Raw genomic sequence first — 461,373 nt, 5'->3', positions numbered from 1 at the left:
GGCCATTCAGCAGAAGCTCGAAAACGCCCTTGCACAGCAGATCCTGTCCGGAGCCTTCGGGCCGGGCGATACCATCGCAGTGGAGGCCAGTGAAGGGGAGCTGGTCTTCACGCGTGAAGCAGGCGAGTAAGGCAGATTGGCTGGTTGAACCGCGGGTCCCGGCGGCATCGCTGACCGGGACCGTTTCAAGACGGCCCCACTTGCCAGATGTACCGGTGGCGGAGTGCTGGACCCTTTCCTGGAGTTAGGATGATTTCGGTTATCGTCCGGTCAATTCGTCCAGCAGGTGGCGGGCGATGGCATCGCATCCGTCGATCAGCGGATCGACGCAGGGCAGGCCGGTTTGCCGTGCAAGCTGCTTCAGGCAGGTGGCCCGATCTTCGGTCGACAGGCTGGAAGTGTTGACCGAGATGCCGACACACCGGATGCGGGCGTTGGTGCGTTGCCCCATGCGCACATGAGCGTCCATCACCTCCTCGAGCGACGGCAGGCCGAAATGCGGCCAGCCGGAGACGCTTTCACGCAGGGGATCGTGGCAGACGACAAAGCCGTCGGGCTGCGAACCATGGAGCAGGCCCAGGGCCACGCCGGAGTAGCCGGGATGAAAAATCGAGCCCTGGCCCTCGATGATGTCGAAGTGATCGGGTTGATTGTCCGGCGACAGCACCTCGGCGGCACCGGAGATGAAATCCGCAACCACGGAGTCGATGGGGATGCCTTCGCCGGCAATCATGATGCCGGTCTGCCCGGTTGCCCGGTAGGTGGCATCAGCCCCGGCCCGGGCGAGCGCGCGGTGGAGCGCCAGGGCCGTGTACTTCTTGCCGATGGCGCAATCGGCGCCGACGGTTAGTATGCGTCGACCCGAGCGCGGCTTGCCGCTGCCTACGGGGAGATCGGCGGGTGGTATACGAACGTCGATCAGACGGGCGTTGCCGGCCTTGGCGGCGGCGACCAGACCTGGATGATCGTCCAGGCGCAGATGCAGGCCGCTGACAACATCGATGCCGGCGCGAGCGGCCTGTTCCATCACGCTCCACCACGAGTCCGGCACCTTGCCGCCTACGGGTGCAACCCCCACGACCAGACTGCCGCAGTCGGACCGGGCCGCTTCGGTCACACTCACGTCGGGCACACCCAGATCCAGCTCGCAGCCTTCGAAGCGCAGCTGTCCGATCACCTTGTCCGGGCACCACTGCACCAGGCCCATGGCGGTCTTGGCAAAAGTGGGTCGGGATTCGGTGCCGATCAGCAACAGGTAGGGCGCATTGAGTCGGATTCGGGTCGTCTCGGACATCAGAACAGCATATCAGCCCCAAAGCGCTTTTTGCGGGGGTGAAACACGGCCCTTCTCGAACGACATGGCACATTCGCGGTCGCTTTCCAGCAACAGGGGGCCGTCCAGATCGGCGTATCGGCACAGCTGGGCAACGACATAGCCCGGCGCCATGGCCAGGGAGGTTCCCACCATGTTGCCGACCATCAGTTCCAGGCCGTGATCCCTGGCCAGTCGGGCCAGCGCCAGGGCCTCCGTCAGCCCGCCCGTCTTGTCGAGCTTGATGTTGATCATCTGGTATCGGCTGGCAGCTACCTCGAACTCTGAGCGATCCAGGCAGGACTCATCGGCGCACAAGGGCAATGGCGGCATATAGTCCTCCAGCACTTCATCGTCGCCGCGGGGCAGTGGCTGCTCGATCATGGCGATCCTCAGATCACGAAATGCCGGTGCCAGTGTCTGCAGTTGTTCAAAGGTCCAGCCCTGGTTCGCGTCGACGATGATCTCGGCCTGCTGACGGGCACGGCGTACCGCGGCAATTCGCTCCAGTGCCTGATCGCCGTCGAGTTTGACCTTGATCTTCTCTCCGGCAATTCGGCTGGCCGCGGCGGCCATGCGGTCAGGCGAGTCCAGACTGACGGTCTGGAATGTGGTGATAGCGCGAGGGCTGATCCCAGCCAGTTCCCACACGCGCTGGCCGCTACGGCGAGCCTCCAGATCCCACAGGGCGCAGTCGATCGCATTGCGCGCCCCGCCCGCCGGCAGAAGCGACAGCAGCACTTCCCGTCCGGCACCGCCCTCCAGGGCCGAGCGAACGCTTTCGGCCTGCTCGAGCATGCTCTGGGCGGTCTCGCCCAGGTAATAGACGCCGCTGGCCTCTCCCCGGCCCACATGCCTGTCATCGGCGATCTCCACATACAGGATCTCGGCTACGGTGAAGACATGGCCGGTAATGATGAATGGAGAATGGAGATTCCAGTTCTCGCAACGTAGAGTGACCTGGCGCATCCGTGGGCTTCCTCTGTTTTGGGCCTGCGCAATGGCCAGCGAGCCTTCAAGTCACGCGGCATGGGCGCAAGGTCCAGGCTGTCAGGCAGCGGCAGGCGGTGATGGGGTATGATCTTGAGCACCGGTTGCTACTGTATCAATACTATTAACCCGGCTGGAACGGCCGGGGCCGCGAAGCGAAGGCATTTTCGGACATGTGCCGCAAATGCCGCGCAACGAATACCGTAGGTATTTCGTTGCCGGTTTAATATTAGCTGACCATGCAAGTGCCGGACGGGATCTGAACATGAACTTCAAACTGATTATGGCCATGATCGATGACCAGAAGGTCGAGGCCGTCATGGAAGCAGCTCGTGCAGCGGGGGCATCCGGTGCCACGATCATTCCCCAGGCCCGTGGCCAGGGGCTGCACCGACACCTGACCTTCTTCGGCCTCGAGTACCTCGGGGCGCGCAATATCCTGCTGTATTTGGTCGAAGCCAGTCGATCCGCCGCGGTGATGGATGCAATCACCGAGGCCGGCGAGCTCGACGAGAGCAAGCACACCGGGGTGGCGTTGGAACTCGATGTCAGTCGCGCGACCGGTCTGGGCGATCACATCAAGGCGCTGCAGGAGCAGGGCTGATAGGCCGGTGACGACAACTGGTCATCGCGAACCCGAACCAGGCGGCGGCTCATCCGTACGTTTACCTGATTGCTCATATGATTCAGCCCTCTTCCAGGCGGATTCTTTGGAACCGCAGATGAACGCGGATTAACGCAGATTGTAGATCTTACAGATGGATCAAGAATGGGCAATGGGGGCAATGATTCTTGTTTTACCCGGGATCTCATGCCCCCACGAATTGCCCCTGTATGCCCGTGAATCTGCGTTTATCCGCGTTCATCTGCGGTTTCGAAAAACAAGCCAGGATATGCAATCAGGTGCGCTTGAGCACATCGGCCATCTGATCGCGAACGCCCAGCGCGTCTTCAACATCGAGCTTGAGGGCGATGCCGGTGCCCGGACGGTCGTCGAACTCTCCGACCTCGGCCAATCGCCTGAGCACCCGTTCGGCACGGGATTGGTCCACCAGCATCAAGAGCACATCGCGCTGGGCCGCGATTTCCAGGCCGAAGACTCCCTTGACCGTGTTCCTGCCCTCGCCTCGGGCATGGCTCATGACAGTCGCACCGCCGGCGCCGACCTTGCGCGCTTCGGCCAACAGCTCCTCGGTTCGATCCGGCTCCACGAAAGCAACGATCAGTTTGAGTCCCATGGCGTATCTCCTTGGTTGTGGCCGGTTCGTGCCGGCGGCGATTCCTGTCTTGCCCTGATTCGGCGCTGACGCCATTCGGCGATCTGGGCATAGGCCATCACCGTGATGATCGGGAACAGGCAGGCCAGGGCAATCATGCCGAAGCCATCCAGTATCGGGCTGCGGCCAGGTATGGCGCTGGCCAGGCTCAAACCCAGTGCGGCAATGATCGGCACGGTGATGGTCGAGGTGGTGACCCCGCCAGAATCGAAGGCCAGCGGGATGATGAATTTTGGTGAACGCAGGGTCTGGATGATGACCAGCGCGTAGGCGCCCATGACCATGTAATGCAGTGGCGTTCCGGTAATGATGCGCCAGCTGCCCAGAGTGATACCGAAGGCCATGCCGATAGCGACCGCAATGCGCAGCACGAACGGGTCGATGGTGCCGCCGGAGACCTTGCCGGCCTTGAGCGACACGGCAATCAGGGCTGGCTCGGCAATGGTGGTGCTGGCACCAATCGCGAAGGCGAACAGGTAGACCCAGTAATAGTGAGTCCAGTGACGCTCCATTCCTTCGGCCAGCGTGGGCAAAAACTCGGGGCTGGTGAGTTGTTCGGCCATGACGGCGCCCAGCGGGAACAGGGCGGTTTCCAGGCCGAACAGGAACAGCGCCAGGCCCAGGAACACCAGGAAAAGGCCAAGCAGTACACGCCTTAAATGGGGAGCCGGCTTGCGTATGACCAGGTACTGGAAGCCGAAGATCACCGCCAGGATCGGCATCAGGTCGAACAGCGTGGTGCGCAGGATGGTCAGGGCCTCGTTCATGCGCCACCCCCGAAACCGATCAGTCCAAACAAAAGCACGAAGATGATCGGCATGACCGAGGCAAACGCGATCAGGCCGAAGCCGTCGAGCATGGGGTTGCGTCCCCTGATGGCCGTGGCCAGACCCACGCCGAGAGCGGCGACCAGCGGCACGGTGATGGTAGAGGTCGTGACTCCGCCGGAATCGTAGGCAATGCCGACGATCTCTTCAGGCGCGAAGGCGGTCAGCACCAGCACCAGCGCGTAACCGGCAATGATCAGGTAGTGTAGCGTCCAGTCCTTGAGGATACGCAACACGCCCAGGACTACGGCGCTGCCCACCGACAGTGCGACAACGATGCGCAGGGTGATGGCAAACTGCCGCTGCGCTTCGTCATGGCCGGCAATTAACGCCGCATCGGACATGACCACCCCCGCTTTGGCCGCCACGGCGGTCAGCGCCGGTTCGGCAATGGTTGTTCCGAATCCCAGGAAGAAAGCAAACAGGATCAGCCAGAACACCGAGGCCTTGCGGGCAAAGGCATGGGCCAGGTTCTCGCCAACCGGAAACAGCCCGACCTCAAGTCCCTTGACGAACAGGGTCAGGCCGACCAGGACGCTGATGAGGCCAATGATCAACTCGGCCACGCCGATATGTGGCGGCAAGGGCTGGCGAATGACCAGCAACTGGAAAAGGCTGAAGACGATCACGACCGGTGCGAGGTCGCGCATCGAAGAGAGCATTTGCCTGAATAGACTGTGAAGCAGGCTCAATGGAGAAAACTCAGCGGCCGTCTGGTCCCCTGAGTCTAACCCGACAGAAAGGATGCCATCTGCAGGATGCTGTCAGAGATTCAGTCGACGTGCTCGCAGGTGACCCGCACGGCGGCTGAACGTAGCCCAAATACCTGCCGGGTCAATGGCTGTTCTCCTCGTCCTCGAAACGACTTCTGAAAATCGTGTGGGGCAGGACGCGGTAGTGAACTGCACCGGAGAAGGTGCGGGGGCTGAAAAGCCGGTCTTGAAATGGTTGGGTCGCAATGGTGCCCAGTTCGCTAAAGAGTTGGAGGTGGGCGTTCTCGTACTGGGTTGTCGGATGCTCGAAGACGGTGCCGGTGTATCGGATGCCTTCCTGTATGGAGGCTGAAACTGCCAGCAGATGAAAGGCCCTGGTGTCACGCGGGGGCATTCGCACCGGTTCGGGCAGCGAAACCGTCACCGGGGTGTGATCGCTGGCCACTTCAGTATCCATGATGCCCAGCAGCTCCCAGGAGTCGGCATTCAGCTCATGACCCTGGTAACTTCCGGAACGGGTGTAGACGTGTACAGGCAGTACGGTACCGGCGCTGGCTTCGAGATAGATATCGAATGAGCCAATTGCAATGTGATTGTCACGGCTGGTCAGTTCCAGATAGATGCCTCCAGATCCATTGTCCGGAGTTGTCGTTTCCAGGGAATAGGAGTCCTCGCCGGTCTGACTTGCCAGAGAGTGTATCGACAGGAGCAGACTGATCAGCATCAGCAAGACACGGCAACTGCGAATGCCGCCGGAGGTCAAAAACCACTGCATCGGAGCAAACCCTCGATTCAAAGTCGAGGGAGTCTACTCAGTCTTGCGGTCCAGCAGTAATACCCTTTTCTACTAATGGGTTAGTCAGAATCAAATGGAATAACACTTGTCATGACCGACCCAGCGCAAGCCGGCCAAGACACCGCAGTTGCGGACTGGTTTCGATATCCACCGGCATGACATTGGCAGGGTTGGGGTCGGAGATTGGATACGGGTTGAATCCCGGCGTTGATGTCATGCGTTGCTTTCGAAACGTCTGGTAGTGCTGGTCCAGTACGCTGGATGAGATCGAGGGCTGCGCCGGCGGTGCGGCCAGACTGACGGAATCTGCATTGCTGTGACGATCCTGCAGCCACTCCTCGATCAGTTTGGTCACATCGATGTCGGGAAAGGGCTGGTCCAGCTCGGCCGCCACGAGTATGGTGGGCGGTAGTTTCGCCTGCTGCATGGCGTAGTAGACCAGCTCGCTGCAGACCATGTGTCCGGGGTCGAATTTCAGTAGAAGATTGATCAGTTCATGCAGCAGCCAGCGCAGCTTGTCATCCATCGGAATCTTGTTTCTCAAGACCGCGAACACAGCCAGTTGCAGCAGATCGTTCAAGGGGTAGGGTACGTCCAGCTGTTGCATGACGCTGTCGGCCAAAGCCTGGCGCTGTGCGTTATTCAACGCCAGCCCCTGGCTATTCGTGGGGCGCCAGGCGTCGATGAAATCGTAGTACTCGGTCTGTTGCAGGCGGTCGGCCAGTGCAACCTCGCGCGAGGTCGGGTTGGCAGCTTCGACAAAATGTGTTGATGAACACATGATGGCGGCGTGGCTGTAGATCGAATCACCGAACCAGGCGATGAGATCCGAAACCTGGCCAATGCCTTTCATCAGCAGGACGTCTCCGGCTTTCAGCCCTTCGGCCGGAAAGTAGGGGGTCATGGCAATGCTCCTCTTGTCAGTCGGGGTTGATCGGCGATCACAACCCTGTTGCGACCTCCGCGCTTGGCCCGGTACAGTGCCTTGTCGGCACGTGCCATCAGTTTTTCCACCGACTCGCCTGGCCGATGCTCGGCAACGCCAATGGAAACTGTCATTCCGATCGCGGTGCCATCGACGACCTCGCCCTCCCCGGCCACGGCTTGTCGCAATTCCTCGGCGATTCGGCTAGCGGTGTCGCGGTCGGCCTCCAGCACCAGTACAAATTCTTCGCCGCCGTATCGTGCGACCAGATCGTTCATGCGCACATGTCTGAGCAGTATGCGGGCCAGGTGCTTCAGGCAGGCATCGCCCATGGCATGACCGTGTCGGTCGTTGATGGGCTTGAAATGATCAATGTCCAGGAACAGCAGGCTCAATGGCCGACCAATATGCTCGGTGCTTCTTACCAGGGCCTTCAGCGTGGAGTCCAGGGCAGCACGGTTGGGAAGTCCGGTCAGCGGGTCGGTTCGCGCGCGCGACTGGGCATCCCGCATCTCTCTTTCGGCATAGCGGGTCGCGCGAGCCGTGGCAAGCAGCAAGACCATCGCGCCACTGAGATGAGCGATGGGGTGCAGGTACTCCAGCCATACGGGGGTCCCCTGTATGGTCATGAAATACCAGGCTCGCGCCATGCCTGCGGCCGTTGGTGCGCCCCATCCGACAAGAAAGAACCAGGCCTGGCTGCCCGGCCGCATGGTCAGAAAGAGAGCGGCTGTCAGTGTTGTGCCGGCCAGCAGGAGCAACACGATATTGATGACCTGTGAGGCCAGCCAGGAGCCGCCGGCAACGATGTTGATGAGCACGGCAAACCCGGCCAGCAGTAGCAGGAGGCGGAAAACATGATTGAGGATCCGGAAATGCCGTCGGATCTCGAGAAAGCGGTACATCGCCATGTAACCGGCGACGATGCCGATGTTCATGATCACGCTGTTAAGGCGCATCAGGTCCTGGCCCGAGGTCGCCCAGGGCCACCAGCCAGTCACCTCTCCGGACATGACCTGGAAATAAAAGGCCCCGGACAGTACCCACACGGCCATGAGCAGGAATGCCCGGCGGCGCAGGGCCCATGCAAACAAGGCGCATGCAAGTGCCAGGGCCAGCGAGCCGGCGGCAATTGCCGAGGTATAGCGAACGCGCGTCATATCGTCCTGGCGCCAGCTGGCGCGCGGCTGGATATCGACTCCGATGGGCTGATTCCGCGCCGAGTCGACACGCACGAACACCGGCTGCTCCGCAGCCTGCTCCGGCAGGGCCAGGGTCATGCGGTGCAGGGAGCCGATCAGGGGCGGCTCCGTTCTGAATCCCCCCAGGATCTGGGGCTGATACTCAGGCGGCAGGAAAATCGTCAGCTGGCCATCGAAAGCCTCGCGCAGAACCAGGACATGAGGCTCGCCGGTGTCGGGCAGGTCGACCCGCAGTCGCCACCATCGGTGTCGGTTCGACAGCGCGCCCGGTGGCTCGGCCGCTTCCCAGTGGCCGTCTTGCGGGAGGATCTCGCCGGGATCGGTCTTGTCGTCGAGAAAATCGATCTCGATGCCCGGCTCGGCAGCAAACAGGCTGCCCGCAGACAGTATCCACAAGGCGATACAGGCAATCGAGACGCTGCGCACGGCTTCCCTTTCATTAACCCTCGGCACGAACGGGGACAACCTTAGCCTGAATCACCGCAATCTGCCAGCGCGGTGGACCCCGTGACTGCCGGGTTGGCCCAGGCTAGGTCGCAGAAATCGCGGCCGATCAGTATCATGTGGCGCTGATGAGCGCATCTCCACGCAATATTCCCTTAACTGCGCGGCTGGTCTTCAGTGCCTGGATGGTCTTCTGGGTCGCGGTGGTGATGACCCATCACGGGCCACAGAACTTTTTCTGGCTGTGCAACCTGGCACAGTTCATCATTCTGTATGCGATCTGGCGTGGCAACCGGCTACTGCTGTCCAGCCAGGCCGGACTGGTCTGCCTGGTGGGCCTGGTCTGGACGCTGGATCTTGTCGTGGCGCTGATCTTGGGCGGGCACAGTCTGACCGGCTTTACCGCCTACATGTATTCCGATGAGCTGCCCCTGATTGCCAGAGCCGTATCGCTTTATCACGTCTTTCTGCCGCCGTTCCTGCTGTGGCTGGTCTGGCGGCGCGGTTACGATGGGCGCGGTGTTTGGCTGCAATGCGTTATCGGGGCGGCTGGCGTCATCGGTGGCTGGCTATGGACCGAACCGTGGCGCAACGTCAACTGGGTCCATGAGTTCTTCGGCACGGAGCAGGTCTGGATGCCAGATCCACTTTGGGTCGCCTTGCTCGTGATTGCCTATCCCTTGCTGATCTTCCTGCCAGGGCACTTCCTGGTTCGATGGTGCCTGTCCAAAGCACCTTGAGTCATCATTCGCGGCGCGGAGTGGAGTGACACCTGCCATGGAAGTTCATGGCGGCTGTTGCGTACTGCTGGCGCATCGCAAGCTGGCCTGATGTACCCTCTGCACTTTTCTGATCGGAGAGTCCAGGTGTTCTGCCGAACCTTTTTATTCCCTGCCCGCCGCTTCGGCGGGGTTCCAGTCCGTCTGCCACCTGCCATGGCATTGGTCTTTCTTTTGGCCGCTGGGCCAGCCGTTTCCCAGAACATGCAGCCGCTCTGGAAGGAAGGTGCTTTTCAGATCACGCTGGATTCGATCGAGAAGCTTGATCCTCCTGAGCTGAGCGCCCAGGTCAAGGCGACCTGGCTGACCTACGTGGGCCGACAGGACCGTCTGGACCGGATGGAAAAGTCGCTGCCCGGCCCGGACCGGGAGTGCCTGGGGGAGCGTGACGAGGAGGCCGAGCAGTGGGTGGACGCTGATCAGTGGATTTCGCGGCGGCTATCGGACCATCGCGTCGTGATGTTCAACGAGAATCACTTCCGGGTTGAGGCCAGGGCGTTTGTGCTGGGCTTGTTGCCTCGACTGAAGGACGCCGGGTTCACCCACATAGGGTTCGAGGCATTTCAGATGCCGGATGTGATGGCTGAACATGCAGAACAGGCCGGTCTGGACCCGTGGCGTTACTCTCCTTCCGATGGTGGCTACACGCACGAGCCGCTGTTCGCGGCGCTCGTCCGACAGTCCGATGCAACGGGACTGGAGATTTTCGGCTACGAAATCAGTGAGTCGCCTCCCGACGATGCGGATATGGCCGAATCGATTGCGTTTCGGGAGCAGGGTCAGGCCGACAACCTGGCATCGCAGATTGATGCGGCGGGAGAGGATGCGCGAGTCGCCATCTTTGCCGGATGGTCGCATATCGCCAAGGAGCCGCTTCGCGGTGGCCAGCGCTGGATGGCAGCGCGCTTCCGGGAGCAGACGGGTATCGATCCGCTCAGTGTGGATCTGACCACCTGCATGTTGCCGGTAGAGACGGAACGTCCACCCGAGACCGGACGAATACCCCTGGACGCCGACGGCGCACCGATCGTGGTTGGGCAGTACCGGGGTGCGGTGGACGCTCAGGTGCATCTGCCTGCGCCAGCCGGAGGCGAGGTTATGCCCGGATTCCATCGACAGGCGCTGGGCGTGGCCACGGCCATTCCGGCCGAATTGCTGGATGAGGAAAACCCGGTTCTGGTTCGGGCGCTGCGGGAAGATCGCGCTTCCGACGCGGTGCCGGATGATCAGGTACTGGTCTATCCCGGTGAGTTACTTTCGCTTTATCTTCCGGCCGGGCACAGCTACCGGCTCGTCGCTCATCTTGGCGATGGCAGTGTAATCGCCCGCAAGACAATATCGGTGGAGTAACACTTGATCCACAGGGCCAGGCGGGAACAGGCCTGCCATCGAGGCGTAGACCGGGACGCGCGGCCGGCCGCTCCAAGCCGGCTTCTTCGCTTATTCGCCCGAAGTAATCTCCAGCAGCACCGCGTCGGCCTCCACCAGGTCGCCGGCTGCCACCGCGAGCTGGTCCACCTGTCCGTCGATGGGCGCCTTGATGGCCAGCTCCATTTTCATGGCTTCCATGATCAACAGGGTGTCGCCTTCGCTGACCTCTGCGCCGGCTTCGGTACGGATCTCGAGCACCTTGCCGGGCATGGGGGCGACCAGTCGGCCGTCGCCGCCGCCGGCATCGGTGATGGCTTCGAAGCGGGCATGGCGAGTCAGGCGCCAGCGATGGTTGTCCAGGCAGATTTCCAGCGCATGCTCGTCGGCCGAATGGATCTGCAGACGACGGGACTGACCGTTGGCGGTCAGTCGAAAGGTGTCCGTGTCGACTTCAGCGAGATCCACGGTCAGGTTGTCGCCGTCGAGCTGCAACTCGTAGCGGCCGCTCTCGCCCCTGGCCTCGATCAGGTGGCGGCCATTGCCATACTCCAGGTCCAGAGATCGGGTGGCCGGAGAGCCCAGACGCCAGCTGTCGCAGTGGTCCCAGGGGGTACGGCCGGACGAGGCGCTTTCCTGCTCAAGCAGCCAGCGGCCGGCGGCAGCCGCAATGACTTCGGCCGGTGGTTCGCGCTTCTCGAAAACGGCTGCGAGATCGCGGTCGAGCAGCCCGGTATCCAGCCTGGCTTCGGCAAACACATCCGATCCGGCCAGCGCCTGCAGAAAGCCCAGGTTGGTGGTCGGGCCGGACACGAAGCTTGCGGCCAGTGCCTGGTTGAGACGGGCCAGGCAGGCAGCGCGCGAATGGTCGTGAACGATGAGCTTGGCGATCATCGGGTCATAATGCATGCTGACTTCGTCGCCGGCCTCCACGCCGGAGTCGACGCGAACATGGTCGCCGGTCGGCAGATTGAGTTGACCGATGGTGCCGGTGGAGGGCACAAATCCCTGTTCGGCATCCTCGGCGTAGATACGCGCCTCCATGGCATGACCGTTGACCCGGATGTCGTTTTGGGCCAGCGGCAGCTTTTCTCCGGCGGCCACGCGCAGCTGCCACTCGACCAGGTCCAGGCCGGTGATGCATTCGGTGACCGGGTGTTCGACCTGCAGACGGGTATTCATCTCAAGAAAGAAGAATTCGCCACCGTCGACCATGAACTCCACGGTGCCGGCACCGACATAGTCCACCGCTTCGGCCGCACGGACAGCGGCGGCAAGCAGGTTCTGACGGATGGAGTCGTCCAGGTTGGCTGCCGGGGCTTCCTCGATGATCTTCTGATGCCGGCGCTGGCTGGAGCAGTCGCGTTCGAACAGGTGCACGGTATGGCCGTGGGTATCGGCAAAAACCTGTGCTTCGATATGGCGCGGACGCTCCAGGTAGCGTTCGAGAATCATGCGCTCGTCGCCGAAGGCGCCGGAGGCTTCGCGACGAGCGGCCTGGAGGGCCTCCGCAAAGTCGTTTCTGGATTTGACCACGCGCATGCCCTTGCCGCCACCGCCGGCGGCCGCCTTGAGCATCAGCGGAAAGCCGACCCGTTCGGCCTCGGCCATCAACTTGTCGTCGGATTGGTTATCGCCGTGGTAGCCGGGAATCAGCGGCACATCGGCGGTTTCCATTTTTGCCTTGGCGGCGGCCTTGGAACCCATCAGGTCCATGGTCTCGGGTGACGGGCCGATCAGTGTGATGCCGGCTTCGCGCACGGCGCGGGCAAAGTCGGCATTCTCGGCCAGAAAGCCGTATCCGGGATGGATAGCCTCTGCGCCGGTATCATTTGCCGCCTGTATGATTCTGTCGATGGAAAGATAGGAGTCGCGCGCCGGTGCCGGGCCGATATGAACGGCCCGATCGGCCAGACGCACGTGGCGGGCACGGGCATCGGCATCGGAATACACGGCCACGGTTTCCACGCCCAGACGGCGGCAGGTGGCGATGATGCGGCAAGCGATCTCGCCGCGGTTGGCTATAAGAATGCTACGGAACATGGGTGATCTCGTTCGTGTCTGTTTTGCCCGCTGGGGACAGCGGCTTCGATATTGACTGGGAAGGCATCAGCCCTCTTCCCTCTATCCTTCAGTCCATGACGGCTTTCGCTTCTCGAGGAAGGCATTCAGGCCTTCCTGGCCTTCGCTGGAAACCCGCAGTGAGGCGATCATCTGCGAGGTCTGGCGGTCCAGCTCGGCTGGGTCGCTGGCATGAGTCGCAATGGTGCGAATCAGTTCCTTGACGCGGCCCTGGGCTTTTGGTCCGCCGGCCAGCAGGAGGTCGATCAGGTCGTGGACATGCCCATCGAGATGGGCCGCGGGCACCGCGGCGGTCACCAGGCCGATGCGAATGGCGGTGTCGACGTCCATGCGTTCACCGGTAAGCATGAAACGTCGTGCATGCTTGACGCCGATCTTCGGCACCACGAAGGGCGCGATGGTAGCCGGCGCCAGCCCCAGCCGAACCTCGGTCAGCCCAAACCGGGCGGTCTCTATGGCCACGGCCATGTCGCAGCAGGCAATCAGCCCAACACCCCCGCCAAAGGCATGACCATTGACCCGGGCAATGGTCGGGCAGGGCAATTGATCGAGCTTGCGCAGCATGGCAGCGAGGTTCTCGGCATCCCTGCGGTTCTCGTCCTCCGTGGCTTCGGCCATGGCCCGCATCCAGTTGAGGTCTGCCCCGGCAGAAAACGAATGCCCCTTGCCCGTCAGAACAAGAACACGCGCCTGCTCGGCCACCTGATCGAACGTGTCACTCAACTGCACGATCAACTCGGCGTTGAAAGCGTTGTGCACTTCGGGTCGGTTGAGCGTCAGCGTCGCCACGCCACGGTCGTTGGTTGTCAGTGTCAGTAGTTCAGTCATGGTTCATTCTCTTTGCCTTCCAGATCGGAGCGGACGTGGAAAGTGGGGGTGTTTAAGTGGGAAGTGTTAAGTGTTAAGAACCGATGAGTTGGCTCCACACCTAACACCTAACACCTCCCTTCCCTGAAGCCTCGGCCCCGCAGCTTCGACCAGCTCAACCGCAAGCCCGCCCACTTCACACTTCACACTTCTTTCTTCCCTACATCCGAAACACACCAAACCGCTCGCGTTCGATCGGTGCATTGGCCGCAGCAGCCAGGGCCAGGCCGAGGGCGCGGCGGGTATCGACCGGGTCGATGATGCCGTCATCCCACAGGCGTGCGCTGGCGTAGTAGGGGTGGCCCTGGTGTTCGTACTGGTCGCGAATGGGTGCTTTGAACTGCTCTTCGTCCTCGGCCGGCCACTCTTCTCCGCGCGACTCCAGAGCGTCGCGTCGCACGGTGGAGAGCACACTGGCAGCCTGTTCGCCGCCCATCACCGAGATCCTGGCATTGGGCCACATCCACAGGAAGCGAGGCTGGTAGGCGCGACCGCACATGGCGTAATTGCCGGCACCGAACGAGCCACCAATGACAACGGTGAACTTCGGAACGTGCGAGCAGGCCACGGCCGTGACCATCTTGGCGCCGTCACGGGCAATGCCCGATTGTTCGTATTTCTTGCCGACCATGAAGCCGGTGATGTTCTGCAGGAATACCAGCGGGATATTGCGCTGGTTGCAAAGCTGAATGAAATGCGCGCCTTTCAGGGCCGATTCGGAAAAGAGGATGCCGTTGTTGGCCACAATGCCGACCTTGTAGCCATGGATGCGGGCAAAGCCGCATACCAGCGTCGTGCCATAGCGCGCCTTGAACTCCGAAAATTCGCTGCCGTCGACGATGCGGGCGATGATCTCGCGCACTTCAAACGGGTAGCGGGTGTCGTCGGGCAGAATGCCGTAAAGATCGTCGATCGGGTGTGCCGGCTCCACGGTCTCTGCTTCCGGCTGAACCGCCGGCTCAGATCGATTGAGATCGGCCACCAGGTCGCGCGCGATGGCCAGGGCGTGGGTATCGTTTTCGGCAAAGTGATCAGCCACGCCCGACAGCCGGGTATGTACGTCCGCACCGCCCAGTGTTTCGGCATCGACTTCCTCGCCGGTGGCGGCTTTCACCAGCGGCGGGCCACCGAGAAAAATCGTGCCCTGTTCCCTGACGATGACGGCTTCGTCGCACATGGCCGGCACATAGGCGCCGCCGGCTGTACACGAGCCCATCACCACGGCGATCTGCGGGATGTTCTTTGCCGACAATCTGGCCTGGTTGTAGAAAATGCGCCCGAAGTGGTCGCGATCGGGAAACACCTCGTCCTGCAACGGCAGGAAGGCGCCGCCGGAGTCGACCAGGTAGATGCACGGCAGATTGTTTTCCAGTGCAATCTCCTGGGCGCGCAGGTGCTTCTTGACCGTGATCGGATAGTAGGTGCCGCCTTTCACGGTGGCGTCATTGGCCACCACCATGCACTCGACACCGGCCACGCGGCCGATGCCGGCGATAACTCCGGCCCCCGGCGCGGCATCGTCATACATGCCGTCGGCCGCCAGCGGTGCGACCTCCAGAAAGGGACTGCCGGGATCAAGCAGCGTGCGCACACGCTCCCTGGGCAGCAGCTTGCCGCGGTCCAGATGCTTCTGACGCGAGCGCTCAGGCCCGCCCAGCGCAGTCTGCTCAAGCTTCTCGCGCAACTGCTCGGCGAGGCCGCGATGATGCTTGTCGCGAGCAACGAAATCCGGATCCTTGCGGTTGATCTGCGTATCCAGCCGCGGCATGAAAACTCCCTGTGGTGAGAACGCGGACATTGTATCCGACCGCGCGCAAGGGGGCACGGTGGTTGGAGGTGGGGTGATTTGGAGGTGGGAGCTTTTGGTGTGGCGGAGTGTTGGGTGTTATGTGTTAAGTGTTATGTGTTAAGAAACAGGGGGTTGGGGTCGACTTTGGCGCCTAACACCTAGCACCTAGCACCTAGCACCTAACACCACCTTCCCCCTCCGAAGCCCCGGAACCGCCGCCCCGACCAAACCAACCGCAAGCCCGCCCCTTCACACTTCCCCCGCCCAAGGGCCATTTTCGTCCCATCCCGATATTGCCACTGGCAGTGCAAACCGTTTACAATTGCGGGCTTGATGAAAAACCGGCGATCGGGGCTTTTGCACAAAGCCCGGCCTGGCGGGTTCCGCCAGTGGGTTTTCTGGAAAAGCCCGGTCGCCCCGACATTTGATTTTTTGGAGTATTTGCAACATGACTCTGACTGCAGAACAGAAGAGCGAAGTGGTCAAGGAATACCAGCTCTCTGAGGGTGATACGGGTTCTCCGGAAGTCCAGGTGGCGCTGCTGACCGCGCGCATCCAGGAACTGACCGGGCACTTCGACAAGCACAAGAAGGACCATCACTCCCGCAGAGGCCTGCTGAAGCTGGTCAACCAGCGTCGCTCGCTGCTCGATTACGTGAAGAAGAAAGACGTCAAGCGCTACCGTGAGTTGATCGAGCGGCTTGGCCTGCGTCGCTGATTGCGAGTTTTGACGGCGATTTGAAATGAACACCCCGGCGGCAGTCTGCACTGCGCCGGGGTGTTTTGTATTGCGAAAGTGCAAATTGGAGTGAAGAAGTGAAGAAGTTTACGAAGACATTCAAGTTCGGCGAGCAGGACGTCACGCTCGAAACCGGGCACGTGGCCCGTCAGGCCGATGGCGCCGTTCTGGTGACCATGAACGATACGGTCGTGCTGGTCACTGCCGTTGCCCGCAAGGAAGTCAAGCCGGGACAGGCGTTTTTCCCGCTGACGGTCAACTACCAGGAAAAGTTCTATTCCGCCGGCAAGATCCCCGGTGGTTTCTTCAAGCGCGAAGGGCGTCCGACCGAGAAGGAAACCCTGACATCGCGTCTGATTGACCGGCCCATCCGTCCGCTGTTCCCCAAGGGTTTCATGAACGAGACCCAGGTGATCGCGACCGTGATGTCGTCAAACCCGGATGTGGACGGTGACATTCCGGCGCTGATTGGCGCCTCCGCCGCCCTGATGCTGGCCGGTGTGCCGTTCCAGGGCCCGATTGGCGCTGCCCGCGTCGGCTTCATCGACGGCGATTACGTGCTCAACCCCAGCCAGACCCGACTCGAGGAATCGAAGCTCGACCTGGTGGTCGCCGGTACGTCCGATGCCGTGCTGATGGTTGAATCCGAAGCTGACCTGCTGACCGAAGAGCAGATGCTGGGTGCCGTGTCCTACGGTCACGAACAGATGCAGGTAGCGATCAAGGCCATCGAGGAACTGGCCGCCGAGGCCGGCAAGCCGAAGTGGGACTGGCAGGCACCGGAGAAACCGGCCGGCCTGGACCAGAAAGTGGCCGAGCTGGCCGCCGAGGGTCTGGCCGCCGCCTACCAGCACACCGACAAGACCACGCGTCGCGAGGCCATTTCCGAGTTGCGCAGCAAGGTCGTCGAGCAGCTTTGCCCGGAAGACGACGAGAACGCTCCGAGTGCCGAGGAAGTGTCTGAAGAATTCGCCGCGCTCGAGAAGAAGCATGTGCGCGATCAGATTCTCGACGGCAAGCCGCGTATCGACGGTCGTGACCTGACGACCGTGCGCCCGCTGGACATGCACACCAGTGCTTTCCCGCGCACCCACGGTTCGGCCATCTTCACCCGCGGCGAGACCCAGGCCATGTGCGTAGTCACGCTGGGTACCGGCCGCGACGCGCAGATCATCGACGCCATCGAGGGCGAGTACAAGGAGCAGTTCATGCTCCACTACAACTTCCCGCCGTTCTGTGTTGGCGAGACCAGTTTCATGCTCGGTCCCAAGCGTCGCGAAATCGGCCACGGCAAGCTGGCCAAGCGCGCGCTCAACGCGGTCATTCCGAAGGGCGAGGAGTTCCCCTACGTGCTGCGCATCGTCTCGGAGATCACCGAGTCCAATGGTTCCAGCTCCATGGCCACCGTCTGCGGCAGTTCGCTGGCGCTGATGGATGCCGGTGTGCCCGTGCGTGCGCCGGTGGCCGGTATAGCCATGGGTCTGATCAAGGATGGCGATCGTTTCGCCGTGCTGACCGATATCCTCGGTGACGAGGATCACCTCGGCGACATGGACTTCAAGGTGGCCGGTTCCGAAGACGGCGTCACCGCCTTGCAGATGGACATCAAGATCACCGGCATCACCGAGGAGATCATGAAGGTGGCGCTCAGCCAGGCCAGCGATGCTCGCAAGCACATCCTCGGCCAGATGAACGAGGTGATCTCCACGCCGCGCGACGAGATGAGCCAGTACGCACCGCGTCTGTTCACCATGAAGGTGCACCCGGACAAGATCCGTGACGTGATCGGCAAGGGTGGCGCCACCATCCGCCAGATCACCGAGGAGACCGGGACCACCATCGATATCCAGGATGACGGCACCGTGACCATCGCCTCGGTCAACCAGGCCGCGGCCGACGATGCCCGCAAGCGCATTGAGCAGATTACTGCCGACGTCGAAGTGGGTGCGGTCTACGAGGGCACGGTCACCAAGATCATGAACTTTGGTGCTTTCGTGACCATCCTGCCCGGCAAGGACGGCCTGGTGCATATCTCGCAGATCTCCAACGAGCGAGTCGAGAACGTGACCGACGAGTTGGCCGAGGGGGACAAGGTCAAGGTCAAGGTTCTCGAAGTGGACAAGCAGGGCCGGATTCGCCTGAGCATGAAGGCGCTCAAGGAAGGCGAATAGGCCGGTCCGTTCTGCCTGTAGACCGGTCCGGGACGCCCGGCCGGTCTCTGTCGGCCCGGTTCGCCTGGTGGCGACACCCGGGCCCGGCAGATATTTATCGTTTCAACGACATGATCATGGCTTTTGGGGTACTCGGAGGGCTGTTCCATGGAGCTGCTGGTGCCGGTTTCGCCCGGCGAACTGCTTGATAAACTCACCATTCTCGATATCAAGCTCAGGCACATCGACGATGCCGAAAAGCTGGCCAACGTGCGGCGGGAGCACGAATTGCTCGGTCGCGTCTGGCAGGAAGCGGGGCTGGAGGCGCCACGGCTGGGTTCGCTGAGAGCGGAATTGCTGAACGTCAATCAGCGGCTGTGGCAGATCGAGGACGATATTCGCGACTGTGAACGTGAAGGCCGGTTCGACGAAGCGTTCATCTCCCTGGCCCGGTCGGTCTACATCGAAAACGATCGCCGCGCGGCGCTGAAGCGGGAGATCAATCGGCTGCTGGGCTCGAAAATCGTGGAAGAGAAGTCCTACGCCCGATACCGCGGCTGAATTTCCCGGCCCGGGCGGGGGAGGGGTTCCCGGTCGCTGTCCCGATTATCATGTCAGTCATGGGATGTAAATCTCGTTTTTGCTACTATAATCCTCAATTAACCTGACAATAATCCGGGGCATCAAGGCATGATTCGCAAAACCTCTCTGGCAGTTTCGCTGGCACTCGCTGCCGTTGTGGCCGCCCAGGCACAAGTCGATGACAACGACGAGCCGGTCTCCGTGCAGCAGTCTCCAACGTTTCAGTTCATTGGCGATCGATACCGAGTCGGCGTCGGTGTGGATTCCGAGTTTGACTTTATCGGCGAGTTTCAGGCATCGCTGTCCGAAACCGACCGCAGCGCCTGGATCGGCGAGGGCTGGCTGGGTCGCGAGGGCGCCGGTGGCCTGAAGGTCAACTACCACTGGCTGTTCAACACCACGGCCGAGGAAGGCCCGGATGGCCCGGTCTATACCGATGGCCGGGTGGCCAAGCTGTTTCTGGCGGCTGATCAGAACCAGTACGACGACCGCAAGCTCACCTTCGGTGCCGGGTACGAGTACCGCGACTGGTTCTTCGCCGGCTACGGCATGACTTCGCTGACCGACGAGCGTCTGGTCAATCGGGTCATCGATTTCGACGAGCGGCTGCAGACCGGCACCATTGATGGTCGCGGCTTTACCCGTGTTGATACCATCGAGACGATCACCGACTTCTTCGAAGCTCCCTATGACTGGGGCGTTGGCCTGAGAGCCGGGCGCTATTTTGATGAGCAGCTGGTGCGCCTGCGCGGTGGCCTGGATTACGAGAGCGGTGATTTCGGCTCTTCGCAGCTGACCGGTTCGCTGTCGCTGGACAAGCATTTCGCCAACAGCCCGCACAGCCTTTCGCTGCGGACGAGCTACTACAGCAAAAGCGGTGATTTTGTCGATGACCGCAACGATCTGCGTGGCAGCCTGGTCTACAGCTACAGTTTCGGCGGTCACTCGCATCGCCCCGCCCGCCAGTATCGTGATGTGGAAGTCACGCGTGAACCCGAGCCCCGCTACGAGGAGCAGGTGGTTGCCACCGAGGTGACCTTGAGCGACGAGGCCACGTTCGATTTCGATAGTGCCGAACTCAGGCCAGGTGCCCGGGAAACCCTCAATGAGCTGGTGGAGGCCATCCGCGAAGGCGGCCTGGTCAGCACCATCCAGGTGGTGGGTCATACCTGTGATATCGGGCCCGAAGAGTACAACCAGGGGTTGAGCGAGCGACGTGCACAGTCGGTGGTCGAATACCTGGCCACGCGCGGCATCGAAACCGACGAAGTGGACTGGGAGGGCCGTGGCCTGCATGAGCCGCGCTACCCGAATGACTCCGAAGAGAACCGCAGCCGCAACCGGCGCGTGGAGATCAGCTTCGTGACCGAAGAGTCGCGCACCGAGCGCATTCAGGTTGGGCCGGACGAGCCGGTGACCGAGATCGAGCGGGTTGAAGTGCCGGTCGAGGCGCCGTGGATTCGCCGTGCGCTCCGCAATCCTGTTCGCCACAAGCGTATCGTCGATTTCTACCGCTACCAGGAAAGCACGACCAGCATCACCGAGGGTGATGTGGTATTCGACAATCAGCCGCCGGTGGCCAACGACAATCAGTTCTCGGTCGAGAAGGATTCGACCGACAATGCGCTTGACGTGCTGGCCAATGACAGTGATCCCGATGGGGATCCGCTCAGCATCATCGAGGTCACCCAGCCCTCGAATGGCCAGGCGGAGATTGGCAGCGATGTCATCCTGTATACGCCCAATAGCGGGTTTGTCGGGACCGACACGTTCAGCTACACCATCGACGATGGCTTCGGCGGTCAGGCAACGGCCAGCGTGACCGTCATGGTCGAGGCGCCGGGTGAGCCGCCGGTTGCCGACGACATCGAAGTTTCGACCGAGCGCACCCGCCCCGTGGACGTGGATGTGCTGGCCGCAGCGTCCCTGCCCGACGGCGGCAGCCTGGAGATCGCTTCTTTCAGTCAGCCGTCTGACGGCAGCGTGACCCAGGTCGGCAACCAGTTGCGCTATCAGCCCGATCAGCTGTTTTACGGTGAAGACAGCTTTACCTATACCGTTGTCGACGAACGCGGCCAGGAGGCCAGTGCCACCGTGTTCGTCGATGTGGCATTTGCCAATCAGGCGCCGGTTGCTCGGCCAGACGTCGCCTCAGCGCCTGCAGGGGTGCCGGTGACTGTTGATGTGTTGGCCAATGATTTTGATCCAGATGGTGATCCGCTGGAAGTGATCTCGGTACAGCAGATTTCGCTGGCGCCAGCTGAAGCGGTGATCAATGAAGACAACACAATTACCTTCACCATCAGCGATACGTGTCATGGCACCAATTTCTTCCGTTACACGATATCTGACCCATTCGGTGCGACTTCGACGGCTACAGTTAGAGTCGAGCGTGATGACAGTGGGACAGAAGGCTATGACCCATGTCAGGTCGAGGAGTAACCTAGAGTAGTTCTCTCAGTTTCTCGATGACATCCCCCGGCGTGATGAGCTCCATCACGCCGGGCCGTTCCAGGCGGTAGCCCCAGCGCACTTTCTCGGGGGGCTTGTCCAGGAAGTGACGGGTTGCCTCCGGGAAGCGATCAACGCAGTGTTCAAGGCTTCCCCAGGGGCCGGAGCGACGCGACCAGGTTGCAGCATACAGCCCGACAACCGGAGTGCCCATGGCCGCGGCCAGGTGGGCGGGGCCGGAGTCCGGGGTGACCAGGCAGGCGGCCCGGTCGTACATGGCCACGGCCTGTTCCAGGGTGTCTTTCCCAATCAGGTTGAGCGGGCGGTTGCGCATGGCCTGCTCAATGGCCAGGCCAAGTGAAATTTCCGACTTCCCCGGTCCTCCGACCAGGATGACCGGTCTGTCGGTCTGTTCGATCACCCAGTCTGCAATTTCGGCATAACCCGACGTTGTCCAGTTTCTTTGCGGGTGGCTGGAAGCCGGGCTGATCAGCACGGCATGTCCGACCCTGGGCTGGTGTCGCTGTGCAAATGCCCGCGCTTGGTCGGTTAGTGGCAGTCGCCGTTCGACGCCATGGGTGGGTAGTCCGAGGTGGCGCGCAAATTCCAGAAAGGCCTGGGCCTGATGCTGAAAGGGCCGCGCCGGTATGCGTTCGTTGATCACCAGGCCATGGCCTTCGCGAGAGCGGAATCGATCAAAACCGATGCGACGACGAGCCTTGACGCGCGCGGCCAGCAGATTGGAGCGCATGGAAACCTGGGCATGCAGGAGGATATCGAACTGGCGCTTGCCAAGACGGCGGCGCAGGTCCCGGATTGCGGCCCGACCCCGGCGCTTGTCGAATACAATGAACTCGACCGCGGGCAGATTGGCGACCAGTCGATGCTCGGTCTGTCCCACGATCCATGTCACAGCGGTGTCGGGCCAGGCGTTCTGCAAGACGCGCAGCAATGGAACCGTATTGCAAACGTCGCCCAGGGCCGAAAGTCTGAGCAGGCATATCGATCTGGGCGATGGTGGAATTATGCTCATCTAAAAAATCGGGAGTCCATGTTCATGTCCGGAACTGCGTTCTGCCATGTCTGAAGCGTTGTTCAGCGCACCGTCACTGCGCATTCTATACGACCCCGAACGGGTCACTGCGATTGCACCGGAATGGCTCGACCCGTCATTCTGGCGCTTGCGTCGCGACGTGGTCGACGAACTGGGCGGACGCGGACAGGCACTGCATCTGGCCACGCCAGCCGGTGCGGCCGTGCTCAGACGATATCTGCGCGGAGGGCAGGCAGCACGGCTGAGTCGTGACCGTTTCCTGTTTTCTGGTTACGAGCGGAGCCGCGCCCTGCGGGAGTGGCGGGTGCTGGCCCTTCTCAGGGCAAGAGGGTTGCCGGTTCCCGCTCCCCTGATGGCCAGTTGCGAACGGTCCGGCCCGACCTATCGTGCCGGCCTGCTGACCGAGCTATTGCCCGAGACTGTCTGTCTGGCTGATGTGGCTGGCCAACTGGCCAGCGATGACTGGCAGCGATTGAGCCGGGTCCTGCGGGAGTTTTTCGATGCCGGGCTGGTCCATGCCGACCTCAATGCCCGAAATATTCTGATCGATGCCGCCGGACGATGGTACCTGATCGATTTCGATCGGGCCCGCCTGCACGATCGCCCCGTACGCGGCGATCGAATGCTGGCCCGCTTGCATCGCTCACTGGTCAAGCTGGGGCTGGACGAACACCTTTCCGGTCAGCTTTGACTGGACTGCATGGCTTGGGCGCGCGCCCGTGCCAGCAAGCTGTCTTCCGTGAACTGGCCATCCTGCCAGGTGCCGGGATGCTGGCCGGTCAAGAGCTCCAGCGCCTGGGTCAGGGTATCCAGTCCGTAGAGACGGAAGGTGTTGCTGGTGCAGGCCTTGATGATCTCCTGGTCCGGAGCCAGGCGGTCAACGTTGCGCCGGGCCAGGGCCACTCCCTGCTTGCCGCTGAGGCTGTCGGCCAGGCAGGCCTGGTAAAAAGCCTCGACGCGTTCGGTGATGCGTCGAACGGGAGTGAGCTGACCGCGGAGGTCGACGGCCGCGCTGATCAGCAGCTCCTGTCGCACCGGTACCCCGGCCAGGGTTGCCAGCAGCGCGCAGGCCAGGGGTGCCATTGCAGCCTCGATGTCATCGGAGCCTGGTGGTGGTCCTCCGGACTGGGAAAGGCGAACCTCCGGCGCGTTGCCGTCAAGGTGCAGAAATCCGGCAATCGTTTCGGCCAGGGCCGGCACTGGTCGGCTGAACGGGTCTCCGTTCTGGTCGACTCCGGTCCAGTGGGCCTGCGGACTGGCACTGACGCTTCCAATGGCGATATCGATGCGCACCGGGAGGGCAAAGCGCTGGTCCAGCGTGGCCAGGGTGGTGGTGATGTTGATCTGTCCGACTCTGCGGCCGCGTGTTTCCAGGGCGCGGGTGCCGGATGACAGCAGTTCGAGCGCTTCGAACCAGGCAACAGATGCCCGTTCGCGCCGTGCCTCCAGGGCCTGTTCGATGTCAGTGTGGCCGACCTGGTCGCGACCAGCCTCGCCGGCAAGGAAAGTGGCTTCTCGAAGGAGAAAGGCCAGATCGCTTTCATCGGGCACCAGGCGGTCAGCGCGGCCACTGCGGCGAAGCACGTGATCGATCACGGCGTTGATCGCCGAGCGATCGAGCGGGAGCAGCGACTGCTCCTTGATGATGGTCGCGAGCAGCGCGGCAACCTGTTCGATGCCCTCCTCGTCGTTGGGAATCGACTCGCGCAGTCGCGCCATGACCCGAAACTGCTGGGCAAACTCCCGGTCGAGCGAGGCCAGCTTGCCATAGGCATCCGCGTCGCCGTAAAGAATCACGCCGCAATCAATGGGAATCGGATCGGGTTTGAGTGACTGTGCCGACTGGGACTGTTCGGGGACGGGAGCCAGAATCTCGGTCGCCTCCGAACGCAGTGAGCGCACCAGCCGGCGCAGCAGAACGGGCTGATCGATGAGGTCTTCGGCATCCAGGACGACAAATCCGCCATCGGCTTCGATCAGCGCGCCGGCGTGGATGCCATGGAACGAGGCAACCGCCCGCTCGCCGCTGCGCCAGACAGGATTGACGCCACCAAACAGACTGCCGGGCGAGATCAGTTCGGGTGCAATGAACGGAGCGGTTTTTTCCCCTGAATCGGTCTTGAGGATCTTGACGCCGTAAAGAACGGTCGGATCGGCCAGGTGGCCCGTGTCGTGACCGACACGTTTTTCCAGAATGTCGTCGATGACGTCGCGTAGAAACAGGTCGACGCCATCGGCTCGAAATTGCCGTGCGATCTCCGCGGTCATTTCCCCCAAAAGACGCGCGGTTTCCGAGGTCTTGATCTGGTCGATCTGGCGTTGCGCGTCGTGCCAGATTTCGCGGATCTGGCGGGCGATCCGGTGCATCTCGGGTTGGTGGTGCTCGATCTTTTCCTGGATGTCGCGCCGCTCTTCCTCCGTGACCTGTTTGCGGGCCACCAGGTCGCGGAATTCCTCGAAGCTGACCGGCTTGCCCAGCATGCGCACGCCAATCTCGATTCTCGCGTTGGCGCCGGATTGTGAGCGCAGGAGCCCCAGTCCGTCGGCCTTCAGCTGTTTTTCGACGGGGCGCAGCAGCTCACGCACATCGCGCTCGGCGGCCGACAGGCGCGACTCGCAGCGGCTGCGGATCGGGTCATTGCCCAGAATCTCGGGCAGACGTTCGCGCACGAACAGGCCAATGCGCATCATCTGTTGCTGAAAGGCTCTTCCCTGGCCGCTCTTGAGCCGGATGAGCCTGGGCCGGTCGGGGTTGGAGAAATTGTGGACATAGCAGAAGTCGCGCGATTGTCGCGGCTCCGGCTTCAGTTCACGCACGACGCTGTCGATCATCTGCCGGCGACGGCTTCCGGGGCGGCCACACACGTAGACGTGTTGTCCGTTCCCCGGAAACAGCAGACCAAAGCGCAAGGCGCGCCGTGCCGCATCCTGACCGATTGCCCCTGACAGCGGTGTCAGGTCACGGGTGGAATCGAAGTCGATCCGGTGGCTGATGGCGCGTTGCTTCAGCTGTTCCGGCGGAATCAAGAACCTGGACAATGTGCCTCCCTTCCCTGAGCTGTGCAGGAATTACCCCGTAATGCGTCAAATTTACTACAGACTGTGCCGACTTGCTTGCCGATGAGGCCTGAAGTTGCGCCAGGCCTCGCTACAGGGTCCCGGATGTTCCAGCATGGGCAGGTGGCCGCAGTTCTCCAGCAGCCGGCTTTCGCTTTCTGGCAGAAGGGCTGCCAGGCGTTCCAGGCCCGAGGGGTGCAGCACCCTGTCCAGAGCCCCCCACAGGATCAGGGCCGGAGTGGGCAGATCCCGGGCCAGCTCTTCCAGTGGAGGCGAGTCGAAACGCAATTGGTGAAAAATGGCTTCGGCACGATCCTGGCCGGCTGCCGCGCGCTCGGCCAGGTAATGCCTGACCGGGCGAGGCATCCATGGCCGTCTGACGAAACATAGATCGATAAGACGCTCGAAATCGCTACGATTGCGCACCACCAGCGGGTTGTGCAGCCCGGCAGCGACGGCCTCGAACACTTCTGCGAAGGGTGGCTCCTGCAGCCCGCCCGGTGCCAGCAGGAACAGGGATTCGATTCGTTCGGGAGCCATGCGGGCCAGGGCGACGGCCACGTATCCGCCCATGGAGCTGCCCCCGAGCTGGCATCGGTCGACACCCATCGCGTCCAGCCATTCCAGCAGGCGACGGGCCTGGGATTCAACGTCATATTCCAGGGGGGTCACGGTCTCCGTCAGACCGAAACCGGGCAGGTCGGGGGCCAGAACCCGGCAGCTTTGCCGTACTCTGCGGGTCAGTCGGGTGAAGTGATGGGCATCGGCGTTGAAGCCGTGAATCATTACTAGCGTCTGGCCACGACCGGCTTCCAGGTAATGCCAGCGGATGGGTCCGAGCGTGAGCCAGCGGCTTTTCATGCCGCAGTGCCAGCGCTCCAGCGCCAGCAGGGTTCGCGCGACCGGTATGGGCAGCAGCCACCAGGCCGCGGCGACAGTCAGTGCGGCAAGCAGTGCCGCGAACAGGGCCAGTGTCATGCCCGAGACGGTCTATTCCACGCCCATGTCGGCCAGGGCCTGACGGGCCCGGCGTCCGGCATCGCCGTCGGACTGAGCCGCGGTGCGATAGTGTTTCACGGCTTGCTGCCGGTTGCCGCTGGCACGCTCGACATTGCCCAGATGGTAATGACCTTCGGCCGTTTCCAGCCGATCAATGCTGGCGCGCAGGTCACTGCGCGCGCCCGACAGCTCACCCAGGCGTTCACGTACCATGCCGCGTCTCAGGTGTTGATAGAACCAGCTTTCATCGCGCGCCAGGGCCGAACTGTAGGCGGACTCGGCGTCGGCATAGCGACCCAGCGATGCCAGGGCATCGCCGCGCAGTGCATGGAAGGTGGGTTCGCCGTCTTCCAGGGCCAGTGCTTCTTCGGCCCTTGCAAGTGCCTTCTCGTGATCTCCCTGCTGCAGCGCCAACCGGCCCTTGTCGTGGGCTTCATAGGCCGGCTCCAGGGCCTTGATGCCGGCGATGGCCTGCTGGTACCGATCACGACCAACCTCGCCGCCGGCACCGAGATCGGCCAGGGTTCGGCGGTTGTTCTCGACGCGCTCGCGTGAGGGCGGATGGGAAGCGAACAGGCCGGCCATGAAGCCGGGGTCGCGGCCTTCGGAAAGACGCAGGAACGATTCCATGAGATCGACTGCGCCCTGCGGGTCGTAGCCGGCCCGGTGCATGTAGATCATGCCGTAATAGTCCGCTTCACGCTCGGCGTCGCGCGAATAGCGCTGAGTGATGAGTTGGGCACCGAGCATGCCGCCCAGCATGGCGACCGAGGCGTAGTCCTCGCGTTCGGTGGCCACTCCCACTGCAATGCCACCCAGAACGACCGCGCTCTGGGTCAGGACTGCTCGGGACTGGGCGCGTGCGCTGTGACGGGCGGCGGCGTGGACGACTTCGTGGCCGAGTACGGCGGCCAGTTCGGCTTCCGAGCCCATCTCGGTGAGAAGGCCCCGATTGATCGAGATCTTGCCGCCGGGCAGCGCCCAGGCATTGGGCACCGAACTGTTGATGATCTCGAACTCGTAGGGGAGGTCACGATCGGACTCGGCGGCCACGCGCTGGCCGACTTCCTTCACGTAGGCCACCAGTTCGGTCTTGAGCACGAAGTCGCCGCCCTGGGACTGGCGCAGGGGGGCGTAGTACTGTTCACCGGTCTGCAGCTCCCAGCGCTCATCGACCAGGCTGAGTTCACGTTCCCCGGTCACCGGATTGACCGCGCAGCCGACCAGGAAGAGCAGGGCGACAAAAACAGCGGGAAGTCTCATGGTCTCGACTCGGTGTTTGTCTGCGATGATTATAGGCCTGAATTGTGATCCGTGAATCGTGACGGGTGAGCCACGCGCTCCACCGTCAGCAACTGGTGTCGCCCAGCTCGATCGAGGTTTCGAGCAGGCGTACGTCCAGTTCGTCGCGGTCCTTTCGGGTCTGCAGGATGCGCAGTGGCATCCAGTGGAAGTTCTCGGAATGCCAGGACGTGTTGGTGCGCACCGAATCGGGGCGCTGGACCCGTTCAAGGAAAATGGCATCGAAGCAGCCGGCCGGGACTTCCAGGCGATCCTCGCCGCCGTAGGTGAAGCCCTCGTCGTCGAGTTCGTCCTCGTCGATCAGGCGAAACTGGTGATCGGCGCTGCGGCGCTCCGGGTCGTTCAGGTCCACAGCCAGCTGCAGCCTGAGGCTCAGGGGGTCGACCATCTCCGGCTCGATTTCGTGGGTGAACTCGCCCTCCGAGCTTTTCGTGTGGACGATCTTTTCGTCCCAGTCGAGGCGGTGCTGCCAGTACTCCGTTCCGCGCGGGGTGCGCAGTACCTGGTGGTAGGTCAGCATCAGGATGCGGTTGTCGCGCCACACGAAATGGGCCGATTCCTCGCCGGACAGTCGCAGCAGGCGCGCCAGGCGGTGGGTGGCTTCGGTCTCGGTGTTGTAGTACCAGATGCCGTCGTCACGCTGGCTAAGCGAGACATGGATCTCGCCAATCTTGGTCCCCCGCCTGAGCACCTCGTAGGTCGCGGTATGCGGCGGCAGTGGCGCGTCGCTGTTAGAGCCGGCTTCAGCGTTCACCGGGCCGGACCAGGCGACCGTCATCGTCCAGATCGCGGCCAAGCCGAAGGGGAGCAGCAATCGTTTGATCATCAATGCAAATATCCTCATCGCGCAATTCGACACGGTGATCGAGCAAAAGTGCCAGTGTCGCCGGATATAGGCGGTGCTCGAGCGGCAGCAGTCGATCCGCCAGTGTATCGGCTGTGTCGTCTTCTGCAACCCGCATCCGCACCTGGGCGATGACGGGTCCGGAGTCGAGTGCGGGAGTAACGAAGTGCACGCTTGCGCCATGATCGCTCTCGCCGGCCTCAAGCACCCGGCGGTGGGTGTTGAGGCCGCGGTGGCGCGGCAGCAGGGATGGATGGATATTGATCATCCGTCCCAGGTAGTGATGCACGAGATTGGCCCCCAGTACCCGCATGAATCCGGCCAGCACCACCCAGTGGGGGGCAAAGCCGTCGATGGCGGTCATCAGCGCCTTTTCGTAGTCGTCGCGCCCGGAAAAGTGGCGCGGTTCAATGCAGACCGTGTCGACGTCCTGATTGGCAGCCAGTTCCAGCGCACCGGCGCCGGCGCGGTCGCTGATCATGGCACCGAGGGTCGCTGCCAGTCGTTGCTGCTTGATGGCGTTGAGAATGGCCTGGAAGTTGCTGCCGCGACCCGAGGCGAGCACGACCAGGCGCGGTTGCTCAGACAAAGCGCACGCGCTCCCCGCTTTCGTGCCGGACGATGCGCCCGATCACCGGCGCCGGTTCGTCGAGGCGAGCGGCAATTGGTGCTGTCATCGATTCGGGCACGATCAAGACAAAACCGATGCCCATGTTGAATGTGCGTCGCATCTCAGCCGAGTCGATCTTGCCGACTTCGGACAGCCAATGGAACACGGCCGGTGGCGTCCAGGTCCGGCTGTCGATCTCCAGCCCCAGGTGCTCGGGGATCACACGCACGATGTTCTCGGTCAGTCCGCCACCGGTAATATGCGCCATGCCGCGAATGTCGAAACCCCCGATCAGGTCAAGTATTGCGGGGACGTAAATCCGGGTCGGGGCCAGCAATGCCTCGCCCAGCGGCTGACCATCGAGATCCTGACTCAGATTCGCTCCGCTGACTTCAATGACCTTGCGAATAAGGGAATAACCGTTGCTGTGCGGGCCCGACGAGGACAGACCGAGCACCACGCAGTCCTCGTCGATGCCCATGCCGTCGATCAGCGCGGAACGCTCGACGGCACCGACGGTGAACCCGGCCAGGTCGTATTCTCCCGGACCGTACATGCCAGGCATTTCGGCGGTCTCGCCACCAATCAGGGCGCAGTGAGCCTGGCGGCAGCCCTCGGCAATGCCGGCTACCACATCGGCGGCCGCATCCACTTCCAGCTTGCCGCAGGCGAAATAGTCGAGAAAGAACAGCGGCTCGGCACCACAGACCAGGATATCGTTGACACACATGGCCACCAGGTCGATGCCGATGGTGTCGTGCCTGTCCATCTGCCGTGCCAGCAGCAGCTTGGTGCCGACCCCGTCGGTGCCGGAAACCAGCACGGGATCGTTGAAGCGTTCGCCGAGGTGGAAGAGGCCACCGAATCCTCCCAGTCCACCAAGCACCTCGGGACGGGAAGCACGGGCCACCAGCGGCTTGATGCGGTCGACCAGTGCATTGCCGGCATCGATATCGACACCGGCATCGCGATAACTGAGGCCGGGGGACTTGTTTTCGGACATGGTTGGGGGTGTTGGGTGGTTTGAGGAGGATTTTACGGGATTGGGGGAGGTGGTGCTTGGGGGTGGGGCGGTGGGGTAAGTGTTAAGTGTTAAGTGTTAAGTGTTAAGTGTTAAGTGTTAAGTGGGGTGGGAGGCAGGGCTGCGGGGTTTGCCGCCCTTTGGGCGGCAAGAAGCGACCAACCAACGGTCTGCGAGCCGCAGGCGAGTAGACAATTGCTTGACGGGTTGGTTGGTTGCGGTTTGCCGCCCTTTGGGCGGCAAGAAGCGACCAACCAACGGTCTGCGAGCCGCAGGCGAGTAGACAATTGCTTGACGGGTTGGTTGGTTGCGGTTTGCCGCCCTTTGGGCGGCAAGAAGCGACCAACCAACTCCCCATATGGTATCTTTCCCCGACTTATGACCCGCATTTTCACACATCTGCCCGTGGTGTCGTTTTTGCTTGCGCTGGTGCTTCTGGCTCCGGTGGTGCTGGCTAGTGATCTATATACCGGCGAGGCGGTTTTGCCTGATGATGGCGGCATGGATGATCGGGCCGTTCGGCGGGCCCTGGACGAGGTGTTGCTGCGTTTGACTGGACAGGTCGAGCATTCGCCAGTCGAATCACTGGCGCTGGGGTCGGCCGAGATCAACAACCTGGTCCAGGCACGGCACACCGTGCGTCGGGATCGACTGCAAGAGTCCGGTGAAACGGTGACCGAGCTGCGGGCACGGGTCGAGTTCGATCAGCGAGCTGTCGATCGGCTGCTTCGGGAACATGGCATGCCGCGCTGGGGCCGGGAGCGGCCGGCCATTCTTCTGTGGATGGCTGTTGAGGATGAAGAGGGCGCGACATTTGCCGAAGATCCCTGGCTCGAGGCGGTGGTGGCCGAGCAGGCCCGACGTCTTGGGCTGGATATTGTCTGGCCGCTGGGCGATGCGCTGGACATGGCGGAAGTGGCGCTGGCCGATATTCGCGGCGGGTTTCTGGATTCCGCCATGCCGGCGGCCCGGCGGTACGGCAGCCAGGTGGTCGCGATGCTGGATCTGCGCAAGGAGCCGGCTCTCGATAGCCCAATCTGGTCGGCACGTTGGTACTGGCGAGTGGGCGGAGCCGATGCCGGCTTGCAGCATACCGGTCTGTACCGCGACATGCTGATCCAGCGTGGCATGGAGCGCCTGGCATCGGCCATGGCGAGCCGCTATGCAGTTCGGGAATCGGAGGGCGATAGCGGTGTGCGACGGATTCGTGTCGAGGGAATCGTCGACGATGTGCATTTCGCCGAAGTCCAGTCCTACCTGGCCGATCTGAGCGTTGTGGAAGATCTGCGCGTGGTCCGTGCCGGTGGGCGCAGTCTAGAGTTCGAGCTCGAACTCGGGGGCGAGGGTCTGGAGCAGTTTCTGGAGATGGGAGGTCTGGTGGATCGCGCCGGTCCGCCAGACGGGGATGTTTTGTTGTATCGGTTGCGCCGTTGAATCTGAGCTGGTTACCCAATCTGCTGACCATTGGCCGCATGATCGTGGTGCCACCGATCGTGTGGTTGCTGCTGATCGGGCACTACCAGTGGGCACTGGCCCTGGCCATCTTTGCCGGTCTGTCCGACCTGCTCGATGGCTGGCTGGCACGGCGATTCAGTTGGCAAAGTCGCTTCGGAAGCCTGGCCGATCCGCTGGCCGACAAGTTCCTGATGGTGGCTGGTTACCTGACGCTGGGCTGGCTGGGCGAGCTGCCCTGGTGGCTGATCGGGATGGTCATCTTCCGGGACCTGGTGATTGTCGGCGGCGGCATGATCTATCACCTGAGGTTCGAGCGCGTGGTGGCCGAACCCACCCAGCTGTCGCGATTCAATACCTTCTGCCAAGTGTTTTTGATGTGGTTCGTGCTGGTGCGGCTGGCCGGCGTGCCGTTTCCGCCTGAGGCGCAGATCGGGCTGGTGTGGCTGGTCGGTTTCATGACGCTGGTGACGCTGGTTCAGTATGTCTGGATCTGGACCCGGCGCGCTGTCGAGATCAGCCGACAGCGGGCTGGCGATGATTCCTCCTGACGGTTGTCTTGCTCATGACGCATGCCCAGCTGTCGCTTTCGCTCAAGCCGCCACGACGTCCGAGTTTTGACAACTTCGTTACCGGCGATAACGGTGCGCTCATTGGCACGCTGAAAAGCGGTCTCGAGCCGGGTCAGTGGTATTTTCTGGCGGGACCGTCGGGCAGCGGTCGCAGTCATTTGCTTTGGGCTGTACTGGACCAGTGTCTGCGGCAAGGTCGGCAGGCTCAGTACATCGGCTTGAGTCAGCCGGGGCAGTTGGCCTTGCTGGAGCAGACCAGTGCCGACTGGGTGCTGGTCGACGATGCCGACTCCGTAGCCGGCAGCGAGGACGGTGAAAGGGCCCTGTTCAACGCCCTCAATCGCTGGCGGCAGGAGCGTGCCGGCGTAATGCTCAGCGGTCGTGGACGGGACGCGGTGGTGCTCCCGGATCTCAAGTCACGGCTTGGTCAGGCCACTCGCCTGACGATTTCACCGCTGGAGGAGCGTGATCTGGCCGAGTTGGTCACACGGCTGGCCCGCGAGCACGAGGTGCCATTGGGTCGGGGCGTGACTGATTACCTGCTCAGCCGGGCGCCGCGAAATGCCGGTCATCTGGTCTGCCTGGTTGAGGCGCTGGCTGCCCGAGCCCTTTCAGAGCGACGAACACTCTCCATTCCCATGGTGCGTGAACGGCTTGCCGCAGGCCGGAGTCCTTATCAGTAACTGTCGGCATGAACTCCGCGAACAGCCCGCCCTGAAGGGTCGGCCATCTGGCTGAAGCCTTCATCCCAGGCCAGGGCTTCGGGTGTGGAGCAGGCCACCGAGGGACCGGACGGGACTGTGGCCGCTGCCGCCGGTGATGGAAAGTGCCGCTCAAAGATGCGGCGGTAGAGGTACTGTTCCTTTGTGGTCGGCGGGTTGAATGGGAAGCGCTGTTCGGCCTCAAGCAATTCCCGATCGCTGACCTCCTGGTCGGCATGGTCCTTGAGTGCGTCGATCCATCCATAGCCGACACCGTCGGAAAACTGTTCCTTCTGGCGCCACAGGATCTCGTCGGGCAGCAAGCCGGTGCCGGCCTCGCGCAGAATGGCTTTCTCGGGACGGTGCTCGCCGGCCATCTTGGCCTTGGGGTCAAAGCTCATCGCCGTGTCGAGGAACTCCAGGTCGAGAAACGGAACACGCGCCTCGACACCCCAGGCCGCCATGGATTTGTTTGCGCGCAGGCAGTCATACAGGTGGAGCTTGTCGAGCTTGCGCACTGTTTCCTCATGGAACGCGCGCGCGTCGGGGGCTTTGTGAAAATACAAATAGCCGCCGAAGATCTCGTCGGCGCCTTCGCCCGAGAGCACCATTTTGATGCCCATGGCCTTGATGCGGCGGGCCAGCAGAAACATCGGGGTCGAGGCCCGCACCGTGGTGACATCAAAGGTCTCGATGTGGGCGATGACATCATCAAGCGCATCCAGGCCTTCCTGGATACTGTAATGAAATTCGTGGTGCTGGGTGCCAATGGCCTCGGCGGCGACTCGGGCAGCGGCCAAGTCGGGTGAGCCTTCCAGGCCGATGGCGAAGGAGTGAAGACGGGGCCACCATGCCGCTTCGGTGTCGTCGCTTTCAACGCGTCGGTCGGCAAATCGCTGGGCCATGGCGGCAATCAGGGAGGAGTCCAGGCCGCCGGAGAGCAGGACGCCATACGGAACATCGCACATCATCTGACGATGGACGGCGGCCTCCAGCGCCAGGCGAAGCTGGCTCGAGTCGGCCGGTTCCTGTGCCTGCTCGAAATCCTGCCAGGCCGGTTCGTACCAGCGGCGGATCTGCCCTTCGGCCGAGTCGAGCACATGACCCGGAGGAAAGGTGCGAACCTGCGCACAACGCGGTTCAATGGCTTTCATTTCGGAGGCCACCCAGAGCATGCCTTGATCGTCACGTCCGTAATACAGCGGCATGACTCCGATGGGATCGCGGGCGACCAGGTAGCGACCGCTGCTTTCGTCAAACAGCACGAATGCATAGATGCCGTTGAGCCGGTTCAGAAAGTCACTGCCGTGACGATCGTACAGGGCAAGAATGACCTCGCAATCCGAGCCGGTCTGGAAGTCGTAGTCCGGGCATTCGGCACGCAGTTCGCGGTGATTGTAGATCTCGCCGTTGACGCCGAGCACCCGGTTGCGGTCGGGGCTGAACAGGGGCTGGGCACCGGAGTCGATGTCGACGATGGCCAGGCGCTCGTGAACAAGGATGGCGCGGTCATTGACATAAATGCCGCTCCAGTCGGGGCCACGATGACGCTGGCGGCGTGATGCCTCCAGTGCAATACCCCGCAGGCCACGCTGGCCTGCGGGGATGTCGAAGATTCCAAGTATGGAGCACATCTCTGTTCAGTCTCGCAGTTGAACCCGGCTCTTGATTTCCACGCCCGCGGTTGTCAGGTGCAGCGAAAAATCGGAATAACCGTAGATTTCGGCCAGCAATCTGAACATTTCTTCATCATCGCCTAGCTCGAGTTCGGTGTCGGCATCCTCAAGCTGGGTCTGGATCTCGGACATCATGTCCTCCATCAGGCGGCCGTAGGCGGCGAAGTCGATGCCGACATGGGCAATGGCGCTACCCGCCTCGCCGGGCTCAAGCAGGTGCATGAGCTGATCCTTCTGTTCTTCACCCAGGGCCACACCCAGAGCGTTGTCGCCCATGGCGATCCATGCACTGACACCCTGGGTGTCCGGCACGATACCCTCGGGAAGCCGCTGGGGTTCACCACCCGGCTCCAGGGAAACGGCCGCCAGTTCGGGGGAAAACATCTGCGCCATGCCGACGATCATCTGCGGGTTGCGCATGAACACGGCCAGTGAACCCGAGGCGTCCTCCACGCTCTTCATGTCTTGGCCGATGACGGCCCGATCCAGGCGCGCACGCACTCCCTGCAGGTTGGTGACCATGGGCGGGATGGGGCGATTGACGGCCAGTTGCCATTCAGACGCGTTGTCTCGAATACCTGCAAACAGCTCGCATTGTGGCGGATTGTCGACCCAGCCGGTGATCATGTCGCGGACAAAATCCCGGGCCGCAACGAGATTGAAGGCCAGGCCGAAACTGAACATGGCCTCGGCATCCCCTTCCAGGCTGACCGGGGCATCGGCGATTTTCGCCAGACGTTCTCCCAGCGCGGGGTCGGTCTCGAACTTCGTGCCGGAATAGAGCTCGCCATCCTCAAAACTGTAGTAACCGGTTGAAATACGCGGCATCTGGCTGACCAGGGTGCGCAGTTCGGCATCGCAGGCGGGATCGGCGAGCAGGCCCTGTACGCCGGCGGCCAGATGCACGGGACCGGCGAGTTCATCATCGTCGTCCAGCAGGCGCTCGAACAGTCGACCGAATTCGAGAAATCCGCTGGTCTGCGGCAAGAACCCGCGTTCTTCGTTGAACCGGGACAGGTCCGACGGGGTGTAGGCGGTGGTTGGGCGTTCCAGGTCGGCCACGCGACGCAGCAGACGGGAGTCGTCGGGTATCAGCGCGGCGGTCACAAAGTACTCGTCGTGACGCAGCGCCAGGCCAAAGTCGCCCATTTCGATCCAGAGCACTTCCGCATCATCGATCTCACGCCAAGGCAATGCAACGCCCGCGTTCTCGCCAATGCGTTCCAGCATGGCCGAAAAGGCCGCGGCGTCGGTCAATTGCCAGTGCAGCACCGGAAACAGAGAAAGGCTGTGTACGGCCCAGAGGCCGTTGCCGTGCAGGCCACGCGCCTCGAAGGCTTCGCGGCTGTCAAAGTTCACAAGCTCCTCGACCAGCGCTGCCAGCAGGGGATGATCGTAGGCTTCAGGCATGGCCTCATAGGCTTCGCGATTGCCTTCCGCCATTGGCCCGAACATGTCCCAAATACGTTCGCTGATGTCCTCAGGCAGCGGCTCGAGGTTGGCCATGAGGTAGGCGGCGTCGGCGTCGATGCGTTCGAAAAGCTCGGCCTTCAGGCCGGCATTCACCTCGGGTGCGGCGGGTTCGGGTCGGTCGTCATCACGGCTGCAGCCCACCATGATCAGGGCGGCGAGCAGGATTGCCAGGGTAGTCGGTTTCATAGGGCTGTCTCCGTTTGGTTCGCTCGTGGTGCTAGTGTTATACAACACCAACACACTTGTCAAGTATTTCCAAAGTGCAGGGCAGGGCGTCCCTCCTGCCTGAAGGTCGCCCTGACTGCAGTCGTTCTGGCTGTTCCCTTGCGCGGTCTAGCCCAGCGCCTTGACCCCCGAAATCAGCGCCTGCGCGACCTTTTGCGCGTCGCCGTAGAGCATACGCGTATTGTCCTCGAAAAACAGCAGGTTCTCGATGCCGGAAAACCCGGTGCCCTGGCCACGCTTGATGACGATGCAGTTCTTGGCTCGATCGACATCGAGAATGGGCATGCCGTAGATCGGGCTGGAGGTGTCCTTGCGAGCTGCCGGGTTGACCACGTCATTGGCGCCAATGACCAGCGCCACGTCGGTGGTCGGGAACTGGGCATTGATGTCTTCGAGGTCGAAGATCATGTCATAGGGTACGCCGGCCTCGGCCAGCAGCACGTTCATGTGTCCGGGCATGCGCCCGGCAACCGGGTGGATGGCAAAACTGACTTTCACGCCACGAGAGGTCAGCAGCTCGGTCAGCTCCCAGATCTTGTGTTGGGCCTGGGCGACGGCCATGCCATAGCCGGGCACGATGATGACCTTGTCCGCGTAGGCCATCTGAATGGCGGCGTCGGTGCCATCGATGGACTTCATTTCACCGGACGCGGCCACGCCGGCACCGTCTTCATCGGCTTTGCCGAAGCCGGAGAACAGCACGTTGGACAGCGGTCGGTTCATGGCCTTGGCCATAAGCTGGGTCAGCAGTGTGCCGGCCGCACCGACCACGATGCCGGCGATCATCAGTGCCGGAATTTCCAGCACATAGCCCTTGAAGCCGACGGCAATGCCGGTCAGGGCGTTGTAAAGGGAAATCACTACCGGCATGTCGGCACCGCCAATGGGTACGGTGATGAGGATGCCGGCGATCAGGGCGAGCAGGAAGAAGGCAAGCAACAGGGCAGGTGTTGGCCCGTCAATGAAAATCCAGGCACCAACTACCAGGGTGGCGGTGAACACGGCCAGGTTGAGCAGTTGCTGGCCCGGAAAGCGCCAGGTCTTGCGCATCCAACCCTGCAGCTTGGCAAAAGCCACCAGTGAGCCGGAAAACGCAATCGAGCCGATAATGGCACCAAACGCGGCGACCAGTAGGGTGGTCGGCACCATACTGACCTGCCCGGAGTGGAGCTTGAGCAACTCGACTGCGGCGATTGCGGCTGCCGAGCCACCGCCCATGCCGTTGTAAAGCGCGATCATCTGCGGCATGTCGGTCATGGCGACGATCCGCGCCCACCACCAGGCCAGCGCCGAGGCCGAAACCAGTGCGACAATCATCAGGCCGTAGTTGCCTTCGACCTTGGGGTGGACGAATGTCACCAGTACGGCCAGGGCCATGGCCACGCCGGCCCAGATCATGCCGGCCCGGGCGGTGACCGGAGAGCTCATGGCCTTGAGGCCGTAAATGAACAGGACCGCGGCAGTGAAATAAGCGGCAGGTACGATGAAGTCCAGTCCTGGCATCATGATTTATTCCTTCTTGTTCTTGTCGGAAGACTTGAACATCTCGAGCATGCGCTCGGTGACCACGTAGCCCCCGACTGCATTGCCGGCGCCAAGAAACACGGCGATGAAGCCAACGATGATCTCGGCGGTGGTGTCGGCCATGCCCAGCACGACCATGCCGCCGACCACCACGATGCCGTGGATGAAGTTCGATCCGGACATTAGCGGCGTGTGCAGAATGGCCGGTACCCGGCGGATGACCTCGATTCCGGCAAATGCCGCCAGCATGAAGATGTAAAGCGCAATCCAGCCTTCCATGGCTTACTCCTGAATGTTTGTGCTCACCAGGGAGGCACTGAGTTCACAGGGAAAAGTCAAAGAGCGTGATTCTTGAGTCCTCTGTGTCCTCTGTGTCTCTGAGGTGGGCTTACTTGAATTTCTCGTGGACGACCTGGCCGTCGTGGGCGAGCAGACAGCCGGCGATGACTTCGTCTTCGGTGTCGACCTTCAACTCGCCTTCCTCGTCGATGAGCAGGGCGAGCAGGTTGTGGATGTTCTTGGCATACATTTCCGAAGCGTGCAGCGGTGCACGCGAAGGCAGATTGGTCGGCCCGTTGATCAGAACGCCCTTGTGGTTGACCGTTTCGCCGGGGCGGGTCAGTTCACAGTTGCCGCCGGTCTCGGCGGCCAGATCCACGATCACGCTTCCCGGAGCCATGTCGTCGACCATGGCCGAGGTGATGATCTTCGGCGCCGACCGGCCGGGGATGGCCGCGGTGGAGACCACCACGTCGGCCTTCGCCAGGTGGCGTGCAAGTGCTTCGGCCTGCTGTTCCCGTTCCTCGTCGGTCAGCTCACGGGCGTAGCCGCCCTCGGTTTCGGCATCCACCCCGGTATCGATCATCTTTGCGCCCAGCGACTCTACCTGCTCGCGGGCCGCGGCTCGAATGTCGTAAGCCTCGACCTGGGCACCAAGCCGGCGTGCCGTGGCGATGGCCTGCAGGCCGGCGACCCCGGCGCCGATCACCACTGCCTTGGCCGGCCGCAGGGTGCCGGCGGCCGTGGTCAGCATGGGAAATAGCCTGGGTGCTATGTCGGCGGCGATGATCACCGCCTTGTATCCGGCAATGGTCGCCTGCGACGAGAGCACATCCATGGCCTGGGCCCGGGTAATGCGCGGCACCAGCTCCATGGCGATCAACGACAGGCCGTCATCGGCAGCCTGCCTGAGCGGATCGAAATCCTGGTAGGGCACGAGTTGTCCGATAACAACCGTGCCCGAGCCGGCCGCCTTGAGTATTTCCGGCTCCGGGCGGCGTACGCTCAACAGGACATCGGCACGGGAAGCCACATCGGTCGCGCCAGCCACGATCTCGCAATCTCCCCACGACTCGTCGGGATGACCTGACTCGCTGCCGGCACCGGATTCGACGAGGACCTGGTGCCCGGCCTGAGTCAGCTTGGCGGCGGTGGGAGGATCCAGCGCGACACGTCGTTCACCGCTGGCTGTTTCCTTAACGATTCCGATCTTGAGCGTCATGTTATTCCCTCTTCCATGGAACTAGAGTGTATCCGCAGGCCACCGGCAGGTTCAATCACCGACTGTGAGTCCCGTGAGGGCCGATCAGCATATTACATAGTACGTCGCAGCGACACGGTGCGTTAAATACGAGCCGGTTATGTGGGTATCCCGCGAAGTGTTCGATCTTGGTTCCATTATCGCGACGGGAGCATGAGGGTGCACCAAAGATGGCAAAGCCGGTGCGAAAGGTATTATGATCTGTATCGGGAATTAGAACCATAGCAACTGACGGGGACTGCGTTTGGTGCCGGAAATCGCTTTCGGGGAGCTGTTTGAGCCTGCATTTCAACCATTTGTCATCGCGGCGATCATCGTTGCGCTGATTGCGTTGCTTGAAATTGTGTCCGCCGTCTTCGGGCTGGCGATTTCCAGTGTGCTGGATGATTTTCTGCCCGGGCTGGACATCGATGGCGATGCGGATGCCGGCATGCTGTCGTGGCTGGGATTTGGTCACGCCCCGTTTCTGGTGGTGTTGATCGTCATCCTGTCGGTGTTCTCTGTTGCCGGCATTCTGATCCAGGCGCTTGCCCTGGGCTGGCTGGGCTGGGCGCTCTGGCCGGCACTGGCCGTTGTCATCGCGCTGGGCATCAGCCTGCCACTGGCCGGCTGGCTGTCACGACGGCTGGCCTGGTTGATTCCCAGTGTCGAAAGCTCGGGCATTCATCGTGACGAGCTGGTCGGCCGCAGTGGACGAATCACTCTGGGCACGGCAACCGGCGAGCGTACCGCGGAAGCCGAAGTGGTTGATCCCAATGGATTGCGTCACTGGATTCGGGTGCGTGCCGAGCGCGGCGAGACGATCGAGCCGGGCGCGGAAGTGCGCATCATTGAAAGGGAGAGCCGTTCGCTGTTTGTTGCCCGGCGGCAAGGTTGAAATCTTTGATCATTAGCTGACCACATTCGCTGAACAACTGGAGGGAGAATGAATACATCCGTTTTGATGACCATACCCGGCATCATTGTTTCCGCCCTGGTGGCCATCGGCCTGATCTATGCCGCCCTTTACAAGAAGGTGCCGCGCGGGATCGCCCTGGTGCGCACTGGCATGGGCGGCAGAAAAGTCATCATCGATGGGGGCTGCCTGCGCCTGCCGGTGTTCCACGAAGTCCGGGAGGTCAACCTGTCCACCGTGCAGTTGACCGTGCGCCGCAATGGCGAAGATGCGCTGATTACGCGCGACAGCCTGCGCGTGGATGCCACCGTGGACTTCTACGTCTCGGTCGAGGAGAGCGACGATGGCGTGGCTCAGGCCGCGCGCACCCTGGGTGACAGGACCTTTGACCCCGACAAGTTGCGCGAGCTCATCGAGGGCAAGCTGGTCGACGCGTTGCGTGCCGTTGCCGCCGAGCAGGACATGATGAACCTGCACGAGAACCGGCAGGACTTTGTCCAGCGCGTCCAGGAGATCGTCGCCACCGACCTGTCGAAGAACGGTCTGCAGCTCGAATCGGTCTCCCTGACCGGGCTCGATCAGACATCCACCGACAATCTCAATCCGAACAACATGTTCAACGCCACGGCGTTGAAGCTGACCGCCGAGCGCGTGGCCCGAGAAACCCAGGCACGGGCGGAAGCCGAGGCAAATGCCAGGATTGCCGATGCGCGCGAAGCAGCTCGTGCCGAGGAAGAAACGATCCGTGCGCGCGAGACAGTGGAGCGTTCGGAAATCGAGAAGGAACGGGGGGTGGCGATCTACCGTTCCGAAAGCCAGGCCGAGTCGAGAAAGGCCGAGATTGCCTCCAACCAGGCCGCCGAAAACGCCGAGCTGGAGAAGGATGAAGCGCTGCGTGCGCGGGCCATCGAGCGTGACCGCAAGCTCAAGATTTCCGAGCAGGAGCAGCGTATTGCCGTGGCCGAGAAGTCGGAAAGCGAATCGCAGGCCCAGGCCCGTGCCGAGCAGGCCCGGCAGGAACGCGTGGTGGCCGAGGAAGCGGTGCGAACCGCCCAGGAGCAGGCTGCCGCCGAACGTCAGAAGCAGGTCAGCGTGATCCGCGCCCAGGAGGAGGCGGAAGTCGATGCCACGCGGGTGCGGGTTTCGGCCGGTGCCAGCCGCGAGGCCGTGGAACTGGAAGCGCGCGGTCGCAGCGAGGCGGTGGAACTGGAAGCGCGGGGTCGTCGCCAGGCCGCCGAGCAGGACAAGGAAGCCGCGGAATTCCGCGCCCAGGCCTTGCGTGCCGAGAAGGAGGCCGAAGCCGAGGGGATTCAGGCCGTCAACGAGGCCAAGAACACCCTGTCGTCGCAACTTATCGCGCACGCCGAGCGCTTGCGCGAACTGGAAGTGGCACCCGAGGTGCTGCGCGAACTGGTCGCTCCCTTCGACGGGGTGGGAGAAAACATGCGCTCGGTGTTCATCCATGGCCTGGGCAATGCGAATGCCAATGGCAACGGTGCCGAGGGCGGTTCCGGCCAGGGCGGCCAGCCACGCTCGGTCATGGAGGACCTGTTCGGTCAGATCATGAACTATTCGACTGTCGGTCCGGCGCTCAAGGAGATCGGCGGGCAACTGGGCATCGACCTGGCCGAAACACTCAAGAATGGCTCGCTCAAGCGGGTTGATGGCGGTGCAGAGGCGGCCGCGAGTGATCGCAGCGCAGACGCCGGGGAAGCTCCGGCCGACGCCGGTGGTAGTGGCAGCGGCAGCCAGTCTCAAGCACAATCGGACAGGGACTGATCGCAATTCTGTCCGGGCAGCATGCGACGTAGTCTGCTTGACATGCAGGTGGCCGCCGGCGCGGTGGTGGTGTCAGTGGCCGGTTTTTCGCTGGGCGGTGTCTTTGCCTGGGGCGGGCTGGCCCTGGCAGCCGGCGGCGCGACGCTCTACGGCATGCGCTTTCGTCCCGCCCCCGGGCATGATGCCGACAACGGGCGATCCACCGCGAACGCCGGTGTAGCCGATGTGCTTTGGGCCGATGCCGAGCGGGCGTTGCGGATACTCGACCGGTATCCCGACGAGGGTGAGCTGGCCGAGCCGGTCATCCGACTGGCCCGCCTGGCGCGTCGGGCGGTGGAACGCGGCCGGCGCAGCCCGGCCGACCCGGCTGCGGCGCGCACCCGTCATGTGCTGTGCCTGGCTGCCGAAACCCTGGCTGCATTTGACGACAGCGAGCCCGGCCGGAGGCAAAGGCGTTTGCAGCGCATGCGCGAGGTCCTCGACGAAGCGGCTGAGACCCTGGCCCGGGACGCCGGGTTGGATGCCGAAGACCAGGCGCTGTGCGTGCGCCTGCGGGTGCTCGAACAGGAACTGAAGAACATGCCAATTGAAGGAGGCAGCGATGGAAATGACCACCACGATTGAGACCGAGCCGCGACAGGATGAAGCCGTACGCCGGGAGGTGGAGGTCTTTCTGGGCGATGCTTCCCGCGCTTTTGATCTTGAGGCCGCGCGTGCCGAGAAGCAGGCGCTGATCGAGCAGATCAAGGGAGATTTTTCCTGGGAGCAGCCCGAGCAGTTCGCCGCTGACCAGGCCACCGGGGTTTCACAGTTTGCCGATACCATCGTCGAGGGAGTGCGTTCGGCCAACCTGGGCAGCGTGCACGACCACCTGACCGAACTGCGCATGGTCAGCAAACGGCTCAGCGGACAACTGGAGCCTTCCGGTTTCCTGTCGCGTTTCTTTTTCAACGCTCGCAAGGCGCTGGAGCGTTTCGCCGCCGACTGGAGCACTGTTGACGGGCAGATCAACCAGGTCATTGCCACGCTGGAGCGTGACAAGCGCGGCAGTCTGATCACCATCGAGAATCTGCGCGAGATCGGCCAGGAAGCCATCGACAATTTCCGACACATGGCCGCCGCCATCGTGGCCGGGCAGGAGATCCTGGCAGAGGAGCGGGAACGGCTGGCTGGGCTCAAGAAGGAGGTTGATGCGGCCGACGACCCTGTTCAGGCCGCCGAGCTGCGTCAACTCGAGCAGCGAGCCGACGTGTTCGACCGCCGTCTGACCAATCTCGAAAAAAGCCGGGCCATTGCCGCCGGCATGATTCCCACCATCCAGCAGACCCTGCACAGCGAGATCATCGTCAGCGAGGAACTCGACATGGCACTCAGCCAGGCCATCCCGCTGATGAAGCAGCAACTGGCCGTGGTGGTCGAGCAGGTGCGCCAGCAGGAGCGGCTGGAATCACTGGCGGCGACGCGCAATGCCACCGAAGAGATGATGGAAGAGATTGCCGATCGGCTCGAGACCAACCAGGATATGGTCGACAAGCAGGTGCGCGAAGGCATCGCCTCGGCCGACAAGGTGGTGGAGTTTCTTCACCGGATTGGCGATACCATTGAGGAGATCGATCAGCGTCAGGCCGAGGCCCAGCGCGACCGTGCCGCAGCCCGCGATCAACTGCAGCAGGCGGTTTCAGATCTCCGGGATCGGCTGTCCTGACGGGCAGTGGCCGGGCCGGTGTCCGGGGCCGGTGAATTATGCGAGGCTGTTTCTGGCTGCTTCCAGCCGCCCGGCGGTTCCAGTGTCGAACCATTGCCCCTGAAATCGTTCGCCCTCGACCAGGCCGGCGGCAATGGCCTGTTCCAGCACGGGCCGTAACGGGCGCACGCCGGGTTCGAGGTCGGCGAACAGCCCGGGCCTGAACCAGGCAATACCGCTGAAAGTCAGTTTGATGTCCGAGTCAAGGACCATGCGCCCACTCTCGATGCCAAAGTCGCCATGTGGATGGTGCGGCGGGTTGTCGACCATGACGAGGTGGGCCAGGGCTTCTGATTCCAGTTGGCGCATACGTTTGAGTGGGTAATCGCACAGCACATCGGCGCTGATAGCCAGAAATGGCGCATCGCCAAGCAGTTCCAGAGCATGTACGATGCCGCCGGCCGTTTCCAGGGCGCCGGGCGGTTCGGGTGAATAGCGGATACGCAGCCCGAAGTTGCCACCGTCGCCCAGTTTGGCGGCGATTTGTTCGCCCAGCCAGCCCAGATTGATGACCACATCCTGGAATCCGGCGGCGGCAAGCCGGTCGAGATGATGCACGATCAGCGGTTTGCCGCCCACCTCGAGCAACGGCTTGGGCACGCTGTCGGTTAGCGGGCGCAAGCGTTCGCCGCGCCCGGCGGCAAGAATCATGGCTTTCATGGTTGGTCGTGGCATTGGTTCAATCAAGCTGACGCCGGTGCTGCCAGGCGGCAATCAGCCGTCCCAGTTCCAGGAGTTCGGGATTGCGCTCGATGGCCTGCTCCAGGTAGGCAAAGAAGCGGGGTGTGTCCTCCAGGTACCCGGATTTACCGTCGCGATAGTGGATGCGGGCGAAGATGCCAATGACTTTCAGGTGGCGTTGAACAGCCATGAAATCGCAGGTTCGTCGCCACAACCCGGCTGATTCGGGGACCGGCAGGCCGGCTGCCCGGGCACGCTGCCGATAGTTCTCCAGCCAGGTATCCACCTGTTCTTGGGGCCAGCTCAGAAAGGCATCGCGAAACAGGCAGACGGGGTCGTAACTGATGGGGCCGAGTACGGCGCCCTGAAAGTCGATGATGCCCGGGTTCGGGTCTGCCAGCATCAGATTTCTGGGCATGTAGTCTCGATGACAGAAAACCCGTGGCTGGTCCAGTGCCCACCGCACCAGCGTTGCGCAGATGCTGTCCCAGGCGTCGAGCTCTTCATCGGTGGGCTCGACCTGCCAGTGACGGTTCAAAAACCAGTCGGGGAACAGCGATACTTCGCGCAACAGCATGGCGGGATCGTATTCCGGCAGCCCACGTGGGTCGGCGTAGGTCTGCATGGTGATCAGTGCACCGAGGGCGTCGTCGAACAGTGTGGCGGCGGTGTCGGCATTCAGCACAAGGTGGTAGGGCCGTTGGCCCAGGTCTTCTAGCAACAGAAACCCCTGCTCGTGGTTCACGTGCAGTTGGTCGGGAACGTGCAGGCCCGCCCGTTCCAGACGCTGGCCGATGTCGATGAAGGCATCGAGCTTCTCGATCTCGGGAGGGGCATCCATGACCACCACCGTGCGCCCTTCGTGCGAGAGACGAAAATAGCGGCGGAAACTGGCGTCAGACCCGATCGCATCGCTGACGAAATCTTCGGGCCAGCCCAACTGATCCGCGCCCCATGATTCGGCCTGCTGGCGTCGTACGTCTTCCATTCCTTAATTTCCCAGGCCCATGCGTGCCGCCCATGATTGGCCGGCGGTCCAGCGCCATGCCTGACACCAGCTTTCCAGGCCGTCGGCATAGCGCCTGGCAAAGCCGGGGATGCTGGCGCAGAGCTGATCGATACGGTCGCGGTCTGCGGGGTGGTCGGCGGCATGGGCTTTGAGGGCGCGCTGATAGTCGGTGGCCAGCCAGGGGGGTGGGGACCACTCCGCCAGGCGGGCCCGAATTCGGTCAATGCTGTCGGCGCGCACACCGAGCAGGTCGCGCTGCAGTTGCCAGCGCAGGTCGTTGCTGCCGATCGCCGCCAGATGTCGCATCCAGCCGGCCAGCATCTCGATGCGGCTGTCGGTGTCGCCGTTGGGCAACTGATCGGCCAGTGTTTCGATCTGATCGGCCAGGAAGCGCCCCCGGTTGATCGAGCGTGGACGGTCAATGGCTTCCGGTGTCCACCTGCGAGGCTCCGGCCGTTCGTGCAGCAACATGAAGGGAAGGGCAGCGTGCAGGCTGCCCGGGTGAAGCCAGCGTGTCAGGGCACCGAATAACAGGTCCTCGTTGCCTCCTCGTGCCTGGGTGGGCAACAGCAGCTCACGATTGTCGATACCGGTCAGGGTTGTGGTCATCAGGCTGAAGTCTGTTGATGCCTGGATGGCGTCGGGCGCGCGAGCCACCCGCCGCTGGTCGACCAGTCGGCGATAGTCCTGCTCGTTTTGGCTCAGGGCTTTCAGGTGCTCGACCGGCTCGACGAACAGCCACTGCAGGCCGGAGGTGCCCGGGTCGCCCAGGGTGCCGTTGGTGCTGATGCGAATCCGGGTAGGGGTGTTCAGCTCGTGCAGGCACTGCGGGTCGAGACGTTCGAACAGATCCGGCGACTGCCCGGCATCGAGGCGGGCGAATCCTGCCGCGCTGCGGCCCAGGTAGCGGGCATGCTCGGCGAAGGGGTTGCCGGTGAATGCTTCGAATCCGGTTCCCAGCGGCTGATCGGGTTGTGGAAACTCCAGGGCGACGGTGGCGGAGGGTGAAAATCGATGCTGGTTGCAGTCTTGCCCGAGCCGGAATGCCGACAGACTGGCATCATCGTCCATCAGGGCGATGGCCTCGCCGGCGCCGAGCAACAGGGCCAGGTTGAGGCTGGCTCCGTAGCGCGGTTGCTGGTCATCGGGGCTGCCCTCGATAAACCAGTAGAGGTACTCGAACTCGACTTCGCTGTCTCGGGCCAGTTTTTTCAACAGCCTTGCGCGTTCATGCCGGTCGATGTGGTGCAGATCGATACCCAGTCGGGAGCGATAGCGCTCGACCAGGGCTGCCGCGGCGCTGATGCCCTGTTCGTCATCGCTGTCATCGAGGACGATGCAGCGGTCGAGTCCGCCGGCATCAGCGAGTGCGACCAGGCTGTCGAGCAGACGCTCCAGGGTGCCGGGCCGGTTGCAGGTGCGGATGAAAAGGCTGCTGATTCGTGCCGGATTGTCGTCCGGCTGGTTGATGGACTTCAGGTGTTGGAGCAGATCGTCCTCGCTGAGCAAAAGCCCCTGTTCGGCAAGCTGATCGAGGCGCCTGGCAAAATGGCTGGCTTGGGGCGGTGGCGCCTTGAGCTGGGCCACGGCCTGGCTGGCCTGTTCGTCGAGGCTGCGAAATCGATCGCAGGCACTCAGCAGCCGCGCATCCACGACCGACAGGTCCACCGGCTGGGCCTGGCGGCTGACCAGGAGGCGGGCCCTGGAATCCGATATCAGGCGGGCATCGAAAGGAGGCGCCATGTAGCGCGCACGATCGACCGGCGTGTCCCCATCGGCCGGGTTCGGGCTGATATCGAAACTGTAGGGATCTTGCGCCATGCTTGCCCCGGGCACTGAAAAACCGAAGTGGGAAAGTGTATCAGGGGCAGGTAGCGAAAAGCGTTCGACAATGCGGTAGGTCAGGAAAAGGTACCGTTCCGGTCTTGTTTTACCGACGCTTTGGCATCATAATATGGGACCGTATTGATCCGGTATTGACAAGATGCTGCGCATCAGCAAGTTGACTGATTACGCCACCGTGGTGCTGGCGGCACTGGCCCGGGATCCCGAGCAGCGGATCTCGGCCAGTCAGTTGGCCGATCAGGTTCGACTGGAAACTCCCACGGTGGCCAAGGTGCTCAAGACACTGGCCCGGGCCGGGCTGGTCAATTCAGTACGTGGCGTCAATGGCGGATATCAGTTGGCCCATTCGGCCGAAGATATCTCCGTGGCCGAGATTGTCTCGGCCATGGAAGGGCCCATCGCCCTGACAGAGTGCGGGCTGGAGCCGGGGCTGTGCTCGCATGAATCCGATTGCAGCCTGCGCGGCAACTGGCAGCGCATCGGTCAAGCCGTGGAAGGTGCACTGAGTGCCCTGAGCCTGGCCGACTTGGCTCGGCCGCAGCCACCCCGGATCGCCATTCGCGCCGAATCCACCGTTGAAACAACGCGGAAAATCTCATGAACCAGACTGTCGAACAAGTCGAACGCCACATTCAGCAGCGCTACAAGGCCGGTTTCTATACCGACATCGAGTCCGACCGTGTGCGCGCGGGGCTGGATGAGGAGATCATTGCCATGATCTCGGCCAAGAAGGAAGAGCCCGAATGGCTGCTGGAATGGCGCCTGAAGGCGTTTCATCAGTGGCAGAAGATGGTCGGTCCGGACTGGGCGCATCTGAATTTGCCGGCCATCGACTTTCAGAAGATCCACTACTACGCCGCGCCCAAGCAGAAGAACCGGCCCAAGAGCCTCGACGAGGTCGATCCCAAGCTGCTCGAGACCTTCGACAAGCTCGGAGTGCCCCTGCATGAACGCGCGCGCCTGGCCGGCGTGGCCGTCGATGCCGTGTTCGATTCGGTGTCGGTCGGCACCACGTTCCAGAAGGAACTCAAGGAAGCGGGCGTCATCTTCTGTTCGTTCTCCGAGGCGGTGCGCGACTATCCCGACCTGGTGCGCGAGTATCTGGGCTCCGTTGTGCCCTTCACCGACAATTACTTCGCCGCGCTCAACTCGGCGGTGTTTTCCGACGGCTCGTTCGTCTATATACCCAAAGACACACGTTGCCCGATGGAGCTGTCGACCTATTTCCGCATCAACGCGCGCGACACCGGTCAGTTCGAGCGCACGCTGATCGTTGCCGAGCCCGGCAGCCATGTCAGTTACCTGGAAGGCTGCACCGCGCCCATGCGCGACGAGAACCAGCTGCATGCCGCGGTCGTCGAGCTGGTTGCCAAGCAGAAGGCGCATATCAAGTACTCGACCGTGCAGAACTGGTATCCGGGTGACGAGAACGGCAAGGGTGGCATCTACAATTTTGTCACCAAGCGCGGCGACTGCCGCGAGGATGACTCGCGCATCACCTGGACGCAGGTCGAGACCGGATCGGCGATTACCTGGAAATATCCGTCGTGCGTTCTGCGCGGTGATCGTTCTTCCGGCGAGTTCTATTCGGTCGCACTGACCCATAATCATCAGCAGGCCGATACCGGCACCAAGATGATTCACCTGGGTCGTGACACCACCAGCAAGATCATCGCCAAGGGCATCTCGGCCGGCAAGAGCCAGAACAGTTATCGCGGCCTGGTGCGCATGGCCAAGCGGGCCAAGAACGCGCGCAACTACACCCAGTGCGATTCCTTGCTGATCGGCAAGCAGTGCGGTGCGCACACTTTCCCCTACATTGAATCGTTCAACCCGACGGCGAAAGTCGAGCACGAGGCGACGACCTCACAGATCGGCGAAGACCAGCTCTTCTACTGCCGCTCGCGCGGCCTGGACGAAGAAGAGTCCGTTGCCCTGATCGTCGACGGTTTCTGCAAGGAAGTGTTCAAGGAACTGCCGATGGAGTTCGCGGTGGAAGCCAAGGCCTTGCTAGAGATCTCGCTGGAAGGGGCGGTTGGCTGAGCCGTGAACGAAACCCGCGTAGGTCGGGGTTGCATCCCCGACGGACGAGATTTCCGGTTTCGACACGCCTAGCTATGCGCATACAGGATCACGACGTCGTCCGTCGGGGATGCAACCCCGACCTACGCCAGAGTTGGAACGAGAAAGTGCCCCACGGTGGGCCAACCATCAAGACGGATATAGAACGCAATGCTCAAGATCACCAATCTCCACGTCACTATCGACAATAAACCCATCCTCAAGGGCCTGAATCTCCAGATCGGCCCCGGTGAGCTGCACGCCATCATGGGCCCGAATGGTTCGGGCAAGTCCACGCTGGGTTATGCCCTGGCCGGTCGCGAGGGCTACCAAATCGCCGAGGGTTCGGTGGAGTTCGAGGGGCAGGACATCGCCGAGATGGAGCCCGAAGAGCGGGCCGCGGCCGGCTTGTTCCTGGCCTTCCAGTATCCGGTCGAGATTCCCGGCGTGAACAACGCTTATTTCCTGCGCGCCGCGCTCAATGCCCAGCGCAAGGCCCGCGGTGAGGAGGAGGTCGACTCGATGAGTTTTCTCAAGGAGGTGCGCGAGTCGCTGCGCAGCCTGAAGATGGATGAGTCGCTGCTCAAGCGCGCTGTCAACGAGGGCTTCTCCGGTGGTGAAAAGAAGCGCAACGAGATCGTGCAGATGGCCGTGCTGAATCCGATACTGGCTGTGCTGGACGAGACCGATTCGGGGCTGGATATCGATGCGCTCAAGCTGGTTGCCGAGGGCATCAATCGCCAGCGTGACGACAAGCGCTCGTTCCTGGTCATCACCCATTACCAGCGTTTGCTCGAGTATCTCGAACCGGACCACGTTCATGTACTCTCCGATGGCCGTATCGTCGAGTCCGGCGGCAAGGAGCTGGCCGAGCGGCTTGAGCGCGAAGGTTACGGTTTTCTGGAAGCGGCCGAGGCTTGAGCGATGAGTGCACTGCTTGACCGACTGGCCGGCGATCAGCACCTCCCTGGCGATGATTTCGGCGCTATCCGCCGTCGCGCGCAACAGGCGCTGATGCAGCATGGTTTTCCCGACCTCAAGACCGAGGACTGGAAGTACACGCCGCTGAAACTGCTGGAGAAGCGTGAATTCAATGCCGATACCACGGGTGGGGCGGCATTGCCCGGGTTGCCTTTCGAGGCGACCGTGTTGCACTTTGACAATGGATGCCTGGATCTGGAGGGGCTGAAACTTCCAGAAGGGTTGCGCATCGAGCCGATCGGTGCTGATTCATTGGAGCAGGTGGAATACGGTGATCGCGCCGATGCCTTCGCCTGGCTCAATCTGGCCCGTTTTCAGCAGGGACTGCGGCTGGTGATCGAATCCGACCAGGATCGTCCTGTGGTGCTGGCTACGACCACGAACGAAGGCTTTGCCGCCGCTGTTCATCCCCGGCTGGAAATTGAAGTGGCCGAAGGCGCATCGGCCACGCTGATTGATTATCAGCAAGATGCCGGCGCCGGCTTGATCAATCGCGTGGTTGATGTCGAATTGGCTAAAGGCGCGAAACTCAACCATGTCATCCGCCGTGGCGGCGGTGACAGTGCCTGGATCGAGCGCAGCGTTGTCAATGTCAGCGATGATGCTGACTACCGGGTTCACGTGCTTGATTGCGGTGGCCGACTGACCCGACAGGATCTGAGCGTACAGTTGATGGCCGAGGGCGCCAATGGCGAGATCGACGGCATCGGACTGGTCAATACCCGTCAGCATATCGATTACCACACCGCCATCGATCACACGGTGGGGCATACCAGTAGCCGCGAATCATTCCGGCTTCTGGGAGACGGCAGCGGAGTGGGTGTGTTCAACGGTCGCATCCATATTCACAAGGACGCAGACGACAGTCATTCCGACCTGGAAACCGCGAACCTGCTGCTGAGCGAGCATGCACGCATCAACACCAAGCCCGAACTGGAAATCTATGCCGAAGAGGTCACTGCCAGCCATGGTGCGACCATCGGCCAGCTTGATGACGATGCCATGTTTTACCTGCGCTCGCGTGGTATCCCGGCCGATGAGGCCGGTGCGCTGCTCAAGTACGGCTTTGCCGCTGCCCCCTTGGAAGGTCAGGCCACTGAGCCGGTGCGCGAATGGCTGCTGGGTCAGTTGCGCGAGGTACTTTGAATGCTGAACCCTGTATTCGCGAGTGATACCGATGGATATCGTTGAATCGAAAGTCAGAGACCAACTCGATGTGCATGCGCTGCGCGAGCAGTTTCCAGTGCTCGCACGTGAAGTGCATGGCAAGCCGCTGGTCTACCTGGACAATGCGGCCACCGCGCAACGACCGTTGAAAGTGATCGAGGCGATGGATGGCTTCTACCGTCGCTACAACGCCAATGTGCATCGCGGCGTGCATCAGCTTTCGGTCGAAGCATCGGAACAGTTCGAGCAGTCACGCGCGGCTGTTGCCCGCTTACTCAACGCTGGCAGCGATCGCGAGATCGTGTTCACGCGCGGCACGACCGAAGCCGTCAACCTGGTGGCCAACAGCTATGTGCGGCCTCGGCTCAAGCCCGGCGACGAAATCCTGATCACGCACATGGAGCACCACTCCAATATCGTGCCCTGGCAGATGCTGTGCGAGCAGACCGGGGCGGTGCTCAAGGTGGCGCCCATCAATGAGCGTGGCGAACTGCTAATCGATGAATTCGAGAGTCTGATCAGTGAACGCACCTGCATCATCGGTGTGGTGCATGTCTCCAACGCACTGGGTACGGTCAACCCCGTTGCCGAGATCTGCGCGATGGCAAAGAAGCATGGGGTCCCTGTGCTGGTCGATGGCGCCCAGGCCACGCCACATGAAAAGGTGGACGTGCAGACGCTGGGCTGTGATTTCTACTGCGTGTCTGCGCACAAGATGTATGGGCCGACCGGTATCGGTGCGCTGTGGGCGCGCGAGGATCTGCTCGAAGCCATGCCGCCCTGGCAGGGTGGCGGCGAGATGATTCAACGGGTCAGTTTCAATGGCACGACCTACAACGATATCCCGCACAAGTTCGAAGCCGGCACCCCCAATATTTCCGGCGCCATCGGTTTCGGTGCAGCCGTAGAGTTCATCGAGGAAATCGGCATCGAGCGCATTGCTGATCATGAAATGCGGCTGCTCGACCATGCCACGCAGGAAATGTCGAAGATCGAGGGTCTGACCATCATTGGTCAGGCCGAGTACAAGGGGCCGGTAGTGGCATTCACCGTCGACGGGGCGCATCCCAACGACATCGGAACCATCATCGACCATCATGGCGTGGCCATCCGCACGGGCCATCACTGTGCCATGCCGGTCATGGAATTCTTCGATGTGCCGGCCACGGCCCGGCTGTCATTCGCCGTTTACAATCTGCATTCGGAAATCGATGTGTTTCTCGAAGGCCTGGAACAAGCCCAGGCCATGCTGGCCTGATGGCTTCTGTCATTACTGACCCGGCGGGTGCCTGCTCGAGTTGGTTCGGTCGTTCCTCGGTCTGCGAGACTGGCCGGTCGACAATCTGGTTGTCGGTGTGGTCGTAGTGGAGGGCGGCGCGCGGGCTCTGGTCGCCTCATTGTAAGGGGCATGGGGTTGACCGAACCGTCGCAAGCTTCAATGCCATCAAGGAGCGAACATGCCGATTGAACAAGCTGACTACCCGGCCATGCTGGCTGACCTGCGCCACGGCTTTCAGCGTGGTCTGACTCGACCGCTGGCCTGGCGCAGGCAGCAGCTCTCGGCGATCGAAAGTTTGTTGACCGAAAACGAACCGCGCATTGCCGCAGCCCTGGCTGCCGACCTGGGCAAGCCCGAGCAGGAGGTCTACATGGGCGAGCTCTCGCTGGTGTTGAGTGAGGCCCGGCATGCACGCAAGCGCTTGCGACGCTGGTCTCGACCACGGCGCGTATCCACACCAATGGTCGGTCAGCCCGGTCGCAGCTGGGTGCAGCCCGAACCTTTGGGGGTGGTGTTGATCATGGGTGCCTGGAATTACCCCGTGCAGCTGGTGCTCGGGCCGCTGATTCCGGCACTGGCGGCCGGCAACTGTGCCGTGGTCAAGCCCTCCGAGATTGCTGCCGTCAGCTCGGCCTTGATGGCAGAACTGATTCCGCAGTATCTAGACAATGACGCCGTGCGGGTCGTCGAGGGTGCCGTAGAGGAGACTACGGAGCTGCTCAAACTGCGTTTTGATCATATTCTCTATACCGGTGGCGCCCATGTCGGGCGCATCGTCATGCGTGCAGCCGCCGAACACCTCACACCGGTGACCCTGGAGCTGGGTGGAAAGAGTCCGTGCGTGGTCGATGCCGGTGCCGACCTCAAGTCGGCGGCACGACGCCTGACCTGGGGCAAGTGCCTCAATGCCGGCCAGACCTGCATTGCACCGGATTACGTGCTGGTAACTCCCGAACAGCGCGAGCCACTGATCAGGGCCATCGAATCCGAACTCGAGGCCATGTATGGCAGCGATCGGCTGGGCAGTGCTGATTTCGCCCGGATCATCAATCGGCACCATTTCGACCGGCTGGCCGGCTATCTGGACAATGGACGGGTAGCGATCGGTGGCCAGGTTGACGAAGCCGGTTGCCGCATCGAGCCGACCGTACTGACCGATGTGGCCGCTGACAGCCCGGTCATGCGCGAAGAGATTTTCGGGCCCATCCTTCCGGTGATTGCAGTGGCCGATCTGGACGAGGCGATTGCCTACATCATCCGACGAGATAAGCCGCTCGCCGCTTACCTGTTTACCCGAAGTCGCGATAGTCAGAGACGTTTCGTTGAACAGGTCAGCACGGGCAACCTGTGTATCAACGACGTGCTGATGTTCATGTCGGTACACGAGCTGCCGTTTGGCGGGGTCGGAATGAGCGGCATGGGGCAATATCATGGCCGGGCCGGCTTTGACCGATTCTCGCACTTGAAAGCGGTGATGAAGCGTAGCCGGTTTCCGGAAGTGCCCCTCCGTTTCCCACCCTACACGGCGCTGAAACAGCGTCTGCTCAAGATGGTGGGTTAGGGAGCCTCTGAATAACTCTGCGCGGGCGCGACGGGCCTTTGCGGCAGAAACGCGCTCCGCGCAGAGCTGCTACTAATGCGGTCACTAATCAGCAGACACACAGAGCTTCGGAGCCGGTCACCGGCAAGGCGCGCGAGCGCAGGCATAGTGGACCTATGTCAAGCGAGCGGAACACGCGCAGCCGGCCCCGTGCCGAGTGCTTTTTGCCTTCGGCAAACCGCAATCGGCACGGGGCCTGCGCTGCGGGTGACCGGCTCCGAAGCTCTGTGTGTCTGCTGATTAGTGACCGCATTAGAGGCTCCTTAGCGTACTCGGTTTCCAGTGGTGGCCCAAGGTCCTGAGATAGCTGATGGCCTTGTCTACTTACCTGCCGGGTTAATGACCCGCCATGTACCCCATATCGGGTTGCCGCGGACTTCGATGCCCAGTTCGCGCAGCCAGTCGGCAACGACATGGTTGGAGTTGTAGAAGACCGTGTAGTCGACCGGGTCGTGGACGAACTCCAGATCGTAGTTCGGGTTGTAGTGCAGGGTGTCGATGTTGTCATTGAAACGCTGTTCCAGTTTCCGGTCTAGCGCGTCGATATGCTCGGATTCTGCGGCCAACTCGTGAATCTCCCGGATGACCACGGGCACCTGGCGTCGAATGGCGGCCTCGTCGGGTGGGCCGGCCAGTTCCTTGCGGCCCAGTGCTGCTTGGGTCGGGAAGAACAGGGTCGGCCAGACCCGAAAGAAGCCGGTCTCCTGTAGTGCATACCAGCGCCACTCGCCGTAGAGATAGCGGACCATGGAGTCGTCTTCCCGGGTCAGCACCAGGGTGGAATGACGCCCGTGGTCCAGCAGGTAGGCGGAGCGGGACTGATCGAAAGTGGTGGCATCCGGCTGCGTCACAGTGCCGACACAGCCGGCGAGCAGGATGCCTGAAACGATCAGCAACAGGCAGGTTCGTGCCGCAACAATCATGTGATCTACATACCTGCCGGGTTAATGGTGTCTGGGTTCGTCGATTATTGTCCGGTACGGCTCAGGGCATGTCCAGTCCGCTTCACGCTGGTAGAATTCGCGGGCTATGGTTCTCGACAAGCTCTACCAGCAACTGGTGCTCGACCATAATCGAGCACCCCGCAACTTCGGACCCCTGTCTGGCGCGACACACGCCGCGCGCGGACATGATGCCCTGTGCGGAGACGATATCCTGGTGGAGTTGGTTGTGGAAGAGGATCGCATTGCTCGGGCCGGGTTTTCCGGAGAAGCCTGCGCCATCACCAAGGCATCGGCCTCTATGCTGACCGAGTGGCTGGCTGGGCGTTCGAGGGCTGAGTTCGAGCAGGCCTTCGCGCGATTCGAGCAGATGCTGGCCAATCCTGACACCCCTCCATGTCCCGACCTCGGCGATATCAATGAGCTGCAAGCCGTCAGCGACTTCCCGGCCCGCGTGCGCAATGCGCTGTTGCCGTGGAAGACGGTGCTGCGGGCATTGGGGGGGGTGATGGGTGAGCCATGAGGCGCACCCACGTACCAACGGACCGTTAGTAACCAACGAAAACCCCGCCACCCGAAGGATGGCAGGGGCTCCGATTGACCTCAATCGGTAGTCAAGAGCTCAGGACTTGCCCGGCTCCGGGGCACCACCTTGTGGCGGTTCATCACTATCCGGCGTGGCCGTGCCCTTCTCTCGGTCCCAGTCCATGGCCTTGGTCTTGAACTCACCGAATTTCTTCGACACGCCATTGAGCTTGGCTTCCCACTCGGGGTTGGGTTCCTGTCCCTCGGTGACCTTGAAGAACACCTGCATCAGCGCGGTCATGCCGATGGGCTCGATCACCGACTGTTTCACGCCCCAGGCGAAGATCACCGCGGTAATCAGCGCCAGCGGGCCGGCCATGGCCGGAATGACGGCAACCAGGGCAATCATGGGGCCGAGAATCACCAGGAACACTAGAAAGGTCAGCGCCCAGATGATGAAGGCTAGCCAGAAAGCGTTCTTGAGAAAGGCCTTGTAGTTCTGCGCGTAGAGGATCAGCGCGGTCTGGCTCGAGCGCCAGGGGTTGTCGGACTTGGTGCGGATGTTGTGGGCCAGGATGACCTCATCGAGGTAAGTCAGCGACAGGTTGACCACAGTGTTGATGAACTTCACCACGCCCTGCAGTCCCGGAATGGGGATGAAGGAGGTAATGGTGAAGAATGCACGGTTGAAGGCCCTGAGCACCACCTTGATGAGCTGGTCGACGCCGAACAGTACCGAGGATTCGGCGAAGCGTTCGCGCACGACCTGCTGGGCATGATCAATCTGGCCGCGTCCGCCAGGCAGTTCCTTGCCTTCCATGAGCTCGACCAGCACGGCGATGTGCCCGGCCTTGACCATGTAGAGCAGGTACTCGCGTAGCAGGTAGGCGATGGCGGACATGATGCCAAAGCCCACCAGCCCGCCGAAGAAGCTGAATGCGCCCGGTTCGCCGCCAATCATGCCGATGCCGTAGCCGATGCCTGCGCCCACGCCGGTCAACAGAATGTAGGCCAGGGTAATGCCGAAGTAGATCAGAAACCGAAAAATCAGGAATGGAAGCGTTCGGGCCATCAGGCCCAGTACTTCCCCGATCTTGAAATCCATCATATCCAGACCCTCCGCAGAGTAGGTGATTTTGTACATTCCATCATACGGGATTCCGAACGCGGATCTGCCATTCAGTATTCAACCCCCAGCCGTCGTCCCAGGGTGCGGCTGATTTTGTCGGCCCGGAATTCGGTATGTGCCGAGGCGACGAAGATGAGCAGGTCGTTGCCCATGTGCCACGACATGTCGGCCGTGAAGCCGCCTTCCTTGCCGGTGTGGCCAATGACCGGCCCCCATCGCCCGTGCCGGAACTGAAGACCGTAGCCATATTGCAATCCATCCGGTTCGCGCACCTGGGGTTCCAGCCAGCAGCTCATCCAGGGTTCGGGCAGCCAGGTACCCCGGCGCACGGCGCGCCACCAGTCCAGAATGCCGGCCGGCCGGGCCAGCATGTCGCCGACCGCCCGCATGTTGTAGCCCATGCCGTCATCCAGGTGCGCATGCTCAAGCCAGTGGCCGAGATCCTCGTGCGGGGTACGGGCGCGCACCAGTTCGCCGGTTTGCCAGCCGGCCTTGTGCACACCGATCTCGGTGACACCGGCCGGGAGCAGGATCTGGTCGCGCAGGTAGTTTTCCCAGGGCTGGCCGGAGACTGATTCGATGATGGCGGCGATCAGTCCGTAATTGACGTTGCTGTAGCGAAACCGTCGCCCCGGGCGATCGGGCTCGGAGCGCTGGATACGGTCGATGAAGGCATCACGTTCGATGCGCTCGAAGCGATGTTTGATTGGGTCTCTGTGGCGCATGATCTCGGCCGGCAGGCCGGCTGTCTGCGTCAGCAAATGGGTCACCCGGATATCGGCCCAGGGGGAGCGCAGGGTGTCGAGATGAAGGCCGATGGGGTCGTCGAGGGACAGCTTGTCATCAGCGGCCAGTCGGAAGATCGCGCTGGCCGCCAGTGGCTTGGTGATCGAGGCCAGCGGCATGACTGCATCTTCGCCGATGGGGCGTGAGTCGTCGATGGCCATGGTGCCGTAGCCCGACAGCAGCAGCACCTCGTCGCCGCTGGCGATCAGGGCCTGTCCGGCGAAGCCGCGTCGCTCCAGGCGCTGAAGCTCCCGTTCGACCCGGTCGATCCGTTGCTGGAAGTCTTCGGGCGATGGAGCCGTGGCGCAGGCGGCCAGCAGGAGCGCAGTCAGGGCGCAGGCGATCAGGCGGCCAGCCAGTCGTCCCGGGGTCAGCCTCATGCCACCGATGCCTCGTTGCTTGACCTACATGTCGCGGATATCGACGAATGCTCCCGATTCGTAATCGTTCTTGAGCGTGTCGAGCAGATCGATGATGCCGTCGCCGGCAGCCCTCGGCCCCGGCATGTCATCGGTGCCGCGTGCGTCCCTGAGTTTCTGTACCGAGGGAAAGTCTTCGCTGTCAACCTCTTCGCACAGGTAGTCCTGCATGCCGGTATCGACCAGTCCGGGCGCCAGGGAGACCAGGTGGGTGTCGGGCATCTCTTGGGCGTAGAGCTGGATCAGGTTGTTCAGGGCGGCCTTGCTCAGCGAGTAGCCCCCCCAGCCATAGTTCATGTTGACCGCCGCGCCCGAAGAGATCGCCACCACCTGGTCAACCGGAAGCTGGCGTTCGATCAGCCAGTCCAGTATGACCTTGTTGGCCCAGACGTTGACCCGCATCATGTGTTCCAGGTCATGCACGTCGGTGTGCGATATCTCCTGAATACGACCGAGGATGCCGGCATTGAGAATGACGAGATCCAGTCGCAGGCAGTCCGACAACAGGCTATCGAGCCCTTCATCGATGCTGTTGAGACTGCCGAGATCCTGGATGCGGTCGCGCAGGACATCGTCGTACTTGGGCTTGAGTGCACAGCCGCTTCGGCTCATGCCCCAGACGATGGCGTCTCGCTCCAGCAGGGCTTCGGTCAGGCCAAACCCGAGTCCGGTGCTGTTGCCGGTGATGAAGACATTCATTGTGTCCCTCCGATGGTGCGTTCAAACAGATCGAGAATGCGCTGGTACTGATCGCGCCAGCTCTCCGGCCGGGTAAATGCGTGGCGTTCGAGCGGATAGGTGGCCAGCTCCCAGTTGTCCTTTTCCAGGTCGAGCAGGCGTTGAGCCAGCCGCACGACATCCTGGTAGAAGACGTTGTCGTCGAGTATGCCAGCGGTCATCAGCAGGTGGCCTTCCAGACCTTCGGCGAATTCGATCGGTGAACTGCGTTCGTAGGCTACCGGGTCCACCTCGGGCGTATTGAGAATGTTCGAGGTGTAGGAGTGGTTGTAGTGGGCCCAGTCCGATACCGGCCTGAGTGCGGCACCGGCAGCGAACCGTTCAGGGGCGTTGAACAGAGCCATGAAGGCCATGAAGCCGCCGTAGGATCCGCCGTAGATGCCGATGCGATCCGGATCGGCATCGTGGTTGTCGATCAGCCAGTCGGCACCGTCGATGTAGTCTTCCAGTTCCGGGGTGCCCATTTGGCGGTAGATGGCGGTGCGCCAGTCTCGTCCGTAGCCGGCGCTGGCGCGGAAGTCCATGTCGAGCACGTGATAACCGCGTTCGGTGAGCAGGTTGTGGAACATCTGTTCGCGGAAATACTGCGGGTAGCGGTAGTGCACGTTCTGCAGGTAGCCGGCGCCGTGCACGAACATCACCACCGGATGACGGTCGCCGCCATGCGGCGGTTCGGCGCGGGCCGGGTAGAAACGCGACCAGATCGCGCCGGCGCCGTGGCTGGATTCCACCGCGACGATTTCGGGCATCTGCCACTCGATGGCGCGGTATTCCTCGGTGCGGGTGTCGGTCAGTGCGGTCAATTCGCCACTGTTGGCATTCACCAGCCCGACTTGGGCCGGCAGGTAGGTTTCGGAGTAGCGGACCAGGATTTGGTCGTGGCCTGGCAGGACGGCAAAATCCTCGATGCCCCGGTGCTCGGTGATGCGCTCGAGGTTCCCGCCTGCGATGTCGAGCCGGTAGAGGTCGTACTTGCCCGGATGACTGCGGTTGGACAGTACGATGGCGTGATCACCTTCGGGTAGCATGACCGGGTTCATGACCTCGAAGTCGCCACGGGTGATCGCACGGGCCGAGCCACCGGACGCATCCACGGTGTAGAAGTGACTGTAGCCGGATTCCTCCGACAACAACCACAGGGTTTCCGAGTCGGGCAGCCAGCCGAAATCATTGAAAGCCCAGTTGATCCAGGCCTCGTCGGTGAGTCGGTGGCGGTTGTCCAATTCGGCTTCGCGCGGGTCGAGCACGGCCAGCCAACGGTCCTTGTTGTCGTTGGCGCGCACCTGCACGGCGGCCAGGTGGCCATCGGGGTGCCATTGCATGCCCATGAAGCTCACGGCGCGGTTTTCGCCTTCGGGCAGCGGGTCGATGTCCTGGGCCTTTTTCAGGTCGGCCAGGGGGTCGTCCTGTATGCCGGGCAGTTCATCGAGTGACAGTTCGTGCTTCTCGCGCTGTTCCAGGTCGAGCAACCAGAGCGACTGCGCGGCCGGCTCGTTGCGACCCACGCGCGTGCGTTTTTCTTCCTGCTCGATGTAGCCGTCGATAGTGACATAGTGAGGCAGCGAATCGGTTCGTCCGGGCTGGTGGGCAGCCGACTGCACCGCGACCAGCAGCCAGCGGCCATCGGGCGACAGGCTGGATTGGGTGGGTTGCATGCCTTCGCCCAGATACCAGGGGGCCGGCGAACGGGTGGGGTCCTCGTGCGCTGCGCGTTCGGCCTCCTGGCGCCGCTCGCGCTGATCATCCAGGTCTTCGCGCAGGCTGGAGAACAGGCGAAGTTGCATTTTGGCCAGGCTGTCATCGGGCTCGGCGTCGGGTTCGTCCTCGAATTTCAGATCGGCGACCGGCCAGGCCAGTTGCTTGACAAGGTCATGCATCCACCAGCTGTTGCCACGACGAAACAGGATGCGGTCCCCGTCGGGGCCGAATGTCGGCTGGCTGTCGGTGTCGGTGGTGCGTGTGAGCTGTTGCGGGCGGTCCTGGTCGGGCAGGCGCACGAACAGATTGCCGTCGCGCGTGAACGCGGCGCGGCCCGTGTCGCGGTGGAACACGGGGTTGGCAGCATCGATGCCGGCGTGATCGGCAAAGTCGAGGCGCTCGTCATCGCCGCTGGCCAGGTCTATGCGGTGAATGTCGCGAAGGGTCGATTCATCGCGCTTGATGCGATAGTAGACGGCGTCGCCGTCGAGGCTCCACCACGCTTGCTCGACCGGTGACCCCATCCATTCCGGGTCGGCCATGATCTGTCGCAGTTCGGGGGTCTGGGCCAGGGCGAACGGTGCCAGCAGCAACAGGGCTGCGGTGATCAGCTTGTTGTTCATTGAGCGCGCTTTTCCGTTTGATGGGTTCGATTTGATGGGTTCGATTCGGGCATTGATTCTAAGCCAATCCAGTCAGCATACCGCAACCGGTGGGCCGGGCGGGCTGATCGCCGGCCGGGGCAGCCGATGCCCGCGTGCACTCGATCATTTGCCTCGGCGAACCGGGCCCGCCGGTCATGTGCTGCGCGGTACCCTTCATCCGGCCGGCATGTCGGCGAATCAGAATTCTGCGTCCACCAGGCTCTGCCCACCCTGCCATTGATCGGTCCGGTTTTCCAGCCCGTGTACGACCGCCAGGTCCAGGGCCATCCAACTATCCAGACAGAACCATGGCCGAGAAACATGCGTAGGCAGATTGAAGTCTCCTGCCGATGAATCGTGTAGGCTCTGTGCAATCCGAGGTCTTGAATTCCGGTGGTCGGATCCGTGAGTGCCTACATCCTGATCAAGCTGGTTCACATCGCGGCCATCGCCGTGTGGAGTGCGGCGCTGCTTTACCTGCCCGGTCTGTTCGCCCGCCACCCCGGTGTGGCCGGGCGGCCCGAGGCGTTTCGTCGTCTGCGTTACCAGACGCGCCTGGTCTACGTTGGACTGATGTCGCCGGCGGCCGTGATTGCCGTGGTCAGCGGGACTGTGCTGGTGTTTCTTGCCGCGCAGCTGGGGGGATGGATCGTGCTGAAACTGTTTGCCGTGGCGGCCATGGTGCTGCTGCACGTGTATCTTGGCCGCCTGATGGGGAAACTCTACGAGACGCCGGAATGGCGGCGTCCGGCTGCCCACCTGGTGTTGCTGGTGCCGGGTGTGATGGTCATTGCCCTGGTGATTGTGCTGGTCAGCTGGAAGCCGATCTGATGCGCCGATTTGATCAGTCACCGTCGTCCTCGACGACCCCGATCTTGTGGTCGAAGACCAGGTTGGCGCCGAGCCAGCCCGATACACCGACCATCACGGCGCCGAGCAGGCTGAGCAGAAAGCCCCAGGGCAGGATCATCTCTACGGGTCCGGCCAGGCGCAGAAACCAGTTGGTAAAGGCAATGGAGATCAGTGTGACGGCAGCAATGAAATGGCTCCAGCTTACCCCGCGGCGCCGCACGCCGGGAATCAGCAGCAGCTCGACGGTGCCGGCCAGCCCTGCCGCCAGTCCGGTGCACGCGCCCGCGGCCACCAGCCATAGCGACACGCGGGCCCAGAAGTCGTCTTCCAGCAGTATCCAGGCCAGGTCGGTCGCGGCCACGCTCATCAGGAACGCAATCGGGAAGGTCACCATCATGGCGTGCAGCGGGTGGCCGGCAATGGCCACGCGGCTTTCACGATCGTCGTCCGGTAACGGTTCCCGGGGCATGGACAAGTTCGCGGATCAAGTGAAGCCACATCGTATCACCGCATCGGTCGTGTACATGTCTGTCCTGCTGGGGGGCTGTGGCGGACCGATGTCGGCCCTGGAGCCGGCCGGGCAGGGCGCGGCCGACATCGCCTGGATCACCTGGGCCATGCTGATCGGTACCGGGGTGTTCATGCTGTTGATGTCGGCGTTCTGGCTGCACGCGGTCTACCGTCGCGACAAGCGGCCGCTTGCCATCGGCACGCGGTTTCTGTTGCTGGGCGGTGGCGTGGTCCTGCCGCTGATCGTGATTACCCTGCTGTTGGTCTATGGTGTTCGCAGCGGTCATTCCATGCTGCCCATCGGTGAGGCTGATCTGACCGTGGAGGTGACCGCCTTCCAGTGGTACTGGGAGTTCGAATACCCCGAGGTCGATGGCGCGCAGGTGGTCACGACCGATGAATTGCATCTGCCGGTAGGCCAGCGTATCGATTTCAATATCTTGACGGCCGATGTCATCCACTCGTTCTGGGTGCCGGTACTCGGCGGCAAGGTGGATGCCATTCCGGGCCGCACGAATACGCTCCGCCTGGAACCGACGCACACCGGGCGTTTCCGTGGCCAGTGTGCCGAATTCTGTGGCGCGTTGCATGCGCACATGGCTTTTGATGTCGTTGTTCATGAAATCGAGGATTTCGAGGACTGGCTGCAAGAGCAGGCGGGAGCGCAACGATGAGTCTGACCACCGATCAGCTGGCCGAAGAAAGAGTGCGACTGGACCACCTGTTCTCCACGCCGCCCGGCTTCGGCCGCCTGGCGGCGGTCAACCACTCGGTGATCGGGCTGCGGTTCATTATCGTCAGCCTGGTGTTCTTCGTGGTTGGCGGGCTGCTGTCGATGCTGATTCGCGCCCAGCTCGCCATCCCGGGAAACGAGTTTCTCGACAACGCGGCCTACAACCAGATCTTCACCATGCATGGCACGGTGATGATGTTCCTGTTCGCCATTCCGCTGATCGAGGGCCTGGCGCTGTATTTCATCCCCAAGTTTCTGGGTGCGCGTGATCTCAGTTTCCCGCGGCTCAGTGCGTTTGGCTTCTGGTGCTTCGTGTTTGGCGGGTCGATCCTGCTGGTATCGATGTTTCTGGGCGTGGCGCCGGACAGTGGCTGGTTCATGTACACCCCGCTGTCATCCGGCGAGTTCACGCCGGGTATCAATGCGGATGTCTGGCTGATTGGCGTGACCTTCGTGGAAGTGTCGGCCATTGCCTTTGCCATCGAACTGGTCACAACGGTACTCAAGGTACGAAGTGGGGGCATGAGCCTGAGCCGGATGCCGCTGTGGGGCTGGTACATTCTGGTCACCGCACTGATGATGGTGGTGGGCTTCCCACCCCTGATTCTTGCCTCCATTCTGCTCGAGATCGAGCGCGCCTTCTCCTGGCCATTCTTCAATGCTGCCCTGGGGGGGGATCCGCTGCTCTGGCAGCATCTGTTCTGGCTGTTCGGCCATCCCGAGGTCTACATCATCTTCCTGCCGGCTGCCGCCGCGGTGTCGATGATGATCCCGACTTTTGCCCGTCGCGCCATTGTCGGCTACAACTGGGTGGTGGCCGCGGTTGTTGCCACCGGTTTCATCAGTTTCGGGTTGTGGGTGCACCACATGTTCACCGTCGGCATTCCGCACCTGGCGCTGGTTTTCTTCTCGGCGGCCAGCATGTTCGTCGCCATCCCCACGGCCATCCAGTTCTTTTCCTGGCTGGCCACGTTGTGGAAGGGGCGTCCGGTGGCTCGGCTGCCCATGCTCTACCTGTTCGGTTTCCTGTTCATTTTTGTTTGCGGGGGGCTGACCGGCGTGATGCTGGCACTGGTGCCCTTTAACTGGCAGGCACACGATACCCACTTTGTGGTCGCTCACCTGCATTACGTGCTGATCGGCGGGTTCGTCTTTCCGCTCCTGGCCGCAGCCTACTACTGGCTGCCGTTGATCAGCGGCAAGGCGCCCTCGGAGCGGCTGGGAAAGTGGGCTTTCTGGCTGATCTTCATCGGCTTCAACCTGACTTTCCTGCACATGCACTTTACCGGCCTGGTCGGCATGCCGCGGCGTGTCTACACCTACCCGGAGGGCCTGGGCTGGGAGTGGCTCAACCTGGTCAGCTCCATCGGCGGTTTCGTGCTGACCATCGGCTTTGCCGCCTTCTTTCTTGATTTGGTGGTCCGCCTTCGTGCCGGCCCACCGTCGCCGATCAACCCCTGGCAGGCCGGTTCCCTGGAGTGGAGCCTGGATCATCCGCCGGCTACCTACAACTTTGCCGCACTGCCGCATGTGACCTCGCGCGAACCCCTGCGCGATCAGGCGGATCTAGACCAACAGATTCGCGGCGGCGAGGGATATCTGCCGACGGCCCGCAATGGCTGGCAGGAAACCCTGGGCGTGCATCCGCTGACCGGGCGACCGGACCAGATCATCCTGTTGCCGGGGCCGAGCTATCTGCCGCTGATTACCGCCAGCCTGCTGGCCGTATTCTTTGTCGGTTTTCTGCTCGGCGCCTACTGGGTTTCCGCCCTGGGGGCCGCAGCCGCGCTGGTCGCGGGCTTCCGCTGGGCCTGGAGCACGGGACTGGACCGTGACTGGCACAAGCAGGATGCCGGTCGTGAGCTGGTGCTGCCGCTGCATGCGCAGGTCCATGACGCACCGGGCTGGTGGGGCATGCTGGTCGGGCTGCTGGTCAATGGCACGTTCTACATCACCTTGCTGTTCGGCTATCTCTACCTGTGGGCCGTGGCGCCGGAATGGCCGCCGGAGTCGTTCGTTCGGACCTCGCTGCCGGCCGTGGGCATAACACTGTTTGCCGTATTGGCGGCACTCTTCGGTTTTCATCGCGCGGTCAAGGTCAACGCCGGCAATGCCAGCCCGGTTTCCGCCCTGATCCTGGCACTGGCCGGTGGTTTGATTGCCACTGCCGGATTGACGATGCAGCTTGTGAATGACGTGGCCGAGCCAACCAGTCATGCCTACGCCGCCGTGACCTCGTTCCTGCTGGGGTATCTGACCTTGCACGCGTTCATTGCGGCCATGATGGGGATCTACGCACTGTTGCGCTGGCGGGCGGGCTTCATTTCTCCGCTTCGCAGCCTGGACTTGCGCGTCATCCGACTTTGGGCGCTCTACACCGCGCTGGTCACGCTGATCGGGGTGGCGCTGGTGCATGGTTTGCCGCCGCTGCTGGGGGAGTCGGCGTGACGGCCTGGCCTGGAATCGGCGCCTTGCTGCGCATGAGCGCGGGCCTGATCCTGTGGTTCAGTTGCTTTGTCATGCTCTATGCCGGCTACTCGCTGGGCTGCCAGCACTTCGAGGGCGCCGCATCGGACGGCCGGGTCAACCCGGTCACCCTGTCGTTGCTGATCGCCGGCTTCGGCCATGCGCTGGTGATTGCCCTGCTACTGGCGCGGCACCGGCTGCGGCCCGTGCGCGCCCAGTCAGATGAGGGCGAGCGCAGTCGGCAGTTTCGTCACCGGGTCGAGGGGCTGGTCTTGTGGGTGTCGCTGACCGGCGTGTTGTTCATCCTCTTCCCAGTGCTCATGGTGCCGCCGTGCGCTGGCTGATCGGGGCAGGGCTGCTGGTGCCGGTGGCGGCCTCGGCACACGGGCCGGGTGAGTTGTTCCTTGACTGGGTGGCCTGGGCGCTGCTGCTGGCACTGGTGGGCTACCTGGCCGGGTTGTTGCGCGCTGGTCGCAGGCCCGCGCTGTGGCGGGTTGCGCTTTATGTCACCGGGTGGTCGTTGCTGGCGATCTCGCTGGTCGGCCCGGTGGAGCATTGGGCGCATGCCAGTCTGGCCGGGCACATGGTGCAGCACATGATGCTGCTGGCCGCGGCCCCGCCGCTGATTCTGCTGGCTCGGCCCATGCCGCAATACATGATGGCGCTGCCGCCGGCTGCGCGGCGGCGAGCCGGGCCGATCCTGGGCGGCCTCTATGGCACCACGGCATCGGCGCCGGTGACGGCATTCATCGTGCACGGGCTGGTGATCTGGCTGTGGCATTTGCCGCTGCCCTACCAGCTGGCGCTGGAGCACCGCCTGATTCATGACCTTGAGCATCTGGCCTTTTTTGCAACCGGGATGTGGTTCTGGTGGACGCTGGTTGCCCCCGGGCGTCTGGGTACCGGTGGTTTCGGCCTGGCCGCGGTGCTGGCGGTGCTGACCATGATGCATACCGGCATGCTCGGCGCCCTGATGACTTTTGCGCCGCAACTGCTGTACCCGGACCATCCGGCCGGATTTGCTGGCCTGGACAAGCTCAGTGACCAGCAACTGGCCGGTCTCCTGATGTGGGTGCCCGGCGGACTGATCTACACCGTGGCAGCGTTGATACTGGCCGGATTCTGGCTGCAGCGCATATCCGCTGCAAATACCTGCGCGGATCGGATATAATTCGCTCCGCGTTGCCACTTGTGGGGCGCTGGCCGGACGAGACTTGAAAGCATTTTCGATCGGCCGTATACTAGAGAACTCGATTGCGGGGTGGAGCAGTCTGGCAGCTCGTCGGGCTCATAACCCGAAGGTCGCAGGTTCGAATCCTGCCCCCGCTACCAGGTTTTTGGAAGCGAAAAAAGCCCCTGGTCAAAGGGGCTTTTTTCGTTACAGGGAACCGGACCCTTGCCGGTGCCGACGCGACACGGAGACGAGCATGGCCGCGACGGACAAGCTGAAAGCGCTGCTGGCGCCGGTGATCGAGGATCTCGGCTACGAGTTCGTTGGCGTGGAGTATCACGCCAACCCCAAGAATCGACTGGTCCGTATCTACATCGACCAGGGCGACGAGGGTATCGGCGTCGAGGATTGCGAGCGGGTCAGCCGTGAAGTCTCGGCGCTGATGGATGTCGAGGAGCCCGTGCCGGGCCAGTACACGCTGGAGGTGTCCTCCCCGGGTGTCGAACGCCCCCTGTTCGAGGCTGAGCATTTTCAGCGCTTCGCAGGTGAAGTGGCGCGCGTGATGCTGCATGCGCCCCAGGATGGGCGACGCAAGTTCAAGGGCAGCATTGTGCGTGCCGACGAGAACAGCGTGGTTCTGCTGGTTGACGGAGTGGAGCATGAATTGCCGCTGGATGCCATCAGGCGGGCGGAACTGGCACCGGATCTTGATGCGTTGTTTGCCGGAGACGCCGGCTGAGTTTCTCAACTTTAGTGAATGAACAGATGAATCGGAAAGCTTGGTCATGAAGAAGGGCAAGGAAATCCTGCAGGTGGTGGAAGCCGTCTCCAATGAGAAGGGCTTGCCGCACGAAACGATCTTCGAGGCCATCGAGGCCGCGCTGGCTTCGGCTGCCCGTCGTCGTCATCCCGAAGATGTCGAGGTTCGCGTCGCGATCGATCGTGATACCGGCGAGTACGAGGCCTTCCGGCGCTGGGAAGTGATCTCCGACGACGAGGAAGAGGCCGAGCTGGAATCTTCAGACAGGCAGATTCGTCTGAGCGATGCCCGTGAACATGATGCCGACCTTGAGGTCGGCGACTTCATCGAGGAGCCGATGGAGCCGCCGGAGTTCGGGCGCATTGCCGCCCAGGCCGCCAAGCAGGTGATCGTGCAGCGCGTACGCCAGGCCGAGCGTGCACAGGTGGTCGAAGCCTATGAAAGCCGGGTCGGCGAGCTGGTCAGTGGTCAGATCAAGCGCATGGAGAAGGGCGGGGTGATGCTGGATCTGGGCGAGAACGCCGAGGCCTTTATCCCCTCCCGACATACCATCCCGGGCGAGACGGCGCGAATCAATGATCGCGTGCGTGGCTACCTCTACGAGGTGCGGCCCGAGCAGCGTGGTCCGCAACTGTTCATCAGCCGGACTTGCAAGGAATTTCTGATCGAGCTGTTCAAGCTGGAAGTGCCCGAGTTCGGCCAGGAGCTCATCGACATCAAGGGAGCGGCCAGAGACCCGGGGCGGCGCGCCAAGATCGCCGTACAGGCACTGGATGACCGCACTGATCCGATCGGTGCCTGTGTCGGCATGCGCGGTTCGCGCGTTCAGGCCGTATCCAATGAACTGGCTGGCGAGCGTATCGACATCATTCTGTGGGACGAGAACCCGGCCCAGTTCGTGATCAACGCCATGGCGCCGGCCGAAGTGCACTCCATTGTCGTTGACGAAGACTCGGGCAGCATGGACATCGCTGTCGAGGAAGAGAATCTGTCCCAGGCCATCGGGCGCGGCGGACAGAACGTCCGGCTGGCTTCGGAACTGACCGGCTGGAATCTCAACGTCATGACGGTTGAAGAGGCCGAACAGAAGAGTGAATCGGAATCGCGCACCATCCTGGAGATGTTCAAGGAAAAGCTGGATGTCGATGAAGAGATCGCCAACATTCTCGTCCAGGAAGGCTTTACCAACGTCGAGGAAGTAGCCTACGTGCCCGAATCGGAATTGCTGGGTATCGAGGAGTTCGACGAGGCGGTGGTTGGCGAGTTGCGCCAGCGTGCCAGGGATGCGCTGCTGACACAGATGATCGCTTCGGAAGAAGAGCTCGAAGAGCATCGCCCGGAGCAGGATCTGCTGGATCTGGAAGGCATGACCGATACTATTGCCTTCCGTCTGGCCGAGAAGGGCATCCGAACACGCGACGATCTGGCAGAATGCTCGGTCGACGAGCTTGAAGACGTCAAGGATCTGGAACCGGACACGGCCGCCGAGCTGATCATGAAGGCGCGTGCCCACTGGTTCGCGGAAGAGTAAACGAAAGAGATTGCAAGGAAAACTGCATGTCCCAGGTCACTGTTACACAACTGGCTGAGGTGTTGGGGATCGATGTCGATCGCCTGATCACTCAGCTCAATGAAGCCGGCATCAAGGTGGATGACCCGGCCGCTTCGGTGACCAATGAAGACAAGAAGAAGCTCCTGAGCTATCTCAGGTCTACCCACGGCAAGCAGGCTGTTGACGAAGCCAGCACGCCGCGCAAGGTCACCCTCAAGCGCAAGACGGTCAGCGAGCTCAAGGTGCCTTCGGGTGGCGCCGGTCGTACTCGTGGTCGTGGCGCGGCGCCATCGCGCACGGTAAACGTGGAAGTGCGCAAGCGGCGCACGTACGTCAAGCGGCGCGAGATTGCCGAGCAGGAGCAGTCCGATCCCGAGCGCGAAGCAGCGGCCCGGGCGCTGGAGGAAGCGCGCCGTGAGCGCGAGGAAGCCGAGCGTGCCGAGCGCGAGGAGGCCGAGCGTCGGCGTGCAGAGCAGGAAGAGCAGGAGCGCAAGGAGGCCGAGGAGCGCGAGAAGCGCGAGGCCGAAGAGGAAGAGCGCCGCAAGGAAGCCGAGCGGGCGCGTGCCGAGCTTGAGGCTCAGCGCCGGGTAGAAGAGAAAGTGGCGCGTGAGGCGGCCCGCAAGGAAGCCGAGCGCAAGGCCTCGAAAGGGCGTGAGGCCAAGGACAAGCCATCCAAGGATGCGGGGACGCGGTACGGACGCGAAGAATTGCATATCGGCCCCAAGAGCAAGCGCCGCAAGCCCAAGGGCAAGCAGCGTCGCGCCGGCAAGGTGGCGGGTGTGTCCACCGAGCACGGTTTCCAGAAGCCGACCGCCCCGGTCAAGCGGGTCGTCGAAGTGCCCGAAACCATTACCGTGGGCGATCTGGCCCGCGAGATGGCGGTCAAGGCCGGCGAGGTGATCAAGGCACTCATGAATATGGGCACCATGGTCACGATCAACCAGCCACTGGACCAGGAGACGGCCATACTGGTGGTCGAGGAAATGGGTCACGAGGCCAAGGTCGCCGAAGACAAGGACATCGAGCAGGAGCTGGTGGCCGAGGAAGAGGTGGCCGAAGGCGACGAAGTCACGCGTCCGCCGGTGGTTACGGTCATGGGCCATGTCGACCACGGCAAGACGTCGCTGCTGGACTACATCCGGCGCGCCAAGGTCGCTTCCGGTGAACAAGGCGGCATTACCCAGCATATCGGTGCCTACCACGTCGAGACCGATAACGGGGTCGTGACCTTTCTCGATACTCCGGGCCATGCCGCGTTTACCGCCATGCGTGCCCGGGGCGCCAAGGCTACCGACATCGTCATTCTCGTGGTGGCCGCCGACGACGGCGTCATGCCGCAGACCAAGGAAGCCATCCAGCACGCGCGGGCGGCCGATGTGCCCCTGATCGTGGCGGTCAACAAGATGGACAAGCCAGAGGCCGATCCGGATCGGGTCAAATCCGAACTGGCTGCCGAGGAAGTGGTGCCGGAAGACTGGGGTGGCGAGGAGATATTCGTGCCGGTATCAGCCATCAGCGGAGATGGCATCGACGATCTGCTTGAATCCATCCTGCTGCAGTCGGAAGTGCTCGAGCTCAAGGCCGTGCCTTCGCGTCGTTGCCGCGGTGTGGTGGTGGAGTCTTCGCTGGACAAGGGGCGTGGCCCGGTCGCCACTATCCTGGTTCAGGATGGCACTTTGCGCCAGGGCGACACCATTCTGGCCGGCGAGGAGTTCGGGCGCGTGCGAGCCATGTTCGACGAGGCCGGTCAGCCGATTACCGAAGCTGGTCCGTCCATCCCGGCCGAGGTGCTGGGTCTGTCGGGTGTGCCTAACGCCGGTGACGACGTGCTGGCGGTGGCCGACGAGCGCAAGGCGCGCGAGGCGGCAGACCAGCGCAAGCAGGCCGCCCGCGAGGGTCGCCTGGCCGAGAAGCAGGCGGCCAAGCTGCAAAGCCTGTTTGATCAGATGGGCGAGGGCGGCTCCTCCGAGGAGCAGCAGAACGTCAACCTGGTTATCAAGGCCGATGTTCAGGGTTCGGTCGAAGCACTCAAGGATGCGCTGACCCGCCTGTCCAATGATGAGATCAAGGTCAACGTGGTGGCATCCGGTGTCGGTGGTATTACCGAGTCCGATGCCAGCCTGGCGCAGGCCTCGGGCGCCATCATCATCGGCTTCAATGTCCGTGCTGATGCTGCCGCACGGAGAATCATCCAGGAAGCTGATCTCGACCTGAATTACTACAGCGTCATCTATGACGCCATTGACGACGTCAAGAAGGCCATCAGTGGTCTGCTGGGCACCGAGACCAAGGAACAGATCATCGGCCTGGCCGAGGTCAAGGATGTTTTCCGGTCTTCCAAGCTGGGTGCCGTGGCCGGGTGTCTTGTGGTCGAGGGCGTGGTCAAGCGTGCCAACCCGATTCGTGTGCTGCGTGACAATGTGGTCGTGTTCGAAGGTGAGCTTGAGTCACTGCGCCGTTTCAAGGACGACGTCAGCGAGGTTCAGGCCGGTACCGAGTGCGGCATTGGCGTGAAGCAGTACAACGACGTCAAGCCAAACGATCAGATCGAGTGTTTCGAGCGCGTTGAAGTGCAGCGCTCGCTCGACGACTGACGATGAGCACCCCGCGCTCAGAACGTGTATCCGGTCTGCTCCGGCGGGAACTTGCAGAGATCCTGCACGGGGAGTTTGAATATGAACTCCCCACGGGCCTGATTACGGTGACTGACGTCGAGGTCGCACGCGATCTGTCTCATGCCAAGGTCTACGTGGCGGTGCTGGAAATCGAGCAGGCACCGGATATCCTGAGCTTTCTCAACGAGCATGCCGGCCAGGTACGCCACGAACTCGGCAAGCGCGTGCGCCTGCGCCTGACCCCCAGCCTGAAGTTCATCCATGACACCTCCTCGGAGTCCGGCGAGCGCATCGAACAACTGCTGGCGGCCGCACGCAAGAGATCCTGAGCTCATTGGTAAGACTCAATGTCCTGATGCGAATGATGGCGATGCACCTGATTCGCCGTTGATTGCTGTTTTGCCGTAGTCGTCAACCTTTGCCGTAGTCGTCAACCTTTGCCGTAGTCGTCAACCATTGAATCTGTGTTCATCTGCGGATCAATTGATCGCGCTGAATGTCTGCTGATTAACGACCTCATTAGTAAACATGCTCCTGGAACAAAGCATTTGATCCCATGACTGCAAGCGGAATTCTTCTGCTCGACAAGCCGTCCGGCATCACTTCCAATGCCGCGCTGGGGCGGGCCAAGCGCATTCTGGGCATCAAGAAGGCCGGGCACACGGGCACGCTAGACCCCATGGCTTCCGGGCTGCTGGTGCTGTGTTTCGGCGAGGCCACCAAGGTTTCGGCCTTTCTGCTTGATGCCGACAAGGCCTACGAGGCCGAGCTTTGTCTCGGAGTCGAAACCGACAGCGAGGATGCCGAGGGCGAGGTGGTTGCCGAGCGCGAACTGCCGCCGCTGGACGAAGCGGCGATCGAGCGGGTGCTGGAAGGTTTTCGGGGCGACATAGAGCAGGTGCCGCCCATGCATTCGGCGCTCAAGCACAAGGGGCAGCGTCTCTACGAACTGGCACGCCGGGGAGAGACGGTCGAGCGGCCGCCCCGCGCGGTCACCATCCATGAGCTCCGGCTGCTGGATGTCGATCTGCCGAAAGTCCGGATTGGTGTCAGGTGTTCAAAGGGCACCTACATTCGTTCTCTTGCGCGCGACATCGGTCAGTTGCTGGGCTGCGGCGCCCACCTGAGCGGCTTGCGGCGTACGTTGAGTGCGCCGTTCAGCATCGATGCCGCCATTTCCCTGCAGGGCCTGGACGAACTCGAACGTGAGCCGGCCCGATCCCTGCTCCTGCCTCCCGATCGAGCCCTGGAGCATCTGCCCGAATTGCATCTGGACGGTGAGCAGACCCGGCGAGCGCGCCACGGTCAGACCATCGCCGGCTTGCCCGACTCGCATGAGGGGCTGGTGCGGATTTACGGTGAAGAAGCCTTTGTGGGCATTGGCGAAATGGACGGGCAGGGGCGATTGCGGCCGAAGCGCTTGCTGGCCGCGGGTTGATGCCCGCTCTGATCCCTTGCTTTGTGTAATTGTGGCTTGGGTGGCTTCGAGGCCGGTCTCAGGCGGGAGAATCCGCTTCAGTTCAACGCAGTGGCGAGGCCTTCAGCGGATCCTCCCGCCTGCGACCGCCGCGTTGTGTTGGTGGAGGGTGAAAAGGATCAGCGGCTTGCTCAGTCTCTTCTTGCCACCCGTGCATGCATGGCCTCGGTGACATGCGGATCGATGGCTGCGCGCATCGGAGTGATGAGCTTGTAGGGCGCGGCAATGATGTGACCGGAGTTCAGCCAGTTGTCGCCGCCGGCGATATCCATGACCACGCCGCCGGCCTCCTGGACCAGCAGCGCACCGGCGGCCGAGTCCCATGGCTGAAGCCCCAGTTCCCAGTAGCCATCGAGGCGGCCGCAGGCCACGTAGGCCAGGTCCAGCGAGGCCGTGCCGGCCCGGCGGATGTCCTCGATTTTCTCGAACAGTGAATCGAACATGCCCTGGTAACCTTCCATCAGGCGCCGCTTGCGGAACGGGAAAGCGGTGCCCAGCACGGCCCCCGAAAGCTCCTTGCGTCCGGACACGCGCATGCGCTGGCTATTGAGAAACGCGCCCTCGCCACGGCTGGCGGTGAACAGCTCCTCGCGCACCGGATCGTAGACCACGCCATGCTCGATGCGCCCGTGGGCCATAAACGCGATGGACACGGCAAAGTGCGGAATGCCACGCAGGTAGTTGCTGGTGCCGTCGATGGGATCGACCACCCAGACGAAGTCACTGTCGCCGCGATGACCATTTTCCTCGCCCAGGATGGCGTGATCGCGATGGTGCTTGAGGATATAGTCGGCGATGATCTGCTCACAGGCCCGGTCCACGTCACTGACATAGTCATGGCGTGCCTTGCGCTCCACCGGAATCCCTTCCAGCCGCGAGCGGTATTTCATCATCAGATCACCGGCCCGGTGGGCGGCTTCGGTCGCGAGGTTGATGTAGGGGTTGGTCATGGGAGGGGCAGGTTAAAGGTAAAAAGGTTAAAGGTAAAAGGGGCGCTGTCCTGGCACCAGGGGCATGATACACCTTGCACGATGGGTGGTCGGCAAGGAAAGCTGAATTCTTCCTCATGATGCTGCCAAAGCGCGGCGGTGTAGTGTCGGAACGTGCTGGGTCGCTCGGAACTTCCGGATCGCGCTGATCGTTCCCTGACCGAATGATCACAAAGACCTGACTGCGACATCTCGCCGCCTTGACACCCTGGGTTCACCAGGAGAGGAGAAGTCACTCATGCGATTCATTTCGGCAAGTCTGGCAGGATTCGGGGTGGCCATGTCGGCAATCGCCGCACAGCCGCAGTTGGTGGATTTCATCGACTACGCGGAGATTCGGTCGATCGACATGGCTCCCGACGGCGAACATGTGCTGGTCGAGACCCGCCACGCCGACCCGGAGGCCAACGACGTTGAGGATCGGTTCTGGCTGGTGCCGACGGACACGACCTCGTCAGTGCGGGAGCTGGCGGTGCCCGAGGGTGCAAGTCAGGTGCAATGGCATCCGGATGGCCAGCAGCTGGTGATGCTGGCAGCGCCCGAGGGCGGCGGCGGGCGACAGGTGTTGGCGGGTGCTCCGGAAGGTGATGGCTTCGAGGCGCTGACCGACGCGGCCAGAGGCGTGTCGGATTTTGCATTGGGGCCGGGCGGGCAGCTCCTGGTCTACACCACGCGAGAGCCGGTGGGGCGTCCGCGCGCCCTGACGGAGCGGGGTCGGCGCGGGATCTCCGTGGATCTTGAAAGCTTCTCGCAGACTCGCCTTCTGCAGGGCGTGCTACAGCACCCATACCAACCGGTGCCTCGTCGTGGACGCCTGTGGATACAGCAGGGTCCGTCTGAGTCGGCCGAAGTCCTGAGTGAAGATCGGTCGGTCCAGGACTTTTCATTGAGCCCCGATGGCGCCCAAGTGGCCTTGATCACCCTGAATTCACCACCGCCCGTGGGCCGCCGGCCCAGCGAAGGAGCGGACCTGCGCCTGCTGGACATTGCGAGCGGGGCGACGACCCTGCTGCAGGCGGGCCGGGATGGCATCGATGACAGCCCGTTCGAGGGCCGGGTGGCCCATTCAGCACCGAGCTGGTCGCCCGATGGCCAGCGGCTGGTGTTCTCGCGCACCGACTACTCCTATGGCATGGCCAGCGTTGCCGACCTGGGGGTACACGACCTCCACTCCTCCGAGACCTGGTTTCCGGTCAAAGCCGCCAGGCGTGAACTCAACGCCCGCGCGATCCACTGGCGTGATGATGAAACCCTGTTGGTCGAGCGTATCGCCGAGGCCCGTCACGGCCTCTACACGCTGGAGGTGGAATCAGGAAAGCTGCGTCCGTCTCGGGTCACGAACGACAGTCACCAGCGTTTCTCCTTTGCTGATGGCGTGGAGAAAGCCGCCTGGGTCGAGCAGAGCACGGCCCGACCACCAGAGGTTCATGTCGGCGATCCGCTGACCGAAGCCGCCTCCCAGGTCACGCACTTCAACGCGCGTCAGGCCAAGTTGAACCTTCCCGAGGCAAAAGCGGTTTCGTGGCGATCCTCCGACCGGACACAGGTGTCGGGCTGGTTGCTCACGCCGGAGGAAGCGTCGCCGGACCGGCCGGCTCCGTTGCTGGTCTTTCTGGCCGGCGGGCCAGCCTTTGTGGTCACCAATCAGTTCTCTCTCTATCCACGGATGACCTGGGCGTACCCGCTCACAAAGTTTGTTACGCGGGGATATGCCGTGCTCGTAGTCCACTATCGTGGCACGTCTTCCTTCGGTCGCGAGTTTCGTCAGTTCACCCTGGGCGAGGAATCGGTCGATGACGTGCAAACCGGCGTTGAGACTGTCAGCGAACGCGCCGATATCGACGGCCATCGGCTGGGCCTGATTGGCCACAGTCACGGTGCCGGATTGGGTCCACTGGTGGCCGGTGCCGGGCCAGGGTTCAAGGCGGCCTCGTTCTCCGAGGGCATGGGCAATGCCTTCAGTCTGTATCTGGCAATGGAAGGAAGACGCAATCGATTCATCCAGGAGCCCATGATCGGGGGAACACCGTGGGACACGCCGGAGCGATACCTGGCCGTATCCCCGGCGCTACAGAAGCGACTTGTCGAGAACACGGCCACGCTCATCGAGGCCGGAGAACGGTCTGCGGCGGTGGAGGCGTTGCAGCTCGGCAAGGGTTTCTGGCGGCACGGGACCCCGCACGATGTCGTTCTCTATCCGGACTCCGGCCACACCCTGCGAGAACCCGAGTTGATGCTGGAAAGCATGCAACGGAACCTGGAGTGGTTCAGGCTGCACATGAACAGGTAGTCGGCCGCTCCAGAGTTTGCTGATCGACGTCATGTCGGAAATAGTAAACTCTCCGCCATGACTCGAGTCTCTGACAGTATTCGCATCGTCCTGGTCGGTACCACCCATCCGGGCAATATCGGGGCGACGGCGCGGGCGATGAAAGTGATGGGGCTGGAGCGCCTGGTGCTGGTTTCTCCCGAGTGCTATCCCAGTGGCGAGGCCACGGCCATGGCTTCCAGCGCCGACGATGTGCTGGCCCGAGCGCTGGTCGTGGATGATTTCATGGACGCGATCGCCGGTTGCGGCCTGGTGCTGGGCACCACCGCCCGACTGCGTTCCTTGCCCCAGCCCCTGCTCGATCCACGTGCGGCGGCCGAGCGGGTAGTGGCCGAGGCCGGGTCGCACGAGGTGGCGCTGGTGTTCGGGCGCGAGAAAAGCGGGCTGAACAACGAAGAAGTTCGCCACTGCAACTGGCTGGTCAATATCCCGACCTCCGAGCAGTATTCCTCGCTCAATCTGGCCCAGGCGGTACAGATCCTGGCCTACGAGCTGCACCTGGCCGCCATTGGCGGTGGCCCCGGCGAGACCGTGCCGCCGGACTGGGAGCCGCAGCCGCCGGAGCGGCTGGAATTCTTTTTTGAACGCCTGGAGGTGGCACTGCGTGAGATCGATTTTCTCAATCCCGCCCAGCCCCGACGCCTGATGCAGCGCCTGCGCCGTCTCTACCTGCGTGCCCGCCCCGACGAAAACGAACTCAACATTCTCAATGGCATCGTTTCGGCGATGCTGGAGACAGCCCGTGAGCGATCCGAAGAAAAAGACTGAGCTCTCCGACGAGGATCGCTACCAGCGCATCTGGGAGGTTGTGGCCGGGATCCCGGAAGGCTGCGTGCTGAACTATGGCGAGGTCGCGCGACTGGCCCGCCTGCCCGGCAAGGCCCGCCTGGTCGGCCGTGCCCTGGGTCGCGCCCCGAAGCGCTTGGCACTGCCCTGGCACCGCGTGGTCAACGCCCAGGGCCAGATCAGCTTTCCCGAAGACAGCAGCAAGGGCGTGCGCCAGCGCGAACTCCTCGAAGCCGAAGGCGTGGAATTCGTCGACGACGCCATCGACCTGGAGCGCTTCAGCCCCGAGCGCGCCATCGACCGCATGCTTTGGGGCCCCGAAGGACCGGGACAATAACCGTGGTGGGTCGGGGTTGCATCCCCGACGGACGAGGTTGGATGTCCTGATCAAGCGTAGCTAACGCGTGTACTGATCCCAGACTTCCCTCTCCCTTCTATCCCTCTTCACCTCTCCCCATCGAAGGCCAATATAACGCTTCCAGCAGCCGATAGACCGCCGGCTCGTGCTGACGCAGCCACCCCGGCGCATCAAAGAAATACTCGCTGGTCACGGCGAAATACTCGGCCGGTGATTCGGCGGCATAGGGATCGATGGCCGGTTGAATGCCGGCGTCGAGCTGCTGTTCCAGGCGCTGGTAGGCGTCGGCGAAGGTGCTGGCCCACTCGCTGGCATCCATGTCCCGATGCAGCGGCGGAAAGCCGTCCATATCGCCGTTGATCTGATCGAGTTGATGGGCCAGCTCGTGCACCACCACGTTGTAGCCCTGACCCTGGCCGGAGGCCTCGATGTCCTCCAGCGACAACACCACCGGCCCGTGTGCCCAGGCTTCGCCGGCGCGCAGGTCACGGCCGCGATGCACCACCCCGACCTCGTCAGCCTCCTCGTAGTCGGCGAAGAAGCCGGACGGATAGACGATGAAGGTATGGAAATGCCGGTACCACTCCGACCCCAGAACGAGCACGGGCAACGCGGCCAGCACGGCCACCGCCAGGTGCTCTTCGGGAGCCAACTCGAGCCCTGCCGCACCATGAAACTCCTTGTCGGCCAGGATCTCCGTGGTGCGCCGGTACAGGTTCTCGCGTGTGGCGGCATCCATGTCGTCCAGCACCGGAAAGTAGTCAAGCACCCGCTGAAACAGCACCGGATCGGGCGCATGCCGGTCCAGCTTGCGTCGGCGAAGGTGGTGGCGGAGGGCGGACAGCACAAATGTCTCTGGGTCGCTTGGTCGTTTAGTGGGTTTGAATTATGGCTCGGACGGGGCGGGCATGCCACGAATCGCAACTCCCCGACGTGCCACGCTGGCCGCGACGGCGGCCGTGACCATGCGGTTCATGTCTCACCGTCGGGTACCGGGCAAGCCCTGATCGTGCCAATCTTCACCTCGTCCGGGGAGCTCGATTCCTTGCTGCAAGGTCTCGAATACACGCGAGTCAGGTGAGAATACCGTGGCCCTGAAGGTCAACTTCGTGTCGGAAGAGGGTGATGTCGAGTCGACCCTGAATGTCTACTTGCACGCATCTGCCAGTTGGGCATTGTCGTTGACAGGCGACGGTCACGGCGGAGCCATCGGGTCGATTGACAGCGGACGCACTCTGGCGGGCGATCTGTCTTGAGCTTGCCCATCGGCCTCAGGAATGGCGATCCGTCAGAGGTGCGAATTCTCGATCTGGCGCCCGGGATGGGCCAGTCGTGTGTTGTGCCCCGGCGACCGGAAATCAGGCGGCTTCGCGTGGTTTGATGTGCTCGAAATCGCCTTCCGCTCGTGTGCGGGACAGGTCATGCGCGGTTTGCAGATTGAGCCAGAACCGCGCTTCCATGCCGAAGTAGCGTTCCAGGCGCACGGCCGTATCGGCGGTCATGGAGCGGCGACCGGCCACCAGTTCGGAGATCCGGTTGTGGGGAACATCCAGCGCACGCGCCAGTGCCCGAGCCGACAGGCCCAGCGGCACCATGAACTCCTCAAGCAGCATTTCGCCGGGATGTGTGGTTACTCTGTTCATCTCGCACCTCAATGATAATCCACGATTTCTACGCCCTCGGGGCCGTTGTCGCTCCAGCGGAAGCAAACTCTCAACTGCTTGTTGATTCGGATGCTGAACTGTCCGATGCGATTGCCTTTGAGCGCCTCCAGACAGTTGCCTGGAGGAGTGGCCAAAGACCGCGGCTGGGTCACATTATCCAGTTGATCAAGCTTGCGCAAAGCCACTTTGGCGATAGACGAAAACCGGCGACTCTTGCCTGTTTCAAACAGTTTTCGAGTTTCGTCGCACGCAAAACTCCGAATCATGGCTGTATTGTGGTACGTTCCACCTACCGGCGTCAAGTCGGATCTGGGAATCTGGGGCGAACCTGCACAGATTGAAGAGACATTCTTGATCTCAGCTGGCTAACGGTTTCGGCTAAGCTGTCCCTATGAGTTCTTCCCCCGTATTCGAACTGGCCGTGGAGTTGATGCGGCGTGAATCCGTGACGCCGGCCGATGCCGGCTGCATGGAGTTGATTGGTGCCCGTCTGGAAACAGTCGGCATGGTCGTGGAGCGCATTGATGTGGGCGAGGTGTGCAACCTGTTTGCCCGGCATGGCAAAGGCGCGCCGCACCTGATGCTGCTGGGCCATACTGACGTGGTTCCGCCCGGGCCGCTGGAGCACTGGACTTCGCCGCCATTTTCCCCGGAGGTGCGTGAGGGCATGCTGTACGGGCGTGGCGCGGCCGACATGAAGTCTTCGGACGCGGCTTTCGTGGTGGCGCTGGAGCAGTTTCTGACCGAGCATCCGGATCATTCCGGCACGGTTTCGCTGTTACTGACCTCCGATGAGGAAGGGCCGGCGCGCGAAGGCGTGCGTGCGGTGGTGCCGCGGCTGGAAGAGCGCGGCTTGCTGCCCGATGCCTGCCTGGTGGGCGAGCCGTCCAGCCGTGAGCGGCTGGGCGATACCATTCGCATCGGCCGGCGCGGCAGCATCCAGGCGAAGCTGAAGGTGCGTGGCATCCAGGGGCATACGGCTTATGCCGATCCGGCCGACAACCCCGTGCATCGGGCCGGCCCCCTGGTGGCTGCGCTGGGCCAGATGGACTTCGACGATGGTGACGAGCATTTCCCGCCGACCCGACTGCAGATTTCCAATATCCGTGCCGGCACCGGCGCCGACAATGTCACGCCCGGTGAACTGGACATCTGGTTCAACCTGCGCAACAACCCCAACAGCCCCGCCGACCAGCTCGAAGCGCGCCTGCGCCAATTGATCGAGACACATGATCCGGGTGACTGGACACTGGACTGGCGGGTTTCGGGCGAACCTTTCGGCCCGGCCACCGGTCCCCTGCCGACAGTGGTTGACGCGGCCTGCCGCGAGCATCTGGGCATTGCTCCGACCGCCAATACCGGCGGTGGCACCTCCGACGGCCGTTTCCTGGGTCCGCGCGGCGTACCCGTGGTCGAGCTCGGGTCGGTCAATGCCAGCATTCACCAGGTCGATGAATGCATCCGCGTCGACGACCTGGATCGCCTGCCGGGCGTGTATCGCGCTATCATCGCCGGCATGCTACTTGCCGACTCCTGACGACGAAAAATGCGCATCATCCTGATCGTGCTGGCCATACTGCTGGTGCTGGTGCAAATCCGCTTCTGGCAGGAAGTGCGTGAAGTGCGCTCTCTGCGCGCCATGGTCGAGGAACAGTTCGAGGAGAACGAGCGCCTGGAGGCGCGCAACGAGGCGTTGGCGGCAGAGGTCGAGGACCTCAGGGCCGGCCTCGAAGCCATCGAGGAGCGCGCCAGGGCGGAACTGGGCCTGATTCGCAAAGGCGAGGAGTTTTTTCTGATCGTCGATCCGGAACATGCCGAACCGGACCCCTGAGCTCACGTGTTTGCCCAGGTGGGCACTATCGATTCAGGGAAATCTAAGCTCAATTTCAGGTATCCGGCATGGCCGCACACCGGACATTGGCCGACAATGCCAGGCAAGTTCCGTTTTGAACCTGTTTTGCGCGCAAGGCCATGAATACCCGTAGCCAGCCACACCACTTCAATGGTTGCCGCTTTGACCCGCGCGACGGCAGTCTGTCGACGGCCGACGGTGGCCGGGTGGTCACGCTGAGGCCACAGGCGGCACGTCTGCTGGATTATCTGCTGGACCAGCCCGGCGAAATCATCAGCCGGGACAGGCTGATTGCCGCCATCTGGGAAGACGGGCGGATTGTCGATTTCGAGGCGGGTCTGGCCGCCTTGCTGCGCGAAGTGCGCAGTGCGCTGGACGACGTCGGAGCGGGCAGCGATCTGGTCGAAACCATCCCCCGCCGAGGCTATCGATTCCGCGGGCAGATCGAAGAGGCTCAGCGGCGACAGGCACCCCGGGGAGAAAAGCGCGCGTGGCTGCTGGCCGGGCTGGCAGTCTTGGCCCTGATCGTGATTGTGCTGATCTGGTTGTTGCCTGCGCCTGCACCGGATGAACGGGTCAGGACCGGTACCCTGGCGATTATTCCCTTCGAGCTTTATGGCCGTCCTGCTGAAGACGATCGTCGAGTGGAACTGCTGCTGGCCGATACCCTGCTCGGGCAGCTCTGGCAGGCGGATCTGGATGCCATGGTATTGATCGGTCGCGCCACGCTCAGGCCTTACCAGGAGCGTGAGGATGTCGCCGCAGCCGTGGCCGAGGATCTCGGGGTGCAACTTCTGATCGAGGGCACGGTGGTGGCCGACGAGGTTGATCAATGGCAGGTGACTGCCCGCATGCTGGAAATGCCCGCCGGGCGGGTGTTGTGGTCATCCAGCCTGTCCTGGGAAGCCCAGCCCAAGCTGCCTGTGTCCGATACCGTCGACTATCTCATTGCCGATCTCGTCGCGCGCTGGCCCGAGATCCAGGCGGAGCTGGATTGAGCCGAACTCATGCAGTTCTGCAGCAATTTCAGGAAAATTTTCGGGTCTTTCCATGGATGGAGGTCCATGCGGGCGGCAGAATGCGCAGGTACTGAAAGCCAATTGTCTGATGTGATTGCAGGAGGCAGGTCATGAAATCGAGAGTTACGATGGTTCTCACCGGGGTCGCGCTGGTGCTGGCGACCGCCATTCCAGGTGCTGCCCTGGCCGAACGCCCATCCTTTGTCAGCCCCGGCGCGGATGCAGCCATGATTCATGGTGGATCGGGTGAAGCCCGGGACATTTACGCCATCGAGTTCATTGCCATTGACGGGCAGAGGATCGAGCCGCGTGACGCGCTGTGGCTGGAGCCGGGCGAGTACGAACTGGAGGTCCGTATCAGCGGCCGTCCGCTTCCGCGCACACTGACTCTGCGCAGCCGGGGCGAGGACGGGTTCAATCGGATCACTGTTGAACTCGAAGCGGGCAAGCGCTATGACATTCGCGCTCACCACGATCGCCACGACACGAGGCGGCCGTACACAGTGATATTGCATAACGTGACTGACCATGGATTTGCCCGCTGACTAGCGTTGGTAGATCGACCTCAAGCCGCGTCCGAATCACTGCGTTGCTCACCGCCCGGATCATTCCGGGCGGTGAGACCATTCGGCTTCTGCGATAATCCTCCCTTTCTCACCGACTGTTGCCTGTACATGAGTGAATTCGCCTGGGGTGGCCCACCGGTTCGTGGTTGTATTCGATCCACGGCGGAAGATTTCCATGTCGAGGAAATTCTGGGTCACGAACCGGACGGGAAAGGCGAACATTTGTGGTTGTGGGTCGAGAAGCGCGAGTGCAACACGGTGGAAGTGGCCGGACGGCTGGCCGATGCCGCCGGAGTGCACCCCCGTCAGGTCAGTTTTGCCGGTCTCAAGGATCGCAATGCCGTGACCCGGCAGTATTTCTCCATTCACCTGCCGGGACGAGACGACCCGGATACTGCCAACTGGGCGCTGGACGGCATCCGCATCCTGCAAGCCGTTCGATCCTCGCGCAAGATCAAGCGCGGGCGGCTGAAAGCCAATCGTTTCCGACTGCGGGTACGGGAACTGGAGGGCGACATGGATGCCCTGGAGGCGCGTCTGGCCACCGTGAGCCGGCAGGGTGTGCCCAACGGCTTTGGCGAGCAGCGCTTCGGCGGCAACAACATCGCCCGGGCCCATGCGCTGTTTCGCGGCGAGCTCAGGCGCAAGCCGTCCAAGTCCAAGCGCGGATTCTACCTGTCGGCTGCGCGCAGCCTGGTATTCAACAAGGTGCTGGCCGAGCGCCTGCGCCGCGGCGACTGGCACCAGTTGATCGACGGCGACCTCGCCGTGCTCGATGGCTCGCGCTCGTTCTTCGCCGCCGACGCCGCCGACCCCGAACAGATCCGCCGCTGCACCGAACTCGACATCCACCCATCCGGGCCCCTGCCCGGCCGCGGCGAATCACCGGCCGCCGGGGAGGCCGCCGCCATCGAACAGACGGTGTTCGCCGAACAATCCGAACTGGTCGAAGGCCTGGCCAAATTCGGCATGCAACAGGAACGAAGAGCCCTGCGCATGCGCGTCAAGGACCTGGAATGGTCCTACCCCGAGCCCCATACCCTGGAACTGACCTTCGAACTCAATACCGGCAGCTACGCAACATCGGTACTACGCGAGCTGGTGGATTACAAAGAAGGATGAAGCGTGGCACTGAAAATCCAAAACCCGTTATCATCAACACCCACCAAACACCTAACACCTAACACCCAACACTTAACACTTAACACTTAACACTTAACACTTAACACTTAACACTTAACACTTAACACTTAACACTTAACACTCCACCCCCATGACCTTCCGCCTAAAAGCCGCCTCCGGCCCCCACACCGGCCAGACCTTCGATCTGGACGAATCCGACACCGCCATCGGCAGTGCCGATGGTGCCAATATTGCCATCGACGGCCTGCTCGAACAGCATGCCCGCATCACCTTTGACGGCGAAGTGCTGATGCTGGAAGCCGATGATCAGGCCTGGGTCAACGGCGAACCGGTGTCGCGTCAGCCGTTGAAGTCGGGCGACGAGATCCGTCTGGGTGAGCATCGCTTCGTCTTGCAGGCCCCGGGTCTGAGGCCGCCGAGTGTGCTGCGCGAGGTCGAGCAGCGCCATACCATCAACCCCTGGACCTGGGTGGCTATCGGCGCAGTGGCTGCAGGCGGCATCATCGCCGTGGCCACGTTCATACTGACGCGCCTGTAAGGATTTACCACAGAAACACAGAGTTACAGTGGGAATACTTTCTCTGTGTGCTCCGTGTCTCTGTGGTGCATTCACCTCAGGTTATCAAACATGATCCAGGGCGGCTTCCAGGTCGGCGATGAGGTCGTCGACATCCTCGATGCCGACCGACAGGCGGATCAGGGTATCGGTGATGCCGAGCACTTCGCGCCGGTCTTTCGGCACCGAGCCATGGGTCATGATGGCCGGATGATTGACCAGGGATTCCACCCCGCCCAGTGATTCGGCCAGGGCGAACAGGCGGGTGTTCTCCAGAAAGCGGCGGGCGCGGTCGAGATCGCCGCCGATGTCGAAGCTGACCATGCCGCCGAAGCCGTCCATCTGCCGCTCGGCCAGGGCTTTCTGCGGGTAGCCGTCCAGGCCGGGATAGATCACTTTCTCTACCTTGGGGTGGCGGCTCAACCAGTCGGCGATGCGTCCGGCATTTTCGCAGTGGGCCTTCATTCTCAGGGCCAGGGTTTTGGCGCCGCGCATGACCAGGAAGGCATCAAACGGTCCCTGCACGCCGCCGGAAGAGTTCTGCAGGAAGCCGATGCGTTCGGCCAGTTTGTCGTCATTGACGACCACCGCACCACCGACCATGTCGGAGTGGCCGTTGAGATACTTGGTGACCGAGTGCACGACGATATCGGCACCCAGCTCCAGCGGACGTTGCAGCATGGGCGTGGCAAAGGTGTTGTCGACCACCAGCCAAGCACCGCACTCGCGCGCCAGTTTCGCCATGGCGGCAATGTCGACCAGCTGCAGCATGGGGTTGGTCGGTGTTTCCACCCAGATCATCTTTGTGCGATCGGTGATCGCGGCACGTGCCGCGTCCACGTCGGTCAGGTCGATGAAGCTGAACTCCAGCCCGGAGGCGGGCCGCCTGACCTTTTCGAACAGCCGCCAGGTGCCGCCGTAGAGATCGTGCATGGCCAGCACGTGATCGCCGGGTTCGAGCAGGTGCATCAGTGCATCAATCGCGGCCATGCCCGAGGCGTAGGCGAAGCCGTGCGAACCGCTTTCCAGGTCGGCGATGCAGGCTTCCCAAGCCTTGCGCGTGGGATTGTGCGTGCGCGAGTACTCGAAGCCGAGGTGGTCGCCGGGGCTGTTCTGCACGTAGGTCGAAGTGGTGTAGATCGGTGTCATGATCGCGCCGGTGGACGGGTCAGGCGACTGGCCGGCGTGGATGACGCGGGTGGAAAGCTTGTCGGACATGGTCATGGGTCACTTGGTCGTATTGTCGTGTGGTCTGCACGCGGGGCGCAGACTGCGAGGCGGTGAATTATCCCATATTGGACCGGGGTGTCCGGCGTGGTTTCGCGGAGCACAGGCGCATCAGACGCAGTCCCTAAAGTGCTCCGACCAAGTGCAGCACCAGTCCAACCAGCGCCATGCACAGGATGGTTCCCACCAGTCCCAGCCGGGTCAGGAATAGCAACACGGCGGCCAGCGCCGTCAGCACCAGCGCCCAGGGATCGATGCTGGTGGCGACGGGCAGATTGAAATCCAGGCCGTAGCGGTCGACGGGGCGGGACTCGGCGAACATGAGGTTGATGGCGAACCAGGCGGCGAGGTTGGCGATGACCCCGACCACGGCCGAGGTAATCCCCCTGAGTGCGGCGCTGATGCGGGCATTGCCGCGCAATTTCTCGACCTTGGGGGCGAACAGGAAGATCCACAGAAACGATGGGGCAAACACCATCCAGGTGGTCAGCAAGGCGCCCAGCGAGCCGGCCAGCAAGGGGTCGAGCAGGGTGGCCGGGTTACGCGAGGCGGCGAGGAAACCGATGAACTGGGTGACCAGAATCAGCGGCCCGGGCGTGGTTTCGGCCAGCCCCAGGCCGTCTAGCATTTCAGCTGCGGTCAGCCAGTCACGGGTTTCCGAGGCGAATTGCGCCACCCAGGCCAGCACGGCATAGGCTCCGCCGAAACTGAAGGTGGCCAGCAGGCTGAACAGGGTGGCCAGCTCGGTCCACACCGAGCCGGGGCCCAGTACCACCGCCAGCACGGCCAGCGGACCCAGCCAGGCCAGCAACGTCCACAGCCAGGTGTGCCGGCCCATCCGGGGCGATGTGTCCGACTCCACCTCGGGCGCGGCGCCAGGGCGGAACAACCACATTCCGATCACCCCGGCAGCCAGGATTACCAGCGGGAAGGGCAGGGAGAACAGGAACATGGCCGTAAAACTGGCCAGCGCCAGCAGCCCTGCCGCCAATCCCCGGACGACCTTGCCGCTCATGCGCACCAAGGCCTGGGCCACGATGGCGAGCACCGCGCACTTCAGGCCGAACAGCAGCCCCTCGACCACACCGACCTGGCCGACGGTCACGTAGAGCAGACTCAGGCCCAGCATGATCAGCGCACCGGGCAGGATGAAGATGATGCCGGCGGCCAGCGCGCCGCGTGTTCCATGCAGCAGCCAGCCGATGTAGGTAGCCAGCTGCTGCGCCTCGGGCCCGGGCAGCAACATGCAGAAGTTGAGCGCGTGATTGAACCGATCCTGCCCGATCCAGCCCTTCTCCTCCACGATCAACCGCTGCATCACCGCAATCTGCGCCGCCGGCCCCCCAAAACTCAGGAAAGCAACCTTCCACCAAACCCGCCAAACCTCACCCGACAACCCAAGCATCACCACCTCACCCAAGAACCCCTAACCCCAAACACCTAACACCTAACACCTAACACCTAACACCTAACACCTAACACCTAACCCTTCCCACTTCCCACTTCCCACTTCCCACTTCCCACTTCCCACTTCCCACTTCCCACTTCCCACTTCCCACTTCCCACTTCCCACTTCACACTTCCCACTTCCCACTTCACACTTCACACTTCACACTTCACACTTCACACTATCTTCCCCCTCACCGATCCGCCCGCCGCCGCAGGTAGTTCAACAGATCCACCCGGGTAATCAGCCCGAGAAAGCGCTCGCCTTCCATCACGATGGCGACATGATCGCGATTGAATATCGGCAGCAGATCGTCGATGGCGGCATCGACCTGGACTGACTCGAGTTCCGTGACCATGGCGCTGGACACAGGCTCCGAGAAACGCTCTTCGTGGTCGTAGACGGCCAGCAGGATGTCGGATTCGTCGATGATGCCGACGATGCAGTCGCCGTCGAGTACCGGCAGTTGCGAGACGTCGTAGAGTTTCATGCGCTTGTAGGCGTTCGACAGGGGCTCGTCCCTGCCCACGGTCACGGCATCGTGGGTGTCGACCGATCGGGCGATCAGGTCGCGCAGGTCGCCGTGTTTTTCGGTGTCGGAAAAGCCCTGCTCGCGCATCCAGTAGTCGTTGTAGACCTTGGACAGGTACTTGTTGCCGGTATCGCAGACCAGGCTGAGCACTTTCCTGGGCTCGGTCTGCTCGCGACAGTAGCGTAGCGCCGCCGCCACCAGCGTGCCGGTGGATGACCCGCCCAGCAGCCCTTCATGCTGCAAAAGTTCACGCGCGGTGAGAAAACTCTCGCGGTCGGGGATGGAGTAGGCCTTGCGCACGCGCGAGAAATCGCTGATTGACGGCAGGAAATCCTCGCCGATTCCCTCGACCAGCCATCCACCGGCATCATCGCGAACCTTTCCGGTGGCGATGTAATCGGCCAGTATGGACCCTTCCGGGTCGGCCAGCACCAGTTCGATCTCCGGTGCTTCCCGCGCAAAGCATCGTGACAGCCCGGTGACGGTGCCGCTGGAGCCCACGCCGACCACCACGGCATCGAGCTGATCTCCCATCTGACCGAGAATTTCCGGACCGGTCATGGTTTCGTGAGCCAGCGGGTTGTCGGGGTTGCCGAACTGGTTGATGAAGTAGGCGTTGTCGGTCTGTTCGGCGATGGACTGGGCCAGATCCTGGTAGTACTCGGGGTGCCCCTTGCCCACGTCGGAGCGGGTGATGATGACCTCTGCACCCATGGCCTTCAGGTTGGAGATCTTTTCCTGGCTCATCTTGTCGGGGATGACCAGCACCAGTCGATATCCCTTCTGGGCGGCGACCAGTGCCAGGCCGAGGCCGGTGTTGCCCGCCGTGCCCTCGACGATGGTGGCGCCGGGCCTGAGGTCGCCGCGGCGCTCGGCTTGCTCGATCATTTTCAGGGCAATACGATCCTTGATCGAACCGCCCGGGTTGTGGTTTTCAAGCTTGAGATAGAGTTCGCAGGGGCCGGTGTCGAGATGGTTGACTCGCACGATCGGGGTGTTGCCGATCAGTTCCAGCACGTTGTTGTGAAAGCTCATTGTCCGGTTTTCTTGGGCCTGGTGGATAGCCGCCCACCTTATCCGCTGGGCCGGGGCGCGGCAAGGCTGTTCAGATAGAAAGACGCCCGATGCCGGGACATCGGGCGTCTGGAGAAACGGGGTGAAAGTCGTAGGGTCGTCAGGCGGCCTGGGCCTGATCCATGATCCGGAAAAGCTGGTCCTTGGCCCTGAGTTTCTCGCGCTTGAGCTGGTTCAGGGCCAGGTCTTCCATGGGTGCGGTACCGGTTTCGGCGGCGAGGACACGTTTTTCGAGCTGCTGGTGACGGTTGTACAGGCGCCGGAATTCCTCGTTGTCCTTGAGGAGAATTTCCATCTGGTCCTTGCGGTTTTCGAACATGTGCAGACTCCTTTTGCTTGGTCCAGCGTGGTCGTCGCTGTCGGCTGTGCCGGCAACGACAGAAAAACGGGCCGCAAGACTGCGGCCCGGAAAAGCGGGAATGATGGGGCAGGACTTCGGCCGCGCCGGGAAGTGCTGGCAGTGGCCGCCGAAGCTGGCAGTAAAGGTGAGCGGGGCGCTCGAAAAATCCACCATGATGGTGTTAGTTATAGCGCCAATGAGCGGCCGGTTCAAGGGCACGCTGCCGACCCCGCCGTGACGGGGGCGGCGCCGCTCAGTCGTTGAGCAATATGACGTCGACGCGACGGTTGCGGCTGCGACCATCCGAGGACTCGTTGCTGGCGATCGGGAAGTCCTCGCCCATGCCGACGGCCTGAATCCGGTCGGCCTCGATGCCCATGGCCACGAGCTGGTCGCGCACCGCCTCGGCGCGTTGCTGAGAAATGCGCATGTTGACATTCGCCGGGCCGGTGGAGTCCGTGTGTCCTTCGATGCGAATGCGCTTGTCGGGTTCGGTTTGCAGTAGTTCGACCACATCCTCAATGTTCGACAGGGCGTCGGCCTGAAGTTCAGTTTCACCGGTGGCGAACAGCACATCGCCCAGGGTCACTACGACACCCCGGTCGGTTTCGCGTAACTCCAGGTACTCCAGGCGGCGGCGCATGGACTCGGCGGATTCAGTTGCCAACTGGGCTTCGCGACGCGCCAGTTCGATTTCGCTGGCCTGCGCTTCGGCCAGCCTGCGCGCCGCCTCGGCTTCCTCGCGCGCCTCCTGCTCACGGCGCGTTGCCTCTTCCCTGAGTTCCTCGGACGTCATGGCTTCGCGCCGGGTACGCTCGATTTCCTCCATCGTGGCCCGGCTCATGCGCAGGGCGTCCTCGGTCTCGCGACGGGCTTGCTCGACTTCCAGACGGCTGGCATGCAACAGCAGTTCGGTGCGGCGCTGGTCCACGGCTTCGACCTCGTTGCGCGCCCGGGCCCTGAATGCCTCGGAGCGGGCAATTTCCAGTCGCTTGTTGGCGACATGGATGCGATGCGCGCGTTCGTCGTCGGACAGGCGCTCCTCTCCGGCCTCGCGCACGGCCCGCTCGGCCATGGACAAGGCCAGCGGAACTTTTGATGAAAGCGTCTCATCGGCTTGGAATTCGGCGAGATCGGCTCGCAGGTTACGCAGCTCGGCATCATCGCGCGGCTGCTGTGTGGCACAGGCGCCAAGCACCAGCACTGCTGCCAGCAGCAGCGGGGTCATCACTCGGGTATGGCTGCTCATTGTTCAACCGCCTCCGCGCCGAAGACTTCGCGGATATCTGTTTCGATCTGTTCAAGCTCACGTTGCTTGCGCGCCAGCTCGGCCCGGGCCAGGGCGGCACGGGTGCGTGCCAGGGCGAGTTGTGCTTCAACCTCGGCCTGTTCGGCCATGCGACGCGCCATGGTGTCGTCGTCGTTGTCCACGAAGGTTTCAGCACGGGCCAGGCGTTCATGGGCAAACCGCAGTTCCAGCGGCGAGTATTCTCCGGCTCCGGCCTGTTCGGCCTGTTCAATGGCCACTCGGGCGTTGTCCAGCAAGCCCGGGTCGACCGGAGTCGTGGCGCAGGCGGCCATCAACAGCAGGGCCGGCAGGCCGATGGTGGTTGCAAGAAGTCTTTTCATTTCTGCTCACTCAAGCATGATTCGGTCCGACGCTCAGGCCGGATCGGCGTCGGGCTGGTTCTCGGGCGCGGCATCCTCGATGGCACCGATCTGCTGCAATACATCGCAGATGCTGACGATGCGGTTGCATCCGGTCAGGTCACAATTGAACCTGCGGGCATTATAGACCTGTGGCAACAGACAGCAATCGGCCAGTGTCGGTTCATCGCCATGACAGAAGCGCCCGGTGGCCGGGTCGTCGAGCAGCCGCTCGACCGCGACCAGGCCGGTCTCGGTCCAGTGCCGGTACCAGGCCAGCTTGCCTTCCTCGTTGAGTCCTGCCGGTCCGGTCAGGTACTTGAGCACCCGCAGGTTGTTGAGGGGATGTATTTCGCAGGCAATGGCCTGGGCCAGCGTGCGGACTCGCGCTCGAGCGCCAGCATCTTGCGGCAGCAGTGGTGTCTGCGCAAAGCATTCCTCGATGTATTCCAGAATGGCCAGCGACTGGGTCAGAACCCGGGAGCCGTGAACCAGCGCCGGCACCATCTGCTGGGGGTTGATGGCCGTGAACTCGGCGGAGAACTGCTGTCCCCCTTCACGCACCAGGTGAACCGGCCGCGATTCATATTCCAGTCCTTTCAGGTTGAGTGCCATGCGCACCCGGTAACTGGCCGACGAGCGCCAGTAGGTGTAGAGGGTAAGGTTTTGATCGGGCATGGTTGGGGGTTGGTTGGGTTTGGGTGTGGGTATTGTACGGAAATGGGTAGAGGGGTAGAGGGGAAGAGGGGGAGAGGGGGAGAGGAGTAGAGAGAGCCTGTCCCGTCTTCCGTCTCCCGTCTCCCGTCTCCCGTCTCCCGTCTCCCGTCTCCCGTCTCCCGTCTCCCGTCTCCCGTCTCCCGTCTCCCGTCTCCCGTCTCCCGTCTCCCGTCTCCCTTCTCCCTTCTCCCTTCTCCCTTCTCCCGTCACCCGTCACCCGTCACCCGTCACCCGTCACCCGTCCACCCCATCAGTTAAACTTCCCCCATGCCGATCCGCAAACTCCCCACCCATCTCGTCAACCAGATCGCTGCCGGCGAAGTCGTCGAGCGGCCGGCTTCCATCGTCAAGGAACTGGTCGAAAACAGTCTCGATGCCGGGTCGCGGCGGATTCGGGTGGAGGTCGAGAAGGGAGGCAGTCGGCGTATCCGGGTGTCGGATGATGGCGGCGGTATTGTCGCCGATGAGCTGGCGTTGGCGCTGCATTCTCACGCGACCAGCAAGATTGGTTCGCTGGAGGAGCTGGAGGGGGTGGCCACCATGGGGTTTCGGGGTGAAGCCCTGCCCTCGATTGCATCGGTCTCGCGCCTGCGTCTGGCTTCACGGCCGGCCGATGCCGATACCGGTTACGAAGTAGAGGCCGAGGGCGGTGAGTCCAGCGAACCCCGGCCGACGGGCATGCCGCATGGCACGGTGGTGGATGTGCGCGACCTGTTTTACAACACCCCGGCACGTCGCAAGTTCATGCGCACCGAACGCACGGAGTTCGGTCACATTGACGAAGTCGTGCGCCGCCTGGCACTGGCGCGCATGGATGTGGATTTCGAGCTGGCCCATGACGGGCGCAGCATCCGACGACTGCTGCCGGCCAGCGACGAGGCCGGTCGTGATCGGCGCGTGGCTTCGGTGTGCGGTGACGAGTTCCTGGCCCAGGCCATCAGCTTTGATACCGATCATGCCGGCATGCGCCTGGCCGGATGGATTGCGCGGCCCAGCTTCTCGCGCAGCCAGTCCGACCTGCAGTTCTTTTTCGTCAATGGCCGCCTGGTGCGCGATCGCCTGGTGGCGCACGCGGTTCGACAGGCCTATCGCGATGTGCTGTTCCATGGTCGCCACCCGGCATTCGTGTTGATGCTCGAGCTGGACCCGGCCCGGGTCGACGTCAACGTGCACCCGCAGAAGACCGAGGTGCGCTTCCGTGACGGCCGCCTGGTGCATGACTTTCTGTTTTCCACCATTCACTCAAGGCTTTCCGGTACCCGGCCGGGCAGCCGCGCGACGGCCCCGGCCTCGCTGCCGCACCGCGGCGACAATGTACATGAGCTGGCTGCCGGCCAGGGCCGCCACCAGGCGGGGCTGGGCCTGGGAGTCGCCGAATCGGTGGCCCGCTACGCCGAGCTGGCGCGCACGGCTTCCGCCGTGCCTTCGGCGCAGCAGGACAACGAGACCGACATGCCGCCGCTGGGTTTTGCCGTGGCCCAGATTCATGGCGTCTTTGTCCTGGCCGAGAATGCTCACGGCCTGGTGGTCGTCGACATGCATGCCGCGCATGAGCGCATCGTCTACGAGCGGCTCAAGCAGTCCTGGGGGGAAGACCGGGTCCGTTCGCAGCGCCTGCTGGTGCCGGAGAAGATCGCGGTGTCGCGACGCGAGGCGATGGCGCTGGAAAGCCATGTCGACGAAATGAGTCGACTCGGCTTCGAGGTTGATCTGGCCGGGCCCGAAGCGGTGCTGATCCGGGCCGTGCCCGGCATGCTGGCCCGCGCCGACAGCCAGAAGCTGGTGCGCGATGTGCTTGCCGACCTGGTCGAACTGGGCGACAGTCGCCGGGTGGAGACGGTGATCGACGAGATGCTCTCGACCATGGCCTGTCATGGTTCCGTGCGGGCCAACCGGCGCCTGAATATCGACGAGATGAACGCGCTGCTCAGGGACATGGAGCGCACCGAGCGCGCCGACCAGTGCAATCATGGCCGACCGACCTGGGTGCAGCTGGACATGAAGTCGCTCGACAAGCTGTTCCTGCGCGGACAATAGCGGTCATGGAAGAGGAGTCCCTGCCGCCGGCGCTGCTGCTGACCGGACCGACCGCAGCAGGCAAGACCGGTGTGGCGCTGGCCCTGGCGCGGCGCTTTCCCGTGGCCTTGATCAGTGTCGATTCAGCGCAGGTCTACCGCGGGCTCGACATCGGGTCGGCCAAGCCGGATGCCGCCACGCAGGCCCGGTTCCCGCATGCCCTGATCGATATCCGCGAACCCGAACAGACCTACTCGGCGGCTGATTTCGTGGCCGATGCGGCGGCGCAGATGCGCGCGGCGGCTGGGGCCGGACAACTGCCCGTGCTGGTGGGTGGCACCACCCTCTACCTGCGGGCACTGCTCTACGGGCTCGACCCGATGCCGGCGGCGAATTCGGGTTTGCGGCGTGATATTGCCGCCGAAGCGGACCGGCGCGGCTGGCAGGCGCTGTACGATGAACTGACCGTCGCCGATCCGCGGGCGGCGGAGCGAATTCGCCCCAATGACACCCAGCGTATCCAGCGCGGTATAGAAGTGCTGCGCCTGACGGGGCGGGGGCCGAGTGCGTTTCACCGGGAAAATCGCATTGCCCGCTTCGACAGCCTGCGCCTGGTGTTGACCGCCGGTAATCGCCGGGAGCTGCATGAGCGGATTGCCCGGCGATTCGACGCCATGCTTGCCGAGGGACTGGTCGAGGAAGTAGCCAACCTGCGGCGCCGCCCGGAACTGAGCGTGGACCACCCCGCCATGCGCAGCGTGGGCTATCGTCAGGTCTGGCAGCATCTTGATGGCCTGTTCAGCCTGGATCAGGCCCGGCAGCGGGCGCTGGCGGCCACGCGCCAACTGGCCAAGCGACAGCTGACCTCGCTCAGGCAGCTGGGCCGCGCCCTCTGGCATGATCCGCGCCAACAGCGTACAATTAACTTGATTTTCAGGCAGGTAGGTCAGTTTGAAAAGCGGGCGGCAAGGGCTGGATGAGTGCACGTCATCGTCGCTTTGGTTGGCCTGTTTGCTGAACATCGACCCAGAGCACACACCCCACAACTACAAAATCAAACAAAAGGAGAACGATGATGTCCAAGGGTCAGTCACTGCAGGATCCATTTCTGAACGCCTTGCGGCGCGAACGGGTGCCTGTCTCGATTTTCCTGGTCAACGGCATCAAGCTGCAGGGTCAGATCGAGTCTTTCGACAATTTCGTGGTCTTGCTGAAGAATTCAGTCAGCCAGATGATTTACAAGCACGCCATCTCCACCGTGGTGCCAGCGCGCAACGTGCGTTTCGGGGATGACGAGGAGGATCAGCAGCCCTGATCGAAGATTTCACTCCCGCCACTGGTGGTCAAGGCAGCCGGGTGCTGTTGCTGCACCCGGTGTTCGAACCGGTACACGATGAAGAGTCGCGCCTGGAATTTCGCCTGTTGGCGAAATCGGCCGGATTGGACACGGTGGCCGAACTAACCGCTCCGCGCAGTGCGCCCGACCCCAAGTACCTGGTCGGGTCGGGCAAGGTCGAGGAAGTGCGAAGCCAGGTTGTCGAGCATGAGGCCGACCTGGTACTGGTCAACGCTCGTCTTACCCCCGTGCAGGAACGTAACCTGGCGCGGGCGCTCAAGTGCAACGTGCTCGATCGCACCACGCTGATCCTCGATATCTTTGCCCAGCGTGCCCGGTCGCACGAAGGCAAGCTCCAGGTCGAGCTGGCCCAGTTGCGTCACCTTTCGACCCGCCTGGTGCGCGGCTGGACTCACCTGGAACGCCAGCGCGGCGGCATCGGCATGCGCGGTCCCGGCGAAACGCAGCTTGAAACCGATCGTCGTCTGCTGGGTAATCGCATCCGTCAGTTGACCGCCCGGCTGGAGAAGGTGCAGCAGCGACGTGACCAGGGCCGCCGCGCCCGTCAACGCGGCGATGTGCCGCTGGTGGCGCTGGTCGGGTATACCAATGCCGGCAAGTCGACCCTGTTCAACCGCCTGACCTCAGGCGAGGTGATGGCTCGCGACCAGCTCTTCGCCACGCTTGATCCGACTGTGCGTCGTATTGACTCGCTCAATGGCTCGACGGTGCTGATGTCCGACACGGTCGGATTCATTCGCGACCTGCCGCATGAACTGGTCGCGGCATTTCGCTCGACGCTGGAGGAAACACTGTCGGCCAGCCTGGTGGTACACGTCATTGATGCCGCCGATGGCGATCGTCTGCAGCAACAGGCCGTGGTCGAGGAAGTGCTCGATGACATCGGCGCCGGTGACCTGCCATCGCTGAAGGTGTTCAACAAGGTGGATCTGGCCGATCGTGACCCCGGCATGGAACGCGACGAGCAGGGCCGGCCCAGTGCGGTGTGGATCTCGGCGGTCAGCGGTGAAGGGCTGGATCTCCTGGCCGAGGCCTTCTCGGAGTTGCTGGCCGAAGGCCGTATTCGACGCTGGATTCATGTGCCCGTGCAGCGTCAACGGCTTCGGGCCCGTTTGTTCGAGCTGGGCGTGGTGCGCGAGGAAGAAGTCGAGGACGATGGATCCAGTCGCCTGGATGTCGATCTGGACCTGCGCGATGTGCGTCGACTGACGCGCCTTGACGGTGCAGACGGTAAACTCGCGGAGCAACTGCTGTTAAACTAGCAGGTTCGGTCGTACCCACCGCCGCCAGTGCTTCGGCGCCGGTGAAAGCTTCGATTCCGGCGTAGGCCGGCAATCGATCAGTGTTCCTGATATCTGTAGCGATGGAGTAATCAATCAATGCCCTGGAATGAACCCGGACGCGGTGGCGGCAACGGCGGCGGTCGCGATCCCTGGAAAGGGGGTGACGGTCAGCAGCCTCCCGATCTCGACGAGGTGTTTGCCAATGTGCAACGCCGTCTGAAAAAGATTATTGGCGGCGGCAGCGGCGGCGGCAGTGGCGGCAGCGGCTCGGGCAGCGGCGGCTCGATTGCCGGCATTGTCCTTCTGGTGGCTGTGCTGGCGCTGATCTGGGTTGTCTGGAACTCGGTTCATATCGTTGATGAATCCGAGCGCGGCGTGGTGCTGCGCTTCGGTGAGTACAACCGTACGCTCACACCCGGTTTCAATGTCACTTGGCCGAATCCGATCGAGCAGGTCGAAAAGGTCAACGTCAGCGAGGTCCGGTCCCTGGAAAACCGGGCGCGCATGCTGACCGGCGACGAGAACCTCATCGAGCTGTCTTTCGCGGTCCAGTACCGCGTGGTCGAGCCGGAGAAGTTCCTGTTCAACGTGCAGATGCCCGAGGGCTCGCTGGCGCATGCCGCCGACAGTTCCCTGCGCGAGATCATCGGCACCAACAATATGGACTTCATCCTCGAGATCGGCCGTGGCCAGATTGCGCTGGATGCCCAGGAGTTGCTGGTCGAGATCATTGAGCGCTACGATCCCGGCATCGAGATCACCTCGTTCAACCTGCAGGAAGTCCGTCCGCCCTCGCAGGTCCGGTCGGCCTTCGACGATGTCGTTCGTGCCCGTGAGGACCAGATTCGCTTCGCCAACGAGGCGCAGGCCTATGCCAACCAGGAAGTGCCCGAGGCGCGTGGTCGCGCGGCCCGCATTCTCGAGGAAGCGCAGGCCTATCGCGATGAACGCATCGCCCAGGCGACGGGTGAGTCCGATCGATTCATTGCCATCTACGAGGAGTATGCCCGTGCCCCGGAAGTGACGCGTCAGCGGCTCTACCTGGAAACACTCGAGGAAGTTTATGGCCGTTCGGCCAAGGTGCTGATGGATATTTCGGATTCCAACCAGATGATCTACCTGCCGCTGGACAAGATCCGCGACGGCTCACCCGCACTTCGGGCGCCGGCGCCGCTGATGAGTCCGCAAGAACAGCAGCGGGCTTCACAAACCGAACCACGGGCCGGTCGTGGCCGGGAGGGTCGATAACATGAGAGTTTTCATTCCCGTCATCGCCATCCTGGCCATTTTCGTTGGTCTCAACAGCCTGTTTGTGGTCAAGGAATTCGAGTACGCGATCAAGTTCCGCCTCGGTGAGGTGGTGCGGGCCGACTACGAGCCGGGCCTGCACCTGAAATTCCCGTTCATCAACAACGTGCGCAAGTTCGACAAGCGCTTGATCACGCTGGACATGCGCCCCGAGCAGATGAACACGGCCGAGCAGAAGTTCGTCGAGGTCGATTACTACGTCAAGTGGCGCATTGAAGACCCGCGCGAGTTCTACATCTCCACCCAGGGTGGCGACATGAACTTCACCCGCTCGCGTCTGGCCCAGCTGATTCGAAACGACCTGCGCGACGAGTTTGCCCAGCGCACCCTCAGCGAGGTGGTTTCCGAGCAGCGTCGCGAGATGATGGAGCAGCTCGTGGTTCGGGCCGATCGTCGTTTTCGCGACTTCGGCATTAACGTGATCGACGTGCGTATCAACAAGATCGAGCTGACCGACGAGGTCCTGACCTCGGTGTTCGAACGCATGGAGACACAGCGAACCGAGTTCGCCAACGAGTTGCGTTCATTGGGCCGGGAGCGGGCCGAGCGCATTCGCGCCGATGCCGATCGTCAGGTCCGCGTGCTGCTGGCCGATGCCGAGCGTGATGCCCAGCGACTGCGGGGTGAAGGTGACGCCCGTGCCACGGAGATCTATGCCGAGGCCTTCAATCGCGACACCGAGTTCTATAACTTCTGGCGCAGCCTCGAAGCCTACGACCGGAGCTTCGGAACCGACAACGACATCATGTTGATGGATACCAGTTCCGAGTTCTTCCGTTACTTCGATCGACTGCAGCCGCAGGACTGATCGCTCAAGGCCAAAGCTGTCACAGGGGACCTGGCGCATGGCGCAATCTGTAGTGATACTCGGCACCCAGTGGGGTGACGAGGGCAAGGGCAAGATCGTCGACCTGCTGGCGCACGAGGCGGATGCCGTCGTGCGCTTTCAGGGCGGACACAACGCCGGCCACACGCTGGTGGTGGGTGGCAGGAAGACGGTCCTGCATGTCATTCCCTCGGGCGTGCTCACCGATCGCGCCCGTTGCTTGATCGGCAATGGTGTGGTGGTGGCACCGCATGCCCTGATCGAGGAAATTCGCGGGCTCGAGGCCAATGGCATCGAAGTGCGCCCGCGCCTGGGCATTTCCCCGGCCTGTCCGGCGATTCTGGGCTGCCACGAGGCGCTGGATCGGGCCAAGGAAAGATCGCGCGGCAAGAAGGCCATCGGCACAACGGGTCGGGGCATCGGGCCGGCTTACGAAGACAAGGCTTCGCGCCTGGGGCTCAGGTTGGCCGATCTGGCCGATCCGGCGCGACTGGCCGACAAGCTCGACGCGGTGATTGATTACCACAACTTCCTCCTGACCCGTTACTACGATGCCGATCCGGTCGACGGACAGCAGATCGCCGACGATGCGGCCCGGCAGGGCGAGGAACTCAAGCCCATGTTCGCCGACGTGACCGGTGAGCTGCACGATCTCAGACGGGCCGGGCGTGCCATCCTGTTCGAGGGCGCCCAGGGCAGTCTGCTCGATATCGACCACGGCACCTATCCTTTCGTGACCTCGTCGAATACCACTGTGGGCGGCGTGATGACCGGTGCCGGCGTGGGCCCGGGCGATATCGACTATGTGCTGGGCATTACCAAGGCCTATGCCACGCGAGTGGGCAGTGGGCCGTTTCCCACCGAGCTTGATGATGCCGATGGCCGCATGATGGCCGAACGCGGTGTCGAGTTTGGTGCCACCACCGGCAGGCCGCGTCGTTGCGGCTGGCTGGATGCCGTGGCCCTGAAGCGCATGGTGCGCATCAATGGCATTACCGGGCTGTGTATTACCAAGCTTGATGTGCTCGATGCTTTTGATCGGGTTCGCATCTGCGTCGACTACGAAGGTGTGGACGGCTTCCCGGTGGGGGCCGAGGAGTGGAGTCGCGCCAGACCGGTCTACGAGGACATGCCCGGTTGGGACGGTGATACCCAGGGACTGACCGATGCCGATAAGCTGCCGGCCGCAGCCTGCGCCTATCTCGATCGCCTCGAAGAACTGATCGAGGCCCCGGTGCATATGCTCTCGACGGGGCCTGAGCGGGATGCCAATGTGATTTTGCGGCATCCGTTTGGGTGATTGGTTCGGGGTGTTAGGTGTGGAAGTGTGAAGGGGTGCTTCTTTTTTTTGCCAGTGACGTAGGGTAGTTGATGCTTGATCCTCAGCAGTTGCGGAATGATCTTGAACATGTTGCCGGGCGGCTGGCGACGCGTGGTTACCATCTGGATATCGAGAACTATGCTGCTCTCGAGGCGCGGCGCAAGGAGCTGCAGACGAAAACCGAGGAGCTGCAGGCCGAGCGCAATACGCGGTCGAAGTCCATTGGGCAGGCCAAGGCGCAAGGTGAGGATATCGAGCCTTTGCTGGCCGAAGTGGGACGTCTGGGTGACGATCTGAAGGCCGCCAAGGAAGAACTGGAGAAGGTGCGCGAGCATCTCGATCACCTCGCCCTGGATATGCCTAATCTGCCGGCGCCGGGTGTGCCGAAGGGTGATGACGAGGGCGACAATGAGGAAGTGCGGCGCTGGGGTGAGCCGACTGACCTGGCCTTTGAGCCGCGCGACCATGTCGAGCTCGGCGAGATGCTTGACGGGATTGATTTCGAAGTGGCGGCAAAGCTCTCCGGCAGTCGCTTTGCTGTCATGTCCGGCGATGTGGCGCGACTGCATCGGGCCCTGGCCCAGTTCATGCTTGACATGCATGTGGGCGAACATGGCTATCGCGAAACCTACGTACCCTACCTGGTGCTGGATACCGCCATGCAGGGCACCGGCCAGCTGCCCAAGTTCGCCGAGGATGCCTTTGCCACCTCGGATGACCCGACCCGCTATCTCATTCCCACCGCCGAGGTGCCGCTGACCAACCTTGTCGCCGACGAGATCGTCGAGGCCGGGCGTCTGCCGTTGAAGTTTGTCGCCCATACACCCTGCTTCCGACGCGAGGCCGGTGCCTACGGCAAGGACACCCGCGGCATGATCCGTCAGCACCAGTTCGACAAGGTCGAGCTGGTGCAGATTGCCACTGCCGACACGGCCGAGCAGTGCCACGAAGCATTGACCGGCCACGCCGAGGCCGTTCTGCAGGCCCTGGAGTTGCCCTACCGCGTCATGCTGCTATGCACCGGCGACATGGGTTTTTCGGCCCGAAAGACCTACGATCTTGAAGTCTGGCTGCCCGGCCAGCAGGCCTACCGTGAAATTTCGTCTTGCTCGAATTTCGGCGATTTCCAGGCCCGCCGAATGAAGGCGCGCTGGCGTAATCCCGACACCGGCAAGCCCGAACTGGTCCATACCATCAACGGCTCGGGTCTGGCCGTCGGTCGTGCCCTGATCGCGGTACTGGAAAACTACCAGCAGCGCGATGGATCGGTTGTCGTGCCGGACGTCTTGCGGCGATACATGGAGGGGCTGGAAGTGCTGGCGGCTCCGGCCTCATAGTGAGTACAGTTGTGAGTTGTTTGTTGTCAGTTGTAAGTCCACGCTTTGATCAGCGGCGCCACGTTCATCGGGCTGGACTTGCAACTGACAACTCACAACGCCCCGCCGCCTGGCGTGAACCTTCGATACGCTTCCAGGAGACTTCGGAACACGCGAATGCCACAGCCCATCCATAACTTCTCGGCGGGGCCGGCCATGCTGCCGGTCGAAGTCCGCGAGCGGCTGGCCGATGCGCTGACACCCGGTGCCGACGGTTCGCCGTCGATTGCCGAGGTATCGCATCGCGGGCCGCGTTTCATGGCGCTGGCCGAGGAGCTGTTTGCCCGTCTGCGCGACCTGATGGAGGTGGGCGAAAAGCACGAGGTGTTGCTGCTGCATGGCGGCGCCAACCTGCAGTTCGCCTGGCTGCCGATGAACCTGGCGCGCGACCGGACTGCCGCCTACCTGCTGACGGGGCACTGGGGCGAGAAGGCCATGGCCGAGGCCGCCCGGGTGAGTCGCACGACTGTCGTGGGCAGCAGTGCCGATATCGATTTCATCGATTTGCCGGAAATGGGGCACCTGCCGGCCGACTGCGCCTATCTTCACTACACCGGCAACGAAACCATCCATGGCCTGCAGTTTCCATCGCCGCCCCGGGTGGGTGTGCCGCTGGCTGCAGACCTGTCTTCGGAGTTCCTGTCGCGACCCTATCCGTATCGTGACCTGGCTTTCGCCTACGCCGGGGCCCAGAAGAATCTGGGTATTGCCGGCGTGACCGTGGTGCTGATTCGGCGTGACCTGCTGGAGCGCATTCCCGATGACCTGCCACGTTATCTGGACTACCGTGCCTGGGTGGAAAGTGGCTCCATGTTCAATACGCCGGTCACGCTGGCCTGGTTTGTTGCCCTGGAGATGCTGCGCTGGATCGAGGAGCAGGGTGGGCTGGAGGTCATGGCGGCCGCCAGCCAGGCGCGCTCGAAGAAGCTGTATTCGGTCATTGATGCCAGTGATTTCTACCGCAACGGGGTGGCAGACCATGCCCGTTCGACGATGAACGTGCCGTTTTTTCTGCCCGACGAGGCGTTGACGCCGCGTTTTGTATCGGCCGCTGAAGCGGCCGGGCTTTCCGGTCTCAAGGGTCATCGTGCTGTGGGCGGCCTGCGTGCCAGCCTGTACAATGCCCAGACCATGGAAGCGGTGGAGACCCTCGTTGACTTCATGCAAGAATTCGAAAAACGACACGGATGAGATCGATCTTGGCGATGTGCGCAAGCATATCGACCGGATCGACGAACAGATTCAGTCGCTGATTGCCGACCGGGCGCGTTTGGCCGAGCAGGTTCGCGCGGTCAAGGGCGAGCTGGCCACGCCGGCCGATTACTACAGGCCCGACCGCGAGGCACAAGTGCTGCGTCGGGTCATCGAGCGCAATGAAGGGCCGCTGAGCGACAGCGTGATGCTGCACGTGTTTCGCGAGATCATGTCGGCCTGTCTGGCCCGGCAGGAACCCTTGCGTGTGGCCTACCTGGGCCCGGAAGGCACGTTCACCCAGCAGGCGGTCTACCGGCAGTTTGGTCATTCGGTCAATGCCAGTGCGCAGCCGAGCATCGAGGAAGTGTTTCTGCAGGTACAGGGGGGTGAGGTTGACTTTGGCGTGGTGCCCATCGAGAACTCATCGCAGGGCATCGTCACTCACACGCTGGACATGTTTCTGCATGCCGAGGTTTGCATTGCCGCCGAAGTGGAAATGCGCATCCACCAGCACCTGCTGACCCGGGCCCGCGGTCTTGACGATATCGAACGGGTCTATGCCCACCAGCAGTCGCTTTCGCAGTGCAAGCACTGGATCGAGCGCCACCTGTTCCATGCCGAGCTGGTCCCGGTATCGAGCAACGCCGAAGCGGCTCGTCGTGTCCGTCACGCGCCGGATGCCGCCGCCATTGCCGGTCGTCATGCCGCCGAGGTCTACGGATTGCCGGTGCTTTTCGCCAATATCGAGGACCACGTCGACAACACCACTCGTTTCCTGGTGCTGGGTCGGGAGCTGCTGCCCCCGTCGGGTGACGACAAGACCTCGCTGATGATCGCCGGGCTGGACGGTGCCGGCGCCCTGTTCTCCCTGCTCGAGCCGCTGGCCCGCCATGGGGTGAACATGAGCCGCATCGAATCGCGACCCTCGCGCCGCGAACGCTGGCAGTACGTGTTTTTCATCGATGTGGACGGACACGTCAAGGACGCTGGGCTGAAGCAGGCACTTGCAGACCTGGAATCAGAGTCTGCCGAAGTACGGGTGCTGGGCTGCTATCCGCGCGCCGTCCTCGGCCGCCTGCCCGGCGAGCAGACGTAGCCTGGAGGAATCGAACCGCAGATAGACGGCCCTGCGTTCATCTGCGGTTTCCAACAATGACTGGAGAGACATGAAAAAACGCGATTACAACGATCTGGCCGTGCCGGGTGTGCGCGAGTTGACGCCTTATACCCCGGGTAAGCCCATCGATGAACTCGAGCGCGAGTACGGTGTGACCGACTCGATCAAGTTGGCATCCAACGAGAATCCGCTCGGTTCCAGCCCCAAGGCCATTGAGGCCGTCCGGGGCGAACTGGACGACCTGTGGCTGTATCCGGATGCCAACGGCTTTCATCTCAAGCAGGCGCTGTCAGCCCGGCACGGGGTGGATCCGGACTGCATCACGCTGGGAAACGGTTCAAACGATGTGCTGGTCTTTCTTGCCCAGGCGTTTCTGCAACCGGGTCTGGAGTCGGTGTTTTCGCAGTATGCTTTCGCCGTCTATCCCATTGCCACGCAGATGGTTGGCGCCAGGGCCAGCATTGCCCCGGCCCTGCCGGCCGATCATCCCATGCCGCTTGGTCACGATCTGCGTGCCCTGTTCGAGCGTGTGGGCAGCGATACCCGCCTGGTCTTCGTGGCCAATCCGAACAACCCCACCGGAACCTGGCTGGAAGCCCAGCGTCTGAAAGATTTCATCGGTTCACTGCCGCCACACGTGATCTGCGTGGTCGACGAGGCTTATACCGAGTACGCCGAATCGGACACCCTGGGCGATGCTTCGGCCTGGCTTGACGAGTTCCCCAACCTGGTGGTCACGCGCACCTTCTCCAAGGCCTATGGTCTGGCCGGATTGCGCGTCGGGTATGCCCTGAGCAATCCCGGTATCGCCGATCTGCTCAATCGCCTGCGCCCGCCGTTCAATGTCAACTCGCTGGCCTTGGCGGCGGCGCGCGCCGCGCTTGACGATCACGAATTTATCGAGCGCACCCGCAAGATCAACAGCGAGGGACTCGGGCAGTTGGGCGAGGGCCTGACCGGTCTGGGCGCGAAGGTGATTCCCTCGGCCGCCAATTTCGTGCTGACCGGATTCGACCGCCCCGGTGGCGAACTCAACGAGGCACTGCTACAGCGCGGCGTGATCGTGCGCCCCGTCGGCAATTACGGGCTGGACAACTACCTGCGCATCACCGTGGGTACGCCGGAGCAGAACGAGCGCGTTCTCGCCGCACTGGCCGACATTCTCTAGACTCATGCGACTCATTGTTCAACCCGCACAGCGGGCACTACAGGGCCGTTACCGAGCCCCTGGCGACAAGTCGGTGTCGCATCGGGCCGCCATACTGGGCGGCCTGGCCGAGGGTGAGACGCGCATCACGGGGTTTCTCGACAGTGCCGATACGCGCGCCACGCTGGGCGCCATGGCGGCTCTGGGCGCCTCGGTTTCCGAGGCTGATGGTGAGATCCGGATGCAGGGTGGCCGCCTTCGGGCCCCGACGACCGATCTGGATCTGGGCAACTCCGGCACGGGCATTCGCCTGCTGACCGGCGCCCTGGCTGGCCACCCGGACCTGCACGGGCAGCGCGTCCGCCTGGTCGGAGACGAATCGCTTTCAGTGCGACCGATGGGGCGCATCATCGAGCCGTTGCGGTCAATGGGGGCCGAGATCGACAGCGTGGACGGGCACGCACCGCTGACCTTGAGTCCGCGGCCTTTGCATGGGCTGCGCTACGAGCAGCCCATGGCCAGCGCCCAGGTCAAGTCGGCCCTGCTGCTGGCCGGGCTGAATGCCGAGGGCGCCACCGAGATCACCGAACCGGGCATCAGCCGCGATCATACCGAACGCATGCTGCCGGCCTTCGGTGTACGGCTGCAACGCAGCGAACGAGGATGTCGCCTGGATGGGCAGCAGAGACTGCAGGGTACATTCTGCCAGGTGCCTGGAGATCTCAGTTCGGCAGCCTTCATTATGGCTGCCGGCCTGCTGGTCGAAGGGTCCAGCATCGAGCTGGCCGCCGTCGGACTCAATCCGACCCGCGACGGCGTCCTGCGCGTACTGGAAGCCATGGGCGCATCAATTGCATGCGAGCCGACCACAGGTGCGGACGAGGAGCCGGCCGGTCATCTGCGGGTAAGCTCATGCCGTCTGGCCGGCCTGGATATCGCCCCCGAATGGGTGCCGCTGGCCATCGACGAGTTTCCCGTGATCATGGCGCTGGCCGCCCGCGCCGAGGGCACCACCCGCATCCGCGGCGCCGAGGAACTGCGCGTCAAGGAATCGGACCGGCTGGCGGTCATGTGCCAGGAACTGTCCAAGCTGGGCGTGTCGGTCAGCGAACATGCCGACGGCGCAGACATTGCCGGAGGTCGCGTGCAGGGCGGACAAGTCGATTCGCACGGCGACCACCGCATCGCCATGAGCCTGGCCGTACTGGCCTTGGCCGCCGACGGCCCGGTCGAGATCGAAAACGCAGAGTGGATCCGCACAAGCTATCCCGGTTTCGTCGACGACATGCGCAGACTCGGCGCGGACATGGAGTGGGGGGATTGAGTTTTGAGTTTGAAGTTTGAAGTGTGAAGTTTGAAGTGGGAAGTGGGAAGTGGGAAGTGGGAAGTGGGAAGTGGGAAGTGGGAAGTGGGAAGTGGGAAGTGGGAAGTGGGAAGTGGGAAGTGGGAAGTGGGAAGTGGGAAGTGGGAAGTGGGAAGTGGGAAGTGTTTAGTGTGAAGTGTTAGGTGTTAGGTGTTGGGTGTTGGGTGTTGTGTGTTGGGTGTTGGGGGGTGTGAAGTGTGAACGGGCGGGCGCTTGGTGGGGTGGGGGCTGGGTTGTGCTTGTGGCTTCGGCGGAGCTTTGGGTGGAAGGAAGCCTGGTGGTCGTTGGGGCAGCCTCGCAGCCTCTGAACCCGAGCCCCAACCTTCAGCCACAAACCGCCATATACAGGCACCAATCTCCCCCTCTAAAGTCACCACACCCACCAGCCACCCCAAGCCCCCATCGAAACCCGCCACTTAACACTTAACACTTCACACTTAATACTTAATACTTCCCACTTCCCCGTCACGCACAGGCCGATCATCCGACATGACCCAGATTTCCCACGACAATTCCTCTATCCCCGTGCTCACCATCGATGGTCCCTCCGGTGCCGGCAAGGGGGCGGTGTCGGCACGAGTGGCCGAGTCGCTGGGCTGGCATCTTCTTGATTCGGGTGCGATTTACCGGGCGGTTGCCCTGGCGGTGCTTGATGAAGGTATCGATGCCGGGGACGGGGCGGCCATCGTCGGTCTGTGCGCCGATCTGGATCTGGACTTTGCCGCCGGCGAGGATGGGATTTCCGTGTTGCTGGGCGGGCAGCCCGTTGATCGGCGCCTGCGGGCCGAGGATGTCAGTGCCATGGCCTCGCGCGTGGCGGCGCTGCCAGCCGTGCGGCAGGCGCTGCTGGACTTGCAGCGCCGGTTTCGCCGGGGTCCCGGACTGGTGGCCGATGGCCGCGACATGGGGACGGTGGTCTTTGCAGACGCGCCCTGCAAGGTCTTTTTGCAGGCCAGTGTCGAAGAACGGGCGAAACGCCGGTATAAACAGTTGAAACAGAAAGGAGAAAGTGTTAAATTTCTCCGTCTTTTTCGCGACCTTGAGGAACGTGACCGCCGCGACCGTGAGCGGGCCGTTTCGCCGACAGTCCCGGCCGACGATGCGGAGGTGATCGATTCGACTTCCCTCGGCCTGGACGAAGTGGTTGAGCGGGTGCTCGAGCATGTCCGGCAGCGACTCGGGCGCGAAAAGAGCTGACAATCCGTCAGAAACGAGCCCCGACAGGTTTTTGCCTGGCGGGAAAACCCACGAGCGCCTTGCACAGCGAGAGCGCGGAAATCGAGAAGTGACGGTGGTCGCCGGATCAGGGCGCTACCGGGATCTTGCAGGAAGATACAAACGTAATGACCGAATCATTTGCTGAATTATTTGAACAGAGCATCACCGAAAAGGACCTTCGCCCCGGGGCGATTGTCACCGGCAAGGTGGTGGAAATCCGTGACGATGTGGTGGTCGTCAACGCCGGGCTGAAGTCCGAGGGCATCGTGCCCATTCACCAGTTCCAGAAGCCCGATGGCGAGCTCGAGGTGGAGCTGGGTGATGAAGTCGAGGTCGCACTCGACACCGTCGAAGACGGCTTTGGCGAAACGCGCCTGTCGCGCGAGAAGGCCAAGCGTTCGCGGGTCTGGGGCAAGCTTGAGCAGACCCACGAAAACGAAGAGAACGTGATCGGTCAGATTTCCGGCAAGGTCAAGGGTGGTTTCACCGTCAACATCGATGGTATTCGGGCCTTTCTGCCCGGTTCGCTGGTCGATGTCCGCCCGGTTCGCGATCCGGCCTATCTCGAAGGCAAGGATCTCGAGTTCAAGATCATCAAGCTCGATCGTCGTCGCAACAACCTGGTGGTCAGCCGCCGCGCCGTTGTCGAGCACGAGTATGCCGCCGAGCGTGAAGACCTGATTGAGCGCCTGACCGAAGGCGAAGTGGTCAAGGGCGTGGTCAAGAACCTCACCGACTACGGTGCCTTCCTGGACCTGGGTGGCATCGATGGCCTGCTGCACATCACCGACATGGCCTGGAAGCGCGTTCGTCATCCCTCCGAAGTGGTCGAAGTCGGCGACGAGCTGGAAGTGCGCGTGCTGCGCTTCGATCGCGAGCGCATGCGTGTTTCGCTGGGCCTCAAGCAGCTCGGCGATGATCCGTGGGAAAACATCGACCGCCGCTACCCGCCCACCTCGCGTCTGTTCGGCAAGGTCACCAACATCACCGATTACGGCTGCTTTGTCGAAATCGAAGATGGCGTCGAGGGCTTGGTCCACGTCTCCGAGATGGACTGGACCAACAAGAACGTCAATCCGGCCAAGGTCGTGCATGTCGGCCAGGAAGTCGAAGTCATGGTGCTGGATGTCGACGAAGAGCGTCGCCGCATCTCGCTGGGCATGAAGCAGTGCACCCCGAATCCGTGGGAAGCCTTCGCGGCTACCCACAACAAGAACGACAAGGTTCGTGGCGCCATCAAGTCGATTACCGATTTCGGTATCTTCATTGGCCTGGAAGGCGGTATCGACGGTCTGGTCCACCTGTCCGACATCTCCTGGATGACGCCGGGTGAGGAAGCCATTCGCAATTTCCGCAAGGGCGAAGAAGTCGAGGCCGTCGTGCTGGCCGTCGACCCGGAACGCGAGCGGATTTCGCTGGGCATCAAGCAGCTCGAACAGGATCCGTTTGCCACCTACATGGCCGAGCATCCGCGCGGTTCCATCGTGAACGGCACGGTCAAGTCGGTTGATCCGCGAGGTGCGGTGATCGAACTGGCCGACGGAGTCGATGGCTACGTCAAGGCCTCCGATGTTGCCAAGGAGCGCGTCGAGGACGCCACCAAGGTGCTGTCGGAAGGTGACGAGGTCGAGGCCAAGTTTGTTGCCCTGGACCGCAAGACGCGCAATCTCACGCTGTCGATACGGGCCAAGGATGACGACGAGCTGGCCGAGGCCGTCGACCAGTACAAGCGCTCGGGCAGTGGTGGTGGCACCACGCTGGGCGATCTGCTCAAGGAGCAGCTTGAAAGCAAGGACTGACGTCAGGCAGTCGCAGTGGCCGGCGCTCGCTCATGGGGCGTCGGCCATACAACATCGGGGAGGACCCATGACAAAATCCGAACTGATCGAACGCATGGCCGCAGATCAGACCCATCTGAGTCAGTCGGATGTCGAACTGGCCGTGCGCTGCATTCTCGAACAACTCAGTGGCGCTCTGGCCGAAGGAGAGCGCATCGAGATCCGGGGGTTTGGAAGCTTTTCGCTGCACTATCGGCCTCCACGCATGGGACGTAACCCCAAGACCGGTGAGGCGGTGGCCCTGCCGGGCAAGTATGTACCGCACTTCAAGCCGGGCAAGGCCTTGCGTGAGCGGGTCAACGCCTCGGCATCCTCCTAGGTCCTCATGTATCGCTGGGTTCTGCTGATTCTTGTCCTGGCGGCGATCATCACCGGCCTGGTCGTCGGTGTGCTTAATGCGGACACGGTCCAGCTCGATTTGCTGGCATTCACGCTATCTCTTCCTCTCGGGGCCATGGTCCTGGCCTGTCTGGGGCTGGGCGTTCTGTTCGGTCTGTTAATGGCCGCCGTGATGTTTGTCCTGCCGGCTCGCCTGGCCCGTCAGGGCCGAGGCGATTCCCCAACCAGCCCGGACCGGTCCGACCCGTCGAATGCTTGATTACGGGCTGCTGTTCGTTCTGCTGGTACTGGCGGCAGCGAGCGGATGGCTGGTTGCCCGTCGCCGCGAAACCGCGCGTCGTCGCCGACGCACGGGTGCGCTGTCGACCAACTACTTCAAGGGTCTGAACTACCTGCTCAACGAGCAGCCGGACAAGGCCATCGAGGTGTTTCTCAAGCTCGCCGAGATCAATCGCGACACGGTCGAGACGCACCTGGCCCTGGGCAACCTGTTTCGCCGGCGTGGTGAAATGGACAAGGCGATACGATTTCACAAGCACATCATTACCCGTCCCGACCTGAGCGACGAACAGCGTTCCCGCGCCTTGCTGGAACTGGGCGAGGACTACATGCAGGCCGGTCTGCTGGACCGTGCCGAGCGTCTGTTCAGCGAGCTGCTCGAACATTCCATCGAGCATGACAGGCCGGCGCGTCAGCTGCTGGATATCTATCAGCAGGAAAAGGACTGGGAAAAGGCAATTGTTCAGGCCCGCCGGCTGCGGCGACATGATGGTGAAGGATTTGACCGCGTCATCGGTCATCTGTATTGCGAGATTGCCCGCGAGGCACTGGAGCGTGGCGACAGCGATGCAGTGGCGCCGGCCTTGCGCCAGGCCCGCCGGCATGATCCGCGCAGCGCCCGGGCCCGGCTGCTGCAGGCCGAGCTGTCGAGCCGGCGCGATGATTGGCACGGCGCGGCGGAATACTATCGCGAGGCTTGCGAGCTGGATCCGGACTGCCTGGTGTTCTCGCTGGATGTGCTGATGGAGGCTCACCGGCACAGCGATCAGTCCGAAGCCGTGGCCAACTGGCTGGCCGACATGGTCGAGAAGCGGCCAATGAGCACCGCGATTCTTGCCTTGGCCCGTATCAAGGCCGACAGCGATCCGCAGCAGGCAGTGGAGTTCCTGCTGCAGCACCAGTCGCAGCGTCCGACCGTCAAGGGGCTGGAATACCTGATCGAACTGGTCTATCGCCAGGGGGTCAGTCTGGACGAGCTCGGTCCGGACATGATGCGTGACCTGGTCCAGCGCCTGCTTGAAGATCAGCCCCTGTATCGCTGCCAGCACTGCGGATTCAGTGGCCGGACCTGGCACTGGCAGTGTCCGGGGTGTCGGCAGTGGGACAGCACCCGCGCCATCGCCGGAGTGCTTGGCGAGTGACAGAAGCGCTGTCCTGGCTCTGGCCTTCACTGCTGGCGCTGGTCACGACGGTGCTGCTGGTGTTGCCGCTGCGTGCCTGGCTGATCGGCCGGCGCCTGGTCGACCTGCCGGGAGAACGGCGCAGCCATGATCAGCCCACCCCGAGGGGCGGCGGTCTCGCGGTGGTGGTGGCCGTGGCGCTGGTGCTCGTCCTGATCAGCCCGCATACGTGGTGGCCTGGCCTGATCGTGATGCTGGTGTTGGCCGCGCTGGGCTGGTCGGATGATCGTAGCGAGCTGTCGGCCTCTTTGCGCCTGGCGGTGCAGTTCGTGGCCGCGGCACTGGGTCTGTGGCTGCTGGGCGGCATCGTCAATGTCGAATTGCTGGGCCGAGCCTTCCAGTGGCCCTGGTTGTGGACACCATTGGCGGCAATGGCGGTGGTCTGGCTGGTTAACCTCCATAACTTCATGGATGGATCCGATGGTCTGGCCGCAATGCAGGGGGTCTGGTCCTGCGCCGTGCTGGGCATGGCGCTGCTATGCGGCGGGCAGGTCGGGCCGGGTGGGTTCGGGCTGGTGCTGGCTGGCGGGTTTGCCGGGTTTCTGGTCTGGAACCGGCCGCCGGCCCGCATCTTCATGGGCGATGTCGGCTCACTGGCACTCGGGGGCGGCGTCGGCCTGCTGGCCCTGGCAGGAGCGGCCACCGGTGCGGTCAGCATCTGGTTCAGCCTGATCGTGACCGCAGTGTTTGTGGTCGATGCCACGGCGACGCTGGCCATGAGGGTCGTTCATGGAAAGCGATGGTATACTGCGCACCGGCAGCACGCCTATCAGCGTCTGATCGTGGCCGGATGGAGCCACGGCAGGGTTCTCGGCCTTTATGCCGCGACCAACCTGATAGTGGTGGCGCCGGCAGCATGGCTTGCAATCCGGTATCCGGTGGTGGATGTCGTGATTGCGCTGGGGGTGGTCATTCTGCTTGCCGGAGCATGGTGGGTCATTCAATCTGCCACGAGAACGGAGAAGCAAGGGCATGAATGATCAGCACGAACAGCGGATCCCGTTTCTGAACCTTCGCACCCTGGTTGTGGTGCACGACCTGGTGATGATTGCTCTGGCCTGGCTGGTGGCCCGAATCACGACGTTGTGGCTGCTGGGGGATTCGGGAATCGACTGGCGTCAACTGGCCATCGAGACCAACCTGATCCTCGTGATTCAGGGTTTTCTGCACTGGCGTACAGGGCTTTACCGGGGGGTCTGGCGTTTTGCAAGCCTGCCCGACCTGGGTAACCTGATTCGGGCAGCGCTGCTGGCGGCGGTGGCAAGCAGCGCCGTGCTGCTCATGCGCGAGGCGCCGCTGGAGCTGATGGTGCTGATGGTCTGGGCGTTTCCGTTTCTGCTGTTGCTGATGCTGGGCGTGCCGCGCCTGATCTACCGCATATTCAAGGACATGCGGCTTGAGGTTCACAGGCGCCGGCAGACGCGGCGCACCATCATTATTGGCGCCGGAAGCTCCGGCCGAATGCTGCTGCCGGAACTGCGACGCCGTGGAGGTTATGACATCGTCGGGTTTCTCGATGATGACAGTCGTTTGCGCAATGTCGAGATTCAGGGTGCACCCGTGCTGGGCGATGTCTCCAGCCTGCCGCGTATTGCCCGCGAGGCCGCCGTCGACATGGCGGCCATTGCCATTCCATCGGCCACCAACCAGCAGATGCAGCGGGTGGTGGAGTTCTGCGAGCAGGCCGATGTCGAGTTCAGGACGCTGCCCACGCTCAAGCAGATGGGGACCAGCATTACCCGTTTCGATGACCTCAAGCCAGTGGCAATCGATGACTTGCTCGGACGCGAACCGGTATCGCTGGACTGGGACTCGATTCGCTCGGGCCTGGCGGGCAAGCGCGTGCTGGTCACCGGCGGTGGCGGTTCCATCGGTGCAGAGCTGTGTTGTCAGATCGCCCGACTCGATCCCGCCGGGCTGGTGGTGCTCGACAATAGCGAGTTCAACCTGTATCGCATCGATCATCAGCTCAAGGCCGAGTTCAGCGACCTGATGGTCGAGTCGGTCCTGGGCGATGTCTGCGATTCGGCCACAGTGGAAACGGTCATGAAGCGCTCGCGACCGGAGGTTGTGTTTCACGCGGCGGCTTACAAGCACCTGCCCATGCTCCAGCACCAGGTGCGGGAAGCCTTTCGCAATAATGTCGTCGGCACACGCCGCGTGGCCGATGCCGCCGTGCGTTACAAGGCCAGTTCCTTTGTGCTGATTTCGACCGACAAGGCCGTCAACCCGTGCAACATCATGGGGGCGACCAAGCGGACCGCCGAGCTCTACTGCCAGTATCTCAACAGTCAGTCGGATACACGTTTCATCACGGTACGTTTCGGCAATGTCCTCAACTCCAACGGATCGGTTGTGCCGCTGTTCAACGAGCAGATTCGCCAGGGTGGTCCGGTCACCGTGACCCATCCCGAGATCACCCGCTACTTCATGACCATCGCCGAGGCCGGACAGTTGATCCTGCAGGCCGCGGTGCTGGGCAAGGGGGGCGAGGTGTTCGTGCTCGATATGGGTGAGCCGGTACGTATCAGTTTTCTGGCCGAGCAGCTCATCCGGCTGGCCGGCAAGGAGCCAGGGCGCGACATCGAAATCGTCTATACGGGGCTGCGCCCCGGCGAGAAGCTCTTCGAGGAATTGTTCCACGAGCATGAGCCCTACGCGACCACGGCGCACGAGAAGATTTTCCAGACCCGCAGCCCCGCACGCCAGTTGAAGGACATTGACGAGCGCCTTCGCCAGGGAGAGCAGGCGGTGCTGCAGTATGACAATGAGGCGCTGCGTCGCGTCCTGCTGGAGTTGGTGCCCGAGCTTGGTCGCGTGCCGCGCCGCGAACGCAAGGTCGTGCCGCTGGCCGGTTGAGCGGTGGCATGGTCTGATCGATCCGACTTCTCCGGAGTGAACGAATGAATGCTGAGGTCCGTCCGTTGCGCCCGGCGCCGGCCGATCCTGCCGGCAAGGTCGTGCAGTTTGTCCATGATTCCAGCCTGTTGGCGAACAACCCGTTGGGTGATCCGCCAAAGCGCCAGCATCCGGTTTACCTGCCCCCCGGATATGATGAACACAGCCAGCGTCGTTACTTGGTGCTGTGGTGCCTGGCCGCTTATACCAATGCCGGTCCCGGCCAGGTCAACTGGCGCAACCACGGCGAGGCCCTTCCACAACGGCTCGATCGGCTGATTGCAGAGCAGCGGATGCCGCCGGTCATCGTGGTGTTTCCCGACTGCTTTACCAGCCTGGGTGGCAACCAGTACGTCAACACCCCGGCCATGGGCCGCTACGCCGACTACCTGGTCGACGAACTGGTCCCGGCCATTGACCGCTCATTCCGGACATTGGCCAGCCCCGAAGCCAGGGGTGTTTTCGGCAAGTCGTCCGGTGGCTTCGGCGCCCTGCATCTGGCCATGGCGCGGCCCGGCACATTTGCCGGCGTAGCGTGCCATGCCGGTGATTGCGGTTTTGACCTGGTCTACCGGCGCGACTTTCCGACCTGCTGTGATGTGCTGGCCGCCCACGATCACGACCTGGAGGCTTTCGTCAGATCGTTCTGGCGCAAGAATCGTCCTTCCGGCCGGGATTTTCACACCCTGATGACTCTCTGCCTTGCCGCCAGCTACTCGCCCGAGCCGGGCGCACCGCTTGGGCTGAGGCTGCCGTTCGACCTGCACACCTGTGAGCTCGACGAGGCAGTGTGGCAGCGCTGGATGGCGTTCGATCCGGTGGCGGCGGCCAGGGATCACTCCGAAGCGTTGGGCGACCTTGCCGGTCTGTGGATCGATGCCGGTCGCCGAGACCAGTACTTCATTCACTATGGCACCCGTCAGCTTCACCGGGTCCTCGGGGACTTGGCAGTCGAGCATCACTTCGAGGAATTCGATGGCACCCACTCCGGGATCGACTGGCGCTACGATTACTCCCTGCCGTGGCTTTGTCGCCGCTTGAAAGATGGGCGCGGTGCCGGCACATCCTGATTAAGGCCTTATCAGGAATTCGATTCATGCTCACCGTCACCCCCGCTGCCAGAGATTATTTCGGCAAGCTGCTCGAGCAGCAGCCCGACGACACTCACCTGCGCCTGCGCGTGATCAACCCGGGAACACCCAGCGCCGATGTGGAGCTGACCTACTGTCCGGATGGCCAGCAGGATGTTGACGACCTGGCGATCGACTGCCAGTCCTTCGTGCTCTACGTTGAGCAGACCAGTGCCGCGACGCTGGATGGCGCCATGATCGATTTCGAGTCCAACAGCATGGGTGGCGAGCTCAACATCCGGGCGCCCGGGCTCAAGGGGCGGCAGCCGCCGGCCGATGCACCCATCGAAGAGCGGGTCAGCTGGGTGCTGGATGCGCGCGTCAACCCGATGGTCGCTTCACATGGCGGGCAGGTCGGCCTGGTCGAAGTGACCGCCGACAACGACGTGGTGCTGCGCTTTGGCGGTGGCTGCCAGGGTTGCGGGATGATCGATGTGACCCTGAAGCAGGGCATCGAGACCACGCTGCGGCAGGAAGTGCCCGAGGTTCGCGAGGTGATCGACGCCACCGATCATGCCAGTGGCGAGAATCCGTATTATTGAGTGGTAGAGGAATAGAGGGGGAGAAGGGGAGAGGGTGGTAGGGCAGATTGTCTTATCCCCCGCTACTCCTCTTTCCCTCTTTCCTTCTACCCAGCTTGCCTCACCTGATCCGCAAAATCTTCAGACCTTCCTGGCGCGAATACCAGGCGGCCAGGTCGCGGATGTCCTGATCGCTGAGATCGCCGGCGAACCCTTGCATGAGGGCGTTTTCGCGCTCACCCGAACGATAGGCCTTCAGCGCGTGGATCAGGTAATCCTCGTATTGCCCGGCAAGGCGGGGGGTCTGGTCATCCGGCACCAGGTTGCCGTCACGGCCGTGACAGGCCTGGCAATCTTGCGAGATTTCCAGGCCGCGGCTGGGGTTGCCTGCCTGGGCATTGTGGGCCAGCAGCATGAGCGCCGCTGCGGCTGCAATCAGAATGCTGCGTCTCATTCGTTGTCCTCCGCGGTCAGGCTGACGAAATAGGCCGCGACATCATGGATGTCCCGGTCCGACAGCGTGTTGGCCTGGGCTTCCATGGTGGCATGACGGCGTTCGCCTGAACGATAGGCCTTGAGCGAGTGGACGATGTAGCCATAGCTCTGCCCACCAAGCTTGGGCACCCGGTAGGTCGGGTACACGTTCACGTGATGCGGGATGCCGTGGCAGCCGGAGCAGGTGTAGGCGATTTCCGCCCCACGTTCCGGGTCTCCGCGCTCGGCCTGGGCCGGCAGGGCAAACAGAGCCACTGCCGCGACAACTAACATTCGCTTCAGCATGGACATTCTTCGAATTGGGTGATCAGGAATCCTATTATACCCGGCCCTTCAATTGCGAGGAACCTCTGTGACAGCTCATGGAATGCCGTGACGATCACGTACAATATCGGCCTTGACCCAATGATGAGATCCGACCCATGCCCCTGCGTCCCCTCGACCCGGCTGATCTGTTTGAAATCAATGACCTGCTGTCCGAAGAGGAGAAGATGATCCGCGACAGCGTGGCGCGATTCGTCGATGAACGCGCATTGCCGCTGATACCGAAGTGCTTCGATGAAGGCCGGTTTCCCGCCGAACTTATTCCGGAGATCGCCGAACTCGGCCTGCTGGGCTCCAGCCTGGAAGGCTACGGATGCGCCGGACTCAACGCGGTCAGCTACGGCCTGATCTGCCAGGAGCTGGAGCGCTGCGATTCCGGTCTGCGCAGTTTCGTATCGGTACAGTCGTCGCTTTGCATGTATCCGATTCATGCCTTTGGTTCCGAGGAGCAGAAGCAGCGCTGGTTGCCCGACATGGCGGCCGGCAAGGTGATTGGCTGTTTCGGGCTGACCGAGCCGCACGGGGGGTCGGACCCCTCGAACATGAAGACCCGCGCCCGTCGGGACGGGGATGACTGGGTGCTCAACGGCGCCAAGATGTGGATTACCAACGGCAGCATTGCCGATATCGCCATCGTCTGGGCGAGTACGGATGACGGGGTGCAGGGCTTTGTCGTCGAGAAGGGTTTTCAGGGTTATCAGGCCCGCGACATCAAGGCCAAGATGTCGTTGCGCGCCTCGGTGACTTCCGAGCTGTTCTTCGACAATGTCCGCGTGCCCGATGCCAACCGCTTGCCGGGCGTGAAGGGGCTCAAGGGGCCGCTGTCATGCCTCAGCCAGGCCCGATACGGCATTACCTGGGGTCCGATCGGCGCTGCCATTGCCTGCCTGAAAGAAACCCTGGACTACTGCCAGGAGCGGGAACTGTTCGGCCGTCCGGTCGCCGCCACGCAGAGTGCACAGGTCAAGCTGGCCGACATGGCACGCCGTATTACGGCCGCGCAGCTCATGTCCTGGCGTCTGGGCCGGCTCAAGGACGAGGACCGGGTCCATCCCACCCAGATTTCTCTGGCCAAGTGGAACAACGTGCGCATGGCCATGGATATCGCCCGGGAGTGTCGCGACCTGCTCGGCGGCGCCGGCATTACCCTGGAACACTCTCCGATTCGCCACATGCTGAACCTGGAATCGGTGATTACCTACGAGGGGACCGAGACCGTGCACCAGTTGGTCGTTGGTCGAGAGTTGACCGGGCTGAACGCCTTTTAAGTGGGTTGGACTTTGGAAGACGGAATGCGGGAGACGGAAGATGGGAGACGGGAGACGGGAGACGGGAGACGGCAGGGGATACATGATGCCGACGGCGACCTTTTCCCTCTTCCCCTCTTCCCGCATCTGAATCGCCCATTCCACATCACCCCCCACACACCCCTGAACCCCAGCAACTGAACCACCATGACCGCATCACCCAACGCCCGCAACATCAACCGCGCCGAGGTCATTGACCAGCAGTTTCTCGATCATCTGGCTGCCATCGAAGACGGTCGGGTGCCCGTGTCCGACTGTCCGGGCCTGCCCAATGCGGATTTGCTGGAGATGTTCGACAGCCAGCTCGTGTCGCGCCAGATCGATCTCATGGCTCGCATCAAGCGTGGCGAGAACAAGGTGTTTTACACCATCGGCTCGTCCGGGCATGAAGGCAATGCGATGCTTGGCCGACTGACCCGCCATACCGATCCGGCGTTTCTGCATTACCGCTCCGGTGCGTTCGTGGCCGAGCGCTATCGCAAGGTCGAGGACATGGACTTTGTCCGCGATACCTGCCTGTCCTTTGCCGCTGCCAAGGCCGATCCGGCCTCGGGCGGGCGTCACAAGGTCTGGGGTAGCCGACCGCTCTGGGTGCTGCCGCAGACATCAACCATTGCCAGTCACCTGCCCAAAGCGCTGGGCACGGCCCTGGCCATCGCGCGCGGCGGCCGCGGTCAGCACGAGTTGCCGGTGCCCGGTGACGCTATTGCGGTCTGCAGTTTTGGTGATGCCAGTCTCAACCATGCCACGGCTCAGTCGGCCATCAACAGTGCGGCCTGGAGTCGCCATCAGAACCTGCCGGTGCCGCTGCTGATGGTGTGCGAGGACAACGGTATCGGTATTTCCGTGCCCACCCCGGCGCGCTGGGTGGCCGAGAGCATGTCGAAGCGGCATGGCATCAGCTATCACTATGCCGATGGCCTGGATCTGGCCGCGGGCTGGCCGGTGGTCGAGCGGGCGGTCAGCGAGTGTCGCGAGCGGCGCAGGCCGGTGTTCCTGCACTTGAGAACCACCCGCTTGATGGGGCATGCCGGAACCGATTTCGAGATCGAGTACCGGCCGGCGGCCGAACTGGAGGCCGATGAGAAAGCCGACCCGTTGCTGCGTTCGGCCGAGCTGATCGTGGCGCGCGGACTGATGACGCCCGGGCAGATCAGAAGCCGATACCAGGCGCTGCATCAGCGCTGTCTGGATGAGGCGGATCAGGCCGACGGCGCGGGCCGACTGAATACGCTGGAAGAAGTTGTCGCACCGCTTGCGCCGCTGTCGCGCCGTGATGTCATCGAGGCCGCATCCAGGCAGGTGCCCGAAGCGGCGCGTATCGATATCTTCGGCAGCGAGGCGATGCTGCCGGAGCAGCGCCCCCCGCGTCACCTGGCCATACAGATCAACCAGGCGCTCACCGACCTGATGGTTCAGTACCCGGAGGCGCTGGTTTTCGGCGAGGATGTCGCGCGCAAGGGCGGGGTGTATACCGTCACCCGCGGATTGTCCAGTCGTTTCGGGGGGCACCGCGTGTTCAATACGCTGCTGGACGAGACCACGATTCTCGGTCTGGCCCAGGGGCTGGGGAGCATGGGTTACCTGCCGATTCCCGAGATCCAGTACCTGGCTTATTTCCACAATGCCTGTGACCAGATACGTGGCGAGGCCTGTTCGCTGCAGTACTTCTCCAATGGCCAGTTCCGCAACCCGATGGTGATGCGAATTGCCAGCCTGGGGTATCAGAAGGGCTTTGGCGGTCACTTCCACAATGACAATGGCATTGCCGCCCTGCGCGACATTCCCGGCCTGGTCATTGGCTGCCCCTCGCGCGGCGATGATGCGGCCATGATGCTCAGAACGATGACGGCCCTGGCTCATGTCGACGGACGAATATCGGCGTTTCTCGAGCCGATCGCGCTGTATATGACCAAGGACCTGCACGAGAAAGATGACGGCTTGTGGAACTTTCCCTATCCGCCGCCCGGCCAGTGCCTGACTCCCTGGCAGGCGCGCGTCTACAACGAGGAATCCGAGGACGTCCTGGTCATCACCTATGGCAACGGTGTACCCATGGCCTTGCGTTGCGCCCGCCAGATGGCACAGGAATACGAAGTCGGTGTGCGTGTGATGGATCTGCGCTGGCTCAAGCCCATGGATCGTCGTTCCATGGCCCGGCATGCGGCAGAATGCTCGGCGGTGGTCGTGTTCGACGAAGGACGGCCCGATGGTGGCATGGGCGAGGCCGTGGTCACCGCGCTGGTTGAGGCCGGTGTGGCCGACCGTCGCGTCGTACGCATCACGGGTGTCGATTGCTATGTGCCCCTGGGCGCAGCCGCCAATCTCGTCCTGGCCAGCGAAAACCAGTTGCTGGAGGCCTGCAGGCGAGTCATTACCTGAGTTCGCGACCGGCGCTGTTCATTCAGAAGGCCTGGCCCCGCGGGATACGGGTCGTTGCCACGGGTCGTCGGTATCGGATGGCTCTGGCCGTTCCCGGCCACATCGGCGGTGCATGGCCACGGCGGCCGACATCCAGGGATTGAAGAACTCCTGCATGGTCGGAGCGCGTATCGAAGTACAGATCACGCTTCCGTCGCCGAGCACGGTGCGGGCCTGGTAACTGCCGTCGGTAGATTGCCAGCGATCAACGCGCGACGATACGGTGCCCAATTGCTCGTTCAGCCGACCTGGAGCGCCAGGCAGCCGGGGCGTGCCATGAAAGCGGAGGTGACTGCCTTCTTCGGCGGTATCAGCCGGAACTTCCCGGGCCTGTTCCAGTGCCTGCCGATGCAGATCGGCCGCTCGGTGGGTGGTCGGTTGTTCCGGGCTGACATCTTTTGCGGCTTGTTCAGCCTCATCCGGTGGCGGCTGGGTGTCCGGTACAGGCTGGCTTTCGGTCCGGGTTTCAGGGCTGCGCGGTTCGACCGGGTGTTCAAGGGCCGGCTCGGGTGCCGCTGGTGCCGGCAACAGATGAATGGAGCGAGGTTCCGGGGTGTCGACCGCCCCCGGCCACTGGCGCTGCGGAAGCAGCAGAATCGCGGCATGTAACAGCAGCGAGCTGATGACAACAGGCAGCATGATCGAGCGGTGTCGGGTTTCCGCTGGCATCTTTCGGGCTCAGTTCGGACGGCGTACCGGGGCGCGGCAATGGTAGACTACGCCATTTCGCGTTAAGAGGATGAAAGATGGGATTTCAGCATGTGAAGCTGCCCGAAACGGGTGACAAGGTTCGCGTCGAAGATGGTCGGCTCGTTGTCAGCGACCAGCCCATTCTGGGTTATATCGAGGGCGACGGCATTGGTGCCGACATCACGCCGGCCTGCATGAAGGTCTGGGATGCCGCGGTCGAAAAGGCCTACGGTGGCAAGCGCAAGGTGCACTGGGCAGAGCTCTACCTGGGTGAGAAGGCCGCCGGCATTTATGACGGCGACTACTTTCCGCAGGAAACCCTGGACGCCATCAAGGAACTCAACGTTGCCATCAAGGGGCCGCTGACCACGCCGGTGGGCGAGGGCTTCCGTTCCCTCAACGTGTCTCTCCGGCAGTCGCTGGATCTCTATGCCTGCGTGCGTCCGGTCAAGTGGTATGAGGGTGTACCATCGCCGCTGAAGAAGCCGCACGAGGTCGATGCAGTCATCTTCCGTGAAAACACCGAAGACGTGTACTGCGGTCTGGAGTACGAGTCGGGGACGCCGGAAAACGAGAAGTTGGCGAAGTTCCTGCGCGAGGAAATGGGCGCCGACTTCTTCGAGGGCGCCGGCATTGGCATCAAGCCGATCTCGGCTTACGGCACCAAGCGCCTGGTCAGCAAGGCCATCCAGTACGCCATCGACAACAACCGCAAGTCGGTCACCCTGGTGCACAAGGGCAACATCATGAAGTTCACCGAAGGGGCCTTCCGCAAGTGGGGTTATGAAGTCGCCGCCGAAGAGTTCGGTGACGTCACCATCACCGAAGACGAGTTGTGGGACAAGTACGACGGCAAGCAGCCCGAAGGCAAGATCGTGATCAAGGATCGCATCGCCGACATCATGTTCCAGCTCATGTTGCTGCGCCCGGCCGAGTTCGATGTACTCGCCACCATGAACCTCAACGGTGACTATCTCTCTGATTCACTGGCCGCCGAAGTTGGTGGCATGGGCATTGCGCCGGGAGCCAATATGGCCGACCACGTGGCCGTGTTCGAGGCCACTCACGGTACGGCACCGAAGTATGCCGGTCAGGACAAGGTCAATCCTTCGTCGCTGATGTTCTCGGGCTGCATGATGTTCGACTACATCGGCTGGCCGGAAGTCACGAAGCTGATCGAGGATGCTTTCGAGAAGGTGGTCGGCGAGAAAGTCGTGACCTATGACTTCGCCCGCCTGATCGATGGCGCCACCAAGGTTCCGACCAGCGGCTTTGCCGATGCCCTTGTCGACGCCATCAACAAGAGCTGATACAGCCCTCGAGGATTGGTCGCTGGCCCGCAGCGCGCTGGCCGAGGCCGATCCCGAGCGGAAGTGCCGTCTGGTCGATGAACTGGCCGAGCGGATTGCGTCGGGGCAATGGGCCCCGCGCGATCCCGGACCACCGGGCCTGCTGCCCAGCGGCCGGCCCGGACGACCGCGCCTGATCAGTCCACGCGACCTTCCACGCCGCCGCCTCGGCACAGTGGAAGGCCGGATTGCCCTGGTGCATGCCATCGCGCATATCGAGTTCAATGCCATCAATCTCGGGCTGGATGCCGCCCTGAGGTTCGACGGCATGCCGGATGAGTATTACCGCGACTGGCTGCGGGTGGCCCATGACGAGGCCCGTCACTTTCGCATGCTTCGCGAGCGCTTGATTGAGCTGGGTTCGGACTACGGTGAGCTCGACGCCCACAATGGTCTCTGGGACATGGCCGAGAAAACCGCCCATGATGTCCTGGTTCGCATGGCACTGGTACCGCGCGTACTTGAGGCCCGGGGCCTTGATGTAACCCCGGGCATGATTGATCGACTGCGCCAGGTCGACGATTCAAAAACCGTAGCGCTGCTCGAGGTCATCCTCGAGGAAGAAGAGGCGCATGTGGCCATCGGCAGTCGCTGGTTCCGTCACTGCTGCCAGGAGCGCGGGGTTGATCCCGACCCGACTTTTGAATCGCTCCTCAAGCAGTACTTCGCCGACCAGTTGCGTGGGCCGTTCAACCTGCCGGCACGCCGCCGGGCCGGCTTCACAGAGCCCGAACTCGATCGCCTGCAGGCCTTGGGGAGCTGATTCGGATTATGGTCCAGCATCGTGATGAAATAGATCTGGCACTGATCCAGGCGGATCTGTTCTGGCAGGATCCTGAAAGCAACCGTGCGCATCTGGCCCGATTGATGGATCGTCAGCCCGGTTGCGATCTGTATGTTCTGCCTGAAACCTTCACCACGGGTTTTCTGGGGGATATCGGGCAGCCGGCCGAGGACATGGACGGGCCGAGCGTGCAGTGGATGCAGGAGCAGGCACGTGCCCGCCGGGCCGCACTGTGCGGCAGCCTGGTCATCGAGAGCGAGCCGGGGCAGCGCCGCAACCGCATGGTCTTTGTCACGCCCGAGGGCAGCCGCTGGTTCTACGACAAGCGTCATCGCTTTGCCTACGGTGGCGAGGATGAGCGCTATGTCGCGGGCGAACGGCCAACCGTGGTCGAATGGCTGGGCTGGCGCATCGACCTGCAGGTCTGCTATGACCTGCGCTTTCCGGTCTGGTGTCGCAACGACCGGGACTTCGATCTGCAACTGTACGTGGCCAACTGGCCGGCGCCCCGTGCCGATCACTGGCGCAGCCTGCTCAAGGCCCGTGCCATCGAAAACCAAGCCTACGTGGTGGGGGTCAATCGCAGCGGTGTCGATGGCAATGACATTCCCTACCCGGGCTGTTCGGTGGCCTGGTCGATGGAGGGGCAGCTCCTGCTGGAACTCGGCGCCCCGGAAAACGTGGCCAGGGTTCGTCTCCAACGGTCGCCGCTCAGAGACTATCGTCGTCAGTTCGCCTTCCTGGGTGATGCCGATCGTTTTTCGCTGACCGATCAGCCTGACTGATTCCGCGTGATCTGCTTGCGGATCACGCCCACCGCCAGGCCCTCGATCGCAATATCATGTACCTGTGTGACGCGGAGGTCGTCGTAGTCCGGGTTCTCGGCTTGCAGGCGAATGCCCCGGCCACGGCGCTGCAAGCGCTTGACCGTGACCTCGTTGTCGATGCGTGCGACTACGATCTGTCCGCTGCGGGCTTCGGGGGTACGGTGCACGACCAGCAGGTCGCCATCCTCTATGCCGGCTCCGGTCATGCTGTTGCCCTGAACGCGCAACAGGTAGTCGGGGCGGGGTTGAAACAGTCCCGGATCAACGCGTACTTCATCCTCGCGGTTCTCCACCGCCAATAGTGGTGAACCCGCGGCAACGCGACCAATGACCGGCAGGGTGAGTGCGTCGCGGACGGTTGGCCGGCCCGAGCGCACCGGGACGATGCCGCGCGCGGTGCCGGGGCGCAGCTCAATGGCACCCCGGGCGGCCAGGGCCCTCAGGTGGCACTGGGCGGCATTGGGTGATGCGAATCCGAAATGATCGACGATCTCGGCACGGGTCGGCGGCATGCCGTCCTGATCCATGCGCTGCTCGATGAACGCCAGTATCTCGCGTTGTCTAGCGGTCAGCTCCATGCACGGAACTGTATCAAAAAACAGTCTCGCGCGGGGTAGTCCGCTCGTAAGGTCAGCGCCGGATGATGACGTGGCCCGATACCCGGGTGCGCGGTCCGCGATAGGGGTGGTAGTAGGGATACCACGGGCTGTGCCACCACGGGTCGTAGTAGTGATGAACCACGTCCCGCGCCGGAGCCCACAGATACAGGACATCGGTATCGACTCGCGGGTAGCGGTACTCGAACTCGCCGATCTTGCCGTCGACAAAACCGGTCAGGCGGCCGGTAACGGTAATCTCGCGACCATCGACGAATACGGCCGGGTCCTTGAAGCCATCGCGGCAGGCCAGAAAGCGCCCGCGGGCCTGATCGGTGGATCGAGGGCGCTTGTTGCGGTCCAGGTCGCGGGCCAGTATCTCGATGCAGGTAGTCTCGGGCCCGGGGCGGGTATCGACAATGGTGCCGCCCCAGCGAACCCGGGCTCCGGTAGAGCGCTCGGTGGCCTGGTCGGGGTGGAACTCCGCATAGTCGCCGGCCAGTGGCGCCGGAACCGTGGCACAGCCAGTGGCCAGGGCGCCCAGCACGAGGATCAGGATGACAGCGGGTATGGAACGCAGCGGAGTCGGCATGATAAGCCCTCGTTTCAATGGTCAGGAAACAATGGTCAGGAAACGCCTGTTTGGACGTCATTTTGAAAAGTTGGTTCTATCACGTTGCTCGTTCGGAAGCGTGAAGCGAGCTCGATGAAGGAGTCCCGATCGGACTGACTTGCCTGCCCGTAACGGGCACGGGCAAAAGTGGCGGAAAGCTGCTCCAGTTCTCTGGCGCTTGCCGGCATGGCAATACTTGCACGTTCAAGCAGCTCCAGGGGCGTCTCGCCGGTTCGGCGATGGATGCCGGCACGTCGCAGGCGGCGTTCCAGGCGTCGCCAGGCTCGCATGAGCCGATCGCGCTCCCTCAGCGTCCCGCGCAGGGCCACGAGGGTCACAATCCCGATGACCAGGCTCAGTGCGAGCACCATGAGCAGGCCAAGGGCTGTTGCGCCGCCATCGGGTATGCCCAGCCGTTCCATGAAGCGCTGCTGGCGGTCGGCATCGAAGCCCAGAATCCAGCGGTTCCACAGATGCTGCAGCCGGTCGTAGCGATTTCGCAGCTGGCGCAGCCAGTCGGTATCGAGCAGGTGCCGGCCTCCCTCCATGACGCTCATCGAGCCGTGGTCGATGCGATCCGGGGCAACGGCCGCGGTCGGGTCGACCCGGGTCCATCCGTTGTCTTCCAGCCAGACCTCTGTCCAGGCGTGGGCGTCGGATTGCCGAACCAGCAGGTAGCCGCCACCCGGCTGCCAGTCACCGCCCTGGTAGCCGATGACCACGCGCGTGGGAATGCCGGCCATGCGCATCAGAATGGCAAAGGCCGAAGCATAGTGCTCGCAGTAGCCGGTGCGCAGATCGAACAGGAATTCGTCGGCGCCGTGGCGACCGGTCGGAGTGGTTTCCAGGCTGTAGTAGAAGGCCTCTTCGTTGAACCATTGCAGCACGGCCTGGATCAGGTCTCGGTCGTCAGGGTATTGTTCGCGCAGCGCTTCGGCGCGATCACGGGTGCGTGGATTGCGGTCCGGCGGCATGCCCAGGGCCTGCTGGCGCACGCTGTCGTGCAATCTGGGCATGTCGGTGAACTGCGGGTTGCTGGTGATCTGGTACTGAGTCAGCGTGGTAACCGGACGTTGGCGGATGATCTGGTAATCCATCGTGATCCGCGATTCCGAGGGCGCTCCGACCGGGTGATCGAGGGCAAACAGCCAGCGCTGCTCGTGCGGCTCGAGCTGGATCCGGTAGTCCAGCGACCGTTCCCCGTCTGGCACGGGCACTGGCGGTTGCTCGGCGGCCATACGTGATCGTCGCCAGGTGTTGCCATCGAACTGCCACAGAACGAGACCGCGCCAGTAGCGGTCCTGTGGCGGTGGTGGACCGTTTTCGAACTCGGCCCGAAACGCCGGAGATTCATCCTGGAAGAGGTTGGCAATGCTTCCCGGCGACATGCTGTCCGACAGCCCGGTACGGCCATCCATGACCTGTTCCGGCAGCCCCCAGAGGGGCTGGGCCAGGCGGGGAAACAGCACGAACAGCGTCAGGGCGACCGGGAGTGCGGCAAGAATCATGGTTGCAGCGTGGCGCAGCAGGAAACGATGATCGCCGGGGGCTTCGGGTAATCCCTGAAGCCGGGCATCCTCGTGCCGCTGGGCCTGGACCAGTGCGCCGACCGCCACCATGGTGCCGGCTGCCAGATACAGCAGGTAGATCAGACGTTCGTTGAACAGGAACTGCGTGGCAATCAGGAAAAAACATACCGCCGCCACCATGCGCAGGTCACGCAGTCGAAACATCTCCATCATTTTGGCTGCGAGCATGACACACAGCAGGGTGGTGGCCATTCGCCGGCCCCAGCCGCCCAGTCCGACCAGGACGACAGCAACCGCGGTCAGTGTCAGCACGGTTCTCAGCCAGCGCGGGGGTGGTCGCCAGCGACGGTGGGCAGCCATCAGGCGCCAGCCGGTGGCGGCCAGAATCAATGCCGCGATCCACGGCGGCATGGCCATCAGGTGGGGTGCCGCTGCCATCAGAAGCGCCGCCACGGCCCACGCGACTGTCTGTGTTGGCAGATGTTCGAATTCCTTCACAGCTCGGCCAGTGCGCGCAGGCAGGAGTTGCGGTGCATGGTGCCCTGGTCCGGGCCGATCTCCTCGTGGTTGAGGCGCAGCATCCAGCGGCGGCCTTCCTGATCGGCCTGAAGAATCCAGGCGGTAACGATGCGAATGCGTGTTTCCAGATCGGAGGCTGCGGCTTGATCAAGTGTCAGCACCAGTTCCGGCGAGGTCGCGCGACGAAACTGCCTGGAAAGCAGGGTGCGATGACGCTGGCTGGCCTTCCAGGCGATGCGGTGCAGCGGGTCACCTTCACGCCACTCACGCAGGCTGTAGAAGTCTTCGCCTTCGCTGCGCTCGAAACGCTGTCGATCTCCTGTGCCGGCGCCGCTACCCGGCAGTGGCGGCGGGTTGGGAGCGGGATCCGGCCAGACCAGGTAGGCCTGCTGCGGCCAGATCCAGGCCCAGGCCCGGAACAGTCCGAGAGGATGCGTGGTGGCAATCTGTATCCGACCGGGCTGGTGCCAGCCGCGGCGACGGGTGGGCAGCGGCATGCTGACCTCGGTGCTGTTTCCCGGGACGGACGCGCCGGCTGGTTGATCGGCCCGGCCGACCAGCAGCGATGGTCGTGGCCGGCCGTCGGCCGCGAAAAGCGTCAGCCGGTAGCGGACCTCCTGTCCGGCAAACACCGGTTGCGCCGACCCGCCACGCACGCCGAGCCGGTGCAGGTTGCGAAACGCCATCAGCATGGAGTTGACGGCCAGGCCGGCCACGATGAATGTAGTCAGCAGCCCCAGATTGTTGTTGAAGTTCAGGCTGCCGATCAGCATGGCGCCCATCAATACGCCCAGCATCCAGCCAAAGCGGGTGGGCAGGATGAAGATCTGACGGTAGGCCAGCTCCAGCGGAGGGTGAGCCGGTGCGCGTCGCCGGATCCAGTGATCCAGGGTGGCCTGCCAGCGCCGGCGCAGATTGGATGTAAGCCCCGAAGTGGCAAGCGACGGCATGTCAGGGGACGGGCGTCTGTTCCAGGATTTCGTTGACGAGGTCGGCACCGTCCAGGCCCGATTCGGCCACCGGTTGCAGACGGTGGGCGGCAAGCGCCGGGAACACCTGCTTGACGTTGTCGGGCAGGCAGAAATCCTGTCGCAGTACCAGGGCGTGGGCCCGGGCGCACTGGATCAGGGCCAGCGCCGCCCGCGTCGACAGGCCGGCGGCCACGGCCGAGTGGGAGCGCGTTGCCGCGATCAGTGCCTGGACATAATCCAGTACGGGATCGGCAACGTGCAGGGCAGTTGCGGCGCCGATCAGCTGCGTGACCCGCTCAGGGTCGAGTACCGGCTCCAGTGACGCCAGCATGCTGCGGCGGTCCGGCTCGGTAAGAAGGCGGCGCTCTTCGGCCTCCGACGGGTATCCGATCGAGAGCCGAAGCAGAAATCGATCCAGTTGCGAGTCAGGTAGCGGATAGGTGCCGGTCAGATCCAGCGGATTCTGGGTGGCAATGACGAAAAAGGGCTGGGGCAGGAGATGGGTGTGGCCATCGACCGTGACCTGGCCTTCCGACATGGCCTCCAGCAGCGCCGATTGCGTTCGTGGGGTGGCCCGATTGATTTCGTCGGCCAGCACCACGTTGGCGAAGATCGGCCCCGGGCGGAATTCGAACTGCTCGTCCTCGCGCCGAAACACTGAGATGCCGACGATGTCGGCCGGCAGCATGTCGCTGGTGAACTGAATACGCTGCCAGTTGCCACCGACAGCCAGCGAGAGCGCCTGCGCCAGCGTGGTCTTGCCCACGCCGGGCAGGTCCTCGATCAGCAGGTGACCATCGGCCAGCAGTGCGGTAAAGGCCAGGTCGACCACCTCGGCTTTGTCGACAATCACCTCATTGACCGCAGCACGGGCCCGGGCCAGGTCATCGGCCAGGTCGCCGGGCCGTGCCGCGCTGCGCGTAGCCGGTGTCGTCATTGGTCAAGCAGGGCGTTGACCTTGGCGGCGCAGATAAAGTCGTTCTCACTCAGCCCGTCGATGGCGTGCGTGGTGAAGTTCACCAGGCAGAAGTTGTAGCCGGCCTCGAAGTCGGGATGATGCGCTTCCTGGTTGGCGATCCAGGCCATGGCGTTGATGAAGGCCATGGTCTTGTAGAACCCCTTGAACTCGAAGCGCCGGTAAATCGTCTTGCCGGCATCATCGACCTGCCAGCCGGGAATCTGCGGCAGCAGTTGGTCGATGCGGTCGTGCTCCAGCGGGCTGGTGCCGCCTTCGCAGGGAACACATTTCTTCTCGGTGAGTGTGTTGTCGCTCATGATCAGGCTGCTTCCTTCTCCTTGGGTGGATACGTGGGTTCGAATTCTCCAAGCGCACGGGCCTTGCGAATCAGACCGAGCAGGTCCTCCCCGGCCAGGCCGAACAGGTCGTCCATGCGTTCGAGAATGTAGTAGACGCTCTGGTAGATATCGATTCGATACGGGGTTCTGAGCGCATCGATCGGGTCGAAGGGCCGACGCATCGGTTCGTCGCTTTCCAGCGAGTAAACCGTCTCGCCCGGAGACGAGGCAATGCCGCCGCCGTAGATGCGTACGCCGTCGCGCGTGTTGATCAGTCCGAACTCTACGGTGAACCAGTACAGGCGCGCCAGAAAGACGCGTTCCTTCTTGCTGGCCTTGACGCCAGCCAGACCGTAAGCGTGCGTGAAGTCGGCAAAGGCCTGGTGGGTCAGCATGGTGGTATGGCCGAAGATCTCGTGGAAGATATCCGGCTCCTGCAGGTAATCCATTTCCTCGCGCGAACGAATGAACGAGGCGGCGGGAAACTTTTTCTCCGCAAGCAGCTTGAAGAAGCGATCGAAGTTGATCAGCGCGGGAACCGGGGCCACTTGCCACCCGGTGCGTTCATACAGCACCTCCGAGACCTCTTTGGGCTGGGGAATCCGGTCGGTGGGCAGGTTCAGGATCTCCAGCCCGTCGGAAAACTCCTGGCAGACCCGTCCGTCGATGATGTCGATCTGGCGTGCATAGAGGTCGCGCCACACGCTATGCTCTTCATCGCTGTACGGAATGATCCCGTTCTCGTCAGGCACCTTGGCTTCATACTTGGTCGACTTGCCCATGTGTACCTCCTTGAATTGCTTTTGCCCCAGTTTATCATCCCGCGCGTGGTGATCCATGAAGTTGCTCGATCATCGGTGGCCGGGGAGTACCTGGTACCAGGCCACCGCGCCACAGCCTGATTTTGCCTCTGTCTCGGGCCTGCATCGCTATCGTGTGGCCATTGTCGGGGCCGGGCTGGCGGGCCTGTCGACGGCCCTGGGGCTAATCGAGCGCGGGCAGCGCGATGTCTGTGTGATCGATGCCGCCATGCCCGGCGCCGGGGCCTCCGGGCGCAACGGTGGATTTGTCTTCGCCGGCTACTCGCTCGACAACGAGGCCCTGGTTGAACAACTGGGCAGCACGGCGGCCCGGACCCTGCATGGCTGGACCCGGGAGGCCGTGTCGCTGATGCGACATCGTGCCGACAGGCATGGCATCGACTGCCAGATCAACGATGCGGGCGTGGTGCTTGCCGACTGGTTCGGCGACGATGCGGTGCTTTCGACCATGGCGAAGCGGTGGCCGGATGAGCTCGGGTTCGGACTGGACCTGCTCGACCGCAAGGCCTTGCGCGAGCAGGTTTGCAGTCATCGCTACGGCTGTGGCCTGCACGAGCCAGGCAGTTTCCATTTTCACCCGCTGCGATACCTGCTCGGCCTGGCCGAGGTGATTGAGAATCATGGCGGAGCGGTGCTGGCCCACAGCCCGGTGCGTTCGATCGACCGCGAGCACGGTCGCTGGCGTCTGCGCTGCGATCATGGCCAGGTCGAGGCCGATGAGGTCGTGCTGACCACGGGCGGTTATGACCGACGGCTGCATCGCCCCGTGCAGCGCGCCCTGCAACCGGTCGCCACTTATATTGCCGTGACCGAGCCGCTGGGGGTTCGATTGCAGGAGGTCCTGCCTGCACCGGTGGCCGTGTACGACACCCGTTTTGCCTTTGACTATTACCGCCCGCTGCCGGACCGAAGGCTGCTCTGGGGCGGACGGATCTCGATGGCGGCTCGTTCGCCAGCAGCCATTCGGCGCCTGATGGCACGGGATCTTGCCCGGGTCTTTCCGGAGCTGCGCGGTGTGCGGCTGGAGTACGCCTGGGGCGGGTGGATGAGCTACGCGCGTCACCAGATGCCCCTGATCGGACGGCAGCCGAACGGTCTCTGGTACGGCCTGGCTTTCGGTGGGCATGGCATGGCGACGACCACGCTGTCCGGCGAGGTGCTGGCCGAGGCGCTGACCGGCGATGGCGGCCGTCTGCAGGCCTTTTCGCGATGGCCGCCCATCTGGGGCGGTGGCCCGGTGGGCAGGGCCGGGATTCAGGGTTACTACTGGTACCGGCAGCTGCTGGATGCGCTCAGGGAGCGCTGGCTGGGCAGACAGCACCCCCTGTAATACTTTTCCTACACATGTAGGAAATTTCGTACAAAAGATGACGTTGATTTGCGGGTTTGCCCCAACGTGCGTGAGTGGCAAACTGTTTCTCAACAGGTTGGTAGAGGAAAGCCCGTTTGCTGGTACGGGCGCACCCCGGGGCCATGCCCCGTTGGGGGTTAGGCGGCACAGCGCTAGCTGTTGCCGCCTTTTTTTTGTGCCTGATTTCGCATGCTTTTCAGACGTGGGCCTGTCTTGATTTAAGAAACCGCAGATGAACGCTGATGAACGCAGATCAATTCTTGTTGATGACTTGTTAATTGTTTGCGACTCAACCAATCCGCGTTTATCTGCGTTCATCCGCGGTTCAATATCAATCCTTCCTATAGAGTCGGCTGAATGTGATCAAAATACCGGCCGGATTAACATACCTGCCGGGTTAATGGTGTGTTCTTCGGTTCTTCAGACCCGCTCGAAGATGCCGGCCGCACCCATGCCGGTGCCGATGCACATCGTGACCATGCCATAGCGCTGCTGGCGCCGCTTGAGGCCATGAATCAGCTTGGCTGACAGGATTGCCCCCGTCGCACCCAATGGATGACCCAGTGCGATGGCGCCGCCGAGCGGGTTGACCTTCTCGGGATCCAGCTCGGTGGTGCGCATGACGGCCAGGGCCTGGGCGGCGAAGGCCTCATTGAGTTCGATCCAGTCGAGGTCGTCTTTGTTGATTCCGGTCTGGCCGAGCACTTTGGGAATGGCCTCGATCGGCCCGATGCCCATGACCTCCGGGCGCACGCCGGCGACCGAAAAGCCGCGGAATACGGCCAGCGGCTCGAGGTTCAGTTCCTTGACCACGCGCTCGGAGACCAGGATCAGCGCACCGGCGCCATCGGACATCTGCGAGCTGGTGCCGGCGGTGACCGATCCCTTGGCGTCGAACACGGGTCTGAGCTTGCCCAGCGCCTCGGGCGCGGTGTCACGGCGCGGGCCCTCGTCGGTGTCGACCACGGTTTCGATTTCACGCACCTGGCCGCTCTTCGGGTCGGGGATTCGGTTGGTCACGGTGACCGGGCGGATCTCCGTGAACTCGCCGCCATCGATGGCCGCAAGCGCCTTTTGGTGCGACTGGTAGGCAAACTCATCCTGATCCTGGCGGCTGACATTCCATTCCTTCGCCACCTTCTCGGCGGTAATGCCCATGCCGTAGGCAATCGCGACATTGTCGTCGGAAAATACCTTCGGATTCATGGCCACCTTGTGGCCCATCATGGGCACCATGGTCATGGTTTCGGTGCCGGCGGCAATCATTACATCGGCCTCACCGAGCCGGATGCGGTCGGCGGCCATGGCTACGGTTTGCAGGCCGGACGAGCAGAAGCGGTTGACGGTCACGCCCGGCACGGTGTCGGGCAGGCCGGCCAGCAAGGCACCGATGCGGGCCACGTTCATGCCCTGTTCGGCCTCGGGCATGGCACAGCCCACGATCACGTCCTCGACCCGGCCAGGATCGAGCTCCGGCACCTCGGCCAGCGCGGATCTCAGCGCATCGGCCAGCAGATCGTCAGGCCGGTAATTCCTGAATGCGCCCTTGAACGCCCGCGCGACGGGCGTCCTCACAGCGGCTACTACATATGCGTCACTCATTGCTTGAGTCCTCGGTTGTCTAAATGAAGGGTTCAGGTTTCAGGGTTCAGGGCGGGCCTCGATGAGCGCTTGGAGTCACGCCAATGGGGTCGCGTCGGTATTCGCTGAAGAGGCAACAGGCTATGTCGAAGCCATTCCTGAAACCTGAATCCTGAACCCTGAACCCTGAAACCTTTATGTCAATTCCTCAACGGCTTCCCCGTCTTCAGCATGTGCCCAATACGCTCCTGCGTCTTCTCCATCGCACACAGCTCGAGGAAGTGCTCGCGCTCGAGGTGGTGCAGCCACTGTTCGTTGACCGGGGTGTTGCGGTCGATTGCACCGCCGCAGAGCACGGTGGCAATGCGCTCGCCGATCTCGAAGTCGTGATCGGAAATGAAATGACCTTCGAGCATGTTGACCAGCAGCATCTTGAGCGTGGCGATACCGACATCGCCGGCGGCCGGGAAGCTGGCGGCGTGTTCGGGGCGGTAGCCGGCGGCGGCCAGGGCGCGCACCTGGTGGTGGGCGGCATGCAGCAGTTCGTGCTCGTGCATCACGATCTGGTCTTCGGGCCTGAGGTATCCCATTTCCCGGGCTTCCATGGCCGAACCGGCCACCTGGCCCATGGCCACCTGCTTGTAGCGTTTTTCCATCAACGGCCAGGTATCGCCGGCGGCGGTGTCGGCGTTGATCTGCAGTGCCAGTGTGGCCAGTCCGCCACCGGCCGGCAGCAGGCCGACGCCGGCCTCGACCAGGCCCATGTAGCTTTCCAGATGAGCCACGCGACGCGAGGCATGCATGGCCAGCTCCAGTCCGCCCCCCAGGGCCAGTCCGCGCATGGCGGCGACCGAGGGCGCAGTCGAGTAGCGCATGCGCAGATTCACGTCCTGGAAGCCTTCGATCAGGGTGCGTACGCTGTCGAAATCACCGCGCTGAATGGCTTCGGCGGCGGCCTTGAGGTTGGCGCCGGCGGAGAACGGCCCCTTGGGCTGCCAGATCACCAGGCCCTCGAAACCGGCCTCGGCACGGTCCAGCGCCTTGTTCAGGCCATCGACCACGCCATTGTCGATCACGCCCATCTTGGTCTTGAGGCTGGCAATCAGCACGTCATCGTTAAGTGTCCAAAGGCGAATGGCATCGGTTTCCTCCACGGTCTGGCCGTCGTGATGCGCTTCGCCGAGCAGACGCACCGGCTGGTACTGGCGCTGGTAAACCGGCAGGTCCGGACGCGGGCTGTATTCGCCCGCCGACGGTGACCAGGACCCACCCGGCCCGTGGGCGCCCTCGACCTCGGCCACCCACTTGGGCAGGCCGGCCTCCACTTCGGTCTTGCCGCCGCGGATGTCGGCATCAATCAGTTCGGCCACCTGCTTCCAGCCGGCCGCCTGCCACTGTTCGAACGGCCCGGCATTCCAGCCGTAACCCCAGCGCATGGCCAGGTCGATCTCGCGTGCCGATTCGGCGATCTCGGCCAGGTGATAGGCGCAGTAATGGAACAGGTCGCGGTGGATGGCCCACAGGAAGTCCGTTTCCGGATACTCGCCTTTGGCCAGTGTGGCCAGCTTCTCGCCCGGATCCTTGATCGCCAGGATTTGCTTGACCTCGTCGCGCACGCTGTAGTCGGTGGCGCGGTAATCTCCCGACTCGGGATCGAAGACCTTGATCTCCTTGCCGTCCTTGCGGAACACGCCGGCGCCGGCCTTCTGGCCCAGCGCGCCGGCCTCGATCAGTTTCTGCAGCCAGCCGGGTGCCTGGAACCAGGCATGCCAGGGATCGTCTTCGAGCTTGGCGTCCATGGTGCGAATGACGTTGGCCATGGTGTCGAGCCCGACCACGTCGGCCAGGCGGAAGGTCGCGCTCTTGGGGCGGCCGATGGCCGGGCCGGTCAGCGCGTCGACGGTGTCGAAGGGCAGGCCGAGGCGTTCGGCATGGTGCATGGTAGACCACATGGTGAACACGCCCACGCGGTTGGCGATGAAGTTGGCCGTGTCGCGGCAGCGCACCACGCCCTTGCCCAGGGTACGGGTGAGGAAGTCTTCGAGCAGATCGAGAATGCGGCCTTCGGTGCCGGCATGCGGAATCAGCTCGACTAAGTGCATGTAGCGCGGCGGATTGAAGAAATGCACGCCGCAGAAGCGCGACCTGAGCGCCTCGGGCACCACGCCGGCCAGCTCGGTAATTGACAGGCCCGAGGTGTTGGTGACAAACAGGGCGTCGGCGCCGATATGCGGACCGATCTTCTCGTAGAGGTCCTGCTTGATGTCCATGCGCTCGACGATGGCCTCGATGATGAAATCGCACCGGGCCAGTTGCTCCAGGTCATCGTCGTAGTTGCGCGGGGTGATGAACTCGGCCAGGCCCTTGCGGGCCAGCGGTGCCGGCTTCTGCTTGGCCAGCTTCTTGCGCGCCTCGTCGGCGATGCGGCTGCGCTTGCCCTCATCAGATGGCAGATCGAACAGATCCACGGGAATACCGGCGGCGGCCAGATGGGCGGCAATCTGCGCCCCCATCACCCCGGCACCCAGTACCGCGGCACGTCGAACGGTGAGTTTGTGATCGGTCATTGCTAATCCTTTTAGCTGAGCAGTTTCTCGAAAAAACTTTCACCACAGAGACACAGAGCTCACAGAGAAAAACTGGAAGTTGAAGTCTTTTCAGTTCTCTGTGCTCTCTGTGTCTCCGTGGTGAACATCTTTACCCGGCAGCGGCCTGTGGCGGTTCCAGGCTTTGCTGGCCGCCGCTTTCCTCCGGAGTGAATTCGTCCACGGCGATGACCTTCGCGCTTAGCTCCTGAGCGCGCTTGAGGTCGGCGGCCTGTTCTTCGCTGATCACGCCGGCCTCGACGGCTTTGGCGCAGAGTTCATCGACGTTGAGCGGGTTGGGCACGGCCTTGAGCGCATTGCGCACCGCCATTTCGGCCGGGGCGGCCTTGAGTACGGCGGCGAATGCCTGCAGCAGTACGCCGGCACCATCGTCCGCCTTTGACTCGAAAGCACCGTCGATCAGGCGCCGGCGGGTGGCCGAGTCCTCGAGCAGCAGGCGGGCTATACGATGGCCGGTGCGGTCGTCACTGCGGTGATGGCGGCGCCCCCACGGGAAGGCCATAACGCGCAGCACCGGGCCGAGCGTGGGCACGGGGAAGTTGCGCAATACGCCGTAAAGCGCTTCTTCGACCTGGTGCAGGCTGTCCTCGACCGCCCAGCGCATGACCGGCAGATCGTCTTCGGGACGGCCATCGTCTTCGAAGCGCCTGAGCGTGGCCGAGGCCATGTAGAGGTGGGCCAGGGCATCGGCCAGGCGGCCGGAGAGTTTTTCCTTGAACTTGAACTTGCCGCCCAGGATCAGCAGGCACAGGTCGGCGATCAGGGTAAAGGCGGCACTGAGCCGGTTGATGCGGCGGTAGTAGCGCGCCGTCGGGCCGGACACCGGGCTGCCGCTGAGCCGGCCGCCGGTCAGTCCCAGCACCGGGGTTCTCAGGGTATTGGAGATCAGGAAGCCGACATGCGCCCACAGCGCCCGGTCGAAGGCCCTGGCGTCGTCGTCGGCCGCTGCCTCCATTTCCTTGAGCAGGTAGGGATGGCAGCGGATCGCGCCCTGGCCGAACACGATCATCGAACGGGTCAGGATGTTCGCACCTTCTACGGTGATGGCCACCGGAATGGCCTGGAAGGGTATGGCCAGGTAATTGCCCGGACCCTCGACCACGGCCTTGCCGCCATGCACGTCCATGGCGTCGTTGAGCACGCGGCGGTTGGCTTCGGTCAGGTAGGCCTTGAGAATGGCCGAGAGCACGACCGGTTTCTCGCCGGCATCCAGCGCGCTCAGCGTGAGCTTGTGGGCGGCCTCCATGCGGTAGGTCTCGCCGCCGATGCGCGCCAGTGGCTCCTCGATCCCCTCGAAATGACCAATGGGCTGCTTGAACTGGTAGCGTACCCGGGCGTAAGCGCCTGTGGTCATGCTGGTCAGCTTGCCGTTGGCGACACTCTGGGCCGGCAGCGAGATGGCGCGGCCGGCGGCCAGGCAATGCATCAGCATGCGCCAGCCCTGGCCGACGCGTTCGCTTCCGCCGATCACCCAGTCCAGTGGAATGAAAACATCCTTGCCGCGCGTCGGGCCATTCATGAACGTGGCGCCGCCGGGGCGATGGCGATCGCCGAGTTCGACACCCGGTGTGTCGGTTGGAATCAGGGCACAGGTAATGCCCAGGTTCTCCTTGCCGCCGAGCAACCCATCCGGGTCGCGTGCCTTGAAGGCCAGGCCGAGCACGGTGGCCACCGGGGCCAGGGTGATATAGCGCTTGTCCCAGCTGACTTTCAGGCCCAGCACTTCCTTGCCGTTGAACTTGTCCTTGCACACGATGCCCTCGTCGGGCATGGAAGCGGCATCGGAACCGGCCAGCGGCGAGGTCAGGGCAAAGCAGGGGATCTCTTCGCCCGAGGCCAGGCGGGGCAGGTAGTGGTTTTTCTGCTCGTCAGTGCCGAAATGCATCAGCAGCTCGCCCGGGCCGAGCGAGTTGGGCACCATCACCGTGACTGCCGCTGACAGGCTGCGGCTGGCAATCTTGGTCACCACCGCGGCGTTACCCTGGGCGGAAAAGTCCAGCCCGCCGTATTCCCGCGGGATGATCATGCTCAGGAATTTCTTCTCGCGGATGAATTGCCAGACTTCCGGGGGCAGGTCGTTCAACTCGTGGTTGACCTGCCAGTCATCGATCATCGCGCACAGTTCTTCGACCTCGTTGTCGATGAACGCCTGTTCGCGTTCGCTCAGGCCTGGCTTGTTCATCTCGAACAGGGTCTTCCAGCGTGGACGCCCGGAAAACAGCTCGGCATCCCACCACACGGTGCCGGCATCGAGTGCTTCGCGCTCGGTGGCCGACATCGGTGGCAGCACCGACTTGAACCAGCCGAACAGGCGATTGGAGATCAGCGCCTGGCGAAGTGGCGGCAGACCCAGTGGTACCAGCACCAGCGCCGCCAGCAGGCCGATCACCACTGCTGGCCAGCCCGCCGGGGTGGCGATGGCGGCGACCAGGGCGGCAAGAGCGAGGACAACGGCAAGCCAGCCCGGCGCCCGAAACCAGGCCGTGGCCGCAAGCGTCAGGAACAGCAAAGCAATGATGGTCAGGGTCATGATCGTGCCTCCAGTGGATAGCGGACTTCGCGCGTCTGGCCCGAGGGCAGGGCGTTGCGTAGTCCGGCGGCGGCGAACCGAACCAGTTCGCCGGCAATGATGCGGGTGTCCTTGAGTGCCGACTCTGCCATTGTCAGGGTCAGCGCCCCGACAATGAAATCCAGCTGCTGCCGGAGCCTGTCTGCATCGGCTCCGGGAAGGGCGCGACCGATGGCGTCGGCGAAGCGGCGCATGACATGCGCGTATTCCTGACGCATGGCCTGGTGCAGGTCGGTGTCGCGATCGGCAAAGGCACGCAGCAGAAGTTGCATGAAGCGTTGCCCCTCGGCATCGCCGCCCCGGGTGAACGCCAGCGCCGGATGCACGAAGGCATCCAGTACTTGCTCGAGCTCGGGAGGATCGGAACGAAGGGCTTCATCAAGCTGCTTCATGCGCGCGGCATTGAGGGCATCGAGGCGGCGCTTGAAGATCGCGCGCATCAGCGCCTGCTTGGAGCCGAAGTGGTAATTGACCGCGGCCAGGTTGACCCCGGCTTCCTGCGTGATCTGGCGGAGCGTGGCGACATGAAAGCCCTGTTCGGCGAACAGTCGCTCGGCGCTGTCAAGAATGCGATCGCGGGTTGAAATGCTCAATTAAAACACCTGATTCAAACAAGCGTTTCAATGCTACAGCAGGCAGTGTCGTCGTGCAAGGTCACCCGGATTGCGGTCGACGTCATTCGGATGTGTCAGAATATTGAGCTTGATCATTCACTTCGGAATCAGATCGTGCCTGCGACCAGCGAAGCCATTTCGGACGGAGAAGTGACGCGTCTGCTGTCGGAGCTGCGAGAGCAGCCCGATACCATCGACCGCATTCTGCCCCTGATCTACGACGATCTGCGGGAGGTGGCACGTTGTCAGCAGGCCCGGTTTGGCTCCAGCCCGACGCTGCAGACCACCGAACTGGTCCACGAGGCATTTCTCAAGCTGCGCGCCTCGTCCAGCCAGGACATCCGCAATCGGCTACATCTCAAGCGGCTGACTTCGCTCGCGATCCGACAGCTCATCGTGGATCATGCTCGAGGCAAGCTGGCCGCAAAGCGGGGGTCGGGGAACGCCCCGGTCTCGCTCAACGAGGAGATCGCGACCGATGATCCGGGACGCGAAAGCACAGTGCTGGAAGTCGACGAGGCCCTGTCCAGGCTTGAAGCAGTCAATCCGCGCCTGGCCGAAGTCGTCATTGCCCGCTTCTTTGGCGGCATGACGGCCGATGAAATTGCCGAAATGCTCGATATCTCGCAGCGCACGGTGCAGCGCGACTGGGACCGGGCCCGTGCCTGGCTGCTGGTGGAGATGCAGGCACAGTGAAGGCGGGGGCATCGTGAGCCGAAGCCGGCAAACCGGATCGAGGCTGACGCCGGCTCGTCGTCGTCTGCTCGATCACTTGCTTGAGCAGGCTCTGGAGCGCCGGGGTGATGAGCGTGCCGGCTACCTGGCCGAATGCCGGCAGCGCGCTCCACGGTTGAGTGCATGGCTGCAGCGGTTGCTCGAAGCCATGGACGAGCCGGCTGAATTTCTTGAGCGCTCGGCCCGCGACCTGGTTGGAGAAGCCCTGGAAGCCCGCGAAGCAAACGATGCCGGCCCGTTGCCGGATGGCACCCGGTTGGGTCCGTGGCGGGTGGTTGAGTCAGTGGGCGCCGGGGGCATGGGCGAGGTCTACCGTGCCGAGCGGGCCGACGGCGCTTTCGAGATGACTGTGGCGGTCAAGGTCATACGGAATGCCAGCGAGTACCTGGCGGAGCTGCTTGAAGCCGAGCGCCAGGTGATGGCGCGTATCAATCATCCCGCCATTGCCCGCTTGCTGGATGGCGGCGTCATGAACGATGGCCGTCCCTACCTGGTCATGGAATGGGTTGATGGTCCGACCCTCTCGGAGTGGATGGAACAGCATGGGCCGGGGCCCGAGCAATTGCTGGCCGTGTTCCAGGACATCTGCATGGCGGTTTCGGCGGCGCACCGGCAACTGGTCGTGCACGGCGACATCAAGCCGGGCAACCTCATCGTTACCCCGGAACAGCAGGTTCGGCTGCTGGATTTCGGGGTGTCGAAGTTGCTGGATGCCGGTGCCGGCGTGCCCATGGTCGATGCGCTCACCCCCGGCTTTTCGGCTCCGGAACAACTGGCCGGTGAGCCAATCTCCACCGCTGCCGACATCTACAGCCTGGGCGCGCTGCTGCACTGGATGGTGCACGGTCAGGCGCCGGGGCGTGATCGGTCCGTGCTGCCACGATGGCGCGAGTATCGTCGCCAGAGGGAACTGCAGGCAGTCGTCGACCGCGCCACGGCCGCCGAGCCCGAGGCTCGCTATGCCACGGTCAATGCCCTGGTGCTCGAGCTCCAGCGCTTGTGCGAGAACCTGCCGGTGCGTGCCTGGCAGCCCTCGCTGCTGCATCGCCTGGGCCTGTGGGTGCGTCGTCATCGTACGGCCGCCATGCTGGGATCGCTGGTGCTGGCCAGTGTGCTCATCGGCATCACCGTGACCGGCTGGCAGGCCCGTGTCGTGGCCCTGGAGCGTGATGTGGCCCGTACCGAAGCGGCGCTTTCCGAGGCCGTGCGCGAACATCTGCTTTTCCTGTTTCGCGAAGTCGGCAGTCTGTCGGAGGATACCGAGCAGATGACGGCCAGGGAACTGCTCGACCGCACTGCCGAGGTGGCCGAGGACTGGTTGGCCGAAGACCCCGCAATCAAGCAGCAGGTGCTGGCCGTGCTGGGTGAGATCATGATCGGCCTGCACGACTACCGATCCGCCGAGCCGCTGCTGGTCGGTTTCATTGAGCACGACGACGAAAAAGTCAGTCCGGTGCTGCGCTCCATGGCTTATCGCGACCTGGCCCAGGTCTACCACCGCAAGGGCCGCATGGAAGATGGTTTCGAGGTCATCAACCGGTCCATGGAGATTCTCGAGGAGTTTCCCGGCGAACATCCGGCCCGGTTGTCGGATGTGCTGCAGGTGCGCGGGCGATTGCATCGGGACCTGGGGCGCTGGGACGAGGCCGTGGCCGATCTGTCCCGGGCGCGCGACCTGGCCGTGGACGCATCGGCCGGTCCATGGCCGCTGATGGCCCGGGCCGAGAACAATCTGGGCACCACGCTGCTGATCGGCGGCCAGCTCAAGGACGCGGCGCGCCACCTGGAAGCGGCCGAGGCGCTCTGGTTTGCCATGGGGCGCGGCGATTCCAGCGATGCCCTGGCCGTGATGAGCAATCTTGCCGCGGTGCTGGATCGCCTGGGTCGCAGTTACGAGGCCGAGAGACGGCTGCGTCGGGTCATCGAGACCCGCAAGGAGAAATATGGCGACTCCGGCGCCATGGCCGCTGCGCGGATTCACCTCGGACGCCTGCTGGTGGTGCGTGGCCAGTACGAAGAAGCCGACAGGCAGTTGCGCATTGCCCGCGACGTGGCCGGTCGTTTCGTGGGCGAGCGCACGCCTGACTACGGTGCCGTGCTGATCGGGCACGGTGAGCTGGCTTTTGCCCGGGGCAGGTTTGAGCAGGCGCTGGAGCACTTTTCCCATTCGGCCGAGATCATGAACGAACACCTGGGTCCGACCCACCCCTACAGCCTCCAGGCCGAGCTCGAACAGCTCGGTGCCGCGGCTCGACTGGCACCGGAAGAGGCCGCGGCGAACTACACCGAGTTCATCGAGCGTGCCCGCGAGGCCGGACCTGCTGCCCGTACCGTGCTGAGCACGGCGCTGTGCAGCTGGTCGGCGTGGCTGATCGAGGCCGGAGACCCTGAGCAGGCTCTGCCGCCTGCCGAGGAATGCCTGGAGCTGCGTCAGGCGCTGGGGCTGGGCGGTTGGCGCGTGACCGAGCCGCGGGTTCTGGCCGAACTGGCGCGACAGCACTCCACGGATCGGCCAGCATCGGAATCCGACCTGGACAACCATCTCGAGCAGTTGACCGACGAAACCCACCGGGATGCCTACGTGGTTCGTCTGGCCCGGTCCGAGCCGGGAGAAACGGTCAGCCTGGCCGATGACCCGACTTGACAGCGGTTTGCGCGTCCCCATTGAAGGGTAAGCGATCGATGACGACGAGAGAGCCCCAATGAAGTTCAAGGACTACTACCGGACCCTGGGCGTGGAGCCGGGAGCCAGCGCAGACGAAATCAAGCGGGCCTACCGCAAGCTGGCGCGCAAGTATCATCCCGACCGGAACAAGGAAACGGGTTCGGAGGATCGCTTCAAGGAAATCGGCGAAGCCTGGGAAGTCCTCAAGGACCCGGACAAGCGCCGTCAGTATGACCAGTTGCGCGCCGGGGGCTGGCGTCAGGGCGACGAGTTCGAGCCGCCGCCCGGCTGGGGCGGCGGCTTTCGACGCAGCGACGGCGACGGCCTGGGCGGTTTTTCCAATTTCAGCGAGTTTTTCGAGAACCTGTTCGGCGGCGGCTTCAGCGCACGCCGCGGCCGCGCGCCGCGAGCACGTGGCCGCGATCTTCGCACCCGTGTCCAGATCGATCTGGAAACGGCCTACTCTGGCGGTCGCCGTCGCATCACCATCGACCCCGCCGGCCCGGGGGGTGAAGGTTTGCGTGATGCGCGTACACGCAGCCTGGATGTGAACATTCCCGCGGGTGTCACGCCGGGCCAGCAGGTTCGTCTCGCCGGTCAGGGTGAGCCGGGTGGCAATGGCGGTCGGCGAGGTGACCTGTTCCTGGAGATCGACATTCTTCCCCACCCCTTGTTTGAACTCGACGGACGCGATATCCAACTGACCCTGCCCATTGCGCCTTGGGAAGCCGCGCTGGGAGCCCGCGTCAACGTCCCGACTCTGGGCGGCCGCGTGGCCATGAACATTCCGGCGGGCTCATCCAGCGGCAAGCGCCTACGCCTCAAAGGGCGCGGGCTGCCGGGGCAGCCGCCTGGCGACCAGCTGGTCACGCTCAAGGTGGTGGTGCCGCGCGCGACGACCGAGCGCCAGAAGGAACTGTACCGGGAGCTGGAGAAGGAACAGCAGTTCAACCCCCGTTCGGAGCTGAGCGTGACCGCCTGAGCCGGTTTCCGGCCGTGCCATTCAATTCGGGTCACTGTCCTCACTCGGGCGCGGCATAATGTCGGCTTATCCCGCAAGCCAGACCACGCGTTCATGAGCCAGTCTCCGTATCCGAACCTGTTTCGTCCGCTTGACCTTGGACATGTCACGCTGCCCAATCGCATCCTGATGGGCTCCATGCATACCGGCCTGGAAGACCGGGTATGGAACTGGCCACGGCTGACCGCCTATTTCGTTGAGCGTGCGCGCGGCGGAGCCGGATTGATGGTCACCGGCGGAATCGCCCCGAACCGTCGTGGCAGTCTGGCACCGCTGGCTTCCAAGCTGACCAATCGCTGGGAGGTCGTGCGCCACCGCAGGATGACTAGTGCCGTGCATGAAGCCGGCGGCCGTATCTGCATGCAGATCCTGCATGCCGGCCGATATGCCTACCATCCGTTTTCGGTCGCGCCGTCTGCGATCAAGTCACCGATCACGCCGTTCAAGCCCCGGGCGCTCAGCTCCAGCGGGGTCGAGAAACAGATCCGCGACTTCGTGCGCTGCGCCAGGCTGGCCCGCAAAGCCGGTTATGACGGCATCGAGGTGATGGGCTCTGAAGGTTATTTCATCAACCAGTTCCTGGTACCGCGCACCAACCATCGTGACGACGAGTGGGGTGGTTCGTTCGACAATCGCATGCGCATTGCCATCGAGATTGTCCGGCGCACGCGCGGGGCCGTGGGCGCCGACTTCATCATCATCTACCGCTTGTCGATGCTCGACATGCTGGCCGACGGCAATAGCTGGGACGAGGTCGTTGCCCTGGGCCAGGCCATCGAGCAGGCCGGGGTGAGCATCATCAACACCGGCATCGGCTGGCACGAGACACGCATCCCCACCATTGCCACCACGGTGCCGCGCGCGGCCTATACCTGGGTCACGCGCAAGTTCCGCGATGCGGTGTCGGTACCCCTGGTCACGACCAATCGCATCAACATGCCGCACACCGCCGAGACGGTGCTGGAACGGGGTGATGCCGACATGGTTTCCATGGCCCGTCCCTTTTTGGCCGATCCGGAATGGGTCAACAAGGCCCGGCAGGACCGTTCCGATGACATCAATACCTGCATTGCCTGCAACCAGGCCTGCCTGGATCACGTCTTCCAGAACAAGGTGGCCTCCTGCCTGGTCAACCCGCGGGCCGGTCATGAAACCGACCTGGTCATCAGGCCGGCAACCGAGAGGAAACGAATCGCCGTGGTCGGCGCCGGGCCGGCCGGCTTGGCTGCGGCCACCACGGCCGCCGAGCGCGGTCATGACGTGGTGCTGTTCGAGGCCATGGATCGTATCGGCGGCCAGTTCAACATGGCCCAGCGCATTCCCGGCAAGGAGGAGTTCGTCGAAACTCTGCGCTATTTCGGCCGTCGCATCGAAACCAGTGGCGTGGTGCTGCGGCTGAACACCCGTGTTGATGCCGGGGCATTGTCAGATGAATCCTTCGACGAGGTGATCATTGCCGCCGGCGTGATGCCGCGCGACCCCGGCATTCCCGGTCAGGATCACTCTTCCGTGCTCGGTTATATCGATGTCCTGCTGCACAATCGGCCGGTGGGACGGCGAGTGGCGGTTATCGGTGCCGGTGGCATCGGCTTTGATGTTAGCGAGTTTCTGGTGCACGGCGAGGTGCCCGAGCGTCCCGATCCCGACCAGCCCGAACCCGAGGCTTTCTTCCGGCAGTGGGGCGTGGATACGGAAATGACTCGTCGTGGCGGTGTTGACGGGCTCATGCCGGCCTTTCCCGAACCTTCCCGCGAGGTCTGGTTATTGCAGCGCAAGACCAGCAAGCCGGGCAAGGGGCTGGGCAAGACCACCGGCTGGATTCACCGGACCTCTCTCAAGCACTATGGCGTGCACATGCGAAGCGGAGTGAGCTATGAGCGCATCGATGACGAGGGCCTGCATGTGCGCGTCAATGATGTGCCCGAAGTGCTCAAGGTCGACAACATCGTGATCTGTGCCGGCCAGTTGCCGCAGCGCGAACTGGTCGAAGACCTGGAACAGGCCGGCATGACCACCCACCTGATCGGTGGCGCCAACGTCGCGGCCGAACTCGATGCCAAGCGCGCCATTGACGAAGGCACCCGCCTGGCGGCCCGGTTGTGAGCAAGCGTTCCGGGTCGGGGCTGGGAATATGGTTGCTGCCGGCCTTGCTGGTGGCTGGCCTGGTGCTGGCGGTCTGGCAGCCGATCGGACTGGAGCCGCTGCTGGCCTGGGGTGAGCAGATCGGATCGGCCTGGTGGTTTCTGACGGCAGTGATGATCATGATCGCCGTGCTGTTCACGTTCGGTCTGCCGGGCAGTTCAGGGCTGTGGCTGATTGCACCATTCAATCATCCGGTACTGGCCACCGTGTTACTGGTGATTGCAAGCACTGCCGGGGGTTTTGGTGCGTACCGGTTCTCACAACGCCTGGGGCGTGACTGGCAGCCATCGGGCGGATCGGCACGGATCGTGAAGCTGCTGGAGCGACGTGGCGATCTGCTCACCCTGCTGGCCCTGCGTATGCTGCCGGGCTTTCCGCATTCGGTGATCAACTTCGCCAGCGGCGTGCTGGGTTTGCCGCTGGCCACCTTCCTGGCGGCCACGGCACTGGGGCTGACGATCAAGTGGGGAATCTACGCCACGGCCATTCACGGCATTACCGACGCGGTAGAAGGCGAACAGGCTCTCTCCGCAGGCACGGTGATGCCCCTGTTTGTGCTGGTGGCGCTGACCCTGGCCGGTGCCTGGGCAAGGCGGCGCATGGGGTCAGATGCGACCTAGTGGGCCATGCGGTTAATTCTGCTTTGTCACGTTGATCTTCCAATAAATCAATAGTTTATGTACAATGGACCGTATCAGGCCGAAGTGGAAGAGCAAACAGGATGAGCTTCCAGAAATTCAAACAGTAACTCAAAAAACGGGATTTGTGATGACCAGTTATTCGATCCGATGTCGGGTCGTTATGACGGGTTTTACGACACCTATGACGGCTGTTTCCGGTCCGGCAATCACAATGTCAGCCGTCAAGCGAAACAATACCTCAGCGGACTGATTCAATCCCCGAAAAGAAACATGGAACGCATGGCAGAGGTGGTTCCTGACAGCGATAGCCAGGTTCTTCAGAACTTTCTGAGTTACTCGGGGTGGAGTCACCGTGCGGTGATGAATCAGGTAGCGCGGGATGCCAATGATTGGGTCGGTGGTGATGAGGGGTCTGGGCTCTACATTGATGAAACCTGTTTTGCTAAGAAGGGCAAGCATTCGGTGGGTGTGGCTCGTCAGTGGAATGGCCGGCTGGGCAAGACGGATAACTGCCAGGTCGGCGTATTCGGTGCGCTGGGCAAGGGCAAACATGTCAGTCTGATTGATGCCCGGCTCTATCTACCCACGGTCTGGACTAACGATCCGAAGCGCTGTGCCAAGGCCGGTATTCCGCACGGGGAGCGAGTCCACAAGACCAAGCCTGACCTGGCAATGGAGATTGTGGAGCAGGCGCGTGTCAACGGGGTTCGGTTTGAGTGGGTGGGCATGGATGCGGTCTATGGCTCATCGTTCAGGCTATTGCAAGATCTTGATATGAAAGGTGAAACGTTTGTCGCTGACGTGCGCAAGGACCGCCATATCTACCTGAAGGATCCAGCTCCCTACGTTCCAGCCAGCACGCCCGGTAAAGGTCGGCCGAGACGACGACTGTGTAGTGATCAAGAGTCGGTCGAAGTCGGAAAGTGGGTGGCGGATCAGCCGGACAGCGCATGGAGTCGGACGACTTTGCGCGACAGTGAACGGGGACCATTAACTGTCGACCTCCTTTGTGCTCGGGTCTGGCTCTGGGACAAGAAGTCCTCAACCACCAAACAGTGGCATTTGTTGTGCCGCCGTGAAATCGGTAAACCCAATACGATCAAATACAGCCTGAGCAATGCGCCAGCCGATGTCAGTCTATCGACACTGGGTCGTATGCAAGCTGTCAATGGCCATCTATTTTGACCCACTTTTGGCCATTTATTTTGACCCACCGTGTGTCGTCTAGCTCGTGGTTTTCTGTTTCAAGCGATAGCTCTCTCCTCCCAGCATGAAGATGTGTGAGTGGTGGATGACGCGGTCAATGATCGGTACCGCCACGGCGTCATCGTGGAAGAAGGCTCCCCAGTTGCTGAAGTCCTTGTTGGTGGTCAGGATGATTGAGCGGTACTCATACAGGCTATTGATCAGCTGGAACAGGTTGTAGCGGGCTTGCCGGGTCATGGGCAGGTAGCCCAGCTCATCGATCACCAGCACATCGTACTTACCCAACTGTCTCAGCCGTTTTTTCAGTTCACCTTTCATCTCGGCCAGCTCCAGGTCTTCGACCAGCGCCAGTGCCGTGCGGAACAGCACCTTGTAGCCGGCTTCAATGGCCTTCAGAGCAATGCCGATGGCCAAGTGCGTTTTGCCCACCCCGGGCGGACCGATGAACACCAGGTTTTGGCGCTCATCGATGAAGCCGAAGTCCAGCAGGGCGCTGACCTGACGCTTGGTGATGGTGGTCTGGTGGCGGTAGTCGAACGCTTCTAGCGGCTTGTGCGCCGGCAGCTGTGCCTGTTTCAGGTGCCGGTCGATGCGGCGGCGGGTGCGCTCGGCCAGCTCGTGCTCGGCGATCTGCCGGGCAAGCTCCAGATAGGACAGCTCGTTGGCTTCGGCTTGGGCCAGCAGCTCACCCAGGTGCCCGGCGGTGGCGCTCAGGCGCAGGCTGCGGTACTGGGACTGGGTCTGTTCAAGCCGACTCATGGGTCACCTCCTGGCCACTGGAGCGGCCAACCTGAGCATAGGCTTGCAGGGCCGAGACAGGCATTCGGTCCTCAGGATCAGGCGTTGTGTTGGTATCGGGGGCTCGCCCGCGGTCTCGAGCTTGCTGCCACGCCTCCAGGTAGCGTTGCACGGTGCTGGCGGTCAACCGGGGCTGCTGAGTCAGTGTCTGCAGCAGTTCGGCGTCGACGGGTCCATGCCGGTTGAGCAGATCACGCAGGCCTGCCAGTTGGTCCTTGTAGATCCTCGGCGAGGTCACCTTGAGCAGGTGGCACAGCGTCTCGCCCTGACCGTCGGGCAGCTGTTGGCAGATGGCCGCTTCCAGATCCGCGATGCGCTGGGCCGGATCCCGGTAGTGGTGGTTGTTCTTGATCGTGCGGCCTTTCTCCAGACACAGCACGTGCTCAGCAATGTGCTCGCCGCTCTCCAGGTCATGGATATGCAGGTGCCCCTCCTGTTCAGAGACACCCACCTGGGCCCGCTGCCAGCGCAGGGGCACTGAGTACTTGTTGGCTTTCCACGAGATCAGCCCGGTTTTGTCGGCCCGGCGGGTCTCGTGGTCAGGGCGAGCCTGAAGCAGGCTTTGCGCCACAATGTAGGGACGCAGGTGTGCGCGCTCGTCGGCCTCGAAGTGGGCCCGCGGCTGGCGACCGGTGGCGCCGTGCTTGCGAACATTGGCCACGGCCTCCAACCAGCCTTGCAGGTGCTGGCACAGCGCCGTCTCGCTCTCGAAGCACTCCCCGTAAAGGGCGTCCTGCTTGACGTACTTGACCCCGGCCTCCACCTTGCCCTTGCTCTCGGGATCATAGCCCTCGCAGGCATGGATCCGGTAACCGGCAGTCGTGGCGTACTGGTGAAAGCGTTGATTGAGCGTCAGCTCTCGGTACCGCTCGTGGATCACCACGAGCTTGGTCTGATCGTATACACACTCCTCAGGCACACCACCAAAGTAGCGGAAGGCTTCGTCGTGAAGCTGGATGAACGCCTCGGTGTCCAGAGGCTGGAATCGCACCCCACGTACATCAGCCGTGAACAGGCCAGAACGAAGACCACGAAGTAGACCACCCGCTCCACCCCTGCGATCATCACTCCGCGCAGCTCGCCGGGGTCAACCTGGCACTGAACGCCGGGTACGGCGTCAACCACCGGCTCGTAATAACGAGTCTGGCCGTTGGCGATTTGCTCCTTGAGTGCTCGCACGTAGCGGCGCAGGCTACGCTCAGAGGCTGGCAACTCGCCCACTTTCTCACGCAGTCGCCGAGCCAGCTTGATGGCGCTCAGCCGGGGATACGTCTTGAGCTGGTGGATGAGGAAATCTCGATACTCGTCCAGACGCTTGCTACGCGAGGGATCCTCCTGGGCCTGGCTGATCGCCATCTCGTTCAGTCTCAGGTACTTGCGAACCGTGTTACGGGCAATGCCCAGTTCCCGGCTGATCGCCCGGACCGATAGGCCCCGCCCCTGATCGTGTAATGCTTTGATTTTGTGAATCACAACCCACTCCTTCAATGATCTGTCCCGGCTTATTTGTCTGGCACGGGACGCTACAGTGTTTTGTGGCCAAAGCCACCCGGGGTGGGTCAAAATTGTTGGCCAATAGTGGGTCAGTTTAGTTGGCCATTAACACAAGCCCAGCGATTTTGGGTTGAACGAGCTTTTCAGGATGCCAAGAGCCACATGGGCATGAGTCATTATCAAGCCCGTAAGTGGCTTTCCTGGCATCGGCACATGGCGCTGGTCATGATGGCCCAGCAATTCATGCTTCAGGAGCGCATGATCAATTCCGAGACCTATCCGCTGTTGAGTTGCTATGACATTCAGATCATGCTTTGCCAAACATTGCCTGCACGCAAGATGGACCGTCAAGACATAAAAGCAATGATGATAGAACGTCACCGAAGACGTCAGGCAGCCATAGACTCAGCCAAACGAAGGTCAGGACCGGCAGCAGAGCCAAAGACACCGCTTGACCTAAGTAACTGATTTACATTGAATGGAACATGACAAAGTAGAATTAATAAGGTAACACTCAGCCGCCGCACAAGCGTCGTGGGCAAGGCGCGCGAGCGCAGGACTGGCCGTCGCCAATTCAAGCGAGCGGAACACGTGCAGCGGCTCCACTCGCAAGGCTTCATTCGCTACGCGAAAGTCGCCATGCGGTTTCGCCTGCCCTGCCCACGGCGCTTGTGCGACGGCCCTTCGGGAGTCACTGTGCTGGCGCGACTCGGCGTTGCGTTTCTTGGCAAGGACGCTGCCATTCCCTGCGAAACGCGCCTTGATTCGCGCCAGCACAGTGGCTCTGAGCGTTACCTTATTAACCCGGCACGAATGTAGATCGCATTCAGCCGCAGTGTGCGCTTCGGCAGCAAGGCAGCGAAACGCCGCTGTAGCACTCCTACAGCAAGTTTCGATAACGCAGTCTGCCGAAGCGCACACTGCGGCCTGACTTTTTAGAATCAGATAGTTAGGGGCTTCAATCAGGGCCCGACTCTGCGTTCTCGCTCTTGCCAAGGGAATCACCCTTGGCGGCGAGCGACGCCTTGATTCGGGCCCTGATTGAAGCCCTGAATGTGATCTACATTCGTGCCGGGTTAATATTAACCGCATGGCCCACTAGCAGAAGTCGCGCGAGCGTGTCGAAAGACGTGCCAGGTGGTGGTCTTCGAGGTGGATGCGCTCGGCGATCAGGTGCTGGCTGCCTTCGGCATTCTGCAGCTTGCCGGCCACTCGCAGCATGTGTCCGGTGAGTACGGCGCGACGGTAGCGTTCGGCAACTTTCGGCCAGACGATGACATTGATGATCCCGGTTTCGTCCTCCAACGACAGGAAGATCACTCCCGATGCCGTGCCGGGACGCTGGCGATGGGTTACCAGTCCGGCGACCTCGATACGCGAACCATCGGCCATGTCGGCCAGTGCCTCTGCCTGGCAGAGCCGTCGGGGCAGTCGCGATCGGAGCAGGGCGACGGGATGGTGCTCCAGACTCAGCCCCAGGCTGGCATAGTCATCGAGCAGGTCATCCTGCCGGCCAGGAGGGCGCAACGGCAGGCGGGGCTCGGCGATGACCGCGTGTTCCAGCAGGTCTCCCTGGCGACGGGTGGCCAGGGCTTCCCAGCGGGCACGATGACGATGACCGGCCAGCCCTTTCAGCGCACCGGCATCGGCCAGCGCGCGCACTTGCCGCCGGTCCAGATCGGCCCGCTCGACCAGGTCCTGGATATCGCGAAACATCCGTTCGGCACGGGCCAGGGCAATGCGTTCGGCCGCGGCCTCGTCGAAGCCCCTGACCTGGCGCAGGCCCAGGCGGATGGGGCCGCGACCTGCCGTCGGCACCCGCTCATGACTCTTCTGCTGCAGTGTGCAATCCCACCGGCTGCGGCACACGTCCACCGGCAGCACTTTTACCCCGTGACGCCTGGCGTCGTTGATGATCTGGGCCGGGGCATAAAAGCCCATGGACTGGCTGTTGAGCAGCGCGCAGGCGAAGGCGGCCGGGTGATGGCATTTCAGCCAGGCCGAGAAGTAGGTCAACAGCGCGAAACTGGCGGCATGAGATTCGGGAAAGCCATAGTCGCCGAAACCGCAGATCTGCCGGTAGAGGCGTTCGGCGAACGCCTCGTCGTAACCGCGCCTGCGCATGCCGGCAACCAGCTTGTCGCGGAACGGCTCCAGCCCGCCGCGCCGCTTCCATGCCGCCATGGCACGGCGAAGCTGGTCGGCCTCGCCCGGCGTGAAGCCGGCGGCAACGATGGCAATCTGCATGACCTGTTCCTGAAAGATGGGGACACCGAGCGTGCGCTCGAGCACGCTCTTTAGCTCCGGGCTCGGGTACTCGACCTGCTCGGGGTGACTGCGTCGCGCCAGGTAGGGATGCACCATGTCGCCCTGGATGGGGCCGGGGCGGACGATGGCCACTTCGATGACCAGGTCATAGAAACAACGCGGCCTGAGGCGCGGCAGCATGGCCATCTGGGCACGCGACTCGACCTGGAACACACCGATGGCATCGCCGGCGCAGAGCATGTCGTAGGTGGCGGTATCCTCGCGGGGGATGGTGGCCAGTGACAGTGGGTTGGAGGTGAAAGGCAAAAGGTCAAGGGTAAAAGGAGGGGGGGCATGTTGCTTTTGTCCTTTCACCTTTTCTCCTTTTACCTTTTCACCGTGATCCGCAAGGCCATTGACCAGGTCAATGGCCTTGCGGATCACCGTCAACATCCCCAGCGCCAGACAATCCACCTTCAACAACCCCAGTGTTTCCAGGTCGTCCTTGTCCCACTGGATGATGGTGCGATCGGCCATGGCGGCGTTTTCGGTCGGGACCAGGTGGTGCAGGGGCGTGTCGGAAATGACCATGCCGCCAACATGCTGTGAGAGATGGCGCGGCAGGCCGACGAGTTGCAGGGTGAGTGTCATCAGGTGCCGGATGGCCGGGGCATCGGGGTCGAAACCACATTCGCGCAGACGTTCCGGCCAGCTATCCGGCTGGTCCCACCAGGCCAGCGAGGCGGTCAGGCGGTTCATCTTCAGGGCATCCAGGCCCAGTGCCCGGCCGACGTCTTTCAGGGCGCTTTTCGGACGGTAGGAGATCACGGTGGCGGCCAGCGCGGCCCGCTCGCGTCCGTACTTCTCGTAGATGTACTGCAGCACCTCCTCGCGTCGTTCGTGTTCGAAGTCGACATCGATATCGGGCGGCTCATTGCGTTCTTTCGAGATGAAGCGTTCGAACAGCAACTGCTGCTTCGAGGGGTCGACCTCGGTAATGCCCAGGCAGTAGCACACGGCCGAGTTGGCCGCCGAACCGCGCCCCTGGCACAGTATGCCGCGCGAACGGGCAAAGCGAACCGCATCCTCGACGGTCAGAAAGAAGGACTCCACGCCCATGTCCTCGATCAGGTCGAGTTCACGCGCCACCAGCGAGCGGACGCGATCGGGCGGATGCTCGCCATAGCGCTTCTGCATTCCGGCCAGGGTCAGTTGACGCAGGTGCGCGGCAGCGGAACGACCATCCGGGGCCAGTTCCCTGGGGTAACGGTAGTCAAGCTCGTCCAGGGAGAAGTGGCAGCGTTCGGCCAGGCGCAGGGTTTCTTCCAGCCATTCAGCCGGGTAGAGTCTGGCCAGCGTCGAGCGCGGCCGCAGGTGGCGCTCGCCGTTGGCGGCCAGGTTCAGCCCGCATTCGGCCACCGGCCGGCCTGCTTCCAGTGCGGTGAGTACGTCGAGCAGGGGGCGTTGCGAACGCTCGACCATGCGGACATCGCCGCAGGCGACCCGCGGGATGCCATGATGTCGGCCGATGCGCTCGATGGTATCGAACCACCCGGTTTCTCCGGCACTGAGCTGACGGGTGGCGCCCAGCCACAGACGAGTATCGAAAAGGGTCCTCAGCCATTCCGCGGCGGCCTGGCCGGCCATCGTGCCGTCAACGGCCAGTTCGCGTGCCCCCGTCCGGCCCGGTTTCCAGATGGCGAGCACCTCGTCGAGTCCCGAGGCCAGATCTTCGGCGCTGACCCGGTAATCGCCCTTGCCGCAACGGCGCCGGGCGCGGGTGACCAGTCGGCACAGTTGCGCATAGGCGGTCTTTCCGGGCGCCAGCAGGATGAGGTGAACTCCTTCTTCGGACACGATTTCGGTGCCGACAATCAGCGAGATCTCACAGCTTCGGGCTGCTTCATGTGCGCGCACGATGCCGGCCATGGCGCATTCATCGGTAATGGCCAGGGCCCGGTACCCCAGGGCGGCCGCCTGCCTGACCAGTTCGCCGGGCAGGGCCACCGAGCGACGGAAGCTGAAGGCACTGAGTGCATGAAGCTCGGCATAATCGACAGGCATGCCGGCATCATACTATATAAAAATACAGTTTAAGTCAGTCTGTTTCGCATTCGGATGCATCGACGGTTCGGGTGGCGCGCACCCGGCCCGGATTGGAGACGATGACGGCACGGGGGCTGGCCCGGTTGCTGACATCGCAGACCCGGATGGTGAGATTCGTGCCGTAGGCATCGCCCAGGCCCTGGAACCGCACCCGAAAGCGTCCGGCGCTGTGCATCAGCACTCGTTCATCGGCGCCGAACACCCGCAGTACATCCTCCGGGCGGTTGGGCTGGCGGCTGTTGTCGGGATCGGCATAGACGATCCAGCCCTGGTCCCAGCGATTGCCACCGGTGCAGCGCCTGCCGTTGGTGCTGGGGCAGGCAGCCACATTGGCGTTGCGCATCACCGCTTCCTGGCGGGCGTACTGCAAATGACTCACCAGTTGATTGGTGGTCGCGGTGATGCGGTTTTCCTGCACGAAACGTCCGAAAGCCGGTATCGCGGCAGACAGAACAATCGATGCCACGACCGTCACGATGATCAGCTCGACCAGCGTTAGCCCCTTCTGATTCGCATGCATTCCGGTTCTCCCCGATTTGGATCGTGGAGAACCATTGTGCGAACCGGGCACCGCGGCCGGAACCGGACACCACCGTGCGGTCGTGTAGGAAAACGGCCCGTCGTGTCGTCAGGGATGGATGCCCTGCCCGTTGAGGGACAGGGCGGGATGTCACAGAAGCTTGCTGATGCGCTCTACGGCCTGCTTCAGGGTATCCAGGCCGCAGGCAAACGACAGCCGGAGATGACCGGGTGTGCCGAAGGCGGTACCCGGCACGGTGGCCACCAGGGCCTTGTCGAGCAGGTGTTCGGCCAGCGCCAGGTCGTCTTTCAGGCCGAGGCGTTCGATGGCGCCGCTGAAGTCGGCGAAGGCGTAGAACGACCCCTCGCCGGGCTCGCAGGTCACGCCGGGCAGTTCGTTGAGTGCCGGTACCAGCCAGTCGTGGCGCTGCTTGAATGCGCGGCACATCTCGGCCACGCAACTCTGGTCACCGTCCAGCGCGGCCACCGCGGCAGCCTGGCTGATCGAGCTCGGGTTCGAGGTGCTCTGCCCCTGGATCTTCTTCATCTCCTTGATGATTTCCGCCGGCCCGGCGGCATAGCCGATGCGCCAGCCGGTCATGGCATAGGCCTTGGAAACACCGTTGACCGTGATGGTCCGGTCCTTCAGGCCGGGAACCACCTGGGCCAGGCTGGTAAACGGTTCCTCGGCCCACCAGATATGCTCGTAGATGTCGTCAACGCAGACGATGATGCGTGGGTGATCGAGCAGCACCTCTCCCAGCTCGGCCCAGTGGCGGCGCGTATAGGCCCGTCCGGACGGGTTGCTCGGCGAGTTGAGCATCAGGATACGGGTCTGGCCGTTGATCGATGCTTCAAGCTGAGAAGGCGTGACCAGGAAGTTGTCCTTTAGCGTCGTGTTGAGTATGACCGGGGCGCCGCCGGCCAGGCGGGCCATGTCGGGGTAGGACACCCAGTAGGGGGCCGGGATCAGCACTTCGTCGCCGTCGCCGATCAACGCCTGCATCAGGTTGTAGAGGCTCTGCTTGGCGCCGGTCGAGACCAGGATCTGGTCAGGTTCGTAAGCCAACTCGTTGTCGCGCTGGAACTTGGAAATGATGGCCTGTTTCAGTGCCGGCGTGCCGTCGACCTGGGTATAGCGGGTCTGACCCGATTCGATGGCCTGGATGGCGGCCTTGCGAATATGCTCGGGCGTATCAAAGTCCGGCTCGCCCATGCTCAGCGAAATCACGTCCTTGCCGGCGGCCTTGAGGTCGGCGGCCTTGGATGACATGGCGATGGTGGCGGACGGTTTGACCTGGCCGACGCGCGGCGCGAAGCGTATGGACACAGTGCTGCTCCCTGCGATTGCTGAGTGAATGTCGAGTCGATCTCGTGAGTACAATTATAGGTTGGTTGCCAACAGGATGTAGACGGACATGGGCAAGCGCTTCCGCATGGCCTCTAGCTACGAGCCGGCCGGAGACCAGCCGGAGGCCATCGGCAAGCTGGTCGAGGGGCTGGGGGACGGGCATTCGCACCTGACGCTGCTGGGCGTGACCGGTTCGGGCAAGACCTTCACCATGGCCAATGTCATCGAGCGAGTGCAGCGTCCGGCGCTGGTGATGGCGCCCAACAAGACCCTGGCTGCGCAGCTCTACGGCGAATTCAAGGCCTTTTTCCCCGACAACGCGGTCGAGTACTTCGTCAGCTACTACGACTACTACCAGCCCGAGGCCTACGTTCCTTCCTCGGACACCTTCATCGAGAAGGACGCCTCGATCAACGAGCACATCGAGCAGATGCGCCTGTCGGCCACCAAGGCGCTGCTGGAGCGCCCGGATGCGCTGATCGTGGCGACGGTGTCGTCGATCTACGGTCTGGGCGACCCGAGCTCTTTTCTGAAAATGACCCTGCCGCTGAAAGTCGGCGAGCACATGAACCAGCGCGAGATTCTCCGTCGCCTGGCCGAAATGCAGTACTCGCGCAACGACTTCGAACTCAGGCGTGGCACCTACCGCGTACGTGGCGAGGTCATCGACATGTTTCCGGGTGATTCCGAGATGGAAGCCGTGCGCGTGGAGCTGTTCGACGACGAAATCGAGCGTATCAGTCATTTCGATCCGCTCACCGGCGAGATGCACGAAAAGGTCGATGAACTCACGATCTTCCCCAAGACCCATTACGTCACCCCGCGCCAGGTCGTGCTCGACGCGATTGATGCGATCAAGGCCGAGCTCAAGGAACGACTGGAACAGCTGGAGTCGGCCGGCAAGCTGCTTGAGGCCCAGCGCCTGCGGCAGCGCACCCAGTTCGACATTGAAATGATGCTGGAGCTCGGCTACTGCCAGGGCATCGAGAACTACTCGCGCCATCTCACCGGCCGCCAGCCCGGCGACCCGCCGCCCACGCTGTTCGATTACCTGCCCAAGGACGCCATGCTGATCATCGACGAATCCCACGTCACGATTCCGCAGATTGGCGGCATGTACCGCGGCGACCGCGCGCGCAAGGAAACCCTGGTCGAGTACGGGTTCCGTCTACCCTCGGCAATGGACAATCGGCCGCTGCGCTTCGAGGAATTCGAGGAGCGTTCACCGCAGATGATCCTGGTCTCGGCCACGCCGAGGGCATGGGAGTTCGACCATTCGCAAATCGTCGCCGAGCAGGTGGTGCGGCCCACCGGCCTGGTCGACCCGGAAGTCGAAGTACGCCCGGTGGGCAGCCAGGTCGACGACCTGCTCTCCGAAATCGGCAAGCGGGTGGAACAGGGTGATCGCGTGCTGGTCACCACCCTGACCAAGCGCATGGCCGAGAACCTGACCGAATACCTGGCCGAGCACGATGTGCGGGTGCGCTACCTGCACTCCGACATCGACACCGTCGAGCGCGTCGAGATCATCCGCGATCTTCGCCTGGGGGCCTTCGACGTGCTGGTCGGCATCAACCTGCTCCGGGAAGGCCTGGACATGCCCGAGGTGTCACTGGTCGCCATACTCGATGCCGACAAGGAAGGTTTCCTGCGCTCGGAAGGCTCGCTGATCCAGACCATCGGCCGGGCGGCCCGCAACGTGCGCGGCAAGGCCATTCTTTACGCCGACAAGATCACCGACTCCATGCGCCGCGCCATCGACGAGACCGAGCGGCGCCGGTCCAGACAGCTCGAGCACAACCAGGCCCACGGCATCACCCCGCAGACCATCGTCAAGAACATTGCCGACATCATGGCCGATGCCCACGACACCCCGGGCAGGAAGCCGGCACGCAAGGTGGCCGAGAAACAGGCCGATTACGAGACCAAACCGGTCGCGCCTGAGGACGCGGCAAAAGAAATCGCCCGCCTGGAAAAGGAAATGTTCACGGCCGCCGAGAACCTCGAGTTCGAGCAAGCGGCGAAGCTGCGCGACCGCATTCACCAGATCCGCGAACGCGGGTTCAAGGTTTCGGGCACGGCTTGAGGGCGTGATCGGTTTGAGCGTGTAGCGGATTGTGCCGACGCACGGCAGGAGACAGCGTCAGAAACTCGATCCGGGCTGCTTGAGAAATTCCGTTTCCTCGGGCGTGGACTCGCGACCGAGAATCGCGTTGCGATGCGGGTAGCGACCGAAGCGATCGATGATCACTTTGTGTTTTAACTCGAAGTTGTGGTTCTCGGCCGGAGTATGCTCACGATACAGGCGTTCGGCTTGTTCATGGATCCGTTTTGATTCGCTGTGCATGTAGGGCAGCAGCAGAATGGCGCGTTGCGTTTCGTTGAGTTCATTCAGGGCGTCTGCCGTCACGGCTTCCTGAGCCAGCACCAGGGCCATTGCGTCCTGCGCGAAGGCGGCCGGAGTGCCGCGATGGATGTTGCGCGAGAACTGGTCCAGCACGATGATCTCTGCCAGCCGCCCCCGGGCATGCACTCGCCAGTCGAACAGCTCGGCCTGGCTCGCCCGTTTCAGCAGTTCGCCGAATCGCTGCCGCACCTGCTCGTCGAAGTCCGGGTCGGAGACCCACCACATGCCTGGCTCGATCTCGTCGAACCAGAACTTCAGTATTTCTTCATACCCCATGCCGGATCTCTCAATCAAACATGATCGCGGGGGTTGCGGATGCCGCATACGTGAAAGCATCCTCGATATCCCTGGGCAAAACCCTTGAGGTCGACAGGGGTGGCAGATCGGAAGGTGGAAAGTAGGCAGCTGCCGTGGTCTCGGCCCCGGTGGCCGATGGGGGCGTCTTGCACCGCGGCTTGCAAAGGAAAAACATCTTGTAGAAGTCCCGGGCGTCCTGGTCGTAGTCATGCCGGGCCTTGTGCCGAATGGCGTAGAGGTTGGTGGCGTTGACGTGAATGCCGGCCTCTTCGTGAACCTCCTTGAGAATGTTCTCACGCGGCGACAGCCCCACCTCGGCGTAACCCCCCGGCAGGGTCCATAGGCCGTCTGCCCGTTCGCGGACGAGCAGAATCCTGTCCTCATGAATGACAGCGGCACGGACATCGATACGCGGAGTGGCGTACCCCTTGGCAAAGTCTGAAACCAGCCCCTTGATCCTGGACACGGGGATGTCGCCAATCCTTGCCAGCATTTCATTGGCTATGTTCGCGATCTCGTCATAGCGATCCCGGTCGTGCGGATCCTGCGAGAAGTGCAGCCCGGTGCTGGCGATGGCCTGCAGCTTCTTCGCGTAGGTCAGCCAATCATTTTCCATGCACTCTCAACCCGGCAGGCATGTAGATTTAATCAGTCCCCGGCTCGGTATACAGGGCGAAGACCTCGGCCTCGGTCAGGTTCCTGGTTTTGTCGGCAAACGAGTAGTAAGGCGGCTTCTGGTCGATAAAGATCTGTTCGGCGAATGTCCAGTCCGACGAATCATCGAACAGGCCAAGGGGAAGCGCGTAGAAGGCATCTTCTTTCAGACGGTAGAACAGGTGGGTGCCGCACTGCGTGCAGAAGCCTCGTTCGGCCCATTCCGAGGAGGCAAACGTGCCGATATGGTGTTCACCCTCGAAGTGGACCTGATCCTTGCAGTGGATGGCAAGCATGGGGCCGCCGCCCCACTTGCGGCACATCGCGCAGTGGCAGGCGCCGAAGTGGAGGTTCTCTGGTGTGGCGGCAACCCGCACCGATCCGCACAGGCACTGGCCCGTGAGCTCGGCATGGGTTCTGGATTCACTGTTTGTCATTGGATGGCTTCCGGACCGGGTGGTGAGGCCAGTGTAAGGACATTCAAATACCATCGTCAATCGCTCTGCCGGCGGGGGGAGGTTGACGTAAGGGGTCGAAATGTCGATGATCGGACAGGGGGCTGGTCCGGGCGACACGAACGCCTGTCAAGACGGAGGATGGTGTGATGAAGGCATGGGTGTTTTCCCGAATTGGCCTGGTGCTGATGGTGGTGCTGCTGGCAGGTTGCGCCCCGGACGAGGACGATGTGGACATGCATGAGCCAGTCAACGGTGACGAGGCCGTGGAAGCGATCGAGGATGCGACCGACGCGCCGGAACCACAGCTCGATGATGGCGTGCTGGCCGGGTTGACGGCCGATCAGCGCGAATTTGCGTTCAGCCTGCTGAAGCAGCTGGGCATCGAGCACGACAACGTGTTTGTCTCGCCCTACTCGATTGCCGCGGCACTGGCGATGGTATATGCCGGGGCCGATGGCGACACCCGGGAGCAGATGGCCGGGACCTTGCATTTTCCACTTGAAGATGGCGATCTGCATGCCGCCTTCCATCGACTCGACCGGGAGCTGGCCGCCCGTGCCGAGGTGGAACTGGAAGAAGAGGGCGATAGCTTCCGTCTCGACGTGGTCAACCAGACCTGGGGACACGAGACCTTCGAATTCCGGCAGGACTATCTCGACCTGCTGGCCCGGTATTACGGTGCGGGCATGCGCCAGGTCGACTTCCAAACTGCATTCGAGGCGGTGCGCGAAGAGATCAACGACTGGGTGGCCGACCAGACCGAGCAACGCATCGAAGATCTGCTGCCACCGCAAAGCCTGAATGCCGATACCCGTTTCGTGCTGGTCAACGCGATCTATTTTCTGGGTAGCTGGAAACATGCCTTCGACAAGGAAGGAACGCAGGACCGATCCTTCACCCGGCTTGACGGCAGCGAAGTGGACGTGCCGATGATGCGCCAGACCGCACGCTTCGGTCACCATGCCGATGAGCACACACTGGCCGTGTCCCTGCCCTATGTCGGCGACGAGGTCGAGCTGGTGGCGATGATGCCGGCCGATGCCTCGGCAGATTTCAACTCTTGGGCCGGCGGCCTGGACGGAGAGCGCTTCGACCAGGTGCTCGAAGCCATGGAGCGACAGGAGGTGGCGCTGTACTTTCCGCGCTTCGAGTCAGAGTCTGCCTTCGAGCTGGCCGATTTTCTGGGCGAGATGGGTATGGTCGATGCCTTTGATGAATGTGCGGCCGACTTCCGCGGCATAACCGGGGTCGAGCCCTGCATACCGGATCGTTCCATCTACATCGACGAGATCTTTCACAAGAGTTTCGTCGGGATCGACGAAGCGGGCACCGAGGCGGCTGCCGCCACGGCCGTGGCCATGGTGCGGGTCACCGCCATGCCGCCCGAGCCGGTAGAGGTACGTTTCGATCGACCGTTCTACTACTTTATCCACGACCTCCCGACCGGGGCCATTCTGTTTGCCGGTCGCATGCTCGATCCCGCAGGTTAGTGATGGCCGGTATCAGCAACCGCCGCCACCGCCGCCACCACCGCCGGCCCCGGCCGCTCCTCCGCCAACTCCCTGTTGCAGCCAGAACATCAGGTGCAGGCCGATGGCCAGGGCGTCCAGGGGCACCGGGCGCTGCGGCCAGGCAATGTACTCCCGGACCACAAGTCCGCTAGCCGCGCGGTTGACCTCCAGCGTGGCGATGACTCCGGATGCATCGAGCAGTTCCCGGTCGTACCCCCGGGCACTGAGACCCGAGCGCTGGCAACGCACGTTGTAGCGTTGGCCCGACAGCGTGAAGCCACCCGAAAGTTCCTTGGCCGACTGGCTGGTTTCCCTTATTTCCGCCGCCACGCATGAGCCGGCCCGCCATACCATCCGTCGCCTGGGCATGCTGAAAAACGCCCAGCCTTCGCCCCAGCCCCGGTCCTTTGGGCGGTCGAGTCGCAGGCGGCGGCCGGGCAGGCACAGCTCCATGCCGACATCGCTGAACCAGCGCAGATTCTGCAGCCGGACCAGCCGGCGGTCCTCGCCGCGTATGCAGAAGCCCCGGCCGATATTGCCGTTCAGGGCGGAAAAAAAGGAGGTCGTCGGGGTGAAGTAGACCGGCGACTCGATTGGCGTCTTGTACGCTTCAGGCGTTGCCTGCAGGGTGTCGGCGGCAGCATGCCCGTCACCCTGGGTCACGGCGCAGTCTGGATCTCCCCGGCATCCGACGATCCGGAAGCGACCGATCGGGTTGTAGCGTAGTCGGCAACGGCCAGCTCGATTCGCTGGTAGAGCTCGTTGGTCCACTCCGGCAACCCGCGCGGGATGGGAAAGATGGTTCTTTCCCGCGGGTCGTGGGGGGCGATGATGAGCCTGGTGTTGCGCAGGCCGACATCGGCCACCAGAACGAACAGTTCCTCAATGGCCGGGTCGCCGATGGCCAGGCAGCCGCGCGAGGCGTCGCCGCCATGAATGAAGATATTCGAGCCCAGGTCTTCGCGGCCATCGAGCTTGCCCATCCTGCGGTCGAAGTAGTTGGGATAGTTGACCCGCAGTGACAGGTGGTAGGCGCTATTGGGGTTGAACGCGTCGAGCCGGTAGATGCCTTCGGGCACCTGGAAATCGCCGCGCCGGCGCTTGGGACCGGGCAGGCCGGAGGCATCCTTGACCGGATAGCTGTGTACCCGGTGTGGCTGGCCGTTCTCGTAGGCCCACAACTCCAGCTCACGCTCTTCCTTCAGCCCGATCAGCGTCAGGCGTTCCGGCGGGTAGGACAGGCCGAGCGCATCGAAGCGCGGACGCAGCGACTCGTCGATGCGTGGTCCGTAGCGCTCCAGGGCCTCATCCAGAGTCAAGGCGCGCTCTTCCGTGCCGGGTTCCTCGGGCAGTTCGAATTCGTGCAACACTCCGGCGGCTCCCCACAGGGGCAGCGCAAGCAACAGGATAATGACAACCAGGCCCGGGGTTTGGTACGGCGACATGCGGTGCCTCTGCTTCTTCTGTGATTGCTGGCTTTCATCAAGATTAGCAGTGCAGGGGGGCCGGGTAAAGGCCTGGTGGTAGCGAGGTGGTCCGCAATCATATAGTCTGATTCGGTGTCTGAGTGCGGAGTGATGTGCGATGTCGGGAGTAGCCACGGGGAAAACGGGTTCGATGGGGGCCATGTTGCTGCCGGTGCTGGCGCAGCTTTCGGTTGTGATCAGTCTCATGATGGCCATCCCCTCGACAGTGATGGCCAAAGACTCCGAACCCTCGCTCAGCGCCTCGCTGATGACGGGCTATCGCGACGGTGGACGCTTCCAGTTGCCGGGCAGTGGCGATCGTTCCAGTCTGGATGGCGACCTCAGCCACGCCCTGGTGCTCGCCTATGAAGTGGAGCCCGGCAATTTCTGGGAACTGTTCTTTTCACAACAGCGAACTTCCCTGCCTGCCGCCGGGGTGGACGTGAATGTCTCCTACCTGCACCTGGGCGGGCGGCTGGAGTTTTCCGGGCATCGCGTCGTGCCTTACGTCGCCGGTGGTGTGGGGGCCACTCGAATCAGTGCGCGTGGCATCGATGTCGGCAGCGAGCTGCGCCCCAGCGTGTCCGTGGCCGGAGGGCTGGAGTGGCCGCTGACACAACATTTCGCGCTGCGCATGGAGGGGCGCGCTCATCTCACCACGGGGTCCGGGAATCGCGGGCTACTGTGTGTCAGTGGCCGCGACGATGCGTTCTGCCAACTGGCCTGGAGCGGTGACGTGATGGGTCAGGCCGAGGTGCTGGGCGGTATTACGGTCCGTTTCTGAGCATCAGGTGTCGGTCCGCCAGCGGGTCGCCAGTTGCCTGCCTCGCCCCGGCTGGCGATAATGCCGCGACTTTTGCCGTGGCCCCGATATCCATCCCTTGCGCAAGTTGAGCATCATCATCAACCCCGCCGCCGGGCCGTGTCCCCACCGAGTCCAGCGCCTTGTTGTGCAACTGCGCGGGCTTTGTGGCGCCGATGACGAAGTGCTGGTCACGGAGTCGCCGGAGCAGGCGCGCCAGTGGGCGGCCGATCGTTCGCACCATGCGAATCGTGCCGTGATCGCCGTGGGCGGAGATGGCACGGTGCACGAGGTCGGTAATGGCCTGCTGGGCGGTCGCGCCATGATGGGTGTCTTGCCGGTGGGCTCGGGCAACGATTTTGTCAAGATGCTGGCCAGCCCGCACGATCCCGAACAGGCATTGCTCTGGTTTCGCACCGCACCAGGCCGGTGGTGCGATGTGGGTGAGGTTTCGCTCGTTCTTTCCGACGGCGGTCGACAGGCGCACCGGTTTTTCAACGGCCTTGGACTGGGGCTGGAAGCCGTGGTGGCCAACTCGGCGCGCAATGCTCGTTACCTGAAGGGATTCTCGCGCTACCTCGCCGCCGCGCTGTGGCACCTGCTGACCTATTCGCCGCCATTCATGCAGATTCAAGCCGGGGACAAGGGGGTATCAGGGCGTCAGTTCCTGGTAGCGGTGGGCAACGGCCGTTGCGCCGGTGGACGCTTTTGGCTCACCCCCGATGCGCGTATCGACGATGGCCTGCTGGATGTCTGCCGGGTCGATACCCTGTCGCGACTGCGCCTGATGTGCATCCTGCCCACCGTGCTGCGTGGCCGGCACACCCGCTTCGGGGTGGTGCGCATGTCGCAGGTGCCGAATCTGGATATCGATTGCCCGGACGGCTGCATGGTGCATGCCGATGGCGAAGTGCTGGCCGCTGACGCGGTGTCAGTCCGGATCCGGGTGCTGCCGGCCCACTTGCTGATCCTGGGATGATTCAGCGCAAACAGCGGTAGATGCGGAAGCGTTGGCGTCCGTCGTCGTGCAGAGTTATTCAGGAGCTCCCTTGTTCGGACAAGATCGGAAGATGACGGATACGAACCTGGGTTTCCGTTACCGTAATCGCCGCACCGTTCTCCATGGCCTTTGCTGTCTTGGGAATGATGTTGACCAATAGCTTGGTGAAGCCTTGAGCGTTGAGACCTTGTTGGCGCACCCGGATTACGGATGGGGTTGCCTCCTGGCTGAGAGCAAGCAGGGTATGGAAATCCGCGTCAAGAGTAACGACGGTGAGCTCATGGGTTCTGGCGTAATCGAGAATCCTGGCGTCTGCAGCCGTGCTCATTCCCAGAGCCGAGACGTGACTGGCATACAGCCCGTGGCCATTCAAAAGCTCTGCCGCGGTTGCCGGTACGCCCTGGTCAAGCAGGAACCTCAAGCGACATCCCGCTGGATGATTTCATCGTCCAGGTTGCAGGCTGCCCATGCCAGTGCCTGGCGAATGTCTTCGGGCTCCAGGTCAGGATAGTTTTTCAGTAGCTCTGTCTGGTCGGGATAGGCTGCGAGCGCTTCCAATACCCGCCTGACCGTCAGCCGCATGCCCCTGATGCAGGGTTGGCCGTTCATCTTGCCGGGATCGACCGTGATTCGATCAAGCTTGTTCATGCGCCATCTCCTCAGCACTTTCTTCGTCCCTATTCTACGCCGATATACCAGGGCACAGACTTCCTAGCGCAAACAGCGGTAGATGCGGAAGCGCTGGCGTCCGTCGTTGACGGCACCATCGGCGACGATGGTGTCGCCATTGATTTCCAGTGCGCTGTTGCGCGCCAGGTTGGCCAGTTCTTCTTCGACGCGTCCCGGACGGCGCTGGTAGACGCCCACGCGCTCGCGCACCGAGGCGGTGGTTCGTCCCAGGTGCTCGCAGTTGGCCACCTCGCCGCTGTCGACCAGGCGAACATTCTCCGCACCTTCGTCGAGCTTGACCCAGTTGGCGCAGGAAGCAAGGAAGGCGATCAGGAACAGGGAAGTCATCAGGCGTGCGGTCATGGCATGGTCTCCACGGTCAATCCGGCGAAATGGATTCAGCCGCTTGCGAGCAACAGCCGACGCAGAGGCAGGCTGACGCGAACGCCAACTATCATGGCCAGCGCGAACATCCAGCCTGAAACCGCCAGCGCGGAAATGCCCGAAAGCAGTGTGCCGATTGTACAGCCCAGTGCGATCATGGCGCCAAAGCCCAGCAGGATGCCGCCGCCCAGTGCCGAAGCCATGGCGCGCAGCGATTTGCGTTCGACGCGGAACTGCCCGGCCAGCAGGGCGCTGGCCCAGGCCGCGGCAATCATGGCCAGCACGAAGATGCCGTTGTTGCCGATCCACTGCACGGTTTCGGTCACGATGCAGCCGGAGACCTGATCCAGGCCTCGCAGTCGATCCGGCACCATGCCCATGGCGCTGCCCAGCTCGCGCGAGACGCGACTGAGTTCCGCGGTCACTCCCAGTGGCTCGGTGCGCAGGTAGGCGACCGTGCCGATCAGCCCGATGCCGGCGCCGCCCAGCCAGGTCGGCCAGCGCTGCACCATGATTCGATGCCAGAGGCCCGAGAGCGTGTAGTCGGCCGTCTGGACGGAGTCGGCCGGGCGCAGGTGACGCAGCTGCCAGACCGCCAGCACGGCGAGAATCAGCAACTGCAGGGTGGTCGATCCGGCGTAGCCCATGGAAGAAGGCAGCCACGCAGGCGAGGCCTCGGCAAGGCCGGCGTTCCAGAAGCTGTTCCAGGTTCGAAACCCCAGCATGAAGCCGATAACGGCCCCGAGCAGGGCGAAAACCGACAGCACGGAGCCTTCGCCCAGCCGGTAGAGATGGGCGCTGATGCACGAGCCCGACAGGCTCATGCCGATGCCGAATATCAGTCCGCCGAGCAGCACCACCCAGCTGACCGGGCCGATGTGTGCCCTGGGCGGCAGGTGGCCCGCGCCCGGGTCGGGTACCCAGGCCCCGAACAGCACGACATGCCCCAGCGTACCCACGGCCAGTGCAACCAGGATGCCCAGCAGCCCGCGCGGGTCACGCTCTTCGAACCACTCGCGAAGAATGCAGAAAAAGCAGAACCGCGAGCGTTGCAGCAACCAGCCAAACACCGCGCCGGTGATCAGTACCCAGGCTTCGGCCCGCCCGAGGTGCTCATGCAGCCAGAGCCCGGTTGCCGCCAGAGCAGCGACAAGGGCCAGCGCCAGACCGTGCCGGATCAGAAAAGGCCCCGCGAGGCGGGGCCTGTGGCTGTCATGGTTCATGTTCGGGTCCGGTTCAGGTGCCGGTCCAGATGTTGCCGGCCGGGTTGTCGATGGGCACGCCGACCGCGTTGCCGTATTCGGTCCAGGAGCCGTCGTAGTTCTTCACCTCGTAGCCCAGGATGTGCTTGAGCAGGAACCAGGTGTGGCTGGAGCGCTCGCCGATGCGGCAATAAACAATGATGGGCTGGCTGCCGTCTATGCCTGCCTCGGCGTAGAGTTCGCGCAGTTCGTCGGCCGGCAGAAAGGTCCCGTCGCTCTGGTTGACCGCACGGTTCCAGGGAATGTTGACCGCACCGGGAACGTGTCCGGCGCGGATGGCCAGTTCCTGGACGCCTTCGGGGGCGATCACCCGTCCGCTGTACTCGTCTGGTGAGCGGATATCGACCAGCGCGTAGTCGGCTTCGCCCTCCACGGCGGCGAGCACGTCGTCAATGCGCGCTCTCAGTTCCGGGCGCGGATTGGCGATGGTGTACTCGGCCGGACGATGGCTAGGCGGCACGGTCGACAGCGGCCGGCTCTCGAGCTCCCATTTCTTGCGCCCGCCATCGAGCAGACGGACATCGGCATGGCCGTATTGATCGAACACCCAGGCGCCCCAGGCGGCAAACCAGTTGTTGTGATCGCCATAGAGCACCACCGTGGTGTCGTTGTCGATTCCGGCTTCCGACAGCAGGGACTCGAAACGCTCCGGCGAGACCAGGTCGCGCCGGACCGTGTCGACCAGGTCGGTGTGCCAGCGGAAGTTCACCGCGCCGGGAATATGGCCCTGCTCGTATACGCCGGGGTTGACGCTGACCTCGATGACGCGCACGCCCGGGTCGTCGAGTCGTTCGGTCAGCCACTCGGTGTCGACGATGGCCTCCGACGAGGCCAGTGCCGCCAGAGGGCTGAACAGCAGTGCTGCAATGAAGGGAATCAAGCCTCGCATGATCCTTGTCCTCGTGGTTTTCGATGGGGTTGATGCAAAGGTTAGGGCCGATGCCCCGGCGAGAAAAGACGGCTTGTTCATATCGTTATAGTCAGCAGTCGCATGAAGGGCAGCGTGGCGCGCATACAATGAGGCCTGGTTTCGCAACGGAGAACTCGATGACCCGGGCAGCGGACTTTCTCGATGCGGTCGGCAACACGCCGCTGATTCGGCTCAAGGGGGCCTCCGAGGCCACCGGCTGCGATATCTGGGGCAAATGCGAGTTCATGAATCCGGGCGGTTCGGTCAAGGATCGCGCGGCCCGCTACCTGATCGAAGACGCCATGGCCGACGGTCGTGTCGAACCCGGCGGAATCGTCGTGGAAGGCACGGCCGGCAACACCGGCATCGGCCTGACCCTGGCCGGCAACTCGCTGGGCATGCAGACCATCATCGTCATGCCCGACACGCAGTCGGAAGAGAAGATGTCGGCACTGCGCGGCATGGGCGCGGAGTTGCGGGCGGTTCCGGCCGTGCCCTACCGGAACCCCGACAATTACGTCCATCAGGCGCGACGGCTGGCCGAATCGCTCTACAGCGATCATGGAGTGTTCTACGCCAATCAGTGGGACAACCTCTCCAATCGCGAGGGCCACATGCGCTCCACGGCGCCGGAGATCTGGGAGCAACTCGACGGGCGCATCGACGGTTTCACCTGTGCGGTGGGCACCGGCGGGACCCTGGCTGGAGTGGCCATGTGGCTCAAGGAACAGCGGCGCGGGATTGTGACCGCGGCCGCCGACCCCGATGGCGCCGGCATCTATCACTGGATCAAGCACGGCGAAATGAAGTCCTCAGGCAGCTCCATCACCGAGGGCATTGGCCAGAACCGGGTGACCGGCAATCTCGAAGACGCCCCCATCGACGATGCCTTCAATATTCCCGATACCGAACTGTTGCCGGTACTCTGGGACCTGATCGGCAGGGAGGGGCTTTACCTGGGCGCGTCAAGTGGTATCAACGTGGCCGGCGCCATTCGCCTGGCACGACAGATGGGGCCCGGGCATACCATCGTGACGGTACTGTGCGACTCGGCCAGCCGTTACGAATCGAAGCTGTTCAATCCGGAGTTTCTCATCGACAAGGGGCTGCCCTTGCCTCCCTGGTTGCCCGGCGGCTCGGCTCAGGACGGCGGCGGTCGCCGCCAGACGTAGCGCTGCCAGACCATCCACAGGCACAGCGCAAGCAGCGCCAGCCACAGGACCCACTGGTGCTGGTCACCAAATCGGTGAACGCCGAACATGGTCACCACCGCACCGAAGCCGCACAGCACCGAGATCATGACCGGGTGCCGCCGGGCAGCGTCGGCTGGTGCATTCAGCGAGCTGATCATGAAGACAAATGGCGCCGCGGCTGCAAGCATGAGCCCCCCGCCGATCATCGGCGGGGTCGGGGTGGTGAGCAGCCAGGTGCCGGTGATCAGCAGGGCCAGCAGAACGACGATGAACGGCAGGGTGCGAACCATGCCGGGTTCAGTTGTCGGTGGCCCGGCGGCGGAACCAGATGGCGCCGGCCAGAAATACGGCTGCAATGGCCAGGCCGATCCACATTTCCGGTTTCAGCAGGTGCCCGAAGACGGTCGAGAAGCTCATGAAGGTTTCTTCGCTGAACTGGACATCGGTCAGATCGAATTGGCGGGCGTCGCTGTCGACCTCGAAATTCAGGTTGGTGGGGGTGATGCCCGCGCCCAGTCGCTTGAGCATGATGATGCCGAGGTTGAATTCCGGCAGCCGGAAAGCGCTGACCAGGCTCCACGAGTACTGCAGCAGGGAGATGCCCAGCGGAATGGCGATGGCAATCAGGATCGGCACGCGGGGCGCCCAGGACGAGCAGAACATGATCCAGGCATAGATGGGCATCATCCACAGCGCCTGCACCAGCAGGCCCAGGCCGATGATTGCCCACAGTCGGGGCAGCGATGACGGCAACCAGAACGCGGTCAGTGGATTGATGCCCGCGGCCAGTCCGTAGCCGGTGGCGATCAGCAGTATGGCCAGGTGAATGATGATGGCTGCCGCCATGTACAAGGCCGGTGCCAGCAGGCAGGCGGTCAGCAGCTTGGAGCCGACGGTCATGTAGTCCGAAACCGGCAGTGACTTCCAGAACAGAATCGAGCGATCCTTGCGGTCGTCGTACAGGCTGCCGGACAGGTAGAACAGCACCAGCAGGATAAGAAACTGGAACACGATCGCCGACGAGCCGAACAGGGCGCCGCTCATGAACAGCCGTCGCTGATCACCGGGCTGTTCGGCGAACGAACGGATGGCGTCCAGCGTGAAGGCCATCTCGGCGTCGACTCGCGTGCCGATGATCAGCGTGACCACGACGAAAAACAAAACAATGACCGCGATCAGGGCCGGGGCCCATTTCAGGATGCCCGGGTTTTCCCACAGCTCGCGGCGCATCAGTGCCCAAAGGGTTCTTGCCGTCTGCATGCTCATGCTGCCTCCCCGCTGGCCAGTCCGTTGTCGTATTCATCGCCCATCAGGGCGACGAACAGGTCGGCGACACTGGGTCGATGCACCTCGCCCAGCTCGGTCAGTGCCGCGGGTTCGGAGCGGTCGAACAGGAAGATATGACGCCCGAACAGCACGCGCTCGTGCAGGGGGTTGAGCTGCCTGGCCGCGTCGATCATGTCCGGCCGAGCCATGATTTCCACGTAGCGTTCGTGGACTTCATCCATGGTGGAGTTGAGCACCAGCTTGCCGTCCTTGATGAAGACCAGGTCGGTCAGAATGTGTTCGACCTCCTCGACCTGGTGCGTGGTGATGAGAATGGTGCGCTGCTCGTCAAAGTACTCGTTGAGCAGGTTGGAGTAGAAACGCTTGCGGAACAGGATGTCCAGCCCCAGCGTGGGCTCGTCGAGAATGAGCAGTTTGGCATCGATGGCCATGACCAGGGCGAGGTGAAGCTGCACCACCATGCCCTTGGAGAGTGCCTTGACCTTCTGGTTGTGCCTGATGCGGGTGTTCTTGAGGTAGTACATGCAGCGTTCCCGGGAGAACCGCGGATGCAGTTTCTCGGTCAACTCGATGACTTGCCATACCCGCGCCCAGCGCGGCAGTACGGCGACGTCGGCGATGAAGCAGACATCCTGCATCAATTGATCGCGACGTCGCGAAGGGTCGAGTCCGAGTACCTCCAGGTCACCATGGAAAGAGGTCAGGCCGAGAATGGCCTTCAGGGCGGTGGTCTTGCCGGCGCCGTTGGGGCCGATCAGCCCGACGATACGTCCGGCCGGGATGTCCAGATCAATGCCGTCCAGGGCTCGTGTCCGACCAAAGTGCCGGGTCAGATTCCTTGCTTGTATGGTCATGCTCATCAGGTGGTCTCCCTTCGCGGCCTGTTCTCAAGCAGTTCTTCGACAGACAGGCCCAGTTTCTCGATGCGTTCGGCAATCCGTGGCCACTCTTCTTCAAGAAAGTGGTGACGTTCGCTTTCCAGCAGTTGGCGGCGTGCCCCCTCGCGCACGAACATGCCGACCCCCCGGCGTTTCTCCACGAGCTGGTCGTCGACCAGCGACTGGTAAGCCTTGGAGACTGTCAGCGGGTTGATCTGGAAATCGACTGCAACCTGGCGTACCGAGGGCAGGGGCTGCCCTTCCTCCAGGCTGCCATCCAGTATGGCTGCAACAGTGCGCTGCCGGAGCTGCCAGTAGATGGGCTGGTTGTCATCCCAGGGCGGTGTCATCTAAGACGGCCACCCACGGCCGGCAGCCAGGGGATGAGATCGGGGTGATGATAATGCGCCCGGCGCTGTTGCCGGTCGCCACGTGCTGGCGACTGCTGGTCCTTGCTGCCGACCTCTTCGGCGACCTGCTCGATGGCGGTACTGGAGCTGCCGCGTTCGGCCTGGCGCTCCTGTTCCATGGCCGCCTGATCGTTGGCGAAAGCCAGCACCAGGCAGATGATGCCAGCCAGTGCGGCCAGTCCGTGGGGTACTTCCAGCGTTTTTCGTTGGGCGATTGGCAACATGGTCAGCGTCCTTTGCTGTCGTGTTGGTGTAATAGTCTAGTAAAACACCACCACAGAGTCAAGCCCGGTCTGCATCGGGGCTCAAAACGTCCGTGTTTCGGATCGGCGAGGCATTCTGGTAAACTTGCCCGGATTGAACCGCTCCGGGGGAGGGCGGTCGGATAACTCACTCGAAAATCACTATCCCGTGCAAGGAGTCAATTCAATGCAGAGCATTCGAATCATTGCCGGCGGCCTGCTGGCTGCCAGCGTTTCTGTGAGCGCGATCGCCAGCGATCTGGAATCCCCCGAGGATCGCATCAGCTATACCATCGGCATGGACATCGGCAGTTCACTGGCCGAGCAGGGTCTGGAACTGGAGCTTGATCTTCTGGTCGAGGCCCTGAAGGCCTCCTACCGGGGCGAGGAAACCCGCCTGACCCAGGAAGAAGCGCTGGCCGAGCGTGATGCCTTCATGCAGCGCCGGCAGCAGGAAATGGAGGCGGAGCAGGCTGTGGCTGCCGAACGCAACCTGGAGGAAGGTCAGGCCTTCCTGGCCGAGAACCTGCAGCGAGACGATGTCAGCGAGACCGAGTCCGGCCTGCAGTATCGCGTGGTCGAAGCCGGTTCCGGACGCAGCCCCTCGGAAACCGACCGGGTGACCGTTCACTACCGCGGCACCATGATCGACGGCACCGAGTTCGACAGCTCGCATGCCCGTGGCGAACCGGCCACGTTTGCGCTCAACCAGGTCATCCCCGGCTGGACCGAGGGGTTGCAGATGATGCAGGAAGGCGGCACCTGGGAATTCTTCATTCCGGCCGACCTGGCCTACGGCGAGCAGGGGCGTCCCGGCCCGATCGGACCGAACTCGACGCTGATCTTCGAGGTCGAGCTGATCGAAGTCCACGACGACTGAACCCACCAGCCGATCAACGGTAGCGATCGAAATGGGAACATTGCAGGATGCCCTGCTCAAGGCAGGGCTGGCTGACGAAGAGCAGCTCAAGAAGAAGCCGCGCCGAAACAAGCCTGGCGCGGCTGCCAACGACCGGAAATCGGCCCGAAGCGGACCGCCGCGCCACAAGAAAAAGCGTCAGCGCAAGCGCGATTCCGAGTCCGATCTGGCCCGCGCCTACGCCGCGCGCCAGCGCGAAGATAAGCGCCGCAAGGAAGAGGAAAAGCAGCGCCGCGTGGCCGAGCAGGAAGAGCGCCGCCGGCGCAACAAGGAGCTCGATGCCCTGATCAAGGGCAACACGCTCAACCGCAAGGAAGCCGAACTGCCACGCTATTTCGAGCACATGGGGCGTATCCGCCGCGTGCTGTGCACGCCCGAACAGCGCGAACAGCTCAACAACGGCGAAATCGGCGTTGTCAACCTGCGCGGTTCCTACCTGCTGGTTACCCTGGAAACGCTGGAAAAGTACCGCGAAGTCGCCCCGGACCTGGTCCCCAGCCTGGAAGGCCGCGAAGAACCCGAAGACGACGGCAGTCACTACCCGCCCGTGCCGGATGATTTGGTGTGGTGAGGGGCGGTGAAAGGTGAAAGGTGAAAGGTGAAAGGTGAAAGGTGAAAGGTGAAAGGGGTTGGCTTGACGACCTTTAGTGGGCCATGCGGTTAATAAGGTAACACTCAGCCGCCGCACAAGCGTCGTGGGCAAGGCGCGCGAGCGCAGGACTGGCCGTCGCCAATTCAAGCGAGCGGAACACGTGCAGCGGCTCCACTCGCAAGGCTTCATTCGCTACGCGAAAGTCGCCATGCGGTTTCGCCTGCCCTGCCCACGGCGCTTGTGCGACGGCCCTTCGGGAGTCACTGTGCTGGCGCGACTCGGCGTTGCGTTTCTTGGCAAGGACGCTGCCATTCCCTGCGAAACGCGCCTTGATTCGCGCCAGCACAGTGGCTCTGAGCGTTACCTTATTAACCGCATGGCCCACTAGCGCTCAAGGTTGACCACCGGCGATGCATCAGACATCGGCCCGCGCCGCTCAAAAGCTGCCTACCCGCTAACCTTCTCTACCTTTCACCTTTCTCCTTTTACCTCCTACCGTCATACCAAATTCGGCCGCAAATACTTCTCGGCCTTCGCCACGCTGATTCCCTTGCGCTTCGCGTAATCCTCGACCTGGTCGCGGTCGAGCTTGCCGACGACGAAGTACTGGCTGTCGGGGTGGGCGAAGTAATAGCCGCTGACAGCGGCCATGGGTCGCATGGCAAAGCCCTCGGTGAGTTCCACGCCGATGCGTTCGGTGGCCTTGAGAAGGTGAAAGATCTTTTCCTTTTCACTGTGGTCGGGGCAGGCCGGGTAGCCGGGTGCCGGGCGTATACCACGGTAGTTTTCGCGGATCAGTCCATCATTGTCCAGGTCTTCGTCGGCGGCATAGCCCCACAGTTCGCGTCGCACTCTGGCATGCAGCGCCTCGGCCAGTGCCTCGGCCAGGCGGTCGGCCATGGATTGCAGCAGGATGCGGCTGTAGTCGTCGGTATCCGGAAAATTCTCCAGAGCCTCTTCCAGGCCATGGCCGGTGGTGACGACAAACAGTCCGATCCAGTCATCGATGCCGCTGCCGGCTTCGGCAACAAAGTCCGACAGGCAGAGGTTGGCCGACGGCTTGTCTGCCTGCTGGCGCAACATCACCATGCGCTCTAGCACGGTGTCGCGCGACTCGTCGGCATACAGCAGGATGTCATCGCCATCGCGCGCGGCCGGCCACAGCGCACACATCGCACGTGCGCCCAGCCAGCGGTTGTCGATAATGCGCTTCAGCATGTCCTGGCCGTCCCGGAACAGGTTGCGAGCGGCCTCGCCAACCGTCGGGTCTTCGAGTATGTCCGGATAGCGTCCCTTGAGCTCCCAGCTCTGGAAGAATGGCGTCCAGTCAATATAGGGCGTCAGCGATTCCAGCGGCCAGTCATCGAACACGTGCAGGCCCGGCTTGGCCGGCGCTTCCGGCTGGTGTTCCTCCCAGTCGGCCTGAAAAGGCTTGCTGCGTGCCTGGTCCAGGGTGATCAGCGACTTGCGCTTGCGGCCGCTGGCCTGGCGCTCGCGATAGTTTTCGTAATCTTCGCTGATGCCGGCGGCATAGGCGCTGCGATGTTCACGACTGGCCAGTTTGCGAACCACGTCGACCGAGCGCGAAGCATCCTTGACCCAGCACACCGGCCCCTCGTAGGCAGGGTCGATCTTCAGTGCGGTATGGGCACGTGAAGTGGTTGCGCCGCCGATAAGCAATGGCAGGTCGAACTCGGCATCGTTCATGGCCCGGGCGACATCGACCATCTCATCGAGTGACGGCGTGATCAGCCCCGAAAGCCCCACGATGTCGCAGCTTTCCTTGCGCGCCTCGTCGAGGATCTTCTCGGCCGGCACCATCACGCCCAGGTCATGGACGTCGAAGCCGTTACATGCCAGCACCACGCCGACGATGTTCTTGCCGATGTCGTGCACATCACCCTTGACCGTGGCCAGCAAGACCTTGCCCTTCTTCTCGCGGGTGGTCTGCTCGGCCTCCAGGTAGGGCACCAGGTGGGCCACGGCCTTCTTCATGACCCGGGCTGACTTGACCACCTGGGGCAGGAACATGCGGCCATCGCCGAACAGATCACCAACATGGTTCATGCCATCCATCAGTGGCCCTTCGATAACCTCCAGCGCACTGTCATGACATTGCCGGGCTTCCTCGGTGTCGTCGATCACGTGCTTGTCGATGCCCTTGACCAGCGCGTACCGGAGCCGTTCGGAAACGGGTTTTTCGCGCCACGCTTCATCCTTTTTCTCGCGCCGCTCTTCGCTCTTGAACTGCTCGGCCGCCTCGAGCAGGCGCTCGGTGCCATCGGAACGACGGTTGAGTACCACGTCCTCGACCAGTTCACGCAGCTCCGGGTCGATATCGTCATACACCGCCAGTTGCCCGGCATTGACGATACCCATGTCCATGCCGGCCTTCATGGCATGAAACAGGAACACCGAGTGCATGGCTTCGCGCACGGTGTTGTTGCCGCGAAACGAAAACGACAGATTCGACACGCCGCCGGAGACATGACAATGCGGAAAACGCCGCTTGAGCTCGCGCGTGGCATTGATGTACTCCACGGCATAGTTGTCGTGTTCGGCAATGCCGGTGGCCACCGGGAAGATGTTGGGATCGAAAATGATATCTTCCGGTGGAAAGCCGGCCGGTCCGGTGAGCAGGTCGTAGGCCCGCGCCAGGCATTCAACCATATGCTCGGCGTTGTCGGCCTGGCCATATTCGTCGAAGGCCATGACCACCACGGCAGCACCGTAGCGGCGGATTCTGCGGGCCTGCTCCAGGAAGGCCTCTTCGCCTTCCTTGAGACTGATGGAGTTGACCACGCCCTTGCCCTGCAGACAGCGCAGGCCGGCTTCGATGACACTCCACTTGCTGGAATCAACCATCACCGGTACCCGGGCGATATCGGGTTCGGCCGCGATCAGGTTGAGGAATGTCGTCATGGCGTGCTCCGAATCGAGCAGGCCTTCGTCCATGTTGACATCAATGATCTGAGCGCCGTTTTCCACCTGCTGGAGAGCTACCTCGACGGCTTCCTCGTAGTTCTCGTCGGCGATCAGGCGTCGAAAGCGGGCCGAGCCGGTCACATTGGTGCGCTCCCCGACGTTGACAAAGCCCAGCTCCGGGGTGATAACCAGGGGTTCGAGACCGCTCAGCCGAGTGATGTGTTCACGACTCATGCCGCCGCCCTCCGTCGGTGCGAACGAGGCGCGTGTTGCTTGATCGAGTGGCGAATGGCGGACAGATGCTCCGGGGTGGTTCCGCAACAGCCGCCAATCACGTCCACCAGGCCATCGGCAGCAAACGACTCAACCAGGCGCGCCATGTCCTCGGGCTGCTGATCATACTCACCCAGTTCATTGGGCAGGCCGGCATTGGGGTGCGCGCTGACCCGGCAGTCGCACACCTCGGCCAGTGCGCGCACATGAGGGCGAAGTTGATCGGCACCCAATGCACAGTTGAAGCCCACCAGCAGGGGCCGGGCGTGGGCAATCGAAAAGTAGAACGCCTCGGGCGTCTGGCCTGACAGGGTTCTGCCGCTGGCATCGGTGATGGTGCCCGAAATCCACAGCGGCCAGCGCTCACCGCGTCGTTCGAACTCCTCCTCCACGGCAAAGATGGCGGCCTTGGCGTTAAGCGTATCGAACACCGTTTCGATCATGATCAGGTCGCTGCCGCCATCAAGCAGGCCGCGAGTGGCCTCGGAATAAGTGGCGACCAGCTCCTCGAAATCGACATTGCGATAGCCGGGGCTGGATACATCCGGCGAAATCGATGCCGTGCGGTTGGTCGGGCCGATGACCCCGACCACGAAACGCGGTCTTTCAGGATCCTGTGTTTCGTATTCCTCGCACAGCTCGCGCGCCAGTCGGGCCGCTTCCCGGTTGATTTCCTCGGCGTGTGCTTCCAGGCCATAGTCAGCCTGACTGATGCGGTTGGCGTTAAAAGTATTGGTCTCGACCAGATCGCAGCCGACATCGAGAAAGTCGCGATGAATGTCCTGCACGACATTGGGGCGGGTCAGCACCAGGATGTCATTGTTGCCCTTGAGGTCATGGTCGTGATCGGCAAAACGCTGACCACGAAACTGTTCTTCATTCAACGCCGCAGCCTGAATCATGGTGCCCATGGCACCATCGAGCAGAAGAATTTCATTGTCCAGAGCACTGACCAGCGATGCCACGCGGTCAGGATCGTGCCAGGGAAGTTCACTCATGGTTTTCTTGCCAGCAGTGTAATGATGTGAAAATTGGGGGTCTTGCGTTCAATCGACGTCACGTCGCAGAATCCGACTTCCAGTCCGGCCTTGTCGCAATACTCGTTCAGTTGCCGTGTGGTGAAGCCGCTGTTGGCATGCCCGAAACTGCGGACATGAGCGGTATGCCGGTGACGCTTCAGCGTCGCGCCGACCAGCCGGCCACCGGGGCGCAGCACGCGGGCCGCCTCGATCATGGCCTCTGCCGGTTTCGGGCTGTAGGGCAGGGCATGCATCATGAGTACCGTGTCGAAATGTTCGCTATCAAAGGGAAGGGCATGCATGTCACCACAGTGGAATCGCACATTGCCCAGCCCGGCCACGCGCTTGCGTCCGGCCGACACAATCCTCTCCGACAAGTCGATACAGTCGATGCTTTCGGCCTGATGCGAAAGCAGCTCGCCCATCACGCCGTCGCCGGATGCAATATCCAGCACCTTGCCTAGCGAAAGCAGGTGCACCAGCGCACGCGCAGTCGCTTCCCAGGTGCGGCCGGGTGAGTAGTGTCTTTCCATGTCGCCGGCGACGCTGTCAGGCCAGTTGCGCCCGGCAGCCCGTCGGGCCAGCACCTCCGGCAGGTGGTCGGCATCGGCCGCGACCTGGGCATCGTCCAGGTGCTCCCTGAACATTGCCCAGAGCCGATGCAGCCCGGCATTCTCATCGGGGTTGCCCAGCCGGTAATACACCGAAACCCCCTCGCGACGATCCACTACCAGCCCGGCTTCTCGCAAGCGGGCCAAGTGGGTCGAAACGCGCGGTTGAGCCAGATGCGTCACCTCGGCCAACTCCGCCACGGTCAACTCCTCGGCCTCCAGCAGCGCCAGAAGCCGAAGCCGCGTGGAGTCGCCCAGCAGGCTGCAGTGCCGACTGACAAGATCCAGGTCGATGACTATATCCTTTTATCGCGATCAAGAGATAAGGTGAGCATAGCGTGACCTGACCCGAAGTGCAACACCCGATGAAGCGGCGTGACATAACTATGAGTTCTAACGGGTTTCCGGTGGCAAAGGTTGACTCACTTCACAACATGGTGTTAGTTTTGATCCAGGCGTTGGCAAAGCGATCATCTCCTCCGAACAAGCACGACTGGGATACTCTGGCGTTGGCACTTGGGAGCAGACTCGGGGACGCCTGACGGAAGCATCGCCGCAGGAGCGACTCTTTTTTATATAGGGAGAATCTAACCAAATCATGAGGATTCCGGAGCACTTGCGCGCCGGAAGGGGGAGAAGATTAGGCGTTTGAATCGTTGCACTTTGCATCTGGCTACTGGCCCCCGGGCCGGTGAGCGGGGGAGATGCGGTCTGTTCGGTTGTCAGTATTCAGATCCAGCAGGAAATGACACTGGAGCGGCAGGCCTTCGATGCCCACATGCGCATCACCAACGGGCTAGATACTGTTTCACTTGACCAGGTCGACATCAATGTCTGGTTTCAGGATTCCGAAGACAATCCCGTTCTGGCCAGTTCCGATCCAGACAATACCGATGCGGATTTCTTCATTACGCTGGATTCGATCTCCGGCGTAGGCGGAATCGATGGTTCAGGCAGCATTGCTCCAGGCGAGCAGGCGGATATCTACTGGCTGATCATCCCGGCACCTGGCGCCGGTGGAGGCGACCCGCAGGGCGAGCTCTATCAGGTTGGAGCCACGCTGTCCTACTCCGTGGCTGGAGAAGTCGAAACCATGGAGGTCGCGCCGGATTTCATTCAGGTTCAGCCGATGCCCATGCTGACCCTGGACTATTTCCTTCCCGCAGAAGTCATTGGTGAGGATCCGCTGGAGCCGGGTGAACTGGAGCCATTGCCGTTTCCGTTGGCAGTTCGTGTGACCAACAGCGGTTACGGAGCTGCCCGTCAACTGGCCATCGAGTCGGCCCAGCCACGGATCGTGGACAATGCCCAGGGCTTGCCGATCACCTTCGAGCTGCTTTCCACCCAGGTTGACAAGGAGGATGCGGTCAACAGTTTGCTGGCAGAGTTTGGCGACCTGGAGGCCGGAGAGAGTGCGATTGCGGTCTGGACCATGGTGGTGTCGCTGTACGGGCACTTCATAGACTTCAGTGCCGACTATTACCACAGTGATTCGCTGGGCGGTGAATTGACTTCACTGATCGAGAGTGTCAACACGCATACTTTGCACCGGACGGTCATGAATGATATGCCTGGCCGTGACCAGCGAGTGGATTTTCTGGTTGACACCGGCCATGCGCTGATGCTCTACGAGTCGGAAGGGTTTGACAGTAGCGTGACTGACCAGTCTGAGGACTCCTCACTTCAGCTTGTCGAGCAGGATGACGAGGAAGCAGTCTATCAATTGCAGTTTCCGGAAACGAACGGTCCAGTATACGCAGAGCTGACCGATCCCACCGGAGGCGACGGTGTGCTGACCGCCGTGTGGCGGTCCGACGGCAAGCGGATAAACCCAATCAACTTCGGCCAGGTACCAACCAAGGACTCGGGCCAATGGGAGTACCGAGTCCACCTTTTCGACACCAACTCGGATGGCACGTACGAGCTGACCTATTCGGTATCGACGACAGATCCCGAATCCCCGGCGCTGATCGTGGATGCAGACTCGCCTCTGATTACGTCGGAGGACGGAGGCCAGACCAGCTTTACCATTGAACTGTCCAGTGAACCTTCGGCTCCCGTGCAGATTCCTGTCGCATCCAGCGATGCTTCGGAAGGTGAAGTGTCCCCTGAACTACTGACCCTGACTGCCGATAACTGGGACCAGCCACAGCAGGTGACCGTGACCGGCGTGGATGACGATTTACTTGACGGAGACGTCGAGTATGAAGTCCTCGTCGGACCAACCTCCAGTGATGATGCCGATTTCGATGGCTTGGTACATGATCCCTTGCCGGCCATCAATCTCGATAACGACGAGGCTGGCCTGCAGGTCCTGCCTGACCAGGGACTTGCGACTGCGGGAGACCAATCGGGTGCCCGATTCCGTGTCGCACTTGCAGCAGCGCCACTCCAGCCGCTGACCATCGATATCGTCAGCTCCAGACCCGAATGGGGCGAACCCCTGGCGGACTCGCTGGTGCTGGATCAGTCCAACTGGCAATCCGGGGCCGTGGTGGAGGTCGAGGGTCGTAGTGATCCGGCAACCCCATCCGGCACTCATCCGTATCACGTCGCCGTGTCGATCAGCGGTGGCGACCCGGCCTGGCAGCAGGCAGATGACGCCATGGTCGATTTCGTCCATCGGGCAGATGAGACCTGGTCTCTGGCTGCTGGCCGGCTGAGCTTGCCTCAAGTAACCGGTGACAGTGGGTTCAAGGCAGTGCAGTTCGATTATCCATTTGACGCAACGCCGGTCGTCATGGTCATCGGTGACGACGGTGAAGAGAACCCGGCCAGTGTGCGGTTGCGCAATGTCGACCGGTATGGCTTCGAGATTGCCCAGGTTCAGCCACCATCCGCCTTCACAATGTCTGCTCCGACGGCCGTGCATTTCGTGGCTGTCGAACAGGGTCGGTATCTGCTCCCGGGAGGCGGCGTGATTGAGGCGGGTGTTGTGGACCTGCAGGAAGCAGTGGATGTCGACACCGCCGATCACTGGCTGCCGATTGCGTTTGAGTCGCCATTCGAGGCTGCCCCGCTGATCCTGTCATCGCTGCAAAGCATGCGAAACGAGTCGGCCGACGTACCCCAGATGGCTTCGGAGCCCTGGCTGACTGCGGCAGTTCGTGCCGTGTCGTCAACTGGGTTTGATGCCGCCCTTGAGCGCTCCGCCGCCACTCAGGGAGCAGTCGCCCAGGCAGAGGAACTTGGCTGGATTGCCTGGCACGGTTCGGAAGGCGCTTTTGCTGCCGACAGCGGACTGGTTAGCTGGCTGTCGCCGCAGCAGGCCATAGAGGCTGTCCCATGGTCGGACGGTTGCGGCGCCGGAACATTGATACCTCCGCTGAGTGACGATGCAATTGTCGTGGCCAAGAAGCAGAGTCGTCATAGTTCGACCGGTGGTTGGCTGAGGTTATGTACCGGGCCGGATGGTGCGTTCGGCTTCCTGGTCGATCAGGACGTGGAGCAGGATGACGAACGCGGTGAGCTGGAAGAGGAGGTGGGAAGCATTCAGTTCGACCGTGCCTTCCATACACGTCTGCCGCTGCTGCTCGATGCCCTGTTCAGAGACGCTTTCGAGTCAGAGGAACCGTAGGCTCATGAGGGTGTTGATGCATCGGTGTCGGATCCTGACAGCATGCTGCCTCTGTCTGATCAGTTGGGTTGCAGTGGCTGAAATGGGTGAGAGTGTTGATCGTTCCCTGTCCTGTCCGCTGCAGGCTGACCTGGAGCTCAAGACTGATCCAGGAATCAGGGCACAATGGGAGCCGGCTGAAATGGTCCAGCCGGCGGAGGCGTTGAGTTCCACCTCGGGGCAGTTGGTAGTGATTGGCGAGTCTTCCAGTCAAACAGTCTCGCGCCTGAGCGAGGTGGTGACCGTTGAATCAGGAGAACTGGCCAACCTCGTGCGAACAACCCATGCCCCACTTTATGTGGCTGGTGCAGGCTACGACGATCTGAACCTCGCCACCCGACTTGGCCGCTGGCGGAACAGTGACGCTTCAGTGCGCTATGTCCGGGGTGGACTGCCCGCACTGCTGTTGGGCAGCGATCAGGACTATTCGGATCATGCGCTGATGGATCGTTTGTCGGTACCCGCTGACAGAGTGATCGGGATACTGCACGAATCCAGCTGGCTGATCGTATCACTCGACGAAATCAATTTGCCCAATGCGCTCAGGGACAAGGTATCAGCGACCGAATCCGGAGCGGACAGTCTGGCAAGTGCATTCGATGTATTGGCTCATGCCGGTGTCCTTCTGGTTGACCAGGACGGAAGCGATGCGTCACGCAAGGCGCTGGCGCTTAGCCGTTTGCATGGCCATCCGATCTTTTTCGCACAGGGTGGTGCCCAAGCCTTGCAATACAGATATGGCCGATTCGTCACCATGAATCGACAGCCAGAAGCACGCACTGGCACGGGGTGCCCGTAATGTCGCGCAAGTCAGTCATCATTCTGACAGGGCTGGCAGCACTGCTTGCCAGTACAGGTCTCTGGTTTGTCGGATCCACTGAAGAGAATTCGGGTCTCCACGCCGCCTACGAAATTGAGCGTCCGCTTCATTGGCGGATTGAAGTGAGAAATGACAGTAACCAGGTGCTTGAGCAGGTCTCGATCAATAGCTTCATTCCCGTTCCAGAGTCCTGGCAACAGTATCTCGAGAACCTGGAAAGTGACTATCCAGTCGAGTTGGTGACAGACAATAACCGGCATCCCTTTGCCCGTGTCTTGATCGATCGAATCCCGCCGTACGGCCAACGGGAAATCCGCCTGACTGCCGATCTTCTGATGGCAGATGCGGGCCAGATTCCAGTCGAGAACGCCAGTGACGAATGGCTCACGCCTGAGCCGCTGGTGGAATCAGATCATCCCGACATCATCCAGCTGGCATCTCGTCTGCAACGACCCGAGGCGGCGGACTCTGCGTATGCCATCTATCGCTGGCTGGTTCGGGAAATCGACGATGCCGGCTATGACCCGGTTGACCGCGGGGCCTTGTATGCATTCAAGGAACGCCAGGGCGATTGCACCGAGTACGCCAGCCTGGCCGTGGCCCTGGCACGAGCCATGGAGCTCCCGGCACGTATGGTCGGCGGATACGTCGTACCAGAAAGTGGTCACCTGAGCTTTCACGCGTTTCACGCCTGGGCCGAGATCCTGGTTGACGATCGGTGGGTGATCGTCGATGGCCAGAGACGCGACTACGACCCCGATCCCTTCGGATACGTGGTGACCCACTATGGCGTCCGGTCTGCCAGGAACATGGCATGGGATCGGTTCTTTACCAGCGATCCGGATATCACCCTTAGCATGCAGTAGGCAGGGACATGAATTTCAGCAAGCACTCTATACGCAGTTTTCTCTTCTTGGTCTGTTTTATCGGCTCCATTGCCTGGGCTGATGATGCGATTGTGATCGATGAAGATACAGATATCGGGTCCGAAGATGACTCTTTACACGGCATGTCCGTTGTCGTTGACGGTGCAGTGCTCACCATTGACGGAACCCACGAGCTATCCAGTCTACAGCTGACAGGTGGCGCCGTACTGACCCACACTCTGGAAACCGAGCATCCACCCCACCTGATTATTGATACATTCACGATAGAAGCGAACAGCAGAATTGATCTGGTTGGCAAAGGTCGCGCCAGGCTTGATGGCTACTCGGGCAGAGCGGGGGGAAGTTATGGGGGAAAGGGTTCGATCTATGATGAGGATGCAACAACCAATCCGACCTTCGGAAGCCTCCGGCAACCAACAGACCTCGGTGTCGGCGGGTCTACAACACGTGGCGGAGGAGCTATACGGCTGACTGTCGATGAACTGATCGTCGATGGCGATATCCTGGCTGGTGGGGCACCGGGTTCAAATGGCCAGGGTCCCGGGAGTGGTGGTTCTGTCTGGATTGATGCCGGTCAGTTGAGTGGGGGTGGTCTGATTTCGGCCATTGGTGGGGGGCATGTCTATCGTTGGGGGGCGGCCGGCGGTGGGGGGCGTATCGCACTCTACTTCGACGTCGTGAATGGTTTTGAACTGGCTGAGCAGGTCAAGGCCCACGGTGGTTGCAGTAGCGGCAATGGTGGGGGTGCTTTATCTGAGCCAGATTTGGAGATCACGTTTGATGGCTGTGAACCAATGTTCGAGGATGTGTCTCATCCGATCGAGATGGTCTCGAAGATCGGACAGGACGAGCCCGCAGTGATTCGGGCCGATGGCGGCCCTTCTGGCAACCCGGGTCAAGGTGGTCCTGGCACTATTTATATCAGGCAGAATTCCGATCCTTTGGGTTTGGTACGAATTGACAATGGTGAAACGGGAGCTGATGCCCGGTTCGCCGAAATTGAAGATGACCTACCTGAACCATTGGAGATAGTTAACGCACCGGTCCGACTGCATGGCGATCACGTGTTGGCAGCGCCAGTCTCGGGTTCATGGCTGCAGTGGACAGGTAATGTGGACCTGGAAGATTCGCTGTATGTGTTTGAATCCAAGGTCGAGCTGGATGGCACCTTCTATATCGGTGATCTGGTTGTAGCCAACTCCGTCATCACCAGCACAGAAGCTGTGACGCTGGACTCCCTGAGTTTCTCCTACAGTGAATGGAGACAATCTGGCGACCTGAGTGTTGCGGAGTTTGTTGCGCAGAATAGTAATTGGATACATAGCGGATTTCTGCAGATTACAGACGTTTACGATATCGCGTCGTTCGACATGACTCACGATGGTCCATACAGCATTGTTGGTCTGGATACTGATTACATAGTGCCGTCGGGCATCACCGTCCGTATCAATCATCAGGAAGCTTGGCAGAACCCGGTAGTGGATGGGGGTACTCTGGTCGTCAATCAGTCACAGGAATGGCCCAGTCTTGAAGTTATAAATGAGGGGTTGGTGACTCAGGATGTTCCGGATGATGAGTCGACCGACTGGTCACTGCAGCTCATGTTGGGCAGCTTGGTCATCGATGGGGATTCGTCAATTGATGTCACTGCGCGTGGCAGGGAGCAGCATCCTGATGTTACGAGTCAGGCAGGTGGCAGCTATGGCGGCTGGGGAGGAGTACGGCCTGGCCATGAGACGAATCCCCCTTTCGGCAGTTTTACTGAACCCGTCGATCTTGGCGTCGGCGCCCGGGCAGGGCGCGGTGGAGGAGCGTTGCATCTTGTGGCCGACACAATTCATCTCGATGGAAGTGTTCGTGCGGACGGAGAACAGACTACAAACTGGGGAGGCCATCCAAGTGGGGGCTCAGTCTGGATTGAAACCGGTGTGCTTTCGGGTGCTGGTGACATTTCGGCCCGGGGCGGAGCAAGGCAGAGCGGTAGCTGGTTCCTTGGCGGGAGTGGTGGCCGGATTGCAATCTATTATGAAGATGCCAGCGGGTTTGATCTGGGTTCCCAGGTCTCGGCCCGGGGGGGAAAGACCCAGGATGAGGATGACCCCAGCGGGGCTGCCGGGACAATCTATCTGAAGGGTGTGGAAGAAGAGTACGGTGTGCTCAGGATTGACAATCGACCCATCGAATCGGCCGCCGGTGTCACCGAGCTGGGGAGTTCTTTTTCCGGGGTGATCGAGATCTTCAATGCTGAGGTCGACCTGATTGGGGATCTGAGCTTCAGCCACATTGGCACTCAAAATAGCGCAATTCGTCACACCGGCGATATCTCGATCGATTCGTTGGAATTGGTTGATACCAGCTGGTCCCACAGCGGAAATCTTTCAGTTGCACACTTGGAACACGATGGTGGCAGTTGGTATCACAGCGGCTCCTTGACGGTTACGGACTTCTACGCTCTCAATGGCGTTGAAGTGACCCATGATGGTCCGTATGCCATTGTTGGTATTGACGACAGCTATCTTGTGACCGATGGCAATACGGTGCGAATCAATCATCCTGCTGAAGAATTGACGCATGTCACAGTTGATGACGGCGTCATGGTCATCAACTATCCGCAGCAGTGGTCTACGCTGGAGGTTACGAATGGCGGGCTGATCACGCGGGATGTCCCCGATGATGAGTCCGGGGAGTGGGCGCTTGAGTTGCAGCTACAGACCCTGGTGGTGGATGCTCAATCAGCCATTGATCTGACCGGGAAAGGGCGTGGCCAGGCATCAATCACGACCGACAATGCCGGCGGGAGCTACGGTGGCTGGGGTGGCCTGCGTTCCGGCCACACGACCAATCCGCCGTTCGGAAGCATCTTTGAACCGGCAAATGTCGGAGTCGGCGCTCTTGGGGGGCGTGGTGGTGGCTCCATCTATCTGCTGGCTGAACAGATTGATCTTGACGGCGAGATCCGGGTCGATGGGGAGCGAGGCACCGAGTCCGGGGGCTACCCCAGCGGCGGATCAGTCTGGATCGAGACGGATACCATTGCCGGCGCGGGCTCAATTTCCGCACGCGGAGGCAGACGTACAAACAGCAATGCCTTCTATGGCGGAAGCGGTGGGAGAGTCGCGATCTACTTCAATGATGCGACTGAGTTTGACCTGCTCTCTCAGGTCGCTGCTCCAGGTGGAGGGCCGGCACGAGCACAGGAAGAGTCGGGTGGCGCTGGTACAGTCTACCTGAAGGACAGCGCCGAGTCAGTCGGACTGGTCCGGATTGATAACTCTCCCGCCGGATCTGATGCGGGCCGTACTGTTCTGGATGAGTCTTTGCCTGATGAGCTGGAGGTGGCGAATGCTCATGTAGAGTTCTCCGGAACTCTTTCACTGGGTGAGGCGACTGTTCGTCATAGTCTGGTGCGTAACCTGGATGATATTGAAGTCTCATCCCTTCAGGTCGAAGGAGGACGCTGGCATGCTTTCGGCGAGCTGAACGTTGGCGGTTCTGAAGAGTACAGAGTTGAGAACCAGGCACATCTGCACCTGCACAGTGTGGCGAGCAATTGGGATCGGGTGTTTGTGGATGGTGCAACGCTCATGGTCAATGCCCCTCAGTCCTGGGGTGAGCTTGAGGTTGTCAATGGTGGTTTGGTCAGTCTGGACATCCCGGATAGTGAGGATGAAGACTGGCGACTGGAGTTGTCGTTGGATCACCTTCTGGTCGACTCCGGCTCGGCCATTGACGTTTCTGCCCGTGGGCTCTCCCAACCTTCTGAGCTAAGCAATGTTGCAGGGGCCAGTTACGGCGGCTGGGGTGGATGGCGTTTCGGTGATCTGCCGAACATGCCCTTCGGGAGTCTGCGGGAGCCGATTGACCTTGGCGTCGGTGCGCGAGGCGGTAGAGGCGGGGGAGCCATCTACCTGGAGTCCGATTCCATTCTGCTGGATGGTGAGATTCGTGCCGATGGTGAACAGGATTCTGTTAGTGGTGGGTTCCCAAGTGGTGGTTCAATCTGGATAGAGGCAGGGACTCTCTCCGGCATGGGATCGATTAATTCTCGGGGAGGCTGGCGAATCGGAAACGACCGATTCCGTGGTGGTGGTGGTGGAAGAATTGCCATTTACTTTGATGATGCCAGCCAGTTCGATCTCTTTTCACAGGTGTCTGCCCATGGCGGTGGCCCAACACATCTGAATGATCAGGCCGGGGGTGCTGGTACGATTTTCCTGAAAGATCGGTCCGATTCCCGTGAGCGAGTCATCATAGATAATGAATCGATCGGCATTGCTGCAGCTTCCGCCGACATCAGGGAAGACATTCCCGAGTTGCTTTTGCTGAGGAACGCCAGTGTCGATATTTCCGAGCCGGTTGTTCTTGGCAGTGTGTTGGTTGAATCGGCTGATGTGGTTCAGTCCGAACTGGTGTCACTGTCGTCCCTGACACTAGCTGACGGTGTGTGGGATCAAAGGGCGGAGATTGTTGGGCCCGGCGATGTGCTGGAGATCGATAAAGGTACATTCTATCCCTGGGGGCAGCAGCAATGGAGAGAAGTGCGCGTTGGTGAAGGAGGCCTTGTTGGCCATCGCAGTGGAAACGAGGACGGGGTCGAGATGTATGCAGAATACATTCTCATCGACCAGGGCGGTGCCGTTGATGTAACAGGACTGGGCCGTGGACAGGCCGACGATACCTCGGGCCGTCACGGGGGTAGCCATGGGGGTGAGGGCGGAGAATTCGCCAGTGCCGTCACCAACCCGATCTATGGAGACCCCGAGTCACCGGTGGAGCTGGGCACCGGCGGAAATTCCGGAAAAGGTGGCGGAGCGCTTCGACTGGTTACAGATGAGTTGGAGGTGAAAGGGGACATTCGTGCAGGGGGTGAGGCTACTGGTTCATACAGTGGTGCCGGTAGTGGTGGCTCGATCTGGATTGAAGCAGGCCTTTTGCATGGCCCCGGGGCGATTTCCGCCGACGGGGGCAGTGCCGAATTGCATAGTGCGGGTGGGGGCGGTGGCCGGGTGGCCATTTACTATGGTGCAGCGAGTGAATCAACGCTCGCCGGTGTATCAGTGGATGGGGGAACAGTGGGGAGTGGTGACGCCGGAGGGGATGGCACGATTCATCTGTCACAAACTATAGAGCCGCCAAGAGTCACCTCGTTGAAGCCGGGCAGGCCGGTACAGGGCCCTTTGATGGACTTCGAGATCGGCTTCACACAGTCCATGGACGAAGGGGGGTTGGCTCCAGCCAAACTGCATATCGAAGGGCCGACTGGTTCGCACGAAGTGCAGCATGTCGCAAAGGTCGGTCCAGGACGCTGGAGAGTCGTGCTTTATGAGGCAATTGAAGAAGCCGGCCAGTACCAGGTCGAAGTAAGCGCTGACATTCAGTCGACCCATGGCCTTTGGTTCGATCAGCATGGAGAGGGTGATGGCGGCGAGCCAGGCAGCGCTTTTCATGGTGAAATCCTTCTTGATCGTACTCCGCCCGATACGCCCGATATTCTGTCGCACGACCTGTCGCCGTCAGTAACTGTAGCGTATGACGAAAAAGTGCTCATCTTTGGCACCAGGGAGGAAGATACGGATCTGTGGATCAATGACTCTCTTGCCTTCCGCTCTGGCAGTGGAGACTGGATGCAGGTACTGTCTTTGCCGCCTGGTGCATCAACCTGGAGTATTACATCACGTGATCAGGCGGGTAATGTCTCAGAAGCTGCGGTGCTGCATTTCTATCACCCATCCGAAAAGCCCGCAATTATCGGGATGAACCCGACTTCGGGTAGCTGTTTGTCCGAGCCTCCAGAAGATATCATGCTGTATGTCTATGAGCCTGATGCCGGCCTCGACGTAGGCGCTAGCGCTCGAGAAGTGGAACTGGATGAAGAGCCTGTTTCCGGGCACTGGGCAGATTTCAATGACGTACATGTGTTCACCCCGGATCAGCCGTTTCTGGATGGCAGCTATCAAGTCACAGGCCAGTTGTTTGACCATGCGGGCCAGGAATCGGATGTCTTTCTGGGAGCATTTAAGGTGGATACGGTGGCTCCAGAAGCACCACAGCTCGATGCCTACTCCGAACAGACGTCCATAGTGATTCTGACATTCACCGGCACTAAGCCTGAGGGGGCCGGGGTCTGGATAAATGACAGGCCAGCCGTTCCTGTCGATGATGAAACCACCTGGGAATATACGGTCGATCTCCTGCCTGGTGATAATCATTTCGATTTCCGTGCTCAGGACTGTGCGGGCAATGCCAGTTCCTCGGTCAGTGCAACGGTGAACTATGACAACACGCCGCCAGGGCCTGTGCCCGTTATTGCCACGCAAAGTGAAGGTGGGCGCAGTATCGACCTGAGCTGGACTGACTATAACGAAATCATCAATGGTGGCGATATCGACTTCTACACGGTTTACCAGTCAGACACAAGTTTCACCCATATTGCTGATGCCAGCGCCATCGCTACAACCGATGCGGGACACAAGACCTTCACCGTGCAGGATGTGACTCCATTCGATACCTATCACTTCGCCGTGGTAGCGACGGATCGGTCCGGGAGTTTTGAGCCCGACGTTGTCTCTGTGTCGATAACCCCGGAGGACAATTTGCCACCGGAGGATGTGACTGGATTTCATGTCCAGGCATCCGAAGAGAACCTGCTGGAGCTTGCGTGGACGGCGTCTGCTGACTCTGAGGGAGACCTGGTGTCATACCGACTTTATGTAAATGACACGCCACTGCCAGAAGACTTTCCCCCAGATAAGGAAGCATACACACTGGCCGACCTTGCGCCGGCTTCCGGGTATCAGTTGCGCTTGACTGCCATCGACGATATCGGCAATGAAAGTGAAGGAGCGGAACTTCTTGCAGCGACCTGGCTGGATAACCCAACTGGCTTGTCCACCGAAGATGGACACCAGGGAGGCACGGTGTCCTGGGAGCATTCCGAGCCGCAGAATCTTGTTCAGCAGTATCGCGTATATGTCAGCGAAGTGGATTTCAGCTCGGTCGATGGTATGGCGCCAACTGCTACGGTATCGGGCAACCAGACGTCTGCAAGCTTTGGTGGTCTTGAGAATGACCAGCTCTACTATGTCGGTGTGACGGCCTACAATGTGTCGGGAGGTGAGCGCCCCACTGTAGTGACTGAAACGGTGGAGCCAAGCAATCTCCAGCCCCCCGAGGAAGTGCTTCATCTGGCCGCTGAATCCTTTCCTGATTCGCTTCATATCACCTGGGTTGGATCACCCGACAGCCAGGGTGACCTGGCTGGCTATCGCCTCTACGTGGATGAAGGCGACCCGGTTGAACTCGCCGCGGATGCTGAATCCTGGTGGTTGGAGGATCTGGCACCGGCGACCGGCTATGAGATCAGACTGACAGCATACGATGTTGTGGGCAATGAGAGTGATGGACGCAGCATTACGGGGGTGACATGGCTGGAGAATCCATCGGGGCTTAGCGCCAGTGCGCAGCATAGCCAGGTAGTCCTCCAATGGGACCCGGTCTCCCAGGAAAGCCTGGTTGACCACTATGCAGTATATGTTTCCGATGAGCCTATTGCGGATGTTTCCGACATGGAACCGGATCAGTTGCGGTTCAATGGCCAGAATCATGCGCAAGTCACTGACCTGATTAATGACCAGGTCTACTACTTTGCTGTTACTGCCGTCAACCTGAATGGGGGCGTAGATCCAGATGTCAGCTCCATCAGTGCGCAACCCAGAGAGGATACGGATGGCCCGGAGCTGTCAAATATCCGCTATCGCGGAACACCGATCGACGAACAGTCGGTCCTGACCATTTCAGGTCCTGTCACTGTCAATGCTACAGATGAAACAGGAGTGTCACACGTCGAGTTTTCAAGCGATGGTCCACTTGAGCATGTTGACTCGAGCGGCGGTAGTGAATTCAGCGCATGGTGGCCCCTCGAAGACGAGTCCGATGGTCCCAATGCCCTGCATATCACCGCATTTGATACCGTTGGCAATGCAACGTCGATCAGTATTCCTGTTGAGATTGAACTGGCAGCCCCACCAGCGCCCTCCATTTCCGATCCGGAGGATGGATATGTGACCAACATTGCTGAAGTCCTTGTCAGTGGCCATGTCAACAGGGCTGAAGAGGTTCGGATCTTCATCAACGGTGAGTCTGCCAGCGACTGGGTGTCGCTGGATGGCTCAGGTCACTTTAACGAGACGGTTGTTCTGACCGAGGGCGACAATGAGTTGGTTGCTGTGGCCCGCAATAATCGTGGATTGGAAGGGCCTGAAAGCGGAGCAGTCAGTGTCGTTCTCGATACCGATATTCCGGAAGCTCCAACCGGGGTTGCGGCCGCAGCGCGCGAAGATGGTATCGTTCGCGTCAGCTGGTGGCCGGTGGAGGGAAGCGGTGTGCGCTACCACGTTTATCGGTCAACCCAGGAATTTGTGGGCACAAGCCAGGCCGAACGTGTCAATGTCGATCCGATCGACGATACTCGGTTCGATGATCCGACACCGCTTGATCAGCGCTATTACTATCGGGTTGTTGCAGAGAATGCCGTAGGCAACTTCAGTGCCGCCTCCAGTTTGGCGAGTGCGGTTTCAGATCGAGTACCACCCCGTGCCACACTGATCGAGTATCAATCAGACGAAGCGTTCGATCCCGACGGCGAACGCTATGGCCCCGGATACGTGTCAGTTCAGGTGCATGTATCCGAGCCGCTGTTGGCACTACCATTCCTCAGCATCACTCCTGAAGGTGGTGCGCCCATGTCGGTCAGCCTCTTCGAGGTTGATGAGCTCCTATACCAGGGCAGCTTCGAGATTACTCCCCAGACCGTGTCGGCTACAGCGTGGGCCGTGTTTTCGGCACGCGACCTGGCCGGCAATCGTGGAACGCTGGTCGAGGAGGGAGAGACAATAACTATTGATACTGATGGGCCCGAGGTCGAGCTGCTCGAGATTGAGCCGTCGGGTCCAATCGACAACACGAATGGCGTGACCGTGCTCGTTGATCTCACCTTGACCGAGCCGGTCTCCGGACCCGATGCCCCGGTCCTGGAGTACAACCTCAGCGGAGAGCCGGAAGTCTGGCATGCCATTCCGTCACTTGCCCCGGATACCGATGAGCAATGGTCGGCAGAGTTCAGCCTGCCTTCCAGTGCGGGTCAGTCAGGGGCCGAGACGCTCAGTTTCCGCTGGTCCGCGGAGGACGATCTGGGCAATGTCGGTGAAGCGATGCATTCTGTACACCAGTTCCAGGTATACCAGGGTGAACTGCCACCACTCGACCCCCCGTCGATGGTCGACGCCTGGCCCATGCCGGACGGCGAGGTCGGATTGGAGTGGAGTGAGGTCGAGGATGCCGCAGCCTACGAGGTCCTGCGTCGTGATCCCGGCGATCAGGACTTCCACACTGCTGCCCGGGTATCCGATCTGGAGTATGTCGATCAGACCCCGGCCGATGCCGTTTATGAGTACACGGTGGTCAGCGTCCGACACGCCAATGGCCAGGAAGCGATTAGTGGACCGGGTCCGATCAGAGAGGTTTCCAGCGACTCCGTACCGCCTGATCCGCCCGGCGAGCTCGAGTTGCAATTGACCTCATCCGGTATCGTCGCCCAGTGGCAGGCGCCGGATGGCGTTCCGCCAGGCGATGAGGAGCTGGTGTATAACCTGTACCGGTCTCCGGAACTGGAGATCACGAGTGTCGACGCGCTGGAGCCCGTCGTTTCCGGCACACCATACGAGTATGCCCTGGATGATAGTCCGGTTGTGGGTGAGCACACCTATGCGGTCACCGCGCTTGATCAGGCCGGTAACGAATCGCAGCCTTCACAGTCCGAGTACCTGAACTTTGACTTGTTGCCGATTTCCACCCTTTCGATCAAGCGCTTTGACAACGAACCTCCGACCATCTCCTGGTCCCACGATGGCCAGGTCGCCGGGTTTGATGTCTATGCGCACGAAGGGGGTAGCGCATTCGTCTTGAACTCGGAGCTGCTGGAAGACATGGAGTATGTTGATGGCGGCTTCACGGGCGGTACGCGTGACTATGAGGTGGTTCCGATCGATGCAAACCAGCAGCAGGGGCTTGGTCGAAAGTTGTCGCTACCTGAAATCTCCTTGGCAGTCGGACCCAATGCTCGCCTGCGTAGCGGATTGATCAACGCTGTGCCGTTTGAGGTGCACAACGACTCCCCCTACGACCTGCAGAGCCTGACAGTCCGTCTGCACTTCGCCGGCTATGAGCATGTATCTCCTCCCTTTGCACTTGAGGCCGACGAAGGCGCCATCGTGACAGTCGCCGTGCCGGGGTATTCTGAACTGGGAGACGTGGTCAGTGCCGAGGCGTATGTTGATTACGAGCCTTCACCGGGTGAGCTGTCGCGTCAGGGGTGGCCTGTTGACTTGCCGGCAACCGATGGCGGTGTGATTGTTTCATTGGTCACCGAGCCGTTTACTCGCGGCGGCGAGGGTCGTGTACGTGCTCGGTTTGAGAATCCCGGAGATGAGCCGATTGACTTGGTCACAGCCAAAAATCACGGAAACGCCCCATCATCGGAGATCCGCCTGAAGCTGATGGATTCGCAGGACAATGTGCTGGCGGTCAGTGACTTCCAGCAGTATCTGGGTGAAGACGTCATCACGCTCACCAATGGTGACACGATTGCCCGTATTCCACCCGGAGGGCAGTGGACGTCGCAGTGGCAAACCGTCATTGTGCCGGGCAATGCCCCGGATCAATTGACGGTCGAGCTGGAAGTCGATCATCTGCATTATGCCTGGGACCAGCCAGAGTATGCTTTGTCCTTCGATGGGCTCAGAAGCCGTCGCATCACCTCCCTGGTGGAAACCAGCTATCACGGTGAACTTGAATTGATTGCACCGGAAAGCTCCTACGGCGATGAGCCCGTTCTCATTCGAGGGCGGGCACTGGAGCGAACGAGTGGTTCACCCATGGAGGATGTCGATCTCAATGTGGTGGTATCGTCGGGAGGATTCGAGCGTGAGATACCGGTTCAGACCGAATCGGGCGGTTCGTTCGATTACTGGTTTGAACCACTGCCTGGGGAATCGGGTATCTACGATGTTGCCGTGGTCCATCCCGATATTCTGGATCGTCCGGTACATGGGCAGTTTGCCATTGAAAGGCTGCAGCCGCGACCGAGCTCGGTCAATCTGCGCCATCCATACGAAGTGCCCTGGACCATTGATTTCGAAATTCGCGCTGGCACCGGGACACAAGCCTCCGGGGTTCGTTTCGAGTATCAACCCGAAGACCAGCCCGATGGCAATGCTATTCCGGGGCTTAGTGTGGATGTCGATTCCGAAATCGGGGAGCTGGGTAGTGGCGATTCGGATGTTCTGCCGGTCACTGTAGAGGCTGGTCCGGATACGCCTGAAACGGGAGTGTTCTACCTTCGCCTGGTTTCTGATCATGCCGAAACGCAGGCTGTCGCGATGGTCCCGGTGAACTTCGAGTTCCTCTCGGCCGATCCGATTCTGACGCCGGATGCTTCCAGTCTTGAGTTTGGCCTGACGCAGGCTGACAGTCGAACCCGAAGTGTTCGCATCGCCAACGTCGGGTTTGATACCGCCAGGGATGTGGAGCTCAAGTTGACCGATGCTTCCGGTGACGCTGCGCCGGACTGGATCAGTCTGGGCCTGAGTTCTGACCCAAGAGAGATAGAGGCAGGCACGAATCTGGATGTGCCGGTCACAGTTGATGCCCCGGCAGATATCGAAACGCTGTCTGAAACTTATCGATTGGTGGTCAGTTCCTCCAATCACTCGACCAATCACGTTCTCCTGAATGTCAACATTACTCAGTCCGGCCAGGGCGAGGCGCTGATTCATGTAAGAAATATCTACACGGCAACATTCGACGAACAGGGCCAATTGATTGAGGGGCTCGAGGGAGCCCGTGTTCGACTACAGGACGAGACGATTCTCACTAACTCCTACGAGGGAGAAACTGACGAGCATGGGGAAATCTTGCTGGAGGACATCCCGGCGGGGCGTTACCGCTTCAGAGTCTCGGCGCCCAATCACGAGTCAGCCAATGGCCGGGTGACCATTCAGCCGGGGACAGTAGCGTCCGAGTCGATATTCCTCTCCTACAACCTGGTCACGGTTGAGTGGTCGGTTACAGAGACGTCTATCGAAGATGAGTACGAGATCGATCTTCAAGCTGTCTTCGAAGCCAATGTGCCAGCCGCGGTCCTGGTGCCGGAGCCCTTGGGCCAGACCATTCCCGACATGAGAGCCGGTGATGTTTTTGTCACCCAGTTCGAGTTGAAGAATCATGGATACATTCGCGCAGAGGATATCTCTGTAGAAATGCCGGAAGAAGATCAGTTCTTCCGTTTTGAGTTGGTTTCCGATATTCCGAGTGTGATTGAGGCTCAGCAGGGCGTCGTAGTCCCATACCGGCTCATTGCCCTACAGGACTTCCCGCCTACCGACGGGGGCACCGGCGGCTGTGGTTCATACCGGCGGCGTGTGCGCTGCCCCTATGGGTATCAATGCGCGGACGGAACGCGGGAGAGCAGTCTGGCACGTCATTTCCTGTCGAGACTCTATGGGAGAAACTGCGGAGGTGGCGGCGGTGGTGGCGCCGGTGGCGGCGGCGGTGGTGGCGGCGGCTTTGGGGGCGGCGGTGGCTGGGGCGGTGGTGGCGGCTCATCATCGATGCCTGGCACAACCTGTGCGCCTGATTGTGAGGGCGAGGAGTGCTGCGACGCGGATGGCGGCGGCTGAGGACAATGAGTCCGATCAAGGAAGAGGAAATCATGAAACTAGTCAACAAGCTCATGCTTCTGCTGACCTTTGCAGTACTTGCAGGGACAGCCGTCGCTTCGATTGAGCCGACCTCGGGGCGTTTTGTTCAGACCGATACTGACCTTGTGGTTCAGACGCCTTCCGGGAAGGTGCCCTGGCAACGCGAATGGCGGGATGGACGTTGGCAGTTCAATCGTCGTTGGGCCGATCTCAGCATTGAGTATGATGCTGCAGATGGCTCGATTCGACGCATTCTGCGCAACAACAACGCCTATGAGCCCACCAACTCCGCTGCAACACGCTTCCGGTTCGGGAAGCGTCTCAGAATCCGGAAGACTGACGATGGATTTCGCTGGTACAACCGCGATGGTGAGTGGATCGACTACGATTCCGACGGTCGGATTCTCGAGTTCGGCGGCAGAAACCAGATCACGGTCCGCTTCGAACGTGATGATCAGGGTCGGATCTCCGATGTTTTCGATCATAACGACGAGCTAATCTACTCTCTCGATTACGAGGCAGGTGATCTGGTGGCTGTCGAAGATCGTGTGGGGCGTCGTGTTGCCTACCACTATGCGGGTGGTCGTCTATCCGGAGTTACCGATGTCAGAGGTGCTATCTGGGCTTTCGAATATACGAATGATCAACTGAGTACAATCACCGACCCCCTGGATCGAGAAACCACCATACGCTACACAGCCGATAGCCGTGTCCACCAGATTGAACGGCCAGGAAGAGGGGTAACGGAGTACCGTTTCGATTATCTCAATGCACAAAGACAGTTCTACCTGCGCACCACTCGACCGGGCAATCATGTGACTGAGGCATGGTATGACCGTCGGGGTGAACTGTTGAGGAGAGATGTCAATGGCGATACCGTGAAACGTGTAGAGAAGGATGGACGTCGGCGTATCCATATTGATTTCAACGGGCACCGCACCATTCATCATTACGACGAATTCAGGAATCGAACGGGCATCACCTGGCCCGATGGCAGTCAGACCGTTGTCGAGTACGAGCATGGCTTTTCACGGCCGATTCGTGAAATTGACGAATCCGGCGTCATCACCAGGCACCATTATGATGAGAGAGGAAATCGCACCCGAACCATCGAAGCCAAGGGTACTCCACTCGAGCGCATCACAGAAACGGATTACGATGAGTTTGGCCGTCCGGAAGTGATCCGACGACTGGGCGATGAAGTGACCGAGAAGGCCGTGACCCTGCTGAAGTATGACGACTTCGGCAACCTTAGAAAACTGGTCAATCCCGAAGGCGCAGAGACTACTTTTACCCACGATGTGATGGGGAATGTACTCACCCGGACCAATGCCCTGGAAGAAACATGGACATATACCTACGATGATGGAGGGCTGCTGACCAGCCAGACCAACCCTGAGCAGGAGACAACAGTCTTCGAGTATGACGAGGTTGGCAACCAGGAGAAAGTTGTTCACCCCGATGAAGCTGAAACCGAGATGGTCTATGACGATGCCGATCGCTTGGTCAAGGTCATCGATGCCGAAGGTGGGGAGCACATCTACGATTATGACGAGGCTGGCAACCGCATCAAGGAGACCGATCCGGCAGGCAAAATCACGGAATACGACTATGATAACGATCGGCGATTGGTCAGCATCACCGACGGTGACGGGAATCAGACGATTTTCCACTATCCGGAAGAGGGTGGCCAGCATCATGGCGATCGCCACCAGCCGATCAAGATCGAGTACCCCACGTTCGAACGGCATCTGGAATACGACCGCCGGGGCCGAGTTATTGCCCAGACCGACCGCTGGCTGGGCGAGACGGGCTGGAAGGAGCAGACCAGCCGAACCTTCCATGACGAGCGCGGACACCAGAAGCGAACGGTTGATCCGGCCGGGCGCGAGACTGAATACTCTTTTGATGAGCTGGGTCGCATGGTCTCGGTGACCGACGCGCTGGATCAGACCACCGAGTATCACTACGACAACCGTGACAACCTGGTCGGGCTCACCGACGCCAACGGCAGCACCCACACGTTCAGCTTCGACCGCGCTGACCGGATGCGAACCGAGGCGCGGCCGATGGGACAGACCATTCAGTATGGCTACGATGCGGCCGGCCAGCTCACCGAGCGCACTGACCCCATGGGCAACCGCGCGGAGTATGAATACGATGGTGCCGGGCGCCGGATCGAAGTGCGGCACTTTCACCACGACGATCTCGATACCCCCGAGCGCATCGTTACCTTCGACCACGATGAAAAAGGCCGCCTGATCGGCTACGATGACGGGGTGATGAGTGGTGAATACAGCTACGACGCCCTGGGCCGAAAGTCGGCAGAGACGGTGAACTACCCCGATTTCTCCAAAACGCATGAGAAAACCTGGCATGCCAACGGCCGCCAGGCCAGCCTGACCGCGCCCCACGGCACCACCTACAACTTCAGTTGGGATGAAGCCGACCGATTGCAGTCGGTGGTCATTCCCGGAGAGGGCGTGATCGCCTATTCCGAGTACCAGTGGCACCAGCCGACCCGGATCGAGTTTCCCGGCGGCACCGTCCGGGAAAACACCTTCGACGGCCTGCAGCGCCACACCGGCATCCGGGTCACCAACGAGTCCGAACAGACCCTGATGGACTACGCCTACACCTGGGACGAGACCGGCAATATCACCGAAAAGGCGACCGAACACGGCCCCTATCGGTACGACTACGACGCCATTGACCGACTGGTCGAGGCCGAGTATCCGACCTTCGACCCCGAGCAGTGGACCTACGACCCCCTGGGCAATCGCATCACCGATGCCCGCACCGGCGAGCAGGAATGGGAATACAACGACAACAACGAACTGCTCGACAGCATTGAGCACAGCTTCGAGTACGACGACAACGGTAGCCTGATCGCCGAATACCACCCTGACGGCACGCTCTATCGCAGCCACGAATACAACGCAGAGACTCGCCTCTCGGCTGTCAGAGACGGGCAGGGCGAGTTGATCGCCGAGTATGCCTACGACCCGTTCGGAAGGCGAGTCAGCAAGACCGTCTACGACCCGCCGGGTCAAAATCCCGAGACCACCTGGTATGTCTACTCGGATCAGGGGTTGATGGCCGAACTGGATGAAAACGGCAATCAACTGGACTTCTACCTGTTCCCGCCGGATGGGCTGTGGAGCACCGATCCGATTTTCAGACGTTCGGAATCGAGTTACTTCTACTATCAGACCGATCACCTGGGTACCCCGCAGCAGTTGATTGACAGAGCTGGCAACCTGGTGCACTCACGCGAGATGCGAGCGTTTGGGGAGGTGGCCGAGAGTGGCATGGAGGATCGGTTGCGGTTTCCGGGGCAGTTGCATAGTGGGGAGACGGGGTTGTATTACAACTACCACCGAGACTACGCTCCCGGCCTGGGCAGGTATGTGCAGAGTGATCCGATTGGGCTTGGAGGGGGAGTGAATACCTATGCTTATGCTCTTGGGAATTCGCTTCTGTTTCGTGATACATTGGGGTTGGACCCTTGCGAGGATGATTGTGAAGGGCGGGAGTGCTGCTGCAAAGATGTTACTTCTGGACAAGCAGGAGCGGGTGCGACCAGGTGTTGTGATGGGGAGCCAGTGATCTGCATGAACCCCAATCTTTGTAGAGATGGAGAAATGAGGTCCAGCACGGGCTGTGAAATGCACACAAAATGTACTCGAGTCCATGAGAGACGACATCGCGACTTCCATGCTGACTGCAAAGGCAAAGCCGATGGTGATATTCCAAACTACAAGCCAGGTTTTGATCTCCCATCTTCTGAGTGCGACGCTCATCAGCAAGAGTTAAATTGTTTGCAGCGGGAAGAGATTAAATGTAGAGGGGATGTTTCCTGTCTGTTGGATGTTGAGAGCATCAGGGCCAATATTGCCAGACGTGCGGCTAAGTATGGGTGCAGACTTGAATAAGTTAGGATTTGAGGAACCTGTTACGCTACGGATGGCCTGTCCGACTGAGATTTTATGGTGCGTGGGTAAGATGGCGATTTTCATTAGAGCGATAATAGTACCATTCGTTACTCTTTCAGCCTTTGTGTATGCTGACCAGGCTGACGATCATCAGGCTGATAACGTTAAGTCTGCTCATTCAACCATGAGTGAGGTGTATCAAGTTGCTATAGATTTTGCTGAGTCGTTAAACATAGACACTTCTGGGTATAGCAAGCAGATTTGCCTTCGGCCATACAGAAATGAGTGGAGTGTTGCTTTTGACAACGAAGCTGCAAAATGGGCAGACTATTTTACAATCATAGTTGATGATCAAAGTCATGAAACTCGTATTATCCGCGGGCATTAGGCTTAATTCTCTGGATAGCGATGCACTTATGGGCTGGTGCCTGATGTCGAATTGTCTTTACGCTAGAGTCTCCTTTTACTGGAAAACTTTGCGCTTTGGTGGGGTTGTCGCAGTTTTTTTGCTTTCCGTATGTTTTTCTGCTGAAGTTTGTGCAGTGGGTTTGAGTGGTGAAGTGGGGGGGAGCAAGGAGTCTACAGATTTCCGCAAACCATCGTTTTCGGCGGCAGAGGTTTTTGATAGGGTTTCTGAGGCTGCATTGAATGAAGGTCATAATCTAGATGAATACGACCCCAGATATACAAGCGTTTGTTTTTCCCCGAGATCGATGGTATGGCTGGTGTTGTTTGTTGAGGTGTCTGACGAAGGCATGCGGCAAATTAGAGCGACTGTGGCAGAGGAGAGCGGCGAAATCGCAATCGAGTCTGGAAGTTTGCTTCGGGATGAGGGAAATGACAAAGAAAGTACAAAGGTACCATGTGAGGCTATCGAATAGTTACAGTCGTTGCCCTGCTGTGAAAGTTGGGCAATCGCATACCACTCGAGGCACCTGGAAACCGTGCACTACCCCGACTTTTCCAGCACCCACGAGAAGACCTGGCATGCCAACGGCCGCCAGGCCAGCCTGACCGCGCCGCACGGCACCACCTACAGCTTCAGTTGGGATGAGGTCGACCGATTGCAGTCGGTGGTCATTCCCGGAGAGGGCGTGATCGCCTATTCCGAGTACCAGTGGCACCAGCCGACCCGGATCGAGTTTCCCGGTGGCACCGTCAGGGAAGACAGCTACGACGGCCTGCAACGCCACACCGGCATCCGGGTCACCAACGCCGCCGATCAGACCCTGATGGACTACGCCTACACCTGGAATGAGACCGGCAACATCACCGAAAAGGCGACCGAACACGGCCCCTACCAGTACGGTTATGACCCCATCGACCGCCTGATTGAAGCCGAGTACCCGACCTTCTCGGCCGAGGAGTGGACCTACGACCCGCTGGGCAACAGAATCACCGATGCAAGCACCGGTGAGCAGGAATGGCAATACAACGACAACAACGAACTGCTCTCCAGCGTCGAATACACCTACGCATACGATGAAAACGGCAGCCTGATCGCCGAATACCATCCCGACGGCACGCTCTATCGCGGCCACGAGTACAACGCCGAAACCCGCCTCTCGGCAGTCAGAGACGGGCAGGGCGAACTGATGGCCGAATACACCTACGACCCCTTCGGCAGACGAGTCAGCAAGACCGTCTACGACCCACCGGGAGCCAACCCAGAAACCACCTGGTACTTCTACTCCGACCAGGGGCTGATGGCCGAACTGGACGAGACCGGCAACCCGCTCGACTTCTACCTATTCCCACCGGATGGTCTGTGGAGCACCGATCCCATCCTCAGGCGATCCGAAGGCAGCTATTACTACTACCAGACCGACCATCTGGGTACTCCGCAGCAGTTGATCGACCGCAGCGGCAATCTCGTTCACAGCAGAGAGATGCGGGCGTTTGGGGAGGTGGCTCAGTCGGGGATGGAGGATCGGTGGAGGTTTCCGGGGCAGTTGGAGAGTGGGGAGACTGGGTTGTATTACAACTACTTCAGGGATTATGAGCCTGGCACAGGCAGGTATGTGCAGAGTGATCCGATTGGGTTAAGGGGTGGGGTTAACGTCTTTGTGTATGGGCACATGAGCCCAACCTTTTACACCGACCCGTTAGGTCTATATAATCCAGAGAGAGGGCACCCAGACTTCGAGCACCCTGGGTATCCATGGACTGATCATGAGGAAGACGATTTTTCAGCCTGTGAGTATTACAGTGATGTCCATGAGAAGGTTGGATGTAGGTATCACAGTTTCGCATATGACACTTGTACGGGCACTGGATTTAATCGAAGTAGCTTTAGATCCAGAGGGGCTACCCCCTTCCTTAGAGCGTGCAATCTAGCCCTGAACCGCAGCAGAGTTAGAGCAAATGACAGAAACTGTATTCGTCGCTGCCTAGTTCGCGAGGATCAGAAAGCACGAAACGACCCTGAGTGCAGGACTGGTCCTGGCAGTTGCCCAATGGAAGAAGGATGCACATTGACACGTTGTATTGACTCGTATCATGACCAATGCTTTGAAGAGTGTGGAATGAACCCGCGGTGCTATGGCGGTAACTATTTTTCATATCCTAACGATGATGGCAGGTAAGATATGATTCTCTGGAGACTTTCGATCGCCCTGCTTTGGGTGGTGGCGACTTCAGTTGTCATCATTCATGTGCTCTGGATCTATTTCGGCATCACTACTCCAACTGCTGAATCTGGTTGGTCGGAGACTTCTGGCGATATCATGTTTTTCTTCTATGGGGGGATTAATTCAATAGCAACCGTACTTGTTGCGCTGTTCGCGAGTAGGCGGAAGCTTTGGAGTAGCTTGCTTGTTTCCCTGACAGCTATCCTCGCTTTAGGGTTGCTGTTCATTCTTGGTTGGGGGTTTCACGGTTTCGCTTTGAGGTTCTGGCTACTTCTTTTGCTAAACATTACCTTCGCGTGTTTTCTAATTTGGTATTGTGTACGGGGTCCTGGGAATGAAGTGTGCTTTCGTGCACAACCATAAGCAAAGCTGTGATGATCCGCCGGCTGGAGTGCATGAGATGGCCTCGAACTGAAGTCTGAGGTCTTAGTCGGGGCCGCGTTCTCCTTCCTCGAACACCAGCTCATCGAGGCTGATGTGCAGCATCCGGCCTAGCATTTTCTCTATGAAGCCTTCTGCTGCCTGATCAGCGCCTCCAGCATCTCGGTAATGAACTTCTGTTTGGCTCTGGGCATCAGTCCGATCTGCTCGATCTGGCGTTGAAGAATGGAGGCTGGGCCGCGCTTGGCCGGCTGCTTCTCCATTCCCACCAGTTCTTCCAGTGAGACTGCGAACCAGGGAAAACCAGGACACCCAGGATTCTAATGGCGGGGTCAGCGCAATGGCGGGTGGTTGGGTGTCGGAATTCTCACGAAAGTTGCTCCGAATCGCCGAGATCGGGCGGTTCGGGCAGTCTGGCGTGCAAGAGAGGTCGACGACCGGCACGGGCTGGCGCCGGTGCAGCCTGGAGGGTCACGCCTGGGTTAGGGCAAGGAAGGCTACCAGGGTAGTGGCTGTTCCCGCAGCTTCTGGAGTGCGAATTCCCCGGAAACACCTTTCATCCAACGCTGACCCAGTTCGACAGCCTTCAACATCAGTGATTCGGCCGAACCGATCGCGCGGTAATAGTTGCTCTCTGTCCCCTGGACGCGCTCCATCCACTCGGCTGGATGTTTGGCTACGCTCCAGAGACTTTCCGGCGGCATTTCTTCAGTCGCGGAGAGTTTGCCGCGCTTGTCGGGATGGGCCTGGAGCCCGGTCCAGCGGACCAGGTCGATGTAACTGGATTCTGTCAGATCCGAGAGGTTGTCTGCGTCGAGCCCGGCGACAGGTTTCAGTGCTTTGTCCTGCGAGCCTTTACCCAAGGACTTTGCACTGGCCGATTGAGCTGATTCGAGTCGGTACCGGACCGAGGTGTGCTCGGATTCGCGAAGCGTCTGGCACATGCCGGCTCGCACTGGATTGAGATCGACGTAGGCCATGCAGGAAAGAACGGCCTGCTCGTCCAGCAGCGCCTGACATTTGAACCGACCTTCCCAGAATCTTCCCGTACAATCGTCCTCCCGATTGGCCATTCGGGCAATTGGCTCGTTGAGCGCCCGCATGAACCAGCTGATTGAACCGAGGCGCTGACGAATGACGTCCAGGCGCTCGGCATTTCCGAGGAGAGCGAGGGTGGCGCGCTCGACGTAGGCTGGATCGTCGCGATCACTGATCGAGCCGGGGAATAGCGCCAACCAGCGCTCTGCAACTTCCCTGTCTGTCCATTGCCAAGGCGTGACCGGATCGCTACGCAGTACTGCATGGACGTGGTTAGACATTACTGCGTATGCGAACACAGAAACAGCAAAGCTCTCTGCGAGTTGAAATATCCGGTCTTCGATCCACTGACGCCGATGCTCGAAGTTCTTTCCGGTTAGCTGGTCCACGCCGCAGAGAAAAGCACGACGCACGCACCGGCTTACACAATGGTAGAAACCAGGCTCTTCATCACTGACCAGTTGGCTGCGTGGATACGTCATGGGCCAATGATGGCGCGAGATCCAGCGTGGTGAAATCCTAAGATTGTCGTGCTGTGTTGTAGGAGATTTCCTGCAGACTATGGGTGTCCTGTTTCCGGGAATACGACCGCCGGGGCCGAGTTATTGCCCAGACCGACCGCTGGCTGGGCGAGACGGGCTGGAAGGAGCAGACCAGCCGAACCTTCCATGACGAGCGCGGACACCAGAAGCGAACGGTTGATCCGGCCGGGCGCGAGACTGAATACTCTTTTGATGAGCTGGGTCGCATGGTCTCGGTGACCGACGCGCTGGATCAGACCACCGAGTATCACTACGACAACCGTGACAACCTGGTCGGGCTCACCGACGCCAACGGCAGCACCCACACGTTCAGCTTCGACCGCGCTGACCGGATGCGAACCGAGGCGCGGCCGATGGGACAGACCATTCAGTATGGCTACGATGCGGCCGGCCAGCTCACCGAGCGCACTGACCCCATGGGCAACCGCGCGGAGTATGAATACGATGGTGCCGGGCGCCGGATCGAAGTGCGGCACTTTCACCACGACGATCTCGATACCCCCGAGCGCATCGTTACCTTCGACCACGATGAAAAAGGCCGCCTGATCGGCTACGATGACGGGGTGATGAGTGGTGAATACAGCTACGACGCCCTGGGCCGAAAGTCGGCAGAGACGGTGAACTACCCCGATTTCTCCAAAACGCATGAGAAAACCTGGCATGCCAACGGCCGCCAGGCCAGCCTGACCGCGCCCCACGGCACCACCTACAACTTCAGTTGGGATGAAGCCGACCGATTGCAGTCGGTGGTCATTCCCGGAGAGGGCGTGATCGCCTATTCGGAATACCAGTGGCACCAGCCGGCCCGGATCGAGTTTCCCGGCGGCACCGTCCGGGAGAACACCTTCGACGGCCTGCAGCGCCACACCGGCATCCGGGTCACCAACGAGTCCGAACAGACCCTGATGGACTACGCCTACACCTGGGACGAGACCGGCAATATCACCGAAAAGGCGACCGAACACGGCCCCTACCGGTACGACTATGACGACATCGACCGCCTGGTCGAGGCCGAGTATCCGACCTTCGACCCCGAGCAGTGGACCTACGACCCCCTGGGCAATCGCATCACCGATGCCCGCACCGGCGAGCAGGAATGGGAATACAACGACAACAACGAACTGCTCTCAAGTGTGGAATACACCTTCGAGTACGACGACAACGGCAGCCTGATCGCCGAATACCATCCCGACGGCACGCTCTATCGCAGCCACGAATACAACGCCGAGACCCGCCTCACCGCCGTCCGGGACGGGCAGGGCGAGCTGATCGCCGAATATACCTACGATCCGTTCGGCAGACGAGTGAAAAAGACCGTTTACGACCCACCGGGCGCAAACCCCGAAACTACTTGGTACGTGTACTCTGATCAGGGCCTGATGGCAGAACTGGATGAAAACGGCAGCCAGCTCGACTTCTACCTGTTCCCGCCGGATGGGCTGTGGAGTACCGATCCGATTTTCAGACGTTCGGAATCAAGCTACTTCTACTACCAGACCGACCATCTGGGTGCACCGCAGCAGTTGATCGACAGAACTGGCAACCTTGTTCACAGCAGGGAGATGCGGGCGTTTGGGGAGGTTGCTCAAAGCGGTATGGAGGATCGGTGGCGGTTTCCGGGGCAGTTGGAGTCGGCGGAGACTGGGTTTTATTACAACTACTTCAGGGATTATGAGCCGGGGACTGGGCGGTATGTGCAGAGTGATCCGATTGGGTTGCTCGGAGGGTTAAATACTTACGCTTACGTGCGCGGGAATCCAGTTCTTTATTCGGACTCTCTGGGGCTGATGACCGACGAATGCTGTGATATTGATCCCGTTGATCGTTACGACTGTTGGTGGGTCACTCATGAATTTTTCACGAAGGTGGTTGATAGACGTTATGTTCCACCTGAGTATGTTAGTTGGGAGTTCTGTTGGCTCTTTCTAAAGCCAACTGCGGATCCGGGCGTGCCTGATCCTCGAACTCCTAGAGGTCGACATAGGCCAGGGTTCATTGGTTTGCAGTATGAATGGGAATGCAGAAGGGAAAGGACACTGGTTCGCCCAGGATATTGGGATATAACTGAAGAACAGTGGGTTAAAGGGGCGATGATGTGTAAGGATCTGTGTACGGATGAGGTGACCCCTCATCCAACTGAGAGGAGAGCTGATGATGTCCCGAACTTCTAGCAGGGATCGGGTTCGGGCATTGCAGGTTCTGCTAGTGCTGGCTGGCCATTTATATCTAGTTGGTTGCTTGGCGACTGAAGGGAATGGAAGCTTAGAGGATTGGGCATCCTCCGTGCTAGGTGAAGGGGACACGGTTATATGTATGACTAGTTATGATGCGGATTACTTTCTGGTAGTGAAAGATGACATTGGCATAAGGCTAGATCAGAGCATTGTGGTTGGCTTCACGGGTGGGCAGCCAGCTGGATATGCGAGGTCTGTGTCATTCCAGGATGTTGATGGCCGATACTTGGGTCGGGAAGGTTCGATTAACCAAAGATCTAGGGCGACGGTTGAGAGAGGACGACTCATTATTGAAAGTCGCAGTGAATACTTCCCGGTTTCGATGGAAGGCCTGGAGTTAGAGGATGTTGTTGTGACGATACGGGTCTCGAAAGATGAGAAGTCCAGCAAGATTGAGTATGGTTCCAGCGTATCGGACGAAAGTTTCAATTACACAATCGAATGCAGAGGGTAGGTGCTATCTTTGAATGGGGCCTAGCCTAAGAATCTAAGGTGTTCGAGATGGCCTCGAACTGAAGTCTGAGGTCTTCGTCGGGGCCGCGTTCTCCTTCCTCGAACACCAACTCATCGAGACTGATGCCCAGCACTTGGGTCAGCGTATTTTCTATGACGCCTTCTGCTGTCTGATCAGCGCCTCCAGCATCTCGGTAATGAACTTCTGTTTGGCCCTGGGCATCTGGCCGATCTGCTCGATCTGGCGTTGAAGGATGGAGGCCGGGCCGCGCTTGGCCGGCTGCTTCTCCATCCCCACCAGTTCTTCCAGCGAGACCGCGAACAACTTGGCCAGTGTCGGCAGCATCGAGGCGGGGATCTTGCGCGCTCCGGCCTCATAGGCGGCGATCAACTGCTGCGAGATCCCCAGTTGCTCGGCCAGTTGTATCTGGGTCAAGCCCAGTTCCTTGCGCAATCCGGCAACGCGCTTGCCAAGCTGCTTGAAAAAGACCTTGTCATCCTGCGTCATCTGCTCGTCCAACAGGCTGTAAGTGATCGATGGCATAGTAGTGGCTGTTCCCGGAGCTTGGTGAGTGCAAATTCCCCGGAAACACCTTTCATCCAACGCTGACCCAGTTCGACAGCCTTCAACATCAGTGATTCGGCCGAACCGATCGCGCGGTAATAGTTGCTCTCTGTCCCCTGGACGCGCTCCATCCACTCGGCTGGATGTTTGGCTACGCTCCAGAGACTTTCCGGCGGCATTTCTTCAGTCGCGGAGAGTTTGCCGCGCTTGTCGGGATGGGCTTGGAGCCCGGTCCATCGGACCAGCTCAATGTAGCTGGATTCCGTGAGATCCGAAAGGGTGTCTACATCGAGCCCGGCGACAGGCTTGAGTGCCTCCTCCTGCTTCCCTTTGCCCAATGCCTTTGCAATGGCCGATTGCGCCGACTCGAGTCGGTACCGGACCGAGGTGTGCTCGGCGTCGCGAAGCGTCTCGCACATGCCGGCTCGCACTGGATTGAGATCGACGTAGGCCATGCAGGAAAGAACGGCCTGCTCGTCCAGCAGCGCCTGACATTTGAACCGACCTTCCCAGAATCTTCCCGTACAATCGTCCTCCCGATTGGCCATGCGGGCAATTGGCTCGTTGAGCGCCCGCATGAACCAGCTGATTGAACCGAGGCGCTGACGAATGACGTCCAGGCGCTCGGCATTTCCGAGGAGAGCGAGGGTGGCGCGCTCGACGTAGGCTGGATCGTCGCGATCACTGATCGAGCCGGGGAATAGCGCCAACCAGCGCTCTGCAACTTCCCTGTCTGTCCATTGCCAAGGCGTGACCGGATCGCTACGCAGTACTGCATGGACGTGGTTAGACATTACTGCGTATGCGAACACAGAAACAGCAAAGCTCTCTGCGAGTTGAAATATCCGGTCTTCGATCCACTGACGCCGATGCTCGAAGTTCTTTCCGGTTAGCTGGTCCACGCCGCAGAGAAAAGCACGACGCACGCACCGGCTTACACAATGGTAGAAACCAGGCTCTTCATCACTGACCAGTTGGCTGCGTGGATAGGTCATGGGCCAATGATGGCGCGAGATCCAGCGTGGTGAAATCCTAAGATTGTCGTGCTGTGTTGTAGGAGATTTCCTGCAGATTATGGGTGTCCTGTTTCCGGGAATACGACCGCCGGGGCCGAGTTATTGCCCAGACCGACCGCTGGCTGGGCGAGACGGGCTGGAAGGAGCAGACCAGCCGAACCTTCCATGACGAGCGCGGACACCAGAAGCGAACGGTTGATCCGGCCGGGCGCGAGACTGAATACTCTTTTGATGAGCTGGGTCGCATGGTCTCGGTGACCGACGCGCTGGATCAGACCACCGAGTATCACTACGACAACCGTGACAACCTGGTCGGGCTCACCGACGCCAACGGCAGCACCCACACGTTCAGCTTCGACCGCGCTGACCGGATGCGAACCGAGGCGCGGCCGATGGGACAGACCATTCAGTATGGCTACGATGCGGCCGGCCAGCTCACCGAGCGCACTGACCCCATGGGCAACCGCGCGGAGTATGAATACGATGGTGCCGGGCGCCGGATCGAAGTGCGGCACTTTCACCACGACGATCTCGACACCCCCGAGCGCATCGTTACCTTCGACCACGATGAAAAAGGCCGCCTGATCGGCTACGATGACGGGGTGATGAGTGGTGAATACAGCTACGACGCCCTGGGCCGAAAGACGGCGGAAACCGTGCACTATCCGGACTTTTCCAAGACCCACGAAAAGACCTGGCATGCCAACGGCCGCCAGGCCAGCCTGACCGCGCCCCACGGCACCACCTACAACTTCAGTTGGGATGAAGCCGACCGATTGCAGTCGGTGGTCATTCCCGGAGAGGGCGTGATCGCCTATTCGGAATACCAGTGGCACCAGCCGGCCCGGATCGAGTTTCCCGGCGGCACCGTCCGGGAGAACACCTTCGATGGCCTGCAACGCCACACCGGCATCCGGGTCACCAACGAGTCCGAACAGACCCTGATGGACTACGCCTACACCTGGGACGAGACCGGCAATATCACCGAAAAGGCGACCGAACACGGCCCCTACCGGTACGACTATGACGACATCGACCGACTCGTCGAAGCCGAGTACCCGACCTTCTCAGCCGAAGAATGGACCTACGATCCGCTGGGCAACCGCATCACCGATGCCCGCACCGGCGAGCAACCATGGGAATACAACGACAACAACGAACTGCTCTCAAGTGTGGAATACACCTTTGAGTACGACGACAATGGCAGCCTGATCGCCGAATACCACCCCGACGGCACGCTCTACCGCAGCCATGAATACAACGCAGAGACTCGCCTCTCGGCAGTCAGAGACGGGCAGGGCGATCTGATCGCCGAGTATGCCTACGACCCGTTCGGAAGAAGAGTCAGCAAGACCGTCTACGACCCACCGGGGGCAAACCCCGAGACCACCTGGTATGTCTACTCCGATCAGGGGCTGATGGCCGAACTGGATGAAAACGGCAATCAACTGGACTTCTACCTGTTCCCGCCGGATGGGCTGTGGAGTACCGATCCGATTTTCAGACGTTCGGAATCGAGTTACTTCTACTATCAGACCGATCACCTGGGTACCCCGCAGCAGTTGATTGACAGAGCTGGCAACCTGGTCCACAGCAGGGAGATGCGGGCGTTTGGGGAGGTGGCTCAGAGCGGTATGGAGGATCGGTGGCGGTTTCCGGGGCAGTTGGAGGAAAGATCCGGGACACGCACGATTTTAAAGGCAATTAACCGCTGTCGCTGACGTTCTAGGCTGATTTCTAGGTTGGTGTCTTTCGTGCTGATGTTGCTAACCGCTGAGAATGGCGTGCATCGCGGCGTTGCGCGACGCTAGCAGCTTGATTCCGCGAATCAAAGGCATGCTAAGCCCCGGGCAGTGCCGGTTTGCTGATCTTTGGCTCTAGGGGGCGGTCAGGTAGGGTGTTCCTTTAGAATCTTGATGGCCGATTCGCTTGCAACGCCTTTCATCCAGACCTGACCAAGTTCCGCAGCCTTGGCCATCAGTGCTTCGGCCGAGCCGATGGCGCGGAAGTAAAGGCTTTCGGTGCCCTGGACTTGTCGGAGCCATTGTTTGGGATTGTCGGCGATTTGCCAGATATCAGCCGGGGCGGCCTGTTTGCCCTCGATAATGGGCTTGAGCTTTCCGCGCTTGTCCCAACGGGCCTGCTCGCCGGTCCACTGGACCAGCTCGATGTAGCTCGATTCGGTCATGGCCATCAGTGCATCGGCATCCAGACCGGCCACTGGCTTGAGTTGGCGAGCTCGAATGGAGCGCCTGGGCTTGATTCTGCCAATCAGTCCCTTTCGCTCACGTAGCCGGCGCTGAATGGTCGTATGGTCTGATTCGATCAGGGTGTCGCAAATGGCTGCCCGGACGGGATTCAGGTCCACGTAGGCCATGCACGAAAGCACTGCGTGTTCCTCCAGCAAGGCTTGGCACTTGTACCGACTCTCCCAGAACTTCCCCTTGCAATTGTCCTCGCGGTTGGCGCGCCGGGCGATTGGTTCGTTGAGCGCTTTCATGAACCAGCTCAAGCTGCCCAGGCGTTTTCTCAATTCGGCCAGTCGCTCCGGATTGCTGGTTATGGCCAGTGTCGTACGCTCGGCCGCTTCCACGTTGTCATAGTGCTTGAGTTGCCCTGGGTAGGCCGTCAGCCAGCGCCTGGCTACTTCCTGGTCGGAAAAGTCCTCGACGGCAGTCGGATCCACGTGCAGAACGATATGAACGTGATTCGACATTACCGCGTACGCATACACGGAAACGGAGAAGCACTCGGCCAGCTCCAGTATGCGCGCCTCGATCCACTGGCGGCGATGCTCATAGCTCTGTCCGGTGACCCTGTCCCAGCCACACAGGAAGGCCCGGCGAACACAACGGGAGACAACGTGATAGAACCCGGGTTCACCTTCGGCCACCAATTGACTGCGTGGGTAGGTCATGGGAGAAATTCTGACCAACTCCCCGCGGCTGTACGATCAGACAGATCCTCGGAATTCTGTAGGAGATTTCCGAAAAGTGTCTGTCCTTGTTTGGTGTCTCCTTGTTTGGTGCCACAGACTTTCCGGCGGGTTTTCTTCGGCCGCAGAGAGTTTGCCGCGCTTGTCAGGATGGGCCTGGAGCCCGGTCCAGCGGACCAGGTCGATGTAGCTGGACTCTGTCAGATCCGAGAGGGTATCTGCGTCGAGCCCGGCGACAGGTTTCAGTGCTTTGTCCTGCGAGCCTTTACCCAAGGTCTTTGCACTGGCCGATTGAGCCGATTCGAGTCGGTACCGGATCGAGGTGTGCTCGGAGTCGCGTAGCGTCTGGCACATGCCGGCTCGGACGGGATTGAGATCGACACGCATGACGGCACAGGACATGCGCTTCTTGCGCTACCGCGCAAACCGCACACGCTCTTTGGCCTATGCTGCCATGCAGGAAAGAGCGGCCTGCTCGTCCAGCAGCGCCTGACATTTGAACCGACCTTCCCAGAATCTTCCCGTACAATCGTCCTCGCGATTGGCCATTCGGGCAATTGGCTCGTTAAGTGCGCGCATGAACCAGCTGATAGAACCGAGGCGCTCACGAATGACGTCCAGGCGCTCTGCATTTCCGAGGAGAGCCAGGGTGGCGCGCTCAATGCAGGCGGGATCATCGCGGTTACTGATCGAGCCGGGAAAGATGGCCAACCAGCGTTCGGCAACTTCCCTGTCTGTCCATTGCCACGGCATGGCCGGTTCGCTGCGAAGAACCACATGCAGGTGATTTGACACGCGCTATACGGCACACCTTGGGTCTTCTTGCGCTAGCGCGCAAACCGACCCTGCGGCTTAGCCTGCGCTACAGCATATGCAAAAACAGAGACCGAAAAGCTATCTGCCAGTTGAAAGATCCGGTCCTCGATCCACTGACGTCGATGCTCGAAGTTCTTGCCGGTGAGCTGGTCCACCCCACAGAGGAAGGCGCGGCGAACGCACCGACTCACGCAATGGTAGAAGCCGGGCTCTTCATCGCTGACCAGTTGGCTGCGTGGATAGGTCATGCGCCAATGATGGCGCGAGATCCAGCGTGGTGAAATCCTAAGATTGTCGTGTTGTGTTGTAGGAGATTTCCTGCAGATCATGGGTGTCCTGTTCAAGCCTCTCCGCCACACCATGTCCACCCTGATGCTCGACAACGGCGCCGACATCCGCCACATCCAGGCCATTCTGGGCCACAGCCAGCTCTCGACCGCCGAGGTCTACACCCAGGTCTCGATCCGCAAGCTCAAGGCCGTGCATGCGTTGACCCATCCGGCCGACCGGCTAGCGGACGCAGCGGGCGATCTCGGAGAGGCCGAGTGGCCCGACGCCTGGTCCTGACCCTGCCCCCGGAATATCTGGGCCTGTGCCGGGAGTACGGCCTGGACCCGGCCGCCCTGTTGCGCGGCTTTATCGCCGACCTGTGCGAGATCCCCGACTGGGCCGATGACCCGCGCCCGGACGGCTACACCAGCCACGGCGCGGATGAGCGCGACTTGGCCTGGGCCTGGTTCGAGCGTTGCGGGTATGGGCAACGGATGGAAGATGAGCGACGGGAGGAGTAGAATGGAGGCTATGGCAACGAAAGCAGACACCGTGAAGGCCAAGGCTCGAGAGCTGATCGAGCAGTTGCCCGATAATGCGACCTGGGACGACGTGGCTTATGAAATCGCCGTGCGTCGATCCATTGAGCGGGGGCTGGCCGATCTTGACGCCGGGCGCACTTACACCAGCGAAGCCCTGCTGGAATCCCTTGGCCTGAGTGAATGACTGTCATCTGGTCGGCCGAGGCGCAGGCTCAGCTTGCCGCCATCCATGAGCATGTAGGCGAGAACGCCCCCCGAGATGCTGATGCGCTGATCAGGCGTCTGGTTGCTCGTGTTGCTCAACTTGAGACCGTTCCGCACAGTGGTCGCAGGGTGCCTGAGTATCCGGATGATGACTTACGCGAGTTGCTGTCACGACCCTATCGGATCATCTATCGTCAACGCAATGAGCATGTGGAGGTCGTGACCGTGATGCACTATCGGCAGCAGTTGCCCGCCAGCCCCCGCGACTTGATCTGACTTCAGAGCCGGCGCCGCTAAGCTGACGCTCTAGCGGACGCTGGTAAGCTCGCGGCCGCTTCTCCTTTAGTTGCCTGACCCGGACTCCGTCCTGTCCTTTGCATTCGCCTTGACCATCACGCTTCTCTGTTCCTATCATGAAAGAGATGAGTCATGTCTTCATTTGTCAGCCATACTGAAGGACCTGGAAGTGCGCCATGTGTTGTTGGGTGTGCTTGTAGTTGTATTGATGGCGCTTTCCTGGTCCGTTCAATATCTACTTCTTGATGAGGGGGGTAAAGAACGTGGAGATGATCATTGAGGGCCCAAGCTGACAAGAGCGCAAGCTACAGTAATCAGATAAATTGCATGCTGGCGCAGGGGGTGATATGGGGAGTGGAGGAGATTGAGGGTTAGGTATGCAGTGAGTATACTACGAGCCCTTTGGTGCTTATGCAATGCCGTTGGCCGTTCAGCTATGGTGAGGTTGGTGTGGTTCTGATTTCCATTAGGTTGTTCTACTGGGTGGCAGTAAGTGCTTTGCCATTTGTTCCGCTGTACCTGGGTCACCGGGTAATTGGCAGAATGGGCTGTTCGTTTGAATCTGAGTGTTTTCGTTATGGAATGACCTTTTTCTCCGAGCAGGGGATATTCCTCGTGATCTCAGGTGCGTTGCTATGGCCTGTCACTGCAACCAAGAGTTTTTTGATAGTTCGAGAGTTGTGGAAAAGAGCTCTTGGAATAAAAGTGGAGCGTCAAGGTTGAGTGTTCGAGGACGCCCGTGTGTTGGTGGGCTGTTGATTTGTTGGTGAGAGATTGAACTGTTCCAGAGGTGAGTCCCCGCCGGTGGGTCGCCACCTGGAGGTGTTTGTATGGGTTTTGCGTTAGGCGAGATGAAATTGTTCGAGGTCAGAGGTCTATGCGATATTTGGTGAGTTTTCTGGTCTTTCTTCTTGTCGTTGGGTGCGTTGATCCTGACCGCGCGTGCAAAGAGTTTTTCGGGGATGAGGAGTTCATGGGAAGACTGTTTGCGTTGGGCGAATATGAAGTCGAGTTTGAGCAGATTTGTGATGATCGTGCATTTCGGAGTTTCCCTATGCTGAAGTTGTCGGACGAGATCCCTGCTTCGTGTTCGCATGTGTGTCCTGATGAGTTCGTGGAGTATTTTGTGTCAACCGCTGCTGCGGCCCGCGCAGAGGAGGCCTTCTGTACGTGGGGCTATCCGGAGTTTCTGGGCGTGAATAAGGAGCGAGTTGATCGATCGGTAAGTCGATTGGCTTCAGCGACTAATGAATTGGAGAGTTGTATTGATGGTTATGTTGTAGATGAGTAAGAGGTGCGGGATGTGCATGAGTAGAGAACGAGCTTGAGATCGATCGGGGTGCGCGGGGATTGGGAAGAAGCCGGTGGTTTCGGCTGTTGTCATCCCTTGGGCTCCGGGTTCCAGGTCTTGACCAGTCAGCCAATCGTAGTCGCGAGTGCATGGATGACGTGGTTATGCTTGGCGGCTTGCAAATGGTTGCCTGCAAGGACGTGCTAACAGGGTTTTCAAATGAATATCACGCGAATAGTGTTAGTAGTAGGTTTCACTAGTGTCCGGTTAAAAGTGCTCTGAATCCCGAAAATCGCATGTTTTACAGCACATTACAAGCGGAAAAAGGTGTCCCCGATTTGAACGCGGAGTTCGCGGTGTATAACCAAGCCGATACCGTGCCCTCCGGAGTGGCAAATGAACATCGGCAAGACGCTTTTTGCTCAGATTATGGATTTCCTTCCCTGGAAGACTTTCCACCGCACCGTCGACCGATACGACGGCAACCGGCGAGTGCGAACTCTGAGCTGCGCCGAACAGTTCCGCTGTATGGCCTTTGCCCAGCTGACCTACCGCGAGAGCCTGCGGGACATCGAAGCCTGTCTCCAGGTTCAGTCTGCAAAGCTTTACCACATGGGCTTTCGCCAGCCGATTCGTCGAGCAACTCTTGCCGATGCAAACGAGTCGCGAGATTGGAGAATTTACGGCGACTATGCCCAGCATCTGATTGCACAAGCGAGAAGCCTCTATGTCGACGAATCCATAAGCTCGGGTCTTCCCGATACGGTTTACGCACTCGACTCAACCACCATCGACCTATGTCTGTCGATGTTCCCATGGGCACCATTTCGCACGGCAAAAGCGGCAGTCAAACTTCATACCCTGCTGGATCTGCGCGGATCGATTCCCAGCTTCATTCATATCTCCGACGGCAAGCTGCACGACGTCAATGTTCTAGACTTGCTGATTCCGGAGGCAGGTTCGTTTTACGTGATGGATCGGGCCTACCTGGACTATGCTCGACTATTCAATCTGGCCCAGGCCGGCGCCTTCTTTGTAATCCGGGCCAAATCAAACCTGGACTTCCGGCGGGTCTATTCTGCTGCTACAGATCGGCAAGCTGGGCTGATCTGCGACCAAACTATTGCGCTCTGCGGCCAGCGTCCAAGCAAGTACTATCCTCAACACTTGAGACGCATTCGCTTCAAGGACCCGGAAACCGGAAAGACCCTGGTATTTCTCACCAATCAGTTCCAACTCCCGGCTCTTACGATCTGCGCGTTGTACAAAAGCCGGTGGCAGGTCGAGCTGTTCTTCAAGTGGATCAAGCAAAATCTCCGTATCAAGTGCTTCTTCGGCCGATCGGAGAACGCAGTCAAGACACAAATTTGGATTGCTGTGTCGACCTATGTGCTGATCGCCATCATCAAAAAGCGTTTGGACCTCGATATTTCGCTGCACGCAATGCTACAGATTATCTCCATAACTGTATTTGAAAAAACACAGTTGAAACAGGCGGTTACGATCGACCGAAGCGATCTGGATCAGATCAAAGACGGTAACCAATTGAATCTATTCGGCTTTTAAACCGGACACTAGTGAGTAGGTTTGATTGGTGCTTTGGCGTCATGCAAGTCATTTGGCCCTTCAGCCGAAGATGCTTCTGGTCCGCGCTTGGGAGTATCCGAGGTTGTAGGGATTGCTGAAGATTACGCTTTGTCACATGGGCTGGAGACTGATCAAATGAAGCGCACGATTTGCTTTGTGCCTGCATTTTCCAAATGGGAAATTACTTTCTCTGCCGATGAGGATGACGTTGACCACTTCTTCTTTGTGATTGTGGATGATCCTTCAGGAGACGCACATATTTCTGGTGGGCGCTAGAACTAGTCTGATTTCCTGGTGTCGTTGACGCCATTGCTGACAGATGCCAAATGATTGGTGGTTATATTAGTATGCGAATGCTTTCTCAGGAAAAATATTTGATTATCGCTGCAATGTTCTTAAGTTTGCTGCATGCGGCTGAAGCTAGCGATGCTGAAACTAGATATCAGACCCAGTTTTCCGTTCATGATGTATTGCGGATGGTGCATGAGGAAATAGAGACGTCTAGCTACGATATGACTGTCTATGATGAGGTCTATACATCGGTATGTTTCCGCCCTGAATCAAGAGTTTGGGTTGTCTCCTATTCGGGGTTTCCGTCCAAGGAAGTTCTTCAATCCATTGTATTCGAGATGGATGATGGGGTCGACGAGATCACTGTGTCCCATCAGGAAAGGTCTTTGACGCCGAAGGAGGAAGATGGGGGCATGCAGGGTGATGAGTGTGGAAAGGAAGAGTGACAAATGGTGCCGCATCACACCAGCATCGAAGTCACCAACGGGGCCGGGGATATCCTAATGGAGTATGCCTACACCCGGGGCGAGACTGGTAATATCTCCGAGAAAGTCACTGAACATGGTTGCCGCTGGTGCGGCTGCAAAGGCAGCTGGTGGCCGGCATCACCCTGATCGGGCCCTTTGCTTCTTATAAGGAGCATTGTGCATGATTTCATCACAGCTAGATGTGTTGTCCTTGGTGTGTCTTTTGACGATGTTTTTGGTCGGGCTGGTCATTTGCGTTGTGAGGAAAGCGGCATTGGGTTTTATAGCTGTTGGGCTGGTTTCAGTCACATGGATTGTTGTTGCCTTCCTGCCGCTGCTGCTTGGACTCGAGTACTCAACTGACCTGTGGTATTCATCGGTTTTTCATAGAAACCTCTTGTTAATTCTGCCGGGAGCAATAGTCATTGCTTCCTTGCTAGATGGGTCATGGAAAAAGTACGTGGGTGTTGTGCTTTCGTTGGCTATGGCTGCTATCCTGGCTGTCCTGTTCTACTGATAGGGCGTGTCATGGTCGATGATTGGGCAATTGCTTTAATACGGTACTTTGTGAGGCGGTATCGTATTTTGCTGTTCTCAACTGTAGTTCCAGTGCTTTTGATTGGATGCCAAACGCATTCCTATGATAACTATTCTGAGAAGAGATACTCTGATCGATCGGTTTCCAAGGTTTTGGGTTTTGCTAAAAGACAGGCAGTCGCTCAAGGTGTTGACGTCGAAGGGCGTGATATACAGGCGTGCTATTCTCGGCGACTGAATAATTGGGTTGTCAAGTTTTTGGGTTCACCGGAAGGTGCAAAGAGGGGGGGTTCCGTTTGGGTGGAGGAGCAAGATCAGTTGTTGATGGGTGAATATGAGGAGTATACAGAGAGTTCGCCCGAAAGCATAATGAAGTTGGTATACGATGAGGTTGCAACGATGGATCTTGACCTGACTAACTATGAGGAAAATATTTGCTTCTATCCTGGCAGTGAAACCTGGGGTGTCCTATTTTCGAAGTATTCTGATGAGGGTTTTTCTGAACTTCGTGTAACTATTGATGATGGTGACCTTGGTTTGATGGTGGAGTTCTGCAAAGGTGCTCTCAGCGATGACTCGCCACCAATATGTGAATGACGAGGAAGGTCGGGGTCATGTACGATTGGAGTACCAGACAGTATATGGACGCCTCCGGTTTGTGAGCGTGATGAAAGATGCGGTTAGCGTGCATATAGTCGGCGTCTTAGTGGTGCCGGGTTTAGGCTCCGCGACATGATGAGATCCGTCTCTCGCCCAACAGAAGACCAAATAGAAAAGGCCAGAAGTCCATCGCTGACCAGTTGGCTGCGTGGGTCGGTCATGCGCCAATGATGGCGAGAGACCCAGGGTGGTGAAATCCTAAAATTGTCGTGTTATGTTGTAGGATGCTTCCTGCAGATCATGGGTGCCCTTTCCAGGCTGGTTCCAAGCTCGCCTAAAAGCGCTGCAACACCCGATGAAGCGGCGTGACATGAATATGAGTTCTAACGGAGCAGCAGCGAGCGCTTGCTTTCGTTTCCAGGCGACATTGGCCGTCTGGTACGCGGACAGATAGCATGGTGGCAAGGAACTGGGTAGGAGCATGATGCGTGCTTCCAGATATGATCTAATGCAGGCGTGGGATGAATGTTGGCAAGATCCTTGATCAAGAAGATTCTTAACCTGACGATGCTGGTTGCCTGTGTTTCTGGATGCGGGTGGAGTGATTCTAGTGCATCGTCATGTAGTGATGCGCCCTGTACCGCCGATTTGGTCATCAAGAGTGCTGAGTTCCTTGTCCTTGAATCAGGCCCTGCTCAGGCAGCAGCCGTGGTGAGAAGCGCTGATGGATTCCGTGTGACGATGCTGGGGGAATGTGCATTTGGGATGTTTGAAGGCAGTAGAGTCCGGATTCTGTACTCTGCAGATCCCCCTGCCTGGGTCAAGGATGTATTGAACAACGAGAGGCTCCCAGCCGCAGTCGTCCCGGAGGCAATCATTGCTGCAGAAGTTAGGACACGCTTCAATAAGGACCATGAAGGTGTATATATGAGTAATGTACGTTGCTTTGTTCATGAAAGTAAAAAGCCAGATTGACGTGCGAATGAAACAGGTTTTCGATAATCCTTGCGCTCTGCGGTAGGGTTCCGATATGGCATGCCGTAGGTGTTGCATCTCGTTGAGTTTTGCCATATAGGTGTTCCTGAAGGGCGCCATGTGTTGTTGGGTGTGCTTGTGGTTGAATTGATGGCGCTTTCCTGGTTCGTTCAGTATCTGCTTTTTGATGAAGGGGCATAGAACGTGGAGATGATCATTGAGGGCCCAAACTGACGAGAGCGTAATCCGCATAGCCTAAATGGATTGCCTGATGGGGCGGGAGGGAAGTAAAGCAAGTGACGGAGTCTGAGGGGGGCGTATAGTGCGTGTGTCGGTGAACTGTTGATTTGGTGGTGGCTTGAATTGCTCCATGGGTGAGTCTCCGCTAGTGGGTGATCACGTTGGTTGAGGGGTGCCCAATATGGAGGGAGATATTCGAAGATGATTGAATGTAGTACGCGTTTCGTGATGGCATGCCCTCTGGTTCTTTTCCTTGCGGTTGGCTGTGAGTTTCGGAGTTCCTTTGAATGGATGTCGGAGCGCTATGACCTTGATCAGGCAAGCTGCTTTGTTGGTGAGGGCCAGAGCAAGTTCGCGTTCTTTATAGTGGAAGGTGGAGTGAAGAATGTCCACCTGGTAAGAAGTGGGGCAGTTGGGTCAGATCAGCTACGATCCAGATATATGGTGGAGTTTAACCGGTTCTCCGATGGGCTAGTTCCCCTGTCAGGTCCACCTGAGGTAAGGCAGCACTCTACAGTTGAGATTGGTGGGGAGGTTTTTTCACATATTGCGAGCTTTTACCCGCTAGGCCAAGAAGCCTTGCAGGGTGGTGTCAATGGCCATCTATTTTGACCCACTTTTGGCCATTTATTTTGACCCACCGTGTGTCGTCTAGCTCGTGGTTTTCTGTTTCAAGCGATAGCTCTCTCCTCCCAGCATGAAGATGTGTGAGTGGTGGATGACGCGGTCAATGATCGGTACCGCCACGGCGTCATCGTGGAAGAAGGCTCCCCAGTTGCTGAAGTCCTTGTTGGTGGTCAGGATGATTGAGCGGTACTCATACAGGCTATTGATCAGCTGGAACAGGTTGTAGCGGGCTTGCCGGGTCATGGGCAGGTAGCCCAGCTCATCGATCACCAGCACATCGTACTTACCCAACTGTCTCAGCCGTTTTTTCAGTTCACCTTTCATCTCGGCCAGCTCCAGGTCTTCGACCAGCGCCAGTGCCGTGCGGAACAGCACCTTGTAGCCGGCTTCAATGGCCTTCAGAGCAATGCCGATGGCCAAGTGCGTCTTGCCCACCCCGGGCGGACCGATGAACACCAGGTTTTGGCGCTCATCGATGAAGCCGAAGTCCAGCAGGGCGCTGACCTGACGCTTGGTGATGGTGGTCTGGTGGCGGTAGTCGAACGCTTCTAGCGGCTTGTGCGCCGGCAGCTGTGCCTGTTTCAGGTGCCGGTCGATGCGGCGGCGGGTGCGCTCGGCCAGCTCGTGCTCGGCGATCTGCCGGGCAAACTCCAGATAGGACAGCTCGTTGGCTTCGGCTTGGGCCAGCAGCTCACCCAGGTGCCCGGCGGTGGCGCTCAGGCGCAGGCTGCGGTACTGGGACTGGGTCTGTTCAAGCCGACTCATGGGTCACCTCCTGGCCACTGGAGCGGCCAACCTGAGCATAGGCTTGCAGGGCCGAGACAGGCATTCGGTCCTCATGATCAGGCGTTGTGTTGGTATCGGGGGCTCGCCCGCGGTCTCGAGCTTGCTGCCACGCCTCCAGGTAGCGTTGCACGGTGCTGGCGGTCAACCGGGGCTGCTGAGTCAGTGTCTGCAGCAGTTCGGCGTCGACGGGTCCATGCCGGTTGAGCAGATCACGCAGGCCTGCCAGTTGGTCCTTGTAGATCCTCGGCGAGGTCACCTTGAGCAGGTGGCACAGCGTCTCGCCCTGACCGTCGGGCAGCTGTTGGCAGATGGCCGCTTCCAGATCCGCGATGCGCTGGGCCGGATCCCGGTAGTGGTGGTTGTTCTTGATCGTGCGGCCTTTCTCCAGACACAGCACGTGCTCAGCAATGTGCTCGCCGCTCTCCAGGTCATGGATATGCAGGTGCCCCTCCTGTTCAGAGACACCCACCTGGGCCCGCTGCCAGCGCAGGGCACTGAGTACTTGTTGGCTTTCCACGAGATCAGCCCGGTTTTGTCGGCCCGGCGGGTCTCGTGGTCAGGGCGAGCCTGAAGCAGGCTTTGCGCCACAATGTAGGGACGCAGGTGTGCGCGCTCGTCGGCCTCGAAGTGGGCCCGCGGCTGGCGACCGGTGGCGCCGTGCTTGCGAACATTGGCCACGGCCTCCAACCAGCCTTGCAGGTGCTGGCACAGCGCCGTCTCGCTCTCGAAGCACTCCCCGTAAAGGGCGTCCTGCTTGACGTACTTGACCCCGGCCTCCACCTTGCCCTTGCTCTCGGGATCATAGCCCTCGCAGGCATGGATCCGGTAACCGGCAGTCGTGGCGTACTGGTGAAAGCGTTGATTGAGCGTCAGCTCTCGGTACCGCTCGTGGATCACCACGAGCTTGGTCTGATCGTATACACACTCCTCAGGCACACCACCAAAGTAGCGGAAGGCTTCGTCGTGAAGCTGGATGAACGCCTCGGTGTCCAGAGGCTGGAATCGCACCCCCACGTACATCAGCCGTGAACAGGCCAGAACGAAGACCACGAAGTAGACCACCCGCTCCACCCCTGCGATCATCACTCCGCGCAGCTCGCCGGGGTCAACCTGGCACTGAACGCCGGGTACGGCGTCAACCACCGGCTCGTAATAACGAGTCTGGCCGTTGGCGATTTGCTCCTTGAGTGCTCGCACGTAGCGGCGCAGGCTACGCTCAGAGGCTGGCAACTCGCCCACTTTCTCACGCAGTCGCCGAGCCAGCTTGATGGCGCTCAGCCGGGGATACGTCTTGAGCTGGTGGATGAGGAAATCTCGATACTCGTCCAGACGCTTGCTACGCGAGGGATCCTCCTGGGCCTGGCTGATCGCCATCTCGTTCAGTCTCAGGTACTTGCGAACCGTGTTACGGGCAATGCCCAGTTCCCGGCTGATCGCCCGGACCGATAGGCCCCGCCCCTGATCGTGTAATGCTTTGATTTTGTGAATCACAACCCACTCCTTCAATGATCTGTCCCGGCTTATTTGTCTGGCACGGGACGCTACAGTGTTTTGTGGCCAAAGCCACCCGGGGTGGGTCAAAATTGTTGGCCAATAGTGGGTCAGTTTAGTTGGCCATTAACAGGTGGGTTAGTCGCTGTGGTGGCAGTTTCTCTTGGGGTGTCGGAATCGATTTCTTCAGCAGCGAGTACCTACGATTCCTTGGAGTTTGATTACATTGTTAGTTGCGAACTGCCGGCCCGTCGTTTCAATTGAGTGTTTTTTGGCAGCTACAATGGAGGCGCAAGTTGACTGCGCCCCACGGCACCACCTACAACCACAGTTGGGATCAGGCCGATCGATTGGATAATTCCTCCGAGAATTGATGTTCTTGGATTCAAGTGCACCAAAAGTTGGGGGTTACCCCTGAATCGCTGCCGCGTCTGTGCGTGGATGAGATGCCCGGCTCAGGAACCGAGCAGTGACAGCACCCAGTGTGCGGGCAGGTGAAACAGCAGGGGGATGCCGATCATCAGGAACAGCAGGTGGCCCATGGGTGACAAGCGCTTCTGATCGCCGGCGCCGGTCATGCCATGCACCCAGTTGATGTTGCGTTCGGGCGGGGCGATCAGCCAGGTCAAGGGCAAGACGAGCCAGGCAATGGCAATGGCCAGCGGCAGGGCGCGAGGGTCATAGCCCTGCAGCCAGACCATCCAGACCAGCACCAGTGGCAGCGGGATGTGGAACAGCGACAGCAGTCTCAGCCAGCGGGGGCGGTTCGTGTCGAACATGTAGCCGAGCAGGCCGAACGCCTGCCAGCCGGTGATCAGGCGCGTCAGCAGGATGACGATCCAGGCAGTTTCGGGCACGAGAATCAGGACGGCCATGGTGGATGCCAGCAGCGGATTTTCCAGCCAGAGTGCGAGGGTGGCTCCGATCAGCGCGATATCGGAGAACCAGAGATAGTTGGCCGGACCGTAGCGGAACCAGTACGCGGTCAGAACAACGATGGTCATGGCGGTAAAAGCCAGCTTGAGCCCGATGGGAATCGTTGAGGCCATCATGGGTATAATTCGCGGTCAGTACGGCATCATGTACAGTCTATCGGGATGGTGCCTGCCGTGCCTGGTGGTCCCAGCTCAGGTGCGCGCGGACACGGCCGGCCCGAACGACTGCAGTTTCAAGGGGTGGTAGCCAGTATGAGCGTTCGAAATCTGCGAGTGCCTGTGTTGTATGCAGGCGGCTTCACGCTGGTCGAGGTGGTGGCGGTGATTGTGCTGCTGGGTCTGCTTGCGGCGGTTGCCTTGCCGCGTTTCATCGACTTGCAACCCGAGGCAGAAGAGGCATCCACCCGGGCGCAGGCGGCCGCGCTCATTAGCCAGGACACCATCAACGTGGCGGCCTGTCGGTCCGGAAGCAGCGACTGCGTGGATATCACCACCACCGGAACTCAGGCCTGTGATGAAGCGATCGACGAGTTCTTCCCGCATCTCGATCGGTCGGTCTTCACCGTCAGCAATATCGACAGCAATACACCGGCTGAGCAATGGGCCAGTCAATTGGACGACGGTGCAGCGGTCTTCTGGGTCACGCGCTTTTTGCTGACGCCGCCCTCCGATGCATGGCTGGGTCAGGGCTGGGATGTCCGACAGCCCTGTGTACTGTCGCGTAACTAGTGGGCCATGCGGTTAATGAGGTAACGCTCAGAGCCACTGTGCTGGCGCGAATCAAGGCGCGTTTCGCAGGGAATGGCAGCGTCCTTGCCAAGAAACGCAACGCCGAGTCGCGCCAGCACAGTGACTCCCGAAGGGCCGTCGCACAAGCGCCGTGGGCAGGCGAAACCGCATGGCGACTTTCGCGTAGCGAATGAAGCCTTGCGAGTGGAGCCGCTGCACGTGTTCCGCTCGCTTGAATTGGCGACGGCCAGTCCTGCGCTCGCGCGCCTTGCCCACGACGCTTGTGCGACGGCTGAGTGTTACCTTATTAACCGCATGGCCCAATAGCTGATCTGTTGACTGCGTCTTGCTGCCAAGCCTTCCTGCGCGGTTTCAGCCGTTGTCCTTCCACCGCCTGATGACCCCGAAAACGGCTGCCGGGTCATTGCCGGTACCCGGTTCCCGGCGATTGGCCGCTTCGATGACCGCGGGCTCGCGCACACGCAGGAAGGGGTTGGCTGCCCGCTCTCCACCCAGCGTAGAGGGCAGTGTGATCTGATCATTCTCGCGCAGGCGCTCGGCTTCGGCCAATCTGGATTGCAGCGCCTTGTTTTCGGGCTCGACCTGACGGGCGAAGCGGCAGTTGTCGACCGTGTACTCGTGGCCGCAGTAGACCTTCAACTCGTCGGGCAGGCCGGAGAGTTTGTCAAGCGAGTGCAGCATCTGTGCCGGAGTACCCTCGAACAGGCGGCCACAGCCGATCGAGAACAGTGTGTCACCACTGATCAGGTGTCGGCCATCATGAAACATGATGTGGCTGGTGGTATGGCCGGGTGTTTCCAGGACCTCGAACGCCAAGGACGGCTGATCGATGGTGAATCGATCGCCTTCGCCGACCGGGTGACTGACCTGGGCGATGCGTTCATCGCGGGGGCCCCATACCGGCACCTTGCTGTGGGCCAGCAGCGCATTGACGCCCGCGGTGTGATCGGGATGATGGTGGGTAATAAGCAGGGCCGACATTTCAAGCCCATTGTTCTGCAGGTACGCCAGGGGCTCGTCGGCACTGCCCGGGTCGACCAGTACACAGCTTTGACCGTCGTGCAGCGCCCAGACGTAGTTGGTATCCAGAACCGGGATGGCCTCGATTGACAGCGGCATTTCGAACTCCTTCTGGTATCCTTTCCAGCGTGAGCAGCAGTCATTCTAACGCGCCCCGAATGCCGGCCGGTTTTGCCCGGCTGCAGCGCCTGGAAGCGCCCTTGGTGGCGGCGGCGCTGGAAGGTGTTCATGCCAGCTGGGTGCTGGAAGTCGCACCGACGGCCAGTGCATCGCCGGAGTTTCCGGCACGCCGGTGTCGGGTGCTGGTCGATGGTGCGCGCTGTCGCTGGCCGTTCATGGCCCCGCTGGATCAATGGCCGCTGGAAAGTCGTTCGGCTCCCGCGGTGTTGCTCAGACATGTCTGGCAGCCGGCATTCGAAATCGATCCGCTGGATGAAGCACTGCGCGTACTGCGTCCTGGCGGTGTCCTGATTTCGGTGACCGCCAATCCCTGGCATCCGCTGGCCTGGCGCGAGATTGGTCGTGACGCCCTGCGCCTGCCGAGCTGGCCCCATTTCCAGATCATGCACGCGCGCCGGGGATGCCGGCTGGCCACGCCGGCGGCCAGTCAATTTCGGGGTTTTGTGCCGGGCTTGAGCGCGGTGCTGGTGCTGGTGGCCCGCAAACCCGCCGAACCGGCCAGAATCCAGCCGATGCGGTTTTCCCAGCCGCGCATGACCACCGGCGGTGTCTCGGCAACGCAGTGTCGCGCGGCATGAGCGGGAAGCAGGCCGTGCATGCCTGGACCGACGGGGCCTGCCTGGGCAATCCGGGCCCCGGCGGCTGGGGTGCGCTACTGCGCTGGAACGGTCACGAACGCGAACTGTCCGGCGCCGAAGCCGACACCACCAACAACCGAATGGAACTGATGGCCGCCATACAGGCACTGGAAGCACTCAAACGACCCTGCCAGGTCATCCTGACCACCGATTCGCAGTACGTGCGCAAGGGCATTACCGAGTGGATGGACAACTGGAAAAAGAACGGCTGGAAAACCGCCTCGAAAAAGCCGGTAAAAAACGCCGAACTCTGGCGCCGCCTAGACCAGGCCCGCCAGCGACACACCGTCCAATGGGACTGGGTCAAAGGCCACTCTGGCCACCCAGAAAACGAACGAGCCGACGAGCTTGCTTCCACGCAAGCGCGGAAGGTGAAAGGGTAAGAGGTAAAAGGTGAAAGGTAAGAGGTGAAAGGTGCGAGCCTGGCATCGACACCTAACACCTAACACCTAACACCTAACACCTAACACTTCACACCTCACACTTCACACCTCACACTTCACACCTCACACTTCACACCTCACACTTCACACCTCACACTTCACACTAGTCATTCATGCGCCAAATCGTCCTAGACACCGAAACCACCGGCCTTGAGCCCTCCGAAGGCCACCGCATCATCGAGATCGGTTGCCTGGAGATGGTCGAGCGCCGGATTACCGATCGGACTTTCCATGTCTACCTCAATCCGGATCGCGAGGTGGAGCACGAGGCGTTGCAGGTGCATGGCATCAGCAATGAGTTTCTGGCCGACAAGCCACGATTCGATGATGTGGCCGGTGAGTTTCTGGAGTTCATTCGCGATGCCGAGCTGGTGATTCACAACGCGTCATTCGATGTGGGGTTCCTGGACTCGGAGCTGGCCCGTCTGGAACAGCCCACCCGTGTGACCGAGCATGCCACGGTGCTCGATACTCTCGACCTGGCCCGTGAGCTGCACCCCGGCCAGCGTGTCAGTCTGGATGCCTTGTGCAAGCGCTACGAGGTGGACAACTCGGGTCGTGATCTGCACGGCGCCTTGCTGGATGCCGAGTTGCTGGCCGAAGTCTACCTGGCGATGACCGGTGGCCAGGTCGACCTGGGCCTGGCGCTGTCCGACGAGAACGAGGAAACCGTGGGGTACGAGCCGCTGGAAGCGCTGGACCTGTCAAGGCTGGTGGTGCGCCGGGCCACGACCGAGGAAATGGCAGCCCATCAGGCACGCCTGGAGTCCATTCGGGAAAGTGCGGGGAAGTGTCTTTGGCTTGAAGGTGGAGATTAGCTAAAGCCACGGCTTTGCCGGGGCAATTACTCTGTTTCGATGCCGGACGGCACGCCAGCCAGCAGCGGGTGCTCCCGGCCTTCCATCCACAGCAGGATTTCGAAGAATGTCCGGATGTTCTCGACAAAGTGCACCGGTTCGTATCCCCGCGCATATCCAAACCGCGTCTGGCTGTAATAGCGTTCCTGTGTGAGCAGGGGCAGGTGATCGCGCACGTCGAGCCAGCGGTCCGGATTGCCACCCAGGCCTTCGGTGAGGCGGCGCGCATCTTCAAGATGGCCGTAGCCGACGTTGTAGGCGGCCAGTGCCAGCCAGAGACGATCAGGATAATCGATGCGTTCGGGCACCCGGTCGATCATCGAGCGCAGGTAGCGGGCACCGCCCATGATGCTCTGCTCCGGGTCCTGGCGGTTTTCCACCCCGAGCTGGCGCGCCGTGCGCTGGGTCAGCATCATCACGCCTCTTACGCCGGTGCGCGACACCGCGTTGGGGTTCCAGTGCGATTCCTGGTAGCCTACGGCCGCCAGCAGTCGCCAGTCGAGGTCGTAGCGTTCGGCGGCTTCCTCGAAATGATGCCGCAGGGGCGGCAGGCGCTCGCGCATCTGGCGCATGAAGGTAAACGTGCCCACCGGTTCGTAGGCCTCGACGTGATCATAGTGCCGGTGCCGGATCTCGGCCAGTCGTCCGCTTTCACTGGCGTGGGCGAAGTGCCGGTGCATCTGCTGCACCAGGCTGTCGTCATTGCTGCGCCGGGTGGCCCAGGCCAGTGGCTGGGGCTCGCCCAGCTCGAAGGCCGGGCGAATGGCCGGGAAGAAACGGCGGTTGAGTTCGAGAATATTGGAGTCGATGATCGTGTAATCGATCTCCTCGTTGCTGATGCCATCGAAGATATCCTCGATGCTGGCCCGGGGCAGGGTTTCCCAGCTCAGATCGGCGGGATGATCCGCCAGCAGGGCCTCAAAGCTGCTGCCTTCCAGCAGGACCAATCGGCCATCGGTCATATCGTCCAGTGATGCCGGGCGCGCCGAGCCACGTCGATAGACAACGACCTGCCGGACTTCCTCGTAGACCGGCCCGAAACGCAAGCTGGACTGCCGCTCCGGCACTCTTGTGAGGTTGGCGGCGATAAAGTCTCCCTTGCCTGACCTGAGCGCGGGAATCAAATCGGCGACCGTCGGAACGGTGTTGACTTCCAGCGCCACGCCCAGCGACTCGGCAAAGTCCAGCGCCAGTTCGTATTCGTAGCCGGTCTCCCCTTCGGCGCCCAGAAAGTAGGTGCTGGCGCCGTTGACGGTCAGCATGATCAGGCTGCCGCGCTGCTCGATCCGCTCAACCTGGCTCAGCCGGCTGTCGCCCGATGTGGCCACGATGACCACCACCAGGCCGATCAGCAGCAGGCGCAGCAGGCCGCGCAGCCGGTCGCTGAGACGAATTGAACGGTTTCTTGCACTCATGCAGGGTCCTTTATACCGGAATTCGGACCCAGGCTTGAGTCCGGCCCTCTGGTAAAATATCCGGCTTTGTTCCGGACCCACTGAGACCATGACGGGCGAGAAAAGTCCCATCCGTACCCGATTTGCCCCTTCACCGACCGGATATCTGCATATCGGCGGTGCCCGAACGGCGCTGTTTTGCTGGTTGGCCGCCCGTCACTCGGGTGGTCAGTTCGTGCTGCGCGTCGAGGATACCGACCGCGAACGCTCGACGGCCGAATCCGTTCAGGCCATTCTCGACGGCCTGGCATGGCTGGAGCTCGATTGCGACGAAGGGCCGTTCTACCAGAGCGAGCGTTTTGACGAATACCGCAAGGCGGTCGATCGCTTGCTGGAATCGGGCCAGGCGTATCGCTGCTACTGTTCCAGGGAGCGCATCGAAAAACTGCGCGAAGAGGCGATGGCAAACGGCGAAAAGCCGCGCTACGACGGGCACTGCCGGAACCTGGACTCAGCCCCGGAAGGCGTCGAGCCGGTCATCCGCTTCCGCAACCCCGACGAGGGCAGCGTGGTCTTCGACGACCACGTGCGCGGGCGCATCGAGGTGGCCAACAGCGAGCTCGACGACCTGGTCATCATGCGTGCCGACGGCACGCCGACCTATAACTTCGCCGTGGTCATCGACGACATGGGCATGGATATCAACATGGTCATTCGCGGCGACGATCACATCAACAACACGCCGCGCCAGATCAATATCTATCGCGCCCTGGGCGCCGAACCGCCCACGTTTGCCCACGTGCCCATGATTCTGGGCGATGACGGCGCGCGTCTGTCCAAGCGCCACGGGGCGGTCAGCGTACTGGCCTGGCGGGAGCAGGGCTATCTGCCGGATGCCATGGTCAACTACCTGGCCCGGCTGGGCTGGTCCCACGGCGACCAGGAAATCTTTTCGCGTGACGAGCTCGTTGAGCTGTTCGATATCGGCGATGTCAACCGCAAAGCGTCCCGCTTTGATACCGAAAAGCTCAACTGGCTCAACCACCATTACCTGCGCGAGGGTGATCGTGACCGGGTGCATTCGGAGCTGATCTGGCACCTGCAGCGTGCCGGACTGCAGGCCGAGCAGGGTCCACCGCTGGCCGATCTGATTGCCGTGCAGGCCGAACGGGTTGAAACCCTGGTCGAGCTGGTCGAGCAGAGCCGGCCCTTTTTTACCGACTACGAAGAATTCGAGCCCGGTGCCGCCAAGAAACACCTGCGCCCGGTGGCCGCCGAGCCGTTGACGGCACTGCGTGGCCGGCTGGAAGCTCTGGCCGATTGGACACCGGACGCCCTGCAGGCTGCCATGCAGGCCACTGCCGACGAACTGGGAATCGGTTTCGGCAAGATCGGCATGCCCCTCAGGGTCGCACTAATGGGCCACGGCCAGTCCCCGGCCATCAACCAGACCCTGTGGCTGATGGGCAAGGGGCGCAGCCTGGACCGGATCGACCGGGCGCTGGCCCATATCGAAGCCAGGGTGGCTGCCGGGTAGGGTTGGAGACGGAAACCGGAAACCGGAAACCGGAAACCGGAAACCGGAAACCGGAAACCGGAAACCGGAAACCGGAAACCGGAAACCGGAAACCGGAAACAATTCCGTCGCCCTGCTAGAATGCTTGACATGCAAGCAGAACAGGTTGTCCGTGAGGTTGAGCAGCACTGTCGTCAGCGGGGTCTGAGGCTTACGCCCACGCGCCGGCGTGTGCTTGAACTGGTGCTGGCCGCCGATGGGCCGGTCAAGGCCTATGATTTGCTCGATCAGCTCAAGACCGAGCAGCCCGGTGCGGCGCCGCCAACCATCTACCGGGCCTTGGATTTTCTGCTGGAGAACGACTTCATCCACCGGCTGGAGACTCTCAATGCCTTTGTCAGCTGTTTTCACCCGCATGAAAGCCACCAGGGGCAGTTTCTGATTTGCGAGAGCTGCCAGTCGGTGACGGAAATTCACGATGACGGGCTGACCAAACGACTGCTGGAAGCGGCAGGAAAGCATGACTTCAAACCCGGTCGCCAGGTTCTGGAACTCTATGGCCTGTGCAGCGACTGCAAGGCGGACACCAGGCAGTGAGCCGGCGCGAGCGCCTGTATCACCTGCATGACATCCTGCGCCAGAGGCGCACTCCCATAACGCGTCAGGACTTGATGGATGAACTGGGCTGCAGCCAGGCGACCTTGTATCGCCTGGTCGGCGAGTTGCGTGACCATCTTGGTGCCCCCCTGGAGCAGGATCCCGACGGCCGCGGCTATTACTACGACCGCAGCCTGGCCGGCAATTTCGAGTTGCCGGGGCTGTGGATCAGCCCGGACGAACTCCAGGCCCTGCTGACGGCACGCCATATTCTCGGCAATGTGCAACCCGGCCTGCTGGAAGATGAACTGGACGGGGTGCAGAGCCGCATCAACCAGTTGCTGGACCAGCAAGGGCTGAACTTCTCGGCTCAGCCCGAGCGCGTCAATATCCGTCGCGATGCGGGCCGACCGGTACCGGCCGATCTGTTCGAGGATGTCATGCAGGCCCTGTTTCGGCGTCAGCGCCTGAAGATCAGCTATCACGGTCGTCGCCGTGATGATGTCAGTGACCGTGAGGTGTCTCCACAGCGTCTGACCTCCTACCGTGACCGCTGGTATCTGGACGCCTGGTGCCACCGTGCCGAGGGACTGAGAAGTTTTGCGCTGGAACGCATTCGTGGGATGACCCTGCTGGAGCAGGAGGCTGTCGAGGTCGGTGACGATAAGCTGGCACGAGAGCTCGACCAGTCCTTCGGGATCTTCTCCGGCCCGGCCGAGCACCGGGCCCGATTGCAGTTCACCCCCGAGGCCGCGCGCTGGGCCGCCGACGAGATCTGGCATCCGCGACAGCATGGTTGCTGGCTGGAAGACGGTGGATACGTGCTGGAGGTCCCGTTCGGGCGTTCGCGAGAGCTGGAAATGGAAATTCTGCGCTACGGCTGCGAGATCGAAGTTTTGGAGCCGGAATTCCTGCGCCACGCCATTCGCGACCAGTTGCAACAGGCGCGCTCCCGCTACGGCGATTGAAATCCGACTGAAACAATGCCGTCATCGTGGCGTCATCGAATTGTCACATGACACTGGTGCAATACTCCCGACATCAACTGGCAAGGGATGACGCCATGACAAGTCAGACCATTCTCGTAGTTGAAGATGACGAGGCCATACGCGACATGGTCCTGTTCAACCTGGATCGCGCCGGATACCGCACCGTGGCTGCCGGCACCTGTCAGGAGGCGAGGGTGAAGGTCGCCGATGAACGCCCCGACCTGATCCTTCTTGACTGGATGCTGCCCGATACCAGCGGTATCGAGCTGGCGCGCAGCCTGCGTCGTGACGAAGTCACCCGCGAGCTGCCCATCATCATGCTAACCGCCCGCGCCATGGAAGACGACAAGGTTCGCGGGCTCGATAGCGGTGTCGATGACTATGTCACCAAACCATTCGGCGCGCGTGAGCTGATCGCCCGTATTCATGCTGTGCTGCGTCGCACGCAGCCGGGTGGAGTGGACGACGAGATCGAGCTGGGAGGGTTGATCATCAATGTCGCCAGTCACCGGGTGTTGGCCAACGGGAAGCCGGTGGATCTTGGGCCTACCGAATATCGCATGCTCAAGTTCTTCATGACCCATCCCGACCGGGTTTACTCGCGGTCACAGCTGCTGGATCATGTCTGGGGCAGCGGCGTGTATGTGGAAGAACGCACCGTGGACGTTCATATCCTGAGGCTGCGAAAGGCACTCGAAAAACATGGCTTTGATCGCTACGTTCAGACCGTGCGTGGCGCCGGATACCGCTTCTCGGTGACTGCCGACGACTGATGTCTCGAAACTGGATCGGCGAAATCATGCTGCTGGGTGCGTTGCTTTTCGGCAGCGTGCTTTTTGGGGTGTTTTTCGGCCAGGTGGCATGGTTTCTGGTATTTGCTCTGGCCTTGTTTCTTGCGCGCTGGGTCTGGCAAATGTACCGGCTGGATGAATGGCTGGACAGTCGTCGCAGGCAGCCGCCAGAGGCCTGGGGGATCTGGGGCCATGTCTTTGATGAGTACCACCAGCTTCAACGCCGTCAGTACAAGAGCAAGAAGCGCCTAGCCCGAGTCATTCGCGAGTTTCGGGAATCGACCACGGCCATGCCTGACGGCACCCTGGTTTTGGATGATTCATTTCACATCTCCTGGTGCAACGAAGCGGCGACACGCCTGGTTGGACTGGTGCCCAGGCGAGACCTGGGACAGGCTGTCACGAACCTGATTCGCAGCCCGGTGTTCGCAAAGTTCCTCAGTACCGGCGATTTCAATCAAGCCCTGGAAATTCGTTCTCCGATTGACGATGCGCGAACATTGATGCTGCGTCTGGTCCCATATGGGAATCATCAGTACCTGCTGATCATAAGAGACATCACTCGTCTGGTCAGGCTTCAGGCCATGCGACGTGACTTCGTCGCAAACGCATCACACGAATTGCGCTCTCCACTCACAGTGCTGGCCGGATATCTGGATATGCTGGCGTCAGGTAATGAGCTTGGGCCGGAGTGGCAAAAGCCTGTAAGCGAAATGCAGGCACAGTGCAGGCGTATGACCAACCTGCTTAATGATTTGCTGGAGTTGTCGCGGCTGGAGACTGATGAAACTGATGCCTCCGATGAGTACGTGGTCGACGTGGATGGGCTTATACGTCGAATCTTTCATGATGTCCGCGCAATGGACGAAGACAAACATGTCCTGGATGTCGACATTGATCCTGACTGTCAGCTGCGGGCAATTGAAGGTGAACTGCATAGCGCCATGTCCAACCTCCTGACCAATGCATTGCGATACAGCCCGGAGGGCACGACCATAACAGTTCGCTGGTTCAAAAGCGACTCCGGCATGGCAATCTTTGAAGTGACAGACCAGGGTGTTGGTATCGAAAAGAAGCACATCCCCTTCATTACCCAGCGCTTCTATCGAGTCGACAGCTCCCATAGCCGAAAGACCGGAGGTACCGGACTGGGCCTGGCTATTGTCAAGCATGTCCTCAAACGCCATGGCGCACAGCTCGAAGTCGAGTCCGAGCCCGGCGAAGGCAGTACCTTCCGGTTTGTTTTTCCGGCAGATCGTGTGGTTAGACGTTCTGGTCTGCCGGATTAGAGCCAACATCTGAAGTTTCCTCTATTACCTCCCCGCGTGAATGCATGAGCCTGTTCATCAATCCGTAACCTCGGGTTCATGGAAGCGCCATATGACAGTCCTAACCTTGTGGATGTCGCAAGGTTGACGATTGCCCCGTTCCTTGTTGAACAACAACCTGACTGGCACCCTGGCGTGACCCGTCAAACTTAATGCAGAACCTGAAGACTGGAGATTAAAAGTGATGAAGAAAGCCTTGCTCCCCGTGGCTATTCTGGCCGCACTGCCGGCGGTCGCCATGGCCGAAGACGAGATCACGCTGTATGGCCGTGCCAACGTGTCGGTCGATTTTCTCGATGATGGAGCCGACTATTCCGAATTCAATGCCTCGAGCAACTCTTCAAGGCTTGGTTTTCGGGCTCAGCGTGATTTCGACGGAATCATCGGCATCATGCAGATCGAGCAGGAGATCGACTACAGTGACAGCGGTTCGAGCTGGGCCAGCCGCGACACCTTCGCCGGCATCCGCGGTGACTTCGGCATGGTGCGGTTCGGCAAGTTCGATACCCCCTTCAAGCGTGCCCGTGGCCCCGCCAACCTTTTTGGAGATCAACTCGGCGACATGCGTAACCTGACGCGTGCATACGACGGCCGCTTCGATGAACGCATGCCGAACACCATGCATTATCAGACACCGAGCATGAGCGGCGTGCAGTTCAATCTGGCCTATTCACTTCATGAGGGTGGAGACGCTTCCGCCGATGGCAGCGATGACGCGTTCAGTACTTCTGTGACCTGGCAGGAAGGAAACTTTGACCTGGCGCTGGCGTACGAGAATTTTGACTCCAATCGTAGCCGCGGCGGTCGCGATGCTATTCGCTTCGCTCTCGGATATGACCTGGGCAATGCCAACCTGGTCGGCTTTTACCAGACCATTGATCATGATGACGACACATTCGATAGCGATGTGTTCGGCTTTGGTGCCAGTTTTCGGATGACTGAGCAGACGCTGCTCAAGGGCCATTATCTGATTCGTTCGGCGGATATTGACGATGGTGATTCGAACCTCCTCGCCGTTGGTATAGAGCATCGACTGGCAAGCCAGCTGAGAATCTATGCCAACTACGCCATGGTTTCCAACGACGACAACGCCAACCTGAATCCCTGGAGTCAGGCGCGCACTACGGGTACGCCTGGCAGCTTCGGCGAAACAGCCTCTGGCTTGTCGCTGGGTCTGCGATTCGACTTCTGAGTATTTTGACGGCCGGGGCTGAAACTTATCCCCGGCGTCATTCAAGTGTCATCTGTACCTTTTAGAGTGTTTTCCACAACCTGAAATGCCTTGTCATGCAAGGAAAAATGGAGATTAGCAACATGAAAAAGCTTATTACCGCTGCTGCAATCAGTGCCGCCCTGGCCGCCTCGACGGCCTTCGCCGACGTCGATCCCGACCTGCCCGAGTATGAGCCGGTTTCCGGTATTTCCGGCAACCTCTCGTCGATCGGTTCCGACACCCTCAACAACCTGATGACGCTGTGGGCCGAGGAGTTCCAGAACTTCTACCCCAACGTCAACGTGGAGATCCAGGGTGCCGGCACCTCGACTGCGCCGCCGGCCATGGCCGAAGGTACCGCCAACTTCGGCCCGATGAGCCGCCAGCCCCGTGACAGCGAGCAGGCCTCCTTCGAGGAGCGCCACGGCTACCCGATGACCGTGGTCGGCGTCGGTATCGACACTATCGCCGTGTATGTCAACCGTGACAACCCGATCGAAGGCATGACCATTGAAGAAGTCGATGCCGTCTTCTCCTCGACCCGTCGTTGCGGTGGTGACGAAGACATCACTCGCTGGGGCCAGCTCGGCCTGGAAGGCGCCTGGGCCAATCGCGATATCACCCTGTACTCGCGCAACGCAGTGTCGGGCACCTACGGCTACTTCCGCCAGCACGCCCTGTGCGACGGCGACTTCAAGGACGCCATCAACGAGCAGCCGGGTTCCTCCTCGGTGGTGCAGGGTGTGGCCGAGTCGATCAACGGTATCGGCTACTCCGGCATTGGTTACGCCACGTCCGGCGTACGTGCCATCGCTGTGGGCAATCCGCCGGTCGAGCCTTCTGGAGAAACGGCTGCCGATGGTTCCTACCCGCTGGCCCGGTTCCTGTACGTGACGGTCAACAAGCACCCGAACCGCGATCTGAACCCGCTGGAACGTGAGTTCATGCGCCTGGTGCTCTCGCGTCAGGGCCAGGAAGTGGTTGTCCGTGACGGCTACATTCCGCTGCCTGCATCGGTTGCCGAGCGCTTCCGCAACGAGCTGGGAATCGACTGAGTTCCATCCCGCTTTCGCGCGGACTCTCCGCAAACACCCCGCCGAGTGCGGGGTGTTTGTTATCAAGATCTCGAATGATGTAAGTCCATGATTCTAGCCAGCCTCACCCACCTCGAATCGAAGCCTCACCAAAAACCACCATACTTTCAAACCGTGGGGTGTCGGGTGCCGCTGGGTTGGGCGACTTCCGGAATCTGCCAAATAACAAGCCGTACCGTCCGCGATCATTTCGTGAATCGAGGTCAAGGCGTTTTCCAGGCCACATGCGCGATTTCGGTGGCACACCAACGCCCGCATTCGATTGACGCTCTATCCAGGCCGATGGAGTCGACCGGCCCAGCGGCACCCGATATCCCGCGGTCACCTGTCACACCCCTGACATATTGCATTCATAAACTGCGCCCCTGACACGTATCGGCTCAACCAGGAATTAATCGATGTCGACCACGAACACTGCAGCGGCCACCGCCTCGGCCAGCGATCTGCTCCCCGATTCCGATCGTCGTGCGCGTCTGCGCAAGCTGCGCCACTTCAAGGATCTGCTGACCCGCTTCCTGGTTTCGGGCGCGGGCTTTGGCGTTGTGATCTCGCTGACCCTGATCTTCGTGTTTCTTTTTGCCGAGGTCACGCCACTACTGCGAAACGCCAGCATCGAGTCCCCGGTCAGCTACGAGGTGCCGGGGAGCGACGCGCCGACCCGCTTCATCGCCATGGAGCGCTATCGCGAAGCGGCCGTGCGTTTTGCCGAGGACGGTACTGTTTCGTTTTTCGACCCCACCGAGGATCGCCGGCTGAGACAGCAGGTCATCGATTTCGAAGGCGGGAATGTGGTCAGTTTCGCCTCGGCCGAGCCACGCACCGGTATCGCTGCCTACGGCCTCGACAACGGCCGACTGGCGCTGGTCCGACACGATTACGACCTGAGCTACCCCGATGACGTACGGCTGGTGACGCCCAAACTGACCTTTCCGGTCGAAGACCCGGTCATCACCATCGACGAACAGGGCCAGCCGCTCAACGTGATCGCCGTCCAGCGGGGCGATCGGGGCATCGGTATCGTTGCCTACACGGCCGATGGCCGTCTGCTGCTGACCCGCTTTACCAGCCGGCGCTCCCTCATGACCGGCGAAACCGAATTTGTGCCCAGCCAGTACGAACTGCCGGCTCCGCCCGCCGCGCCAACGCGCATCCTGATCGACATCACCATGCGCAACCTGCTCATCGGCGATGCCCAGGGATTCCTGCACTTCTACGACATCAGCGAGCCCGAACAGGCCGTGCTGCGCGACAGCCGCCGGGTCATTGAAGGGGATCTGGCCAGCGTGACCGCGCTGGAGTATCTGCTTGGCACGGTGTCGGTCATCGTTGGTGGTTCCGATGGCAGTGTCGCCCAGTACTTCCTTGTGCGTGACGATGACAACATTGGGCGAATCACACGCATCCGCGAGTTTCGTCAACACCCCGGAGCAATCACGGCCATTTTCCCCGAGTATTCCCGGAAGGGTTTTGTCGTCGGCGACGCGGAAGGAACAATCGGTGTGCACTACGGCACCTCGGCCAGCACCCTGATGCAGAAGCAGGTCAGCGACAATCCGATCGAGAACATCGCCGTGGCACCCCGCAACAACGGCTTGATGTGGACCGATGGCACGGGCCAGATTCACTACGCCGATATGTGGAACCGGCACCCCGAGTCGTCATGGAAGGCGTTGTGGAACAAAGTCTGGTATGAAGGGCGCTCGCAGCGAGACTACGTGTGGCAGTCATCTTCGGCTACCGACGAGTTCGAGCCCAAGTTCTCGCTGGTGCCGCTGTCGGTTGGCACCCTCAAGGCGGCCTTCTACGCCATGCTGTTCGCCATGCCGCTGGCCATTTTCGGTGCGATCTACACCGCCTATTTCATGAGCCCGAAGATGCGTGGTTTTGTCAAGCCGACCATCGAGGTCATGGAAGCTCTGCCGACCGTGATTCTCGGTTTTCTGGCCGGTCTGTGGATGGCGCCGTTCGTGGAGAACCACCTCCCGGCGGCATTTTCCATCCTGGTCCTGATGCCACTGTTCATGATCACCACGGCCTGGCTGTGGTCAAGCCTGCCGCAAACATTCCGGAACAGGATTCCGCCCGGCTGGGAGGCGGCCATTCTGATTCCGGTGGTGCTGTTCACCGGCTGGCTGTGCGTGACCCTGAGCCCCTTGATCGAAGTTTGGTTCTTCGACGGATCCATGCGCCAGTGGTTTACCGATGTGGGCATCACCTATGACCAGCGCAATGCCCTGGTCGTCGGTGTCGCGATGGGCTTTGCCGTCATCCCGACCATCTTCTCGATTGCCGAGGATGCGGTATTCAATGTGCCGAAGCACCTGACCCAGGGTTCTCTGGCTTTGGGTGCCACACCCTGGCAGACAGTCATCGGAGTGGTGATTCTGACCGCCAGCCCCGGTATCTTCTCGGCGGTGATGATCGGGTTCGGCCGCGCGGTTGGCGAGACCATGATTGTTCTCATGGCTACCGGCAACTCGCCGGTGGTCAATTTCAACATCTTTGAGGGTATGCGCACCCTCTCGGCCAATATCGCCGTGGAAATGCCCGAGGCCGCCGTCGGCGGAACGCATTACCGCCTGCTGTTCCTGGCGGCCCTGGTGCTGTTCGGCTTTACCTTCATTCTTAACACCATCGCCGAAGTCGTGCGCCAACGACTGCGGGCGAAGTATTCGTCGTTGTGAGGGGGCATAGACCAATGAGTCGGCTTACTCAGACAATGAGTTTTGAATCAATGGTGGTGTGGGTGAAAGGTAAAAAGGTAAAAGGTAAACGGGAAAAGATATCTCCATCCATTTGCTTGCCACCTTTCACCTTTCACCTTTCACCTTTCACCTGCGAGCCGGAGGCGAGCAATGCGTAAGTGGTTCCAAAGCGGCGATCCGTGGATCTGGCTGATCGGTGGTGCGGTCAGCATCAGCGTGGTGATGGTGCTTGGTCTGTTGCTGCTGATCGGTGCGCGCGGGCTGGGTCATTTCTGGCAGCCGCCGATCGTAGAGGCCACGCACACCGTCGACGGTGAAGAGCGTGTCATTCTGGGGTCGATCCGTACCGTGGAAACGGTCACGGCCCAGGCCGTGCGCGAGTCCGGTGTCGAGGTGCCCGAAGACCAGGAAGTGGTGACGCGCTACCTCTTCCACCTGGGCAATCGCGACGTCACGGGACAGGACTTCGAGTGGTTCGTCGAGGATCTGCTCTCGGAGTTCCGCTACCCCGAAAACGCCATCATGCTCGAGCGCCAGGAGTGGGGCAACTTTTTCGGTTACCTGGTTTCGATCAAGGAAGATGGGGAAGTTGTTGCCGAAGGCGAGACAGCTTTCGAGGAACTCAAGGAACGACTGGAACGAAGCACATCGCTGGTCCAGGAGACCGTGCGCATGGAGCGCTACGAGATTGGCCGGATCAACTACCTGATCGAGCAGGAACGCCTGGCCCAGCGGCGCGCCGAACTCAATGACCGCCTCAGCGACGACGAACGGGCCGATATCGTGGCGCAGAGCATCGCCGAGGTGGCCCGACTCAACGAGGAGTACCAGGAGCTGCATGCCGAATTACTCGAGCTGCGCGCCCGTGCGCGGCGTGATTCCCTGGTGGCGCTGACCGCCGATGGCGAGGAGCGAACCATCAGTCTGTCCCAGGTGGTTCGGGCAACGCGTGCCAACACCATGTCGGTGGGTGACAAACTGGCTGAATACGGTTCGCGTCTGTGGGGCTTCATGAGCGGCTACCCGCGTGAAGCCAACACCGAGGGCGGTATCTTCCCGGCCATCTTCGGCACCGTGATGATGGTCCTCATCATGTCCATCGTGGTCACTCCCTTCGGTGTGCTCGCCGCGATTTATCTTCGCGAGTATGCCAAGCAGGGCCCGATCACCCGAATTGTGCGTATCTCGGTCAACAATCTGGCCGGTGTGCCTTCGATCGTGTTCGGTGTGTTCGGGCTGGGTTTCTTCGTCTATTTTCTGGGTGGAAACATTGATCAACTCTTCTATCCCGAAGCGCTGCCTGCTCCCACCTTCGGCTCACCCGCGCTGATCTGGGCATCGCTGACACTGGCCCTGCTGACCCTGCCGGTGGTGATCGTATCGACCGAGGAAGGTCTGACGCGCATTCCCAAGGCCATGCGAGAGGGCTCGCTGGCACTGGGTGCGACCAAGGCCGAGACCTTGTGGAAAGTGATCGTGCCGGTCTCGACCCCCGCCATGATGACCGGCCTGATTCTGGCGGTTGCGCGAGCCGCTGGCGAAGTGGCGCCGCTGATGCTGGTGGGTGTGGTCAAGCTCGCGCCCAACCTGCCGGTGGATGGGCAGTTCCCGTATATCCATCTGGAACGACGCATCATGCATCTGGGTTTTCACATCTACGATGTAGGTTTCCAGAGTCCCAATGCCGAAGCGGCCCGGCCGCTGGTCTATGCGACCGCGCTAGTGCTGGTGGGGCTGATTCTGGTGTTGAACCTGACCGCCATTGCCATCCGCAACCGTTTGCGGGAAAAGTACAAGAGTGAGAGTGATTAAGATGATGGAACAGAAACGACAGGGTGCCCCACTGGCAAGTGCCGGATTGCCCGATGATGCGAAGCGCAAGCAACTGAATCTGCGTCATGAAGAGATTTCCATGAACGTGCGGGATCTCAACCTGTATTACGGTGAGTCGCAGGCCCTCAAGAATATCAACATGGATATTGCCAGCAAGCGAGTGACGGCCTTTATTGGTCCGTCGGGCTGCGGTAAATCGACATTGCTTAGATGCTTCAATCGCATGAATGACCTGATTGATATCTGCCGGATCACCGGTGAGATTCGAATTGATGGTCAAGATATCTATGACCCCGCCATTGATGTGCCCGAATTGCGCCGCAAGGTCGGTATGGTGTTTCAGAAGCCCAATCCGTTCCCGAAGTCAATCTACGAGAACATCGCATATGGCCTCAGGCTTCAAGGCGTAAAGAACCGGCGCATGTTGGATGATGTGGTCGAGAACTCGCTGAAGCGAGCTGCGTTATGGGATGAGGTCAAGGATAGGCTCAATGACAATGCCTTCGGTCTCTCCGGCGGTCAGCAGCAGCGCCTGGTCATCGCCCGTGCCATTGCCATCGAGCCCGAAGTCATCCTGCTGGATGAGCCCTGCTCGGCGCTGGACCCGATCTCCACGGCCAAGGTCGAAGAGCTGATCATTGACCTGAAAGAAACCTATACGATCGTTATCGTGACACATAATATGCAACAGGCTGCTCGAGTATCTGACTTTACTGCCTATATGTATCTGGGCGAACTGATCGAATATGAGGATACCGCAAAGCTGTTCACCAACCCATCCAGAAAAGCGACCGAGGATTATATCACTGGTCGTTATGGATGAGGTTGGGGTGAAGTGTGAAGTAGCGAGGGTGGTGTTTAAGGTGGCTTTAGGTGTTAGGTGTTAGGTGTTAGGTGTTAGGTGTTGAGTCGGGAGTCTACTCCTCGCCACTTAACACTTAACACTTAACACCTACCCCGTTACGCCACCTTCAACACCAAACGGTAACCGAAGTCACCCCCACAGAGGACTGTGTTATGGATAAGCTGCATCTTGATAAACATATTTCCCGTCAGTTCAATCAGGAGCTGGAGGAGTTGCGCCAGAGTGTGATGAGCATGGGGGGGCTGGCCGAGGAGATGGTCGGTGATGCGATCCGGGCCTTGGTCGACGGTGATTCCGGGCTCGCCGAGCATGTTATCGAAGTCGATGACCGTATCAATGATATGGAAAAGCAGATCGATGAGCGCTGCACCATGATCCTGGCCCGTCGGCAACCGACTGCCAGCGACCTGAGGCTGGTTCTCGCCATCATCAAGACGGTCAACGATCTCGAGCGGGTTGGCGATGAGGCGGAAAAGATTGCCAGGATGGCGATCCGGCTCTCGGCGGCCGATCGTCCGCGCCAGGGCTACCGGGAACTGGAGAACATGGCTGGTACCGTGCGTCACATGCTGCGCGATGCCCTGGACGGTTTTGTTCGCATGGTGCCGGAAGTGGCGGTCATGCTCATACGCCAGGACGAGAAAGTCGATGCCGAATACGAGGCTATCCTGCGCCAGTACTACACCTATATCGTCGAGGAGCCCCGCAATACCCGGCGGGTCATCGATTCGATCTGGGTTGCCCGTTCCCTCGAACGCATCGGTGACCATGCGAAGAATATCGGCGAATATATCGTCTACCTGGTCGAAGGCAAGGATCTGCGTCATGCCTCCCCCGAAGAACTGGAGAGCGAGCTCGGGGAGCGGCGTGAAGACTGACCAGATCTCCGTATCGTACAAACTGGAGGGGTGTCCGCGAGGTCGATCGAGGATGCGTCACACATCTGCTTGTGAGTGCCCCAACCGGCTCGAAGGATCAGCCTGGTTGATTGTCAGGCGGGAATGGTTTGAGTTTCCCAGCCGCCAAAACACTCAGCGCAATCATCACCGTTGCGGTCCCCAGCATCAGCGGCAGGCCGCCGATCTGATAGGTCAGGCCCGATAACACGGTGCCGAGCAACCGTCCGCCGGCATTGGCCATGTAGTAGAAGCCGACATCCATCGTAACCCGTTCATCCTCGCTGAAGGCGAGGATCAGCCATGAGTGCAGCGATGAGTTGATGGCAAACAGCACACCGAACGCCAGCAGGCCTGTTACCAGCGTGACCGTCAGCCACGTCTGTGGGCCGGATGCCACAAGTGTCGCAACGGTAAGTGCGGCGGGCACCAGGGCCAACGTGGCGGCCCAGCCGCGCGCACTTCTGATCAATGTGCGCTCCCTGCGCTGTCCGGCTCGCAGAAGGCGCGGCGTTGCGGCTTGTACCATACCGTAGAGAATGATCCACCCGGCCATGAAGCTTCCGATCAGGAAGAACGCGGCGCGGTTGCCCTCGGGGGTGCCGTCGGAGAGCACGGCATAAAAGTAGATGGGCAGGCCGACGACAAACCATACATCACGAGCGCCGAACAGAAAGACGCGGGCCACGCTGAGCCAATTGATGTTGGCGGATTTCGAAAAGACTTCGGAGAACCTGGCGCTCTTGCGGCCCTTGGGCAGGCCCGGTGGCATGAAGAACACCACCGCGATGAGGATCATGGCCAGAACGGCCGCCATGCTCAGTACGGCCGAGACAAAACCGAGGGTCGCCAGCAGGGCCGCACCCAGCAGGAAACCCAGGCCCTTCACCGCATTTTTCGAACCCGTCAGCAGTGCGACCCAGCGGAACAGGCCGCCGGCCGCGCCTGGTGCCAGTAGCTTGACCGCGGACTTCGATGACATCTTGGCCAGGTCCTTGGCCACCCCTGAAGCTCCTTGCACCAGCATGACATAGGCAACCGACAGGCCGACAGCCCAGCCCGGGTCGAGTAGCGCCAGTGCAATGAGTGCCAGAACTTGCAGGCCCAGTCCGGCATAAAGGGTGCTGGTCAGACCGAAGCGCGCAGCGATCCATCCGGCCGACAGGTTGGTGACCATTCCGGCAAACTCATAGAGTACGAACAGGTAGGCGAGCTGGACGGGGGTGAAGCCAAGTACATGAAAGTGGAGCAGCACGAGCATGCGCAGCGCGCCGTCGGTGAGCATGAAAGCCCAGTAGGCCGCGGTAACGGCGATGTAGGCCGCCAGCCCCTCCGGACGGGCAGATTGGACTGAGGTCATTGGGTGCCAGCCATCAAAGCCACATCGACCAGGCGGTGGGCATAGCCCATCTCGTTGTCGTACCAGGCATAGACCTTGACCTGGGTGCCATTGACGACCATGGTGGATTGAGCATCGATGATGGCCGAGCGGGTGTCATTGACGTAATCGGCCGAAACCAGCGGCCGGTCCTCGTAGCCGAGTATTCCCTTCAGGCTGCCTTCCGCCGCGGCCCGGAACAGATCGTTGACCTCCTCGATCGTCGTCTTGCGCTCCATCTCGAAGACACAATCGGTCAGCGAAGCGTTCAACAGCGGGACGCGAACCGCATGGCCGTTCAGGCGCCCCTTGAGTTCCGGGTAGATCAAGGTGATGGCCGTCGCGCTGCCGGTCGTGGTCGGGATCAGCGAGTTCAGGGCCGAACGGGCCCGCCGCACGTCCTTTGCCGGTCGGTCGACGATGGTCTGGGTGTTGGTTACATCGTGAATGGTGGTGATGGAACCATGGCGAATCCCGACTGCCTCGTGCAGTACCTTGACCACGGGTGCCAGGCAATTGGTGGTGCAGCTGGCGGCGGTCACGATGCGGTGGCGCGCTGGATCATAAGTATCGTGGTTAACGCCGTACACGATGTTGACTGTCGGCCCGTCCTTGACCGGTGCCGAGACCACCACCCGCTTTATACCTGCCGCGAAGTAAGGCGCGAGTGCGGATTCGGATTTGAACGCGCCGGTACAGTCGATCACCACATCGACGTCTTGCAGGGGCAGGGCCGACAGATTTCGTTCCCCGATGAACGGCAGCCGACACCCATCGATCATTACACTGCGCTCGTCGTGCTCGAATCTCGCGTCCCAGCGACCATGCACGGTATCGAATTCCAGCAGGTGGGCCTGCATGGCCGGGTCACCGATCGAGTCGTTGATCCAGGCCAGTTCCGCCCCGCGCTCCAGCAAGGGCTTGAGCGCCAGCTTGCCAATTCTTCCCAGTCCGTTTAGTGCGTAGACGGTCATGTCGGTGTTTCCTCGTGTTGGTCGCCGATAACGGCAACTTTTATCTGTAAGGCCAGGCGTTCCAGCGGAAATGATTTCAAGGTCTGTATTCGGCTTTGAATCGTAACCCGAATGCCGAAAGCGCTCATTCTCAGGTTTTGAGAAGTCGCCGTGCTGAAATTCCGTTACCCATTACGGAGACGGAGGATACAACATGCACACGACATTTCGGTTATCGCAGGCCCGGGCCAATCGGGGCCGAGCTGAGGAATTGCGAAGCCGCCTGATGCGTAGCGCCTATCTCGGCGGGGAGGTGCTCGCATTCGCCAGCCTGGCATCTGCGCTGACTACCGGCCTGGTGGCCATGGCTGCCATTGTTGGTCTCTAGAGCTGGGCAGGCGTGGCCGAACGCCCCTGCGGCCACCAGGCCCGGTAGGCCGGCCCTGCGTGGCCGGCGCCCGCCTGGATTCAGGCTGCCACTTCGGAATTTCTAACCGGCCCGTTCAGCAGCGCGTCTCGCGTTGCGTCGACGATCAGGTCAACTTCGGCTGAGGTAATGCCGAATGTCGGGGTATACCGCAGCGAGTTTTCACCACCGTGAATGACGTTGATGCCGTTCAGGCGCAAGTATTCCTCGGTCGAACCTTCGCCATAAGCCTTGTATCGACGGCTGTCCAGCTCTACCGAAAAGAGCAGGCCGGTGCCCTGCACGCGGGTGATGCGGCCATCGAGTGTGTCTTTCAGCTGTCCGAACTTTTCCAGGAACTCCTTGCCGCGCTCGACAATATTGTCACGCAGCGCCGGGGTCACCATCTGCAGCACAGTTGTGCCCACATCGAGGGCGCGGGGGTTGGCCGTCATGGTGTTGCCGTATACGCCTTTCTGATACAGGCTGGCGGCACGTTCGTTCATGGCCAGCACCGACAGCGGATACTGGCCGGCATTGAGGGCCTTGGAATAGGTTTCCATGTCGGGGGCTTCAAGGTTCTCGAAGCCGGGATAGTCGACGATGGACAGCACGCCCTGAGAGCGCAGGCCGGCCTGGATGGAATCAACCAGTAGCAGCGTGCCGTGCTCTTTCGTGAGCTGGCGGGCCAGCGCATAGAACTCGGGATCGAGATCGGCGCCCGGATTGCCTTCACCCATGACCGGTTCCATGAAGGCGGCCTCGATGAACACCTTGTTGGATTCGGCCCAGGAAAAGACCTGGCGCAGCTGCTCGGTATTGTTGGGTTCGACCGTGATCAGGTGGTCCTCGTCGCGGAAGGAGGCGAGGAACTTGACGTAAGTTTTGCGGGTGGAGTCGGAGTAGCGTGCGGGACGGTCAGTCCGTCCATGGAAGCCGCCGGTCAGCGACAGCCGGTGAATCTTCCAGCCGGACCTGTCACCACCCGGGTCGGTGGCCAGCTTGGCATTGATGTCGGCAATCCGCCCGGCCACGGTGACCGACTCGGAGCCGGAGTTCATGCACAGGAAACGGTGATACGGGCAGCCGTCTGCGCGGCGATGGCCGATTTCTGCCTTGAGTGCTTCGAAAAAACGCAGGTGGGAGAAGCTCGGCGTCATGATATTGGCCATGACGTGCGGCTGGTTCATGGCCTGGAGAATCTTGTCCGGGCCATGACCGAAACCGAGCATGCCGTAGCCGCCCGAATCGTGCAGCACCGCACCCTTGGAGGTGATGATCCACGGACCGCGGGCGGCCAGCGCTACGTAGGGGTTGACCGCATCGTCGGCATAGAAATTGACGTAACCGGCCTGCAGGGCATCCTTCTGCTCGGCCTCGTCGGCCGCCACCAGCTCTGGATAGGCCGACTTCCAGCACTCGATCACGCCCAGCGCATCGTCGACCGCCTGTCCCAGCCGCTCATCGCGGTCGGCGAACTTCGAAAGGATCTCATCGGACAGCCCGTGGGTCAGGGGTTTGCCGCCGATGCTGCGCAGCTTTGAGAGTTTGTCGAGGATGCTCACGGCTTGGTCTCCGGGGAAGTGGTTAAACGGGCCATTGTAGCAATGGTGGGAGTGGAGGGGCAGGGGGGGTCTTTGGAGTGCGAAGTTTGAAGTGTGAAGTGTGAAGGGCGGGCGTTGGTGGGGTGAGGTGGGGCGTGGAGGTTGGGGGGCTTTGGAGGGGGTGGTGTTGGGTGTTAGGTGTTAGGTGTTAGGTGTTAGGTGTTGGTGTTGGTGTTGGTGTTGGTGTTGGTGTTGGTGTTGGTTTAGGGCCCAGGTTACGTGTTCCTGGACCAGGGGGGAGGGGTGGTTCTTGCGGGATTTCAGGGCGGCGATGACCTGGGGGGTGGTGGGGGCGTTGCCCAGGGCGACGGCGAGGTTTCTGAGCCAGCATTCGTAGCCGGTGCGGCGGATGGCGGTGCCTTCGGTGCGCGACAGGAAGGTGGCTTCGTCCCAGGCGAACAGTTCGATCAGGTCGCCGGCGTCGAGGTCGCGGCGAGGCGAGAAGTCGTCTTCGCCGGTGAATCGTGCGTAGCGGTTCCACGGGCACACGGCCTGGCAGTCGTCGCAGCCGAACACGCGGTTGCCGATTGCCTTGCGAAACTCCTCGGGAATGGCGCTCTTGAGTTCGATGGTCAGGTAGGAAATGCAGCGGCGGGCGTCGAGCTGGTAGGGAGCGACGATTGCATCGGTGGGGCAGATGTCGATGCAGCGCCGGCAGGAGCCGCAGTGATCCCGTACCGGCGGGTCCGGCGGCAGGTTCAGATCGGTGAAGATCTCGCCAAGAAAGAACCAGGAACCCTCGTGACGGTTCAAAAGCAGGGTGTGCTTGCCGATCCAGCCCAGCCCGGCCTTCTCGGCCAGCGCCTTTTCCATCACCGGGGCCGAATCGGTGAATACGCGGTGGTTGAACGGCCCGATTTCCTGCTCGATGCGCCGGGCCAGTTTGACCAGCCGCTTGCGGATGACCTTGTGATAGTCACGCCCGACCGCGTAGCGCGAGATGTTGGCGCGGTCGGCCTGTTCGGCCAGTTCCAGTGTCGGTGTGGCCGCTTCGGGCAGGTAGTCCATGCGCGTGACGATGACCGAGCGCGTGCCGGGGTGCAGTTGATCCGGCCGGCTGCGCTTGCGGCCATGGGCGGCCATCCAGTCCATCTCGCCCTGGAAGCCTTTTGCCAGCCAGTCGTCCAGGCGGGCCTCATAATCGGCCAGGTCGATATCGGCAAAACCAACTGCAGAGAACCCAAGCTCTCGCCCCCACTGGCGAATCGAGCGGGCGAGTTTCTCTGGCGAGCCCCCGCTTTGCCTGTCATCCTGAACATGACTCATTGGTGTGTATTATATCGGGTCGCCGGAATGGACCAGGCGGTAAGACAGCACCGTGGCGATATCCGGTTCTTGGTTGATTATTAAGGTTTTTCCTTGCTATTCTCGCCGTAATCCAAAAACCAAATATCATGCGTGATGAAAGAGATTCAGCTTTTGAGGTCGACGCCGGTTGCGATGACTGTCACCGCGGCCGGTCTGCTCGGGCTGCTGCTGACTGGCTCCGCTATCGCATCCAGCCCAGCTTATATGAAAGCCGATTGTTTGGGTGAGTCTGAGGACCTTCTGCCCCTGCAAACTATGCATCACGAAGTCGAGCGGCCGGAAGATGGTGGGGCAGAGTTCGAGGGGATGCGGGTTGTCCGGAAAGTGGATCAGTGGTCGCCGGAAATCATTCAGCACCTGACGGCGAGTGAACACTGCCCTGAGCTTCTAATCAAAGTCTACTCTGACGAAGATGAAACCCAGCTCGAGTGGCAGGTCGAGCTCGAGAACAGTTTCGTCAGGCATCGCAAGGAGTGGAAGGCCGACGGCAAGCCGATGGAGGCCCTGCGGATCAAGTCGAATGACGAGGTTACCTGGAAGCATTTCGACGATGACGGACTTGTGCGACGACACTGCTGGGATTTTCGTCGGCAGCACCAATGCTAAGAAAGGGGATCAGTATGCTGGCTGTGGTTTTGGGGATTTCGGCAACCGCAAGTGCTGACGCTCTTCACATCGTGGTCGACGAGGAGGCACTGTCTGACCCCACATCCCCGCCGGGTTACCTCCTCCCCGATGGACAATGGTTCAATCACGAGCAGGTCGTTCGGGCCTGCGCCAATAGCGCAGGCTCGGGCAGATCGGTCTACTCGTTGGAAAGCGGGCAATGCCGAGAGCTGGAGCAGCTGGCCGAACCGCAACGAGGGCTGCTGGCCACTGCCGAGGGCGACGTCCAGGTGGTTGACCTGAACACCGGCCAGTACTGTGAGCCGGGATCCTGCGAGGTCATGATGGCGTCCAGTCCGACCATTGAGGATCTGCCGCCGGAAGTGTTTCAGGATCGATTCGAGCAGGTCGTACCCTGATTCGAGATTTTCCAGGCGGGTCGGGCACAAGATAGAGCCATTCTTCAGGGTCTTTCGCGCCCTATAATCAGGTTCATGAAACTATCCCAGAATCTGTACCGGCCCGCCCAGGTGACCGAACTCGACCGGCTGGCCATCGAAGGGCAAGGGATCGATGGTTACGAATTGATGAACCGCGCCGGTGCGCGCGCCTTCGCCACCCTGATGGCACGCTGGCCGGAGGCTCGCGCGATTACCGTGTGTTGTGGCGGCGGCAACAACGGCGGTGACGGCTACGTGGTGGCCCGTTTGGCGCGCGAGGCCGGGCTGGGTGTGCAACTGATCGCGCTGAAGTCGCCCGAAGAGCTGTCCGGAGATGCAGCCCGCGCCGCCCGCGACTGGCAACAATACGGCGGCAAGATCGAGCCGGCCGACGAGCGACTGCGCGGCGACGTGGTCGTCGATGCCCTGCTGGGGACCGGGCTGGATCGGCCGGTGCGCGATGACTTTGCGCGCTTGATTGAACATATCAACGATTCCGGCCACCCGGTGCTGGCCATCGATGTGCCTTCCGGCTTGAGCGCCGATACCGGCATGCCACAGGGAATCAGTGTTCGGGCCGATGTGACGGTCAGCTTTATCGGCCGCAAGCGCGGTCTCTACACCGGGCAGGCGGGGCGCTGGTGCGGTGAGCGGGTATTCGATGACCTGGATGTGCCGAGGGTGATCTACGACTCGGTTCAGCCGGATGCGGAATTGCTCGCCCCGTCGCAGATCAAACAATGGTTGCCGCCACGTACACCTGACACGCACAAGGGCATGCTGGGCACCGTGCTGATCGCCGGCGGCAACGCGGGAATGGCCGGTGCCCCGGTGCTGGCCGCGCAGGCGGCACTCCGCACCGGCAGCGGCCTGGTGCATGTCGCGACCCGCGCCGCGCATGCCACGCTGGCCGCTACCCTGCAGCCCGAGATCATGGGGCATGGTGTGGAGGAGCTGAGTAATCTGGATCCTCTGCTTGATGGTGCCGATGTGCTAGCGCTGGGACCGGGGCTGGGTCGTAATGACTGGGCCGGGGTCATCTGGCGGCGACTCCTGAAAAGTGACAAGCCGCTGGTGCTTGATGCCGATGGACTCAACCTGCTGGGTGATTCGCCTATTGAACGCGGCAACTGGATTCTGACCCCGCACCCGGGTGAGGCGGCGTGTCTGCTCGGGGTCGAGGTCTCGGATGTCCAGGCTGACCGCTTTGCCGCGGTGCGTGAACTGGCACAGCGGTTTGGCGCAACAGTCGTACTGAAAGGCCACGGCACCCTGATCGCCGAACCGACCGGTAACGTGGCCGTTTGCCCGTTCGGCAATCCTGCCATGGCCAGCGCCGGCATGGGCGATGCATTGACCGGAATGATCGCCAGTCTGCGCGGGCAAGGCCTGGATGATTTCGATGCAGCTTGTTGCGGGGTGCTTTTGCATGCCCTGGCTGGTGACCGTGCCGCGTCGGGACGTCGCCAGATCCTGGCCAGTGACCTGATCGGCGCACTGCACCGAGTGCTGCCGGCATGACGGAAGCCAGTCAGTACCAGCCAGCCACCGAGGCCGAGATGATGGCGCTGGGCGAGACCTTGCGTCCGGTTTTCGCCAATGGCGGCGTAGTCTATCTCACCGGTGATCTCGGTGTGGGCAAGACCACGCTGGTGCGCGGGTTGCTGCGTGCATTCGGTTTTCAGGGCCGGGTCAAGAGCCCGACTTTCGGGTTGATCGAGAGTTACGACATCGACGGGTTCGAGGTCCATCACCTCGATCTTTACCGCCTCGGTCATGGCGAGGAGATTCTCTACCTGGGGCTCGAGGATCTGCTCACAGACACCAGCTTGATGCTGGTCGAATGGGCCGAAAAGGGCAAGGGCTGGTTGCCGGACGCCGACTGGGTGATCGAAATTGGCGATCGATCCGACCAGTCACGATTGGTCAGGTTGATTGCGCAGCCGGAGCGTGGTTCGGCCTGAGATTGGGGGCTTCGAGTGCGAATCCAGTCCGGATGACTCACTTCGGTTCGACGCGTAGCAAGACCCTCAGTGAGTCATCCGGACTGGATTCGTCTGGGCTTTGCGGGTTTGTAAGGTCAGTGCAGCCGTTCTTCCAGCGAATCCAGAAAGCCGCGGATTCGGGCTGCATTGGCACCGACATCGCTCATGCCCACGCGCGACTTCGACCGCACGTCGACTTCGCTGCCATTGTTGTGGGCGCGAACCCGAATGACCACGTCATCCTTGAAACCGAACCAGAAGGTGGTGTCGGTCGCTTCGATGCGGCCTTCGTCCTGGTTGGCGTCGACCAGCGCCCAGCCCTTCTGCTCGACCACGGCAACGGCATGGTCGAACATGATCGCCGGATAGACGTGGGTGCGAAAAGTCACTATGTCGGGATAGGCCTCACGCTGCTGCTCGGCGGTTTCTTCGCCGGGATACTCGAGTGGGTTGGGCGCATCCTCGCGCAGCGGGGCTATGGCCACGAATGGTGGCGGGTCGACGGTGTCGGTGGTGATGTCGTGAATGCGGGGCACTGACTGGGCCTGCTGCACCCACAGGTAGGGTACGGCTGCCGTGCCCAGACCGATGACGATGGCCGCCGCGAGACCGCCCAGATTGCCGCGCCGGGTTTTCGGGATGATCAGCAGCGCGATGGCCAGCACGGCCGCGGCAACGCCGAGATACAGCGCCCAGCGCATCAGCGTAAAGCCGAAGCCGAACTCCCACAGCCCCAGCCGCGTGCCGGGACCGGCGATCAGCAGCATTAGCGCTGCGATGAGGGCCAGTGCTGGAATGGCTGTGATCAACTTTCTCATGACAAGTATCCTCGGGTGATCGGCAATCCGCTTTCGCCTGTCAGTCTGGCCACTTGGGTAGTCCGGGTCGTTTCGATTTGCATGATAGGCACTGTATGGGCATTATCCATTGATGGCCCGGTCGGGTCCATACTACCCGCGCAGCTTCGTCGGATCGACTTTCGTCCTGTCAGGCCGAAGTAAAACGAATCAACACGGCGGGTATTGGAACAGAGTTGAAGAGCAGTGCTACCCTTGGAGTTCGTTTTGCAGGGATCGCAACCGGGCCACGGGTTGCAGGCAGCATGCCATGGGCCAGTACTCCAGGATTCTCACGCCACTTCGACGAAGCGCGGTTGATCGGCTTCTCGTGCAGTACCTGGAGCTGGATGACAGTGAGCGGCGTGGGTTTCTGGAACGGTGCCGGGTCCGCTTTCCGCGCCTGAGTCACTGGCTTGAGCAGCTTGTCGATCGCAGTCATACCGTCACTGTGCTGCAGGATTCGGTCCGACATCTGGCCGACGACGCGGCGCGCGAGCGCACGAGTAGCGCCCGGCAAACCGACCTTCCACCGGGAACCGAAATTGGCCCCTGGCGTATTGTCGAGGCGGTTGGCCAGGGTGGCATGGGAATGGTGTATCGGGGCGAGCGGGCTGACGGGGCCTTCGAGATGGCGGTGGCCGTCAAGCTGATCGCGCGCCGCAAGCGTGGACTGGCCGACCTGCTGAGGAGGGAATGCCGGCTGCTGGCAAAGCTGGATCACCCTGCCATCACCCGATTGGTGGATGCCGGCCTGAATGATCGTGCCGGCCCTTTTCTGGTCATGGAGTGGATTGATGGCCTGGACCTGGAAGACTGGCTGGAGGAGAGCGAACGTTCGCTGTCCGATCGGCTGGGCCTGTTCGAAACCCTGGTTGAGGCGACTGCCCACGCCCATCAACGGCTGATTGTGCACGGCGACATCAAGCCGGCCAATGTGCGGGTGCGAAGCGACGGTGGCGTCAAGTTGATGGATTTCGGCGTGGCGCGGCTTGTGGGATCCGATGCGACGGATTTTCAGGAGGTTCGGGCGCTGACTCCGGCGTTTGCCGCGCCCGAGCAGCTTGAGGGGGATGAGGCCACGCCAGGTAGCGATATCTGGGCGCTGGGCGCTCTCCTGTTCTGGTTGTTGACCGGCCAGAGCTATACCAGGGCCCGATGTTCCGTTCACAGCATGATTGCTGCCGCTGGCCATGGCAGAAGCCGGGAGCTCGCGGCCATGATCGAAAAAGCCTGCGCCGATCAGCAGCAGCATCGATACCGTTCGGCCGCGGAACTGCTGGGTGATCTGCAGGCTTTTGCCAGGCATCAACCCGTCTCGGCCCTCTCTCATGAGCGGAAATATCGCGTCGAGCAGTTCGTTCGCAGAAATCCGGTGCTTCTCGGCGGTGCCATTGCCACGGGTGCTGCTCTTGCCATCGGACTGGTTGCGACCTCGGTGATGTATCAGCAGGCGGGGATGGAACGAGACCGTGCAGAGCGTCATGCCCTGGAGCTGGCTGAGGTCGTGGGCTTCCAGGAAGCCCAGCTCGCTGGCATCGATGCCGAAATGATGGGCGCGGAGATGCAATCCAGGTTGCGGGCTGGTCTCGTCGAAAACGAGTACCTGTCGTCAGACCCGGGAGGAGTAGCCGACAACTGGCCGGAGCAACTCGATGGGCTGCTGTCCACGATCAATTTCACTGATTTTGCACTGGAAACGCTTGACCAGGCGATTTTCGACCAGACGCGTCAGGCCATCGAAGAGCAGTTTGCCGCTCAACCGGTGGTGCAGGCTCACCTGCTGCAGACCCTGGCGACTACGCTTCGCAACATCGGGCTGGTACACGAGTCCATCGAACCGCAACAGACCGCATTGCGGATTCGCCGCCGGGAATTGGGTCCGGCCCATCCGGATACCATGGACTCGATGATGGAGCTGGTGCATTTGCAGGCCGTTACCGGTGAATATGAAGCAAGCCTGGAAGTCCTCGAAGAGCGCCTTGAGCTGCAGTTGCCGACCAAGGGGGAGCTGCATCGATCCACCCTGAGAACCATCAACAGCATGGGATCGGTTTACTTCCGTCTCGGTGATCTGGAGGCAACCCAAGAATATTATGAACGCGCGCTGGAGGGACGGCTTGAAGCCCTGGGGGAGCGGGATGGTGACACTGCATTTACCATGACGGGTCTTGGAGCGCTTTACCGCGAACTGGGTCAGTACGAGGAGTCGGAAACCATGCTGCGGCGCGCACTGGATATCATGCTGGAGTTGCATGGCCAGGCCCATCATCGGTCGCGCAACACGCTGCGGCAGCTGGCCCGACTAATGATCGAGCGGGACCGCCCCGATCAGGCCGAGACCTATTTTCGGAGGGTGCTGGAAATCGAACGCCAGAGCCTGGGGGAGCGCCACCCCGAGACCTTGCACACCTTGCGTCGTCTGGGTCAGTTCCAGGCGGGGGCGGGCAACAGCCAGGAAGCCGAGGTCAATCTCGCAGAGGCCCTCGCTGGATACCGGCGGGTGCTGGGGGAGAATCATCCACAGACGCAGGAAGCCCGCAGGTCGCTTGAGGGCCTCGACCACCTCTAACTGGTCAAGACCAGGCGAACTCCCAATTTACTGACCCGGCCGGTTCAAACCGGGGAGCGGGAGGACAAACCAGGGGAACGTCACTCTTCAGATCTTCTTGAGTCGATACAGCCAGTCCAATGCCTCACGCGGGCTGAGGTCATCCGGGTCGATGTCTTCGAGCATGTCGCGGACCGGGTCGGGTTCGGTTGCGGTTTCTTGAGCCGTTGCGGCCGGGGCGCCGAACAGGCCCATTTGTGGGCTGGTTGCCGCTGTGGCCTCGTTTTCCAGGCGGTTCAGGTGTTTTCTCGCTTGGGCGATGACCGGCTTGGGTACGCCGGCCAGGCGGGCGACCTGGATGCCGTAGGACTGGCTGGCCGGGCCCTCTCTGACAGAGTGCAGGAAGACGATCTCGTCGCCGTGTTCGCGCGCGTCCAGGTGCACGTTGGCGATGCCGTCGTGATCTTCGGCCAAGCGGGTCAGTTCGAAGTAATGGGTGGCGAACAGGCTGAAGGCGCGCACGTTCAGTGCCAGCTCGGTGGCCACGGCCCAGGCCAGGGCCAGGCCGTCGAAGGTCGAGGTGCCGCGGCCGATTTCGTCCATCAGCACCAGCGACTGTTCGGTGGCGTTGTGGAGGATATTGGCCGTTTCGACCATTTCGACCATGAAAGTGGATCGGCCACGGGTGAGATCGTCGCCGGCGCCGATGCGCGAGAAGATGCGGTCAATGGGGCCGATACGGGCCGATTTTGCCGGCACGAAAGATCCCGCGTGGGCCAGGATGGTGATCAATGCGGCCTGGCGCATGTAGGTGGACTTGCCGCCCATGTTGGGTCCGGTAATGACCAGCATGCGCCGTTCCGGGTCGAGTCGGCAGTCGTTGGGCACGAAGGCGCTGTCCTGCACCCGTTCGACCACCGGATGACGGCCCTCGACAATGTCCAGCCCCGGTTCGCTGTCGATGGCGGGTGTGGTCATTGACAGGGTTTCGGCACGCTCGGCAAAGGTGGTGAGTACATCCAGGGTCGCCAGGCCCGCTGCCACGATGGCCAGGCGGCCGTGTTCGCCAGACAGTCGCTCGACGAGTTGTTCGTAGAGTGCCTTTTCGCGCGCCAGGGCCCTTTCGCGCGCCGAGAGCACCTTGTCCTCGAAGGTTTTCAGTTCCTCGGTGATGTAGCGTTCGGCGTTCTTCAGGGTCTGGCGGCGCGAATACTCGGTCGGTGCCTTGTCGGCATGGACCTTGCCGATCTCGATGTAGTAGCCATGCACCCGGTTGAAGCCGACTTTCAACGTCTGGATGCCGGTGCGTTCGCGTTCCTGTTCCTCGTAGCGCACCAGGAAGTCGCCGGCGTTCTGGCTTAGCGAACGCAGCTCGTCGAGCTCCACATCGTAGCCTTCGGCAATCACCCCGCCGTCGCGGATGACCATGGGCGGCTGCTCGACGATGGCCGAATCCAGCAGTTCGGTGAGATCGGGGCAGGGCGCGAGATCATCGCGCAACTCGTTGATCAACGGACTGCTGACCGCTTCCAGCGCAGTCTGCAGGTCGGGCAGGCGGGCCAGGCCCTCGCGCAGGGTGGCCAGATCGCGCGGACGGGCGGTTTTCAGCGCGATGCGGGTGAGCACCCGTTCCAGATCGCCCAGACCGTTGAGATGTTCGCGCAAGCTCACGTGCGTGGCGGTGTCGATCAGTGCGTCGACGCCAGCGTGGCGCAGGCCCAGCTGCTCGCGGTCCCTGAGCGGATGGGTGATCCAGCGCCTGAGCTTGCGGCTGCCCATGGGCGTGGCGGACGTGTCCATCAGGCCAACCAGCGTGTGTTCGGTGCGCCCTTCCGGGTGAGTGTCGATTTCCAGGTGGCGGCGGGTCGCGGCGTCGAGTACCAGGTGTTCGGCGGCCGAGACCTGGCGCATGCCGGTCAGGTGGGGCAATTCGCCGGAGAGCATGTCGCGGGCGTAGGCGACCAGGGCGCCGGCGGCACCCACCTGGGCGCCGCGTTCGTGAATGCCGAAACCGGAAAGGTCTTGCACCCGGAACTGCTTGCACAATTCGCGTTCGGCCGATTCGGCATCGAAGGACCAGGGCGGGTGCTCGCGCGTGGCGGCCAGCTCGGCGCGCAGCGGAATATCGGCGCCATCGGGCACCAGTAGTTCGGCCGGGCGCAGGCGTTCCAGTTCGGCGGCCAGTTCCGCCAGCCCCGCGGCATTGCAACAGCGAAGCCGCCCACCGGCCAGGTCCAGCCAGGCCAGACCGTAGCCGCTCTTGGCCGGTGCGATGGCCGCCAGCAGCCGCTCGCTGCGTTCTTCCAGCAAGGCTTCCTCGGTGACCGTGCCGGGGGTGACGATGCGCACCACCTTGCGTTCGACCGGACCCTTGGCGGTGTCGGGATCGCCGATCTGCTCGCAGATGGCGACTGATTCACCCTTCTTCAGCAGGCGGGCGAGGTAGCCGTCGACGCTGTGGTAGGGCACCCCGGCCATGGGAATCGGTTCACCCGCCGACTTGCCGCGATGGGTCAGCGTGATGTCGAGCAGCGCCGCGGCCCGCTTCGCGTCCTCATAGAACAGCTCGTAGAAATCGCCCATGCGAAAGAACAGCAGAATGTCCGGATAGTCCGCCTTGATCCGGAGGTACTGGCGCATCAGGGGCGTGTGTTGGGGGCTGGCTTCGGACATCTTGGTCGAAAACTGAAACCTTGATTCAAACCGGGCATTATAGGGGCCATGACAATCCGACACGATGACGAAGCACTGGCCATGTTGGCAGCGGCAGTGGCTGCCGAGTTCAAGGCTCATGGGCGCGTGCTGGCGACGGCGGAGTCCTGCACCGGTGGCTGGATCGCCAAGCTGTGTACCGATTTTCCCGGCAGCTCCGAATGGTTCGAGCGCGGGTTGGTGACCTATTCCGATGAGGCCAAACAGGAGCTGTTGGGGGTCGGGGCTTCCGATATTCACCGTTTTGGTGCGGTCAGTGAGGTAGTGGCCGCGGCCATGGCGCGCGGGGCGGTTGAGCACAGCCGGGCCGACATCGCCGTGGCAACCTCGGGCATTGCCGGGCCAGACGGCGGTACGCCCGACAAGCCGGTCGGCACGGTGTGCTTCGGCTGGGCGCTGCCGGACGACGTGGTCGAGACGGAGGCCCATCTGCTTCCGGGCGATCGCGACGAAGTTCGCCGCGCCACCGTTGCTGTTGCCTTCGACGGGTTGTTGCGGCGTTTGACCGGTTGAACTCGCATGCCAGGATTCATTCCCAATCCAGAACAGGCAGTTGTCGATGAACGCAAGGTCCGATCTTGTCTACTGTCACCCGAACACGCGGTCGGGCGGCACAAGGCCCAGTTTTTCGGGGCGCTGGGGTATGATCAGGAGAACTGGCATCGGCTGCAGTCGGACTTGCTGGAGCACGCCGACGCGCAGGCACGTAGAGTGACCGAAACGGAATTCGGCAGGAAGTTTGAAGTCTGTTCCGTATTGACCGGCCCGGATCAGCGGTCTGCAGATGTCGTCACAATCTGGCTGGTGCCCAAGGGCGAAGACTTTGCCCGATTGGTTACGGCTTACCCGGAGGATTAGCCATGTCATTCGAACTGCTTGATACGGTCGTGCTTTCCGAGGACCTTCCCGACAAAGGGTTGAAGTCGGGAGATGTGGGTGCGGTTGTGGAGATCTATCCGGGGAACCGGTTTGACGTGGAGTTCGTGACCGGCGCGGGGAAGACGCTTGCGCTCCTGACTCTGAGTGGGCATCAGATCCACGCCATGGGGCCCGGGGAGATCCTGTCTGTTAGGCAAATGAACGCAGCTTGAGTCAGTCCCACGACTTTTCCCGCCTGTTTTTCGCTCTCTGGCCGGACGAGGAGGTTCGTGCCGGGATCGTGGCGCGGCGGGAGTGCCTGGGGCAAGTCAGTCGGCGCCGGGTGCCGGATCACAACCTGCATCTGACGCTGCTGTTTCTGGGGAACCAGCCGGCCGACCGGGTTGCCGCCATCAAGGAGGCGGCTGGTGACGTCACGGCCGCGGGCTGCAAGCTGCGACTGGACCGAATCGGCTGGTTTCCACGGCCGCGCGTGGCCTGGTTGGGCGGTGATGCGCCCACACCGCTAAGCACGCTCGTTGATGATTTGAAATCGGCCATGAGTACGCTGGATCTGGTGTTCGATGACCGTCCATTTCGACCCCATGTCACGTTGTTTCGTCAGGTGCGACGGCGACCGCCCTGCCCGGATTTTGAGCCGCTGGACTGGCCGGTGAGCGAGTTTGCCCTGGTCGAGTCGAAAGCGGGTCACCCTTACGAGAAGCTGAAGAGCTGGCCCTTGAAAGGGTCAGCGATCAACGACAGTCAGTGAGGGGTTGCGAATCTCCAGGGTGCCTCCCGCAGTCATAGCGAAGGAGACAGTCAATTGTTCCACATCTTCGGGTACATCGAACTCTAGCTCATAGCGCTGCCATTCCTCCATCTGTATGGACGAAGACAGGTCGAGCCGTTCGGTTTGCTGACGTCCCATACCACCAAGGCGCGCGTCCATATGGGACGAGCCGCCGGCTGGGGGTGACTGGATGCGGACTACCATTCCGGTGGGCGAGAGGGGAGGTCCCCAAGTGTCCTCTTCCAGTCTGGCCTTCAGGTCGGCCGCGAAGATCAGTGTACGTCCGGCAGCCTTGTCGAGGACTTCCCTTGGCAGCGACTGGGCCAAAGTGGAGGATGGCTCGGGTCCGGTCCGCTCTATGGACAACACATCGCCGTCGATCCGGAGATCATAGGAGCCCAGGGTGGCGTGATGGACAAAGCTCCATGGCCGTTGCAGTCGACCGTCGTCGCCGGAAAACCCGGGAACAGCGATCAGTCCCGGATCGTGGCTGACATCTGCGCTGCAGCCGACCAGAACCAGTATGGTAGAGGCAATCAGGCCGAGCACAGGAAGCTTCCGGTCTTCCGCTTGACGGGTCATGCAGGGGTCTCCACGATTGGGTGCGATGTGGAATACTAAACGATTAGCCTGCTCCCGTCCCGTCTCTGTAAGACGGTAGATTGGCCCTCTGTGGTGATTCTTATCAGGTCACCCCGGGAGAGTCGCTTTCTGAATGCCTTTATCAGGTTTTGAGAAAGTGGTCTGTAGGGTGAGTAGGTGAAAGGTGAAAGGTGAAAGGTGAAAGGTGAAAGGTGAAAGGTGAAAGGTGAAAGGTGAAAGGTGAAAGGTGAAAGGTGAAAGGTGAAAGGTGAAAGGTGAAAGGTGAAAGGTGAAAGGTGAAAGGTGAAAGGTGAAAGGGACAGGTGGATGTTGGAGGTCGGAAGTCTCAGATGGGAGCTGCCCCTCTCGTCCTCTCCCCCTCTCCCCGCAAGCGAATCAGAGATTCGCGCGCCTTCACGTAAGAATTCGCCGTGATCGGGTTTCGATGGCTTGGCGAGCACAGGCCCTATGAGATAATCGCAACCGATCGCGGCACCGGCAAACAGAATCAATTTTGAGAGGTAAGAGACAGTGGACGACAATCGCAAAAGAGCACTGGCCGCCGCGCTCGGCCAGATTGAGAAGCAGTATGGCAAGGGCGCGATCATGCGCATGGGCGATGATGCCGGGCGCAAGGACGTGCCGGTGGTGTCGACCGGGTCGCTGGCGCTGGACGTGGCGCTGGGCGTGGGTGGTCTTCCGCGCGGGCGCGTGATCGAGATTTACGGCCCGGAGTCGTCGGGCAAGACCACGTTAACCCTGCACGCCGTGGCTGAGGCGCAGAAGGTCGGCGGCACGGCGGCATTCGTCGATGCCGAGCACGCCCTGGACCCGAGTTACGCCGAGAAACTGGGCGTGAATGTTGACGACCTGCTGGTCTCGCAGCCCGATACCGGCGAGCAGGCGCTGGAAATCACCGACATGCTGGTGCGCTCCGGCGCGGTCGACATCGTCGTGGTCGACTCGGTCGCCGCTCTCACGCCCAAGGCCGAGATCGAGGGCGAGATGGGCGATTCCCATGTCGGCTTGCAGGCCCGCCTGATGAGCCAGGCGCTGAGAAAGCTGACCGCCAACATCAAGCGCACCAACTGCATGGTGATCTTCATCAACCAGATTCGCATGAAGATCGGCGTGATGTTCGGCTCGCCCGAGACCACCACCGGCGGAAACGCCCTCAAGTTTTACTCCTCGGTGCGCCTGGACATTCGTCGCATCGGCGCGATCAAGCGCGGCGACGAGGCGGTGGGCAACGAGACCCGCGTGAAAGTGGTCAAGAACAAGATGGCGCCACCGTTCAAGCAGGCAGTCTTCGAGATTCTCTATGGCGAAGGCATCTCGCGCGAGGGCGAATTGATCGAGCTGGGCGTGGAACACGGCCTGGTCAAGAAGTCGGGCGCCTGGTACAGCTACGGCGACGATCGCATCGGCCAGGGCAAGGACAACGTGCGCCAGTTCCTCAAGGACAATCCGGAAATGGCCGCCGACATCGAACGCCAGGTGCGCGAAAAACTGCTGCCCAAGACCACTGGCGCGGCGGAAGCCGCTGACGAGGAAGCCCAGTCACAGGCCGGGTGATTACTGGCTGAATCGTGACCGAAGGCCCGATCAAGCGCGCTGAACTCCGCGAGGCCGCGCTGCGCCTGCTGGCGCGGCGCGAACATTCGTTTGTCGAGCTGGTGCATAAGCTGGGCCGGCGTGGCTGGCCGGAATCTGACGTGCAGTCGATGGTGAGCGAGCTGGCGGAGGAAAATCTGCAGTCCGATGAGCGTTTCGCGGAAAGCTACGTGCGATCGCGGGTAATGAAGCACTACGGGCCGGTGCGAATCCGTGCTGAACTGGGTGAGCGCGGCATCGACCGCAGCGCGGCCGAGCGAGCGCTGCGAGAGGAGGCGGTGGACTGGTTTGCCCTGGCGGCGGACTGGTATGAACGCCGTTACGGCATGCAGCCGGTCGATGACCTCAAGGACAAATCGCGGCGCCAGCAGGCTCTGGCCCGCCGAGGATTTGCCCACGAGCACATCCGGGAGTTACTGGATTAGCGACCCTGCCGTTTTTCTCCGGCCTCAACCGAGACAGGTCGTCCCGGCCGTAGCGCCAGCGGAGAGCCGGGGCCCCCGCACGCGCACGGTCTGCACGGCATGCGGCGCAACGTCGCATTCGCTGCTGACGTACACTGCCGTTTGACTTCTTGCTCCGGAGAACACTGATGCCGCGTTGTACTAGCCTCTACGCTTTCTCACTCCTGTTCTGCCTGCTGGCCGGTTCGGTGCAGGCCGGTTCAGGAACGGTCGATGACCTCGAGCCCGAGCAGAAAGCTTTCTGGAACCAGCTGGCATCGCTGTGTGACCGGGCCTTTGCCGGTCGGGTCGACGATGTGACCGAGTTTTACCGCAATGCCCTGGTGGGTCGCGAGCTGGTCGCGCACGGGGTGTCGTGCTCCGATGAGCGCATTCACGTCGCCCTGCATGTCGACGACAATCGTTCCCGCAACTGGATCCTGACCGTTGTTGACGGCACCATCCGGCTGAAACACGATCATCGCTACCCGGATGGTACCGAAGAGGAGATCAGCCAGTACGGCGGCGACGCCCCGCCCCCTGGCCTGCCGCATCGCCAGATCTTTCCCGCCGATGCCCATACCGCCGAGATTCTGCCCAAGCGTGCCGACAACTTCTGGTTCATGGACTTTGTCGATGACGAGACCTTCCAGTACGGCGTTCACTGGCCGAAGTACGGACACTCCGTCAGGCTGTCATTTGACCTGTCCACCCCCATAGAGGCGCCGTCGTTGCCCTGGGGGTACGAATAGGGCGGATGGAAAAGCCGCTCTCCCTTGCCTCGGGGAGGCTTAAACTATATGTCTCACTCTGAGTTTGCCCCATTCCAGGCTTTTTGATGAAAAACACAGCTGACATTCGCCAGGCTTTTCTCGATTATTTTTCCGCGCGCGATCATCGCGTCGTGCCGTCCAGTGCGTTGATTCCGGCCAACGATCCGACCCTGCTGTTCACCAATGCCGGGATGGTGCAGTTCAAGGATGTGTTCCTGGGATCGGAGAAGCGTTCCTACACGCGCGCGACCAGTTCGCAGCGCTGCGTGCGCGCCGGCGGCAAGCACAACGACCTGGAGAATGTTGGCTACACCGCCCGGCATCACACCTTCTTCGAGATGCTGGGCAACTTCAGCTTCGGCGACTACTTCAAGAAGGAAGCCATCGAGTACGCCTGGGAGTTTCTGACCGACACCTGCCAGTTGCCGCCCGAGAAGCTGTGGGTAACGGTCTACGCCGAGGATGACGAGGCCGCCGACATCTGGTTGAACCAGATCGGAGTCGACCCCGAGCGGTTCTCGCGCATCGGCGACAAACCCGGCAAGCGCTTTGAAAGCGACAACTTCTGGGCCATGGGAGAGACCGGCCCCTGCGGCCCGTGCACGGAAATCTTCTACGACCACGGGCCGGACGTGCCCGGTGGGCTGCCCGGCACGCCCGAGGAAGACGGCGACCGCTACATCGAAATCTGGAACCTGGTGTTCATGCAGTACGACCGCGCGGCCGACGGCACCATGAGCCCGCTGCCGGCGCCCTGCGTGGATACCGGCATGGGGCTGGAGCGCCTGGCCGCCATTCTGCAGGGCGTGCACTCGAACTACGAGATCGACCTGTTCGAACACCTGATTGATGCCGCCGCGAAGTTCACCGACGCGAGAGACCGCGACTCGGCTTCGCTGAAGGTGATCGCCGATCATATCCGCGCCTGTGCCTTTCTGATCGTTGACGGCGTGCTGCCGTCCAACGAGGGCCGCGGCTACGTGCTGCGGCGCATCATCCGCCGCGCCATCCGCCACGGCTACAAGCTGGGCTGCGAGGACCTGTTCTTCGCGAAGATGGTCACGCCGCTGGCCGAGGTGATGGGCGAGGCCTATCCCGAACTGGCCAACAAGCAGGACTATGTCACCGAGGTGCTCGAGCGCGAGGAGAAACGCTTTGGTGAGACGCTGGATCAGGGCATGAAGCTGTTGGAAGCGGCCATTGCCGGCCTCGACAGCAGGGAGATTGCCGGTGATGTCGCGTTCAAGCTTTACGACACCTACGGTTTTCCGGTGGATTTGACCCGGGATATTGCCCGTGAACGCGAACTGACCGTCGACGAGGCCGGCTTCGAGGCGGCCATGAACGAGCAGCGTGAGCGGGCTCGTGCAGCCGGCAAGTTTGGTGCCTCCGACGGCATTCCGGCCGAGTTGATCGCCGAGCTGCGTGCCACCCATTTTCTTGGTTACCAGTATCACCAGACCGATGCGTCCGAGGTGGTCGCCATCCTGGTTGATGGCCAGCCGGTCGATGCGCTCGAGGCTGGCCAGGAAGGTGTGATCATTCTCGATCGCACACCGTTCTATGCCGAGTCTGGCGGGCAGGTGGGCGATACCGGCCTGCTCGAAGGGCAGGGTGTACGCTTCGAGGTGTCTGATACCCGCAAGCTGGCCGGTGCATTCCACGGGCATTTCGGCAAGCTGGCGTCGGGCGACCTGAAGCGCGGTTCCCGGGTTTCGGCAACGATCGATGCCGAACGCCGCCTCGATATCGTGCGTCACCACTCGGCCACGCACCTGTTGCATTCGGCCTTGCGCGCGGTACTGGGCGAGCATGTGCAGCAGAAAGGTTCGCTGGTTGCCCCCGACCGCCTGCGCTTCGATTTCTCGCACCATGCACCGCTGAGCGACGAGGAACTGGCCAGCATCGAGCGCCTGGTCAACGAACAGATCCAGGCCAATGCTGCGGCCGAAGCGAAGGAAATGACGTTCGACGAGGCCATGGATGCCGGGGCGCTGGCATTCTTTGATGAGAAGTACGGCGACGAGGTGCGCGTGCTGCGCTTTGGCGATTTTTCCATGGAACTGTGCGGCGGCACACACGTTGATCGCGTCGGCGATATCGGTCTGTTCAAGATCGTGTCCGAAACCGGTATTTCCGCCGGGGTGCGGCGCATTGAGGCCGTGGCCGGCCGGGTTGCGGTGGACTGGCTGCAGGGGCTGGACCGGTCGGTGCGATACGTGGCCGGGCAGCTCAAGGCCAGTCCGGAACAGCTTGGAGAGCGTGTCGAACAGTTGCTGAAGCGCTCACGCGAACTGGAAAAAGAGCTCGAGCGCCTCAAGGGCAAGCTGGCCTCGGCGGCCGGCTCCGACCTCGCTTCCCAGGCCGTGGATGTGGCCGGCGTCAAGTTGCTGGCCGCCAACCTGGAAGGTGTCGACCCCAACGGTCTGCGCGATACGGTCGATCAGCTCAAGAACAAGCTGGGTTCGGCGGTCATTGTGCTGGGCACGGCGGCCGGGGGCGGTGTGCGCCTGGTGGCGGGTGTCACCAAGGATCTCACCGATCGCATCAAGGCCGGCGAACTGGTCAATCATGTCGCCGGCCAGGTCGGCGGCAAGGGCGGCGGTCGCCCGGACTTTGCCCAGGCCGGTGGCAAGGATGCCGCGGCACTGCCGTCGGCGCTGGAGTCGGTTGAAGGCTGGGTGTCTGAGCGCCTGGGCTGAGCATCATTCTGTTCGGACCAAGGTACAGGTGACTTGGGCGGCCGGAATGGGTACCCTTGTGCCGGTTTCCAGAACAGCCAGAAAAACACCATGACCGAACCGCTTTGGACGCCCTCGGCCGAGCGCCGTGCCGCCACCAACATGAGCCGTTTCATCCAGTTGATCGCCGGGCAACTCGACCCCGGGGTGCATGACTGGGAGACGTTGTATCAGTGGTCGATCGCTCACCCCGAAGCGTTCTGGAACGCGGTATGGGAGTTTGGCGGAGTAGTGGCCGAAACCCGCGGCAAACGGGTCACGGAGAACTGGCCGGCCATGCCTGGCACCCGTTGGTTCCCGGAGGCCCGGCTGAACTTCGCCGAGAATCTTCTCAAGCACCGAGATGAGCGCACCGCGCTGATCTTTGCCGGCGAGAGTGGTATGCGCCGCGAGATCAGCTACCAAGACCTGCATACGGAAGTCGCGCGGGTGGCGCGGGCCCTGCGCGAGATGGGTGTGAAAGAAGGCGATCGGGTGGCCGGCTACCTGCCCAACCTGCCCGAAACCGTCATCGCCATGCTGGCGGCCAGCTCCATCGGCGCGGTTTGGTCGTCGTGCTCGCCGGACTTCGGCGTACAGGGCGTGCTGGACCGTTTCGGCCAGATCGAGCCGAAAGTGCTCTTCGTTGCCGCCGCCTACCGCTACAACGGCAAGGATTTCGACTGCCTCGGCCGGGTGCGCGAGCTGGTCGAGCAAATGCCCTCGATCGAGCGCGTTGTCGTCACCCCCTACATGGCCGAATCGCCGGATCTGTCGGGCCTGGAAAACGCCGTCATGTGGGACGAGTTCGCCGACAACGATGCCGAAACCATCGAGTTCGCGCAACTGCCCTTCGATCATCCGCTCTACATTCTCTACTCCTCCGGCACCACCGGTGTGCCCAAGTGCATCGTCCATGGTGCCGGCGGCACCCTGTTGCAGCACCTCAAGGAGCTGCAGTTGCATACCGATCTCAGGCGCGACGACAAGCTGTTCTATTTCACTACCTGCGGCTGGATGATGTGGAACTGGCTGGTGTCCGGCCTGGCCGTGGGCTCGACCGTGGTGCTCTACGACGGCTCGCCGTTTTATCCCGACGGCAACGTGCTTTGGGACCTGGCCGACGAGGTCGGGATTTCCGTGTTCGGCACCTCGGCCAAGTGGATCGCCGCCTGCGACAAGGCCGGCATCAAACCGCGCCAGTCGCATCGGCTGGAATCCCTCAAGGCCATTCTCTCGACCGGCTCGCCGCTGCTGCCCGAATCGTTCGATTACGTCTACCGCGACGTCAAGGAGGACCTGCAGCTCAGCTCGATTTCAGGCGGCACCGATATCGTGTCGTGTTTTGCACTGGGCAACCCCCTGCTGCCGGTCTACAAGGGCGAGTTGCAGTGCCGCGGCCTGGGCATGAAGGTGGAAATTCGTGCCGACGATGGTCGCGTGGTCGAGGACGAGACTGGCGAGCTGACCTGTTCGATGCCCTTTCCCTGCATGCCGGTGAAGTTCTGGAATGATCCGGACGGGTCGCGGTATCGCGGCGCGTACTTCGAAACCCACGAAGGCGTGTGGGCCCATGGCGACTACGCCCGCCTGACGCCGCGCGGCGGGGTGGTCATCTATGGCCGCTCGGATGCCACGCTCAATCCGGGCGGGGTGCGCATCGGCACCGCCGAAATCTATCGCCAGGTCGAGAAGCTCGACGAGATCATCGAATCGATCTGCGTCGGCCAGGACTGGGAAGGCGATGTGCGCGTGGTGTTGTTCGTGCGGTTGCGAGATGGCGTTGAGCTCGACGACGATCTGCGTGACCGCATACGCAAAACCGTCCGTGCCAATGCCACCCCGCGCCATGTCCCGGCAAAGATCATTGCCGTGCCCGATATCCCGCGCACGGTTTCAGGAAAGATCGTCGAGCTGGCCGTGCGCGATGTCATTCATGGGCGCGAGGTCAAGAACACCTCGGCCCTGGCCAATCCCGAAGCCCTGGACCATTACCGGGACCTGGACGCACTGAAGAGCTAGCCATAGCCCCCGCCACCAGGGGTGCGAATGACGAGCAGGTCGCCGCGGCCGACTTCGGCCCGGTCGATGCCGGTCAGCTCGTTCACGCTGCCGTCCTGGCGTTCGATCCACGCCTGGCCGGTTTTGGCATCGCCGCCGCCCTGAATGCCCGAAGGCGCGATCCTGCGGCTGTTGGCGAGCAGGGCGACGGTCATTTCTTCGAGGAAGCGGATGCGGCGCTCGCAGCCGTTGCCGCCGCGCCAGCGGCCCTCGCCGCCTGAATCGGGTCGTACGCCGAAGCCGTCCAGGCGAACGGGGAAGCGGGTCTCCAGGATTTCGGGGTCGGTCAGGCGCGAGTTGGTCATGTGTACGTGCACCGCGTCGGCGCCGTTGAATCCCTCGCCGGCACCGGCGCCGCCGCAAAGCGTTTCGTAGTGCTGGTGACGGTCATTGCCGAAGGTGAGGTTGTTCATGGTGCCCTGGCTGTTGGCGAGCACACCCATGGCCGCAAGCAGCGCGTCGGTGACGACCTGGCTGGTTTCGACATTGCCGGCGACCACGGCGGCCGGATGCACGGGGCTGAGCATGGAGCCTTCGGGCACGACCAAGTCGATGGGCGCCATGCAGCCGTCGTTCAAGGGAATGTCGTCGGCGACCAGGGTGCGCAGTACGTAGAGCACGGCGGCACGGGTGACCGCGCGCGGGGCGTTGAAGTTGTCGCCCTGCTGCTCGCTGGTGCCGGTGAAGTCGATGGTGGCTTGGCGTCTTTCACGATCCACGCTCACGCGCACTTCGACCTGCGCGCCGTTGTCGAGATGCTTGATCCAGTGACCGTCGCCGAGCCGGTCGAGCACGCGCCGGACCTGCTCGGCGGCATTGTCCTGCACATGACCCATGTAGGCGCGCACGACTTTAAGGCCGAACTGATCGACCATGCCGTGGAGTTCCTGGATGCCGCGGGCGTTGGCCGCGATCTGGGCCCTCAGGTCGGCGAGGTTCTGGTCGAGATTGCGTACCGGCCAGTCGCCGCCGGTGAATACCTCGGTGAGTGCGTCTTCGAGCAGTTCGCCGGCGCGCACCGCACGCATCGGCCCGATCAGCACGCCTTCCTCGTCGATGGTGTGGCTGTGCGGCGGCATGGAGCCGGGTGTGATGCCGCCGACATCGGCGTGGTGGGCGCGGCTGGCGGTGTAGAACAGCACCTCGCCGTCGTCGTCGAAGCAGGGGCTGACCACGGTGAGATCGGGCAGGTGGGTGCCGCCTGAATAAGGATCGTTGAGCAGAAAGACATCGCCCGGGGCCATGTCGTCGCCGAAGGCGTCGATGACCGAGCGCACGCTCTCGCCCATCGAGCCCAGGTGAACCGGCACGTGCGGAGCGTTGGCGACCAGGTGACCCTGGCCGTCGAACAGCGCGCAGGAGAAATCCAGCCGTTCCTTGATGTTGGCCGACCAGGCGGTCTGCTGCAGCACGGCACCCATGTGCTCGGCGATGGCCATGAACAGGTTGTTGAAGACTTCCAGCATGACCGGGTCGGCGCGGGTGCCGATATCGACCGTGTCCTCGGCGCCGTGGCGACGGTCCAGCACCAGGTGCCCGCGGCGGTTGCGTCGGGCCGACCAGTTCGGTTCCAGTACGGTGGTGGAGTTGGGTTCGATGATGATGGCCGGGCCGTCGATGCGCTGGTTTGGGGCGAGGGTGTCGCGCTTGTAAACCGGTGTGTTGGCATGGTTTCGGCCAGCCATGAAGGTGGCTACGCGCGCGGCCGGTTCGGGGGCGGTATCGGCGCTGCCGGTCTCGAGTTCGGCTTCCTCGGCCATGGCCTGGCTGTGGCCGATGGCCTCGACGATGCCGGCCTCGATGACCAGCGCCCGGTTTTTCATGGTGAAGCCGAATTTCTGCTTGTGCAGCCGGGCGAAGGCGCGTTCGATAGCATCGCGTGCGCCGTGATCGACCAGCAGCGTGGTGTCGGTGCCGGTGTACTTGACCTGCAGCTTGCGATCCACGCTGATGGCTTTCGGCTCGATGCCCTGGGCGGTGAGTTCCTCGCGCGCGTCCTGTTCGACAGGGCGGAAGTCGTCGTCGAGCTGCCGGGGCAGGGCATCGTCGAGTTCGGTATTGACGCTGAACTCGCGCATGGCGGTGACATCGGCCAGGCCCATGCCGTAGGCCGAGAGCACGCCGGCATGCGGGTGGATCAGGACTTGCGAGATGCCCAGCTCGTCGGCCACCAGGCAGGCGTGCTGGCCGCCGGCGCCGCCGAAACAGTTGAGCGTGTAGCCGGTCACGTCGTGGCCACGCTGCACCGAGACCTTCTTGATGGCATTGGCCATGTTGGCCACGGCGATGGACAGAAAACCCTCGGCGACTTGCTTCGGGCCACGTTCGTCGCCGGTGGTCTCGCGGATTTCCTCGCACAGCTCACTGAATTTTTTGTCGACGACGTCGGCATCGAGCGGCTGGTCGGCATCGGGACCGAACACGTGGGGAAAGAAGTCGGGCTGGAGCTTGCCGAGCATGACATTGCAGTCGGTGACCGTCAGCGGCCCGCCTCGTCGATAGCTGGCCGGGCCGGGATCGGCGCCGGCCGAGTCGGGGCCGACGCGGTAGCGGCTGCCGTCGAAATGCAGTTTCGAGCCGCCGCCGGCGGCCACGGTGTGGATCTCGAGCATGGGTACGCGCAGACGCACGCCAGCGATCATTGTTTCGAAGCTACGCTCGAACTCGCCGGCATAGTGCGAGACGTCGGTCGATGTGCCGCCCATGTCGAAGCCGATCACGCGCTCGCAGCCGGCCATGGCGGCGGTGCGCACGCAACCGACGATGCCGCCGGCCGGGCCGGAAAGGATGGCGTCCTTGCCGGCGAAGGTCTGGGCGTCGGTCAGGCCGCCGTCGGATTTCATGAACTGCAGGGTGACCTCGCCGAGATCGGCGGCGACGCGGTCGGCGTAGCGCTTAAGCACCGGCGAGAGGTAGGCGTCGACCACGGTGGTGTCGCCACGGCCGATGAATCGGATCAGCGGGCTGACCTGGTGGGACAGGCTGACCTGCCTAAAGCCGATCTCGCGCGCGATCCGGCCGACCTGGCGTTCGTGTTCGGGGTGGCGGTAGCCGTGAACGAAGATGACCGCCAGGGCGCGAATGCCCTGGTCGAAGACTTTTTGCAGTTGTTGGCGGATTTGGTCGGGGTCGGGGGCCTGCAGGACCTCGCCATGGGCGTCGATGCGCTCGTCGATCTCGATGACCTGGTCGTAGAGCTGCTCGGGGCGTCGGATATCGAGCGCGAAGATCTCCGGGCGCGACTGGTGGCCGATGAACAGCGCGTCGCGAAAGCCTCTGGTGGTGACCAGCACGGTCGGTTCCCCGCGCCGTTCGAGCAGGGCATTGGTCGCCACCGTGGTGCCCATGCGCACATGTTCGATGTCGGCATCGGGAATGGGATCGTCCGAGTCGAGCCCCAGCAGGCGGCGAATGCCCTCGGTGGCCGCATCCTCGTACTGGTCGGGATTCTCCGACAGCAGCTTGGTCGCGACCAGTTCGCCATCGGGCCGGCGCGCGACCAGGTCGGTGAACGTGCCGCCGCGGTCGATCCAGAAACGCCAGCGAGACTTGCCACCTGGACCGGTGACCTTGTTGGAGACAGGTGCGGAAGCCATGGAGAGACTTTACCGTGTATCGTTGTACCCGGGCAGCTAAAATTCGCGGGGCGTCAGCTTTGAATGAGGGTGCTCAATGAGCATTGGCTGCGTTATAATGCTCGGCTTGCACTCGCTGGCTGCCGCTTGGTCAGTGAGGTCCCGGATAACGCCTTCGGCGTTTCCGGGACGACCAGAAGAGTGCAGCCCCGGAGTCGAAAAATCGCCGGTACAACAGGTTCTACGGAGAGGTGGCAGAGTGGTCGAATGCGGCGGTCTCGAAAACCGTTAACGGGTAACCCCCGTTCGAGGGTTCGAACCGAGCGCCGCAGGCGCGAGCTCGCTGAAGTGCGCAGCACTTCAGTCCGAAGGACAAGCCCGCTGAAAGCGGGCGCAGCCATCCCTCCCTCTCGCGGTCCGCAAGGACCGCCCGCCGCCAGGCGGCTTGGCATTTCCGAATGCCGTTACAATCTGGTTTTTGCGGAGAGGTGGCAGAGTGGTCGAATGCGGCGGTCTCGAAAACCGTTAACGGGTAACCCCCGTTCGAGGGTTCGAATCCCTCCCTCTCCGCCATCATTAAAAGACCCGCCCATGTGGCGGGTTTTTTAATGCTCGGGGAGCGGGGACTACGGATGAGAACCCCGGTTCGAACCGAGCCGCAGGCGAGCTCGATGCGCAGCCGGCACTGCCGGCGGAGCGACCCGAAGCGAAGCTGAGGGCAAGCACCCGCAGGGTGCGCAGTCAATCCCTCCCTCTCCGCCATCATTAAAAGACCCGCCCATGTGGCGGGTTTTTTAATGCTCGGGGAGCGGGGACTACGGATGAGAACCCCGGTTCGAACCGAGCCGCAGGCGAGCTCGATGCGCAGCCGGCACTGCCGGCGGAGCGACCCGAAGCGAAGCTGAGGGCAAGCACCCGCAGGGTGCGCAGTCAATCCCTCCCTCTCCGCCATCATTAAAAAAAACCGCCCTTGTGGCGGGTTTTTTTGATCGGGAGCGGGCGCCGAGAGTTTGGTATCTTGTGATGATCCCCACGGAAACGTCTGCCATGCCAAGAATCCCGATACTCCTGTCTGTCCTGTTACTCGCTGCCGCCACAAACGCCGAGATCGAGTACATCGAGCTGCCGGCCGGCAGCGGCAGCATGGCGCCCCATCTGGCCACACTGGAGGATGGTCAGGCCGTGTTGACCTGGCTGGAGCCTGAAGGTGATGGGCACGCGTTCCGTTTTTCGGTGATTGATGGCGGGGCGGTTTCCGATCCGATAACGATCGCGCATGGCGAGGACTGGTTTGCCAACTGGGCGGATACGCCGGGCCTGTTCGTGCTGCCGAATGGCGACTGGATGGCGCACTGGCTGGCAAAGTCGGGCCCGGCCACCTTTGCCTACGACGTGATGTTTGCCCGCAGCACCGATCAGGGGGCAAGCTGGAGTGAGCCCGCCGTGCCTCACCGGGACGGTACCCAGACCGAGCATGGCTTCGTGAGCTACTTCGCCTGGGACGAGGCCACGGCCGGAATGGTCTGGCTGGATGGCCGCTATACGGCCGAAGCGGGGGATGGTGGGCATGGGGACCATCATCATGGCCATGGCGGGGACATGACCTTGCGCACCGCGCGGATCGGGCCCGGAGATGCGATTGAAGACAAGCAGATGCTCGATGAGCGGGTATGCGACTGTTGTCAGACGGCTTCGGCGATGACCGCGCGCGGTCCGCTGGTGATCTACCGGGGTCGCAGCGACGAGGAGATCCGCGATATCTGGGCGGTCGGCCATGACGGAGAATCATGGTCCAGTCCCCGTCTGTTACACGAGGATGGCTGGATGATTGGCGGTTGCCCGGTCAACGGACCGGCGCTGATCGCCAATGGGGAGAATGTGGCAGCCGCCTGGTTCACCATGCCCGATGGTGTCCCGCAGGTGCGCGTGGCCGTTTCGCATGATGCGGGTCGCGATTTCTCCGAGCCGGTGGCGCTCGGTACGGACGAAGCGCTGGGCCGAGTGGCGCTGGATTGGCATGGCGACGGCTTTGTCCTTGCGTGGATCCGGGAGAAAGACGGTGGGGCCGAATTGGTCCTGACGCGTTTCGATGGTGCCGGCAATCAGCAGGAAACTCGTGAAGTGGTTGGCCTGGATGGTGGGCGTGTCAGTGGTTTTCCAGCCCTTGTCGTGCTCAATGACCAGCGCCTGCTGCTGGCGTGGACGACGCCGGGCGAGGACCGCCGACCCAGGGTCAGGGCAGGGCTGGTGGCGTGGAACGATTGAGAATTTTCGCTTCAGGTTATTGACCCGAAGTGCCGACATCCGTAACATTGACCGGCTTGGAAACGGGGTGTAGCGCAGCCTGGTAGCGCAACTGCTTTGGGAGCAGTAGGTCGCAGGTTCGAATCCTGCCGCCCCGACCAGCCGATTCGCGCTCTGTATGATTCGGCGATTATTCTGCGCCCGTAGCTCAACCGGATAGAGCATCGGCCTTCTAAGCCGGCGGTTGCAGGTTCGAGTCCTGCCGGGCGCGCCATGAGCCGTGGAGTCGGGTTACAATACTCGATTGTGGTGCTCAGGCACCGCGTTACAATTTGTTTTCGATGGTGGGCGTAGCTCAGTTGGTAGAGCACTGGATTGTGGCTCCAGAGGTCGCGGGTTCAACCCCCGTCGCTCACCCCAGTTTGGACCGTGGCCGGCTTTGTTGCCGGCCACGGTCGACATTGAATGCAAGAACACAATAAGACGGGCCGTTAGCTCAATTGGTAGAGCAGCTGACTCTTAATCAGTAGGTTCGGGGTTCGAGTCCCTGACGGCCCACCATTTCCACAGCCGACACCGATTTTCGGGCGGCTTGATCCAACCAAGTGACAGAACTCGAGCATGCAGGTATCCGTTGAAAAGACCGGTGATCTGGAACGGCGTATGACCGTTCAGGTGCCGGCCGACAGCATAGACAGCAAGGTTTCCGGCCGACTCAATGAACTCCGTCGCCAGGTGCGGCTCAAGGGGTTCCGTCCGGGGCGCGTGCCCATGAACATCATTCGCAAGCGGTATGGCGACCAGGTGCGGGAAGAGGTGCTGCAGCAGGTCATGCAGTCCAGCCTTGAAGAGGCCATTGGCGAGCAGTCATTCCGCGTGGCCGGCGTCTCCAGCCTGCAGCCCACGCCACCGGCAGACGGCGGAGATTTCGAGTTCACCGCTGAACTGGAAGTGTTTCCCGAGATTCCGGAGCTTGATGTCAGCGACATGGATATCGAGCGACCGAAGGCAGAGATCACGGACTCGGATGTCGATGACATGATCGAGACCCTGCGTCAGCAGCGCATCAGCTTCAAAGAGGTGGATCGCGGTGCAGCCGAGGGTGATCGCGTCAGCCTGGGGTACGTGGCCCAGGTTGATGGCGAGCGTGTTCCCGAGCAGGGTGAGCATGAAATCGCCCCCGTCATGGGCCAGTTGGCCGCCTTCCCGGCGCTAGAAGAGGCGCTGGCGGGCGTGAAGGGAGGCGAGGAGAAGGACATCGAGCTGACTTTCCCGGACAACTATGGCTACGAAGCCTTGGCCGGCAAGACCGCGCAGGTCCAACTGACGGTCAAGACGGTCGAGGAATCGGAGCTGCCGGAAGTCGACGAGTCCTTCGCCGAAGCGTTTGGTATCGAAGGCGGTGTCGAAGAGTTGCGCGACGGCGTTCGCAAGAACCTGGAACGCGAGATGCGCCAGGCGGTGAACAACCGCTTGCGGCAGGTCGTGACCGATGGCCTGGGTGAGCGGTTTTCGGATCTGCCAGTGCCGGCCAGTCGGGTGAGCCAGGAAGTCCAGCAGCTCCAGGCCCAGCTCAAGCAGCAGACCGGTCAGCAGCCACCGGCGGCCGAAAAGCTGCGGGCAAGCGCCGAGCAGCGTGTTCGGCTGGGTATGTTGCTCGGCGAGCTGGCACGCCAGAATAATATCGAGATCGATCCCGCGCGAGTCCAGGCGCGCATCGAGGAAGTGGCCGAAACCTACGATCAGCCGTCCGAGGTCATTGAACTCTACCGGTCTGAACCGCATCTGATGGATCAGATAGAGAACGTGGTGCTCGAGGACCAGGTGATCGACTGGGTGCTCGAGAACGCCAAGGTTGAAGACAAGGAAATGACATTCCGGGAGCTGATGGGTCGCGAATGAACGAAAAAGCCCTCAATCTGGTACCGATGGTCGTAGAGCAGTCCGCACGCGGCGAGCGGGCCTATGACATTTACTCCCGCCTGCTCAAGGAGCGGGTGATCTTCATTGTCGGTCCCATTGAGGACTACGCGGCCAATCTCATCGTCGCCCAGTTGCTCTACCTGGAATCGGAGAATCCGGAGAAGGACATCAACGTCTATATCAATTCCCCGGGTGGGTCGGTTACCGCCGGCATGGCGATCTACGACACCATGCAGTTCGTCAAGCCCGACGTGGCAACCATGTGTGTCGGCCAGGCCGCCAGCATGGGCGCGCTGCTGCTGGCTGCCGGTGCCAACGGCAAGCGCCTTGCGCTGCCGCACTCGCGGGTCATGATTCACCAGCCGCTGGGCGGTTTCCAGGGCCAGGCTTCGGATATCGACATCCACGCCCGCGAAATCCTGAAGATGAAGGACACCCTCAACCGGATTCTCCAGAAACATACCGGTCAGCCGCTCGAAACTATCGAGGCCGATACCGACCGTGACAAGTTCATGTCGGCTGAAGATGCTCGCGAGTACGGGCTTGTTGACGAAGTGCTGAGTCAGCGCCAGGCACAATAGTCTGCACCGTTTTCGGGTAAACTGATTGACAACGGCAAGCGGCGAGGAAGACCAGACAGCTCATGAGTGAATCGAACAGCGACGGCAAGATTCTCTATTGTTCGTTCTGCGGAAAGAGCCAGCACGAGGTCCGCAAGCTGATTGCCGGGCCCAGCGTTTACATCTGTGACGAGTGTGTCGAGCTGTGTAACGACATTATTCGCGAGGAGCTTGAGGGCGCCGCTTCGGACGAACGCGAGAGCCTGCCGACACCGCACGAGATTCACGACTTTCTCGACAAGTACGTCATCGGCCAACAGGCAGCCAAGAAAGTGCTGTCGGTTGCGGTCTATAACCATTACAAGCGCCTGGAGTCCTCGCGGCATCGCGACGACGTCGAACTGGCCAAGTCCAATATTCTGCTGATTGGCCCGACCGGCTCGGGCAAGACCTTGCTGGCCGAAACGCTGGCCAGAATGCTCAACGTGCCGTTCACCATTGCGGATGCCACGACGCTCACCGAGGCCGGCTACGTGGGCGAGGATGTCGAGAACATCATCCAGAAACTGCTCCAGAAGTGTGACTACGATGTCGACAAGGCGCAGCAGGGTATCGTCTACATCGATGAGATCGACAAGATTTCCCGCAAGGCGGAGAACCCGTCGATTACCCGCGACGTATCGGGCGAAGGGGTGCAGCAGGCCCTGCTCAAACTCATCGAGGGCACCATGGCTTCGGTGCCGCCACAGGGTGGTCGCAAACATCCGCAGCAGGAGTTCTTGCAGGTCGACACCCGCAATATCCTGTTTATCGTTGGCGGCGCGTTTGCCGGCCTGGACAAGGTTATCCAGGCCCGCTCCCAGTCTGCCGGTATTGGTTTCAAGGCCGAAGTGCGCAGTGCGGACTCCGACGACCTGTCCAGGCTGCTGGCCGAGGTCGAGCCGGAGGACCTCATCCGCTATGGTCTGATCCCTGAGTTCGTCGGGCGCCTGCCCGTCGTGGCCACGCTGGCCGAGCTCGACGAGGATGTGCTGGTCCGGATCCTGACCGAGCCGAAGAATGCGGTGGTCAAGCAGTTTTGCAAACTGTTCGAAATGGACAACTGCGAGCTGGAAGTGCGTGAAGATGCCCTGCATGCGATTGCACGCAAGGCGATGGAGCGCAAGACCGGTGCTCGGGGACTGCGGACCATCATTGAGAATGTCCTGCTGGACTGCATGTATGACCTGCCGTCGACCGATAACGTCAGCAAGGTGGTCATCGATGAGGCCGTGATCAATGGCGAGGCCTCGCCCTACCTGATATACGAAGGCAAGCAGCGAGCCGGGGCTGAATCCTGATTCATTTCGCTGGCTACGGTCGCCCCGTCGGCCCCGGGCGGGTAGCGCGTGCTTGAATCGCGCATCGCCGGCGCCAATATCTCTTTCATCTCAACTGCAAATCGCGCCGGCCGCTAGGCTGCGCAAGGTAATCGAGAATCCCCATGGCAAGTTACGAAGCCGAGAATGCTCCGCGTCAACCCACGCCGGTTCTGAGCCTGCGAGATGTCGTCGTGTATCCGCACATGGTTATCCCGCTGTTCGTTGGACGGGACAAGTCCGTGCGGGCGCTGGAAGAGTGCATGAATGTCGACAAGCGGATCCTGCTGGTCACGCAGAAGGATCCGGAGGTGGAATCGCCTGGAAAGGATGAGCTATTCGATCACGGGACCATCGCCAGCATTCTGCAGATGCTGCGTTTGCCCGATGGCACGACCAAGGTGCTGGTCGAGGGTGTCGAGCGGGTGCGCGTCATGGAGCTCGATGAAGACGAGGACTTTCTGTCGGCCCGCTGGGAATATCTGCCGGCGCCGGAGGACGAGGATCCCCGCACCCTCGAGGTCACCACGCGCAGCCTGATGGAGCAGTTCGAACATTACGTCAAGCTAAGCCGGAAAGTACCGCCTGAGCTGCTGACCACGCTGTCCGGCATCGAAGACCCGAGCCGCCTGGCCGATACGATAGCAGCGCATCTCGGTGTTCGTATCGAGGACAAGCAGCATATCCTCGAGATTCCTTCCGTGCGAGCTCGCATGGAACACCTCATGGGTCTGATCGAGGGCGAGATCGATGTCCTCAAGCTCGAAAAGCGCATCCGTGGCCGGGTCAAGACGCAGATGGAAAAGAGCCAGCGCGAGTACTACCTCAACGAGCAGATGAAGGCCATCCAGAAGGAGCTGGGTGATCTGGACGAAACGGGCAATGACCTGGGTGACCTCGAAACACGTATCGAGAAATCCGGCATGCCCAAAGAAGCGATGGAGAAAGCCACCAGCGAGTTCAAGAAGCTCAAGATGATGTCGCCGATGTCGGCCGAGGCGACAGTGGTGCGCAACTACCTGGACTGGATGATCAGCCTGCCCTGGAAGAAGCGCAGCCGGATCAGCAATGACATCAAGGCTGCCGAGGAGACTCTCGAGGCCGATCATTTCGGTCTGGAACGAGTCAAGGAGCGCATTCTCGAGTACCTGGCCGTGCAGCAACGCGTCAAGAAGCTCAAGGGGCCGATCCTTTGCCTGGTCGGGCCGCCCGGTGTCGGCAAGACTTCCCTGGGGCGCTCCATTGCCCGTGCCACCGGGCGCAAGTTCGTGCGCATGAGTCTGGGTGGGGTGCGTGATGAGGCCGAGATTCGCGGCCATCGGCGAACCTACATTGGTTCGTTGCCTGGTCGGGTCTTGCAGAGCCTGGCCAAGGTCGAATCAAGAAACCCGCTGTTCATGCTCGATGAACTCGACAAGATGTCGATGGACTTTCGCGGCGATCCGTCTTCGGCCCTGCTGGAGGTGCTGGATCCCGAGCAGAACAACACCTTCAGCGACCACTATCTTGAAGTGGATTTCGACCTGTCCGAAGTCATGTTCCTGGCGACCGCAAACTCCTTGAATATTCCGGCGCCGTTGCTTGACCGGATGGAGATCATCCGGATCCCGGGCTACACGGAAGATGAGAAGCTCAATATCGCCACGCGTTACTTGCTGCCCAAACAATTGGAACAGCACGGGCTCAATGATGGCGAGCTGACGGTCAGCGAAGGGGCGATTATTGACATCATCCGGCACTATACCCGCGAGGCGGGTGTGCGCAACCTGGAGCGCGAGATCGCCAAGATCTGCCGCAAGGTGGTCAAGGAACTCAGTCTTGACAAGAAGCTTGAACGTCGGCAGGTAACCGTTCGCAATCTCGACAAGTATCTCGGGGTCAGGCGCCATCGTTACGGCCGGGCGGAGGAGCAGAACGAGATCGGCCAGGTAACCGGGCTGGCATGGACAGAGGTGGGTGGCGAGTTGCTGCAGATCGAGGCCACCGCGGTCCCCGGCAAGGGCAAACTGACCCACACCGGGCAGCTTGGCAACGTGATGCAGGAGTCCGTGCAAGCGGCCCTGTCGGTGGTGCGTTCGCGCGCGCGTGCCTTGGGTATCGCCGAGGATTTCCACCAGAATCGCGACATCCACATTCACGTTCCCGAAGGTGCCACCCCCAAGGACGGACCGAGCGCCGGCATTGCCATGGTGACAGCGCTGGTTTCGGTGCTGACCGAGGTGCCGGTGAGGGCCGACGTGGCCATGACCGGAGAGATCACACTGCGCGGCAAGGTGCTGCCAATTGGCGGCCTGAAGGAAAAATTGCTGGCGGCCCTGCGTGGAGGCATTGAACTGGTTCTGATTCCGGAGGAAAACGAGAAGGACCTTGTCGAGATCCCCGAACGCATCAAGAAAGATCTGGATATCCGTCCAGTCAAGTGGATCGATGACGTGCTCGAGGTTGCTCTTGCCGGCCTGCCTCAGGGCAAGTCTGACAAGGAACCGGATGCCACGGCGGGTTCGCGCGAAAGCTCCGAGCCGGGAGTCCGGGCGCATTGATGACCGAAATATGGTGCGGTGAGGCCGTTTGTGGGCAGATTAAGTCGCTTTTGGGTGGATTTCCTGTTGATGGCAAACCTGTCGTGATATAACATCCTCTGCCATCAGACGGTCGGTTGCTGTCGGGGGGTTGTTACACGTTTTTCAGCACCGCGGGGACTGGCCACTGCAATCCACAAAAGATATAATGTCTGGAGAGAGACGAATATGAATAAATCTGAACTGATTGATAGCATTTCTGCTGATTCTGGTTTGTCAAAGGCAGATGCTCAGCGCGCACTTGACGCGACCATTGATTCGATCACCAAGGCGCTGAAGAAGGGCGACACCGTCTCGCTGGTCGGCTTTGGAACCTTTTCTGTCAAGGAGCGCGCCGCTCGCACCGGCCGTAACCCTGCAACCGGTGAAACAATCAAGATCAAGGCATCGAAGAATCCTTCATTCAAGGCTGGTAAAGGCTTCAAGGATGCGATAAAATAACGGGCTTGTGCCCGGGGTGCTTAGCTCAGCTGGGAGAGCATCGCCCTTACAAGGCGAGGGTCGGAGGTTCGAGCCCTCCAGCACCCACCAGGACAAGGAGTGGTAGTTCAGTTGGTTAGAATACCGGCCTGTCACGCCGGGGGTCGCGGGTTCGAGTCCCGTCCACTCCGCCAATAGCTCGCAGGGCGCCCATGTGGCGCCCTGCGCATTTCTGACAGTGCAAAACATGCGGAGTCCGTCGCCCAATGCTTCAGGCCATTCGTGATCGTGTCACCGGCATCGTAGCCATCTTCGTACTCGGGCTGCTGGCCGTTCCCTTTCTGTTCTTCGGTATGGAGAGCTACATGCGGGCGGTGCCGCAGGATGCCGTGGCGGTGGTCGGTGACGACGAGATTCCGGGCAACGAATTCCAGGCCGAGTTCGCCCGCCACCGGGCGGAGCTGCGACAGCAAATGGGCGATGACTACGACGACATCGCCACCAACCAGCCGACCTATCGTCGCGAGTTTCTCGAGACCATGATCGACGAGTTGTTGTTGCGGCAGCATACCGAGCAGCTCGGGCTGGTGGTTTCCGATCGTGCCATTGCCGAAGTGTTGCGCCAGGTGCCGCAATTTCAGATCGACGGTCAGTTCAATCCGCAGGCTTACCGCATGGCGCTGAGTGCTGCCGGCCAGACGCCGCGTTCGTTTGAGCAGGAGTTGCGCCAGGATGTGTTGGCCCGACTGCTGCCGGGGGCGATTGCCGACACCGTCATCGTTACCGAAGCAGAAATCGACCGTCATATCCGGTTGCAGAACCAGACCCGGCAGTTTGCCATGGTCGAGATTCCCGTCGAGCGCTTCCACGACGATATCGATGTGACCGATGCCGATGTCGAGGCCTATTATGAAGACAACCTGGAGGCTTTCACGACCGAGGAAGCCGTTCGCCTGGCCTATGTCGAACTGATTGCTGAGGATCTGGTCACCGATGCCACCCTGGACGAAGACGAATTGCGTCGGCGCTACGAGGCGGCCCGTGAGCGTTACCTGACCCCGGAGGCTCGGCGGGCTTCCCATATCCTCATCGAGACAACGGATGAGCGCGACGAGCTCGCTGCACGCGAACTGGCGCGTGAATTGCGTGATCGGATCGCCGACGGCGAAGACTTCGCTGAACTGGCCAGAGAGTATTCAGACGACTTCGTCTCGGCCGAGCAGGGTGGGGACCTGGGCTGGATCGAGCCCGATGACATGGTCGAGGCATTCGAGGATGCGCTGTATGCGATGGATTCCGAAGGCGATTTGTCAGAGCCCGTTGAAACCCGCTTCGGCTGGCATGTCATCCGCCTGGACGATATCCGGCCGCCGGAAGGAATGAGCTTCGAGGAGGCGCGTTCCGAGATTCTCGAGGAGTACGTCGAGCGGCAGCGCGAGGATCTTTATATCGAACTGTCTGAGCGCATGGTCGACCTGGTGTTTGCCGACGACAGCAGTCTGGAGCCCCTGGCTGATGATCTGGGCCTGGAGATTCAGCACACCGAGCGCTTTACCCGGGCTGGTGGTGACGGTATTGCTGCCAACTCCGAAGTGGTCGAGGCTGCTTTTTCCGACCTGGTGCTGGTCGAGGGTGCCGTCTCAGATCCCATCGAGCTGAGCCGCAATCACATGGTGGCGATCAAGGTTGACGAGCATTTCCCGGCCGAGCCGCGTCCGCTGGCCGAGGTGGAAAGCGAGATCCGCAGTCTTATCATCGATGAGCGGGCGGCGGAGATGGCGCGTGAATTGGCACAGCGCATCGTTGAGGCGGCTGGAGACGGCGGCGTCGACCTGGCCGCAGCGGCAGAAGCCGAAGGTCTGGATGTCGAAGAATTTGATCGCGTTGGCCGCAATGATTTTCAGCATGGTCCTGAATTCGTACAGGCCCTGTTCCGTCTGCAGGATCCGGGTGAAGCACCTGAGCTTCACATCCTACCGCGCCAGGGCAGCCATGCCGTGGTGCGCCTGGAAGCAGTTCGGCCGGGAGAGCCGGCGGCCGCGTCCGACATGGAGCGCAACCTGGCGCGCCAGCAGATCCAGTTTTCGCGAATGGGCTACGAGATTACGGGTTTGATCGAATGGCTGCGCGATAACACTCGCATCCGGGTCGTTGAAGAGCGGTTGTGACGCGAGAGAAAAGTGAAAGGTAAGAGGTGAAAGGTGAAAGGATATTCTCTGCACCGTTCGTCAGACAAGCATGAAAAAAGCCGGGCAATGCCCGGCTTTTTTCATGTCGTCTTCCGTCTTCCGTCTCCCGTCTCCCGTCTCCCGACTACTCCAGCCCGGCCATGCCGACGATGTTGTAGCCGGCATCGACGTAGGTGATCTCGCCGGTGATGCCGCCGGCCAGGTCTGAACACAGGAAGGCGGCGGTGTTGCCGACGTCCTCGGTGGTCACACTGCGGCGAAGGGGGGCGGTGGCTTCGACATGGTCCAGCATGCTGCGGAACTTCGAGATGCCCGCGGCGGCCAGGGTCTTGATCGGGCCGGCCGAGATGCCGTTGACGCGAATGCCGTCGGGTCCCAGTCCATGAGCCAGGTAGCGTACCGACGCTTCCAGGGATGCCTTGGCCAGTCCCATGACGTTGTAGCTGGGCATGGCCCGTACCGCGCCCAGATAGCTGAGCGTGAGCATTGACGCTTTTCGGTCTTTCATCAAGGGACGGCCGGCCCTGGCCAGCGCGGCAAAGCTGTAGCTCGATATGTCGTGGGCAATGCGGAAGCCTTCGCGATCAATCACGTCGGCGAATTCACCCTCGAGTTGCTCACGTGGCGCAAAGCCCACGGCGTGGATGATGTTGTCCAGCCCCTGCCATTCGTTGCCGAGCGTTTCGAATACCTGCTCGATCTGCTCGTCTTCGGCCACATCCAGCGGCAGCACGAGCTTCGAGCCGGTTTTCTCGGCAATCTTCTCGACGCGTGAACGCAGCTTGTCATTCTGGTAGGTGAACGCCAGTTCCGCACCTTCGCGGTGCATGGCTTCGGCGATGCCCCATGCGATCGAGCGCGGGCTGGCAACACCGACGATGAGGGCTTTCTTGCCGTCCAGCATGCCCATTGGTCTGACTCCCTTGATTTGTTGGTTGGAAAGCGCGAATTGTACCGCGAACAAGACTCTTCACTGTACGCTGGCGAATCCTTGCTATAATGCCGACCGACCGATCGGTCAGGCGAGGAGATAATGGTTCAGACGACACAAGGTGGGTCGGAAGCGGTGACTGCGGCGAAGGATGCTGGATCTGGTCGGCAACGGCTGCTCACAGCGGCTGCCGAAGAGTTTTCCGAGCATGGTTATGCCGGTGCATCGATTGCCGCCATTGCCGCGCGTGCCGGAGTGGGCAAGTCGACGATTTTTCATCACTTCGAGTCCAAGGATGCGCTGTATCTGGCGGTGATCGAGGCGGCGGCCGGGGAGTTCGCCCGTACCCTCGATCAAGTGCTCGACGGGACGCGCGATGTGCACGACAGTCTGGCCGAGTTCCAGTTGGCACACTTACAGCACATGTTTCGCAACGGGAAGGTGGCCGCGCTGGTATTGCGCGAGTTGCGTGGCGAAGGGCCCGGCAAGGTGGCCGGGCAGGTGCGCGATGTCGTGGCGGGAAACTTTCAGAGGCTGGTGAATTATCTGGCAGCCGTGCGTGAACTTGGGGGTATTCGCCAGGATGTCGAGCCCCGTGTGGCTGCGCTGACGATGTTGTCGGTCAATGCCTTTGCCTTTCAGTTTCGCGAGGTTCTGAGAGATTTTCCCGGTCTGGATGTCGAGCAGGCGCCGGATCGGTTCGCCGCCGCGGTCACCGACCTGGTGTTTCGCGGCCTCAAAGTGATACCAGAAGCAAAAGGCGACAAGGAATGAAGACCTCAAGCGCTAAATTGCTCATCCTCCTGTTGTTGCTGATTATCACGGGATGCGCGCGCGACGACGAAGACGATTCCTCCGAGCGGCGCACCGCGGTAACAGTGAAGGTGGCCGAGAGTCGGGAGCTGGAGCGACGCGAAGTATCCGTGGGGCGGCTGGAAACGACTTCCGCGCCAGCCGTGGCTGCCGAGACGGCCGGACGGGTCGCGCGGATTCACCGGGATGCCGGTGACCAGATCGAAGCGGGTGATTTGCTCGCTGAGCTGGAAGGGCAGCCACAGCGTATCGCGGTCAATGCCGCTCGGGCCGAGGTGCGGCGACTGCAGGCCTTGCTGGACAATGAACAGCGTCGGGCCGATCGACTGACCCGCCTGGCCGAGCGTCAATCCGTGGCGCAGGACCAGCTCGACGAGGCCACAACAGCCGTGGAGGGATTTGAGGCGCAGCTGGAATCGGCCCAGGCTCGACTCGAGGATGCCGAGTACAACCTGGAGCGGACCCGAATGATCAGCCCGGTCAGTGGAAGAGTGCAGCGCCGCATGGTCAGCGCCGGTGATTTCGTGAGTGTCGGCCAGGTAGCTTTCGAGCTGGTCTCCGATGAAAAACTGCGTGCCATTCTGCCTCTGCCCGAACACCTGCAGGATCGGATCGAGCCGGGGCTGCCGGTACGTCTTTCCATTCCCGCCCGTCCCGACGAGGCGGTGGATGCCACGCTCACCGAGTTGCGACCGGCGGTGGGGGAGCGCTCGCGTGCCATAGAGGTGATCGTGGAGCTCGACAATCCGGGTAGCTGGCGGCCCGGCGGCTCGGTCAAGGGTGAAGTTATCGTTTCACGCCACGAAGCCGTGGTGGTATCTCCTGCCAGCCTGGTGCGGCGACCGGCCGGGCAGGTGGTATTCGTGGCCGAAGCGGGGCGTGCCTTGCAGCGCGAGGTGGAAACCGGGCTGCGCACGGCCGATCATGTCGAGATTGTCGAGGGACTGGAAGCGGGTGAAAAGGTGGTGGTCGATGGTGCGGGCTTTCTCAGTGATGATGCCGCCATCGAGGTTCGCGACGAAGGAGCGGGCTCATGACGCTACCGGAGTTGGCCATTCGGCGCCATGTGCTCGCCTACATGGTATCGGCGGTCATGGTGTTGTTCGGCCTGATCGGATTCAACCGCATCGGCGTCGATCGCTTTCCGGAAATCGAGTTTCCCCTGGTCTCGGTCACCACGGTCCTTCCGGGCGCCAGCCCGGAGGTCGTGGAGGCCAGTGTCAGTTCCATCGTCGAAGGGGCCGTCAACAGTGTGCCTGGCATTGATTTCGTGCAATCGACCTCGTCGCCGGGTGTATCCAATGTTCTGATTACCTTCAACCTGGCCAAGGACATCGATGTGGCCTTCAACGAGGTTCAGGCGAAGGTCAACCAGATCGTGCGTCAGTTGCCACAAGATGCAGAGCCGCCCGTAGTGGCCAAGGTCGAGGTCGATGCCAGCCCGATCATGTGGATCTCCCTGCAGGGAGATCGCACCCTGCAGCAGCTCAACCAGTATGCCGACAATGTCATCAGACAGCGCCTGGAAACCATTGATGGTGTCGGGGAGGTGCGCATTGGCGGACGGCGCGAACGGACCATCCGGGTCGAGGTCGATCTCGACCGCATGGCTGCCTATGGCGTCACCCCGAATGACATTCAGCAGGCTTTTGCCGGTGAGCACATACAGTTCCCCGGGGGCTTCCTGGTGTCCGGGCAGACCGAGTCGCTGGTCAAGCTCGATCTCGAGTTTCACAGCGTGGAAGCGCTTGAAGAGATGATCGTGCGCTATGCGGATGGGGCGCCAGTCCGTTTATCGGATTTCGCCGAGGTCGTTGACGGCCTGGCCGACTTCCGTTCGCTGGCCCGCTTCAACGGCGAACCGAATGTCGGGCTGGGGATCGTGAAGATCGCCGGCACCAACACCGTGGCCATTGTCGATGCCGTGCGCGAGCGGCTGGAAGAAGAGATCATTCCGCAATTGCCCCCCGGCATGAAGATTCAGATTGCCTCGGACGATTCGGAGATGATTCGAGAAATCGTTCAGGCACTGCAGGAGCACTTGGTCGAAGGGGCTCTGCTTGCCGCGCTCGTGGTGCTGATCTTCCTGCGATCCTGGCGCGCAACCATCATTATTGCACTGGCCATCCCGGTATCTCTGCTGGCTGCCATTGCCGTCATCTTCTTGATGGGCTACACCTTCAATACGATGACGCTGCTGGCCCTGCTGCTGCTGATCGGGGTGGTGGTCGATGATGCCATTGTGGTGCTGGAGAATATCTATCGGCACCGGCAGGATGTCGACCCGGATCCGGAGAAAGCGGCAATCTCCGGTTCCAATCAGGTCTTTTTCGCCATTATTGCGACCACCCTGACGCTGGTCTCCATCTTCGCCTCTGTGGTCTTTCTGGGTGGCATCATCGGTCGTTTCTTTGAATCCTTTGCGGTGACCGTCACGGTGGGCGTGCTGGCCTCGTCACTGGTTGCGCTGACCCTGACTCCCGTGCTCAGTGCCCGTTTTCTGCGGGTACGTCGTCGCGGCGAGACACGTGGCCGAACCTATCGTGCACTGGACCGTTTCTTCTCCGGGCTCAATCGCGGCTACCGTCGATTGCTGGAATGGAGCCTCGGGCATCGCTGGAGCGTGATTGGCCTGGCGTTTCTGGTGGTACTCAGTTCCGGCCTGTTCTTCGCCACCATCGATTCGGAGTTCGTGCCCGAGGAGGATGAGGGTCGCTTCGTCGTGTTCTTTCGCGCGCCACTGGGCACCGGTATTGAAGCCACCGATCGCTACCTGACCGAAATTGAGCAGGTGCTGGGTTCGCGTGAAGAGGTGCGCAGCTATTTCACGGCCATCGGTCTTGGTGCCGCCGGTGAGGTCAACCGGGGTATTGCCTTTGCGCGCATGGTCGAACGGGACCAACGCGACATCCGTCAGCAGGACTTTCTGGCAGAACTGCGCAATGAGCTGGCTGAAATTCCGGGGGTTATTGCCTTTGCCGCGCCGCCGTCCATCGTGGGTGGTCAGCGTGGCGATCCGCTACAGTTTGCCGTTACCGGGCCCGACCTGGATCGAGTGGCCGAGCTGGCCCGGCAAATGCGTGATCGCCTGCAAGACGTGGAGGGCATGGGGCAGTTGGACCTGGATCTGCAACTGGATCTTCCGCAGATCGATGTTGAAGTCGACCGCATCCGCACCGCCGAGCTGGGCATGCGCTCGGCCGATGTGGCTTTTGCCGTCAATATGCTGGTCGGCGGGCTGGATATCGCACGCTACAACGATGAACCCGGCGATGGCGAGCGCTACGACATACGCGTCAAGGCCGCCGAAGGGCAGATCAGCAGCCCCGATGATCTGAATCGCATTTTCATGCGCAGCGCCGAAGGCGAGCTGGTGCGCCTTGACGCCGTGGCGCGTGGCCTGGAGCGCCTGGCGCCCGCGGTCATATCACGGTTCGATCTCAACTATGCTGCTGACTTCTACGGCAACCCCGAGATGTCGCTGGCCGCCGCCATCGAGGCCATCGACGAGATTGCCGAAGACGTCCTGCCCCTGGGCTTCCAGGTCGACTACAAGGCCGAGGCCAGAGAATTCCAGCAGACACTGCAATACGTGCTGTTCGCCTTCTTCCTGGCCATCGTGCTGGTCTTCATTGTTCTGGCCAGCCAGTTCAATTCCTTTATTCAGCCGCTGATCGTGATGGTGGCCCAGCCCCTGGCGGTCATCGGTGGCGTCATGCTGCTGTGGCTGACCGGCAACTCGCTCAATATCTATTCAATGATCGGCATGGTGCTGCTGGTCGGGCTGGTGGCCAAGAACTCCATCTTGCTGGTGGACCTGACCAACCAGTTCCGGGCGGCCGGGAAGGAGGTCGACGAAGCGTTGCGCAATGCCTGCCCGATCAGGTTGCGGCCAGTGCTGATGACTTCCCTGACCGTCATACTCGCTCTGACCCCACCAGCTCTTGGCCTGGGTGCGGGTGCCGACACCAACGGGCCACTGGCCATCGCGGTGATCGGCGGCATGATCAGCTCGACCCTGCTCACACTGGTGGTGGTCCCCGCCGTATACTCTCTGGTCGAAAACCGCATGCAGCGGATCAAGAACCGACACGCAGCAGAAGGAGCATGATCACAATGAGGTTGATAGCTGTTTCCGGTAGCCTGAGGAAGCGCTCATTCAATACCCGGCTGGCTGAGCTGATGAGCGAACTGGCGCCCGAAGGTGTCGAGCTGGACATGCAAACCTTGCACGGAATTCCGCTCTATGACGGCGATCTGGAAGAAAAAGAGGGCGTTCCCGCAGCCGTGAAGGGCCTGCGCACCCAGATCCAGGAAGCTGATGGGCTGATTCTCGTCACCCCCGAATACAACGCGGGAATACCCGGCGTGCTGAAGAATGCGCTCGACTGGCTGACCCGCCCGGGCGAGGAAATGAAACCCACCTTCGGCGGCCGCAAGACCGCCATTGCCGGCGCCACGCCAGGCGCCTGGGGCACGGCCTTTGCCCAGGCCGGCGCCCTGATCAACCTCCGCCAGCTCGGCTGCGAGCTGTATCCAGGCTACCTGCGTGTCTCCAGAGCCGCCGACCGCTTCACCGCAAGCGGTGCCGACGAAAAGCTGCGTGAACAGGTAACAAAATGGCTACAAGGGTTTATTGAGTTCACCCAATAGCTCCCAGAACCTAGATCCTAGAACCTCGAACCTCGAACCTCGAACCTTGAGCTTATCGACACATAGCTTACAGATTATTCCGGACACATGGTTTACACATTGGCGCATTTGGGGAGAGCCCAGATGCCATGGAAAGAGTGTAAACCTATGGATGAGAGACTGAGATTCGTCGCCCGCCTCCTCGAAGGCGAGAAGATGGCGCCACTGTGCCGCGAGTTCGGCATCTCCCGTGTCACCGGCTACAAGATCTTCAACCGCTACAAGGAATGCGGCCTGGATGCCCTCTGCGACCGCAGTCGGGCACCCTACCGCCAGGCCAACCGGCTGCCCTTCCAGATCGAACGCACGATCCTCGGGATCAAGAACGAATACCCTTCTTGGGGCGCACCCAAGATCCGCGACAAGCTGATCCGGGGCTTCCCCATGATCAAGCCCCCCGCGATCAGCACGGTACATGCCGTACTCGATCGCCATGGCCTAGTCAAACGCCGCAAGCGGCGCCGTTACAAGGCCCAGGGTACGGCGCTGACTGACTCAAAGCGACCCAACGGGCTGTGGTGTGCCGACTACAAAGGGGAGTTCAAGCTCGGCAATCGGCGCTATTGTTACCCGCTGACCATCAGCGATTACCGCTCTCGTTTCCTGGTCGCCTGCGAAGGGCTGGCATCCACCAAGTCAGACTTCGCATTCAGCGTCTTTGAGCGTGCATTCAAAGACTTCGGCCTGCCCGAGGCCATCCGGACCGACAACGGCCTGCCATTTGCCAGCCCCAATGCCCTGTTCGGCCTGAGTCGGTTGTCGATCTGGTGGTTGCGACTGGGCATCCGTATCCAGCGCATTCAGCCAGGACACCCCCAACAAAACGGCCGTCATGAGCGACTGCACCTGACACTCAAGCAGGAAACGACCCAGCCGGCAGCCTTCAACTTCCTGCAACAGCAGGAGCGGTTCGACGACTTTATCGAGGTGTACAACAACCAGCGCCCACACCAGGCGCTCAGCGGCGCCTATCCAGGCGAGGTATATACACCTTCAGCGCGCCAATACCAGCCGCCTGATGAGCCCGACTATCCCTGGCATGACCGCATCATTCGGGTCACCCGCTGCGGGCGCATCTGCATCGGAAAACGCAAAATCAATCTGAGTACCGTGTTCGCCGGCCAGTTGGTGGGGGTTCGTGAGGTCGAAGACCAGATCTGGCTGGTCAGCTTCCTGGACTACGACCTGGGATACTTCGATAATGAAAGGGGCCGAGTAGAACCCGGCCCCAATCCGTTCGCCCCGGACAAAGTGTTAACCATGTGTCCGGAATAAGGTGTAAACCATGTGACCGGAATACACCCCTGCCCCATGGCGCCCCGGGCAGGATTCGAACCTGCGACCTGCCGCTTAGGAGGCGGCTGCTCTATCCTGCTGAGCTACCGGGGCATTGGGGTTACGGATCAGGCAGGCGGAATGTTAACAGATGCCTCGGCCAGGCGCTCAGTGAGGTAAGTCCCGCGCCAGCCCGACAACCACTCGGGGCGCTCGCCGCGCAACAGTCGGGTCAGTTCCTTCTTGCTGGCAATCAGCGCCGGGTCGACTTTTAGTTCTTCGGCCAGCTCGCGGACCACCGTCTGGGACTTTTTCAGTTGCGCCCGTTGTTCATTGTCGAGTGGATCCAGCCATGCCGGCCGCTGGAAGGCGTCCGGGTCGGTGGATATCACCAGCTCGGTCAGGTGATCGCCGTGTCGCCGGCGCATGCCGGGTTTCAGCGACGACAGCGCGCTGGATGGCCCTTTGTCCAGCGCGGCGCGGGCGAATTCGATGAGTTGTTCGTCGCCGAGCACAAAGCGCCGGGGCAGGTCCCGTTCGATGGCCTGTGACTCGCGCCAATCGGCCAGTCGGGCCACTAGTGCCAGCACCTCATCAGGCAGCCGACCGGCACCCTTGACCCGCTCCAGCGGTGCCGGGCCGGTGGCACACCGGGCCTGGTCCAGCAGCCGGGCACAGTCTTCCTGGAGCCAGTCAAGGCGTCCATGGGCCTGCAATTGCTCCGATAAATGCTCGAACAGACGAGGAAGCCAGATGACATCCTGAGCAGCATACTCCAGCAAGGACGGGGACAGGGGGCGCCGGCACCAGTCATTGCGGGCCTTTCCGCCGGGCAAGTGGACGCCGAACTCCATTTCGACCAGGTGTTCATAGCGACACTGCAGCGGTTTTCCCAGCATGGCAGCGGCGATCTGCGTGTCGAACAGCGGGTCCGGCATCTCGCCGGTCACCTGGTGGAGCACCTCGAGATCTTCGCCGACGCTGTGCAATACCTTGGTCGAATCCTGACCGGCTAGCAGGCTGCCCAGTTGCGGCATGGCATCGACAGCCACGGGATCGGCCAGCCAGACGTCGTGGCCGTTGCTGATCTGAATCAGGCCGGGCCGGGCAAAAAACGTTCGCTCCCGCACGAATTCGGTGTCCAGCCCCACGGCCGGGGCCGACGACAGGTGCCGGGTGACGGCGTCGAGCCTGTCGGGCTGTTCGATGAGTTCGGCCTGCCTGACGGCCTCTGCGGCCTGCTCAACCGTGGCGATTGCCGGCGCTGTTGATCTGCCTTCTGTGTTCATCAAGTCTCTTGGTATAGGACGGTGGTGTTGTGATAAGCCTCCGAATACGCTATTTTTCACCTCTGCAAAAAGGGAAGTGACTGCCGGGACGGGCAGATTCAGCGTGTCGGCAGCGCAATCCAGCACATTATCCAGCATATATCGAGGTCCTGATGAGATATCTCGCGATTACTTTCTGCGCTTTCCTGCTCTTCGCTCCGGTGCCGATTCTGGCCCAGGAGGAAGCCGAAGAGCCTGAACAGCAGGAACAGACCGAAGAGGAAAGGGAAGAACGCCGTCGTGTGCGGCGTCTGGGCGACGTGGTTGGCGAGGGCGATGGCGAGTGGTCCATGGATTCGCCTGTACTCGACATGCCGGCCCAGCCGGCCGAGCCGCCACCCGATGTCAGTCTGCCGAATGCTGCGCAGGATGCTCGCCTGCAGGAGCTGCTGCGTTCGCGCGCCTTTGCGCCGAACGATCCGGATATCCAGGACGCGTTGAGCGATCTGATGGACGAGGTCGAGAGCGATGCTGCCTCTGCGCTGTCGGCCGGAGATATCGATATGGCGAACCGCCTGGCAGCCGTGTTGGCCGAGATCGAGCCGGATCGGCCGGTGATCGGCGCCATTCGGGACGAGTCGGCACGTCTGTCGACGGTCAATGACTTGCTGGCCCAGGGCGATACCGCACTGGAGGAAGGGCGTTTGCTGACGCCGCCGGATGACAATGCCCATGATCACTACCAGGCGGTTCTGGCCGTCGATGACGGGAACGAACGGGCGCTGGCCGGCCTGGCTGAGATTCACCAAGGCTTGATCGATCAGGCCATGCAGCTGGGCGAGGAGATGGACTACGAAGGAGCCGAGGAATTGTTGCAACAGGCCTCGGAAGTTCACGAGGACCCCGCCGCCATCGACCAGGCCCGTTCCGACCTGGTGGCAATGCAAGAACGGCAGATCGCCGATCTCGACGAGTCCGTTGTAGCGGCCATCGACGAAGAGCGCTACGACGACGCCGAGGACGATATCACCCAGCTCGTGGCCCTGGGCCATGATCGCGAACGGATCGATCGCCTGCGCAGCGCTCTGGAAGATGCCCGGCTTTACGGCCGCTTCGAGCCTGGGCAGGTCTTTTCCGATACGCTGGAAGGGCTGGGCGTATCCGGCCCCACCATGGTGGTCATTCCGGCTGGCAGTTTCATGATGGGTTCGCCCGAAGGTGAGGATGACCGCATGAACAACGAGGGGCCTCGCCACCGGGTCAACTTCGAGCGTGGTTTCGCCATGAGCCAGACCGAGGTGACTGTGGGCGAGTTTCGCGCATTCGTTCAGGATACGGGGCATGTCACCGACGCCGAGCGTGCCGGCGGCTCGCGCGTCTACGACCTCAGATCCGGCCGCATGGATCGCGAAAGCGGCATCAACTGGCGCCACGACTACGCGGGTGACGACGCCGATGACGATCTGCCGGTGCTGCATGTGTCATGGAACGATGCAGTTGCCTACGTTGAATGGCTGGCCGAACAGACCGGGCGGCCGTATCGTCTGCCGTCTGAAGCCGAGTTCGAATACGCCTTGCGGGCCGGTACGCAGACCCCTTACTGGTGGGGCGAAGGCTCGCCCGACGAGCCGGTGGAGAACGTGACCGGCGATCGCGACCAGTCACCCACGGGGGCCCGCTGGAACGTGGCCTTCCGTCGCTACAACTCCGGATTCTGGGGGCCGGCACCGGTCGGCAGCCTGGAAGCCAACCCGTTTGGGCTGTACGACATGGGTGGCAATGTCATGGAGTGGGTCGAGGACTGCTGGCACGACAGCTACGTGCGGGCGCCGGGTGACGGGTCGGCCTGGGTCAATCCGGGCTGCAGCCGTCGCGTCATTCGCGGCGGTGCCTGGTCGAGCACTCCGGCGATGTCACGTTCGGCTTTCCGGCTGTCCAGTGCCCCCGACGGCACTGATATGCGAGTGGGTTTCCGGGTGGCCAGGGATATCTGATGAACCTGTTTCGGCCTGATCGGGAGCCGTTTCCCGGTCGGGCCGAAGCAGATGGTGCCGGGGGCGGGAATCGAACCCGCACTGCCTTTCGGCAAACGGATTTTGAGTCCGTCGCGTCTACCAGTTCCGCCACCCCGGCAGCGGGATCGATATTGTCCTCATCCCTGAGCGGGAAGTAAACCCCTTTCTTGACCTTTCGGTCTCAGCCCGACTGCAGCCACTGCCGGATTGGAGGGCCGAAGGTATCGATGTCGGCCAGAAAGGCATCATGGCCCTGAAGCGAGGGCAGTGCCTCGAACACGACCTCTGATCCACTGGCCTCCAGGGCTTTCGCCAGTTCGCGCTGCTGATACAGCGGGAACAGCAGGTCGGTTTCGACACCAATGACCAGCGCCTTGCCGGTAAAGCTGCGCCTGAACAGTGCTTTCAGGCTGTTATCGCCATCGCACGCATCAAACATGTCCATGGCCCGTGACAGGTAGAGATAGCAGCACGGGTCGAATTGACCGACGAACTTGCGTGCGTGGGTCTCCAGGTAGGATTCCACCTTGAAGCGCATGCCGAACAGCGTCGGCGGGAAATAGTCCTGAAACTGGCGGCCAAAGCGCTGTTGCCACTCGCGTGCCGAGCGGTATGAAATCATGCCCAGCTTGCGGGCCAGGCGCATGCCGACCTCAGGCCAGGCATCTTCGGTGTATTGCCCATCGCGGAAGTTGCGATCGGTGACTACCGCCTCCCGCTGCAGGGAGCGAATGGCAATGGCCATCGGTGTGGCCGAGCAGGCCGTCGATATCAGACTGACCTTGTCGGTGCTCTCGGGAAACTGTTTCAGCCATGCCATGGTCGTCAGCCCACCCATGGACGGCCCGATGACGGCATGCAGGCGCGAGATGCCGAGGTCTTCGACAACCAGCCGGGTGGCGCGAGCAATATCCTCGATGGCCAGGTCGGGAAAGTCGAGCCGCCACGGGCGGCCCGTGCCCGGATTGATGCTGGCCGGCCCGGTGGAGCCCATGCACGAGCCCAAGGAGTTGACACAAAGCACGAAGAATCGATCGGTATCGATATACTTTCCCGGGCCGATCATTTCCTCCCACCAGCCGGGTTCCGGATCCTGGCCGGATGATGCGGCATGGGCGCCGGGCGAGAGCCCGGTGAAGATCAATACCGCGTTGGAGCGATGCTCGTCCAGCGTGCCCCAGCTTTCCCAGGCCAGGCGCAGGCCGGGCAGCTTTCCGCCCCGATAGAGCGGAAACGGTTCGTCAAGGTCGAAGTATCGGGTTGCTGGGCCCATGTCACCGGTGTCGTCTTTGCTGAAGTCTGTGAACGCGACATTCTACACCTGCACTTCAGGCGATGCGGGGGCGCTGTCAACCTGCCAGTCGCATGCCCACGGTTGTCGCCGCAATGGTCAGAGTGGGTCGTTGAACTGGGTCGTGCCGATGCCCCGGTCGGGCAACAGGACCGGAATGCCATCTTCAATGATGTAGACGACCTTCTCATCGCGAGTGATCAGGGCATCGGCTACGGGTGCGGTGACCGTGCTGCCGTCGACATGCTGCACATCACCTCCGGCAATCCGCTCATTGAGCGATCTCAGTCGCTTTCGGCCCAGCGGAAACAAGGGTTCGTGACTGACCGGGCAGCACAGGATGTCAAGCAGTTGAGCGGGTATCGTCATGGCCCGTATTCTAACTCCAATTCTCTGTGATGCGCGGCGCGCACCAACAGAAGGTGACAGGCCAACAGGGCCCGCATTTACTCGCCACGCGGCGATTGCTATCATTGTCAGCTTTTCCGCCGCGGAGACAGCGCCATGTCAAGCCGAGCACTGGTCGGCATCATCATGGGATCGAAAAGCGACTGGGCGACCATGGAGCATGCCGCCTCGACACTCGAAGCACTGGAAGTGCCCGCCGAGATTCGGGTGGTGTCGGCGCACCGTACGCCTGATGCCATGTTCGACTACGCCGAAACGGCCGAGCAGCGTGGTATTCAGGTCATTATCGCCGGTGCCGGTGGCGCCGCGCATCTCCCGGGCATGGTGGCGGCCAAGACTGCCGTGCCGGTGCTGGGTGTGCCGGTGCAATCGCGCACGCTCAATGGCCTGGATTCCCTGCTCTCTATCGCCCAGATGCCCGGCGGTGTGCCGGTTGGCACTCTGGCGATCGGCAAGGCCGGTGCAATCAATGCCGCTCTGCTTGCCGCTTCCATCCTTGGCAACCAGGATGCCGGCATCCGTGAGCGCTATCGCCAGTGGCGGCAGCGGCAGACCGATTCGGTACTCGCTTCAACCGACCCGCGCGAACAATGAAAGTCGGCATTCTGGGTGGGGGACAGCTGGCAAGAATGCTGGCCCAGGCGGGGCTGCCGCTGGGGCTGGATTTCACTATTGTCGACCCCAAGGCAGATGCCTGCGCCGGTGCGCTGGGGCGTCGGATCACGGCCCAGTGGGATGATGATGCCGCCGTTGAGGCGCTGGCGGCATGCGACCGGGTAACCTGCGATTTCGAGAACGTGCCGGCAAAGGTGCTGGATGCCCTGACGGGTCGTACCACGGTACATCCGTCGGCACGGGCGCTGGCAGCCGGACAGGATCGCCTGCACGAAAAGCGCATGTTCGAGTCGCTGGACATTCCTGTCCCTTCCTATGCTGCGGTGTCCAGTCGTCCGGACCTGGCCGAGGCGGTCGCGCGCATCGGTTTTCCGGCCGTGCTCAAGACCCGACGCATGGGGTACGACGGCAAGGGGCAGGCCGTGCTCAGATCGGATGAAGATCTGGAACCGGCCTGGCAGACGTTGGGTGGCCAGGATCTGATTCTTGAAGGGTTCGTGCCCTTCGATTTCGAGTGCGCGATCACCGTGGTGCGATCGGCCAGTGGCGAAATCCGCTGCTACCCGCTGTCTCGTACCGTGCATCGCGACGGCATTCTTCAATTGGCACTCGCCCCCGCGCCCGGCCACGAGGATTTGCAGGCCAGGGCCGAGACGATGGGCCGGGCACTGGCCGACCATCTCGATTACGTCGGCTGTCTGACTCTTGAGTTGTTTGCCGTCGAGGGGCAACTGCTGGCCAATGAATTTGCTCCACGGGTGCATAACTCCGCGCACTGGACCATTGAAGGAGCGCAGGTGTCGCAATTCGAGAATCACCTGCGCGCCGTATGCGGCTGGCCGCTGGGGTCCACGGCTGCGCGCGGGCAATCCCTGATGATCAACTGGATCGGCCAGATGCCTGCCCGTGAACGACTGCTGGCTTGTGCCGGGCTGCACTGGCATGACTATGGCAAGTCGGCCCGGGCCGGGCGCAAGGTAGGACATGCCACGCTGACCGAAGCGGATGGGCAAGGCCTGGAGACGCTGATGGGTGCGCTGCGGCCCGCGCTCGATGATCAGTTGGCGCTGTTGCTCGGCGGGTTGATGAAAGATTCGGCCTGAGTGGTCGGGAACAGCACCAGGTGCTGGGCATCCAGCGCCACGCCGACGCGATCGCCCCGGGTGTAGTCATCGTGGCTGGGGAACAGGGCCGCAATCTCTTCACCTGACTCGAGCTTGAGACGGTAGAGAATCTGGGCGCCCTGGAACTGTCGGTCCAGCACTTCGGCCTTGCGTCCCTGGTGATCGGGGCGAATGTCGTCGGGTCGAATCAGCAAGGCCAGTTCGTCACCGATGGGGCGCTTCTCGGGCAATGGCGACCGACCCAGGGCATGCACCAGGGTGGTGCCGTCCACGCGAGCATTCAGGTAGCTGCCGCGGCCGGTAAAAGCGGCGACATAGTGACTGGAGGGTTCGTGGTAGAGCTGGTAGGGGCTGTCCCACTGCAGCATGCGTCCGTCCTTGAGCAGCCCGACCTTGTCGGCCAGGGCAAATGCTTCCTGCTGGTCGTGAGTCACGATGAGCGTGGCCGTGCCGCGTGCTTTCAGAATGCCGCGAATCTCCTCGCCCATCCGTCGGCGCAGGCGGGTGTCGAGGTTCGAGAACGGTTCGTCCATCAGCAATACCGAGGGCTCGGGCGCCAGTGCGCGAGCCAGCGCCACGCGTTGCTGCTGGCCGCCCGAAAGTTCATGCGGATAGCGATGACCCAGGCCCTCCAGTCCGGTCAGTTCCAGTAGTTGTTCGATACAGTGCTTTTTCTGGTCGCGAGTCAGTTTGCGCAGGCCAAAGCCGACGTTCTCGGCCACGCGAAGGTGCGGAAACAGGGCATGATCCTGGAACACCATGCCAACGCTGCGCTTCTCCGGCGCCATGCGGTAGTCGGGCGTCGAGGCGATGCGGCCATCAATTCGGATCTCGCCGGCCCGCAAGGGCTCGAAGCCGGCAATGGCGCGCAGGGCGGTGGTCTTGCCACAGCCGGAAGCACCCAGCAGGCAACCGATCTCGCCGGCATCCAGGCTGAAGCTCAGGCCCTGGATGACCAGCTCTTCGGTATAGCCAAGCTGAATATCGTCAACGGCCAGGATCATGACGGGAAGCGTTGTTGAATGATGTGGATGACCGTATCGGCAATCTGGTCGCACTGGGACTGATCAATGATCAGCGGCGGCAGCAGGCGTACCGTGTTGCCGCGGGTGACATTAATGATGACGCCCTGCTTCAGCGCATCGAGCTTCAGTGCCCCGCAGTCAGTGGTCAATTCGATGCCGATCATGAGCCCGCGCCCACGAATCTCGTGCACGGCCGGATGATCAGCAAGGGCGGCGGAAAGTCGTTCCCGCAGCCGCTGTCCGGTCTGATTGCTGCGGGCGGCCAGGTCTTCCTCGTCCATGACGGCCAGGACTTCCAGGGCGGCGCGGCAGGCCAGCGGATTGCCGCCGAAGGTGGTGCCGTGGCTTCCCGGGCGCATCAGATCGGCCACATTGCCACGCGCCAGGCAGGCGCCGATCGGTACACCGTTGCCCAGGGCCTTGGCGCTGAGCAGGACATCCGGGCGTGAGGTGGCCTCATGCTGGTGCGCAAACCAGTGGCCGGTACGACACAGCCCGGTCTGTATCTCGTCGAGCAACAGCAGGGCATCATGACGGTCACATGCCTTGCGCAGTGCCGGAAGATAGCCGTCCGGCGGCACGCGCACCCCACCTTCTCCCTGGATCGGTTCGACCAATACGGCAACGATCTCCGGATGCCGGTCCAGCGCGTCAAGAGCCGCCTGGGCGTCGCCGAACGGTACCCGGACAAAGCCATCGACCAAGGGCGCGAACCCCTGCTGCAGCGCAGGATTGCCCGAGGCGCTGATGGCGGCCAGCGTGCGCCCATGAAAGGCGTTATCGGTGACCAGAACAGTGGGTGTCTTCACCTGACGGGCATGGGCATGCAGGCGCGCCAGCTTGAGTGCGCACTCGATGGCCTCGGCCCCGGAATTGGCCAGAAAGGCACGATCAAGACCGCTGATATCGGCCAGTCTGGCGGCCAGCTGCTCCTGCAATGGAATGCCGACGATATTGGCCGTGTGGATCAGCCTGCCGGCCTGATCACCGATCGCTTCCGCCACTCGCGGGTGGGCATGACCGAGACTGCACACACCAATACCCGAGATCGCATCAAGATAACCTTGGCCTTCGGTATCAAATAGCCAGGGGCCCTCGCCGCGAACAATATCGACGGGCATGCGGGCGTAAGTGTCGAACAGGTGAGACATGGCAGCGAGTGCGTTGCTTGAGCATCAAACGCGTATTCTAAACGCACGGACGGGCAACTGCCGGACTCCCGGGTGCCGGGCAGGGCCTGAAGCGGCGATTCGCCGGCAGGTGTGGCCCTGCCGGCGTTGCCGAAGATGGAGGTCTCAGCCCTTGAGCTGGCTGGCGACAAAGTCCCAGTTGACCAGCTTCCAGAACGACTCTACGTACTTGGGGCGGGCGTTGCGGTAGTCGATGTAGTAGGCGTGCTCCCAGACATCGCAGGTCAGAAGCGGCGTGGCCTCACCGCGCACCGGCGTATCGGCGTTGGAGGTGGACACCACATCGAGCTTGCCGTCCGGGTTCTGTACCAGCCAGGCCCAGCCGGAACCGAAAGTGGCAATGGCGGTGTCGGTGAACTTCTTCTCGAACTCGTCGAAGCTGCCGAAGTCGCGGTCGATCAGCTCGGCCAGTTTGCCCGAGGGCTTGCCGCCGCCGTTGGGGCTGAGGCAGTACCAGTAGAAGGTGTGGTTCCACACCTGGGCGGCGTTGTTGAACATGCCGCCGCTGGAGGCGCGAATGATGTCCTCGAGGGACTTGTCGGCAAACTCCGTGCCTTCGATCAGGCCGTTGAGCTTGTCGACATAGGTCTGGTGGTGCTTGCCGTAATGGTATTCGAGGGTCTCGGCCGAGATGTGCGGCTCGAGGGCGTCCTTGGCATAGGGCAGATCAGGAAGTGAAAAAGCCATGATGCAGTCGCTCCTTGGTGTTGATGAGTGTATGGGTGACTCGCCAGTATCAATATGGACCCGTGAACGTCGGGTTCAAGCCGAGTAGGGATGGCCAGCCTCTTCCAGCTCTTCGAGATGGCGCCAGCGATTGACGATGTTGCAGAACAGACTCGCCGTGCGCTCGGTATCGTAGGCGGCTGAATGGGCCTGTGACTTGTCCCAGTCCAGCCCGGCGGCCTGTACCGCCCGGGCCAGCACGGTCTGGCCATAGGCCAGACCGCCCATGGTAGCCGTATCGAAACAGCTGAAGGGATGAAAGGGGTTGCGCTTGTAGCTTGTGCGGGCGATGGCGGCATTGAGAAAGGACAGGTCGAAATGTGCGTTGTGTCCGACCAGCACCGCTCGCTTGCACCCGGTCGCGCGCAGGGTCTGGCGCACCGGCAAAAACAGCTCCTGCAGTGCGCGCCTTTCCTCGACCGCCGGGCGCAGCGGGTGATCGGGGCGGATCCCGTTGAATTCCAGGGCCGCGGTTTCAATATTGGCGCCTTCGAACGGCTCGACATGACGCATATGCACCTCACCCGGTCGGGTCCATCCATCCTCGTCCATTTCGATGATGCAAACAGCCAGTTCCAGCAGGGCATCGGTCTGTGGGTTGAATCCGCCGGTTTCGACGTCAACCACCACGGGCAGAAAGCCGCGGAAGCGATTGGCAATACGGGACATTGGGTTCCAGTCAGGGCAAAAGTTCAGGATAATGCAGTCTGGATGGATTGGCCACCGGAGTTGCCGTATGTCGCTTGTTCGCCTGGTTCTGCCGGGGCTTCTGCTGCTCTCTTCTGCGCTGCAGGCGCAGGTGTTCTGGTCGGTGACCGACGATGAAGGGCGCCAGAACTGGCTGCTGGGTACCGTGCACAGCGAAGACCCGCGACTGCTCGATTTCCCCCCGGAGCTCATCGAGGCCCTGGGTGCGTCCGGCTACCTCGCCCTGGAGCTGGTGCCGGATGCCACCATGCTCGAACAACTGCAGAGGGCCATGCACTTCGATGAGGGTGGACTCGATGAGGTGCTGGAGCCGGAACTCTACGACGAGGTGGTGCGCATCCTGGCTGAGAGCTATGGCATGGGCGAGCCGGCGGTTCGCCGCTTGCGGCCCTGGGCGGTGGGCATGACGCTGTCGGTGCCACCGCCTGAAACCGGCATTTTCATGGATCTCGCCCTGTCGTTTCGTGCCGGCGGCATGGGGGTGGAAGTGATTGCCCTGGAAACCATCGATGAGCAGTTGGGGTTCCTGAAGGGAATGTCCAAGGAAGCCCAGATCAAGCTGGTTCGTGCCGCAGTGGCCGAGCATGACATCATGGACGAGATGCTCGACGCCCTGATCCGCGCCTATCTGGATGGTGACCTCGACCGACTTGAGTCGTTGTCGATGGATCAGATGGAGGGGATGGACGAGGAGTTCGTCTCGCATTTCAACGAGATCGGCCTGCGTCAGCGCAACCACACCATGGTGAAGCGGGCGCAACCCTATCTGGAAGGTGGCGGGCTATTCATCGCGGTCGGCGCACTGCACCTGCCAGGCGAGGATGGTCTGATCAAGCTGCTGCGAGACAAGGGCTACCGGCTCGAAGCCGTTTACTGAGCCGGCGTGTTGGGGCTCAATCCTGGCCGGTTGTTCCCAGAACAAACTCACCGGCGCGCAGCTTTTCGAGCATGGCAGCACCGGACTGAACGATGGCTTCGGGGTCCGGGGCCCCGAGCTCACCGGCAATGGCCAGCAGATGTTCTCGGCCGCTTTGGTTTTCGTGCTCACCGATGCGCTCGACCAGACGGGCGGTCACCGGATTGAACCGCATGAAGCCGATACGATGATCGCGTTTGCGGCACGCGGCCAACACGATGGGTGAGGGCAGCGGTGCGTCCGGCTGGAATTCTGGTCCGATCTGATGTACCGGCCAGCGGTATATGCCCAGTTGCATGGTCGGGTTGAGCGTCGGTGCCCGGGCCAGCAGATCGCTGTCAGGATCGGCGGCAACCGCAGCGAGATCGGCCTCGTGAAGGCGTACGACGGTCTCCAGGTATTCCCAGTGCACCAGCTCGGTGGCAAATGGTGGCAGATCGTCCGGTCGTTGCTGTTCGATGAAACGCACGAACTCGCTGCCAATTTCGGTAAACATCGGCGTCTGGGCGCGATGTGCCACCATGAACTGCCGGATCAGCCGATCCCAGCCGTCATCGTCAACGAGCCGCCGTAAAACGGGAAAGTTCTTCGCCATCAGGTTGCGCAGGTTGCCGAAGAACAGGCGGCGATAGATCGCCATGCGGCGATCTTCGACACCCTCAGGCGCGCTGACGGATTCGGGGTCGCGCAGGTGACCGGCAAACTGCCGCTGCAGTCTCAGCAGCGATTCAGGAGGCGCGTCGTTGTTGCTCGGATGGTTCATGGACGGACTGATGCTGTCGGATCTGGTCCACCTCGGCGAGCAATTCCTCGACGGGCGGGAAGTTGAAGTCGCGCTCAAGCAACGTCGGCACCGGACCAAGCTTCTCGTAGGCCTTGCCGAGCAGGCGCCAGACCGGGTCGATCACGGGGGCACCGTGGGTGTCGACGATCAGGTCCTCGGCTTCGTTGTGGTGGCCGGCGATGTGAATGTAGGCCACGCGATCGGCCGGCAGGCCGGCCAGGAACTCGTCGGCGTCGTAGCGGTGGTTGATGCTGTTGACATGGATGTTGTTGACATCGAGCAGCAGCAGGCAGTCGGCCTTTTCGATGACGGCGTTGATGAACTCCAGCTCGCTCATCTCGGCGCCGACGGTGGCGTAGTAGGAAATGTTTTCCACGGCAATGCGCCGCCCCAGCGTATCCTGCACCTGACTGATGCGCGAGGCCACCCAGTCCACTGCTTCGGCGGTAAACGGAATGGGCATCAGGTCATAAAGATGACCGTGCTCCGAGCAGTAGCTGAGATGGTCGGAATAGCCGGCGATGCCGTGTTCGTCCAGAAACTGCTTCAGGCGCGCGAGAAACTCGCGGTCCAGCGGCTCCGGGGCGCCGATCGACAGCGACAGGCCGTGGCAGATGAAGGGAAACCGTTCGGTCCAGGCGCGGAACTGCTCGCCCAACCGGCCACCGACGCCAATCCAGTTTTCCGGTGCGGCTTCCATGAAGCCGACCGCGGACAGATCGGCCTCCCGCAGCGGGCCCAAAAGAGCCCGCCGCAGGCCGAGTCCGGCGCCTTCAACGGGGAAGGTTGCGGAACTCATGGCTAGACGACTCAGGCCGCGCCGCAGGCGCCTTCGCCACAGGCACCTTCACCGCAGGCACCTTCCTCGTCCTTGTCGTCCTCATCCTTGTCATCGTCGTCCTTGTCTTCGTCTTCCTCGCCACAGGCACCTTCACCACAGGCGCCTTCGCCACAGGCCCCCTCGGCGATATCGGCGCTGGCGACCATGAAGCCGGCCGGCAGCTCCTCGGCCTCGAACGGATCGACCGGCTGTTCGCCGGCGGCCATGGCGCTAAGGGAAAAGGATGCGGCGGCGACGGTGCTGATTGCTGAAACCAGTAACTTCTTGTCAGCCATTGGAGTATCTCCGAGTGTTTGAGTTGGATGAACGGGCAAAAAACCTTGATGCCCGTCAAGAATCCTAGCATGAGCCACGTTAAATCGCCCTTGCCGCACGCACCATCAGTAATAGTGCGTAATGGCTGCGATCCGGAGCGATTCGACCGGCTCAGTCCTTGGGCAGATTCTTCTTGCGAAACCGGCACAGGTCGAGCACCGGGCATTCGGCGCATTTCGGATTGCGCGCGGTACAGGTATAGCGGCCGTGCAGGATCAACCAGTGGTGGGCATCCTTGAGGTAGTGCCCGGGCACCCGCTTGAGCAGGGCTTTTTCCACCGCCAGCGGGGTCTTGCCCGGTGCCAGGCCGGTGCGGTTGGAGACCCGGAAGATATGCGTGTCGACGGCCATGGTGGGCTGGTCGAAAGCGGTGTTGAGCACCACGTTGGCGGTCTTGCGCCCCACGCCCGCCAGCGCCTCGAGTTCGGCGCGGGTGTCTGGCACCTCGCCGCCGTGCCTGTCGATCAGGTCGCGACAGGTGCGGATGATGTTGGCCGCCTTGGAATTGAACAGGCCGATGGTCTTGATGTAATCCTTCAGCCCCTCCTCGCCCAGCGCAAGGATCTGCTCGGGGGTGTTGGCCGCCGGGAACAGACGGCGCGTGGCCTTGTTGACGCCCACGTCGGTGGCCTGGGCCGACAGAATCACGGCAATGAGCAACTCGAAGGGTGTCGAGTACTCCAGCTCGGTGGTCGGGTTCGGATTGATCTCGGAAAGGCGGCGAAAGAATTCCTCGCGCTGGGCGGCGTTCATGATTGAGCGGGCTCCTGTTGTTCTGCTGCCATGCGCGGCTCAGGCCGTGGTTTCTGGATCAGGTACTGGCGGACGGCCACCATCAGCCCGAGGCCGATGAAGGCGCCGGGTGGCAGCAGGGCGATCAGCAGGCCGGAATCAAACGGCATGATCTGGATGGCAAAGCCGGCAAACCGATCACCCAGCAGCAGATCGAGGTCGGCCAAGAGGGTGCCGTGACCGACTAGTTCCCGGCCTGCGCCCAAGACGACAAGCACGGCGGCAAAGCCCACGCCCTGCGCCAGCCCATCGTGGACGGCGGCGGTCAACGGCTGGCGCGAGGCAAAGGCCTCGGCACGCGCAAGGATGGTGCAATTGGTCACGATCAGCGGCACGAAAATGCCTAGCGTACGGCTGAGATCATGCAACCAGGCCTGCAACACCAAGTCCACGGCCGTTACCGTGGTGGCGATGATCAGCACGAAGGCGGGGATGCGGATCTCGGCGCTGAGAGCAGAGCGCAACAGCGATACAGACGCGCTGCTGATGACCAGCACAGCCATCGTGGCCAGCCCCAGTCCCAGCCCGTTGACGGTCGTATTCGACACCGCCAGCAAAGGGCACAGCCCAAGCAGTTGCACCAGCCCGGGATTGTTGTCCCACAGGCCGTTGCGCCAGATGTTGGTCGTGCCATCGCTCATGTCGAATCAGTCATCCCCTGAGTGCAGTTCTTTTAGTGTCCGGCGCACGGCATCGACCACCGCGTCGACCGTGATTGTAGCGCTGGTCAGTGTATCGAACTCGCCACCGCGCCGGTCCGGCGCCCAGCCCTCCGGCTCAGGGTCATTCAGGCTACGCCCGACGAACTGGCGCAGCCAGTCGCTGCGCCGAGATTCGATGCGATCGCCCAAACCCGGTGTCTCGCGGTGTTCGAGCACATCCACCCCGATCACCGTCCCGCCGACATCAACAGCGATAAGCAAACGGATATCGCCGCTGTAACCGCGCGGCGTCGTGACATCAACCACCGCCGCAACCGGCTCACCCGCCACCCGGGCCTGGTAAACGACCGCCTCCCGCTCAAAGCCAGAAACAGAGAGCGTGGTCGAATCGTCAAGCAGGTCATTGTCGTAGCTGTCGGCAGGCAGCATGCCAGTCACCGCAGACATGGCTCGTGCGGTCTGCTCCTGATCGATCCGTTCGCGGGTCAGCTCGTTGAGCCCGGCAAGCGCGATCGCCGCCGCCAGGCCGATCAGGGCCAGCACCAACCAGGCGGCATTGGAGGGAATCATCGAAAACGGCATCAGGTCCAGACTAGGCCGGTGCTTGAGCGATACGGCGTCATTTACACTGGCCGTGATTATAATCCCGGCGGGATTAGCGTTTCTCCAGAGCGCTGTCAGTACGCTTGTCGGGAGTTACTTCTCCTCGTCGCGAGAGTCCGCATTCGGTTGATCCGACCAACACTGCTTGAGCCACTCGATTGCGCCGGGAGTGTTCTGCCACAGTTTCTTGCAGGCCGCGGCATAGCAGATCGCCTCGTTGTTGTCGCCAAAGCCCATGTAGTCAGGCGGTTGCCGGGGCAAGCGCCGCCGTCCGAACAGATAGGCCGGTACAAAGCGATTGCATTCAATCGCTGCCCGGCAGTCCTCGGCGCTGGCCTGTGTTGCGCCCTGGTGGCGAAAACTCAGCAGGGCCCGGTTGTAAGCCCATTCAGCCAGTATGTCCCGGTCATATTCCTGCAACAATTCCCGGGCTTCCTCATCACGGTCGCATTCGATCAACACCTTCAGCAATCGGTAGCGTATGCCCTGGTTGTCGGCCGGGTTCAGGCGCAATAGTTCGCGATAGTGCGCAATCGCCTCGCCCGTTTCCCCCATTGCCGTCAGCGCATCGGCCAGCCCGGCGCGCGAACGCATATAGGGTCGGGTTTCGAGCAGGCCCCAGAAGTGGCCGACATCCTTCTTGAATGCCTCCTCGCCCAGCGCTCGTTCTCCAGCCGCGACGCCCTCTGCATAGCATAGAAAAGCCTCCCTGGCCGAGCTGGCGACCGTTTCGGCAAGTACCACCCAGCCATCAGCACAATCGCCCCACAGTTCCAGTGCCTGTTGAGCCAACTCGGCACGACGATGCGGGTCAGGGGTCTCCCAAGCCTGAAAAATCAGCTCCTCAGCCCGCTGCTGATTTTCTGGTGTGGCATGATCCTGATCGGCTTGCGCGGCAAGCAAGCGCTCCATCGACCGGAAATCCGGCAACGATTGACCAGTGGGCTTCTTACGGCGGCGAGCGGAATTCTTGCGTCTTTTGCGCGACTTGCGGGTGTTTTTGCTCTTGGGCATGGATCTGAATCAACGTGGCATAAACCACCCAGTTTACAGAGGTTGGCCAGCGCTACGGGGCTGGATCCGGGCTTCAGATGCGATGAACTGCGCTCGAAGATCGAAGCGCCCCTTGGGATTCGGACAGGAGTAATATGGGCCTGGGACGCATACGGGAGCCTGGACATGTGGAACGCAATCCGAGCCATTCTGGCACTAGTGGCAATCACGCTCGCATCGACCGCCTGGTCGAGCTGCAACCTGTCATCGGCGCGAATCGGCAACATCCTCATCAAAATTGGCGATACCGAGCGCCGAGTAATCCAGGCCGATCCGGACCGGGAAGTGCAACTCGAAAGCCAGCAGGGAGGCGCCGCCGGATTCCGCTTCGACTTCCATCAGCGAGACGTCACCATCCAGGTTTACGTGCGAAGCGGTCGAGTAACCCGAATCTGTCACTTGCGTGGCTGATTTTCTGCCGGGCCTGGCGGGGCGTGGCGGTCTGGCCGATGCCGGGATCGAAGCACCAGCCGGCCCCATGAACCTGGGGGGCAACGCGCATACTAGCCCGATTGTCCCGGTAGGGGTCAGAGATGATGGTGCGGCACCGGGCCAAACCGGAACATCCCAATCAGCGGAGCAAGCAGGGCGAATACGCACATCCCAAGCATCCTGACCAGGAAAGACATGCCAAAACGATAGCATGAGTGACTAAAGTGGGCACGGACTTTTCTCGCACTACGGCCGGCAGAATTGAATCGCCGATATCAAATCGGATAATCTCGACTTTCTGGTACGACTTGGAGCTTGGACATGCGTTCCACTCACATCGTCATCGGACTCGGGGTCTGGCTGGGAATCGGCCTGTCCGTGGTCAAACTGGGAGCCGTGTCCGAAAGTTCCCTGGCCTGGTGGCTGTGGTTCGGCTTGCCGGGCCTGCTCGTCATCGGCGGCATGGCGATCAGCTTTGCGCTGGTGGTGATACTACTGGCGTTGTCGTTTGCTTACCCACCGCATCGGTGATGGCGCCAGCGAGAAGATTCAACGCTGCCGTCACACACTGATCCAGATATTCGAAACTCTGGAGAACCACTCCTCCGCGACCGTCTTCACCAGATCAATGAACTTGTGCAGTGAGAACATTTCCTGTCTGCACGGCAAGCGCCTTCAATCCCACCACTTGATGGCCTTTTGGCAAGTGATTCATGCGGTTGATCTGGTAGTGTTGAGCAGTCACACGCCAAGTCGGTGAGCAGGGCAGGCCAAGCCTTGCGAGTGGCACCGTTGCACGTGTTCTGTTCCCTCAGTCGGCGACGGCCAGCCCGGCATCCACGCACCGTGATGCGCGCCATTACGGTGGCTCTGAGCGTTACTGAATGACCCACATGTCTCACGAAGCCTGCTCGGGGTAGATGCAGGCATCACGAGCGCAGTAGATTCGAGCCAGTTGATGAATGAGCCAAGCGGGTGGCCGGCTGTCCACCATCACCGCGCTTTTCCGACAAAATCGGTAGGTTACTGGTCGCTGGCTCGCCGTCCAATTTCCAGCGGTCACTTGGCTCTACGTTAACAATATCACATGGCAAATTCGGCAGTCTGAATCGTGTTCGACACAGAAAAAGTCCAGGCGGCGCTGGCCGATCTACGAACTTTCCCTCGCCTGCGCGGGGGGAGACAAATGTCAGCGACAGGCCGGTTGTTGTTGATCAGGAGCCTCCCCGCGGGCGTGGGGAACACCCGTCTTCACCCAGGATGGTGTCAACGAATCTACGCCCCTTGGGTGTGATCTTGACCAGCCGGACTTTCATGTCCATTGGGTCGGGTTCCGAGGTAACGTACCCCGGACCCTTTTCCTTTTTGGATGTCCACTTAGTCCACGATTGGACCAGCTTGGTGGTGTTCGACCCGGAGACATCCAGTTCTTTCCGGATTTCCGACAGGTAAACCCCACTGTCACCGGCCAGGTATACGATCAGCAGCGTCTGCAGCCGGCGCAGGGTCATGTCCCCCTCCAGCGCACGAAGCGTCGCTACTTCGTCCAACATTTTTCTTGCTCTTTTCATGTAATGGCCTCCACAGTTCAATGACACGACCGAACACAAAGATTCTGTAGAACCCACCATCCTTCGGAAACTGGGGGTGGGCAAACAGTCGCTACTTCCAGCCTTTGTAATGGACCTGTGCCATCTCGTAATCACGTCCGATAAAGAAAGAGGGTTCATTTCCGCGGGCGCGGAGAACACCAAATGGGGTGGCATTACCGAAACTCAAGTATCGTTTCATCCCCGCGGGCGCGGGGAACACTCGACACCAAACACGGACGCATAGCCCGAGCTTCAATGAGGCCCCGGCGTTCAGCCGGGGAAGACCGCGGAACTCTGCCGTGGAGCCGCCCCAGAATGTCGCTTCAATGAGGCCCCGGCGTTCAGCCGGGGAAGACGCTCGGCTTCCAGCTATTCCAATCTCCCAGCCTGCAAAGCTTCAATGAGGCCCCGGCGTTCAGCCGGGGAAGACCAGATCGGGCAGCGCTGCCGCCTTCTTGAGTTGGAGCTTCAATGAGGCCCCGGCGTTCAGCCGGGGAAGACCTTGTACGCTTGGCTGCGGGGCTCGCGTGGCAGGTCGCTTCAATGAGGCCCCGGCGTTCAGCCGGGGAAGACCTTGACTGTGTTCGTGACGCAGCAAAACCTTCACTGGTGCTTCAATGAGGCCCCGGCGTTCAGCCGGGGAAGACGAGTCTATTAGTCATTGCATTTGTCTCCTAGATTCTTGCTTCAATGAGGCCCCGGCGTTCAGCCGGGGAAGACTTCGCGGCGCGCGCGATCAAGTCGGCACAGTAGCCAGTGCTTCAATGAGGCCCCGGCGTTCAGCCGGGGAAGACGGTCAGGGACTTAACTGGATATTTTTCAATCTTCGGCTTCAATGAGGCCCCGGCGTTCAGCCGGGGAAGACGGCCCGGTTCGGCCAGCTGCATAACCGACTAAAGGAGCTTCAATGAGGCCCCGGCGTTCAGCCGGGGAAGACCGCTGAATCCCGCCTTGAGGATTTGCGCGCCATGCTGCTTCAATGAGGCCCCGGCGTTCAGCCGGGGAAGACCCCGCCGTGGGCGCTCTGGTAAACCCGCACGGCGGCAAGCTTCAATGAGGCCCCGGCGTTCAGCCGGGGAAGACGGGCTCCGGATATTTGGGTGCGCATTGCCCAGCATTTGCTTCAATGAGGCCCCGGCGTTCAGCCGGGGAAGACCACGCCCGCGAAAAGGACATACCACTCATTGCCTTCAGCTTCAATGAGGCCCCGGCGTTCAGCCGGGGAAGACCACAATCGGAGTGAACATCTCCGCGGTGCTTTTCCCACGCTTCAATGAGGCCCCGGCGTTCAGCCGGGGAAGACGATGAGGAAAGTGACAGTAATCATGCTACTGAAAAGGGCTTCAATGAGGCCCCGGCGTTCAGCCGGGGAAGACAACTCTGCGATCCGAGGTGGGCGCGGCCAGAGGATGCGCTTCAATGAGGCCCCGGCGTTCAGCCGGGGAAGACCTGATGATGAATGAAGAATTTCGATCAATGCAAGCGCTTCAATGAGGCCCCGGCGTTCAGCCGGGGAAGACTGCTGTACCTCGGCACTAAGAGCCTCATCGCCGGGGTGCTTCAATGAGGCCCCGGCGTTCAGCCGGGGAAGACGGTCATGTAAGCACTGCCTAGCGCCGCTGGAGAACCCGCTTCAATGAGGCCCCGGCGTTCAGCCGGGGAAGACCAGGCACGGCTAGTGAATGCCGCCGCCATCGGTCGGCATGCTTCAATGAGGCCCCGGCGTTCAGCCGGGGAAGACAAGTTGTCAAAGATACGAATACCGAATGCGCTGGAGTGCTTCAATGAGGCCCCGGCGTTCAGCCGGGGAAGACCTATCCAAGGTTGCCACAGGCGAAACGGTCAAGGCTGCTTCAATGAGGCCCCGGCGTTCAGCCGGGGAAGACGATGGGTAGTCTGTCGGCGGGACATCGGCATTCAGATCGCTTCAATGAGGCCCCGGCGTTCAGCCGGGGAAGACCAGTAGATCGAGTATTCAACGGCAACACCACCGAAGCGCTTCAATGAGGCCCCGGCGTTCAGCCGGGGAAGACGCTGATGCTGAAACCCCGAACCTTTCCGCTATTCCTGGCTTCAATGAGGCCCCGGCGTTCAGCCGGGGAAGACCAGGGAGCAAAGCCTGGGCACTGCCATGACCTGGATGCTTCAATGAGGCCCCGGCGTTCAGCCGGGGAAGACTTCTTCCGGGTCCCATCTCACCTTGGGGAATTCACAGCTTCAATGAGGCCCCGGCGTTCAGCCGGGGAAGACGGCGCTTAACTTTCGCCGTAGTACAGCGGCAGATCGGGCTTCAATGAGGCCCCGGCGTTCAGCCGGGGAAGACATGCTCTGGATCTGCCCCTCAAGAAAGACTTGAATCGCTTCAATGAGGCCCCGGCGTTCAGCCGGGGAAGACGGTCGACCACTCATCGTTCATGGCGATGTCTTTGAAGCTTCAATGAGGCCCCGGCGTTCAGCCGGGGAAGACGCCCTTGCCGAAGGACTCCATGCTGTTCGGGTGGGTGCTTCAATGAGGCCCCGGCGTTCAGCCGGGGAAGACAAATCCTCAACTGCCCTCAAGGAAGCAGCGAATGGCACGCTTCAATGAGGCCCCGGCGTTCAGCCGGGGAAGACTCCAGACGACGAAAGGGAACAAGTGTATGAAACCTGCTTCAATGAGGCCCCGGCGTTCAGCCGGGGAAGACTGCTTGCCGCGTCCGCGTTGAAGCCGTTGTTATGTGCTTCAATGAGGCCCCGGCGTTCAGCCGGGGAAGACATGTCGCCGATGATTACCGGGCCGGCCAAGTTTCCCGTTGCTTCAATGAGGCCCCGGCGTTCAGCCGGGGAAGACGCCGCAATATTTTGGTCTATTTCTGATGGCTTGCTGCTGCTTCAATGAGGCCCCGGCGTTCAGCCGGGGAAGACAAGCGGATGAACTTGAGCAGATTACTCAAGGCTCTAGGCTTCAATGAGGCCCCGGCGTTCAGCCGGGGAAGACCGCGCCACGTTCGAGATGCGGGCGCTGACCCGAAGTGCTTCAATGAGGCCCCGGCGTTCAGCCGGGGAAGACGCGTTAATGAATCAATCGAACCGGAGAAAAACAAGTGCTTCAATGAGGCCCCGGCGTTCAGCCGGGGAAGACGACCAAACATAGTGTTCCCACCTGATGACGCTCTATAGCTTCAATGAGGCCCCGGCGTTCAGCCGGGGAAGACGGCACTACAAGAAATTAGCCCACAGCCCAGACTCCACGGCTTCAATGAGGCCCCGGCGTTCAGCCGGGGAAGACCACTACCGGAGTATTGAACCATGAACGCAACAGCCGGCTTCAATGAGGCCCCGGCGTTCAGCCGGGGAAGACGCGCGACCGGCCGGATCTATACGCCCGATTGAAGGCCGCTTCAATGAGGCCCCGGCGTTCAGCCGGGGAAGACAGTGCGAGTCTGTACATATGCGTCACTTTTGATGCTGCTTCAATGAGGCCCCGGCGTTCAGCCGGGGAAGACGTCAGTTGCTGCATGGACTCGAACTCTGCGGAATTGCTTCAATGAGGCCCCGGCGTTCAGCCGGGGAAGACGTGGTGTAGATGCTCATGATTCGCCCCTTGCTTTGGCGCTTCAATGAGGCCCCGGCGTTCAGCCGGGGAAGACGACTTCACCGCACCAAGCAGACCACAGCCGGGAGCCGGCTTCAATGAGGCCCCGGCGTTCAGCCGGGGAAGACGTCAGCGTAGCTGATTACCGCGCAAGGCTGGCTCGGCTTCAATGAGGCCCCGGCGTTCAGCCGGGGAAGACTGGTGAAGTGCCGTTCGAGGTCGAGCATTCGGCCTATGCTTCAATGAGGCCCCGGCGTTCAGCCGGGGAAGACCGTTTTCGGCCGGGGAGACCAAGACCTGGTATCTCGGGCTTCAATGAGGCCCCGGCGTTCAGCCGGGGAAGACGAAGATCCCGACGGTGACATGGGCAGGATGCTTTCGGCTTCAATGAGGCCCCGGCGTTCAGCCGGGGAAGACGTAATCGCGTCGGTCAGTGCCTCGGTCTGACGCCAGCCGCTTCAATGAGGCCCCGGCGTTCAGCCGGGGAAGACCAGGCCTTTCATTACGAATGGGAGTCACCTTCGTCGCGCTTCAATGAGGCCCCGGCGTTCAGCCGGGGAAGACCTGTTATTCATACATGATCCCCATGCTTATCCCCATCGCTTCAATGAGGCCCCGGCGTTCAGCCGGGGAAGACTGCCCCCTCTGTGGGCGCCCTGTGGCGCTGGGGACAAGCAGCATTTTCGAGCACTTGGGCCGGTTTTTCAATATCCGGGCTCGATGATCGGCCAGAGTGCTTTCTCATCGTTTGTAACTCCATGTTGTTAAAGAATATTGCTCTCTTGCGAGCGCTGCCGGGGCTTCCGGCAGCGCCGCAGCGCTCGCGGCGCGACGGCAAAAAAATCAGACGATCACCGGGCCTTTCTCGACAGCCTTGAATGATTTGCCGAGGCTGACGACCCTGGGATCGACCTTCGACGCCAGGCCCAGATCCATGATGATGATGTGATCTTCGTCGTGATGCATGATTTCGTCGAGCATGGCAATCAACTCCGCATGACGCATCGGGTTGAGGCGGCACTGAAAAACCGAAAGCTGCAACCATTCTCCATAGCCATTCATCAGGCGAAAGACTCGCCGCCAGCGCTTCTGGCAGGAGATGTCGTAGGCGACGAGATAAAGATGTTCCTTGTCCATCAGCGGGTCATGAAGTTGGGGTATTCGCGAATCTCGCCCATCAGGAATCTTGCCAGAAGTCGCGCCTGCACTTCCAGCAGGCGGCGATAGCTGATTCGATAGCCGAATACGGGGTGGGTGACTTTCTGGCTCATTCGTCGCTCGAATGCTGCAATGAACCGTTTGCGGCCGGATGGGGACAGATTCACGCTGCCGGCAGCAGAGACAAAGTCGCTGGGACGCACTTCGCCATTGTTGACGGCCGTCAGTACGGCCGAGTCAGCCAGCAGTGGACGAAACGGCTCCATCATGTCCAGGGCAAGTGCCGGGCGGCCGTATCGCGGTTGATGATAGAAACCCCGGTAGGGGTCGAACCCAACGCCCGACAGGGTAACCGACCAGGTGCGCGAGAGCATGGCATAGGCAAATGACAGCATCGCATTGATCGGATCGGTCGGTGGACGGCGATTGCGCCCGTTGAAGTCGAATTGAAATTCCGACGTCTCGTCATCGCGACGGATCATGTCGCCGAAGTGTCGAAAGTATTCCGATGCGGCTGTGCCCTCGTAGCCCAACAGTTCATTGAGATCATCGGCACGACTGGCCTTGTCGGCAAACTGTCGCAGCCGACGCATGAGCTCGGTCGGCTTGTCTTCCCGCCGCCAGTTGCGACGCATCAGCGTTCTTGAATTGAGGATCTTTGCCCGGACCAGTCCTCGCGCCAGATAGTGACAGACCTGCGTGTCAAAGCTGCCCTTGTACTGGGCCATTCTCAGCTCGACATTCTTGTGGCCCATGCCGACACTATGACCCAGGAACCAGCCACCGTAAGAGTGCCAGGTTATGGGGATCTCCCGGCGCATCAGTTCATGCAGGGTCGGAGTGGTGATATAGGCGTTGCCCATCACGACAAGCTGTGAAACCTCGATGAGTCGGGCGGTGGCGGCACGTTCCCCGTCAATGCTGACTTCCAGTGTCTGACCCTTCTTGGAAACCTTGGCGTTGTTGGCTTGCACATACAACGGTAGCGCATGCACGGCGCTGGCCGCCAGAGGTCGAGGCTCACTGTCCGTTCCCCGCAACAGGTTGATCTCGTCGGGCAGGCAAATGCCGACCAGCGAGCAACGCGGGCACTTGGGGCTGTCCTGCAGCGGTGGCGGGATGCGACTGGTAGCGGCCACAAGGCGCAGGCCGTTGATGGCCGACAGTGTTTGCTGGCGCAATTCGTCATCGAACTTGACCCTGACGCGTTCGCGTGACTGGGTAAAGTAGATGATCCCCTCGTTGCATTCATATCCCTGCTCTTCAAGGATCAGGCCCTGGGCGCAGACCTGGATGCGCTCGGGCTGGTAGGCGCCTTTCGATACATGCGGGCGCTTGCCGCGCTTGTATTCCACCGGTGTGACTTCGTTGCCCCGGCCTTCGACCAGGTCGATCCTGGCGATGATGCCGAGCCGGTTCGACGACAGCGTGATCGAGCGCGCGTGGAGCTTGTCATCGTCTTCCCGTTCGTCGGCTTCAGGCAGCTTGCCCTTGCGCCGGTCAACCCGCCGATGCTGGTAGCGGCCATCGACGGTATCGGCCGAGTCGGCCCATTCGCCCTGCACCCATTCCAGGTAGGCCAGGCGCGGGCAGTATTCGTACTCGTTGACCATGCGCACCGGCAACAGCGGCAGATCACCGGATAGCTCGGGGAAGGGCAGGGGCAGTTCCTGCTGCGTTTGCGGATGGCTGCTCATTTGTCTCCCTGTCTCCTGCCGCCCGGATTGATAGTTTCACCATGCCGTATTACACTTGTAACACGTAACGGAACACCCCGTGGGTGATCAATGAGCCATTTGAGTGTGCGTTTGCCAGACGAGATCGAGCAGCGCCTTGACCGTGAAGCCGAACGGACCGGTCGAAACCGTTCCGACCTGGTGCGCGAAGCCGTGGGGCAGTACCTGACACAAAAGGAGCGAGATCGCATGATCGAGGAGATGAAGCAGGCCGCGCGGGTACTCAGCAGCGATCCGGATGCCATCAGAGCGTCTCGCGAACTGGCCGAGGAAGGCCTGGAGGACTGGATCGAAAGCATCGAATGCGAGGAACGGGCCGCAGGCGTTGATCGGGATGAGAAGTGGTGGGAATGATGCAAAGGGGCGAGGTGTGGGTCGCCAGCTTTCGTCCCTGGCGCGGCAAGGAAGTGGGCAAGGTCCGGCCCTGTGTGATCATGCAGGCCGATTGGCTGACTTCGCAGAACTTCGATACCGTGCTCGCGCTGCCCCTGACCTCGAAACTGCTGCCGGGGGCCGACTCGTTGCGCGTGGAGATTGCCCCGCGGGAGCGCTTGAAAAAAACCTCCTGGGTGATGAGCGAGAAACTTCGCGCCCTGGATCGTTCGCGTTTCGGTCCCGGCCCGCTTGCTCGCCTGACCGAAGAAGAGCTTGCTGCCATTGAACAGCAACTGCGGGCGGTTTTGGGGATGTTGTAGAGGCGCGCTCCTTGGCGCTCCGGCTCGATTCAGCCGGATGAAGCCGCAAGTCTGCGGTGATGCGTTAGTCTTCATCTCTCCTGGCAAACAGACCCAGCCCAAAGTGGCAGCCAAATCCCAGGGCGAGGGGGCCCGTTACGGGTTCGGAAAAACTCAGTCGCCAGAAGCTGCCACGCGTGTCCGGCTGAGTGAGTCCCCGCTTGCTGCGGAAACGGTGAAAATGCACCGAACGTCTTAGCTTGCCGTGAATCATGACTGCTGGAAGCGGTTCGACCGCCGGTTGGGGCAGGCCACGGATACGGCATTCCCTCAGGATCTGGTCTTCAATGTCGAAACGTTTCTTGAGGTGCCAGGGGTGCAGGTAGGGCGTGGTCGAATACCAAACCCGGCTTTGACCAACATGCCGACTTCCCGATATCTGTCCTGCTGTACCGTATTGCTCCAGCATGACCTGCCATTCGCCACGATTATGCGCCCACAGCCGGTCGAGACGGTCAATCAATTGCAGGGCATCGCCGGCCAGTCCGGCTTCTGCATGAATGATGAGGTGATCGATATGACCATCGTCATCCGAGTCTTCGGGCAAGTAAAAGGCATGGCCGTGGCGATTCCCCTTGGGCATGTCGTGCCCGGATATCACCTGCGGTATCCGTTGGTCGCCATTGCCTTTGCTCGACCGGGCCATGAGTGCTTTTCGAACAAGCTCACCGATTCGCACCGAGTCTTCGACGCGCGGCAGGGGGGTGCCCGTGAGGGTGAGCCGGGCGGTTGTTACCGCGTCTGGCGACTGCTTCCGCCTTGACCGTCGGGGTTGGGATGCCGTCATGAAGCAGCCATAAGGGCGTTGGTAGGTGATAAACCGCGCACCCGGCGGCACGCTCCAGCCGGCCTTCTGAAGGTCACTCGTCTCCGCCCGGAGCGTACCGGCCAGTGTTTCCGGCAAGGTATCCCGGATCTGCCGCAGTGCTTTTTTGAGCGTTTTCGCGTCAAGGCCATACTCGGCGACGATTCCCTCCCGCCAGGGGCCGTATTCCGCCGGCGGGACCGGTGCAATGAGTTGCACAGGCTCCAGAGCCTCGCCGGTCTCAGTATCGATGGCGATGGCGGAAGGCCGGCAGTTCGCTTCACCGTCCCAGTCTTCCAGCATCCGTGCTTCGACCCAGCTTTCCGCTCGGCCCAGAAAGCCGAGGTCATCGAGCAGTCCGTCCAGCAGACTGCGCTGTTCGTCGGTAAGTGACACGGGCCAATCTGCCACCAGTTCGTCCTTCGGATCGATGCGTGCAAAGGCGTCGAAGATAAGAGCAGTATCAGGTTTGGTCTTCGCCTTGTTATTCGGATCGGGTATCCAGCCTACCCGGCGTCCATTTGCATCGAAGGTCAATCGCGCAATGTTGGATTCAGCCTGGGGCATGTAATGGCGGCTGTGGGCACGAATGGCGGGGGGGAGCCGGTAGGCGGGTAGTTCACCGGACAGCGCCTCGATGAGGGCGTCCAGCGTCTCCACTGCATGGCACTCTTCCCAGCCCTTGCGGTGGAAGGTCGCCACGAGTGCTCGGAGGATACGCCACGGCGACGGCGGCCATTCCACCTCGGCTTCATTGACATGGTGGCCCCACGGAGTGGCGTGGTAACGCCCTGCGGGGAAGCGGAAGGCGATGGCGACCATGACTATTTCCTGTAGGTAAGTTCGGTAATACGGGGGTCGTTGAACAGCCCTCTTTCGGCGGCGGTGTCAATCAATCCCGGCAACTCCCCTTCTAGCTCGGTCAGCTCCGGCACCTCGAAGTCTTCCGGCCGGGTAACGTGCAGTGCCTGGCACTCCAGATCACAGGCCGTGCGCAGCCGCAGCCCGGTCTCCAGAAAGCGGCGGACCTTAAACAGCGCCAGTGCCACCAGCAGCCGCTCTGCTGCTTCACCCAAGCGGAAGGCGCGGATCTGCGCTAGGTCCACGTTGAAGTAGGCCTTGATGCGTGGGGCCACGTACTCGTCGCGGGCGTATATAACGTTACCGTACCCTTCCTTGGCCGTTTTTCCCTCGCCTCCTTTGGTGGGTTGTACTCGGTCCAACTTGGCGCCGCCACTAGCAGCCACTTGTACATCCTCGGCTTCAATGAAAGACGAAAGGCAACGTGGCAGACGGACAACTCCACCGATCTTTTCCAAGAATACGCCATGAAGCAGTGACGCGGCGTCGTACTTCATCAGTACTGGTGGTAACTGCCGTCGAGCGTTATACGGAGCCTTTTCCGAAAAACCTACTTCTTCCTTGATTGGCTCAAAGCCATCCGCATTTACGATATAAGGTGAGTTCAGGCGGTGGGCCTCCAGCACGGAGGTGGTAAGCGTCTCACCTTTTGGGTCTTTTACCCGCACGTAGGGCAGACCTTGCAATGGTGCAATCCAGTCCTCGCTGGCGTCATCCCAGCAGACGGCTTCGAGTCGATTGGCCATGCTCTGGGCAGATTCGACAAGCAGCATTCGTCCGTCACCGTCAGGAGCCGCATACTCGGCCGCACCCAGATCGGGAAAGCCGGTGGGCTGAAAGCGCGTGCCCTGGACGGGCCGAAGGTCGGCTTCAAGCAACAGGCGCGGCGCATCGTTCAATGCGTGGATATCAATGGTCATGGTGTGATTCCTCCGAGGTTTGTCATGTGGTTTCGTTGCTTTCGGTTCTGCGTTCCCGGGGAAGGAGCCTGGCCAGTTCGAATCCGGAAACGGGGGCCAGCAAGGCAGCGAGAAGCCGCATTCCGTCGACTTCCGGTGCCGAAATGGCTGGCAGCGGACAACGCACTCCGGCGGCCCGCAACCGTCTTCGGGCAATGCCGACAGCACCGGAGAGATCGTTGGTCACTATCCGCCGCACCAGCTCGCCGGGCAGTGGCAGGTTGCGGTCGGCGGGAAGCAATCCGGCCTCCCTGAGTTGAGCGTCGGTGCAGAAGAAGGGCTTCAGGAGGCGGTAGACGGCAGGCACCGGAAAGTCCATTTCGCGGCGTTGCTGTCCACCGCGTGGCAGTCTGATCAACGCCAGCCCCGGTAGCAGTGCAGCAATTCTTGCGGTGTCCAGATCGCCGGCCAGCCAGCGGGCTACAGATGCGAGACTGCAGGTCCGTGTGAAGCGAAACGGCTTGTCTTCAAGATCCAGGCGGTCCGCGGCCAGCAGTCTCTGCCGGGTCGCATTGGCCAGGTTGCTCTCCAGTGGGCCCTGTCCCCAGACATTCAAGTGGCTCTTGCCCTCCAGCCAGGCAGGGCGACTTTTTCCGTCATCCGGTGCCAGATGGACGCGCATTGGCAACCGGGTTTGCATGCGACCATCTTCAAGGCTGCGACCGTGCAGCCCGGCCAGTGCGGCAGCAATGGCCAGTTCGTCGCTGCCATCGTCGGCCAGCCAGTCCGGTTTGAGCCAGGGCACCGGTGGGCAGTTTCCGCCATTGGGATCACGCGCCGAAGGGCTACGCGCCAGGTACAACTGGATCTCTCCGAGAATCGTCAGCAGTCGTTGGGTGGCTTTTGTGCGGTCGTCGGAAGCCTGCGCAAGCTCGAAGATGCCATCTTCCAGCAGGCGCACAAGGGAGCGTACGCTGGCACTCGCTCCCTTGCTGCGGCCAAGTTGTCGGAATCGTTCCAGCCAGTGACTGCTGCCTTCAAGATTGGCAATCAGGTCAGCTGCCGGGTTGCGGCGAACTGCTATGCGATTGAGGGGAGTGGCCAGGTAGGCTTTTCCGGAGCGCATCATGAAGCCGTAGCGCTGAAAACCTTCAAGGCCTCTGTCGACACCCAGCCTGGAAATGGCCCGAGCAAAATCCAGCCCGTCTTTTGCCGGGCGCCTGCCAATGGTGGCTCGACCCTCGGAGAACAGAACATGGAGTTCATTGAGGCTGCAAGGGCTGGACCATATAGGCAACCAGATTTCGGCACGTGCGGGGCCTTCGTCACTCAGTGCGGTGCCACCTGAACCGGAGCCGGTAGGACGTACGGTAAACGGATAGCTCAGGGTGCCTTGCTGCGCGCTTTCCAATCGCCGTGTGGCGGTCGCGGCAAACATCAGCGCGCCCTCGATCATGAGAATGAAATCCCACGGATTGATCAGTGATCCACCTTCGAATCCTGCCGTCGAGTTCGGGCCGCCTGCATTGCCGGGAGCAAACTGTCCAATGGCAGCTGAGGCAAGTTCCGGTATGGGTTGGCCAAACAGGGCACCATCAAGCCAGGAGCCTGCCGGTTCCGTGGCTTCGCCGGTGTCCGGGTCAATGACCTCGAGCAGTCGCTGCATAAAGTTATTTGTGAAGTCCAAATTGCCGTCGTTGCCGCCAGTGCCCAATAATGGCGGGAAGTTCAACTTTTCTCCAGACAGCATCAAAACAGCATCGAATGCTTCCAGTCCCTTATCGGAAAGATCACCGCGTAGTGCTTGTGCCAACTGGTACTTTTCCTCGTCCCCGGGTGCTTTCTCATAGCCAAGATTTTGAATGATTTCCTTGGCTTGGAAAGCTGCTTGCCGATAATCAGCCAAACGAATAGCATTCCCTGAAAGGATTGTGTCTACGGCGCGCGTAGCTTTAGTTGGCTCTGTTCGACGTCCTGTTTTCTTTCGCTTGCCGGTATCAGGATCAACCTCCTTTAGCTTTTCCTCGCGATAGTAAAATCCACTGCCACCATTCCAGGGTGCCAGCACCGGTGTGGGTCGATAGCGTTGCAGCAGAAATTCTCGCAAGTCATCCCGGTCGAGTTCGGTCACCAATATGAATTGGTCTGCGTTCCAGTACCCACATGCTTGTGGGTCAACCTGCTCTGCAATGAGCCTGAAAGCGCCCAGAGCCTTGAGATAGCCAGCCAGCGGGACGGGGTTGCAGCCCGGCAGTGGTAGTACGCTGCGGGGAGGCGGAGCCTTGTAGTGGGGGTGGTCCTCAGAGTCTCGAGCTTGAGCAGCTCCATCCGCTGACGCCGTCCCGTGCTGATTTCGGGAGGCGAGCTGTCGCGCAGTTTCCGTTAATTCGTCGAGCTCCTGTAAACGCTGTTCAACCGAGAGCCCCAGTGCACGCCGAAGCTGCGCCTTGCGACTGCCTTCCCAGGTGGCTGCATCCCAATTGCGTTGGTCGCTCATTCCTTCTCTCCTGCTCCTCGTTCCTGGAGTATCCAGCGCAGATGAGTGACGTCATCCCGGTCCCGATCTCGACCGACTTGTTCCTTCATGTCAATCAGGCTCTCGATGGAGATGAACGGGACATCGACTCCGGCGCCGATTGGATGAATCTCGGCCGATTCGTGCTCCGTGTCGAAGTCGAACGGTTCGTCAACGAATACATCCACCGTTGTTTCCGGCCAGTTGTCATTGAACATCGAGAATACCGTCATCCCTTTCTCCTTGATCCAGCGCCGGCGCTTGTCCGGGTCAACGAACTCCTCGGCCTGAACCGGGACGCGTGGCTTGTAGCCCAGACTCGTGAGGGTTTCCATGGCGGCTCGGGCGTTGTCCTCGGACAAGGCAACAACCAGGTCGAGATCCTGGGTTGCCCGGATGTATCCGTAGCTGTTGACGGCAACACCACCCACGACCAGGTAGTTGACGCCAGCTTCGTTAAGGGCTCGGCATATGGTCTGGATGGTGGATAGTTTCATGTCCTGCCCCCGGATCCCGACTCCGCGCGACTCGCTTTCCAGTCTGCAATGCGGACCAGTGCCTCGAGCCAGGCCAGTTCGAATGGCCCGTGCAAGTCGAGCAGGCGGTGTGTTCGTTCAGTCCAGGATGGCCCATCGGGTCCACGACCCAGTTGCATGAGGTCCAGTCTCAACTCGGTCTCTGGCACGGTCATTCCGTTAAGTCTGATCTCCGGGAGTCGATCTCTATCCCATAGACCACGGGAAAACAGTCGCTCCGGCTCAGGGGGGGAGGGTTCATTGGGCAGCGCACGCAGCCGCATGCGGATCCTTCCATGATGGGCGCAGATCAGGTAGGCAATCAGGTCCTTGTGATCGGCATGGTCTCCGTGCTTCAGCCATGCCAGCATGGAGGCCAGCTCGTGGCGGAAACCCCTGCGTACAATGCGGTTTCCATCCTCGTCGAGGACGTGATAGTCGGGTCTGCCCCGGCCGCCAGACTTGGCCAGCATCGGGGATGTTCCAGGCTCGTAGTCGGGCTGGATGCCGCGTTGGAAAGCCTCGTGAGCCTTTCCAAGGTCGTGCCAAAGGTCGGCAGTCGCAGCTGCCTTTTGCTGCCAGGCAGGCAAGTCCAGTCTATCGGCCAGAAATCTGAGTTCGGCCTCAGCATCCTGCGAATGCTCAGCGAGTTCGATCGCCTGCCCTATGAATGTGAGCAATTCAGCATCGTTTGATTCTGGCGGTTCTTCTGTCCGCTCGACTGCCTGGGTTATGACATCGACGCTGCGTTTGGCATCACGATCAAAGCCAAGTTCTCGGTCATAGCCCCCGTCAGCAGACCTGAGGAGCAGGATCTGTCCCGGGCGTGGCTGTCTGGTGGGCTGCCAGCGTTCACCCAGTGGGTCCCAGGCCCAGGCGTCTCGTCCTTTTCTGGAAAGGAATTCCTTGAACTGTCCAAGGCCGGCTGGACAGAGCTCATCCCGAGCAGGCGAAATCTCGGTATCTGGCTGGCCAGTGAAATCACGCCAGAAGACCTGCAGTTGTGGGCTGCCGGGATCACGAATGTATGGTGAAACATCGACATCGAAACCTGACAGGTCTGGATCGGTATCGAAAAGTTGCATCAGGTCCTTGTGTCTCAGAACGGGATACAGCGGCGCTGATTCTTCAAAACGGGGGAGGTTCGAAGGGCAGGCCGAATCCAGCTCTTTTACACGCTGTCGGGCATTCTGCAAGGCCTCACTCGTGTACGGTGCAGCCTCGCCGGCATCGTCTTCGATGTCGATCCAGTAAACCCGGGCCTCCTGGTGCTCACCGTGTCGATTGCAGCGACCGAACCGCTGTACCAGGGAGGACCATGGCGCCAGTTCAGTAAACAACACCGCACTGGAAATATCCACGCCCGCCTCAACTGCCTGGGTGGCAATGACCACTCGTCCACTCCCGTCTTTGGCGGGATCCTGCTGCAATGCCTTTTCTATAGCCTTTCGTTCCGGAGGGCGAAAGCGCGCGTGCAAAAGTAATGTGTCGGTGTCAGGCAGTTGCTTTCGCAGTGCCTTGTAAAGCGCCTGGGCACGTTCCACTCGATTGACGATGACCAGTGTTTGCTGGCCATCATGGTGTGATTCGGCCACTTCCGCTGCCAGTGACTGGATATAGGAGGCTGCCTTCTTCTTCGCCGTCTCCTTGGTGAGGCAGGTCCTGGACGGCAGCAACGACTTTTCCGCGTTCAGCCGTCTGGTGACTTCATTCTCCTTCCTGTCATTATCCGTGAGCCCTGATATGGTCAATTGGTCCATCCGGTCTCGAAAGTCCACCGTGGCAAGCCACCGGGAATCCAGTGTTGCGGACACCCAGAGGCTTCTTGCAGGCTTGCTTGTCCCATGGCGATGGCGGAAGGCATCAAGCTGGGCGGTTGTCGGCAGGGCAGGCCCCATCAACTGGACCTCGTCGTAGACCCACAGGGCGTCGTTGTGCAGCAGGCCGAAATGAACTGGCCATTGGTAACGACTCATGCCGTAGCCTCGCATCAAGGCACGCGACAGCAGCATGTCCTGGGTACCGATCAGAATGGCGTCTTCATCAGGAAAGGATGCCCACTGCGCTTCTCGCAAGGACGGCTCTCCTCCCATCAACAGGCTAACGGATACCTGCCCGTCTCCAGGTTCTCCGTAGCAACCGAGCTCCTTTAGCCAGGATTCGACATTTGTGCGAGTTTGTTCGACCAGTACCCGCATGGGCAGACACCAGACCAGCCGACGCGGTATCTCGCTGTCCTGTAGCTCTCGGCGCCGGTACAGCCACGCCAGGGTTACCGCTGCGGTCTTGCCAAGTCCGGTGGGGACATTGAGAATGTCTGGCCAGGCCCCGAGTGCCAACTGTTCTTGAAACGGATAGGCGGCGTGTCCAGTGGCTTTTCGAAAAAAATTGCTATATCCCATGGCTCGAATCGTAGTCCAGCCGGCAGGTTTGTGGCCGGCATGAGTCAGTGTGGAATGAAGGACAAGAGAAAGCTTCGGAGTTTGGGGGGCGCGAGCTCCTGAGGTTCCGCGGGAGAAAGTGTTTCCAGCAGGTCCCCGGCGAAGGCATTTCGGAATGAGCGGTAGCCATGCTGGATAGCATGGCAGGGCGTGTTCTCAAAACCTGAGAATGGGGCTTAGAATTTCTCGACGTGGTGTTGGTGTTTGAGTCTGGTAGTGACCAGCGAAGGCCCATGGTGTCTCCCTTGTCCATTTGGTGGCCGGCGATGTGCATCCGGCCTGTCGGCACGCCCTGGCATGCCGTTTGATCGCTGGTGGTTTTCCGGGGATGAATGTAGTGGTTATGCCCCTTGCTTTGCCAGCCTATCACGCCTGAACCGGGGTTCCCAAGAGATCCGGGAGTCGGATGATTGCAATGCCAGTGTCCATGACTAAGGATTTGCGGTGTCGGAATGCCTATTGCCAGGCTGGTGCTTGTGAAAGGACGCGTGATCATTGCCTGATCCAATGAGGCCTACTGGCGGTAGGTGTCGAGGGTTCTTTCAAGCGTTTCGGCGACGGACTGTCGAAGTGACTTGGGGCGGACGACTTCGACTTCCGGGCCGTGGCGCAGGATGTCCATGATCAGTTCGGTGGGGTTGTTGTAGGGCAGGGTCAGTTCGTAGTGGCCGTCGGGGAGCCAGCGGCCGGCCTGGTCGGGGTGCCATTGTTCTTCGGCCAGCCAGCGGGCGCGTTCGGGGCTGCAGCGCAGCACCGCCTGGTGTCGGCCGGGGCCGGAGAAGATGCCGTAGGCATGTGAGAATGCTTTGAGTTCGTCATCGCTGATTTCATGTGCCGGCTGTTGCAGTGCTTCCAGGCGTTCGATCCGTTCGAAGGCGAAACTTCGCATGGCCTTGCGACGATGGCACCAGGCATCCAGGTACCAGTTGCTGCGGTAATGGGTCAGGCGCTGGGGCGAGACTTGTCGTTCGGTGTGCTGGTCGGTGCCACGGGCATGATAGGCGATGGCCAGTTGCCGCCGACGCATCAGTGCCGTGCAGGCCTGGCGAAAGCGGTGCTTGTCGACTGGTCGGGAGCCGGTCTGCTCGATGCGCACCCGCCTGACCAGGTCGCCGCTGCCGGCACGGCGGTGTTGGAGGATGTTGCCGATCCGCCGCCTGAGCGGTGCGATTTCCTCACTGAGAATGCCGGGTTCGACCTGGCTGAGCAGGTGGTGGGCCGATAGCAGGGCGTGCAGTTCGGAAGCGTTGAACCACAGTCCGGGCAATTCAAACAGGCCGGCCTTGCCGTCATCGGCCAGCAGGTAGCCACGGCCGCGCATGGTTGTTATGGGTGCGCCGAACTCTTCGCGCAGTTTCTGGATGGTGCGCTTGACAGTAGGCTTCGAGCACTCCAGCCGCTCTGCAAGCGACTGGAGTTGAATCGGCGTGCGTCGGTCGCGAAGGATGCGATAGAGATCGTAGAGGCGATCGAATTTGTTCACTGCCGCCCTCCATTCGGCAGTTGGCACGCATGGAAGTATGTCACGTCTCAGCGCAATCCGCGAATCTGCTCCATGGCCGATTGCAGTCTTTCAAGCTGATCCCATGCGACGCTGGCGGGCTTGTCGTGCTCCTGCCGGTTCGTGCCAGCATGATTGACTTGCTGCTGTAGCGCGACCCGGGCCTGATCGAGCGCGTCGCTGTGGCCGGACTGACGCGGATTGCCGTTGTCCGCCACGGAGTGGGGGCCGACACCGGTTTGAACATAGGCTCGGCTGGCGACGCGGTGGCCAATGAAAGGCAGGCCGGAAGTGGAGGGTTCATCGTCCTTCTGGTAGGTCCAGCTGATGCCCTCCATGCGATCCTTGGTCATGTCGAACACAAAGAGCTTGTAATAGTTGGTGGAACTGTCCAGAAGGATGGAAAACACGCCCTGGTCGGGCATGAAGCTGGCCACGGCGATGCGGTCGCTGCCTCCATCGCGCACACGCCCGGCGAGGAATTCGTTGCCATCGTTGTCGGTCATGCTGTCGTCGAAGTAGATGCGGTCGCCGAAGTAGACGCCCAGGCCACCTGCGGTGAAGTGGAACTCGCCGAACAGAAACAGGTTGGGCTGGTCGAAGGCGAATCGCCAGTACTGCCTTTCGATGGGGATGGATTCGCCGTCCCATTGCACCGTTGCATGCACGGCCGAATGGAAGTCGATGGTCACCGTGCTGCCAGCGCCGCTGACCACGCCGGGGGCAGAGTAGGGACAACCTGGACACTGACCGCCTGCGAACTCGACGAATTCGCCGCTCATGCGTCCGGTGGCATCGTTGTAGCGGCCGTTGGCCACCCACCACAGCGCGCTGCCATCGGGGGCGTAGTGGAATGCGGCGATGAACATCTCGTCGTCCTGCATTTCGATGTTGAAGCCCCGGCCGGATTCCTGCGGGTTCCACCACCAGCCGTCGACTGGATGGAAGGCCCACAGGATTCCGGGCAGGCAGAGTGCCGCCAGGGCGGCGATGAGTATTGGCAGGCTGTATCTTTGCATGGTGCGTCCCCTGATACTGATTGACGATGAGGTCAGGTATAACAGGGGGCGGGATCATTTCCTGATCCAGAAAAGCCAGGAATGGAATCACAAGCCGGATGGATGGCGAGAAAAGGCCCGGTCATTGGCGGGGCCTCGTGGTAATCAGGCTGGTCGAGAATGCAAGGGTTCTACTTCTCTGAGAACCGCATCCCCATCGTCCGATGCAGCAAAAGTCTTCAGATCGTAGTCCCGCTGCAGGTTCATCCAGAATTCTGGTGTCGTTCCGAAGTACTGAGCCAACCTGAAAGCGGTGTCTGCAGTCACTCTGCGGCGTTGCCTCACAATCTCATTCATTCGGGTCGCATCAACTCTCAGACCCTTCGCCAGCGCATTAACACTCATATCGAGCGGTTCGAGAAACTCCTCCCTGAGAATTTCACCAGGATGGATTGGTCTCATTCCGTTGCGCATGAATTGATCTCCTAGAAGTATACGTAGTGACGTGTCCAAACTTCACGTCAGTGGTGGTCGTCCATATAAACCTCCGTGGCATTACATGTTTCTTCGTCCCATTCAAACACCAGACGCTGTTGCCGATTGATTCGAATGCTCTATCTGCCGTCGAGTTTGCCGCCAAGGGTTTCAAGTCTGTTCCCGGGGGGGCATCCGCAAATCCTCCACACGTTCAGCGCTGTGGAGCATCTGTAGTTTTCTCTCGGCCTGTTCGCGGAAGGCTCGAAATTTTTTGCAACAGCCGTTTCCCATGAACAAGGCCTCTGTGTCCTTGCAGGCGGAAGCTCTTAACCATGAGGATTTAGCGTACTGCATTAAATGCTAGACATCAAACGGGTGTTGCACTTTGCTGTCCCAAGAGGGAATTGCCCGGTACAGCCATTCGGTCGGAACCGCCCGCGAGCTCAATGCCCGTAGGTTCTTGGCCGGGTCAGGCGGTCGATGAGCGGGGCGGCCATGTTCATCAGCAAGACGGCGAAAGCCACGCCGTCAGGGTAGCCGCCCCAGCGGCGGATGGCCAGGGTGAGGATGGCGATGCCGGCGCCGAACAGGAGTTTGCCGCGGATAGTGGCCGGGCCGGAAACCGGGTCGGTGGCGATGAAGAAAGCGGCCAGAATCAGTGCGCCGGCGAACAGGTGTTCGGGCGGGGCGGGGTGGATGTCGGGGCCGACCATCCACAATGGCGTCGACAGGATGATGGTGGCCGCGATCACCGCCACGGGCACGTGCCAGGTGATGACGCGCTTCCAGACAAGATAGATGCCGCCGATGGCGTAGAAGTTGGCAATCCATTCCCAGCCTACGCCGCCGAAGTCGCCGAAGACCGGGTCGCTGCGGATCTCCGACAGGCTCAGGCCCTGCTGCACGCCGGTGCGGATCTGGTCGAGCGGCGTGGCCAGGGTGATGGCGTCCCAGCTTGTGGCGGCCGGCAGGCTGCCGGTGAGGATGGCCTGTGCGGTTTCTGCCAGGCCGGGCAGGCCGGGGGAGAGCTGGCGCGGGGCCAGCCACTGGCTCAGTTCCAGCGGGAAGGCGATGATGACCGCGGCGAAACCGACCATGGCCGGGTTGAACAGGTTGTAGCCCAGCCCGCCATAGAGATGCTTGGCGATAACGATGGCAAACAGCATGCCCGTGGCGGTGATCCACCAGGGTGCGAGCGGCGGCATGCACAGCGCGAACAGCACGGCGGTGACCACGGCGCTGTAGTCGCCCAGAAACAGCTTTACGGGCCGGTTTCTGAGCTTGAGCATGATGGCCTCGAAACCGACTGCAAAGGCCACGGCCAGCGCGATCTGGAACAGGATGCCGTAGCCGAAGAACCAGACATGCGCGGCAATGGCCGGCACCAGTGCGTATAGCACCTGGCGCATGGTATCGGCCACCGTGACGGTCGGCGGCAGGTGCGGTGCGCCTGCTAGCTTGAACTGCATGTCAGGGGTGGTTGTTGATTCATGGCTTTTGCGCCGGGGATGCAACCCCGGCCTACCTCTTGCTTTTTTTGTTTTGGGCGCGTTCGATGGCGGCCTGGATTTCGTCCTGGGCCTTGTCCGGTTTTTTCAGTTTCTCTTCTCGTGCCTTGCGGCGGGCGGCGCGTTCGGCCTTCTCGCGCTCCAGTCTTGCCTCGCGTGCTTCGAAGCGGCGGCGGGCCAGGGCGGCACGGCGCTCGTCGAGTTCGCGCCGGATCAGTTCCTGGCGTCCGTGGCGGAAGAAATCGACCAGCGGGATGTGGCTGGGGCAGACCTGCGCGCAGCAGCCGCATTCGATGCAGTCGGCAAGGTTCAGCTCAGTGGCACGGTCGTATTGCTCGGCTTCGAGATGTCGATACAGCATCTGCGGCAGCAGGCTGGCCGGGCAGACGCTCACGCACTGGCCGCAGTTGATGCAGGGCAGGGTGGGTGCGGTCGGGGCCACTTCTTTCGAAGTGAGCGCGAGCAGGCAGTTGCTGCCGCGGCTGACCGGGATGTCGTCACGGGCCAGCGCGGTGCCCGACATCGGGCCGCCAAGCACGAGACGGCTGACCTTGTCGCGGTAGCCGCCGGCGGCTTCGATCAGATGGGAAAACGGCGTGCCGATCAGCGCCAGCAGGTTGCAGGGTGCTTCGATGCCCGGGCCCGTCACGGTGACGATGCGCTCGATCAGGGGCCTGCCGTCGATGACCGCGTCGCGTGCGCTGGCGGCGGTGGCCACGTTGTGGCAGACCACGCCCAGGTCTTGCGGCAGTCCGCTATGTGGGACTTCCTTGCCGGTCAGGGTCTGGATGAGCTGGCGCTCGCCGCCTTCGGGATAGAGGGTGAGTACCTGGATGATGCGCACGATGTCATCGTGATCGATTTCGCGGCATGCGGCCTCCAGCCGCTCGCGGACCGCGCCCATGCGATCCTCAATGGCAATCACCACGCGCCGTGCATCGGCGGCCCGGGCGAGCAGGAGTCCACCCTCGACGATGGCCTCGGGGCGCTCGCGCATCAGCATTTCGTCGCAGGCGATGTACGGTTCGCATTCCGCACCGTTGAGGATGACGGTGTGGAGGTCCGGCCAGTCGCCGCGCAGTTTGGCGGCGGTGGGGAACATGGCCCCGCCCATGCCGGCCAGGCCATGTGCATGCAGGTGATCGATGATGTCGCCGGTCGGGCGCTCCTGCCAGTTGTCCAGTGGCCGGAGCGGGCCCCATTGATCTTCGCCGTCTGAATCGATAATGAGGCAGCGGCGCGTGCCGCCGGGTGGAAAGGCAGCCGGGTAGTCGACTACACCTCGGGCAGTTCCGGAGGTCGGCGCATGCACCGGCACGATGAAATCGTCGCCGCTGGCGGTCAGCGGCTGTCCCTTGAGTACTTGTTCACCTTTCTGGACGATCACTTCGCCGGATTCGCCCTGGTGCTGGCCCAGCGGCACGTACAGCCGATCGGGCAGCGGCGGCTGGCGAACCGGTGCCTGGCAGGCCATCTGCTTGTGGTGCTTGAGCTTCAGTCCACCAGGGAAGCTGAAGACCCGGTCGCCCGGCAGAGTTTCAGGCATGAGAGGCCTCGCGCACGCGAATGGGAATGGGCTGTGGGCGGGGCCAGTTGGCCGGCTGTGGCCGCTCGATCAGGTCGATGCAGTCGACCGGGCAGGGTTCGATGCACAGTTCGCAGCCGGTGCATTCTGCCTCGATGACGGTATGCATCAGGCGTGCCGCGCCGACGATGGCATCGACCGGGCAGGCCTGGATGCACAGTGTGCAGCCGATGCAGCGGTCTTCGTCGATGACCGCGACCATCGGCGGTTTGTGCTCACCGCGCGATTCGTCCAGTGGTTTGGGTTCGGTGCCGAGCAGTTCGGCCAGCTCGCGCACGCCGGCCTCGCCGCCGGGCGGACACTGGTTGATGTCGGCCTCGCCGCTGACAATGGCTTCGGCATAGGGCCGGCAGCCGGGATAGCCGCACTGCGCGCACTGGGTCTGTGGCAGCACCTGGTTGATGCGCTCGGCCAGGCTGTCTTCATCCGGCGCCAGCCGCCGACCCAGCCAAGCCAGCAGGGCACCGGCAGCCAGGGTCATCAATCCGAGTGTGGCGATGGCGTAGAGCATGGATAGTTGGCGAAATGTCAGTGGTCGTGCGTTTGATCGATGGCCTTGAGATTGACTGTCAGTTCCGGAATGTCATCACGAATGATGCTCCAGATGACATCGTCATCTATACCGAGATAGGCATGAATGAGGCGATTGCGCGTTGCAATGATCTGGCGCCAGGGAATCTCGTCGTGTTTCTCGCGTATGTGATCCGGAACCTGACAGGCTGCTTCCCCGATGAGCTCGAGGTTCCTGAGGGTGGCATCATAGGTTCGGTTGTCGGCAATGAAGTCGGCCTGTGAGAGGCCCTCGGTATAGCGAAGTACTGCTTCGCAAAATCCGAGCATGTCACCGATGTAAAAGCGCCATTCCCGCGACTTGCCGTCAGGCATGAATACTGTCTCGTTCGATGAACGGTTTCAGTTCCTCTCGAATGGACTTGCGCGTGACCAGGTCGACGGGCAGGCCCAGGCGATCCTCCAGGTAGAATTGCACACCGAAGTATTGGCGGGAGGTGGCTGGACCCTTGAAATCGACCACGATGTCGACATCACTATCTTCGCCACCAGAACCTCTCGCGTGCGAGCCGAAAAGCGCCAGATCGGTCACTCCGAACTCTTTGGTCAGGTAGGGTTTGCTGTCATTGAGGATCGCGAGTATCCGTGAGCGATTCATGGCCATGAACCCCGGTTGAAATCAATGATGGCCAGTATAGCAAGGGCAGGGCTTGAGCTGATTGTGCGCCCGATGCAGACCAGGAAGCTGGCATTGGGGATCTCGCGACGGTAGATTGCTCGTTTGATCGTACATCGTGGACAAGGATCTGGAGCACCATGCAAATCTACATGAATGGCGAACTGCAGGACGAATCGAAAGCCGTGGTCTCGGTATTCGACAGCGGCTTTGTGCTCGGTGACGGGGTGTGGGAGGGCCTGCGGGTGGTCGACGGGCATCCGGCCTTTCTCGAGCCGCATCTTGATCGTCTGTTCGAGGCGGCGCGGGCCATCGTGCTGGATATCGGCCTGGACCGGGATGAGCTGACCCGGGCGATTTACGAGACCATCGAGGCCAACGGGCTGGATAACGACGCCCATCTGCGGCTGATGGTCACGCGCGGGGTGCGGCGTGAGCCCTACCAGGACCCCCGCCTGGCCGTGGGCCGGCCGACGGTGGTGATCGTGCCGGCGAAAAGTCCGCATGACCCGGCCGCCGTGGAGCGGGGGCTGAAGCTGTTTACCGTGCACGTGCGCCGCGGCGCGCCCGATGTCCAGGATCCCAAGATCAACTCGCATTCCAAGTTCAACTGCATCTCGGCCTGCATTCAGGCCAACGAAGCCGGCGCCGACGAGGCCCTGATGCTCGACCCGCACGGTTTCGTGGCCACCTGCAACTCCACCCATTTTTTCATCGTGCGCAATGGCGAGGCCTGGACCTCCAGTGGCAAGTACTGCCTGGGCGGGATTACCCGGGGCAACGTGATCCGGCTGTGCCATGACAATGGCATCGCCTGCTTCGAGAAGGATTTCAGCCTGACCGATGTCTACGGGGCCGAGGAAGCCTTCGTGACCGGCACGCTGGGCGGGCTGACGTCGGTGTGCTCGGTCGACGGGCGTGAGCTGAATACTCCCTTGCCCGGCCCGGTCACGCAACGATTGCAGGAGCTTTATGCCGAACAGATCCGCGCCGATGTGGCCAATCGCACCCGACCGGAAGGAATGGCATGAGCGAGCCGCTTCGCATTGCCATGTGGTCGGGGCCGCGCAATATCTCCACGGCCATGATGCGTGCCTGGGAGAATCGGCCTGACTGTCATGTCTCCGACGAGCCGCTGTATGCCGCCTGGCTGAGTTTGAGCGGGGCCGATCATCCCGGCCGAGACGAAGTGATCGCCGCCGGCAACACCGACTGGCGCCGGGTCGTGGCCGACCTGACTCGTGGGCTGGTGCCCGATGGTTCCGCCATCTGGTATCAGAAGCACATGTGCCATCACCTGCATCAGTCCATGGACTGGACATGGATTGGTGAGCTCACCAATATTCTGTTGATACGCCGGCCCGACGAGGTGGTCGCTTCCTACGTCAAGGCGCGCGGTACGGAGGATGTCGGGCCCGAGGATGTGGGGCTGCCACAACAGGTCCGGCTGTTTGAGTGGCTGCGGACCCAGGCGGGCCAGGCGCCCCCGGTGATCGACAGCGGGGAGTTTCTGGCCAGACCGGAAGAACATCTGCGAATGCTGTGCGACTGGCTGGGTATCGACTTCCTTCCGGCCATGCTCAGTTGGCCGGCGGGTCCGCGCGAAACCGATGGCGTATGGGCCAGGTACTGGTATGACTCGGTCTGGCGCTCGACTGGATTCTCTTCTGGCGGAAGTCGCCGGGTGTCGCTTTCGGGGCATCCGCAAAGGGTGGCCGAGCAGTGCTGGCCGCTGTATGAGCAGCTCAGAGAGCAGCGGTTGAGGGGCAAGTCCTGACCTGGGGAGGGTGTCTCACGTTTGTTAAGAAATTGTGTTAGCCTTCGCAGTTGGGAGACAAGCCCTTCCTGTTTCGAGTGCCTGCCTTCGCACGGCATGGGGGAGGATGCGTCGTTATCCCGCTTGTTCAAACTTTGGAGGACAAAGCCTTGAAGCACATACATACTGCACTACTTGCCACGGCAGTAGCCGCTGGCACGATGGCCATGGGGGAAGTAAAGGCCGGAGACGAAGCCGAAGAAACAGTGCTGGATCGCGTTCAGGTGACTGGTTCCCGTATCAGTCGTCTTGGCATCGAGCGAATCTCGCCTGTAGAAACCTATGACCGGGAAACCCTGGAGTTCGCGGGGGTGCAGACGGCACAGGATCTTTTCCTGCGCATGCCTGCTGTTGGAGCTGGCACCTTTTCAGCTCAGGGCGATTCCAACGATGACACCGGCCCGGATACCGCTTCGGTTTCCCTGCGTGGACTGGGAAGCAATGCGACGTTGATTCTCGTCAACGGCCGCCGGGTGGCCAACAGCCCGTTTGCCAAGCGGATTACCGAGTCCGGGGTCGATCTCAACACCATTCCGGTTTCTGCCATTGATCGCGTCGAGGTTCTGAAGGACGGCGCATCCGCGGTATATGGCACCGACGCCATCGCCGGCGTGGTCAACATTATCCTGCGCGATGATCTCGACGGCGCCGAATTCCACGCCAATTACGGCACCTCCTACGAGGGCGATGCAGACGAAACCAGGTTGTCGCTGCTTTGGGGTACCCAGGGTGATCGCACCAGCACCATGGTGACCCTCGACTACTACAAGCGCGATACGCTCTGGAAGTCGGACCGTCGTTATTCTCAGTCGGCCAACAAGGCGCCGCTGCATCCAGCCGGGCTGGATTTCCGCAGTTCGCTGGGTAGTGATCCGGGCGCTTACTTCCTGCTGGATTCGGAAGAATGGCAGCCGGACCCGGCCTGCCCGCCAGACCGGATCAGTGGCAGTGGTGAATTCTGCCTGTTCGACTATTCGCCGGACATGCAGCTTCGTCCGAACTCGGAACGGGCCAGCATGTTCGTCAATGTCGACCATGAACTGGCCGCCGATCAGTTCATGTACTTCGAAGGCTGGGCGCATTACCGCAACAGCCAGATTCATGGTGCTCCCGCTCCTTCGGTTGATGAGCTCTTCATCAGTGCCGATCATCCGGGTAATCCTTTCGGGGAAGACCTGATGGCGCGCTATCGCCCGGTAGATGTCGGTCGTCGTATCCAGGATCAGCGTCACGTTTCCCTGCGCGGGGTGCTGGGCGTGGCCGGCATGATTTCGGAGAACTGGGACTACGACGTCGCACTCGGCATGACCCGTCACCATGCCCAGCAGGACGGTATCAACGGGTTCATGAACGTGCGCCTGTTCCAGGAAGTCCTTGACGACTTCAGCTACGATCCCTTCGGCACGCAGCCGAATGATCCGGAGGTCATCGACCGCTTCACCAGCCGAATCACCCGCACCGGCACGTCGCGGCAGCGATTCTTCGATGCTGGTGTCGACGGCATTGCCGGCGAGTTGCCGGGTGGCCCGATCGGTCTGGCTGCCGGCTACCAGTACCGCGAGGAGTCCATTCGTGATATTCCGGACATCCAGTTCCGGCGTGGAGAAATCATCGGCACCGAGGCGACCCAGGTCCAGGGTTCCCGGGACATCAACAGTGTCTATGCCGAGGCCGTATTCCCGCTGCTGGACAACCTTGAGCTGCAGACTGCACTTCGCCACGACGACTACTCCGACTTCGGATCGACCACCAATCCGCGTATCGGTGTGATGTGGCGGGTAACGGATGAGCTTTCGCTGCGTGCCAGCTGGTCGGAAGGTTTCCGTGCCCCGAGCATTCCCGAAATCGGGCTGGGCGCCACGGAAGAGTCGCCGATCATGATTGACACGGCACGCTGTGAGCTGACCGGGGACGATCAGGACTGTGGTCCGACCGAGTACATCGTCGAGTTCAGCGGTAACCCGGATTTGCAGCCCGAGACCAGCGAATCGATCAATATGGGCGTCATCTGGCAGGCACTCGATAATCTGTCGCTGAGTGTCGACTACTGGCAGATCGAGCACGAGGGTCTGATCGGATCCGATACCCAGTGGCTGCTGGACAACGAAGGCACCAACGAAGAGTTCGTGGTACGTCTGCCGCCGACCTCCTCCGAGGCCGAGGCCGGAATCCCGGGCCGCATCGACTTCGTTCGCGACACCTTCTTCAACTTCGGTAACCAGAAGGTCGAGGGCGTTGACTTCGATGTGCGCTACACCGGACGGGAGCTGTGGGGCGGTGTCTACAGTGTCAACACCCTGGTGTCCTACACCACTACCTTTGATCGCCAGTTCCGCGAGGGTCAGCCTGTCGAGGACCTCAATGGCACCTGGCAGCGTCCCAAGCTGCGTGCCTTTGCCTCGTTCGACTGGGAAGGCGGCAACTGGGGCTGGTCAGCCGGCCTGCGTCACATCGGTTCGTATGACGATGACAGCCTGATGGACCTGGGCCGCAAGGTGTCGGCCTGGACAGTGCTGGACCTGCAGTTCCGCTACCACACCGAATGGGATGGCACGTTCACCCTCAACATCGACAATGCGCTGGACAATGAACCGCCGTTTGCGGCAAGTGATATCTGGGGTTACGACCTCGGAACACATGACCCGCGCGGTGGCTTCATCACACTCGGGTATCGTCAGGAATTCTGATACAGCTTCCTGATCTGACCTGAACGGACGGGGCGGAGCCACTGGCTCCGCCCTTTTCGTATCTGCAGCATGCCGACCTGTCAGCGTTGGTCGGCGGGTGACCGCTCCCAGGGCACCAGTACACGATTCAGCTTCATGGCCGCCGGTTGGGTTCTATTCCAGTCCTGCTGACTTGTCGTGCGCCTTGAAGACGATGCCTGTGCGTCCCTTTGCACCGTCAAATTCACGTGAAGATATATTATAACATTGCGCTTCTGATTGTGGTGCCTGTCCCCCGCGGTAGCAAGGCGCCACGAATTGCCTGAAGCTGCCGAAAAGGAAAACAATCGATGCAACGACTGACTTTCGTGCTGGCTGTCTGCGGCACGTTCTTCTTGCCTGCCGGACCCGCAGTGGCCGAAACCTCCGTTCCCGGCGCAGCGGACGCCGATCGAGTGGTGTCGGTCGCTTCTGCGCGCGAGCAGGATGTCATTGACGCCCCCGCGAGCGTTACAGTCATCAGCCGCGATGAGCTGATCATCCTGCCGGTGCGTGACATTCTGGACGCCGTCCGAGACAGCGCTGGGGTGACGCTGACATCCGAAGGTTTCACTCGGCGGGGTATAGCCCTTCGCGGTCAGCGCTCAAGCGATACCTTGTTCCTGCTGGACGGACGCCGTGTGTCGGCCTCTTCAGATGTGGTCGCACACTCCGACTTCGAGCTGGACTGGATTCCCTTCGAGGCTATCGAGAGAATCGAGGTGGTTCGAGGCCCGCTGTCATCGCTCTACGGATCCGAGGCCCTGGGTGGCGTGATCAATGTGGTGACCCGCGCTGAGACCCGAGAGTGGTCGGGTTCTGCACGATTGCGCACCGGCACGCTGACCGATGCCAGCGGCGGCCGCGAGCGACAGGCCGGCTTCTATGCCGGTGGCGGGCTTGGCGAAACCATGGCCTTGCAGCTTTTTGCCGACCACAACACACAACAGTCTGTGCCGGATCGTACCGATGAAGCAGTTTCGCTGCTTGAGGGACGGACCATGACGTCGGCCGGTTTCATCGCCCGCTGGGAGGATCCGGCCGGCGGACGCCTGCGCCTGGGGCTCAAGGGCTCCAATGAAGAGCGCGAGCGTTTCACCCGGCAGTCCGGCCCGCCGCCCAACACGCCGTTTCGTCGCGACGAAAACATCGATCGCCGGCTCTACGATTTGAGCTACAGCCGTGACTTCAATGGCCTGAGCGTTCAGGGCGGAGTGTATCGGGCGGATTTGTCACGAACCGTGGACGGCAGCATTTCCCTGGATCCCAGCCCAATCGACCTGACTGACGATATCGCTGACCTGCGTGTTTTCTTCAAGCCGAGGGAGCGCCATGACGTGCTCCTTGGCGGTGAGGTGAGACGTGAGCGGATTGCCGATGAGAGTCTGGTGGAGACCGGTCGCGAATCTGCCGACCGCGCGGCTTTGCTGGTCCAGGATCAAATTCAGCTTGCCGAAGCCGTGCGCCTGACTCTAGGTCTTAGAATGGATCACCACGATGTGTTTGGCAGTCACCTGACGCCACGGGCGTATCTGAACTGGCAAGTTTCTGATCGCTTGCGACTGCGCGGTGGCTATGGAGAAGGATTTCGGGCCCCTACACTCAAACAACTTTCCGGGCAGTTTGAAGCCTTTGGCGGTGGCGGACGCTTCCTGATTACCGGCAACCCCGATCTCGAGCCGGAAACCAGCCGTAACATGGAAGTCGGGCTGGTCTGGCATTCAGATCTCCTGCGCCTGGAGACCGTGTTTTTCCGCAATACCGCCAGTGATTTGATTCAAACGGCATGCGTCAGTGCCTGTGGGCAGTTCGGGGAGGAGGTACGCGATTATCGGAACATCGCGCGAACCCGTGTGACCGGCCTGGAGAATGCGCTGAGTTTGCCCTTTGGGGTCGGTTGGGAGGCGCGGTTGTCGCATACCTGGCTGGATGCCGAGATTCGAGACACGAATCAGGATCTGCCTGAGCGCCCATCGCATATAATCAGCGGCAGCCTGCAGTGGCAGGGCCAGGACTGGCACGTGCTGATGCGAGCCAGCCACGTGGGCAGCCAGTCGCGTCAGGTTGGGCCAGCATTCCAGGATCTGCCGTCATATACGCTATGGCACTTGGGCGTAGGGCGCGATCTGAGTGACAGGCTGACCCTGCGAGCGGGCCTGGAGAATCTGGCCGATACCGACCTGGCCGATAAATCCGAGTTCTTCCACTACTCCGAACGCCCACGATACCTGTTCCTTGCGCTGGACGGGAGGTTCTGAGCATGCGGGCTTCGACAATCGTCCTGTTCTTGGCAGCGTTGATGGGGCAATGCCTGTCTGGTGGGGTTGCAGCAAAGTCGACCGATGTCGAGCAAGCCGAAGTGGTCGTTCTGACAACCGAGTTTGTGCTGCCCGGTCGACTCGATGCCCTGGTTTCCGATGCGGAACGACACGGAATCGCTGCTGAGTGGCATCACGTTGAGCGATCCGACCCTGCTTTGCTGGCAGCAGATGTAGCAAGTGCCCGCCTGGTGGTCTTGCACGCTCCGCGAGGCAATGACCTGGCACGCATTAATGAAGCAGTCATGCCTCTGCTGCAGCGTGCCGGCAGCGACTGGTTGAGAGTCGGCACCGGCGGAACGGCCGCGCGGGGAGTGACATCCGATACGGCCTCCTTGCTGGCCGACTATTATCAGCATCCGGCACCGCAGAACCGGGATAACTTCTGGCGCCTGTTGGCAGTCGAACTGCATGGTCGGGGTGACGGGCCGACCGCCGAGCCGGTGCGTTTCCCCGAGGCGGGGATTCTACACCCGGCCCACGAGCGCCTGGTATTCCCTCATCCGACAGCATATGTTGAGTGGCTGGCCGAACGTGATCAGCCGCTAGAGCAGGCTCGGGCGGTGATCGGCATTGTCGGCTCGTCGTCCATGGTGGAAGCCGATTACCTGGGCCTGCTTGAGGCCCTGGTCGAGCGAATCGAGCAGGCAGGCGGCTTGCCGTGGGTGTTCTATCACCCCTGGCAGCAAAAGGATGGCATCACTGAAATGGTCACCCTGGACGACGGTCCGGCAGTGGATGTGGTCATCAACCTGGGTCACATCATGGGCGTCTCGCACCGTCAGGCCGAACTGGATGCGTTGAATGTGCCGCTGGTTCAGGGCTTCAACTATCGCACGGGCAATGCCGAGGATTGGCGCGATGATCCCAATGGCCTGCCAATGCGTGTTCTGCCTTCGTTCGTGGCCATCCCCGAGCAAATGGGCGCGCAGGATCCGCACGTGATTGCCGCGCTGGAAAACGGTGTGCTCGAACCCATGGAGGAACAGTTGGACGTCATGGTGCGCCGGGCCACACGCATTGCCCATTTGCGGCGCACGCCACCTGGGCAACAGCGGCTGGGACTGATGTTCTGGAGCTATCCGCCCGGCGAGCGCGGTGTATTGGCCTCCAACCTCAACCTGCCGCGCTCGCTCGAAGCGCTGTTGCCGGCCCTGAAGGCCGCCGGCTATCGCGCCGAGCCACTCAAAGCGGACCTGCTGGAACAGGCTCTGCCGGACCTGCTGGACCCCTGGACTGGTCGCGAGGACCTGGATGCCTTTGTCGAGCGTCATCCTGACCGGGTGTTGTGGCTGCCGTTGGCCGAATACAAGGCCTGGCTGGAGTCCCTGCCTGATCCGGTGCGACAGCGTCTGATTGAGCACAACGGTCCGCCAGAAGCCCATCGGATGGTGACCGATAGTCCGAACGGCAGTCGAGCTTTTGCGCTGCCGATGCTGGCCGCCGGCGAGCTGATCATGATGCCGCAGCCGCCCAGGAGTATGGACGGTGGCAACTATCACGACAGCGAGAATCCGGTGCATCATGGCTACCTGGCCGCTTATCTGGCCTTGCGCGAAGCCGTGGGTATTGATGCACTGATTCACTTCGGCACCCACGGCAGCCAGGAATTTCTGCCAGGCAAGCAGCGCGGGTTGCATGTTCATGACGACGCCATGCTGGTGCTCGACGACCTGCCGGTCATCTACCCCTACATCAGCGACAACATCGCAGAGGGCCTGCAGGCCAAGCGTCGCGGACGCGCGGTGACGGTGACTCACCAGACACCACCGTTCTCGCCGGCCGGCCTGGTTGATGAACTGCTTGAGTTGCACGATCTGCTGCATGACTGGGAAATGGTGGATGAAGGCCCGGTTCGTGCCCGACTGGAACAGCAGGTGCGCGAACGGGTCATCGACCAGCACTTCCACGATGACCTGGGCTGGACGGAGACGGCCATTGCCGAGGACTTCGTCGGCTTTGAGAGGGAGCTGCACGATTATCTGCACCAGATCGCCGCCGACAATCAGCCGCTGGGCCTGCACAGTTTCGGTCAGGCCCCGTCCGATGAGCACCGGCTGCTGACGGTTATGCAGATACTGGGAAACGAACTCTACGAAGTACTCGACATCGAGGAGCCCGGGGAACTGTTTACCGGTGAGTTCGGCCCGGTGGAAGAAACGCCGCCCTACCGATTCCTGGCCCGGTTCTTGCTCGAAGGCGAGTCGCCGGCCGACATCAATGGGCAGCAGCGCGCAATGGTCGATGAGGCACTTGAACTCGATGAGCTGTTGCGCGCCGGTGGTGAGATTCCCGGCCTGCTGCGTGCACTTCAGGGCGGATACCTGCCTACCAGCCCGGGCGGTGATCCCATTCGCAATCGCGACCTGCTGCCCACCGGCCGCAATCTCTTCGGATTCGATCCGGCCCGCATGCCCACGGCCACGGCCTGGGAGGTCGGGCAGGAGCTGGCCAATGACCTGCTGGCCACCCATTACCAGGAGCATGGCCGCTGGCCACAGCGAATCGCACTGGCCCTGTGGAGCTCCGAAGCCATGCGCCATCAGGGTGCCATGGAGGCCAAGGCGCTGTATCTGCTTGGGCTTGAGCCCGTTTGGGACGAAGGCGGCCGTGTGGTCGGGCTGGATATCATCCCTGCCGATCAGCTTGACCGCCCGCGCGTGGATGTGGTGTTCTCGGCCACGGGGGTTTATCGCGATCAGTTCCCGCAGTTCGTCGATCATCTCGCCGGGGCAATGCCTCGCCTGGCTGAGCTTGACGAGGCCGGCAATCCGATTGCCGAGCAAAGCCAGATGATGACCCAGGCGCTGATCGAGCGCGGGCTCGATCGTGATCAGGCGCTGGCCATGTCTTCGCTACGGGTGTTCTCCAACACCATGGGCGATTACGGCACCGGTCTGACCGACACCACGCTGGATGCCGAGTTCTGGGATGAGGAGGAGCAACTGGCCGATATCTTCCTGACCCGCATGAACACTGCCTATGGGGCCGAGGGGATGCCGGTCGAGGCCAGCTTCAATGGCTATGATCTGTTTGCCGAGCAACTGGCTTCGGTCGAAGCCGCCGTGCTGTCGCGCTCGTCCAATCTGCATGGCCTGCTGTCAACCGATCATCCCTTCGAATACCTGGGCGGGCTGTCGCTGGCGGTCCGGCGTTTGTCCGGCCAGTCGCCGGCGTTGTACGTGGGCAATCTGCGCGACCCATCCGCTTCGGGCCAGTTGATGCCGGCATCACAGTTTCTGTCATCGGAGCTGCGCAGCCGCTATCACCACCGCCAGTGGCTCTCGGCGATGCAGGCCGAAGGCTATGCCGGCACTCTGGAGTTGCTTAACGTCGTCAACAACAGTTTCGGCTGGCAGGTCATGGACCCGACCATGCTGCGCCCGGATCAATGGCAGGCGTTTCATGAAATCTATGTGGAAGACGCCCTGGGGCTGGGACTGGACGAATGGTTCCGAGAGCACAACCCCAATGCACTGGCGCGCATTACCGAGCGCCTGCTGGAGCTGGTCTGGCGCGACTACTGGGAACCTGCTGACGAAACGCTCGAGTCCCTGCTGGAGACTTACCAGGACTTGATGGAACACGGCGGTGCCGGCCAGCGGGCCAGTGAGGAAATAGCCGACCTGGCACGCGGATTCGGACTGGACGGACTGGCGCCACAGACCGTGGCCGGCCAGCAGCTGGCCGCGATCCCGACAGCCGAACCCGTGATGCCCACGTTCAACCTGCCTTTGTTTCTGCTGCTGATCCTTTTGCCACTGTTGCTGGGTGGTGCTGTGCAGTGGCTCCGCCATTAATGAATTGATTCAGGAAGGAAAAGACATGAATCCACTTGAATTGTTGATGTACCAGATTTCCACGGTCTTTCTGTGGCCGGTGTTGCTTCTGATTCTGCTGCTGTTTGTCTACGGGTTTTACCTGCTCGGTCGATTCCTGGTCGAGGCACTGCAACGGCGCCAGCGCTCGCCAGAAGCGGTCTGTTCGCTGCATGCCTGGCAGCGACGGCATGGCGTATACGATGGCGATGCACTTGAACTGGAAGTGTTGCGCCAGCTTGAGCCCCTGCGAGTCATCAGTCGCGTCTGCCCCATGCTGGGACTGGTCGCGACCATGATTCCACTGGCGCCGGCCCTGTTGGCGTTGGGCGAGGGCGATTTCGGTCAGGTCGGCGAGCACCTGGTCGTGGCGTTCTCCGCAGTGATCGTCGCTCTGGTTACCGCCTCCATCGTGTTTCTGATTCTCAACGTTCGCCGGCGCTGGCTGCTGACTTCGCTGCACCGCATTGAGCAGGCCGCATCATGAGTCATCGTTTCCTGGAGTTTGAGGATGATGACCCGATGTTGTCGGTGGTCAACGTGGTCGATGTCTTCCTGGTCATGATCGCTGTTTTGCTGCTGATCGTAGCGACCAACCCGTTCAATGTTTTCTCCAGCGATGATGACATGATCGTCGTTCGCAACCCCGGTGAAGAGAACATGGAAATTCTGATTCGCGAGGGGCAGGAGCTGACTCGTTACGAATCGACCGGGGACATCGGCGAGGGCCGCGGTACCCGCGCCGGGACAACCTATCGGCTTGACGACGGGTCGCTGATCTACGTGCCAGATGAGGGTTCGGATGACGATTGAGTATCAAGCTTTTCCTCGATGCGCTTGAGGGTGTCGCGGATATCCGTCAGAAGGGACGTGTGATCGGTCGCCGGTGATGCCGTTGACGTCGAAGATGATGGTTCGCTGTCATCGTCACTGATGCGGTCGCGCTGGTCGAGTACCGCATCGCGGAAATTGTCGACGTCTGCCAGGCCGACAACCGTCACCAGCGCGCCGGTGGCGGACTGGCCGGCGGTTTCCACGCGCATGCCCTTGATATCGAACAGCCGCATCAGCGGTCCCTGGTTGAGGGCCAGGTCGGTGATTTGTTCCAGTGGAATGGATTTTTCTTCGGTACTGATGATGCCACGGCGCACCTTCAGGTCGCGCCGGGTCAGAACCACTTCCAGTCGCTGGTAGTAGCGTTCAAGCAGGTACTTCGAGAGCGGCCAGGTGATTGGCAACAGCAGAATGCCAACGACGGTGATGACCGAGAAAATGACGATGCCCCACAGGTGGTAGCGAATGGCCTCGGGCTTGATTACGGCCTGCCTGATGACCGGGCTGCGATCTTGCATGGTCTGGTGACCTTTCTTTCGCGTTCGCTACCCGATTATACGGAATCCGTTCTACAAACGCGCAAAGCCGGTAAACCCCATAAAGGCCAGTGCCATCAGACCGGCGGTGATCAGGCCGATGGGGGCGCCTTTGAAACTGGCCGGGACGTCGGCCATGGCCAGGCGTTCGCGGGCGGCGGCGAGCATGACCAGGACCAGGCCGAAGCCAGCGGCCGCGCCCAGGCCGTAGAAGGCCGACTCGACCAGGCTGTGCTGCTCGCGCAGGTTGAGCAGGGCCACGCCGAGCACGGCGCAGTTGCTGGTGATCAGCGGCAGGTAGATGCCGAGCACGCGATGCAGCAGCGGGGCGGAGTGGCGCATGAATAGTTCGGTCAGCTGCACCAGCACGGCGATGACGAGGATGAAGCCGACGGTCGACAGGTACATGAGCCCCAATGGCTCCAGCACCCAGCGGGTCAGCAGATAGCTGGAAACCGAGGCCAGTGTGAGCACGAAGGCCGTGGCCAGCGACATGCCGGCAGCCGAGGAAACATTCGACGACACCCCCATGAACGGGCACAGCCCAAGAAACTGGATCAGGACAAAGTTGTTGACCAGCGCAGCGGAGATGACAATGAGCACCAGGTCCATGGCTAATGGGGCGGTGAAAGGAAAAAGGTAAAAGGTGAAAGGAGATTGGGCTGGCAGCCGTTGAGATGCGGGAAGGTGGCCAACGAACAGGCCTTGCCGTTGGTCACCGGAGCAACAAATCGGAGTCGTACCGTCATCCGGATGCCGTCTGCCGTTTCATCTTCCACTAATCACCTTTAACCTTTCACCTTTGACCTTTCACCTTTTTCCTTTCACCTTTCACCGCCTAACTAATCCTCATCCCCGGCTCGGCCCCACTGTCCGGCGAGAGCAGATACGGCCGGCCATTGTCGTCGCTGGCGGCCAGCACCATGCCTTCGGAGACGCCGAAGCGCATCTTGCGCGGTTCGAGGTTGGCGACCACCACGGTCAGGCGGCCGTCGAGTTCTTCGGGGCGGTAGTGCTTTCGGATGCCGGCGAGCACCTGACGCTGGCCGAGTTCACCCAGGTCGAGCTGCAGGCGCAGCAGCTTGTCGGCACCTTCGACTTCCTCGGCCTTTGCGATACGGGCGACGCGCAGTTCCACCTTGATGAACTCGTCGAACTGGATCATGTTGCTCTGTTCCTTCTTCTCTTTCTTGGCGTCGGCCTCTTTATCCGTGTCGGCGGCAGCCAGTGATTCCCGGCTGGCAGCCAGCAGCTTGTCGGTCTGTTCTTCCTCGACGCGCTGAATCAGCGGCTTGAACTTGTTGATTTCGTGGTTGAGCAGCGGGGCATCGACGGTGCTGAAGTCATCCAGCCGGATGTTGAGAAACTGCCCGGCCTTGTGGGCGGTGAACGGAATGACCGGAGAGAGCCAGGTCATCAGCAGCTTGAACAGGTTCAGGCCCTGAGTGCAGATGGCGACGACCTTGTCCTCGTTGCCCGCTTCCTTGGCCAGCACCCAGGGCTGGTGCTCGGCGATATAGCGATTGGCCTCGTCGGCCAGCGCCATGATGCGACGCACTGCGGAATGGTAGTTGCGATTCTCGTAGTCGGCGCAGATGGCGTCGTGTTCGGCCACGAAGCGCTGGTACAGCTCGGGGTCGGGCAGTTCGGCGGCCAGCTTGCCGCCGCCGAGCTTGCGGATGAATCCGGCCGAGCGGCTGGCGATGTTGACCAGTTTGCCGACCAGGTCGGAGTTGACCCGGTAGCGGAAGTCCTCGAGGTTGAGATCGATGTCGGCCAGCCCCGAGCCCAGCTTGGCGGCAAAGTAGTAGCGCAGGTAATCCGGTTCGAAGTGATCGAGCCAGGTGCGCGCCATGATGAAAGTGCCGCGCGATTTCGACATCTTGGTGCCGTTGACGGTGAGAAAACCGTGGGCGTAGACGCCGTCGGGACGGCGAAAGCCCGCGCCCTCGAGCATCGCCGGCCAGAACAGGCAGTGGAAGTAGATGATGTCCTTGCCGATGAAATGATGCATCTCGACGCCGGAGTCGGGGTTCATCCACTCCTCGAAATCCATGCCATGCTGCTCGCACAATTCGTGGAAGCTGGCCAGATAACCCACCGGGGCATCGAGCCAGACGTAGAAGAACTTGTCGTCGGTGTTGGGAATGCGGAAGCCGAAATAGGGCGCGTCTCGGGTCACGTCCCAGTCTCTCAGGCCATCGGCAAACCACTCCTCGAGTTTGTTGGCCACCTCGTCCTGCAGGGCACCGGAGCGCATCCATTGCTTCAGGCTGTCCTGGAATTCCGACAGGCTGACGAAATAGTGCTCGGTGGATTTCATCACCGGGGTGGAACCGGAGATGACCGAGCGTGGTTCGACCAGCTCGGTGGGATTGTAGGTCGCACCGCAGGCCTCGCAGGAGTCACCGTATTGGTCCTCGGCCCCACAGCGCGGGCAGCTGCCCTTGATGAAGCGGTCGGGCAGGAACATGTTGCGCTCGGTGTCGAAGAACTGCTCGATGGTGCGGGTGGCGACCACGCCGCGATCCTTCAACGCACCCCAGATGCGCTCGACCAGCATGCGATTGGTGCTGGTATGGGTCGAGGAAAAATTATCGTAGGACAGACCGAAATCATCAAAATCCTGCAGATGCTCGGCATGCATCTTCTCGATGAGCTGCTCGGGCGTCACGCCGTGCTTTTCGGCATGCAGCATGATGGGCGTGCCATGCGCATCGTCGGCCCAGGCGAAATGCACCTCGTGGCCCCGCGCCCGCTGGAATCGTGCCCAGATATCGGTCTGAATGTATTCAAGCATGTGGCCGATATGAATCGAACCATTGGCATAGGGCAGGGCGGCGGTGACCAGGATGCGGCGAGGCTGAGTCATGGATGCTCTTCTGTGATCGTGACAGGTGTCAAAGTCGAACCAAAAATTATCGCACGCCCAAAGCCCAACGTGGCCACCGTTCCCAAAACTCCCCCCGAAGACTGAAGCCCCCCGGCCCCACCACCCCTAAAGATGCCCGCCCTTCACACTTCACGCTTCACACTTCACACTTCACACTCAACACCCAAAACGCCCCCAAAAGAAAAGGGGCCACACCCGCGGCCCCTTCCCTCACCAGCGCCTCGGAAGGCGTCATCACCAGATACTGACGCGCTCTTCAGCCGGAACATACAGTTCGTGGTCCGGACCGACGTCGAAGGCGTCGTACCAGGCATCGATGTTGCGCACCACGCCGTTAACTCGGTAGCGCGGCGGGCTGTGCGGGCCTTGTATGAGCTGGGCGCGCAGGGCTTCCTCGCTGGCCCAGAGGTTGCGCCAGACCTGACCCCAGGCCATGAAGAAGCGCTGCTCTCCGGTGTAGCCATCCAGCACAGGGGCTTCGCCATCATGGTGGTCTGCCAGGTACATGCGATAAGCGTGCAGGGCGATGGACAGGCCGCCGAGGTCGCCGATGTTCTCGCCCAGGGCCAGTTCGCCGTTGACGTTCATGCCTTCAATGGGCTCGAACTCGTTGTATTGCGCGACCAGGCGCGCGGTGCGTTCCTCGAACTGTTCACGGGACTGGTCGGTCCACCAATTCCTCAGTACGCCGTCGGCGTCCGAGCGGCTGCCCTGGTCGTCGAAACCATGGCCCATTTCGTGTCCGATGACGCCGCCGATTGCGCCGAAGTTGACCGCCGGGTCGGCGTAGGGGTCAAAGAACGGGGGTTGCAGTATCGCCGCCGGGAAGGCGATTTCGTTACGGGGCGGGGAGTAGTAGGCATTGACGGTTTGCGGCGTCATGCCCCATTCCCATTCCCGAACCGGTTCGTCGAGGCGGGCGAGGTTGTCGGCCCATTGCCACTCGCTCACGCGGCGGGAATTTCCGATCAGATCATCGGCGGCAATGGTGACATCGGAGTAGTCGCGCCACTTGTCCGGGTAGCCGATCTTGGGCAGGAAGGATTCGAGCTTGCGTTCGGCCTCGACCCGGGTCTCGTCGTCCATCCACGGCAGCTCGTCGAGTCGCTCGGCGAAGGCGCGGCGCAGGTAGCCGACCAGTTCCAGCATCTGTTCGCGGTATTCGGGCGGAAAGTGCTCGGCCACGTAGAGTTTTCCAACCAGCTCGCCGAGCCGGCCGCTGACGGTGTTGATGGCGCGACGATCACGCGGCCGTTGCTCGTCGACACCACCGAGCTGGCGTTGAAACAGTTCGAAGTGGGCGCGTTCGAAGTCGCTTGAAAGCAGTGGGGCATGGTTGTTGATCCAGTGGAAGGCATGCCAGCTTGCCCAGGTGTCGGCCGGTGTTTCGGCGAATACGTCGGCGTTGGCGATGACGGCTTCGTCAGTGGCCATGACCAGCTCGTCGATCTCGCCCAGGCCGCGTTCGGCAAGGAAAGTCTGCCAGGGAAAGGCCGGCGCCAGCTCGTCGAGCTCGGAGCGCTCGATCAGGCGGTAGTTGGCCTGGCGGTCGCGCTGCTGGACCCGTGTCCAGTGATTTTCGGCAATCCGGGTTTCCAGGTCGAGTATGGCGTCGGCTCGCTGTTCGGCCTGATCAACGCCGGCACGCTTGAAGGTGGCAGCGATGTAGTCGCGATAGGCCTTTCGGTGCCCCGGAAACGGTTCTTCATCGCGCAGGTAGTAGTCCCGGTCTGGCATGCCCAGGCCGGATTGCCGAACGTGGGTGACGTGTCGCTGCGGGTCGCCCAGGTCGAGGGTGACGTAGGCGGCGGCCAGTGAGCCGGTGCCGTGGGCGCCCATCCAGCGTGCGGCGGCTTCATGGCTGCCGATGGCCAGGAGCTCGTCGAGAGTTTCACGAATCGGATCAAGTCCGAGGGCATCCAGCTTTTCGGTGTCCATGTAGCTGTTGAACAGGTCACCGATCTGTTGTTCTGGCGTTCCCGCGCTGTTCTCGTTTTCTTGAGCCTGGAGGATGATGGACTCGACCCGGTCTTCGGAGAGCAGCCGCAGCTCGGAGAAGGCGCCGAAGCGTGAGAAGCCGGCCGGAATTTCGGTGCTCTCCAGCCAGCCTTCGTTGACCCAGTCGAAGAAGTCGTTGCCGGGTTCCAGGGTGTCGCTGATGTGTCGGGTTTCGACACCCCAGGAGCCGAGTTCGGCGCTTCCCTGATCCATGGCGGTGACGGGATCATCGGCCAGTGCGGGACCGAGGCTTGCGCCCAGTACGAGCGTGGTGGCAAAAGCAAGTGCTGTTTTTCTCATGAAGGGTCCTGTGAGTGGATGCTTTGTTCTGAAATTCGACTTGCCCGGCCGGGACATGCCCGGACAGGTGATTTTTCCATTGACCGCATCGGGCCCGTCGGGTTCAGCCGGATGTGGCCCGAATTCGCCGCAATTGCTGGCATAATGGCACGGTGGTCGCATATTCCAGGTAAACGGGTTTGAGCAAGGGAAAGTCACCGGATTCGATTTGGCAACGCGAGATGATTGTCCATCCCTCGGATCTCGAGGTGGGCAATTATGTCGTGCGTCTGGACATCCCATGGATTGACACTCCCTTTCCGCTTCAGGGTGTTCTGATTGATTCGGAAAAGACCCGGAGCTGGTTCGAGGAGCATTGCGAGTGGGTGGTCATCGATCTGGAGCAGTCCAGCGCACCGCCGCAACAGCGGCGGCCCATGCGCAAGCGCGACAAGCCGGAGTCCCGAACCTCTGGCTCGAATACCGACCCCGAGCACCCGATCAATGCCCTGAGAGGCCGCAAGCTGGATCGGGAGAGCGTGGGGGTGGCACTTCGGGCCTATGGCCTGCTCGATCACCAGGCGCGCCACCTGATCAGGGGCTTTGCCCGGCAGGGCACGCTCGAGATCAAGACTGCCGAGCGGGTTGTCGCCGAACTGGCCACCTATCTTCAGAAAAACCTGGCCGCGATGGTCTGGCTCACCCGGATCAAGGACCGGGATGACTACACTGCGCAGCATTCCATCAACTCCGCCATTCTGGCCATGGGGCTGGCGCACGCGCTGGAGTGGTCGCCGGATCGCATCGAGCTGGCGGGACTGGCGGCGCTGCTTCATGATGTCGGCAACGTCGAAATCGATACCGAGATTCTGCAAAAGCCGGACTTGCTGACAGAGGCCGAGTATCGGGAAATCAAGACCCATACGACGCGCGGCTACGAATTGCTCTCCGAGCGTGACGAGCTCGACCCGGTGGTGGCGCTGGCGGCGCTGGAGCACCATGAGCGTGGTGACGGCAAGGGTTACCCCTACGGCAAGGGAGCGGCTGATCTGAACCCCGTCTCCAAGCTGGTTGCCGTGGTGGATGTCTACGACGCAGTGACTTCCCAGCGCAGCTACCGCGCGGCCCGCTCGCACCATGATGCACTGGGCATACTCTGGCGCGGGCGCGATCACAAGTTCGACCGGCACATGGTCGAAACCTTTATCCAGTTCATGGGCTGGGTGGCGCCGGGCACGCTGGTGCGCCTGTCCAATGGCGATCTGGCAGTGGTCGAGGAGACCAATATCGTGCAGGGGTTCTATCCCATCGTCCGGCGGCTGGAGCATGGCGGTGCAGGCTACCGGGCCGGTGAGCAGATCGATCTGGCCACGCTCAAGGATGCTGATGGCAAGCACCTGATTCACATCGAGGAGGTGCTTCCGGACGGGGCCCATGGGGTGAATGTCAAGGCATTGCTGGTAGCGATGCTGGACTGAGGCGCTGCGGCTCCCGCAAGCAAAATATTCATGGTGTTACCATGAATTGACTTCGTCTGACCATGGAGGGGTGGCAGCATGTCTTCGGAACAACCGCGCTGGATGGTCGAGAGTCGCATCGATCCGAATGATTTGCGCATTGGCCACTTCGTGACCCGTCTCGACATTCCCTGGCGCGAAACCCGCTTCCCGCTTGAGGGTGTGCTGATCGATTCCCCGGAAATCAAGGCATGGATGGTGGCCAACTGTTCCTGGGTGGTGGTGTCCCATGTGCGCGGGCCGGAGGCCGATTTGCAGCTGCCACCCGGTGAGATCGGAGGCGCCGATGCTGAAAAGCCCTCCGGACCACCCCGTAAAACCCTGACCGGCGAGATTTCGGCCAAGTCCCTGCGCCAGGCGCTGGAAACGCGTGGCTCATTGGAGCGGCAGGTTCGTGACCTGATTGATCAGTTCAAACAGCGCGGGCGGGTGGATATTGCCGAGGCGCAAACGGTCGCGCGCGAACTGGCCGAGGTGCTGGAGCACAATCTGGCGGCACTGGTTTGGCTGACTCGGATCAAGGACCGCGACGACTATACGGCCCAGCACTGCATCAATGTTTCGATCCTTGCCATGGGGCTGGCACATGCCCTGGACTGGGAAGGCTTCGAGCTGGAGTGTGCCGGCCTGTCGGGCCTGCTGCATGACCTGGGCAAGATTCATGTGGATCAAACGGTCCTCAAAAAGGAGGGGCGGCTGACCGAGGCCGAGTTCGCCGAGGTCAAGCGTCATGCCGAACTCGGCTACAAGATGCTGAAGGGAGAGGGCGGATTGCCGGATTCGGTGCTCGAAGCCGTGCTGTCGCATCATGAGCGTCCCGATGGCAGCGGTTACCCGCGCGGCCTGTCGGCGAAGAGTATTCCGCCGATGGCCCGTCTGGTGTCGATCGTGGATGCCTACGATGCCATCACCTCTCACCGGGTCTACGACCCGGCGCGGTCCCATCATGAGGCGCTGGGCATTCTGTGGAAACAGCGAGGTCGGCAGTTCGATGCGGAAATGGTGGAGGCTTTCAATCAGATCATGGGTTGGGTCACGCCGGGAACGTTGGTCCGGTTGACTGACGAGCGTCTGGCCGTTGTCCTTCAGGCCAAGGACGGACGTGGATTGCTGCCCATGGTTCGGCTGCTGGAGTCCGGTGAGAAAGGTTACCGGCTGGCCGACCGGCTGGACCTGGCTGCCGAGGCCAGGTCGCGGGGCGCAGCCGCCTTGCGCATAGCCCAGGTGCTCCCCGATGGCGCCGAGGGTGTCGATATTCGTGATCTGGCCATAAATTTCTGATTCATTTCCCGATTTCTTTGCGTTGCCGGCTGGCTTGCCGGATAATCGGCGCTTTATCAACCAAACCCTTAAGGGAGGGAGTCGAATGGGGCAGCTTGACCGCTTTCGCCGGTTGCTGGGGATGGGACAGTCGGATGATCGGCGCAGCCGCAAGCGGGTTCATGCCCGGCGTGGCACGCGGGTACTGATTGTCGATGATTCCCGCACCATCAGTGCGGCGCTCAGCCACATGCTGCGGCAGAACGGTTACGAGACGATGACCGCCGAAGATGCCGAATCGGCGCTGGAGATGGTGGTCGAACAGCCCCCGGAGCTGATCTTTCTCGACATCGTCCTGCCGGGCATGAGTGGATTCAAGGCCTTGCGACAGTTTCGACGCCTCAAGCAGACCGCTGAGGTGCCCATCATCATGATCAGCGGCAACCCGCAGGCAGTCGAACAGTTCTATCTCAAGAAGATCGGCGCTGACGACTTCATGAAAAAGCCCTTTGGCCGCGCCGAGGTCTTTGCTCGCCTGGAGCGTTTGGTGGTCGACGGTGTCTTGGAGGGTCGCGGGTCGCTGGTCAACCCCGAGCCCGTGGTTGATGCCGACGCGGATGCCGACGAAATCGATAGCCAACCCGCGACCGAATCCACGCCCGAATCCGATACCAAGCGGTAAGCCCGAAGACTTGAATCAAAGTCGTTGTCGTCGCTCGGGATCGATCTCGGGCACCTCCGTGGAAAGCTCGACCTCATGGGTCTCGCCCTCGTGCCAGAATCTGATCATGGCCTTGCCCTCGGCGGTTGCGGCGCTGATGCTTTCGAGAAAGTCCATCGGAGTTTCAATCGTTTCGTCATCGACGGCAAGAATCAGCGCGCCGGCCCGTAGTCCGGCCTGTTCGGCATGCGAACGACTGTTGGTGACCAGCACGCCCGGTTCATCGGGCAGGTTGAGCGCCTGGCGAATGTCGTCACTAGCCGGCATGACGGTGATGCCGATGGCTGTCACGACTTCGTCGTCGTCATCCAGGCCACGAAACGGAATGTCTTCACCCGCCTCGAGTATGGCCGGGGCAACCAGTATGCTTGCGCCGGTGCGTGCTGCAAGTGCCAGACCATCGCTGGGCCGTGTGTCGACGCGGACGATCTCGTCACTGTCGGCCCGACTCAGTTCCAGTGCACCGTAATAGGTGCCATTGCGCAGTTCATCGACGATGACTCGTTCCAGCTTGGCGTCCAGCGACTGGATGAGGTCGGTCGCGAGGTCATGGGTCATGGGGCGCTCCGATTCGATACCCCGCTGGGCCACCAGGATGGCGCGTGCCTCGTTCGGGCCGATGAAAATGGGTACGATTCGACCGTCATCCGGTTCGCGTAGCAGCACAACGGGCGTGCCGGTCATGGGCTCGACGGCCACGCTGGCCAGCTCGGCGGGCACCAGGGTGTCGAACTCCACTGCCAGCTCGCGAGCACCGGTATGGCCGCACAGGCCGATACCGATGATCAGAATGCTCAAATAACGGGAGATGTATTGCATGGAAGGGTTACTCCTGCGCACCATATTGCTCAGGGTACAGGTTTCGGCCAAGGATTGCGTGATGGTGCTGCTGTTTGCCGTGTTCATTCTGCTCTTCGTGTCACTGGCTCAGGCCGCCGATGATGGTCCATGGGCTCATGGCGGGGACCTTCGAACCGGCCTGTTCGTCACGGAACGCAAGGCACGTAACGGCGAGGTCGAGCGTGACAGTCAGGGACAGGCGCGACTCAGAGCCTGGTTGCAGCGGGAACTCGCCGACGATTGGCGCTTTCGTGCCCGGCTGGCCGGTCGCGCTTCCACGGCAGGCAATGATTTCGGCCTGAAGTTCGATCGATACCGGGCATCGCCCACCGGCACGAATGTCGGGGAAATGCACTTCGACGAGTTCTACCTCGGCCATGGCGCTCCCGGCGCCGATCATCAATGGCGACTGGGGCGCTTTCAGACCGCTATCACGTTGCCTGTCGTGCCTGGAAAGAGCCTGGATCGGAACGATTCCTCGAATGTCGGTATCGGCTGGACCGATGGTTTTCACTGGCAGGCCAGGATCGGTTCGGCGTGGAAAACCCACCTGATCGGGCAGGTCAATCATCGCCTTGGAGCAGGCAATACAGTGCGTTCGCCGCTGGACTTCTCAGTGGATGGGAGCCGTCTGGGCGGCTATATTGCATTGGAGGCGACCGAGCATCCCGGGCCGTTGGTCATGCGTGTGCTCAGCGTCAACTGGGTGCCCAATGCGCTTGCAGTCGAAGGAGCCGGGTCTGATCGTCGCCAGGACTACGTGACCGCCGCGATGAAGACGGCGGCAGCCTGGCCGCTGGGCGATGACGGCACACGGCTGCTGGTCGCCGCTGAGCTCGGGCAGGCCTTGAATCGACCAGGCCCGGAAGTCTTGTCATTGCCGGGCAAAGACCGAGTTTCCGGTGACGCATGGCAAGTCAGCGCCAATCTGATGGATCTGCTGCCGGGGCACCACCTGGGTGCCGTTTACGGGCGTGCCGGCGGTGGCTGGCTGACATCCAACGACTACCGCAACAACGACGAGCTGCTCGAGATTCGTTATCAGCGCCGTTTCACGCCCGCTCTGTCCGTTGAGGTCCGTTATCGCTGGCGCCGCGAGCTGGAGAGAAGATTGGGTGCTGACGGCCTGCAGGTCGACGAGGATGTCTATGCCCGTGTGACCTGGCGCATGCGCTGAGTGAAACGCTTGCCGGGCTTCAGGTAAACTCGGGCGCCATGGTTGCGACAACACTGGTCATTTACCTCGTGGTGTTGCTGGGCATCGGTATCTGGGCTCAGCGGCGTATTGGCAATACCGAGGACTTTCACCTGGCCGGCCGGCGCATGGGGCCGATCGTGGCGGCGTTGAGCGCTTCGGCCAGCTCCTCTTCTGCATGGACCCTGCTGGGCATGTCCGGAGCGGCGTACGCTTGGGGATTGCAGGCGGTATGGCTGATTCCGGCGGTGGTGTCCGGGTTTTTCATCAACTGGGTGTTGATTGCGCCCCGTTTGCAGCCGGCCAGCCACTCCAATCAGGCCCTGACGCTGGTCGAGTTTCTGGCCAGCGATTCGCCGCAGCCCGCAGAGCGGCGCCTGCGCATGCTGGGGGCGCTGATCATCCTGTTCTGTTTCACCTTTTATGTGGCATCACAGTTCCAGGCGGCCGGATCGGCCATCAGCACCGCGCTCCCGGTGACGTCGTCACTGGCCATGGTGGTCGGTGCAGCCATTGTCATCGTGTACGTTTTTCTGGGCGGGTTCTGGGCCGCCAGTGTCACCGATGCCCTGCAGGGCCTGATGATGCTGGTCGTCGCCCTGGTGTTGCCGATCGTGGCGCTGCTGGCCGTGGGTGGGCCCGTGGCATTGTGGGAAGGCATGCTGGCGCTGGGAGATCCTTCCCTGGTTCGGCTGGTGGATCAGCCTGGTCTCTTGCTGGCCATGGTGTTCGTGGCCGGTCTGTTTGGCATCGGACTTGGCTACCCCGGGCAACCTCACGTGGTCAATCGCTTCATGGCCCTGAAATCGGCCGATCAGATTCCGTTTGCGCGCAACGTTGCCCTGTCCTGGGCGGTATTGATGTATATCGGTATGGTGATCCTGGGTTGGTCGGGCCGGGTTCTGATGCCCGAGCTGGCCGATGCCGAGTCGGTTTTGCTGCGACTGGCGGTGGACCTGCTGCCAGCCGTGCTGGGTGGTCTGATTACCGGCGGTGTGCTTGCGGCCATCATGTCCACCTCCGACAGCCAGTTGCTGGTGGCCGGATCGGCCGTGAGTCATGATCTCAGGCGAGGTCGGCTCTCGCTGGCGGTCGACCGTCTGGTCATCGTGGTACTGGGAATTGCCGCCGTACTGCTGGCCCTGTTCTTTCCGGCCACCATTTTCGATCGGGTGCTGTTTGCCTGGCAGGCGTTGGGCAATGCCTTCGGGCCACTGCTGATCGTCATGTTGTTCTGGGGGCGGGTCCCTGCGACCTACAGGCTGGCCACCATGGCGACAGGGTTTCTGTTGACCGTGGTGATCAGTTTCTTTCCCCAGGCGCCGGGCAATGCCATCGAGCGATTGGTGCCCTTTGTTCTGGGGCTGGGTCTTGCCTGGTTTGGTTGGTACAGGGGGAGGCTGGGCAGCGGCGGTCAGTGAGTGAGTTCAGCGCGGCTTGCAGAATTGCTCGTAGAGTGCGGCCATGACCGCATGCACTTCCTCGCTGGCCAGGGAATAGTAGATGGTTTGCTGATCCCGCCGGGTGCGGACCAGGCCACTGTTTCTCAGTAGTGCCAGATGCTGAGACAGTGCCGACTGGCTCAGTGGCAGGTGCGAGTTGAGCTCACTGACTGACATTTCCGCGTCCACCAGGTGACACAGGATGATTAGCCGGTTCGGGTTGGCCATCAGTTTCAGGAAACGCGCCGCCGTTTCAGCCTGACGGGCCATTTCCCGGGGGCTCAGGTGGGGCAGAGGCTCAGTTTGGCGGGCAGTATCACTCATAGCACTGCCATTATCGCGCAATTTGGCCATTATTTCATCTTGTCGGCATATTGGTATACGCCATCGATTTGGGACATGGCGGCGACTGGCGCTAAAATGGGCAGTCTTTCCCAATCGCACGGATCGCAAGATGAGCTCGATTGCCAGGAACGTTACCCAGGCCGCAGGTCAGGCCGATACCACGCCACTCCGCTTCGTAACGGCCGCCAGCCTGTTCGATGGGCACGATGCTGCCATCAATCTGATGCGGCGCCTGATTCAGGCCGAAGGCTGCGAGGTGATTCATCTCGGCCACAACCGCTCGGTGGCCGATATCGTGCGCGCGGCCATTTGCGAGGATGCCGACGGCATTGCCGTGAGTTCCTACCAGGGCGGCCACAACGAGTACTTCAAGTACATGGTCGACATGCTGGCCGAGAAAGGGGCTTCGCATATCCAGGTGTTCGGCGGCGGTGGCGGCACGATTACCCCCGAAGAGATCCGCGAGCTCGAAGCCCAGGGCGTCAACCGCATCTACCACCCCGCCGATGGGATGAAGATGGGGCTGAAGGAGATGATCGAGGATCTGGTGGCCAGAACGCGCGAGGCGCGCTCTGATCGGGAGACGGGAGACGGGAGACGGGAGACGGAAGATCGGGATGCCGCAGTTGCCGCCACGCTGTCGGCCATCGAAAGCGGAACGATTTCAGAGCACGAGCTGGCGCAGATTCGCAAGTTGGCACAGGAAGAGCGGCGGGTACCCGTGATCGGGCTGACCGGCACCGGCGGTGCCGGCAAGTCATCGGTGACCGACGAGATGGTCAATCGCTTTCTGCAGTTTTTCCCCGAAATGCGCATTGCCGTGCTTGCCGTGGACCCGACACGGCGGCGTACCGGCGGCGCGCTGCTTGGTGACCGTATCCGCATGAATACGCTGCGGTCCGAGCGGGTGTTCATGCGTTCCATGGCGACCCGGCGCCAGCACCTGGCGACCTCCGAAGTGGTGGCCGATTCGCTGGCCCTGCTGCGTTCGTCCGGTTTCGACCTGGTGGTGCTGGAAACGGCCGGTATCGGCCAGTCCGATTCCGAGGTGGTCGATCTGGTCGATTTCCCGGTGTATGTCATGACCTCCGATTACGGTGCGGCCAGTCAGCTCGAGAAGATCGACATGCTCGATTTTGCCGATCTGGTCATCCTCAACAAGTTCGATCGTCAGGGATCAAAGGATGCGCTGCGTGACGTGCGCAAGCAGTGGAAGCGCAACCGCCTGGCCTTCGATCTGGCCGACGAGGACGTGCCGGTGTACCCGACGATTGCCTCGCAGTTCAATGATCCGGGGGTGACGTGGATGTTTGCGAATCTCTGCCGCTTGTTGCGGCAGAGCGGTGAAAGGGAAAAGGTGAAAGGTGAAAGGGGAGAAGGGGAGACGGAAGACGGAAGACGGAAGACGGAATTCGGGACGGAGCGGTGTGATTTTGCGCCGGAGGTGGAGTTGGCGGACAGGGAGCCTAAGCCTTCGGTGCTGATTCCGGGCAATCGCGTGCGTTATCTGGCCGAGATTGCCGAGCAGGGCCGCGGCATCAATGAAGATACTCTGAAGTGGGCCGAGGAAGCCCGACGAGCCCAACACTATTGGGAGGTGTTGCGAGAGTTGGTGCCCGGTCTCGATGCGGAGCCGCTGGAGTTCCTGTCGCCTGAGGCGATTGGGAAGACGGAAGACGGAAGACGGAAGACGGAAAACAACGACTCGCCTGACACCTCACGCCTAACGCCCCATCTGACGGAGCGCTACAACGAAGCCCTGAAGTCGATTCCCGAACAGGTTCGCGACCTGCTCCAGAGCTGGCCTGAGCTCAAGGCCTCGGTCGAAGCCGAAGAATACAGCTACGAGGTGCGCGGCAAGACCATCTCGGGGTCGAACTATCGTGAGTCGCTTTCGCGCCTGCAGATTCCCAAGATTGCCGCGCCGCAGACCGCTGACTGGGGTGATCAGCTGGTTTTCCTGATGAAGGAGAATCTGCCTGGTCACTATCCGTATACCGGCGGGGTCTATCCCTACCGGCGGACCAACGAAGACCCCATTCGCATGTTCGCCGGCGAAGGCACGCCCGAGCGCACCAACCGGCGCTTTCACTATGTGTCCGAAGGTCAGCCGGCCAAGCGCCTGTCCACGGCTTTCGACTCGGTCACGCTTTACGGCGAGGATCCGGCAGAGCGCCCCGATATCTACGGCAAGGTCGGCAATTCCGGTGTTTCCATCGCCACGCTCGATGACATGAAGAAGCTGTACTCGGGCTTCGACCTGGCCGATCCGACCACCTCGGTGTCGATGACCATCAATGGCCCGGCACCGATGCTCATGGCCATGTTCATGAATACCGCCGTGGACCAGCAGGTCGAGAAGCACCTGAAGGAAACCGGCAAGTGGGAAGCGGCCGAGAAAAAGAAAGCGGAACTGCTCGGCGATGACCTGCCGGCCTACTCCGGCGATCTACCGAAGACCAACGATGGTCTCGGACTGGGGATGCTGGGCGTCACCGGCGATCAACTGCTTGATCGCGAGACCTATGAAAACATCAAGGCGGACACGCTCAAGGTGGTCCGCGGCACGGTACAGGCCGATATTCTGAAGGAAGACCAGGCCCAGAATACCTGTATCTTCTCGACGGAGTTCGCCCTGCACATGATGGGCGATATCCAGCAATACTTCATCGACAACGGAGTCAGAAACTTCTATTCGGTCTCGATTTCGGGTTATCACATTGCCGAGGCCGGCGCCAACCCGATCAGCCAGTTGGCCTTCACGCTGTCAAATGGTTTCACGATTGTCGAGTACTACCTGGCGCGTGGCATGGATATCAACGACTTCGCGCCCAACCTGTCGTTTTTCTTCTCCAACGGCATGGACCCGGAATACTCGGTGATCGGCCGGGTGGCGCGGCGCATCTGGGCGCGTGCTATGCGCGAACGCTACGGTGCGAACAAGCGCTCGCAGATGCTCAAGTACCACATCCAGACCTCGGGTCGTTCGCTGCACGCCCAGGAAATCCAGTTCAATGACATCCGCACCACATTGCAGGCGCTCTACGCCATCTTCGATAACTGCAACAGCCTGCACACAAACGCCTACGACGAGGCCATCACCACGCCGACCGAGGAGTCGGTGCGTCGCGCCGTGGCCATTCAGATGATCATCAACAAGGAGCTGGGGCTCAACTACAACGAGAATCCGTGGCAGGGCAGCCATATCGTCGATCGGCTCACCGACATGGTCGAAGAAGCCGTGTATGCCGAGTTCGAGCGCATCTCAGAGCGTGGCGGCGTACTGGGTGCCATGGATACCATGTACCAGCGCGGCAAGATCCAGGAAGAGTCGCTTTACTACGAGCACAAGAAGCACGATGGTTCGCTGCCGCTGATCGGCGTCAACACCTTCCGGCCGCCCCAGGGTGAGGCCCAGGAGGGCGGCGAGGTCGAGCTGGCTCGCTCTACCGAAGAGGAAAAGCAGCAGCAGGTCAGCAACGTGCGAGCTTTCCAGCAGCACAATGCCGAGCAGTCAACGCCGGTACTCAAACAACTCCAGGACGTAGCCCGGCAGCGCGGCAATACCTTTGAGGCGCTGATGGAAGCGGTCAAGAGATGCTCGCTGGGGCAGATCAGTCATTCGCTCTACGAGGTTGGCGGCGAGTACCGACGAAACATGTAGGTCTGTAAACGGATTCGGCGCCTCTGGTGGAGGCGCCGGTCGATGCAAATGGGTGGGGCTCAGATTCGGCTCTGCGCGTGATCTTCCTGCTCGGGGTCGCCGCGGGCGCTGTCGGAGTGTGCGGTGATGGTTTCGAGACCATGGGCATCCGGTCCGCGTTCAACACGGAACAGCAGCCAGGAGAAAAACAGGCCAATGGCGACCAGCCCGGTGTAGAACCACATGCCCGCTCCGTACCCCTCGGGGTTGTCCGGCGAGGCTTCAAACCAGTCGTTAAGCCAGCCGATGACGACAGGCACCACCGCCCAGCCCAGTTGCTGGCACAAAGTCATCATCGCATAGGCCGAACCCAGCCGGCGTTCGTCGACGATGTAGGCGACCGAGGGCCACATGACCGCCGGAATCAGCGAAAACACGCCACCCAGCAGGGTCATCACGATGAGCAGTGTCAGCGGTACCTGGCCCGATCCGATGAACGGAATGACCAGTCGCACCTCCGGTCCGGGCGGCAGGTAGGTCACGGCCAGAAACAGCGGCAGCATGGCCAGCGAACCCACCACCATGAACATCGAGCGTTTGCCCACCTTGTCGACCATCAGCCCGAAGATTGGCGTGGCGATGATGGCGGCCATGGGTAGTAGACTGGAGAGAAGCCCGGCAGCGTTGCGGGTCATGCCGTGGGCCTGCTGGAAGTAGTCGATGGCAAAGGTGCGAAACGGGAAAATGGTCGAGTAGAAAACCACACACAGGGCGACCACGTACCAGTAGGAGCGGCCGAATGTATAGAGCTCCTTGATACTGAGCTTTTCGGTTTCCTCGGCCGGGCCCAGCGTGTACCGGTTCTCGGCGCGTTGCTCCATGATCCAGTATAGGACGGCCGCGGTGACGGCCAGCCCGCCGATGGCCGTGGCCAGCCACAGCGGGTCCTGCCAGTTCACGTAAAGGGGAGCGGCAAACGAGGTCGACCAGTCGGCCGAGGCCGAGCCCAGGCGTGAAATCGACAGGTTGAGGCCGAAGGCAAGGCTCAGTTCCTTGCCCTTGAACCATTTGGCCAGTGCGGTAATGGCCGCCACGATCATGGGTTCAGCGCCCAGTCCCAGCACAAAACGGCCTGCCAGCATCATCTCGAAGTGCGGAGTGGCGGCGATCATCGCGGCACCGAGTACGCAAACCAGCCCGAATACTGTAATGGCAATCTTGGAACCGAAGCGGTCGATGACATAGCCACCGGCCAGCAGAACGATGAGCGCGGCAATGTTGTAGATGGAAACAAGCTGCCCTACCTGGCTGTAGGAAAACTCCAGTTGCTCGCGCATCAGGTCGATAACCGGCCCGAGCGAATCATAGACATAGTAGTTGCCGAACATTGCCAGGCTGATGAGAACCAGCACGGCCCAGCGGTAAAGGGGCGGGGGAGGCGGGAGTGGCTCGAGGCGCTTGGTGTTCTGGGTCATGGGCGGTTGTTGTGTTGATCGGTGGAATCTGTTCGGCTTGCCGCCAAAACTGTACTGGAGCTTATGTAGATGGTCAATCAGGCCTCTTGAGACGCCGCGGGGCCACGGACTCAGCTGGAAGAGAACTGCTGGAGAAATTGCTCGATCTGTTCGATGGCTTCGTCGAGCAGACGCTTGCGTTCGCTTTTACTTTTGCCGCGGGCCGTGTTCAATTCGTTCAGCAGTTCCCGCTCGACCTCGGCGAAGCGGTCGAGGAGCTTGCTGCAGGTAGGATCGTCCAGCCAGGAGCTGAACTGGTCGGCCAGTGTGCGAAGTTCACTCATCTCCAGGTCGGGTTCGCGCGGCAATAACCCGGCCTGGTGTATGACGTTCGTGAGGCGCTGGTTCAGGTCTTCAAGTGTTGCTGCGCGTCGGCTGAGCAGGTGGCAAATCCCTGCGGGTTCGATCAGGTGGTCGACGCTGTACTGGTAGCGCTGGGCCAGCTCCGCAGCCAGGCGGACCGCGTCGAGCAGGGCGGCATCTTCGGTCGAGGTAATCAGGGACATGTGCGGCTTACTCCGGTGTGATGACCTGAAGGGAACGAGTACCGACCTGGCATTCTACCGGGGTCTGGGTCCGGAATTCTCCATCTGCGGTGACCTCCTGATCCGGTTGTGTCGTGATGGATGCACTTCTGCAGCGGAAGTGATGCACGGTATCGGCTGCTCGCATGTTTCCGCTGCGCAGTCGCAACGAGCTGGCCAGCAAGCGCAGGTAGCCCTGGTAACTCACCACCAACACATCTAGCTTGCCGTCGTCGATCTTTGCATCATCGGCAATGGTCATGCCGCCGCCGTAATGAATGCCGTTGGCCACCGTCACCTGCAGGCAGTCGTACCGGCGTGTCTTTCCATCAAAGTCGATTCTGGCCTTGAAGTGTCTTTGTCCGCGTAGCGCCCGCAATATACCGAGAAGATAGGCGAGTATCCCGAACCTTGATTTTTCTTCACTGTCCATCTCTTGAGTCATTCTGGGACCCAGGCCCATGCCAATGGCATTGATGAAGGTCACATCGTTGGCCTTGGCCACATCGATGCGACGGACCTGGCCCAGCACGATGACGTCCATGGCACGCTCGAGATCAACGGGCAGCCCGAGCGAGCGTGCCAGGTCGTTGGCCGTGCCAAGCGGCAGAATTCCCAGTGGGCGATCAACCTCGAGCAGGGCATCGAGCGCAAGATTGATGGTGCCGTCGCCGCCACCGAGCACGATCCGATCTGAGTTGGGGCCGTGTTCCCGGATCAGTTCGGGGATCTGCCCGGGATGGTCCGGTTGCCGAAACTCGACTTCTCCCAGTGCCGCCAGGCGTTCCCGCAGGTTCTGGAGAGGATTGTTTCCGGAGCGGCTGCCGGGGTTGCAGATCATCAGGGTAGATTGGCTCATTGCATCGGTTCCGGCTTGCGATGGACTGGGGCGATCTTGCGGAAGGCAGCGTTGAACAGGCAGTAGGCACCGTAGCAGATCAGTCCCGTGGAGGCGATGCCAAGACCGACATCGCCCCAGCTTTCCCGACTGATTAGCCACAGAGCCGTGGCCACATCGATTATTTCGTCACTGGCGGCGAACCAGCCTGCCCGGACCAGTTGCCAACCCAGCATGAGAAAAAGTCCACCACGAACGGCAATGCCGTAGGTCGAGAGCCAGGCCATCGGCCCATGCAGGTGTTTGATGCCGGCCGCACGGGTCCAGCGGTCGCGGAAGGGTTGTGTCCCGGCGCGGTGGAACTGAAAGGCGGCCGTGGCGATCAGTCCGGTTCCAACCAACCCCAGCAGGATGCGTCCGATCTGAAAGTCGACCAGCGTTTCTGCAAACGATTTCCAGCCGCTGGCGTTGCCAGTCAGGCCGGTAATAGCGCTCATTGCAACCAGCATCATCGAGGCATAGAACCCCGCACTGATCAGAAAGCCGGTGCGCTTGGTCAGTGCAACGGTCGAGTACCCCTTGCCATCGGGATCGATGAAGGCCTGGTAGATGCGCCAGAGTACATGGGCGGCCAGACCGGTGATCAGCAGGCCGAAACCGATGCGTCCCGGTGCATGGGCACCCATGATGTGAATGGCGCCGCCACTGCCAGTGACCCGGCCTTCGGCGAATCCCAGCAGTGCAAGCAGCGACAGCAGGCCAACGGCCAGGAAGACCATGCCCTTGGCGACATAGCCAATGCGCGCCAGAGAGACGACCGAAAAGATGGTGGCCAGCTGAAAAAGGTTCATTGGCGCGAATGTCCGCGCTGCTTGGATGCCAGGCGCTGTCGCAGCCATTCGGCAAGCAGCAGCCAAGCAGCCCCCGCCACCCAGCCTCCCAGCACGTCACTGGGCCAGTGCACACCCAGGTAGAGTCTGCTCAGGCCTGATAGAAGGCTTAGCAGCAGCGCGGCAATCAGCAGGTACCGTCTGGTATGTGCTTTTGAGACCTGGCGGCCCAGTACGCTGGCCAGGGCGAGAAAGGTGACCAGAGAGGACATCGCATGGCTGCTGGGAAAGCTGCTGGTGAACACTCGTGTGGCATCGGAGAGCAGGTCGGGTCGTGACTGGCTGAAGCCCCATTTGAGCAGCCAGCCTGTGACCAGGGCCGTGGCCAGCACCAACATGCTGATGCTTCCCAAGGCCGTGAGGTCTCGTCCGGCTTCATTGAGCCAGTCCGGGCCCAGTGGAGTCGTGGTGCCATTGATGCTCTGCAAGGCGGTTAACACGTGGAGATCGATTGCGGCGCCTGGGGCAGTGTTCGCCAGCCAGGCGATCAGTGTGAACGCGGCCATGGCGGCCAGGGCCAGGAGCGCCGGGTGTCTTGTTGGCGGTTGACTCATTCCGGGGTCTGAAGTCAGGGTCTTTCGGGAAGGTTGGTTCTATTATTCGGACAGACACAGACAGGCGCCATTGCTTGACTGGAGCAACCGGGGGGTGCAGCTGCGGTCTGGAATTATCGGGGGAGTCACATCGGCTCATCGTTCTTCGGGAAGTTATTCGTGAAAACAGATAGTTGCATTACCAGCGAAATAGGCGCCATTGTCGACCTGAGCCAGGGCGAGGTGCAACTGCTCGAAGCACTCGAACGCGATCCAAGGTCGTTTGACGAGGGAGAGGCGCTGTGGGAAGCCGGGGTGCCTGCGCAGGAATTCTATACCCTGACTCGGGGGTGGGCCTGCTCGATGTGCTTTCTTTCCGATGGTGAGCGCCAGGTGCTGGAATTGTATCTCCCCGGCCAGATCATGGGCTTGCGAGAGATTGGCCTGGCTCGAACCCAGTCCGTCCTGGTGGCGTTGACCGAAATCGAAGCCTGCCCGTTTCCTCGCCATTGTCTGACCGCGGTGTTCCAGCAGTCAGCTCGACTCGCCCAGTTGTTGTTTCTGTTTCAGGCAAGACAGCAATCCATGATCACGGAGCGTATCGTGAGTATCGGCCGGCGGCCGGCGACAGAACGATTGGCGCACTTCATCCTTGAAGTCAAGTCACGCTTAGCCACGCCTGATCTCGTCTTTGACTTTCCGCTGCGCCAGAATCTGATCGGTGACGTGCTGGGGTTGTCATCGGTCCATGTCAGTCGAACGCTGTCGCATTTGAAGGAAGACGGTCTGATGTGCATATCCTCGGGACGGGTTGAGATCAAGGATCTTGACGGGCTGATCGAATTCTGTGATTTCAATCGCGCATATCTCGAGCCGACTCATGCCTGGCCCGACGATGCAGCATCGTCGGGCCGGCAAAAAAAGGCCAGTTGATCAAACCGGTGGTCGACGACCGGTAATCATGAAGATCACCGCCAGAATCAGACCGACCACGAACAGGATCCAGGCGATGTTGGTTGCCGCGCCGGCAATCCCGGACAGTCCGAGAGCTCCGGCAATGATGGCAATGATGAGAAAAGCCAGTGCCCATGAAAGCATGTCACGCTCCTGCTCTTGTGGAAGGCAGACAATAGCCCCGGCGAGTGCCCGTGTCTTTAACTTGGGTTAAGGTAGGTAGATGGTGCAGGTCGGTATGATTGTGAGTTGACAAGCAACTGAAGCGCGGAGGTATTAACCCGGCACGAATGTAGATCACATTCAGGGCTTCAATCAGGGCCCGAATCAAGGCGTCGCTCGTCGCCAAGGTGATCCCCTTGGCAAGAGCGAGAACGCAGAGTCGGGCCCTGATTGAAGCCCCTAACTATCTGATTCTAAAAAGTCAGGCCGCAGTGTGCGCTTCGGCAGACTGCGTTATCGAAACTTGCTGTAGGAGTGCTACAGCGGCGTTTCGCTGCCTTGCTGCCGAAGCGCACACTGCGGCTGAATGCGATCTACATTCGTGCCGGGTTAATAGGTAGCACATGAACAAGGATCAGTTACAAGGTCGATGGGATGAGTTCACGGCCCGTGTCAAAAAGCAATGGGGCGAGCTCACCGATGACGAGGTGCGTCAGGCCGAAGGCAATGTGGATCAACTCATCGCAAAGGTTCAGCAGAAGTATGGTGACAGCAGAGAGACCGTTGCCGCAAAGTTCAATGAAATGATGAAGGAGTTTCAAAATGACGACAAGTAAACACTGGTCTGTGGTTCTGAGCCTGTTGTTTGCAGGCGGGCTGTTCCTTGCCGGTTGCAGCGATCCGGGTCCGGCTGAAGAAGCTGGTCAGGAGGTCGATGACGCCATTGAAGAGGCCGAAGACGCCTTTGATGACCTTGGTGATGAGGCTGAGGATGCCCTGGACGATCTCGACGATGAGATTGACGACCAGGTCGACTGATTCAGGTCTATCGGTATCATCTGCACTCGGCCGATTGGAATGAGGAAGGTCAGTTGAGTGCTCCACCGCAACTGGACCCCTGACCGGCAGTGCAGCCATAGCAATGATCTGCCACGCCGATTCGGCGTGGCAGATCCTTTGATTCAAGCAAGTTGTTCAGGTGATCGACCTGGCCGTCGTCGCCTAGCGGCAACCCCAGCATCTGGTTGAAATCACAGTCGTAGAGAAAGCCGCGGTAGTCGACGCTGATCAGGTTGCGGCACATCACTTCCTTCAGATTCTCCTGTTGATAGGCATTCTTCAGCAGTGCCATGTATTCATCGAACTGACCTTTGGAAAGCAGGATGGCTCCGAAGCGTTGGATCGGCATGTTAGTGATGGTGAACAGCCGATTGAAAAGAATTCCGAACTCTTCATCAAGCAGCCGCTTGTAGTCGGCTTCCAGTACCTGCTGGTCGGGGGGAAGAGTGGGCCCGAGCGGGTTGTAGACCAGGTTGAGTTCCAGGCCGCTTTCCGGGTCGCCGTACCCCAGGCTGTTGAGCTTCTTCAAGGCGTTGATCGAAGCCTCGAATACGCCATTGCCGCGCTGTGCATCGACATTCTCTTTCGAGTAGCAGGGCAGGGAAGCGATGGTCTCGACCTGGTGTTCGGCCAGAAAATCGCCGACCCATTCATAGCCGGGCTCTTCCATGATCGTCGGATTGAGTCGATCCATGACATGGATGCCCTGTGTGCGGGCCTGTTCGACCAGCCAGCGGAAGTCTGGATTCATTTCCGGTGATCCCCCGGTCAGATCCAGCGTCTGCACGTCGAACTGCCGACAGACAGCCAGCGCCTTCTCCATGGTGGTGCGATCCATCAGCTCCTTGCGATTGGGGCCTGCGCCGACATGACAGTGGATGCAGCTGAGGTTGCACAGGTAGCCCAGGTTGAGCTGCAGGGTGTCGAGGCGGTCGCGGGTGATGGCCGGAAAGTCGGTCTTGATCAGCAGGGGCCAGGTGTCACGCATGGCTTGTTTTATTCCTTGGGTTCAAGTTGGTGCTTTGCATGGCTGAGAGTGCCCTTATGAGTCTGCTCTGCGCGGGTAGCGGATGGTCCAGGCACTTCAATTCGCTGTGCAGTACGCCCAGGTCGGTCACAGTGTCCAGGTCGGTCAGTCGGGGCAATTCCAGCCAGTCCGCTTCATTCTTCATGGAATGTTCGAACTGCCTGAATGTATCAGGCCGGCTGTAGGTGACTCGTGTCCAGTGCTTTTCCTCAATGCAGTGATTACTGCCAAAGGTCCAGAAGCCGCCATCTCGGGCCGGACCGATCACGCTCCGGCGGCTCTCTGACGATAGCCAGTTGGCCGCTTCGCGCAGGGGTTCGATCTCAAACTGTGGAGAATCGGCGCCCAGCAGTATGCCGCTGCCGTGCTGGTCGACGAGCACATTCATGACCCTGCACATGCGTTCTCCCAGGCTGCCATCGCCCTGGTGAAGAACAGGTGCCCGCGGTTGCCAATGCCCGGCGGCAGCAGGTATTGATTCCGCCACTGCCCAGTAGACCGGTCCGATCTCGGCTGCTTTTGCGATCGAGAGCATGGCGTCGGCACACAGTCGATAAAGTTCCATGGCCCATTCCGGGCCGATAGCATCGGCCAGGCGCGTCTTGACCGGCGAAAGCCCCGGGGTCTTGACGAATATGGCAATTGCGCTCATGGGTTATCAGGATAACCGGCCCGGCGTGCTTTTCGAATGAGGCGTGCCGCGGCAAGCTGATGTTGCCAGGTGGTTCGCATCCAGCCCTGTTCGCGGTAGCGACGCGCGCTGGTGGTGATGGTCGCACCCATCGACCGAATGGGGATGCCAGACATGTTGGCGCGAACCACGAAATCCAGGTCCTCTCCACGGTCGAGATCCTCCCGAAAGCCTTTCAGTTGCTGGAAGACAGCCATTGGCATGCATAGCCCCTGGTCACCGTAGGGTTGTCGGAAAATGCGTGATCGAAGGTTGGCGCCGAAGGCATTTAGATTGGCAAGCCAGGGGCCGTCACTGCTGAAACGCAGACGGCAGTAGCCAATGACTGCCGTCGCATCGGAAGCAAATCCAGCCACGGCAGCGATGGTTTCGGCACTCAGGCGGCTGTCGGCATGAACAAACCATATCCAGGAACCGGTCGCCGCCGCCGCGCCCCGATTGAGTTGCACGCCACGGCCGGTCGTTCCGTGTATCCAGTGATCACCGACGGGGTCTCCCGGCGGGGGTGCCTCCGCAGCCGACACGATAACTTCATTGATGCGAGGGTGATGTTGGAGGACGCTGGCCAGCTCATCGGCTCGATCACCCGGCCCCAACGGTATGATCGCGCTGAGCCGGGTGAAGGGATCGTCTGCCGTTTGGGCCATTCAGCGGTGAAGCTCACCGGCGCGTTCGGGTTGATCGACAACCTCGTGAACCTCGATATGCATAGTGCCGCCACCGGGACGAGGCCATTCGATCCGCCCGCCTTGTCTCATTCCCAGCAGCGCACTGCCGACCGGCGCCATGACCGAGATCATCTGCCCGCTGTCGTCGAGATCTTTCGGGTAGACCAGCGTCTTGCTCATCATGTCACCACCGCCGTCAATCGAGAAACGCACGGTCGAGTTCATCGTGACGATGTTCGCCGGGATCTCGTCGGGCTCGACTACCTCGGCACGCACCAGTTCGGCTTCCAGCTCCGGCATGCCCGAGAACGCATTGGCCGGCATGCTGTCGAGCAGCTTTTCAAGACGATCCAGATCCCTGGAGCTGATCACGATTTTTGGTCTTCGAGTCATGGTGCGAATCCGGTTTGTGGAAAGGTCAGGTGGATCGAACGCCGGGCCCTGCGGGTCAGGACTGCGGGTGTTTCCGGTTCGAGCCAACGGCCCCAGTGTACCGCTTTTCAAGCGCCTCTGGCTCGCTGAAAATAGCGTTCGGCCCAGCGCAGGAGTCGCTCGGGCTTGTTGGCTTTCTTCCACTCGCCGGCAGCAAATTTGTTGGCCTCGTTCCAGGTCGGGTAGGCATGGATGGTGCCCAGCAGCTTGTTGAGGCCCAGGTTGTGCTTCATCGCCAGCACCAGTTCCGGCAGCATCTCCCCGGCATGCCGCGCGATGATGGTGGCGCCGAGGATGCGATCGCGTCCCGGTTCTGTCAGCACACGAACCTGGCCGTAGTTGGCTTGGTCGGCGATCGCGCGGTCCAGCTCCTCCAGCTCGTAGACTGTCAGTTCGTAGTCGATGTCTTGTGCCTGCGCCTCTTGTTCGTTGAGCCCGACACGGGCCACTTCCGGATCGGTGAAGGTGACCATGGGGATGACGTGGTAGTCGGTGCGAAATGACCACCAGGGGCTGATTAATGCGTTGACAGCGGCCGACCAGGCTTGGTGGGCGGCGACATGTGTGAACTGGTAGGGGCTGGTTGCGTCGCCACAGACGTAGATGTTCGGAAAGCTCGTGCGCTGGAATCCATCTGTATCGACGCTGCCGCGGCTGGTCAGTTCGATGCCGAGCGCTTCCAGGCCATAGCCGCTGGTGCGTGGTTTTCGTCCCACGGCAACCAGCAGATGGTCGAAGTCGAACACATGCTCGCCGCTCTCGCTGGCACAGACCATGCGGCCTTCCGCGCCGTTGCGCTCGACACGACTGGCGCGGTTGCCGGTGGCGACATTGATACCTTCGGCGATCAGGTGCTCTTCGACCAGTGCGCTGGCTTCACGATCTTCTCGCGGCAATAGCCGCTCGGCCTGCTCGACCAGGGTGACTCGCGAGCCCAGGCGGGCAAAGGCCTGGGCAAGCTCGCAGCCGATTGGACCACCGCCCATGATCAACAGTCGATCGGGCAGTTCATCCAGATTCCAGAGGGTGTCGCTGGTGAGGTAGTCGATCTGGTCGAGGCCATCGATCGGGGGAATGAGTGGTTCAGCCCCCGTGGCCAGTACGATCGCGCGGGCACTGATTCGGCGGTCGCCGAGCTCAACTTCCCAGGGCGAGACCAGCCGGGCCTCATCCTGGATTACGTCCACGCCCATGGCCTCATAGCGCTCTGCCGAATCGTGCGGTTCGATGCGGGCAACAGCCCGGCGCACATTGTCCATCACCTCGCGAAAATCCAGCTCGGCCTCCATTCGTCGAATGCCATAGCGCTGGCTGTCTCGCGCATCGGCCATGACTCTTGCAGTCTGGATCAGGGTCTTGGAGGGCACGCATCCGGTATTAAGGCAATCTCCGCCCATGCGGTTTCTTTCAATCAGCGCCACACGGGCGCGTACAGTCGCGGCAATGTAGGATGACACCAGGCCAGCGGCGCCCGCGCCGATCACGATCAGGTTGTAGTCGAAGCGCTTCGGCTTGCGATGCCCACGATACACACGCCGGCGCTTCAGGAAATCCAATGCCCACTTCAGAATCAGCGGCAGCAGGCCGAGCAGGGCGAACGCACCGATCAGTTGCGGCGAGAGTACGTCGCCGACCGAATCGACCCGCGCCAGCTGGGTGCCGGCGTTGACGTAGACGATGGTGGCCGGAAGCATGCCCAGCTGGCTGACCCAGAAAAAGGTCCAGGGCCGGATTGGGGTAAGGGCCATGACCAGGTTGATGATCCAGAAGGGGAAAACAGGCACCAGCCTGAGTGCCAGCAGGTAGAAGGCACCATCTTTCTCCACCCCGCGATTGATCACCGACAGGCGCTTGCCAAAGCGCTTCTGGACGGCGTCGCGGAAAAGAAACCGTGCGGCCAGAAATACCAGGGTGGCGCCGATAGTGCTGGCAAATGACACGGCAATGGTGCCGGCAACCACGCCAAACAGCGCCCCGCCGGCCAGCGTCAGCACGGCCGCGCCCGGCACCGACAGTGCGGCCATCAGGACGTAAATCCCCGTGTAGGCGGCGATCATCAGCCCCAGGTTGGCCTCGGTAAAGGCCAGCAGGGTATCGCGCTGCTCGCGTAGTACTTCCACGCGGAAATGCTGCTGCAGGTCAAAGAAGAAGAACGCGACGATGGCGATCGCGAACAGTGTCGCAATGGCGATGCGCAGGAAATGCCGGCCAGTCATGCTGAATAGGTTCCAGTGTACGGTTCCGGCCAGCATACAGCCTGGCTGACCAGATCAGGTATAGGTGATTGCCCGACCCCAGCCGCCTTCCGGTGAGGGCGTCAGGGAATCCTGCCGAAGCTCACTCGCTCGATTCCGGCCAGATCCTGCCGGGAACCGACCTGCCTGAATCCCGCCGCCTGCAGCAGCCTGCGCACCGCCATTGCCTGGTCGTGGCCATGTTCTATCAGGATGCTGCCTCCGGGCTCCAGGTGCCGGGGAGCCTGTACGATCAAATCGCGGATCAGATCCAGCCCGTCGGTGCCGGCAACCAGGGCCAGTTGTGGCTCATGCTGCAGGTCGGCCTGGTCCAGATGAGCATCGCCGGCAGCCACATAGGGTGGGTTGGAGACAACCAGGTGAAAGCGTCGGGCTTGTACCGGCTCGAACAGCGAGCCTTCAAGCAACTCGACATCGGCTTGCAGGTGGTTGCGGTTGTCCTTTGCCACCGAAAGTGCCGCGCCGGACACATCGGTTCCGCAGACATCCCAATCGGGTCTTTCGAGGGCCAGGGTGAGGGCAACGCATCCAGAGCCGGTGCCGATGTCAAGCACACGGGCGGCGTCCGGTAAAGCGGATTCCAGCGCGAGCTCGATCAGCAGCTCGGTTTCCGGGCGCGGCACCAGCACATCGGGAGTGACCCGGAACCGGTAGTCATGGAATTCCCGCCATCCAGTGAGATGGGCCACCGGCACTCCTTCGAGCCTCCGGGCCACCAGGCCGTCGAAGCGCTGTCGGCTTTCGGGGTCGCAGTATTCGTCAGCATGGGCATACAGCCAGGCCCGATCCCGATCCAGTACCCAGGCCAGAAGCATTTCGGCCTCCATGCGGCTGCCCATGCGGCCGGCTGCATGGGCCAGAAGGTCGGCTACGGTTTGATGTATATGGGATGCTTGCATATGGGGCCACCTCGGGTGATGATGACGCTGAGACCGGCATCTGGGCAGGAAGCGAAGGGTCTGGCAGCGACATGGTAGCCGATCCGGATCGTGGTCCGGTATTCAGGGTACGCGCCTGCCCGCCGGACGAGTCAGGGAGGTGGCGATGACGGCAATCCGGCAACTGATCGCAGCTTGGCTGCTGGCCGCGAGTGCTTTGGCTATCGGCGATCAGCTCAATGTGCAGCACTACGATACCCGTGATGGCATCCCGCAGGTGCAGGTGCTGACCGTGCATCAGTGTCGCACCGGCTACATCTGGCTGGGCTCGTTCAGCGGGCTTAGTCGCTACGATGGTCGGGAGTTTCGTCTGTTTCTGACCGAAGATGGTCTGAATGCCAATAATATCAACGATGTAGCAACAGGTTCCGAGGGCGAGCTGTGGGTGGGAACCAGTGCCGGTTTGTGCCGGCTGGCCGAGCCGGAGCGTTTCGAATGTCTTGATCTCGGCACCGCCGGGGGCATTCATGTCAATGCGCTGCATGCGGCCGAGGATCGCTTGTGGGTGGGGTCCGATCAGGGGCTGTTTTCGGTTGTCATGGACGACGTGAAATGGCATGACCTGCCCGGTGATTCGGGGTCGGCCGTTTTCAGTGTGGTCACCGATAACAGCGGGGACGCCTGGGTTGGCACGGATGCCGGACTTTACCGCAAGGATTCCGGTTCTTTCCGGGAGGTCGGGCTGCCCGCAGGTGTCGAACCGGTCATCACTGCTCTGGCTGCCGGGGACGATGCTGTCTGGGCCGGTACTGAACGTGGTTTGCTGCGCATCTCGGCGGCAGGGGCGACGGAGGTGCTGGAACCTGACTGGCTGGCCGAGCTCGATTTTTCTCATCTGATCAAGGACCGTGCCGGCCGTCTGTGGGGGGCGACGGCCAGTGGGCTGCTGCGCTACGAGGATGGGCGTTTCGAGCTTCTCACCGAATCCAACCGGCTGGCCAGCAGCATCATTCACCAGGTGTACATGGACCGTGAAGCCAATGTCTGGCTGGCGCATGACGGCGGGTTGAGCAAGTTGCGGCCATCGATGTTCAGGGGGTTCGACGATGACAGCGGACTGCCAGCGGCCTTTGTTCGAACCGCGGCGGAAGATGACCATGGCAACCTCTGGCTGGGGACGCGCCAGGGTGCCCTGCGGGTTCCGCAAGAAAACGGTCAATGGCGTTTCGACCATGCCGAGAAGATAGGAGCTGACGAGGGTCTGCCAGACCCGCGGATCTACTCAATTGACTTTCTCCCGGACGGTTCGGTGCTGCTGGCCACCTCGCAGGGGGTGGTGCGCTGGAGCACGGACAACGGGGTGATTGAAGTGCTGGGTGAGCGCGAGGGCCTGCCGAGCAACCGAACCCGCGCCCTGTTGCTGGATTCGAATCACCGTGTCTGGATCAGCACCAATCACGGGACTGCGGTATGGCGTGACGGGGGGTTGAGGACGGTGCCGGCGCCTGAGTTGGCGGCGGCCTATGCCATGAGAATCATTGAAGATCACGACGGGCATGTCTGGTTTGCCACTATTCAGCATGGTCTGATCAGGCTGAAGGAAGACGGGGAGATGCAGCAATGGCGGGCAGCGCAGGGCCTGAGCGATGAGATGCTCTGGGATCTCGCCCTGTCGGCCGATGGGTCGGTGTGGGCAGGTAGCAACGGAGACGGCCTGTTCCGGGTTCATCAGGACGGGTCGGTAGATCGATATACCACCAGCGACGGGCTGGTTGACGATTTCGTCTGGAATGTCATCGAGGACAGCCGCGGTGATGTCTGGGCCTACACCAATCGGGGGCTTTCCAGATTCGATGGCAAGGATTGGCGCACCTACCGGGAACGCGACGGCCTGCTGCACCTGGAGGGTTCGGCCACGGCGGCGGTCGAGACCCGTGACGGCACACTCTGGTTCGGTTCAGCCGATGGTTTGATGAAATACACCGGCGAGCCGGAGTATCTTCCCCGGGTGCGGCCGACGACCGTGTTACGAGAAGTCGCGCTGGGAGATCGGCAGGTCGAGGCCGACGAGAAGCTGCCATTCCGGGCCGGCAGCCTGCGTTTCCGCTTTGCCGGCCTGAGTTTCCATGACGAGGCGGCAGTCGAGTTTCGCTACCGGCTACGCGATCTCGAAAAGTCATGGACCGATGCCGGCACCAACCGCTCCGTGACCTACGCCGGGCTCAGGGGTGGAGACTATACCTTCGAGGTCAAGGCGCGTTCGCCGCTGGGGCTGTGGAGCGAGTCTCCGGCACAGTTCCGGTTCAGTGTTCAGCCACCGTTCTGGGCGACCTGGTGGTTCTGGCTGGTCATTCTGATCGGCTTTCTGGGCCTGACCTGGTCGATGATCTTTCTGCGCGAACGGTCAGCACGGGCACGCCAGGTCGAGCTTGAGCAGGTGGTCAGGCAGCGCACGGCAGAGCTGCGGGAGGCCAACCGGCGGCTCGAATACGCATCGCGCACTGATCCCCTGACCGGCTTGCCCAATCGTCGCTACCTGCTAGACCGGATTCACCAGGATCAGGCCGATGTGTGTCGCGCATTCAGCGATGGACGAAGCCCCGCGGACCGGGGCATGTTGTTCATGATGATCGACCTGGATGACTTCAAGTCGGTCAATGATCGCTACGGGCATGATGCCGGCGACCAGGTGCTCACGGAACGTGCGTCGCTGATCATCGAGCAGTTGCGCGAAGGTGATGACCTGATTCGATGGGGCGGAGAAGAGTTCCTGCTTGTTGCCCGGCATGTGAATGCCGATATGGGGCCAAGTATTGCCGAACGAATCCTGTCGGCGACCCGCAACACACCGGTTCGCCTGGCGGGCACCAACACTGAAATTTCGCCAACGTGTTCGGTGGGAATCGCCAGTATGCCCTTCGATCCTGATTGTCCCGAAGCGCTGGATTGGGAGCAGATCGTTCAACTGGCCGATCTGGCCGTCTACCAGGCCAAGGCGGCTGGCCGCAATCGCTGGGTTCGACTGCGACCCGGACCTGGGCTTTCGGTCATGGACGGCAGTGAACTGATCGCTTGCGCAAGGAAGGATCTGGATGGTCTGCTGGCGCGTGACGAGCTGAGACTCGACGGCAGCGACCACCCCGAAAGTGGGGGTTGGCGCGAATAGGCGGTTCGGTGGCAAACGGTGCCGTAAGACGAAAAGGGTGAAAATCGGGAAGGTGGTGGCCAGGGACGGAATCGAACCGCCGACACGGGGATTTTCAATCCCCTGCTCTACCAACTGAGCTACCTGGCCCCTGATTGGATACGTTTTTCGGGAGTGCTCCCGGAAAGCCGCACATTAAACCGTTTTAAGACGATGAAGTCAAGCCGGACTTTTCGATATTGTTTCAATGCATCCGGGTGTTGTTGTTTCCAGGCGATGGAAGCGCTTGTTTTGGCAGGGGTTGTGCAGGATGGGGAATTTCTGGGGATGGGTGCGTGTCCAAACAAAGGTGCTCTTGCAAAGCCTGGAGGTGCTGGATGAAGAGGCCGTTTCTGATTCTTCTGACCTTGCTGCTGGCCGGCTGTGCGGCACAGGAGCCTCGCCCAACCCTCGAGCAGATCGAAGAGGTCTATCTGCGTCATGCCGGTCACGAAACCCAGAGCGTGATGTTCAGCAATATTCGCGGCTGGCGACCGGCCGGAGTGCAGTCGGTGGCCATCAATTTCGGTGCGCGACGCGATTACCTGATCGATCTGGCTCCACCTTGCGTCATGGATCTGCGTTTCGAGCCGATGATCCGGGTGGTCAACTCCCAGCGCGGCACTCTCAGCCGCTTTGACAGGATCCAGGTCGGCCAAGACCTGTGCCGAATCGTCCGTATTCGTCAAATCGACATGGACGCGGTTCGGGAAGACCTTGATCAGCTGGAATTGGACACCCCCGGGGTCACTGACCGTATCCGGGAGGAAACGACCGATCAGGATTCCGGCGGCACGTAGCCTTCTGCCTGGTCGTAGTCGCCCCCGAACAGGAATGCTTCGGCTTGCTCTTCAAGATACTTGCGGTGTTCGGGGTCGATCGGGCTGAGCCGCTTTTCATTGATCAGCATGGTCTGGTGGTCCAGCCACTGCTGCCAGGCTTCTTTCGAGATGTTGTCGTAGATTCTCTTGCCGAGCTCACCCGGCAGCGGTTGGCGAGGCAGTCCTTCGCCCTCGCGATTCAGGAACTGGCAGTGGACGGTACGACTCATGTGGCTTGACGGTATTGAGGGTAGGTGGCGGCTATCTTATCGAATCATGAGGGCGTTGTCGTCGACTCGATAATCTGCCGTATGGGGCGGGGCAGTCCCGCGCGCAGCGCCTGCTCAGGCCGCATCCACTGAAGTTGGTCGTCATCGGCAACATCGGAAAACTGCTTCAGGTCGGCGATGCGCACCTCGATGTCGAGGATGAAGTGGGTGAAATGGTGCTCGATCTGCTGACAGGTCGGCCCTGTGTTCTCCAGTGGCAGTTCGTCGATGGGCGGAAGCGACCACAGCCCGCCCCATATTCCCGTCGGCGCGCGGCGCTGAAGCAGCAGCTCGCCGTCCTCATTGTGAATCAGCACCAGGACGACCGCGCGGCGGGGGCGGGATCGTTTCGGTTTCTTCGTCGGCAAAACACTGACGCGATCTTCCTGGCGGGCCCGGCAATCGGTCGCCACGGGACAATCGGAGCAGGCAGGGTTGCGCGGGGTGCAGACCGTGGCACCCAGATCCATGATTGCCTGGGTGTAGTCGCGGGCCTGCTCATCCGGGGTTCGTGCTTCTGCCTGTTGCCAGAGCTCGCGGGTAATGGCTGATCGGCCCGGCCAGCCCTCGATGCCGGCATGCCGGGCCAGTACACGCTTGACGTTGCCGTCCAGGATGGGTGCGCGGCGGTCCAGCGCCTGGGCGACGATGGCGTTGGCCGTCGACCCCCCGATGCCCGGCAGCTCGCGCAACAGGGCTGGCTTGTCGGGCAATGTGCCGCCATGCTGGCCCACACATATTCGTGCTGCCGCATGCAGGTTCCGGGCGCGGGCGTAATAGCCCAGGCCCGACCACAGGGCCAGTACATCGTCCAGATCGGCCGCAGCCAGCGCTTCCAGATCCGGGAAGGAAGCCATGAAGCGTTCGAAGTACGGGATGACCGTGGCAACCCGGGTCTGCTGCAGCATGATCTCCGACACCCACACTCGGTAGGCGGTACGCTCGACCTGCCAGGGCAGGTCATGACGGCCGTGGATCACCCACCAGTCCAGCAGCCGTTGCGCAAAACTGTTGGCCCTCATTCCCGGCAAGCCTGGAAAACCGCCCCGCCTGAACCCTGAAACCTGAACCCTGAAACCTGAAACCTTGGCTTTATCCATCACCCACCGGCAATATCGCATGCACGAACGTCCCTGCGTCGAATGGTCTCAGGTCGGCCGCGGTCTCGCCCACGCCGATAAAGCGGATGGGAATCTTCAGTTCCTCGGCCATGGCGAACAGAATGCCGCCACGGGCCGTGCCGTCGAGTTTGGTGACGGTGATGCCAGTCAGCTCGACGGCCTGGTTGAACTGCCGGGCCTGGGTGAGTGCATTCTGGCCGGTGCCGGCATCGACGACCAGCATGGTTTCATGCGGTGCTTCCGGGTCGATTTTCTGCATGACCCGACGCACCTTGGTCAGCTCGGCCATGAGATGGTCCTGGGTGTGCAGACGACCGGCAGTGTCGGCAATCAGCACATCCACGCCACGGGCCTGTGCCGAGTGCAGGGCATCGTAGATGACCGCGGCGGTATCGGCGCCACTGTGCTGGGCGACCACCGGTACGTCGTTGCGCTTGCCCCAGGCCTGGAGCTGCTCGACCGCCGCTGCACGGAACGTGTCGCCGGCTGCCAGCATCACGGTCTTGCCTTCGTCGAGGTAGCGTCGCGCCAGTTTGCCAATGGTCGTGGTCTTGCCCACGCCGTTGACACCGACCATCAGGATCACGAATGGCTTCTTCTCCGCATCGACGGCGAGAAACTGCTCACACGGCTCGATCAGGTCATACAGTTCGGCCTGCACGGCTGGCAGTACCTGCTCGGGTTCCTTGATCACGCCCTGCTGAATCCCGTCGCGCAGGCGTTCGATGACCCGGGTGGTGGCGGCCACACCCATGTCGGAGGTAAGCAGCGTGGTCTCGATTTCCTCGATCAGCTCCTCGTCGATGGTCGTGGCCGAACCGATCAGCCCGAACAGCCCGCCCAGGCTGGACCGGGTGCGCTCCAGACGAGCCTCGAGTGGGTCAACGCCTGCTTTTTCGACTGGACGAACCTGGGTGGTTTCGACGCCCTTGCCGGACTTCTTGCGACGGAAGATTGAGAACATGGGGGTGAGTGTTGAGTGTGAAGTGTTACGTGTTAGGTGTTGGGGTAGTTTAGCTGGTTCTTGGGTGTGGTTTGGGGGTCACGGCTTTTCCCTCGGGCCTTTTGAGAATCGTTATGCTAACAGTCATGAGTGGAAAGATTCGCATTGTTGGTGGCCAGTGGCGAGGTCGCAAGTTGTCGGTGCCCGAGCACCCGGGGTTGCGTCCCACTGGGGATCGGGTGCGTGAGACGCTGTTCAATTGGCTGCAACCCAGGATAGTTGGTGCGCGGTGTCTGGATTTGTTTGCCGGGACCGGGGCGCTGGGGCTGGAGGCGGCTTCCCGGGGTGCCAGTCGTGTGGTGCTGGTCGAACAGGATTCGGGTCTGGTCGAAGCGCTTCGGCAGGCCAGGCAGTGGCCGGGAGGGCAGGTGGTTGAAGTGTGCCATGCCGATGCCCTGTACTGGCTGGGCGACGCTTGCGAGGCTTTCGATGTCATTTTCCTGGACCCTCCGTTCGGGTCGGGGTTGCAGGCGCGTGCGCTGGCGGCCGTGGTTGAGCAAGGCATGCTGGCTCCGGACGGCTGGATCTACGTAGAGGAGGGGGTGGACGAAGCAGTGGCCGTTGAGGGGGCCTTCGAGATCGTGCGCGACAAGCAGATCGGACAAGTACGCGCCAGGCTGCTTCGGCAGGCAGGAGCCGGGTCGGTATAATCGCGGGTCCAATATCCAGATGCCAGTTTGCCATGCAGCCTGATTACAGTATTGCCGTCTACCCCGGAACTTTCGATCCGCTGACCAATGGTCATACCGATCTTGTGGCCAGGGCGTCGCGGATGTTCCGCAAGCTGGTCGTGGCCATCGCCGAGAGCCCGCACAAGCAGCCGGCCTTCAGCCTGGAGCAGCGCATCAATCTGGCACGCGAGGTCCTGGGAGAGGAAGGCCTCGACAATGTCGAGGTGGTCGGGTTTGACAGTCTGCTGGCCCGGTTTGTCCAGGAACTGAATGCCGGTGTGCTGCTGCGGGGCTTGCGGGCCGTGTCGGATTTCGAGTACGAGTTTCAGCTGGCTTCGATGAATCGGCATCTGGCCCGCGAAGTAGAGACCGTTTTCCTGACCCCGGCCGAGCAGCACAGTTTCATCTCTTCGACCCTGGTCAAGGAAATCGCCCGGTTGCACGGGAATGTCGATGAGTTTGTTCATCCCCGGGTTGCATCCGCGCTCGGGACCCGCTACGCATGACGCGAATTTCTGAACCCTGACACAACCCCCCGGAAATCATGAGGCCATGATGATTCACTTGATTCGAGTGCTCGTTGTTTTTCTTGCTTTCTCCCTGCTGAGTCCCGCCTGGGCCGATGGTCCGGGGCGCGCTGCCGTGTCTTCGGCGCATGAGGATGCGACCGCTGCCGGTGAGAAGATTCTGCGACAGGGCGGCAATGCCTTCGATGCCGCCGTGGCCGTATCCGCGGCGCTAGCGGTGGTTGAGCCGGAGTCCTCGGGAATCGGCGGCGGTGGGTTCTGGTTGCTGCATTTTGCCGATGATGATTCCTCGCTGATGGTCGACGGACGCGAAACGGCACCTGCCGCCGCGACCGCGGATATGTACCTGGACGATGATGGGGAGGTCGATCGGGATCTGGCAATCAACGGGGCCCTGGCCGCCGGTATCCCCGGCGCTCCGGCGGCCTGGGTGCATCTGGCCGAGCAATATGGTTTGCTGCCGCTGGCCGATCTGCTCGCGCCGGCCATCCGGCTTGCCGAGGAAGGCTTCGAGGTTGACGCCAAGTATCAGACTCTGCTCAATTTTCGCAGCGATGTCATGTTGCGATGGGAGGAGACCGCCGAGATCTTCATGCCCGGTGGCGAGGTCCCGGACCTGGGCACACGCATTGTCCAGCCGGACCTGGCCAGAACCCTGCGGGCACTGGCCGAGCATGGTCATGATGGTTTTTACCGTGGCGAGGTGGCCGAAAAGCTGGTCGCAGGCGCCCGCGCCGAGAATGGAATCTGGACACTGGAGGATTTGGCCGGTTACGAAGTGGTCGAGCGCGAGCCGATCCGGACCGAGTATCGCGGCTACGAGTTGATCACAGCCTCGCCGCCATCTTCCGGCGGGATCGCCATTGCCCAGATGCTCAACATTATCGAACCGTTTGATCTTGGCCAACTGGACCGCATCGAGCGGGTGCACCTCTTGTCGGAGGCCATGCGCCGGGCCTACCGGGATCGGGCGCTCTACCTTGGCGATCCGGACTTTGTCGATATACCGTACGACATGCTGCTCAGCAAGCATTATGCGGCCGGGCTGCGGACCACGATTCGGCTCGACCGGGCACTGGATTCCGGCGCGCTGGCCGCCGACCCGGCGCGCAATGTCGTCGAAAGCGACAACACCACGCACTTTTCCCTGATGGACGCTGAGGGCAACATCGTATCCGGCACCCTGACGGTGAATCTGCCCTTTGGGGCCGCCTATGCCGCACCAGGCACCGGCGTACTGTTCAACAACGAAATGGACGATTTCGCCGCAGCCCCGGGTGAGCCCAACGCTTATGGCCTGATCGGCTTCGAGGCCAACGCCATCGAGCCGGGCAAGCGCATGCTGTCTTCCATGAGCCCCACGATCGTGCGCAGCGACGAGCGAACCGCGGTGATCGGCACACCCGGCGGTTCGCGCATCATCACCATGGTCTTTCTGGGACTGCTGGACTTCATCGATGGAAATGGTCCGGAGTCCTGGGTGTCGATGCCGCGTTTTCACCACCAGTACCTGCCGGACGAGATTTCGGCCGAGCGTGATGCCTTCAGCGACGATGAGATCGCGGCACTGGAATCACTGGGTCACGAGGTCAGCATTCGAAGCCGGCCGGCTGGCAACATGCACGGGGTGATGTGGGATCGTGCCCGCGACGTGGTCGAAGCCGCTCACGACCCGCGCTGGCCTTCCGGTGGTGCTGTGGTTATCGAGGTGGATTGAGATCAATTGACCACAGAGACACGGAGGGCACAGAGCAAGAGCGAAAGAAATAGTTCATTCCTCTACCTGATTACTTAGATGATTCAGCTATCTTTCGGTCGGAATTTTTGGGAACCGCAGATGAACGCCGATAAACGCAGATTGTTGATCTGACGCATGGATCATGGATAGGTGCTGAAGTCAGCGATTCTTGTACGGCCCGGGCTTTCATGCGTCCACGAGCTGAGACACATGAGTGCGGTGCTCTTGGATTAGGGACGATTAAAGCTGCGATTGCTGCTGTAATTCCATGAATCTGCGTTTATCCGCGTTCATCTGCGGTTGCATAATTCCTGTCGGGGCCATGGCTGAGAAATATGCGTAATCAGGTTCCTCTAAGCAATTAGGCGGGTGCTGCGGTACGGATACTCGAGACTCGCAGATGAACGCTGATTAACGCAAATTTGTTGAGATCAATAATGCGCGTTTATCTGCGGTTTCATCAACCGCGACTGAATTGTGACTGAAAATCTTCGTATTCAGAATCCTCTGTGAACTCTGTGTCTCTGTGGTGCATTTCTTTCAGACGCTGACGCCGACGCTCAGTCACCCAGCCCGCGTGTATTGAGCAGGTGCTCGATTTGTGGGTCGCGGTCGCGGAAGGCTCGCCAGGATTCCATGGGGGCGCGAGTATTGCCCGGCACGAGGATTTCGTCTTTGAGCTGTTCTGCCAGGTTTCGGTCCAGTACGGTGGCTTCTTCGAAGGCTGCGAAGGCATCGCTGGCCAGTACAAGCGCCCAGAGCACTTCATGTGAGGCCGGCTGGTGGGCGGCGAAGAGATCTGCCGGTCCACCGCCATGAAAGTGGGCCGATACGCTGGCCGGCAGGCCCAGGCGCTCGTGGACCGACTCGATGGCTTCGGCAATCTCCGGGACCTCGCCGGCACCGACATCGTGCAGGGCGAGGTCCAGTTCTATGGCGGCCACCTGCTGCATGCTTTCGATGGCAGAGAGCAGGCGCTGGTCGCGACCCAGCCCTTCTATGGCCTCGTCGGTGATCATGCCGCCGGTTTCATGATGGTAGGCGTACATTCTCAGCACTTCCGGCTGCAAGGCCCAGCGCTGCACCAGGCGACCCATGAACTCGGCGAAATCGGCCGGCAGCGCGCTGGCCGCCGTGGTCGGGTAGTCGGTGTCCGACAAGAGTTCATGCAGGGCGCGACCAAACTGACGGAACAGGGTCTCGACTTCACCGGCGCTCAGCAACGACGGCAGCCCCGCCGCGGCCCGCGGGAAGTTGGCAGCATTGGCCACAACGGGAGTGACACGCTCGTCGTCGTCGCGGTGACTGGGGCGATGAACGAAAGTCCAGTTTCCAGCACGCTTTCCTTCGCGATGGAGGTAATCCAGATAGATCACGCCCAGGTGTTCGCCCAGCGAGTCGCGAACTTCCCAGGTTTCGACATCCGTGTACCACAGGGGCAGGTCGGTACGGACATGGAAGCTCAGACCCCATAGCCGATTGGCCAGGGCGAAGGCCCCGTCGCGCACTTGTTCAAGCGTGAACCAGTCGCGCAACTCGGCGTCGGTCTGGCCGATTTCGGATTCGCGCAGGCGTTCGCGGTAGTACCACCAGTCCCACGGTTCGATGTCGCCGCTCAGGCCATCGGCCTCGGCAAGTGCCTGCACTTGATCCATTTCATCGGCGATCCGGTTGCTGGCCGCAGCGGAAAGGGCGTCGAGCAGCTCGCGCAACTGTTCGGAACTGTCGATGGTACTGCCGGCCAGCCGGTAGTCCAGGTGGCTGTCGAAACCCAGCAACTCGGCTCTTTCGGCCCTCAGTTGTGCCGTTTCGTGAGCCAGCTCCGCCCATTCGGTGCCGCTTGCATACGGCTCGATCCAGGCTTCGAACATGGCCTGGCGCTGTTCGCGCTCGGGGAAGTGCGCGAGAAACGGCTGCAGGTTGTGTTCGTGCAGGGTGAAGACCCAGCCGGTCGGGTGACCGCGTTCGCGAGCGCTTCGTGCGGCCAGGTTGACCAGGGTCTCGGGCAGACCCTCGAGTTGCGTCTCGTCCTCGATCAAGAGGTCGGTATCGGCACGCTCTTCGCGCAGCGCGGCATCAAGTCGCTGCCCCAGCTCGGCCAGGCGGGCATTGATCTCGCGCACACGCTGCTGGGCCTGGTCGTCCGCTTCGGCCCCCGCATGCACGAAACGCTGGTGGGTCAGTTCGATCAATCGCTGCTGTTCGGGGTCTTCGGCCTGCGTGTCGATCTGGTCGTGAACCGATGTGACGCGGTCGAACAATTCCCGATTGAACAGCACGGAGTGTTCGTAATCGGCCTGTCGCGCCGAGAACTCGGGCGCAATCTCGTGCAGTTCCGGGTCATCACTGACGGTGATCAGGCCGACCAGCACGCGGGTGACGCGTTCTAATTCGTTATTTGCCCGTTCCAGTGCCACGATGGTATTGGCAAAGCCGGCCGGATCGTCGTCGCCCGTAATCGTCGAGATCCGTTCGCTGTGCTCCTCGATCGCCTGCTCAAGGGCTGGCAGGAAGTGGGCGGCCTCGAGGCGATGGAAGGGCGGGGTTTGGAACGGTGTCAGATAGCGCGTCAGCAGGGGGTTCTCGGACGGCTCGGCCGGAGCTGGTTCCTGCGTCTCAGCTGCTGGAGCGGGCTCCTCTTCCCGGGGCGCCTGTTCACAGGCAGCGAGCGCCAGCAACAGGGTTGCTGCCAGCAGGGCTTTGGGGGTACTTGTCATCGTGGAAAAATCTTGCGGCATTGAGTCTTCATGATACTACAGCCATGCATTGGGCCTCGCATGAATGGTGCGAACGGGGTACTCTGGAGGCCGGTTCAGAAACTGCAGCGAGATAGCCAATGACTGTCAGCAAACTGCTTGTATTCGGTGCCACGGGCGTGCAGGGGCATCCCGTGGTTGATGTGGCGCTGGAGCAGGGTCTGGAGGTGCGAGCCAGCACGCGTGATCGAGGCGAGGCCGAGGAGAAACTGCCTGCTTCGGTGGATATCGTCGAAGCGGATTTCACCGTCGCTGACGACGTGAACGAGGCCATGGAGGGGGTCGATGCGGTCTATTTTTATCTCCCCACCATGCCGGATCGCTCTCACGCTCGCGCCATCATTGACAATGTCCTTGAAGGTGCCGCCCGACAGGGGTTGCAGCGAATCGTTTTTACCACTGGCGGTTGTTGTGGCGACAATATGCCATCTTGCGGTTTCGTCGACGGTTTGCGTTCGATTTCCGACCGCATACTGTCGGCGGAGGTGCCAGCGGTCGTGCTGCGTCCTACCCTGTACCTGGCCAACCTGGTCTGGCCGCACCTGATTCGCGAGATCCGGGACTATGGCAAGCTGACCTATCCGCCACTGGCCCGGGGGCGGCGCATGAACTGGACGGCAACTGAAGATCAGGCACTGCTTGCCGTGGCCAGCCTTACGGCGGATGTGGCCGGTGAGGCCATCGATATTGCCAGCCCGGAGCCGGTCACGCCGCCGGAGCTATGTCGTATGCTGGCATCAGCCTACGGCCGTGAAGTGCACTTTGCCCCGCAGGGCATAGACGATTTTGCCGACACCCTGTCTCATCTGTTCGACAGCGCCGAGCTCGGCCGAATGGTGGCTGAACTCTATGCGGCCATGGATCGCATTGAAGGCGATGGCCCGCTGGTCGATACCGATGCCCTGGAGTCGAGGTTTGGCGTCCGGCTTACCCCGGTCAGCGAGTGGGTGGACGACCGGCTTGGACGCTTGCTGCAACTTTATGGTTGATAGCCGGCGGAGCCGATCGATCAGGTCGAGCTACCAGTCCTCATCGTCGAGCATGGCGTCGTAATCCGGCAGGGGGGCTTCCTCGCCGTGAATCAGGTAGTTGCGTCGCTGCAGCCAGCCATCGCGCATGAAGCTGTAGGGGTCGAAGGCATCCCGTATCTGTTCGTCCAGTGGCAGCAGGCCGGCGCGGGTCTGTATGACATCGATGCCGAGCAGGTAGTAGGAGCCGTCGCCGGCAAGGCGCCACTCGATATTGGCTTGCGAATCTGCACCGCGTCCGAGGCCGTCTCTGACTGTCGAGGGACCAAGAAAAGGCAGAACAAAGAATCGGCTGTCTTCCCAGCCCCAGGACGCCAGGGTCAGCCCAAAGTCGGCGTTGTACTTCTCCATGCCTTCGAATGAGGCGATGTCGATCAGGCCGCCCATGCCGATGACGGTGTTGGTCAGGAAGCGACCCGTTTCGCGACCTGCATCTCCACCGCGCCCCTGCAACAGCAGATTGATGATGACGACCGGGGAACGCAGGTTGGTGAAGAAGTTGCGCACACCGGTCTGGACCGGCCCTGGTGTCACTGTGTCGTAGCCGACGGCTACCGGACGCACGATGGCCTGGTCTACGGCGACGTTGAAAGTCCACATGGTGCGGTTGTAGGGCTCCCAGGGATCGGCCGGGTCGCGTTCATCCGGGGGTGGCGCAGAGGTGGCGCAGCCGCCGGCCAGTACTGCCAGCAGGCAGGCCGCCAGCAGGCGGCGCATCACGCGGGCACTCCTTCATCGCCGGCCCCATTCCAGCCCAGCAATGCCTCGACCTGGGTCAGTCTGGCGATGGTGCGCAGTGTCTCGGGGGGATTGCGGAACACGATGTCACGGCCGGCAGTGTCTGCTGCCGCCCGGCACTCGAGCAGCAGCGCCAGTGCACTGGAATCGATGCGGTCGAGCCCGGACAGATCAAGCTCATCAGGGAGTTTCCTGGAAAGCCGCTGCCAGGTTGCCGGAACCTCTTTCATGGTGAGGTCGCCGGAGAGAGTTTCGGTAGTCATTCGGCGTTGTCTTCTTCTACTTCCAGTTCGATCTCGCCTTTCCGGAGTCGCTCCATCAACCCGTCGAAACCGTGACGACGGATTTCCTCGCCGATCTGGTTGCGGAAAGTGGCGACATACGAGATGCCTTCGACAATGACGTCAAAAACCAGCCACTCGTCATCGGTCTTGCGGAAGACGTAATCCATAGGCGCCCGGCTGGAACCGTCGAGCTGGATGCGAGTGCGTACCCGGGTCATGCGCTCGGTGTTTTCTCCGCTCATCGGCAGGATCTCGAGCCGGTCGCGCAGATCGTACTCCAGCAAGGCCGAGGCATAGCGACGCAGGAGCTGCTCGGCCAGGGCGTCGGCGAACTCCAGCACTTCGTCTTCATCCCGTCCCCGGCCATGCCGGCCCAGCACGAGACGGGCCGAGTACAGGGTATCGATGCGAGGCATCAGGACTTCGCGAACGTCCTCGCGCATGCGCTCGGCATCGGCCTCGTAGGTTTCCCGATTCTCCTCGATCAGCTCGATGATCCGGTCGGTGGTGTCCTTGATGATCTCCGGCGGTTCTTCTGCGGCCAGGCCGAGGGCGAAAAACAGGGCCGGAATGATGGTCATCCATCGCATCATTGTTCGTCTCCGTCAGTGTTGAACAGGTAGCGCCCGATGAGCTGTTCGAGCACAACAGCGGAATTGGTGATCATGATTTTATCGCCGTCGCGTAGTGATTCGGGTGAACCACCGGGCTCCAGCCCGACGTACTGGTCACCCAGAATGCCGGCGGTCAGAATCGCGGCAGAGGTGTCCTCCGGAAGGTTGTCGTAGCGCTCGCTGATGCGCATGACCACGCGGGCGTCGAAGGTGTCCGGGTCCAGGCCAATGCTTTCGACCATGCCGATGGTGACTCCGCCCATGCTGACTTTTGCACGCGGCTTGAGACCTCCGACATTGCTGAAGCTGGCTGAAATCTCGTAGGTCGGCCCGGAGGCTACACCGCGGTCGGTAGCCTGCATGGCAAGAAAGACCAGTGCGGCAATGGCCAGCAGCAGAAACAGGCCGGCTGTCAGTTCGATCTGGTGAGATGATTTCATGGCGTATCCGGATATCAGAGCATGAAAGCCGAGAGGACAAAGTCGAGTACGAGTACGGTGATCGCCGTGGCGATGACCGTCTGAGTAGTTGCCAGGGCGACACCCTCGCTGGTCGGGCGGGCAGACCAGCCAAACCAGACTGCCAGCCATGCGGCCACAAAGCCGAAGGCAACGGCCTTGACCATGCCGCCCAGGAAGTCGCGGCCCAGCTCAACCGATGCCTGCATGTTCGACCAGAAAGTCACCGGGTCGTTGCCCATGAGGAACACGGCAAAGAACACGCCGCCGACAATGGCGGTGACATTGAAAATCAGCACCAGTGCCGGAACCGCGATCAGGCCGGCAATCAGGCGCGGCTGGACGATTCGTTCCATGGGGTCGATGGCCATCAGGTCGAGCGCATCGAGCTGTTCGGTCGCCCGCATCAGGCCGATCTCGGCCGTGATCGATGTGCCGGCGCGTCCGGCGAACAACAGCGCCGTAAGTACCGGCCCGAGCTCTCGGAACAGGGAAAGAGCCAAGACTGTACTGACGGCATCACCGGCGCCGAAGCGGGTGAGGGTGTCGTAGGTCTGAAGCGTCAGCACCAGGCCGACGAAGAATCCGCAGGTAACAATGATGACCAGGGAGCGTACCCCGGCAAAATAAATCTGGCGCAGGGTCTCGGAGAATTGCAGTCGGGTCAGGCGCATGCGCGAGATGGCCGTTAACAGGAACAGCAGGGCCCGGCCCAGTTCGCGCAAGGGCTGCTCGAACAAGCGGTGGCCGGTGGAATTCGGGTTCATCGGTTGTGCTCCACGGCGAGCAGGTCGTCGGACAGGTCGCTGGCCGGGTAGTGGAACGGCACAGGCCCATCCGGCAGCCCCTGCATGAACTGCCGCACCAGAGGGTTGTCACTCTCGGCCAGTTGTGATGGTGAACCCGCGGCCATGACCTGACGATCGGCAATGATGGCGCACTGGTCGGCCAGGCTGGCGACCTGATCCACGTCATGGGTGATCACTACGCTGGTGATTCCCAGTGCATGATTGATATCCCGGATCAGGCGCAGTGACACACCCAGGGAGATGGGGTCGAGTCCGGCAAAAGGCTCGTCGTAGAGCATGATGGACGGATCGAGCGCCATGGCCCTGGCCGTGGCAACGCGCCGATTCATGCCGCCGGACAGTTCGCGCGGGAACAGTTCGGCGGCGCCGCGCAGGCCGACCATCTGCAACTTCAGAAGCACCAGACGACGGATCAGCGTTTCCGGCAGCTCGGTATGCTCGCGCAGCGGCAAGGCGACGTTGTCGAAGCAGGTCAGATCGGTAAACAGGGCGCCATTCTGTAACAGCACGCCGATTTCGCGCCGGAAGCGGTTGAGCGCCTTGCCGTGAAGCTGGTCGACATGCGTCTTGCCCACGCTGACTGACCCGGAGTCGGGGCGGATCTGGCCGGTGATCAGCCGCAGCACCGTGGTCTTTCCGGCGCCGCTGGGCCCCATGACGGCGGTCACCTTGCCGGCTGGAATGGCGAGGTTGAGCTGCTCCAGTATGGTGCGTCCGCCCAGCCGCACGGTGACATCGCGCAGTTCAATGGCCGCTTCGGTCCCGCTCATGGTTCTGCCTCAGTTGCGTTTGAGTATGGCCTGTCCCGCGCGTGAGCGTGGCCGACCAAGTTCGCCGGCAATCCAGTCGCCGGTTCGGGCCAGTGATTCGAGATCGACCCCGGAGTTCATCCCCATGCCGTCGAGCATGAAGACAACATCCTCGGTGGCAACGTTCCCCGTGGCGCCGCGGGCATACGGGCAACCGCCCAGCCCGGCCACCGAGGAATCTACCACCCTCACGCCATCCTCGAGACAGGCAAAGATATTGGCCAGCGCCTGTCCGTAGGTGTCGTGAAAATGAACCGCCAGCTGATCGACAGGAATCGATTCAGCCACTGCCTGCAACATCGCCCGGGCCTTTACTGGCGTGCCCACGCCGATGGTATCGCCCAGAGATATCTCGGCACAACCGGCCGCGTGCAGTGCTTCGGCCACGCGCACGACCTCGCCGACAGGCACTTCGCCCTGGTAGGGGCAGCCAAGCACGGTGGAGACGTATCCGCGCACACGCACCCGGTCAGACCTGGCCTGCTCGAGCACGGGGGCGAAACGCTCCAGCGACTCGGCAATCGAACAGTTGATGTTCTTGCGATTGAAGGCCTCGGAGGCGGCCGTGAACACCGCGATCTCCTCCACACCTACGGCACGCGCACGCTCGTAGCCCTTGAGGTTGGGTACCAGCACCGGATAGCGTGCTCCCTGGCGACGCTCGATCCTGCCAAAGACCTCTTCGGCATCGGCCAGTTGCGGAATGGCCGGAGCAGCGACGAAACTCGTGGCCTCGACCACGCCCAGGCCGCAGCCGGCCAGACGCTGGATCAACTCGACCTTGACCTCGGTCGGGATCGTGTAAGGCTCGTTCTGAAGTCCGTCGCGTGGTCCGACCTCGACTATGGTGACGTGATCGGTCATGGCCTTCAGGTCAGCTCGATGGCAATGGCGGTTGCTTCGCCGCCGCCAATGCACAGGCTGGCAACGCCGCGCTTGCCACCACGCGACTTCAGCGCATGAATCAGGGTAACGAGAATACGTGCGCCGCTGGCGCCAATGGGGTGGCCGAGTGCGCAGGCGCCGCCGTTGACATTGACCTTTTCATGCGGCAGGTCGAGTTCCTTCATCGCCGCCATGGTAACGGTGGCGAAAGCCTCGTTGATTTCGAACAGATCGACATCCGAAGCTTGCCAGCTGGCCTTGTCCAGCACCTTTGAGATAGCACCGACCGGGGCGGTGGTAAACCACTCCGGTTCCTGCGAATGGGTGGCGTGGGCGACAATGCGTGCCAGCGGCTGGATGTTGCGACTGTCGGTTTCGGAGGCGCGCATCAGCACCATGGCGGCAGCGCCATCGGAAATCTTCGACGAACTGGCCGCGGTGATGGTGCCGTCCTTGGCGAATGCCGGGCGTAGTTTGGGCATTTTCTCGATATTGCACTTGGCCGGTTCTTCATCGCTGGTGATTTCGACTTCACCCTTGCGGGTTCGCACGGTTACCGGCGCGATTTCATCGCTGAAGGCGCCGTTGTCGAGCGCGGTCATGGCGCGTTCGATCGATGCCTTCGAGAAATCATCCTGCTCTTCGCGGGTGAAACCGTACTTGGCCACGCATTGCTCGCCGAACTGACCCATCATCTGCCCGTCGTAGGGGTTCTGAAGGCCGTCGAAGAACATATGATCGAGGAACTTGGCGTGCCCCATGCGCAGGCCACGATCAGCCATGAAAGGCGCATTGGTCATCGATTCCATGCCACCGGCCACGACGACATCCGCTGAACCGGCCAGCAGGGCGTCATGCCCCTGCATGACCGCCTTCATGCCCGAGCCACAGACCTTGTTGATGGTGGTGCAGCCTGTGCTGGTAGGCAGGTCGGCGCCCAATGTCGCCTGACGTGCCGGTGCCTGGCCGACCCCGGCTGGCAGCACACAGCCCATGATCACTTCGGAGACGTCTTCGCCGGAGACTCCGGCATCGGCGACGGCAGCTCGAATGGCGGCTGCACCCAGCTCGGGCGACTTGACCGGAGCAAACTGCCCCTGGAACGAGCCGATGGCGGTACGGCGAGCGGAAACAATGACGATGGATTCGGTCATGGGGCGAAATTCCGTGGTTTGAGTCCAGCCGGGCATTATCGCATGAAGGAGAAAGGTAAAAGGTGAAAGGTGAAAGGTGAAAGGTGAAAGGAGGGATGGCTGTTTGCCTTCTTTTGCTCGGTTGGCCGACGACGAGGTCCCGGCCATCGGCCACCCGTAAACAGCTATAACCACTGCCCCCCTGCCTCTTACCTTTTACCTTTCACCTCTTACCTTTCACCTTTCACCGCCCTCACAACGGCCAGACCAGCAATATCATCGGCACACCCACGGCCACGACGATGACTTCCAGCGGCAGGCCCAGGCGCCAGTAGTCGCCGAAGCGGAAGCCGCCGGGGCCGAGTATGAGGGTGTTGTTCTGGTGGCCGATGGGGGTGAGGAAGGCGCAGGAGGCGCCGACTGCGACGGCCATCAGGAATGGGTCGGGGCTGGCTTCCAGACTGCGTGCGGCGCTGATGGCGATCGGGCACATGACCGCGGCCGTGGCCGCGTTGTTCATGAAGTCCGACAGGGTCATGGTCACGATCAACAGCAGGGCAATGGCGATGATGGCGCTGCCCGCGGCTGCATGGTCGAGCAGCAAGCCCGCAAGCAGGTCTGCCGTTCCGGTGGTCTCCATGGCGCCGGCGACCGGGATGAGCGCACCGAGCAGTACGATGACCGGCCAATCCACGGCTTCATAGACCTTGCGCGGGGGCACCACGCGCGTGGCCATGGCCGCGACCACGCCGGCGGCAAAGGTAATGGCGGCCGGCAACAGACCGAAGGCGGCACCGACAACCGCGGCCAGCATGATGATGCCGGCAATGGCCGCCTCGCGGCGGCGTGGCAGTCGCAGGGACCGGTCGGCCAGCGGCACACAGCCGCTGTTGACGGCCCACTCCTGCAGCGTGTCGAGTGGCCCCTGCACCAGCAGCACGTCGCTGGGCCGAAAGCGCAGCGTCCGCAATCGGGCGACCGTTCGGCTGCCCTGCCGGGAGACAGCCAGGAGATTGATGCCGTGATGTGTGCGCAGGCGCAGGGCGCGAGCCGAACGGCCGATAATGCTGGAGGTTGGCAGAACGACAACCTCGAGCAAGGCGATTTCTTCCGAGTTTCGCTCTTTTCCCTGGACGTCCTCTCCGTTGCCGTCTTCTTGCTGCTGGCTTTCTTCCTCATCCTTGTTGTCATTCGCGGGCGGGCTTTTCATCAAGTCATCGGCTGCGGCGGAAGTAACCGGGGCCGTTTTCGGCTTGTCCTCTTCCAGACGCATGCCAAGACTATTGAGCGCACTCACCAGCGAGCGCGGTTCGGCCTCGATGACCAGCAGGTCGTCGGCGCGGATCTTGCGGTTGCCGCGCGGCGCATCCATGCGATGCTCGCCGCGGATCAGGGCCACGATCTGAGACTCCGAATCCTCGATGGCCTGCTCGGCTCGGTTCACCGTCATGCCCACGGCGCGGGATTCGGGAGGGACTCTGACCTCGGTGAGGTACGCGCCGGTATCGAAATCCTCGACATCGGCACGCTTGCGCACGGGAATCAGCCAGCGGCCCGCGGTCAGAACGAAGGCGATGCCGGCGGCGGCCACGACGATCCCCACCGGGGTGAAGTCGAACATGGCAAACGAGTCCAGTCCGGCTTCGGCGCGAAATCCTGAAACGATCAGGTTAGGCGGAGTGCCGATCAGGGTGGTCATGCCGCCGAGGATGGAGCCGAAAGCCAGCGGCATCAGCACCTGCCCGGGCGCCAGGCCATGCCGCTGCGCCATCATGATGGCCACCGGCATGAGCAGGGCCAGCGCGCCGACATTGTTCATGAAGGCCGAAAGCACCCCGGCCAGGATGACCAGAGCGATAGTGCTGACCCAGGCGCTGGCATGGGCGGGCAACAGGCGATCGGTAAGGATATCGACCGCGCCGGAGGTCTGCAGCCCCCGGCTGAGAATCAGGATGCAGGCCACGGTGATGACCGCAGGGTGCCCAAAGCCTTCAAAGGCCTCGGCGCCCGGCACCAGCCCGAAGAACACACAGGCCAGAAGCGCACCGGCGGCCACCATGTCATGCCGCCAGCGCCCCCAGATGAACATCGCCATGGTGACGACGAGAATGACGACGATGGTGATTTGGTTGGGAGTCATGCGTCAGACGCTCCAGCCCTGTGACAAGTCGTCAAGGGTAGACGGGGGAGGTGAAAGGTAAAAGGTAAAAGGTAAAAGGAGGGGTGACTGTTTGCGTTCTTTGCTTGGGTGGCCAACGACGAGGTCCGGCCATGGGCCACCCGTAAACAGCTAAAAGCACTGCAGATCCCTACCTTTCACCTTTCACCTTTCACCTTTCACCTTTCACCTTTCACCTTTCACCTTTCACCTTTCACCTTTCACCTTTCACCTTTCACCTTTCACCGGGGCGCGCTAAGCGCGCCCCTCAGCCAACTCCCGCCCGATCAGCATGCGGCGGATTTCGTTGGTGCCGGCGCCGATGTCGTAGAGTTTGGCGTCCCTGAGCAGGCGGCCGGTGGGGTATTCGTTGATGTAGCCGTTGCCGCCCAGTGCCTGGATGGCTTCCAGGGCCACCTGGACGGCGCTGGTCGAGGAATGCAGCAGGCAGGCGGCCGGGTCGATGCGCGAGCGCTCGCCGGCGTCGTAGTCGGCGGCAACGCTGTAGGCAAAGCCGCGCGAGGATTGCAGGGCGGTGTAGAGGTCGCCGACCTTGGCCTGCATCAGACCGAAGTCCGACAACGTGCGACCGAACTGCTTGCGTTCGCGTATGTAAGGCAGCACCTGGTCCATGGCCGCCTGCATGATGCCGATGGGCCCGCCGGAGAGCACCAGGCGTTCGGAGTTGAGGCCTGACATCAGGATCTTTACGCCTTCGTTGACCTCGCCGAGTACGTTCTCCTGGGGGATCTCGCAGTCCTCGAACACCAGCTCACAGGTGTTGGAGCCGCGCATGCCCAGTTTGTCGAGCTTTTGCGCCTTGCGGAAGCCCGGCATGTCCTTTTCCACCAGAAAGGCAGTCATGCAGCGGCTGCCGGCATCCTTGCCTGCAGTGCGCATGTAGACCAGGGCGAGATCGCACTCCGGGCCGTTGGTGATCCACATCTTCGAGCCGTTGGCGACCCATGCATCACCCTTCTTCTCGGCCCGGCAGGCCATCGAGCCGACCACGTCGGAACCGGCACCGGGCTCGCTCATGGCCAGGGCACCCTTCCATTCGCCCGAGACCAGCTTGGGCACGTACTTTTGACGCTGCTCCTCGCTGCCGTTGCGACACAGATTGTCTAGACACAGGTTGGAATGGGCGCCATAGGACAGCCCCACCGAGGCCGAAGCCCGGGAAATCTCCTCCATGGCGACCAGGTGGGCCAGGTACCCCATGTCCGAGCCGCCATATTCGGCCGGGATGGTAATGCCCAGCAAGCCCATCTCGCCCAGCTCGGCCCACAGCTCCTGCGGGAACTCGTTGGACTGGTCGATCTCCTCGGCACGCGGCGCGATCGCCTCCTCGGCAAAGCGCCGGGTCGTCTCACGCAGCAGCTCGATATCTTCGGAAAGCTTCATGATGCATTGTCCTGTTGCAAGACCGCGGATTGTTGTCGATAGTGTCAAGGCCAGGGAACGGGGCTAGGCCCCGTCCCTTTCACCTTTCACCCTTTACCTTTCACCCCCTTAATGGTTTCCGCGTTCGCGGCCCGGGAAGCGGTGCGGACGCCCCATGAACGGCAGCTTGAGTTTGCCGACCGTGGCAATTCGCTCGGCGGCCATGCGATCGGCTGCCTTCCAGGTGGGGATGCCATCCCGCTCGGCGATCTGGAAGATCTTCGAGACGTTGTAGTAAATGGCCCGGGTCATGCGCTTGGCGCGTTCGCGATTGTAGCCTTCGAACTCGATGGAGACATTCATCAGACCGCCAGCGTTGACCGCGTAGTCGGGCGCATAGATGATGCCGCGCTTTTCCAGTTCGTCGCCGCATTCCTCGGTAGCAAGCTGGTTATTAGCCGCGCCACAAACGATCTTGAACTTGAAGCGAGGCAGGGTCTGTTCGTTGACCACCGCGCCCAGCGCGGTCGGCGAGAACACATCGGCATCGACGTCATAAATGTCCTCGGTGCCAACGGCCTCACAGCCCAGGTCGACGGCGGTCTGAACCGATTCTTCATTGATGTCACAGACAAACACCTTGGCGCCTTCGTTGCGCAGCAGCTTGACCAGTTCGAGGCCGACATGGCCGACACCCTGAACGGCAAAGCTGTAATCCCCAATCCGCTCGTCGCCGAACTGCTTTTGCAGACTGGCACGAATGCCCTGCAGCGTGCCGAATGCGGTAAATGGTGAGGGGTCGCCGGATCCGCCATGCACCTGGTGTACGCCGACGGCGTTATCGGTTTCCTGGAACACGTACTCCATGTCGTTGACGTCAATGCCGACGTCTTCCGCGGTGATGTAGCGGCCATGCAGGGAATCGATGAAGCGGCCAAAGGCACGGAACAGGGCTTCGGACTTGTCCTTGCGCGGGTCGCCGATGATCACGGCCTTGCCGCCGCCGAGGTTGAGGCCGGCAACAGAGGCCTTGTAGGTCATGCCGCGTGACAGCCGCAGCACATCGTCAAGGGCTTCCTGCTCGGTGGCATAGGGCCACATCCGCATGCCACCCAGAGCGGGACCGAGTGTGGTGTCGTGAATGGCAATGATGCCCTTCAGGCCGGCTTCCTTGTTGTGGCAGAAGATGACCTGCTCGTGCTCGGTCGAGTGGATGGTTTCGAAAAGATTCATTGAGACTCCTCCAGGGCTTGCGGATCGAAATGGCGCAAGCGTTGCGGGCCGATCTCCGAAGCGTCGACCCTGATTGGCTGATATGTCTGACATCCCCGGTGCGGGTACCGGACCGGGCTGCGAATGCTCCGGGGTGACTGAGCAATCCTCCCGAAGTCAGCCCGGTATTTTACCCTCAATTCCCGGCCCGTTGCATTCGCTTGCGTATGGAAAGTGGTGTTGTCCGAATGGCTGGACGCAGCGAAGAGGCCACGGCACAATGAGTGCGCATTCAGTCAAGGCTGCTGTCGCAAGGGTCACAGCAGACTATGGTCGCCGTTCATTCAGGACATCAAGGCATGCGGCAGGAGATTCGATCGATCAGCAGGGTTCTGAAGGAAATTCAGTCAGATGGGTTCGAGTCCCTGGGGTTTTACGGGTTGACCGGGCGGGTTGCCCAAGTACTGGGTGCCAGCGGAGCGGCTGTGCTGGTGATCGACCCGGAGGATCAGAATTGTGTGCAGGCAAGGGCACTGCTGATGGATGGTCAGCCCATCAACGATTTCTGTTACGACTGTCGAAACACACCCTGTGAAATCGTGGTTGGTGGCAGAGATTGTGTCGTCACCCATGATGTGCAACGTCGCTTTCCGAAAGACCGGATGCTGGTCGATCTTGGCCTTTCCGGCTACGCGGGCGTGCCTTTGCGATCGCCCGATGGGAGAATCATCGGGCTGATCGCTGCTTTTTTTCGCAAGCCTGTCGCTGACGGCGAATTGATACTCGAAATTCTCAGGACCGTCGCATCTTTTGTCGGATCCAGGCTGGCTGATCGGATTTCCCGCTAGTTGCTGAACAGCCGTGTGCCCGGTGCCATCATCCAGGCGGCCACGTCGCCGGGGTTGGCAACACCGACACCGTCGATCAGGTCATCCTCGGTGTAGTCGGTATTCGGCAAAAAGATGGCGCAGACCTCGACGGTGACCTCGTGCTGGATCAACCGGTTGAGCAGATCGCGCGGGGTGAGGCCGCGAGGGGCCAGGGCGTCAAGCTCGTGATCGGCCACGGCAATCTCGCCGCCGGCGCCGCACAGCAGCACGCGCACTTGTGCGCCCTGATCCAGTGCCTGGTTGGCCAGCACCAGCGGCATGGCGCGATCCTGGGCGGCGCTGCCGGTCACGGATACGAACAGACGCTTGTCGTCACCATGCTGGTCGGCCTGGGCATTGGCCGATAGCAGCACGGCCAGGGTCAGGCCGATCAGTATCGCGGTGAATCTCTTCATGTCTTCTCCTTGCGGGTATGCAGGTGGGGTGGAATTCTTGCCAGGGTTCCGAGCCTCAGCTACTGAATGCCGGTCCCGGCTTGCGCCCCAGTTTCGCCAGCACCTTGGCCAGCGGGCAGAAGCCGGTGAATGCAGCCTGGAACATGTTGAGACCGACAAACGCGGTCAGCCACAGCCAATGCACGCTGTGCAACTGCGAGAGTGCCAGGCTGAGCAGGATCATCAGGCCGGCAAAGGCGAAAATGATGCGGTCGATGTTCATGGGTGGCTCCTGTTGAAGTAGTTAGCACTAATATACGTGAGTGCTAATGTGTAGTCAAGGAGTTGAAGGTTTGACGGGGTAGAGGGGGAGAGGAGAAGAGGAGAAGGAGGTTTCCAGGTTGTTGCCCCTCTGCCCTCTCCCTTCTATCCCTCTTCCCGGGCGCAATAGCGACCGTACAGGGTTTCGATCAACTCGTAGACCACCGGATCGGAGATACGGTAATAGATGGTCTGCGATTCGCGCCGGGTGGCGACCAGGCCTTCCTCGCGCAGCTTGGCCAGGTGCTGCGACAGGGCGGACTGGCTCAGGGGGACGCGTTCGTTGAGCGCGCCGACCGACTGTTCCCCCTCGACCAGACTGCACAGCACCATCAGCCGGTTGGGGTTGCCCAGCGCCCGCAACATGGCCGCCGCGCGGGAGGCCCGTTCGCGGGTCATCGCGTCTTGCGGGAGATCGCGGGAGGCAGTCTGGGGGCTGGATTGCGTTGTCATCGGCATTCAGAAGCTGTAGCGCAGGCGAACGAATATGCTGCTGTTTTCCTCGAACTGGCCGTAGAACGTCGACGCCTCGCTGCCGCCGAACAGGTTGATGCCGGCATTGAACTGCAACTGGTCGGTATGCCGGTATTGCACGGTCGGGCGGATGAAGTAGTCGTCATCGGACGGCGAGTAGAAGTTCATGAGACTGACGATCAGGTTGTCGCGCATCATGCGCCAGGTCAGGCGCACGGTGGCCAGGTGACGGCGCTCCTCAGGCAGGGTTGCCGGATCCATGGGCCAGTTCCGGCGCATGGCGCTGTAATCCTGCAACCACTCGAGGTAGTACTGCGCGCCCATGGTGAAGTTGGTGACCATCTCGCGCTCGAATCCGGCCAGGAAACGAATTTCGGAGTTGGGTAGCAGTGAGTTGTCGCCATCACGGTTGTCGCGCGAGTCGTAGTAGGACGTTTCCAGGTTGTACAGGCCGCCGGCCAGCGGGCCGCGCAGGCTGCCGCCAACGGCGTTCATCGGCGCAAAAGTGAATTGACCGCTCTCGGGGTCGAAGGCGCTGGGCTGCGGGAAGAAGCCCCGGTAGCCGTAAAGCGCCCATTCCTGTGCGCCGGCGCGGCCGTGCAGGCGCAGGGCCAGCTCGGCATTCTCGGCGGTACGCGGTGGCTTGACGCCCCGAAGCCGCGGCGGGGCGCCGACGATGTCGCCCTGCATGGGATCGAAGTAGGACAGGCGTTGTCCGTCCGGGAAACGATCGGGCTCGAACAGCGGCGTGATGACGGTTTCGAGATTGATGCGCTCGCCGTACCAGCTGATCCGGGCCGCGTCGCTGGTGCCTTTCAGGTAGTCGTCGTCGCGGCCGATGAGAAAGGATTCCCAGTCCTTGGGAAACAGGTCGTTGAGAAACACCAGGTCGCCCGTGCCCCAGGTCAGCACCTGGCGGCCGAGCCGCACGTCGGTGCGCTCGCCGAAGGGAAAGCTGACCATGGCCTCGCGCAAATCGGCGTCGAACTCGTCGGTCACGCCATCGGCAATGCCGTCGAGCTTCATGCGCCAGGTGGCGACATCGCCCTCGTAGCGGCCTTCGAGCTGCAGACGCAGTTCGCCAAGCGAAAAGTCGTCGCCGATGACCGGGTTGGACTGCAGCCGATGCCCGGCCGCGCCTTCGATGAAGCCATACCACTCGAAGGCCGAGACATCGTCGTCCCAGGGATCGTCGTCCCAGTCGTCGGCCTGGCCGGGCACTGCCATGGCCAGAAGCGCTGCCATTAGCATGGTTTGTTTGCTGAATTTGAGCATTTCCTTTCCTTTTGGCCAGGAGGTTTCAGGGTTCAGGTTTCAGGGTTCAGGGCGGGCTCCGGCCAGGTTTTTCCTGAAACCTGAACCCTGACCCCTGAAACCTTCCTTAGTCCCTTTGCAACCAGCGGCGCGGCGGGTTCCTGAGCGAGCGTTCGCTGAATACGTCGGCCGGGATGCCCAGGTCGTAGCGGCTGAAGCGGAACTCGACCAGGGTGTGGCCGCCTTCGTCCAGGTCGTCCATGCGCATGCGCGTGCCGGTGGGATAGCCGTCGATTTCCTCGACTTCCAGCACTTCCATGCGGCGATAGATCTCGCCGTCGTCACGCTCGTACTCGGCCTTCATCGGCAGCCAGGTCTCGCGATCGACCCAGGTATTGAAGGCGGCGAACTCCACGCTGCCGGGATCTTTCGGAGTCGAGCGGATCACGTAGTGCTCGTCGGTGGTTTCGATGAGTTCGTGTTCATCGTCTTCGAGGTGACGTCCGGAGACGTCCTCGTAATACATGTGCGAGCCCACGAAGCTGGTGCGCTTGTCGCCCGGGGCGATGCGGCGGACCAGGTCCAGGCCCGGCAGGTACAGCCAGCGGTCATCGTCGCCGCCGGGGTTCTTGTCGACCAGGAACACGGTGCCGCGCACGTCCGCGGGCCGGGAGAACACCACCAGGTAGTCCTGGCGACCGTCCTCGCCGTTTCTTCTCAGCAGCGTGAACTGACGCACCTGCTCGCGTCCGCGCCCGTCGATGATGCGCATGCGCGCCTCCGAGCGGCCGTCCTCACCGGCGTAATACGACGCCTGGTTGGCCCGCTCGACAATCTCCATCACATCCGGCGTGTCGGCCGAAACCGCGCCCATGCCAACAAGCATCAGGCCGGCAACAGCAATTTGGCTAAATGTCTTCATTTCCATTTCCTCCAGAACCGTCCGGTTCCATTAATAAAAAACTCTGTGCCTCTGTGGTGCATATTGCTCATGTCGTTTTGCTGCCAAAGAACAACTTCGGCACGCTCGACAGGATGGCCGGCAGCATCAGCAGGGTGACGATGGCCGAGGCGGCCATGATCGAGGCCAGGAAGATGCCCACGGTGATATACGGCATCAGGGCCGCGGCCAGCAGGGGCAGGAAGCCCAGCGAGATCACCACCGCGTTGCGGGTGATCGCGCGTGCCGGTTCCTCGAACACGTATTCCAGGGCGCCGCGCCAGCTGCCGTGATCGGCAAAATGGGCGCGCATGCGCTGGATGAAGTGAATGGCGAAATCCACGCTCAGGCCCAGGCTCAGCGAGGAGAGCACGGCCACCGGCATGTCGTAGTCCTTGCCGACCAGTCCCATGACGCCGTAGATCAGCGCAATGGTGAAGGTCAGCGGCAGCACCGCCAGCACGCCGAAGACGACCGAGCGGAACAGGAAGACCATCATCACCAGCACGATGGCAAAGGCCGAGAGCAGGGCGAACAGCATGCCGGCGACCATTTCATTCTGCCACACCAGGTTGATATAGGTGCTGCCGCCCCAGGTCATCTCCACGCCCTCGGGCAGTGGGTTGGTCTCGATGAAGTCATCGACGGCATCGAGCACGCGCTGCATGTCCTGGTTGTCGCCGGACGACAGCTGCAGCCAGATCGAGGCCTGACTGTAGTCGGTCGAGACGAAGTGCCACAGGTCGTGCGGGCGATGCGAGGACTGGAAGCTCAGGATGGCCTGGGCCACGCCGGCGGGGCTGGTCGGGATCCGGTAGTCTTCCGGCTCGCCACTGACCAGTTCGCGGTTGATGGTGCGCACCAGGTCGGCCAGCGAATTGGACTTGCCGACATGGCCACCCGCTGCCAGGTGATCCTGCAGCGCGACCATGTATTCCAGCGCCTCGGGCGTCTGGAAATACAGCGCCTCGGACTGGACCCGTTCGGCCGCTTCCATCAGCGCTTCCCACCATTCGGCTTCGTCGAAGTCGGCATCGAACACCCGATCGTCGAGCGCGAAGGTGAGGTTGTCCAGGGTGGCGGTGGCATCTGCTGCCTGTGCTTCATCGATCAGCGCACGCCACTCGTCGGCGATATCGAAGCCGGCCGCGCGAGCTTGTTCGAGAATCGGGTTGGCGCGATCGTCCAGCAGGGCCTCGAGCTCGCGACCCTCGGTCTGCTCGAGCACCAGGTAGGCCTCGTAGGTGCCGGCGAAATGCTCGTTGAGTACATGATCGGCGATGCGAATGCGGTGGCTTTCCTTGAACCAGCGCGTCGGGTTGTCGTTGATCTGGATCTGGGTGATGCCGAAGACGGCCACGACCAGCACGCCGACAAACAGCAGCAGCAGCGGTTTCGCACGGCCGACGGCGAAGCGACCGGTGGCCGACATGAAGTCACACAGCTTGCAGTCGGCGCCCTTGCCCTCGGCCTCGTGCGCCTTGACCCGGGAAACCATGCGATCGATGGTCTTCTGCGGCAGCGCGGCAATGTAGGCCGGGATGAAGGTCAGCGTCAGCACCATGGCCAGCAGCACGCCCACGGCGACAAAGGCACCGAAGACCTGAACCGGCGGAATCGGGGTGAGCGTGAGCGAGGCAAAGCCGACGGTGGTGGTCAGCGCGGTGAAGATCACCGGCTTGTAGAGGCTTTGCATGACCTCGCCCATGACCTCGTTGACATCGTCGCCGAGGCGGTAGCGGTCGGTGAAGCCCGACAGCACGTGCACCGAGGCGACCACCGCGATCGGCATCAAAAAGATCGGGATCATCGAGCTCATGATGTGCACGGTGAAGCCCAGCCCGATCAGCAGGCCCATGGTGGCAATCACCGTGACCATGGCCAGCACCATGGGCGCGACCACCAGCGGCACCGAGCGGAAGAAGTAGACCATGATCAGGAAGATCAGCAGTCCGGCCAGCGGGGCGGAGATGGCCATTTGCTGGAACATCTCCACGCCGAAAGTATCCTGCGCCACCGGCTGACCGGTGACATGGAACTCGTCGCCGGAATCCAGCCCGGCGGCGAACTCCTCGATGGCCGTGGCGATGCGGTGGCTTTCGTTCTTGTCGACGATGGGCACGTAGATGCCGGCGGCATGACCGTCCTCGGACACCAGCGTGCCGTGGAACATGGGCAGGCGTTCGACGGCGGTGCGAATGGCGTCGGCCTCGGCCTGGTCGGCCGGTGCACGCTCCATCATGCGCTCGAAGCTGATCGTGCCCGGCGTGACCTGCTCGACGTTGTCGACGGTGGGCAGGGCCATGATGTCGCGGGTGATGACGCCATCGATGTCCTCGACAAAGCGGGTCAGCTCGAACAGGGCGCCTAGCGAATCTGGGTTGTAGATGCCCTGGGGATGATCACGATTGACCACGCCGACCACGATCATGTCGTAGAGATCGAACAGCTCCTTGATGCGATTGTGCTCGACCCGGTCGGCCTGGTCGGCACTGAGCATGTTTTCCGGATCGGTGTCGATGGTGATCCTCGGCATCATCAGCCCGAGAATGACGGCCAACAGCGCCACGCCGGCAAAGACCCATCGGCGCTTGTGCATGCTGAACTGTGCGAGGGTGCGACCCATGCGTGTCTCCGTTATATCTAAATTAGGTGACGCGAATATAAAGGAAAATTGATGTGAGGTCAAGGGGGAGGGGGGAGAGGGGGAGAGGGAGAGAGGGGTAGAGGAGCGGAGGGGAAGGCGGGAATGTTAAGTGTTAAGTGTGAAGTGTGAAGTGTGAAGTGTGAAGTGTGAAGTGTGAAGTGTGAAGTGTGAAGTGTGAAGGGGGCTTGCGGTTTGCAGGTTTGGGGGATTGAGTGTTGGTGGCTTCGGTGGTTTTGGGGGTGTTAGGTGTTAAGTGTTAGGTGTTATGGACGCTAGGTGGCGGGGGTGTGTCGAGTTCTGTTTCTTCGCGGTCCGTGGCTGCGCGGGCGGTTAGAATGGCGCCCAGTTTCGAACAGTTTTTGAAGCCCAGACATGACATCCCCTGATTCCGAGCAACTCAAGGCACTGCTGCGTTCCATCGAGGATCCTCACACGGGTCGGCCCTTGAACGATGCCGTGCGCGGTCTGGCCGTGCAGGGTGACCGGGCGGCAGTGGATATTCGTCTGGGTTACCCGGCTGCCGGCTGGCGCGATCGGCTGGCTGAGCTGATCGGGGGCCGCCTGCGTGCGGTCGACGGCATCGAGGCGGTCACGGTCGATGTCGACTGGCAGATTCCCCAGCATGCCGTGCAGGGCGGACTCGAGCCCATCCCCGGAGTACGCAACATCATCGCCGTGGCCTCGGGCAAGGGTGGGGTGGGCAAGTCCACCGTCAGCGCCAACATCGCGCTGGCGCTCATGGCCGAGGGGGCATCGGTCGGCGTGCTGGATGCCGACATCTACGGCCCCAGCATCCCGCGCATGCTCGGTCTTGCGGGGCAACCGGAAACGACCAGTGAGCGGCGCATTCTGCCGATGCAGGCCCACGGCCTGCAGGCCATGAGCATCGGCGTGCTGGTCGAGACCGACCAGGCCATGATCTGGCGTGGGCCCATGGCGACCCAGGCGTTGCAGCAAATGGTTTCGGAGACGAAGTGGGAGGGGCTGGACTACCTGGTGGTCGACTTGCCGCCGGGCACCGGCGACATTCAGCTGACTCTGGCGCAACGCATTCCGGTGGCCGGCGCGGTCTGCGTGACCACGCCTCAGGACGTGGCCGTGGACGATGTCAGGCGCGCCGTGGCCATGTTCAACAAGGTCAAGGTGCCCGTGCTGGGCGTGGTCGAGAACATGAGCACGCATGTGTGCTCGAATTGCGGCCATGAGGAGGCCGTGTTCGGTACCGGCGGTGGCGAACGGATCGCCGCGGAAACCGGCGTACCCATGCTCGGTCAGTTGCCGCTGCAGGCGGGAATCGGTCGTTCCACCGACGAAGGCCGACCGATCGTCGTGGCCGAACCCGAGAGCCCCACCGCCCAGCGCTTCCGCGACATCGCCCGCGCCGTCGCCGGCCGCCTGTCCACCCAGTCACGCGAGACGAAAGTGCGGATGCCGAAGATCAACATCGTGGATTGAAGTCGGGAGACGGTAGACGGACCTAGAACCTAGAACCTAGAACCTAGAACCTTAAAGTTTGACGCCGATGGCATCCCTTGCCTTCGTCGCCTTCTTGCGGGCTTCGTCGATGCTCTTGCCGCGTGCCAGGGTGACGCCCATGCGGCGTTTGCCTTCGACGACGGGTTTGCCGAACAATCTCAGATCGGTATCGGGTTCTGTCAGGGCCTTGTCGATGTGTTCGAACTGCACGCGGTCGGATTGGCCTTCGACCAGCAGGGCGGCCGAGGCGCTGGGGCCGAGCTGGGTAATGTGCCCGATGGGCAGGCCGAGGATGGCGCGCGCGTGCAGGGCGAACTCCGAGAGGTTCTGGGAAATCAGGGTCACCAGGCCGGTGTCGTGGGGTCTTGGCGAGACTTCGCTGAACCAGACCTTGTCGCCCTTGACGAACAGCTCGACGCCGAACAGGCCCCTGCCGCCGAGCGCGGTGGTGATCTCGCCGGCGATGCGCTCGGCTTCCAGCCGGGCCATCTCGCTCATCGGCTGCGGTTGCCAGGATTCGCGGTAGTCGCCGTCGACCTGGGTGTGGCCGATCGGTTCGCAGAAACTGGTGCCGCCGGTATGACGCACGGTCAGCAGCGTGATCTCGTAATCGAAGTCCACGAAGCCCTCGACGATGACCCGGCCCTCGCCGGCACGGCCGCCGGATCGGGCGTATTTCCACGCCTTGTCGATGTCACTCTTGCGCCGGATCAGGCTCTGACCCTTGCCCGAGGACGACATGACCGGCTTGACCACGCAGGGCAGGCCGATTGCCTCGACGGCTTTCTCGAAGGTCGCGTAGTCATCGGCGAAGCGGTAGCTGGAGGTCGGCAGGTCCAGTTCTTCGGCCGCCAGCCGCCGAATGCCCTCCCGGTTCATGGTCAGGTGCGCGGCCCGCGCTGTCGGCACCACGGTGTAACCCTCGCTTTCGAGCAACTGGAGGGTGTCGGTGGCGATGGCCTCGATTTCCGGCACGATCAGGTGCGGACGGTCCAGCTCGACGATGCCGTGCAGGGCCTGGCCGTCGAGCATGTCGATGACATGGTGACGATGGGCCACCTGCATGGCGGGCGCATGGGGGTAGCGGTCCACCGCGATGACCTCGCAACCGAAGCGCTGCAGCTCGATAGCCACTTCCTTGCCCAGCTCGCCGGAGCCGAGCAGAATGACGCGGGTGGCGGTGGGTGTTTCAGGCGTGCCTATGGTGGTCATTTTTCACCTGGCAGCAGGACCCGGTCGAGAAACCGGGTGATGGTCTTGTAGACATGACGCCGCTGCGCATCGCCGGCAATGGCGTGCTTCTCGCCGGGGTAGGTCATCAGATCGAAGGGGATGACGTTTTCCTGTAACTCCTGCATCAGCAGCGTGGAGTGGGTGAACAGGACGTTGTCGTCGGCCATGGGGTGAATGAGCAGCAACTGGTCCTCGATCTGGTCGGCATAGGTGAGCACATCGCCCTTTTCGTACGCTTCGGGCTGGTCCTGGGGCGTACCCATGTAGCGTTCGGTGTAGTGGGTGTCGTAGAGGCGCCAGTCGGTCACCGGGGCGACGGCGACACCAGCGGCGAACTCACCCGGGTACTGGGCCAGGGCCATGAGGGCGACGTAGCCTCCGTAGCTCCAGCCGAAGATGCCGATCCGCTCGGGGTCGATGAAATCCTGGGCTCGCAGCCAGTCCAGACCGACCATCTGGTCGATCATCTCGATCTGCCCCAGGCGCAGGTAGGCGGCATCCTGGAATGCCTTGCCCTGGCGCACGATGCCGCGATTGTCGAGCGAGAACACGACATAACCCTGCTGAGCCATGTACTGGTCGATGAGAATTCTGCGTGACCAGGAATCGGTTACCAACCGGTGGGTGGGGCCGCCATAGATGTGCATGAAGACCGGATAGCGCTTCTCGGGATCGAATCCGGCCGGCCGGATCAGGCGGTAGTGCAGCGATTGTCCATCCGGCCCGACCAGTTCACCGAATTCGGTGGGGCGGTGTGCGTCGCGGTAGCGGGCATATGGGTGATCGCCCGATACGCGGTTTTCCACCAGCCAGGCGATGCGCTCGCCGTCGGCCGAATGCAGGGCCAGTTGGGGTGGCTGACTGGCACTGGAAAAGGTATTGACGTAGACGCGGGCCTCCCGGTCCATGCTGACTTCATGCCAGCCACCGCGGCGCGAGATGCGCGAGACGATTTCCGGCGAGCTGGTGACCAGCGACTGTCGGTATAGGTGCTTCTCGCGGGGCGAGACTTCGGCCGCCGTGAAATAGATCATACCCAGCTCTTCGTCCACACCTTCCAGCGCATCGACGGCCCAGTCGCCGGCGGTGAGCGGCCGGATCAGCTCGCCATCGAGACCGTACAGGTAGAGGTGGCGGTAGCCATTGCGCTCAGAAGACCAGATGAAGGCCGGCATGTCGGAGAGAAAGTGCAGATCGTCGTGCAGGTTGATCCAGGTATCCTCGGTTTCGGTCAGCACGACCTCCGGAGCACCCTCACCCGGCGTGGCGATCATCAGCTCCAGGGTTTGCTGGTCACGACTCTGGCGCTGGAAGCTCAGTTGCTCGCCCCCAGGTAACCAGTCAACTCGCGGGATGTAGATGTCTTCTTCCTCGCCGAGATCGATCCATTCAATCGAGCCGGTCTCGATGTCGGCAACACCCAGGCGATAGGTGACATTGGGGGTTCCGGTATAGGGATAGCGCTGTTCGATCATGGTGATGTCGCCGGCCTCGATCTCGTAGCGCAGGGTCACGTCGATGGGCGACTCGTCGATACGCAGGAAGGCGATGTGGCGGCTGTCGGGCGACCACCAGTAGCCGGTCGAACGGCCCATCTCTTCCTGGGCGATGAACTCGGCCACGCCGTTGGCGATGACTTCGTCACCATCGTCGGTCAGCCGGGTCTCGCTGCCATCGTCTATGCGGGCAATCCACAGGTCGCGATTGCGCACGAAAGCCACATGCTCGCCGTCCGGCGCGATTTGCGGGTCGGTGTCGAATGCCTCCGATTCGGTGACTTGCCGCACCTCGCGCTCCTCGGCCGTCATGTCGAGCACGTAGATGTCGCCGCCCAGCGGGAAGAGCAGGAAACGGCCATCGCCCGACCAGCGGTATTCGACGATGCCGCTGAGATCGGCAATGCGGGCGCGTTCGCGACGGGCCCGCTCTTCTGCCGACAGCTCGCCCTCATCTTCCACCACGTCATCGGCAGCGACCAGGATGCGGGTCCGATCGTCATCGACATGGTATTCCCACAAATCCAGCATGCCGCGGTCGTCATCGCGACCACGCAGGAAAGTGACCCGGTCTCCGGCCGGAGACAGTCGCGCATCACGCAGGGTGGGTCCGGACAGATCCGGGCTGTCGAATATTCGGTCAAGCGTCAGGGTAGGTGTTTCGGCCTGGCCGGCAACGGCAAGCGACAGTAGCAGGAAGGTGCAGGCAATGTATTTCATCGGAGCTGGTGAGATCTTGTCGGTTGTGAAAGTGCAAGCAGGTATTGTGTGCGGCGCAGCACCAATTGGCAAATCAGACCACGCCCAAGCGCGGGTATCACGCGCGGGTATTATTCGCGGGTCAATCGCAATACGCGATGGTTGCGCTGCTCAACGGCCTCGCGGCTCCAGGGTACGATCCATGGTTGGCCGCTGAGGAAGTCTTCCAGAAAGTCGTCGAAGTGCGGACTGGATGGATGCCCGGATTGCCCGGTCGTCAGGTTGAGCCGAAAGCTGTCGGGATCGGACCAGTCGAGGACATAGCGCATCGAAGGGCCGGCGCGTGATCGCAGGGTCGCCTGGTCGGCGTCGAAAACGGCATAGCTGACGTTCAGCGTGCCCGGATCGCCGCCGATCGGGAAGGGGCCCCGACTGAGTCGCAGCCAGCGATCAAGAACGGGGTTGTCGGCCATCGCGTGCCGCACATGCAGTTGCTGAACGCCGCCCAGCGGCCGGATGCCGGCCTTCAGGGCCATCTCCAGGGCGTCCAGGCCTGCCTGTTCACGATCGATATGGGCCAGTGGCGATTGGTCTCCGGTGTGAAGCCACTCGTCGATCAGCATTTGCATGTCGCCCGGAGGAATTGACTCGTCCTGCCGGGCGATGGCCGGGCCTAGATAGTTGAACCAGCGGGCAAACAGCCCGGCGATGTCGCTGTCGGCCCGCATGTTGTCATCCCAGGCCTCGATGTCATCGGCCAGACGGCTGCGATTGGATGCCCTGGCCAGCTCCGCCAGCCAGGGGCTCCAGCTCAGGGCGCGGTCGGAGACCCGATCGAGCTGAAACGCACTCATGTCGTCGCGACTGAAGCGTGTGCCGGAGTTCAGCAGGTCGCTGATGCGCCGTATCCTGAGCTGCTTGTAATACCCGGGCACGGGATAGTCCCAATTGTCTCCCACCGCCGCATTGTTGGCGTTGGCCAGCCAGCCGCGCTCCGGGTTGAGTGCCCAGGGGCGGGTGTCTGGTGGATGAAATCCGTCCCAGATATGGTCGGGGTTGTCGGCATCGAGGACGCCGAAAAACTGCTCATGTTGCCTGACCGGCACCGGGCTGGACTGAACATAGCCGATGTTGCCTTCCCGGTCGGAATACGACCAGTTGACCGACATGGCCCCCATGTCGCTGGCAGCGGCTCGGAAGTGGTCGAAGTCGGTGGCCCGCTTGATGGCAAAGCCGTTTTCCATCAGCTGACCAATCGGTAATTCAAATCCGGCCCATTGCACCACCAGGGCGAACTCGTCGGTGAGTTCGGCAACACGGCCAAGAGAAGTAAAGTACTGAACCCGTTCGACGGATTCCTGGTCGCGAATCCTGAATGTCTCGCTGCGTTCGATCAGTGGCTCCCAGCCATCCGGTCCGCGGACCCGATCAGGCTGTTCCGGGTGGCGTTCGAAGCGATAGGTTTCGAAGACATCCACCGGGGCCACGGTGAACGACCATGCAATGCGGCCATTGTGACCCATGGCCACGAGAGGCAGCCCGGGGACTGTGACTCCAATGACGTCGAGGCTTTCTTGCGAATGCAGTCCGGCGGCATACCACATGCCCGGCGCCTGGTCGTATTCCAGATGCGGGTCAGCGGCATGCAGCGCCTGTCCGGACTCGGAGCGCTCCGGTGCCAGAGTCCAGGTATTGGAGCCCTCGCTCATGCGCCCGCCGGGAAGGGTCGTGCGCTGCCAGGCAAAATCCGAAGACAGCCACTCAGCCGCGGCTGCACCGTGCAGGTCGACCAGTTCTCGCCAGGCCATGCTGATGCGCTGGACCAGGGTGGTCGGGTACCAGGTCTGGTAATAGGCAATGGCCAGTACATCGTCCACCGACCAGGGTTCAGGCTTCTGGCCCAGAAAGAGAAACTCCGGCGGCAAGGCGTCTGTATGGTCCATGTAGGCATTGATGCCATCGACATAGGCCTGCAACCATGCGTGTGATTCGGGAGCGAGGTCGATGGGTTCTTCTGCAACCCGCCGCGCGAACCCGAAGGAGCGATGCAGTTCATCGATCTCCAGTGCCACCGCGCCGACCAGTTCAGACAGTTCGCCCCGGGTCAGGCGGCGAATCAGTTCCATCTGGAACAGACGCTCGCCCGCATGCAGCCACCCCAGTGTCTGCAGAACGTCGGTGTCGCTTTCTCCGTAAACACGGGGTATGCCACGGTCGTCGAACAGGATTTTGACGTCCTGGCTCAGACCCGGCAAGGGTTGCTCGCCGGTGTAGGGCATGACGGATCGCTCCATCCAGGCGCGGCCGCCAAACCAGATGGCGGCCAGCAGGATGGCCACCGTGACCAAGCTCAGCCAGAAGCTGCGGCGAAGGGTCTGGGTGATGGGTCGTGCGCGCTCAGGCCCGGTTTGATTGCTCATCATCGATGAAAAATACGCCGTCGTTGTCGTTCGATGCCTCGCGTGCCCGGGCCTCGGCAAGCGTCAGGGTGACTACTTGGTTGCGACCGGATGACTTGGCGATGTAGACGGCCTGATCGGCGGCATTGATCACACTTTCCAGGCTGGAAGTCCGGCCAGCCTCCAGGGCGCTGACACCGAAGCTGGCAGTGACCGGTATGCCGGCCGGTTCCAGCGTTTCGAAGCGTTCACGCAGTTGCTCGGCCCTGCGGCTGGCATCCGCCAGCGGGCACCAGGGCAGTACCAGCAGAAGCTCCTCACCCCCGAAACGAACCGCGAGATCTTCTTCCCGGCAGGAGGCAGCCAGCATTTCGCCGATCTCGCGCAGTACATAATCGCCCACCAGGTGACCGTGGCGGTCGTTGATGGTCTTGAAATGGTCGATATCGATCAGGATGATGCTCAGCGGCATGTCGCGTCGATGTGCCGAGGATTCCAGCTTGCTGCCGAACTCACTGAGCGAGTTGCGATTGTAGAGCCCGGTCAGCGCGTCGGTCATGGCCAGCTCGTAAAGCTGCTTGCGCTGTTTCTTGACCCGTTCGAACAGCTGCTTGTTGACCACAAGGTTGCCGATGCGCGCCCGCGCTTCTTCCATGATGACCGGCTTGCTGATGAAATCGTTGACGCCAAGACGGAAGAGCTCTACACGTCTGGCGTCGTCTTCCATTCCCGACATGGCCAGAATGGGCAGTTCGGTCTTGTCGGGATGTTTCTCGCGCAGTCGGCTGACCAGGGTGATACCGCTGATGGCGCCTTCGACCAGGATGTCGCTGATGACCAGGTCGTGGCGTTCCGGATCGAATGCCTCCAGCGCCTCGGCGGCACTGCGGAAGTGATCCACGTCCAGGCTCATCTTGTGCATGACGTGAATCATGATTCTCGAGGCCGTGACGCTGTCTTCTACGTACAACACACGACCCGTCAGGGGCTGATCGCGCTCCCGGGTGAAGCGGTCGATACGCTTGAAAAGCTCCTCGATGCGGGTGCGGGCATGAATGTCGGTGATGCCGGCTTCGAAAGCACGCCGGTGGATGCGCTTGTCGGTCGAGGAGGTCAGCAGGATGATGGGCACGGACTTGCCGTGGGGCAATTGACGGGCCTGCCGGGCAAACTCGATGCCGTCGCCATCGGGCAGTGAACGAGACACGCATACGACATCAGCCGGCTGGCGTTTCAGCAGGGCCAGGCCGCTGGCCGCTGATTCGACCATCATCGGCTCGTGGCCGGCCTGGGCCGCCAATCGCTGCCAGATGGCGCGAAAGACCCTTGAATGGTCGACGATCAGTGCTCTCATCAGGACATTACCGCGCGGGCTCTGTGGTCCGTAGGGTGGGCAAACTCTGGTCAATTTGACCGTAGTGAAGATAGCACACTGCCAGGTCGGTAGGCTCCATTTGATCCCGGATTCGGTGTAATCTCTCGGGCCGGTCAGAATCACAAGCCATATCGGGAGTCCATCAATTATGCCCAGAGCCAGCGAAATCAAGCGCGGAAACGTCATCGAACATGATGGGACGGTCTATGCCGTGCGTCAGATCGATCGTTCAGCACCCACCGCCCGGGGCGGCGGCACGCTGTTTCGCTTCAAGCTGCACGGCATTCCTGGCGGAGAGCGCCGGGAGCTGACCTGCAAGGGGGATGATGTGCTGCGCGAGGCCGACCTGGTGCGTCGACAGAGCAGTTTCTCCTACCGCGATGCCGACGGATTCGTGTTCATGGATGACGAGGACTTCCGCCAGCACCTGGTGTCGGAGGCGGATGTTGGCGAGGCGGCCGGCTACATCACCGACGGGCTTGGCGGCATATTCGTGCTGCTCATCGATGATGTGCCCGTGGCCATCGATTTGCCACAGTCGGTGGTGCTGGAGGTCACGGATACCGCGCCGGTCATGAAGGGGGCGACCGCGACGAAGTCAAACAAGCCGGCCACGCTGGAAACCGGTATCGAGGTCATGGTTCCTGACTACATCACGCCGGGTGAGAAGATCAAGGTCAATACCGAGACCGGCGAGTTCATGAGCCGGGCCTGAGTCATGACCGAAGACACGCCAGCGGGATTGAGAGAACTGCGCGATCAGCTCGACGAGGTGGATGCCCGTCTGGTCGAGCTGGCGGCACGTCGTCAGCAGCTGGTCTCCGAGATCGGACGCTTCAAGCAGGGACGTGGACAGCAGCTGCGTGATTTCCGGCGCGAAAGGCAGGTGCTGGAACTGGTGCGGGCTCGGGCCCGATCGGTCGATCTGGATCCGACACTGGCCGAATCGCTCTTTCGACGCCTCATCGATGCCTCGCTGACCCGTCAGGAACAGGAGCGCGTGCGCTTTGCCGGGCGGGGCGATGGTCACAGCGCACTGGTGATTGGTGGCGCCGGCCGCATGGGGCGTTGGCTGGCCAGTTTCCTGGACAACCAGGGCTACGAAGTGCTGCTGGCCGATCCGGCGCTAAACGATGGCCACGAGAAGCATTTTTCCGACTGGCGGGAAGCCCCGCTGAATGTCTCACTGATTGTTGTCGCGGCGCCGCTCAGGCAGACCCCGGCCATTATCGATGAGCTGGCGCAGCGCAGGGTTCCGGGGCTTGTGTTCGAAGTCGGTTCGATCAAGACGCCGCTGATCGACAGTTTGCGGTCGGCAGCGCGGTCGGGGCTTGCGGTCTGTGCCGTGCACCCGATGTTCGGCCCGGATACGCGACTCCTGTCCGGTCGGCATGTGCTGGTGATGGATGTTGGCTGCCCGGCGGCAGTCAACGAGGTGACGGCGCTGTTTTCGGACACCATGGCCGAAATGGTCGACATCCCGCTTGAGCAGCATGACCAGCTGATTGCGCTGGTGCTGGGGTTATCGCATGCACTCAATATCGCCTTCTTCACTGCACTGGTGCGATCGGGCATCGAGGCCGGACAACTGGCAGGAATCTCCAGCACCACTTTCCGGCGTCAGCTCGAAATTGCCCGCGACGTGGCCGGCGAAAACCCCGCGCTCTACTACGAAATCCAGAACCTCAACGAGCATGGGCACATTGCCCGTGACGCCTTGCTTGAGGCCATCGAGTCGATTCGCGAGGCCGCAGATTCGCCGGATGACACGGCCATGCATGAGCTCATGATTCAGGGCAGGCGCTACCTGGAATCGCTCTGATTTCGCGCCGGCCCGGGGGTATGGCCGGTGTCAGGCGAAGTGCTCGTCCAGATAGCGATGGATTTCGGCCTCGACTTTCGGCTGCAGATAGGTCAGAAGGAAGTTCAGCTGGGCACGTACGTGCACCGCTTCTTCATCGACGTCGATCTCCCCGTGCACCCCGAAGCGTTCGAAGACGATGGTGTCGCCGTCCCAGCCATATTCGATGTCGAATTTTTCAGCCAGGTCCTGGGCCAGCTCGTCGGCCACCTGCTGGGCTTCTTCCAGAGTCTTGTCGTGCGGTTTGTGAATATCGATGCTCATGGGGCAATGTTGTTGTTCCTCGTCCGTCCTGGTGTCATCTTACAGCGTGGTGCGCGGCGGCAGCAGGATGCTGGCCAGGATCATGCCCGTGGTCAGGGCCACGGCGATGATGCCGGCGAGCATGGCCGTTTCGATGCCCGAAACGATGTCGTCGCCGAGCAGAGCGGCGAGGCTGCGCATGCCGATGCTGCCGGGCACCAGCAGGATCAGCCCCGGGATATGCATGATCGATCCCGGGCGGCGGGTAAAATGCACGAACAAGTTGCCGGCCATGCCAATGGCCAGCGCACCGATGAATGCACCGATGACCGGCGCCCCCAGCCAGACACCGACGTTGGCCCCGCTCCAGGCGATCAGGCAGGCGGCCAGGATCCATATCCAGTCGCGCCGATGTGCCTGGATGAGCAGCATCAGCCCGGCCGCGCCGGCAAGCACGCCGGCGAACGGCAGCCAGGTGGGCCGGGGTGAGGCTTCGGCCAGGTCGATGGGCCCGACAATGGCCTGTCCGGCCATGCCTCCGAGCACCATGCCGAACGCGAGCAGGGCAAAGATCATAACCGCGAAGGCCAGCCTGGAGGAACCGGACACGACATGTCCCGTGGCCAGTTCGCGCGATGCCGTGGTCATGTCCATGCCCGGCAGCAGTGGCAGCATTGCGGCGATGATGGCCGGCATTAGTGCCGTTTGGGCATCGAAGCCGCACCACAGGGTTCCCAGGAAGGTGATCAGGGCAGCGGCCAGGGGATTGATCAGGCGTGAGCGCTCCAGGTGTTGGCGCATCCAGATCACGGTGAGGCCGGCCACCGCGCCCAGCGGGGCGGCCAGAAGCGTTTCTCGCCATCCGCCCCCGAGCAGGGAGGCAACGCCACCCCCGATCAGCACGAATGCGGCAATGGCCGACCACCAGCCGTATTCCGGGGGGGCCGTGTCGATGGCGCGCACGCGCTTGTCGGCCGTTTCCGGATCGATGCGTCCATCGGCCAGTTCCTCCATGACCGCCGACAGGTCGGACAGTTTGGCCAGGTTGGCCGATCCGGGTTCGGACCGGACCAGGAAAGTCTGCTGCTGATGACTGTCGCCCAGTGAAACGATCAGCGCGGTGGGAGTCGAAAAGAACTCGGCTTTCAGCCCGAGACGATCGGCCATGATCTGCATGGCCGATTCCAGACGATGGGCCGGCGAACCGACATGCAGCAGGGCACGTCCCAGGTTGAGTACCAGCGGCGCATAGCGTTGGGTGTCATCGGTCCGGGTGGGGTCGTGGTCGTCATTCATGAGCGATTGCGCTTTTCGGGCAGACGAAGTGTCGCATAATGTCGCCAGCCTCAGAACGGAAATTGTTGACCCGACACGAATGCGATCTACATTCGTGCCGGGCTAATATGACACTTATGCCATTGCAAATCTTTCAGATCGATGCCTTTGCCGAGCGGGTCTTCGAGGGAAACCCCGCAGCCGTCGTGCCCCTTGATGACTGGTTGGACGATGATGTGCTGCAGGCCATCGCGATGGAGAACAACCTGTCGGAAACGGCGTTCTTCGTGCCGGCCGGCGATCGTGTCGAGTTGCGCTGGTTCACGCCGCGTGCCGAAGTGGATCTGTGCGGTCATGCCACCCTGGCCACGGCCCATGTCCTGTTCAAGCATCTCGGTCATGACGGCGATGAACTTCGCTTCGATACGCGCAGCGGCGAGTTGCGGGTACGGCGTTGCGACGATGGTCTGGCGATGGACTTTCCGGCGTTACCGGCCGAGCCGGTCGATGTTCTGCCCGCGCTGGCCGAAGCGCTGAGATGCAGGCCACAGCAGTTGCTGGCCGCACCCGATTACCTCGCCGTTTTCGAGTCTGAAGAGCAGGTGCGCATGCTGGAGCCCGATTTCGCCGCCCTGAAACGGCTTGACCGGCGCGGCGTCATTGCTACCGCCCCGGGCAGGGAGTGGGATTTTGTCAGTCGTTGCTTCTATCCCAAACTGGATGTCAATGAAGACCCGGTGACCGGGTCGGCACACTGCAAGTCGGCGCCTTACTGGGGGCAGCGTCTGGGTCGGAAGGAACTGGTCGCGCGGCAGTTGTCCGCGCGTGGTGGCACGGTGCGCTGCCGGCTGGTCGACGACCGGGTGATACTCGTCGGGCAGGCGGTGGATTATATGCGTGGGGAGATATGGGTGGATGGATTAGAGGTGAGAGGTAAAAGGTAAAAGGTAAAAGGTGGAAGACGGGAGACGGGAGAGGGAAAGGATAATCGGTCGACGTACGACCAATTACTCATCCATCCCTGGTTTTCCACGGGCCTGCTTTATGCGGCCGCGGTGGCGCTTTTGTTTCAGGCGTTTTTTCTTCGCCGAGCGGGTCGGCTTCGTCTTGATGCGTTTCTTGGGTTTCTGGTGGGCTCGCTCTATCAGTGCGGCCAGGCGTTGGCGGGCATCTTCTCGGTTGCGGTGCTGGCTTCTGTGCGTCTTGGCCTCGATGGTGATCACGCCGGCAGAATCGGCGCGCTGGCCAGCCAGCTTGAGCAGGCGGCGCTTGACCGGTGCGGTGGCGAACGTCGATGCGTTTACGTCGTAGCGCAACTGCACGCCGGTCTCGGTGCGGTTGACGTGTTGCCCGCCCGGTCCGCCAGTCAATATGAAACGCTCTTCCAGTTCGTGCTCGGGCGGCAGATAGCGATGTGAAGTCTTTCGATCCATGGTCAGGCTGCCGGCTATCAGGCCCGGGGTTGCTTGAGCGCTGCCGGTGCGGGTTGGCGGGACTGGCCCAGCGCAACCCCGCCAAGAATCAGGATGCCGGCAATCAGAGTGCCGGTTGTCAACGGTTCGCCCAGGATGATCCATGCCCACGCCACGCCGAACAGCGGCACCAGGTAAGTCACGGTTGCGGTTCGAGCCGCGCCGATGCGATCAAGCAGGCGAAACAGGAAGGCATAGGCTATGCCAGTGCACAACACTCCCAGCATGATGGCGCTACCCCAGGCGGCAGGGGAGATATCATGTTCGGGCCAATAGAGGAGGGCCAGCGGCAGCACCAGCAGGGCACTGCAGGCCAGGGTGGCGCCTCCCAGTGCCACTGGCGGTAATCCGCCCAGGTAGCGGCGAACCAGATTGCCGGAAAAACCGTAGCACAGCGCTGCGGCAGTGGCGGCAAGTGCAGCCCATCCAACCGGAACGCCGGCCATGGGTATGCCGGCCATCACGATCACCCCGGCCATTCCGGCCAGCAGGCCGATACAGCGGCGAGGCCCCAGCCTTTCGCCGAACATCCACCCGGCGATCAGTGCTGCGAACAAGGCCGTCATGCTGTTGGCAATTGCGGCGATGGCAGCCGGTGCCACGGCGGTGGCCCAGGCAAAAAGCAGAAATGGGACGGCGGAGTTGATGATGCCGATCAGAAACAGGGTGACCCAGCGCCCCTCGAGCTGGCGGCGGGCGCGGTAGACAAAGGGCAGCAATACCAGAGCACCAAACGCCAGCCGCAACTCGACCAGCGCCAGGGGGCCGAACTCCGGAGCCGCCACGCGCATCAGCAGAAAAGAGCCTCCCCAGATGGCACCCAGCAGGGTCAGCTCGGCCATGACGCGAAGTTCGCTGGTTGATTTGGTGCTGTTCAGGCTGGTCATGGTTCGACTGGTATCCGGAATGCGGGTCGACGAGCGGCAATCTGTCCGAAAGCGCGAAGTTTACCGGATGGGTGATGCATAATTCAGGCTTGTCCAGCCAAATGACGAGACTGCATGCGTAGAGACCAGATCGACTTTCCGACCGAACACCAGGCCCTTAGAGATGACGTCAGCCTGCTTGGCGCGATGATTGGCGAGCTGCTTCAGGAGCAGTGTGGCGATACGTTGTTTCAGCGTGTTGAAACGGCCCGTTCGGCCGCCATTGCCCGACGTCTGGGCGAGGATGATGGCAGCGAGATTCTGGCGCAGTGCAGAATGGAGGATGCCGAAGAGGCCGGGGCATTCACGCGCGCATTCGCCGCCTGGTTTCGAATGGTGAATTTGGCTGAACAGGTTCACCGCATCCGGCGTCGGCGTGAGTACATGGCCGCCGGGGAAGGGGTTCAGCCCGATTCTCTGGCAGACGTGTTCGAGTCGCTGGCCAACGAGGGCAGGGACTGGGAATCGGTTCGTCGGATGCTGGAATCGCTGTGCGTGGAGCCGGTTTTTACCGCGCACCCGACAGAAGCGACGCGACGCTCGATACTGGAGAAGGAACAGCGAATGGCGCGCTACCTGGTCCAGCGCCTCGATCCAGGACTCTCGGCAAACGCGTCTCGTCGACTGATCGACCGGGTGCGCATGGAGCAGACCATTGCCTGGCAGACCGCGGAGCAGTCGCGCAATCGTCCCAGTGTGGCCGACGAGGCCGAGCATGCGCACTACTACCTGGCCAACGTGCTGTATCGGGTTGCCCCCGTGCTGCACGAGAATCTGGCCGAGGCCGCAACACGCGCCTGGGGCGTGGCGCCTGGACCGGGGGAGTTGCCTTCGCTGCTGCGATTCGGATCCTGGGTCGGCGGCGACATGGACGGCAACCCGAATGTTTCGGGCGATACGGTGATGGAAACGCTCACCGAGCAGCGACGTCAGGTCATCGACAATTACCTGCGCGAAATACGCAGACTCAATCGACTGCTGAGTCAGACCGAAGGGCGGGTCGGTTTCAGTTCCGAGGTGCTGGAGCGCATCAGGCGGTACCGCAGCCAGTTGCCCGGGGTCGCCGAGATGATCCCGGCGCGGCATGCCGAGATGCCCTACCGGGTATTGTTGTGCCTGATCGAGGCACGGTTGCGCGCCACTCGCGACTCCGGCGAAATGGCCTACCCGGCAGCAAGTGACTTCGCCGCGGACCTGCAACTGATTGTCGACAGTCTCAAGACACATCGCGGCCAACGTGCCGGTCTTTTTCCGCTTGAACGGCTGCTCAGGCGGGTGGATATATTCGGTTTCCATCTGGCTGCGCTGGATCTGCGCATTGATTCCGGTGATCTTCACGAAGCCGTGGCGGAGCTGGTTGACGACGCGCAATGGCCCGATCGCGAACCTGCCGAACGCACCCGGGTGCTGGGGGAACGGCTTGCCGACGATGCCATTCCCGATGGCGAGAAGAGTGGCGCCAGTCACCCAGTCTACAAGCTCCTGGCGGCGGCAGCGCGTGCTCACGAGACCTTTGGGGCCCGCTCCATCACGACCCTGATCATATCCATGAGCCGCAACGCCGACGATATCCTGGCGGCCTGGTTTGTTGCCCGGGCCGCCGGTGTTGGCCGGGATCATCTCGATATCGTTCCACTGTTTGAAACCGTGGATGATCTGGCTGCTGCCGAGGGAGTGATGGACGGCCTGCTCAAACTCGGGATCTGGCGGGAGTTGCTCGAAGCGCGCGACAATCGTCAGACCGTCATGCTGGGTTACTCGGATTCCAACAAGGACGGTGGCATGGTGGCCTCGCGGTGGTCGTTGCAGGACGCCCAGCGCCGCTTGCTGGCATTGTTTGAAAGTCAGGGCATCAGGATCACCTTCTTCCATGGTCGTGGCGGCACGGTGGGCCGTGGTGGCGGCAAGACACCCAGTGCGGTGCTGGCCGCTCCGGCCGGCTCGGTGGGTGGGCGCCTGCGTATCACGGAGCAGGGAGAAGTCATCCATCGAAAATACGGCCTGCGTACCATTGCCGTGCGCAACCTGGAGCAGGCGACCGGTGCCGTGATCAAGGCCGGTTTCGTGGACAGCGATCCCGACAGCGAAGCGGGTCCGTGGCGCAAGGCCGCGGCCAGGCTGGCCAAACTGTCACGTACTGCCTACCGCGACCTGGTCTACGGCGATGAGGACTTCAGCGACTACTTTCGGCTGGCCACCCCGATCGATGTCATCGAGCGGCTACGCATCGGTTCGCGACCCAGCTCAAGAGCCAAGCAGGCCGGTATTTCGGGCCTGCGCGCCATCCCCTGGGTATTCGCCTGGGGCCAGTCCCGGCAAGGGTTGCCGGGTTGGTTCGGTCTTGGCAGCGGGCTGCAAGGTCTTATCGACGAGATTGGCATCGAGTCGGTAGAGGAAATGGTGCGGGAGTGGCTGTTCTTTTCCAACCTGCTTTCGGATGCGGAAATGGCCATGGCCAAGGCCGATATCGGCATCGGTCGTCATTACGCGGCCCTGGCCGGCGACCTGGGCGAGCGCTATTTCCCGACCATCGAGCAGGAGTTCGCCCGCACCCGTGAACTGATCTGTCGCATCAAGCAACAGGACGAGCTGCTGGACAAGGATCCAACCCTCAAGCGCTCGATTCTGCTGAGGAACCCGTATGTCGACCCAATGAGTTTCACCCAGGTGGACCTGCTGCAACGCTGGCGTGCCGGCAATCAACAGGATGAGAAACTGGAACTGGCGCTGATCGAGAGCGTTCACGGCATCGCCCAAGGATTGCAGAACACCGGCTGAAGAGGCGAAGTGGTGACATCCCGACCGCGAAACCGGTATAATTCCGCTCCTTTCGCGCAAAACCACCTTGCACCCGTGCCGGTGTAGCTCAGTCGGTAGAGCAACGCATTCGTAATGCGTGGGTCGGCGGTTCGAATCCGTCCACCGGCACCATTAAAAAAACAAAGCCCTTACAACTACTTGTGGCACCTTCGTTGGCGATGGCTCAATTCGAACCGCCGACAATAAACAATTCGGTTCGAACCGAGCGGCGCAGCCGCGAGCTCGCTGAACTGCATAGCAGTTCAGCCCGAAGGGCAAGCCCGCCACAGGCGGGCGCAGCAATCCGTCCACCGGCACCATTAAAAAAACAAAGCCCTTACAACTACTTGTGGCACCTTCGTTGGCGATGGCTCAATTCGAACCGCCGACAATAAACAATTCGGTTCGAACCGAGCGGCGCAGCCGCGAGCTCGCTGAACTGCATAGCAGTTCAGCCCGAAGGGCAAGCCCGCCGTAGGCGGGCGCAGCAATCCGTCCACCGGCACATAAAAAACAATGCTATTACATTCATTTGTGGCAGCTTCCTTAGTTCTGCTTTGTCACGTTGATCTTCCAATAAATCAATAGTTTATGTACAATGGACCGTATCAGGCCGAAGTGGAAGAGCAAACAGGATGAGCTTCCAGAAATTCAAACAGTAACTCAAAAAACGGGATTTGTGATGACCAGTTATTCGATCCGATGTCGGGTCGTTATGACGGGTTTTACGACACCTATGACGGCTGTTTCCGGTCCGGCAATCACAATGTCAGCCGTCAAGCGAAACAATACCTCAGCGGACTGATTCAATCCCCGAAAAGAAACATGGAACGCATGGCAGAGGTGGTTCCTGACAGCGATAGCCAGGTTCTTCAGAACTTTCTGAGTTACTCGGGGTGGAGTCACCGTGCGGTGATGAATCAGGTAGCGCGGGATGCCAATGATTGGGTCGGTGGTGATGAGGGGTCTGGGCTCTACATTGATGAAACCTGTTTTGCTAAGAAGGGCAAGCATTCGGTGGGTGTGGCTCGTCAGTGGAATGGCCGGCTGGGCAAGACGGATAACTGCCAGGTCGGCGTATTCGGTGCGCTGGGCAAGGGCAAACATGTCAGTCTGATTGATGCCCGGCTCTATCTACCCACGGTCTGGACTAACGATCCGAAGCGCTGTGCCAAGGCCGGTATTCCGCACGGGGAGCGAGTCCACAAGACCAAGCCTGACCTGGCAATGGAGATTGTGGAGCAGGCGCGTGTCAACGGGGTTCGGTTTGAGTGGGTGGGCATGGATGCGGTCTATGGCTCATCGTTCAGGCTATTGCAAGATCTTGATATGAAAGGTGAAACGTTTGTCGCTGACGTGCGCAAGGACCGCCATATCTACCTGAAGGATCCAGCTCCCTACGTTCCAGCCAGCACGCCCGGTAAAGGTCGGCCGAGACGACGACTGTGTAGTGATCAAGAGTCGGTCGAAGTCGGAAAGTGGGTGGCGGATCAGCCGGACAGCGCATGGAGTCGGACGACTTTGCGCGACAGTGAACGGGGACCATTAACTGTCGACCTCCTTTGTGCTCGGGTCTGGCTCTGGGACAAGAAGTCCTCAACCACCAAACAGTGGCATTTGTTGTGCCGCCGTGAAATCGGTAAACCCAATACGATCAAATACAGCCTGAGCAATGCGCCAGCCGATGTCAGTCTATCGACACTGGGTCGTATGCAAGCCCAGCGATTTTGGGTTGAACGAGCTTTTCAGGATGCCAAGAGCCACATGGGCATGAGTCATTATCAAGCCCGTAAGTGGCTTTCCTGGCATCGGCACATGGCGCTGGTCATGATGGCCCAGCAATTCATGCTTCAGGAGCGCATGATCAATTCCGAGACCTATCCGCTGTTGAGTTGCTATGACATTCAGATCATGCTTTGCCAAACATTGCCTGCACGCAAGATGGACCGTCAAGACATAAAAGCAATGATGATAGAACGTCACCGAAGACGTCAGGCAGCCATAGACTCAGCCAAACGAAGGTCAGGACCGGCAGCAGAGCCAAAGACACCGCTTGACCTAAGTAACTGATTTACATTGAATGGAACATGACAAAGTAGAATTAGTAGTTTTTTAACTCCATCCGCCAATAACAACCGCCCGTTCAACTCAAGACTCTGCTCTCGCAGCCGCTATAAAAGCCGATCGCCGGAACGCCGGGAAACCGCCCGTGCGGGAATGAGCCATCGACTGTGGGTTATGCACGCCGCATCGCTTGTAACCCGGGTGCCGATGACGTTTGTGGAGAATCGAGCAATGCAGTGGAACAGGCTGGATTCGGTTGTTTTTGCCGATTACTGGCGCAAGGGCGACCAGATCATGCTGGGTATTCTGGTCCTTCTCGGGGTGCTCAGCCTTGCGCTTGCCGATTGGCACTCTACCTGGACCGAAGCATTGCTGGTGTCCATTCCGACCATTGCGCTGGGGGCGTTTCTGACGTTAGCTCAGGGTGGGGCCTTGATCACGCGGCTGTACATGGCCGCCGCATTCATGGCTTTCACCGCACTCCATGTGCACCAGGGTCATGGAATGATCGAGTTGCACTTTGGCTTTTTTGTGCTCCTCGCTATTCTGATCTACTACCTGGACTGGCGTGTTCTGGTCACGGGTGCTCTCGTGGCGGCCATTCATCACCTGACATTTTACTTTCTCCAGGCGCAGGGTTTCGGCGTCTTCGTGTTCGCTGAGCTGTCAGGTCTGGGTATCGTGTTTGTCCATGCTGCATACGTCGTATTTCAGACTGTTGCCACGGTTCTCCTCGCAAACAAGATGGCTGGGGACTTCATTCTGTCGCGAAATGCAATGTTGAAGAGCGAACGCTTGAGCAAGGCGCTGGGAGAAAAGCGTGCTTCGTTGATGGCGGATGTCGAGCTGGCGATTGGCAAGCTTATTGAGTTCAACTCCGACTTGTCCTCCACCGCCGAGAAGATGTCGACATCGACGGCCCAGCAAGCAGAGAGTTTCGGGACCATCGGGAATTCCATCAACGAGATCAGCTCATCCATCTCCAGCAATGCGGAGAGTGCTTCGGAAACCGAACAGCTTTCGAAGTCCGTGGCTAGCGAAGCTGCAGAAGGGGAGGAGGCTTTGACGCAGACGGTCGATGCAATGGAGAGCATATCGACGAAGATACAGATCATCGATGAGATTGCCTACCAGACGAATTTGCTGGCGCTGAATGCCGCGATCGAGGCCGCTCGTGCGGGCGAGCATGGCAAGGGATTCTCCGTGGTGGCTGCAGAAGTCAGAAAGCTGGCAGAAAGGAGCCAGCTGGCGGCACGCGATATTGGGGAGGTGTCCTCGGCTTCAGTGAAGACCGTGGAGCGAGCGGGCAAGCTTCTCAAAAACCTGGTGCCATCGATCAATCGAACAACCCGGTTGATCTCCGAGATCACGGAAGCAAGCCATCAGCAGTCCTCGGCAGTGCAGCAGATCAACTCAACTACTCGGGAGCTGAACCAGACAGCCCGGGGGAGTGCGGAGTTGGCGGAGAAACTGGCTCTAACCGCACGGGAGATGCAATCCGTGGCACGAGAACTGAAGTCACATACTGACGGGTGAAGGAGTTGAAAGCGACGATTTCTCTTGCCCGGTCACGTCAGAGAGTGTTGGCCGCTGTCCTGGTGGGGTGCTGGGTGGTGGCAATGATTGGGGTCTTCTGGTTCTATCAGTTCAGGGATGTGCGAGTCTTTCTGGAAGAGGATCTGGTTGCTTTTGATGCTTCCAGCATCTCGGGGTTGATTTCAGATCCGTTGGCTGTACGAAGCGAGGTCGGGCTTTTGCTCCATTTCTGGGATCCGGGGTGTGGCTGCACTCGTTTCAGTCAATCTCATGCAAAAGAGGTCATGGAGGTCTACTCCGGGCGCGGCATCGAATTCGGGATCGTGGTTCCGGGATATGCCTGGAAAGCTTCGGCAAAAGAGCACTTCCCCCTGGCGCGAAAAGTTATCGTGGTCGAGGATTTGCCAGAACTGAGCAGTCCTTCTGCGGCAGTGCTGGATGCGGAGAGCCGCCTGGTCTATCTGGGCCCGTACGGAGTGGGGTTGTTGTGCGCAAGTGATGGGCGAGAGCCTGTTGAAACCACGCTGGAGTCGCTTCTGGCGGAGCAGGAGGCTGCCGAATGGCTGAATTTTTCAGTCATAGGCTGTTTCTGTCAATGGCCGAGTACAATGAAGACGACTTGATTATCATTAACCCGGCAACGAAATACCTGCGGTATTTGTTGCACGGCATTTGCGGGACAGCAGCGTGGAGGTCGAATGCTGCTGATGTCAGCAACGGTCGGAGTAACCTGTTGCGGGTTGACATCTGCGTTGAACAACGGCGATGCTTCTCCGTTCACTAAGAGGGACTGGCACCGTGTCAGAATTCACGCCTGTCGCAAATGGGTCGATCCGAAGATATGAGCGGTAAACCGTCATCGGCACGTTACTGGGAGCAGCGTTACCGGGAGGTTCTCGACAGCCTTGAATCCCAGGGGCGCGAAGCAAGGGAGATTGAGTTGCGACTGCGGCGTGCGGTGGCCCACGTGGCCATGGCGGGGCTCGGCAGTGATTCGACACTCAATCAGCATCTTCAGTCCATCCGCCGTCAGGCTCGTTCCAACGGTGACTCGGAAGCTATCGACCGCGAAATAGAAGCACTTCGCCACTTTCTCCGTCGCCAGGCTGATCAGGAAATGCGTCTCCCGTCGCGCAGTGAGGGCCTGGATAGTCTGCTTCGCCGGGTGTTACTGCAATGGCTGCAGTTGCTCAAATCGCATGATCCGGGTGACGGTGTGCTTGCATCCCTGCGATCGCGAATTCCGACGGCCAGCCGTGATGAGCTGGTCAAGACTGCAGCCCTGCTTGAATCGCGAATGCGCGATATCACGGGCGTTGAGCGGCCTTCTCAGCGGAAAGGGATGTTCTCGCGATTCTCCGGCTATTTTGGCCGTGAGTCTCGATCCGAGCCCAGGGCAGTGCGCGGGCTGATTGATCGCCTCGCCGGGCAGCTCGATCAAACCAGTCTGATGGCCATGCGCCAACGTCTGGATCAGGAGGGAGTTCAGGCAGTTGTGCCGGTATGCAAGGAACTGGCCGGGCTGGTCGAGGATGCCATTGAGAAAGCCGAGCAAGCGGCCTGGAAGGCGACTCCCGGCCCTTCAAAAGCCGATGCGGACTTCGGTGCAGCTCGCACCCACGAGGCCGTTGAAACTAAGCGATCGCGAAAGAAGCCCAGCCTGTCCCCCCGGCTTGCCAGCCAGGTGATTGATTCGGTGGACTTGCCCGAGACTCTGGTCGAGCGAGCCCGGGCGCTGGTGGATACGGCGTCGGGGCGATTTGCTGACATCGATGGGATTGGCCACTGGTTGGGTGACCTGGCCGAACTGCTGTCGGACTACCAGTCTTCAGTTGTCGCTGAACGCGAGGCGCTTCGCAACTTTTTGAAGCTTGTGCTCGGCAGACTGTCCGAACTTGAATCGTATTTCAATGATGAACGCAAGCATCGTGAGCGCCGGGTTCAGGCTGGCGAGAAAGTTGACGCGGCGCTGGCCTCGGACCTGGGCAGAATTCGGGACGTCATCGATCGCGGGCCGGAGCTGGGCAAGCTTAGTGAAGCCATTCACGATAGGCTGCGCCGGATCAGCCGCCATCTCGATCGGCGAAAGCAGCTTGAGCAAAAGGCCGGGAAAGCCGCTGAGCAACGTCTTCAGGTCATGGAAAAGCGCATGAAGGAGATGGAGCAGGAGGCCGGGCAATTGCGCCAGCGCCTGGCTCGCGCCCGAGAAGAGGCCAATACCGATACGCTGACCGGGCTGCCTAACCGACACAGTAGCGAACGCCGGATGCAGTATGAAAGTGCCCGTTTCGAGCGCTATGGTCGGCCATTTTGCCTGGCAGTTTGCGACCTTGACGAGTTCAAGCTGATCAATGATCAGCTGGGGCATCATGGGGGAGATACTGCCCTGGTCCAGTTTGCCGACATTCTGCGCGATACGCTTCGAGAGACCGATCATGCCGCGCGCTTTGGCGGTGAAGAGTTCGTGGTTCTGTTGCCGGAAACCAGTCTCGAGGAAGCCCTGTGCTGGGCTGAGCGACTCCGCGCGCGCTTGTCTGAGACAGGATTCGAGTTTCAGGAGAACCGCTATCCGTTGACGCTGTCGATCGGGTTGGCCGCCTGTCAGTCCGGCGAGTCCACCAAGGACCTCTATCAGCGCGCCGACCAGGCCATGTACGAGGCCAAGTCGCAGGGACGCAACCGGGTTGTTGCGGCGCAGGCGGATTGAGCCTTACATGGGTCACTGGGCAGGGCGCGGCCGGTCACTATATGCTTGCCGGGTAGATGAATTGTGATGCGCTTCACGCTGCTGGTGTTCGGTGCTCCCGATTTAGGTCGATGGCATGAATTCGCTGGAGAAATGAGATATGCTTTTGCCTGCAAGTTTCGGATCTGACGCCTGAAACCCCGTCACCATCCGGAGCTGTTTTCCACAACAATTCGAACCAGCGAATAGAGGACATGGATCGATTTCAGTGCGTGGCGATATCACTGATGGTGATCGTGTTGAGCGCTTGCGCCTCGACCGGTCAGCAGGGTGAGGCCGTGCCCGAGCCGCCGCTTGCCCTCGAGGCGCGAGCGGACGTGCCTCTGAAAGCTCATCCGGCACAGGTTACGGAAAGCGAGCATCTGGTCGAAACCGATGTGCGAGCTGAGCTGGCGCAGGATCTGGTTGAGTTCCGCTCGCGTTACTCGGTCGCCAGCGGCGAGCTGATGCGCAACGTGGGCAAGGGATACCGGCAAGGGCAGTCGCTGCCTACCCAGATTGCGCGACAGTCGGTGGAACATGCCGTGCGCGTCTCAACCCCGGGTCGTCTGGGTGCCCCGTTTCGTCTGGGCTTCGACCAGCAGGAGGCGGCCGTTTTGACACTGGATGGGCAGCGCCGTGAGGAGTCTGCCCGCGCTCACCTGGCCTGGGACCCCGAGCCCTTGAAATTTCAGGTGGAGTGGATCCCCCCGCGGTACAAAGCGTCTGGAAATCGGACGCTTGACTGCAGCCTGGAAGGCCGTGTGCAGATGCCTACCGATATGATCTCGCCCGGGTTTGAATCCTTGCTGGATGTTTCTCAGAGTGACTGTGTGGTGCGCGCACCCAATCGGGGCATTGAAGAGCTGCCGGTACAGGCCCGTGGACTGGAGTGGCGTCTGGGCGATGAAATGGGCAGTGCCATTCACGTCAACCGGGTCGAAACTCAGGTCGCAAGGTACGGCCTGCCCGAGGATGCGTCCGGCTACGAACTGGGCTTTCGTCAGCAGCACGTTGTCCAGGGTTGGGAGCTTGAGGCTGATGTGGCCATGCGACAGGCCGAAGGCCGGTCCTATCAGGCAGAGGTCATGAAGGACGAGTCACGCTGGGCGGTGGATCTGCAGCTTCGCCGCCAACTGCAGCGCTTTGCCATGACGGCGCGCTGGATGCAGACCCATGATCCACTCTGGTTCGTGCCGGAGGCCACTCCGATCGGGCGTGAGAGTCTGTCGTTGCTGCTGGATTTCAGCGACTGGATCGAGCACTTCGTGCCGGGAATGAATGCCGGCATGTCGGCCTCGTTCGAGCATACCGAAGACGCCGAGGGGCGTGACGACAACCACGTCCGGTGGGACTTTTCCCTGTCCTGGTAGGGCGCGCGCCCGATGAACAAAACCTCTACCCGCCTCCTGGTCGCCCTCCTTGCCGCCATCGCATCATTCCAGGGGGTCAGCGCGCAGCCAACCATCCTCCCGCAGGATCTCGATGAGCGTTTCGCCACCATACTTGAAGATGAAGGGGTGCCCGGCGGAGCCTTCGTGGTGGTGCAGGGCGATCGCGTGGTACATGCGTCGGCCCACGGGGTTCGCGTCAGCGGCGAGCCCGATCCGGTAGGTGTTCATACGGTTTTCCGCCTTGCATCGGTTTCCAAGACCTTCGCAGCGACGCTCACCGACCTGCTCGTCATCGATGGTTTGCTCGACTGGGACGACCGGGTCGTCAGTCATGTTCCGGAGCTGACCTTCGCTCACCCGGAGCATGCCCGCGAACTGCGCATCCGGCACCTGCTGGGGCAGACCACCGGCATTGTCCCCAATGCTTATGACAACCTGCTTAATGCCAATCAGCCGCTGGAGGTCATCCTGCCCCGGTTCTCGGAACTGGAGCCCATGTGTGCCCCGGGCACTTGCTATACCTACCAGAATGTACTCTTTGCCCTGGTGGAGCCGGCCATTGAAAGAGTCAATGGCCAGGGCTATGAGGCACTGCTTGAGCAGCGAGTGTTGCAGCCGCTGGGCATGCGCAACGCTTCGGTTGGAATGGATGGCTACTGGATGGCTTCCGATCGTGCCGCACCCCATTCTCGCCGCTTTCGCGGCGGCCCCTGGCAAGCAACCGAAGTGACCGAGAATTACTATCACGTCGCTCCGGCCGCGGGTGTAAATGCCAGTGCGATGGACCTGGGGCAATGGTTGATCGCATTACTGGGTCATCGTCCGGACGTCGTGGCGCCGGAGACGGTAGAGCGCCTGACAACACCCGGTGTACGAACCACTCGCGACCTTCGGCGCAGGGCCTGGCGTGACCTGCTGACTGACGCCCACTACGGCCTGGGCTGGCGCATCTATTCAGTCGGAGACAGCGACTTGTATCTGCACAGTGGATGGGTTCGGGGATTCGTGGCCGAAGTGGCTTTCTCCAGGGAGCATCAGATTGGCCTGGGCGTAGTGCTGAATGCCGAAAGCTCGGCCATGGGGAAATTCACAACTAGTTTCTGGCAGGCCGTGCTGTCGGCTGAGCCACCCACAATGCTGGCGGAACAGGCAGATGAACCGGCCCGCGCAGGGGGGAGTGCAGGGTCGGCTGGTTCCAGCGGCTACTGAGTCTGCTTGTCTGACTGGCTACTCGTGGGGATGATGACGGCGTCAGCGTCTTGTTCGGCATCGTCGGCATCGTCGCATTGGGTGGTTCTTCCACAGGTTCCGCATACGCCGGATGCACCGATGCCACCACAGGAGCCCTTGACCGGCTTGTTGGCGAAAATCACGCCCACGGCCATACCTGCAAAGAGCAGGGTAAAGAACAGGATTGCAAGCAGGGTGGTCATCATGGATCAGTACTCCTCCTGGGGAAGATAACCGGCAAAGGCCTCAGTCATGCGTTCTGCAACCGAGTCTCCGTCAATGACCAGCAGCAGTGCGGCCAGTTCGTTCTCCCGCGCAAAGCGGTAGCCCTCGTCGGCACCCATGGCCGTGATCGCCGTGGCCAGGGCATCGGCTACCGTGCAATCGTCATGGACAACCGTAACGGAGACTAGTTCCTCCGGGATGGGGCGACCGATGTGCGGGTCAATGGTGTGAGAAAAGCTGGTCTCACCGTACTCGAAGTAGTTGCGATAGCTTCCTGAAGTGACCAGGGCGCGGTCGCGGACCTCGATGACGCTGAAGATGTCGCGGGTGTCGGGCTCGGGCCGTTCAATGGCAATGCGCCACGGCGTACCATCAGGCCGCTGTCCACGTACGACCATGTCGCCGCCCAGGTCGACAATGAAGTGCTCGATACCTCGTTCCATGAGACGCTCGGCAACCAGTTCCGCGGCAAAACCCTTCGCAATGCCGGAAAAGTCCAGGTAGGCATCGCCTGGCTGGGTCAGCCGCCGTGTGTCCGGGTCGTAGTCCAGTCGCCGCCAGTCCACGCGTTGCAGCGCCTGTTCGATCTCATCTTCAGGCGGCGGCTCGCTGCGCCGGCCCTCGGGGCCGAACCCCCAGAGATTGACCAGCGGGCCAATGGTGGGGTCGAAGTGTCCATCGCTGAGCTCGGCGATATCCAGGGCTGTTTCCAGTACGTGGGCGAATGCTTCGGGAATCTCCATGGACTGTCCGGCTTCAAGCTGGTTGAAGCGTGACAGATCCGAGTCCTCCCGCCAGGTGCTCATCTGGCGGTCGACCAGCTCCAGCGCGTCCTCGATCTCGGACCTCAGGCCTTCGGTTGCCCTGGCCTGCTCCGGCATGACCATGCGTACCGACCAGTAGGTTCCGAGGGCCTGGCCCTGCAGGACGTGTGATTCTGGTGGTGAACTGCAGGCTGCCAGGCTCAGCAGGGCGCTGAGCACCAGCAACAGGCCGCTAACACGCCCGGTAACGCGACACGGAAGCAAAGTCAGCCTCCGAAGTCATCGAGCAGGATATTCTCCGGCTCAACGCCCAGGTCGGTGAGCATCTTGATGGCCGAGGAGTTCATCATCGGCGGACCGCAAAGATAGTACTCGCAATCTTCCGGTGCCGGATGGTCCTTGAGGTAGTTGTCGTAGAGTACCTGGTGAATAAACCCGGTCAGGCCTTCCCAGTTGTCCTCCGGTTGCGGATCGGACAGGGCGAGGTGCCAGGTGAAGTTCTCGTTCTCCTCGGCCAGCTTGTCGAACTCTTCGACGTAGAACGCTTCCCGGTAGGAGCGGGCGCCGTACCAGAAGGTGATCTTGCGGTCGGTCTTGATGCGCAGAAGCTGATCGAAGATATGCGAGCGCATGGGCGCCATGCCGGCACCGCCACCGATGAACACCATTTCGTTGTCGGTGTCCTTGGCGAAGAACTCGCCGAACGGTCCGAACACGGTGAGCTTGTCGCCCGGCTTGAGGTTGAACACGTAGGACGACATCAGGCCCGGCGGCACATCCTTCTTGTCGGGCGGCGGCGTGGCGATACGGATATTGAATTTGAGAATACCCTTTTCTTCCGGGTAGTTGGCCATGGAGTAAGCGCGCACGACCTCTTCCTTGTTGACCGTTTCCAGGTCAAACAGGCCGAAGTGATCCCAGTCGCCCCGGTACTCTTCGGGAATGTCGAAGTCCTTGAACTTCACATGGAAGGGCGGGGCCTCCATCTGCACGAAGCCGCCGGCACGGAAGTCGACTTCCTCGCCCTCCGGCAGCTTGAGCACCAGTTCCTTGATGAAGGTGGCGACGTTGTCATTCGAGATGACCTCGCATTCCCACTTCTTGACCTCGAAGAACTCGGGCGGTACTTCGATCTTCATGTCGCCCTTGACCGGTACCTGGCAGGCCAGGCGGAAGCCTTCCCTCACTTCACCGCGGGTAAAGTGATCGACCTCAGTCGGCAGAATGTCGCCACCACCCTCATGAACCTGAACGCGGCACTGTCCGCAGGTGCCCCCGCCGCCACAGGCTGACGACAGGAAAATGCCCTTTGAAGACAGTGTGCCAAGCAGTTTGTCGCCGGCGCTGGCAATAAGTGTCTTGTCGGGATCGTCATTGACTTCAATGTTGACGTCGCCGCTGACCACCAGCTTGGAGCGGGCGAGAAGAATCACCATCACCAGAAGCAGAACCACGCCGGTGAAGGTGGAAACGCCGAAAATGATTTCCAGAACCATGCTTACTCCTGAATCCTGTCTGCGACGGTTACAGCTGTACGCCGGCGAATGACATGAAGCCCAATGACATCAGGCCGACGATGATGAATGTAATACCCAGGCCCTTGAGGCCGTCAGGCACATCGCTGTACTTGAGCTTCTCGCGGATGGCAGCGAGCAACACGATGGCCAGGGCCCAGCCGACGCCAGCGCCAAGCCCGAAGATCACGCTTTCACCAAAGTCATAATGGCGCTCCACCATGAACAGGCTGGCACCCAGGATGGCGCAGTTGACGGTGATAAGCGGCAGGAAAATGCCCAGTGCGTTGTATAGCTTGGGTACGTACTTGTCCAGCGTCATCTCGAGGATCTGCACCAGCGCAGCAATCACGCCGATGTAGCACATCAGCCCCAGGAAGCGTAGATCAACCGTTTCCAGAGCTGCGATGCCGGTCCATGCCAGCGCACCTTCGTCCAGCACGTTATGGAGGATGAGGTTGTTGACCGGCACGGTAATGGCAAGCGCCACAATGACGGCCACGCCCAGGCCGAGCGAGGTCTCGACTTTCTTCGACACGGCCAGGAACGTGCACATGCCGAGAAAGAATGCCAGCGCCATGTTCTCGACGAACACCGCCCGGATGAACAGGCTCAGATAATGCTCGAACATCGTCAGCTCCCTGCCTGCTTGTCATGAATGATGGTCATAGACTGTTCTCTCATGGCCTTCAGAACGCCTCGCTCGTACGGGTGTTGGGCTTGATGCGATAAGGCTCCTCCTCGACCTGGTCCGGCTTCCAGGCGCGCAGGGCCCAGATGAAAAAGCCGATCAGGAAAAAGGCGCTCGGCGGCAGCAGCATCAGGCCATTGGTCTGGTACCAGCCGCCCTCGGTCACCGGGGTGAGGATATTGATTCCCATAAGTGATCCGGAGCCGAACAGCTCACGGCACACGCCGACGAAAATCAGCACGATGGAATAGCCGATGGCATTGCCGATTCCATCAATAGCTGACATCACCGGTGAGTTGCTCATGGCGAACGCTTCGGCGCGGCCCATGATGATGCAGTTGGTAATGATCAGGCCGACGAACACCGAAAGCTGACGGCTTATGTCGTAGGCGAATGCCTGCAGTGTCTGGTCGACGATGATCACCAACGACGTGATGATCGTCATCTGCACGATGATGCGGATGTTCGACGGAATGTGGTTGCGGATCAGGCTGACCGAGAAGTTCGACAGAGTCATCACGAACAGTACCGCCAGACACATGGTCAGCGTGGTCTGCATGGTTGTCGTGATCGCCAGGGCCGAACAGATGCCCAGGATCTGCAACGCGATCGGGTTGTTGTTGAAGATCGGTTCGAACAGAACGTCTTTTGCTTTCGCTTGTGCCATGTCTGTTACTCCTCGATGGCCACGACCGTGGCCCAGCTGTCGTCGCCGTACTCATCGCGGCGCATGCGCTCCAGGTAAGGACCGAAACCCCGGTCGCCGACCCAGAATCGAACCATGTCATGCACACCGTCGGCGGTAATGGTGGCGCCGGACAGGCCGTCAATCTTGTGTTCGTAGTCAGTCATGTCCGGGCTTGTCGAGCCTTTGATGACCTCGATGGCAACTTCGCCGTTTTCGTCATAAAGCTTCTTGCCGACCCAGTTTTCCTGCCAGCGCGGGTTGTCGATTTCGCCGCCCAGTCCGGGGGTTTCACCGTGCTCGAAGAAACCGATCCCGGCGACGGTATTGGCATCGGGCTCAAGAGCCAGGAAGCCGTACATGGTCGACCACAGGCCGTACCCGTGGACCGGCAGGATGATGCGATTGATGTTGCCGGTTTCATCGCGGGCCAGGAAAACTTCGGCCACCTTGGCCTGGCGTCGGATACCGGCCGGGTCGGGTGACACCTCGCGGCTCTCTTCAGGATCGCGGGCCGCACGGCGCTGATCAAAGTCTTCCGAGCGCTCCACGTACTCTCCGGTTTCGATTTCGACGAATCGCCTTTCGATGTTCTCGAAGGCAGCGCGTATATCCATGCCGCGCTCGTACAAACCGGCGGCCTGAAGGATGTTCTGCTGGCGGAACAGGTTGCGATTGTCCTGCTGTGCCGGGCGAAGGCCCACGGCCAGCGTGGAGACAATCACCGCGCAGACCAGGCACACAAAGAATGCAACCTTCAGCGTATTTCCAATGCTTTCTTTCTGGTTGGCCATGGCTCAAGCTCCTGTCCGCTGCATGCGGCGACGAATGTTGGCCTGGACGACGAAGTGATCAATCAGCGGGGCGCATAGATTTCCGAAGAGGATCGCCAGCATGACACCTTCCGGGAATGCCGGATTGATGACACGGATCAGCACTGTCATGATGCCGATCAGTGCGCCGAAGATCAGTTTGCCGGTGTTGGTCATGGAGGCCGAAACCGGGTCGGTGGCCATGAACACCATGCCAAAGGCAAAGCCACCCAGGCTCAGGTGCCAGTACCAGGGCATGTCGAACATCGGGTTGGTGTCACTTCCAATCATGTTGAACAAGGTGGCCATGGCCGCCATGCCCAGCAACATGCTCAGCATGATGCGCCAGGAAGCGATCTTGGTCGTGAGAAGGACGAGAGCTCCCAAACCTATGAGTAGCAGGGAAGTTTCACCGATCGAGCCCTGTATGCCGCCAAGCGAGGTCTGCATCCACGTCAGGTCCACCCCGCTCATGGTGCCGGCAACGCCGGTAAGGCCTGCGGAATAGTCCAGCCCTCCCTCGAAGGCGAGAGCCAGCGCGGTGGCGCCGGAGAATCCGTCGACGGCTGTCCAGACTGCATCACCGCTCATGTGGGCCGGGTAGGCAAAGAACAGGAAGGCGCGACCCACCAGGGCCGGGTTGAGGAAGTTCTTGCCGGTGCCGCCGAAAATCTCCTTGCCGACGACCACCCCGAAACTGATACCCACGAAGACCATCCACAGTGGAATGGTGGGCGGCAGGATGAGCGTGAAGAGGATGCCGGTAACGAAGAAGCCTTCGTTGACTTCGTGGCCGCGTTTCCAGGCAAACAGCCCTTCCCAGATGAAGCCGCCCAGGTAGGTCACGATGAAGATTGGCACGTAGTAGACCGCGCCATGAAGGAAGTTCGAATACCAGCTCGCCGGATCAAAGCCGGCGAAGAGGGCAACGATATCGGTTCGCCAGCCGGGAATCGGGTCGTAGCCGAACTCGGCAATCTGCAGGTTGGCCTGATAGCCGGTATTGAACATGCCGAAGATCAGGGCCGGCAGTGCGGCAAACCAGACCGTCATCATGACCCGCTTCAGGTCAATGCCGTCACGAATGTGAGCGCTGGTCTGCGTAGTGCTCGACGGGCTGTAAAGCATCGTGTCGAACATCTCATAGAACACGTAATAGCGCTCATACTTGCCGCCCTTGTGAAAGTGCGGCGCGATCTTGTCATCGATATACTTTCTCAGGCCCACGTCAGCCCTCCGCCTCGATGGTTGTCAGTATGTCCCTGAGAATCGGGCCATACTCGTATTTGCCGACACAGTTGTAGGTGCAAAGTGCCAGGTCTTCCTCGACCAGTTCCAGTGCACCCAGAGCCTGTGCCGTTTCCAGGTCACCGACGACCAACGCTCGCAAAAGCTGCGTTGGCAGGATGTCAAGAGGCATGATGGCCTCGTACTGCCCCAGCGGCACCATTGCACGTTCACTGCCGTTGGTGCTCGTGGTGGGTTCGAAGCGCTTGCCGGGCATCAGCTTCGACAGATAGATATTCAACGAGGAGTGTCGCTGGAGCCCCGGTGAGAGATAGCCGAACAACTTGCGATCGTTCCCTTCTTCCAGCACCGTCACCTGATTGGCCTGCTGCCCCAGCCATGCGGTCGGGCCGCTGGCGTTGTGACCATTGAATACCGAGCCGGAAATGATCCGGTTGTCAGAGCCTGTCAGCTCGCCGTCGGTCAAGTCTTCAAGTGAGGCGCCCAGGCGCGTTTTGAGCAGCCGCGGCTTGCTGACCTGCGGGCCGGCCAACGCCACCACGCGATCCGTATGCAGCCGGCCGCTGGCAAACAGGTGACCGATGGCAATGACATCCTGGTAGCCCACGGTCCAGACCATCCGGTTCATGGATACGGGGTGCAGAAAATGAATGTGGGTTCCCACGTTTCCAGCAGGGTGGGGCCCTTCAAAAATCTCTTCGCGCACCGAGTCGCCTTCGAAAGAAGGCAGCTTCGTATCCGCGGCGCGACCGACCCAGACCGTGCCTTCAGTCAACCGCGAGAGAACGGCGAGACCGTTGCGGAAGGCCTGTTCCTGCTCGGCAATGATGACATCGGGGCGAGGTGCCAGCGGATTGGTGTCGATGATGGACACGAAGATGGCTTCCGGCTCGCTATCCAGCGCCGGAACCTTGCCGAAGGGCCGGGTGCGCAGCGCGGTCCATTGCCCGGAGCGGACCAGTTGTTCCTGCACCTTGTCGCGGTCCAGGCCACCCAGGCTGTTTTCCGGGTAGGCGGTAAACTGTTCATCCGAGCCGGTGCCGCTGATATCGATGACGACCGAGAGCAACATGCGGCGATGGCCGCGATTGATTGCCCGTACCCGGCCGGCGGCCGGGGCGGTGTAGAGCACGCCCTCGTTCTTCTTGTCCTCGAACAGAGCCTGACCACGCTTGACGTGGTCGCCCTCGGACACGAGCATTGTGGGTTTCATGCCGGGGTAGTCGCCACCCAGTACAGCGACAGAGCGGACTTTTCGTCCCTGCTCGATTTCCTGGCGTGGTTCACCGGCGATGGGGATATCAAGACCCCGTTTGATCCGAATCATGATGTGGTCTTTAGTAAGTCTGTAGTCGCGAGTGCATGCAGCACGAAATCCGCGGTGCAATAACACCGTCGGACACCCAGGAGCGGCCCGGATTGGCAACACGGCCGCCGTGTCGATTCATCATGCGCTCAAGTCACGACGATACGGCCTTTTGCGGGTCGTTCGTCGTATTATTGACCGATGGTGATCGAGCTGACGTCAACTCCGTATTATCGCTCAAAATCGGTTTCTTGTCATCCGCAGCAGCGCTAAAATGAAGTGAAACCCGTCACGATGCGTTGCCCATGATCCCCGACCCGACTGCCATGCGACAGGCCCTTGGATGTTTTGCAACCGGGGTGACCGTGGTGACTGCGCGCGATGCTTCGCAACAGCCGGTTGCAATGACCGTCAGCAGTTTCACCGGGGTTTCGCTGGAGCCGCCGCTGGTGTTGTGGTGCGCGCAGCGTGGTGTCGCACCAATTGCCGATTTTCTCGCGGCACAGTCCTTCGCCATCCATGTGCTGCACGCCGGTCAACAGGATCTGGCAATGCATTTCGCCCGAGATGTTGCCGACAAGTTTTCCGGTGTCGACTGGCAGGCCGGAGCCGAAGATCTGCCCCTGCTCAAAGGCTGCGCGGCCTGTTTTCAGTGCCGCAGTGAGCGTCACGTGGATGGCGGCGACCATGTGGTGCTGTTTGGTCGGGTCGTGGCCCTGGATCATCACGACGTGGAACCGCTGGTGTTTCATCGCGGGCAGCTGGGTGGCTTCGCTGGCTGATCGGGCATGATGGCCGGGGCGTTTCCAGTCGGTTGATCAATGCCGGTATCATGGCCGGCTTTTGCGCATGATTCAGGACATGAACGCCTCTTCAGCTTTGACCGAAGCCCTGCTGGATGCCTGTACGCCGGGCTGCCTGGCCTCAGCCAAGCGCCTGCAGGCCGCCGGTCGGGTGGAGCCGACGGCCAAAGAAGTGTTGCACGGGTGTCTTGTTGTCACCGGAGTAGTGGGTGAGGGCGACAAGGTCTGGCGCCCCTATGTAACGTTCGAGAATGACCGCCCCGGTGGCGACTGTTCCTGCCAGGGAGACGATATCTGTGAACACATGGCCGCCCTGGTGCTGGCGCTCGGTGAGGAATCGCCGCGGCCGGCGATCGGACGGGGCGGCCTTTACTCGACGACCAACGCTGAGTCCGGGTTGTACAAGGACCGACAGTACATGGCCTATCTGCTGGCCTTGTCCGAAGACGGTGGTGAGCTGAGCGTCTGCCCGTCCAGAGTGGCGGTTTCCAGGGACGGGCCGGTGGTCACGCCGTTTTCACTCAAGCGGCTCGCCGATGACGTGCAGCCGGCTTATGTCAGCGATCTCGATCTCGATATCCTGCACGCACTGACCGACCACGTCATGGCGCAGACGGGGCTCTCCTGGTATCCCCTGGGGCGAGGCAGCACCTCCTTGTTGCAAGGCATCGTCGCGACGGGCCGCTGCCACTGGCGGGCCGTCGAAGGTCCGCGCCTGGAGATGGCCGACCCGGTTGCTGCCCAGGTGCGCTGGGAGCTGCTTTCCAGCGGACAGCAGCAGATTCACTGGAGTGCTCCCGGCCCGGACGGCGGACAGGTCTTGCCGCTGTTGCCACCCTGGCTGCTCGATGAAACCACGGGAACATGCCGCATCATGGATGCCGGTATCGATGACTCGCTGGCTGCCCGTCTGCTGTTATTCGGCCCCGTCGCCCCGGACCAGGTCGATACTGTCATCGATCTGCTCGATGAGGCGCCGGCGTCTTTCCCGCGCCCCCGTCGATTGCCCGTGCGCTACTCGCAAGACCAGTCGATGGTGCCGGTGCTGCATCTTGTGCGGGCACAGGTGGCTCGCTCCAGCGGGTTCGAAGATACGGCCGCCGCTCGCCTGCAGTTTGATTACGGGGAGTTGAAGCTGGACTGGGACGACGAGTACGACTCCAGGCTTGATGGCGAGGGGGCGGTCATCCGGGTGGCCCGCAACCGGAAGCGGGAGCAGCAGGTCACCGAGCAGTTGCGACAATTTGGCCTGATACCGCTCAATGAGATCACCGGGCGGGATCACGAGCCGGGCGAGGGCGGCCTTTGGGTGGCCGTTGACCGCCGCCAGGTCGTTCAGACCTGGGTAACTTTGCAGACCGAGATGAAGGCGCTTGCCGGATCCGGCTGGGAAGTGCATCTGGCCGATGATTTCGCGCCGGAGCTGATCGAGCCGGATCAATGGTATGGCGATCTGTCCGAGGGCGAGAACGACACCGTCGAGCTCGATCTGGGCATCATCTGGCGTGGGCAGCGCCTGTCTTTGTTAGCGGCGCTGCTGGCTTGGGTCGAGCATGTGCCGGAGGCAATGCTGCGCCAGCTGCTCGCTTCCAGAGGCGCGGATCGGCCCGTTCATTTGTGGCTGGATGAGCGACGCATTGTCCTGGTGCCGGCCGAGCGCATTGCAGCGGCCATGCACGCATTGACCGAAGGGGTCGTTGATGCATCCGGCCGGGGGATGCTGCGCGTGCATCGGGCGCGTCTTGCCGAGCTGGCCGCAACCGCTGAAGCCTGGCCGCCAGGACAGGAGAGCTCGGAGGATGATCTCCAATGCCGGCTGGCTCGCCTTGAGCATCTCGAGCCGATGGATCCGCCGGCCGGTTTTCGGGCCGATCTACGCGATTATCAGCGACAAGGACTGGGCTGGCTTCAATTTCTGCGGGAGGCTGGATTCGGTGGGGTGCTGGCCGACGATATGGGACTGGGAAAGACCATTCAGGCCCTGGCCCATGTGGTCACCGAAAAGGCGGCCGGCCGGCTGGAACACCCCTGCCTGGTCATCGCGCCGACCAGCCTGATGTTCAACTGGCGTGCCGAGGCCCGGCGCTTTGCGCCGGATCTGCGCCTGTTGACCCTGCATGGTGCGCGTCGGCACGGCTTGTTCGGATGGATTGACCGCAGCGATCTGGTGCTGACTTCCTACCCGCTGGTGCTGCGTGATATCGACCGGTTGCGGGAACAACGCTGGCACCTGCTGATTCTCGATGAGGCCCAGGCCATCAAGAATCCCAGGGCGCGAGTCAGCCGCGAGGTGCGCACGCTGGATGCGCGTCATCGACTCAGCCTGACCGGCACCCCGCTGGAGAATCGGCTGGAGGAGCTGTGGAGCCAGTTCGATTTTCTGATGCCCGGGTTTCTGGGGCGGCAAAAGGACTTCCGCCGGCGTTTTGCCCTGCCGATCGAACGAGACCGCGATGAAACCCGACGCTCCGAATTGGCGATGCGCGTGCGGCCCTTCATGTTGCGGCGCAGCAAGGCCGATGTCGCCCCGGAACTGCCGGCGAAAACTGAAATGACGCGCGCGGTGGTGCTCGATGAAGATCAGCAGAAGCTCTATGAGCGCGTGCGCTTGATGCTGCATGAACGAGTGCGGCAGGCCATCCAGGCCCGGGGAGCCGAGCGCAGTCGTGTGGTGGTGCTCGACGCCCTGCTCAAGCTGCGCCAGATCTGCTGTGACCCGCGATTGCTCCGGCATGTGGACGGAGCCGACCAGGTGGGCTCGGCCAAAATGCGCTTGCTGATGGATCTGCTGCCGGAACTGGTGGCCGAGGGCCGTCGGATTCTGGTGTTTTCCCAGTTCGTGAGCATGCTCGACCTGATTGCCGAGGCGGTGGCCGAGGCCGGCATCGAGCATGTTCGTTTGACGGGCAGGACGCGCAACCGGCAAAAGGTCGTAGAGCGTTTTCAGGGCGGTGATGTGCCGGTATTCCTGATCAGCCTGAAAGCCGGAGGAGTGGGGCTCAACCTGACGGCGGCCGATACCGTGATTCACTACGATCCGTGGTGGAACCCGGCGGCCGAGGATCAGGCCACTGACCGTGCACATCGGATCGGCCAGGGGCAGAAGGTCTTTGTCTACCGTCTGCTGACCGAAGACACCATCGAGCAGCGGGTCGCCGAAATGCAACACAGCAAGCGGGGGCTGGTCGAGGGGCTTTTTGGGGGGCAGGCGGATACGCCTTTGCGCGCCGAAGTTATCGAGGCGCTGCTCGCGCCGCTGGAAGCGCCATGAACGCAGAGATTGTTCGTGCCCTGGTCGACCAGTTGGTGGCTCGCGATGGCGTCTATCGTCCGCTGGAACTGCTCAAGCTGGTCAGGCGCCTGGACGCGCGCGATGAGCAGTGCTGGCGACGGGGTGAGATCGGACTGCTGGAAAACAGCCTGTACGGTGACCCGCAGTGCAGTGCCGAGTTGCTGCGTGTCGCTGCCGAATGGGCTCGGCGGCTGGAGCTCGTTGGCGAGCGTGACGACTCCGGCGAGGGGGAGGGTCGGCGGATCTTTCGTCGTGGCACCGACGATGAATTGGCCCGCACCCATTGGTGCCGGTCCCGGACCAGCCAGCAGGGAGACCTGTTCATGGATAATGCCCGCGGCACCGCGCGCAATCGCTTGCAAAGAGCACTGATTGCCGGCGACCGCGAGCGTGCGGAACGGCACCTGGCCGAGATGGCGCGAGAACATGCGGGTGACCAGGCGCTGACCGATGCCGAGCATCTGGTCGGGGCGCTGTTGTGGCTGGATCAGCCCGGCGATACCGAGGCCCGAACACGGGCCATGGAAGAGGAGCTGGTGCCGCGTGCGCGCAGGCTGCTGGGAAGTGCCGATGCCAACGGCTATCTGGCGCGCCTTTGGCGCGGTCTGGCCGGGCAGGTGGATGCCGAGAAGCTGCCGGGCATGGCGTCCGCGCTCTACGAGCGCGCCGGCGACTGGGACCGTGTGCTCGCTATCCTCGATGGCAAGCCCGAAGCGCTGAATGATGCCGACCTGCTGGCGCGCACGGCCAGGGCCGGGCTGGCCGGCAATCGGCGGGAAACCGCCTGGAAGGCCCTGGCAGCATTGTGCTGGCAGGCACCGGAGGCGGCCGAAGCCTTTTTCGAACACAGTCGTGATGCCGAGGTTCAGCGACGCATTGAAGCGTTCTGGGACCTGGAGCCGCCGTTGACGATCGAGTTGTTTCCGGCCTGGCTGCTGACGCAGTCATTTGCCTTGCCGCCACTGCACGAGGATGATTCGCGCGGATCACAGGCGCTGGCCCTGGTACGTGGCATCAAGTCGCGGCCTGGAGCGCAGGCTCCGCGGAAGCGACTGGCCGAGCACGAACCCGGGCTGATGCGCCACTGGCTGGCCGCCCGGGGTGATTGATGGGGGCGAGCCAAGTACAATCGAACTCTTTGTGAACTGCAGGACCTGACTTTCATGACCCGAAGCGATGAGCTGTCCAGGCTAGACCTCGACCACCTGTTTCACCCCTCGACCGACCTGAGAGGACACGGCCAGTCCGGACCGCTGATCTGGGACCGGGGTGAAGGCGTCTATATCTTCGATACCGAGGGACGGAAATACCTGGAAGGCATGGCCGGTCTGTGGTGCACTGCCCTGGGCTACGGCGAAAAGGAGCTGGCACGGGTGGCCGCAGAGCAGACCGAGAAGTTCTGCTACGGGCCGTTGTTTGCCGGCAAGTCCAACGAGCCGTCCATTCGTCTGGCCGCGAAGCTTTCCGAGTGGGTGCCGATCGAGAATGCACGATTCCTGTTCGGATGTTCGGGCTCGGATGCGAATGACACGCAGGTCAAGCTGATGCGCTATTACTACAATGCCATCGGCAAGCCGCACAAGAAGAAGATTCTCTCGCGCTTCAATGGCTACCATGGCGTGACCCTGGCCTCGGCGGCATTGACCGGCCTGCCGGCCTTTCATCGACATTTCGATCTGCCGGGTGACGATGTGATTCACCTGACCGCTCCGCACCACTACCGCCAGGCCGAACCGGGGGAGAGCGAAGAGGCGTTCTCGCAGCGCCTGGCCGATGAGCTCGAAACAGTCATTGAACGGGAAGGGGCCGAAACCATTGCCGCCTTCATCGCCGAGCCCCTGATGGCTGCCGGTGGCGTGATACCCCCGCCGGCGGGATACTTCGAGAAGATTCAGCCGATTCTGGCCGCCAACGACATTCTGTTCATTGATGATGAAGTGGTCTGTGGTTTTGGGCGCACCGGCCACGACTTTGGATGCCAGACTTGGCAGATCCGGCCGCATACCATGACCATGGCCAAGGCTTTGTCTTCGGCCTATCAGCCGATATCCGCGGTGGCCGTGCCGCCGTTCATGTACGAGGCCATCGAGGAGGCCGCCGGTGGCGTGGGAATGTTCGCCCATGGCTTGACCTATGCCGGCCACCCCGTGGCCGCTGCCGTGGCCCTGCGTAATCTCGAGTTGATGGAAGAGCGGGGCGTGATGGAGCACGCCGCGCGCATGGGTGACTACCTCGAGCGGGCATTGGCGCCCCTGGCCGACCACGAGCTGGTCGGGAACCTGCGCGGCAGGGGGCTGATCGCCGGACTGGAACTGGTGGCCGACAAGGCCAGTGGTCAGCCGTTTGCCGCCGAGAGGAAGATGGCATTCAAGGCCGCGGCGTCCTGCCTGGACGAAGGGCTGGTGGTGCGGGCCTTGCCCGGAGACACCATCGCGATCTGCCCGCCACTGATCATCACCGAGCAGCAGATCGATGAACTGGTCGAAAAGCTGTCACGCGGGCTGGATCGCTTGCGTCACTCTTGACGCTTTCGGTCAGTCGCCCATCTGCGACTGCAGGTAGCGCTCCTCGCCGATGCGCTCGACCAGTTCGAGCTGGGTTTCGAGCCAGTCGACGTGACCTTCCTCGTCTTCGAGAATGGTCTGGAACAGGTCCCGGCTGACATAGTCGCGGACCGATTCGGCGTACTCGACTGCATTGCGGTAGAGCTCGATGCCTTCGTGCTCCAGTTCGAGATCGCAACGAATGGCCTCGATGGGCCCTTCGCCGACTCGCAGTCGGCCCAGGTCCTGCAGGTTGGGCAGGCCGCCGAGAAAGAGAATGCGCTTGATGAATTCATCGGCATGCTTCATTTCGTCGATGGATTCCTCGTATTCCTTTTCGGCCAGCTTCTTCAGACCCCAGTCCTCGTACATGCGCGAGTGCAGGAAATACTGGTTGATCGCCGTCAGTTCGGCCTTGAGTGCCTGATTGAGAAACTCGATGATCTTGCGGTCGCCCTTCATGATGCGGTTGACTCCTGCTTGGGGTTCATTGATACCGACAAGGATAACGCGAACTGTGAGATGTTGTGTGAGACGCGAGTGACGGCCCCGTCTGATTTCCGGGCCGAGCAGGCTCGGCGGTCATGCCATGACGGGCAGCCGGGGGAGTATGCGCGAAGGTGGGAGAAGTCCGCCGTGTGCGTCTTTCAATGCTTGATCGAGCAGTTCTGCCGCGTGGTCGTGGCAGGTGCCGCAACAATCGGCAACACCGATCCTGGACTGCAATTCTGCAATCGTGGTGCAGCCCTCGTCGACCAGTTCAAGCAAGGTGCGTTCGGTGACGGCATTACAGACACAAACATACATGGTCGACATTATACACAAATGATAATCATTGTCAATACGGTTCCTGTTCCCGTCCGGATCATCGGCAGACTACTGGTGTGAGCTGGAAGGGAGTACACTAGCCCCAGTGCAATCATGCCGGAAGGGGTCATGCAGCAAGGCTTTTACCTTGAGAGTTCCGGAAAGGATGCCAGTCTGCCCAGGCAGCTTTCGCTGGACCGATTCCCGGCACTGATCGGTCGCCATCCTGATTGCACCGTCAATCTTTCGGTCGATCGCATCTCGCGCCGTCATGCGCGGATCGAGCAGCATGATGCCGGGCTTGTGATCGAGGATCTGGGCAGCACCAACGGAACCTACGTCAACCACCAGCAGATCAATGCGCCGACGGCGCTGCGCGTTGGTGATGTCTTGCATCTGGCCGATCACGAGTTTCGCCTGATGCTGGGCAAGCGGGCCGTGGCCGATTCCGGGCAGGCCGATGAAACCATGGTCGGGGTCAAGGCGCTGCCGCGCGATTTTCCATTGAAGATGTCGGCCTTTCTGGAATTGCTCGACAAGGAGCAGGTCACGGCCTTCTGTCAACCTATCGTGACGGGCCAGGGAAGGCCTTTCGGCCAGGAACTGCTGGGCCGCAGCGCCCACCCCGGCCTGGATGGCGGAGTCGGTGAGCTGTTTGCACTGGCGTCGGCACTGGATTGCGAAGTCCGGCTCAGTCGCCTGTTGCGACGGCAGTGCTTTGCGGCTGCCGACCGGGCGGGCATGCGTGAGCCGCTGTTTTTCAACAATCATCCTGCCGAGTGTGAAGACCTTGATGACCTGATGGCGGAATTGCACGAGCTGCGCAAGCGATTTCCCGATCTGGACCTGGTGTTCGAGGTCCATGAGTCGGCGGTCACCGATCTGGCCGTCATGGGAGATGTCAAACGCGAGCTGGCCGGCATGGGCATCGCCCTGGCCTATGACGATTTCGGCGCCGGTCAGGCGCGCCTGCTGGAACTGGCCGAGGTGCCGCCGGACTTTCTCAAGTTCGACATGGCGCTGGTCCGGGATCTGGTTGAACGTGATTCAGCCCGCTATCGCATGCTCGAAAGTCTGAACAGCATGATCCGGGGCATGGGGGTGAGGACACTGGTCGAGGGCGTGGAGCTGGATGAAACCGTGGAGTTATGCCGCGAGATCGGCATCGACTTCATGCAGGGCTTTCACTTTGGCCGTCCGCGTCCACTGGAGCCCGAATCGCCCACGCGCTACCACCACACTGAAAACGACAGCGCTCCGTAGCTCTGGTCATCGATCTGGCCGACGAACTCGCGGGTACGCCAGACATGGGAGTAGGCCAGGCGAAACACGCCCCGCGTGTAGACGGCACCGGCGAAGTACTCCCCGACCTGGCGCTCGATACTGACACCGCTGACGCCGCCAAAGCTGTTGCCCTGAAGAAACAGGTCGCGAAAGACCTGCCGGCCTTCTGCGCCAATGAAGAAATAGAACGATGATTCCTGGGCGCCTTCGGCACGGAAGTAGCTGCTTCCCGAAGCCGCTGGCGTGATGCGCGGCGGGCCGTAATCGTCGGGCAGGTTGTAACCGAAGCGGGCAAATCCGCCGACCGTGGCGTGGGAGTGGGCGTTGCCGGCGGTAATGCCGGCCAGCCAGGACATATCGAAGCCGAATTGCTCGGGCTCGGCACGATCGAGAAATCGCCGGATGCGGTCGTAACCGATCTGCACCGTGGGTTCGTTTCTCAGTTGGGTTTCCCAGCCGATCGGAGTGGGGGAGTCGATCAGTTCATGCGCATATTTCTGGACCTGCCGGCCCAGTGCCGCCGGGCCGGCGATGCCCAGGCCGACCCGGACGCGGTCGGCACCGTGTGAATGCAGCGTACCGGTCGCGAACTGGGTATAAAGCCAGGCGGCGTAGGGGCGGTCGTCGGGCGGAAAGCGCGGATTCTCGATATCGGCCGGGGTATAGATATTGTGTCCCACCGACAGCCGGTAGGGCAGGACATCATGGTCGTCAAAGCCGGGGAAGCGGGAGGCGATCGATTCAAGCCACGAGGGCGCCTGACGCGCCTCGGCAATGCGCGAAAGACGGATGCCGCTGGTGTAGAAACGGTCCTCCCCGGCGAACAGGTCGTTCTCGTATTCGACCATCCAGATTGCGGGCTCGCGCTCTGGCGGCTCGCTGTCGATAGGCTCGTCTCCGGCCTGTGCGGCAAGCACATGTGCCAGTAGGCAGAGCGCTATGAGCGTCGCTTTACAGCACCTCGTCGATAAGGACACTGGCACTGATCCGGTCGCTGACGGGAACGGCATCCGAGTTGCCTTCAAGATCGCCGCTTTGTGCCTCGGCCACACCGCCGTGGGAAATTCTGGCTGTGATTCGTATGGCATCGAAATCATCGATTCCCGCACCGCCCATCATCGTGTCGTTGCGCCCGAAACTGACCTCGGTGGGCAGCTCACCGGCGTTGAGACGATGAACCGCGAGTGGCGCACGCGGTCCGTCTGCTGCGCGCACAATGACGAACACGGTGTCATCGTCGCTGACACGCTCGGCCAGTTTGTCGTCCACGGCGAGCCTTACCACCAGTTGCGGATCGTCGACCTCGCCGTTGGCCGGATCAGTTGCCGGTTGTTGCTGGCCCAGTCCACGCCGTGCCTGCTGCAGGTACCGGCGCACCGACTCGCGAACACTGCCGTCTGACAGCAGATCATCGAGCTGTTCCAGCCGGCCAACCGCTTCTTCGTAGTCCTCGCGCTGCAGGGCATCGAGCCCCAGCAACCAGTAGGCCTTCTGCTTGCGCGGGTCCTTGTCCAGTGCATCGAGCAACAACTCTCTGGACTCTGAAGACAGGCGGGGCTGGCCTGAATCAAAAAGAAGGGTTTCGGCCAGCTCGATCTGGATGAAGGGGTTGTCCCCGTCAATGTAGAGGGCCCGTCGGAGCGCGTGTTCGGCTGACGAGTATTCCTGCAACTCTTTGTAGGCCAGGCCCATGCGAATCCACTGATCGGCATCATCAGAGTTGCGCTCCAGTTGCCGGGCGATGTCGATCAGTGCCGCCCGGATCATGGCGGCATCGCTGTCGGGCGGCGCAATGCCTTCCGGTGTTCCCACGGCCCGATAGGTGACCCAGGAGGCAGCCGGGACAAGCAGCACCACGACCAGGATCAGGACTGGCACCGCGTCGCGCCGATCACTCTTGCCAGCCAGCAGGGGCACGATGGCAAAGGCGATGGCGACCAGTACACTGGCCGCCGCGATAAGAATGAATCCGGTATTCAAAGTATTTTCCTTCGGCGTCTGACGATGACGACGGTCGAGACCAGGGCAATGACCAGCAGCAAGAGTGGACCCGCCCAAAGCAGAATGGTGTGTCCGGCCAGTGGCGGTCGGTAGAGGACGAAATCGCCGTAGCGATCGACCATGAACTCACGGATTTCCATGTCCGAGCGACCGTCCTGCAGCATGGCGAACAACTCGCGTCGGAGGTCCTGGGCCAATGGCGCATCAGAGTCGGCCAGCGACTGATTCTGGCACACGGTACAGCGGATCTCTTCGGCCAGCGCACGGAAGCGTCTCTCCTGGACCTCGTTGTCGAACGGGAACGGCTCGATGGCCGAGCCCAGCGCCATCAGGGGCACAAGGATCAGAACGAGAATCAACCTGGAACCGAGTACTGACAATTTGCTAGTCATGCTTCTTCCGCCTCCGCTCTCAACTGCATGATGCGTCGCATGAGATCCTCGAATACGGTCGCATCAATGGGTCCGATATGTTTGTGCTGGATCACGCCGCGATGGTCGACCAGGTAGGTCTCGGGGGCGCCGTAAACACCCAGGTCGATGGCCGCGCGCCCCTCGAAGTCCACCATGTGGAAACTCCAGGAGTCGCCGAACTGATCCAGCCACTTGAGCGCATTCTCGCGCTCATCCTTCCAGTTGAAGCCGACCAGCGGCACCCCGGCTTCGCGGCCGAGACGGTCGATGTAGGGGTGTTCCTCCCGGCAGGCCCAGCACCAGCTGCCCCAGACATTGATGATGTAGGGTTCGCCAATCAGCTCGGCCGTCGAGTATCTGGTCTCGGGATCGTTCAGGCCGGGGAGGGTAATCTCCGGAACCGGCTTGCCGACCAGCGGTGATTGCACTAGCTGGCGATCCTCGGCAGTCTGAAGGCCGACTACCAGCAAGACCAGCAGGCCGCCGAACACGATCAGGGGCAGCAGCATGCGGATCATGCCGGGACCTCCGCCGTTCCGGCCTGGTTGTTCTGTCTGGACTCGGCCCGGCGGCGGCGCCAGTAACGCCGGTCGCTGGCCGAGACCAGCCCGCCCAGTGTCATCAGGGCCGCGCCACCCCAGATCCAGCGTACGAAGGGCTTGATATGGATGCGAATGCTCCAGGCGCCACTGGCCGCGTCCAGTTCCTCGCCCATGGCAATGTAGAGATCACGGGTAATACCCGGTCGCAACGCCACCTGGGTCATGACCTGGCCGCCACGGTGGTAAAGGCGCTTCTGCGGGTTCATGCGGGCGACCTGGCGGTCGTTGCGGTAAACCGTGAATCGGGCTTCCTCGGCACGCCAGTTGGGCCCCTTGACCTGGGCGACCTCGTGCAGCGTGAACTGGTATCCGGCCGCTTCGACGGTCTGGCCTGGAGCGATGCGCATGTCGCGCTCGAAGGTCATCGACTCGACCATGGCCACGCCGATCAGGAACACGCCGACACCGAAGTGTGCAAGCGTCATGCCCCACTGGTGCAGGGCCAGTCCCGATCGGGTGCTGCGCCACTGGCGTGCGGCCCAGGCGATGGCGCCTGCCATGACCCAGATGCCGCCGATCCATCCGGTGATGGCGCGCAGGTTCCAGGCACCCAGGATGGCACAGATGATCAGTCCCAGCGCAATGGCAACGGCTGCACTGGCCGCCAGCGGCCGGAGGATTCGCATCACTTCGTCCTGCTTCCAGCGCGTGAATGGACCCAGCGGCAACAGGATGACGATGGGTGTCATCAGCAGGATGAACATGGCGCCGAAGTAGGGCGGGCCAACCGAGATCTGCCCCCAGCCCATGAAGTCCACGAGCAGCGGGTAGAGCGTTCCCAGCAGCACCATGGCCGCCGAAACGGCGAAGAAGACATTGTTGATGAGCAGCATGGTCTCGCGGCTCATCCAGTCGAAGCCCGGCCCGGTCATGATGCGCGGGGCGCGCAGGGCGTAAAGCAGCAGTGCGGCGCCGGTGATCAAGGCCATGAACATCAGGATGAACACGCCTCGTTCGGGATCGTGGGCGAAGGCGTGCACCGAGGTCAGCACGCCGGATCGAACCAGGAAGGTGCCCAGCAGTGACATCGAGAAGGCGGCAATTGACAGCAGCACCGTCCAGGCCGGGAACGAGCCGCGCTTCTCGGTGACCGCCTGGGAGTGCAGCAGGGCAGTGCCGATCAGCCACGGGATGAACGAGGCATTCTCGACCGGATCCCAGAACCACCAGCCGCCCCAGCCCAATTCGTAATAGGCCCACCACGAACCCAGCGCGATGCCGGCGGTGAGAAAGGCCCAGGCCGACAGTGTCCAGGGGCGGGCCCAGCGCACCCAGTCGCGTTCGACCTTGCCACCGAGCAACCCTGCAATGGCAAAGCCGAAGGCCACTGCGAAGCCGACGTAGCCCATGTAGAGCAGCGGCGGGTGGAAGATCATGCCCGGATCCTGCAACAGCGGATTGAGATCCTGGCCGTCGGTAGGTCCTGGCAGAACGCGGTCAAACGGGTTGGAGGTCAGCAGCGTGAACAGCAAGAACCCGATCGAGACGATACCCATGACCGCGAGCACGCGGGTGACGAACTCCTTGGGCAGGGTGCGCGAGAATGCGGCTACGGCCAGCATCCAGCCACCGAGCATCAGCATCCACAGCAGCAGTGACCCCTCGTGACCACCCCACACTGCGGTTAGCCGGTAATACCAGGGCAGCAGCAGGTTCGAGTTGAGCGCTACGTAGGTGATGGTGAAATCGTGATTGAGAAAGCCAATCGAGAGCGCCACGTAGGCGGCGGCCAGGAATACGAAGTGCCCAATGACCAGCGAGGGGGCCAGCCGCATCAGGGCGTCGCTGCCGCGATAGGCCCCGTACAGGGGCAGTGTCGCCAGCAGTACGGCCAGTACCAGCGCGAGAATGAGTGTGACCTGTCCAAACTCTGCAATCATTGCGGCATGCTCACTTCCGGCGGATGGCCGGCTTCTTCCAGGGCTCGCATCACTTCCGGCGGCATGTAGGTCTCGTCATGCCGGGCCAGCACCTCGTGGGCCTGGAACGTGCCGGAATCGTCCATGAAACCGTGAGCGATCACGCCCTGGCCCTCGCGGAACAGGTCGGGCAGGATGCCGTTGAAGCTCACCATTACGTCATGGGCCCCGTCGGTCACACCGAAGGTGACGGCCAGACTGTCGGGATCGCGGCTGACCGTGCCGTCGGCAACCAGCCCGCCCAGGCGAATCTGCCGATCGTGTGGCAGAGTCTGGGCGTGCACGTCACTGGGTGTGACAAAGAACATCATATTGTCCTGCAGCGCCGTGATGGCGACCACCGTCGCCGCGCTCACGCCGAGAACAATCAGGCCGACCAGGGTCAGTCTTTTCTTACGGGTTGGTGTCATCGTAGCTACCTGTTTGCAGTGCTTGCTCTTCTCGGACCTCGGCTTCGATCCGGCGTTTCCTCAATTGCGGTTGCAGGAATTGCCAGGCGATGACCGCGGCAAAGATGCCGTAGCTGGTCCAGACGTATACGGCGTATTCGAAATCAGGAATCATGCGGCTTCTCCCAGTCGGGTCTGCACCCAGCCCTTGCGCCGGTCCTGGTCGAGCAGGTCGTTGCGGGCGCGGTCGAGCAGGGCGGCGCCGAACATCAATTTTACCGCGACGGTCATCCACACCAGCGGCGGCATCATGCTTTCATGCAGGGTGGACTCGCCGGAGAACAGCCGGATTGTCGCGCCTTGATGCAGCGTGGTCCACCATTCGACTGAAAAATGGATGATGGGGATGTTCACCACACCGACCAGTATCAGGATACAGGCCACGCGCGCGCCCTTGCGTCGATCTTCGAACGCGGCGTACAGACCCATGATGCCGAGGTAGATGAACAGCAGTACCAGCATGGAGGTCAGGCGCGCATCCCAGGCCCACCACGTGCCCCACATCGGCCGTCCCCACAGCGAGCCGGTGGCCAGGCAGATAAACGTGAAGGCCGCGCCAATCGGGGCGCCGGCCATGGCCATGATTTCCACGGTGCGAATGCGCCAGACCAGGGCGATCACTGCCAGTATGGCCATGACCACGTAGCCGGCCATGGCCTGCCAGGCCGAGGGCACGTGGATATAGAGAATGCGGAAGCTGTCGGATTGCTGATAGTCCGGCGGCACGACGTAGAGCGCCTGGTACAGGCCGATGGCGGCACACAGGACGAAACCGCCCCACAGCCAGGGCGAGAGCACCTGGGCCAGGCGATAAAACGTCGGCGGTGAGCCGAGGCGATGAAAGTTGACCTTGATGGTTTTCCAGATCATTCGATATTCAGTCTCAGTGCAGCGCTGGTCGCCAGGGGGACCAGCGTAATGGCCAGAATCAGCAGTGCGCCCAGCATGCCCAGGTGAGCCCTCGCGCTCAGGTCATCGGCGGCAGCCGATACCGCGCCGGTGGCAAAGATGAGCACCGGCACAACGAGCGGAAACACCAGGATGGACAACAGGACGCTGCCGCGGTTCGTCCCCAGCGTCAAGGCGGCCGCCAGGCCGCCGACCAGGCTGAGGATCGGGGTGCCCATCAGCAGGCTCAGGACCAATACGCCCAGTGCCTCGGCGGGCAAATAAAGCATCTGTGCGGCCAGCGGTGCGAACACGATCACCGGTACCGCGGTGATCAGCCAGTGGCTGAACAACCGCGCCACGACCAGGGCGCCGGCCGGGCAGGAACCGATCCACCACTGCTCCAGCGTGCCGTCTTCGAGATCGGGACGAAACAGGTTTTCCAGCGCCAGCAGGCTGGCGAGCAGGGCGGCCACCCAGATCATGCCGGGCGCGATGGCCGAGAGCAGGTTGGGGCCGGGGCCCACGCCCAGTGGAATGAGAATGATGACGGAAAACAGAAAGATCAGCGGCATCAGTGATTCGCCGCCGTGCCGGACAGCCAGGCGCAGATCGCGTGCGACAAGTGCGGTCATGCTGCGAACGATCATTCGGGTGCCCCCGCGGCAGTCAGTTCCAGGCGTGCCAGATTGACCTCGAGGATGGGCTTGCGCTGGTGAGCCGAAAGTGCCACGGCGCCGCCGGTGGCCAGGTGCTCGGTCAGCAGTTGATCGACCAATTGGCAGCCGGCGTCATCTAGGCTGGCGTAGGGCTCGTCCAGCAGCCATAGCGAACGTGGGGCAACCAGCAGTCCGGCCAGTCCCAGGCGGCGTTTCTGCCCGGCCGAAAGGGTGCGCGCGGGGCGAAGGCCCAGTCCGGCCAGACCGGCCCGGGCCAGGGCCCGATTCTCGTTGAGTCCTTCGCCGCCGTGAAAACGACGCTGGAACGCCAGGTTTTCGCGGCAGCTCAGGTCGCCCTTGAAGGCCGGCAGGTGGCCGAGAAAGGCGGGCTGACAGTGGCGAATGACCTCGCCTTCCCAGGGGCGCAGAATGCCGGCAAGCATGCGCAGCAAGGTGGTCTTGCCGCAGCCGTTGGGCCCAAGCACGATCAGCGCCTCGCCGGCCGCCAGGGTCAGATCCACCGGCGCAAACACGCTTTCGCCGCTGCGCGCGAAGCTGGCCTGACGGGTTTCGAGCATTCGGTTCATTGGCGCACCATGCGCACATGGGCCGGCAGCGGCTCGGGCCACGTGCCTGCTATCAGCCACAACTCGGCGGCTTTCGACGGGCGAGCGCTGACCAGGGCGTGCTGGCCCAGGCGAAGTGCCAGGGCGATCAGCCAGTCGCGATCAGGCGCGATAATAAGCAGGGAAGGCTCGTCGGGCCATCGATCGGACGGGTCGTGGTTGCAGGCCGGCAGAAAATCCAGGCCGGCACTGGCAACGGCCGCAAGCAGCTGCTGATGGCGCTGCTTGTTGGCACTGGGCTGGTCGGCATGCCCTCCGGGGTTGAAGGCGGTGACTATGGCCCAGTCGCGGTGTTCTGTGAACTGGTCGAGCCGGGGGTGATGCCTGCCGATCAACACATCGATCGCCACGCCCGCCGCATTGGTCGATGGCAATACCCGGTACTCGGTCTGCAGGAAGGCCTGCAGCAGATCCGCTTGCGGGTCGCTGTATGCTGGCATGGTCATCGGCTGATTCGGACTGAATGGCTCGTGCGTTAATATTCTACCCTCCGCGGATGCGGGGTTATGACCTGGATCAAAAACAAGGATATGAAATGACTGTTATCGCCCATTGCCGCCGTTGGCGGACGGGAGCAGGGTTCGAATGAGCCGGTTTGACTACGATCTGTTCGTTATCGGTGCGGGTTCGGGAGGCGTGCGGGCTTCGCGCATTGCCGCCGGCCACGGCGCCCGGGTCGGCATCTGCGAAGAATCGCGTGTCGGCGGAACTTGTGTAATACGCGGGTGTGTGCCCAAGAAGTTGCTGGTCTATGCATCGCAGTTTGCCGAGCAGTTCGAGGATGCTGCCGGCTACGGATGGCAGCTTGGCGAGTCGACATTCGACTGGCCGGCCCTGATCGCGGCCAAGGATCGCGAGATCGACCGCCTCAACGGCATCTACATCAAGCTGCTGGAGAACGCCGGCGTGGACCTGCACATGGGACGCGGTCGCCTCGTGGATGCTCATACGGTGGAGGTCGATGGCCGCAAGATCACGGCAGAAAGAATTCTGATCGCGGTGGGGGGACGGCCGGGGGTGCCCGATATTCCGGGCCATGAGCTCGGCATCACGTCCGACGAGGCCTTCCACCTGGCCGAGCTTCCGGAGCGAGTGCTGGTGATCGGGGCCGGCTACATTGCGGTGGAGTTTGCCGGGATTTTTGCCGGCCTAGGCAGCCGGGTGACCCTGGCCTACCGCCGCGACCTGGTGTTGCGGGGGTTCGATCATGACATACGCAAGGCCGTTGATGCGGGCCTGCGCGGACGCGGAATCGACCTACGCTACCAGGTTTCGCCGGCACGTCTGGAAAGGAGCGGGGGCGGAGTAGAGGTTACGTTTTCCGACGATTCCAGCGCCGAGTACGATCAGGTGATGTTTGCAACCGGGCGCCATCCGTATACCGGGGATCTCGGGCTGGATGCTGCCGGCGTGGAAACGGGTGCCGGAACCCGGATCGAAGTCGACAACTACAGCCGCACCAGCGTGGACAGCATTTTTGCCGTTGGCGATGTGACCGATCGCATCAACCTGACGCCAGTTGCTTTGATGGAGGGGCATGCCTTTGCCGATACGCAGTTTGGCGGCATGGATCGTCCGCTGGATCACGCCGACACGCCCGCGGCCGTGTTCAGTCAGCCGCCCGTGGCTACCGTGGGCCTGACTGAGGAAGAAGCTCGGGAACGCTACGATTCGATTCGCATTTTCAGGTCGCAGTTCACCCCGATGAAATATACTCTGGCGGGCAGGCAGGAAAAGGGGCTGATGAAGCTGGTCGTTGACGCCGCTTCGGATCGCGTGCTGGGTTGCCATGTCGTCGGTCTGGATGCGCCGGAAATGATGCAGGGTTTCGCAGTCGCCGTGCGTGCCGGGTTGAGCAAGGCCGATTTTGATCGAACCATCGGCATTCATCCCACCGCTGCCGAGGAATTGGTGACCATGCGATCACCCGTTTCTTAAGTCATCAACGAAAATCTGAGCTGGAGCATCATGAAGTACATTCTGAGCCTGATACTCGCAACCGGACTGGCACTGCCCGTGGCAGGGTGGTCGGATCAATCCCATGTCATTCCCGATCAGTGGATCGTTGAGCTGGAAAGCGATGCCACCCTGCAGTACCACGGACCGCAAGCGGGGTCGGGCGCGAAGCTGATGGCCGGCGGCAGGGCTTTGGAGGCCACCGCTCCGGAAGGCCGCCGCCTGGATACTTCAGCCCCTCACGTCGTCGCCTACGCCGAGTTTCTTGACCGGGAGCGCAGCGATGTACTGGCCCGTGCCCGTGAACAGCTTGGCCGCGACATTCGTCCCCGCCATGTCTATCGCCATGTGCTCAATGGCTTCAGCGTTCGCCTTTCCGAAACAGAAGCGCGTGAGCTGGAAGCGCTGCCCGGCGTTCGACGGGTCACGCCGGACGTGGCCTGGCGCCTGGAGACCGACCGTGGTCCGCAGGTGATCGGGGCGCTGCCCGTGTGGAATGACATGGCGGACCTGTCGACCCGGGGCGAGGGGGTCGTGATTGGCGTGATCGATTCCGGCGTCAATTGGGATCATCGCTACTTTTCCGATGACCCCGAGCATACCGGGGGATACGAGTATTCCAACCCGCTGGGTGGGCAGTTGGGCGAGTGTTCCAGCGAAGAGGTCAGGTGCAATGACAAGCTCATCGGTGTATGGGATTTCACCGAGGAGGGAACCCGGGGCCGAGATCCGGACGGAGAAGGACACGGCACCCATGTCGCATCGATCGCCGCCGGCAACCCTTGGAACTTCAGTCTGGACGGCACCGACGGCACGTTCAGCACATCAGGGGTGGCGCCACGGGCCAATATCGTGTCCTACAAGGTGTGTTACTCCGAGGACTACGATGACGAGGACGTGGCTGGCCGCTGCTCGGGCAGCGCCATTACCCAGGCGCTGGAACAGGTGGTCGAGGATGGGGTCGATGTCGTCAACTACTCGATTGGCAGCGACGATGCCCTCGAGCCCTGGCAGAACCTGAGGGCCTTTCTCAACATCCGTGCAGCGGGCATCATGTTCGTGACATCGGCCGGCAACAATGGTCCCGGGACCGGAACCCTGACGAGTCCCGCCAATGCACCATGGACACTGGCGGTGGGCAGTACCAGTCATGGTCGCCGGCTTGGACATCGGGTGGATATTGCCGGCCTGACCGAACTGTTCGTCGAGCCGGGGCTCGGGCCCGAGGTTCCGCACACGATCACCGCGCCGGTCATTGCGGCCGACGATGCCGGTTCGGGCCTGAAGGGTTGCGAAGCTTACGACAGCAACGCCCTGGATGGCGCCATTGCCTTTGTCAGCCGTGGCGACTGCACGTTTGAGCAGAAGGTCAATCTCGCCGATGACGCCGGTGCGCGGGCTGTATTGGTCTACAACGATGAGCCCGGTGCCAGTGCCATTCCCATGGGCGGACTGGAAACCACCAGCATCCCGGCGGTCATGTTGGACAACGACCAGGGAGAAGAGGCGCTTGAGGCCATTCGCGCCATGAACAATCCCCAGGCGACGCTGTACGGGGAGCAGTCGCGCATGGTCAATTCCATCTGGCAGGATCGGGTCTCGGATTTCAGTTCCCGAGGCCCCGGAAGTTTTGCGCCCGACATCATGAAGCCCAATGTGATGGCGCCGGGCTACCAGGTGCTGGCCGGGCTGGTGCCCGACGAAAACTCCGTAGGCACTTCCAGCGGCACCTCGATGGCGAGTCCGCACGTGGCTGGTGCGGCCGCGCTGCTGATTGCCATGCACCCGGACTGGACGCCGGACATGCTGCAGTCGGCGCTGGAAACCACCGCCGAAGCATTGCCGGTCCGGTTGGACACGCGGGATGCCAACATGATCGAACGCGGTGCGGGTCGAATTCGTGTCGATCGGGCAGCCAGGGTCGGACTGTATCTGCCGGTGACCCCATCGGACTTCGACGACGCCAATCCCGCTCTGGGCGGCGATCCGGCTCAGCTCAACCTGGCTGGCCTGTATTCTGGCACCTGTGAAAGCAACTGCCAGTTCACTCGGACAGTCGAGGCGATTCGTTCCGGGTCATGGACGGTGGAGTACGAAGGCGATGCCGACATCGAGGTGACGCCGTCCAGCTTTAGCTTGTCGGCCGGTGAATCCCAGACCCTGGACATCATCGCATCGGCCTCCGGCGAGGGCGTCGATGGCCTGGTCAGCGGTGCCGTGGTGCTGCGGCCCGCAGATGCAGAGCTGTCGACTCAGCGCCTGCCGGTTTCGGTGACCGCGGCTGCGAAACAACCGGTCGAGATCGACATCGAGGCGCAGAACACGCGCGGTCGCGAGTCCGCCGAACTGGAAGTCCTGGCTGTCTTGAACGAAGCGGTGTATCGCAGTTCGGCACTGACCAGGCCGGAAGCCGAGTCCTTCACCCTGGCGCAAGACTGGACTCCCGACGATCCGTTTTCCGGTGGTACGGGTACCCGCACTTTCGAAGTCGAGGTGCCGGACGATGCATTGATGCTGCGAACCGATATCTCAAGCGACTCCACCCGGGGGGAACTGCGGTTGCTGGTTGGAAATGGTGGGCAGGGGCAGCCAGCCGCCGACGCGGTGGTTTGCGAACAGTCGACCACGGACAACGGTGAAGCAAGCTGTCGCATCAGCACGCCCGAAGCCGGGTCCTGGTGGATCGTCGTGCAGAACTACGAGGCGTCGTCTGCCCAGGCGCACGACTCGGTTTCCCTGGAGTTCGCCGTGCTGAAAGAGGGTGGCGATTACACCCTGGCCGCAGCCGGCCTACCCAATCATCCGGGTGGGGCGCTGGAGCTGGCCGTGGCCTGGGATCAACCGGCCATGCGTCGGGGCGAGCGCTGGATGGCCGCCATCGGCATGGCCAGCAACGAGGACGAACTGGCCGATGCCGGTGTTGTTCCGGTCACGGTCACGCGCACGGAGGCCCTGACACCGGAGGCGACGGCCATCTTCCCCGGCGAGACACTGCCGGTGGTGGTGCCCTCCGAACAGCGTCATGATCGACTGTTTTTCGATGTGGGGCCGGGCGCCGATGCTGTCGAGGTCACGGTGAATGGCAGCGCGGACGTGACCGCCGAGCTGCAGCGCATGCCCTTCGACGCGGTGGCCGACCATGCCCCTGGAACGCCGCCGGCCGATGGCAGTGTCGAAGACAGCTCGGGCAATGATTCTGGCAGCAGCATCACCCTGAGTGCCGCTGCCGCCGCCGGGCGCTGGTACGTGGTGCTGGATAACGCCGGCAACGATGAGGCGCTGGTCGATGTGTCCGTGAGCATCAGCGAGTCGTCGCCGGTCATGGCTCAGCGTGGCTTGTGGAGCCCGCGCGACCGCGTGATCAACCAGGGTATCGAGTGGCAGCAAGCCGGCCCCGGGTTCATGACCTGGTACAGCTATGATCTCGATGGCCTGCCGGTGTTTTATCAGGCCATTGGCGAGATCGACAATGACGCTTCGGTGTGGACGGCTGTTCTGGATCGCATCAGCAATGCCACCGGTGAGCGCCAGATCTACGATCCGATCGGTGAGGTCGCCCTGACCATGCTGGATGACGACAAGATGGTCTTCGCGTGGCGCCGGGATGGCTTTCATGGCAGTGAAATCATGTCGCCCGATGCGTCCCGGCGATGCCCGGACGATGGCACCGGCCCGGTTAGTTATTCGGGGCACTGGTATTCGCCGGATGTGCTGGCCGGCGGCACCACCATGATCGTCACCGATGAAGTGCAGGCCCATGTGCGCTATTACTTCGACGTTGATGGTGTCGGGCGCTGGTTGCTGGCCAGCGATCCGGAGTCCGATCCGTTCAATGAAGTCCTGGAGTTGCTGGACTATCGCGGATTCTGCCCCGGTTGTGCCGAGACCGAGCTGGAGATCCACACCGTCGGGGTCTATGAGCGCACCTTCGACAGTGAGCAGAGCGGAACCGAGCGACTGGAGTTCACCACCGCCGAACCGCTGGAGCATGTCTTCGAGATCGAAGTGCCGATCAGCAAGCTGTCTGAAAGCATGGAGTGCCGTTGAGAGTTGTCGGGAGCCCCTGAGCCGATTTGTGCCAGGGGCTATTCCGGGCTCCCCGACCAATACGAACTTCCGGGACCTTCGTGATTCAGGGAAAGAAACTCGTTGTTGTGCTGCCAGCTTACAATGCTGCGCAGACCGTCGCGCAGACGGTTCGGGAGATTCCGGGCGATCTGGTCGACGAGATCATCCTGGTCGATGACGCCAGTCAGGACGATACGGTTGAAGTGGCCGAGTCGCTCGGGATTCGTCATGTCATTCGGCATGACCGCAATCGAGGTTATGGCGCCAACCAGAAGACCTGTTACCGCAAGGCACTGGCCCTCGATGCGGATATCGTGATCATGCTGCATCCGGATTACCAGTACACGCCCATGCTGTTGCCGGCCATGGCCAGCCTGGTCGCCAGCGGCCTGTTTCCGGTGGTGCTGGGGTCGCGTATTCTCGGTGGAGGTGCAATCAGCGGAGGCATGCCGGTTTACAAGTATCTTGCCAACCGCGCCCTGACCCTGTTCCAGAACCTCTGTACCGGGGCCAAGCTGTCGGAATATCACACCGGCTATCGTGCATTTTCGGCGGAAGTGCTCCAGGCACTCAACCTGGACGGCAACTCCGATGATTTCATCTTTGACAACCAGATGCTGGCACAGATCATTCATCGCGGGTATCCGATCGGAGAGATCACCTGCCCGACGCGTTACTTCGAAGAGGCCTCGTCAATCAACCTGGCACGCAGTGTCGTGTATGGACTCGGGGTGGTCGGAGTGTCGCTTCAGCATCTGGGCAGTCGCCTGGGCCTGATCCGGCCGACCCTTTTTCAATGAACTGGCCCTGGTCCGCGTTGCCGGCCGATCGATGGCGGCTGGTCTGCTGGATCGCCGTGGTGGGCATTGCGCTGTGGCTGCGTTTGTGGCAGTTGCATCTGCAGCTCCTGCTCGACGATGAATGGCATGCGCTGCACCGGCTGATGGAGGCCGACTGGCGCTCGATTGCGCTGTCTTTCGGGCTTGCCGATTACAGCATTCCACTGACCTTGCTGTTCAACGCGCTGTATGAAAGCATCGGGCTGCATGAATGGCACATGCGGGCATTGCCATTGTTGTCCGGTCTGCTGGCTGTCGTGCTGGTGCCCGCCTTGCTGCGCCCCTGGCTGGATGGTCGCGAACGCTGTCTGCTGGGGCTGCTGATCGCGCTGTCGCCACTGCTTATCCACTTTTCCCGGCAGGTTCGGCCCTATGCGCTGGTGATCCTGCTGGGGTTTGTTGCCATCGTGGCCCTGTGGCGCTGGTGGCATGAAGAGGATCGACGCTGGCTGCTGCTGTTCGTGCCGGCAGCGGTGCTGTCGGCCTGGCTGCATGCGCTGACTGCCGTGTTCGTTGGAGCGGCCCTGACCTGGTTTGGTCTTGCGGGGCTGGGACACTGGTGGCGCCACGGTCGCGTGCAGCCGCTGCTGGTCTTGCTGGCGACAGGCATCACGACGGTGGCTGCCTGTAGTGCGCTGATCCTGCCACCGCTGCTGACCACGCCGCAGGCCATCGGCGAGAAGGCGGGGGTGGACCAGATCACTGTCGAGACCCTGTTGCGTTCCTGGGAGCTCCTGGTCGGCAGCGTGCAGCCGCTTGTGGCCATCGGCATGCTGGCCCTGGTCTTGCTGGGCGGATGGCGCTTGTGGGGTCGAGACCGTGGGTTTGTGCTTTACTGGTGCTGGTTGCTGGCGGCCTCGGTGATGGTCATCACGGTCCTGCGCCCGGCATGGATACACCATGCGCTGGTGTTTGTCCGCTACAACGCCGTGGTCCTTCCCATGCTGCTGGCGCTGGTGGCCGTGGGTACGGTCCGGCTGGCCTCCCTGCTGCCGGTCGGAACCCTGGCCCGGGCACGGCCGGCGATGCCAGTGGTCGCCGGTTTGCTGCTCGGCTCGGTGCTCTATCTAAGTGGTCCCTTGCCCAAGCTCTACGGGAGTATCAACCAGTTCACCAACGCCACCCGGCACCAGTTCGACTACAACGCCGAACGCACACCTTTCGCTTTTCTCGAAGAATTGCCCGTGCCGGAGTTCTATCGCGACATCGCGGCGGCCGATGGCCGCTGGGAAGTGATCGAGGCGCCGTGGCATTTCGAGACCACGATGAGTCCGTTGGGAGAGTATCAGCAGGTTCACGGGCGACCCGTGCGTATCGGAATGATCTCCGGTCTGTGCACCGACTGGACCTGGGGAGAGGTGCCCCTGTCCGATCGTGACCGGATCAAGCTGCCACGATTTGTGCACCTCTCCGAGTTGGCAGCCCATCCCGAAAAGGCCCGGCATCGCTTCGTGGTCTTCCACCTGGAACCGGCCTTCGAGCCCGTGCGGCCATTGCCACCCGTCGATGAATGTGTTGATGCCTTCCGTGACCGGTTTGGATCCCCCTGGTTCGAGGATGATCGACACGTGGTCTTCAGGCTGGCGGGGGCGTCAGACGACGACGGGCAAGCCAGCCGGCCATGATCAGCGCAACCAGTCCCAGCAGGGGCAGCCCGATTTCCGGGCGCATGAGCAGGCCGGGGCCAAGCATGGTGCGGGCCTCCACCAGCGAGCCCAGTCCGGCGCCCACCGCCGCATAGACCAGGGTGATCGGCACCAGGCCGGCTGCGGTGGCCGCGATAAAATGCAGCAGGCCGATGCGGGTCACTGCGGCGGCCGCGTTGACGGCAAAGTAAGGGGCGACCGGAACGATGCGCAGCAACACCAGGTACCAGGTTGCATCCCGTTCCAGTGCCCGCAGCCAGGGAGCCATCCGACTGTAGTCCATCTGTGCACGCAATCGCCTGCCACCAAAATGCCGCATCAGAATAAAGGTCAGGGCGGCGGCCAGCAGCGCACCAATCAGGGCGGCCAGAAAGCCCTGAACAATGCCGAACAGGTACCCGGCGGCCAGGCAGAACAGCGTGCCCACCGGCAGGGTCAGGGTAGCCAGCAGCGCGAACGCGGCGATGTAGACCATCAGCATGGCCAGCCGGTGTTCGCGCTTGCCCTGCTCGATGGCGGCCAGCAATTCCATCAGCCATTGCGAGTTCGGGCCCAGCAGCGCGAGCACGGTCGCGATGAAAATCAGGGCCAGCATCAGGCAGATGGTCAGGGCAAGGCGGTTGGGGCTCATCGGGAGGGAATGGTCGGATTCGGCGCCTGAGGGCATGATACAGGGATGGTGGCAGTCCGAAAACCGGACGGTCAGCAAGTACAATTGCGCCAGTTCCCAACGCAGCGCCTTCATGAAGGTATCCGATTTTCATTTTGATCTGCCCGAGCATCTGATTGCTCAGTACCCGCTGTCGCAACGCTCGGCCAGTCGCCTGCTGCATCTCGAACGCAACACCGGTCGCTGCCACGATCGACAGTTCACCGACCTGCCGGAGCTGCTGTCGGCGGGAGACCTGCTGGTGTTCAACAACACCCGCGTTGTGCCGGCGCGGCTCCATGCACGCAAGAGCAGCGGCGGGCGGGTCGAGGTCATGCTTGAACGCATGCTTTCATCCCGCCGGGCACTCGTCCAGCTTCGCGCCAACCGTAGAGTCGCCGATGGCACTCGGCTCCAGGTTGCCGACCTGGCCGAGCTGGTGGTCGTTGAACAGCAGGACACGTTTTGGGTGGTGGAGGTCCTGTCCGGTCCGGACTGGACCCAACTGCTCGAACAGGCCGGGCACATGCCATTGCCGCCCTATATCTCGCGCGCCGATGAGGCGCTGGACGAAAGTCGCTACCAGACAGTCTACGCACGCGTGCCCGGAGCCGTCGCCGCGCCGACTGCCGGGTTGCACTTCGACGATGCAATGATGGAGCGACTGCGGGCGCAGGGCGTCGAGATGGCCTGGTGTACCCTGCATGTGGGTGCCGGCACCTTTCAACCGGTTCGGGTCGAGCATGTCGAAGACCATCGCATGCATGCCGAATGGCTTGAAGTCGACGACGCCCTGGTCAGCCAGGTGCGGGCTGCTCGGGCACGTGGAAGCCGGGTCGTGGCAGTGGGAACCACGGCCGTTCGCTCGCTGGAAACGGCCGTTGCCTCGGGAGACATCGAAACGTTCTCGGGTGATAGCCGGCTGTTCATCCACCCCGGATACCGTTTTCGCGTGGTCGATGCCATGGTGACCAATTTCCACCTGCCCGGAT

Annotated in this window: 391 protein-coding genes, 13 tRNA genes, 7 pseudogenes and 1 CRISPR repeat array (2 of these 412 cut by a window edge); of the genes and pseudogenes, 210 read left to right on the top strand and 201 right to left on the bottom strand. The window is 61.5% G+C overall.

From position 1 onward, the window contains the following. On the top strand, positions 1 to 130 hold the end of the coding sequence (clpB, locus tag IC757_RS11945) for an ATP-dependent chaperone ClpB (RefSeq protein WP_411913458.1). It extends 2,456 nt beyond the left edge of the window; only the last 130 of its 2,586 coding nucleotides appear in the window; its start codon lies beyond the left edge, outside the window; it ends in the stop codon at positions 128 to 130. Positions 131 to 259: 129 nt separating this feature from the next. On the opposite strand, the gene IC757_RS11940 is transcribed toward clpB, so the two are convergent. Continuing rightward, entirely contained in the window at positions 260 to 1,294 is a 1,035-nt protein-coding gene (locus tag IC757_RS11940) for a DUF1611 domain-containing protein (RefSeq protein ID WP_190974536.1), read from the bottom strand. A 12-nt stretch (positions 1,295 to 1,306) separates the two neighbouring features. Further along, on the bottom strand, positions 1,307 to 2,281 hold the full coding sequence (dgcA, locus tag IC757_RS11935; protein ID WP_190974535.1) for an N-acetyl-D-Glu racemase DgcA: 975 nt from the start codon (positions 2,279 to 2,281) through the stop codon (positions 1,307 to 1,309). A 286-nt stretch (positions 2,282 to 2,567) separates the two neighbouring features. Here dgcA and IC757_RS11930 point away from each other — a divergent pair, with 286 nt between their 5' ends. Continuing rightward, positions 2,568 to 2,906 (top strand): P-II family nitrogen regulator, encoded by a 339-nt coding sequence (locus IC757_RS11930; RefSeq protein ID WP_190974534.1) that lies wholly within the window; start codon positions 2,568 to 2,570, stop codon positions 2,904 to 2,906. A gap of 295 nt (positions 2,907 to 3,201) precedes the next feature. On the opposite strand, the gene IC757_RS11925 is transcribed toward IC757_RS11930, so the two are convergent. The 5 genes and pseudogenes from IC757_RS11925 to IC757_RS11900 all read right to left on the bottom strand — a co-directional run bounded on the left by IC757_RS11925 (position 3,202) and on the right by IC757_RS11900 (position 8,468). After that, a complete protein-coding gene (locus tag IC757_RS11925; RefSeq protein ID WP_190974533.1) occupies positions 3,202 to 3,540 on the bottom strand; it encodes a P-II family nitrogen regulator in 339 nt (112 codons plus the stop codon). Then, positions 3,525 to 5,098 (bottom strand): annotated as a pseudogene (locus IC757_RS16775) (DUF1538 family protein). The gene IC757_RS11925 and the pseudogene IC757_RS16775 overlap by 16 nt, the downstream one beginning before the upstream one ends. Positions 5,099 to 5,240: 142 nt before the next feature. After that, positions 5,241 to 5,894 carry a hypothetical protein gene (locus tag IC757_RS11910; protein WP_190974531.1) on the bottom strand — a complete coding sequence of 218 codons (654 nt, stop codon included), beginning with the start codon at positions 5,892 to 5,894 and terminating at the stop codon, positions 5,241 to 5,243. A 109-nt stretch (positions 5,895 to 6,003) separates the two neighbouring features. Then, on the bottom strand, positions 6,004 to 6,819 hold the full coding sequence (locus tag IC757_RS11905; RefSeq protein ID WP_190974530.1) for a hypothetical protein: 816 nt from the start codon (positions 6,817 to 6,819) through the stop codon (positions 6,004 to 6,006). After that, positions 6,816 to 8,468 (bottom strand): sensor domain-containing diguanylate cyclase, encoded by a 1,653-nt coding sequence (locus tag IC757_RS11900; protein ID WP_190974529.1) that lies wholly within the window; start codon positions 8,466 to 8,468, stop codon positions 6,816 to 6,818. Before IC757_RS11900 ends, IC757_RS11905 begins: the two co-directional genes overlap by 4 nt. 146 nt (positions 8,469 to 8,614) lie before the next feature. On the opposite strand from IC757_RS11900, the gene IC757_RS11895 reads away from it, so the two are divergent. Together IC757_RS11895 and IC757_RS11890 are read left to right on the top strand one after the other, a co-directional pair. Next, on the top strand, positions 8,615 to 9,226 hold the full coding sequence (locus tag IC757_RS11895) for a hypothetical protein (RefSeq protein WP_190974528.1): 612 nt from the start codon (positions 8,615 to 8,617) through the stop codon (positions 9,224 to 9,226). Between the two features lie 243 nt (positions 9,227 to 9,469). Then, the gene (locus IC757_RS11890) at positions 9,470 to 10,615 is read left to right on the top strand and encodes a hypothetical protein (protein ID WP_190974527.1); all 1,146 of its coding nucleotides are present in this window, start codon (positions 9,470 to 9,472) and stop codon (positions 10,613 to 10,615) included. 90 nt (positions 10,616 to 10,705) lie between these two features. Here the strand turns inward: IC757_RS11890 and IC757_RS11885 are convergent, their stop codons facing one another. The 3 genes from IC757_RS11885 to IC757_RS11875 form a co-directional block, all read right to left on the bottom strand. Next, complete coding sequence (locus IC757_RS11885) at positions 10,706 to 12,676, bottom strand: acetyl/propionyl/methylcrotonyl-CoA carboxylase subunit alpha (protein WP_190974526.1); 1,971 nt, start codon at positions 12,674 to 12,676, stop codon at positions 10,706 to 10,708. 81 nt (positions 12,677 to 12,757) lie between these two features. Beyond that, the gene (locus IC757_RS11880) at positions 12,758 to 13,543 is read right to left on the bottom strand and encodes an enoyl-CoA hydratase-related protein (RefSeq protein WP_190974525.1); all 786 of its coding nucleotides are present in this window, start codon (positions 13,541 to 13,543) and stop codon (positions 12,758 to 12,760) included. A 199-nt stretch (positions 13,544 to 13,742) separates the two neighbouring features. Continuing rightward, positions 13,743 to 15,350 (bottom strand): carboxyl transferase domain-containing protein, encoded by a 1,608-nt coding sequence (locus IC757_RS11875; RefSeq protein ID WP_190974524.1) that lies wholly within the window; start codon positions 15,348 to 15,350, stop codon positions 13,743 to 13,745. Between the two features lie 469 nt (positions 15,351 to 15,819). On the opposite strand from IC757_RS11875, the gene rpsO reads away from it, so the two are divergent. The 4 genes from rpsO to IC757_RS11855 all read left to right on the top strand — a co-directional run bounded on the left by rpsO (position 15,820) and on the right by IC757_RS11855 (position 21,284). Beyond that, the gene (gene rpsO / locus IC757_RS11870; protein WP_190974523.1) at positions 15,820 to 16,089 is read left to right on the top strand and encodes a 30S ribosomal protein S15; all 270 of its coding nucleotides are present in this window, start codon (positions 15,820 to 15,822) and stop codon (positions 16,087 to 16,089) included. A 98-nt stretch (positions 16,090 to 16,187) separates the two neighbouring features. After that, entirely contained in the window at positions 16,188 to 18,281 is a 2,094-nt protein-coding gene (pnp, locus tag IC757_RS11865) for a polyribonucleotide nucleotidyltransferase (protein WP_190974522.1), read from the top strand. A gap of 147 nt (positions 18,282 to 18,428) precedes the next feature. After that, entirely contained in the window at positions 18,429 to 18,821 is a 393-nt protein-coding gene (locus IC757_RS11860; RefSeq protein WP_190974521.1) for a DUF6165 family protein, read from the top strand. Positions 18,822 to 18,950: 129 nt separating this feature from the next. Next, positions 18,951 to 21,284, top strand: coding sequence for an Ig-like domain-containing protein (locus IC757_RS11855; protein ID WP_190974520.1), 2,334 nt, complete (start codon positions 18,951 to 18,953; stop codon positions 21,282 to 21,284). Position 21,285: 1 nt separating this feature from the next. Here the strand turns inward: IC757_RS11855 and IC757_RS11850 are convergent, their stop codons facing one another. Further along, positions 21,286 to 22,326, bottom strand: coding sequence for a glycosyltransferase family 9 protein (locus tag IC757_RS11850; protein ID WP_190974519.1), 1,041 nt, complete (start codon positions 22,324 to 22,326; stop codon positions 21,286 to 21,288). Positions 22,327 to 22,372: 46 nt separating this feature from the next. Between IC757_RS11850 and IC757_RS11845 the strand changes: the two genes are divergently transcribed. Continuing rightward, positions 22,373 to 23,038 (top strand): 3-deoxy-D-manno-octulosonic acid kinase, encoded by a 666-nt coding sequence (locus IC757_RS11845; RefSeq protein ID WP_190974518.1) that lies wholly within the window; start codon positions 22,373 to 22,375, stop codon positions 23,036 to 23,038. On the opposite strand, the gene IC757_RS11840 is transcribed toward IC757_RS11845, so the two are convergent. From IC757_RS11840 to purM, 6 genes are all read right to left on the bottom strand, one after another. Beyond that, positions 23,029 to 25,386 (bottom strand): AAA family ATPase, encoded by a 2,358-nt coding sequence (locus IC757_RS11840; protein WP_190974517.1) that lies wholly within the window; start codon positions 25,384 to 25,386, stop codon positions 23,029 to 23,031. The genes IC757_RS11845 and IC757_RS11840 overlap by 10 nt on opposite strands. A gap of 54 nt (positions 25,387 to 25,440) precedes the next feature. Then, positions 25,441 to 26,382 carry an alpha/beta fold hydrolase gene (locus IC757_RS11835; protein WP_190974516.1) on the bottom strand — a complete coding sequence of 314 codons (942 nt, stop codon included), beginning with the start codon at positions 26,380 to 26,382 and terminating at the stop codon, positions 25,441 to 25,443. Positions 26,383 to 26,394: 12 nt separating this feature from the next. Then, positions 26,395 to 27,666 carry a M48 family metalloprotease gene (locus IC757_RS11830; RefSeq protein WP_190974515.1) on the bottom strand — a complete coding sequence of 424 codons (1,272 nt, stop codon included), beginning with the start codon at positions 27,664 to 27,666 and terminating at the stop codon, positions 26,395 to 26,397. Between the two features lie 85 nt (positions 27,667 to 27,751). Next, on the bottom strand, positions 27,752 to 28,531 hold the full coding sequence (locus IC757_RS11825; protein ID WP_190974514.1) for a DUF3108 domain-containing protein: 780 nt from the start codon (positions 28,529 to 28,531) through the stop codon (positions 27,752 to 27,754). Beyond that, positions 28,449 to 29,138 (bottom strand): phosphoribosylglycinamide formyltransferase, encoded by a 690-nt coding sequence (purN, locus tag IC757_RS11820; RefSeq protein WP_190974513.1) that lies wholly within the window; start codon positions 29,136 to 29,138, stop codon positions 28,449 to 28,451. The genes IC757_RS11825 and purN overlap by 83 nt, the downstream gene beginning before the upstream one ends. Continuing rightward, positions 29,131 to 30,162, bottom strand: a complete 1,032-nt coding sequence (purM, locus tag IC757_RS11815; RefSeq protein ID WP_190974512.1) for a phosphoribosylformylglycinamidine cyclo-ligase — start codon at positions 30,160 to 30,162, stop codon at positions 29,131 to 29,133. Before purM ends, purN begins: the two co-directional genes overlap by 8 nt. Positions 30,163 to 30,558: 396 nt before the next feature. Here purM and IC757_RS11810 point away from each other — a divergent pair, with 396 nt between their 5' ends. The 3 genes from IC757_RS11810 to IC757_RS11800 are packed head-to-tail and all read left to right on the top strand — an operon-like array spanning position 30,559 to position 32,887. Next, positions 30,559 to 31,614: a DUF2066 domain-containing protein gene (locus IC757_RS11810; protein ID WP_190974511.1), complete on the top strand. Its 1,056-nt coding sequence runs from the start codon at positions 30,559 to 30,561 to the stop codon at positions 31,612 to 31,614. Beyond that, entirely contained in the window at positions 31,611 to 32,183 is a 573-nt protein-coding gene (locus IC757_RS11805) for a CDP-alcohol phosphatidyltransferase family protein (RefSeq protein WP_190974510.1), read from the top strand. Before IC757_RS11810 ends, IC757_RS11805 begins: the two co-directional genes overlap by 4 nt. 14 nt (positions 32,184 to 32,197) lie before the next feature. After that, positions 32,198 to 32,887: an HdaA/DnaA family protein gene (locus tag IC757_RS11800; protein ID WP_190974509.1), complete on the top strand. Its 690-nt coding sequence runs from the start codon at positions 32,198 to 32,200 to the stop codon at positions 32,885 to 32,887. Here the strand turns inward: IC757_RS11800 and asnB are convergent. The 5 genes from asnB to IC757_RS11775 form a co-directional block, all read right to left on the bottom strand. Further along, positions 32,881 to 34,539 carry an asparagine synthase B gene (asnB, locus tag IC757_RS11795; protein ID WP_190974508.1) on the bottom strand — a complete coding sequence of 553 codons (1,659 nt, stop codon included), beginning with the start codon at positions 34,537 to 34,539 and terminating at the stop codon, positions 32,881 to 32,883. The genes IC757_RS11800 and asnB overlap by 7 nt on opposite strands. Before the next feature lie 6 nt (positions 34,540 to 34,545). Further along, positions 34,546 to 36,240, bottom strand: a complete 1,695-nt coding sequence (locus IC757_RS11790) for a hypothetical protein (protein ID WP_190974507.1) — start codon at positions 36,238 to 36,240, stop codon at positions 34,546 to 34,548. A 147-nt stretch (positions 36,241 to 36,387) separates the two neighbouring features. Continuing rightward, on the bottom strand, positions 36,388 to 37,773 hold the full coding sequence (locus IC757_RS11785; RefSeq protein WP_190977016.1) for an NAD(P)(+) transhydrogenase (Re/Si-specific) subunit beta: 1,386 nt from the start codon (positions 37,771 to 37,773) through the stop codon (positions 36,388 to 36,390). Positions 37,774 to 37,788: 15 nt separating this feature from the next. After that, positions 37,789 to 38,082 (bottom strand): NAD(P) transhydrogenase subunit alpha, encoded by a 294-nt coding sequence (locus IC757_RS11780; RefSeq protein ID WP_190974506.1) that lies wholly within the window; start codon positions 38,080 to 38,082, stop codon positions 37,789 to 37,791. 109 nt (positions 38,083 to 38,191) lie between these two features. Next, positions 38,192 to 39,304 (bottom strand): NAD(P) transhydrogenase subunit alpha, encoded by a 1,113-nt coding sequence (locus tag IC757_RS11775; RefSeq protein ID WP_190974505.1) that lies wholly within the window; start codon positions 39,302 to 39,304, stop codon positions 38,192 to 38,194. A 286-nt stretch (positions 39,305 to 39,590) separates the two neighbouring features. Here IC757_RS11775 and IC757_RS11770 point away from each other — a divergent pair, with 286 nt between their 5' ends. From IC757_RS11770 to IC757_RS11755, 4 genes are read left to right on the top strand one after another with little or no spacing between them, the layout of a single operon-like run. Then, complete coding sequence (locus tag IC757_RS11770; protein ID WP_190974504.1) at positions 39,591 to 40,220, top strand: OB-fold-containig protein; 630 nt, start codon at positions 39,591 to 39,593, stop codon at positions 40,218 to 40,220. A gap of 48 nt (positions 40,221 to 40,268) precedes the next feature. Beyond that, a complete protein-coding gene (locus IC757_RS11765) occupies positions 40,269 to 42,017 on the top strand; it encodes a flotillin family protein (protein ID WP_190974503.1) in 1,749 nt (582 codons plus the stop codon). A 21-nt stretch (positions 42,018 to 42,038) separates the two neighbouring features. Then, the gene (locus IC757_RS11760) at positions 42,039 to 42,641 is read left to right on the top strand and encodes a hypothetical protein (protein WP_190974502.1); all 603 of its coding nucleotides are present in this window, start codon (positions 42,039 to 42,041) and stop codon (positions 42,639 to 42,641) included. Continuing rightward, positions 42,625 to 43,722 carry a toxic anion resistance protein gene (locus tag IC757_RS11755; protein ID WP_190974501.1) on the top strand — a complete coding sequence of 366 codons (1,098 nt, stop codon included), beginning with the start codon at positions 42,625 to 42,627 and terminating at the stop codon, positions 43,720 to 43,722. The genes IC757_RS11760 and IC757_RS11755 overlap by 17 nt, the downstream gene beginning before the upstream one ends. Positions 43,723 to 43,758: 36 nt before the next feature. Here the strand turns inward: IC757_RS11755 and murU are convergent, their stop codons facing one another. The 3 genes from murU to IC757_RS11740 are packed head-to-tail and all read right to left on the bottom strand — an operon-like array spanning position 43,759 to position 47,272. Next, positions 43,759 to 44,421 carry an N-acetylmuramate alpha-1-phosphate uridylyltransferase MurU gene (gene murU / locus IC757_RS11750; RefSeq protein WP_190977015.1) on the bottom strand — a complete coding sequence of 221 codons (663 nt, stop codon included), beginning with the start codon at positions 44,419 to 44,421 and terminating at the stop codon, positions 43,759 to 43,761. Positions 44,422 to 44,440: 19 nt separating this feature from the next. Further along, positions 44,441 to 45,430, bottom strand: coding sequence for an aminoglycoside phosphotransferase family protein (locus IC757_RS11745; protein ID WP_190974500.1), 990 nt, complete (start codon positions 45,428 to 45,430; stop codon positions 44,441 to 44,443). 3 nt (positions 45,431 to 45,433) lie between these two features. Next, the gene (locus tag IC757_RS11740) at positions 45,434 to 47,272 is read right to left on the bottom strand and encodes a hypothetical protein (RefSeq protein ID WP_190974499.1); all 1,839 of its coding nucleotides are present in this window, start codon (positions 47,270 to 47,272) and stop codon (positions 45,434 to 45,436) included. Positions 47,273 to 47,435: 163 nt separating this feature from the next. Between IC757_RS11740 and IC757_RS11735 the strand changes: the two genes are divergently transcribed. The 6 genes from IC757_RS11735 (at position 47,436) to IC757_RS11710 (ending at position 54,345) form a co-directional block, all read left to right on the top strand. Next, positions 47,436 to 47,897 (top strand): SUF system Fe-S cluster assembly regulator, encoded by a 462-nt coding sequence (locus tag IC757_RS11735; RefSeq protein ID WP_190974498.1) that lies wholly within the window; start codon positions 47,436 to 47,438, stop codon positions 47,895 to 47,897. Next, positions 47,894 to 49,339 carry a Fe-S cluster assembly protein SufB gene (sufB, locus tag IC757_RS11730; protein WP_190974497.1) on the top strand — a complete coding sequence of 482 codons (1,446 nt, stop codon included), beginning with the start codon at positions 47,894 to 47,896 and terminating at the stop codon, positions 49,337 to 49,339. Before IC757_RS11735 ends, sufB begins: the two co-directional genes overlap by 4 nt. 189 nt (positions 49,340 to 49,528) lie before the next feature. Then, entirely contained in the window at positions 49,529 to 50,278 is a 750-nt protein-coding gene (gene sufC / locus IC757_RS11725) for a Fe-S cluster assembly ATPase SufC (protein WP_190974496.1), read from the top strand. A 3-nt stretch (positions 50,279 to 50,281) separates the two neighbouring features. Continuing rightward, positions 50,282 to 51,484 carry a Fe-S cluster assembly protein SufD gene (gene sufD / locus IC757_RS11720; protein WP_190974495.1) on the top strand — a complete coding sequence of 401 codons (1,203 nt, stop codon included), beginning with the start codon at positions 50,282 to 50,284 and terminating at the stop codon, positions 51,482 to 51,484. Positions 51,485 to 51,515: 31 nt separating this feature from the next. Continuing rightward, on the top strand, positions 51,516 to 52,763 hold the full coding sequence (locus IC757_RS11715) for an aminotransferase class V-fold PLP-dependent enzyme (RefSeq protein WP_190974494.1): 1,248 nt from the start codon (positions 51,516 to 51,518) through the stop codon (positions 52,761 to 52,763). A 199-nt stretch (positions 52,764 to 52,962) separates the two neighbouring features. Beyond that, positions 52,963 to 54,345 carry an aldehyde dehydrogenase family protein gene (locus IC757_RS11710; protein ID WP_190974493.1) on the top strand — a complete coding sequence of 461 codons (1,383 nt, stop codon included), beginning with the start codon at positions 52,963 to 52,965 and terminating at the stop codon, positions 54,343 to 54,345. A gap of 359 nt (positions 54,346 to 54,704) precedes the next feature. On the opposite strand, the gene IC757_RS11705 is transcribed toward IC757_RS11710, so the two are convergent. Next, on the bottom strand, positions 54,705 to 55,307 hold the full coding sequence (locus tag IC757_RS11705; protein WP_190974492.1) for a hypothetical protein: 603 nt from the start codon (positions 55,305 to 55,307) through the stop codon (positions 54,705 to 54,707). 106 nt (positions 55,308 to 55,413) lie between these two features. Here IC757_RS11705 and sufU point away from each other — a divergent pair, with 106 nt between their 5' ends. After that, positions 55,414 to 55,848 (top strand): Fe-S cluster assembly sulfur transfer protein SufU, encoded by a 435-nt coding sequence (sufU, locus tag IC757_RS11700; RefSeq protein ID WP_190974491.1) that lies wholly within the window; start codon positions 55,414 to 55,416, stop codon positions 55,846 to 55,848. Positions 55,849 to 55,947: 99 nt separating this feature from the next. Here sufU and IC757_RS11695 read toward each other — a convergent pair whose 3' ends face one another. The 4 genes from IC757_RS11695 to IC757_RS11680 form a co-directional block, all read right to left on the bottom strand. Continuing rightward, entirely contained in the window at positions 55,948 to 56,958 is a 1,011-nt protein-coding gene (locus tag IC757_RS11695; protein WP_190974490.1) for a hypothetical protein, read from the bottom strand. Positions 56,959 to 57,029: 71 nt separating this feature from the next. Continuing rightward, positions 57,030 to 58,145: a serine hydrolase domain-containing protein gene (locus IC757_RS11690; protein ID WP_190974489.1), complete on the bottom strand. Its 1,116-nt coding sequence runs from the start codon at positions 58,143 to 58,145 to the stop codon at positions 57,030 to 57,032. A gap of 24 nt (positions 58,146 to 58,169) precedes the next feature. Next, complete coding sequence (locus IC757_RS11685) at positions 58,170 to 58,883, bottom strand: SDR family NAD(P)-dependent oxidoreductase (protein ID WP_190974488.1); 714 nt, start codon at positions 58,881 to 58,883, stop codon at positions 58,170 to 58,172. Further along, positions 58,880 to 61,243: a prolyl oligopeptidase family serine peptidase gene (locus tag IC757_RS11680; RefSeq protein WP_190974487.1), complete on the bottom strand. Its 2,364-nt coding sequence runs from the start codon at positions 61,241 to 61,243 to the stop codon at positions 58,880 to 58,882. The genes IC757_RS11685 and IC757_RS11680 overlap by 4 nt, the downstream gene beginning before the upstream one ends. A gap of 426 nt (positions 61,244 to 61,669) precedes the next feature. On the opposite strand from IC757_RS11680, the gene IC757_RS11675 reads away from it, so the two are divergent. Then, positions 61,670 to 62,095, top strand: coding sequence for a CopD family protein (locus tag IC757_RS11675; protein WP_190974486.1), 426 nt, complete (start codon positions 61,670 to 61,672; stop codon positions 62,093 to 62,095). 13 nt (positions 62,096 to 62,108) lie between these two features. Here the strand turns inward: IC757_RS11675 and IC757_RS11670 are convergent, their stop codons facing one another. Then, on the bottom strand, positions 62,109 to 62,585 hold the full coding sequence (locus tag IC757_RS11670; RefSeq protein WP_190974485.1) for a DUF2231 domain-containing protein: 477 nt from the start codon (positions 62,583 to 62,585) through the stop codon (positions 62,109 to 62,111). 55 nt (positions 62,586 to 62,640) lie between these two features. Here IC757_RS11670 and coxB point away from each other — a divergent pair, with 55 nt between their 5' ends. The 10 genes from coxB to truB all read left to right on the top strand — a co-directional run bounded on the left by coxB (position 62,641) and on the right by truB (position 73,361). Continuing rightward, on the top strand, positions 62,641 to 63,300 hold the full coding sequence (coxB, locus tag IC757_RS11665) for a cytochrome c oxidase subunit II (protein ID WP_223846107.1): 660 nt from the start codon (positions 62,641 to 62,643) through the stop codon (positions 63,298 to 63,300). Further along, positions 63,297 to 65,807 (top strand): cytochrome c oxidase subunit I, encoded by a 2,511-nt coding sequence (gene ctaD / locus IC757_RS11660; protein ID WP_190974483.1) that lies wholly within the window; start codon positions 63,297 to 63,299, stop codon positions 65,805 to 65,807. The genes coxB and ctaD overlap by 4 nt, the downstream gene beginning before the upstream one ends. Then, positions 65,804 to 66,169 carry a hypothetical protein gene (locus IC757_RS11655; protein WP_190974482.1) on the top strand — a complete coding sequence of 122 codons (366 nt, stop codon included), beginning with the start codon at positions 65,804 to 65,806 and terminating at the stop codon, positions 66,167 to 66,169. The genes ctaD and IC757_RS11655 overlap by 4 nt, the downstream gene beginning before the upstream one ends. Further along, positions 66,157 to 66,996 (top strand): cytochrome c oxidase assembly protein, encoded by an 840-nt coding sequence (locus IC757_RS11650; protein ID WP_190974481.1) that lies wholly within the window; start codon positions 66,157 to 66,159, stop codon positions 66,994 to 66,996. Before IC757_RS11655 ends, IC757_RS11650 begins: the two co-directional genes overlap by 13 nt. Before the next feature lie 84 nt (positions 66,997 to 67,080). Continuing rightward, positions 67,081 to 67,157, top strand: a tRNA-Met gene (locus IC757_RS11645). Between the two features lie 95 nt (positions 67,158 to 67,252). Further along, a complete protein-coding gene (rimP, locus tag IC757_RS11640; protein WP_190974480.1) occupies positions 67,253 to 67,735 on the top strand; it encodes a ribosome maturation factor RimP in 483 nt (160 codons plus the stop codon). 46 nt (positions 67,736 to 67,781) lie between these two features. Continuing rightward, positions 67,782 to 69,287 (top strand): transcription termination factor NusA, encoded by a 1,506-nt coding sequence (nusA, locus tag IC757_RS11635; protein ID WP_190974479.1) that lies wholly within the window; start codon positions 67,782 to 67,784, stop codon positions 69,285 to 69,287. Positions 69,288 to 69,313: 26 nt separating this feature from the next. Then, complete coding sequence (gene infB, locus IC757_RS11630; protein WP_190974478.1) at positions 69,314 to 71,902, top strand: translation initiation factor IF-2; 2,589 nt, start codon at positions 69,314 to 69,316, stop codon at positions 71,900 to 71,902. A 2-nt stretch (positions 71,903 to 71,904) separates the two neighbouring features. Further along, a complete protein-coding gene (gene rbfA / locus IC757_RS11625; protein ID WP_190974477.1) occupies positions 71,905 to 72,252 on the top strand; it encodes a 30S ribosome-binding factor RbfA in 348 nt (115 codons plus the stop codon). Between the two features lie 227 nt (positions 72,253 to 72,479). Further along, positions 72,480 to 73,361 carry a tRNA pseudouridine(55) synthase TruB gene (truB, locus tag IC757_RS11620; protein WP_190974476.1) on the top strand — a complete coding sequence of 294 codons (882 nt, stop codon included), beginning with the start codon at positions 72,480 to 72,482 and terminating at the stop codon, positions 73,359 to 73,361. Between the two features lie 170 nt (positions 73,362 to 73,531). Here truB and IC757_RS11615 read toward each other — a convergent pair whose 3' ends face one another. Next, on the bottom strand, positions 73,532 to 74,350 hold the full coding sequence (locus tag IC757_RS11615; protein ID WP_190974475.1) for an inositol monophosphatase family protein: 819 nt from the start codon (positions 74,348 to 74,350) through the stop codon (positions 73,532 to 73,534). 277 nt (positions 74,351 to 74,627) lie between these two features. Between IC757_RS11615 and IC757_RS11610 the strand changes: the two genes are divergently transcribed. From IC757_RS11610 to IC757_RS11600, 3 genes are read left to right on the top strand one after another with little or no spacing between them, the layout of a single operon-like run. After that, entirely contained in the window at positions 74,628 to 76,679 is a 2,052-nt protein-coding gene (locus IC757_RS11610) for an alpha/beta hydrolase family protein (protein ID WP_190974474.1), read from the top strand. Positions 76,680 to 76,736: 57 nt separating this feature from the next. Then, positions 76,737 to 77,486, top strand: a complete 750-nt coding sequence (locus IC757_RS11605; RefSeq protein WP_190974473.1) for an RNA methyltransferase — start codon at positions 76,737 to 76,739, stop codon at positions 77,484 to 77,486. Next, complete coding sequence (locus IC757_RS11600) at positions 77,461 to 77,841, top strand: MGMT family protein (protein WP_223846106.1); 381 nt, start codon at positions 77,461 to 77,463, stop codon at positions 77,839 to 77,841. The genes IC757_RS11605 and IC757_RS11600 overlap by 26 nt, the downstream gene beginning before the upstream one ends. 97 nt (positions 77,842 to 77,938) lie before the next feature. Here IC757_RS11600 and IC757_RS11595 read toward each other — a convergent pair whose 3' ends face one another. Next, complete coding sequence (locus IC757_RS11595) at positions 77,939 to 78,709, bottom strand: zinc-dependent peptidase (protein ID WP_190974471.1); 771 nt, start codon at positions 78,707 to 78,709, stop codon at positions 77,939 to 77,941. A 241-nt stretch (positions 78,710 to 78,950) separates the two neighbouring features. Between IC757_RS11595 and IC757_RS11590 the strand changes: the two genes are divergently transcribed. Next, a complete protein-coding gene (locus IC757_RS11590; protein WP_190974470.1) occupies positions 78,951 to 79,118 on the top strand; it encodes a hypothetical protein in 168 nt (55 codons plus the stop codon). 102 nt (positions 79,119 to 79,220) lie between these two features. Here the strand turns inward: IC757_RS11590 and IC757_RS11585 are convergent, their stop codons facing one another. Both IC757_RS11585 and IC757_RS11580 read right to left on the bottom strand, forming a co-directional pair. Beyond that, the gene (locus tag IC757_RS11585) at positions 79,221 to 79,505 is read right to left on the bottom strand and encodes a HigA family addiction module antitoxin (RefSeq protein WP_190974469.1); all 285 of its coding nucleotides are present in this window, start codon (positions 79,503 to 79,505) and stop codon (positions 79,221 to 79,223) included. An 8-nt stretch (positions 79,506 to 79,513) separates the two neighbouring features. After that, positions 79,514 to 79,792, bottom strand: coding sequence for a type II toxin-antitoxin system RelE/ParE family toxin (locus IC757_RS11580; protein ID WP_190974468.1), 279 nt, complete (start codon positions 79,790 to 79,792; stop codon positions 79,514 to 79,516). Between the two features lie 125 nt (positions 79,793 to 79,917). Here IC757_RS11580 and dapE point away from each other — a divergent pair, with 125 nt between their 5' ends. From dapE to IC757_RS11550, 6 genes are all read left to right on the top strand, one after another. Next, positions 79,918 to 81,063: a succinyl-diaminopimelate desuccinylase gene (gene dapE, locus IC757_RS11575; protein ID WP_190974467.1), complete on the top strand. Its 1,146-nt coding sequence runs from the start codon at positions 79,918 to 79,920 to the stop codon at positions 81,061 to 81,063. Positions 81,064 to 81,072: 9 nt separating this feature from the next. After that, complete coding sequence (locus IC757_RS11570) at positions 81,073 to 81,357, top strand: septum formation initiator family protein (RefSeq protein WP_190974466.1); 285 nt, start codon at positions 81,073 to 81,075, stop codon at positions 81,355 to 81,357. 140 nt (positions 81,358 to 81,497) lie between these two features. After that, entirely contained in the window at positions 81,498 to 82,376 is an 879-nt protein-coding gene (locus tag IC757_RS11565; RefSeq protein ID WP_190974465.1) for a winged helix-turn-helix domain-containing protein, read from the top strand. Between the two features lie 131 nt (positions 82,377 to 82,507). Beyond that, positions 82,508 to 82,942, top strand: a complete 435-nt coding sequence (locus tag IC757_RS11560) for a hypothetical protein (RefSeq protein WP_190974464.1) — start codon at positions 82,508 to 82,510, stop codon at positions 82,940 to 82,942. Between the two features lie 129 nt (positions 82,943 to 83,071). Beyond that, positions 83,072 to 84,085, top strand: coding sequence for a tRNA pseudouridine(13) synthase TruD (truD, locus tag IC757_RS11555; RefSeq protein WP_190974463.1), 1,014 nt, complete (start codon positions 83,072 to 83,074; stop codon positions 84,083 to 84,085). A gap of 151 nt (positions 84,086 to 84,236) precedes the next feature. Continuing rightward, the gene (locus IC757_RS11550) at positions 84,237 to 84,644 is read left to right on the top strand and encodes an FHA domain-containing protein (RefSeq protein WP_190974462.1); all 408 of its coding nucleotides are present in this window, start codon (positions 84,237 to 84,239) and stop codon (positions 84,642 to 84,644) included. Between the two features lie 84 nt (positions 84,645 to 84,728). On the opposite strand, the gene IC757_RS11545 is transcribed toward IC757_RS11550, so the two are convergent. The 4 genes from IC757_RS11545 to IC757_RS11530 all read right to left on the bottom strand — a co-directional run bounded on the left by IC757_RS11545 (position 84,729) and on the right by IC757_RS11530 (position 89,261). After that, positions 84,729 to 85,880: a cystathionine gamma-synthase gene (locus IC757_RS11545; RefSeq protein ID WP_223846105.1), complete on the bottom strand. Its 1,152-nt coding sequence runs from the start codon at positions 85,878 to 85,880 to the stop codon at positions 84,729 to 84,731. 133 nt (positions 85,881 to 86,013) lie between these two features. Next, complete coding sequence (gene chrA / locus IC757_RS11540) at positions 86,014 to 87,294, bottom strand: chromate efflux transporter (protein WP_190974460.1); 1,281 nt, start codon at positions 87,292 to 87,294, stop codon at positions 86,014 to 86,016. A gap of 235 nt (positions 87,295 to 87,529) precedes the next feature. Next, a complete protein-coding gene (locus IC757_RS11535; protein ID WP_190974459.1) occupies positions 87,530 to 88,903 on the bottom strand; it encodes a pyridoxal-phosphate dependent enzyme in 1,374 nt (457 codons plus the stop codon). Between the two features lie 139 nt (positions 88,904 to 89,042). Beyond that, entirely contained in the window at positions 89,043 to 89,261 is a 219-nt protein-coding gene (locus IC757_RS11530) for a YdcH family protein (RefSeq protein ID WP_190974458.1), read from the bottom strand. Positions 89,262 to 89,361: 100 nt separating this feature from the next. On the opposite strand from IC757_RS11530, the gene IC757_RS11525 reads away from it, so the two are divergent. After that, positions 89,362 to 89,520 carry a hypothetical protein gene (locus IC757_RS11525; protein ID WP_190974457.1) on the top strand — a complete coding sequence of 53 codons (159 nt, stop codon included), beginning with the start codon at positions 89,362 to 89,364 and terminating at the stop codon, positions 89,518 to 89,520. Positions 89,521 to 89,535: 15 nt separating this feature from the next. On the opposite strand, the gene IC757_RS11520 is transcribed toward IC757_RS11525, so the two are convergent. From IC757_RS11520 to maiA, 3 genes are read right to left on the bottom strand one after another with little or no spacing between them, the layout of a single operon-like run. Beyond that, positions 89,536 to 90,531 (bottom strand): OmpA family protein, encoded by a 996-nt coding sequence (locus IC757_RS11520; RefSeq protein ID WP_190974456.1) that lies wholly within the window; start codon positions 90,529 to 90,531, stop codon positions 89,536 to 89,538. Further along, positions 90,528 to 90,911: a DUF4398 domain-containing protein gene (locus IC757_RS11515; RefSeq protein ID WP_190974455.1), complete on the bottom strand. Its 384-nt coding sequence runs from the start codon at positions 90,909 to 90,911 to the stop codon at positions 90,528 to 90,530. Before IC757_RS11515 ends, IC757_RS11520 begins: the two co-directional genes overlap by 4 nt. Positions 90,912 to 90,944: 33 nt before the next feature. Continuing rightward, on the bottom strand, positions 90,945 to 91,607 hold the full coding sequence (maiA, locus tag IC757_RS11510) for a maleylacetoacetate isomerase (RefSeq protein ID WP_190974454.1): 663 nt from the start codon (positions 91,605 to 91,607) through the stop codon (positions 90,945 to 90,947). A gap of 306 nt (positions 91,608 to 91,913) precedes the next feature. On the opposite strand from maiA, the gene mutL reads away from it, so the two are divergent. The 21 genes from mutL to IC757_RS11405 all read left to right on the top strand — a co-directional run bounded on the left by mutL (position 91,914) and on the right by IC757_RS11405 (position 115,379). Beyond that, positions 91,914 to 93,683, top strand: a complete 1,770-nt coding sequence (mutL, locus tag IC757_RS11505; protein ID WP_190974453.1) for a DNA mismatch repair endonuclease MutL — start codon at positions 91,914 to 91,916, stop codon at positions 93,681 to 93,683. Between the two features lie 5 nt (positions 93,684 to 93,688). Continuing rightward, complete coding sequence (gene miaA / locus IC757_RS11500; protein WP_190974452.1) at positions 93,689 to 94,642, top strand: tRNA (adenosine(37)-N6)-dimethylallyltransferase MiaA; 954 nt, start codon at positions 93,689 to 93,691, stop codon at positions 94,640 to 94,642. 95 nt (positions 94,643 to 94,737) lie between these two features. After that, positions 94,738 to 94,977 (top strand): RNA chaperone Hfq, encoded by a 240-nt coding sequence (gene hfq, locus IC757_RS11495; RefSeq protein ID WP_190977014.1) that lies wholly within the window; start codon positions 94,738 to 94,740, stop codon positions 94,975 to 94,977. 41 nt (positions 94,978 to 95,018) lie between these two features. After that, positions 95,019 to 96,281 carry a ribosome rescue GTPase HflX gene (gene hflX / locus IC757_RS11490; RefSeq protein WP_190974451.1) on the top strand — a complete coding sequence of 421 codons (1,263 nt, stop codon included), beginning with the start codon at positions 95,019 to 95,021 and terminating at the stop codon, positions 96,279 to 96,281. Between the two features lie 117 nt (positions 96,282 to 96,398). Further along, complete coding sequence (gene hflK / locus IC757_RS11485; protein WP_190974450.1) at positions 96,399 to 97,550, top strand: FtsH protease activity modulator HflK; 1,152 nt, start codon at positions 96,399 to 96,401, stop codon at positions 97,548 to 97,550. A gap of 1 nt (position 97,551) precedes the next feature. Beyond that, positions 97,552 to 98,418, top strand: a complete 867-nt coding sequence (gene hflC, locus IC757_RS11480) for a protease modulator HflC (RefSeq protein ID WP_190974449.1) — start codon at positions 97,552 to 97,554, stop codon at positions 98,416 to 98,418. A gap of 37 nt (positions 98,419 to 98,455) precedes the next feature. Continuing rightward, positions 98,456 to 99,736: an adenylosuccinate synthase gene (locus tag IC757_RS11475; protein WP_190974448.1), complete on the top strand. Its 1,281-nt coding sequence runs from the start codon at positions 98,456 to 98,458 to the stop codon at positions 99,734 to 99,736. Positions 99,737 to 99,807: 71 nt separating this feature from the next. Continuing rightward, positions 99,808 to 101,094, top strand: coding sequence for a serine--tRNA ligase (serS, locus tag IC757_RS11470; RefSeq protein ID WP_190974447.1), 1,287 nt, complete (start codon positions 99,808 to 99,810; stop codon positions 101,092 to 101,094). 156 nt (positions 101,095 to 101,250) lie between these two features. Continuing rightward, positions 101,251 to 102,324: a 3-phosphoserine/phosphohydroxythreonine transaminase gene (gene serC / locus IC757_RS11465; protein WP_190974446.1), complete on the top strand. Its 1,074-nt coding sequence runs from the start codon at positions 101,251 to 101,253 to the stop codon at positions 102,322 to 102,324. Continuing rightward, positions 102,287 to 103,423, top strand: a complete 1,137-nt coding sequence (gene pheA, locus IC757_RS11460; protein WP_223846104.1) for a prephenate dehydratase — start codon at positions 102,287 to 102,289, stop codon at positions 103,421 to 103,423. Before serC ends, pheA begins: the two co-directional genes overlap by 38 nt. A gap of 70 nt (positions 103,424 to 103,493) precedes the next feature. Then, positions 103,494 to 104,612 (top strand): histidinol-phosphate transaminase, encoded by a 1,119-nt coding sequence (gene hisC / locus IC757_RS11455; protein WP_190974444.1) that lies wholly within the window; start codon positions 103,494 to 103,496, stop codon positions 104,610 to 104,612. A gap of 4 nt (positions 104,613 to 104,616) precedes the next feature. Then, positions 104,617 to 105,915 carry a 3-phosphoshikimate 1-carboxyvinyltransferase gene (aroA, locus tag IC757_RS11450; RefSeq protein ID WP_190974443.1) on the top strand — a complete coding sequence of 433 codons (1,299 nt, stop codon included), beginning with the start codon at positions 104,617 to 104,619 and terminating at the stop codon, positions 105,913 to 105,915. Between the two features lie 528 nt (positions 105,916 to 106,443). Next, the gene (gene cmk, locus IC757_RS11445; protein ID WP_190974442.1) at positions 106,444 to 107,151 is read left to right on the top strand and encodes a (d)CMP kinase; all 708 of its coding nucleotides are present in this window, start codon (positions 106,444 to 106,446) and stop codon (positions 107,149 to 107,151) included. A gap of 125 nt (positions 107,152 to 107,276) precedes the next feature. Beyond that, a complete protein-coding gene (gene rpsA / locus IC757_RS11440) occupies positions 107,277 to 108,971 on the top strand; it encodes a 30S ribosomal protein S1 (protein WP_263405562.1) in 1,695 nt (564 codons plus the stop codon). 67 nt (positions 108,972 to 109,038) lie between these two features. After that, complete coding sequence (locus IC757_RS11435) at positions 109,039 to 109,329, top strand: integration host factor subunit beta (RefSeq protein ID WP_190974440.1); 291 nt, start codon at positions 109,039 to 109,041, stop codon at positions 109,327 to 109,329. Between the two features lie 6 nt (positions 109,330 to 109,335). Continuing rightward, positions 109,336 to 109,608 carry a lipopolysaccharide assembly protein LapA domain-containing protein gene (locus IC757_RS11430; protein WP_190974439.1) on the top strand — a complete coding sequence of 91 codons (273 nt, stop codon included), beginning with the start codon at positions 109,336 to 109,338 and terminating at the stop codon, positions 109,606 to 109,608. Beyond that, positions 109,601 to 110,770, top strand: a complete 1,170-nt coding sequence (lapB, locus tag IC757_RS11425) for a lipopolysaccharide assembly protein LapB (protein WP_190974438.1) — start codon at positions 109,601 to 109,603, stop codon at positions 110,768 to 110,770. The genes IC757_RS11430 and lapB overlap by 8 nt, the downstream gene beginning before the upstream one ends. After that, on the top strand, positions 110,767 to 111,789 hold the full coding sequence (locus IC757_RS11420) for a glycosyl transferase (protein ID WP_190974437.1): 1,023 nt from the start codon (positions 110,767 to 110,769) through the stop codon (positions 111,787 to 111,789). Before lapB ends, IC757_RS11420 begins: the two co-directional genes overlap by 4 nt. Then, complete coding sequence (locus IC757_RS11415; protein WP_190974436.1) at positions 111,782 to 113,668, top strand: polysaccharide biosynthesis protein; 1,887 nt, start codon at positions 111,782 to 111,784, stop codon at positions 113,666 to 113,668. Before IC757_RS11420 ends, IC757_RS11415 begins: the two co-directional genes overlap by 8 nt. 44 nt (positions 113,669 to 113,712) lie before the next feature. Further along, positions 113,713 to 114,777 carry an alpha/beta hydrolase gene (locus tag IC757_RS11410; RefSeq protein WP_190974435.1) on the top strand — a complete coding sequence of 355 codons (1,065 nt, stop codon included), beginning with the start codon at positions 113,713 to 113,715 and terminating at the stop codon, positions 114,775 to 114,777. Positions 114,778 to 114,803: 26 nt separating this feature from the next. Beyond that, positions 114,804 to 115,379, top strand: coding sequence for a NifU family protein (locus tag IC757_RS11405; RefSeq protein ID WP_190974434.1), 576 nt, complete (start codon positions 114,804 to 114,806; stop codon positions 115,377 to 115,379). Between the two features lie 100 nt (positions 115,380 to 115,479). Here the strand turns inward: IC757_RS11405 and IC757_RS11400 are convergent, their stop codons facing one another. Together IC757_RS11400 and IC757_RS11395 are read right to left on the bottom strand one after the other, a co-directional pair. Next, positions 115,480 to 115,812, bottom strand: a complete 333-nt coding sequence (locus IC757_RS11400; protein WP_190974433.1) for a c-type cytochrome — start codon at positions 115,810 to 115,812, stop codon at positions 115,480 to 115,482. Continuing rightward, positions 115,809 to 116,138, bottom strand: coding sequence for a c-type cytochrome (locus IC757_RS11395; RefSeq protein ID WP_223846103.1), 330 nt, complete (start codon positions 116,136 to 116,138; stop codon positions 115,809 to 115,811). Before IC757_RS11395 ends, IC757_RS11400 begins: the two co-directional genes overlap by 4 nt. 137 nt (positions 116,139 to 116,275) lie before the next feature. Between IC757_RS11395 and IC757_RS11390 the strand changes: the two genes are divergently transcribed. Beyond that, positions 116,276 to 117,445, top strand: coding sequence for an acyl-CoA dehydrogenase family protein (locus IC757_RS11390; RefSeq protein ID WP_190974431.1), 1,170 nt, complete (start codon positions 116,276 to 116,278; stop codon positions 117,443 to 117,445). Positions 117,446 to 117,631: 186 nt separating this feature from the next. Then, complete coding sequence (locus IC757_RS11385; RefSeq protein ID WP_190974430.1) at positions 117,632 to 119,866, top strand: transketolase C-terminal domain-containing protein; 2,235 nt, start codon at positions 117,632 to 117,634, stop codon at positions 119,864 to 119,866. A gap of 18 nt (positions 119,867 to 119,884) precedes the next feature. Here IC757_RS11385 and IC757_RS11380 read toward each other — a convergent pair whose 3' ends face one another. Then, positions 119,885 to 120,574 carry a hypothetical protein gene (locus tag IC757_RS11380; RefSeq protein WP_190974429.1) on the bottom strand — a complete coding sequence of 230 codons (690 nt, stop codon included), beginning with the start codon at positions 120,572 to 120,574 and terminating at the stop codon, positions 119,885 to 119,887. Between the two features lie 77 nt (positions 120,575 to 120,651). On the opposite strand from IC757_RS11380, the gene icd reads away from it, so the two are divergent. From icd to IC757_RS11365, 3 genes are read left to right on the top strand one after another with little or no spacing between them, the layout of a single operon-like run. Then, positions 120,652 to 121,905: an isocitrate dehydrogenase (NADP(+)) gene (icd, locus tag IC757_RS11375; RefSeq protein ID WP_190974428.1), complete on the top strand. Its 1,254-nt coding sequence runs from the start codon at positions 120,652 to 120,654 to the stop codon at positions 121,903 to 121,905. Beyond that, positions 121,874 to 122,707, top strand: coding sequence for a ferritin-like domain-containing protein (locus IC757_RS11370; RefSeq protein WP_190974427.1), 834 nt, complete (start codon positions 121,874 to 121,876; stop codon positions 122,705 to 122,707). Before icd ends, IC757_RS11370 begins: the two co-directional genes overlap by 32 nt. An 8-nt stretch (positions 122,708 to 122,715) precedes the next feature. After that, positions 122,716 to 123,513: an amidohydrolase gene (locus IC757_RS11365; RefSeq protein WP_190974426.1), complete on the top strand. Its 798-nt coding sequence runs from the start codon at positions 122,716 to 122,718 to the stop codon at positions 123,511 to 123,513. Here the strand turns inward: IC757_RS11365 and lexA are convergent. The 7 genes from lexA to phhA are packed head-to-tail and all read right to left on the bottom strand — an operon-like array spanning position 123,501 to position 129,861. Further along, entirely contained in the window at positions 123,501 to 124,133 is a 633-nt protein-coding gene (gene lexA, locus IC757_RS11360; protein WP_190974425.1) for a transcriptional repressor LexA, read from the bottom strand. The genes IC757_RS11365 and lexA overlap by 13 nt on opposite strands. Positions 124,134 to 124,185: 52 nt before the next feature. Beyond that, a complete protein-coding gene (locus IC757_RS11355) occupies positions 124,186 to 124,743 on the bottom strand; it encodes a Slp family lipoprotein (RefSeq protein ID WP_190974424.1) in 558 nt (185 codons plus the stop codon). A gap of 35 nt (positions 124,744 to 124,778) precedes the next feature. Further along, positions 124,779 to 126,746, bottom strand: coding sequence for a DUF3488 and DUF4129 domain-containing transglutaminase family protein (locus tag IC757_RS11350; protein WP_223846102.1), 1,968 nt, complete (start codon positions 126,744 to 126,746; stop codon positions 124,779 to 124,781). Between the two features lie 41 nt (positions 126,747 to 126,787). Continuing rightward, positions 126,788 to 127,762: a DUF58 domain-containing protein gene (locus IC757_RS11345; RefSeq protein ID WP_190974422.1), complete on the bottom strand. Its 975-nt coding sequence runs from the start codon at positions 127,760 to 127,762 to the stop codon at positions 126,788 to 126,790. 1 nt (position 127,763) lies between these two features. Beyond that, the gene (locus IC757_RS11340) at positions 127,764 to 128,720 is read right to left on the bottom strand and encodes an AAA family ATPase (RefSeq protein ID WP_190974421.1); all 957 of its coding nucleotides are present in this window, start codon (positions 128,718 to 128,720) and stop codon (positions 127,764 to 127,766) included. After that, positions 128,717 to 129,058, bottom strand: a complete 342-nt coding sequence (locus tag IC757_RS11335) for a 4a-hydroxytetrahydrobiopterin dehydratase (protein WP_190974420.1) — start codon at positions 129,056 to 129,058, stop codon at positions 128,717 to 128,719. The genes IC757_RS11340 and IC757_RS11335 overlap by 4 nt, the downstream gene beginning before the upstream one ends. Before the next feature lie 2 nt (positions 129,059 to 129,060). Then, positions 129,061 to 129,861 (bottom strand): phenylalanine 4-monooxygenase, encoded by an 801-nt coding sequence (gene phhA / locus IC757_RS11330; RefSeq protein WP_190974419.1) that lies wholly within the window; start codon positions 129,859 to 129,861, stop codon positions 129,061 to 129,063. Between the two features lie 55 nt (positions 129,862 to 129,916). Here phhA and IC757_RS11325 point away from each other — a divergent pair, with 55 nt between their 5' ends. Beyond that, complete coding sequence (locus IC757_RS11325) at positions 129,917 to 131,230, top strand: NAD(P)/FAD-dependent oxidoreductase (RefSeq protein ID WP_190974418.1); 1,314 nt, start codon at positions 129,917 to 129,919, stop codon at positions 131,228 to 131,230. A gap of 441 nt (positions 131,231 to 131,671) precedes the next feature. On the opposite strand, the gene IC757_RS11320 is transcribed toward IC757_RS11325, so the two are convergent. The 4 genes from IC757_RS11320 to IC757_RS11305 form a co-directional block, all read right to left on the bottom strand. After that, complete coding sequence (locus IC757_RS11320) at positions 131,672 to 132,853, bottom strand: acetyl-CoA C-acyltransferase (RefSeq protein WP_190974417.1); 1,182 nt, start codon at positions 132,851 to 132,853, stop codon at positions 131,672 to 131,674. Positions 132,854 to 133,032: 179 nt separating this feature from the next. Then, positions 133,033 to 135,399, bottom strand: coding sequence for a 3-hydroxyacyl-CoA dehydrogenase/enoyl-CoA hydratase family protein (locus IC757_RS11315; protein ID WP_190974416.1), 2,367 nt, complete (start codon positions 135,397 to 135,399; stop codon positions 133,033 to 133,035). A 130-nt stretch (positions 135,400 to 135,529) separates the two neighbouring features. Then, positions 135,530 to 137,968 carry an acyl-CoA dehydrogenase gene (locus tag IC757_RS11310; protein WP_223846101.1) on the bottom strand — a complete coding sequence of 813 codons (2,439 nt, stop codon included), beginning with the start codon at positions 137,966 to 137,968 and terminating at the stop codon, positions 135,530 to 135,532. Beyond that, the gene (locus IC757_RS11305; protein ID WP_190974415.1) at positions 137,965 to 138,600 is read right to left on the bottom strand and encodes a TetR/AcrR family transcriptional regulator; all 636 of its coding nucleotides are present in this window, start codon (positions 138,598 to 138,600) and stop codon (positions 137,965 to 137,967) included. The genes IC757_RS11310 and IC757_RS11305 overlap by 4 nt, the downstream gene beginning before the upstream one ends. A gap of 135 nt (positions 138,601 to 138,735) precedes the next feature. Here IC757_RS11305 and IC757_RS11300 point away from each other — a divergent pair, with 135 nt between their 5' ends. The 6 genes from IC757_RS11300 (at position 138,736) to IC757_RS11275 (ending at position 147,010) form a co-directional block, all read left to right on the top strand. Further along, positions 138,736 to 139,317, top strand: a complete 582-nt coding sequence (locus tag IC757_RS11300; protein WP_190974414.1) for an ECF-type sigma factor — start codon at positions 138,736 to 138,738, stop codon at positions 139,315 to 139,317. Between the two features lie 13 nt (positions 139,318 to 139,330). Next, positions 139,331 to 142,000, top strand: a complete 2,670-nt coding sequence (locus IC757_RS11295; protein WP_190974413.1) for a serine/threonine-protein kinase — start codon at positions 139,331 to 139,333, stop codon at positions 141,998 to 142,000. 58 nt (positions 142,001 to 142,058) lie between these two features. Next, entirely contained in the window at positions 142,059 to 143,003 is a 945-nt protein-coding gene (locus IC757_RS11290) for a DnaJ C-terminal domain-containing protein (protein ID WP_190974412.1), read from the top strand. A 93-nt stretch (positions 143,004 to 143,096) separates the two neighbouring features. After that, positions 143,097 to 145,145, top strand: a complete 2,049-nt coding sequence (locus IC757_RS11285) for an NADPH-dependent 2,4-dienoyl-CoA reductase (protein ID WP_190974411.1) — start codon at positions 143,097 to 143,099, stop codon at positions 145,143 to 145,145. Further along, entirely contained in the window at positions 145,142 to 145,804 is a 663-nt protein-coding gene (locus tag IC757_RS11280) for a VTT domain-containing protein (protein WP_190974410.1), read from the top strand. Before IC757_RS11285 ends, IC757_RS11280 begins: the two co-directional genes overlap by 4 nt. Before the next feature lie 168 nt (positions 145,805 to 145,972). Continuing rightward, entirely contained in the window at positions 145,973 to 147,010 is a 1,038-nt protein-coding gene (locus tag IC757_RS11275) for an IS701 family transposase (protein ID WP_190974409.1), read from the top strand. Positions 147,011 to 147,049: 39 nt separating this feature from the next. Here IC757_RS11275 and istB (IC757_RS11270) read toward each other — a convergent pair whose 3' ends face one another. Together istB (IC757_RS11270) and istA (IC757_RS11265) are read right to left on the bottom strand one after the other, a co-directional pair. Then, positions 147,050 to 147,790 carry an IS21-like element helper ATPase IstB gene (gene istB / locus IC757_RS11270; protein ID WP_190974040.1) on the bottom strand — a complete coding sequence of 247 codons (741 nt, stop codon included), beginning with the start codon at positions 147,788 to 147,790 and terminating at the stop codon, positions 147,050 to 147,052. Next, positions 147,777 to 149,302 (bottom strand): annotated as a pseudogene (istA, locus tag IC757_RS11265) (IS21 family transposase). The gene istB (IC757_RS11270) and the pseudogene istA (IC757_RS11265) overlap by 14 nt, the downstream one beginning before the upstream one ends. Positions 149,303 to 149,434: 132 nt before the next feature. Here istA (IC757_RS11265) and IC757_RS16770 point away from each other — a divergent pair. Beyond that, a pseudogene (locus IC757_RS16770) lies at positions 149,435 to 149,558 on the top strand (IS701 family transposase); the annotation flags it as partial. An 863-nt stretch (positions 149,559 to 150,421) separates the two neighbouring features. On the opposite strand, the gene IC757_RS11255 reads toward IC757_RS16770, so the two are convergent. The 3 genes from IC757_RS11255 to IC757_RS11245 all read right to left on the bottom strand — a co-directional run bounded on the left by IC757_RS11255 (position 150,422) and on the right by IC757_RS11245 (position 155,525). After that, positions 150,422 to 153,634: an error-prone DNA polymerase gene (locus tag IC757_RS11255; protein WP_190974407.1), complete on the bottom strand. Its 3,213-nt coding sequence runs from the start codon at positions 153,632 to 153,634 to the stop codon at positions 150,422 to 150,424. 34 nt (positions 153,635 to 153,668) lie between these two features. After that, on the bottom strand, positions 153,669 to 154,196 hold the full coding sequence (locus IC757_RS11250; protein ID WP_190974406.1) for a GspH/FimT family pseudopilin: 528 nt from the start codon (positions 154,194 to 154,196) through the stop codon (positions 153,669 to 153,671). A 150-nt stretch (positions 154,197 to 154,346) separates the two neighbouring features. Further along, positions 154,347 to 155,525, bottom strand: a complete 1,179-nt coding sequence (locus tag IC757_RS11245; RefSeq protein ID WP_190974405.1) for a pyridoxal phosphate-dependent aminotransferase — start codon at positions 155,523 to 155,525, stop codon at positions 154,347 to 154,349. An 88-nt stretch (positions 155,526 to 155,613) separates the two neighbouring features. Here IC757_RS11245 and uvrB point away from each other — a divergent pair, with 88 nt between their 5' ends. Further along, positions 155,614 to 157,632, top strand: a complete 2,019-nt coding sequence (uvrB, locus tag IC757_RS11240; RefSeq protein ID WP_190974404.1) for an excinuclease ABC subunit UvrB — start codon at positions 155,614 to 155,616, stop codon at positions 157,630 to 157,632. Between the two features lie 57 nt (positions 157,633 to 157,689). Here uvrB and IC757_RS11235 read toward each other — a convergent pair whose 3' ends face one another. Genes IC757_RS11235 through IC757_RS11225 form a run of 3 tightly spaced genes read right to left on the bottom strand, consistent with a single transcriptional unit; the run spans position 157,690 to position 159,341 of the window. Further along, positions 157,690 to 158,229, bottom strand: coding sequence for a DUF924 family protein (locus IC757_RS11235; protein ID WP_190974403.1), 540 nt, complete (start codon positions 158,227 to 158,229; stop codon positions 157,690 to 157,692). A gap of 10 nt (positions 158,230 to 158,239) precedes the next feature. Further along, entirely contained in the window at positions 158,240 to 158,866 is a 627-nt protein-coding gene (locus IC757_RS11230) for an NUDIX hydrolase (protein ID WP_190974402.1), read from the bottom strand. A gap of 28 nt (positions 158,867 to 158,894) precedes the next feature. Continuing rightward, positions 158,895 to 159,341, bottom strand: coding sequence for a GFA family protein (locus IC757_RS11225; RefSeq protein WP_190974401.1), 447 nt, complete (start codon positions 159,339 to 159,341; stop codon positions 158,895 to 158,897). 167 nt (positions 159,342 to 159,508) lie between these two features. Between IC757_RS11225 and IC757_RS11220 the strand changes: the two genes are divergently transcribed. Further along, positions 159,509 to 160,852, top strand: a complete 1,344-nt coding sequence (locus tag IC757_RS11220; protein WP_190974400.1) for a serpin family protein — start codon at positions 159,509 to 159,511, stop codon at positions 160,850 to 160,852. 12 nt (positions 160,853 to 160,864) lie between these two features. On the opposite strand, the gene IC757_RS11215 is transcribed toward IC757_RS11220, so the two are convergent. Both IC757_RS11215 and IC757_RS11210 read right to left on the bottom strand, forming a co-directional pair. Beyond that, positions 160,865 to 161,536, bottom strand: coding sequence for a hypothetical protein (locus IC757_RS11215; RefSeq protein WP_190974399.1), 672 nt, complete (start codon positions 161,534 to 161,536; stop codon positions 160,865 to 160,867). Continuing rightward, complete coding sequence (locus IC757_RS11210) at positions 161,533 to 162,318, bottom strand: murein L,D-transpeptidase family protein (RefSeq protein WP_190974398.1); 786 nt, start codon at positions 162,316 to 162,318, stop codon at positions 161,533 to 161,535. Before IC757_RS11210 ends, IC757_RS11215 begins: the two co-directional genes overlap by 4 nt. A 172-nt stretch (positions 162,319 to 162,490) precedes the next feature. Between IC757_RS11210 and IC757_RS11205 the strand changes: the two genes are divergently transcribed. Both IC757_RS11205 and IC757_RS11200 read left to right on the top strand, forming a co-directional pair. Next, positions 162,491 to 163,123, top strand: coding sequence for an outer membrane protein (locus IC757_RS11205; protein ID WP_190974397.1), 633 nt, complete (start codon positions 162,491 to 162,493; stop codon positions 163,121 to 163,123). A 97-nt stretch (positions 163,124 to 163,220) separates the two neighbouring features. Continuing rightward, positions 163,221 to 164,120 carry a diacylglycerol/lipid kinase family protein gene (locus tag IC757_RS11200; protein WP_190974396.1) on the top strand — a complete coding sequence of 300 codons (900 nt, stop codon included), beginning with the start codon at positions 163,221 to 163,223 and terminating at the stop codon, positions 164,118 to 164,120. 58 nt (positions 164,121 to 164,178) lie between these two features. Here IC757_RS11200 and IC757_RS11195 read toward each other — a convergent pair whose 3' ends face one another. The 5 genes from IC757_RS11195 to IC757_RS11175 all read right to left on the bottom strand — a co-directional run bounded on the left by IC757_RS11195 (position 164,179) and on the right by IC757_RS11175 (position 167,345). Next, positions 164,179 to 164,562 carry a DUF5615 family PIN-like protein gene (locus tag IC757_RS11195; RefSeq protein ID WP_190974395.1) on the bottom strand — a complete coding sequence of 128 codons (384 nt, stop codon included), beginning with the start codon at positions 164,560 to 164,562 and terminating at the stop codon, positions 164,179 to 164,181. Then, positions 164,559 to 164,789, bottom strand: coding sequence for a DUF433 domain-containing protein (locus IC757_RS11190; protein WP_190974394.1), 231 nt, complete (start codon positions 164,787 to 164,789; stop codon positions 164,559 to 164,561). The genes IC757_RS11195 and IC757_RS11190 overlap by 4 nt, the downstream gene beginning before the upstream one ends. 63 nt (positions 164,790 to 164,852) lie before the next feature. Then, entirely contained in the window at positions 164,853 to 165,173 is a 321-nt protein-coding gene (locus IC757_RS11185) for a DUF4156 domain-containing protein (protein WP_190974393.1), read from the bottom strand. Between the two features lie 35 nt (positions 165,174 to 165,208). Then, a complete protein-coding gene (locus tag IC757_RS11180) occupies positions 165,209 to 166,417 on the bottom strand; it encodes a YeeE/YedE family protein (RefSeq protein WP_190974392.1) in 1,209 nt (402 codons plus the stop codon). 13 nt (positions 166,418 to 166,430) lie between these two features. Next, positions 166,431 to 167,345, bottom strand: a complete 915-nt coding sequence (locus tag IC757_RS11175; RefSeq protein WP_190974391.1) for a sulfurtransferase — start codon at positions 167,343 to 167,345, stop codon at positions 166,431 to 166,433. Positions 167,346 to 167,503: 158 nt separating this feature from the next. On the opposite strand from IC757_RS11175, the gene IC757_RS11170 reads away from it, so the two are divergent. After that, positions 167,504 to 168,538: a cysteine synthase A gene (locus IC757_RS11170; RefSeq protein ID WP_190974390.1), complete on the top strand. Its 1,035-nt coding sequence runs from the start codon at positions 167,504 to 167,506 to the stop codon at positions 168,536 to 168,538. Here IC757_RS11170 and IC757_RS11165 read toward each other — a convergent pair. From IC757_RS11165 to IC757_RS11145, 5 genes are read right to left on the bottom strand one after another with little or no spacing between them, the layout of a single operon-like run. Then, complete coding sequence (locus tag IC757_RS11165) at positions 168,508 to 168,849, bottom strand: hypothetical protein (protein ID WP_190974389.1); 342 nt, start codon at positions 168,847 to 168,849, stop codon at positions 168,508 to 168,510. The two genes, IC757_RS11170 and IC757_RS11165, sit on opposite strands and share 31 nt — an antisense overlap. 7 nt (positions 168,850 to 168,856) lie before the next feature. Beyond that, entirely contained in the window at positions 168,857 to 169,825 is a 969-nt protein-coding gene (locus IC757_RS11160; RefSeq protein WP_190974388.1) for a hypothetical protein, read from the bottom strand. After that, positions 169,822 to 170,706: an ABC transporter ATP-binding protein gene (locus IC757_RS11155; RefSeq protein WP_190974387.1), complete on the bottom strand. Its 885-nt coding sequence runs from the start codon at positions 170,704 to 170,706 to the stop codon at positions 169,822 to 169,824. Before IC757_RS11155 ends, IC757_RS11160 begins: the two co-directional genes overlap by 4 nt. After that, positions 170,706 to 171,074 (bottom strand): GntR family transcriptional regulator, encoded by a 369-nt coding sequence (locus IC757_RS11150; RefSeq protein WP_190974386.1) that lies wholly within the window; start codon positions 171,072 to 171,074, stop codon positions 170,706 to 170,708. The genes IC757_RS11155 and IC757_RS11150 overlap by 1 nt, the downstream gene beginning before the upstream one ends. Further along, positions 171,071 to 171,358 (bottom strand): hypothetical protein, encoded by a 288-nt coding sequence (locus tag IC757_RS11145; RefSeq protein WP_190974385.1) that lies wholly within the window; start codon positions 171,356 to 171,358, stop codon positions 171,071 to 171,073. Before IC757_RS11145 ends, IC757_RS11150 begins: the two co-directional genes overlap by 4 nt. A 205-nt stretch (positions 171,359 to 171,563) precedes the next feature. Between IC757_RS11145 and IC757_RS11140 the strand changes: the two genes are divergently transcribed. After that, complete coding sequence (locus IC757_RS11140) at positions 171,564 to 172,256, top strand: FKBP-type peptidyl-prolyl cis-trans isomerase (RefSeq protein WP_190974384.1); 693 nt, start codon at positions 171,564 to 171,566, stop codon at positions 172,254 to 172,256. A gap of 31 nt (positions 172,257 to 172,287) precedes the next feature. Then, a complete protein-coding gene (locus IC757_RS11135; RefSeq protein WP_190974383.1) occupies positions 172,288 to 172,866 on the top strand; it encodes a DUF2058 domain-containing protein in 579 nt (192 codons plus the stop codon). Positions 172,867 to 173,385: 519 nt separating this feature from the next. Here the strand turns inward: IC757_RS11135 and metH are convergent. Then, positions 173,386 to 177,083, bottom strand: a pseudogene (gene metH, locus IC757_RS11130) (methionine synthase). After that, entirely contained in the window at positions 177,080 to 177,973 is an 894-nt protein-coding gene (locus IC757_RS11120) for an ArsR/SmtB family transcription factor (RefSeq protein WP_223846352.1), read from the bottom strand. Before IC757_RS11120 ends, metH begins: the two are co-directional and overlap by 4 nt. Positions 177,974 to 178,460: 487 nt before the next feature. On the opposite strand from IC757_RS11120, the gene IC757_RS11115 reads away from it, so the two are divergent. The 8 genes from IC757_RS11115 (at position 178,461) to IC757_RS11080 (ending at position 202,313) form a co-directional block, all read left to right on the top strand. After that, entirely contained in the window at positions 178,461 to 181,292 is a 2,832-nt protein-coding gene (locus IC757_RS11115; RefSeq protein ID WP_190974380.1) for a hypothetical protein, read from the top strand. A gap of 82 nt (positions 181,293 to 181,374) precedes the next feature. Continuing rightward, a complete protein-coding gene (locus IC757_RS11110; RefSeq protein WP_190974379.1) occupies positions 181,375 to 182,130 on the top strand; it encodes a hypothetical protein in 756 nt (251 codons plus the stop codon). Continuing rightward, complete coding sequence (locus tag IC757_RS11105) at positions 182,130 to 183,017, top strand: transglutaminase-like domain-containing protein (protein ID WP_190974378.1); 888 nt, start codon at positions 182,130 to 182,132, stop codon at positions 183,015 to 183,017. The genes IC757_RS11110 and IC757_RS11105 overlap by 1 nt, the downstream gene beginning before the upstream one ends. Positions 183,018 to 183,025: 8 nt before the next feature. Next, on the top strand, positions 183,026 to 195,772 hold the full coding sequence (locus IC757_RS11100; protein ID WP_190974377.1) for a fibronectin type III domain-containing protein: 12,747 nt from the start codon (positions 183,026 to 183,028) through the stop codon (positions 195,770 to 195,772). Between the two features lie 32 nt (positions 195,773 to 195,804). Then, positions 195,805 to 199,728, top strand: coding sequence for an RHS repeat-associated core domain-containing protein (locus IC757_RS11095; RefSeq protein WP_190974376.1), 3,924 nt, complete (start codon positions 195,805 to 195,807; stop codon positions 199,726 to 199,728). Between the two features lie 70 nt (positions 199,729 to 199,798). Beyond that, positions 199,799 to 200,116: a hypothetical protein gene (locus IC757_RS11090; protein ID WP_223846100.1), complete on the top strand. Its 318-nt coding sequence runs from the start codon at positions 199,799 to 199,801 to the stop codon at positions 200,114 to 200,116. Beyond that, positions 200,088 to 200,609 (top strand): hypothetical protein, encoded by a 522-nt coding sequence (locus tag IC757_RS11085; RefSeq protein ID WP_190974374.1) that lies wholly within the window; start codon positions 200,088 to 200,090, stop codon positions 200,607 to 200,609. Before IC757_RS11090 ends, IC757_RS11085 begins: the two co-directional genes overlap by 29 nt. A 63-nt stretch (positions 200,610 to 200,672) precedes the next feature. Next, positions 200,673 to 202,313, top strand: a complete 1,641-nt coding sequence (locus tag IC757_RS11080; RefSeq protein ID WP_190974373.1) for an RHS repeat domain-containing protein — start codon at positions 200,673 to 200,675, stop codon at positions 202,311 to 202,313. Between the two features lie 548 nt (positions 202,314 to 202,861). Here the strand turns inward: IC757_RS11080 and IC757_RS11075 are convergent. After that, positions 202,862 to 203,002: a hypothetical protein gene (locus IC757_RS11075; protein ID WP_190974372.1), complete on the bottom strand. Its 141-nt coding sequence runs from the start codon at positions 203,000 to 203,002 to the stop codon at positions 202,862 to 202,864. Between the two features lie 234 nt (positions 203,003 to 203,236). Then, on the bottom strand, positions 203,237 to 204,058 hold the full coding sequence (locus tag IC757_RS11070; RefSeq protein ID WP_190974371.1) for a transposase: 822 nt from the start codon (positions 204,056 to 204,058) through the stop codon (positions 203,237 to 203,239). Between the two features lie 284 nt (positions 204,059 to 204,342). Between IC757_RS11070 and IC757_RS11065 the strand changes: the two genes are divergently transcribed. After that, entirely contained in the window at positions 204,343 to 206,490 is a 2,148-nt protein-coding gene (locus tag IC757_RS11065; protein ID WP_190974370.1) for an RHS repeat-associated core domain-containing protein, read from the top strand. 667 nt (positions 206,491 to 207,157) lie between these two features. Here the strand turns inward: IC757_RS11065 and IC757_RS11060 are convergent. Then, positions 207,158 to 207,550 (bottom strand): helix-turn-helix domain-containing protein, encoded by a 393-nt coding sequence (locus IC757_RS11060; protein WP_223846099.1) that lies wholly within the window; start codon positions 207,548 to 207,550, stop codon positions 207,158 to 207,160. Continuing rightward, a complete protein-coding gene (locus tag IC757_RS11055; protein WP_190974369.1) occupies positions 207,511 to 208,365 on the bottom strand; it encodes a transposase in 855 nt (284 codons plus the stop codon). The genes IC757_RS11060 and IC757_RS11055 overlap by 40 nt, the downstream gene beginning before the upstream one ends. A 284-nt stretch (positions 208,366 to 208,649) precedes the next feature. On the opposite strand from IC757_RS11055, the gene IC757_RS11050 reads away from it, so the two are divergent. After that, the gene (locus tag IC757_RS11050) at positions 208,650 to 210,308 is read left to right on the top strand and encodes an RHS domain-containing protein (protein ID WP_190974368.1); all 1,659 of its coding nucleotides are present in this window, start codon (positions 208,650 to 208,652) and stop codon (positions 210,306 to 210,308) included. 167 nt (positions 210,309 to 210,475) lie between these two features. Here the strand turns inward: IC757_RS11050 and IC757_RS11045 are convergent, their stop codons facing one another. From IC757_RS11045 to IC757_RS11035, 3 genes and pseudogenes are all read right to left on the bottom strand, one after another. Then, the gene (locus IC757_RS11045; protein ID WP_190974367.1) at positions 210,476 to 211,504 is read right to left on the bottom strand and encodes a transposase; all 1,029 of its coding nucleotides are present in this window, start codon (positions 211,502 to 211,504) and stop codon (positions 210,476 to 210,478) included. Between the two features lie 462 nt (positions 211,505 to 211,966). Then, a complete protein-coding gene (locus IC757_RS11040; RefSeq protein WP_190974366.1) occupies positions 211,967 to 212,317 on the bottom strand; it encodes a hypothetical protein in 351 nt (116 codons plus the stop codon). 68 nt (positions 212,318 to 212,385) lie between these two features. Continuing rightward, positions 212,386 to 212,586, bottom strand: a pseudogene (locus IC757_RS11035) (transposase); the annotation flags it as partial. Between the two features lie 79 nt (positions 212,587 to 212,665). Between IC757_RS11035 and IC757_RS11030 the strand changes: the two are divergent. From IC757_RS11030 to IC757_RS16765, 11 genes are all read left to right on the top strand, one after another. Further along, positions 212,666 to 212,905 (top strand): tyrosine-type recombinase/integrase, encoded by a 240-nt coding sequence (locus tag IC757_RS11030; RefSeq protein ID WP_190974364.1) that lies wholly within the window; start codon positions 212,666 to 212,668, stop codon positions 212,903 to 212,905. Then, positions 212,884 to 213,129: a hypothetical protein gene (locus IC757_RS11025; RefSeq protein ID WP_190974363.1), complete on the top strand. Its 246-nt coding sequence runs from the start codon at positions 212,884 to 212,886 to the stop codon at positions 213,127 to 213,129. Before IC757_RS11030 ends, IC757_RS11025 begins: the two co-directional genes overlap by 22 nt. 10 nt (positions 213,130 to 213,139) lie before the next feature. Then, the gene (locus tag IC757_RS11020) at positions 213,140 to 213,334 is read left to right on the top strand and encodes a hypothetical protein (RefSeq protein ID WP_190974362.1); all 195 of its coding nucleotides are present in this window, start codon (positions 213,140 to 213,142) and stop codon (positions 213,332 to 213,334) included. Continuing rightward, positions 213,331 to 213,630: a type II toxin-antitoxin system RelE/ParE family toxin gene (locus IC757_RS11015; protein WP_190974361.1), complete on the top strand. Its 300-nt coding sequence runs from the start codon at positions 213,331 to 213,333 to the stop codon at positions 213,628 to 213,630. The genes IC757_RS11020 and IC757_RS11015 overlap by 4 nt, the downstream gene beginning before the upstream one ends. Positions 213,631 to 214,540: 910 nt before the next feature. Continuing rightward, positions 214,541 to 214,942 (top strand): hypothetical protein, encoded by a 402-nt coding sequence (locus tag IC757_RS11010; RefSeq protein ID WP_190974360.1) that lies wholly within the window; start codon positions 214,541 to 214,543, stop codon positions 214,940 to 214,942. Positions 214,943 to 215,338: 396 nt separating this feature from the next. Further along, positions 215,339 to 216,508, top strand: coding sequence for an IS4 family transposase (locus IC757_RS11005; protein WP_190974041.1), 1,170 nt, complete (start codon positions 215,339 to 215,341; stop codon positions 216,506 to 216,508). A 156-nt stretch (positions 216,509 to 216,664) separates the two neighbouring features. After that, positions 216,665 to 216,805 carry a hypothetical protein gene (locus IC757_RS11000; RefSeq protein ID WP_190974359.1) on the top strand — a complete coding sequence of 47 codons (141 nt, stop codon included), beginning with the start codon at positions 216,665 to 216,667 and terminating at the stop codon, positions 216,803 to 216,805. A gap of 50 nt (positions 216,806 to 216,855) precedes the next feature. Next, entirely contained in the window at positions 216,856 to 217,266 is a 411-nt protein-coding gene (locus IC757_RS10995; RefSeq protein ID WP_190974358.1) for a hypothetical protein, read from the top strand. A gap of 202 nt (positions 217,267 to 217,468) precedes the next feature. Next, positions 217,469 to 217,804: a hypothetical protein gene (locus IC757_RS10990; RefSeq protein WP_190974357.1), complete on the top strand. Its 336-nt coding sequence runs from the start codon at positions 217,469 to 217,471 to the stop codon at positions 217,802 to 217,804. A gap of 11 nt (positions 217,805 to 217,815) precedes the next feature. Continuing rightward, entirely contained in the window at positions 217,816 to 218,421 is a 606-nt protein-coding gene (locus IC757_RS10985; RefSeq protein WP_190974356.1) for a hypothetical protein, read from the top strand. A gap of 543 nt (positions 218,422 to 218,964) precedes the next feature. Further along, positions 218,965 to 219,399: a hypothetical protein gene (locus IC757_RS16765; RefSeq protein ID WP_223846098.1), complete on the top strand. Its 435-nt coding sequence runs from the start codon at positions 218,965 to 218,967 to the stop codon at positions 219,397 to 219,399. A gap of 891 nt (positions 219,400 to 220,290) precedes the next feature. Here the strand turns inward: IC757_RS16765 and istB (IC757_RS10980) are convergent. The 3 genes and pseudogenes from istB (IC757_RS10980) to IC757_RS10970 form a co-directional block, all read right to left on the bottom strand. After that, positions 220,291 to 221,031 carry an IS21-like element helper ATPase IstB gene (istB, locus tag IC757_RS10980; RefSeq protein WP_190974355.1) on the bottom strand — a complete coding sequence of 247 codons (741 nt, stop codon included), beginning with the start codon at positions 221,029 to 221,031 and terminating at the stop codon, positions 220,291 to 220,293. Continuing rightward, positions 221,018 to 222,543: pseudogene (gene istA / locus IC757_RS10975) on the bottom strand (IS21 family transposase). Before istA (IC757_RS10975) ends, istB (IC757_RS10980) begins: the two are co-directional and overlap by 14 nt. A 455-nt stretch (positions 222,544 to 222,998) precedes the next feature. Then, entirely contained in the window at positions 222,999 to 223,595 is a 597-nt protein-coding gene (locus IC757_RS10970; RefSeq protein ID WP_190974354.1) for a membrane-associated protein, read from the bottom strand. Positions 223,596 to 223,730: 135 nt separating this feature from the next. Here IC757_RS10970 and IC757_RS16935 point away from each other — a divergent pair, with 135 nt between their 5' ends. Continuing rightward, positions 223,731 to 224,207, top strand: coding sequence for a prepilin-type N-terminal cleavage/methylation domain-containing protein (locus IC757_RS16935; RefSeq protein WP_190974353.1), 477 nt, complete (start codon positions 223,731 to 223,733; stop codon positions 224,205 to 224,207). Between the two features lie 372 nt (positions 224,208 to 224,579). Here the strand turns inward: IC757_RS16935 and gloB are convergent, their stop codons facing one another. After that, on the bottom strand, positions 224,580 to 225,347 hold the full coding sequence (gene gloB, locus IC757_RS10960; protein WP_190974352.1) for a hydroxyacylglutathione hydrolase: 768 nt from the start codon (positions 225,345 to 225,347) through the stop codon (positions 224,580 to 224,582). 59 nt (positions 225,348 to 225,406) lie between these two features. On the opposite strand from gloB, the gene IC757_RS10955 reads away from it, so the two are divergent. From IC757_RS10955 to dnaQ, 3 genes are all read left to right on the top strand, one after another. After that, positions 225,407 to 226,006, top strand: a complete 600-nt coding sequence (locus tag IC757_RS10955; protein WP_190974351.1) for a hypothetical protein — start codon at positions 225,407 to 225,409, stop codon at positions 226,004 to 226,006. Continuing rightward, a complete protein-coding gene (gene rnhA / locus IC757_RS10950; protein WP_190974350.1) occupies positions 226,003 to 226,449 on the top strand; it encodes a ribonuclease HI in 447 nt (148 codons plus the stop codon). The genes IC757_RS10955 and rnhA overlap by 4 nt, the downstream gene beginning before the upstream one ends. A 173-nt stretch (positions 226,450 to 226,622) precedes the next feature. After that, a complete protein-coding gene (gene dnaQ, locus IC757_RS10945; protein ID WP_190974349.1) occupies positions 226,623 to 227,327 on the top strand; it encodes a DNA polymerase III subunit epsilon in 705 nt (234 codons plus the stop codon). Between the two features lie 26 nt (positions 227,328 to 227,353). Here dnaQ and mltF read toward each other — a convergent pair whose 3' ends face one another. Further along, positions 227,354 to 228,781 (bottom strand): membrane-bound lytic murein transglycosylase MltF, encoded by a 1,428-nt coding sequence (gene mltF, locus IC757_RS10940; RefSeq protein ID WP_190974348.1) that lies wholly within the window; start codon positions 228,779 to 228,781, stop codon positions 227,354 to 227,356. An 88-nt stretch (positions 228,782 to 228,869) separates the two neighbouring features. Here mltF and gltX point away from each other — a divergent pair, with 88 nt between their 5' ends. From gltX to phoU, 11 genes are all read left to right on the top strand, one after another. Next, positions 228,870 to 230,297 carry a glutamate--tRNA ligase gene (gltX, locus tag IC757_RS10935; RefSeq protein WP_190974347.1) on the top strand — a complete coding sequence of 476 codons (1,428 nt, stop codon included), beginning with the start codon at positions 228,870 to 228,872 and terminating at the stop codon, positions 230,295 to 230,297. A gap of 129 nt (positions 230,298 to 230,426) precedes the next feature. After that, entirely contained in the window at positions 230,427 to 230,873 is a 447-nt protein-coding gene (locus tag IC757_RS10930; RefSeq protein WP_190974346.1) for a Fur family transcriptional regulator, read from the top strand. Then, positions 230,840 to 231,841 carry a helix-turn-helix transcriptional regulator gene (locus IC757_RS10925; protein WP_190974345.1) on the top strand — a complete coding sequence of 334 codons (1,002 nt, stop codon included), beginning with the start codon at positions 230,840 to 230,842 and terminating at the stop codon, positions 231,839 to 231,841. Before IC757_RS10930 ends, IC757_RS10925 begins: the two co-directional genes overlap by 34 nt. A gap of 95 nt (positions 231,842 to 231,936) precedes the next feature. After that, positions 231,937 to 232,635 (top strand): phosphate regulon transcriptional regulator PhoB, encoded by a 699-nt coding sequence (phoB, locus tag IC757_RS10920; protein WP_190974344.1) that lies wholly within the window; start codon positions 231,937 to 231,939, stop codon positions 232,633 to 232,635. Further along, positions 232,635 to 233,942: a phosphate regulon sensor histidine kinase PhoR gene (gene phoR, locus IC757_RS10915; RefSeq protein ID WP_190974343.1), complete on the top strand. Its 1,308-nt coding sequence runs from the start codon at positions 232,635 to 232,637 to the stop codon at positions 233,940 to 233,942. Before phoB ends, phoR begins: the two co-directional genes overlap by 1 nt. A 223-nt stretch (positions 233,943 to 234,165) precedes the next feature. Beyond that, positions 234,166 to 235,173, top strand: a complete 1,008-nt coding sequence (locus tag IC757_RS10910; protein ID WP_190974342.1) for a porin — start codon at positions 234,166 to 234,168, stop codon at positions 235,171 to 235,173. A 122-nt stretch (positions 235,174 to 235,295) separates the two neighbouring features. Next, entirely contained in the window at positions 235,296 to 236,249 is a 954-nt protein-coding gene (locus IC757_RS10905; RefSeq protein ID WP_190974341.1) for a PstS family phosphate ABC transporter substrate-binding protein, read from the top strand. 437 nt (positions 236,250 to 236,686) lie between these two features. After that, a complete protein-coding gene (locus tag IC757_RS10900) occupies positions 236,687 to 238,972 on the top strand; it encodes an ABC transporter permease subunit (protein WP_190974340.1) in 2,286 nt (761 codons plus the stop codon). A gap of 171 nt (positions 238,973 to 239,143) precedes the next feature. Next, on the top strand, positions 239,144 to 240,805 hold the full coding sequence (pstA, locus tag IC757_RS10895; protein WP_190974339.1) for a phosphate ABC transporter permease PstA: 1,662 nt from the start codon (positions 239,144 to 239,146) through the stop codon (positions 240,803 to 240,805). Between the two features lie 4 nt (positions 240,806 to 240,809). Then, positions 240,810 to 241,649 (top strand): phosphate ABC transporter ATP-binding protein PstB, encoded by an 840-nt coding sequence (gene pstB, locus IC757_RS10890; RefSeq protein ID WP_190977010.1) that lies wholly within the window; start codon positions 240,810 to 240,812, stop codon positions 241,647 to 241,649. Positions 241,650 to 241,843: 194 nt separating this feature from the next. After that, a complete protein-coding gene (phoU, locus tag IC757_RS10885) occupies positions 241,844 to 242,569 on the top strand; it encodes a phosphate signaling complex protein PhoU (protein ID WP_190974338.1) in 726 nt (241 codons plus the stop codon). A 97-nt stretch (positions 242,570 to 242,666) separates the two neighbouring features. On the opposite strand, the gene arsJ is transcribed toward phoU, so the two are convergent. Beyond that, positions 242,667 to 243,947: an organoarsenical effux MFS transporter ArsJ gene (arsJ, locus tag IC757_RS10880; RefSeq protein ID WP_190974337.1), complete on the bottom strand. Its 1,281-nt coding sequence runs from the start codon at positions 243,945 to 243,947 to the stop codon at positions 242,667 to 242,669. Beyond that, positions 243,944 to 244,939 (bottom strand): ArsJ-associated glyceraldehyde-3-phosphate dehydrogenase, encoded by a 996-nt coding sequence (locus tag IC757_RS10875; protein ID WP_190974336.1) that lies wholly within the window; start codon positions 244,937 to 244,939, stop codon positions 243,944 to 243,946. Before IC757_RS10875 ends, arsJ begins: the two co-directional genes overlap by 4 nt. Before the next feature lie 193 nt (positions 244,940 to 245,132). Between IC757_RS10875 and IC757_RS10870 the strand changes: the two genes are divergently transcribed. Beyond that, positions 245,133 to 245,306 (top strand): hypothetical protein, encoded by a 174-nt coding sequence (locus tag IC757_RS10870; RefSeq protein ID WP_190974335.1) that lies wholly within the window; start codon positions 245,133 to 245,135, stop codon positions 245,304 to 245,306. A gap of 80 nt (positions 245,307 to 245,386) precedes the next feature. Here the strand turns inward: IC757_RS10870 and IC757_RS10865 are convergent, their stop codons facing one another. Continuing rightward, a complete protein-coding gene (locus IC757_RS10865; protein WP_190974334.1) occupies positions 245,387 to 246,889 on the bottom strand; it encodes an aminotransferase class III-fold pyridoxal phosphate-dependent enzyme in 1,503 nt (500 codons plus the stop codon). A 180-nt stretch (positions 246,890 to 247,069) separates the two neighbouring features. Then, positions 247,070 to 248,194, bottom strand: coding sequence for a tRNA epoxyqueuosine(34) reductase QueG (queG, locus tag IC757_RS10860; protein WP_190974333.1), 1,125 nt, complete (start codon positions 248,192 to 248,194; stop codon positions 247,070 to 247,072). Positions 248,195 to 248,329: 135 nt separating this feature from the next. On the opposite strand from queG, the gene IC757_RS10855 reads away from it, so the two are divergent. From IC757_RS10855 to tsaE, 4 genes are all read left to right on the top strand, one after another. After that, positions 248,330 to 248,842 (top strand): type VI secretion system tube protein Hcp, encoded by a 513-nt coding sequence (locus tag IC757_RS10855; protein WP_190974332.1) that lies wholly within the window; start codon positions 248,330 to 248,332, stop codon positions 248,840 to 248,842. Between the two features lie 14 nt (positions 248,843 to 248,856). Further along, on the top strand, positions 248,857 to 249,261 hold the full coding sequence (locus IC757_RS10850; protein WP_190974331.1) for a hypothetical protein: 405 nt from the start codon (positions 248,857 to 248,859) through the stop codon (positions 249,259 to 249,261). 75 nt (positions 249,262 to 249,336) lie between these two features. After that, positions 249,337 to 250,803, top strand: coding sequence for an NAD(P)H-hydrate dehydratase (locus IC757_RS10845; RefSeq protein WP_190974330.1), 1,467 nt, complete (start codon positions 249,337 to 249,339; stop codon positions 250,801 to 250,803). Further along, entirely contained in the window at positions 250,800 to 251,246 is a 447-nt protein-coding gene (tsaE, locus tag IC757_RS10840; RefSeq protein ID WP_223846097.1) for a tRNA (adenosine(37)-N6)-threonylcarbamoyltransferase complex ATPase subunit type 1 TsaE, read from the top strand. The genes IC757_RS10845 and tsaE overlap by 4 nt, the downstream gene beginning before the upstream one ends. A gap of 116 nt (positions 251,247 to 251,362) precedes the next feature. On the opposite strand, the gene IC757_RS10835 is transcribed toward tsaE, so the two are convergent. Beyond that, the gene (locus IC757_RS10835) at positions 251,363 to 252,085 is read right to left on the bottom strand and encodes a DUF1499 domain-containing protein (protein WP_190974329.1); all 723 of its coding nucleotides are present in this window, start codon (positions 252,083 to 252,085) and stop codon (positions 251,363 to 251,365) included. Between the two features lie 289 nt (positions 252,086 to 252,374). On the opposite strand from IC757_RS10835, the gene IC757_RS10830 reads away from it, so the two are divergent. Beyond that, the gene (locus IC757_RS10830) at positions 252,375 to 254,675 is read left to right on the top strand and encodes a serine/threonine-protein kinase (RefSeq protein WP_190974328.1); all 2,301 of its coding nucleotides are present in this window, start codon (positions 252,375 to 252,377) and stop codon (positions 254,673 to 254,675) included. Between the two features lie 87 nt (positions 254,676 to 254,762). Here the strand turns inward: IC757_RS10830 and mutS are convergent, their stop codons facing one another. Further along, entirely contained in the window at positions 254,763 to 257,327 is a 2,565-nt protein-coding gene (gene mutS / locus IC757_RS10825) for a DNA mismatch repair protein MutS (protein WP_190974327.1), read from the bottom strand. Positions 257,328 to 257,375: 48 nt separating this feature from the next. Between mutS and IC757_RS10820 the strand changes: the two genes are divergently transcribed. Genes IC757_RS10820 through thpR form a run of 4 tightly spaced genes read left to right on the top strand, consistent with a single transcriptional unit; the run spans position 257,376 to position 258,996 of the window. Continuing rightward, positions 257,376 to 257,879 carry a CinA family protein gene (locus IC757_RS10820; RefSeq protein ID WP_223846096.1) on the top strand — a complete coding sequence of 168 codons (504 nt, stop codon included), beginning with the start codon at positions 257,376 to 257,378 and terminating at the stop codon, positions 257,877 to 257,879. A gap of 6 nt (positions 257,880 to 257,885) precedes the next feature. Beyond that, positions 257,886 to 258,224 carry a DUF6883 domain-containing protein gene (locus IC757_RS10815; RefSeq protein ID WP_190974326.1) on the top strand — a complete coding sequence of 113 codons (339 nt, stop codon included), beginning with the start codon at positions 257,886 to 257,888 and terminating at the stop codon, positions 258,222 to 258,224. Between the two features lie 2 nt (positions 258,225 to 258,226). Beyond that, positions 258,227 to 258,457: a DUF4926 domain-containing protein gene (locus IC757_RS10810; protein WP_190974325.1), complete on the top strand. Its 231-nt coding sequence runs from the start codon at positions 258,227 to 258,229 to the stop codon at positions 258,455 to 258,457. Continuing rightward, the gene (gene thpR, locus IC757_RS10805; protein WP_190974324.1) at positions 258,454 to 258,996 is read left to right on the top strand and encodes an RNA 2',3'-cyclic phosphodiesterase; all 543 of its coding nucleotides are present in this window, start codon (positions 258,454 to 258,456) and stop codon (positions 258,994 to 258,996) included. Before IC757_RS10810 ends, thpR begins: the two co-directional genes overlap by 4 nt. Here thpR and IC757_RS10800 read toward each other — a convergent pair. After that, positions 258,973 to 259,599 carry a hypothetical protein gene (locus IC757_RS10800; RefSeq protein WP_190974323.1) on the bottom strand — a complete coding sequence of 209 codons (627 nt, stop codon included), beginning with the start codon at positions 259,597 to 259,599 and terminating at the stop codon, positions 258,973 to 258,975. The genes thpR and IC757_RS10800 overlap by 24 nt on opposite strands. A 531-nt stretch (positions 259,600 to 260,130) precedes the next feature. On the opposite strand from IC757_RS10800, the gene recA reads away from it, so the two are divergent. The 5 genes from recA (at position 260,131) to IC757_RS10775 (ending at position 267,171) form a co-directional block, all read left to right on the top strand. Beyond that, a complete protein-coding gene (gene recA / locus IC757_RS10795) occupies positions 260,131 to 261,174 on the top strand; it encodes a recombinase RecA (protein ID WP_190974322.1) in 1,044 nt (347 codons plus the stop codon). Between the two features lie 14 nt (positions 261,175 to 261,188). After that, entirely contained in the window at positions 261,189 to 261,638 is a 450-nt protein-coding gene (locus IC757_RS10790) for a regulatory protein RecX (RefSeq protein WP_190974321.1), read from the top strand. Positions 261,639 to 261,805: 167 nt separating this feature from the next. Further along, positions 261,806 to 262,408: a hypothetical protein gene (locus IC757_RS10785; RefSeq protein ID WP_190974320.1), complete on the top strand. Its 603-nt coding sequence runs from the start codon at positions 261,806 to 261,808 to the stop codon at positions 262,406 to 262,408. An 86-nt stretch (positions 262,409 to 262,494) separates the two neighbouring features. Continuing rightward, positions 262,495 to 265,131: an alanine--tRNA ligase gene (alaS, locus tag IC757_RS10780; RefSeq protein WP_190974319.1), complete on the top strand. Its 2,637-nt coding sequence runs from the start codon at positions 262,495 to 262,497 to the stop codon at positions 265,129 to 265,131. 90 nt (positions 265,132 to 265,221) lie between these two features. Next, positions 265,222 to 267,171, top strand: coding sequence for an acetoacetate--CoA ligase (locus IC757_RS10775; protein WP_190974318.1), 1,950 nt, complete (start codon positions 265,222 to 265,224; stop codon positions 267,169 to 267,171). Here the strand turns inward: IC757_RS10775 and IC757_RS10770 are convergent. Further along, positions 267,168 to 270,806: a hydantoinase B/oxoprolinase family protein gene (locus IC757_RS10770; protein ID WP_190974317.1), complete on the bottom strand. Its 3,639-nt coding sequence runs from the start codon at positions 270,804 to 270,806 to the stop codon at positions 267,168 to 267,170. The genes IC757_RS10775 and IC757_RS10770 overlap by 4 nt on opposite strands. A 230-nt stretch (positions 270,807 to 271,036) precedes the next feature. On the opposite strand from IC757_RS10770, the gene IC757_RS10765 reads away from it, so the two are divergent. From IC757_RS10765 to IC757_RS10695, 15 genes are all read left to right on the top strand, one after another. Further along, positions 271,037 to 271,117: transfer RNA gene (locus IC757_RS10765), tRNA-Ser, on the top strand. A 150-nt stretch (positions 271,118 to 271,267) separates the two neighbouring features. Beyond that, positions 271,268 to 271,358: transfer RNA gene (locus tag IC757_RS10760), tRNA-Ser, on the top strand. A 474-nt stretch (positions 271,359 to 271,832) separates the two neighbouring features. After that, positions 271,833 to 273,050: a sialidase family protein gene (locus tag IC757_RS10755; RefSeq protein WP_190974316.1), complete on the top strand. Its 1,218-nt coding sequence runs from the start codon at positions 271,833 to 271,835 to the stop codon at positions 273,048 to 273,050. 63 nt (positions 273,051 to 273,113) lie between these two features. Continuing rightward, a tRNA-Pro gene (locus tag IC757_RS10750) sits at positions 273,114 to 273,190 on the top strand. A gap of 36 nt (positions 273,191 to 273,226) precedes the next feature. Beyond that, positions 273,227 to 273,303, top strand: a tRNA-Arg gene (locus tag IC757_RS10745). A 70-nt stretch (positions 273,304 to 273,373) separates the two neighbouring features. Further along, a tRNA-His gene (locus IC757_RS10740) sits at positions 273,374 to 273,449 on the top strand. A gap of 65 nt (positions 273,450 to 273,514) precedes the next feature. Then, a tRNA-Lys gene (locus IC757_RS10735) sits at positions 273,515 to 273,590 on the top strand. A 60-nt stretch (positions 273,591 to 273,650) separates the two neighbouring features. Continuing rightward, a complete protein-coding gene (gene tig / locus IC757_RS10730; protein WP_190974315.1) occupies positions 273,651 to 274,931 on the top strand; it encodes a trigger factor in 1,281 nt (426 codons plus the stop codon). Beyond that, positions 274,928 to 275,533 carry an ATP-dependent Clp endopeptidase proteolytic subunit ClpP gene (clpP, locus tag IC757_RS10725; RefSeq protein WP_190974314.1) on the top strand — a complete coding sequence of 202 codons (606 nt, stop codon included), beginning with the start codon at positions 274,928 to 274,930 and terminating at the stop codon, positions 275,531 to 275,533. The genes tig and clpP overlap by 4 nt, the downstream gene beginning before the upstream one ends. Positions 275,534 to 275,595: 62 nt before the next feature. Further along, entirely contained in the window at positions 275,596 to 276,852 is a 1,257-nt protein-coding gene (gene clpX, locus IC757_RS10720) for an ATP-dependent Clp protease ATP-binding subunit ClpX (protein WP_190974313.1), read from the top strand. Positions 276,853 to 276,995: 143 nt separating this feature from the next. Beyond that, positions 276,996 to 279,410, top strand: a complete 2,415-nt coding sequence (gene lon, locus IC757_RS10715; protein WP_190974312.1) for an endopeptidase La — start codon at positions 276,996 to 276,998, stop codon at positions 279,408 to 279,410. Between the two features lie 171 nt (positions 279,411 to 279,581). Beyond that, complete coding sequence (locus IC757_RS10710) at positions 279,582 to 279,890, top strand: HU family DNA-binding protein (protein WP_223846351.1); 309 nt, start codon at positions 279,582 to 279,584, stop codon at positions 279,888 to 279,890. A gap of 14 nt (positions 279,891 to 279,904) precedes the next feature. Next, positions 279,905 to 279,980, top strand: a tRNA-Val gene (locus IC757_RS10705). A gap of 6 nt (positions 279,981 to 279,986) precedes the next feature. Further along, a tRNA-Asp gene (locus tag IC757_RS10700) sits at positions 279,987 to 280,063 on the top strand. 72 nt (positions 280,064 to 280,135) lie between these two features. Further along, complete coding sequence (locus IC757_RS10695; RefSeq protein ID WP_190974310.1) at positions 280,136 to 282,037, top strand: SurA N-terminal domain-containing protein; 1,902 nt, start codon at positions 280,136 to 280,138, stop codon at positions 282,035 to 282,037. A gap of 145 nt (positions 282,038 to 282,182) precedes the next feature. Here the strand turns inward: IC757_RS10695 and IC757_RS10690 are convergent, their stop codons facing one another. Further along, a complete protein-coding gene (locus IC757_RS10690; protein ID WP_190974309.1) occupies positions 282,183 to 282,968 on the bottom strand; it encodes an enoyl-ACP reductase in 786 nt (261 codons plus the stop codon). Positions 282,969 to 283,091: 123 nt separating this feature from the next. On the opposite strand from IC757_RS10690, the gene IC757_RS10685 reads away from it, so the two are divergent. The 5 genes from IC757_RS10685 to IC757_RS10665 all read left to right on the top strand — a co-directional run bounded on the left by IC757_RS10685 (position 283,092) and on the right by IC757_RS10665 (position 289,769). Further along, positions 283,092 to 283,763 (top strand): TetR/AcrR family transcriptional regulator, encoded by a 672-nt coding sequence (locus IC757_RS10685; RefSeq protein WP_190974308.1) that lies wholly within the window; start codon positions 283,092 to 283,094, stop codon positions 283,761 to 283,763. Further along, positions 283,760 to 284,839: an efflux RND transporter periplasmic adaptor subunit gene (locus tag IC757_RS10680; RefSeq protein WP_190974307.1), complete on the top strand. Its 1,080-nt coding sequence runs from the start codon at positions 283,760 to 283,762 to the stop codon at positions 284,837 to 284,839. The genes IC757_RS10685 and IC757_RS10680 overlap by 4 nt, the downstream gene beginning before the upstream one ends. Further along, entirely contained in the window at positions 284,836 to 287,913 is a 3,078-nt protein-coding gene (locus IC757_RS10675) for an efflux RND transporter permease subunit (RefSeq protein ID WP_190974306.1), read from the top strand. The genes IC757_RS10680 and IC757_RS10675 overlap by 4 nt, the downstream gene beginning before the upstream one ends. Then, positions 287,910 to 288,455 carry an NADPH-dependent FMN reductase gene (locus IC757_RS10670; protein ID WP_317976349.1) on the top strand — a complete coding sequence of 182 codons (546 nt, stop codon included), beginning with the start codon at positions 287,910 to 287,912 and terminating at the stop codon, positions 288,453 to 288,455. The genes IC757_RS10675 and IC757_RS10670 overlap by 4 nt, the downstream gene beginning before the upstream one ends. A 147-nt stretch (positions 288,456 to 288,602) precedes the next feature. Beyond that, the gene (locus IC757_RS10665) at positions 288,603 to 289,769 is read left to right on the top strand and encodes an integrase core domain-containing protein (protein WP_263405559.1); all 1,167 of its coding nucleotides are present in this window, start codon (positions 288,603 to 288,605) and stop codon (positions 289,767 to 289,769) included. A gap of 37 nt (positions 289,770 to 289,806) precedes the next feature. Here the strand turns inward: IC757_RS10665 and IC757_RS10660 are convergent. Together IC757_RS10660 and IC757_RS10655 are read right to left on the bottom strand one after the other, a co-directional pair. Further along, positions 289,807 to 289,883 (bottom strand) — tRNA-Arg (locus IC757_RS10660). A gap of 14 nt (positions 289,884 to 289,897) precedes the next feature. Continuing rightward, complete coding sequence (locus tag IC757_RS10655) at positions 289,898 to 291,058, bottom strand: ribonuclease D (protein WP_190974303.1); 1,161 nt, start codon at positions 291,056 to 291,058, stop codon at positions 289,898 to 289,900. A gap of 152 nt (positions 291,059 to 291,210) precedes the next feature. On the opposite strand from IC757_RS10655, the gene IC757_RS10650 reads away from it, so the two are divergent. Then, positions 291,211 to 293,031 carry a formylglycine-generating enzyme family protein gene (locus tag IC757_RS10650; protein ID WP_190974302.1) on the top strand — a complete coding sequence of 607 codons (1,821 nt, stop codon included), beginning with the start codon at positions 291,211 to 291,213 and terminating at the stop codon, positions 293,029 to 293,031. Positions 293,032 to 293,083: 52 nt separating this feature from the next. Here IC757_RS10650 and IC757_RS10645 read toward each other — a convergent pair. From IC757_RS10645 to IC757_RS10635, 3 genes are all read right to left on the bottom strand, one after another. Continuing rightward, positions 293,084 to 293,170 (bottom strand) — tRNA-Leu (locus tag IC757_RS10645). Positions 293,171 to 293,233: 63 nt separating this feature from the next. Next, positions 293,234 to 294,325 carry a homoserine O-acetyltransferase MetX gene (metX, locus tag IC757_RS10640; protein ID WP_190974301.1) on the bottom strand — a complete coding sequence of 364 codons (1,092 nt, stop codon included), beginning with the start codon at positions 294,323 to 294,325 and terminating at the stop codon, positions 293,234 to 293,236. 117 nt (positions 294,326 to 294,442) lie between these two features. Next, a complete protein-coding gene (locus IC757_RS10635) occupies positions 294,443 to 294,712 on the bottom strand; it encodes a Trm112 family protein (protein ID WP_223846095.1) in 270 nt (89 codons plus the stop codon). A gap of 135 nt (positions 294,713 to 294,847) precedes the next feature. Here IC757_RS10635 and purE point away from each other — a divergent pair, with 135 nt between their 5' ends. Continuing rightward, entirely contained in the window at positions 294,848 to 295,345 is a 498-nt protein-coding gene (gene purE, locus IC757_RS10630) for a 5-(carboxyamino)imidazole ribonucleotide mutase (RefSeq protein ID WP_190974300.1), read from the top strand. Then, positions 295,342 to 296,469, top strand: coding sequence for a 5-(carboxyamino)imidazole ribonucleotide synthase (locus IC757_RS10625; RefSeq protein WP_190974299.1), 1,128 nt, complete (start codon positions 295,342 to 295,344; stop codon positions 296,467 to 296,469). The genes purE and IC757_RS10625 overlap by 4 nt, the downstream gene beginning before the upstream one ends. Here IC757_RS10625 and IC757_RS10620 read toward each other — a convergent pair. The 4 genes from IC757_RS10620 to rnt all read right to left on the bottom strand — a co-directional run bounded on the left by IC757_RS10620 (position 296,424) and on the right by rnt (position 300,100). Continuing rightward, positions 296,424 to 297,494, bottom strand: coding sequence for an ABC transporter ATP-binding protein (locus IC757_RS10620; protein ID WP_190974298.1), 1,071 nt, complete (start codon positions 297,492 to 297,494; stop codon positions 296,424 to 296,426). The genes IC757_RS10625 and IC757_RS10620 overlap by 46 nt on opposite strands. Then, the gene (locus IC757_RS10615; protein WP_190974297.1) at positions 297,491 to 298,666 is read right to left on the bottom strand and encodes an aspartate aminotransferase family protein; all 1,176 of its coding nucleotides are present in this window, start codon (positions 298,664 to 298,666) and stop codon (positions 297,491 to 297,493) included. The genes IC757_RS10620 and IC757_RS10615 overlap by 4 nt, the downstream gene beginning before the upstream one ends. A 144-nt stretch (positions 298,667 to 298,810) precedes the next feature. Beyond that, positions 298,811 to 299,392, bottom strand: coding sequence for a superoxide dismutase [Fe] (gene sodB / locus IC757_RS10610; protein ID WP_190974296.1), 582 nt, complete (start codon positions 299,390 to 299,392; stop codon positions 298,811 to 298,813). 75 nt (positions 299,393 to 299,467) lie between these two features. After that, entirely contained in the window at positions 299,468 to 300,100 is a 633-nt protein-coding gene (gene rnt, locus IC757_RS10605; protein WP_190974295.1) for a ribonuclease T, read from the bottom strand. 67 nt (positions 300,101 to 300,167) lie between these two features. Between rnt and IC757_RS10600 the strand changes: the two genes are divergently transcribed. Next, positions 300,168 to 301,016 carry a TraB/GumN family protein gene (locus IC757_RS10600; protein ID WP_190974294.1) on the top strand — a complete coding sequence of 283 codons (849 nt, stop codon included), beginning with the start codon at positions 300,168 to 300,170 and terminating at the stop codon, positions 301,014 to 301,016. 16 nt (positions 301,017 to 301,032) lie between these two features. Here the strand turns inward: IC757_RS10600 and IC757_RS10595 are convergent, their stop codons facing one another. From IC757_RS10595 to IC757_RS10565, 7 genes are all read right to left on the bottom strand, one after another. Continuing rightward, positions 301,033 to 301,818, bottom strand: a complete 786-nt coding sequence (locus tag IC757_RS10595) for a DUF2063 domain-containing protein (RefSeq protein ID WP_190974293.1) — start codon at positions 301,816 to 301,818, stop codon at positions 301,033 to 301,035. Beyond that, positions 301,784 to 302,638: a DUF692 domain-containing protein gene (locus IC757_RS10590; RefSeq protein WP_190974292.1), complete on the bottom strand. Its 855-nt coding sequence runs from the start codon at positions 302,636 to 302,638 to the stop codon at positions 301,784 to 301,786. The genes IC757_RS10595 and IC757_RS10590 overlap by 35 nt, the downstream gene beginning before the upstream one ends. A gap of 11 nt (positions 302,639 to 302,649) precedes the next feature. After that, positions 302,650 to 302,955, bottom strand: a complete 306-nt coding sequence (locus IC757_RS10585; RefSeq protein ID WP_190974291.1) for a low-complexity protein — start codon at positions 302,953 to 302,955, stop codon at positions 302,650 to 302,652. Positions 302,956 to 303,106: 151 nt separating this feature from the next. Then, positions 303,107 to 303,748 (bottom strand): endonuclease III, encoded by a 642-nt coding sequence (gene nth / locus IC757_RS10580; protein WP_190974290.1) that lies wholly within the window; start codon positions 303,746 to 303,748, stop codon positions 303,107 to 303,109. Next, positions 303,745 to 304,428: an electron transport complex subunit RsxE gene (gene rsxE, locus IC757_RS10575; protein ID WP_190974289.1), complete on the bottom strand. Its 684-nt coding sequence runs from the start codon at positions 304,426 to 304,428 to the stop codon at positions 303,745 to 303,747. Before rsxE ends, nth begins: the two co-directional genes overlap by 4 nt. Before the next feature lie 6 nt (positions 304,429 to 304,434). Beyond that, positions 304,435 to 305,019 carry an RnfABCDGE type electron transport complex subunit G gene (locus tag IC757_RS10570; protein ID WP_190974288.1) on the bottom strand — a complete coding sequence of 195 codons (585 nt, stop codon included), beginning with the start codon at positions 305,017 to 305,019 and terminating at the stop codon, positions 304,435 to 304,437. Positions 305,020 to 305,145: 126 nt separating this feature from the next. Continuing rightward, positions 305,146 to 305,964 carry a tetratricopeptide repeat protein gene (locus IC757_RS10565; RefSeq protein WP_190974287.1) on the bottom strand — a complete coding sequence of 273 codons (819 nt, stop codon included), beginning with the start codon at positions 305,962 to 305,964 and terminating at the stop codon, positions 305,146 to 305,148. Between the two features lie 267 nt (positions 305,965 to 306,231). On the opposite strand from IC757_RS10565, the gene IC757_RS10560 reads away from it, so the two are divergent. Both IC757_RS10560 and IC757_RS10555 read left to right on the top strand, forming a co-directional pair. Next, positions 306,232 to 306,516, top strand: coding sequence for a hypothetical protein (locus IC757_RS10560; protein WP_190974286.1), 285 nt, complete (start codon positions 306,232 to 306,234; stop codon positions 306,514 to 306,516). A gap of 342 nt (positions 306,517 to 306,858) precedes the next feature. Continuing rightward, positions 306,859 to 307,068 (top strand): hypothetical protein, encoded by a 210-nt coding sequence (locus IC757_RS10555; protein WP_190974285.1) that lies wholly within the window; start codon positions 306,859 to 306,861, stop codon positions 307,066 to 307,068. Between the two features lie 683 nt (positions 307,069 to 307,751). Here IC757_RS10555 and IC757_RS10550 read toward each other — a convergent pair. The 3 genes from IC757_RS10550 to cas1 all read right to left on the bottom strand — a co-directional run bounded on the left by IC757_RS10550 (position 307,752) and on the right by cas1 (position 314,558). Continuing rightward, the gene (locus IC757_RS10550) at positions 307,752 to 308,108 is read right to left on the bottom strand and encodes a MarR family winged helix-turn-helix transcriptional regulator (protein ID WP_190974284.1); all 357 of its coding nucleotides are present in this window, start codon (positions 308,106 to 308,108) and stop codon (positions 307,752 to 307,754) included. 270 nt (positions 308,109 to 308,378) lie between these two features. Continuing rightward, positions 308,379 to 312,340: direct repeats of the CRISPR family, unit length 36 nt; unit sequence GCTTCAATGAGGCCCCGGCGTTCAGCCGGGGAAGAC. A 206-nt stretch (positions 312,341 to 312,546) separates the two neighbouring features. Beyond that, positions 312,547 to 312,840, bottom strand: a complete 294-nt coding sequence (gene cas2 / locus IC757_RS10545; protein ID WP_190974283.1) for a CRISPR-associated endonuclease Cas2 — start codon at positions 312,838 to 312,840, stop codon at positions 312,547 to 312,549. Then, positions 312,840 to 314,558 carry a CRISPR-associated endonuclease Cas1 gene (cas1, locus tag IC757_RS10540; RefSeq protein ID WP_190974282.1) on the bottom strand — a complete coding sequence of 573 codons (1,719 nt, stop codon included), beginning with the start codon at positions 314,556 to 314,558 and terminating at the stop codon, positions 312,840 to 312,842. The genes cas2 and cas1 overlap by 1 nt, the downstream gene beginning before the upstream one ends. 90 nt (positions 314,559 to 314,648) lie before the next feature. Here cas1 and IC757_RS10535 point away from each other — a divergent pair, with 90 nt between their 5' ends. Then, on the top strand, positions 314,649 to 314,951 hold the full coding sequence (locus IC757_RS10535; protein ID WP_190974281.1) for a ribbon-helix-helix protein, CopG family: 303 nt from the start codon (positions 314,649 to 314,651) through the stop codon (positions 314,949 to 314,951). Continuing rightward, positions 314,948 to 315,292, top strand: coding sequence for a type II toxin-antitoxin system PemK/MazF family toxin (locus tag IC757_RS10530; RefSeq protein ID WP_190974280.1), 345 nt, complete (start codon positions 314,948 to 314,950; stop codon positions 315,290 to 315,292). The genes IC757_RS10535 and IC757_RS10530 overlap by 4 nt, the downstream gene beginning before the upstream one ends. 64 nt (positions 315,293 to 315,356) lie before the next feature. Here IC757_RS10530 and csb2 read toward each other — a convergent pair whose 3' ends face one another. The 13 genes from csb2 to IC757_RS10465 all read right to left on the bottom strand — a co-directional run bounded on the left by csb2 (position 315,357) and on the right by IC757_RS10465 (position 330,604). Then, entirely contained in the window at positions 315,357 to 316,958 is a 1,602-nt protein-coding gene (gene csb2, locus IC757_RS10525; protein WP_190974279.1) for a type I-U CRISPR-associated protein Csb2, read from the bottom strand. 2 nt (positions 316,959 to 316,960) lie between these two features. After that, positions 316,961 to 317,917 carry a type I-U CRISPR-associated RAMP protein Csb1/Cas7u gene (cas7u, locus tag IC757_RS10520; RefSeq protein WP_190974278.1) on the bottom strand — a complete coding sequence of 319 codons (957 nt, stop codon included), beginning with the start codon at positions 317,915 to 317,917 and terminating at the stop codon, positions 316,961 to 316,963. A gap of 22 nt (positions 317,918 to 317,939) precedes the next feature. Continuing rightward, positions 317,940 to 320,393 carry a type I-U CRISPR-associated protein Csx17 gene (csx17, locus tag IC757_RS10515; protein WP_190974277.1) on the bottom strand — a complete coding sequence of 818 codons (2,454 nt, stop codon included), beginning with the start codon at positions 320,391 to 320,393 and terminating at the stop codon, positions 317,940 to 317,942. Next, positions 320,390 to 320,908, bottom strand: a complete 519-nt coding sequence (locus IC757_RS10510; RefSeq protein WP_190974276.1) for a nucleotidyltransferase — start codon at positions 320,906 to 320,908, stop codon at positions 320,390 to 320,392. The genes csx17 and IC757_RS10510 overlap by 4 nt, the downstream gene beginning before the upstream one ends. Then, positions 320,905 to 323,328, bottom strand: coding sequence for a CRISPR-associated helicase Cas3' (gene cas3 / locus IC757_RS10505; protein ID WP_190974275.1), 2,424 nt, complete (start codon positions 323,326 to 323,328; stop codon positions 320,905 to 320,907). The genes IC757_RS10510 and cas3 overlap by 4 nt, the downstream gene beginning before the upstream one ends. A 553-nt stretch (positions 323,329 to 323,881) precedes the next feature. Beyond that, complete coding sequence (locus tag IC757_RS10500; RefSeq protein ID WP_190974274.1) at positions 323,882 to 324,850, bottom strand: helix-turn-helix transcriptional regulator; 969 nt, start codon at positions 324,848 to 324,850, stop codon at positions 323,882 to 323,884. Between the two features lie 47 nt (positions 324,851 to 324,897). Then, a complete protein-coding gene (locus IC757_RS10495; protein ID WP_190974273.1) occupies positions 324,898 to 325,887 on the bottom strand; it encodes a hypothetical protein in 990 nt (329 codons plus the stop codon). A gap of 144 nt (positions 325,888 to 326,031) precedes the next feature. Further along, positions 326,032 to 326,328 (bottom strand): HigA family addiction module antitoxin, encoded by a 297-nt coding sequence (locus tag IC757_RS10490; RefSeq protein ID WP_317977225.1) that lies wholly within the window; start codon positions 326,326 to 326,328, stop codon positions 326,032 to 326,034. Between the two features lie 458 nt (positions 326,329 to 326,786). Then, positions 326,787 to 327,812: an RnfABCDGE type electron transport complex subunit D gene (locus tag IC757_RS10485; protein WP_190974271.1), complete on the bottom strand. Its 1,026-nt coding sequence runs from the start codon at positions 327,810 to 327,812 to the stop codon at positions 326,787 to 326,789. 52 nt (positions 327,813 to 327,864) lie between these two features. Next, on the bottom strand, positions 327,865 to 329,397 hold the full coding sequence (gene rsxC, locus IC757_RS10480; protein WP_190974270.1) for an electron transport complex subunit RsxC: 1,533 nt from the start codon (positions 329,395 to 329,397) through the stop codon (positions 327,865 to 327,867). Then, on the bottom strand, positions 329,390 to 329,947 hold the full coding sequence (gene rsxB, locus IC757_RS10475; protein ID WP_190974269.1) for an electron transport complex subunit RsxB: 558 nt from the start codon (positions 329,945 to 329,947) through the stop codon (positions 329,390 to 329,392). The genes rsxC and rsxB overlap by 8 nt, the downstream gene beginning before the upstream one ends. A gap of 17 nt (positions 329,948 to 329,964) precedes the next feature. Further along, entirely contained in the window at positions 329,965 to 330,321 is a 357-nt protein-coding gene (locus IC757_RS10470) for a DUF86 domain-containing protein (RefSeq protein ID WP_190974268.1), read from the bottom strand. Next, entirely contained in the window at positions 330,314 to 330,604 is a 291-nt protein-coding gene (locus IC757_RS10465) for a nucleotidyltransferase family protein (RefSeq protein ID WP_190974267.1), read from the bottom strand. The genes IC757_RS10470 and IC757_RS10465 overlap by 8 nt, the downstream gene beginning before the upstream one ends. A gap of 158 nt (positions 330,605 to 330,762) precedes the next feature. On the opposite strand from IC757_RS10465, the gene IC757_RS10460 reads away from it, so the two are divergent. From IC757_RS10460 to IC757_RS10430, 7 genes are all read left to right on the top strand, one after another. Next, positions 330,763 to 331,653, top strand: a complete 891-nt coding sequence (locus IC757_RS10460; protein ID WP_190974266.1) for an aminotransferase class IV — start codon at positions 330,763 to 330,765, stop codon at positions 331,651 to 331,653. Next, positions 331,650 to 332,399, top strand: a complete 750-nt coding sequence (locus IC757_RS10455; RefSeq protein ID WP_190974265.1) for an HAD family hydrolase — start codon at positions 331,650 to 331,652, stop codon at positions 332,397 to 332,399. The genes IC757_RS10460 and IC757_RS10455 overlap by 4 nt, the downstream gene beginning before the upstream one ends. 149 nt (positions 332,400 to 332,548) lie before the next feature. Next, the gene (locus IC757_RS10450) at positions 332,549 to 335,125 is read left to right on the top strand and encodes a TonB-dependent receptor plug domain-containing protein (protein WP_190974264.1); all 2,577 of its coding nucleotides are present in this window, start codon (positions 332,549 to 332,551) and stop codon (positions 335,123 to 335,125) included. Between the two features lie 329 nt (positions 335,126 to 335,454). Further along, positions 335,455 to 337,401: a TonB-dependent receptor plug domain-containing protein gene (locus IC757_RS10445; RefSeq protein WP_190974263.1), complete on the top strand. Its 1,947-nt coding sequence runs from the start codon at positions 335,455 to 335,457 to the stop codon at positions 337,399 to 337,401. Positions 337,402 to 337,403: 2 nt separating this feature from the next. Then, on the top strand, positions 337,404 to 341,261 hold the full coding sequence (gene cobN / locus IC757_RS10440; protein ID WP_190974262.1) for a cobaltochelatase subunit CobN: 3,858 nt from the start codon (positions 337,404 to 337,406) through the stop codon (positions 341,259 to 341,261). A 25-nt stretch (positions 341,262 to 341,286) separates the two neighbouring features. After that, positions 341,287 to 341,766, top strand: a complete 480-nt coding sequence (locus tag IC757_RS10435) for a MotA/TolQ/ExbB proton channel family protein (protein WP_190974261.1) — start codon at positions 341,287 to 341,289, stop codon at positions 341,764 to 341,766. After that, positions 341,763 to 342,092: a DUF2149 domain-containing protein gene (locus tag IC757_RS10430; RefSeq protein WP_190974260.1), complete on the top strand. Its 330-nt coding sequence runs from the start codon at positions 341,763 to 341,765 to the stop codon at positions 342,090 to 342,092. The genes IC757_RS10435 and IC757_RS10430 overlap by 4 nt, the downstream gene beginning before the upstream one ends. Here the strand turns inward: IC757_RS10430 and IC757_RS10425 are convergent. The 4 genes and pseudogenes from IC757_RS10425 to IC757_RS10410 form a co-directional block, all read right to left on the bottom strand. Next, positions 342,059 to 342,631: a PH domain-containing protein gene (locus IC757_RS10425; protein ID WP_190974259.1), complete on the bottom strand. Its 573-nt coding sequence runs from the start codon at positions 342,629 to 342,631 to the stop codon at positions 342,059 to 342,061. The two genes, IC757_RS10430 and IC757_RS10425, sit on opposite strands and share 34 nt — an antisense overlap. Before the next feature lie 51 nt (positions 342,632 to 342,682). After that, positions 342,683 to 343,261: an electron transport complex subunit RsxA gene (gene rsxA, locus IC757_RS10420; RefSeq protein WP_190974258.1), complete on the bottom strand. Its 579-nt coding sequence runs from the start codon at positions 343,259 to 343,261 to the stop codon at positions 342,683 to 342,685. 226 nt (positions 343,262 to 343,487) lie between these two features. Beyond that, positions 343,488 to 345,557 (bottom strand): annotated as a pseudogene (gene metG, locus IC757_RS10415) (methionine--tRNA ligase); the annotation flags it as partial. Between the two features lie 219 nt (positions 345,558 to 345,776). Then, the gene (locus tag IC757_RS10410) at positions 345,777 to 347,840 is read right to left on the bottom strand and encodes a M13 family metallopeptidase (protein ID WP_190974256.1); all 2,064 of its coding nucleotides are present in this window, start codon (positions 347,838 to 347,840) and stop codon (positions 345,777 to 345,779) included. A 179-nt stretch (positions 347,841 to 348,019) separates the two neighbouring features. Here IC757_RS10410 and IC757_RS10405 point away from each other — a divergent pair, with 179 nt between their 5' ends. The 3 genes from IC757_RS10405 (at position 348,020) to IC757_RS10395 (ending at position 351,278) form a co-directional block, all read left to right on the top strand. Beyond that, positions 348,020 to 349,297 carry an HD-GYP domain-containing protein gene (locus tag IC757_RS10405; protein ID WP_190974255.1) on the top strand — a complete coding sequence of 426 codons (1,278 nt, stop codon included), beginning with the start codon at positions 348,020 to 348,022 and terminating at the stop codon, positions 349,295 to 349,297. Positions 349,298 to 349,375: 78 nt separating this feature from the next. Continuing rightward, a complete protein-coding gene (locus tag IC757_RS10400) occupies positions 349,376 to 350,617 on the top strand; it encodes an HD-GYP domain-containing protein (RefSeq protein WP_190974254.1) in 1,242 nt (413 codons plus the stop codon). A gap of 85 nt (positions 350,618 to 350,702) precedes the next feature. Continuing rightward, positions 350,703 to 351,278: a PleD family two-component system response regulator gene (locus IC757_RS10395; protein WP_190974253.1), complete on the top strand. Its 576-nt coding sequence runs from the start codon at positions 350,703 to 350,705 to the stop codon at positions 351,276 to 351,278. A 15-nt stretch (positions 351,279 to 351,293) separates the two neighbouring features. Here the strand turns inward: IC757_RS10395 and IC757_RS10390 are convergent, their stop codons facing one another. Next, complete coding sequence (locus tag IC757_RS10390) at positions 351,294 to 352,136, bottom strand: bifunctional nuclease domain-containing protein (RefSeq protein ID WP_190974252.1); 843 nt, start codon at positions 352,134 to 352,136, stop codon at positions 351,294 to 351,296. Here IC757_RS10390 and IC757_RS10385 point away from each other — a divergent pair. Next, positions 352,135 to 353,334, top strand: coding sequence for a hypothetical protein (locus IC757_RS10385; protein ID WP_190974251.1), 1,200 nt, complete (start codon positions 352,135 to 352,137; stop codon positions 353,332 to 353,334). The genes IC757_RS10390 and IC757_RS10385 overlap by 2 nt on opposite strands. A 38-nt stretch (positions 353,335 to 353,372) precedes the next feature. Beyond that, positions 353,373 to 354,773, top strand: coding sequence for a sodium/proline symporter (locus IC757_RS10380; RefSeq protein ID WP_190974250.1), 1,401 nt, complete (start codon positions 353,373 to 353,375; stop codon positions 354,771 to 354,773). 6 nt (positions 354,774 to 354,779) lie between these two features. Here IC757_RS10380 and IC757_RS10375 read toward each other — a convergent pair whose 3' ends face one another. Continuing rightward, positions 354,780 to 355,064, bottom strand: a complete 285-nt coding sequence (locus IC757_RS10375; RefSeq protein ID WP_223846094.1) for an ArsR/SmtB family transcription factor — start codon at positions 355,062 to 355,064, stop codon at positions 354,780 to 354,782. Between the two features lie 184 nt (positions 355,065 to 355,248). On the opposite strand from IC757_RS10375, the gene IC757_RS10370 reads away from it, so the two are divergent. Beyond that, complete coding sequence (locus IC757_RS10370) at positions 355,249 to 358,803, top strand: methylmalonyl-CoA mutase family protein (RefSeq protein WP_190974249.1); 3,555 nt, start codon at positions 355,249 to 355,251, stop codon at positions 358,801 to 358,803. A gap of 59 nt (positions 358,804 to 358,862) precedes the next feature. Here IC757_RS10370 and IC757_RS10365 read toward each other — a convergent pair whose 3' ends face one another. The 5 genes from IC757_RS10365 to IC757_RS10345 all read right to left on the bottom strand — a co-directional run bounded on the left by IC757_RS10365 (position 358,863) and on the right by IC757_RS10345 (position 363,102). Next, positions 358,863 to 360,257 (bottom strand): MFS transporter, encoded by a 1,395-nt coding sequence (locus IC757_RS10365; protein WP_190974248.1) that lies wholly within the window; start codon positions 360,255 to 360,257, stop codon positions 358,863 to 358,865. Positions 360,258 to 360,367: 110 nt separating this feature from the next. After that, positions 360,368 to 360,802, bottom strand: coding sequence for a hypothetical protein (locus IC757_RS10360; RefSeq protein ID WP_190974247.1), 435 nt, complete (start codon positions 360,800 to 360,802; stop codon positions 360,368 to 360,370). A 7-nt stretch (positions 360,803 to 360,809) separates the two neighbouring features. Continuing rightward, on the bottom strand, positions 360,810 to 361,679 hold the full coding sequence (locus IC757_RS10355) for a lipid kinase (protein ID WP_190974246.1): 870 nt from the start codon (positions 361,677 to 361,679) through the stop codon (positions 360,810 to 360,812). Further along, on the bottom strand, positions 361,676 to 362,509 hold the full coding sequence (locus IC757_RS10350) for a DUF1206 domain-containing protein (RefSeq protein WP_190974245.1): 834 nt from the start codon (positions 362,507 to 362,509) through the stop codon (positions 361,676 to 361,678). Before IC757_RS10350 ends, IC757_RS10355 begins: the two co-directional genes overlap by 4 nt. Then, complete coding sequence (locus IC757_RS10345) at positions 362,506 to 363,102, bottom strand: phosphatase PAP2 family protein (RefSeq protein WP_190974244.1); 597 nt, start codon at positions 363,100 to 363,102, stop codon at positions 362,506 to 362,508. The genes IC757_RS10350 and IC757_RS10345 overlap by 4 nt, the downstream gene beginning before the upstream one ends. A gap of 159 nt (positions 363,103 to 363,261) precedes the next feature. Between IC757_RS10345 and IC757_RS10340 the strand changes: the two genes are divergently transcribed. Beyond that, complete coding sequence (locus IC757_RS10340) at positions 363,262 to 364,014, top strand: Crp/Fnr family transcriptional regulator (RefSeq protein ID WP_190974243.1); 753 nt, start codon at positions 363,262 to 363,264, stop codon at positions 364,012 to 364,014. Here the strand turns inward: IC757_RS10340 and IC757_RS10335 are convergent, their stop codons facing one another. After that, positions 364,015 to 364,179 carry a DUF1328 domain-containing protein gene (locus IC757_RS10335; protein WP_190974242.1) on the bottom strand — a complete coding sequence of 55 codons (165 nt, stop codon included), beginning with the start codon at positions 364,177 to 364,179 and terminating at the stop codon, positions 364,015 to 364,017. Between the two features lie 422 nt (positions 364,180 to 364,601). Here IC757_RS10335 and IC757_RS10330 point away from each other — a divergent pair, with 422 nt between their 5' ends. Beyond that, a complete protein-coding gene (locus IC757_RS10330) occupies positions 364,602 to 364,814 on the top strand; it encodes a CsbD family protein (RefSeq protein WP_190974241.1) in 213 nt (70 codons plus the stop codon). Beyond that, on the top strand, positions 364,801 to 365,016 hold the full coding sequence (locus tag IC757_RS10325; RefSeq protein ID WP_190974240.1) for a YtxH domain-containing protein: 216 nt from the start codon (positions 364,801 to 364,803) through the stop codon (positions 365,014 to 365,016). The genes IC757_RS10330 and IC757_RS10325 overlap by 14 nt, the downstream gene beginning before the upstream one ends. Positions 365,017 to 365,065: 49 nt before the next feature. On the opposite strand, the gene arsS is transcribed toward IC757_RS10325, so the two are convergent. The 6 genes from arsS to prmC form a co-directional block, all read right to left on the bottom strand. Next, positions 365,066 to 366,025 carry an arsenosugar biosynthesis radical SAM (seleno)protein ArsS gene (gene arsS / locus IC757_RS10320; RefSeq protein ID WP_190974239.1) on the bottom strand — a complete coding sequence of 320 codons (960 nt, stop codon included), beginning with the start codon at positions 366,023 to 366,025 and terminating at the stop codon, positions 365,066 to 365,068. Further along, positions 366,018 to 366,716, bottom strand: a complete 699-nt coding sequence (locus IC757_RS10315) for a DUF2064 domain-containing protein (protein ID WP_190974238.1) — start codon at positions 366,714 to 366,716, stop codon at positions 366,018 to 366,020. The genes arsS and IC757_RS10315 overlap by 8 nt, the downstream gene beginning before the upstream one ends. Next, on the bottom strand, positions 366,713 to 367,402 hold the full coding sequence (locus IC757_RS10310; protein WP_190974237.1) for a glycosyltransferase: 690 nt from the start codon (positions 367,400 to 367,402) through the stop codon (positions 366,713 to 366,715). The genes IC757_RS10315 and IC757_RS10310 overlap by 4 nt, the downstream gene beginning before the upstream one ends. Beyond that, positions 367,403 to 367,816 carry a nucleoside diphosphate kinase regulator gene (gene rnk / locus IC757_RS10305; protein WP_190974236.1) on the bottom strand — a complete coding sequence of 138 codons (414 nt, stop codon included), beginning with the start codon at positions 367,814 to 367,816 and terminating at the stop codon, positions 367,403 to 367,405. It lies immediately after the preceding gene. Positions 367,817 to 367,923: 107 nt separating this feature from the next. Further along, the gene (locus IC757_RS10300; protein WP_190974235.1) at positions 367,924 to 370,071 is read right to left on the bottom strand and encodes an FAD-dependent oxidoreductase; all 2,148 of its coding nucleotides are present in this window, start codon (positions 370,069 to 370,071) and stop codon (positions 367,924 to 367,926) included. Between the two features lie 101 nt (positions 370,072 to 370,172). Then, positions 370,173 to 371,009, bottom strand: a complete 837-nt coding sequence (prmC, locus tag IC757_RS10295; protein WP_190974234.1) for a peptide chain release factor N(5)-glutamine methyltransferase — start codon at positions 371,007 to 371,009, stop codon at positions 370,173 to 370,175. Between the two features lie 145 nt (positions 371,010 to 371,154). Between prmC and IC757_RS10290 the strand changes: the two genes are divergently transcribed. Then, positions 371,155 to 374,154 carry a ligand-binding sensor domain-containing diguanylate cyclase gene (locus tag IC757_RS10290; RefSeq protein WP_190974233.1) on the top strand — a complete coding sequence of 1,000 codons (3,000 nt, stop codon included), beginning with the start codon at positions 371,155 to 371,157 and terminating at the stop codon, positions 374,152 to 374,154. Between the two features lie 53 nt (positions 374,155 to 374,207). On the opposite strand, the gene IC757_RS10285 is transcribed toward IC757_RS10290, so the two are convergent. After that, a tRNA-Phe gene (locus IC757_RS10285) sits at positions 374,208 to 374,283 on the bottom strand. 227 nt (positions 374,284 to 374,510) lie between these two features. Here IC757_RS10285 and IC757_RS10280 point away from each other — a divergent pair. Continuing rightward, entirely contained in the window at positions 374,511 to 374,972 is a 462-nt protein-coding gene (locus IC757_RS10280) for a DUF6491 family protein (RefSeq protein ID WP_190974232.1), read from the top strand. Here IC757_RS10280 and IC757_RS10275 read toward each other — a convergent pair. The 3 genes from IC757_RS10275 to ftsY form a co-directional block, all read right to left on the bottom strand. Beyond that, on the bottom strand, positions 374,951 to 375,223 hold the full coding sequence (locus IC757_RS10275; protein WP_190974231.1) for an oxidative damage protection protein: 273 nt from the start codon (positions 375,221 to 375,223) through the stop codon (positions 374,951 to 374,953). The genes IC757_RS10280 and IC757_RS10275 overlap by 22 nt on opposite strands. A gap of 44 nt (positions 375,224 to 375,267) precedes the next feature. Then, positions 375,268 to 376,284 (bottom strand): A/G-specific adenine glycosylase, encoded by a 1,017-nt coding sequence (mutY, locus tag IC757_RS10270; protein ID WP_190974230.1) that lies wholly within the window; start codon positions 376,282 to 376,284, stop codon positions 375,268 to 375,270. A 70-nt stretch (positions 376,285 to 376,354) separates the two neighbouring features. After that, positions 376,355 to 377,347 carry a signal recognition particle-docking protein FtsY gene (gene ftsY / locus IC757_RS10265; protein ID WP_190974229.1) on the bottom strand — a complete coding sequence of 331 codons (993 nt, stop codon included), beginning with the start codon at positions 377,345 to 377,347 and terminating at the stop codon, positions 376,355 to 376,357. A gap of 125 nt (positions 377,348 to 377,472) precedes the next feature. On the opposite strand from ftsY, the gene rsmD reads away from it, so the two are divergent. Genes rsmD through ggt form a run of 3 tightly spaced genes read left to right on the top strand, consistent with a single transcriptional unit; the run spans position 377,473 to position 380,301 of the window. Next, positions 377,473 to 378,036, top strand: coding sequence for a 16S rRNA (guanine(966)-N(2))-methyltransferase RsmD (gene rsmD / locus IC757_RS10260; protein ID WP_223846093.1), 564 nt, complete (start codon positions 377,473 to 377,475; stop codon positions 378,034 to 378,036). A gap of 32 nt (positions 378,037 to 378,068) precedes the next feature. Then, the gene (gene coaD / locus IC757_RS10255) at positions 378,069 to 378,563 is read left to right on the top strand and encodes a pantetheine-phosphate adenylyltransferase (RefSeq protein ID WP_190974227.1); all 495 of its coding nucleotides are present in this window, start codon (positions 378,069 to 378,071) and stop codon (positions 378,561 to 378,563) included. Positions 378,564 to 378,609: 46 nt separating this feature from the next. Next, positions 378,610 to 380,301: a gamma-glutamyltransferase gene (ggt, locus tag IC757_RS10250; protein WP_223846092.1), complete on the top strand. Its 1,692-nt coding sequence runs from the start codon at positions 378,610 to 378,612 to the stop codon at positions 380,299 to 380,301. A 581-nt stretch (positions 380,302 to 380,882) separates the two neighbouring features. Here the strand turns inward: ggt and IC757_RS10245 are convergent. Then, positions 380,883 to 383,039 carry a M3 family metallopeptidase gene (locus IC757_RS10245; protein WP_190974226.1) on the bottom strand — a complete coding sequence of 719 codons (2,157 nt, stop codon included), beginning with the start codon at positions 383,037 to 383,039 and terminating at the stop codon, positions 380,883 to 380,885. Between the two features lie 119 nt (positions 383,040 to 383,158). Between IC757_RS10245 and IC757_RS10240 the strand changes: the two genes are divergently transcribed. After that, positions 383,159 to 384,067 carry an NAD(P)H-binding protein gene (locus IC757_RS10240; protein WP_190974225.1) on the top strand — a complete coding sequence of 303 codons (909 nt, stop codon included), beginning with the start codon at positions 383,159 to 383,161 and terminating at the stop codon, positions 384,065 to 384,067. 30 nt (positions 384,068 to 384,097) lie between these two features. On the opposite strand, the gene IC757_RS10235 is transcribed toward IC757_RS10240, so the two are convergent. The 11 genes from IC757_RS10235 to IC757_RS10185 all read right to left on the bottom strand — a co-directional run bounded on the left by IC757_RS10235 (position 384,098) and on the right by IC757_RS10185 (position 394,610). Further along, positions 384,098 to 384,823, bottom strand: coding sequence for a VacJ family lipoprotein (locus IC757_RS10235; protein WP_223846350.1), 726 nt, complete (start codon positions 384,821 to 384,823; stop codon positions 384,098 to 384,100). After that, entirely contained in the window at positions 384,823 to 385,107 is a 285-nt protein-coding gene (locus tag IC757_RS10230) for a lipid asymmetry maintenance protein MlaB (protein ID WP_190974223.1), read from the bottom strand. The genes IC757_RS10235 and IC757_RS10230 overlap by 1 nt, the downstream gene beginning before the upstream one ends. Beyond that, a complete protein-coding gene (locus tag IC757_RS10225; RefSeq protein WP_190974222.1) occupies positions 385,104 to 385,721 on the bottom strand; it encodes a phospholipid-binding protein MlaC in 618 nt (205 codons plus the stop codon). Before IC757_RS10225 ends, IC757_RS10230 begins: the two co-directional genes overlap by 4 nt. Then, positions 385,718 to 386,182 carry an outer membrane lipid asymmetry maintenance protein MlaD gene (gene mlaD, locus IC757_RS10220; RefSeq protein WP_190974221.1) on the bottom strand — a complete coding sequence of 155 codons (465 nt, stop codon included), beginning with the start codon at positions 386,180 to 386,182 and terminating at the stop codon, positions 385,718 to 385,720. Before mlaD ends, IC757_RS10225 begins: the two co-directional genes overlap by 4 nt. 14 nt (positions 386,183 to 386,196) lie before the next feature. Then, a complete protein-coding gene (locus IC757_RS10215; RefSeq protein WP_190974220.1) occupies positions 386,197 to 386,967 on the bottom strand; it encodes an MlaE family lipid ABC transporter permease subunit in 771 nt (256 codons plus the stop codon). After that, entirely contained in the window at positions 386,964 to 387,779 is an 816-nt protein-coding gene (locus IC757_RS10210) for an ABC transporter ATP-binding protein (protein WP_190974219.1), read from the bottom strand. Before IC757_RS10210 ends, IC757_RS10215 begins: the two co-directional genes overlap by 4 nt. 9 nt (positions 387,780 to 387,788) lie before the next feature. Then, positions 387,789 to 388,682, bottom strand: coding sequence for a hydroxymethylglutaryl-CoA lyase (locus IC757_RS10205; RefSeq protein WP_190974218.1), 894 nt, complete (start codon positions 388,680 to 388,682; stop codon positions 387,789 to 387,791). A gap of 5 nt (positions 388,683 to 388,687) precedes the next feature. Further along, on the bottom strand, positions 388,688 to 389,857 hold the full coding sequence (locus IC757_RS10200) for an acetyl-CoA C-acyltransferase (protein ID WP_190974217.1): 1,170 nt from the start codon (positions 389,855 to 389,857) through the stop codon (positions 388,688 to 388,690). A gap of 232 nt (positions 389,858 to 390,089) precedes the next feature. Further along, entirely contained in the window at positions 390,090 to 391,976 is a 1,887-nt protein-coding gene (locus IC757_RS10195) for an SLC13 family permease (RefSeq protein ID WP_190974216.1), read from the bottom strand. Between the two features lie 273 nt (positions 391,977 to 392,249). After that, complete coding sequence (locus IC757_RS10190; protein WP_190974215.1) at positions 392,250 to 393,398, bottom strand: isovaleryl-CoA dehydrogenase; 1,149 nt, start codon at positions 393,396 to 393,398, stop codon at positions 392,250 to 392,252. Between the two features lie 108 nt (positions 393,399 to 393,506). Further along, positions 393,507 to 394,610: a Glu/Leu/Phe/Val dehydrogenase gene (locus IC757_RS10185; RefSeq protein ID WP_190974214.1), complete on the bottom strand. Its 1,104-nt coding sequence runs from the start codon at positions 394,608 to 394,610 to the stop codon at positions 393,507 to 393,509. Between the two features lie 338 nt (positions 394,611 to 394,948). On the opposite strand from IC757_RS10185, the gene IC757_RS10180 reads away from it, so the two are divergent. Continuing rightward, on the top strand, positions 394,949 to 395,437 hold the full coding sequence (locus IC757_RS10180; protein ID WP_190974213.1) for a GAF domain-containing protein: 489 nt from the start codon (positions 394,949 to 394,951) through the stop codon (positions 395,435 to 395,437). Here IC757_RS10180 and IC757_RS10175 read toward each other — a convergent pair. The 6 genes from IC757_RS10175 to IC757_RS10150 all read right to left on the bottom strand — a co-directional run bounded on the left by IC757_RS10175 (position 395,434) and on the right by IC757_RS10150 (position 401,468). Beyond that, positions 395,434 to 395,874: a DsrE family protein gene (locus IC757_RS10175; protein ID WP_190974212.1), complete on the bottom strand. Its 441-nt coding sequence runs from the start codon at positions 395,872 to 395,874 to the stop codon at positions 395,434 to 395,436. The genes IC757_RS10180 and IC757_RS10175 overlap by 4 nt on opposite strands. Before the next feature lie 55 nt (positions 395,875 to 395,929). Then, positions 395,930 to 396,136 (bottom strand): DUF2892 domain-containing protein, encoded by a 207-nt coding sequence (locus IC757_RS10170; RefSeq protein WP_190974211.1) that lies wholly within the window; start codon positions 396,134 to 396,136, stop codon positions 395,930 to 395,932. 143 nt (positions 396,137 to 396,279) lie between these two features. Beyond that, positions 396,280 to 396,573 (bottom strand): ArsR/SmtB family transcription factor, encoded by a 294-nt coding sequence (locus IC757_RS10165; RefSeq protein WP_190974210.1) that lies wholly within the window; start codon positions 396,571 to 396,573, stop codon positions 396,280 to 396,282. A 60-nt stretch (positions 396,574 to 396,633) separates the two neighbouring features. Beyond that, the gene (locus IC757_RS10160; protein WP_190974209.1) at positions 396,634 to 397,923 is read right to left on the bottom strand and encodes a hypothetical protein; all 1,290 of its coding nucleotides are present in this window, start codon (positions 397,921 to 397,923) and stop codon (positions 396,634 to 396,636) included. Between the two features lie 106 nt (positions 397,924 to 398,029). Next, entirely contained in the window at positions 398,030 to 398,824 is a 795-nt protein-coding gene (locus IC757_RS10155) for an outer membrane lipoprotein-sorting protein (protein ID WP_223846091.1), read from the bottom strand. 67 nt (positions 398,825 to 398,891) lie between these two features. Next, positions 398,892 to 401,468 carry an efflux RND transporter permease subunit gene (locus IC757_RS10150; protein ID WP_190974207.1) on the bottom strand — a complete coding sequence of 859 codons (2,577 nt, stop codon included), beginning with the start codon at positions 401,466 to 401,468 and terminating at the stop codon, positions 398,892 to 398,894. A 393-nt stretch (positions 401,469 to 401,861) separates the two neighbouring features. Between IC757_RS10150 and apbC the strand changes: the two genes are divergently transcribed. After that, the gene (apbC, locus tag IC757_RS10145) at positions 401,862 to 402,944 is read left to right on the top strand and encodes an iron-sulfur cluster carrier protein ApbC (RefSeq protein ID WP_190974206.1); all 1,083 of its coding nucleotides are present in this window, start codon (positions 401,862 to 401,864) and stop codon (positions 402,942 to 402,944) included. A gap of 51 nt (positions 402,945 to 402,995) precedes the next feature. Here apbC and purT read toward each other — a convergent pair whose 3' ends face one another. The 4 genes from purT to IC757_RS10125 form a co-directional block, all read right to left on the bottom strand. Beyond that, positions 402,996 to 404,177 (bottom strand): formate-dependent phosphoribosylglycinamide formyltransferase, encoded by a 1,182-nt coding sequence (gene purT / locus IC757_RS10140; RefSeq protein ID WP_190974205.1) that lies wholly within the window; start codon positions 404,175 to 404,177, stop codon positions 402,996 to 402,998. Continuing rightward, on the bottom strand, positions 404,174 to 406,414 hold the full coding sequence (locus IC757_RS10135) for a S9 family peptidase (RefSeq protein WP_190974204.1): 2,241 nt from the start codon (positions 406,412 to 406,414) through the stop codon (positions 404,174 to 404,176). Before IC757_RS10135 ends, purT begins: the two co-directional genes overlap by 4 nt. A 110-nt stretch (positions 406,415 to 406,524) precedes the next feature. After that, complete coding sequence (locus IC757_RS10130) at positions 406,525 to 408,816, bottom strand: penicillin acylase family protein (RefSeq protein WP_190974203.1); 2,292 nt, start codon at positions 408,814 to 408,816, stop codon at positions 406,525 to 406,527. Next, entirely contained in the window at positions 408,791 to 410,146 is a 1,356-nt protein-coding gene (locus IC757_RS10125; RefSeq protein WP_190974202.1) for a diguanylate cyclase, read from the bottom strand. The genes IC757_RS10130 and IC757_RS10125 overlap by 26 nt, the downstream gene beginning before the upstream one ends. Positions 410,147 to 410,315: 169 nt before the next feature. Between IC757_RS10125 and yeiP the strand changes: the two genes are divergently transcribed. Next, the gene (gene yeiP, locus IC757_RS10120; RefSeq protein WP_190974201.1) at positions 410,316 to 410,882 is read left to right on the top strand and encodes an elongation factor P-like protein YeiP; all 567 of its coding nucleotides are present in this window, start codon (positions 410,316 to 410,318) and stop codon (positions 410,880 to 410,882) included. Positions 410,883 to 410,885: 3 nt separating this feature from the next. Then, positions 410,886 to 411,989, top strand: coding sequence for a prephenate dehydrogenase/arogenate dehydrogenase family protein (locus tag IC757_RS10115; protein ID WP_190974200.1), 1,104 nt, complete (start codon positions 410,886 to 410,888; stop codon positions 411,987 to 411,989). 30 nt (positions 411,990 to 412,019) lie between these two features. Here the strand turns inward: IC757_RS10115 and IC757_RS10110 are convergent, their stop codons facing one another. Then, positions 412,020 to 412,292, bottom strand: coding sequence for a polyhydroxyalkanoic acid system family protein (locus IC757_RS10110; RefSeq protein ID WP_190974199.1), 273 nt, complete (start codon positions 412,290 to 412,292; stop codon positions 412,020 to 412,022). Positions 412,293 to 412,331: 39 nt separating this feature from the next. Further along, positions 412,332 to 413,567: a threonine/serine exporter ThrE family protein gene (locus IC757_RS10105; RefSeq protein ID WP_190974198.1), complete on the bottom strand. Its 1,236-nt coding sequence runs from the start codon at positions 413,565 to 413,567 to the stop codon at positions 412,332 to 412,334. A gap of 116 nt (positions 413,568 to 413,683) precedes the next feature. Between IC757_RS10105 and IC757_RS10100 the strand changes: the two genes are divergently transcribed. Next, entirely contained in the window at positions 413,684 to 414,490 is an 807-nt protein-coding gene (locus IC757_RS10100; RefSeq protein ID WP_190974197.1) for a PhzF family phenazine biosynthesis protein, read from the top strand. A 63-nt stretch (positions 414,491 to 414,553) separates the two neighbouring features. On the opposite strand, the gene arfB is transcribed toward IC757_RS10100, so the two are convergent. Both arfB and IC757_RS10090 read right to left on the bottom strand, forming a co-directional pair. Beyond that, positions 414,554 to 414,979 carry an alternative ribosome rescue aminoacyl-tRNA hydrolase ArfB gene (gene arfB / locus IC757_RS10095; RefSeq protein WP_190974196.1) on the bottom strand — a complete coding sequence of 142 codons (426 nt, stop codon included), beginning with the start codon at positions 414,977 to 414,979 and terminating at the stop codon, positions 414,554 to 414,556. Positions 414,980 to 414,996: 17 nt separating this feature from the next. Further along, entirely contained in the window at positions 414,997 to 415,905 is a 909-nt protein-coding gene (locus IC757_RS10090; RefSeq protein WP_190974195.1) for a DMT family transporter, read from the bottom strand. 114 nt (positions 415,906 to 416,019) lie between these two features. Between IC757_RS10090 and ppc the strand changes: the two genes are divergently transcribed. The 8 genes from ppc (at position 416,020) to IC757_RS10050 (ending at position 427,671) form a co-directional block, all read left to right on the top strand. Further along, complete coding sequence (gene ppc, locus IC757_RS10085) at positions 416,020 to 418,722, top strand: phosphoenolpyruvate carboxylase (RefSeq protein WP_190974194.1); 2,703 nt, start codon at positions 416,020 to 416,022, stop codon at positions 418,720 to 418,722. Between the two features lie 77 nt (positions 418,723 to 418,799). After that, positions 418,800 to 418,875 (top strand) — tRNA-Thr (locus IC757_RS10080). A gap of 570 nt (positions 418,876 to 419,445) precedes the next feature. Then, on the top strand, positions 419,446 to 420,813 hold the full coding sequence (locus IC757_RS10075; protein ID WP_190974193.1) for an IS701 family transposase: 1,368 nt from the start codon (positions 419,446 to 419,448) through the stop codon (positions 420,811 to 420,813). 147 nt (positions 420,814 to 420,960) lie between these two features. After that, positions 420,961 to 422,343 (top strand): methyl-accepting chemotaxis protein, encoded by a 1,383-nt coding sequence (locus IC757_RS16930; protein ID WP_190974192.1) that lies wholly within the window; start codon positions 420,961 to 420,963, stop codon positions 422,341 to 422,343. A 5-nt stretch (positions 422,344 to 422,348) separates the two neighbouring features. Beyond that, on the top strand, positions 422,349 to 422,966 hold the full coding sequence (locus tag IC757_RS10065; RefSeq protein ID WP_190974191.1) for a DUF6436 domain-containing protein: 618 nt from the start codon (positions 422,349 to 422,351) through the stop codon (positions 422,964 to 422,966). Between the two features lie 218 nt (positions 422,967 to 423,184). Then, positions 423,185 to 425,050, top strand: coding sequence for a GGDEF domain-containing protein (locus tag IC757_RS10060; RefSeq protein ID WP_223846090.1), 1,866 nt, complete (start codon positions 423,185 to 423,187; stop codon positions 425,048 to 425,050). A gap of 233 nt (positions 425,051 to 425,283) precedes the next feature. Next, a complete protein-coding gene (locus IC757_RS10055) occupies positions 425,284 to 426,441 on the top strand; it encodes a hypothetical protein (RefSeq protein WP_190974189.1) in 1,158 nt (385 codons plus the stop codon). A gap of 12 nt (positions 426,442 to 426,453) precedes the next feature. After that, positions 426,454 to 427,671 carry a serine hydrolase domain-containing protein gene (locus tag IC757_RS10050; protein ID WP_190974188.1) on the top strand — a complete coding sequence of 406 codons (1,218 nt, stop codon included), beginning with the start codon at positions 426,454 to 426,456 and terminating at the stop codon, positions 427,669 to 427,671. Here IC757_RS10050 and nqrM read toward each other — a convergent pair. Genes nqrM through IC757_RS10010 form a run of 8 tightly spaced genes read right to left on the bottom strand, consistent with a single transcriptional unit; the run spans position 427,665 to position 434,958 of the window. Beyond that, the gene (gene nqrM / locus IC757_RS10045) at positions 427,665 to 427,898 is read right to left on the bottom strand and encodes a (Na+)-NQR maturation NqrM (RefSeq protein WP_190974187.1); all 234 of its coding nucleotides are present in this window, start codon (positions 427,896 to 427,898) and stop codon (positions 427,665 to 427,667) included. The genes IC757_RS10050 and nqrM overlap by 7 nt on opposite strands. Before the next feature lie 3 nt (positions 427,899 to 427,901). Next, entirely contained in the window at positions 427,902 to 428,945 is a 1,044-nt protein-coding gene (locus IC757_RS10040; RefSeq protein WP_190974186.1) for an FAD:protein FMN transferase, read from the bottom strand. Positions 428,946 to 428,947: 2 nt separating this feature from the next. After that, positions 428,948 to 430,177 carry an NADH:ubiquinone reductase (Na(+)-transporting) subunit F gene (nqrF, locus tag IC757_RS10035; protein WP_190974185.1) on the bottom strand — a complete coding sequence of 410 codons (1,230 nt, stop codon included), beginning with the start codon at positions 430,175 to 430,177 and terminating at the stop codon, positions 428,948 to 428,950. Positions 430,178 to 430,205: 28 nt separating this feature from the next. After that, a complete protein-coding gene (nqrE, locus tag IC757_RS10030; RefSeq protein ID WP_190974184.1) occupies positions 430,206 to 430,826 on the bottom strand; it encodes an NADH:ubiquinone reductase (Na(+)-transporting) subunit E in 621 nt (206 codons plus the stop codon). A 58-nt stretch (positions 430,827 to 430,884) separates the two neighbouring features. Then, the gene (locus tag IC757_RS10025; protein WP_190974183.1) at positions 430,885 to 431,553 is read right to left on the bottom strand and encodes an NADH:ubiquinone reductase (Na(+)-transporting) subunit D; all 669 of its coding nucleotides are present in this window, start codon (positions 431,551 to 431,553) and stop codon (positions 430,885 to 430,887) included. A gap of 5 nt (positions 431,554 to 431,558) precedes the next feature. Next, positions 431,559 to 432,365, bottom strand: a complete 807-nt coding sequence (locus IC757_RS10020; protein ID WP_190974182.1) for a Na(+)-translocating NADH-quinone reductase subunit C — start codon at positions 432,363 to 432,365, stop codon at positions 431,559 to 431,561. Positions 432,366 to 432,368: 3 nt separating this feature from the next. Beyond that, positions 432,369 to 433,610, bottom strand: a complete 1,242-nt coding sequence (locus tag IC757_RS10015; RefSeq protein ID WP_190974181.1) for an NADH:ubiquinone reductase (Na(+)-transporting) subunit B — start codon at positions 433,608 to 433,610, stop codon at positions 432,369 to 432,371. Position 433,611: 1 nt separating this feature from the next. Beyond that, positions 433,612 to 434,958, bottom strand: a complete 1,347-nt coding sequence (locus IC757_RS10010; RefSeq protein ID WP_190974180.1) for a Na(+)-translocating NADH-quinone reductase subunit A — start codon at positions 434,956 to 434,958, stop codon at positions 433,612 to 433,614. Positions 434,959 to 435,242: 284 nt separating this feature from the next. Here IC757_RS10010 and IC757_RS10005 point away from each other — a divergent pair, with 284 nt between their 5' ends. The 4 genes from IC757_RS10005 (at position 435,243) to IC757_RS09990 (ending at position 441,557) form a co-directional block, all read left to right on the top strand. Further along, the gene (locus IC757_RS10005; RefSeq protein ID WP_190974179.1) at positions 435,243 to 435,719 is read left to right on the top strand and encodes a flavin reductase family protein; all 477 of its coding nucleotides are present in this window, start codon (positions 435,243 to 435,245) and stop codon (positions 435,717 to 435,719) included. A 79-nt stretch (positions 435,720 to 435,798) separates the two neighbouring features. Then, positions 435,799 to 439,011 carry a DEAD/DEAH box helicase gene (locus IC757_RS10000; RefSeq protein WP_190974178.1) on the top strand — a complete coding sequence of 1,071 codons (3,213 nt, stop codon included), beginning with the start codon at positions 435,799 to 435,801 and terminating at the stop codon, positions 439,009 to 439,011. Beyond that, complete coding sequence (locus IC757_RS09995) at positions 439,008 to 440,141, top strand: hypothetical protein (protein WP_190974177.1); 1,134 nt, start codon at positions 439,008 to 439,010, stop codon at positions 440,139 to 440,141. The genes IC757_RS10000 and IC757_RS09995 overlap by 4 nt, the downstream gene beginning before the upstream one ends. Before the next feature lie 54 nt (positions 440,142 to 440,195). After that, positions 440,196 to 441,557, top strand: a complete 1,362-nt coding sequence (locus IC757_RS09990) for an aminotransferase (RefSeq protein ID WP_190974176.1) — start codon at positions 440,196 to 440,198, stop codon at positions 441,555 to 441,557. Between the two features lie 9 nt (positions 441,558 to 441,566). On the opposite strand, the gene bfr is transcribed toward IC757_RS09990, so the two are convergent. Together bfr and IC757_RS09980 are read right to left on the bottom strand one after the other, a co-directional pair. Further along, positions 441,567 to 442,037: a bacterioferritin gene (bfr, locus tag IC757_RS09985; protein ID WP_190974175.1), complete on the bottom strand. Its 471-nt coding sequence runs from the start codon at positions 442,035 to 442,037 to the stop codon at positions 441,567 to 441,569. A 120-nt stretch (positions 442,038 to 442,157) separates the two neighbouring features. Next, positions 442,158 to 442,391, bottom strand: a complete 234-nt coding sequence (locus IC757_RS09980) for a bacterioferritin-associated ferredoxin (protein ID WP_223846089.1) — start codon at positions 442,389 to 442,391, stop codon at positions 442,158 to 442,160. A gap of 120 nt (positions 442,392 to 442,511) precedes the next feature. On the opposite strand from IC757_RS09980, the gene IC757_RS09975 reads away from it, so the two are divergent. After that, positions 442,512 to 443,645 (top strand): EAL domain-containing protein, encoded by a 1,134-nt coding sequence (locus IC757_RS09975; protein ID WP_190974174.1) that lies wholly within the window; start codon positions 442,512 to 442,514, stop codon positions 443,643 to 443,645. On the opposite strand, the gene IC757_RS09970 is transcribed toward IC757_RS09975, so the two are convergent. Genes IC757_RS09970 through IC757_RS09920 form a run of 11 tightly spaced genes read right to left on the bottom strand, consistent with a single transcriptional unit; the run spans position 443,612 to position 451,669 of the window. Beyond that, a complete protein-coding gene (locus IC757_RS09970) occupies positions 443,612 to 444,583 on the bottom strand; it encodes a lipid A deacylase LpxR family protein (RefSeq protein WP_190974173.1) in 972 nt (323 codons plus the stop codon). The genes IC757_RS09975 and IC757_RS09970 overlap by 34 nt on opposite strands. 34 nt (positions 444,584 to 444,617) lie before the next feature. Continuing rightward, positions 444,618 to 445,646 carry a tetratricopeptide repeat protein gene (locus tag IC757_RS09965; RefSeq protein ID WP_190974172.1) on the bottom strand — a complete coding sequence of 343 codons (1,029 nt, stop codon included), beginning with the start codon at positions 445,644 to 445,646 and terminating at the stop codon, positions 444,618 to 444,620. Next, entirely contained in the window at positions 445,643 to 446,059 is a 417-nt protein-coding gene (locus IC757_RS09960; RefSeq protein ID WP_190974171.1) for a cytochrome c-type biogenesis protein, read from the bottom strand. Before IC757_RS09960 ends, IC757_RS09965 begins: the two co-directional genes overlap by 4 nt. Beyond that, positions 446,056 to 446,598 carry a DsbE family thiol:disulfide interchange protein gene (locus IC757_RS09955; protein WP_190974170.1) on the bottom strand — a complete coding sequence of 181 codons (543 nt, stop codon included), beginning with the start codon at positions 446,596 to 446,598 and terminating at the stop codon, positions 446,056 to 446,058. Before IC757_RS09955 ends, IC757_RS09960 begins: the two co-directional genes overlap by 4 nt. Continuing rightward, positions 446,595 to 448,562, bottom strand: a complete 1,968-nt coding sequence (locus tag IC757_RS09950) for a heme lyase CcmF/NrfE family subunit (protein ID WP_190974169.1) — start codon at positions 448,560 to 448,562, stop codon at positions 446,595 to 446,597. The genes IC757_RS09955 and IC757_RS09950 overlap by 4 nt, the downstream gene beginning before the upstream one ends. Next, complete coding sequence (ccmE, locus tag IC757_RS09945) at positions 448,559 to 449,011, bottom strand: cytochrome c maturation protein CcmE (protein ID WP_190974168.1); 453 nt, start codon at positions 449,009 to 449,011, stop codon at positions 448,559 to 448,561. Before ccmE ends, IC757_RS09950 begins: the two co-directional genes overlap by 4 nt. After that, positions 448,995 to 449,165, bottom strand: a complete 171-nt coding sequence (gene ccmD, locus IC757_RS09940; RefSeq protein ID WP_190974167.1) for a heme exporter protein CcmD — start codon at positions 449,163 to 449,165, stop codon at positions 448,995 to 448,997. Before ccmD ends, ccmE begins: the two co-directional genes overlap by 17 nt. After that, complete coding sequence (locus tag IC757_RS09935; protein WP_190974166.1) at positions 449,162 to 449,920, bottom strand: heme ABC transporter permease; 759 nt, start codon at positions 449,918 to 449,920, stop codon at positions 449,162 to 449,164. Before IC757_RS09935 ends, ccmD begins: the two co-directional genes overlap by 4 nt. Continuing rightward, positions 449,917 to 450,573: a heme exporter protein CcmB gene (gene ccmB, locus IC757_RS09930; protein ID WP_223846088.1), complete on the bottom strand. Its 657-nt coding sequence runs from the start codon at positions 450,571 to 450,573 to the stop codon at positions 449,917 to 449,919. Before ccmB ends, IC757_RS09935 begins: the two co-directional genes overlap by 4 nt. 11 nt (positions 450,574 to 450,584) lie before the next feature. After that, a complete protein-coding gene (ccmA, locus tag IC757_RS09925; protein WP_190974164.1) occupies positions 450,585 to 451,184 on the bottom strand; it encodes a heme ABC exporter ATP-binding protein CcmA in 600 nt (199 codons plus the stop codon). Then, positions 451,181 to 451,669 carry a DUF3293 domain-containing protein gene (locus IC757_RS09920; RefSeq protein ID WP_190974163.1) on the bottom strand — a complete coding sequence of 163 codons (489 nt, stop codon included), beginning with the start codon at positions 451,667 to 451,669 and terminating at the stop codon, positions 451,181 to 451,183. The genes ccmA and IC757_RS09920 overlap by 4 nt, the downstream gene beginning before the upstream one ends. Positions 451,670 to 451,808: 139 nt before the next feature. On the opposite strand from IC757_RS09920, the gene gor reads away from it, so the two are divergent. The 4 genes from gor (at position 451,809) to IC757_RS09900 (ending at position 459,711) form a co-directional block, all read left to right on the top strand. Further along, positions 451,809 to 453,161: a glutathione-disulfide reductase gene (gene gor / locus IC757_RS09915; RefSeq protein ID WP_190974162.1), complete on the top strand. Its 1,353-nt coding sequence runs from the start codon at positions 451,809 to 451,811 to the stop codon at positions 453,159 to 453,161. A gap of 30 nt (positions 453,162 to 453,191) precedes the next feature. Next, positions 453,192 to 457,226, top strand: a complete 4,035-nt coding sequence (locus tag IC757_RS16870) for a S8 family serine peptidase (RefSeq protein WP_190974161.1) — start codon at positions 453,192 to 453,194, stop codon at positions 457,224 to 457,226. Positions 457,227 to 457,333: 107 nt separating this feature from the next. Beyond that, positions 457,334 to 458,047: a glycosyltransferase family 2 protein gene (locus IC757_RS09905; protein WP_263405555.1), complete on the top strand. Its 714-nt coding sequence runs from the start codon at positions 457,334 to 457,336 to the stop codon at positions 458,045 to 458,047. Beyond that, positions 458,044 to 459,711, top strand: a complete 1,668-nt coding sequence (locus tag IC757_RS09900) for a glycosyltransferase family 39 protein (RefSeq protein ID WP_190974159.1) — start codon at positions 458,044 to 458,046, stop codon at positions 459,709 to 459,711. The genes IC757_RS09905 and IC757_RS09900 overlap by 4 nt, the downstream gene beginning before the upstream one ends. On the opposite strand, the gene IC757_RS09895 is transcribed toward IC757_RS09900, so the two are convergent. Beyond that, entirely contained in the window at positions 459,662 to 460,477 is an 816-nt protein-coding gene (locus IC757_RS09895) for a TVP38/TMEM64 family protein (RefSeq protein ID WP_190974158.1), read from the bottom strand. The two genes, IC757_RS09900 and IC757_RS09895, sit on opposite strands and share 50 nt — an antisense overlap. On the opposite strand from IC757_RS09895, the gene queA reads away from it, so the two are divergent. After that, positions 460,476 to 461,373: the 5' portion of a tRNA preQ1(34) S-adenosylmethionine ribosyltransferase-isomerase QueA gene (gene queA / locus IC757_RS09890; protein WP_190974157.1), read on the top strand. Its footprint extends 122 nt past the window's final position; the window shows 898 of its 1,020 coding nt (coding positions 1-898); it begins with the start codon at positions 460,476 to 460,478; the stop codon falls past the right edge of the window. The genes IC757_RS09895 and queA overlap by 2 nt on opposite strands.

Origin of the sequence: Wenzhouxiangella sp. AB-CW3, from assembly GCF_014725735.1 — a bacterium.
Taxonomy (GTDB): Bacteria; Pseudomonadota; Gammaproteobacteria; order Xanthomonadales; family Wenzhouxiangellaceae; genus Wenzhouxiangella.
The sequence above is the reverse complement of the archived record's forward strand: the minus strand, read 5'-3'. Positions and strand labels throughout refer to the sequence as shown.

Coding starts and splice junctions, on each gene's coding strand:
- IC757_RS11940 (WP_190974536.1), bottom strand. CDS start 1,294: ATGTCCGAGACGACCCGAATCCGACTCAATGCGCCCTACCTGTTGCTG.
- dgcA (WP_190974535.1), bottom strand. CDS start 2,281: ATGCGCCAGGTCACTCTACGTTGCGAGAACTGGAATCTCCATTCTCCA.
- IC757_RS11930 (WP_190974534.1), top strand. CDS start 2,568: ATGAACTTCAAACTGATTATGGCCATGATCGATGACCAGAAGGTCGAG.
- IC757_RS11925 (WP_190974533.1), bottom strand. CDS start 3,540: ATGGGACTCAAACTGATCGTTGCTTTCGTGGAGCCGGATCGAACCGAG.
- IC757_RS11910 (WP_190974531.1), bottom strand. CDS start 5,894: ATGCAGTGGTTTTTGACCTCCGGCGGCATTCGCAGTTGCCGTGTCTTG.
- IC757_RS11905 (WP_190974530.1), bottom strand. CDS start 6,819: ATGACCCCCTACTTTCCGGCCGAAGGGCTGAAAGCCGGAGACGTCCTG.
- IC757_RS11895 (WP_190974528.1), top strand. CDS start 8,615: ATGAGCGCATCTCCACGCAATATTCCCTTAACTGCGCGGCTGGTCTTC.
- IC757_RS11890 (WP_190974527.1), top strand. CDS start 9,470: ATGCAGCCGCTCTGGAAGGAAGGTGCTTTTCAGATCACGCTGGATTCG.
- IC757_RS11885 (WP_190974526.1), bottom strand. CDS start 12,676: ATGTTCCGTAGCATTCTTATAGCCAACCGCGGCGAGATCGCTTGCCGC.
- IC757_RS11880 (WP_190974525.1), bottom strand. CDS start 13,543: ATGACTGAACTACTGACACTGACAACCAACGACCGTGGCGTGGCGACG.
- IC757_RS11875 (WP_190974524.1), bottom strand. CDS start 15,350: ATGCCGCGGCTGGATACGCAGATCAACCGCAAGGATCCGGATTTCGTT.
- rpsO (WP_190974523.1), top strand. CDS start 15,820: ATGACTCTGACTGCAGAACAGAAGAGCGAAGTGGTCAAGGAATACCAG.
- IC757_RS11860 (WP_190974521.1), top strand. CDS start 18,429: ATGGAGCTGCTGGTGCCGGTTTCGCCCGGCGAACTGCTTGATAAACTC.
- IC757_RS11855 (WP_190974520.1), top strand. CDS start 18,951: ATGATTCGCAAAACCTCTCTGGCAGTTTCGCTGGCACTCGCTGCCGTT.
- IC757_RS11850 (WP_190974519.1), bottom strand. CDS start 22,326: ATGAGCATAATTCCACCATCGCCCAGATCGATATGCCTGCTCAGACTT.
- IC757_RS11845 (WP_190974518.1), top strand. CDS start 22,373: ATGTCTGAAGCGTTGTTCAGCGCACCGTCACTGCGCATTCTATACGAC.
- IC757_RS11835 (WP_190974516.1), bottom strand. CDS start 26,382: ATGACACTGGCCCTGTTCGCGGCACTGCTTGCCGCACTGACTGTCGCC.
- IC757_RS11830 (WP_190974515.1), bottom strand. CDS start 27,666: ATGAGACTTCCCGCTGTTTTTGTCGCCCTGCTCTTCCTGGTCGGCTGC.
- IC757_RS11825 (WP_190974514.1), bottom strand. CDS start 28,531: ATGATCAAACGATTGCTGCTCCCCTTCGGCTTGGCCGCGATCTGGACG.
- purM (WP_190974512.1), bottom strand. CDS start 30,162: ATGTCCGAAAACAAGTCCCCCGGCCTCAGTTATCGCGATGCCGGTGTC.
- IC757_RS11810 (WP_190974511.1), top strand. CDS start 30,559: ATGACCCGCATTTTCACACATCTGCCCGTGGTGTCGTTTTTGCTTGCG.
- IC757_RS11800 (WP_190974509.1), top strand. CDS start 32,198: ATGACGCATGCCCAGCTGTCGCTTTCGCTCAAGCCGCCACGACGTCCG.
- asnB (WP_190974508.1), bottom strand. CDS start 34,539: ATGTGCTCCATACTTGGAATCTTCGACATCCCCGCAGGCCAGCGTGGC.
- IC757_RS11790 (WP_190974507.1), bottom strand. CDS start 36,240: ATGAAACCGACTACCCTGGCAATCCTGCTCGCCGCCCTGATCATGGTG.
- IC757_RS11780 (WP_190974506.1), bottom strand. CDS start 38,082: ATGGAAGGCTGGATTGCGCTTTACATCTTCATGCTGGCGGCATTTGCC.
- IC757_RS11775 (WP_190974505.1), bottom strand. CDS start 39,304: ATGACGCTCAAGATCGGAATCGTTAAGGAAACAGCCAGCGGTGAACGA.
- IC757_RS11765 (WP_190974503.1), top strand. CDS start 40,269: ATGAATACATCCGTTTTGATGACCATACCCGGCATCATTGTTTCCGCC.
- IC757_RS11760 (WP_190974502.1), top strand. CDS start 42,039: ATGCGACGTAGTCTGCTTGACATGCAGGTGGCCGCCGGCGCGGTGGTG.
- IC757_RS11755 (WP_190974501.1), top strand. CDS start 42,625: ATGACCACCACGATTGAGACCGAGCCGCGACAGGATGAAGCCGTACGC.
- murU (WP_190977015.1), bottom strand. CDS start 44,421: ATGAAAGCCATGATTCTTGCCGCCGGGCGCGGCGAACGCTTGCGCCCG.
- IC757_RS11745 (WP_190974500.1), bottom strand. CDS start 45,430: ATGGAAGACGTACGACGCCAGCAGGCCGAATCATGGGGCGCGGATCAG.
- IC757_RS11740 (WP_190974499.1), bottom strand. CDS start 47,272: ATGGCGCAAGATCCCTACAGTTTCGATATCAGCCCGAACCCGGCCGAT.
- IC757_RS11735 (WP_190974498.1), top strand. CDS start 47,436: ATGCTGCGCATCAGCAAGTTGACTGATTACGCCACCGTGGTGCTGGCG.
- sufB (WP_190974497.1), top strand. CDS start 47,894: ATGAACCAGACTGTCGAACAAGTCGAACGCCACATTCAGCAGCGCTAC.
- sufC (WP_190974496.1), top strand. CDS start 49,529: ATGCTCAAGATCACCAATCTCCACGTCACTATCGACAATAAACCCATC.
- sufD (WP_190974495.1), top strand. CDS start 50,282: ATGAGTGCACTGCTTGACCGACTGGCCGGCGATCAGCACCTCCCTGGC.
- IC757_RS11715 (WP_190974494.1), top strand. CDS start 51,516: ATGGATATCGTTGAATCGAAAGTCAGAGACCAACTCGATGTGCATGCG.
- IC757_RS11710 (WP_190974493.1), top strand. CDS start 52,963: ATGCCGATTGAACAAGCTGACTACCCGGCCATGCTGGCTGACCTGCGC.
- IC757_RS11705 (WP_190974492.1), bottom strand. CDS start 55,307: ATGATTGTTGCGGCACGAACCTGCCTGTTGCTGATCGTTTCAGGCATC.
- sufU (WP_190974491.1), top strand. CDS start 55,414: ATGGTTCTCGACAAGCTCTACCAGCAACTGGTGCTCGACCATAATCGA.
- IC757_RS11695 (WP_190974490.1), bottom strand. CDS start 56,958: ATGATGGATTTCAAGATCGGGGAAGTACTGGGCCTGATGGCCCGAACG.
- IC757_RS11690 (WP_190974489.1), bottom strand. CDS start 58,145: ATGAGGCTGACCCCGGGACGACTGGCTGGCCGCCTGATCGCCTGCGCC.
- IC757_RS11685 (WP_190974488.1), bottom strand. CDS start 58,883: ATGAATGTCTTCATCACCGGCAACAGCACCGGACTCGGGTTTGGCCTG.
- IC757_RS11680 (WP_190974487.1), bottom strand. CDS start 61,243: ATGAACAACAAGCTGATCACCGCAGCCCTGTTGCTGCTGGCACCGTTC.
- IC757_RS11670 (WP_190974485.1), bottom strand. CDS start 62,585: ATGCCCCGGGAACCGTTACCGGACGACGATCGTGAAAGCCGCGTGGCC.
- coxB (WP_223846107.1), top strand. CDS start 62,641: ATGTCTGTCCTGCTGGGGGGCTGTGGCGGACCGATGTCGGCCCTGGAG.
- ctaD (WP_190974483.1), top strand. CDS start 63,297: ATGAGTCTGACCACCGATCAGCTGGCCGAAGAAAGAGTGCGACTGGAC.
- rimP (WP_190974480.1), top strand. CDS start 67,253: ATGGCCGCGACGGACAAGCTGAAAGCGCTGCTGGCGCCGGTGATCGAG.
- nusA (WP_190974479.1), top strand. CDS start 67,782: ATGAAGAAGGGCAAGGAAATCCTGCAGGTGGTGGAAGCCGTCTCCAAT.
- infB (WP_190974478.1), top strand. CDS start 69,314: ATGTCCCAGGTCACTGTTACACAACTGGCTGAGGTGTTGGGGATCGAT.
- rbfA (WP_190974477.1), top strand. CDS start 71,905: ATGAGCACCCCGCGCTCAGAACGTGTATCCGGTCTGCTCCGGCGGGAA.
- truB (WP_190974476.1), top strand. CDS start 72,480: ATGACTGCAAGCGGAATTCTTCTGCTCGACAAGCCGTCCGGCATCACT.
- IC757_RS11615 (WP_190974475.1), bottom strand. CDS start 74,350: ATGACCAACCCCTACATCAACCTCGCGACCGAAGCCGCCCACCGGGCC.
- IC757_RS11610 (WP_190974474.1), top strand. CDS start 74,628: ATGCGATTCATTTCGGCAAGTCTGGCAGGATTCGGGGTGGCCATGTCG.
- IC757_RS11605 (WP_190974473.1), top strand. CDS start 76,737: ATGACTCGAGTCTCTGACAGTATTCGCATCGTCCTGGTCGGTACCACC.
- IC757_RS11585 (WP_190974469.1), bottom strand. CDS start 79,505: ATGAACAGAGTAACCACACATCCCGGCGAAATGCTGCTTGAGGAGTTC.
- IC757_RS11580 (WP_190974468.1), bottom strand. CDS start 79,792: ATGATTCGGAGTTTTGCGTGCGACGAAACTCGAAAACTGTTTGAAACA.
- dapE (WP_190974467.1), top strand. CDS start 79,918: ATGAGTTCTTCCCCCGTATTCGAACTGGCCGTGGAGTTGATGCGGCGT.
- IC757_RS11570 (WP_190974466.1), top strand. CDS start 81,073: ATGCGCATCATCCTGATCGTGCTGGCCATACTGCTGGTGCTGGTGCAA.
- IC757_RS11565 (WP_190974465.1), top strand. CDS start 81,498: ATGAATACCCGTAGCCAGCCACACCACTTCAATGGTTGCCGCTTTGAC.
- IC757_RS11560 (WP_190974464.1), top strand. CDS start 82,508: ATGAAATCGAGAGTTACGATGGTTCTCACCGGGGTCGCGCTGGTGCTG.
- truD (WP_190974463.1), top strand. CDS start 83,072: ATGAGTGAATTCGCCTGGGGTGGCCCACCGGTTCGTGGTTGTATTCGA.
- IC757_RS11550 (WP_190974462.1), top strand. CDS start 84,237: ATGACCTTCCGCCTAAAAGCCGCCTCCGGCCCCCACACCGGCCAGACC.
- IC757_RS11545 (WP_223846105.1), bottom strand. CDS start 85,880: ATGTCCGACAAGCTTTCCACCCGCGTCATCCACGCCGGCCAGTCGCCT.
- chrA (WP_190974460.1), bottom strand. CDS start 87,294: ATGCTTGGGTTGTCGGGTGAGGTTTGGCGGGTTTGGTGGAAGGTTGCT.
- IC757_RS11535 (WP_190974459.1), bottom strand. CDS start 88,903: ATGAGCTTTCACAACAACGTGCTGGAACTGATCGGCAACACCCCGATC.
- IC757_RS11530 (WP_190974458.1), bottom strand. CDS start 89,261: ATGTTCGAAAACCGCAAGGACCAGATGGAAATTCTCCTCAAGGACAAC.
- IC757_RS11525 (WP_190974457.1), top strand. CDS start 89,362: ATGATGGGGCAGGACTTCGGCCGCGCCGGGAAGTGCTGGCAGTGGCCG.
- IC757_RS11520 (WP_190974456.1), bottom strand. CDS start 90,531: ATGAGCAGCCATACCCGAGTGATGACCCCGCTGCTGCTGGCAGCAGTG.
- IC757_RS11515 (WP_190974455.1), bottom strand. CDS start 90,911: ATGAAAAGACTTCTTGCAACCACCATCGGCCTGCCGGCCCTGCTGTTG.
- maiA (WP_190974454.1), bottom strand. CDS start 91,607: ATGCCCGATCAAAACCTTACCCTCTACACCTACTGGCGCTCGTCGGCC.
- mutL (WP_190974453.1), top strand. CDS start 91,914: ATGCCGATCCGCAAACTCCCCACCCATCTCGTCAACCAGATCGCTGCC.
- miaA (WP_190974452.1), top strand. CDS start 93,689: ATGGAAGAGGAGTCCCTGCCGCCGGCGCTGCTGCTGACCGGACCGACC.
- hfq (WP_190977014.1), top strand. CDS start 94,738: ATGTCCAAGGGTCAGTCACTGCAGGATCCATTTCTGAACGCCTTGCGG.
- hflK (WP_190974450.1), top strand. CDS start 96,399: ATGCCCTGGAATGAACCCGGACGCGGTGGCGGCAACGGCGGCGGTCGC.
- hflC (WP_190974449.1), top strand. CDS start 97,552: ATGAGAGTTTTCATTCCCGTCATCGCCATCCTGGCCATTTTCGTTGGT.
- IC757_RS11475 (WP_190974448.1), top strand. CDS start 98,456: ATGGCGCAATCTGTAGTGATACTCGGCACCCAGTGGGGTGACGAGGGC.
- serS (WP_190974447.1), top strand. CDS start 99,808: ATGCTTGATCCTCAGCAGTTGCGGAATGATCTTGAACATGTTGCCGGG.
- serC (WP_190974446.1), top strand. CDS start 101,251: ATGCCACAGCCCATCCATAACTTCTCGGCGGGGCCGGCCATGCTGCCG.
- hisC (WP_190974444.1), top strand. CDS start 103,494: ATGAAAAAACGCGATTACAACGATCTGGCCGTGCCGGGTGTGCGCGAG.
- aroA (WP_190974443.1), top strand. CDS start 104,617: ATGCGACTCATTGTTCAACCCGCACAGCGGGCACTACAGGGCCGTTAC.
- cmk (WP_190974442.1), top strand. CDS start 106,444: ATGACCCAGATTTCCCACGACAATTCCTCTATCCCCGTGCTCACCATC.
- IC757_RS11435 (WP_190974440.1), top strand. CDS start 109,039: ATGACAAAATCCGAACTGATCGAACGCATGGCCGCAGATCAGACCCAT.
- IC757_RS11430 (WP_190974439.1), top strand. CDS start 109,336: ATGTATCGCTGGGTTCTGCTGATTCTTGTCCTGGCGGCGATCATCACC.
- lapB (WP_190974438.1), top strand. CDS start 109,601: ATGCTTGATTACGGGCTGCTGTTCGTTCTGCTGGTACTGGCGGCAGCG.
- IC757_RS11415 (WP_190974436.1), top strand. CDS start 111,782: ATGAATGATCAGCACGAACAGCGGATCCCGTTTCTGAACCTTCGCACC.
- IC757_RS11410 (WP_190974435.1), top strand. CDS start 113,713: ATGAATGCTGAGGTCCGTCCGTTGCGCCCGGCGCCGGCCGATCCTGCC.
- IC757_RS11405 (WP_190974434.1), top strand. CDS start 114,804: ATGCTCACCGTCACCCCCGCTGCCAGAGATTATTTCGGCAAGCTGCTC.
- IC757_RS11400 (WP_190974433.1), bottom strand. CDS start 115,812: ATGAGACGCAGCATTCTGATTGCAGCCGCAGCGGCGCTCATGCTGCTG.
- IC757_RS11395 (WP_223846103.1), bottom strand. CDS start 116,138: ATGCTGAAGCGAATGTTAGTTGTCGCGGCAGTGGCTCTGTTTGCCCTG.
- IC757_RS11390 (WP_190974431.1), top strand. CDS start 116,276: ATGCCCCTGCGTCCCCTCGACCCGGCTGATCTGTTTGAAATCAATGAC.
- IC757_RS11385 (WP_190974430.1), top strand. CDS start 117,632: ATGACCGCATCACCCAACGCCCGCAACATCAACCGCGCCGAGGTCATT.
- IC757_RS11380 (WP_190974429.1), bottom strand. CDS start 120,574: ATGCCAGCGGAAACCCGACACCGCTCGATCATGCTGCCTGTTGTCATC.
- icd (WP_190974428.1), top strand. CDS start 120,652: ATGGGATTTCAGCATGTGAAGCTGCCCGAAACGGGTGACAAGGTTCGC.
- IC757_RS11370 (WP_190974427.1), top strand. CDS start 121,874: ATGCCCTTGTCGACGCCATCAACAAGAGCTGATACAGCCCTCGAGGAT.
- IC757_RS11365 (WP_190974426.1), top strand. CDS start 122,716: ATGGTCCAGCATCGTGATGAAATAGATCTGGCACTGATCCAGGCGGAT.
- lexA (WP_190974425.1), bottom strand. CDS start 124,133: ATGGAGCTGACCGCTAGACAACGCGAGATACTGGCGTTCATCGAGCAG.
- IC757_RS11355 (WP_190974424.1), bottom strand. CDS start 124,743: ATGCCGACTCCGCTGCGTTCCATACCCGCTGTCATCCTGATCCTCGTG.
- IC757_RS11345 (WP_190974422.1), bottom strand. CDS start 127,762: ATGCCGTCGCTTGCCACTTCGGGGCTTACATCCAATCTGCGCCGGCGC.
- IC757_RS11340 (WP_190974421.1), bottom strand. CDS start 128,720: ATGACGACACCGGCTACGCGCAGCGCGGCACGGCCCGGCGACCTGGCC.
- IC757_RS11335 (WP_190974420.1), bottom strand. CDS start 129,058: ATGAGCGACAACACACTCACCGAGAAGAAATGTGTTCCCTGCGAAGGC.
- phhA (WP_190974419.1), bottom strand. CDS start 129,861: ATGGGCAAGTCGACCAAGTATGAAGCCAAGGTGCCTGACGAGAACGGG.
- IC757_RS11325 (WP_190974418.1), top strand. CDS start 129,917: ATGAAGTTGCTCGATCATCGGTGGCCGGGGAGTACCTGGTACCAGGCC.
- IC757_RS11320 (WP_190974417.1), bottom strand. CDS start 132,853: ATGAGTGACGCATATGTAGTAGCCGCTGTGAGGACGCCCGTCGCGCGG.
- IC757_RS11315 (WP_190974416.1), bottom strand. CDS start 135,399: ATGACCGATCACAAACTCACCGTTCGACGTGCCGCGGTACTGGGTGCC.
- IC757_RS11310 (WP_223846101.1), bottom strand. CDS start 137,968: ATGACCCTGACCATCATTGCTTTGCTGTTCCTGACGCTTGCGGCCACG.
- IC757_RS11290 (WP_190974412.1), top strand. CDS start 142,059: ATGAAGTTCAAGGACTACTACCGGACCCTGGGCGTGGAGCCGGGAGCC.
- IC757_RS11285 (WP_190974411.1), top strand. CDS start 143,097: ATGAGCCAGTCTCCGTATCCGAACCTGTTTCGTCCGCTTGACCTTGGA.
- IC757_RS11275 (WP_190974409.1), top strand. CDS start 145,973: ATGTCGGGTCGTTATGACGGGTTTTACGACACCTATGACGGCTGTTTC.
- istB (WP_190974040.1), bottom strand. CDS start 147,790: ATGAGTCGGCTTGAACAGACCCAGTCCCAGTACCGCAGCCTGCGCCTG.
- IC757_RS11255 (WP_190974407.1), bottom strand. CDS start 153,634: ATGCCTGTCGATTATGCCGAGCTTCATGCACTCAGTGCCTTCAGCTTC.
- IC757_RS11250 (WP_190974406.1), bottom strand. CDS start 154,196: ATGCATGCGAATCAGAAGGGGCTAACGCTGGTCGAGCTGATCATCGTG.
- uvrB (WP_190974404.1), top strand. CDS start 155,614: ATGGGCAAGCGCTTCCGCATGGCCTCTAGCTACGAGCCGGCCGGAGAC.
- IC757_RS11235 (WP_190974403.1), bottom strand. CDS start 158,229: ATGGGGTATGAAGAAATACTGAAGTTCTGGTTCGACGAGATCGAGCCA.
- IC757_RS11230 (WP_190974402.1), bottom strand. CDS start 158,866: ATGGAAAATGATTGGCTGACCTACGCGAAGAAGCTGCAGGCCATCGCC.
- IC757_RS11225 (WP_190974401.1), bottom strand. CDS start 159,341: ATGACAAACAGTGAATCCAGAACCCATGCCGAGCTCACGGGCCAGTGC.
- IC757_RS11220 (WP_190974400.1), top strand. CDS start 159,509: ATGAAGGCATGGGTGTTTTCCCGAATTGGCCTGGTGCTGATGGTGGTG.
- IC757_RS11210 (WP_190974398.1), bottom strand. CDS start 162,318: ATGTCGCCGTACCAAACCCCGGGCCTGGTTGTCATTATCCTGTTGCTT.
- IC757_RS11205 (WP_190974397.1), top strand. CDS start 162,491: ATGGGGGCCATGTTGCTGCCGGTGCTGGCGCAGCTTTCGGTTGTGATC.
- IC757_RS11190 (WP_190974394.1), bottom strand. CDS start 164,789: ATGAACAAGCTTGATCGAATCACGGTCGATCCCGGCAAGATGAACGGC.
- IC757_RS11185 (WP_190974393.1), bottom strand. CDS start 165,173: ATGACCGCACGCCTGATGACTTCCCTGTTCCTGATCGCCTTCCTTGCT.
- IC757_RS11180 (WP_190974392.1), bottom strand. CDS start 166,417: ATGAACCATGACAGCCACAGGCCCCGCCTCGCGGGGCCTTTTCTGATC.
- IC757_RS11175 (WP_190974391.1), bottom strand. CDS start 167,345: ATGCGAGGCTTGATTCCCTTCATTGCAGCACTGCTGTTCAGCCCTCTG.
- IC757_RS11170 (WP_190974390.1), top strand. CDS start 167,504: ATGACCCGGGCAGCGGACTTTCTCGATGCGGTCGGCAACACGCCGCTG.
- IC757_RS11165 (WP_190974389.1), bottom strand. CDS start 168,849: ATGGTTCGCACCCTGCCGTTCATCGTCGTTCTGCTGGCCCTGCTGATC.
- IC757_RS11160 (WP_190974388.1), bottom strand. CDS start 169,825: ATGAGCATGCAGACGGCAAGAACCCTTTGGGCACTGATGCGCCGCGAG.
- IC757_RS11155 (WP_190974387.1), bottom strand. CDS start 170,706: ATGAGCATGACCATACAAGCAAGGAATCTGACCCGGCACTTTGGTCGG.
- IC757_RS11150 (WP_190974386.1), bottom strand. CDS start 171,074: ATGACACCGCCCTGGGATGACAACCAGCCCATCTACTGGCAGCTCCGG.
- IC757_RS11145 (WP_190974385.1), bottom strand. CDS start 171,358: ATGTTGCCAATCGCCCAACGAAAAACGCTGGAAGTACCCCACGGACTG.
- IC757_RS11140 (WP_190974384.1), top strand. CDS start 171,564: ATGCAGAGCATTCGAATCATTGCCGGCGGCCTGCTGGCTGCCAGCGTT.
- IC757_RS11135 (WP_190974383.1), top strand. CDS start 172,288: ATGGGAACATTGCAGGATGCCCTGCTCAAGGCAGGGCTGGCTGACGAA.
- IC757_RS11115 (WP_190974380.1), top strand. CDS start 178,461: ATGACACTGGAGCGGCAGGCCTTCGATGCCCACATGCGCATCACCAAC.
- IC757_RS11110 (WP_190974379.1), top strand. CDS start 181,375: ATGGGTGAGAGTGTTGATCGTTCCCTGTCCTGTCCGCTGCAGGCTGAC.
- IC757_RS11105 (WP_190974378.1), top strand. CDS start 182,130: ATGTCGCGCAAGTCAGTCATCATTCTGACAGGGCTGGCAGCACTGCTT.
- IC757_RS11100 (WP_190974377.1), top strand. CDS start 183,026: ATGAATTTCAGCAAGCACTCTATACGCAGTTTTCTCTTCTTGGTCTGT.
- IC757_RS11095 (WP_190974376.1), top strand. CDS start 195,805: ATGAAACTAGTCAACAAGCTCATGCTTCTGCTGACCTTTGCAGTACTT.
- IC757_RS11090 (WP_223846100.1), top strand. CDS start 199,799: ATGGCGATTTTCATTAGAGCGATAATAGTACCATTCGTTACTCTTTCA.
- IC757_RS11085 (WP_190974374.1), top strand. CDS start 200,088: ATGAAACTCGTATTATCCGCGGGCATTAGGCTTAATTCTCTGGATAGC.
- IC757_RS11075 (WP_190974372.1), bottom strand. CDS start 203,002: ATGGAGAAGCAGCCGGCCAAGCGCGGCCCAGCCTCCATTCTTCAACGC.
- IC757_RS11070 (WP_190974371.1), bottom strand. CDS start 204,058: ATGTCTAACCACGTCCATGCAGTACTGCGTAGCGATCCGGTCACGCCT.
- IC757_RS11060 (WP_223846099.1), bottom strand. CDS start 207,550: ATGCCATCGATCACTTACAGCCTGTTGGACGAGCAGATGACGCAGGAT.
- IC757_RS11055 (WP_190974369.1), bottom strand. CDS start 208,365: ATGTCTAACCACGTCCATGCAGTACTGCGTAGCGATCCGGTCACGCCT.
- IC757_RS11045 (WP_190974367.1), bottom strand. CDS start 211,504: ATGACCTACCCACGCAGTCAATTGGTGGCCGAAGGTGAACCCGGGTTC.
- IC757_RS11030 (WP_190974364.1), top strand. CDS start 212,666: ATGGGTGTCCTGTTCAAGCCTCTCCGCCACACCATGTCCACCCTGATG.
- IC757_RS11020 (WP_190974362.1), top strand. CDS start 213,140: ATGGCAACGAAAGCAGACACCGTGAAGGCCAAGGCTCGAGAGCTGATC.
- IC757_RS11015 (WP_190974361.1), top strand. CDS start 213,331: ATGACTGTCATCTGGTCGGCCGAGGCGCAGGCTCAGCTTGCCGCCATC.
- IC757_RS11005 (WP_190974041.1), top strand. CDS start 215,339: ATGAACATCGGCAAGACGCTTTTTGCTCAGATTATGGATTTCCTTCCC.
- IC757_RS11000 (WP_190974359.1), top strand. CDS start 216,665: ATGAAGCGCACGATTTGCTTTGTGCCTGCATTTTCCAAATGGGAAATT.
- IC757_RS10995 (WP_190974358.1), top strand. CDS start 216,856: ATGATTGGTGGTTATATTAGTATGCGAATGCTTTCTCAGGAAAAATAT.
- IC757_RS10990 (WP_190974357.1), top strand. CDS start 217,469: ATGATTTCATCACAGCTAGATGTGTTGTCCTTGGTGTGTCTTTTGACG.
- IC757_RS10985 (WP_190974356.1), top strand. CDS start 217,816: ATGGTCGATGATTGGGCAATTGCTTTAATACGGTACTTTGTGAGGCGG.
- istB (WP_190974355.1), bottom strand. CDS start 221,031: ATGAGTCGGCTTGAACAGACCCAGTCCCAGTACCGCAGCCTGCGCCTG.
- IC757_RS10970 (WP_190974354.1), bottom strand. CDS start 223,595: ATGATGGCCTCAACGATTCCCATCGGGCTCAAGCTGGCTTTTACCGCC.
- IC757_RS16935 (WP_190974353.1), top strand. CDS start 223,731: ATGAGCGTTCGAAATCTGCGAGTGCCTGTGTTGTATGCAGGCGGCTTC.
- gloB (WP_190974352.1), bottom strand. CDS start 225,347: ATGCCGCTGTCAATCGAGGCCATCCCGGTTCTGGATACCAACTACGTC.
- IC757_RS10955 (WP_190974351.1), top strand. CDS start 225,407: ATGCCGGCCGGTTTTGCCCGGCTGCAGCGCCTGGAAGCGCCCTTGGTG.
- rnhA (WP_190974350.1), top strand. CDS start 226,003: ATGAGCGGGAAGCAGGCCGTGCATGCCTGGACCGACGGGGCCTGCCTG.
- dnaQ (WP_190974349.1), top strand. CDS start 226,623: ATGCGCCAAATCGTCCTAGACACCGAAACCACCGGCCTTGAGCCCTCC.
- mltF (WP_190974348.1), bottom strand. CDS start 228,781: ATGAGTGCAAGAAACCGTTCAATTCGTCTCAGCGACCGGCTGCGCGGC.
- gltX (WP_190974347.1), top strand. CDS start 228,870: ATGACGGGCGAGAAAAGTCCCATCCGTACCCGATTTGCCCCTTCACCG.
- IC757_RS10930 (WP_190974346.1), top strand. CDS start 230,427: ATGCAAGCAGAACAGGTTGTCCGTGAGGTTGAGCAGCACTGTCGTCAG.
- phoB (WP_190974344.1), top strand. CDS start 231,937: ATGACAAGTCAGACCATTCTCGTAGTTGAAGATGACGAGGCCATACGC.
- phoR (WP_190974343.1), top strand. CDS start 232,635: ATGTCTCGAAACTGGATCGGCGAAATCATGCTGCTGGGTGCGTTGCTT.
- IC757_RS10910 (WP_190974342.1), top strand. CDS start 234,166: ATGAAGAAAGCCTTGCTCCCCGTGGCTATTCTGGCCGCACTGCCGGCG.
- IC757_RS10905 (WP_190974341.1), top strand. CDS start 235,296: ATGAAAAAGCTTATTACCGCTGCTGCAATCAGTGCCGCCCTGGCCGCC.
- IC757_RS10900 (WP_190974340.1), top strand. CDS start 236,687: ATGTCGACCACGAACACTGCAGCGGCCACCGCCTCGGCCAGCGATCTG.
- pstA (WP_190974339.1), top strand. CDS start 239,144: ATGCGTAAGTGGTTCCAAAGCGGCGATCCGTGGATCTGGCTGATCGGT.
- pstB (WP_190977010.1), top strand. CDS start 240,810: ATGGAACAGAAACGACAGGGTGCCCCACTGGCAAGTGCCGGATTGCCC.
- phoU (WP_190974338.1), top strand. CDS start 241,844: ATGGATAAGCTGCATCTTGATAAACATATTTCCCGTCAGTTCAATCAG.
- arsJ (WP_190974337.1), bottom strand. CDS start 243,947: ATGACCTCAGTCCAATCTGCCCGTCCGGAGGGGCTGGCGGCCTACATC.
- IC757_RS10875 (WP_190974336.1), bottom strand. CDS start 244,939: ATGACCGTCTACGCACTAAACGGACTGGGAAGAATTGGCAAGCTGGCG.
- IC757_RS10870 (WP_190974335.1), top strand. CDS start 245,133: ATGCACACGACATTTCGGTTATCGCAGGCCCGGGCCAATCGGGGCCGA.
- queG (WP_190974333.1), bottom strand. CDS start 248,194: ATGAGTCATGTTCAGGATGACAGGCAAAGCGGGGGCTCGCCAGAGAAA.
- IC757_RS10855 (WP_190974332.1), top strand. CDS start 248,330: ATGAAAGAGATTCAGCTTTTGAGGTCGACGCCGGTTGCGATGACTGTC.
- IC757_RS10850 (WP_190974331.1), top strand. CDS start 248,857: ATGCTGGCTGTGGTTTTGGGGATTTCGGCAACCGCAAGTGCTGACGCT.
- IC757_RS10845 (WP_190974330.1), top strand. CDS start 249,337: ATGAAACTATCCCAGAATCTGTACCGGCCCGCCCAGGTGACCGAACTC.
- tsaE (WP_223846097.1), top strand. CDS start 250,800: ATGACGGAAGCCAGTCAGTACCAGCCAGCCACCGAGGCCGAGATGATG.
- IC757_RS10835 (WP_190974329.1), bottom strand. CDS start 252,085: ATGAGAAAGTTGATCACAGCCATTCCAGCACTGGCCCTCATCGCAGCG.
- IC757_RS10830 (WP_190974328.1), top strand. CDS start 252,375: ATGGGCCAGTACTCCAGGATTCTCACGCCACTTCGACGAAGCGCGGTT.
- mutS (WP_190974327.1), bottom strand. CDS start 257,327: ATGTCCGAAGCCAGCCCCCAACACACGCCCCTGATGCGCCAGTACCTC.
- IC757_RS10820 (WP_223846096.1), top strand. CDS start 257,376: ATGACAATCCGACACGATGACGAAGCACTGGCCATGTTGGCAGCGGCA.
- IC757_RS10815 (WP_190974326.1), top strand. CDS start 257,886: ATGCCAGGATTCATTCCCAATCCAGAACAGGCAGTTGTCGATGAACGC.
- IC757_RS10810 (WP_190974325.1), top strand. CDS start 258,227: ATGTCATTCGAACTGCTTGATACGGTCGTGCTTTCCGAGGACCTTCCC.
- IC757_RS10800 (WP_190974323.1), bottom strand. CDS start 259,599: ATGACCCGTCAAGCGGAAGACCGGAAGCTTCCTGTGCTCGGCCTGATT.
- IC757_RS10785 (WP_190974320.1), top strand. CDS start 261,806: ATGCCGCGTTGTACTAGCCTCTACGCTTTCTCACTCCTGTTCTGCCTG.
- alaS (WP_190974319.1), top strand. CDS start 262,495: ATGAAAAACACAGCTGACATTCGCCAGGCTTTTCTCGATTATTTTTCC.
- IC757_RS10775 (WP_190974318.1), top strand. CDS start 265,222: ATGACCGAACCGCTTTGGACGCCCTCGGCCGAGCGCCGTGCCGCCACC.
- IC757_RS10770 (WP_190974317.1), bottom strand. CDS start 270,806: ATGGCTTCCGCACCTGTCTCCAACAAGGTCACCGGTCCAGGTGGCAAG.
- IC757_RS10755 (WP_190974316.1), top strand. CDS start 271,833: ATGCCAAGAATCCCGATACTCCTGTCTGTCCTGTTACTCGCTGCCGCC.
- tig (WP_190974315.1), top strand. CDS start 273,651: ATGCAGGTATCCGTTGAAAAGACCGGTGATCTGGAACGGCGTATGACC.
- clpP (WP_190974314.1), top strand. CDS start 274,928: ATGAACGAAAAAGCCCTCAATCTGGTACCGATGGTCGTAGAGCAGTCC.
- clpX (WP_190974313.1), top strand. CDS start 275,596: ATGAGTGAATCGAACAGCGACGGCAAGATTCTCTATTGTTCGTTCTGC.
- lon (WP_190974312.1), top strand. CDS start 276,996: ATGGCAAGTTACGAAGCCGAGAATGCTCCGCGTCAACCCACGCCGGTT.
- IC757_RS10695 (WP_190974310.1), top strand. CDS start 280,136: ATGCTTCAGGCCATTCGTGATCGTGTCACCGGCATCGTAGCCATCTTC.
- IC757_RS10690 (WP_190974309.1), bottom strand. CDS start 282,968: ATGGGCATGCTGGACGGCAAGAAAGCCCTCATCGTCGGTGTTGCCAGC.
- IC757_RS10685 (WP_190974308.1), top strand. CDS start 283,092: ATGGTTCAGACGACACAAGGTGGGTCGGAAGCGGTGACTGCGGCGAAG.
- IC757_RS10680 (WP_190974307.1), top strand. CDS start 283,760: ATGAAGACCTCAAGCGCTAAATTGCTCATCCTCCTGTTGTTGCTGATT.
- IC757_RS10675 (WP_190974306.1), top strand. CDS start 284,836: ATGACGCTACCGGAGTTGGCCATTCGGCGCCATGTGCTCGCCTACATG.
- IC757_RS10670 (WP_317976349.1), top strand. CDS start 287,910: ATGATCACAATGAGGTTGATAGCTGTTTCCGGTAGCCTGAGGAAGCGC.
- IC757_RS10665 (WP_263405559.1), top strand. CDS start 288,603: ATGGATGAGAGACTGAGATTCGTCGCCCGCCTCCTCGAAGGCGAGAAG.
- IC757_RS10655 (WP_190974303.1), bottom strand. CDS start 291,058: ATGAACACAGAAGGCAGATCAACAGCGCCGGCAATCGCCACGGTTGAG.
- IC757_RS10650 (WP_190974302.1), top strand. CDS start 291,211: ATGAGATATCTCGCGATTACTTTCTGCGCTTTCCTGCTCTTCGCTCCG.
- metX (WP_190974301.1), bottom strand. CDS start 294,325: ATGGGCCCAGCAACCCGATACTTCGACCTTGACGAACCGTTTCCGCTC.
- IC757_RS10635 (WP_223846095.1), bottom strand. CDS start 294,712: ATGACGATACCCGCTCAACTGCTTGACATCCTGTGCTGCCCGGTCAGT.
- purE (WP_190974300.1), top strand. CDS start 294,848: ATGTCAAGCCGAGCACTGGTCGGCATCATCATGGGATCGAAAAGCGAC.
- IC757_RS10625 (WP_190974299.1), top strand. CDS start 295,342: ATGAAAGTCGGCATTCTGGGTGGGGGACAGCTGGCAAGAATGCTGGCC.
- IC757_RS10620 (WP_190974298.1), bottom strand. CDS start 297,494: ATGATCCTGGCCGTTGACGATATTCAGCTTGGCTATACCGAAGAGCTG.
- IC757_RS10615 (WP_190974297.1), bottom strand. CDS start 298,666: ATGTCTCACCTGTTCGACACTTACGCCCGCATGCCCGTCGATATTGTT.
- sodB (WP_190974296.1), bottom strand. CDS start 299,392: ATGGCTTTTTCACTTCCTGATCTGCCCTATGCCAAGGACGCCCTCGAG.
- rnt (WP_190974295.1), bottom strand. CDS start 300,100: ATGTCCCGTATTGCCAATCGCTTCCGCGGCTTTCTGCCCGTGGTGGTT.
- IC757_RS10600 (WP_190974294.1), top strand. CDS start 300,168: ATGTCGCTTGTTCGCCTGGTTCTGCCGGGGCTTCTGCTGCTCTCTTCT.
- IC757_RS10595 (WP_190974293.1), bottom strand. CDS start 301,818: ATGAACCATCCGAGCAACAACGACGCGCCTCCTGAATCGCTGCTGAGA.
- IC757_RS10590 (WP_190974292.1), bottom strand. CDS start 302,638: ATGAGTTCCGCAACCTTCCCCGTTGAAGGCGCCGGACTCGGCCTGCGG.
- IC757_RS10585 (WP_190974291.1), bottom strand. CDS start 302,955: ATGGCTGACAAGAAGTTACTGGTTTCAGCAATCAGCACCGTCGCCGCC.
- nth (WP_190974290.1), bottom strand. CDS start 303,748: ATGAACGCCGCCCAGCGCGAGGAATTCTTTCGCCGCCTTTCCGAGATC.
- rsxE (WP_190974289.1), bottom strand. CDS start 304,428: ATGAGCGATGGCACGACCAACATCTGGCGCAACGGCCTGTGGGACAAC.
- IC757_RS10570 (WP_190974288.1), bottom strand. CDS start 305,019: ATGATTCCCTCCAATGCCGCCTGGTTGGTGCTGGCCCTGATCGGCCTG.
- IC757_RS10565 (WP_190974287.1), bottom strand. CDS start 305,964: ATGGAGCGCTTGCTTGCCGCGCAAGCCGATCAGGATCATGCCACACCA.
- IC757_RS10560 (WP_190974286.1), top strand. CDS start 306,232: ATGTGGAACGCAATCCGAGCCATTCTGGCACTAGTGGCAATCACGCTC.
- IC757_RS10555 (WP_190974285.1), top strand. CDS start 306,859: ATGCGTTCCACTCACATCGTCATCGGACTCGGGGTCTGGCTGGGAATC.
- IC757_RS10550 (WP_190974284.1), bottom strand. CDS start 308,108: ATGAAAAGAGCAAGAAAAATGTTGGACGAAGTAGCGACGCTTCGTGCG.
- cas2 (WP_190974283.1), bottom strand. CDS start 312,840: ATGGACAAGGAACATCTTTATCTCGTCGCCTACGACATCTCCTGCCAG.
- cas1 (WP_190974282.1), bottom strand. CDS start 314,558: ATGAGCAGCCATCCGCAAACGCAGCAGGAACTGCCCCTGCCCTTCCCC.
- IC757_RS10535 (WP_190974281.1), top strand. CDS start 314,649: ATGAGCCATTTGAGTGTGCGTTTGCCAGACGAGATCGAGCAGCGCCTT.
- IC757_RS10530 (WP_190974280.1), top strand. CDS start 314,948: ATGATGCAAAGGGGCGAGGTGTGGGTCGCCAGCTTTCGTCCCTGGCGC.
- csb2 (WP_190974279.1), bottom strand. CDS start 316,958: ATGGTCGCCATCGCCTTCCGCTTCCCCGCAGGGCGTTACCACGCCACT.
- cas7u (WP_190974278.1), bottom strand. CDS start 317,917: ATGACCATTGATATCCACGCATTGAACGATGCGCCGCGCCTGTTGCTT.
- csx17 (WP_190974277.1), bottom strand. CDS start 320,393: ATGAGCGACCAACGCAATTGGGATGCAGCCACCTGGGAAGGCAGTCGC.
- IC757_RS10510 (WP_190974276.1), bottom strand. CDS start 320,908: ATGAAACTATCCACCATCCAGACCATATGCCGAGCCCTTAACGAAGCT.
- cas3 (WP_190974275.1), bottom strand. CDS start 323,328: ATGGGATATAGCAATTTTTTTCGAAAAGCCACTGGACACGCCGCCTAT.
- IC757_RS10495 (WP_190974273.1), bottom strand. CDS start 325,887: ATGCAAAGATACAGCCTGCCAATACTCATCGCCGCCCTGGCGGCACTC.
- IC757_RS10490 (WP_317977225.1), bottom strand. CDS start 326,328: ATGAGACCAATCCATCCTGGTGAAATTCTCAGGGAGGAGTTTCTCGAA.
- IC757_RS10485 (WP_190974271.1), bottom strand. CDS start 327,812: ATGCAGTTCAAGCTAGCAGGCGCACCGCACCTGCCGCCGACCGTCACG.
- rsxC (WP_190974270.1), bottom strand. CDS start 329,397: ATGCCTGAAACTCTGCCGGGCGACCGGGTCTTCAGCTTCCCTGGTGGA.
- rsxB (WP_190974269.1), bottom strand. CDS start 329,947: ATGCTCTACGCCATCGCCACACTCGGATTGATGACCCTGGCTGCCGGT.
- IC757_RS10470 (WP_190974268.1), bottom strand. CDS start 330,321: ATGCCTGACGGCAAGTCGCGGGAATGGCGCTTTTACATCGGTGACATG.
- IC757_RS10465 (WP_190974267.1), bottom strand. CDS start 330,604: ATGAATCGCTCACGGATACTCGCGATCCTCAATGACAGCAAACCCTAC.
- IC757_RS10460 (WP_190974266.1), top strand. CDS start 330,763: ATGCAAATCTACATGAATGGCGAACTGCAGGACGAATCGAAAGCCGTG.
- IC757_RS10455 (WP_190974265.1), top strand. CDS start 331,650: ATGAGCGAGCCGCTTCGCATTGCCATGTGGTCGGGGCCGCGCAATATC.
- IC757_RS10445 (WP_190974263.1), top strand. CDS start 335,455: ATGCAACGACTGACTTTCGTGCTGGCTGTCTGCGGCACGTTCTTCTTG.
- cobN (WP_190974262.1), top strand. CDS start 337,404: ATGCGGGCTTCGACAATCGTCCTGTTCTTGGCAGCGTTGATGGGGCAA.
- IC757_RS10435 (WP_190974261.1), top strand. CDS start 341,287: ATGAATCCACTTGAATTGTTGATGTACCAGATTTCCACGGTCTTTCTG.
- IC757_RS10430 (WP_190974260.1), top strand. CDS start 341,763: ATGAGTCATCGTTTCCTGGAGTTTGAGGATGATGACCCGATGTTGTCG.
- IC757_RS10425 (WP_190974259.1), bottom strand. CDS start 342,631: ATGCAAGATCGCAGCCCGGTCATCAGGCAGGCCGTAATCAAGCCCGAG.
- rsxA (WP_190974258.1), bottom strand. CDS start 343,261: ATGGACCTGGTGCTCATTGTCATCTCCGCTGCGCTGGTCAACAACTTT.
- IC757_RS10410 (WP_190974256.1), bottom strand. CDS start 347,840: ATGAGAAAAACAGCACTTGCTTTTGCCACCACGCTCGTACTGGGCGCA.
- IC757_RS10400 (WP_190974254.1), top strand. CDS start 349,376: ATGTCTTCGGAACAACCGCGCTGGATGGTCGAGAGTCGCATCGATCCG.
- IC757_RS10395 (WP_190974253.1), top strand. CDS start 350,703: ATGGGGCAGCTTGACCGCTTTCGCCGGTTGCTGGGGATGGGACAGTCG.
- IC757_RS10385 (WP_190974251.1), top strand. CDS start 352,135: ATGGAAGGGTTACTCCTGCGCACCATATTGCTCAGGGTACAGGTTTCG.
- IC757_RS10390 (WP_190974252.1), bottom strand. CDS start 352,136: ATGCAATACATCTCCCGTTATTTGAGCATTCTGATCATCGGTATCGGC.
- IC757_RS10380 (WP_190974250.1), top strand. CDS start 353,373: ATGGTTGCGACAACACTGGTCATTTACCTCGTGGTGTTGCTGGGCATC.
- IC757_RS10375 (WP_223846094.1), bottom strand. CDS start 355,064: ATGGCCCGTCAGGCTGAAACGGCGGCGCGTTTCCTGAAACTGATGGCC.
- IC757_RS10370 (WP_190974249.1), top strand. CDS start 355,249: ATGAGCTCGATTGCCAGGAACGTTACCCAGGCCGCAGGTCAGGCCGAT.
- IC757_RS10365 (WP_190974248.1), bottom strand. CDS start 360,257: ATGACCCAGAACACCAAGCGCCTCGAGCCACTCCCGCCTCCCCCGCCC.
- IC757_RS10360 (WP_190974247.1), bottom strand. CDS start 360,802: ATGTCCCTGATTACCTCGACCGAAGATGCCGCCCTGCTCGACGCGGTC.
- IC757_RS10355 (WP_190974246.1), bottom strand. CDS start 361,679: ATGAGCCAATCTACCCTGATGATCTGCAACCCCGGCAGCCGCTCCGGA.
- IC757_RS10350 (WP_190974245.1), bottom strand. CDS start 362,509: ATGAACCTTTTTCAGCTGGCCACCATCTTTTCGGTCGTCTCTCTGGCG.
- IC757_RS10345 (WP_190974244.1), bottom strand. CDS start 363,102: ATGAGTCAACCGCCAACAAGACACCCGGCGCTCCTGGCCCTGGCCGCC.
- IC757_RS10335 (WP_190974242.1), bottom strand. CDS start 364,179: ATGCTTTCATGGGCACTGGCTTTTCTCATCATTGCCATCATTGCCGGA.
- IC757_RS10330 (WP_190974241.1), top strand. CDS start 364,602: ATGAACAAGGATCAGTTACAAGGTCGATGGGATGAGTTCACGGCCCGT.
- IC757_RS10325 (WP_190974240.1), top strand. CDS start 364,801: ATGACGACAAGTAAACACTGGTCTGTGGTTCTGAGCCTGTTGTTTGCA.
- arsS (WP_190974239.1), bottom strand. CDS start 366,025: ATGCGTGACACCTGGCCCCTGCTGATCAAGACCGACTTTCCGGCCATC.
- IC757_RS10315 (WP_190974238.1), bottom strand. CDS start 366,716: ATGAGCGCAATTGCCATATTCGTCAAGACCCCGGGGCTTTCGCCGGTC.
- IC757_RS10310 (WP_190974237.1), bottom strand. CDS start 367,402: ATGGCCCAAACGGCAGACGATCCCTTCACCCGGCTCAGCGCGATCATA.
- rnk (WP_190974236.1), bottom strand. CDS start 367,816: ATGACTCGAAGACCAAAAATCGTGATCAGCTCCAGGGATCTGGATCGT.
- IC757_RS10300 (WP_190974235.1), bottom strand. CDS start 370,071: ATGACTGGCCGGCATTTCCTGCGCATCGCCATTGCGACACTGTTCGCG.
- prmC (WP_190974234.1), bottom strand. CDS start 371,009: ATGCAAGCATCCCATATACATCAAACCGTAGCCGACCTTCTGGCCCAT.
- IC757_RS10290 (WP_190974233.1), top strand. CDS start 371,155: ATGACGGCAATCCGGCAACTGATCGCAGCTTGGCTGCTGGCCGCGAGT.
- IC757_RS10280 (WP_190974232.1), top strand. CDS start 374,511: ATGAAGAGGCCGTTTCTGATTCTTCTGACCTTGCTGCTGGCCGGCTGT.
- IC757_RS10275 (WP_190974231.1), bottom strand. CDS start 375,223: ATGAGTCGTACCGTCCACTGCCAGTTCCTGAATCGCGAGGGCGAAGGA.
- mutY (WP_190974230.1), bottom strand. CDS start 376,284: ATGAGGGCCAACAGTTTTGCGCAACGGCTGCTGGACTGGTGGGTGATC.
- ftsY (WP_190974229.1), bottom strand. CDS start 377,347: ATGTTCTCAATCTTCCGTCGCAAGAAGTCCGGCAAGGGCGTCGAAACC.
- rsmD (WP_223846093.1), top strand. CDS start 377,473: ATGAGTGGAAAGATTCGCATTGTTGGTGGCCAGTGGCGAGGTCGCAAG.
- coaD (WP_190974227.1), top strand. CDS start 378,069: ATGCAGCCTGATTACAGTATTGCCGTCTACCCCGGAACTTTCGATCCG.
- ggt (WP_223846092.1), top strand. CDS start 378,610: ATGATGATTCACTTGATTCGAGTGCTCGTTGTTTTTCTTGCTTTCTCC.
- IC757_RS10245 (WP_190974226.1), bottom strand. CDS start 383,039: ATGACAAGTACCCCCAAAGCCCTGCTGGCAGCAACCCTGTTGCTGGCG.
- IC757_RS10240 (WP_190974225.1), top strand. CDS start 383,159: ATGACTGTCAGCAAACTGCTTGTATTCGGTGCCACGGGCGTGCAGGGG.
- IC757_RS10235 (WP_223846350.1), bottom strand. CDS start 384,823: ATGCGCCGCCTGCTGGCGGCCTGCCTGCTGGCAGTACTGGCCGGCGGC.
- IC757_RS10230 (WP_190974223.1), bottom strand. CDS start 385,107: ATGACTACCGAAACTCTCTCCGGCGACCTCACCATGAAAGAGGTTCCG.
- IC757_RS10225 (WP_190974222.1), bottom strand. CDS start 385,721: ATGATGCGATGGATGACCATCATTCCGGCCCTGTTTTTCGCCCTCGGC.
- mlaD (WP_190974221.1), bottom strand. CDS start 386,182: ATGAAATCATCTCACCAGATCGAACTGACAGCCGGCCTGTTTCTGCTG.
- IC757_RS10215 (WP_190974220.1), bottom strand. CDS start 386,967: ATGAACCCGAATTCCACCGGCCACCGCTTGTTCGAGCAGCCCTTGCGC.
- IC757_RS10210 (WP_190974219.1), bottom strand. CDS start 387,779: ATGAGCGGGACCGAAGCGGCCATTGAACTGCGCGATGTCACCGTGCGG.
- IC757_RS10205 (WP_190974218.1), bottom strand. CDS start 388,682: ATGACCGATCACGTCACCATAGTCGAGGTCGGACCACGCGACGGACTT.
- IC757_RS10200 (WP_190974217.1), bottom strand. CDS start 389,857: ATGACCGAATCCATCGTCATTGTTTCCGCTCGCCGTACCGCCATCGGC.
- IC757_RS10195 (WP_190974216.1), bottom strand. CDS start 391,976: ATGACTCCCAACCAAATCACCATCGTCGTCATTCTCGTCGTCACCATG.
- IC757_RS10190 (WP_190974215.1), bottom strand. CDS start 393,398: ATGAAGCTTTCCGAAGATATCGAGCTGCTGCGTGAGACGACCCGGCGC.
- IC757_RS10185 (WP_190974214.1), bottom strand. CDS start 394,610: ATGAATCTTTTCGAAACCATCCACTCGACCGAGCACGAGCAGGTCATC.
- IC757_RS10180 (WP_190974213.1), top strand. CDS start 394,949: ATGCGGCAGGAGATTCGATCGATCAGCAGGGTTCTGAAGGAAATTCAG.
- IC757_RS10175 (WP_190974212.1), bottom strand. CDS start 395,874: ATGAAGAGATTCACCGCGATACTGATCGGCCTGACCCTGGCCGTGCTG.
- IC757_RS10170 (WP_190974211.1), bottom strand. CDS start 396,136: ATGAACATCGACCGCATCATTTTCGCCTTTGCCGGCCTGATGATCCTG.
- IC757_RS10165 (WP_190974210.1), bottom strand. CDS start 396,573: ATGACCCGCGAACGGGCCTCCCGCGCGGCGGCCATGTTGCGGGCGCTG.
- IC757_RS10160 (WP_190974209.1), bottom strand. CDS start 397,923: ATGCTCAAATTCAGCAAACAAACCATGCTAATGGCAGCGCTTCTGGCC.
- IC757_RS10155 (WP_223846091.1), bottom strand. CDS start 398,824: ATGAAGACATTTAGCCAAATTGCTGTTGCCGGCCTGATGCTTGTTGGC.
- IC757_RS10150 (WP_190974207.1), bottom strand. CDS start 401,468: ATGGGTCGCACCCTCGCACAGTTCAGCATGCACAAGCGCCGATGGGTC.
- apbC (WP_190974206.1), top strand. CDS start 401,862: ATGACATCCCCTGATTCCGAGCAACTCAAGGCACTGCTGCGTTCCATC.
- purT (WP_190974205.1), bottom strand. CDS start 404,177: ATGACCACCATAGGCACGCCTGAAACACCCACCGCCACCCGCGTCATT.
- IC757_RS10135 (WP_190974204.1), bottom strand. CDS start 406,414: ATGAAATACATTGCCTGCACCTTCCTGCTACTGTCGCTTGCCGTTGCC.
- IC757_RS10130 (WP_190974203.1), bottom strand. CDS start 408,816: ATGATGAGCAATCAAACCGGGCCTGAGCGCGCACGACCCATCACCCAG.
- IC757_RS10125 (WP_190974202.1), bottom strand. CDS start 410,146: ATGAGAGCACTGATCGTCGACCATTCAAGGGTCTTTCGCGCCATCTGG.
- yeiP (WP_190974201.1), top strand. CDS start 410,316: ATGCCCAGAGCCAGCGAAATCAAGCGCGGAAACGTCATCGAACATGAT.
- IC757_RS10115 (WP_190974200.1), top strand. CDS start 410,886: ATGACCGAAGACACGCCAGCGGGATTGAGAGAACTGCGCGATCAGCTC.
- IC757_RS10110 (WP_190974199.1), bottom strand. CDS start 412,292: ATGAGCATCGATATTCACAAACCGCACGACAAGACTCTGGAAGAAGCC.
- IC757_RS10105 (WP_190974198.1), bottom strand. CDS start 413,567: ATGAATGACGACCACGACCCCACCCGGACCGATGACACCCAACGCTAT.
- IC757_RS10100 (WP_190974197.1), top strand. CDS start 413,684: ATGCCATTGCAAATCTTTCAGATCGATGCCTTTGCCGAGCGGGTCTTC.
- arfB (WP_190974196.1), bottom strand. CDS start 414,979: ATGGATCGAAAGACTTCACATCGCTATCTGCCGCCCGAGCACGAACTG.
- IC757_RS10090 (WP_190974195.1), bottom strand. CDS start 415,905: ATGACCAGCCTGAACAGCACCAAATCAACCAGCGAACTTCGCGTCATG.
- ppc (WP_190974194.1), top strand. CDS start 416,020: ATGCGTAGAGACCAGATCGACTTTCCGACCGAACACCAGGCCCTTAGA.
- IC757_RS10075 (WP_190974193.1), top strand. CDS start 419,446: ATGTCGGGTCGTTATGACGGGTTTTACGACACCTATGACGGCTGTTTC.
- IC757_RS16930 (WP_190974192.1), top strand. CDS start 420,961: ATGAGCCATCGACTGTGGGTTATGCACGCCGCATCGCTTGTAACCCGG.
- IC757_RS10060 (WP_223846090.1), top strand. CDS start 423,185: ATGAGCGGTAAACCGTCATCGGCACGTTACTGGGAGCAGCGTTACCGG.
- IC757_RS10055 (WP_190974189.1), top strand. CDS start 425,284: ATGGATCGATTTCAGTGCGTGGCGATATCACTGATGGTGATCGTGTTG.
- IC757_RS10050 (WP_190974188.1), top strand. CDS start 426,454: ATGAACAAAACCTCTACCCGCCTCCTGGTCGCCCTCCTTGCCGCCATC.
- nqrM (WP_190974187.1), bottom strand. CDS start 427,898: ATGATGACCACCCTGCTTGCAATCCTGTTCTTTACCCTGCTCTTTGCA.
- nqrF (WP_190974185.1), bottom strand. CDS start 430,177: ATGGTTCTGGAAATCATTTTCGGCGTTTCCACCTTCACCGGCGTGGTT.
- nqrE (WP_190974184.1), bottom strand. CDS start 430,826: ATGTTCGAGCATTATCTGAGCCTGTTCATCCGGGCGGTGTTCGTCGAG.
- IC757_RS10025 (WP_190974183.1), bottom strand. CDS start 431,553: ATGGCACAAGCGAAAGCAAAAGACGTTCTGTTCGAACCGATCTTCAAC.
- IC757_RS10020 (WP_190974182.1), bottom strand. CDS start 432,365: ATGGCCAACCAGAAAGAAAGCATTGGAAATACGCTGAAGGTTGCATTC.
- IC757_RS10010 (WP_190974180.1), bottom strand. CDS start 434,958: ATGATTCGGATCAAACGGGGTCTTGATATCCCCATCGCCGGTGAACCA.
- IC757_RS10005 (WP_190974179.1), top strand. CDS start 435,243: ATGATCCCCGACCCGACTGCCATGCGACAGGCCCTTGGATGTTTTGCA.
- IC757_RS10000 (WP_190974178.1), top strand. CDS start 435,799: ATGAACGCCTCTTCAGCTTTGACCGAAGCCCTGCTGGATGCCTGTACG.
- IC757_RS09995 (WP_190974177.1), top strand. CDS start 439,008: ATGAACGCAGAGATTGTTCGTGCCCTGGTCGACCAGTTGGTGGCTCGC.
- IC757_RS09990 (WP_190974176.1), top strand. CDS start 440,196: ATGACCCGAAGCGATGAGCTGTCCAGGCTAGACCTCGACCACCTGTTT.
- bfr (WP_190974175.1), bottom strand. CDS start 442,037: ATGAAGGGCGACCGCAAGATCATCGAGTTTCTCAATCAGGCACTCAAG.
- IC757_RS09980 (WP_223846089.1), bottom strand. CDS start 442,391: ATGTCGACCATGTATGTTTGTGTCTGTAATGCCGTCACCGAACGCACC.
- IC757_RS09975 (WP_190974174.1), top strand. CDS start 442,512: ATGCAGCAAGGCTTTTACCTTGAGAGTTCCGGAAAGGATGCCAGTCTG.
- IC757_RS09960 (WP_190974171.1), bottom strand. CDS start 446,059: ATGACTAGCAAATTGTCAGTACTCGGTTCCAGGTTGATTCTCGTTCTG.
- IC757_RS09955 (WP_190974170.1), bottom strand. CDS start 446,598: ATGATCCGCATGCTGCTGCCCCTGATCGTGTTCGGCGGCCTGCTGGTC.
- IC757_RS09950 (WP_190974169.1), bottom strand. CDS start 448,562: ATGATTGCAGAGTTTGGACAGGTCACACTCATTCTCGCGCTGGTACTG.
- ccmE (WP_190974168.1), bottom strand. CDS start 449,011: ATGACACCAACCCGTAAGAAAAGACTGACCCTGGTCGGCCTGATTGTT.
- ccmD (WP_190974167.1), bottom strand. CDS start 449,165: ATGATTCCTGATTTCGAATACGCCGTATACGTCTGGACCAGCTACGGC.
- IC757_RS09935 (WP_190974166.1), bottom strand. CDS start 449,920: ATGATCTGGAAAACCATCAAGGTCAACTTTCATCGCCTCGGCTCACCG.
- ccmB (WP_223846088.1), bottom strand. CDS start 450,573: ATGACCGCACTTGTCGCACGCGATCTGCGCCTGGCTGTCCGGCACGGC.
- ccmA (WP_190974164.1), bottom strand. CDS start 451,184: ATGAACCGAATGCTCGAAACCCGTCAGGCCAGCTTCGCGCGCAGCGGC.
- IC757_RS09920 (WP_190974163.1), bottom strand. CDS start 451,669: ATGACCATGCCAGCATACAGCGACCCGCAAGCGGATCTGCTGCAGGCC.
- gor (WP_190974162.1), top strand. CDS start 451,809: ATGAGCCGGTTTGACTACGATCTGTTCGTTATCGGTGCGGGTTCGGGA.
- IC757_RS16870 (WP_190974161.1), top strand. CDS start 453,192: ATGAAGTACATTCTGAGCCTGATACTCGCAACCGGACTGGCACTGCCC.
- IC757_RS09900 (WP_190974159.1), top strand. CDS start 458,044: ATGAACTGGCCCTGGTCCGCGTTGCCGGCCGATCGATGGCGGCTGGTC.
- IC757_RS09895 (WP_190974158.1), bottom strand. CDS start 460,477: ATGAAGGCGCTGCGTTGGGAACTGGCGCAATTGTACTTGCTGACCGTC.